Origin of the sequence: Bacillus sp. FSL K6-2841, assembly GCF_037976435.1 — a bacterium.
Lineage (GTDB): Bacteria > Bacillota > Bacilli > Bacillales > Bacillaceae > Bacillus > Bacillus pumilus.
Window position 1 is genome coordinate 1,552,849 of record NZ_CP150266.1, and the last position, 461,373, is coordinate 2,014,221.

General features: G+C 41.1%; 460 protein-coding genes, 2 other RNA genes, 4 pseudogenes and 1 riboswitch (2 of these 467 cut by a window edge). Of the genes and pseudogenes, 262 read left to right on the forward strand and 204 right to left on the reverse strand.

Features of this window, described 5'->3' with window-relative positions; all coding sequences use genetic code 11:
• A protein-coding gene (gene rpmB, locus MHH68_RS07720) for a 50S ribosomal protein L28 (protein ID WP_003212514.1) crosses the window boundary here: on the reverse strand, nt 1-17 show its beginning. It extends 172 nt beyond the left edge of the window; 17 of the gene's 189 nt are visible here — the first part of the coding sequence; its start codon is at nt 15-17; its stop codon lies off the left edge, out of view.
• 271 nt (nt 18-288) lie between these two features.
• On the opposite strand from rpmB, the gene MHH68_RS07725 reads away from it, so the two are divergent.
• From MHH68_RS07725 to mutL, 130 genes are all read left to right on the forward strand, one after another.
• Nucleotides 289-651, forward strand: a complete 363-nt coding sequence (locus tag MHH68_RS07725; RefSeq protein ID WP_003211680.1) for an Asp23/Gls24 family envelope stress response protein — start codon at nt 289-291, stop codon at nt 649-651.
• Nucleotides 652-666: 15 nt separating this feature from the next.
• A complete protein-coding gene (locus MHH68_RS07730; RefSeq protein WP_339165702.1) occupies nt 667-2,340 on the forward strand; it encodes a DAK2 domain-containing protein in 1,674 nt (557 codons plus the stop codon).
• 149 nt (nt 2,341-2,489) lie between these two features.
• On the forward strand, nt 2,490-3,152 hold the full coding sequence (gene sdaAB, locus MHH68_RS07735) for an L-serine ammonia-lyase, iron-sulfur-dependent subunit beta (protein WP_058014012.1): 663 nt from the start codon (nt 2,490-2,492) through the stop codon (nt 3,150-3,152).
• A gap of 20 nt (nt 3,153-3,172) precedes the next feature.
• Nucleotides 3,173-4,075 carry an L-serine ammonia-lyase, iron-sulfur-dependent, subunit alpha gene (gene sdaAA, locus MHH68_RS07740; protein ID WP_012009925.1) on the forward strand — a complete coding sequence of 301 codons (903 nt, stop codon included), beginning with the start codon at nt 3,173-3,175 and terminating at the stop codon, nt 4,073-4,075.
• Complete coding sequence (recG, locus tag MHH68_RS07745) at nt 4,053-6,101, forward strand: ATP-dependent DNA helicase RecG (RefSeq protein ID WP_339165703.1); 2,049 nt, start codon at nt 4,053-4,055, stop codon at nt 6,099-6,101. Before sdaAA ends, recG begins: the two co-directional genes overlap by 23 nt.
• Nucleotides 6,102-6,213: 112 nt before the next feature.
• Nucleotides 6,214-6,780, forward strand: a complete 567-nt coding sequence (gene fapR, locus MHH68_RS07750; protein WP_003210820.1) for a transcription factor FapR — start codon at nt 6,214-6,216, stop codon at nt 6,778-6,780.
• A 15-nt stretch (nt 6,781-6,795) separates the two neighbouring features.
• Complete coding sequence (gene plsX / locus MHH68_RS07755; RefSeq protein ID WP_339165704.1) at nt 6,796-7,794, forward strand: phosphate acyltransferase PlsX; 999 nt, start codon at nt 6,796-6,798, stop codon at nt 7,792-7,794.
• Between the two features lie 15 nt (nt 7,795-7,809).
• Complete coding sequence (fabD, locus tag MHH68_RS07760; RefSeq protein WP_339165705.1) at nt 7,810-8,754, forward strand: ACP S-malonyltransferase; 945 nt, start codon at nt 7,810-7,812, stop codon at nt 8,752-8,754.
• Nucleotides 8,754-9,497 (forward strand): 3-oxoacyl-[acyl-carrier-protein] reductase, encoded by a 744-nt coding sequence (fabG, locus tag MHH68_RS07765; protein ID WP_058014008.1) that lies wholly within the window; start codon nt 8,754-8,756, stop codon nt 9,495-9,497. Before fabD ends, fabG begins: the two co-directional genes overlap by 1 nt.
• 81 nt (nt 9,498-9,578) lie before the next feature.
• On the forward strand, nt 9,579-9,812 hold the full coding sequence (gene acpP, locus MHH68_RS07770) for an acyl carrier protein (RefSeq protein ID WP_003212028.1): 234 nt from the start codon (nt 9,579-9,581) through the stop codon (nt 9,810-9,812).
• A gap of 184 nt (nt 9,813-9,996) precedes the next feature.
• On the forward strand, nt 9,997-10,740 hold the full coding sequence (gene rnc, locus MHH68_RS07775) for a ribonuclease III (protein ID WP_058014007.1): 744 nt from the start codon (nt 9,997-9,999) through the stop codon (nt 10,738-10,740).
• Nucleotides 10,741-10,845: 105 nt separating this feature from the next.
• Nucleotides 10,846-14,406: a chromosome segregation protein SMC gene (gene smc / locus MHH68_RS07780; protein ID WP_339165706.1), complete on the forward strand. Its 3,561-nt coding sequence runs from the start codon at nt 10,846-10,848 to the stop codon at nt 14,404-14,406.
• 22 nt (nt 14,407-14,428) lie between these two features.
• Complete coding sequence (gene ftsY / locus MHH68_RS07785) at nt 14,429-15,415, forward strand: signal recognition particle-docking protein FtsY (protein WP_169056506.1); 987 nt, start codon at nt 14,429-14,431, stop codon at nt 15,413-15,415.
• A gap of 142 nt (nt 15,416-15,557) precedes the next feature.
• A complete protein-coding gene (locus tag MHH68_RS07790; protein ID WP_012009935.1) occupies nt 15,558-15,890 on the forward strand; it encodes a putative DNA-binding protein in 333 nt (110 codons plus the stop codon).
• A gap of 13 nt (nt 15,891-15,903) precedes the next feature.
• Complete coding sequence (gene ffh, locus MHH68_RS07795) at nt 15,904-17,244, forward strand: signal recognition particle protein (RefSeq protein ID WP_339165707.1); 1,341 nt, start codon at nt 15,904-15,906, stop codon at nt 17,242-17,244.
• A 105-nt stretch (nt 17,245-17,349) separates the two neighbouring features.
• Entirely contained in the window at nt 17,350-17,622 is a 273-nt protein-coding gene (gene rpsP, locus MHH68_RS07800) for a 30S ribosomal protein S16 (RefSeq protein ID WP_003212139.1), read from the forward strand.
• On the forward strand, nt 17,622-17,867 hold the full coding sequence (locus MHH68_RS07805; RefSeq protein ID WP_012009937.1) for a KH domain-containing protein: 246 nt from the start codon (nt 17,622-17,624) through the stop codon (nt 17,865-17,867). Before rpsP ends, MHH68_RS07805 begins: the two co-directional genes overlap by 1 nt.
• A gap of 103 nt (nt 17,868-17,970) precedes the next feature.
• Nucleotides 17,971-18,357, forward strand: a complete 387-nt coding sequence (locus MHH68_RS07810; protein WP_003211186.1) for a YlqD family protein — start codon at nt 17,971-17,973, stop codon at nt 18,355-18,357.
• A gap of 8 nt (nt 18,358-18,365) precedes the next feature.
• The gene (gene rimM, locus MHH68_RS07815; RefSeq protein ID WP_339165708.1) at nt 18,366-18,890 is read left to right on the forward strand and encodes a ribosome maturation factor RimM; all 525 of its coding nucleotides are present in this window, start codon (nt 18,366-18,368) and stop codon (nt 18,888-18,890) included.
• Entirely contained in the window at nt 18,887-19,621 is a 735-nt protein-coding gene (gene trmD / locus MHH68_RS07820; RefSeq protein WP_339165709.1) for a tRNA (guanosine(37)-N1)-methyltransferase TrmD, read from the forward strand. The genes rimM and trmD overlap by 4 nt, the downstream gene beginning before the upstream one ends.
• A 137-nt stretch (nt 19,622-19,758) precedes the next feature.
• Complete coding sequence (gene rplS, locus MHH68_RS07825) at nt 19,759-20,106, forward strand: 50S ribosomal protein L19 (RefSeq protein ID WP_003212364.1); 348 nt, start codon at nt 19,759-19,761, stop codon at nt 20,104-20,106.
• Between the two features lie 88 nt (nt 20,107-20,194).
• On the forward strand, nt 20,195-21,043 hold the full coding sequence (ylqF, locus tag MHH68_RS07830) for a ribosome biogenesis GTPase YlqF (protein WP_044141932.1): 849 nt from the start codon (nt 20,195-20,197) through the stop codon (nt 21,041-21,043).
• 76 nt (nt 21,044-21,119) lie between these two features.
• The gene (locus MHH68_RS07835) at nt 21,120-21,884 is read left to right on the forward strand and encodes a ribonuclease HII (RefSeq protein WP_058014003.1); all 765 of its coding nucleotides are present in this window, start codon (nt 21,120-21,122) and stop codon (nt 21,882-21,884) included.
• Nucleotides 21,885-21,911: 27 nt separating this feature from the next.
• Nucleotides 21,912-23,648 (forward strand): glycosyltransferase, encoded by a 1,737-nt coding sequence (locus MHH68_RS07840; RefSeq protein WP_339165710.1) that lies wholly within the window; start codon nt 21,912-21,914, stop codon nt 23,646-23,648.
• Nucleotides 23,645-23,920: a FlhB-like flagellar biosynthesis protein gene (locus tag MHH68_RS07845; protein WP_003211418.1), complete on the forward strand. Its 276-nt coding sequence runs from the start codon at nt 23,645-23,647 to the stop codon at nt 23,918-23,920. The genes MHH68_RS07840 and MHH68_RS07845 overlap by 4 nt, the downstream gene beginning before the upstream one ends.
• 166 nt (nt 23,921-24,086) lie before the next feature.
• Complete coding sequence (gene sucC / locus MHH68_RS07850; protein ID WP_144462060.1) at nt 24,087-25,247, forward strand: ADP-forming succinate--CoA ligase subunit beta; 1,161 nt, start codon at nt 24,087-24,089, stop codon at nt 25,245-25,247.
• A 22-nt stretch (nt 25,248-25,269) separates the two neighbouring features.
• Nucleotides 25,270-26,172: a succinate--CoA ligase subunit alpha gene (gene sucD / locus MHH68_RS07855; RefSeq protein ID WP_003212080.1), complete on the forward strand. Its 903-nt coding sequence runs from the start codon at nt 25,270-25,272 to the stop codon at nt 26,170-26,172.
• 63 nt (nt 26,173-26,235) lie between these two features.
• Entirely contained in the window at nt 26,236-27,138 is a 903-nt protein-coding gene (dprA, locus tag MHH68_RS07860) for a DNA-processing protein DprA (protein ID WP_058014001.1), read from the forward strand.
• Between the two features lie 193 nt (nt 27,139-27,331).
• Nucleotides 27,332-29,407, forward strand: coding sequence for a type I DNA topoisomerase (topA, locus tag MHH68_RS07865; protein ID WP_058014000.1), 2,076 nt, complete (start codon nt 27,332-27,334; stop codon nt 29,405-29,407).
• 70 nt (nt 29,408-29,477) lie between these two features.
• Complete coding sequence (gene trmFO, locus MHH68_RS07870) at nt 29,478-30,782, forward strand: FADH(2)-oxidizing methylenetetrahydrofolate--tRNA-(uracil(54)-C(5))-methyltransferase TrmFO (RefSeq protein ID WP_034662383.1); 1,305 nt, start codon at nt 29,478-29,480, stop codon at nt 30,780-30,782.
• 62 nt (nt 30,783-30,844) lie between these two features.
• On the forward strand, nt 30,845-31,762 hold the full coding sequence (gene xerC, locus MHH68_RS07875; protein ID WP_339165711.1) for a tyrosine recombinase XerC: 918 nt from the start codon (nt 30,845-30,847) through the stop codon (nt 31,760-31,762).
• Nucleotides 31,763-31,776: 14 nt separating this feature from the next.
• Nucleotides 31,777-32,322 carry an ATP-dependent protease subunit HslV gene (gene hslV, locus MHH68_RS07880; protein WP_003211247.1) on the forward strand — a complete coding sequence of 182 codons (546 nt, stop codon included), beginning with the start codon at nt 31,777-31,779 and terminating at the stop codon, nt 32,320-32,322.
• A 16-nt stretch (nt 32,323-32,338) separates the two neighbouring features.
• On the forward strand, nt 32,339-33,739 hold the full coding sequence (hslU, locus tag MHH68_RS07885) for an HslU--HslV peptidase ATPase subunit (protein WP_339165712.1): 1,401 nt from the start codon (nt 32,339-32,341) through the stop codon (nt 33,737-33,739).
• A 34-nt stretch (nt 33,740-33,773) separates the two neighbouring features.
• Nucleotides 33,774-34,553, forward strand: coding sequence for a GTP-sensing pleiotropic transcriptional regulator CodY (codY, locus tag MHH68_RS07890; protein WP_003210838.1), 780 nt, complete (start codon nt 33,774-33,776; stop codon nt 34,551-34,553).
• 287 nt (nt 34,554-34,840) lie between these two features.
• Nucleotides 34,841-35,230, forward strand: coding sequence for a flagellar basal body rod protein FlgB (gene flgB, locus MHH68_RS07895; protein WP_012009952.1), 390 nt, complete (start codon nt 34,841-34,843; stop codon nt 35,228-35,230).
• The gene (gene flgC, locus MHH68_RS07900) at nt 35,230-35,682 is read left to right on the forward strand and encodes a flagellar basal body rod protein FlgC (RefSeq protein ID WP_058013998.1); all 453 of its coding nucleotides are present in this window, start codon (nt 35,230-35,232) and stop codon (nt 35,680-35,682) included. Before flgB ends, flgC begins: the two co-directional genes overlap by 1 nt.
• Nucleotides 35,683-35,693: 11 nt before the next feature.
• Entirely contained in the window at nt 35,694-36,011 is a 318-nt protein-coding gene (gene fliE, locus MHH68_RS07905; protein WP_003212183.1) for a flagellar hook-basal body complex protein FliE, read from the forward strand.
• A 49-nt stretch (nt 36,012-36,060) separates the two neighbouring features.
• Nucleotides 36,061-37,653, forward strand: a complete 1,593-nt coding sequence (fliF, locus tag MHH68_RS07910) for a flagellar basal-body MS-ring/collar protein FliF (protein WP_058013996.1) — start codon at nt 36,061-36,063, stop codon at nt 37,651-37,653.
• Between the two features lie 11 nt (nt 37,654-37,664).
• The gene (fliG, locus tag MHH68_RS07915; protein WP_012009955.1) at nt 37,665-38,681 is read left to right on the forward strand and encodes a flagellar motor switch protein FliG; all 1,017 of its coding nucleotides are present in this window, start codon (nt 37,665-37,667) and stop codon (nt 38,679-38,681) included.
• Nucleotides 38,674-39,438 carry a flagellar assembly protein FliH gene (gene fliH / locus MHH68_RS07920; RefSeq protein WP_169056511.1) on the forward strand — a complete coding sequence of 255 codons (765 nt, stop codon included), beginning with the start codon at nt 38,674-38,676 and terminating at the stop codon, nt 39,436-39,438. Before fliG ends, fliH begins: the two co-directional genes overlap by 8 nt.
• Nucleotides 39,435-40,751, forward strand: a complete 1,317-nt coding sequence (gene fliI / locus MHH68_RS07925; RefSeq protein WP_012009957.1) for a flagellar protein export ATPase FliI — start codon at nt 39,435-39,437, stop codon at nt 40,749-40,751. Before fliH ends, fliI begins: the two co-directional genes overlap by 4 nt.
• An 8-nt stretch (nt 40,752-40,759) precedes the next feature.
• Entirely contained in the window at nt 40,760-41,203 is a 444-nt protein-coding gene (gene fliJ / locus MHH68_RS07930) for a flagellar export protein FliJ (protein WP_034620036.1), read from the forward strand.
• 12 nt (nt 41,204-41,215) lie between these two features.
• Nucleotides 41,216-41,914 carry a MotE family protein gene (locus MHH68_RS07935; RefSeq protein WP_058013993.1) on the forward strand — a complete coding sequence of 233 codons (699 nt, stop codon included), beginning with the start codon at nt 41,216-41,218 and terminating at the stop codon, nt 41,912-41,914.
• Complete coding sequence (locus tag MHH68_RS07940) at nt 41,915-43,237, forward strand: flagellar hook-length control protein FliK (protein ID WP_268497837.1); 1,323 nt, start codon at nt 41,915-41,917, stop codon at nt 43,235-43,237.
• On the forward strand, nt 43,237-43,683 hold the full coding sequence (flgD, locus tag MHH68_RS07945; RefSeq protein WP_003211424.1) for a flagellar hook assembly protein FlgD: 447 nt from the start codon (nt 43,237-43,239) through the stop codon (nt 43,681-43,683). The genes MHH68_RS07940 and flgD overlap by 1 nt, the downstream gene beginning before the upstream one ends.
• 17 nt (nt 43,684-43,700) lie before the next feature.
• The gene (flgG, locus tag MHH68_RS07950) at nt 43,701-44,495 is read left to right on the forward strand and encodes a flagellar basal body rod protein FlgG (RefSeq protein ID WP_268497839.1); all 795 of its coding nucleotides are present in this window, start codon (nt 43,701-43,703) and stop codon (nt 44,493-44,495) included.
• A gap of 37 nt (nt 44,496-44,532) precedes the next feature.
• On the forward strand, nt 44,533-44,748 hold the full coding sequence (locus tag MHH68_RS07955; RefSeq protein WP_034620035.1) for a flagellar FlbD family protein: 216 nt from the start codon (nt 44,533-44,535) through the stop codon (nt 44,746-44,748).
• Nucleotides 44,745-45,173, forward strand: coding sequence for a flagellar basal body-associated protein FliL (fliL, locus tag MHH68_RS07960; protein ID WP_003212424.1), 429 nt, complete (start codon nt 44,745-44,747; stop codon nt 45,171-45,173). The genes MHH68_RS07955 and fliL overlap by 4 nt, the downstream gene beginning before the upstream one ends.
• 32 nt (nt 45,174-45,205) lie before the next feature.
• Entirely contained in the window at nt 45,206-46,204 is a 999-nt protein-coding gene (gene fliM / locus MHH68_RS07965; protein WP_003212239.1) for a flagellar motor switch protein FliM, read from the forward strand.
• Nucleotides 46,194-47,318 carry a flagellar motor switch phosphatase FliY gene (fliY, locus tag MHH68_RS07970; protein WP_169056514.1) on the forward strand — a complete coding sequence of 375 codons (1,125 nt, stop codon included), beginning with the start codon at nt 46,194-46,196 and terminating at the stop codon, nt 47,316-47,318. The genes fliM and fliY overlap by 11 nt, the downstream gene beginning before the upstream one ends.
• Nucleotides 47,319-47,345: 27 nt before the next feature.
• A complete protein-coding gene (locus tag MHH68_RS07975) occupies nt 47,346-47,708 on the forward strand; it encodes a response regulator (RefSeq protein ID WP_007499584.1) in 363 nt (120 codons plus the stop codon).
• 18 nt (nt 47,709-47,726) lie between these two features.
• The gene (gene fliZ, locus MHH68_RS07980) at nt 47,727-48,386 is read left to right on the forward strand and encodes a flagella biosynthesis regulatory protein FliZ (RefSeq protein ID WP_339165713.1); all 660 of its coding nucleotides are present in this window, start codon (nt 47,727-47,729) and stop codon (nt 48,384-48,386) included.
• Entirely contained in the window at nt 48,379-49,044 is a 666-nt protein-coding gene (fliP, locus tag MHH68_RS07985; RefSeq protein WP_007499580.1) for a flagellar type III secretion system pore protein FliP, read from the forward strand. The genes fliZ and fliP overlap by 8 nt, the downstream gene beginning before the upstream one ends.
• 16 nt (nt 49,045-49,060) lie before the next feature.
• Nucleotides 49,061-49,330 carry a flagellar biosynthesis protein FliQ gene (fliQ, locus tag MHH68_RS07990; protein WP_003211206.1) on the forward strand — a complete coding sequence of 90 codons (270 nt, stop codon included), beginning with the start codon at nt 49,061-49,063 and terminating at the stop codon, nt 49,328-49,330.
• A 6-nt stretch (nt 49,331-49,336) separates the two neighbouring features.
• Nucleotides 49,337-50,116, forward strand: a complete 780-nt coding sequence (gene fliR / locus MHH68_RS07995; RefSeq protein WP_268497840.1) for a flagellar biosynthetic protein FliR — start codon at nt 49,337-49,339, stop codon at nt 50,114-50,116.
• A complete protein-coding gene (flhB, locus tag MHH68_RS08000; RefSeq protein WP_058013986.1) occupies nt 50,113-51,201 on the forward strand; it encodes a flagellar biosynthesis protein FlhB in 1,089 nt (362 codons plus the stop codon). Before fliR ends, flhB begins: the two co-directional genes overlap by 4 nt.
• A gap of 29 nt (nt 51,202-51,230) precedes the next feature.
• Nucleotides 51,231-53,264 carry a flagellar biosynthesis protein FlhA gene (gene flhA / locus MHH68_RS08005; RefSeq protein WP_058013985.1) on the forward strand — a complete coding sequence of 678 codons (2,034 nt, stop codon included), beginning with the start codon at nt 51,231-51,233 and terminating at the stop codon, nt 53,262-53,264.
• Complete coding sequence (gene flhF, locus MHH68_RS08010; protein ID WP_268497841.1) at nt 53,264-54,379, forward strand: flagellar biosynthesis protein FlhF; 1,116 nt, start codon at nt 53,264-53,266, stop codon at nt 54,377-54,379. Before flhA ends, flhF begins: the two co-directional genes overlap by 1 nt.
• Complete coding sequence (locus MHH68_RS08015) at nt 54,376-55,281, forward strand: MinD/ParA family protein (RefSeq protein ID WP_012009971.1); 906 nt, start codon at nt 54,376-54,378, stop codon at nt 55,279-55,281. The genes flhF and MHH68_RS08015 overlap by 4 nt, the downstream gene beginning before the upstream one ends.
• Nucleotides 55,278-56,351 carry a chemotaxis response regulator protein-glutamate methylesterase gene (locus tag MHH68_RS08020; RefSeq protein ID WP_169056518.1) on the forward strand — a complete coding sequence of 358 codons (1,074 nt, stop codon included), beginning with the start codon at nt 55,278-55,280 and terminating at the stop codon, nt 56,349-56,351. The genes MHH68_RS08015 and MHH68_RS08020 overlap by 4 nt, the downstream gene beginning before the upstream one ends.
• Before the next feature lie 5 nt (nt 56,352-56,356).
• A complete protein-coding gene (locus MHH68_RS08025; RefSeq protein WP_268497843.1) occupies nt 56,357-58,384 on the forward strand; it encodes a chemotaxis protein CheA in 2,028 nt (675 codons plus the stop codon).
• 24 nt (nt 58,385-58,408) lie between these two features.
• Nucleotides 58,409-58,870, forward strand: coding sequence for a chemotaxis protein CheW (locus tag MHH68_RS08030; RefSeq protein ID WP_003211606.1), 462 nt, complete (start codon nt 58,409-58,411; stop codon nt 58,868-58,870).
• A gap of 12 nt (nt 58,871-58,882) precedes the next feature.
• Entirely contained in the window at nt 58,883-59,509 is a 627-nt protein-coding gene (locus tag MHH68_RS08035) for a chemotaxis protein CheC (protein ID WP_169056520.1), read from the forward strand.
• On the forward strand, nt 59,509-60,009 hold the full coding sequence (locus tag MHH68_RS08040) for a chemotaxis protein CheD (protein WP_003212153.1): 501 nt from the start codon (nt 59,509-59,511) through the stop codon (nt 60,007-60,009). Before MHH68_RS08035 ends, MHH68_RS08040 begins: the two co-directional genes overlap by 1 nt.
• Nucleotides 60,010-60,033: 24 nt before the next feature.
• A complete protein-coding gene (locus MHH68_RS08045; RefSeq protein WP_012009976.1) occupies nt 60,034-60,801 on the forward strand; it encodes a FliA/WhiG family RNA polymerase sigma factor in 768 nt (255 codons plus the stop codon).
• Nucleotides 60,802-60,822: 21 nt separating this feature from the next.
• Nucleotides 60,823-61,362, forward strand: coding sequence for a hypothetical protein (locus MHH68_RS08050; protein ID WP_058013979.1), 540 nt, complete (start codon nt 60,823-60,825; stop codon nt 61,360-61,362).
• Between the two features lie 155 nt (nt 61,363-61,517).
• Nucleotides 61,518-62,252: a 30S ribosomal protein S2 gene (rpsB, locus tag MHH68_RS08055; RefSeq protein WP_003212093.1), complete on the forward strand. Its 735-nt coding sequence runs from the start codon at nt 61,518-61,520 to the stop codon at nt 62,250-62,252.
• A 91-nt stretch (nt 62,253-62,343) separates the two neighbouring features.
• Nucleotides 62,344-63,225 carry a translation elongation factor Ts gene (tsf, locus tag MHH68_RS08060; protein WP_268497844.1) on the forward strand — a complete coding sequence of 294 codons (882 nt, stop codon included), beginning with the start codon at nt 62,344-62,346 and terminating at the stop codon, nt 63,223-63,225.
• A gap of 134 nt (nt 63,226-63,359) precedes the next feature.
• Nucleotides 63,360-64,082 (forward strand): UMP kinase, encoded by a 723-nt coding sequence (pyrH, locus tag MHH68_RS08065; RefSeq protein WP_003210919.1) that lies wholly within the window; start codon nt 63,360-63,362, stop codon nt 64,080-64,082.
• 1 nt (nt 64,083) lies between these two features.
• Entirely contained in the window at nt 64,084-64,641 is a 558-nt protein-coding gene (gene frr / locus MHH68_RS08070; protein ID WP_003212469.1) for a ribosome recycling factor, read from the forward strand.
• A gap of 129 nt (nt 64,642-64,770) precedes the next feature.
• Nucleotides 64,771-65,553 carry an isoprenyl transferase gene (locus tag MHH68_RS08075; protein WP_034662319.1) on the forward strand — a complete coding sequence of 261 codons (783 nt, stop codon included), beginning with the start codon at nt 64,771-64,773 and terminating at the stop codon, nt 65,551-65,553.
• A 12-nt stretch (nt 65,554-65,565) separates the two neighbouring features.
• Nucleotides 65,566-66,360, forward strand: a complete 795-nt coding sequence (locus tag MHH68_RS08080; protein ID WP_058013977.1) for a phosphatidate cytidylyltransferase — start codon at nt 65,566-65,568, stop codon at nt 66,358-66,360.
• A 39-nt stretch (nt 66,361-66,399) separates the two neighbouring features.
• The gene (dxr, locus tag MHH68_RS08085; RefSeq protein WP_058013976.1) at nt 66,400-67,551 is read left to right on the forward strand and encodes a 1-deoxy-D-xylulose-5-phosphate reductoisomerase; all 1,152 of its coding nucleotides are present in this window, start codon (nt 66,400-66,402) and stop codon (nt 67,549-67,551) included.
• Nucleotides 67,552-67,557: 6 nt separating this feature from the next.
• Entirely contained in the window at nt 67,558-68,823 is a 1,266-nt protein-coding gene (gene rseP, locus MHH68_RS08090; RefSeq protein ID WP_339165714.1) for an RIP metalloprotease RseP, read from the forward strand.
• Nucleotides 68,824-68,902: 79 nt separating this feature from the next.
• Nucleotides 68,903-70,600, forward strand: a complete 1,698-nt coding sequence (locus MHH68_RS08095; RefSeq protein WP_058013975.1) for a proline--tRNA ligase — start codon at nt 68,903-68,905, stop codon at nt 70,598-70,600.
• Nucleotides 70,601-70,735: 135 nt separating this feature from the next.
• A complete protein-coding gene (locus tag MHH68_RS08100) occupies nt 70,736-74,989 on the forward strand; it encodes a PolC-type DNA polymerase III (protein ID WP_268497931.1) in 4,254 nt (1,417 codons plus the stop codon).
• Nucleotides 74,990-75,410: 421 nt separating this feature from the next.
• On the forward strand, nt 75,411-77,261 hold the full coding sequence (locus tag MHH68_RS08105; RefSeq protein ID WP_339165715.1) for a glycoside hydrolase family 9 protein: 1,851 nt from the start codon (nt 75,411-75,413) through the stop codon (nt 77,259-77,261).
• Nucleotides 77,262-77,291: 30 nt separating this feature from the next.
• Complete coding sequence (locus tag MHH68_RS08110; protein ID WP_058013972.1) at nt 77,292-79,397, forward strand: glycoside hydrolase family 48 protein; 2,106 nt, start codon at nt 77,292-77,294, stop codon at nt 79,395-79,397.
• Nucleotides 79,398-79,481: 84 nt separating this feature from the next.
• Complete coding sequence (locus tag MHH68_RS08115) at nt 79,482-80,711, forward strand: endo-1,4-beta-xylanase (protein WP_268497846.1); 1,230 nt, start codon at nt 79,482-79,484, stop codon at nt 80,709-80,711.
• Between the two features lie 18 nt (nt 80,712-80,729).
• Complete coding sequence (locus tag MHH68_RS08120; RefSeq protein ID WP_268497847.1) at nt 80,730-81,863, forward strand: cellulase family glycosylhydrolase; 1,134 nt, start codon at nt 80,730-80,732, stop codon at nt 81,861-81,863.
• A gap of 238 nt (nt 81,864-82,101) precedes the next feature.
• On the forward strand, nt 82,102-82,575 hold the full coding sequence (rimP, locus tag MHH68_RS08125; RefSeq protein ID WP_003211398.1) for a ribosome maturation factor RimP: 474 nt from the start codon (nt 82,102-82,104) through the stop codon (nt 82,573-82,575).
• Nucleotides 82,576-82,607: 32 nt separating this feature from the next.
• Nucleotides 82,608-83,723 carry a transcription termination factor NusA gene (gene nusA / locus MHH68_RS08130; RefSeq protein WP_003211013.1) on the forward strand — a complete coding sequence of 372 codons (1,116 nt, stop codon included), beginning with the start codon at nt 82,608-82,610 and terminating at the stop codon, nt 83,721-83,723.
• A gap of 15 nt (nt 83,724-83,738) precedes the next feature.
• Nucleotides 83,739-84,029 carry a YlxR family protein gene (locus MHH68_RS08135; RefSeq protein WP_058013969.1) on the forward strand — a complete coding sequence of 97 codons (291 nt, stop codon included), beginning with the start codon at nt 83,739-83,741 and terminating at the stop codon, nt 84,027-84,029.
• Nucleotides 84,016-84,318 (forward strand): YlxQ family RNA-binding protein, encoded by a 303-nt coding sequence (locus MHH68_RS08140; RefSeq protein ID WP_034662287.1) that lies wholly within the window; start codon nt 84,016-84,018, stop codon nt 84,316-84,318. The genes MHH68_RS08135 and MHH68_RS08140 overlap by 14 nt, the downstream gene beginning before the upstream one ends.
• A gap of 19 nt (nt 84,319-84,337) precedes the next feature.
• Nucleotides 84,338-86,458: a translation initiation factor IF-2 gene (infB, locus tag MHH68_RS08145; protein WP_169056529.1), complete on the forward strand. Its 2,121-nt coding sequence runs from the start codon at nt 84,338-84,340 to the stop codon at nt 86,456-86,458.
• Entirely contained in the window at nt 86,455-86,733 is a 279-nt protein-coding gene (locus tag MHH68_RS08150) for a DUF503 domain-containing protein (RefSeq protein WP_012009994.1), read from the forward strand. Before infB ends, MHH68_RS08150 begins: the two co-directional genes overlap by 4 nt.
• A gap of 17 nt (nt 86,734-86,750) precedes the next feature.
• The gene (gene rbfA / locus MHH68_RS08155; protein ID WP_007499525.1) at nt 86,751-87,101 is read left to right on the forward strand and encodes a 30S ribosome-binding factor RbfA; all 351 of its coding nucleotides are present in this window, start codon (nt 86,751-86,753) and stop codon (nt 87,099-87,101) included.
• A 68-nt stretch (nt 87,102-87,169) separates the two neighbouring features.
• Nucleotides 87,170-88,099 carry a tRNA pseudouridine(55) synthase TruB gene (gene truB, locus MHH68_RS08160; protein WP_268497848.1) on the forward strand — a complete coding sequence of 310 codons (930 nt, stop codon included), beginning with the start codon at nt 87,170-87,172 and terminating at the stop codon, nt 88,097-88,099.
• 18 nt (nt 88,100-88,117) lie between these two features.
• A complete protein-coding gene (gene ribF / locus MHH68_RS08165; RefSeq protein WP_268497849.1) occupies nt 88,118-89,083 on the forward strand; it encodes a bifunctional riboflavin kinase/FAD synthetase in 966 nt (321 codons plus the stop codon).
• 140 nt (nt 89,084-89,223) lie between these two features.
• A complete protein-coding gene (rpsO, locus tag MHH68_RS08170) occupies nt 89,224-89,493 on the forward strand; it encodes a 30S ribosomal protein S15 (RefSeq protein ID WP_012009997.1) in 270 nt (89 codons plus the stop codon).
• 181 nt (nt 89,494-89,674) lie between these two features.
• Nucleotides 89,675-91,792, forward strand: coding sequence for a polyribonucleotide nucleotidyltransferase (pnp, locus tag MHH68_RS08175; protein ID WP_003211098.1), 2,118 nt, complete (start codon nt 89,675-89,677; stop codon nt 91,790-91,792).
• Between the two features lie 174 nt (nt 91,793-91,966).
• Nucleotides 91,967-92,860, forward strand: coding sequence for a polysaccharide deacetylase family protein (locus MHH68_RS08180; protein ID WP_234034892.1), 894 nt, complete (start codon nt 91,967-91,969; stop codon nt 92,858-92,860).
• 33 nt (nt 92,861-92,893) lie between these two features.
• Nucleotides 92,894-94,123, forward strand: a complete 1,230-nt coding sequence (locus MHH68_RS08185; protein WP_306012146.1) for a pitrilysin family protein — start codon at nt 92,894-92,896, stop codon at nt 94,121-94,123.
• Nucleotides 94,124-94,196: 73 nt separating this feature from the next.
• The gene (locus tag MHH68_RS08190) at nt 94,197-95,120 is read left to right on the forward strand and encodes an aminoglycoside phosphotransferase family protein (protein WP_339165716.1); all 924 of its coding nucleotides are present in this window, start codon (nt 94,197-94,199) and stop codon (nt 95,118-95,120) included.
• Nucleotides 95,121-95,190: 70 nt separating this feature from the next.
• On the forward strand, nt 95,191-95,463 hold the full coding sequence (locus tag MHH68_RS08195) for a YlmC/YmxH family sporulation protein (protein WP_012010001.1): 273 nt from the start codon (nt 95,191-95,193) through the stop codon (nt 95,461-95,463).
• Between the two features lie 123 nt (nt 95,464-95,586).
• The gene (gene dpaA / locus MHH68_RS08200) at nt 95,587-96,489 is read left to right on the forward strand and encodes a dipicolinic acid synthetase subunit A (RefSeq protein WP_061407829.1); all 903 of its coding nucleotides are present in this window, start codon (nt 95,587-95,589) and stop codon (nt 96,487-96,489) included.
• Nucleotides 96,486-97,079 (forward strand): dipicolinate synthase subunit B, encoded by a 594-nt coding sequence (gene dpaB, locus MHH68_RS08205; RefSeq protein ID WP_058013961.1) that lies wholly within the window; start codon nt 96,486-96,488, stop codon nt 97,077-97,079. Before dpaA ends, dpaB begins: the two co-directional genes overlap by 4 nt.
• A 139-nt stretch (nt 97,080-97,218) precedes the next feature.
• Nucleotides 97,219-98,238: an aspartate-semialdehyde dehydrogenase gene (gene asd / locus MHH68_RS08210; RefSeq protein WP_169056536.1), complete on the forward strand. Its 1,020-nt coding sequence runs from the start codon at nt 97,219-97,221 to the stop codon at nt 98,236-98,238.
• A 92-nt stretch (nt 98,239-98,330) separates the two neighbouring features.
• On the forward strand, nt 98,331-99,545 hold the full coding sequence (gene dapG / locus MHH68_RS08215) for an aspartate kinase (RefSeq protein WP_012010005.1): 1,215 nt from the start codon (nt 98,331-98,333) through the stop codon (nt 99,543-99,545).
• A gap of 30 nt (nt 99,546-99,575) precedes the next feature.
• Nucleotides 99,576-100,442 carry a 4-hydroxy-tetrahydrodipicolinate synthase gene (gene dapA / locus MHH68_RS08220; RefSeq protein ID WP_339165717.1) on the forward strand — a complete coding sequence of 289 codons (867 nt, stop codon included), beginning with the start codon at nt 99,576-99,578 and terminating at the stop codon, nt 100,440-100,442.
• A 171-nt stretch (nt 100,443-100,613) separates the two neighbouring features.
• Nucleotides 100,614-102,281, forward strand: coding sequence for a ribonuclease J2 (gene rnjB / locus MHH68_RS08225; RefSeq protein WP_169056537.1), 1,668 nt, complete (start codon nt 100,614-100,616; stop codon nt 102,279-102,281).
• Between the two features lie 119 nt (nt 102,282-102,400).
• Complete coding sequence (locus tag MHH68_RS08230) at nt 102,401-103,129, forward strand: ClpP family protease (protein WP_058013958.1); 729 nt, start codon at nt 102,401-102,403, stop codon at nt 103,127-103,129.
• On the forward strand, nt 103,126-103,362 hold the full coding sequence (locus MHH68_RS08235; RefSeq protein ID WP_058013957.1) for a YlzJ-like family protein: 237 nt from the start codon (nt 103,126-103,128) through the stop codon (nt 103,360-103,362). Before MHH68_RS08230 ends, MHH68_RS08235 begins: the two co-directional genes overlap by 4 nt.
• A 110-nt stretch (nt 103,363-103,472) precedes the next feature.
• Nucleotides 103,473-105,845 (forward strand): DNA translocase FtsK, encoded by a 2,373-nt coding sequence (locus MHH68_RS08240; protein ID WP_169056538.1) that lies wholly within the window; start codon nt 103,473-103,475, stop codon nt 105,843-105,845.
• Nucleotides 105,846-106,009: 164 nt separating this feature from the next.
• On the forward strand, nt 106,010-106,735 hold the full coding sequence (locus MHH68_RS08245; RefSeq protein WP_058013955.1) for a GntR family transcriptional regulator: 726 nt from the start codon (nt 106,010-106,012) through the stop codon (nt 106,733-106,735).
• 99 nt (nt 106,736-106,834) lie between these two features.
• On the forward strand, nt 106,835-108,067 hold the full coding sequence (locus MHH68_RS08250; RefSeq protein WP_180308990.1) for an MFS transporter: 1,233 nt from the start codon (nt 106,835-106,837) through the stop codon (nt 108,065-108,067).
• A gap of 317 nt (nt 108,068-108,384) precedes the next feature.
• Nucleotides 108,385-111,501 carry an MMPL family transporter gene (locus MHH68_RS08255; RefSeq protein ID WP_339165718.1) on the forward strand — a complete coding sequence of 1,039 codons (3,117 nt, stop codon included), beginning with the start codon at nt 108,385-108,387 and terminating at the stop codon, nt 111,499-111,501.
• 145 nt (nt 111,502-111,646) lie between these two features.
• The gene (locus tag MHH68_RS08260) at nt 111,647-112,927 is read left to right on the forward strand and encodes a pitrilysin family protein (RefSeq protein ID WP_339165719.1); all 1,281 of its coding nucleotides are present in this window, start codon (nt 111,647-111,649) and stop codon (nt 112,925-112,927) included.
• Nucleotides 112,924-114,216 (forward strand): pitrilysin family protein, encoded by a 1,293-nt coding sequence (locus MHH68_RS08265; RefSeq protein WP_058013951.1) that lies wholly within the window; start codon nt 112,924-112,926, stop codon nt 114,214-114,216. The genes MHH68_RS08260 and MHH68_RS08265 overlap by 4 nt, the downstream gene beginning before the upstream one ends.
• Before the next feature lie 152 nt (nt 114,217-114,368).
• Nucleotides 114,369-114,845 carry a MarR family transcriptional regulator gene (locus MHH68_RS08270; protein ID WP_144521483.1) on the forward strand — a complete coding sequence of 159 codons (477 nt, stop codon included), beginning with the start codon at nt 114,369-114,371 and terminating at the stop codon, nt 114,843-114,845.
• The gene (locus MHH68_RS08275) at nt 114,823-117,942 is read left to right on the forward strand and encodes an MMPL family transporter (RefSeq protein WP_339165720.1); all 3,120 of its coding nucleotides are present in this window, start codon (nt 114,823-114,825) and stop codon (nt 117,940-117,942) included. Before MHH68_RS08270 ends, MHH68_RS08275 begins: the two co-directional genes overlap by 23 nt.
• 31 nt (nt 117,943-117,973) lie before the next feature.
• Nucleotides 117,974-118,702 carry an SDR family oxidoreductase gene (locus MHH68_RS08280; RefSeq protein WP_339165721.1) on the forward strand — a complete coding sequence of 243 codons (729 nt, stop codon included), beginning with the start codon at nt 117,974-117,976 and terminating at the stop codon, nt 118,700-118,702.
• Between the two features lie 73 nt (nt 118,703-118,775).
• Complete coding sequence (locus MHH68_RS08285; RefSeq protein WP_003211590.1) at nt 118,776-119,033, forward strand: DUF3243 domain-containing protein; 258 nt, start codon at nt 118,776-118,778, stop codon at nt 119,031-119,033.
• Between the two features lie 131 nt (nt 119,034-119,164).
• The gene (locus MHH68_RS08290; RefSeq protein WP_003211480.1) at nt 119,165-119,956 is read left to right on the forward strand and encodes a DUF3388 domain-containing protein; all 792 of its coding nucleotides are present in this window, start codon (nt 119,165-119,167) and stop codon (nt 119,954-119,956) included.
• Nucleotides 119,957-119,979: 23 nt separating this feature from the next.
• A complete protein-coding gene (locus tag MHH68_RS08295) occupies nt 119,980-120,891 on the forward strand; it encodes a helix-turn-helix domain-containing protein (protein WP_339165722.1) in 912 nt (303 codons plus the stop codon).
• Between the two features lie 73 nt (nt 120,892-120,964).
• A complete protein-coding gene (gene pgsA / locus MHH68_RS08300; protein WP_012010018.1) occupies nt 120,965-121,546 on the forward strand; it encodes a CDP-diacylglycerol--glycerol-3-phosphate 3-phosphatidyltransferase in 582 nt (193 codons plus the stop codon).
• Nucleotides 121,547-121,562: 16 nt separating this feature from the next.
• The gene (locus MHH68_RS08305; protein WP_339165723.1) at nt 121,563-122,813 is read left to right on the forward strand and encodes a competence/damage-inducible protein A; all 1,251 of its coding nucleotides are present in this window, start codon (nt 121,563-121,565) and stop codon (nt 122,811-122,813) included.
• Nucleotides 122,814-122,989: 176 nt separating this feature from the next.
• Complete coding sequence (gene recA / locus MHH68_RS08310; protein WP_034662211.1) at nt 122,990-124,030, forward strand: recombinase RecA; 1,041 nt, start codon at nt 122,990-122,992, stop codon at nt 124,028-124,030.
• A gap of 500 nt (nt 124,031-124,530) precedes the next feature.
• Nucleotides 124,531-126,093, forward strand: a complete 1,563-nt coding sequence (gene rny, locus MHH68_RS08315) for a ribonuclease Y (RefSeq protein ID WP_003211958.1) — start codon at nt 124,531-124,533, stop codon at nt 126,091-126,093.
• Nucleotides 126,094-126,181: 88 nt separating this feature from the next.
• The gene (locus tag MHH68_RS08320; protein WP_058013943.1) at nt 126,182-126,976 is read left to right on the forward strand and encodes a TIGR00282 family metallophosphoesterase; all 795 of its coding nucleotides are present in this window, start codon (nt 126,182-126,184) and stop codon (nt 126,974-126,976) included.
• A 201-nt stretch (nt 126,977-127,177) separates the two neighbouring features.
• On the forward strand, nt 127,178-127,438 hold the full coding sequence (spoVS, locus tag MHH68_RS08325; RefSeq protein WP_003211281.1) for a stage V sporulation protein SpoVS: 261 nt from the start codon (nt 127,178-127,180) through the stop codon (nt 127,436-127,438).
• Between the two features lie 202 nt (nt 127,439-127,640).
• A complete protein-coding gene (locus MHH68_RS08330; protein ID WP_339165724.1) occupies nt 127,641-130,685 on the forward strand; it encodes an efflux RND transporter permease subunit in 3,045 nt (1,014 codons plus the stop codon).
• A gap of 175 nt (nt 130,686-130,860) precedes the next feature.
• Nucleotides 130,861-131,925: an L-threonine 3-dehydrogenase gene (tdh, locus tag MHH68_RS08335; protein WP_339165725.1), complete on the forward strand. Its 1,065-nt coding sequence runs from the start codon at nt 130,861-130,863 to the stop codon at nt 131,923-131,925.
• Complete coding sequence (locus MHH68_RS08340; RefSeq protein WP_144462024.1) at nt 131,922-133,103, forward strand: glycine C-acetyltransferase; 1,182 nt, start codon at nt 131,922-131,924, stop codon at nt 133,101-133,103. The genes tdh and MHH68_RS08340 overlap by 4 nt, the downstream gene beginning before the upstream one ends.
• Before the next feature lie 110 nt (nt 133,104-133,213).
• Nucleotides 133,214-134,320 carry a DUF3578 domain-containing protein gene (locus tag MHH68_RS08345; RefSeq protein WP_339165726.1) on the forward strand — a complete coding sequence of 369 codons (1,107 nt, stop codon included), beginning with the start codon at nt 133,214-133,216 and terminating at the stop codon, nt 134,318-134,320.
• Between the two features lie 90 nt (nt 134,321-134,410).
• Nucleotides 134,411-135,937, forward strand: a complete 1,527-nt coding sequence (gene miaB / locus MHH68_RS08350; RefSeq protein ID WP_339165727.1) for a tRNA (N6-isopentenyl adenosine(37)-C2)-methylthiotransferase MiaB — start codon at nt 134,411-134,413, stop codon at nt 135,935-135,937.
• A 1-nt stretch (nt 135,938) separates the two neighbouring features.
• Complete coding sequence (locus MHH68_RS08355; RefSeq protein WP_003211238.1) at nt 135,939-136,373, forward strand: RicAFT regulatory complex protein RicA family protein; 435 nt, start codon at nt 135,939-135,941, stop codon at nt 136,371-136,373.
• A gap of 263 nt (nt 136,374-136,636) precedes the next feature.
• Nucleotides 136,637-137,182: an outer spore coat protein CotE gene (cotE, locus tag MHH68_RS08360; protein WP_003212450.1), complete on the forward strand. Its 546-nt coding sequence runs from the start codon at nt 136,637-136,639 to the stop codon at nt 137,180-137,182.
• A gap of 124 nt (nt 137,183-137,306) precedes the next feature.
• Complete coding sequence (gene mutS / locus MHH68_RS08365; RefSeq protein ID WP_339165728.1) at nt 137,307-139,883, forward strand: DNA mismatch repair protein MutS; 2,577 nt, start codon at nt 137,307-137,309, stop codon at nt 139,881-139,883.
• A gap of 20 nt (nt 139,884-139,903) precedes the next feature.
• Nucleotides 139,904-141,805: a DNA mismatch repair endonuclease MutL gene (gene mutL / locus MHH68_RS08370; RefSeq protein WP_268497865.1), complete on the forward strand. Its 1,902-nt coding sequence runs from the start codon at nt 139,904-139,906 to the stop codon at nt 141,803-141,805.
• 77 nt (nt 141,806-141,882) lie between these two features.
• On the opposite strand, the gene bslA is transcribed toward mutL, so the two are convergent.
• Together bslA and MHH68_RS08380 are read right to left on the reverse strand one after the other, a co-directional pair.
• Complete coding sequence (gene bslA, locus MHH68_RS08375; protein WP_061407858.1) at nt 141,883-142,419, reverse strand: biofilm surface layer hydrophobin BslA; 537 nt, start codon at nt 142,417-142,419, stop codon at nt 141,883-141,885.
• Between the two features lie 125 nt (nt 142,420-142,544).
• On the reverse strand, nt 142,545-142,940 hold the full coding sequence (locus MHH68_RS08380; RefSeq protein WP_339165729.1) for a hypothetical protein: 396 nt from the start codon (nt 142,938-142,940) through the stop codon (nt 142,545-142,547).
• Nucleotides 142,941-143,509: 569 nt separating this feature from the next.
• Between MHH68_RS08380 and MHH68_RS08385 the strand changes: the two genes are divergently transcribed.
• From MHH68_RS08385 to MHH68_RS08395, 3 genes are all read left to right on the forward strand, one after another.
• Complete coding sequence (locus MHH68_RS08385) at nt 143,510-143,983, forward strand: CarD family transcriptional regulator (protein WP_058013931.1); 474 nt, start codon at nt 143,510-143,512, stop codon at nt 143,981-143,983.
• Between the two features lie 313 nt (nt 143,984-144,296).
• A complete protein-coding gene (locus MHH68_RS08390; protein WP_339165730.1) occupies nt 144,297-145,046 on the forward strand; it encodes a poly-gamma-glutamate hydrolase family protein in 750 nt (249 codons plus the stop codon).
• Between the two features lie 165 nt (nt 145,047-145,211).
• Nucleotides 145,212-146,360 carry a Rap family tetratricopeptide repeat protein gene (locus tag MHH68_RS08395; RefSeq protein WP_180308974.1) on the forward strand — a complete coding sequence of 383 codons (1,149 nt, stop codon included), beginning with the start codon at nt 145,212-145,214 and terminating at the stop codon, nt 146,358-146,360.
• 92 nt (nt 146,361-146,452) lie between these two features.
• Here the strand turns inward: MHH68_RS08395 and MHH68_RS08400 are convergent, their stop codons facing one another.
• On the reverse strand, nt 146,453-147,778 hold the full coding sequence (locus tag MHH68_RS08400) for a S8 family peptidase (protein WP_339165731.1): 1,326 nt from the start codon (nt 147,776-147,778) through the stop codon (nt 146,453-146,455).
• A gap of 585 nt (nt 147,779-148,363) precedes the next feature.
• Here MHH68_RS08400 and MHH68_RS08405 point away from each other — a divergent pair.
• Complete coding sequence (locus MHH68_RS08405; protein ID WP_058013927.1) at nt 148,364-149,098, forward strand: poly-gamma-glutamate hydrolase family protein; 735 nt, start codon at nt 148,364-148,366, stop codon at nt 149,096-149,098.
• Between the two features lie 77 nt (nt 149,099-149,175).
• Nucleotides 149,176-149,625: an OsmC family protein gene (locus tag MHH68_RS08410; RefSeq protein WP_058013926.1), complete on the forward strand. Its 450-nt coding sequence runs from the start codon at nt 149,176-149,178 to the stop codon at nt 149,623-149,625.
• 47 nt (nt 149,626-149,672) lie between these two features.
• Here the strand turns inward: MHH68_RS08410 and MHH68_RS08415 are convergent, their stop codons facing one another.
• The 4 genes from MHH68_RS08415 to MHH68_RS08430 form a co-directional block, all read right to left on the reverse strand.
• A complete protein-coding gene (locus MHH68_RS08415) occupies nt 149,673-150,041 on the reverse strand; it encodes a multidrug efflux SMR transporter (protein WP_169056556.1) in 369 nt (122 codons plus the stop codon).
• A gap of 15 nt (nt 150,042-150,056) precedes the next feature.
• Complete coding sequence (locus MHH68_RS08420) at nt 150,057-150,374, reverse strand: multidrug efflux SMR transporter (protein ID WP_003211368.1); 318 nt, start codon at nt 150,372-150,374, stop codon at nt 150,057-150,059.
• Nucleotides 150,374-150,919 carry a TetR/AcrR family transcriptional regulator gene (locus tag MHH68_RS08425; RefSeq protein WP_061407879.1) on the reverse strand — a complete coding sequence of 182 codons (546 nt, stop codon included), beginning with the start codon at nt 150,917-150,919 and terminating at the stop codon, nt 150,374-150,376. The genes MHH68_RS08420 and MHH68_RS08425 overlap by 1 nt, the downstream gene beginning before the upstream one ends.
• A gap of 113 nt (nt 150,920-151,032) precedes the next feature.
• Entirely contained in the window at nt 151,033-151,305 is a 273-nt protein-coding gene (locus MHH68_RS08430) for a hypothetical protein (protein WP_058013922.1), read from the reverse strand.
• Nucleotides 151,306-151,409: 104 nt separating this feature from the next.
• Here MHH68_RS08430 and MHH68_RS08435 point away from each other — a divergent pair, with 104 nt between their 5' ends.
• The 9 genes from MHH68_RS08435 to MHH68_RS08475 all read left to right on the forward strand — a co-directional run bounded on the left by MHH68_RS08435 (nt 151,410) and on the right by MHH68_RS08475 (nt 158,286).
• Nucleotides 151,410-151,811: a YmaF family protein gene (locus MHH68_RS08435; RefSeq protein ID WP_169056557.1), complete on the forward strand. Its 402-nt coding sequence runs from the start codon at nt 151,410-151,412 to the stop codon at nt 151,809-151,811.
• Nucleotides 151,812-151,880: 69 nt separating this feature from the next.
• Entirely contained in the window at nt 151,881-152,837 is a 957-nt protein-coding gene (miaA, locus tag MHH68_RS08440; protein WP_268497875.1) for a tRNA (adenosine(37)-N6)-dimethylallyltransferase MiaA, read from the forward strand.
• Between the two features lie 25 nt (nt 152,838-152,862).
• Nucleotides 152,863-153,084 (forward strand): RNA chaperone Hfq, encoded by a 222-nt coding sequence (gene hfq, locus MHH68_RS08445; protein WP_003211269.1) that lies wholly within the window; start codon nt 152,863-152,865, stop codon nt 153,082-153,084.
• A 160-nt stretch (nt 153,085-153,244) separates the two neighbouring features.
• Complete coding sequence (locus MHH68_RS08450) at nt 153,245-153,574, forward strand: YmzC family protein (protein ID WP_058013919.1); 330 nt, start codon at nt 153,245-153,247, stop codon at nt 153,572-153,574.
• Nucleotides 153,575-153,653: 79 nt separating this feature from the next.
• Nucleotides 153,654-153,866: a hypothetical protein gene (locus tag MHH68_RS08455; RefSeq protein ID WP_003212415.1), complete on the forward strand. Its 213-nt coding sequence runs from the start codon at nt 153,654-153,656 to the stop codon at nt 153,864-153,866.
• 265 nt (nt 153,867-154,131) lie between these two features.
• Entirely contained in the window at nt 154,132-154,524 is a 393-nt protein-coding gene (gene nrdI, locus MHH68_RS08460; RefSeq protein ID WP_008360380.1) for a class Ib ribonucleoside-diphosphate reductase assembly flavoprotein NrdI, read from the forward strand.
• Nucleotides 154,484-156,586, forward strand: a complete 2,103-nt coding sequence (gene nrdE / locus MHH68_RS08465; RefSeq protein ID WP_268497877.1) for a class 1b ribonucleoside-diphosphate reductase subunit alpha — start codon at nt 154,484-154,486, stop codon at nt 156,584-156,586. Before nrdI ends, nrdE begins: the two co-directional genes overlap by 41 nt.
• A gap of 17 nt (nt 156,587-156,603) precedes the next feature.
• Nucleotides 156,604-157,584: a class 1b ribonucleoside-diphosphate reductase subunit beta gene (nrdF, locus tag MHH68_RS08470; protein WP_268497878.1), complete on the forward strand. Its 981-nt coding sequence runs from the start codon at nt 156,604-156,606 to the stop codon at nt 157,582-157,584.
• 84 nt (nt 157,585-157,668) lie between these two features.
• Entirely contained in the window at nt 157,669-158,286 is a 618-nt protein-coding gene (locus tag MHH68_RS08475; RefSeq protein ID WP_339165732.1) for a hypothetical protein, read from the forward strand.
• Between the two features lie 66 nt (nt 158,287-158,352).
• Here the strand turns inward: MHH68_RS08475 and MHH68_RS08480 are convergent, their stop codons facing one another.
• Nucleotides 158,353-159,111: an N-acetylmuramoyl-L-alanine amidase gene (locus MHH68_RS08480; RefSeq protein WP_339165733.1), complete on the reverse strand. Its 759-nt coding sequence runs from the start codon at nt 159,109-159,111 to the stop codon at nt 158,353-158,355.
• A 320-nt stretch (nt 159,112-159,431) separates the two neighbouring features.
• Here MHH68_RS08480 and spoVK point away from each other — a divergent pair, with 320 nt between their 5' ends.
• The 5 genes from spoVK to glnA all read left to right on the forward strand — a co-directional run bounded on the left by spoVK (nt 159,432) and on the right by glnA (nt 164,969).
• Nucleotides 159,432-160,391 (forward strand): stage V sporulation protein K, encoded by a 960-nt coding sequence (gene spoVK / locus MHH68_RS08485; protein WP_003211912.1) that lies wholly within the window; start codon nt 159,432-159,434, stop codon nt 160,389-160,391.
• Nucleotides 160,392-160,512: 121 nt separating this feature from the next.
• A complete protein-coding gene (gene hflX, locus MHH68_RS08490) occupies nt 160,513-161,775 on the forward strand; it encodes a GTPase HflX (protein WP_061407896.1) in 1,263 nt (420 codons plus the stop codon).
• 18 nt (nt 161,776-161,793) lie between these two features.
• On the forward strand, nt 161,794-163,074 hold the full coding sequence (locus MHH68_RS08495) for an aminotransferase class I/II-fold pyridoxal phosphate-dependent enzyme (RefSeq protein ID WP_268497880.1): 1,281 nt from the start codon (nt 161,794-161,796) through the stop codon (nt 163,072-163,074).
• A gap of 90 nt (nt 163,075-163,164) precedes the next feature.
• The gene (locus MHH68_RS08500) at nt 163,165-163,575 is read left to right on the forward strand and encodes a MerR family transcriptional regulator (protein ID WP_003211674.1); all 411 of its coding nucleotides are present in this window, start codon (nt 163,165-163,167) and stop codon (nt 163,573-163,575) included.
• A gap of 59 nt (nt 163,576-163,634) precedes the next feature.
• Entirely contained in the window at nt 163,635-164,969 is a 1,335-nt protein-coding gene (gene glnA, locus MHH68_RS08505; RefSeq protein WP_058013910.1) for a type I glutamate--ammonia ligase, read from the forward strand.
• Between the two features lie 534 nt (nt 164,970-165,503).
• On the opposite strand, the gene MHH68_RS08510 is transcribed toward glnA, so the two are convergent.
• Nucleotides 165,504-166,361, reverse strand: coding sequence for a DNA adenine methylase (locus MHH68_RS08510; protein WP_339165734.1), 858 nt, complete (start codon nt 166,359-166,361; stop codon nt 165,504-165,506).
• A 19-nt stretch (nt 166,362-166,380) separates the two neighbouring features.
• Nucleotides 166,381-168,075 carry an AAA family ATPase gene (locus tag MHH68_RS08515; protein ID WP_339165735.1) on the reverse strand — a complete coding sequence of 565 codons (1,695 nt, stop codon included), beginning with the start codon at nt 168,073-168,075 and terminating at the stop codon, nt 166,381-166,383.
• Nucleotides 168,076-168,548: 473 nt separating this feature from the next.
• On the opposite strand from MHH68_RS08515, the gene MHH68_RS08520 reads away from it, so the two are divergent.
• The 4 genes and pseudogenes from MHH68_RS08520 (at nt 168,549) to MHH68_RS08535 (ending at nt 172,008) form a co-directional block, all read left to right on the forward strand.
• A complete protein-coding gene (locus tag MHH68_RS08520) occupies nt 168,549-170,426 on the forward strand; it encodes an LXG domain-containing protein (RefSeq protein WP_339165736.1) in 1,878 nt (625 codons plus the stop codon).
• 12 nt (nt 170,427-170,438) lie between these two features.
• Complete coding sequence (locus tag MHH68_RS08525) at nt 170,439-170,813, forward strand: immunity 22 family protein (protein ID WP_061407899.1); 375 nt, start codon at nt 170,439-170,441, stop codon at nt 170,811-170,813.
• 323 nt (nt 170,814-171,136) lie between these two features.
• Nucleotides 171,137-171,535: pseudogene (locus tag MHH68_RS08530) on the forward strand (DNA/RNA non-specific endonuclease); the annotation flags it as partial.
• The gene (locus MHH68_RS08535; RefSeq protein ID WP_339165737.1) at nt 171,535-172,008 is read left to right on the forward strand and encodes an antitoxin YezG family protein; all 474 of its coding nucleotides are present in this window, start codon (nt 171,535-171,537) and stop codon (nt 172,006-172,008) included. The pseudogene MHH68_RS08530 and the gene MHH68_RS08535, both read left to right, overlap by 1 nt.
• 269 nt (nt 172,009-172,277) lie before the next feature.
• On the opposite strand, the gene MHH68_RS08540 is transcribed toward MHH68_RS08535, so the two are convergent.
• Nucleotides 172,278-172,739: a macro domain-containing protein gene (locus MHH68_RS08540; protein ID WP_061407906.1), complete on the reverse strand. Its 462-nt coding sequence runs from the start codon at nt 172,737-172,739 to the stop codon at nt 172,278-172,280.
• 202 nt (nt 172,740-172,941) lie between these two features.
• On the opposite strand from MHH68_RS08540, the gene MHH68_RS08545 reads away from it, so the two are divergent.
• Entirely contained in the window at nt 172,942-173,484 is a 543-nt protein-coding gene (locus tag MHH68_RS08545; protein WP_061407909.1) for a GNAT family N-acetyltransferase, read from the forward strand.
• 140 nt (nt 173,485-173,624) lie between these two features.
• Nucleotides 173,625-174,206, forward strand: a complete 582-nt coding sequence (locus tag MHH68_RS08550) for an undecaprenyl-diphosphatase (RefSeq protein ID WP_058015689.1) — start codon at nt 173,625-173,627, stop codon at nt 174,204-174,206.
• A gap of 52 nt (nt 174,207-174,258) precedes the next feature.
• On the opposite strand, the gene MHH68_RS08555 is transcribed toward MHH68_RS08550, so the two are convergent.
• Nucleotides 174,259-174,630, reverse strand: coding sequence for an iron chaperone (locus MHH68_RS08555; protein WP_058015688.1), 372 nt, complete (start codon nt 174,628-174,630; stop codon nt 174,259-174,261).
• Between the two features lie 412 nt (nt 174,631-175,042).
• A complete protein-coding gene (locus MHH68_RS08560) occupies nt 175,043-175,288 on the reverse strand; it encodes a hypothetical protein (protein WP_034660753.1) in 246 nt (81 codons plus the stop codon).
• Between the two features lie 620 nt (nt 175,289-175,908).
• Between MHH68_RS08560 and MHH68_RS08565 the strand changes: the two genes are divergently transcribed.
• From MHH68_RS08565 to MHH68_RS08580, 4 genes are all read left to right on the forward strand, one after another.
• On the forward strand, nt 175,909-176,037 hold the full coding sequence (locus tag MHH68_RS08565) for a hypothetical protein (RefSeq protein WP_244270790.1): 129 nt from the start codon (nt 175,909-175,911) through the stop codon (nt 176,035-176,037).
• On the forward strand, nt 176,038-176,301 hold the full coding sequence (locus MHH68_RS08570; RefSeq protein WP_235567101.1) for a hypothetical protein: 264 nt from the start codon (nt 176,038-176,040) through the stop codon (nt 176,299-176,301).
• A gap of 212 nt (nt 176,302-176,513) precedes the next feature.
• Nucleotides 176,514-177,626: a tetratricopeptide repeat protein gene (locus MHH68_RS08575; RefSeq protein ID WP_058015687.1), complete on the forward strand. Its 1,113-nt coding sequence runs from the start codon at nt 176,514-176,516 to the stop codon at nt 177,624-177,626.
• A 443-nt stretch (nt 177,627-178,069) separates the two neighbouring features.
• Complete coding sequence (locus MHH68_RS08580; protein ID WP_234034881.1) at nt 178,070-178,309, forward strand: hypothetical protein; 240 nt, start codon at nt 178,070-178,072, stop codon at nt 178,307-178,309.
• A 41-nt stretch (nt 178,310-178,350) separates the two neighbouring features.
• On the opposite strand, the gene MHH68_RS08585 is transcribed toward MHH68_RS08580, so the two are convergent.
• Together MHH68_RS08585 and MHH68_RS08590 are read right to left on the reverse strand one after the other, a co-directional pair.
• Nucleotides 178,351-179,046, reverse strand: coding sequence for a YoaK family protein (locus MHH68_RS08585; RefSeq protein WP_058015685.1), 696 nt, complete (start codon nt 179,044-179,046; stop codon nt 178,351-178,353).
• A 34-nt stretch (nt 179,047-179,080) separates the two neighbouring features.
• Entirely contained in the window at nt 179,081-180,946 is a 1,866-nt protein-coding gene (locus tag MHH68_RS08590) for a DNA ligase D (RefSeq protein ID WP_061407912.1), read from the reverse strand.
• Between the two features lie 116 nt (nt 180,947-181,062).
• Between MHH68_RS08590 and MHH68_RS08595 the strand changes: the two genes are divergently transcribed.
• Complete coding sequence (locus tag MHH68_RS08595) at nt 181,063-181,911, forward strand: Ku protein (protein ID WP_061407914.1); 849 nt, start codon at nt 181,063-181,065, stop codon at nt 181,909-181,911.
• Nucleotides 181,912-181,934: 23 nt separating this feature from the next.
• Here the strand turns inward: MHH68_RS08595 and MHH68_RS08600 are convergent, their stop codons facing one another.
• Nucleotides 181,935-182,378 (reverse strand): DUF2188 domain-containing protein, encoded by a 444-nt coding sequence (locus MHH68_RS08600; RefSeq protein ID WP_339165738.1) that lies wholly within the window; start codon nt 182,376-182,378, stop codon nt 181,935-181,937.
• Between the two features lie 160 nt (nt 182,379-182,538).
• Here MHH68_RS08600 and MHH68_RS08605 point away from each other — a divergent pair, with 160 nt between their 5' ends.
• The 8 genes from MHH68_RS08605 (at nt 182,539) to MHH68_RS08640 (ending at nt 190,474) form a co-directional block, all read left to right on the forward strand.
• Nucleotides 182,539-183,012 carry a VOC family protein gene (locus MHH68_RS08605; protein ID WP_058015681.1) on the forward strand — a complete coding sequence of 158 codons (474 nt, stop codon included), beginning with the start codon at nt 182,539-182,541 and terminating at the stop codon, nt 183,010-183,012.
• Between the two features lie 48 nt (nt 183,013-183,060).
• The gene (locus MHH68_RS08610) at nt 183,061-183,474 is read left to right on the forward strand and encodes an Rrf2 family transcriptional regulator (RefSeq protein ID WP_061407918.1); all 414 of its coding nucleotides are present in this window, start codon (nt 183,061-183,063) and stop codon (nt 183,472-183,474) included.
• 101 nt (nt 183,475-183,575) lie between these two features.
• Nucleotides 183,576-184,427 (forward strand): SDR family oxidoreductase, encoded by an 852-nt coding sequence (locus tag MHH68_RS08615; protein ID WP_339165739.1) that lies wholly within the window; start codon nt 183,576-183,578, stop codon nt 184,425-184,427.
• Nucleotides 184,428-184,701: 274 nt separating this feature from the next.
• Nucleotides 184,702-186,297 (forward strand): M48 family metallopeptidase, encoded by a 1,596-nt coding sequence (locus MHH68_RS08620; RefSeq protein ID WP_339165740.1) that lies wholly within the window; start codon nt 184,702-184,704, stop codon nt 186,295-186,297.
• 241 nt (nt 186,298-186,538) lie between these two features.
• A complete protein-coding gene (locus tag MHH68_RS08625) occupies nt 186,539-187,255 on the forward strand; it encodes a (Fe-S)-binding protein (protein WP_061410237.1) in 717 nt (238 codons plus the stop codon).
• A gap of 21 nt (nt 187,256-187,276) precedes the next feature.
• Entirely contained in the window at nt 187,277-188,698 is a 1,422-nt protein-coding gene (locus MHH68_RS08630) for a LutB/LldF family L-lactate oxidation iron-sulfur protein (protein WP_339165741.1), read from the forward strand.
• Entirely contained in the window at nt 188,698-189,420 is a 723-nt protein-coding gene (locus tag MHH68_RS08635) for a lactate utilization protein C (RefSeq protein ID WP_339165742.1), read from the forward strand. Before MHH68_RS08630 ends, MHH68_RS08635 begins: the two co-directional genes overlap by 1 nt.
• A 145-nt stretch (nt 189,421-189,565) precedes the next feature.
• Complete coding sequence (locus tag MHH68_RS08640) at nt 189,566-190,474, forward strand: DMT family transporter (RefSeq protein WP_144462011.1); 909 nt, start codon at nt 189,566-189,568, stop codon at nt 190,472-190,474.
• A gap of 11 nt (nt 190,475-190,485) precedes the next feature.
• On the opposite strand, the gene MHH68_RS08645 is transcribed toward MHH68_RS08640, so the two are convergent.
• On the reverse strand, nt 190,486-190,680 hold the full coding sequence (locus MHH68_RS08645; protein ID WP_339165743.1) for a hypothetical protein: 195 nt from the start codon (nt 190,678-190,680) through the stop codon (nt 190,486-190,488).
• Between the two features lie 110 nt (nt 190,681-190,790).
• Here MHH68_RS08645 and MHH68_RS08650 point away from each other — a divergent pair, with 110 nt between their 5' ends.
• The 7 genes from MHH68_RS08650 to MHH68_RS08680 all read left to right on the forward strand — a co-directional run bounded on the left by MHH68_RS08650 (nt 190,791) and on the right by MHH68_RS08680 (nt 200,497).
• Nucleotides 190,791-193,007, forward strand: a complete 2,217-nt coding sequence (locus MHH68_RS08650; protein ID WP_061407932.1) for an RNA ligase — start codon at nt 190,791-190,793, stop codon at nt 193,005-193,007.
• A gap of 63 nt (nt 193,008-193,070) precedes the next feature.
• Nucleotides 193,071-193,781, forward strand: a complete 711-nt coding sequence (locus tag MHH68_RS08655; protein WP_058015674.1) for a DUF421 domain-containing protein — start codon at nt 193,071-193,073, stop codon at nt 193,779-193,781.
• Between the two features lie 228 nt (nt 193,782-194,009).
• Nucleotides 194,010-194,591 carry a TetR/AcrR family transcriptional regulator gene (locus MHH68_RS08660; protein WP_058015673.1) on the forward strand — a complete coding sequence of 194 codons (582 nt, stop codon included), beginning with the start codon at nt 194,010-194,012 and terminating at the stop codon, nt 194,589-194,591.
• Between the two features lie 21 nt (nt 194,592-194,612).
• Nucleotides 194,613-197,756: a bifunctional cytochrome P450/NADPH--P450 reductase gene (locus tag MHH68_RS08665; RefSeq protein ID WP_061407935.1), complete on the forward strand. Its 3,144-nt coding sequence runs from the start codon at nt 194,613-194,615 to the stop codon at nt 197,754-197,756.
• A 196-nt stretch (nt 197,757-197,952) separates the two neighbouring features.
• Complete coding sequence (locus tag MHH68_RS08670) at nt 197,953-198,861, forward strand: trypsin-like serine protease (protein ID WP_061407938.1); 909 nt, start codon at nt 197,953-197,955, stop codon at nt 198,859-198,861.
• A gap of 261 nt (nt 198,862-199,122) precedes the next feature.
• A complete protein-coding gene (locus MHH68_RS08675) occupies nt 199,123-199,503 on the forward strand; it encodes a NucA/NucB deoxyribonuclease domain-containing protein (protein WP_244270805.1) in 381 nt (126 codons plus the stop codon).
• 145 nt (nt 199,504-199,648) lie between these two features.
• Nucleotides 199,649-200,497 (forward strand): STAS domain-containing protein, encoded by an 849-nt coding sequence (locus tag MHH68_RS08680; RefSeq protein WP_061407940.1) that lies wholly within the window; start codon nt 199,649-199,651, stop codon nt 200,495-200,497.
• Between the two features lie 33 nt (nt 200,498-200,530).
• On the opposite strand, the gene MHH68_RS08685 is transcribed toward MHH68_RS08680, so the two are convergent.
• On the reverse strand, nt 200,531-201,073 hold the full coding sequence (locus tag MHH68_RS08685) for an IseA DL-endopeptidase inhibitor family protein (RefSeq protein ID WP_058015669.1): 543 nt from the start codon (nt 201,071-201,073) through the stop codon (nt 200,531-200,533).
• Nucleotides 201,074-201,367: 294 nt separating this feature from the next.
• On the opposite strand from MHH68_RS08685, the gene MHH68_RS08690 reads away from it, so the two are divergent.
• Nucleotides 201,368-201,802: a hypothetical protein gene (locus MHH68_RS08690; protein WP_058015668.1), complete on the forward strand. Its 435-nt coding sequence runs from the start codon at nt 201,368-201,370 to the stop codon at nt 201,800-201,802.
• A gap of 45 nt (nt 201,803-201,847) precedes the next feature.
• Here MHH68_RS08690 and lexA read toward each other — a convergent pair whose 3' ends face one another.
• Nucleotides 201,848-202,468: a transcriptional repressor LexA gene (gene lexA / locus MHH68_RS08695; RefSeq protein WP_003212311.1), complete on the reverse strand. Its 621-nt coding sequence runs from the start codon at nt 202,466-202,468 to the stop codon at nt 201,848-201,850.
• A 158-nt stretch (nt 202,469-202,626) separates the two neighbouring features.
• Between lexA and yneA the strand changes: the two genes are divergently transcribed.
• The 6 genes from yneA to MHH68_RS08725 all read left to right on the forward strand — a co-directional run bounded on the left by yneA (nt 202,627) and on the right by MHH68_RS08725 (nt 207,044).
• A complete protein-coding gene (gene yneA, locus MHH68_RS08700) occupies nt 202,627-202,938 on the forward strand; it encodes a cell division suppressor protein YneA (protein WP_003211955.1) in 312 nt (103 codons plus the stop codon).
• 17 nt (nt 202,939-202,955) lie between these two features.
• On the forward strand, nt 202,956-203,603 hold the full coding sequence (locus MHH68_RS08705; protein WP_061407941.1) for a recombinase family protein: 648 nt from the start codon (nt 202,956-202,958) through the stop codon (nt 203,601-203,603).
• A gap of 69 nt (nt 203,604-203,672) precedes the next feature.
• Nucleotides 203,673-203,903 carry a DUF896 domain-containing protein gene (locus MHH68_RS08710; RefSeq protein ID WP_003211509.1) on the forward strand — a complete coding sequence of 77 codons (231 nt, stop codon included), beginning with the start codon at nt 203,673-203,675 and terminating at the stop codon, nt 203,901-203,903.
• Between the two features lie 190 nt (nt 203,904-204,093).
• Entirely contained in the window at nt 204,094-206,097 is a 2,004-nt protein-coding gene (tkt, locus tag MHH68_RS08715; RefSeq protein WP_339165744.1) for a transketolase, read from the forward strand.
• 197 nt (nt 206,098-206,294) lie between these two features.
• Nucleotides 206,295-206,741, forward strand: a complete 447-nt coding sequence (gene sirA / locus MHH68_RS08720) for a sporulation inhibitor of replication protein SirA (protein ID WP_012010100.1) — start codon at nt 206,295-206,297, stop codon at nt 206,739-206,741.
• Between the two features lie 84 nt (nt 206,742-206,825).
• Nucleotides 206,826-207,044: a YneF family protein gene (locus MHH68_RS08725; protein WP_003212379.1), complete on the forward strand. Its 219-nt coding sequence runs from the start codon at nt 206,826-206,828 to the stop codon at nt 207,042-207,044.
• Between the two features lie 263 nt (nt 207,045-207,307).
• Here the strand turns inward: MHH68_RS08725 and MHH68_RS08730 are convergent, their stop codons facing one another.
• Nucleotides 207,308-207,475, reverse strand: a complete 168-nt coding sequence (locus MHH68_RS08730) for an aspartyl-phosphate phosphatase Spo0E family protein (RefSeq protein ID WP_008343814.1) — start codon at nt 207,473-207,475, stop codon at nt 207,308-207,310.
• A 214-nt stretch (nt 207,476-207,689) separates the two neighbouring features.
• Between MHH68_RS08730 and MHH68_RS08735 the strand changes: the two genes are divergently transcribed.
• Together MHH68_RS08735 and MHH68_RS08740 are read left to right on the forward strand one after the other, a co-directional pair.
• Entirely contained in the window at nt 207,690-208,397 is a 708-nt protein-coding gene (locus tag MHH68_RS08735; RefSeq protein ID WP_058015664.1) for a cytochrome c biogenesis protein CcdA, read from the forward strand.
• Between the two features lie 94 nt (nt 208,398-208,491).
• Entirely contained in the window at nt 208,492-208,974 is a 483-nt protein-coding gene (locus MHH68_RS08740) for a CcdC protein domain-containing protein (RefSeq protein ID WP_339165745.1), read from the forward strand.
• 75 nt (nt 208,975-209,049) lie between these two features.
• Here MHH68_RS08740 and MHH68_RS08745 read toward each other — a convergent pair whose 3' ends face one another.
• The 4 genes from MHH68_RS08745 to sspO all read right to left on the reverse strand — a co-directional run bounded on the left by MHH68_RS08745 (nt 209,050) and on the right by sspO (nt 210,553).
• The gene (locus MHH68_RS08745; RefSeq protein WP_044141405.1) at nt 209,050-209,478 is read right to left on the reverse strand and encodes a DUF2621 domain-containing protein; all 429 of its coding nucleotides are present in this window, start codon (nt 209,476-209,478) and stop codon (nt 209,050-209,052) included.
• A 261-nt stretch (nt 209,479-209,739) separates the two neighbouring features.
• Nucleotides 209,740-210,141, reverse strand: a complete 402-nt coding sequence (locus tag MHH68_RS08750; RefSeq protein WP_144462009.1) for an Hsp20/alpha crystallin family protein — start codon at nt 210,139-210,141, stop codon at nt 209,740-209,742.
• Nucleotides 210,142-210,243: 102 nt separating this feature from the next.
• Nucleotides 210,244-210,390: a small acid-soluble spore protein P gene (locus MHH68_RS08755; RefSeq protein ID WP_012010105.1), complete on the reverse strand. Its 147-nt coding sequence runs from the start codon at nt 210,388-210,390 to the stop codon at nt 210,244-210,246.
• A gap of 16 nt (nt 210,391-210,406) precedes the next feature.
• Nucleotides 210,407-210,553: a small acid-soluble spore protein O gene (gene sspO, locus MHH68_RS08760; RefSeq protein ID WP_339165746.1), complete on the reverse strand. Its 147-nt coding sequence runs from the start codon at nt 210,551-210,553 to the stop codon at nt 210,407-210,409.
• Between the two features lie 220 nt (nt 210,554-210,773).
• Here sspO and acnA point away from each other — a divergent pair, with 220 nt between their 5' ends.
• The 7 genes from acnA (at nt 210,774) to MHH68_RS08795 (ending at nt 215,568) form a co-directional block, all read left to right on the forward strand.
• The gene (gene acnA, locus MHH68_RS08765; protein WP_061407953.1) at nt 210,774-213,503 is read left to right on the forward strand and encodes an aconitate hydratase AcnA; all 2,730 of its coding nucleotides are present in this window, start codon (nt 210,774-210,776) and stop codon (nt 213,501-213,503) included.
• A 72-nt stretch (nt 213,504-213,575) separates the two neighbouring features.
• The gene (locus tag MHH68_RS08770) at nt 213,576-214,079 is read left to right on the forward strand and encodes a TlpA disulfide reductase family protein (RefSeq protein ID WP_058015659.1); all 504 of its coding nucleotides are present in this window, start codon (nt 213,576-213,578) and stop codon (nt 214,077-214,079) included.
• A 71-nt stretch (nt 214,080-214,150) separates the two neighbouring features.
• On the forward strand, nt 214,151-214,276 hold the full coding sequence (locus MHH68_RS08775; protein ID WP_003211002.1) for an FbpB family small basic protein: 126 nt from the start codon (nt 214,151-214,153) through the stop codon (nt 214,274-214,276).
• Nucleotides 214,277-214,327: 51 nt separating this feature from the next.
• A complete protein-coding gene (locus MHH68_RS08780; RefSeq protein WP_008357830.1) occupies nt 214,328-214,471 on the forward strand; it encodes an acid-soluble spore protein N in 144 nt (47 codons plus the stop codon).
• 13 nt (nt 214,472-214,484) lie between these two features.
• Nucleotides 214,485-214,727 carry a small acid-soluble spore protein Tlp gene (tlp, locus tag MHH68_RS08785; protein WP_058015658.1) on the forward strand — a complete coding sequence of 81 codons (243 nt, stop codon included), beginning with the start codon at nt 214,485-214,487 and terminating at the stop codon, nt 214,725-214,727.
• A 103-nt stretch (nt 214,728-214,830) separates the two neighbouring features.
• Entirely contained in the window at nt 214,831-215,253 is a 423-nt protein-coding gene (locus MHH68_RS08790; RefSeq protein ID WP_339165747.1) for a thioesterase family protein, read from the forward strand.
• A gap of 3 nt (nt 215,254-215,256) precedes the next feature.
• The gene (locus tag MHH68_RS08795) at nt 215,257-215,568 is read left to right on the forward strand and encodes a hypothetical protein (protein ID WP_058015657.1); all 312 of its coding nucleotides are present in this window, start codon (nt 215,257-215,259) and stop codon (nt 215,566-215,568) included.
• Between the two features lie 39 nt (nt 215,569-215,607).
• Here the strand turns inward: MHH68_RS08795 and MHH68_RS08800 are convergent, their stop codons facing one another.
• Complete coding sequence (locus MHH68_RS08800; RefSeq protein ID WP_003210876.1) at nt 215,608-215,895, reverse strand: HesB/YadR/YfhF family protein; 288 nt, start codon at nt 215,893-215,895, stop codon at nt 215,608-215,610.
• Between the two features lie 102 nt (nt 215,896-215,997).
• Nucleotides 215,998-216,579: a glycerol-3-phosphate 1-O-acyltransferase PlsY gene (plsY, locus tag MHH68_RS08805; RefSeq protein WP_058015656.1), complete on the reverse strand. Its 582-nt coding sequence runs from the start codon at nt 216,577-216,579 to the stop codon at nt 215,998-216,000.
• Between the two features lie 154 nt (nt 216,580-216,733).
• On the opposite strand from plsY, the gene MHH68_RS08810 reads away from it, so the two are divergent.
• The 3 genes from MHH68_RS08810 to parC all read left to right on the forward strand — a co-directional run bounded on the left by MHH68_RS08810 (nt 216,734) and on the right by parC (nt 221,971).
• Nucleotides 216,734-217,147, forward strand: coding sequence for a CoA-binding protein (locus tag MHH68_RS08810; protein WP_339165748.1), 414 nt, complete (start codon nt 216,734-216,736; stop codon nt 217,145-217,147).
• Nucleotides 217,148-217,562: 415 nt separating this feature from the next.
• The gene (gene parE, locus MHH68_RS08815) at nt 217,563-219,530 is read left to right on the forward strand and encodes a DNA topoisomerase IV subunit B (RefSeq protein WP_012010116.1); all 1,968 of its coding nucleotides are present in this window, start codon (nt 217,563-217,565) and stop codon (nt 219,528-219,530) included.
• Nucleotides 219,531-219,532: 2 nt separating this feature from the next.
• Nucleotides 219,533-221,971 carry a DNA topoisomerase IV subunit A gene (gene parC, locus MHH68_RS08820; RefSeq protein ID WP_306012186.1) on the forward strand — a complete coding sequence of 813 codons (2,439 nt, stop codon included), beginning with the start codon at nt 219,533-219,535 and terminating at the stop codon, nt 221,969-221,971.
• A 56-nt stretch (nt 221,972-222,027) separates the two neighbouring features.
• Here the strand turns inward: parC and MHH68_RS08825 are convergent, their stop codons facing one another.
• The 3 genes from MHH68_RS08825 to MHH68_RS08835 all read right to left on the reverse strand — a co-directional run bounded on the left by MHH68_RS08825 (nt 222,028) and on the right by MHH68_RS08835 (nt 223,903).
• Nucleotides 222,028-222,153 (reverse strand): hypothetical protein, encoded by a 126-nt coding sequence (locus MHH68_RS08825; protein ID WP_008343787.1) that lies wholly within the window; start codon nt 222,151-222,153, stop codon nt 222,028-222,030.
• A gap of 42 nt (nt 222,154-222,195) precedes the next feature.
• Entirely contained in the window at nt 222,196-222,531 is a 336-nt protein-coding gene (locus MHH68_RS08830) for a hypothetical protein (protein ID WP_169056588.1), read from the reverse strand.
• A gap of 193 nt (nt 222,532-222,724) precedes the next feature.
• Entirely contained in the window at nt 222,725-223,903 is a 1,179-nt protein-coding gene (locus MHH68_RS08835) for an MFS transporter (protein WP_339165749.1), read from the reverse strand.
• Between the two features lie 206 nt (nt 223,904-224,109).
• Between MHH68_RS08835 and MHH68_RS08840 the strand changes: the two genes are divergently transcribed.
• Nucleotides 224,110-224,244, forward strand: a complete 135-nt coding sequence (locus MHH68_RS08840; protein ID WP_339165750.1) for a hypothetical protein — start codon at nt 224,110-224,112, stop codon at nt 224,242-224,244.
• Nucleotides 224,245-224,739: 495 nt separating this feature from the next.
• Here the strand turns inward: MHH68_RS08840 and arsC are convergent, their stop codons facing one another.
• From arsC to MHH68_RS08875, 7 genes are all read right to left on the reverse strand, one after another.
• Nucleotides 224,740-225,159 carry an arsenate reductase (thioredoxin) gene (arsC, locus tag MHH68_RS08845; RefSeq protein ID WP_169056590.1) on the reverse strand — a complete coding sequence of 140 codons (420 nt, stop codon included), beginning with the start codon at nt 225,157-225,159 and terminating at the stop codon, nt 224,740-224,742.
• A 14-nt stretch (nt 225,160-225,173) separates the two neighbouring features.
• Nucleotides 225,174-226,472 (reverse strand): arsenic transporter, encoded by a 1,299-nt coding sequence (locus MHH68_RS08850; protein ID WP_306012189.1) that lies wholly within the window; start codon nt 226,470-226,472, stop codon nt 225,174-225,176.
• A gap of 12 nt (nt 226,473-226,484) precedes the next feature.
• Entirely contained in the window at nt 226,485-226,799 is a 315-nt protein-coding gene (locus MHH68_RS08855; RefSeq protein WP_169056670.1) for a metalloregulator ArsR/SmtB family transcription factor, read from the reverse strand.
• Nucleotides 226,800-227,446: 647 nt separating this feature from the next.
• On the reverse strand, nt 227,447-227,905 hold the full coding sequence (locus MHH68_RS08860; RefSeq protein ID WP_339165751.1) for a VOC family protein: 459 nt from the start codon (nt 227,903-227,905) through the stop codon (nt 227,447-227,449).
• A 201-nt stretch (nt 227,906-228,106) separates the two neighbouring features.
• A complete protein-coding gene (locus tag MHH68_RS08865; RefSeq protein WP_169056593.1) occupies nt 228,107-228,820 on the reverse strand; it encodes a DsbA family oxidoreductase in 714 nt (237 codons plus the stop codon).
• An 88-nt stretch (nt 228,821-228,908) separates the two neighbouring features.
• Complete coding sequence (locus tag MHH68_RS08870) at nt 228,909-229,529, reverse strand: NAD(P)H-dependent oxidoreductase (RefSeq protein ID WP_339165752.1); 621 nt, start codon at nt 229,527-229,529, stop codon at nt 228,909-228,911.
• Between the two features lie 154 nt (nt 229,530-229,683).
• On the reverse strand, nt 229,684-230,328 hold the full coding sequence (locus MHH68_RS08875; protein WP_058015646.1) for an NAD(P)H-binding protein: 645 nt from the start codon (nt 230,326-230,328) through the stop codon (nt 229,684-229,686).
• Between the two features lie 226 nt (nt 230,329-230,554).
• Here MHH68_RS08875 and MHH68_RS08880 point away from each other — a divergent pair, with 226 nt between their 5' ends.
• On the forward strand, nt 230,555-231,142 hold the full coding sequence (locus MHH68_RS08880; RefSeq protein WP_339165753.1) for a TetR/AcrR family transcriptional regulator: 588 nt from the start codon (nt 230,555-230,557) through the stop codon (nt 231,140-231,142).
• A gap of 277 nt (nt 231,143-231,419) precedes the next feature.
• Here MHH68_RS08880 and MHH68_RS08885 read toward each other — a convergent pair whose 3' ends face one another.
• Nucleotides 231,420-232,001: an NAD(P)H-dependent oxidoreductase gene (locus tag MHH68_RS08885; protein ID WP_339165754.1), complete on the reverse strand. Its 582-nt coding sequence runs from the start codon at nt 231,999-232,001 to the stop codon at nt 231,420-231,422.
• A 123-nt stretch (nt 232,002-232,124) separates the two neighbouring features.
• Between MHH68_RS08885 and MHH68_RS08890 the strand changes: the two genes are divergently transcribed.
• The gene (locus tag MHH68_RS08890; protein WP_339165755.1) at nt 232,125-232,469 is read left to right on the forward strand and encodes a helix-turn-helix domain-containing protein; all 345 of its coding nucleotides are present in this window, start codon (nt 232,125-232,127) and stop codon (nt 232,467-232,469) included.
• Nucleotides 232,470-232,647: 178 nt separating this feature from the next.
• Here the strand turns inward: MHH68_RS08890 and MHH68_RS08895 are convergent, their stop codons facing one another.
• The 6 genes from MHH68_RS08895 to MHH68_RS08920 form a co-directional block, all read right to left on the reverse strand.
• Nucleotides 232,648-232,872 carry a hypothetical protein gene (locus MHH68_RS08895; RefSeq protein WP_339165756.1) on the reverse strand — a complete coding sequence of 75 codons (225 nt, stop codon included), beginning with the start codon at nt 232,870-232,872 and terminating at the stop codon, nt 232,648-232,650.
• Between the two features lie 124 nt (nt 232,873-232,996).
• Nucleotides 232,997-234,100: a threonine synthase gene (locus MHH68_RS08900; protein WP_339165757.1), complete on the reverse strand. Its 1,104-nt coding sequence runs from the start codon at nt 234,098-234,100 to the stop codon at nt 232,997-232,999.
• A gap of 72 nt (nt 234,101-234,172) precedes the next feature.
• Entirely contained in the window at nt 234,173-234,547 is a 375-nt protein-coding gene (locus tag MHH68_RS08905; RefSeq protein WP_061407986.1) for a RidA family protein, read from the reverse strand.
• Between the two features lie 12 nt (nt 234,548-234,559).
• Entirely contained in the window at nt 234,560-235,210 is a 651-nt protein-coding gene (locus tag MHH68_RS08910; RefSeq protein ID WP_339165758.1) for a PAS domain-containing protein, read from the reverse strand.
• A gap of 167 nt (nt 235,211-235,377) precedes the next feature.
• Complete coding sequence (locus tag MHH68_RS08915; protein WP_339165759.1) at nt 235,378-236,058, reverse strand: TetR/AcrR family transcriptional regulator; 681 nt, start codon at nt 236,056-236,058, stop codon at nt 235,378-235,380.
• A 42-nt stretch (nt 236,059-236,100) separates the two neighbouring features.
• A complete protein-coding gene (locus MHH68_RS08920; protein ID WP_339165760.1) occupies nt 236,101-237,270 on the reverse strand; it encodes an NAD(P)/FAD-dependent oxidoreductase in 1,170 nt (389 codons plus the stop codon).
• Nucleotides 237,271-237,489: 219 nt separating this feature from the next.
• On the opposite strand from MHH68_RS08920, the gene MHH68_RS08925 reads away from it, so the two are divergent.
• On the forward strand, nt 237,490-237,678 hold the full coding sequence (locus MHH68_RS08925; protein ID WP_058015638.1) for a hypothetical protein: 189 nt from the start codon (nt 237,490-237,492) through the stop codon (nt 237,676-237,678).
• Nucleotides 237,679-237,878: 200 nt separating this feature from the next.
• Here MHH68_RS08925 and MHH68_RS08930 read toward each other — a convergent pair whose 3' ends face one another.
• Nucleotides 237,879-239,024, reverse strand: a complete 1,146-nt coding sequence (locus MHH68_RS08930; RefSeq protein WP_339165761.1) for a choline esterase — start codon at nt 239,022-239,024, stop codon at nt 237,879-237,881.
• A gap of 168 nt (nt 239,025-239,192) precedes the next feature.
• Here MHH68_RS08930 and MHH68_RS08935 point away from each other — a divergent pair, with 168 nt between their 5' ends.
• Complete coding sequence (locus MHH68_RS08935) at nt 239,193-239,960, forward strand: pentapeptide repeat-containing protein (protein ID WP_339165762.1); 768 nt, start codon at nt 239,193-239,195, stop codon at nt 239,958-239,960.
• A 43-nt stretch (nt 239,961-240,003) separates the two neighbouring features.
• Here the strand turns inward: MHH68_RS08935 and MHH68_RS08940 are convergent.
• From MHH68_RS08940 to MHH68_RS08955, 4 genes and pseudogenes are all read right to left on the reverse strand, one after another.
• Nucleotides 240,004-240,246 (reverse strand): annotated as a pseudogene (locus MHH68_RS08940) (cytidine deaminase); the annotation flags it as partial.
• A gap of 57 nt (nt 240,247-240,303) precedes the next feature.
• Nucleotides 240,304-240,576, reverse strand: a complete 273-nt coding sequence (locus MHH68_RS08945) for a DUF2651 family protein (protein ID WP_339165763.1) — start codon at nt 240,574-240,576, stop codon at nt 240,304-240,306.
• 195 nt (nt 240,577-240,771) lie between these two features.
• Nucleotides 240,772-241,698: an alpha/beta hydrolase gene (locus tag MHH68_RS08950; protein ID WP_268467617.1), complete on the reverse strand. Its 927-nt coding sequence runs from the start codon at nt 241,696-241,698 to the stop codon at nt 240,772-240,774.
• A gap of 14 nt (nt 241,699-241,712) precedes the next feature.
• Complete coding sequence (locus tag MHH68_RS08955) at nt 241,713-242,126, reverse strand: MerR family transcriptional regulator (RefSeq protein ID WP_268467618.1); 414 nt, start codon at nt 242,124-242,126, stop codon at nt 241,713-241,715.
• Between the two features lie 342 nt (nt 242,127-242,468).
• Between MHH68_RS08955 and MHH68_RS08960 the strand changes: the two genes are divergently transcribed.
• The gene (locus tag MHH68_RS08960) at nt 242,469-242,777 is read left to right on the forward strand and encodes a DUF4870 domain-containing protein (protein WP_058015632.1); all 309 of its coding nucleotides are present in this window, start codon (nt 242,469-242,471) and stop codon (nt 242,775-242,777) included.
• Nucleotides 242,778-242,830: 53 nt separating this feature from the next.
• Here the strand turns inward: MHH68_RS08960 and MHH68_RS08965 are convergent, their stop codons facing one another.
• From MHH68_RS08965 to MHH68_RS09055, 19 genes and pseudogenes are all read right to left on the reverse strand, one after another.
• The gene (locus MHH68_RS08965) at nt 242,831-244,234 is read right to left on the reverse strand and encodes a HAMP domain-containing sensor histidine kinase (RefSeq protein ID WP_339165764.1); all 1,404 of its coding nucleotides are present in this window, start codon (nt 244,232-244,234) and stop codon (nt 242,831-242,833) included.
• 2 nt (nt 244,235-244,236) lie between these two features.
• Nucleotides 244,237-244,944, reverse strand: a complete 708-nt coding sequence (locus tag MHH68_RS08970; RefSeq protein WP_061408016.1) for a response regulator transcription factor — start codon at nt 244,942-244,944, stop codon at nt 244,237-244,239.
• A 130-nt stretch (nt 244,945-245,074) separates the two neighbouring features.
• Entirely contained in the window at nt 245,075-246,340 is a 1,266-nt protein-coding gene (locus MHH68_RS08975) for a glucuronoxylanase (RefSeq protein ID WP_339165784.1), read from the reverse strand.
• A 31-nt stretch (nt 246,341-246,371) separates the two neighbouring features.
• Nucleotides 246,372-247,907 (reverse strand): glycoside hydrolase family 43 protein, encoded by a 1,536-nt coding sequence (locus tag MHH68_RS08980; RefSeq protein WP_339165765.1) that lies wholly within the window; start codon nt 247,905-247,907, stop codon nt 246,372-246,374.
• A 222-nt stretch (nt 247,908-248,129) separates the two neighbouring features.
• A complete protein-coding gene (locus tag MHH68_RS08985; RefSeq protein WP_339165766.1) occupies nt 248,130-249,590 on the reverse strand; it encodes a CoA-acylating methylmalonate-semialdehyde dehydrogenase in 1,461 nt (486 codons plus the stop codon).
• Between the two features lie 345 nt (nt 249,591-249,935).
• Complete coding sequence (locus tag MHH68_RS08990) at nt 249,936-251,267, reverse strand: alpha-glucosidase/alpha-galactosidase (protein ID WP_169056611.1); 1,332 nt, start codon at nt 251,265-251,267, stop codon at nt 249,936-249,938.
• A 34-nt stretch (nt 251,268-251,301) separates the two neighbouring features.
• Complete coding sequence (locus MHH68_RS08995) at nt 251,302-252,132, reverse strand: carbohydrate ABC transporter permease (RefSeq protein WP_268498350.1); 831 nt, start codon at nt 252,130-252,132, stop codon at nt 251,302-251,304.
• Complete coding sequence (locus MHH68_RS09000; RefSeq protein ID WP_061408030.1) at nt 252,132-253,064, reverse strand: sugar ABC transporter permease; 933 nt, start codon at nt 253,062-253,064, stop codon at nt 252,132-252,134. Before MHH68_RS09000 ends, MHH68_RS08995 begins: the two co-directional genes overlap by 1 nt.
• Nucleotides 253,065-253,094: 30 nt before the next feature.
• The gene (locus tag MHH68_RS09005) at nt 253,095-254,351 is read right to left on the reverse strand and encodes an ABC transporter substrate-binding protein (RefSeq protein ID WP_339165767.1); all 1,257 of its coding nucleotides are present in this window, start codon (nt 254,349-254,351) and stop codon (nt 253,095-253,097) included.
• A gap of 218 nt (nt 254,352-254,569) precedes the next feature.
• A complete protein-coding gene (locus MHH68_RS09010; protein ID WP_339165768.1) occupies nt 254,570-255,610 on the reverse strand; it encodes a LacI family DNA-binding transcriptional regulator in 1,041 nt (346 codons plus the stop codon).
• A 178-nt stretch (nt 255,611-255,788) separates the two neighbouring features.
• Nucleotides 255,789-256,484, reverse strand: coding sequence for a D-allulose 6-phosphate 3-epimerase (alsE, locus tag MHH68_RS09015; protein ID WP_306012208.1), 696 nt, complete (start codon nt 256,482-256,484; stop codon nt 255,789-255,791).
• A gap of 17 nt (nt 256,485-256,501) precedes the next feature.
• Entirely contained in the window at nt 256,502-257,764 is a 1,263-nt protein-coding gene (locus MHH68_RS09020) for a PTS ascorbate transporter subunit IIC (protein WP_339165769.1), read from the reverse strand.
• A gap of 26 nt (nt 257,765-257,790) precedes the next feature.
• Nucleotides 257,791-258,057: a PTS sugar transporter subunit IIB gene (locus MHH68_RS09025; RefSeq protein ID WP_061408048.1), complete on the reverse strand. Its 267-nt coding sequence runs from the start codon at nt 258,055-258,057 to the stop codon at nt 257,791-257,793.
• Between the two features lie 15 nt (nt 258,058-258,072).
• A complete protein-coding gene (locus MHH68_RS09030) occupies nt 258,073-260,145 on the reverse strand; it encodes a BglG family transcription antiterminator (RefSeq protein WP_339165785.1) in 2,073 nt (690 codons plus the stop codon).
• Nucleotides 260,146-260,431: 286 nt separating this feature from the next.
• The gene (locus MHH68_RS09035) at nt 260,432-260,863 is read right to left on the reverse strand and encodes a hypothetical protein (RefSeq protein ID WP_339165770.1); all 432 of its coding nucleotides are present in this window, start codon (nt 260,861-260,863) and stop codon (nt 260,432-260,434) included.
• 63 nt (nt 260,864-260,926) lie between these two features.
• Nucleotides 260,927-261,157, reverse strand: a pseudogene (locus MHH68_RS09040) (hypothetical protein); the annotation flags it as partial.
• A gap of 231 nt (nt 261,158-261,388) precedes the next feature.
• The gene (locus MHH68_RS09045; RefSeq protein WP_058015611.1) at nt 261,389-261,808 is read right to left on the reverse strand and encodes a hypothetical protein; all 420 of its coding nucleotides are present in this window, start codon (nt 261,806-261,808) and stop codon (nt 261,389-261,391) included.
• Nucleotides 261,809-261,827: 19 nt separating this feature from the next.
• Nucleotides 261,828-263,513 carry a T7SS effector LXG polymorphic toxin gene (locus MHH68_RS09050; RefSeq protein WP_339165786.1) on the reverse strand — a complete coding sequence of 562 codons (1,686 nt, stop codon included), beginning with the start codon at nt 263,511-263,513 and terminating at the stop codon, nt 261,828-261,830.
• Nucleotides 263,514-263,841: 328 nt separating this feature from the next.
• Entirely contained in the window at nt 263,842-264,261 is a 420-nt protein-coding gene (locus MHH68_RS09055; RefSeq protein WP_058015696.1) for a MarR family transcriptional regulator, read from the reverse strand.
• Nucleotides 264,262-264,430: 169 nt separating this feature from the next.
• Between MHH68_RS09055 and MHH68_RS09060 the strand changes: the two genes are divergently transcribed.
• Complete coding sequence (locus MHH68_RS09060) at nt 264,431-265,951, forward strand: MDR family MFS transporter (protein ID WP_058015610.1); 1,521 nt, start codon at nt 264,431-264,433, stop codon at nt 265,949-265,951.
• 39 nt (nt 265,952-265,990) lie between these two features.
• Here MHH68_RS09060 and MHH68_RS09065 read toward each other — a convergent pair whose 3' ends face one another.
• The 5 genes from MHH68_RS09065 to MHH68_RS09085 form a co-directional block, all read right to left on the reverse strand.
• Nucleotides 265,991-266,860, reverse strand: coding sequence for a class II fructose-bisphosphate aldolase (locus MHH68_RS09065; RefSeq protein WP_003210866.1), 870 nt, complete (start codon nt 266,858-266,860; stop codon nt 265,991-265,993).
• 2 nt (nt 266,861-266,862) lie between these two features.
• On the reverse strand, nt 266,863-267,321 hold the full coding sequence (locus MHH68_RS09070) for a fructose PTS transporter subunit IIA (RefSeq protein WP_012010167.1): 459 nt from the start codon (nt 267,319-267,321) through the stop codon (nt 266,863-266,865).
• 15 nt (nt 267,322-267,336) lie between these two features.
• The gene (locus MHH68_RS09075; RefSeq protein WP_339165771.1) at nt 267,337-268,752 is read right to left on the reverse strand and encodes a PTS fructose transporter subunit IIBC; all 1,416 of its coding nucleotides are present in this window, start codon (nt 268,750-268,752) and stop codon (nt 267,337-267,339) included.
• 12 nt (nt 268,753-268,764) lie between these two features.
• Complete coding sequence (gene pfkB / locus MHH68_RS09080) at nt 268,765-269,679, reverse strand: 1-phosphofructokinase (RefSeq protein ID WP_058015607.1); 915 nt, start codon at nt 269,677-269,679, stop codon at nt 268,765-268,767.
• A 130-nt stretch (nt 269,680-269,809) separates the two neighbouring features.
• Nucleotides 269,810-270,586 carry a MurR/RpiR family transcriptional regulator gene (locus tag MHH68_RS09085; protein WP_061408067.1) on the reverse strand — a complete coding sequence of 259 codons (777 nt, stop codon included), beginning with the start codon at nt 270,584-270,586 and terminating at the stop codon, nt 269,810-269,812.
• 158 nt (nt 270,587-270,744) lie between these two features.
• On the opposite strand from MHH68_RS09085, the gene MHH68_RS09090 reads away from it, so the two are divergent.
• Nucleotides 270,745-272,151 carry a phospholipase D family protein gene (locus MHH68_RS09090; RefSeq protein ID WP_169056622.1) on the forward strand — a complete coding sequence of 469 codons (1,407 nt, stop codon included), beginning with the start codon at nt 270,745-270,747 and terminating at the stop codon, nt 272,149-272,151.
• Nucleotides 272,152-272,161: 10 nt separating this feature from the next.
• Here MHH68_RS09090 and MHH68_RS09095 read toward each other — a convergent pair whose 3' ends face one another.
• From MHH68_RS09095 to MHH68_RS09105, 3 genes are read right to left on the reverse strand one after another with little or no spacing between them, the layout of a single operon-like run.
• Nucleotides 272,162-272,647: a DMT family transporter gene (locus MHH68_RS09095; RefSeq protein ID WP_339165772.1), complete on the reverse strand. Its 486-nt coding sequence runs from the start codon at nt 272,645-272,647 to the stop codon at nt 272,162-272,164.
• A 21-nt stretch (nt 272,648-272,668) separates the two neighbouring features.
• On the reverse strand, nt 272,669-273,349 hold the full coding sequence (locus MHH68_RS09100; RefSeq protein ID WP_169056624.1) for a Crp/Fnr family transcriptional regulator: 681 nt from the start codon (nt 273,347-273,349) through the stop codon (nt 272,669-272,671).
• A 13-nt stretch (nt 273,350-273,362) separates the two neighbouring features.
• Nucleotides 273,363-273,788, reverse strand: a complete 426-nt coding sequence (locus tag MHH68_RS09105; RefSeq protein WP_144461975.1) for a DMT family transporter — start codon at nt 273,786-273,788, stop codon at nt 273,363-273,365.
• A gap of 211 nt (nt 273,789-273,999) precedes the next feature.
• Between MHH68_RS09105 and MHH68_RS09110 the strand changes: the two genes are divergently transcribed.
• The 3 genes from MHH68_RS09110 (at nt 274,000) to cysI (ending at nt 279,217) form a co-directional block, all read left to right on the forward strand.
• Complete coding sequence (locus MHH68_RS09110; protein WP_306012214.1) at nt 274,000-275,427, forward strand: aldehyde dehydrogenase family protein; 1,428 nt, start codon at nt 274,000-274,002, stop codon at nt 275,425-275,427.
• 213 nt (nt 275,428-275,640) lie between these two features.
• Nucleotides 275,641-277,461, forward strand: a complete 1,821-nt coding sequence (locus MHH68_RS09115) for an assimilatory sulfite reductase (NADPH) flavoprotein subunit (protein ID WP_339165773.1) — start codon at nt 275,641-275,643, stop codon at nt 277,459-277,461.
• A gap of 37 nt (nt 277,462-277,498) precedes the next feature.
• Nucleotides 277,499-279,217 (forward strand): assimilatory sulfite reductase (NADPH) hemoprotein subunit, encoded by a 1,719-nt coding sequence (cysI, locus tag MHH68_RS09120; RefSeq protein WP_339165774.1) that lies wholly within the window; start codon nt 277,499-277,501, stop codon nt 279,215-279,217.
• 26 nt (nt 279,218-279,243) lie between these two features.
• Here the strand turns inward: cysI and MHH68_RS09125 are convergent, their stop codons facing one another.
• The 10 genes from MHH68_RS09125 to MHH68_RS09170 all read right to left on the reverse strand — a co-directional run bounded on the left by MHH68_RS09125 (nt 279,244) and on the right by MHH68_RS09170 (nt 291,451).
• Entirely contained in the window at nt 279,244-281,178 is a 1,935-nt protein-coding gene (locus tag MHH68_RS09125) for an AMP-binding protein (RefSeq protein ID WP_339165775.1), read from the reverse strand.
• A gap of 13 nt (nt 281,179-281,191) precedes the next feature.
• Nucleotides 281,192-282,715 (reverse strand): acyl-CoA carboxylase subunit beta, encoded by a 1,524-nt coding sequence (locus MHH68_RS09130; RefSeq protein ID WP_339165776.1) that lies wholly within the window; start codon nt 282,713-282,715, stop codon nt 281,192-281,194.
• 18 nt (nt 282,716-282,733) lie between these two features.
• Entirely contained in the window at nt 282,734-283,516 is a 783-nt protein-coding gene (locus tag MHH68_RS09135; protein WP_339162707.1) for an enoyl-CoA hydratase, read from the reverse strand.
• A 15-nt stretch (nt 283,517-283,531) separates the two neighbouring features.
• The gene (locus MHH68_RS09140; RefSeq protein ID WP_339162710.1) at nt 283,532-284,437 is read right to left on the reverse strand and encodes a hydroxymethylglutaryl-CoA lyase; all 906 of its coding nucleotides are present in this window, start codon (nt 284,435-284,437) and stop codon (nt 283,532-283,534) included.
• A gap of 13 nt (nt 284,438-284,450) precedes the next feature.
• Nucleotides 284,451-284,666, reverse strand: coding sequence for an acetyl-CoA carboxylase biotin carboxyl carrier protein subunit (locus MHH68_RS09145; protein ID WP_058015595.1), 216 nt, complete (start codon nt 284,664-284,666; stop codon nt 284,451-284,453).
• The gene (locus tag MHH68_RS09150; RefSeq protein WP_339162715.1) at nt 284,663-286,012 is read right to left on the reverse strand and encodes an acetyl-CoA carboxylase biotin carboxylase subunit; all 1,350 of its coding nucleotides are present in this window, start codon (nt 286,010-286,012) and stop codon (nt 284,663-284,665) included. The genes MHH68_RS09145 and MHH68_RS09150 overlap by 4 nt, the downstream gene beginning before the upstream one ends.
• 8 nt (nt 286,013-286,020) lie before the next feature.
• Nucleotides 286,021-287,658: an AMP-binding protein gene (locus MHH68_RS09155; protein WP_339162718.1), complete on the reverse strand. Its 1,638-nt coding sequence runs from the start codon at nt 287,656-287,658 to the stop codon at nt 286,021-286,023.
• A 42-nt stretch (nt 287,659-287,700) separates the two neighbouring features.
• Nucleotides 287,701-288,843: an acyl-CoA dehydrogenase family protein gene (locus MHH68_RS09160; protein ID WP_058015592.1), complete on the reverse strand. Its 1,143-nt coding sequence runs from the start codon at nt 288,841-288,843 to the stop codon at nt 287,701-287,703.
• 160 nt (nt 288,844-289,003) lie between these two features.
• Nucleotides 289,004-290,539, reverse strand: a complete 1,536-nt coding sequence (locus tag MHH68_RS09165; protein ID WP_339162722.1) for a family 10 glycosylhydrolase — start codon at nt 290,537-290,539, stop codon at nt 289,004-289,006.
• Between the two features lie 24 nt (nt 290,540-290,563).
• A complete protein-coding gene (locus MHH68_RS09170) occupies nt 290,564-291,451 on the reverse strand; it encodes a tyrosine-protein phosphatase (protein ID WP_144461952.1) in 888 nt (295 codons plus the stop codon).
• A 90-nt stretch (nt 291,452-291,541) separates the two neighbouring features.
• Between MHH68_RS09170 and MHH68_RS09175 the strand changes: the two genes are divergently transcribed.
• Together MHH68_RS09175 and MHH68_RS09180 are read left to right on the forward strand one after the other, a co-directional pair.
• Complete coding sequence (locus MHH68_RS09175; RefSeq protein WP_144461950.1) at nt 291,542-292,294, forward strand: DeoR/GlpR family DNA-binding transcription regulator; 753 nt, start codon at nt 291,542-291,544, stop codon at nt 292,292-292,294.
• Nucleotides 292,295-292,415: 121 nt separating this feature from the next.
• A complete protein-coding gene (locus tag MHH68_RS09180) occupies nt 292,416-292,805 on the forward strand; it encodes a tautomerase family protein (RefSeq protein ID WP_058015588.1) in 390 nt (129 codons plus the stop codon).
• Between the two features lie 8 nt (nt 292,806-292,813).
• Here MHH68_RS09180 and MHH68_RS09185 read toward each other — a convergent pair whose 3' ends face one another.
• Nucleotides 292,814-293,392 (reverse strand): hypothetical protein, encoded by a 579-nt coding sequence (locus MHH68_RS09185; RefSeq protein ID WP_061408111.1) that lies wholly within the window; start codon nt 293,390-293,392, stop codon nt 292,814-292,816.
• 125 nt (nt 293,393-293,517) lie between these two features.
• On the opposite strand from MHH68_RS09185, the gene MHH68_RS09190 reads away from it, so the two are divergent.
• The 6 genes from MHH68_RS09190 (at nt 293,518) to MHH68_RS09215 (ending at nt 301,251) form a co-directional block, all read left to right on the forward strand.
• Nucleotides 293,518-294,651: a sugar diacid recognition domain-containing protein gene (locus MHH68_RS09190; protein ID WP_339162728.1), complete on the forward strand. Its 1,134-nt coding sequence runs from the start codon at nt 293,518-293,520 to the stop codon at nt 294,649-294,651.
• A 77-nt stretch (nt 294,652-294,728) separates the two neighbouring features.
• The gene (gene glcD / locus MHH68_RS09195; protein ID WP_339162730.1) at nt 294,729-296,138 is read left to right on the forward strand and encodes a glycolate oxidase subunit GlcD; all 1,410 of its coding nucleotides are present in this window, start codon (nt 294,729-294,731) and stop codon (nt 296,136-296,138) included.
• Complete coding sequence (locus MHH68_RS09200) at nt 296,135-297,475, forward strand: (Fe-S)-binding protein (RefSeq protein WP_058015586.1); 1,341 nt, start codon at nt 296,135-296,137, stop codon at nt 297,473-297,475. Before glcD ends, MHH68_RS09200 begins: the two co-directional genes overlap by 4 nt.
• 78 nt (nt 297,476-297,553) lie before the next feature.
• A complete protein-coding gene (locus MHH68_RS09205; RefSeq protein ID WP_339162734.1) occupies nt 297,554-299,041 on the forward strand; it encodes a spore germination protein in 1,488 nt (495 codons plus the stop codon).
• Nucleotides 299,042-299,053: 12 nt separating this feature from the next.
• Nucleotides 299,054-300,154 carry a GerAB/ArcD/ProY family transporter gene (locus MHH68_RS09210; RefSeq protein WP_339162736.1) on the forward strand — a complete coding sequence of 367 codons (1,101 nt, stop codon included), beginning with the start codon at nt 299,054-299,056 and terminating at the stop codon, nt 300,152-300,154.
• Nucleotides 300,151-301,251, forward strand: a complete 1,101-nt coding sequence (locus MHH68_RS09215; protein WP_058015694.1) for a Ger(x)C family spore germination protein — start codon at nt 300,151-300,153, stop codon at nt 301,249-301,251. The genes MHH68_RS09210 and MHH68_RS09215 overlap by 4 nt, the downstream gene beginning before the upstream one ends.
• A 44-nt stretch (nt 301,252-301,295) precedes the next feature.
• On the opposite strand, the gene MHH68_RS09220 is transcribed toward MHH68_RS09215, so the two are convergent.
• Nucleotides 301,296-301,526: an excisionase family DNA-binding protein gene (locus MHH68_RS09220; protein WP_058015584.1), complete on the reverse strand. Its 231-nt coding sequence runs from the start codon at nt 301,524-301,526 to the stop codon at nt 301,296-301,298.
• A 60-nt stretch (nt 301,527-301,586) separates the two neighbouring features.
• Between MHH68_RS09220 and MHH68_RS09225 the strand changes: the two genes are divergently transcribed.
• From MHH68_RS09225 to MHH68_RS09235, 3 genes are read left to right on the forward strand one after another with little or no spacing between them, the layout of a single operon-like run.
• Nucleotides 301,587-301,904 (forward strand): hypothetical protein, encoded by a 318-nt coding sequence (locus MHH68_RS09225; RefSeq protein WP_268467627.1) that lies wholly within the window; start codon nt 301,587-301,589, stop codon nt 301,902-301,904.
• A gap of 25 nt (nt 301,905-301,929) precedes the next feature.
• On the forward strand, nt 301,930-302,289 hold the full coding sequence (locus MHH68_RS09230) for a hypothetical protein (RefSeq protein ID WP_339162744.1): 360 nt from the start codon (nt 301,930-301,932) through the stop codon (nt 302,287-302,289).
• A gap of 53 nt (nt 302,290-302,342) precedes the next feature.
• On the forward strand, nt 302,343-302,945 hold the full coding sequence (locus tag MHH68_RS09235) for a DedA family protein (protein ID WP_268467629.1): 603 nt from the start codon (nt 302,343-302,345) through the stop codon (nt 302,943-302,945).
• Nucleotides 302,946-302,984: 39 nt separating this feature from the next.
• Here MHH68_RS09235 and MHH68_RS09240 read toward each other — a convergent pair whose 3' ends face one another.
• Nucleotides 302,985-303,806, reverse strand: coding sequence for a uroporphyrinogen-III synthase (locus tag MHH68_RS09240; protein ID WP_058015582.1), 822 nt, complete (start codon nt 303,804-303,806; stop codon nt 302,985-302,987).
• Nucleotides 303,807-303,949: 143 nt separating this feature from the next.
• On the opposite strand from MHH68_RS09240, the gene MHH68_RS09245 reads away from it, so the two are divergent.
• Nucleotides 303,950-304,570 (forward strand): GPR1/FUN34/YaaH family transporter, encoded by a 621-nt coding sequence (locus tag MHH68_RS09245; protein ID WP_058015581.1) that lies wholly within the window; start codon nt 303,950-303,952, stop codon nt 304,568-304,570.
• A 39-nt stretch (nt 304,571-304,609) separates the two neighbouring features.
• Here the strand turns inward: MHH68_RS09245 and MHH68_RS09250 are convergent, their stop codons facing one another.
• Nucleotides 304,610-305,629, reverse strand: coding sequence for an LLM class flavin-dependent oxidoreductase (locus MHH68_RS09250; RefSeq protein WP_058015580.1), 1,020 nt, complete (start codon nt 305,627-305,629; stop codon nt 304,610-304,612).
• Between the two features lie 185 nt (nt 305,630-305,814).
• Between MHH68_RS09250 and MHH68_RS09255 the strand changes: the two genes are divergently transcribed.
• Nucleotides 305,815-308,247: a collagen-like protein gene (locus MHH68_RS09255; RefSeq protein WP_339162749.1), complete on the forward strand. Its 2,433-nt coding sequence runs from the start codon at nt 305,815-305,817 to the stop codon at nt 308,245-308,247.
• A 28-nt stretch (nt 308,248-308,275) separates the two neighbouring features.
• On the opposite strand, the gene MHH68_RS09260 is transcribed toward MHH68_RS09255, so the two are convergent.
• From MHH68_RS09260 to gltB, 9 genes are all read right to left on the reverse strand, one after another.
• Entirely contained in the window at nt 308,276-308,839 is a 564-nt protein-coding gene (locus tag MHH68_RS09260; protein ID WP_169057195.1) for a CatB-related O-acetyltransferase, read from the reverse strand.
• 64 nt (nt 308,840-308,903) lie between these two features.
• Nucleotides 308,904-310,271 (reverse strand): MATE family efflux transporter, encoded by a 1,368-nt coding sequence (locus tag MHH68_RS09265; protein WP_061408134.1) that lies wholly within the window; start codon nt 310,269-310,271, stop codon nt 308,904-308,906.
• A 19-nt stretch (nt 310,272-310,290) separates the two neighbouring features.
• The gene (gene dacB / locus MHH68_RS09270) at nt 310,291-311,775 is read right to left on the reverse strand and encodes a D-alanyl-D-alanine carboxypeptidase/D-alanyl-D-alanine-endopeptidase (protein WP_339162755.1); all 1,485 of its coding nucleotides are present in this window, start codon (nt 311,773-311,775) and stop codon (nt 310,291-310,293) included.
• A 127-nt stretch (nt 311,776-311,902) separates the two neighbouring features.
• Nucleotides 311,903-312,883, reverse strand: a complete 981-nt coding sequence (locus tag MHH68_RS09275; protein WP_169057217.1) for a pectinesterase family protein — start codon at nt 312,881-312,883, stop codon at nt 311,903-311,905.
• A 92-nt stretch (nt 312,884-312,975) separates the two neighbouring features.
• Nucleotides 312,976-313,710: a DUF421 domain-containing protein gene (locus MHH68_RS09280; protein WP_186306841.1), complete on the reverse strand. Its 735-nt coding sequence runs from the start codon at nt 313,708-313,710 to the stop codon at nt 312,976-312,978.
• Between the two features lie 27 nt (nt 313,711-313,737).
• Nucleotides 313,738-314,061: a nitrite reductase small subunit NirD gene (gene nirD / locus MHH68_RS09285; RefSeq protein WP_061408139.1), complete on the reverse strand. Its 324-nt coding sequence runs from the start codon at nt 314,059-314,061 to the stop codon at nt 313,738-313,740.
• A gap of 14 nt (nt 314,062-314,075) precedes the next feature.
• On the reverse strand, nt 314,076-316,496 hold the full coding sequence (nirB, locus tag MHH68_RS09290; protein ID WP_339162757.1) for a nitrite reductase large subunit NirB: 2,421 nt from the start codon (nt 316,494-316,496) through the stop codon (nt 314,076-314,078).
• Between the two features lie 501 nt (nt 316,497-316,997).
• On the reverse strand, nt 316,998-318,482 hold the full coding sequence (gltD, locus tag MHH68_RS09295; protein WP_339162759.1) for a glutamate synthase small subunit: 1,485 nt from the start codon (nt 318,480-318,482) through the stop codon (nt 316,998-317,000).
• 16 nt (nt 318,483-318,498) lie between these two features.
• Nucleotides 318,499-323,070: a glutamate synthase large subunit gene (gltB, locus tag MHH68_RS09300; protein WP_339162761.1), complete on the reverse strand. Its 4,572-nt coding sequence runs from the start codon at nt 323,068-323,070 to the stop codon at nt 318,499-318,501.
• Nucleotides 323,071-323,223: 153 nt separating this feature from the next.
• Between gltB and MHH68_RS09305 the strand changes: the two genes are divergently transcribed.
• From MHH68_RS09305 to MHH68_RS09315, 3 genes are all read left to right on the forward strand, one after another.
• Nucleotides 323,224-324,126, forward strand: a complete 903-nt coding sequence (locus MHH68_RS09305) for a LysR family transcriptional regulator (protein ID WP_061408151.1) — start codon at nt 323,224-323,226, stop codon at nt 324,124-324,126.
• A gap of 94 nt (nt 324,127-324,220) precedes the next feature.
• The gene (locus MHH68_RS09310; protein ID WP_339162764.1) at nt 324,221-325,954 is read left to right on the forward strand and encodes an ABC transporter ATP-binding protein; all 1,734 of its coding nucleotides are present in this window, start codon (nt 324,221-324,223) and stop codon (nt 325,952-325,954) included.
• The gene (locus tag MHH68_RS09315) at nt 325,951-327,780 is read left to right on the forward strand and encodes an ABC transporter ATP-binding protein (RefSeq protein ID WP_339162767.1); all 1,830 of its coding nucleotides are present in this window, start codon (nt 325,951-325,953) and stop codon (nt 327,778-327,780) included. Before MHH68_RS09310 ends, MHH68_RS09315 begins: the two co-directional genes overlap by 4 nt.
• A gap of 47 nt (nt 327,781-327,827) precedes the next feature.
• Here the strand turns inward: MHH68_RS09315 and MHH68_RS09320 are convergent, their stop codons facing one another.
• Nucleotides 327,828-328,649, reverse strand: a complete 822-nt coding sequence (locus MHH68_RS09320; RefSeq protein WP_339165787.1) for a MerR family transcriptional regulator — start codon at nt 328,647-328,649, stop codon at nt 327,828-327,830.
• Between the two features lie 86 nt (nt 328,650-328,735).
• Here MHH68_RS09320 and MHH68_RS09325 point away from each other — a divergent pair, with 86 nt between their 5' ends.
• Nucleotides 328,736-329,305 carry a GNAT family N-acetyltransferase gene (locus tag MHH68_RS09325; protein WP_339162769.1) on the forward strand — a complete coding sequence of 190 codons (570 nt, stop codon included), beginning with the start codon at nt 328,736-328,738 and terminating at the stop codon, nt 329,303-329,305.
• A gap of 58 nt (nt 329,306-329,363) precedes the next feature.
• Here MHH68_RS09325 and MHH68_RS09330 read toward each other — a convergent pair whose 3' ends face one another.
• Genes MHH68_RS09330 through proC form a run of 3 tightly spaced genes read right to left on the reverse strand, consistent with a single transcriptional unit; the run spans nt 329,364 to nt 332,642 of the window.
• On the reverse strand, nt 329,364-330,632 hold the full coding sequence (locus MHH68_RS09330; RefSeq protein WP_339162771.1) for a glutamate-5-semialdehyde dehydrogenase: 1,269 nt from the start codon (nt 330,630-330,632) through the stop codon (nt 329,364-329,366).
• A gap of 18 nt (nt 330,633-330,650) precedes the next feature.
• A complete protein-coding gene (gene proB, locus MHH68_RS09335; RefSeq protein WP_058014931.1) occupies nt 330,651-331,769 on the reverse strand; it encodes a glutamate 5-kinase in 1,119 nt (372 codons plus the stop codon).
• 27 nt (nt 331,770-331,796) lie between these two features.
• On the reverse strand, nt 331,797-332,642 hold the full coding sequence (proC, locus tag MHH68_RS09340; RefSeq protein WP_339165788.1) for a pyrroline-5-carboxylate reductase: 846 nt from the start codon (nt 332,640-332,642) through the stop codon (nt 331,797-331,799).
• 423 nt (nt 332,643-333,065) lie between these two features.
• Here proC and MHH68_RS09345 point away from each other — a divergent pair, with 423 nt between their 5' ends.
• Nucleotides 333,066-334,262, forward strand: coding sequence for a cytochrome P450 (locus tag MHH68_RS09345; RefSeq protein WP_169057184.1), 1,197 nt, complete (start codon nt 333,066-333,068; stop codon nt 334,260-334,262).
• A gap of 129 nt (nt 334,263-334,391) precedes the next feature.
• Complete coding sequence (locus tag MHH68_RS09350) at nt 334,392-336,428, forward strand: molybdopterin oxidoreductase family protein (protein ID WP_339162773.1); 2,037 nt, start codon at nt 334,392-334,394, stop codon at nt 336,426-336,428.
• A 52-nt stretch (nt 336,429-336,480) separates the two neighbouring features.
• Here the strand turns inward: MHH68_RS09350 and MHH68_RS09355 are convergent, their stop codons facing one another.
• The 3 genes from MHH68_RS09355 to xylA form a co-directional block, all read right to left on the reverse strand.
• Nucleotides 336,481-337,164, reverse strand: a complete 684-nt coding sequence (locus tag MHH68_RS09355) for a glycoside hydrolase family 11 protein (RefSeq protein ID WP_169057214.1) — start codon at nt 337,162-337,164, stop codon at nt 336,481-336,483.
• A gap of 89 nt (nt 337,165-337,253) precedes the next feature.
• Nucleotides 337,254-338,753: a xylulokinase gene (xylB, locus tag MHH68_RS09360; RefSeq protein ID WP_339162776.1), complete on the reverse strand. Its 1,500-nt coding sequence runs from the start codon at nt 338,751-338,753 to the stop codon at nt 337,254-337,256.
• Nucleotides 338,754-338,788: 35 nt separating this feature from the next.
• Entirely contained in the window at nt 338,789-340,126 is a 1,338-nt protein-coding gene (xylA, locus tag MHH68_RS09365; protein ID WP_169057181.1) for a xylose isomerase, read from the reverse strand.
• Nucleotides 340,127-340,340: 214 nt separating this feature from the next.
• Here xylA and MHH68_RS09370 point away from each other — a divergent pair, with 214 nt between their 5' ends.
• Entirely contained in the window at nt 340,341-341,501 is a 1,161-nt protein-coding gene (locus tag MHH68_RS09370; RefSeq protein WP_169057180.1) for an ROK family transcriptional regulator, read from the forward strand.
• Nucleotides 341,502-341,550: 49 nt separating this feature from the next.
• Here MHH68_RS09370 and MHH68_RS09375 read toward each other — a convergent pair whose 3' ends face one another.
• From MHH68_RS09375 to csaA, 3 genes are all read right to left on the reverse strand, one after another.
• Nucleotides 341,551-343,155, reverse strand: coding sequence for a glycoside hydrolase family 43 protein (locus MHH68_RS09375; protein WP_339162780.1), 1,605 nt, complete (start codon nt 343,153-343,155; stop codon nt 341,551-341,553).
• A 23-nt stretch (nt 343,156-343,178) separates the two neighbouring features.
• Entirely contained in the window at nt 343,179-344,570 is a 1,392-nt protein-coding gene (locus MHH68_RS09380) for an MFS transporter (protein ID WP_058014922.1), read from the reverse strand.
• Between the two features lie 513 nt (nt 344,571-345,083).
• Nucleotides 345,084-345,416 (reverse strand): chaperone CsaA, encoded by a 333-nt coding sequence (gene csaA / locus MHH68_RS09385; protein WP_061408187.1) that lies wholly within the window; start codon nt 345,414-345,416, stop codon nt 345,084-345,086.
• A 231-nt stretch (nt 345,417-345,647) separates the two neighbouring features.
• Between csaA and MHH68_RS09390 the strand changes: the two are divergent.
• Nucleotides 345,648-346,092, forward strand: a pseudogene (locus MHH68_RS09390) (hypothetical protein).
• On the opposite strand, the gene MHH68_RS09395 reads toward MHH68_RS09390, so the two are convergent.
• The 7 genes from MHH68_RS09395 to MHH68_RS09425 all read right to left on the reverse strand — a co-directional run bounded on the left by MHH68_RS09395 (nt 346,082) and on the right by MHH68_RS09425 (nt 352,092).
• Nucleotides 346,082-347,707 carry a YndJ family protein gene (locus MHH68_RS09395; protein WP_339162783.1) on the reverse strand — a complete coding sequence of 542 codons (1,626 nt, stop codon included), beginning with the start codon at nt 347,705-347,707 and terminating at the stop codon, nt 346,082-346,084. The pseudogene MHH68_RS09390 and the gene MHH68_RS09395 sit on opposite strands and share 11 nt — an antisense overlap.
• Nucleotides 347,700-348,305 (reverse strand): DUF4166 domain-containing protein, encoded by a 606-nt coding sequence (locus tag MHH68_RS09400; RefSeq protein WP_339162786.1) that lies wholly within the window; start codon nt 348,303-348,305, stop codon nt 347,700-347,702. The genes MHH68_RS09395 and MHH68_RS09400 overlap by 8 nt, the downstream gene beginning before the upstream one ends.
• Nucleotides 348,268-349,149, reverse strand: a complete 882-nt coding sequence (locus MHH68_RS09405) for a hypothetical protein (RefSeq protein WP_169057176.1) — start codon at nt 349,147-349,149, stop codon at nt 348,268-348,270. The genes MHH68_RS09400 and MHH68_RS09405 overlap by 38 nt, the downstream gene beginning before the upstream one ends.
• 149 nt (nt 349,150-349,298) lie before the next feature.
• Nucleotides 349,299-349,871: a TetR/AcrR family transcriptional regulator gene (locus tag MHH68_RS09410; protein WP_058014918.1), complete on the reverse strand. Its 573-nt coding sequence runs from the start codon at nt 349,869-349,871 to the stop codon at nt 349,299-349,301.
• Between the two features lie 3 nt (nt 349,872-349,874).
• Nucleotides 349,875-350,594 (reverse strand): MBL fold metallo-hydrolase, encoded by a 720-nt coding sequence (locus tag MHH68_RS09415; RefSeq protein WP_339162789.1) that lies wholly within the window; start codon nt 350,592-350,594, stop codon nt 349,875-349,877.
• A gap of 37 nt (nt 350,595-350,631) precedes the next feature.
• Nucleotides 350,632-351,105: a GyrI-like domain-containing protein gene (locus MHH68_RS09420; RefSeq protein ID WP_339162792.1), complete on the reverse strand. Its 474-nt coding sequence runs from the start codon at nt 351,103-351,105 to the stop codon at nt 350,632-350,634.
• A 54-nt stretch (nt 351,106-351,159) separates the two neighbouring features.
• Nucleotides 351,160-352,092: a YafY family protein gene (locus tag MHH68_RS09425; RefSeq protein WP_339162794.1), complete on the reverse strand. Its 933-nt coding sequence runs from the start codon at nt 352,090-352,092 to the stop codon at nt 351,160-351,162.
• Between the two features lie 118 nt (nt 352,093-352,210).
• Here MHH68_RS09425 and MHH68_RS09430 point away from each other — a divergent pair, with 118 nt between their 5' ends.
• Complete coding sequence (locus tag MHH68_RS09430; RefSeq protein ID WP_339162796.1) at nt 352,211-352,735, forward strand: mother cell-specific membrane sporulation protein; 525 nt, start codon at nt 352,211-352,213, stop codon at nt 352,733-352,735.
• Nucleotides 352,736-352,767: 32 nt separating this feature from the next.
• On the opposite strand, the gene czrA is transcribed toward MHH68_RS09430, so the two are convergent.
• On the reverse strand, nt 352,768-353,097 hold the full coding sequence (czrA, locus tag MHH68_RS09435; protein WP_007500691.1) for a Zn(II)-responsive metalloregulatory transcriptional repressor CzrA: 330 nt from the start codon (nt 353,095-353,097) through the stop codon (nt 352,768-352,770).
• Nucleotides 353,098-353,283: 186 nt separating this feature from the next.
• Between czrA and MHH68_RS09440 the strand changes: the two genes are divergently transcribed.
• Together MHH68_RS09440 and MHH68_RS09445 are read left to right on the forward strand one after the other, a co-directional pair.
• Nucleotides 353,284-354,609: an APC family permease gene (locus tag MHH68_RS09440; RefSeq protein ID WP_339162799.1), complete on the forward strand. Its 1,326-nt coding sequence runs from the start codon at nt 353,284-353,286 to the stop codon at nt 354,607-354,609.
• Nucleotides 354,610-354,706: 97 nt separating this feature from the next.
• Nucleotides 354,707-355,369 carry a lysozyme family protein gene (locus tag MHH68_RS09445; protein ID WP_003215897.1) on the forward strand — a complete coding sequence of 221 codons (663 nt, stop codon included), beginning with the start codon at nt 354,707-354,709 and terminating at the stop codon, nt 355,367-355,369.
• A gap of 34 nt (nt 355,370-355,403) precedes the next feature.
• Here MHH68_RS09445 and prpB read toward each other — a convergent pair whose 3' ends face one another.
• The 4 genes from prpB to MHH68_RS09465 form a co-directional block, all read right to left on the reverse strand.
• Nucleotides 355,404-356,321, reverse strand: a complete 918-nt coding sequence (prpB, locus tag MHH68_RS09450) for a methylisocitrate lyase (protein WP_339162801.1) — start codon at nt 356,319-356,321, stop codon at nt 355,404-355,406.
• A gap of 14 nt (nt 356,322-356,335) precedes the next feature.
• On the reverse strand, nt 356,336-357,772 hold the full coding sequence (locus tag MHH68_RS09455; protein ID WP_339162804.1) for a bifunctional 2-methylcitrate dehydratase/aconitate hydratase: 1,437 nt from the start codon (nt 357,770-357,772) through the stop codon (nt 356,336-356,338).
• A gap of 2 nt (nt 357,773-357,774) precedes the next feature.
• Nucleotides 357,775-358,917, reverse strand: a complete 1,143-nt coding sequence (gene mmgD / locus MHH68_RS09460) for a citrate synthase (RefSeq protein ID WP_339162807.1) — start codon at nt 358,915-358,917, stop codon at nt 357,775-357,777.
• Nucleotides 358,918-359,085: 168 nt separating this feature from the next.
• Nucleotides 359,086-359,625, reverse strand: coding sequence for a DUF420 domain-containing protein (locus MHH68_RS09465; RefSeq protein WP_012010243.1), 540 nt, complete (start codon nt 359,623-359,625; stop codon nt 359,086-359,088).
• Between the two features lie 198 nt (nt 359,626-359,823).
• Here MHH68_RS09465 and MHH68_RS09470 point away from each other — a divergent pair, with 198 nt between their 5' ends.
• Nucleotides 359,824-360,336: a hypothetical protein gene (locus MHH68_RS09470; protein WP_257474632.1), complete on the forward strand. Its 513-nt coding sequence runs from the start codon at nt 359,824-359,826 to the stop codon at nt 360,334-360,336.
• A 152-nt stretch (nt 360,337-360,488) separates the two neighbouring features.
• Here the strand turns inward: MHH68_RS09470 and MHH68_RS09475 are convergent, their stop codons facing one another.
• The 8 genes from MHH68_RS09475 to MHH68_RS09510 all read right to left on the reverse strand — a co-directional run bounded on the left by MHH68_RS09475 (nt 360,489) and on the right by MHH68_RS09510 (nt 366,204).
• The gene (locus MHH68_RS09475; RefSeq protein ID WP_007500712.1) at nt 360,489-361,280 is read right to left on the reverse strand and encodes a 3D domain-containing protein; all 792 of its coding nucleotides are present in this window, start codon (nt 361,278-361,280) and stop codon (nt 360,489-360,491) included.
• Nucleotides 361,281-361,536: 256 nt separating this feature from the next.
• Nucleotides 361,537-363,318: a DNA helicase RecQ gene (gene recQ / locus MHH68_RS09480; RefSeq protein ID WP_268497056.1), complete on the reverse strand. Its 1,782-nt coding sequence runs from the start codon at nt 363,316-363,318 to the stop codon at nt 361,537-361,539.
• 133 nt (nt 363,319-363,451) lie between these two features.
• A non-coding RNA gene (gene ssrS / locus MHH68_RS09485) (6S RNA) lies at nt 363,452-363,637 on the reverse strand.
• A gap of 132 nt (nt 363,638-363,769) precedes the next feature.
• Complete coding sequence (locus tag MHH68_RS09490) at nt 363,770-364,270, reverse strand: TraR/DksA C4-type zinc finger protein (RefSeq protein ID WP_058014908.1); 501 nt, start codon at nt 364,268-364,270, stop codon at nt 363,770-363,772.
• A 92-nt stretch (nt 364,271-364,362) separates the two neighbouring features.
• Nucleotides 364,363-365,010: an SDR family oxidoreductase gene (locus MHH68_RS09495; RefSeq protein WP_268497055.1), complete on the reverse strand. Its 648-nt coding sequence runs from the start codon at nt 365,008-365,010 to the stop codon at nt 364,363-364,365.
• 177 nt (nt 365,011-365,187) lie between these two features.
• Nucleotides 365,188-365,526, reverse strand: coding sequence for a PH domain-containing protein (locus tag MHH68_RS09500; protein ID WP_024422682.1), 339 nt, complete (start codon nt 365,524-365,526; stop codon nt 365,188-365,190).
• A gap of 278 nt (nt 365,527-365,804) precedes the next feature.
• Nucleotides 365,805-365,942 carry a DUF4025 domain-containing protein gene (locus tag MHH68_RS09505; RefSeq protein WP_223250615.1) on the reverse strand — a complete coding sequence of 46 codons (138 nt, stop codon included), beginning with the start codon at nt 365,940-365,942 and terminating at the stop codon, nt 365,805-365,807.
• Between the two features lie 49 nt (nt 365,943-365,991).
• On the reverse strand, nt 365,992-366,204 hold the full coding sequence (locus MHH68_RS09510; protein WP_058014906.1) for a DUF6501 family protein: 213 nt from the start codon (nt 366,202-366,204) through the stop codon (nt 365,992-365,994).
• A 212-nt stretch (nt 366,205-366,416) separates the two neighbouring features.
• On the opposite strand from MHH68_RS09510, the gene MHH68_RS09515 reads away from it, so the two are divergent.
• The 4 genes from MHH68_RS09515 to MHH68_RS09530 all read left to right on the forward strand — a co-directional run bounded on the left by MHH68_RS09515 (nt 366,417) and on the right by MHH68_RS09530 (nt 371,789).
• Entirely contained in the window at nt 366,417-367,901 is a 1,485-nt protein-coding gene (locus tag MHH68_RS09515; protein ID WP_058014905.1) for an aldehyde dehydrogenase family protein, read from the forward strand.
• A gap of 102 nt (nt 367,902-368,003) precedes the next feature.
• The gene (locus MHH68_RS09520; RefSeq protein ID WP_339162815.1) at nt 368,004-369,878 is read left to right on the forward strand and encodes a prenyltransferase/squalene oxidase repeat-containing protein; all 1,875 of its coding nucleotides are present in this window, start codon (nt 368,004-368,006) and stop codon (nt 369,876-369,878) included.
• Complete coding sequence (locus tag MHH68_RS09525; RefSeq protein WP_268497053.1) at nt 369,871-370,692, forward strand: superoxide dismutase; 822 nt, start codon at nt 369,871-369,873, stop codon at nt 370,690-370,692. The genes MHH68_RS09520 and MHH68_RS09525 overlap by 8 nt, the downstream gene beginning before the upstream one ends.
• A gap of 146 nt (nt 370,693-370,838) precedes the next feature.
• Nucleotides 370,839-371,789, forward strand: a complete 951-nt coding sequence (locus tag MHH68_RS09530) for a bile acid:sodium symporter family protein (protein WP_268497051.1) — start codon at nt 370,839-370,841, stop codon at nt 371,787-371,789.
• Nucleotides 371,790-371,823: 34 nt separating this feature from the next.
• On the opposite strand, the gene odhB is transcribed toward MHH68_RS09530, so the two are convergent.
• The 7 genes from odhB to cdaS all read right to left on the reverse strand — a co-directional run bounded on the left by odhB (nt 371,824) and on the right by cdaS (nt 382,061).
• Complete coding sequence (gene odhB, locus MHH68_RS09535; protein WP_058014901.1) at nt 371,824-373,080, reverse strand: 2-oxoglutarate dehydrogenase complex dihydrolipoyllysine-residue succinyltransferase; 1,257 nt, start codon at nt 373,078-373,080, stop codon at nt 371,824-371,826.
• Between the two features lie 14 nt (nt 373,081-373,094).
• On the reverse strand, nt 373,095-375,929 hold the full coding sequence (gene sucA, locus MHH68_RS09540; RefSeq protein ID WP_058014900.1) for a 2-oxoglutarate dehydrogenase E1 component: 2,835 nt from the start codon (nt 375,927-375,929) through the stop codon (nt 373,095-373,097).
• 224 nt (nt 375,930-376,153) lie between these two features.
• A complete protein-coding gene (locus MHH68_RS09545; protein WP_061408219.1) occupies nt 376,154-378,070 on the reverse strand; it encodes a VWA domain-containing protein in 1,917 nt (638 codons plus the stop codon).
• Between the two features lie 11 nt (nt 378,071-378,081).
• Entirely contained in the window at nt 378,082-378,960 is an 879-nt protein-coding gene (locus tag MHH68_RS09550; protein ID WP_003215912.1) for a MoxR family ATPase, read from the reverse strand.
• Between the two features lie 89 nt (nt 378,961-379,049).
• Complete coding sequence (locus tag MHH68_RS09555; RefSeq protein WP_058014898.1) at nt 379,050-379,628, reverse strand: superoxide dismutase family protein; 579 nt, start codon at nt 379,626-379,628, stop codon at nt 379,050-379,052.
• Between the two features lie 75 nt (nt 379,629-379,703).
• Entirely contained in the window at nt 379,704-381,029 is a 1,326-nt protein-coding gene (locus MHH68_RS09560) for a peptidoglycan endopeptidase (RefSeq protein ID WP_058014968.1), read from the reverse strand.
• Between the two features lie 405 nt (nt 381,030-381,434).
• A complete protein-coding gene (cdaS, locus tag MHH68_RS09565) occupies nt 381,435-382,061 on the reverse strand; it encodes a sporulation-specific diadenylate cyclase CdaS (protein ID WP_058014897.1) in 627 nt (208 codons plus the stop codon).
• Nucleotides 382,062-382,139: 78 nt separating this feature from the next.
• On the opposite strand from cdaS, the gene MHH68_RS09570 reads away from it, so the two are divergent.
• Both MHH68_RS09570 and MHH68_RS09575 read left to right on the forward strand, forming a co-directional pair.
• The gene (locus MHH68_RS09570) at nt 382,140-382,265 is read left to right on the forward strand and encodes a hypothetical protein (protein ID WP_003215647.1); all 126 of its coding nucleotides are present in this window, start codon (nt 382,140-382,142) and stop codon (nt 382,263-382,265) included.
• 58 nt (nt 382,266-382,323) lie between these two features.
• Nucleotides 382,324-383,685: an MATE family efflux transporter gene (locus MHH68_RS09575; RefSeq protein ID WP_144462876.1), complete on the forward strand. Its 1,362-nt coding sequence runs from the start codon at nt 382,324-382,326 to the stop codon at nt 383,683-383,685.
• Nucleotides 383,686-383,730: 45 nt separating this feature from the next.
• On the opposite strand, the gene bshB2 is transcribed toward MHH68_RS09575, so the two are convergent.
• The 4 genes from bshB2 to rarD form a co-directional block, all read right to left on the reverse strand.
• On the reverse strand, nt 383,731-384,396 hold the full coding sequence (gene bshB2 / locus MHH68_RS09580; protein WP_012010261.1) for a bacillithiol biosynthesis deacetylase BshB2: 666 nt from the start codon (nt 384,394-384,396) through the stop codon (nt 383,731-383,733).
• Between the two features lie 18 nt (nt 384,397-384,414).
• Complete coding sequence (locus MHH68_RS09585) at nt 384,415-384,765, reverse strand: YojF family protein (protein ID WP_012010262.1); 351 nt, start codon at nt 384,763-384,765, stop codon at nt 384,415-384,417.
• A complete protein-coding gene (locus MHH68_RS09590; RefSeq protein ID WP_339162822.1) occupies nt 384,762-385,043 on the reverse strand; it encodes a hypothetical protein in 282 nt (93 codons plus the stop codon). The genes MHH68_RS09585 and MHH68_RS09590 overlap by 4 nt, the downstream gene beginning before the upstream one ends.
• 78 nt (nt 385,044-385,121) lie before the next feature.
• A complete protein-coding gene (gene rarD / locus MHH68_RS09595) occupies nt 385,122-386,036 on the reverse strand; it encodes an EamA family transporter RarD (RefSeq protein ID WP_339162824.1) in 915 nt (304 codons plus the stop codon).
• A gap of 86 nt (nt 386,037-386,122) precedes the next feature.
• Here rarD and MHH68_RS09600 point away from each other — a divergent pair, with 86 nt between their 5' ends.
• A complete protein-coding gene (locus tag MHH68_RS09600; RefSeq protein ID WP_058014893.1) occupies nt 386,123-386,596 on the forward strand; it encodes a hypothetical protein in 474 nt (157 codons plus the stop codon).
• Between the two features lie 40 nt (nt 386,597-386,636).
• Here the strand turns inward: MHH68_RS09600 and MHH68_RS09605 are convergent, their stop codons facing one another.
• Together MHH68_RS09605 and MHH68_RS09610 are read right to left on the reverse strand one after the other, a co-directional pair.
• Nucleotides 386,637-386,855: a hypothetical protein gene (locus MHH68_RS09605; RefSeq protein WP_003215921.1), complete on the reverse strand. Its 219-nt coding sequence runs from the start codon at nt 386,853-386,855 to the stop codon at nt 386,637-386,639.
• Between the two features lie 75 nt (nt 386,856-386,930).
• Nucleotides 386,931-387,263 (reverse strand): winged helix-turn-helix transcriptional regulator, encoded by a 333-nt coding sequence (locus MHH68_RS09610; protein ID WP_058014892.1) that lies wholly within the window; start codon nt 387,261-387,263, stop codon nt 386,931-386,933.
• A gap of 139 nt (nt 387,264-387,402) precedes the next feature.
• Here MHH68_RS09610 and MHH68_RS09615 point away from each other — a divergent pair, with 139 nt between their 5' ends.
• The 3 genes from MHH68_RS09615 (at nt 387,403) to MHH68_RS09625 (ending at nt 389,954) form a co-directional block, all read left to right on the forward strand.
• Nucleotides 387,403-388,020 (forward strand): nitroreductase family protein, encoded by a 618-nt coding sequence (locus MHH68_RS09615; RefSeq protein ID WP_058014891.1) that lies wholly within the window; start codon nt 387,403-387,405, stop codon nt 388,018-388,020.
• 237 nt (nt 388,021-388,257) lie between these two features.
• Nucleotides 388,258-388,461: a DUF3311 domain-containing protein gene (locus MHH68_RS09620; protein WP_003215965.1), complete on the forward strand. Its 204-nt coding sequence runs from the start codon at nt 388,258-388,260 to the stop codon at nt 388,459-388,461.
• Complete coding sequence (locus MHH68_RS09625; protein WP_268497046.1) at nt 388,461-389,954, forward strand: sodium:solute symporter; 1,494 nt, start codon at nt 388,461-388,463, stop codon at nt 389,952-389,954. Before MHH68_RS09620 ends, MHH68_RS09625 begins: the two co-directional genes overlap by 1 nt.
• 40 nt (nt 389,955-389,994) lie before the next feature.
• Here the strand turns inward: MHH68_RS09625 and MHH68_RS09630 are convergent, their stop codons facing one another.
• Nucleotides 389,995-391,380 carry a S41 family peptidase gene (locus tag MHH68_RS09630; RefSeq protein WP_144462872.1) on the reverse strand — a complete coding sequence of 462 codons (1,386 nt, stop codon included), beginning with the start codon at nt 391,378-391,380 and terminating at the stop codon, nt 389,995-389,997.
• A gap of 151 nt (nt 391,381-391,531) precedes the next feature.
• Between MHH68_RS09630 and MHH68_RS09635 the strand changes: the two genes are divergently transcribed.
• Both MHH68_RS09635 and MHH68_RS09640 read left to right on the forward strand, forming a co-directional pair.
• Nucleotides 391,532-392,230: a class I SAM-dependent methyltransferase gene (locus MHH68_RS09635; protein WP_180310638.1), complete on the forward strand. Its 699-nt coding sequence runs from the start codon at nt 391,532-391,534 to the stop codon at nt 392,228-392,230.
• A 92-nt stretch (nt 392,231-392,322) separates the two neighbouring features.
• Entirely contained in the window at nt 392,323-392,574 is a 252-nt protein-coding gene (locus MHH68_RS09640; protein WP_003216113.1) for a hypothetical protein, read from the forward strand.
• 50 nt (nt 392,575-392,624) lie between these two features.
• Here MHH68_RS09640 and MHH68_RS09645 read toward each other — a convergent pair whose 3' ends face one another.
• The 12 genes from MHH68_RS09645 to cgeC all read right to left on the reverse strand — a co-directional run bounded on the left by MHH68_RS09645 (nt 392,625) and on the right by cgeC (nt 401,883).
• A complete protein-coding gene (locus MHH68_RS09645; RefSeq protein ID WP_058014887.1) occupies nt 392,625-393,455 on the reverse strand; it encodes a M15 family metallopeptidase in 831 nt (276 codons plus the stop codon).
• A gap of 68 nt (nt 393,456-393,523) precedes the next feature.
• Nucleotides 393,524-394,219, reverse strand: coding sequence for a purine-nucleoside phosphorylase (gene deoD, locus MHH68_RS09650; RefSeq protein WP_012010274.1), 696 nt, complete (start codon nt 394,217-394,219; stop codon nt 393,524-393,526).
• 113 nt (nt 394,220-394,332) lie between these two features.
• A complete protein-coding gene (locus MHH68_RS09655) occupies nt 394,333-394,650 on the reverse strand; it encodes a YodL domain-containing protein (RefSeq protein ID WP_058014886.1) in 318 nt (105 codons plus the stop codon).
• A 55-nt stretch (nt 394,651-394,705) separates the two neighbouring features.
• On the reverse strand, nt 394,706-395,314 hold the full coding sequence (locus MHH68_RS09660) for a phosphatase PAP2 family protein (RefSeq protein ID WP_058014885.1): 609 nt from the start codon (nt 395,312-395,314) through the stop codon (nt 394,706-394,708).
• A gap of 48 nt (nt 395,315-395,362) precedes the next feature.
• On the reverse strand, nt 395,363-395,533 hold the full coding sequence (locus MHH68_RS09665; protein WP_012010277.1) for a YozD family protein: 171 nt from the start codon (nt 395,531-395,533) through the stop codon (nt 395,363-395,365).
• Between the two features lie 250 nt (nt 395,534-395,783).
• Nucleotides 395,784-396,464 (reverse strand): hypothetical protein, encoded by a 681-nt coding sequence (locus MHH68_RS09670; RefSeq protein WP_339162832.1) that lies wholly within the window; start codon nt 396,462-396,464, stop codon nt 395,784-395,786.
• A 144-nt stretch (nt 396,465-396,608) separates the two neighbouring features.
• Nucleotides 396,609-396,833, reverse strand: coding sequence for a YozE family protein (locus tag MHH68_RS09675; RefSeq protein WP_044141194.1), 225 nt, complete (start codon nt 396,831-396,833; stop codon nt 396,609-396,611).
• 79 nt (nt 396,834-396,912) lie between these two features.
• Complete coding sequence (locus tag MHH68_RS09680) at nt 396,913-397,194, reverse strand: YokU family protein (RefSeq protein WP_012010281.1); 282 nt, start codon at nt 397,192-397,194, stop codon at nt 396,913-396,915.
• A 2-nt stretch (nt 397,195-397,196) separates the two neighbouring features.
• Entirely contained in the window at nt 397,197-398,597 is a 1,401-nt protein-coding gene (gene ablA, locus MHH68_RS09685; RefSeq protein ID WP_339162835.1) for a lysine 2,3-aminomutase, read from the reverse strand.
• Nucleotides 398,598-398,714: 117 nt separating this feature from the next.
• Nucleotides 398,715-400,091 carry a sigma 54-interacting transcriptional regulator gene (locus MHH68_RS09690; RefSeq protein ID WP_061408245.1) on the reverse strand — a complete coding sequence of 459 codons (1,377 nt, stop codon included), beginning with the start codon at nt 400,089-400,091 and terminating at the stop codon, nt 398,715-398,717.
• A 158-nt stretch (nt 400,092-400,249) separates the two neighbouring features.
• Nucleotides 400,250-401,545: a glycosyltransferase family A protein gene (locus MHH68_RS09695; RefSeq protein ID WP_339162837.1), complete on the reverse strand. Its 1,296-nt coding sequence runs from the start codon at nt 401,543-401,545 to the stop codon at nt 400,250-400,252.
• Nucleotides 401,546-401,562: 17 nt separating this feature from the next.
• Nucleotides 401,563-401,883 carry a spore maturation protein CgeC gene (cgeC, locus tag MHH68_RS09700; protein ID WP_058014882.1) on the reverse strand — a complete coding sequence of 107 codons (321 nt, stop codon included), beginning with the start codon at nt 401,881-401,883 and terminating at the stop codon, nt 401,563-401,565.
• Between the two features lie 207 nt (nt 401,884-402,090).
• Here cgeC and MHH68_RS09705 point away from each other — a divergent pair, with 207 nt between their 5' ends.
• Nucleotides 402,091-402,492, forward strand: a complete 402-nt coding sequence (locus MHH68_RS09705) for a hypothetical protein (protein ID WP_058014881.1) — start codon at nt 402,091-402,093, stop codon at nt 402,490-402,492.
• 15 nt (nt 402,493-402,507) lie between these two features.
• Nucleotides 402,508-403,470: a DUF3880 domain-containing protein gene (locus MHH68_RS09710; RefSeq protein WP_061408253.1), complete on the forward strand. Its 963-nt coding sequence runs from the start codon at nt 402,508-402,510 to the stop codon at nt 403,468-403,470.
• A gap of 34 nt (nt 403,471-403,504) precedes the next feature.
• Here the strand turns inward: MHH68_RS09710 and MHH68_RS09715 are convergent, their stop codons facing one another.
• Complete coding sequence (locus MHH68_RS09715; protein ID WP_339162841.1) at nt 403,505-404,221, reverse strand: acylneuraminate cytidylyltransferase; 717 nt, start codon at nt 404,219-404,221, stop codon at nt 403,505-403,507.
• A gap of 244 nt (nt 404,222-404,465) precedes the next feature.
• Between MHH68_RS09715 and MHH68_RS09720 the strand changes: the two genes are divergently transcribed.
• Nucleotides 404,466-405,494, forward strand: a complete 1,029-nt coding sequence (locus tag MHH68_RS09720) for an SDR family NAD(P)-dependent oxidoreductase (protein ID WP_061408258.1) — start codon at nt 404,466-404,468, stop codon at nt 405,492-405,494.
• Between the two features lie 51 nt (nt 405,495-405,545).
• Here MHH68_RS09720 and msrB read toward each other — a convergent pair whose 3' ends face one another.
• Both msrB and msrA read right to left on the reverse strand, forming a co-directional pair.
• A complete protein-coding gene (gene msrB, locus MHH68_RS09725; RefSeq protein WP_012010290.1) occupies nt 405,546-405,977 on the reverse strand; it encodes a peptide-methionine (R)-S-oxide reductase MsrB in 432 nt (143 codons plus the stop codon).
• Nucleotides 405,974-406,510, reverse strand: coding sequence for a peptide-methionine (S)-S-oxide reductase MsrA (gene msrA / locus MHH68_RS09730; RefSeq protein ID WP_044141185.1), 537 nt, complete (start codon nt 406,508-406,510; stop codon nt 405,974-405,976). Before msrA ends, msrB begins: the two co-directional genes overlap by 4 nt.
• A gap of 137 nt (nt 406,511-406,647) precedes the next feature.
• Between msrA and MHH68_RS09735 the strand changes: the two genes are divergently transcribed.
• The 3 genes from MHH68_RS09735 (at nt 406,648) to MHH68_RS09745 (ending at nt 408,179) form a co-directional block, all read left to right on the forward strand.
• Entirely contained in the window at nt 406,648-407,079 is a 432-nt protein-coding gene (locus MHH68_RS09735) for a MarR family transcriptional regulator (protein ID WP_012010292.1), read from the forward strand.
• A 54-nt stretch (nt 407,080-407,133) separates the two neighbouring features.
• Entirely contained in the window at nt 407,134-407,394 is a 261-nt protein-coding gene (locus MHH68_RS09740) for a hypothetical protein (protein ID WP_061408261.1), read from the forward strand.
• Nucleotides 407,395-407,513: 119 nt separating this feature from the next.
• A complete protein-coding gene (locus MHH68_RS09745) occupies nt 407,514-408,179 on the forward strand; it encodes a DUF4397 domain-containing protein (protein WP_058014875.1) in 666 nt (221 codons plus the stop codon).
• 31 nt (nt 408,180-408,210) lie between these two features.
• On the opposite strand, the gene ypmT is transcribed toward MHH68_RS09745, so the two are convergent.
• The 7 genes from ypmT to ilvA all read right to left on the reverse strand — a co-directional run bounded on the left by ypmT (nt 408,211) and on the right by ilvA (nt 413,041).
• Nucleotides 408,211-408,408 carry a protein YpmT gene (gene ypmT / locus MHH68_RS09750; protein WP_012010295.1) on the reverse strand — a complete coding sequence of 66 codons (198 nt, stop codon included), beginning with the start codon at nt 408,406-408,408 and terminating at the stop codon, nt 408,211-408,213.
• Nucleotides 408,409-408,430: 22 nt separating this feature from the next.
• Nucleotides 408,431-408,997, reverse strand: a complete 567-nt coding sequence (locus tag MHH68_RS09755) for a YpmS family protein (RefSeq protein WP_044141181.1) — start codon at nt 408,995-408,997, stop codon at nt 408,431-408,433.
• Nucleotides 408,998-409,006: 9 nt separating this feature from the next.
• Nucleotides 409,007-409,768, reverse strand: a complete 762-nt coding sequence (locus tag MHH68_RS09760) for an SGNH/GDSL hydrolase family protein (RefSeq protein ID WP_058014873.1) — start codon at nt 409,766-409,768, stop codon at nt 409,007-409,009.
• 69 nt (nt 409,769-409,837) lie between these two features.
• Nucleotides 409,838-410,392, reverse strand: a complete 555-nt coding sequence (locus MHH68_RS09765; protein WP_058014966.1) for an SCO family protein — start codon at nt 410,390-410,392, stop codon at nt 409,838-409,840.
• A 60-nt stretch (nt 410,393-410,452) separates the two neighbouring features.
• The gene (locus MHH68_RS09770) at nt 410,453-411,295 is read right to left on the reverse strand and encodes a DegV family protein (protein ID WP_012010299.1); all 843 of its coding nucleotides are present in this window, start codon (nt 411,293-411,295) and stop codon (nt 410,453-410,455) included.
• A 189-nt stretch (nt 411,296-411,484) separates the two neighbouring features.
• Nucleotides 411,485-411,736 (reverse strand): YpmP family protein, encoded by a 252-nt coding sequence (locus MHH68_RS09775; protein WP_003215729.1) that lies wholly within the window; start codon nt 411,734-411,736, stop codon nt 411,485-411,487.
• 36 nt (nt 411,737-411,772) lie between these two features.
• Nucleotides 411,773-413,041, reverse strand: coding sequence for a threonine ammonia-lyase IlvA (gene ilvA, locus MHH68_RS09780; protein ID WP_003215464.1), 1,269 nt, complete (start codon nt 413,039-413,041; stop codon nt 411,773-411,775).
• A 181-nt stretch (nt 413,042-413,222) separates the two neighbouring features.
• Between ilvA and MHH68_RS09785 the strand changes: the two genes are divergently transcribed.
• Together MHH68_RS09785 and MHH68_RS09790 are read left to right on the forward strand one after the other, a co-directional pair.
• Entirely contained in the window at nt 413,223-414,191 is a 969-nt protein-coding gene (locus MHH68_RS09785) for a sigma 54-interacting transcriptional regulator (RefSeq protein WP_339162848.1), read from the forward strand.
• Nucleotides 414,192-414,205: 14 nt separating this feature from the next.
• Nucleotides 414,206-414,844, forward strand: coding sequence for a hemolysin III family protein (locus MHH68_RS09790; RefSeq protein WP_339162849.1), 639 nt, complete (start codon nt 414,206-414,208; stop codon nt 414,842-414,844).
• 35 nt (nt 414,845-414,879) lie between these two features.
• On the opposite strand, the gene MHH68_RS09795 is transcribed toward MHH68_RS09790, so the two are convergent.
• The 12 genes from MHH68_RS09795 to MHH68_RS09850 all read right to left on the reverse strand — a co-directional run bounded on the left by MHH68_RS09795 (nt 414,880) and on the right by MHH68_RS09850 (nt 425,687).
• The gene (locus tag MHH68_RS09795) at nt 414,880-415,503 is read right to left on the reverse strand and encodes a 1-acyl-sn-glycerol-3-phosphate acyltransferase (protein ID WP_339162851.1); all 624 of its coding nucleotides are present in this window, start codon (nt 415,501-415,503) and stop codon (nt 414,880-414,882) included.
• Nucleotides 415,504-415,522: 19 nt separating this feature from the next.
• Nucleotides 415,523-416,008, reverse strand: a complete 486-nt coding sequence (gene folA, locus MHH68_RS09800) for a type 3 dihydrofolate reductase (protein WP_058014868.1) — start codon at nt 416,006-416,008, stop codon at nt 415,523-415,525.
• On the reverse strand, nt 416,005-416,799 hold the full coding sequence (locus MHH68_RS09805) for a thymidylate synthase (protein ID WP_339162853.1): 795 nt from the start codon (nt 416,797-416,799) through the stop codon (nt 416,005-416,007). The genes folA and MHH68_RS09805 overlap by 4 nt, the downstream gene beginning before the upstream one ends.
• 103 nt (nt 416,800-416,902) lie before the next feature.
• Nucleotides 416,903-417,430, reverse strand: a complete 528-nt coding sequence (locus MHH68_RS09810; RefSeq protein WP_339162855.1) for a phosphatidylglycerophosphatase A — start codon at nt 417,428-417,430, stop codon at nt 416,903-416,905.
• An 18-nt stretch (nt 417,431-417,448) separates the two neighbouring features.
• Nucleotides 417,449-418,066, reverse strand: a complete 618-nt coding sequence (locus tag MHH68_RS09815; RefSeq protein WP_058014865.1) for a YpjP family protein — start codon at nt 418,064-418,066, stop codon at nt 417,449-417,451.
• Nucleotides 418,067-418,300: 234 nt separating this feature from the next.
• Entirely contained in the window at nt 418,301-419,089 is a 789-nt protein-coding gene (locus tag MHH68_RS09820) for a class I SAM-dependent methyltransferase (RefSeq protein ID WP_339162858.1), read from the reverse strand.
• 66 nt (nt 419,090-419,155) lie between these two features.
• Entirely contained in the window at nt 419,156-419,590 is a 435-nt protein-coding gene (locus MHH68_RS09825) for a BrxA/BrxB family bacilliredoxin (protein WP_003215999.1), read from the reverse strand.
• An 81-nt stretch (nt 419,591-419,671) separates the two neighbouring features.
• The gene (ilvD, locus tag MHH68_RS09830; RefSeq protein WP_012010311.1) at nt 419,672-421,348 is read right to left on the reverse strand and encodes a dihydroxy-acid dehydratase; all 1,677 of its coding nucleotides are present in this window, start codon (nt 421,346-421,348) and stop codon (nt 419,672-419,674) included.
• 307 nt (nt 421,349-421,655) lie between these two features.
• Complete coding sequence (locus tag MHH68_RS09835) at nt 421,656-422,792, reverse strand: conserved virulence factor C family protein (RefSeq protein WP_169057129.1); 1,137 nt, start codon at nt 422,790-422,792, stop codon at nt 421,656-421,658.
• Nucleotides 422,793-423,434, reverse strand: a complete 642-nt coding sequence (locus MHH68_RS09840) for an HD domain-containing protein (RefSeq protein WP_058014862.1) — start codon at nt 423,432-423,434, stop codon at nt 422,793-422,795.
• Between the two features lie 13 nt (nt 423,435-423,447).
• Nucleotides 423,448-423,930: a glutathione peroxidase gene (locus tag MHH68_RS09845; protein WP_339162860.1), complete on the reverse strand. Its 483-nt coding sequence runs from the start codon at nt 423,928-423,930 to the stop codon at nt 423,448-423,450.
• 74 nt (nt 423,931-424,004) lie between these two features.
• Entirely contained in the window at nt 424,005-425,687 is a 1,683-nt protein-coding gene (locus MHH68_RS09850; RefSeq protein ID WP_058014860.1) for a formate--tetrahydrofolate ligase, read from the reverse strand.
• 138 nt (nt 425,688-425,825) lie between these two features.
• Between MHH68_RS09850 and metA the strand changes: the two genes are divergently transcribed.
• The gene (metA, locus tag MHH68_RS09855; RefSeq protein ID WP_058014859.1) at nt 425,826-426,734 is read left to right on the forward strand and encodes a homoserine O-succinyltransferase; all 909 of its coding nucleotides are present in this window, start codon (nt 425,826-425,828) and stop codon (nt 426,732-426,734) included.
• A 228-nt stretch (nt 426,735-426,962) separates the two neighbouring features.
• Nucleotides 426,963-428,114, forward strand: coding sequence for a diglucosyl diacylglycerol synthase (locus tag MHH68_RS09860; RefSeq protein ID WP_058014858.1), 1,152 nt, complete (start codon nt 426,963-426,965; stop codon nt 428,112-428,114).
• 34 nt (nt 428,115-428,148) lie between these two features.
• Here the strand turns inward: MHH68_RS09860 and MHH68_RS09865 are convergent, their stop codons facing one another.
• Complete coding sequence (locus MHH68_RS09865) at nt 428,149-428,850, reverse strand: AIM24 family protein (protein ID WP_058014857.1); 702 nt, start codon at nt 428,848-428,850, stop codon at nt 428,149-428,151.
• Nucleotides 428,851-429,109: 259 nt separating this feature from the next.
• On the opposite strand from MHH68_RS09865, the gene cspD reads away from it, so the two are divergent.
• Nucleotides 429,110-429,310 (forward strand): cold-shock protein CspD, encoded by a 201-nt coding sequence (gene cspD / locus MHH68_RS09870; protein WP_003215784.1) that lies wholly within the window; start codon nt 429,110-429,112, stop codon nt 429,308-429,310.
• 45 nt (nt 429,311-429,355) lie between these two features.
• Here cspD and MHH68_RS09875 read toward each other — a convergent pair whose 3' ends face one another.
• The 3 genes from MHH68_RS09875 to MHH68_RS09885 form a co-directional block, all read right to left on the reverse strand.
• The gene (locus MHH68_RS09875) at nt 429,356-429,538 is read right to left on the reverse strand and encodes a hypothetical protein (protein WP_003215507.1); all 183 of its coding nucleotides are present in this window, start codon (nt 429,536-429,538) and stop codon (nt 429,356-429,358) included.
• Between the two features lie 169 nt (nt 429,539-429,707).
• Nucleotides 429,708-429,890, reverse strand: coding sequence for a zinc-finger domain-containing protein (locus tag MHH68_RS09880; RefSeq protein WP_003215998.1), 183 nt, complete (start codon nt 429,888-429,890; stop codon nt 429,708-429,710).
• A gap of 1 nt (nt 429,891) precedes the next feature.
• Nucleotides 429,892-430,563 carry a ribonuclease H family protein gene (locus tag MHH68_RS09885; RefSeq protein ID WP_061408294.1) on the reverse strand — a complete coding sequence of 224 codons (672 nt, stop codon included), beginning with the start codon at nt 430,561-430,563 and terminating at the stop codon, nt 429,892-429,894.
• A 94-nt stretch (nt 430,564-430,657) separates the two neighbouring features.
• On the opposite strand from MHH68_RS09885, the gene MHH68_RS09890 reads away from it, so the two are divergent.
• From MHH68_RS09890 to MHH68_RS09900, 3 genes are read left to right on the forward strand one after another with little or no spacing between them, the layout of a single operon-like run.
• Nucleotides 430,658-431,347: a queuosine precursor transporter gene (locus MHH68_RS09890; protein WP_058014855.1), complete on the forward strand. Its 690-nt coding sequence runs from the start codon at nt 430,658-430,660 to the stop codon at nt 431,345-431,347.
• A gap of 1 nt (nt 431,348) precedes the next feature.
• Complete coding sequence (locus MHH68_RS09895) at nt 431,349-431,744, forward strand: reverse transcriptase-like protein (RefSeq protein ID WP_339162863.1); 396 nt, start codon at nt 431,349-431,351, stop codon at nt 431,742-431,744.
• A 44-nt stretch (nt 431,745-431,788) separates the two neighbouring features.
• Nucleotides 431,789-431,914: a hypothetical protein gene (locus MHH68_RS09900; protein WP_003215584.1), complete on the forward strand. Its 126-nt coding sequence runs from the start codon at nt 431,789-431,791 to the stop codon at nt 431,912-431,914.
• Nucleotides 431,915-431,930: 16 nt separating this feature from the next.
• On the opposite strand, the gene MHH68_RS09905 is transcribed toward MHH68_RS09900, so the two are convergent.
• The 6 genes from MHH68_RS09905 to MHH68_RS09930 form a co-directional block, all read right to left on the reverse strand.
• The gene (locus tag MHH68_RS09905) at nt 431,931-432,818 is read right to left on the reverse strand and encodes a 5'-3' exonuclease (protein ID WP_058014852.1); all 888 of its coding nucleotides are present in this window, start codon (nt 432,816-432,818) and stop codon (nt 431,931-431,933) included.
• Nucleotides 432,819-433,092: 274 nt separating this feature from the next.
• Entirely contained in the window at nt 433,093-433,356 is a 264-nt protein-coding gene (locus MHH68_RS09910; RefSeq protein WP_144462839.1) for a YpbS family protein, read from the reverse strand.
• A 41-nt stretch (nt 433,357-433,397) separates the two neighbouring features.
• Nucleotides 433,398-436,997, reverse strand: coding sequence for a dynamin family protein (locus MHH68_RS09915; protein ID WP_339162867.1), 3,600 nt, complete (start codon nt 436,995-436,997; stop codon nt 433,398-433,400).
• 132 nt (nt 436,998-437,129) lie between these two features.
• Nucleotides 437,130-437,237, reverse strand: coding sequence for a Fur-regulated basic protein FbpC (fbpC, locus tag MHH68_RS09920; protein ID WP_306172627.1), 108 nt, complete (start codon nt 437,235-437,237; stop codon nt 437,130-437,132).
• A gap of 64 nt (nt 437,238-437,301) precedes the next feature.
• Nucleotides 437,302-437,811 (reverse strand): isoprenylcysteine carboxyl methyltransferase family protein, encoded by a 510-nt coding sequence (locus MHH68_RS09925; protein WP_081042315.1) that lies wholly within the window; start codon nt 437,809-437,811, stop codon nt 437,302-437,304.
• Nucleotides 437,808-438,908, reverse strand: a complete 1,101-nt coding sequence (locus MHH68_RS09930) for a 3-oxoacyl-[acyl-carrier-protein] synthase III C-terminal domain-containing protein (protein ID WP_339162871.1) — start codon at nt 438,906-438,908, stop codon at nt 437,808-437,810. Before MHH68_RS09930 ends, MHH68_RS09925 begins: the two co-directional genes overlap by 4 nt.
• A gap of 570 nt (nt 438,909-439,478) precedes the next feature.
• On the opposite strand from MHH68_RS09930, the gene MHH68_RS09935 reads away from it, so the two are divergent.
• A complete protein-coding gene (locus MHH68_RS09935; RefSeq protein ID WP_268467664.1) occupies nt 439,479-440,333 on the forward strand; it encodes a polysaccharide deacetylase family protein in 855 nt (284 codons plus the stop codon).
• Nucleotides 440,334-440,524: 191 nt separating this feature from the next.
• Here MHH68_RS09935 and pbuX read toward each other — a convergent pair whose 3' ends face one another.
• The 12 genes from pbuX to MHH68_RS09995 all read right to left on the reverse strand — a co-directional run bounded on the left by pbuX (nt 440,525) and on the right by MHH68_RS09995 (nt 453,479).
• Nucleotides 440,525-441,844, reverse strand: a complete 1,320-nt coding sequence (gene pbuX, locus MHH68_RS09940) for a xanthine permease PbuX (protein WP_144462831.1) — start codon at nt 441,842-441,844, stop codon at nt 440,525-440,527.
• Nucleotides 441,841-442,425 carry a xanthine phosphoribosyltransferase gene (xpt, locus tag MHH68_RS09945; RefSeq protein ID WP_144462829.1) on the reverse strand — a complete coding sequence of 195 codons (585 nt, stop codon included), beginning with the start codon at nt 442,423-442,425 and terminating at the stop codon, nt 441,841-441,843. Before xpt ends, pbuX begins: the two co-directional genes overlap by 4 nt.
• Nucleotides 442,426-442,542: 117 nt before the next feature.
• A riboswitch (purine riboswitch) is annotated at nt 442,543-442,642 on the reverse strand.
• Nucleotides 442,643-442,778: 136 nt separating this feature from the next.
• Entirely contained in the window at nt 442,779-444,284 is a 1,506-nt protein-coding gene (locus MHH68_RS09950; protein ID WP_058014846.1) for a carboxypeptidase M32, read from the reverse strand.
• 127 nt (nt 444,285-444,411) lie between these two features.
• Nucleotides 444,412-446,349 carry an ATP-dependent DNA helicase gene (locus MHH68_RS09955; protein WP_058014845.1) on the reverse strand — a complete coding sequence of 646 codons (1,938 nt, stop codon included), beginning with the start codon at nt 446,347-446,349 and terminating at the stop codon, nt 444,412-444,414.
• A gap of 74 nt (nt 446,350-446,423) precedes the next feature.
• On the reverse strand, nt 446,424-446,621 hold the full coding sequence (locus tag MHH68_RS09960) for a hypothetical protein (protein WP_003215966.1): 198 nt from the start codon (nt 446,619-446,621) through the stop codon (nt 446,424-446,426).
• Nucleotides 446,622-446,727: 106 nt separating this feature from the next.
• Nucleotides 446,728-447,882: a class I SAM-dependent RNA methyltransferase gene (locus MHH68_RS09965; protein ID WP_339162876.1), complete on the reverse strand. Its 1,155-nt coding sequence runs from the start codon at nt 447,880-447,882 to the stop codon at nt 446,728-446,730.
• A gap of 110 nt (nt 447,883-447,992) precedes the next feature.
• Nucleotides 447,993-448,376, reverse strand: an RNA gene (rnpB, locus tag MHH68_RS09970) — RNase P RNA component class B.
• A 60-nt stretch (nt 448,377-448,436) separates the two neighbouring features.
• The gene (gpsB, locus tag MHH68_RS09975) at nt 448,437-448,742 is read right to left on the reverse strand and encodes a cell division regulator GpsB (protein WP_012010336.1); all 306 of its coding nucleotides are present in this window, start codon (nt 448,740-448,742) and stop codon (nt 448,437-448,439) included.
• Nucleotides 448,743-448,817: 75 nt separating this feature from the next.
• Entirely contained in the window at nt 448,818-449,360 is a 543-nt protein-coding gene (locus tag MHH68_RS09980; protein ID WP_313956009.1) for a DUF1273 domain-containing protein, read from the reverse strand.
• 49 nt (nt 449,361-449,409) lie between these two features.
• Entirely contained in the window at nt 449,410-449,646 is a 237-nt protein-coding gene (gene cotD / locus MHH68_RS09985) for a spore coat protein CotD (RefSeq protein WP_080984739.1), read from the reverse strand.
• 315 nt (nt 449,647-449,961) lie between these two features.
• Complete coding sequence (locus tag MHH68_RS09990; RefSeq protein ID WP_339162880.1) at nt 449,962-451,209, reverse strand: ribonuclease H-like domain-containing protein; 1,248 nt, start codon at nt 451,207-451,209, stop codon at nt 449,962-449,964.
• A 23-nt stretch (nt 451,210-451,232) separates the two neighbouring features.
• Entirely contained in the window at nt 451,233-453,479 is a 2,247-nt protein-coding gene (locus tag MHH68_RS09995; RefSeq protein ID WP_339162883.1) for a DEAD/DEAH box helicase, read from the reverse strand.
• A gap of 160 nt (nt 453,480-453,639) precedes the next feature.
• Here MHH68_RS09995 and MHH68_RS10000 point away from each other — a divergent pair, with 160 nt between their 5' ends.
• The gene (locus MHH68_RS10000) at nt 453,640-454,758 is read left to right on the forward strand and encodes an NADH-dependent flavin oxidoreductase (RefSeq protein ID WP_235567057.1); all 1,119 of its coding nucleotides are present in this window, start codon (nt 453,640-453,642) and stop codon (nt 454,756-454,758) included.
• A 50-nt stretch (nt 454,759-454,808) separates the two neighbouring features.
• On the opposite strand, the gene MHH68_RS10005 is transcribed toward MHH68_RS10000, so the two are convergent.
• A complete protein-coding gene (locus MHH68_RS10005; protein WP_144462821.1) occupies nt 454,809-455,315 on the reverse strand; it encodes a PTS glucose transporter subunit IIA in 507 nt (168 codons plus the stop codon).
• A 167-nt stretch (nt 455,316-455,482) separates the two neighbouring features.
• On the opposite strand from MHH68_RS10005, the gene MHH68_RS10010 reads away from it, so the two are divergent.
• The gene (locus MHH68_RS10010) at nt 455,483-455,902 is read left to right on the forward strand and encodes an Hsp20/alpha crystallin family protein (protein ID WP_003215994.1); all 420 of its coding nucleotides are present in this window, start codon (nt 455,483-455,485) and stop codon (nt 455,900-455,902) included.
• 20 nt (nt 455,903-455,922) lie between these two features.
• Here the strand turns inward: MHH68_RS10010 and MHH68_RS10015 are convergent, their stop codons facing one another.
• From MHH68_RS10015 to MHH68_RS10025, 3 genes are all read right to left on the reverse strand, one after another.
• The gene (locus tag MHH68_RS10015) at nt 455,923-456,375 is read right to left on the reverse strand and encodes a YppG family protein (RefSeq protein WP_058014840.1); all 453 of its coding nucleotides are present in this window, start codon (nt 456,373-456,375) and stop codon (nt 455,923-455,925) included.
• Nucleotides 456,376-456,481: 106 nt separating this feature from the next.
• Complete coding sequence (locus tag MHH68_RS10020) at nt 456,482-456,853, reverse strand: YppE family protein (protein ID WP_169057111.1); 372 nt, start codon at nt 456,851-456,853, stop codon at nt 456,482-456,484.
• 57 nt (nt 456,854-456,910) lie between these two features.
• Nucleotides 456,911-457,144 carry a DUF5446 family protein gene (locus MHH68_RS10025; RefSeq protein ID WP_223251159.1) on the reverse strand — a complete coding sequence of 78 codons (234 nt, stop codon included), beginning with the start codon at nt 457,142-457,144 and terminating at the stop codon, nt 456,911-456,913.
• A gap of 196 nt (nt 457,145-457,340) precedes the next feature.
• Here MHH68_RS10025 and sspM point away from each other — a divergent pair, with 196 nt between their 5' ends.
• A complete protein-coding gene (sspM, locus tag MHH68_RS10030; RefSeq protein WP_012010346.1) occupies nt 457,341-457,445 on the forward strand; it encodes an acid-soluble spore protein SspM in 105 nt (34 codons plus the stop codon).
• 23 nt (nt 457,446-457,468) lie between these two features.
• Here sspM and MHH68_RS10035 read toward each other — a convergent pair whose 3' ends face one another.
• A complete protein-coding gene (locus MHH68_RS10035) occupies nt 457,469-458,425 on the reverse strand; it encodes a DUF2515 domain-containing protein (RefSeq protein WP_339162888.1) in 957 nt (318 codons plus the stop codon).
• A gap of 46 nt (nt 458,426-458,471) precedes the next feature.
• Between MHH68_RS10035 and recU the strand changes: the two genes are divergently transcribed.
• Both recU and MHH68_RS10045 read left to right on the forward strand, forming a co-directional pair.
• Complete coding sequence (gene recU, locus MHH68_RS10040) at nt 458,472-459,083, forward strand: Holliday junction resolvase RecU (RefSeq protein WP_058014838.1); 612 nt, start codon at nt 458,472-458,474, stop codon at nt 459,081-459,083.
• Between the two features lie 43 nt (nt 459,084-459,126).
• Nucleotides 459,127-461,373 carry the 5' portion of a PBP1A family penicillin-binding protein gene (locus tag MHH68_RS10045; RefSeq protein ID WP_058014837.1) on the forward strand. Its footprint extends 468 nt past the window's final position, so the window shows 2,247 of its 2,715 coding nt (coding positions 1-2,247); the start codon lies at nt 459,127-459,129; its stop codon lies off the right edge, out of view.

The window sequence follows — 461,373 nt, forward strand, 5'->3', positions numbered from 1 at the left end:
ACGCATTTACGTGCCATTTGTTTCCCTCCTAACTGCGAAAACATCATCATATTCTTCATATACGTACTTAGAGATGCCTCAAGATACTTTAATAATTTACCACAGCTTCAAGGGGTTTGCAAGGATTGTTTACTCCTCTTTCAAGAAAAATACCTTGACATCTTGATAAAAAATCAAGGCTATAGTATAAGTAGGATTGGGTCGGATTGAAGGATTTCTTTTAAAAAGAAGGGTCTTATAGTAAAATAGTGATAACTCAGGGCAATTTCTCAAAAAGGGGGAACCAATATGTCCATTGAACTTAGAACAAAATACGGACAAATTGATATATCAAATGAAGTCATTGCAATGGTGGCAGGAGGCGCTGCGATCGATTGCTATGGTATTGTTGGGATGGCGTCCAAAAATCAAATCAAGGACGGCTTGACGGATATTCTCCGCAAAGAGAACTTCAGCCGGGGTGTTCTTGTGCGTCAAAAAGAAGACCGCATTCATATTGATATGTACATCATCGTCAGCTACGGTACAAAAATATCAGAAGTCGCACATAATGTTCAAACGAAAGTCAAATATACGATTTCTCACACAGTTGGACTTTCTGTTGATTCGGTCAACATTTATGTACAAGGAGTAAGAGTTACGAACCCGTAGTAAGGAGGAAATATATTGTCTATTAGAATTCTTGATGGCCGCTCATTTGCAAAAATGATTCTTGCAGGTGCTCACCATCTTTCTCAAAACGCACAAATTGTGGATGCGTTAAATGTTTTTCCAGTGCCAGACGGAGACACGGGGACAAATATGAATTTGTCAATGACTTCAGGGGCAAAAGCAGTTGAAGAAACAAATACCGATCATATTGGGAAGGTCGGCGTGGCATTGTCAAAAGGGCTATTGATGGGCGCAAGAGGGAACTCAGGCGTCATTCTATCACAGCTATTTAGAGGTTTCAGTAAACAGATCGAACAAAAAGAAACGATTGATGCAAAAGAATTTGCTCTTGCCTTACAGGCAGGTGTCGATACAGCATATAAAGCCGTGATGAAGCCGATTGAAGGGACCATCTTAACGGTTGCAAAGGATGCAGCAAAGAAAGCGGTTGCTGTTTCAGCAACCGAAAATAACATTGACCGCGTTCTTGAGTTAACGATTGAGGAAGCGAGAGCATCACTTGAGCGAACGCCAGATCTACTTCCTGTTTTAAAAGAAGTAGGCGTTGTCGATAGTGGAGGTAAAGGACTTCTCTGCGTATATGAAGGTTTCCTTGCTTCATTAAGAGGAGAGGAGCTTCCTTCGAAAGCGGCCTCTTTGCCAACGTTAAAAGAGCTTGTCAGTGCAGAGCATCATAAAAGTGCACAAAGCCATATGAACACTGAAGATATCGAATTTGGTTATTGTACTGAATTTATGGTGAAATTTGAAGAAGACAAACAGTCCTTTGATGAGAATGCTTTCAGAGAAGACTTAAGCGAATTCGGAGATTCACTACTTGTGGTATCTGATGAAACGCTGGCGAAAGTTCATATACATGCAGAGCAGCCTGGAGATGTCTTATCCTATGCACAGCGCTACGGCAGCCTGATCAACATGAAAATTGAAAACATGAGAGAGCAGCATAGCTCGATTGTGAACGAAGAAAAAGAACATGCGACCGCTGCACCAAAGGCACCTGCTGCTGAAAAACAGCGCTTTGGAGTCGTCAGTGTCGCAATGGGAGAAGGAATTGCTGACTTGTTTAAAAGTATCGGAGCTTCCGTCGTCATTGAAGGCGGACAGACGATGAACCCGAGCACAGAAGACATTGTCACAGCAATTGAAAGCGTACATGCCGAAACCGTCTTTATCTTACCTAATAATTCTAATATTGTCATGGCAGCGAAACAGGCGGCAACTGTCTCAAGTCGTGAGGTTGTTGTTATTCCGACGAAAACCGTTCCACAAGGAATGTCGGCACTTCTTTCTCTCAATGAAGCAGCTTCAAACGAAGATAACGAAGAGGCGATGCTAGAAGCGATTGACCACGTAAAAAGCGGTCAAATTACTTTTGCGGTGAGAGATACCCAAATCGATGGAATCGACATTGCCAAAGGAGATTACATGGGTCTCTTTAACGGAAAAATCACCTTAACTGCGAAAAATCAATTAGATGCAGCCAAAGAACTTTTAACCAAAATGGTGACAGAAGATGATGAGATTGTTACGATCATTAAAGGGGAAGATGCATCATCTGAAGAGATGGACGACTTAGAAGCCTTTATTGAAGAAACATTTGAAGATATAGAAGTTGAAGTCCACGATGGAAAACAGCCGCTTTATTCATATATTTTGGCTGTGGAATAACGAAAGAAGGGCAAATCAAGCCCTTCTTCTTCTTTTGCAATTTTTTACTAACCATTCAACGGTGAAATGAGTTGCGGGAAATGATTGAATCCATTAGTCTAAAGAAAGAACCAAACCAATATGTGAGTGGTTATGAGAGGGGAAGACCTATGAAATTTAGAAGTGTGTTTGATATTATTGGACCCGTCATGATTGGTCCATCAAGTTCGCACACAGCGGGTGCGGCTCGAATAGGAAGAGTGGCTCGCAGCTTATTTGGAAGAGAACCGAAACGAATTGTCGTTTCATTTTATGGCTCTTTTAAAGATACGTATAAAGGACATGGTACAGATGTCGCCATTATCGGCGGCGTTCTTGATTTTGATACATTTGATGAACGCATCAAAACAGCGATCGATATTGCAAAAAGCAAAGGGATCGACATTGAATTTAAAGAAGAAGATGCGGTACCAGCGCATCCGAATACAGCAAAAGTAGAGATATCAGATGCGAACGGAAGCCTTGAATTAATCGGGATTTCCATCGGCGGTGGTAAAATTGAAATCACTGAACTGAATGGCTTTGAGCTCAGACTTTCAGGAAATCATCCTGCCATTCTTGTGGTTCATAACGATCGCTACGGTACGATTGCGGCAGTCGCCAACGTGTTAGCGAAATTTGCCATCAACATCGGTCATATGGAAGTGGCGCGTAAAGATGTTGGGCAAGAGGCTCTGATGACCATCGAAGTGGATCAAAATATTGACCCAGCTGTCCTAACAGAGCTTGAAACGCTGCCAAACATTATTCAAGTCACACAAATTGCAGAGTAACAACAAGGAGGTTATGGATGATGTTTAAAAACGTCAAAGAACTCGTGCAGCTAACAGAAGAACGGAATACCTCCATTTCAGAAATCATGATTACGCAAGAAATGGAAGTGACAGGGAAGTCACGTGAAGATATTTTCTCCCAAATGTACCGCAACCTAGAAGTGATGGAGCAGGCCGTAGAAAACGGACTGAAAGGTGTGAAATCATTATCCGGTTTAACAGGCGGAGATGCGGTCAAACTTCAAGCGTATATCGCATCAGGCAAAACATTGTCTGGTCATACGATATTAGATGCTGTCAGTAAGGCAGTGGCAACAAATGAAGTCAATGCCGCAATGGGGACGATCTGTGCAACGCCTACAGCAGGCTCAGCAGGTGTTGTGCCAGGTACGTTATTTGCAGTAAAACAAACATTAAAGCCAACAAAGGAACAAATGGTCAGATTCCTATTCACTTCTGGCGCATTTGGTTTTGTTGTGGCCAATAATGCGAGCATCTCTGGTGCAGCAGGCGGCTGTCAGGCTGAGGTAGGTTCAGCCTCAGGGATGGCGGCAGCAGCCATTGTCGAAATGGCAGGCGGTACCCCTCAGCAATCTGCTGAAGCAATGGCGATTACACTGAAAAATATGCTTGGACTTGTTTGTGACCCAGTAGCTGGACTTGTCGAGGTACCGTGCGTAAAACGAAACGCCATGGGTGCATCAAATGCGATGATCGCAGCAGATATGGCACTTGCTGGTATCACAAGCCGTATTCCATGTGATGAAGTCATTGATGCGATGTATAAAATTGGTCAAACCATGCCAACGGCACTTCGCGAAACAGCACAAGGCGGACTTGCTGCAACACCGACAGCAAGAGAGCTTGAAAAGAAGATTTTCGGAGGTGTGACCTCATCTCGTGATACAGAAACTGCAAGATAACGTCTCAGTCCTCAAGGGGATTGGAGAAGAAACTGAAAAAACACTCAATGAACTTGGAATCCACACAGTAGCCGATTTACTTGGCTACTTTCCTTATCGATATGATGACTATGAGCTTCGTAATTTAGAAGAAGTAAAGCATGACGAACGTGTCACAGTTGAAGGAAAAGTGCACAGTGAGCCCGTCCTCACCTATTATGGAAAAAAACGAAGCAGGCTGACATTCAGGCTGCTTGTCGGGCGTTTTCTCATCACAGCCATTTGCTTCAATCGCCCTTATTTAAAACGAAGCCTTGTGTTAGGTGATACGGTATCCGTCACTGGCAAATGGGATAAAAACCGTCAATCCATCATGGTGCAGGAATTTAAAAAAGGGACGCACGAGCAAGATGGCAGTATAGAGCCTGTTTATTCAGTAAAAGAAAATGTAACCGTGAAGATGATGAGGCGTTTTGTCAAACAAGCCTTGTCACTTTATGTAGATAAAGCTGAAGATCCACTGCCAAAGCAGCTTGTCTCTACCTATAAACTTATGTCCTATCAGGAAGCATTAAAAACCATTCACCTGCCAGAAACAAGAGAATCACTCAAGCAAGCAAGACGACGCTTTGTGTACGAAGAATTTCTTATTTTCCAGCTAAAGATGCAGGCCATTAGAAAGAAAGAACGAGAAAAAACATCGGGCATCCAGCATCTGTTTTCCAAAGAGGCTGTTTTTGAGTTTGTTCACAGCCTGCCATTTCCGCTGACAAAGGCACAATCAAGAGTGCTTGATGAAATTATGTCTGATATGGCTTCCCCGTACCGGATGAACCGTCTGCTTCAAGGGGATGTAGGTTCAGGGAAAACTGCTGTTGCAGCTATTGCACTATATGCCGCTCATTTATCCGGCTATCAAGGTGCATTAATGGTCCCAACAGAGATTTTGGCAGAGCAGCATGCAGATTCCCTTTATCAGCTGTTTGAAAAATGGGGACTAAATATCGCCCTACTAACAAGCTCTGTAAAAGGAAAGCGTCGCAGAGAATTGCTGGAACGTCTAAAAGAGGGCGAGATCGATATATTAGTTGGAACGCATGCACTCATCCAAGACGAAGTCGAATTTCAGCAGCTCGGTCTTGTGATTACAGATGAGCAGCACCGGTTTGGCGTAGAACAACGGAAAAAATTAAGAAGTAAAGGGCAGGACCCAGATGTCTTGTTCATGACTGCCACACCTATTCCGCGTACACTTGCGATCACTGTTTTTGGAGAAATGGACGTTTCCGTCATTGATGAATTACCTGCTGGCAGGAAACAGATCGAAACGTATTGGGTCAAGCATGACATGCTTGAGAGAATTCTTGCATTTGTGGATAAAGAGCTGAAAAAAGGAAGACAGGCATATATTATTTGTCCACTTATAGAAGAATCAGACAAGCTGGATGTGCAAAATGCGATTGATGTCCATAGCATGCTGACAGAGGCATACCGCGGTAAGTGGGCGATCGGCTTAATGCACGGGAAACTGGCGAGTGATGAAAAAGATCAAGTGATGAGAGACTTTACAGCAAATGAAGTACAAATTCTCGTTTCAACCACAGTCGTTGAAGTTGGCGTCAACGTGCCGAATGCGACCATCATGGTCATTTACGATGCAGACCGCTTCGGACTGTCTCAGCTTCATCAGCTCAGAGGGCGGGTTGGACGCGGAGAGCATCAATCATTTTGTATTTTAATGGCGGATCCAAAATCAGAAACCGGGAAAGAGCGAATGAGGATTATGTCCGAAACAACCGACGGCTTTGAGCTGTCTGAAAAGGACTTAGAGCTAAGAGGGCCTGGCGATTTCTTCGGTAAAAAACAAAGCGGAATGCCTGAATTTAAAGTAGCAGATATGGTTCATGACTACAGAGCACTGGAAACAGCTAGAAAAGATGCGGCAGAACTTGTGCAATCAGATGCATTTTGGACAGATCCTGAATACAAAGAGCTTCGGCAAACACTTGTAGATAGCGGGGTGCTGGGCGGAGATAAATTAAGCTGATCAAGCGCTGGAGGAATTTTCTTGTCTTTTTGAAACAAGGATTGATTTATCATCTATGAGATTATATACTACTATTAGTACCTAGTCATAAATGTACGGATGGTGTCTGCATATGAAACTAAATAAAAAAGAACGTCAAAAGCTTCTCCAGCAAACGATCAGCTCGACTCCGTTCATTACTGATGAAGAATTGGCAAGTAAATTCGGTGTAAGTATTCAAACGGTTCGTCTTGATCGTTTGGAACTGTCGATTCCTGAATTACGCGAAAGAATTAAGCATGTGGCCGAAAAGACATTAGAGGATGAAGTGAAGTCCCTTCCGCTGGATGAAGTAATAGGAGAAATGATTGATGTAGAGCTTGATGATCAAGCCATTTCCATTTTAGAAGTGAGAAAAGAGCATGTATTCAGCCGAAACCAAATTGCCAGGGGACATCATCTCTTCGCCCAGGCAAATTCGCTTGCAGTGGCAGTCATTGACGATGAACTGGCTTTAACAGCAAAGGCGAATATTAAATTTACAAGGCAGGTTAAACAAGGCGAACGAGTTGTCTCAAAAGCCAAAGTAGCTTCGCATGATAAAGAAAAAGGCAGAACTGTAGTTGAAGTAAACAGCTATGTTGGTGAGGAAGTTGTCTTCTCAGGTGACTTCGTCATGTATCGCTCAAAACAAAAGTAAAAGGTGGCACGTAATATGAGAATTGCAGTCGATGCAATGGGGGGAGACCATGCCCCTAAAGCCATAATTGACGGTGTGCAAAAAAGCTTAACGGCATTTTCAGATATCGAGATTACACTTGTCGGCGATGAAAATAAAATCAAACCATACATAACAAATAACGAGCGCATCACGATTTTAGATGCAAAAGAAGTCATTGAACCGACAGATGAACCAGTGCGTGCAGTCAGACGTAAAAAGGATTCATCTATGGTGAAAATGGCGCAAGAAGTATCCGAAGGACGAGCAGATGCTTGTATTTCAGCAGGAAACACTGGCGCACTCATGACAGCGGGACTGTTTATCGTAGGAAGAATTGATGGCATCGATAGACCGGCACTTGCGCCAACACTGCCAACACTTGATGGCAGCGGTTTTTTATTACTAGATGTCGGCGCAAACGTTGATGCCAAACCAGAACACCTTGTGCAATATGCGATGATGGGTTCAATCTACGCAGAGCGTGTTTTTCCAAAGAGCAATCCCCGTGTAGGATTGTTAAATGTAGGTACAGAAGATAAAAAAGGCAACGATCTCACGAAAAAAACTTTTGAATTATTAAAAGCATCAGACTTGAATTTCGTAGGAAATGTGGAGTCTCGTGATTTATTAGAAGGTGTAGCTGATGTCGTTGTCACAGATGGCTTCACAGGAAATATCGCTCTCAAAACGATTGAAGGCACAGCTCTTTCTGTATTTAAAATGCTGAAAGAAACCTTAACATCCAGCTTCACAGCAAAATTAGCGGCTGGCATGATGAAGCCGAAATTGATGCAGATGAAGTCTAAAATGGATTACTCCGAATATGGCGGTGCCGCTTTATTTGGTTTAAAGGCACCTGTCATTAAAGCGCACGGTTCCTCTGATGAAAACGCCATTTTTCATGCCATTCGTCAGGCACGTGATATCGTAGAAAAAGACGTTTCAGCCATCATTCATCAAGAAGTCAAAAAAGAAACCACGAACGAGTCTTAATGGAGGTAAAACATCATGACTAAAATTGCGTTTTTATTCCCTGGCCAAGGCTCTCAGAAAATTGGCATGGGGAAAGATTTATTTGATCAAGAAGCAGTATCTAAATCTGTATTTGAAGAAGCAGACAAGACCCTCGGTTTTGACTTATCTTCAATGATTTTTGAAGGAGATGCGGAAGAACTGACGCTCACTTATAACGCGCAGCCAGCTCTTTTAACGACAAGTATCGCCATCTTAAAGAAATTTGAAGAGAGTGGAATCAAAGCAGATTACGCAGCAGGACATAGCCTTGGCGAATATACGGCCCTCGTTGCAGCAGGTGCACTTTCATTTCAAGATGCTGTGTATGCTGTAAGAAAGCGCGGCGAATTAATGAATGAAGCTGTTCCAGCAGGAGAAGGCGCTATGGCAGCGATCCTTGGCTTAGATCAAGCTGCGCTTTTAGAAGTGACAAAAGAAGTGACAGAGAGCGGTCATCTTGTAGAACTCGCTAACTTAAACTGTCCTGGTCAAATCGTGATCTCTGGTACAGCAAAAGGTGTCGAACTCGCTTCAGAGAAAGCGAAAGAAAAAGGAGCAAAACGTGCGATTGCCCTTGAAGTGAGTGGACCTTTCCATTCTGCCTTAATGAAACCAGCCGCTGAAAAATTCACAGATGTTCTGTCAAAGCTAGACATTAAAGATGCCAAAACACCAGTGATCTCAAATGTCACAGCAGACATCGTTACATCTCGTAATGCTATTGAAACAAAACTCATTGAACAATTGTATTCTCCTGTACGATTTGAAGAAAGCGTAGAACGTCTGATTGATTTAGGCGTGACAACGTTTATTGAAATTGGCCCGGGCAAAGTGCTTTCAGGTCTTGTGAAAAAGGTTAACCGCCGCCTGACAACCATTTCAGTTTCAGATCAGGAAACAATTGAAGCAGCCATTGAAACATTGAAGGAGGATTCTTGATGCTTACAAATAAAACAGCCGTTGTAACAGGTGCATCACGCGGGATTGGCCGTTCTATCGCGATCGATTTGGCAAAGAATGGTGCAAATGTTGTCGTCAACTATTCTGGAAACGAAGCAAAAGCAAATGAAGTCGTAGACGAAATCAAAGCACTTGGCCAGCAGGCATTTGCCGTTAAAGCTGATGTTTCAAATGCTGAAGAAGTACAAGCGCTCATGAAGCAAGCGATTGACACATTTGGTTCAATTGACATCCTTGTCAATAATGCAGGGATCACAAAGGACAACCTGCTAATGAGAATGAAAGAAAATGAATGGGATGACGTCATTAACATAAACTTAAAAGGTGTCTTTAACTGTACAAAAGCCGTGACGCGTCAAATGATGAAACAGCGCAGCGGAAGAATCATCAACTTGGCTTCAGTAGTTGGCGTATGTGGAAACCCTGGACAAGCAAACTATGTTGCAGCAAAAGCTGGTGTTATCGGGTTAACGAAAACAACAGCAAAAGAGCTGGCAACTCGTCATATTACAGTCAATGCAGTAGCACCAGGCTTTATTTCTACTGATATGACAGACAAGCTTGATGAGAATGTACAGACTGAAATGCTCAAGCAGATCCCGCTTGCACGCTTTGGTGCACCTGAAGATATTAGCAACGTTGTTGTCTTTTTAGCTTCAGAAGGAGCAGGTTATATTACAGGCCAAACCATCCAAGTAGATGGCGGAATGGTCATGTCTTAAGAAATATCAAAATTTCATTAGGTTTTCTCTAGTTTTTTAAAAACGAATCAACTATAATACTTTGAGGGGAGGTGAAAGGCAATGGCAGACGTATTAGAGCGTGTATCAAAAATTATTGTAGACCGCCTTGGCGTTGATGAGGCTGACGTGAAAATGGAAGCTTCATTTAAAGAAGATTTAGGCGCTGATTCCCTTGATGTAGTTGAGCTAGTTATGGAACTTGAAGATGAGTTCGATATGGAAATTTCTGACGAAGATGCTGAAAAAATTGCAACAGTCGGTGACGCTGTGAACTACATAAATAGCCAGCAATAAGCGTAACAAAGTCCCGTCTATTTTCATGACGGGACTTTCAAAATTTATGTTAGTTTCAACATATTCAGCTGATCAATTGTCAGCCTTTTTCAGATGCTAAGGAGCAATGTTTCCTTGCATGTAGAAAGAGAGACTCCATATAATCAGTATCCTTAAAGGCGATTAAGCCTACCTGGAGGTTGCTATGCCAAAACAATATAAAGACAAACAGAAACAGAGCAAAAAACTAGAGCAATTTAGAGAATTCCAGCAGCGCATTTCTGTACATTTTCAAAATGAAAAACTTCTATATCAAGCATTTACGCATTCCTCTTATGTGAATGAACACCGGAAAAAGCCATACGAGGATAATGAAAGACTTGAATTTCTAGGAGATGCTGTTTTAGAATTGACCATCTCTCAATTCTTATTTGCGAAATATCCTGCGATGAGCGAAGGCGATTTAACGAAACTAAGAGCAGCAATCGTATGTGAACCGTCACTTGTGTCTCTGGCACATGAGCTGTCCTTCGGAGACCTTGTTCTTTTAGGAAAAGGCGAAGAAATGACAGGCGGCAGAAAACGCCCAGCGCTCTTAGCGGACGTATTCGAGGCGTTTATCGGAGCACTCTATTTGGATCAAGGGCTTGAGCCGGTAGAACGATTCTTAGAAGCCTATGTTTATCCGAAAATTAATGATGGAGCGTTCTCGCATGTCATGGACTTTAAAAGCCAGCTGCAAGAATTCGTTCAGCGCGATGGAAAAGGTGTACTGGAATACCGCATCTTGCATGAAAAAGGACCAGCACACAACCGGGAATTTGAAGCAAATGTCTCCCTTCGCGGAGATGTGCTTGGAATTGGAAATGGCCGCAGTAAAAAAGAAGCAGAACAGCACGCTGCACAGGAAGCACTTGCTAAATTGCAGAAACATCATATGAACCAATAAAATCCCCCTCGTCATTCAGGGGGATTTCACTCTGTTTTCCATCATCTTTTTTCATTTCATATGGTAAGATGATAGTACTTTAAATACATAAGGAGGATCACTCTCATGTTCCTCAAACGTTTAGACGTGATAGGATTCAAATCGTTTGCACAGCGAGTGACCGTGGACTTTGTCAAAGGAGTCACTGCTGTTGTTGGACCAAACGGAAGCGGCAAAAGTAATATTACCGATGCCATCCGCTGGGTACTTGGAGAACAATCAGCGAAAAGCCTCCGCGGAGGAAAAATGGAAGACATCATTTTTGCAGGAAGCGACTCAAGAAAAAGAGTCAATTTAGCAGAAGTGACTTTAACATTAGATAACGAAGATCACTTTTTACCGATCGATTTTCACGAAGTCAGTGTGACAAGAAGAGTCTATCGTTCAGGAGAAAGTGAATTTCTCATAAACAATCAATCTGTCCGCTTAAAGGATATTATTGATCTTTTCATGGATTCAGGTCTTGGGAAGGAAGCTTTTTCAATCATCAGCCAAGGGAAGGTAGAAGAAATTTTATCTAGTAAGGCAGAAGAGAGAAGAAGCATCTTTGAAGAAGCGGCTGGTGTTTTGAAATATAAAACAAGAAAGAAAAAAGCCGAGAATAAACTGTTTGAAACGCAGGACAACTTAAACCGAGTAGAAGATATTCTGCATGAACTAGAAGATCAAGTAGAACCTTTAAGAATGCAGGCATCTATTGCAAAGGACTATTTGCAAAAAAAAGAAGAGCTTGAAAATGTCGAAATCGCCTTAACTGTCCATGACATCGAAGCACTTCATGAAAAATGGACAACACTTGGTGAAGCTGTCGAGCGCTTCAAACAAGATGAAATGAAGCAATCCACAGATATTCAAGCAAAAGAAGCTAAAATTGAAGAGTCAAGAGACCGTATTCAAGCACTTGATGAATCAATTAATGATCTGCAAGAAGTTCTTCTTTTCACAAGTGAGGAATTAGAAAAGCTTGAAGGAAAAAAAGAAGTACTAAAAGAACGGAAGAAAAATGCAGCCGCAAACCAGGGACAGCTAGAAGAAACACTCATTCGCTTAACTGAAAAGCAGGCGCAGCTAACCGAAAAGATTCAGCAGCAGAAAATCACGCGGGACAGCCTTCAAAAAGAAGTGCAGCAGCTAAAAGATGAAGTGAAAACAAAGCAGCATCAACTGTCGCTTCATAGTGAAGATGTGGAAGGTCAAATTGAACAGCTAAAAAGCGATTATTTTGATCTGCTCAATGAACAGGCTTCCATCCGCAATGAACGCAAATTATTAGAAGAACAGCAGCGCCAAGCGGTCATGCAGCTGGATCGGCTCACGCAAAACAACCAAAAACACATTGAAGAGCGTGTGTCTGTCAAAGAGAAGAAAACAGAGGCTGAGCAGCAGCTTTCAGCCCTAGAAGAAGACATTTTGGCTCAAGTCAAGCGGTTTAGGGAAGCAGAGCAAAAGCTTGAGCAAATGAAACGTCAATACGAGAAAAAAGAAACGGCTCTTTACCAAGCCTATCAATATGTGCAGCAGGCAAAATCAAAAAAAGAAATGCTAGAATCCATGCAGGAAGACTTCTCAGGCTTTTTCCAAGGAGTAAAAGAGGTCTTAAAGGCAAAAGAACGGTTAGGCGGTATTCACGGTGCCATTGCAGAGCTGATTCAAACAGATCAGCAGCATGAGACAGCGATTGAAATCGCGTTAGGTGCAGCAACGCAGCACGTCGTTACAGAAAATGAAGCCGCAGCGCGACAAGCAATTGCATACTTAAAGCAGCACTCCTTTGGAAGAGCAACCTTCCTGCCAATGAATGTGATCAAAGAAAGAACCATTCAGCATAGAGACGTCCAAACAGCTGAGCAGCATGCTGCATTTATCGGTGTAGCGAGTCAACTTGTTTCCTTTGATGAAAAGTATCAAAAGGTCATACAGAACCTGCTTGGTACGGTTCTGATCGTTAGAGACTTAAAAGGCGCCAATGAACTGGCAAAAATGCTTGGTCATCGTTATCGCATCGTGACCCTTGATGGAGATGTTGTGAACCCCGGCGGTTCTATGACCGGTGGTGGTGTGAAGAAAAAGAACAACTCCCTTCTTTCAAGAAACCGTGAGATTGAAACATTAACAAAGCAGCTCGTTGAAATGGAAGAAAAAACAACGATCCTCGAAAAGGAAACAAAAGAAACGAAGCAATTGATTGCAACAAACGAAAGCCAATTAAACGAACTGCGTCAGCGGGGAGAAACGCTTCGAGAACAGCAGCAAGAGCTCAAAGGGAAGCTGTACGAACTGCAAGTAGCAGAAAAAAATATTAATGCTCACCTTGAACTCTATGACCAAGAAAAAGAAGAATTGCAGCTGCGTTCTACTGAACTGACAGATAAGGACAAAGAGCAGGCAGCTCTTGAAGTTTCTATAGGGGAGAAATTGACCACCCTTGATCAAGAGATCAATACATTAACAAAGCGTAAGCAGACCCAAAGCTCAACGAAAGAAACCATTTCTGCCGAATTAACTGAGCTGAAAATCTCACTTGCCAAAAAAGAGCAGTCCTTAGCGAACGAACAAGAAAAGCTTTCGAGCTTAATAGCCGAATTAAAAGAGGCTGAACAAACGCTGACGGAAACAAAAGAAGATCTGTCACTTTTAACAAGTGAAATGACGTCTAGCTCAAGCGGAGCAGAACAGTTGGAAGAAGCGGCGAAAGAGAAACTGGAAAACAAAAACAAAACAACCGCACTCATTTCAGAGCGGCGTAAACAGCGTCTTGCTCTTTCTGAAACGTTAGAATTTGCTGAACGTGAACTGAAAGAACAAAAACGCCTTTACAAACAGCTCACCACAAGTTTAAAAGATGAAGAAATTAAGCTTGGCCGTATGGAAGTTGAGCTCGACAACCTCATCGCTTATTTGAACGAAGAGTATGCTCTTTCATTTGAAGGGGCAAAAGAGATGTATCATCTGACGTTATCGCCAGATGAAGCAAGAAAACGAGTGAAGCTGATCAAATTAGCCATTGAAGAGCTAGGAACGGTCAATTTAGGCAGCATTGATGAGTATGAACGAGTAAATGAACGCTACCTTTTCTTAACAGAACAGCGAAATGATCTGACAGAAGCGAAAAATACATTATTCCAAGTGATTGAAGAAATGGATCAAGAGATGACAAAGCGCTTCTCTGAAACATTCTCGCAAATTCGCGGGCATTTTGAATCAGTTTTCCAAGCGTTATTTGGCGGCGGAAGAGCAGACCTGAAGCTAACAGACCCAAACGATTTACTAAACTCTGGCGTTGAAATTGTCGCGCAGCCTCCAGGGAAAAAGCTGCAAAACTTAAGCCTGCTTTCAGGCGGAGAGAGAGCATTGACAGCGATCGCCTTACTATTCTCTATTTTAAAAGTCAGACCTGTTCCATTCTGTGTGTTAGATGAGGTAGAAGCGGCGCTTGATGAAGCCAATGTTTTCCGCTTTGCGCAATATTTAAAAAAATACAGCGAGGAAACGCAGTTCATTGTCATTACGCACCGCAAAGGAACAATGGAAGAAGCAGATGTGCTTTACGGTGTTACGATGCAGGAGTCAGGAGTTTCTAAGCTTGTATCCGTCAAACTAGAAGAAACGAAAGAGCTTGTCCAGTAATTAAAGGAGGTTTTTGAACCAAATGAGCTTTTTTAAGAAGTTAAAAGAAAAATTTACACAGCAAACCGATTCAGTATCAGAAAAGTTTAAAGATGGACTTGAAAAAACGAGAAACTCCTTTCAAGGAAGAGTAAACGAACTAATTTCTCGCTACCGTAAAGTCGATGAAGACTTTTTTGAAGAATTAGAAGAGGTTTTAATCGGCGCGGATGTCGGTTTTACAACGGTGATGGAACTGATTGATGAGCTGAAAAAAGAAGTGAAACTAAGAAACATTCAAGACCCAAGTGAAGTACAATCGGTCATTTCTGAAAAACTGGTTGAAATCTACAATAGCGGAGAGGAACAAATCTCTGCGCTGAATATTGAAGACGGGCGATTAAATATTATTTTATTTGTAGGTGTCAATGGCGTTGGGAAAACAACGACGATCGGCAAACTTGCAAATAAGCTGAAAAATGAAGGGAAATCTGTTGTTTTGGCAGCAGGTGATACATTCCGTGCCGGTGCGATTGAGCAGCTTGAAGTATGGGGAGAGCGTTCAGGTGTCCCTGTTATTAAACAAACGGCTGGCTCTGATCCAGCAGCAGTGATCTATGATGCCGTTCAATCAGCAAAAGCGAAAAATGCGGATGTCCTTATCTGTGATACAGCAGGAAGACTACAAAACAAAGTCAACTTGATGAAAGAGCTAGAGAAGGTCAAGAGAGTCATTGAACGTGAGGTTCCAGACGCACCGCATGAAGTGCTGCTCGCTCTTGATGCAACAACGGGTCAAAATGCGATGGCTCAAGCGAAGGAATTTTCTAAAGCGACGAATGTGACAGGAATTGCTTTAACAAAGCTTGATGGTACTGCAAAAGGCGGGATTGTCCTTGCAATTCGAAATGAGCTGAACATTCCCGTGAAGCTCGTCGGTTTAGGTGAAAAGGTAGATGATCTGCAAGAATTCGATGCAGAATCGTATGTGTATGGACTATTCTCAGACGTAATTGATCAAGAGGACTAACAAAAATGCCGGCAAAAACTGCTGGCATTTTTGTTTATACGCCGCTTCATGAAGTGACAAGATAAAAACTTGACACACAGTAGAGAACCGTGTAAACTTAGTTGATGTAAAGGGAATGAACTTAACAAAGGGGAGAGAGCCCATGACGCTTGAAAAAACAACGAGAATGAACTACTTGTTTGACTTCTATCAATCGTTGTTAACCGCAAAGCAAAAGAGCTACATGTCGCTTTACTACCTAGACGATTTTTCCCTCGGTGAAATTGCGGATGAATATGAAGTATCAAGACAGGCTGTTTATGATAATATTAAACGGACTGAAGCGATGCTTGAACAATATGAAGAAAAGCTGCTCTTGTTTAAGAAATTTAAAGAGCGTAAAGAACTTCTCAAAAAAATGAGAGAGCTCGTAGCAGATTCCGCACAGACGGAAGAAGCAGAAGCTTTAATTGAATCGCTTGAGAAATTAGATTAGGAGGCGGCACAGTATGGCATTTGAAGGATTAGCCGACCGACTGCAGCAGACGATTTCAAAAATCCGCGGCAAAGGAAAAGTGTCAGAACAAGATGTAAAAGAAATGATGCGCGAGGTACGCCTTGCCCTTCTTGAAGCTGACGTCAATTTTAAAGTAGTCAAAGACTTTGTGAAAAAAGTAAGTGAGCGGGCAGTTGGACAAGAGGTCATGAAAAGCCTTACCCCTGGACAACAGGTCATTAAAGTTGTAAAAGAAGAACTCACTGAATTAATGGGCGGAGAAGAGAGTAAAATCGCTGTAGCGAAAAAATTTCCGACGGTCATTATGATGGTTGGTCTTCAAGGGGCTGGTAAAACCACCACAACTGGGAAGCTTGCCAATTTACTTCGCAAAAAACATAATCGCAAGCCGATGATGGTGGCTGCAGATATTTACAGACCAGCAGCGATCCAGCAGCTTCAAACGCTAGGGAAACAGCTTGATATGCCTGTGTTTTCATTAGGTGATCAAGTCAGTCCTGTCGAGATTGCCAAACAGGCAATCGAAAAAGCGAAAGAAGAACACCATGATTATGTCATTTTAGATACAGCAGGACGCCTTCATATTGATGAAGAATTGATGGATGAACTTCAGAAAGTAAAAGAAGTAGCGAGTCCAGAAGAAATTTTTCTTGTTGTTGACTCTATGACAGGTCAAGATGCTGTCAATGTAGCGAAAAGCTTTAATGAACAGCTTGGTTTAACAGGTGTTGTTCTAACGAAACTAGACGGGGATACACGAGGCGGTGCAGCACTTTCCATTCGAGCTGTCACCAATACGCCGATTAAATTCGCCGCTCTAGGTGAAAAGCTTGACGCGATTGAACCATTCCACCCAGAACGGATGGCATCAAGAATACTTGGCATGGGAGATGTGCTTACACTGATTGAAAAAGCACAGGCAAACGTGGACCAAGATAAAGCGAAAGAGCTTGAACAAAAAATGCGGACCATGAGCTTTACACTCGATGATTTCCTCGAGCAGCTTGGCCAAGTTCGTAACATGGGTCCACTTGATGAATTAATCCAAATGATGCCGGGAGCCGGTAAAATGAAAGGGCTCAAAAACGTCCAAGTAGACGAAAAGCAGCTCAATCACATCGAAGCGATCATTAAATCAATGACGACCGAGGAAAAAGAACAGCCAGAGGTCATCAATGCAAGCCGAAGAAAACGGATTGCAAAAGGGAGCGGAACATCTGTACAGGAAGTCAATCGCCTTTTAAAGCAATTTGACGAAATGAAAAAGATGATGAAGCAAATGACCAACATGTCCAAAGGGAAGAAAAAAGGCTTTAAATTACCATTTATGTAATTGGTTATACATGATAAAACCGTTGTTAAGAAAAAACACTTTACAAACCCTTTTATCATTGTTAATATACTATCTTGTTGAAATATTTTCGGAGGTGCTAGTAAAATGGCAGTAAAAATTCGTTTAAAACGTATGGGATCAAAAAGATCTCCTTTCTATCGTATTGTTGTAGCAGATTCTCGTTCACCACGTGACGGTCGTTTCATCGAAACAGTTGGAACATACAATCCAGTGTTATCACCAGCTGAGGTGAAAATCAACGAAGAATTGGCTCTTAAATGGCTTCAAAATGGTGCGAAACCATCTGATACAGTTCGTAACCTTTTCTCAAGCCAAGGAATTCTTGAAAAATTTCATAATGCGAAAAACAGCAAATAATGAATGAGCTGTCCTTGGAAGAATTGATTGTGTCCATCGTCGAGCCACTTGTTGATTTCCCTGAAGATATTCACGTATCTTCATTAGAAAAAGATGAGCAAGTGATTTACACACTGTCTGTCAATGCTGAAGATACCGGAAAGGTGATCGGAAAGCAGGGACGTACAGCAAAAGCGATACGAACAGTCATGTTTGCAGCAAGTGCAGAGTCTTCTAAGAAAGTTCAACTTGAGATTGCTGACTAAAAAGGGAGAGGGCTTAGGACCTCCCCTTTTTTTACACGTTTAAATCTATTTTTCGTTATACTGTAGAGGACAAATGCCTTCGGATAGGGGGACAAAAAGGAAGATGCAGATCATTCAACATGTCACCGTCATGCAAGTATTAACTGAAAGCAGTAAGGACAAACTGTTAACGACTTTTTTGGAGAAAAAAGAAAGACTAGAGCGTGAATGCAATCAACTATATTTTCAACTGAAAAAACATGAAAAAGAACCACATCAGCAAGAAGCCATCCCTCAATTTCAAAAAGCCATCGATAAACGGCAGGAGAAAATCCAGCAAATTGACTTTCAAGTAGAGCAGCTGCATATTTTGCCGCTTGGAAGTGAAATGAAAGAGACAGAAGTGGATGCGCTGGTTGAAGTGAATATAGGTGATAAATGGGATGACAAGATGCAAGACAATGTCATCGTCGTGAAAGACGGCACCATTGTGGAAATACGTCAGGGGTGATTGAGAACATGGAACAGGAATGGTTGAATGTTGGAAAGATTGTCAATACACACGGAGTACGCGGAGAAGTACGCGTCGTGTCAAAGACAGATTTCCCAGAAGAGCGTTACAAAAAAGGAAGCGTCCTCTATATCTTTAAGCAAGGTCAAAGGGAGCCGCTAAAAGTCACTGTCGCATCACACCGGCAGCATAAACAGTTTGATTTGCTTACATTTGAAGAAATTAGCTCATTAAATGAAGCAGAGCTATTGAAAGAATCAATCTTAAAAGTAGAAAAAGAACATCTCGGCTCTTTAGATGAAGGAGAATTTTATTTCCACCAAATCATTGGCTGTGAAGTATACGATGAAGAGGATCAGCTTGTCGGCCAAATCAAGGAGATTTTAACACCAGGGGCAAATGATGTCTGGGTGGTCGGAAGAAAAGGCAAAAAAGATGCCTTGATTCCTTATATCCCATCTGTCGTCAAAAAGATTGATATCTCATCCAAAACCATACACATAGAAGTGATGGAAGGACTTATTGACGAATGAAAATCGACTTCTTAACACTTTTTCCTGAAATGTTCGAAGGTGTGCTCCACTCATCGATCTTAAAAAAGGCACAGGAGAAAGAAGCTGTCTCATTCAATGTTGTCAATTTTAGAGAGTATTCGGATCATAAGCATAAAACAGTAGATGATTACCCATATGGCGGCGGTGCTGGTATGGTACTGAAAGCACAGCCCGTATTCGATGCGGTAGAAGATTTAACGAAGAAAGCAAGCAAGAAACCTCGAATTATTCTTGTCTGTCCTCAAGGGGAAAGATATACGCAAAAGAAGGCAGAGGAACTAGCAAAAGAAGAACACCTTATGTTCATTTGCGGCCATTATGAAGGCTACGATGAGCGCATCAGGGAGCATCTTGTCACAGATGAAATCTCAATCGGAGATTTCGTTCTCACAGGCGGAGAGCTGCCAGCGATGATGATGGCAGACAGTGTGGTCAGGCTTTTGCCTCATGTGCTTGGAAAAGAAGCGTCTCACATTGAAGATTCATTTAGTACAGGTTTGCTAGAGCATCCTCACTATACAAGACCAGCCGATTATAAAGGACTAAAAGTGCCGGATGTGCTCCTCTCTGGAAATCATGCCAAAATAGAAGAGTGGCGGCGCAAAGAATCTTTGAAGCGAACCTATACAAGAAGGCCAGATTTGATCGATTCTTGCAAAACGTTAACAGAAGAAGAAAAAAGATGGCTTTGGCAGCTTCATAATGACTAGATTGTATTGCACACTGCATAGAGGTATGGTATGATACTACTTGTGACTTGGACGGCTTGCCGATTCAAGTTTGAAAACGATGTTCCGCTGCAATGAAGAAAGAGGACATGAGCATCTGTTGGAAGGAGTTGAAAACGATGCAACATTTGATTGAAGAAATCACAAAAGAACAATTACGCACTGATCTTCCTGCGTTCCGTCCTGGTGACACTTTACGTGTACACGTTAAAGTTGTCGAGGGTACTCGTGAGCGTATCCAGATCTTTGAAGGTGTTGTAATTAAGCGTCGTGGTGGTGGAATCAGCGAAACTTTCACAGTTCGTAAGATTTCTTACGGTGTAGGCGTTGAGCGTACATTCCCTGTACACACACCAAAAATCGCTAACATCGAAGTTGTACGTCACGGTAAGGTACGTCGTGCGAAACTTTACTACCTACGTGAACTTCGCGGTAAAGCGGCTCGTATCAAAGAAATCAGACGATAATGATATCAAAGGAAAGAGCTTGTTACCTGTAACAGGCTCTTTTTTTGTACAATGTATAGAGATAATAGATAGAAGAGAAGGTGCACATATGACGATTCAATGGTTTCCAGGCCATATGGCAAAAGCAAGACGTGAAGTCACAGAAAAATTAAAGCTCATCGACATCGTATTTGAATTAACTGATGCTAGAATTCCGATGTCCTCTAGAAACCCAATGATCGAAGAAATCCTTCAGAATAAACCCAAAATCATGCTATTAAACAAAGCAGATAAAGCGGATCCTCGTGTGACAAAGGAGTGGCAGGCGCACTTTGAGCAGCAAGGCGTTCGGTCACTTGCTATTAACTCTGTCGATGGACAAGGGTTAAATCAGATCATCACAACTTCAAAGGAAATCTTAAAAGAAAAATTCGACCGCATGAAAGCAAAAGGTGTCAAACCACGTGCAATCCGGGCGCTCATTATCGGAATTCCAAACGTCGGGAAATCGACCTTAATCAATCGTTTAGCGAAAAAGAACATTGCCAAAACAGGAGACCGTCCTGGTATTACCACCTCACAGCAATGGGTGAAGGTAGGGAAAGAATTGGAACTTCTCGATACACCTGGAATCCTCTGGCCGAAGTTTGAAGATGAGAAAGTAGGACTCAGGCTAGCGGTAACTGGAGCGATCAAAGATTCTATCATCAACTTACAGGATGTCGCTGTATATGGACTTCGCTTTCTAGAAGAAAACTATCCAGAGCGATTAAAAAAACGCTATGACCTAACGGAGATCCCTGAAGATACGGCTGAGCTGTTTGATGCAATAGGTACAAAGCGCGGCTGTCTCATGAGCGGTGGATTTATTAATTACGACAAAACCACCGAAATCATTATTCGGGATATTCGAACAGAAAAATTTGGTCCCCTCACTTTCGAGAAGCCTGAAAGCTAAAAGACACGCAGCTCATGCGGGTCTTTATTTTTTGCGGAAAACTGCCGATATAAAGAAGGAGGCTGACGAAAAGCTGATGTACACAGTGAAACAAATAAAAGAACTGATAGAAAAGCATTCGCAAGACGAGTCATACATTCATGAACTTGTAAAAGATGATACGAGAAAAAGTGTCCAAAAACTGATAGAGAAGTGGCGCAAAGAGAGAGAAAAGCAGCAGCAACTTCAAGCAGCATGGAATGAGATGCTGCAATTTGAAAACAGTGCGAAGGCGCAGGGATACACATGTATTGCTGGAATAGATGAAGCAGGAAGAGGTCCACTTGCAGGCCCCGTTGTCGCAGCAGCTGTCATATTAAAGGAAGATACAGTCCTGCTCGGTTTAAACGACTCAAAGCAATTATCTGAGAAAAAAAGATTGGCATATTATGACCTAATCCAAAAAGAAGCACTTGATATCGGAATCGGCATTGTGGATGCAGCTACGATTGATGAAATCAATATTTACGAGGCATCAAGACTGGCGATGGTGAGAGCGGTGGAGAAGTTAACTCATACACCCGATTATCTACTCATAGATGCCATGACGCTCCCGCTTCCTATTCAACAGGAGAATATCATCAAAGGAGATGCAAAAAGTGCGTCTATCGCAGCAGGTGCATGTATTGCAAAGGTGACAAGAGATCAGATGATGGAAGAATACGGGCGTAAGTACCCTGAGTATCAATTTGAAAAACATAAAGGGTACGGAACAAAAGAGCATTTGGCTGCCATTCAAACACATGGAGCTACCCCAATCCATCGATTATCATTTGCACCAGTGAAATCCGTTATATCATAAATTTTTGACCTAAGGAGGCTGCCTGTGATGACAAGAGTTGAGGACATACATACAGCACTGAATAGCCGGCTGAATACGGCAGAATCTGTGCCATTAAACACCGAAGGAAAGGAAAATGTGCATCGACTGATTCTTGGTAAAGTACTGAAAATGCTCGGAGATGATACAGCCCTTGTTCAAATAGGCTCAACAAAAATAAAAGCGCAGCTAGCGGCTCAGCTCAAAGCAGACGCATTTTATTGGTTCCAATTTGAACAAGAGGGTGGAGGCAGCCTCAATAAACTAAGGCCAGTCCAGCAATTTGAACAAGACCCTAAAACATTAAAGGATGCAGCTGCCAAACTATTAGAAGGTCTCTCTCTGAAAAACGGACTAGAAAACATCCTAACAGCTACTGCTTTTTTAAAAGAAAAATCCGTCATCAATGAAGCAGAGTTAAAAACGGCAGCGAAGTGGATCGAACAGCTTCAAGGAGCTGATGTGAAAAAAGGTCTCCAGTCACTCCTATTTGCTTTAAAGAAAGACTTGCCGATCCAAGAAGGAGTCCTTCAATCAATTTTAGCCGTGAAATCATCCTCTGCTCTTCATCAAGATATGACAGCACTGCTAGAACGCTTAACACAGCTCCCGAAGCACTCAGACGCCACACAGGCCCTTACACAAGCCGTTCGATCAGTCATAGGTGCTGAGACGACTGTCCATGCAGAAAAGCTCTTATCGGTCCTTCTAGCAGCGAGAGAAGGGACGGCGAAACAAGGAGGAAATCTACCTGTAACGCCTCAGTCCAATCTGTCTCAACCAAAAGAAAATAGTCAGAATCCAATAGCTCAAGAGCGTCAGACGACCCAAGTTCTTCAATCTAACGTGCAGCAATCAACAAGTCCAAAAGAGCTGCAAATCCCGCCTCAGCAAATCGAGCGGATACTAACAAGTTTGATAAAACAAGGTGCAGATGGGCAGCAAGAGCCTAGCTTAAAACAGCTTACGTCATTACTGCAAGGACTTCAGCAGGCTGGATCTCAGCCTGACGCAAAAGCATCTGTGCTTCAAAAAGAATTTCCGTTCTTGTCAAAAACAGAAGCAAAAGTATTGGCTCAGGTCGTGCAACAGACAGAACCCGCATTAAGCAATAAAACCGACGTGCTCGATTTACTCATGACGATGAAAAAGGCAATAGGTGTACGTGACGAAATCGGTATGCTGAAACTACTCGAAAAAGGCAACCAGGATGTAAAAAGTCAGGAGCTTCACCAATTAAAGCTCGTCTTAAATGATGTGAGACAGTCTGATTTACCAGAGTCCGTAAAAAAAGAAGTCGATCAATTGTTTCATAGATTGAACGGGCAGTTATTTGTGCAGCAGGAGAACCAAACTATCAGCCAAATGATGGTCTCTTATCCGCTCTTTTCAAAACATAGTGTTCAAGATTTAACCTTTATTCTAAAAGGACATAAGAAAAAAGATGGCTCTATTGATATTTCTCAGTGTCGCCTTATGTTTTACTTAAACATGGAAAACCTCGAAGAAACATTAATCGACTGTACGATTCAGCAAAAGGTCATGTCAATTACAGTTGAAACCGGTCATGAACTTCAAGGAACCATTAATCCGATGATTCCAGCTGTTCGGGAGAATTTAAATGCATTAGGATACAGCCTCACGGGAATTACAGCAAAGAAGAGACAAGAGCCAGTAGATCCGTCTCACTTTCTAGATGAACACTTTCATAAAATCAGCGAGAAGGGGCTGGACTTACGAGTATGAAGGATTCAAAACCGCTTAGAAGGGCGGTCGCTCTACATTATGATGAAGAAAAACAAAAGGCGCCAAAAGTGGTCGCGACAGGGAGCGGCTATGTGGCAGACCATATTATTGAAGAAGCAAAAAAGTCGGGGGTTCCTATCCAAGAAGACCGTAATTTAGTCGAACTCATGCGCCATTTAACACTGGATGAGGAGATCCCTGAAGCGTTATACGATACTGTAGCAGAAATATTTTCGTTTATCTATAGGTTAGATCAAAAAATGAAAAAATAAGTGATTTGGATGAAAAATTTATATTTTTAATAAAATAAAAGTTTGAATGTTTAGAAGGATTTTACGATTTTACATAGAACCCTAGACATTCTCTTTTTTATTCTTTAAAATGAAAGCGCAGTCTATTTTATATTTTTTGTTTCTACATATGTTGGGAGGATGGGAAATGAATATCCATGAGTACCAAGGAAAAGAAATCCTAAGAAAATATGGGGTTTCAGTTCCAAATGGTAAAGTAGCATTTACACCTGATGAAGCAGTGAAAGCATCAGAAGAGCTAGAAAGCTCTGTATATGTCGTAAAAGCACAGATTCATGCAGGCGGCCGTGGCAAAGCAGGCGGGGTAAAAATTGCAAAAACAAGAGATGAAGTGAAGGGGTTTGCAGAGGAATTGCTCGGCAAAACACTTGTCACACATCAAACTGGGCCAGAGGGGCGCGAAATAAAACGCTTACTTATTGAAGAAGGCTGCGATATTCAAAAGGAGTACTACGTTGGACTTGTTTTGGACAGAGCGACATCAAGAATTGTATTGATGGCTTCTGAAGAAGGCGGTACTGAAATTGAAGAAGTAGCAGAAAAAACGCCAGAAAAAATCGTCAAAGTGGTCATCGACCCAGCGATTGGATTGCAAGGCTATCAGGCGAGAGAAGTAGCGTTTAAAATTAATATTCCAACAAAATTAGTTGGCCAAGCTGTTAAGTTTATGACAAGTCTTTACAATGCATTCATTGAAAAAGATTGTTCAATTGCTGAGATTAATCCACTTGTTGTAACAGGCGATGGAAAAGTCATGGCGCTTGATGCGAAATTAAACTTTGATAGCAATGCCTTATATAGACAAAAAGATATATTAGAATACCGTGACCTTGATGAAGAGGATCCAAAAGAAATTGAAGCATCTAAATATGATCTGAGCTACATTTCTCTAGATGGAAATATTGGCTGTATGGTCAATGGTGCAGGTCTTGCGATGTCTACAATGGATATCATCAAGCATTACGGCGGGGACCCTGCAAACTTCCTGGATGTTGGCGGCGGTGCAACAGCTGAAAAAGTAACGGAAGCATTTAAAATCATCTTATCTGATCAAAATGTAAAAGGGATTTTCGTTAACATTTTTGGCGGCATCATGAAATGTGATGTCATTGCAGAAGGTGTCGTTGAAGCAACGAAACAAGTTGGCTTAACATTACCACTCGTTGTACGTCTTGAAGGAACAAACGTTGAATTAGGGAAGAAAATCCTGAGCGATTCAGGCTTAAATATCACTTCTGCTGAGTCTATGGCTGACGGGGCAGAAAAGATTGTATCTTTAGTCAAGTAGAGCAGAAAGGCAGGGAACCTAAATGAGTGTATTTATTAATAAAAATACGAGAGTAATTGTTCAGGGGATTACCGGTTCAACCGCATTGTTCCATACAAAACAAATGATTGAGTACGGAACAAATATTGTTGGCGGTGTCACACCTGGAAAAGGTGGAACTGAAGTAGAAGGAGTTCCTGTATTTAATACAGTATCTGAAGCTGTTCAAACAACTGGAGCAAATGCTTCTGTTATCTATGTACCAGCACCATTTGCAGCAGATGCCATTTTAGAGGCTGTTGATGCAGAAGTCGATCTAGTCATTTGTATTACTGAACATATTCCAGTACTTGACATGGTCAAAGTAAAACGGTATATGGAAGGGAAAAAGACAAGACTTGTTGGCCCTAACTGTCCAGGTGTCATTACACCTGAAGAATGTAAGATTGGGATCATGCCAGGCTACATTCATAAAAAAGGTCATGTGGGTGTTGTTTCTCGTTCTGGAACGCTTACATATGAAGCGGTACATCAGCTTTCAGAAGCTGGCGTTGGTCAATCGACAGCTGTAGGAATCGGCGGAGACCCTGTCAATGGGACAAACTTTATTGATGTATTAAAAGCATTCAATGAAGACCCTGATACACATGCTGTCATTATGATCGGTGAAATCGGCGGTACGGCTGAAGAAGAAGCAGCTGAATGGGTAAAAGCAAATATGACAAAGCCAGTTGTTGGCTTTATTGGCGGTAAAACGGCGCCTCCAGGAAAACGCATGGGACATGCTGGTGCCATTATTTCTGGTGGTAAAGGAACAGCAGATGAAAAAGTAAAAACAATGCGTGAATGTGGAATTGAAGTGGCAGAGACACCATCTGTCATGGGAGAAACATTAATTAAAGTACTAAAAGAGAAGAATCTCTTTGAAGCTTGTAAAACGCATTAATGACACAAGAAGACTTGTTCTTTGACAAGTCTTCTTCTTTCTATCTTAAACAGGAGGAATGGTATGTACAACGTGTCCGAAAGAATGATTTTTCACCGCTTAAAAGGCCTCATCTCACCCTCTTTGTTAACAAAATGGTGGAAAGTCGATCCTGAGCTATATATAAATGAAGAAACACATCATTTTAAACAGGATCGATCATTACAAACAATCGACTTTACCCGCTTAAAACAAGCCGAAGAAAAAGAATTCCCCATTTTTCAACACATCGTTCAAGCCTATTTAAAGCAAAACATTCACATGATTCCCATCACATCACCCTTATATCCCAGCACACTAAAACATATTTATGATCCTCCCCCTGTGTTATTCCTAAAAGGAAACATATCATATTTAAATGAAGAAAAAAGTTTAGGTGTAGTAGGCACACGAGTTCCATCGTCTTATGGAGAAGCATGTGTGAAGAAAATTGTTGGTGAGCTTGTAAAGGAAGATTGGACGATTGTCAGTGGCTTAGCAAAAGGCATTGATGGAATTGCACATAAAGAATGCATTAGGAATAAAGGGAAAACGATTGGTATTATAGCAGGCGGATTTCAGCACTTATACCCAAAGGAACATGTGCAAATGGCTGAATACATGGGCGAGCATCATTTGCTTTTGTCTGAGCATCCGCCTTATGTCAAACCAGAAAAGTGGCATTTCCCTTTGAGGAATCGCTTAATTAGTGCGCTAACAAGTGGAACCATCGTGATTCAGTGCAAAGAAAAGAGCGGTTCACTCATTACTGCGTATCAAGCACTTGAGCAAGGCAAAGAGGTATTTGCGGTTGCAGGATCAATCTTTGATCCTAATTCCACAGGTCCAGCCAAACTTATACAGCAGGGAGCAAAGCTTGTTCATTCAACGAAGGATATTTTAGAGGAATTCTCCTTCCGCGGTGTTCAATATACTGAACTCTCATAAAAATATCGTTTGACAAAAGACATAGGAATATTTAATAATAGTGAGGATTTAAGTTTACACTTTGTTTTTCGTGTTTATAATGATGTTCATCATAAAGAATTTTTCATGATTGCCTGTTAGATAGGTGCAATTAACATAAATATGAATTGTGAAATGTATAAAGAGAGAACACCTCTTAAGGGGGATTTTGAGTATGGCTGATTATTTAGTCATCGTTGAGTCGCCAGCCAAGGCGAAAACGATTGAGCGTTATTTAGGTAAAAAGTATAAAGTAAAGGCTTCAATGGGACACATAAGAGATTTACCGAAAAGTCAGCTTGGTGTTGACACTGAGCATGATTTCGAACCGAGGTATATTACGATTCGCGGGAAAGGCCCCGTATTAAAAGAATTAAAAACCGCTGCGAAAAAAGCAAAGAAAGTCTATCTCGCAGCTGACCCCGATAGAGAGGGAGAAGCGATTGCTTGGCATTTAGCGCATAGCCTTGACCTTGACCTCTCGTCTGACTGCCGAGTTGTCTTTAACGAGATTACAAAAGATGCTATTAAAGATTCCTTTAAGCATCCACGTATGATCAATATGGATTTAGTTGATGCACAGCAGGCAAGACGGATCTTAGATCGTCTCGTTGGGTATAAAATTAGTCCGATTTTATGGAAGAAAGTGAAAAAGGGCTTAAGTGCCGGTCGTGTTCAATCAGTTGCACTCCGCCTGATCATTGATCGCGAGAATGAAATCAATGAATTTAAACCAGAAGAATACTGGACAATTGACGGTACATTCCTAAAAGGAAAAGAAAGCTTCGAAGCGAGCTTCTTTGGCGTCAATGGCAAAAAGCATCCACTGAAAACAAAAGAAGATGTAAAAGAAATCCTTTCGAAACTAAAAGGGAGCAAATTCTCTGTAGAGAAAGTGACGAAAAAAGAGCGTAAACGAAACCCAGCTGTTCCGTTTACAACATCTACTTTACAGCAGGAGGCTGCAAGAAAATTAAACTTCCGTGCGAAAAAGACGATGATGATTGCACAGCAATTATATGAAGGAATCGATCTTGGTAAAGAAGGTACAGTCGGACTCATTACATACATGAGAACAGACTCAACTCGTATTTCCAATACGGCAATTGAAGAAGTATCTGCTTTCATTGATCAGACGTACGGTAAGAATTTCTTGAATACAACAAAACGAACCGCTAAAAAGAATGAAAATGCACAAGATGCTCACGAAGCCATTAGGCCGACTTCTACGCTGAGAAAACCAGCAGATGTCAAACATGTCTTAAGCCGAGATCAGCTTCGTCTGTATAAATTGATTTGGGAACGATTCGTCGCAAGCCAAATGGCGCCGGCTGTTCTTGATACAATGAGTGTGGACCTTGATAATAACGGGCTTACATTCCGTGCTAACGGAAGCAAAGTGAAATTCCCTGGATTCATGAAGGTATATGTAGAAGGGAAAGACGACCAGCTAGAAGAAAAGGACAAAATGCTGCCTGATCTTAAAGAAGGTGATACGGTTCTTTCAAAAGATATCGAACCTGAACAGCATTTCACGCAGCCGCCTCCACGCTATACTGAGGCAAGACTTGTCAAAACGCTTGAAGAGCTGGGTATAGGACGTCCGTCTACGTATGCACCAACATTAGACACGATTCAAAAGCGCGGCTATGTCGCACTTGATAATAAACGGTTTATCCCAACAGAGCTTGGGGAAATTGTTCTCAACTTAATCATTGAATTCTTCCCTGAGATCATTAACGTGGAATTCACTGCGAAAATGGAAAAAGAACTTGATAGCGTTGAAGAAGGTACGATCGAATGGGTTCGCATTATCGACAGCTTCTATCAAGACTTTGCAAAACGGGTAGAAAAAGCGGAAGCAGAAATGCAAGAAGTTGAGATTGAGCCTGAATACGCCGGAGTTGACTGTGAAGAGTGCGGACATCCGATGGTGTACAAAATGGGTCGATACGGTAAGTTCATGGCTTGCTCTAACTTTCCTGACTGTCGTAACACAAAACCAATTGTGAAAGACATTGGTGTGAAATGCCCAACTTGTCATGAAGGAAACATTGTTGAACGAAAATCTAAGAAGCGCCGCATTTTTTATGGCTGTGATCGTTTTCCAGAGTGCGAATTCGTCTCTTGGGACAAACCGATTGAAAGAAAGTGTCCAAAATGCGAAAATATGCTTGTAGAGAAAAAGCTGAAAAAAGGCATGCAAGTTCAATGTGTGAACTGTGATTATAAAGAGGAACAACAAAAATAGCGGTGAGCAACCTTGTTCACCTGCTTTTTTGTGTCATCAAACAGAAATTACGAAATAGGAGAGTTGTACAATGAGTCAATTTGTAAATGTGATCGGAGCAGGTTTAGCTGGAAGTGAAGCGGCGTGGCAAATTGCTAAACGCGGAATTAAAGTCAACTTATATGAAATGAGACCTGTCAAACAAACGCCAGCTCACCACACAGATAAATTTGCAGAGCTTGTATGCAGCAATTCACTGCGTGCCAACGCTTTGACAAATGCGGTCGGTGTATTAAAGGAAGAAATGCGTCATTTAGATTCAGCGATTATCGCAGCCGCAGATGAAAGCTCAGTTCCTGCTGGCGGAGCGCTTGCAGTAGATCGTCATGAATTTGCAGCAAACGTTACTGATCGAGTAAAAAATCACCCGAATGTGACAGTCTTTCAAGAAGAAGTACAAAGCATTCCAGAAGGCCCAACAATTATTGCTACAGGCCCGCTTACTTCTGAAGCACTTTCAAAAGAATTAAAATCGTTAACTGGAGAAGAGTATCTATACTTCTACGATGCAGCGGCACCTATCCTAGAGAAAGATAGCATTGATATGGATAAGGTGTACTTGAAATCACGCTATGACAAAGGAGAAGCCGCTTATTTAAACTGTCCAATGACAGAAGAAGAATTCGATCGTTTTTATGAGGCGCTTATTTCTGCTGAAACAGTTCCATTAAAAGAGTTCGAAAAAGAAATCTTCTTTGAAGGCTGTATGCCAATTGAAGTCATGGCGAAAAGAGGAAAGAAAACGATGTTGTTTGGTCCGATGAAGCCAGTAGGACTTGAAGATCCGAAAACAGGAAAAAGACCTTACGCTGTTGTTCAATTAAGACAGGATGATGCAGCAGGTACTTTATATAACATCGTCGGCTTCCAGACACACCTGAAGTGGGGCGACCAAAAAGAAGTATTCCGCTTGATTCCAGGTCTTGAAGAAGCAGAGATTGTTCGTTATGGCGTGATGCACCGCAATACATTCATTAACTCACCGAGTCTTTTAAAACCAACGTATCAGTTTAAAAATAGAGAAGATCTATTCTTTGCCGGACAAATGACAGGCGTTGAAGGCTATGTCGAGTCCGCAGCTTCTGGACTAGTGGCTGGTATTAACGCTGCTCGTTTTGTCAAAGGAGAAGAGCTTGTGACTCTTCCGGAGGAAACAGCGATTGGCAGCATGGCTTATTACATCACATCGACAAACAAGAAAAGCTTCCAGCCAATGAATGCGAATTTTGGCTTGTTGAAAGATCTTGGTGTTCGCATTAAAAACAAACAAGAGCGTTATGCAGAGTACGCTAAGCGCGCAATCGAAACTATTCAAACTATTTCGAAATCTCTGTAGTAAAACATTGCACGGAAAGCAAGATATGTGATACCATTTAAAAGCCTTAAAGAGGTGTAAAAATGACGAATAAACAGCGTCTTGTCCACTTATTCATTGAATATCTGCAAATTGAAAAAAACTATTCTGTTTTAACCATCTCAGGATATACAGAAGCGATTGAAGAGTTTGTCAGATTTATGAACGTTCAAGGAATAGACGGTTTTGAAGAGGTATCCTATCAAGATACGAGAATTTATTTAACAGAAGCTTATGAAAAAGGCCTGACAAGAAGAACGATTAGTAAGAAAGTCTCTGCGCTTCGCAGCTTTTATAAATTTCTATTAAGAGAACAGCTTGTGAAAGAAAATCCTTTTTTACTCGTTAGCTTACCAAAGCAGGATAAGCGAATTCCTTCATTTTTGTATGAAGAGGAACTGAAAGAGCTTTTTACAGTTTCTGATGTCAGCACACCGCTTGGGCAGAGAAACCAAGCGATTTTAGAACTTCTTTATGCAACAGGTATGAGGGTCAGTGAGTTATGTTCATTAAAAGAATCTGATCTTGATTTATCGATGGATACAGTGCTTGTTCAGGGGAAAGGCAGCAAGCAGCGGTATGTTCCTTTTGGTTCATATGCTCATGAAGCACTCATCACTTATTTAGAGGATGGAAGGCTGAAGCTGAAAGCGAAGGGGAATGATCATGCTGATGCATATGTATTTTTGAATCAGCGCGGGGCGCCTCTTACAGACAGAGGTGTTCGATTCATTCTCACTGAACTAATGAAAAAGGCGTCAGGCACATTACATATCCATCCTCACATGTTAAGGCACACCTTTGCCACACATCTCTTAAATGAGGGAGCAGATTTGAGAAGTGTTCAAGAACTTCTTGGTCATTCGAATTTATCATCAACTCAGGTGTACACGCATGTATCAAAAGATTCTTTAAGGAAAACGTACATGTCTCATCACCCAAGGGCTTTTAAACGATCCTAAAAGGAGGTTTTTTCATGTCATCATTTCATGCAACAACCATCTTTGCCGTTCAACATAAAGGAAAAAGTGCGATGGCTGGCGACGGTCAAGTCACTTTCGGGCAGGCTGTCGTGATGAAACACACGGCAAAAAAAGTGCGCCGTCTTTTCGGAGGTAAAGTGCTTGCAGGTTTTGCAGGTTCAGTAGCAGATGCATTTACACTCTTTGAAAAGTTTGAAACGAAGCTTGAAGAATATGGTGGTAACTTAAAGAGGGCAGCCGTAGAACTAGCAAAAGAATGGCGTAGTGACAAGATGCTTAGGCAGCTTGAGGCCATGCTGATCGTTATGAACAAAGACAGCATCCTGCTTGTCTCTGGTACAGGAGAGGTCATCGAACCAGATGACGGTATTTTGGCCATCGGCTCAGGCGGCAATTATGCGCTTAGCGCCGGGAGAGCACTCAAAACACATGCAGGTGATCACCTCACAGCAAGAGATATTGCAAAGGCTGCTCTAGAAACCGCCGGTGAAATCTGTGTCTACACGAACGATCAAATCACTTTAGAAGAGCTTGAATAGAAAGGACATGAGACGTATGGAGAAAAAGCCGTTCACCCCAAGAGAGATAGTTGAAAAGCTTGATCAATACATTATTGGTCAGCTCGATGCGAAAAAAGCAGTGGCGGTGGCTTTAAGAAACCGTTACAGAAGAAGCCTTTTACATGATAAGCTAAAGGATGAAGTCGTTCCGAAAAACATCTTAATGATCGGCCCAACAGGAGTGGGGAAAACAGAGATTGCCCGCAGAATTGCAAAAATTTCTGGTGCGCCTTTTATTAAAGTGGAAGCGACGAAGTTTACTGAAGTTGGTTACGTCGGCCGTGATGTAGAATCGATGGTCAGAGATCTAGTTGAGACAGCGATTAGAATTGTCAAAGAAGAAAAGATGAAAGAAGTTCAAGAAGAGGCAGAAAAACAAGCAAATAAACGTCTTGTTCATTTACTTGTTCCTGGCAAGAAAAAAAGCCAATCTGTGAAAAATCCTTTTGAGATGCTGTTTGGTGGGTCTGATGAAGATGACCGTGATCGAGATCAATCAAGTGAAGAAGTAGAACTTGAATCGACAAGAAAGCGAATCGCTCATCAGCTGGCGATGGGCGAACTTGAAGATCATTACGTCACGATCGAAGTCGAAGAGCAGCAGCCATCCATGTTTGATATGCTTCAGGGCTCGGGTATGGAGCAAATGGGCATGAACATGCAGGATGCGCTTGGCAATCTGATGCCTAAAAAGAAAAAACGCAGAAAGCTGACCGTCAGAGAAGCAAGAAAGGCGTTAACAGCTGAGGAAGCTTCAAAACTGATTGACATGGATGAAGTCAGTCAAGAAGCTGTCTATAAAGCAGAGCAGCAAGGGATTATTTTCATCGACGAAATCGACAAAATCGCCAAAAGCGGTGGTGCATCATCTGCAGATGTTTCTCGTGAAGGGGTTCAACGTGATATTTTACCGATTGTAGAAGGTTCAACTGTGATGACGAAATATGGGGCAGTGAAAACAGACCATGTGCTTTTTGTAGCAGCAGGTGCATTTCATATGGCAAAACCATCAGATTTGATTCCAGAGCTTCAAGGACGCTTCCCAATTCGTGTAGAATTAGATAAATTAAGTATCGAAGACTTTGTGAAAATCTTAACGGAACCAGATAATGCATTATTAAAGCAATATAAAGCTTTACTTGAAACGGAAGGTATATCTCTTGAATTTTCTGACGATGCTATTCATAAGATTGCCGAAGTGGCTTATCATGTCAATCAGGAGACAGATAACATCGGTGCAAGAAGGCTTCATACCATACTTGAAAAGCTGCTTGAAGAGCTTTCATTTGAGGCGCCTGATATTACACTAGGGACAGTGACCATTACCCCTCAGTATGTAGAAGAGAAGCTAGGAAAGATTGCAAATAACAAAGATTTAAGTCAATTTATACTTTAACAAATGAATAAAGTAATCTAGGAGGATCATTAATATGGCGTTACTACAAAAAACAAGGATTATTAACTCAATGCTGCAAGATGCAGCGGGGAAACCAGTTAATTTTAAGGAAATGGCAGAAACATTGAGAGATGTCATTGATTCAAACATTTTCGTATTAAGCAGAAGAGGGAAGCTTCTAGGCTACTCGATCAACCAGCAGATTGAAAATCCGCGTATGAAGAAAATGCTTGAAGACCGTCAGTTCCCTGAGGAATATACAAAGAGTCTATTCAATATCCCTGAAACATCTTCAAATCTTGATATTAACAGTGAGTATACAGCTTTCCCGATTGAGAACCGTGATTTATTTGAATCAGGTTTGACAACCATTGTGCCAATTATCGGAGGAGGAGATCGTTTAGGAACGTTAATCCTGTCTCGTTTGCAAGATACATTTAAAGATGATGATTTAATTCTTGCTGAATACGGTGCAACAGTTGTTGGAATGGAGATCCTTCGTGAGAAGTCAGAGGAAATCGAAGAAGAAGCAAGAAGTAAAGCAGTTGTCCAAATGGCGATTAGTTCTCTTTCATATAGTGAGCTTGAAGCCATTGAACACATCTTTGAAGAACTTGATGGCAACGAAGGGCTTCTAGTGGCAAGTAAAATTGCTGACCGTGTAGGAATCACTCGTTCAGTGATCGTGAACGCCTTACGTAAGTTAGAAAGTGCTGGCGTCATCGAATCTCGCTCTCTTGGAATGAAGGGAACGTATATCAAAGTGTTAAACAACAAATTTTTAATTGAACTTGAAAATTTAAAATCTCATTAATACAAAACCCCTTTTTAGCAGAAATACAAGCTAAAAAGGGTTTTTTTTTATAAAAAAAGAGGATTTGTCCGAAAAATGACACTCTTTTTTCCAAGAAAACCCTTACAATTCTTAGTTCTTTGAATCTAGGTCTTTATACCTACTCGTAAAATAGATATATATTACGAGTTTTTTTTACATATACATCATAGACTTTAATCCTATTATTTCTTACAATGAACATATGGTTTTACAAATCTCGACATGATTAAATGGAATGAAATACATATGATTGGAGGTATATGGTTTTGGATATATTTTCTGGAACGATAAGCAACCTTGAGAATGCCTTGGGCAGAGCGAATGTTAAGCAAAAAGTCATAAGCAATAATATCGCGAATATAGACACACCGAACTACAAGTCGAAAAACGTCGCATTTCATGATATGCTAAACGATGCGTCGATCAAGCTAGATGCTAAAAAAACATACCAAGGTCACATTGATTTTTCTAAAACAGGGTCTAATTATTCAGTTGTTTCGAGCAACCGTACTTCATATCAAGAAAACGGAAATAATGTCGATATTGATCAAGAGATGAGTGAACTCGCTAAAAACCAAATTCAGTATAATGCGTTGGTTGAAAGAATGAGTGGAAAATTCAATTCTCTTAAAACAGTTTTGACAGGAGGTAAGTGATGTCAATTTTTTCAGGCGTTAACGCTTCGGCCTCTGCACTAACAGCACAGAGGCTCAGAATGGACGTTGTATCCTCTAACCTTGCAAATATGGATACAACAAGAGCGAAACAGGTTGATGGCAACTGGGAGCCTTATAGACGTAAGCTCGTCACCTTACAGCCGTCAGGTGAATCGTTTTCATCTATATTAAACTCAAGCATGAATTCGAGCAGTAAATTAGGAAACGGCGTGAAAGCAACGAAGATTACAGAAGACGAAACTCCATTCAACCTTCAATATGATCCTACAAATCCCGATGCCAATGAAAATGGATATGTTCAAACACCTAATGTTGATCCATTAAAGGAAATGGTTGACCTCATCAGCAGCTCAAGGTCATATGAAGCAAACGTGACCGCACTAAATGCGAATAAAAGCATGTTGATGAAAGCTTTAGAAATAGGAAAGTAAGGTGAAAAAAATTGGTTAACGCAATATCTCCTTTCCAGCTTCAAGCTGCTCAGCAAGCAAGTGAATTGACAAATGCATCGTCCGTTCATGCGGCTGCACCTAAAAGTCAAACGAATTTCTCTGATGTGCTGAAGAATTCCATTGAGGCATTAAATCAATCGCAGCTGAAATCAGACCAGTATACAAATGCACTTGCACAAGGAAAAGATGTCAATCTCGATGAAGTCATGATTGCCTCGCAAAAAGCGAGTGTGACACTCACAGCTGCAACGGAGTTTCGAAATAAAGCAGTCGAAGCGTACCAAGAGATTATGAGAATGCAGATGTAGGAGGTGCTGACGGACAAAAAAAGACTGAATGGAATGACCGGGGGTTAAGATGAATCGTACTTTAATGCAATTAAGAACAAAAACAGTTGAGTTTTGGCGAAATCGATCAAAATTACAAAAAATACTTATGATTGGCGGCGTTGCTGCCCTAGCAATCATTATTACGGTTGTTAGCATCTTTGCTTCTTCTGAAAAAATGGTTCCATTGTTTAGAGACTTGTCTGAGGCAGAAGCTGGACAAATCAAACAGGAACTAGATGGCAAAAACGTTAAATCGGAACTTGCGAATAATGGAACAACGATTCTCGTTCCAGAAAAGCAGGCCGACTCTTTAAAAGTAACACTCGCATCTGAGGGTCTCCCTAAGACAGGGAATATTGACTACTCATTTTTTGCGAATAATTCCGGCTTCGGTTTAACAGATAATGAATTTGATGTTCTGAAAGTAGACGCAACCCAGACAGAACTATCCAATCTAATCAACACGATTGATGGGATTAAAGATTCAAAAGTTATGATTAACCTGCCAAAAGATTCCGTTTTTGTTGGAGAAGAGCAAAGTAATGCATCAGCATCTATTGTGCTGCAAGTTGAACGTGGCTACACGCTCTCGCCGCAGCAAGTAAAAGGCCTTTATCATCTTATTTCAAAAAGTGTGCCGAATTTAAAGACAGAAAACATTGTCATTATGGACCAAGATTCCAACTACTACGACTTAAACAGCAGTTCTGATTCCTATGCAAGTGGAATGGATGCACAGCAGCAGAAGAAAGAAGAAATTGAGAAGAACCTTCAAAGAAAAATTCAACAGCTGCTCGGAACAATGATGGGTCAAGAAAAAGTCGCTGTATCGGTCACAACAGACATTGATTTTACTGAAGAGAAAAGAAAAGAAGATCTTGTAGAACCAGTTGATAAAGAAAACATGCAAGGCATCGCTGTCAGTGCTGAGAAAATTGCTGAAACTTATTCAGGAAATGGTGCAGCAGCTGGTGGAACCGCTGGAACAGGCGACGATGATGTCACAAACTATCAAGGCGCCGATGGAGCGAATGGTAGCGGAGATTACGAAAAGAGCGAAGATCGTATCAACTATGAAGTCAACCGCATTCATAAAGATATCAAAGAGAGCCCTTATAAAATTAGAGATGTTGGCATTCAAGCATTGGTCGAACCACCAACTGCAAACGATGTGAACTCTTTAACAGCTGAAAGGCAAGATGATATTAAAAAGATCCTTTCAACGATCATTAGCACGTCAATTGATAAAGAATACACAAATGGTCAAGCGCTCACTCAAGCAGACTTAGATAACAAAATTGTTTTATCTGTATCAAAATTAGACGGTAAACAGCAAACTGCAGCAGAAAACCCATCAAACAATATTCCAATCTGGGTTTATATTGTAGGCGGTGTGCTACTACTTGCAATTATCGCTCTCATTGTTCTTCTTGTGCGTAAACGCAGAAAAGAAGAGGAAGAAGAGTTTGAGTTTGATGAACGTACACCAATCCATGTTCCTGATATTGACACTGAACCAGAAACAGAGGAAATGGTGAGGAAAAATCAGCTTGAGAAAATGGCAAAAGATAAACCAGAAGACTTTGCTAAATTGCTACGCAGCTGGCTGTCCGAGGATTAGGAGGAATACACATGTCGAGAAAAGATCCAAATCGACTAACAGGCAGACAAAAAGCAGCAATCCTAATGATTTCCTTAGGGCTAGACGTGTCAGCATCTGTATACAAACATCTGTCTGAAGACGAAATAGAAAAATTAACACTTGAAATTTCCAATGTACGAAGTGTAGATACTGCTAAAAAAGATGAAATCATCGAAGAGTTTCACAGCATCGCCATCGCGCAGGACTACATATCACAAGGCGGTCTTATGTACGCAAGACAAGTACTTGAAAAAGCACTTGGTGAGGACAAAGCGGACAGCATCTTAAACCGGTTAACATCCTCGCTTCAAGTGAAACCGTTTGATTTTGCCCGGAAGGCTGACCCAGAACAAATCTTAAACTTTATCCAGCATGAGCATCCGCAAACCATTGCGCTCATCCTTTCCTACTTAGATCCAGTCCAAGCAGGGCAGATATTATCTGAATTAGGTGAGGATGTACAAACAGAGGTTGCGAGACGTATTGCTTTAATGGACCGCACATCTCCAGAGATCATCAATGAAGTGGAACGCATTCTTGAGCAAAAGCTTTCTTCAACCTTTACGCAAGACTATACGCAAACGGGCGGAGTCGAAGCGGTTGTAGAAGTACTAAATGGTGTAGACCGTGCGACCGAGAAGACCATTTTAGACACTCTTGAAATTCAGGATCCAGAGCTTGCTGATGAAATTAAGAAACGTATGTTTGTCTTTGAAGATATTGTCACTCTTGACAGCAGAGCAATTCAGCGCGTGATCAGAGATGTTGAAAATGATGACTTATTGCTCGCACTCAAAGTGGCAAGCGAAGAGGTCAAAGAAATTGTTTTCCGCAACATGTCACAGAGAATGGTCGAAACGTTCAAAGAAGAAATGGAGTTTATGGGACCTGTCCGGCTTAGAGATGTCGAGGAAGCACAAACCCGTATTGTCAGCATCGTAAGGCGACTCGAGGAAGCTGGAGAAATCGTCATAGCTCGGGGCGGAGGAGACGATATCATTGTCTAGGATTATCAAACATGAAACATCTGTTATTCCTGAGCAAGGCCGGCAAACGATTCCTTTGCAGCAAGTGGAGTTCAAAAAAGAACATCATGAAGAAGAGCTTGCCAATGAAACAGAAGCATCGCAGCTTGTACTAAGTGATGCTGAAGATCAAGCAAGCCGTATAGTAGAACAAGCAAATAATGAGCTTGAAAAAACAATGGCTGAAATCAATCAGCGCCGTGCTGATTTTGAAGAAGAAAGAATGCAGCTGATTGAAGAAGCGAAACAAGCTGGTTACCAAGATGGCTTCCAAAAGGGTGAAGCAGATGCGATGAGTCAGTATCGATCAATTCTTGATCAAGCAAATGACATTGTCAGTCTTGCGAAGCAGGATTACGAAGAAAAAATTGAAAGCTCCGCAGAAAAAATTGTGGAACTGGCTTTTGAACTCGCTAAACGCGTTTGGTACTCGGCTGAGGACACGAAAGATCAATTTTTGGCTCTCGTGAAGCAGGTCATTTCTGAAGTGAAAGAATATGACGATATTTCCATCTATGTGGACCCTAAACATTACGATCATGTGATGGAGTATAAAGACGAATTAATCAGAATCCTTCAAAAGGATACACACCTTGCGATTTACTCGGATGAAAAAGCGCCAAAAGGGACTTGTTACGTAGAAACAAGCTTTGGAAAAGTGGAAGCGAGTGTTGATACCCAAATGAATCAGTTGAAAGAAAAGCTACTAGAAGTCATTGATTCAGGTGATCACAAATGAACATCGATGTGTTAAAAGAAACGATCGAAACTGCCGATCCTTATAAACGATTTGGTAAAGTCAATCGAGTTGTTGGACTGATGATTGAATCTAAGGGGCCGGAAAGTTCTATCGGAGATGTGTGTCTCATTCATAAAAAGGGGCGTAAGCACGATCCGATAAAAGCAGAGGTTGTAGGGTTTAGAGATGAACATATTCTGCTCATGCCTTATGTAGAAGCATCCAATATTTCACCAGGAAGTCTAGTTGAAGCGACAGGTGAGTCGCTGAAGGTCAAAGTTGGAACAGGCTTAATTGGCGAAGTTGTTGATGCCTTCGGTGAACCGCTGGACGGCAGTATGCTTCCAAAGGGACTTGCACCTGTTTCGACAGATCAGTCACCTCCAAACCCAATGGACAGACCGCCTATCCGTGAAAAAATGGGCGTTGGCGTCAGAGTGATCGACAGTCTGCTTACAGTCGGCACTGGTCAGAGGATCGGTATTTTTGCCGGAAGTGGTGTTGGGAAAAGTACCTTAATGGGGATGATTGCTAAGCAGACAGAAGCAGACCTGAATGTCATTGCTCTTGTTGGAGAGCGTGGCCGTGAAGTTCGTGAGTTTATTGAAAAGGATTTAGGTACCGAGGGACTAAAGCGATCGATTGTTGTCGTCGCAACTTCTGACCAGCCTGCACTGACAAGAATGAAGGCTGCTTATACAGCAACAGCTATTGCGGAATATTTTAGAGACAGAGGAAAAAATGTCATGTTCATGATGGACTCTGTTACACGGGTCGCTATGGCACAAAGGGAAATCGGTCTTGCAACTGGTGAACCGCCAACGACAAAAGGATATACGCCTTCGGTGTTCGCTATACTGCCAAAATTACTTGAACGAACTGGAACGAATCAGCTTGGTTCCATCACAGCGTTTTATACAGTGCTTGTTGATGGGGACGATATGAATGAGCCAATCGCTGATACAGTTAGGGGAATCTTAGATGGTCACATTGTACTTGATCGTGCTTTAGCCAACAAAGGACAATTTCCCGCTGTCAATATTCTGAAAAGTATCAGCCGCGTGATGAGCAATATCGCAAGTCATGATCACAAGGAGGCGGCCAACCGGTTCCGCCAGCTTTTATCCACTTATCAAAACGCTGAAGACCTCATTAACATTGGAGCATATAAAAAAGGCTCCTCGAAAGACATTGATGATGCTATGCAGGCTTATCCTCATCTGATTTCATTTTTGAAGCAGGATGTAGAAGAGGCTGTATCTATTGAAGACAGTGTGAATGTATTGCTCGGTTTGATGAATAGAGAGGATTGACGAAAACAGTGAGATATCAATACAAATTTCAAAAGCTCTTAGAACTGAAAGAAAGTGAAAAAGACAAGTCACTCGCAGCGTACCAACAATCCGTTTCGGCATTTGAGCAAGTCGCTGAAAAGCTCTATGAAAATATGAGTAAAAAAGAATTAATGGAAAAAAGCAAAGAAGAAAAGCTGAGAAGTGGTATGAGTGTCCAAGAAATGCGTCATTATCAGCAATTTGTGACCAATTTAGATAACACGATTCAGCATTATCAGCAGCTTGTGATCATGAAACGCCATCAAATGAATGAAAAACAATCTGATTTAACTGAAAAAAACATTGAGTTTAAAAAGTTTGAAAAAATGAAAGAAAAGCAGTATGAAAAGTTTTCCCTTGAACATAAGGCCATTGAAATGAAAGAAATGGATGATATCTCTATCAGCCAATTCATGTTTCAAGGACATTAGGAGTCGAGATGAATGCCTAAGAAGGAAAAAACGAAGGAATCAAGTGGCGGTAAATTTCAATGGATCTTGTTTATTGTCATCATCCCATTGATTGTGCTTGTGTTAGTGACTGGCACAATCCTTTATATGGCAGGTTTTGATCTAAAGAAACCGCTCCAACACATTCCGGGCGTCAGCAGTTTGGTTGGTTCAGATGACACGTCAAAAACGTCATCTTCACATAATAATCAAAGCGATGCAGAATTGAAGGAACTGAAAAAGACCATTAAAGAGCAAAAAAATGAACTTGAAATTGCGCAAAAAGACTTAAAAACAAGTGATGAAGAGATTAAAAGACTGAATCAAAAAATCAGTTCACTTGAAAAAACAACTGAAAATGATGCGAATAATACGTCAGCGAGTGACAGTTCATCAAACAACAGCTCATCGAGCGATACATCAGGTAATAATGCGTCAGGGACAACTTCTGATGAGGCAGCAGCCTCTAACCAGAAACCTAAAGGGAAGATTGCCAGTATCTATGAAAGCATGGACGCAGGGAAATCCGCCAAAATTTTATCAGAATTAAGTGATAAAGAGGCCTTGAAGATCCTCGAAGAGCTGAGCAAAAATAAACTAACAGACATATTAGCAAAACTAACACCTCAGAAGGCAGCTACGTTTACGAAAGAGCTTTCTAAAAAAGAAAGTGAAAATGGGGGTGGACAATAAGTGAAGCTATTAGATATTGGAGCCTTACAGCAATCATCTCAAGGTCTCGCGGGACCAAAGGGGAGCGGAGTGGCCTCTGCAAGCGGGTTGTTTAAACAATTACTTAGCGGGGCAGGTGTACAAAGCCGTCTTGTGAATGCTGAGACAACGGGTGCCACTCTTTCCATCAATGATGCGATGCAAATCATTGAAAAATGGATGCAATCACCTGAAGAAGGTATCAACGGAGACCTTCTTAGCGCACTTCAAACACTTCAAGGTCAAACGCTTGATTCGTCTGATCTCAAGTCACTAGAAGAGCTATTTCAAAAAATGGAATCATCCATTTACGGTGATCAAGCTGATAAGCCAGCTTCTGAACATAGTGAGCAGCTCATACAAGTCCACTTTTTCATATATCAACTGCTCAATCAACAGCCGCTCAGCTTTGATGCAAAGTTAGTGCAAGATATTGAAGCAAAGGGTCAAGACTTCATTCACTTTCTTTCAAAAAATGGGGTAGATGAGAAACTGATTCAGCAAGTAAAAGAGCAGTTTTTCTCGCAGGGTTCAGCTCCAAAGCTGAATTCGATGTCTCAAAGTGAGCTGAAACACTTTAATCAGTTAATCGACCATATGATGGCGAATGCAAAAGGGTCAGACAAAGAGTTGAAGATTGCTTTAGGAGAGTTAAAAGAATTGGTCTCTCCAAGACAAGAATCTACTCTTGCTACTCCTGCTAAAGGGGCTGCCTCTCTTGAATGGCTCATCAAAAAGGAAGTGGTCAAAGGGCAAAGCACTGCTGCACCTGCTTCTGAAAAAACGATCACTCATACGCTTTTGCCAGGTCATAAGCAGTTTTTTCAACTGCAATCAGCAGCCCCTGTTCAGCAGACACAAACAACTGATGAAAAGCCGGGAACGGTTGATCAGCAAATTCTAAATACGTGGAAGCAAATGAAATTCACACCATTTGGCAACTCAAGCGGACGCTTTACAGTTCGATTAAATCCAGAAAATCTCGGATTTATCACGATTCAGCTGACGAAGCAAAATGGTATGTATGCGAGTAAGATTACTGCTTCGACACAAGCAGCAAAAGAGCTGCTAGAGCATCATCTGCCGCAGCTCAAGCAGGCGCTTCCGAATATGTCGGTTCAAGTGGATCGTTTCCATATACCGCTTCAATCAAATGAACAGCCGTTATTTGGACAATTTAACGAAGAAAACAAGCAGCAACAGTCAAAAGGGCAGAATTTCCAGAAGCCTGATGAACAGGAAGCAGAATTCCAAGATGTACTGGATGCTCTTGTTGGGTCAGATGAAGAAGAGGAGGAAATCTAATGGCAACGGTTGATGCTACGAATAGAACAGTCGCACAAACAGACACTTCTTCAAAAGCAGAAAAGAAAACAGATACGCTCGGCAAAGATCAATTCTTGAAAATTTTGCTCACGCAGCTTCAAAACCAAGATCCGACAAACCCACTAGATGACCGTGAGTTTGTCACACAGCTTGCAACATTTTCATCTTTAGAACAGCAAACCAATATGAACGATTCTATCACCAAGCTGAATCAGCTCATGTCTACATTTGTTGCACACCAAGATCCGTTTACGACGTATGTAGGGTGGATCGGTAAAGAAGTATCGGGCAAATTGGATGATAAAGATATATCAGGCACTGTGAAATCTGTTAAAAACATAAACAATGAATACTTCCTGTATTTAGAAGATGGAACGAAAATCAGCCCTTGGGATGTTACAGCAGTTGGAGAAAAAACAAAGTAATTCGAGGAGGAAAATAAATGTTACGCTCACTTTACTCAGGAATTAGTGGAATGAAAAACTTCCAATCAAAATTAGATGTTGTAGCCAACAACGTAGCCAACGTCAACACACACGGATACAAAAAAAGCCGTATCACTTTTAAAGATATGGTCAGTCAAACAATTTCAAGCTCAGGTGGACCAACGAACAACTCTGGCTCAATCAACTCAAAACAAATTGGTTTAGGATCATCTTTATCTTCTATTGATAAAATAATGAATTCAGGTTCTTCTCAAAATACAGACGAACCATTTGATTTCTATATTAATGGAGATGGATTTTTCCGTATTCAAAAGCAAGGTGAAATCCTATTTACAAGAACAGGGAACTTCAAACCTGATTCAAATGGGGATTTGGCAACACCTGATGGAAACTATCTACTTGGCATGGATGGGCAAAGAATCAACATTCCACGAGACAATGTGTCAAGTGTCAGTGTTGGGCCAGATGGGACCGTTTCTGTTGTTGAGAACAACGTTTCTCGTACTGTTGGGCAAGTATCACTTGTGTCATTCAGTAATGCAGGAGGATTAGATAGAGTTGGGGATAACCTATACCGCCAAACGCTCAGTTCCGGTGCGCCAAGTAATGCCATCGCTCCTGGAAGTCAAGGAACAGGTGAACTTCAAACAGGGAAACTTGAAATGTCAAACGTTGATTTAACAGACGAGTTTACCGAAATGATTATCGCGCAGCGCGGATTCCAATCGAATGCAAAGACGATCACAACATCTGATGAAATTCTGCAAGAGCTTGTGAATCTGAAACGATAGGAGGTAGGGGGAGCGGATGATCGCTTCTCTGCTTAATATGATTGAAGTGACAAGATTGAATGGCAAAGGATTTATGCTGAACGCTCTCCATATCGAGCAAATCGAAAGCTTTCCAGACACAACCATTACATTAGCCAATGGAAAGAAATTCGTTGTGAAAGAAAATGAAGAGCAGCTTCAAGAGAAAATCATTTCTTTCTACAGAAAAATCCAAGTCATTTCATTGAATCAAGGAATAGAGGAATTTGAATGAAGAAGAAATTAGTCGTAGTAATGCTAATCATGATTATTGCCATCGGCGGAATAGGAGCAGGCATCATTTTTCTGCTGAATGGTTCAGAAGAAGCAAAAGCTGAAAAAGAACCAACAGCAGATGAAGTCGTAAAAGCTTCTGTTGAAATTCCTGAGATTATCACCAATTTAAAGTCTGAAGGAAATGCGGTCAAACTTGTATTGAATATTGAAACAGACTCTGAAAAAGCAAAAGAAGAGCTTGAGAAAAGAAGTTTTCAAGTGAAAGACGCCGTAATTGACATTTTATCAGACACAAATGCAGATGAACTTGATGGCAAAAAAGGCAGAGAACATTTTAAAACACTAGTCAAAAACAAAGTGAATAACTATTTGCAAGATGGCAAGGTGAAAGAAGTATATATAACCTCCTTTAATCTGCAATAGAGGCGATTAATTGACACGATGGAGGTGAAGAAATGTCAGGAGAAGTGCTTTCCCAGAATGAGATCGATGCATTATTATCCGCCATATCAACAGGTGAAATGGATGCAGAAGAGCTGAAAAAAGAAGAAACGACGAAAAAAGTAAAGGTGTATGATTTTAAACGTGCACTTCGCTTTTCAAAAGACCAGATTCGAAGTTTAACAAGGATTCATGATAACTTCGCTAGACTGCTCACCACGCACTTTTCAGCTCAGCTAAGATCATATATTCAAATTACTGTCAGCTCGGTTGACCAAGTACCATACGAAGAATTTATTCGTTCGATTCCTAATATGACATTATTAAACTTATTTTATGTCAGCCCGCTTGAAGGAAGAATCATGCTTGAAGTGAACCCAACAATCGGCTATGCCATGATGGACAGGCTGATGGGCGGGATTGGCATTAGTCATAATAAGACAGAATCACTTACAGAAATCGAAACAAAGATTATCTCAAACATGTTTGAGGGAGCTTTGGAAAATTACAGAGAAGCGTGGCAGTCCATAACCGACATCGAGCCTGAAATGGCAGATTTCGAGGTAAATCCCCAGTTTGTTCAAATGGTGTCACCAAACGAAACCGTTGTCGTCATTTCTCTTAATACACAAATTGGCGAGGTAAGCGGGGTTATTAACCTATGTATTCCTCATGTTGTATTAGAGCCTATTATTCCGAAGCTGTCTGTACACTACTGGATGCAGTCTGAACGAAATGAACCAAAACAACAAGAAACAAAGGCCATTGAAAAACGAATTATGACGGCAAAGATACCGGTAGTCGCAGAGCTAGGGGAATCGGAAATGACGGTGGAAGAGTTTTTGAATTTGGAAATTGGTGATTGTATTGCCTTGGACAAACCAGTAAATGCGCCTCTTACTGTTATGGTCGGAAATAAACCGAAATTCTTGGGACAGGCCGGCCGCGTGAATCGGAAACAGGCGATTCAAATTCTAGATCACGACATAAGAGGTGAAGAAGATGGAGAATAACGGAAGTAAATTATCACAAGACGAAATCGATGCGCTCCTTAAAGGAGGTAGCAATGACGATATAGAGCCTGATACAGTCCTTTCTGCAATGGAGCAAGATGCCATTGGAGAAATTGGAAATATTTCATTCGGCAGTTCTGCTACAGCACTTTCAACCCTATTAAATCAAAAAGTGGAGATTACCACTCCAACTGTGACAGTAATTCAAAAAAGTATGCTGAATGAGGAGTTTCCTCATCCGTATGTCGCGATTGAAGTGAATTATACGGAAGGCTTCAGCGCAAGTAACCTGCTCGTCGTCCAGCAAACAGATGCAGCAGTCATTGCGGACTTAATGATGGGCGGAGACGGGACAAATGCTGACCCTTCTTTAAGCGAGATTCACTTAAGTGCGGTGCAAGAAGCAATGAACCAAATGATGGGTTCTGCTGCGACATCCATGTCGACTGTCTTTAATAAAAAGATTGATATTTCTCCGCCTCGCGTTGAATTACTTGATGTGAAAGAAGGAGAAGGAACAGACCGGATCCCAGCTGAAGAAATGCTTGTCAAAGTGTCCTTCAGATTAAAAATAGGTGAGCTCATTGATTCAAATATTATGCAGCTTTATCCTATTACATTTGCGAAAGACTTAATTGCAGAATTAACAGACCCTGCGCAAGAGGAAGAGCCGGTTCAAGAAGCTCAAGTGGCTACACCTGAACCTCAGCCGGCAGCGCCGCAAGCGCAGTCTGCACCAGCGCAGCAAGCAGCTCCGGCGAAAAGACAGGCGAAGCCAAAGCCGGCAGCACCTGTAAATGTGGCACCAGTTGAATTTGAAGCATTCAGTGAGCCTCAGCATACAACAAGCCAGCTTGGAAATCTTGATATGCTGATGGATATCCCGCTTTCCATTACGGTGGAACTTGGAAGAACTCAGCGAAGTGTCAAAGAAGTTCTTGAGCTTTCAGCAGGAAGTATCATTGAACTGGACAAACTTGCTGGTGAGCCAGTAGACATTCTAGTTAACAAACGAATCGTCGCCAAAGGGGAAGTCGTTGTTATTGATGAGAACTTTGGTGTTCGTGTGACTGATATTTTAAGTCAGTCAGAAAGACTTTCTAATTTAAAATAAACAAACATACAGGGAGAGAATAAGTAAATGGCTACTAAGGTATTAATCGTAGATGATGCAGCATTCATGAGAATGATGATAAAGGATATTCTCGTGAAAAACGGATTTGATGTAGTAGGAGAAGCAGAAAACGGCGCTCAAGCAGTTGAAAAATACAAAGAAACGTCTCCAGATCTTGTCACAATGGATATTACAATGCCAGAAATGGACGGGATCACAGCACTAAAAGAAATTAAACAAATTGACGCTTCTGCAAAAATCATCATGTGTTCTGCAATGGGGCAGCAGTCAATGGTTATTGACGCGATCCAAGCAGGTGCAAAAGACTTTATCGTGAAGCCGTTCCAGGCAGACCGTGTACTTGAAGCAATTAATAAAACGTTAGGCTAAAAAAGGGTGTAAGACTTGTTGAAAAAACGTTTGATATGTATAGCAATGATCAGTTTTATGCTTTTCTTAACGATACAGCCTGCCTCACTGTTTGCTGAAACGAAAGATCCTGAAAATGGCACAGTGAATGACTGGCTCAAAGAAGAGAAGAGCAGCAAAAAGGATACAGAAAAGACAACCACTGACAATCAAACGAATCCGGCAGAAGAAGTTCCCTCTTCTTCTGTCTCCATTATGGATTTTGTCAAAATGATTGGTGCCTTACTTTTTGTCATCCTGCTTATATATGGATTGGTGAGATTTGTTGGTAAGCAAAACCGCTTACTTAAACCATTTCGCTATGTTGAAAATATTGGCGGAACGACGGTTGGCCAAAACCGTTCAGTCCAGCTTATCAAAGTGGGAAAACGAGTATTAGTTGTCGGAGTAGCGGACTCAATCCAGCTGCTAAAAGAAATTGATGATGAACAAGAATGTGAAGCGATCGTGCAACAATACGAAGAAGCGATGGAAAGCAAAACAGATTTACCAAAAATCGTTCAAAAATTCACATCTCAGATAAAGAAACAAGATCAGCCAACCACTTCTTTTTTTTCAGCCAATTTGAAGGCACAGCTAGCCGAATTGAAAAAGACCCAATCAGAAGTCAGAAAGAAAGGCCCGAAACAAAATGAATGAGTTTATCGATTTATTTAATTCCAGCGGTGCAGGGAATATTAGCACGTCTGTCCGTCTTCTTTTACTTTTAACCGTGTTTTCGGTTGCACCAGGCATTCTCATTTTAATGACGTGTTTTACACGAATTGTGATTGTACTTTCATTCGTTAGAACGTCCCTTGCAACCAACTCAATGCCGCCAAACCAAGTGCTTGTAGGGCTTGCTTTGTTTCTTACATTCTTTATCATGGCACCTACGTTCTCAGAGATTAATAAAGAGGCACTCACGCCGCTTTTAAATGATGACATTACGCTCAATCAGGCATATGAAAAAGCCGAAGTGCCCATTAAAGAGTTTATGAGTAAACATACGAGACAGAAGGATTTGGCTTTATTTCTTAGTTACGCAAAAATGGATACACCTGAATCGATAAAAGATATTCCGTTAACGGCGATGGTACCCGCTTTTGCGATTTCAGAATTAAAGACGGCATTTCAAATTGGTTTCATGATCTTTATTCCATTTTTAATTATTGATATGGTCGTCGCAAGTGTCCTGATGTCAATGGGGATGATGATGCTTCCGCCGGTTATGATATCGCTCCCTTTTAAAATATTGTTATTTGTTTTAGTCGATGGATGGTATTTGATTGTTAAATCTTTGCTGCAAAGCTTTTAGAGTAGGTGCTTAAAACATGAGTTCAGAATTTGTCATTACGATGGCTGAAAGATCAGTGTATGTGGTATTGCTTGTCAGTGGGCCGCTTTTAGCGCTCGCTCTTATTGTGGGACTGATTGTCAGTGTGTTTCAGGCAACAACCCAAATTCAAGAACAGACGCTTGCGTTCATTCCTAAAATTGTTGCAGTTCTTATTGGGCTTGTTGTGTTTGGTCCATGGATGCTGTCAACCATTGTGTCCTTTACGACAGAGCTGTTCTCGAATTTAGATCGATTTGCAGGTTAACGAGCGATGTCAATCATAGAATTATTCCCTGCTTTTCTATTAGTTTTTATTCGAATCACCGCTTTTTTTGTGACAGTACCGCTTTTAGCGCATAGAACGATCCCGGCTGTACACAGAGTTGGATTCTCACTGTTTTTAGCCGTAATTAGTTTTAGCACGATTAAGGAACCGCCAACACTCGACATAGACGGTCTTTATATGATGCTTGCGGTGAAAGAAGCAATGGTCGGGCTTCTACTTGGTTTGATTGCATATATCATGGTTTCTGCTGTTCAAATTGCCGGCTCATTTATTGATTTTCAAATGGGCTTTGCGATCGCCAATGTAATTGATCCGCAAACAGGGGCACAAACGCCGTTGATGGGGCAGTTTTTTTATACGGTCACATTGCTATTGATGCTGGCAACCAATGCACACCACCTGCTGCTTGATGGAATCTATTACAGCTTTCAGTATATTGCAGTTGATCAGTACGCACTGAATTTCGGCAGTGAATCCTTTGCTTATTTTATTGCAAAGAGCTTCAACCAAATGTTCATCATTGCCTTTCAAATCTCAGCACCGGTTGTCGCCAGCTTGTTTTTGGTCGACTTGGCACTGGGCATTGTGGCACGAACAGTTCCGCAGATGAACGTTTTTGTTGTCGGACTTCCTATTAAAATGGGTGTGAGTTTTATTATGATCATCATCTGTATGGGCGTCATCTTCGGAGTTGTCCAAAATACATTTGATACGATTGTACTCACCATGAGGAATTTCTTAGCATTGGTCGGTGGTTCGTCATGATGACAAGGCTTAGACTAGACTTGCAATTTTTCGCAGGTGAAAAAACAGAAAAAGCAACGCCGAAAAAGAGACAAGATTCACGTAAAAAAGGTCAGGTTGCCAAAAGTACCGACGTCAATACAGCCATCTCATTTCTATTAATCTTTTTATCATTCTTTTTTATTGGGCCTTTTATGAAAGAGCGTATTATTGCGCTCATTGAACGTTTTTATTCAACAACCATGCTAATGAAGGTTAGCACATCTAATATTCATCAACTATTTGTGGAATTGCTTCAGGAAACAGGACTCCTCCTCATGCCAATCCTTGGTGTTGGTATGCTGGCAGGGATCATCAGTAACTATTTGCAAGTTGGCTTTCTCTTTTCGACAGAAGTAATCAAACCGAAATTAGAAAAACTCGATCCAATCAAAGGGTTTAAACGAATATACAGTATTCGAGCCCTCGTTGAGCTATTAAAATCCATTTTGAAAATTGGTTTAATTGGTTTTGCGACATTTATTGCACTTTGGATGCACTTTGACGAAATCCTGAGGCTTCCTTTATTAACAGCAGAGGAAACCCTTCATTTCGTTGCAAATATGACCTTAATTATGGGGTTATATGCAGCAGGTGCTCTCATGATCTTAGCAGGGCTTGATTATATGTATCAGAAATTTGATTATGAAAAAAACTTACGGATGTCCAAACAAGACATCAAAGATGAGTATAAAAAATCTGAGGGTGACCCGCTCATAAAATCAAAGATTAAACAGCGTCAGCGGGAAATGGCCATGAGACGGATGATGCAGGAAGTCCCAAAAGCGGACGTCATCATTACAAACCCAACTCACTATGCAATTGCTTTGAAATATGACGAAGAAAAAATGGACGCGCCCTTTGTTGTGGCAAAGGGAACAGATATTTTGGCTTTGAAAATTAGAACGATTGCGAAAGAGCACGATATTATGACCGTAGAAAACCGGCCGCTCGCTCGTGCACTCTATGATCAGGTCGACATCGACCAAGCGGTGCCAGAGGAATACTTTAAGGCGATCGCAGAAATTTTAGCTTATGTTTATAAAACGAAACAAAAGATTTTATGAATTTTTGGTTTTAAAAGGAGAGAACAGGCATGTCAGCAAGAGATTTATCTGTTTTATTCAGTGTTATTTTAATTGTGGCGATGCTGGTCATACCGTTTCCGCCAATGCTATTAAGTATTTTAATCATTATTAATATTTCTCTTGCGCTTATCGTGCTTCTCACCACAATGAACATGCAAGAACCACTGCAATTTTCAATATTTCCATCATTGCTTTTGCTCTTAACGCTGTTTCGCTTAGGGCTTAACATCTCTACAACACGTTCTATCCTATCAACTGGAGACGCTGGAAAGGTTGTAGAAACGTTTGGTTCATTTGTTGTTGGAGGAAATATACTCGTGGGTCTGGTGGTCTTCCTTATTCTGATCATCATTCAATTTGTTGTAATCACCAAAGGGGCTGAGCGTGTTTCAGAGGTTGCGGCAAGATTTACCCTTGATGCGATGCCAGGGAAACAAATGAGTATTGATGCAGATTTAAATGCAGGGATGCTGACAGAAAGTGAAGCGAGAAATCGCCGTGAAAAAGTAGCGAGAGAAGCAGACTTTTATGGTGCGATGGATGGGGCAAGTAAGTTCGTCAAAGGGGATGCCATCGCAGGTATTATCATCGTCATTATTAATATTATTTTTGGGATTATCATTGGAATGCTTCAGCAAGGAATGTCGATTCAAGAGTCAGCTTCCCACTTTACATTATTAACGGTAGGAGATGGGATTGTTTCACAAATTCCTGCACTTCTCATTTCAACAGCGACAGGGATTGTCGTCACAAGGGCTGCTTCTAATGGGAACCTTGGGTCAGATATCACTGAACAGCTGTTTGCATTCCCAGCTATGCTTTATGTCACAGCAGGTACGATCTTCCTTCTTGGGTTGTTTACTCCAATCGGCGTACTTTTGACAGGACCGATCGCAGGTTTACTTGCCCTCGGCGCATACTTGATGTCAAAAAACAAACAGGATCAAGAAGAAATAGAAGAGGTACTAGAGGAGCAGGCAGAGGTAGAAGAGATGAAAAGTCCAGAAAGCGTCATTCACCTTCTCCAAATGGATGCCATTGAATTTGAGTTTGGCTACGGTCTGATTCCGCTAGCCGATGCAAATCAAGGCGGTGACCTGTTAGACCGAATTGTGATGATCCGAAGGCAGCTTGCCCTTGAACTCGGTCTTGTGATTCCAGTTGTCCGGATCCGGGACAACATTGCACTTAACCCAAATGAGTATCGACTCAAAATAAAAGGTAACGAAGTGGCAAAAGGCGAGCTCCTGCTTGATCACTACTTAGCGATGTCGCCTACGCCTGATGATGATCCGATTGAAGGAATCGAAACAATCGAGCCATCCTTTGGTCTTCCGGCTAAATGGATCTCAGAAGCAGAAAAAGATCAGGCTGAGATGCTCGGCTATACGGTTGTAGATCCTGCATCTGTTGTGTCTACTCACATCACAGAGAAGATTAGACAAAACACACACGAACTGCTCGGACGCCAGGAAACGAAGCAATTAATCGATCATCTGAAAGAAAGTTATCCTGTCTTAGTGGATGAAGTGACCCCGAATCCACTAGCAGTTGGTGATATTCAAAAAGTGCTTGCAAAACTGCTGAAAGAAAAAGTTTCTATTCGAAATCTTGTCACCATTTTTGAGACGCTTGCAGACTACGGAAAATTAACGACGGATACAGATTTGTTAACAGAGTATGTCAGACAGGCACTGGCAAGACAGATTACTGCACAATATGCGAGAGAAAATGAATCGCTCAAAGTTGTGACATGCTCAGGCCGAGTGGAAAAGGTGATTGCTGACAGTGTACAGCAGACAGAGCATGGCAACTACTTATCGTTAGATCCAGAATCCTCTGAAAGTGTGATTCAATCAGTGGCGAGAGAAATTGAACAGCTTTCGCTTCGTCAGGAAACGCCGGTTCTATTGTGCTCACCTCCTATAAGAATGTACGTCAAGCAGCTGTTAGAAAGATATTTCCCGGACTTACCGGTATTATCTTATAACGAACTAGAAGCAAATGTGGAAGTACAGAGCATCGGAGTGGTGGATATCTAATGAAAATGAAAAAAATCATAGCGAATTCAATGCAGGAGGCAACGATTCAAATTAGGCAGCAGCTTGGGAAGGATGCCGTCATTTTAAATTCCAAAACCGTTGTGAAACGAAAGCTATTCGGTTTAAAAAAACAGCAAATGGTTGAAGTGATTGCAGTGCTGGATCAAGATTTTGAAGAAAGAGCAGGTAAAGGTGGACATCCTGCGCCTCCTCTTCCAGTATTTCCGAAAAAGGAGCACGTTCAACACCGGCCTGAAGAGCCGCCTTTTGCTCCTGAGGCAGTGAAACCAGCACCTTCTCAATCTCAGCCTTTAGAATATGAGAGAAATGAGCGGCATGCTGGTATTCTGCCAGACTCTCTCATGGCAATCGATCAAAAGCTGAAGGATCAAGGTCTTGATGATGCCATTCGAGACGAATGCCTAAAAGGTCTTTTAACGAAGGGTGCTGTCAAGGAAGATCAAATTCATAAAGAACTTGAACAACTGCTGACAGATATGCTGCCGGCTCACACCTCTGATGAGCCGATGATTCGTTCAAAATACATTGTGCTGTTTGGTTCAACTGGCGCTGGTAAAACAACAACGATTGCAAAGCTCGCTGCCAAAACGGCCATTCAGAAGCAAAAGAAAATCGCTTTTATTACAACAGATACGTACCGAATTGCAGCGATCGAACAACTGAAAACATATGCGGAACTGCTCAATGCACCGCTTGAGGTTTGTTATTCTAGAGAGGATTTTGTGAAAGCTCAAGAGACCTTTAAAGAGTATGATCATATTTTCGTAGACACAGCGGGTCGTAACTTTAAAGAAGAAGCGTATATCAAAGAGCTGACAGACATCATTCCATTTAATGAAAGCATTCAAAGTTTCCTAGTGATGAGTGCGACCTCGAAGTATCAGGACATGAAAGCCATGGTTAAACGCTTTGAACACGTTCCAATCGATCAATTCATTTTTACAAAGGTAGATGAAACAGACACGATGGGAACCATCTTTCAAATCATTGCAAACTCTCAAATTGGACTTGGCTTTTTAACAAATGGTCAAAATGTTCCTGAGGATATTCTTGAGGGCTCTCCTCTTGAATTAACAAGGATGGTCTTACAATGATGAAGCCCGACCAAGCAGAAGGTTTAAGAAAGCTCGTTCAGCAGAATCAAACGATCACACCAGCTCCTCTTGGTATAAGCGGACAGGCAAAAACCATTGCTGTCATGAGTGGTAAAGGCGGGGTTGGAAAATCGAATTTGACGCTGAATATGGCACTGTCTATCGCAAATGCAGGTAAGCGAGTGTTAGTCATCGACCTTGATTTTGGTATGGGGAATATTGATATTTTACTAGGGAAAACATCGACCAGCTCTATATTAGATGTTCTTGTCAGGAAGAAATCCTTCCAAGCGGCTATGACTCAAGGAACGAACAACCTATATTACATTTCTGGCGGAAGCGGACTTGAACAGCTGTTTTCTTTAGATAAAGATCAATGGTCGTTCTTTCTTGAGGAAATGGAAAGAATGATGCACGACTTTGATTGTATCTTCTTTGATATGGGGGCTGGCCTTTCAAAAGATCAACTGCCATTTGTTTTATCAGCAGGGGAAGTAGTAGTTGTGACAACGCCAGAACCAACATCGATCATGGATGCTTACAGCGCAATTAAACACTTAGCGATTCATCAGTTCGAACAATCTGTGCAAATCATTGTCAACCGGTGTAAAACCCCGTCAGAAGGGTCTGAAACCTACAGAAAATTAGCAGGAGTGGTCACATCATTTCTACACAGAAAACTGGTATTTGCTGGCGCTGTGCCGGATGATCCTGCGGTTCCAAAAGCAGTGGCCGAACAAATTCCATTTTATATGAAGCAGCCTCATTCAAGGCTGAGTAAAACGATCAAGATGCTGGCAGAAACACTTTATCAACAGCAGATAAGAGAGGCACAGAGAGAGCAGCATACGTTTATAGATAAGTTGTCCTCTTTTTTTAAAAGGAGGAAGGTGGACTCGTGATTAGAGTGCTTGTAGTAGATGACTCGGCCTTTATGCGAAAGCTCATTAGTGATTTCCTAAGTGCCGAGCAAGAAATAGAAGTCGTCGGAACGGCGCGAAATGGGGAAGATGCCTTAAAACGGATCAAGGAACTGAATCCAGATGTCGTCACATTAGATGTGGAAATGCCTGTTTTAAATGGAACAGAAGCATTAAAACAAATTCTGGCTGAACACGACCTTGCCGTGATTATGGTGTCAAGCCAGACAAAGCAAGGGAAGGATTTAACCATCCATTGCTTAGAACTTGGTGCTTTTGACTTTGTGACAAAGCCTTCAGGAAGTATTTCGCTCGATTTACACAAAGTAAGAGGCCAAATTGTAGAACGGGTGCTTGCGGCAGGGCTGTCAAGGAAACGTACTGAAATGCAGGTTTCTCCTAAGCCTGTGATGAAGCCGCCGATTCCGGTGGCTGCACCTCGCCCGCAAGCAGTAAAAAGCGGCTCACTTCGAAAGATTATTTCAATCGGAACATCAACGGGTGGGCCAAGAGCACTTCAACGAGTCGTCACGAAGCTGCCCAAGGACATAGAAGCACCCATTTTGATTGTGCAGCATATGCCGGCAGGATTTACGGCATCACTTGCTACTAGGTTAGACCATTTATCTCAAATTTCGATTAAAGAAGCACAAGATGGAGACATCGCTAAAAATGGAGTGGCTTACATAGCACCTGGTGGAATGAATATGTCACTTCATGAACAAGGGGCATCCTTAGTCATCAGGCTGTCTCCAGAGGACACAGAAAGCCGGCACAAACCTTCTGTTAACTATTTATTTGAATCCATCAGTCATATAAAGGGTTACGAGAAAATCGCTGTCATTATGACAGGCATGGGTAGTGACGGCACAGAAGGTGTCAAAAAAATGGTCGCAAGCGGTCATACAAAAGTCATTGCAGAAAAAGAAGAATCATGTGTTGTTTTCGGAATGCCTAAATCAGTCATTAAAGCAGGCCTTGCACATGAAACAAGGCATGTGGATGACATCGCACATGCAATTATAAGCTCCATGAATAAAGAGAGGGCGTGAACACGTTGGATGTAAACCAATACTTAGATATCTTTTTAGATGAAAGCAGAGAACACTTACAAACTTGTAATGAAAAACTTCTTGATTTAGAAAAGAACCCAACCGACTTGCAGCTAGTGAATGATATATTCAGAGCGGCTCACACATTGAAAGGCATGAGTGCAACGATGGGCTACGCTGATATGGCTCAGCTAACACATCACTTAGAAAACATGTTTGATGCCATTCGAAATGAACAAATGATTGTCACACCTGAGTCAATGGACACAATGTTTGAAGCACTTGATCACCTTGAAGCAATGGTTCAATCAATTGCAGAAGGCGGCGATGGGAAACGCGATGTCACAGAGATTAGTAAAAAGCTAGATGTGACAGGAAGCCATGCTGAGGCAGCTCCTAGTGTTGAAACAGCTGATGTATCAGCGGCTGCTAACGACTTAGACTATAACGAATTTGAACGAACAGTGCTTGATGAAGCGAGAGAACAAGGCTTTAAATGTTATGAACTCAATGTAACATTAAGCGACGCATGCTTATTAAAAGCCGTTCGTGTTTATATGATCTTTGAAAGACTGAACGAAGCAGGCGAAGTCGTTAAAACAGTTCCAAATGCAGAACTTTTAGAATCAGAAGATTTCGAATCTGAATTCAGTATTTCTTATTTATCTAAACAATCGATGGATGAAGTGAAAAAAATCGTGATGGCGATCTCAGAAGTTGAACAAGTTGAGATCTCAGAAGTTTCTGCATTTGAAGAAGCGGCTCCAGCTGAAAAACAAGAAGCAAAACCTGAACAGGAAAAAGAAGAAGTATCTGTGCCTGCTGCGAAAGCACCAGCAAACGATGCGCCAAAAGCAAATGGCAATAACGGTGCAGCTGCCGGCGGAACAAAAACGATTCGTGTCAACATTGACCGTCTCGATTCTCTCATGAATCTATTTGAAGAACTGGTGATTGACAGAGGCCGTTTAGAACAGATTGCCAAAGAATTAGAAAATAATGAACTCACAGACACAGTTGAAAGAATGACACGTATTTCTGGAGATCTGCAATCGATCATCCTGAACATGAGAATGGTTCCTGTTGAAACGGTGTTTAACCGATTCCCTCGTATGATCCGTCAATTGACAAAAGAGCTGAATAAGAAAATTGAACTGATCATTGAAGGTGCTGAGACAGAGCTTGACCGAACGGTTATCGACGAGATTGGAGATCCGCTCTTACACTTACTTAGAAACAGTCTAGATCACGGAATTGAATCGCCAGAAGAACGTGTGAAAAAAGGTAAGCCAGAAAAAGGCACCGTTCTATTAAAGGCGTATCATAGCGGAAACCACGTCTTCATTGAAGTAGAAGATGATGGCGGCGGAATTAACCGTAAGAAAGTGCTTGAAAAAGCATTAGAGCGCGGCGTTATTACAGAAAGAGAAGCAGAGACACTTGAAGATCATCAAATTGATTCATTGATCTTTGCAGCAGGATTCTCTACAGCTGATACGATTTCTGACATCTCTGGCCGCGGTGTAGGCCTTGACGTTGTGAAAAACAAGCTGGAATCACTGGGCGGATCTGTGAGCATCAACTCAACAGAAGGACAGGGCTCACTATTCTCGATCCAGCTTCCGCTTACATTATCGATTATTTCTGTACTTCTTGTGAAACTGGAAGAGGAAACATTTGCGATTCCGATTTCTTCTATTATTGAAACGGCTGTTATTAAGAAAAGCGACATCCTTCAAACGCATGATCGTGAAGTGATTGATTTCCGAGGATTTATCGTACCGGTCGTGTACTTGAAGAAACAATTCCACGTACCAAATGCGAATGAATTAGAGGAAGAACTGCACATCATCGTTGTTCGTAAAGGAGATAAGCTGACAGCATTTGTGGTCGATTCATTTATTGGTCAGCAAGAGGTTGTATTGAAATCACTAGGAGATTACCTGCCAAACGTGTTTGCGATTTCAGGCGCAACAATCCTAGGCGACGGTCAAGTTGCACTCATCGTTGACTGTAATGCACTGATCAAGTAAAAAACAATAGAGGAGCGGTCTGAAATGAGTACAGATATCAAAACTGGCGAAAAGATGATTGTGTTTATCGTAAACAAAAAAGAATACGCCATTTCAGTATCAGAAGTAAAGTCCATTGAAAAATGGCAGCAGCCGACAAGAGTCCCTGGCGTTGCCCCTTATATATGCGGTGTTATTAATCTGCGCGGTGTCGTGACACCTGTCATCGATCTTAGAGTGAGACTTGGATCAAGTGACAACGAAATTACAGATGAAACAAGAATGATTATTGTACAAGTTGGTGACATTGAAGTCGGCTGGATTGTTGATGAAGCAAATGACGTCATTACAGTTCATCAAGAAGAAGTAGAATCTTCTCCTGAATCAGCTGAAAAAGAAGGACAATCATGGGTGACAGGTATCATTAAGCATGATCAGCGTCTATTTAATATCATTCATCCTGGTGCTGTCCTCGACAAGAGCGTTCAAGATGCACCTGTTCATTAAGGAGGATGTGAAATGAGCATTTTCAATGAAATAAAAGATGAACAGCTGGATGTATTAAGAGAGGTTGGGAATATTGGAGCAGGTCACGCCGCGTCTGCTCTTGCCAGCCTATTGGATCGCAAAATAGATATGGCTGTTCCGTTTGTCAAGGTTCTCTCGTTTGAAGAATTAATGGATTTCTTTGGCGGTGCAGACCTCCCAGTTGCAAGCATTTTCCTGCGAATGGAAGGAGATTTATCCGGCTCAATCTTTTTCATTATGCCCTTTGAGCAAGCCGAGCAATTCGTAAGAGAGCTTGTACGAGATCCGTCATTTGATATTGATACTATTCACGAGCATGTGATGGGGACGTCAGCACTACATGAGCTGGGAAATATTTTAGCAGGCTCTTATTTATCAGCCCTTGCCGATTTAACAAAATTGCAGCTTCACCCAAGTGTTCCAGATGTTACGCTCGATATGTTCGGGGCTGTCATTAGCGAAGGGTTAATGCAATTCAGCCCTCTAGGTGATCAGGCAATTGTGATTGATACATCGATTTTTGATGATCAAAATAAGCAAGAGCTGAAAGGAAATATGTTTCTATTACCAGACTTTGAATCGTTTGAAAAACTATTCAAAGCATTAGGTAACCTGTAATGAACGTTCAGATTCCGGCAGTTGTAAAGGTTGGTATAGCGGATGTTCAGCTTGTGAAAACACCGGACCGCATTCGGACATCCGGACTTGGTTCTTGTGTAGGGCTTGTTCTGTTTGATCAAGAAAAAAAACTGGCAGGTCTTGTCCATGTCATGCTTCCAGACTCATCCCTTGCAAAAGGGGCAGTGGAGAACTTGGCTAAATATGCAGATACAGGTGTCAAGCATACAATTGATCTGCTCCTTAAAGAAGGAGCGCGCAAACATGCGCTAAAGGCAAAACTTGCTGGTGGCGCAGAAATGTTTAAGTTTAAGTCAACCAATGATCTAATGAGAATTGGACCTAGAAACGTATCAGCTGTTAAAGAACATCTGTCTCTTTATCGCATCCCGATCATTAGTGAGGATACGGGCGGGAACAATGGCCGTACGATTGAATTTGATCCGCTTACGACAGAGCTTGAGATCCGCACTGTGAAGCAAGGCATTATGAAGATATAACTAAGGAAGTATAGGGGGAGAAAGATGCAATCCTTAAATTACGAAGATCAGGCGCTATGGGCTAGATGGAAAGAGTGGAAAGACCCAGCTGCTGGAGATGATCTTATGCGCCGCTATATGCCGCTCGTCACATATCATGTTGGAAGAATTTCCATCGGTCTCCCGAAGTCAGTGCATAAAGAAGACTTGATCAGTCTAGGGATGCTCGGTTTATATGATGCCCTTGAAAAATTCGACCCCGGAAGAGATCTGAAGTTTGATACATATGCATCCTTCAGAATCCGCGGGGCCATCATCGACGGTCTTCGTAAAGAGGACTGGCTGCCTCGTACATCAAGAGAAAAAACAAAAAAAGTAGAAGCGGCTATTGAAAAGCTTGAACAACGTTATTTACGAAATGTGACGCCGACAGAAGTGGCAGAGGAACTTGGCATGAGTGAACAGGATGTTGTCACAACAATGAATGAAGGTTTCTTTGCAAATCTGCTTTCAATCGACGAGAAGCTGCATGATCAAGAAGACGGTGAAAACGTCCAAGTCATGATTCGCGACGAGAAAACTGTGACACCTGAAGAAAAGATGCTGAAAGATGAATTAATAGAACAGCTCGCTGAAAAAATGACCGAGCTTTCGGAAAAAGAAAAGCTCGTGATCAGTCTATTCTATAAAGAGGAACTGACGTTAACGGAAATCGGTCACGTGCTTAATTTATCGACCTCACGCATTTCGCAAATTCATTCAAAGGCATTGTTCAAGCTTAAGCATCTGCTTGATAAAGCCATTCAATCTTAAAGAGTTAGTGAGTGAAAAAATATGTTATGGCTGATTAGCTTCATGCTTCATGCTGCACTTATTTATTTTGTGATCATTTTATATACGAGAATGAATTCGCTGAAGGCAACTGAACAAAAGCAGCGAGAACTTCTAGAAGAAACGGAAAATACCCTGGCTGCATTTTTGATGGAAGTCAAAGAAGAGAATGACAAACTATCAAAAGTGGCAGCCGCTTCCCCTGATTTTTCTGCTGAAGAGCTGAAATCGGATTTTCAGACACCAAAGCAGCCACAAACACCAATTGAATCCCAGCAATCGGTAGAAAGTGAAGATCCAGTCCCAGAGCACTTGTCGGCTCTCCTTAGCGAGGTAGAAGTGCAGGAAGAGAAGGTAAACGAACCCGTTCCACATTTTGAATCAGAAGCTTCTGTGCCTTCTGAAAGTGAAATAGAAGAAACATTCGAGGATCAAGTGAAGACCTTATATGACAAAGGGCATTCGCTAGAAGAAATAGCGAAAGAACTGAAAACTGGCAAGACAGAAATCGAGCTTTTATTAAAATTTAGCGGAAAGCTGTAAAGGATTCTTGATTGTCAGTCCATCATGTGTTATATTATTTCTTGGTGTTAAATACACACGCTTAATGATTCGTATGAAGGTGCTGCCGTGGCGCAGTTTTATGTGAACATGACTTAAGCGGAGGAAAAAAAACCATTATATTAGGAGGCAACAACATGTCAGTTATTTCTATGAAACAATTGCTAGAAGCTGGTGTACACTTCGGTCACCAAACACGCCGTTGGAACCCAAAAATGAAGCGTTATATCTTTACAGAGCGTAACGGTATCTACATCATCGATCTTCAAAAAACGGTGAAAAAAGTAGAGGAAGCTTACAACTTCACGAAAAACCTTGCTGCTGATGGAGGAAAAATCCTTTTCGTTGGTACGAAAAAGCAAGCACAAGATTCAGTGAAAGAAGAAGCAATCCGTTCTGGTATGTTCTATGTGAACCAACGCTGGCTTGGTGGAACTTTAACAAACTTTGAAACAATCCAAAAACGTATCAAACGTTTAAAAGATATTGAAAAAATGCAAGAAAACGGTACATTCGATGTTCTTCCTAAGAAAGAAGTCGTTCAACTGAAAAAAGAATTAGAACGTCTTGAAAAATTCCTAGGCGGAATCAAAGACATGAAAGGTCTTCCGGATGCACTTTTCATTATCGACCCTCGTAAAGAGCGTATTGCAGTTGCAGAAGCTCGTAAATTGAATATCCCAATCATCGGTATCGTTGACACAAACTGTGATCCAGACGAAATTGATGTTGTGATCCCTGCAAACGATGATGCAATCCGTGCTGTAAAACTTCTAACTGCTAAAATGGCAGATGCGATTCTTGAGTCTAAACAAGGCGAAGAAGAAGCTGTTGTAGAAGAAACGACAGAAACTGAAACAACAACTGCGTAACCTATTCAAAAGGTGATAAGAGGGAAATGCCTTTTATCACCTTTTTTTCACCTAGTAATCCGTGTTTTAACATAGAAGGAGGAAATGTAAAATGGCTATTACTGCTCAATTAGTTAAAGAACTGCGTCAAAAAACTGGTGCAGGTATGATGGACTGTAAAAAAGCGTTAACAGAAACTGATGGTGACATTGACAAAGCAATCGATCTTCTAAGAGAAAAAGGAATTGCAAAAGCTGCGAAAAAAGCAGACCGTATTGCTGCAGAAGGATTAACTCTTATCAAAACTGACGGCAACACAGGCGTGATCCTAGAAGTGAACTCTGAGACTGATTTCGTTTCGAAAAACGAAGGGTTCCAATCACTTCTTAACGAACTTGCTGATCATTTGCTTGCTGCTAAACCTGCAACAATTGAAGAAGCTCATGCTTCTAAAATGGAAAACGGTTCAACAGTTGAAGAGCATATCACATCTGCAATTGCGAAAATCGGAGAGAAAATCACTCTACGTCGTTTCTCTGTTATCACGAAAGAAGATAACGCAGCATTCGGTGCTTACTTACACATGGGCGGACGCATCGGTGTGTTAGCTGTTCTTAACGGAACAACTGACGAAGAGCTTGCAAGAGACATCGCAATGCACGTTGCTGCTGTAAACCCTAAATACATTTCTCGTGACCAAGTGTCAGAAGAAGAAGCAAACCGTGAGCGCGAAGTATTAACACAGCAAGCGCTTCAAGAAGGAAAGCCTGAAAACATCGTAGCTAAAATGGTAGAAGGCCGTCTAAACAAATTCTTCGAAGAAATTTGCTTACTTGACCAAGCTTTCGTTAAAAACCCAGATGAAAAAGTGAAACAAGTAGTAGCTGCGAAAAACGCAAGCATTCAAACTTATGTTCGCTATGAAGTGGGCGAAGGCATCGAGAAGCGTCAAGACAACTTTGCTGAAGAAGTAATGAGCCAAGTGAAAAAATAATGTTTGAAAAGCTCTCTGGGGCTTTTTTAGGGAGCACAAGCACTGTGTTCCCTATTTTTTAGAGGATATTGATTTACAAAAGGCAGTTTCTTACGCATAATAAGAGACGGTATAGTTTACACTTGGAGGTTATCATGAGCAAACCGAAATATAATCGCATTGTACTGAAGCTAAGTGGCGAAGCACTAGCAGGTGATGCTGGAAATGGAATTAACCCAACTGTCATTCATTCAATTGCAAAGCAAGTAAAAGAAATTGCAGAGCTAGATGTAGAGGTTGCAGTTGTTGTAGGCGGAGGAAACCTTTGGCGCGGTAAGACAGGTAGTGACTTAGGAATGGACCGTGCAACAGCAGACTATATGGGCATGCTGGCAACAGTGATGAATTCACTCGCGCTACAGGACAGCCTAGAAACGCTTGGCATTCAGTCTAGGGTACAAACTTCTATCGAAATGAGACAGGTTGCAGAACCATACATAAGAAGAAAAGCGATCCGTCATCTTGAGAAGAAACGTGTCGTGATTTTTGCTGCAGGTACTGGTAACCCTTATTTCTCTACAGATACAACGGCAGCACTTCGTGCAGCAGAAATTGAAGCAGATGTCATTTTAATGGCGAAAAATAATGTAGACGGTGTCTACAGTGCTGATCCTCGTACAGATGCGGATGCAGTAAAATATGACAAGCTTTCATATCTTGATGTGCTAAAAGAAGGGCTTGCAGTAATGGATTCTACTGCGTCCTCATTATGTATGGACAATGACATTCCATTAATCGTATTCTCTATTATGGAAGAAGGAAATATTAAACGTGCCGTAAATGGCGAATCAATTGGAACGATTGTGAGGGGGAAATAACGTGTCAAAAGAAGTATTGAACCAAACGAAAGAAAAAATGGAAAAAGCCGTTCAAGCATACGGACGTGAACTTGCAACTGTTCGTGCGGGCAGAGCAAATGCTTCATTGCTTGATAAAGTAACGGTTGATTATTACGGTGCACAAACACCACTTAACCAAATTGCGTCAATCACAGTGCCAGAAGCACGTATGCTGATTATCACACCTTATGATAAAACAGCTATTGGTGATATCGAAAAATCGATCCAAAAGTCTGATCTTGGCATCACGCCAACAAGTGACGGAAATGTGATCCGTATTGCGATTCCTGCACTAACAGAAGAAAGACGTAAAGAGCTTGTGAAAGTGGTAAGAAAATATTCAGAAGAAGCAAAAGTAGCTGTTCGTAATGTTCGTCGTGATGCAAACGATGAGTTGAAAAAACTCGAGAAAAATGGTGAGATCACTGAAGATGAATTAAGATCATCAACAGAGGATGTTCAAAAATTGACAGATGAATATGTCGCTAAAATTGATGACGTGACGAAAGATAAAGAAAAAGAAATCATGGAAGTTTAAGAAAAAACTATGTACAATAGATAATAGTGAAAAGACCCTCTTCATGTTTACAGGGGGTTTTTTTGTTAATACTGTTGGTGACTATATTATTAGCGGAAACGCAACCTTTTTGGGTGATGGAGGAATCTCATGCTCAATATACTCAAAAATTGGAAGAATCAGCAAACTGCAGCTTCCAACTTAGAAAGTCTGACAAAAGAAGACATATTAAATGGAGAAATTCCTGAACATATCGCCATTATCATGGATGGGAACGGAAGATGGGCAAAAAAACGTGCTCTTCCGCGGGTAGCAGGACATCATGAAGGAATGAAAGTCGTCAAGCGCATGACAAAGCTTGCAAATGAGCTGAATGTCAAAGTGCTGACTTTGTATGCTTTCTCTACGGAAAATTGGAAACGTCCAAAATTAGAAGTAGACTTTTTAATGAAACTTCCTGAGGAATTTTTGAACATCTACCTGCCCGAGCTCATCGAGGAAAATGTCCGTGTGCGCTTAACAGGTGATCCAGACGGCCTCCCGCAGCATACGAAAAGAGCGGTAGAGAACGCAGTAAAGAGTACGGCGAATAATGACGGACTCGTTTTGAATTTTGCGCTCAACTATGGAGGGCGCACAGAAATCGTCTCCGCGTGCAGACAAATTTCTGAAAAAGTCAAAGAAGGTAAGCTTCAAGCAGAAGACATCACAGAAGAGATGTTTTCAGCTTATTTAATGACAGAATCTCTTCAAGATCCGGATTTGCTTATTCGCACAAGTGGAGAAATTAGATTAAGCAACTTTATGCTTTGGCAAATTGCGTACAGCGAGTTTGTCTTTACGGATGTGCTTTGGCCTGACTTTTCTGATGAGCATCTTATAGGCGCTATCGGAGAATACCAGCGCCGCGGCCGGAGGTTCGGTGGAATTTAGAGGGTGGTGCAGATGAAACAAAGAATTTTGACGGGTGTGTTGGCAGCTGCAGTCTTTTTACTTGCAGTTATATATGGACAGATGCCATTTACCCTGCTGATTTACTTAATGGGAAGTGTCGCTCTCTTTGAGCTTCTAAGAATGAAAAAGATATCGATTTTCAGCTTTCCTGGTATTGTCAGCTTAATATTGCTTTGGCTTTTAATGGGCGGAGAGAACAGCTTCTTTCCGAACGCAGACGCATCAAAAATGCAGATTGCTTTATTTGCAGTCTTAATTCTTTTAACTTATACAGTGTTGAGCAAAAACTCTTTCACATTCGATGAGGTTGCTTTTGTGATCTTAGCGACATTATATATTGGCGTTAGTTTCTATTATTTTATCCAAATTAGAGGCTTATATGGCATGAGTGCGATCTTCTTCGCAGCAGTGATTATTTGGTCCACTGACTCAGGTGCCTATTTTATTGGGAAATCGATGGGGAAACGAAAGCTCTGGCCAGAGATCAGCCCAAACAAAACAGTAGAAGGATTTATCGGCGGAATCGTCACAGCGGTCGTGTTGTCATTTGTGTTTCAGGCGGTTACAGGATTTTTGCCATCATATCTGCTTGTTATGTTTATTACGCTTTTGCTCAGTATCTTTGGGCAGCTTGGCGACCTTGTGGAATCTGCTTTAAAGCGTCATTACGACGTGAAGGATTCAGGGACAATTCTCCCTGGACATGGCGGGATTTTGGACAGGTTTGACAGCTTTTTATTCGTTCTGCCGTTTTTATATTTATTGCTCGCAACGTTTGCCAGCTAACCTCATAGAAACTTATTGAACGAGAGAAGGAGTGGCAATTTGAAATATATTTCGCTATTAGGCGCAACAGGATCAATTGGAGAACAAACATTAGATGTGATTAGGCAGCACCCAGACAAATTTAAGCTAAAAGCCATGACGTTTGGCCGAAATGTAGACAAGGCCATACCAATCATTGAACAGTTTCAGCCTGAATTTGTCGGATGCTTAAGTGAAGAGGCTTATCACACGCTAAAAGGTCATTCATTTGAATACGATGTCAAGATGGCTGCTGGTGATGAAGCCAACATCGAAGCAGCGACCTATGATGCAGTGGACGTTGTGGTCAATGCCCTTGTCGGAAGTGTCGGGCTTGTTCCAACATTAAAGGCCATTGAACAAAAAAAGACGATTGCACTCGCAAATAAGGAAACACTTGTGACAGCTGGTCATATAGTTAAAGAGTACGCGAAAAGATATGATGTACCTTTACTTCCTGTCGATAGTGAGCATTCCGCTATTTTTCAATGCCTGCAAGGTGAACAAGCTAAAAACATTGAACGCTTAATAGTGACAGCTTCAGGTGGTAGTTTCCGAGATAAAAAACGAACTGAACTTGAAGGTGTTACGGTTGAAGAAGCGCTGAACCACCCAAACTGGTCAATGGGGGCGAAAATCACCATTGATTCAGCGACGATGATGAATAAAGGGCTCGAGGTGATTGAGGCACATTGGTTGTTTGATATACCTTATGAACAAATTGATGTGCTGTTACATAAAGAGAGCATTATCCATTCGATGGTGGAATTTCACGACAAAAGCGTCATGGCTCAGTTAGGGACACCTGACATGAGAGTGCCCATTCAATATGCACTCACATACCCTGACAGAGCGCCATTACCAGAAGCGAAATCATTGAACCTTTGGGAGATTGGACAATTGAATTTCCAAAAAGCGGATTTTGACAGGTATCGCTGCTTACATTTTGCTTATGAATCAGGTAAAATAGGAGGGACAATGCCTGCTGTGCTCAATGCAGCAAATGAAATGGCAGTCGATGCATTTCTGAAAGGCAAAGTAACGTTCCTGCAAATTGAAGAATTGATTGAAAAGGCACTAAACAGACATCATGTGATTTCAACGCCTAGTTTGCAAGATATCCATGAAGTGGACAAAGATACACGAGACTTTGTTCAATCAATCCTCACATAAGGTGGTATGTTCGTGAATACAGTGATTGCGTTTATTATTATTTTTGGAACGCTCGTTTTTTTCCACGAGCTTGGCCATTTAATTATGGCGCAGCGAGCGGGGATTTTATGCCGTGAGTTCGCAATTGGTTTTGGACCGAAGATTTTCTCTTTTAAACGAAAGGAAACCGTTTATACCATTAGACTTCTCCCTATTGGCGGATTTGTTAAAATGGCAGGAGAGGACCCTGAAGTCATTGAAATTAAACCAGGTCATACAGTGGGGCTTTTATTCAATGAGCAAAATGAAGTAGAAAAAATCATTTTAAATGATAAAGAAAAATATCCTGATGCTCTTGTCATCGAAGTGGAGCAGATTGATTTAGATCATGCCATGAGAATCTCAGGATATGAAGCTGGAAATGAAGATATTTTGACTGGCTACAATGTGAGTCAAACAAGCTTTTATATTGCAGATGGTGAAGAGATTCAAATCGCACCGTACAATCGCCAATTTGGATCAAAAACGGTATGGCAGCGTATTAAAGCGATCGCAGCTGGACCGATTATGAACTTTATCTTGGCGTATGTGATTTTAGTTGCTTTAGGGTTTATTCAAGGGATCACCGTTGATGACCCTGTACTCGGCAAGCTGACGAAAGACGGCCGCGCAGCAGAAGCTGGACTCATGCAGGGAGACCACATCGTGTCCATTAACGGGGATAAAATGAATTCTTGGACAGACGTTGTTCAAACCGTTCAAAAGAACCCTGAGAAAAAAATGAATGTCGTCATTGACCGAGATGGCAAAGAAAGCACTGTACAGGTTGTACCAGAAGCTGTGAAAGCAGACGGAAAAAACATTGGCCGTTTTGGCTCTTATCCGCCAACGGAAAATGGATTTCTGAAGGTTATTTCATCCTCAGGAACAACTGTGATTTCAACAGCAGGTTTGATTTTAACGAACTTGCAAAAGATTGTCACAGGACAATTTTCATTAGATATGTTAGCAGGTCCTGTTGGAATCTATGACATGACAGGAGAAGTAGCCAAGCAAGGTGTGTTAACATTAATGCAGTTTGCGGCGTTCCTTAGTATTAACTTAGGTATCGTGAATTTATTGCCGATTCCTGCACTAGACGGAGGACGTTTACTATTCTTGTTTGTTGAAGCCATTCGCGGTAAACCAATTAATCGTGAGAAAGAAGCACTTGTTGTCTTTATCGGTGTTGCATTCCTCATGCTGTTAATGCTAGTGGTTACGTGGAATGATATCCAGCGATTATTTTTATAAAACCAATGTCTCTTGTTTCTCATTACGGGAAACAAGAGTTTTTGTGAGAAGTCCTATTTCATAAATGAGGTGTAACGACATGAGACAATCCCTGACTTTCATACCAACTCTTCGAGAGGTGCCGGCAGATGCTGAGGCAAAAAGTCACCAGCTCTTAGTAAGAGCTGGGTTCATTAGACAAAATACAAGCGGAATCTATCATTATCTCCCGCTTGCTCATAAAGTCATCCAGCATATTCAATCCATCGTTCGCAAAGAGATGGAAAAGGCGGGAGCAGCTGAGCTGTTAATGCCCGTGCTGCAGCAGGCAGAAATGTGGCAAGAGTCAGGAAGATGGTATACATACGGTCCAGAATTGATGCGTATGAAAGATCGTCATGGCCGTGAGTTCGCACTTGGCCCAACGCACGAAGAAGTGATTACATCACTCGTACGCAGCGAAGTAAAATCGTATAAGAAGCTTCCTTTAACTCTTTATCAAATTCAATCAAAATTCCGCGACGAACAGAGACCGCGTTTTGGGCTGCTGCGCGGACGTGAATTTATTATGAAGGATGCGTACTCATTCCATTCTTCACCAGAAAGCCTTGATGACACATACAACAAGATGTTTACAGCTTACTCCAATGTATTCTCAAAAGTAGGTCTTAATTTTAGACCAGTTATTGCAGATTCTGGTGCAATGGGAGGAAAAGATACACATGAGTTTATGGCACTGTCAGAAGTAGGAGAAGATACAATCGCATACTCTGACACATCTTCCTATGCTGCGAACATCGAAATGGCTGAAGCTGTATATCAAGGAGAAGAAGCAAATCCTGCGGACTTCAAAGAACTTGAAAAAGTCCATACACCGCAAGCAAAAACGATTCAAGACATCGCTGAATTTTTAGAAGTTGATCCTTCTCTTTGTATCAAGTCTGTTTTGTTTAAAGCAGATGATGCGTATGTTCTCATCCTGACGAGAGGCGACCATGAAGTAAATGATGTGAAAGTGAAAAACTTGGTAGGAGCACAGCTTGTAGAGCTTGCTACTCGCGAAGAAGTACTAGAAGTCATTGGAACAGAGCCTGGATTTGTTGGTCCAGTGAAGCTGGAAGCAGAAGTCGATATTTATGCCGACCTTGCGGTTAAAGGCATGACAAATGCTGTCGCAGGTGCAAACGAAGCGGATTATCACTATGTCAATGTCAATCCTGCGCGTGATGTGTCAGTGAAAGAATTCACAGATCTTCGTTTGATTCAAGAAGGAGACGTGTCTCCAGATGGAGAAGGCACAATCCAGTTTGCTAAGGGGATTGAAGTAGGACAAGTCTTTAAACTAGGCACTCGTTATTCTGAGTCAATGGATGCGACGTACCTTGATGAGAATGGTCGAGCACAGCCAATGATTATGGGCTGCTATGGTATCGGTATTTCTAGAACTCTTTCAGCAGTTGTTGAACAGCATCACGATGAGAAAGGAATCATTTGGCCAGAAGCTGTTGCGCCATATGACCTTCACCTCCTTGCATTAAATATGAAAAATGATGCTCAAAAAGAGCTAGCTGAAACGTTATACGAGCGCTTAGAAGATGAGGGCTTTGACGTACTTTTCGATGACCGCCAGGAGCGGGCTGGAGTGAAATTTGCAGACAGTGATTTAATTGGGTTGCCAATTCGCATTAGCTGCGGAAAACGTTCAGAAGAAGGCATTGTTGAAGTGAAGTTTAGAAAATCAGGTGAATCACATGAAGTATCTGTTGATGAGCTGATTTCATTTATACGCCAAGCATAAAAAACGAACAAAAAAATGAAGGTACCTCCTGTAGAAAAGAGGTACCTTTCTGATTGACAAAAGGAGGGTCCTGTCTTGGATGAACAATTACCGATCACACGGCGGCAATTTCATATATTACTCAATCAGATTCAAATGACAGATGATGACCTCAGTCGTTACTTTGAAGAAGGAGAAATCGTCAAATTGACGGTGCATAAGGCGACGAAAACGTGGCATTTCCTTTTTAAATTTAAGGCGCTTCTGCCTTACAAGGTGTATGCGATGTTTCTCAGCAGGCTGACGAATGCATTTTCTCATATTGCACAAGTCACTTGTACGATTGAAGTCAATGATCCGAGCATCTCTGAAGAGCTCGTTCAATCGTATTGGTCACATTGTGTGGAAGAGCTTCAAGGAATTTCACCTCCAATTATCAGCTTGCTTCAGCAGCAAAAACCATCGCTGTCTGGACATAAAATCATCATTAAAACAAAAAGCGAAACAGAGGCTTTGGCCATCAAGAAGAAGTACAGTCCAATGCTCCAGGCTGCTTTTAAACAAGTAGGCTTTCCAGAACTCCAATTTGATACAGAAATTTTTGTATCAGATCAAGAGATTCAGAAGTTCAGAGAACAAAAGCTTGCTGAAGATCAAGAAAGAGCGATGCAAGCCCTCACTGAGATGGAGAAGAAGGAAAGTGAGGAGCAGGAGGAAGGCCCGTCTGGCCCTCTCATGATTGGCTATCAAATTAAAGACAATGAAGAAATTCGTACGCTTGATAGTATTATGGACGAGGAAAGAAGAATCGCCGTCCAGGGCTACGTATTCGATGCAGAAACGCGTGAGCTGAAAAGCGGCAGAACGCTTTGTATCTTTAAAATTACAGATTATACAAACAGTATTTTAATCAAAATGTTTGCAAGAGAAAAAGAAGATGCACAGCTGATGAAATCATTGAAAAAAGGCATGTGGGTCAAAGCAAGAGGAAGCATTCAAAACGATACGTTTGTTAGAGACCTTGTCATGATTGCCAATGACGTCAATGAAATGAAACCTCAGCTGAAGGAAGATACGGCTCCTGAGGGTGAAAAGCGCGTCGAGCTTCACTTGCATTCCCCAATGAGCCAAATGGACGCTGTTACTGGCATCGGCAGGCTGGTGGAACAAGCAAAAAAATGGGGACATGAAGCGATTGCCCTGACGGATCATGCGGTGGTACAATCCTTCCCAGATGCGTATGCAGCAAGTAAAAAGCATGACATCAAAATGATGTATGGTGTGGAAATCAACTTGGTCGATGACGGAGTACCTATTGCCTATAATCCAGAGCACCGTTTGTTAGAGGATGCAACGTATGTCGTATTTGACGTAGAGACAACTGGACTTTCAGCTGTTTATGACACGATCATTGAGCTGGCAGCAGTGAAAATAAAGGGCGGAGAAATCATTGACCGTTTTGAGGCATTTGCAAATCCTCATCACCCATTATCAGCGACAACGATCGAATTAACAGGTATCACGGATGATATGGTCAGAGATGCTCCGGATGTCGTCGATGTCGTACGGGATTTCAAAGAATGGATTGGACAAGATATCCTTGTTGCGCACAATGCAAGCTTTGATATGGGCTTTTTAAATACAGCGTACAAACGCCTGTTAAAAACAGATAAAGCGTCAAACCCTGTGATTGATACACTTGAACTTGGCCGATTCCTTTACCCCGAATTTAAGAATCACCGGCTGAACACACTTTGTAAAAAGTTCGATATAGAACTGACGCAGCATCACCGCGCCATTTACGATGCAGAGGCGACAGGCTATCTCATGCTAAAAATGCTAAAAGATGCGGCTGAAAAGGATATTGCCTATCACGATCAATTGAATGAAAACATGGGTCAGTCTAATGCTTACCAGCGCTCACGTCCTTACCATGCCATTCTGATCGCACAAAATGAGACAGGGCTGAAAAATTTATTCAAGCTTGTTTCTCTTTCTCATATTCATTATTTCTACCGGGTGCCGCGCATACCGCGCTCACAGCTTGAGAAATATCGAGAAGGACTAATTATCGGGTCTGCCTGTGATAAGGGTGAAGTGTTTGAAGGGATGATGCAAAAATCACCTGATGAGGTGGAAGACATTGCAGCATTTTACGACTATTTAGAAGTTCATCCGCCAGAAGTGTATCAGCATCTGCTGCAGCTGGAGCTTGTTCGAGATGAACGTGCGTTAAAAGAAATCATCACAAACATTGTGAAGCTTGGCGAAAAGCTGAATAAACCAGTCGTGGCAACTGGAAATGTGCATTATCTGCATCCAGAAGACAAAATTTATCGTAAAATCTTAATTTCATCACAAGGCGGAGCAAATCCGCTGAACCGTCATGAACTGCCAAAAGTTCATTTTAGAACGACAGATGAAATGCTTGAAGCATTCTCCTTTCTAGGAGAGGAAAAAGCGAGAGAGATCGTCGTGACGAATACTAAAAAAGTCTCTGAGATGGTCGAAAGCATTAAACCAATCAAAGACGACCTATACACACCAAAAATTGAAGGTGCAGATGAAGAAATACGGGAAATGAGCTATCAAATGGCGCGCAGCATCTATGGAGATGACCTGCCGAAAATCGTAGAAGACCGCATTGAGAAAGAGTTAAAAAGTATTATCGGTCATGGCTTCGCCGTTATTTACTTAATCTCTCATAAACTCGTAAAGAAATCACTTGATGATGGATATCTTGTTGGTTCAAGGGGATCTGTCGGCTCATCTCTTGTTGCCACTTTAACAGAGATTACCGAAGTGAACCCGCTTGCGCCGCATTATGTATGTCCAAGCTGTAAGCATTCCGAATTCTTTAACGACGGATCTGTTGGTTCAGGCTTTGACCTTCCTGACAAAGACTGCCCCGAATGCGGCACGCCGTACAAAAAAGACGGGCACGATATTCCGTTTGAAACGTTCTTAGGTTTTAAAGGAGACAAAGTCCCTGATATCGACTTGAACTTCTCAGGTGAATATCAGCCGATTGCCCATAACTATACGAAAGAGCTGTTTGGTGAAGAGTACGTATACCGAGCAGGTACGATTGGTACTGTTGCAGAAAAAACAGCATACGGTTACGTGAAAGGCTACGCTGGAGATCATAATCTTCATATGAGGGGCGCAGAAATCGACCGGCTTGTACAAGGCTGTACAGGGGTAAAACGGACAACGGGCCAGCATCCAGGCGGTATTATTGTAGTACCGGATTATATGGACATTTACGATTTCTCACCTATTCAATTTCCAGCAGATGCGACAGGTTCTGATTGGAAAACGACGCATTTTGACTTCCATTCAATCCATGACAACTTGCTCAAGCTTGATATACTAGGGCACGATGATCCTACGGTTATTCGTATGCTTCAGGATTTAAGCGGAATTGATCCAAAAACGATTCCAACAGATGATCCTGAAGTGATGAAAATTTTCCAAGGAACAGAGCCTCTTGGTGTAACAGAGGAGCAAATTGGCTGTAAAACAGGTACACTCGGTATTCCAGAGTTTGGGACAAGGTTCGTTCGGCAAATGCTTGAGGATACAAAACCAACAACCTTCTCAGAGCTCGTTCAGATCTCTGGATTATCACACGGAACAGATGTATGGCTCGGGAACGCGCAAGAGCTCATTCACAATAAAACGTGTGAACTAAGTGAAGTGATTGGGTGCCGTGACGATATTATGGTCTATCTCATCTATCAGGGCTTAGAGCCGTCACTTGCCTTTAAAATCATGGAGTCTGTTCGTAAAGGAAAAGGACTTCCTCCTGAATGGGAAGAAGAAATGAAGAATAATAATGTTCCGAACTGGTATATTGATTCTTGTAAAAAGATCAAATACATGTTCCCTAAGGCCCACGCAGCTGCTTACGTATTAATGGCTGTACGGATTGCCTACTTTAAGGTGCATCATGCACTTTTATACTATGCGGCTTACTTTACCGTTCGTGCAGATGACTTTGATATTGAAACAATGACAAAAGGATCAAATGCGATTCGAGCAGTCATGGATGATATTAACTCAAAAGGTTTAGATGCATCACCGAAAGAAAAGAACCTATTAACTGTACTAGAGCTTGCCCTTGAAATGTGTGAAAGAGGCTATCATTTCAAAAAAGTGGACCTCTACCGATCAAGTGCAACAGAGTTTATCATTGATGGTGACGGATTGATTCCGCCATTCAACTCAATCCCTGGTCTCGGAACGAACGTTGCGTTAAATATTGTGCGCGCACGTCAAGATGGGGAGTTCCTTTCAAAAGAGGATTTACAAAAACGCGGAAAAGTGTCGAAAACGATCCTAGAATATTTAGATCGTCAAGGCTGCTTAGAAGCACTTCCTGATCAAAACCAACTTTCTTTGTTTTAATGTGATCAATGAAGAGCGCCCTTATAAAGGGCGTTCTTTTTTATATACACAATAATATTATTATGTTAACTAATAAGGAATTCCCGACAATTGGAATCATTTTCTAATTCATTCATATACCTTGATTTAGCGTGATGTTTTAAGAGAAGAGATTGTATGTCATTCTTTCTACCCAAATAGAGCAAAAAAGAGAATTTCGCCGTCTGAAATGTTCTCATGCGACATATGATCATTCTGGGTACAGTCACAGAAAGAATCAAGAGAAAACAACTTCGATGAGCACAAAGCTGATTGCTGTTTACTATGCTTATTTTTGAAACATATTTGATTCTTTTCAAAGCTGTTCAAATCACGTTCTGAATAAAAGGAGGTGGCTTGTCTATTCATGTTTGACTAAAAAGAAGGGGTGAGTCATACGGAAATGGCATCTTATAACTATGTAGAGGTTCTTCAAAAATCCTTGTTGTTTTATGAAGCACAGCGGTCTGGAAAGCTGCCTAAAAGCAGCCGTCTCAACTGGCGGGGAGATTCCGGACTAGAGGATGGGAAGGATGTAGGGCATGACTTAACTGGCGGCTGGTATGACGCAGGTGATCATGTAAAATTTGGTCTTCCAATGGCCTACTCAGCAGCTGTACTTGCTTGGACAGTATATGAATACCGAGAAGCCTATGAAGAGGCAGAACTGCTTGATGACATCTTAGATCAGATCAGGTGGACAACAGATTATTTTTTGAAAGCTCATACAGGTCCGAACGAGTTTTGGGCTCAGGTAGGTGATGGGAACGCTGATCATGCTTGGTGGGGACCGGCAGAAGTGATGCCGATGAGCCGGCCAGCTTTTAAAATTGATGAAAATTGCCCTGGAACAGAAGTGGCCGCCCAAACGGCGGCAGCTTTAGCAGCGGGTTCTATCATTTTTAAAGAGACAGATGCCCCTTATGCAGCAAAGCTGCTGACGCACGCGAAACAGCTTTATGCATTTGCTGACCGGTATCGCGGCGAATATACAGATTGTGTCACAAACGCTCAGCCGTTTTACAATTCATGGAGCGGCTATATTGATGAACTCATATGGGGCGGAATCTGGCTGTACTTGGCAACAAATGAAGAAACCTATTTAAATCAAGCACTAAAAGCAGTGGAGGAATGGCCGAAGGATTGGGATTATACGTTTACCATGTCGTGGGACAATACTTTTTTTGCTTCGCAAATCTTACTCGCCAGAATCACGAAAGAGAACCGATTCATAGAATCGACAGAGCGTAATCTCGATTACTGGACGACGGGTTTTGTTCAAAATGGAAAAGTCGAAAGAATCACTTATACGCCTGGCGGTTTGGCATGGCTTGATCAATGGGGCTCGCTTCGTTATACAGCAAATGCAGCATTTTTAGCCTTTGTCTACGCTGATTGGGTGTCAGATGAAGAAAAAAAGAATCGATACCAAACGTTTGCGATCAACCAAACTCACTATATGCTTGGTGATAATCCGCTTAATAGAAGCTATATCGTTGGGTTTGGCCAGAACCCGCCGAAGCATCCGCACCACCGAACTGCACATGGCTCATGGTCTAACCAGCTGACAAATCCTTCGAATCATCGTCACACTCTTTATGGGGCGCTCGTTGGCGGACCTAATGCACAGGATCAATATGATGACGACATCTCTGATTATGTATCAAACGAGGTGGCGACGGACTATAATGCCGCTTTTACAGGAAATATAGCCAAAATGGTGCAGCTGTTTGGAAAAGGGCAATCAAAGCTGCCCAATTTCCCGCCTAAAGAACAACCAGAGGATGAGTTTTTTGTAGAGGCAGCAGTGATGAATAACGATGCAACTTCTACTCAAGTCAAGGTGGTCCTATACAACCGGTCTGGATGGCCGGCGAGAAGTAGTCAAACGCTCTCCTTTAGATATTACGTCAATCTGAGTGAGGTCTTTGCAAAGGGATTCACTGAAAAAGATATTCAAGTGACAGCCGCCTACAATGAAGGCGCTTCCTTATCTCCGCTCAAGGTATATGACGCATCAGCTCACGTCTATTATGCAGAAATAGATTTTACCGGCGTAGCGATTTTTCCTGGAGGAGAATCAGAGCATAAAAAGGAAATCCAATTTCGATTATCTGCGCCAAATGGGTCGAATATATGGGATGCCTCAAATGATTATTCCTTTCAAGGCTTAACATCCAATATGCAAAAAACACCGAGAATACCTGTTTTTGATGATGGTTCTTTAGTATTTGGTACACTTCCAGACAAATAAAAATCAAGATTTATTGAAAGGGTGAAGGATTTGTCAAACAAAGAACGGTTTTTAACGCTTTATCATCAAATTAAAAGTGATGCGAATGGATATTTTTCACCAGAAGGAATTCCGTATCATTCAATTGAGACGCTCATTTGCGAAGCGCCTGATTATGGGCATATGACAACGTCAGAAGCATATAGTTATTGGCTGTGGCTAGAGGTGTTGTACGGACATTACACAGGGGATTGGAGCAAATTAGAGGCAGCCTGGGACAATATGGAGAAATACATCATCCCAGTAAATGAAGATGGAAATGATGAACAGCCGCATATGAGCGCCTACAACCCTTCTAGTCCAGCCACCTACGCAGCAGAAAAACCATATCCGGATCAATATCCTAGTCAGCTGAGCGGAGCTCGTCCTGCTGGTCAAGATCCGATTGATGGTGAATTGAAATCAACCTATGGAACAAATGAAACGTATTTAATGCACTGGCTGCTTGATGTCGATAACTGGTATAAATATGGGAACTTGCTCAATCCATCACATACAGCTGCATATGTGAACACGTTCCAGCGTGGTCCGCAGGAATCAGTATGGGAGGCGATCCCGCATCCATCACAAGATGATAAATCGTTTGGGAAGCCAAATGAAGGCTTTATGAGTTTGTTCACAAAAGAAAATCAAGTACCAGCTGCTCAGTGGCGTTATACCAATGCGACGGATGCTGATGCGCGTGCAATACAAGCAATCTATTGGGCAAAGGAACTTGGCTACAATAATTCAACCTATCTTGATAAAGCGAAAAAAATGGGTGATTTTCTCCGTTACGGTATGTACGATAAGTATTTTCAAACGATTGGAAGCGGTAAGCAAGGGAATCCGTACCCTGGAAACGGAAAGGGTGCCTGTCATTACTTAATGGCGTGGTATACCTCTTGGGGCGGAGGACTTGGCGACTATGCAAACTGGTCATGGCGTATCGGAGCGAGCCATTGTCACCAAGGGTATCAAAACCCTGTCGCCGCTTATGCTTTGTCCTCAGACAAAGGTGGTTTAAAGCCATCTTCCTCTACTGGTGCAAGCGATTGGGAAAAAACATTAAAAAGGCAGCTTGAATTTTATGTATGGCTTCAATCAAAAGAGGGAGCGATAGCAGGAGGTGCAACCAATAGTTGGAATGGAGACTATAGTGCATATCCGGCGGGAAGAAGTACTTTTTACGATATGGCATACGAGGATGCACCTGTTTATCATGATCCGCCTTCTAATAACTGGTTTGGGATGCAGGCATGGCCGATGGAGCGCGTAGCAGAGCTTTATTATATTTTAGTGAAAGATGGAGACAAAACTTCTGAAAATGTCCAAATGGCTAAATCCTGTATCACAAAATGGGTTAACTATGCACTCGATTACATTTTTATCGGCAGCCGTCCTGTGTCGGATGAAGAGGGTTATTTCTTAAATGACCAAGGACAAAGAATTCTAGGGGGAACAAATGTTTCTGTGGCTACAACGAGTGCACCAGGCGAGTTTTGGCTTCCTGGAAATATTGCTTGGAGCGGACAGCCTGACACGTGGAATGGATTCCAGTCTGCAACAGGAAATCCAAACCTAACAGCTGTCACAAAAGATCCAACTCAGGATACGGGCGTATTAGGGAGCCTAGTAAAGGCATTAACTTTCTTTGCTGCTGCTACAAAGCTTGAAACAGGGGATTATACAGCGCTTGGTGTCAGAGCGAAAGATGCAGCCGCACAGCTCCTTGAGGTGGCGTGGAATTACAATGATGGCGTGGGCATTGTAACAGAAGAAGAAAGAGAGGACTATGACCGCTTCTTTAAAAAAGAAGTGTATTTCCCAAATGGTTGGAACGGGACATTTGGTCAAGGGAATCAGATTCCTGGAAGCAGCACCACTCCTTCTGATCCGCAGCGAGGAGGAAATGGAGTCTATACGAGTTTTGCTGATCTTCGTCCGAACATTAAACAAGATCCAGCATGGCCTTCACTTGAGAGTAAGTATCAGTCTTCATTTAATGAAGCAACAGGCAAATGGGAGAACGGGGCACCGGTTTTCACTTATCACCGTTTCTGGTCACAAGTGGATATGGCCACTGCCTACGCAGAATATCATCGTCTGATCAACTAACAGTCGAAATTTAAGCTGCCGGTTTCTTTGAGCCGGCAGTTTGATTAAGAAATATAAATCCAATGAAGATAGGGGGATTTTTACATGGTCAAAGAAAGAAGCTTTCTTCATCAATCATTCAACAAGGGCGAAAATGAGCAGATCAATCTGATGTGGAAAAAAGAGGCGAATGATCGAATCTCAGAGCATAGACAAAGAGACCTTGTGATAAACGTGACAAACGGCGATAAAAAGCCAATAGCAGGTATAGAGGTTGAAATTAAGCAAATCAGGCATGAATTCGCATTTGGTTCAGCAATGAATGACCAAGTGTTATTTAATCAACAATATGCTGATTTTTTCGTGAAGTATTTTAATTGGGCTGTTTTTGAAAATGAGGCAAAATGGTATGCGAATGAGCCACAAAGAGGGAAAATCACCTATGAAAAAGCAGATGCGATGCTGAATTTTGCAGATCGACATCAACTTCCAGTGAGGGGGCACGCTTTATTTTGGGAGGTAGAGGATGCGAATCCAAGCTGGCTGAGGTCACTGCCGAATCACGAAGTATATGAAGCCATGAAAAACCGGCTTGAGCATGCGGGCAATCATTTTAAGGGAAGATTCCGCCATTGGGATGTAAACAATGAAATGATGCACGGTTCATTTTTTAAAGATCGCTTTGGGAAAAATATTTGGAAGTGGATGTATGAAGAAACGAAAAAAATTGACCCGAAAGCACTTTTGTTTGTGAATGATTATAATGTGATCTCATATGGTGAGCACCATGCGTATAAAGCGCATATCAATGAACTGCGTCAGTTAGGCGCACCTATTGAAGCGATTGGGGTTCAAGGCCATTTTGAAGAACGGGTCGATCCAGTCATTGTCAAAGAGAGGCTCGATGTGCTTGCTGAGCTTGGTCTTCCTATATGGGTCACAGAGTATGACTCTGTTCACCCTGACGCTAATAGAAGAGCGGATAACCTAGAGGCTTTATATCGCGTCGCATTTAGTCATCCAGCCGTAAAAGGAGTGCTAATGTGGGGATTTTGGGCAGGTGCCCATTGGAGAGGTGAGCATGCGGCTATCGTGAATTATGATTGGTCTTTAAATGAAGCAGGACGACGTTATGAAAAACTTCTAAATGAGTGGACGACCCAAAGAGTTGAAACAACAGATGCTAATGGCCATGTGATATGTCCAGCATTTCATGGAACATATGAGGTTCGAATCGGCAAAGAAAATAAAATGTTGAAACAGCAGACAATTGAACTTGATTCAAATGAACAAGCACCGCTTCAGCTAGATGTGATCGTACCTGAAGAAGGATAGATTGTGAGGAGAATGTAAATGAAAAAGTGGACTCAAAGAGTGTCCTGCTTCATACTTGTGGTCGCTATATGGGCCGGCTGGTTTTCACTTACGATTAAAGCCGCCGCTTACGTGCAGACATCTGGTACACAATTTACGCTGAACAATCAACCATTTTACTTTGCTGGTACAAATAATTACTATTTCCATTACAAATCTAAAAAGATGGTAGATGCAGTGTTCGATGATATGAAAGCAATGAATTTAAAGGTCATACGTATTTGGGGATTTCACGACGGAGCCCCTCAAGAAAACTCCGTTTTACAATCTAGTCCTGGGGTCTATGAAGAATCAGGTTTTCAAAAACTAGATTATGCGATTTATAAAGCAGGACAGGAAGGGATAAAGCTTGTCATTCCACTAGTGAACAATTGGGATGACTTTGGCGGGATGAATCAATACGTAAAGTGGTTCGGGGCAGGAACGCATGATGCCTTTTATACAGATCCTCGTATTCAACATGCTTACAAAAATTATGTGCGCTATGTATTAGAAAGAACCAATACGTATACAGGTGTTCAATATAAAGACGATCCAGCTATTATGACTTGGGAATTGGCCAATGAGCCGCGTGTACAGTCAGATCCAACGGGAAATGTACTAGTCAAATGGGCAGATGAAATGAGTAAATGGATCAAATCGCTGGATCGTCACCATCTTGTTGCAGTAGGAGATGAAGGGTTCTTTCGCATACCAGGGCATGAAGATTGGTCGTACGGAGGCGGAGAAGGCGTCGATTGGGACCGTTTGACGGCTCTTCCTAATATTGATTATGGAACCTATCACCTGTACCCAGATCATTGGAACAAGTCTGCTACCTGGGGAGTGAAATGGATTGAATACCATATCACCCGCGGGAAGTCAATCGGAAAACCAGTTGTGTTAGAGGAGTTTGGCTATCAAAATCAATCAGCACGTCCTGACGTATACGAAAGCTGGCTTTCAGCGATTGAGCGGCTCGGAGGGGCAGGCAGTCAATTTTGGATTTTAACGAGCATTCAGGACGATGATTCGCTCTATCCGGATTATGACGGTTTCCGCATCATAAAAGGGAGCAGGGAGGCAGCACTGATCAGTGATCATGCGAAAAGAATGAACGAAAAGAACCGATGACGAATGCCTGCAGAATAAGGAACTTCATTTGCATAAAAAAATTGGATATGGTATAGTTTTTATGGAAATGCTAACGATTACCGAGACAAGAGTGGGGAAACCCGCTCTTTTGTATTGAACAGGCAATTTTTGTCTCGACATTATTCATCCGTTTTCTGCTCCCCCTGCTCACATAAAGCAGGGTTTTTATGCAGAATGATTGATAAGAGCGTTTATCGAAAGCACAAGGAGGAAGAGAATGAGCAAAAAAGTAGTGGATGTCGTAAGCGAAATGGTGCAGCCAATTTTAGATGGCTTACAGCTTGAACTCGTTGATGTTGAATTTGTCAAAGAGGGTCAAAACTGGTTCCTTCGCGTGTTTATTGACTCTGATAAAGGCGTCGATATCGAAGAATGTGCCAAAGTGAGCGAAGCCTTGAGCGAAAAGCTTGATGAGGCAGATCCGATTAGCCAAAACTACTTTCTTGAAGTGTCCTCTCCTGGAGCGGAGCGCCCATTAAAGAAAAAAGCTGATTTTGAAAAAGCACTTGGAAAAAATGTTTTCATGAAAACATATGAACCAATTGATGGTGAAAAAGCATTTGAAGGTGAGCTTACAAGCTTTGATGGTGAGATTGCAACAGTGACAGTGAAGATCAAGACAAGAAAGAAAGAGATCAATATTCCATACGAAAAAATAGCTAACGCAAGATTAGCAGTTTCGTTCAATTAACCTTTTCATTGATATAAGGGGGAACCATAAAAATGAGTAGTGAGTTGTTAGATGCCCTGACTGTTCTCGAGAAAGAGAAGGGTATTAGTAAAGAAATTATTATTGAAGCGATAGAAGCTGCACTCATTTCTGCATATAAGCGTAACTTTAATCAAGCGCAAAATGTTCGTGTTGATTTAAACCGCGAAACGGGAACAATTCGCGTATTTGCAAGAAAAGATGTTGTCGATGAAGTGTATGATTCTCGCCTTGAAATCTCTGTAGATGATGCAGCCAATATGAACCCGAATTACATGGTAGGTGACGTCGTTGAAATTGAAGTCACGCCAAAAGATTTCGGACGCATTGCAGCTCAGACTGCGAAACAAGTGGTGACGCAGCGAGTGAGAGAAGCAGAGCGAGGTGTGATCTACACTGAGTTTATCGATCGCGAGGAAGACATTATGACGGGAATCGTTCAGCGAATTGACAGTAAATTCATTTACGTGTCACTTGGCAAAATCGAAGCCCTTCTTCCGGTCAACGAACAAATGCCAAATGAGGACTACAAACCACATGACCGCATTAAGGTGTTTATTACAAAAGTCGAAAAAACAACAAAAGGACCACAAATTTATGTGTCTAGAACACATCCAGGTCTTTTAAAGCGTTTATTTGAAATTGAAGTGCCAGAAATTTATGATGGTACTGTAGAGCTTAAATCGGTTGCTAGAGAAGCTGGGGACCGTTCTAAAATCTCTGTTCGTACTGATGATCCTGATGTTGACCCAGTTGGTTCTTGTGTTGGACCAAAAGGTCAGCGTGTACAAGCAATTGTCAACGAGCTAAAAGGCGAAAAAATTGACATTGTCCATTGGTCTAATGACCCGGTTGAATTTGTTGCCAATGCATTAAGTCCATCAAAAGTACTTGATGTTATTGTGAATGAAGAAGATAAGGCGACAACAGTGATTGTCCCTGATTATCAGCTGTCGTTAGCGATTGGTAAAAGAGGTCAAAATGCTCGTCTTGCAGCAAAGCTGACTAGCTGGAAAATTGACATTAAAAGTGAAACAGATGCAAGGGAGCTCGGTATTTTCCCAAGAACTGAAGACTCTGAATCTCTTTTCTTAGAGGCTGAACCAGTAGCTGAGGAATCTGACGAATAAGAGGTGATGTAAAAGGTGAATAGCCGAAAAAAAATCCCGCTTAGAAAATGTGTCGTGACGGGAGAAATGAAACCAAAGAAAGAACTGATCCGTGTTGTTCGTTCTAAAGAAGGTGAAGTGTCTGTTGACGCAACCGGAAAAAAGAACGGACGCGGAGCTTACCTTTCTCTCGATAAAGAAACCATTCTTGCGGCAAAGAACAAACGCAGTTTACAGCAGCAATTTCAGACACAGATTGACGAACACATATTTGAAGAATTACTAGAACTAGCTGAAAAGGTGAAAAAACCAAATGACTCAATCTGAATGGTATCCTTTGCTTGGTCTAGCAAATCGAGCTCGTAAAGTCGTGTCAGGAGAAGATCTTGTGATCAAAGAAATTAGACATGCGCGTGCTAAGCTGGTTCTTCTTGCAGCAGATGCCTCATCGAACACAGAGAAAAAGGTATCTGACAAATGCAAATTTTATAATGTTCCGGTTAGAAAAGTTGAAGACCGTTCCGTTCTCGGACGTTCTATTGGGAAAGAAGCTCGCGTAGTTGTCGCTGTCACTGACCAAGGCTTCGCAAAGAAGCTTATAAGCTTGCTCGATTAATTTATTTGGGGGTGAACGAATGGCTAAAGTGAGAGTATATGAATACGCAAAAGCCATAGATGTTTCAAGTAAAGATATTATAGCAGCGCTTAAGGATATGAACGTGGAAGTGAACAACCACATGGCGACGCTTGAAGACGACACTGTGAAAAAGCTAGACGCGATCTATAAAAAAGCCAAAGCAAAAGAGACAGCTAACGAGAAACCCGCAGAACAAAAAAAACAATCATCTAACAAAAACAATGATAGAAAGAAGAATGACGTGCAGAATAATCAATTTAATAAAAACAAAAAAAACAACAACCAAAACAAAAACAAAAATAAACGCGGTGGAAATAACAAATCGCAGCATCAACAAGCTAGACCTGTAAAACCTAAAAAAGAGCTTCCTGAAAAAATTGAATTTACAAATTCAATGACAGTCGGCCAGCTAGCTGAAGAGCTTGGAAAAGAAACAGCTGAAATTATCAAAAAGCTGATGATGCTTGGTGTTATGGCAACCATTAACCAAGAGCTGGATAAAGATACAGTTGAATTAATCGCTTCTGAATATGGTGTTCCAGTAGAGGAAGTCATTATTTTAGAAGAAACTGAACTTGAAAAGTATGAAGTTGAAGATAAAGAAGAAGATATGCAAGTACGCCCTCCAGTTGTGACGATCATGGGACACGTTGACCACGGGAAAACAACGCTTCTTGACAGCATTCGTAAGACGAAAGTCGTTGAAGGCGAAGCTGGTGGAATCACGCAGCATATCGGTGCATACCAAATTGAAGAAAACGGCAAGAAAATCACGTTCCTTGATACACCTGGACACGCAGCCTTTACAACGATGCGTGCACGTGGTGCTGAGGTAACGGATACAACTATTCTGGTCGTTGCAGCAGATGATGGCGTTATGCCGCAAACGGTTGAAGCGATTAACCATGCGAAAGCAGCAGAAGTGCCAATCATTGTTGCTGTCAACAAAATTGACAAACCAACAGCGAACCCGGACCGTGTGATGCAGGAATTAACGGAGCATGGTCTAGTACCAGAAGCTTGGGGCGGCGAAACAATCTTCGTTCCTCTATCTGCAAAAACAGGTGAAGGCATTGATGAATTGATTGAAATGATCCTTCTTGTCAGCGAAGTTGGAGAACTGAAAGCCAACCCAAATCGTGCGGCAAAAGGAACTGTCATCGAGGCTGAGCTTGATAAAGGAAGAGGATCTGTTGCAACCCTTCTTGTTCAAACTGGTACACTTCATGTAGGTGACCCAATCGTTGTCGGAAATACATTTGGCCGTGTACGTGCAATGGTTAATGACATCGGACGCCGCGTGAAAACAGCAGGACCATCTACACCTGTTGAAATCACTGGTTTAAACGATGTACCGAATGCAGGGGATCAGTTCCTCGTGTTCAAAGATGAAAAAACAGCTCGTCAAGTAGGTGAGGCGCGTGCTTCGAAACAGCTTGATGAACAGCGTTCAGACAAAGCGAAATTATCTCTAGATGACCTATTTGAGCAAATCAAACAAGGTGAAGTGAAAGATATCAACTTGATCGTGAAAGCAGACGTACAAGGTTCTGCTGAAGCACTGACGGCCGCTCTTCAAAAAATTGAAGTAGAAGGCGTAAAAGTGAAAATCATCCATACGGGTGTTGGAGCGATTACAGAATCTGATATTATTTTAGCAAGTGCTTCTAATGCGATCGTGATCGGATTTAACGTACGTCCTGATGGAAATGCGAAGAGCACAGCTGAAACAGAAAACGTAGATATCCGCTTACACCGCATTATTTATAAAGTCATCGATGAAATTGAAGCGGCGATGAAAGGAATGCTTGACCCTGAATATGAAGAAAAAGTCATCGGTCAAGTTGAAGTTCGTCAAACGTTCAAAGTATCTAAAATCGGTACAATTGCTGGTGGTTATGTCACTGAAGGAACCATCACAAGAGATAGTGGTATCCGCTTAATTCGTGACGGCGTCGTTATTTTTGAAGGCGAAGTCGACGTTTTAAAACGATTCAAAGATGACGTGAAAGAAGTTTCACAAGGCTATGAGTGTGGTATTACCATTAAGAAGTACAATGATATCCGTGAAGGTGATGTCATGGAATCATTCGTTATGCAAGAAATCGAAAGAAAATGATCGGTTATACCGAATGTGAGTGCATCATTTATGATGCCTCCTCACTGAAGGAAAAACGTGCGGTTCTTCAGCGTATACTGACAAGAACGCGCCATAAATTCAATGTAACCATGGCTGAAATGGATTACCAGGACACATGGCAGCGTACATCAATTGGAATCGCCGTAATTTCCTCATCCCGGGTTCAAGTGGAAAAGGAATTGCAGCGTGTTTTAAGCTTTATTGATTCTTTTCCTGAAATTGAACGAACGATCACGAAAACTGAGTGGTTTTAATTAGAGGTGATAAGATCATGAGTATGAGAGCAACCCGCGTGGGTGAGCAGATGAAAAAGGAATTAGGCGACATCCTTGGCAGAAAGCTAAAAGATCCAAGAATCGGCTTTTTGACTGTAACCGATGTCGAAGTATCCGGTGATTTGCAAATTGCGAAAGTTTACATTTCTGTTCTCGGTGACGAGAAAAAAAGAGAGGAAACCTTAAAAGGCCTTGCAAAGGCTAAAGGGTATATCCGTTCTGAAATTGGCAATCGAATTAGACTTCGCAAAACACCAGAACTGCACTTTGAATTCGATGAATCCGTGGATTACGGAAACCGAATTGAAAGCCTAATTGCTGAACTAAACACAAAAGATCATGAATAAGACGTTGAAATAAGGATAGGCGATGATCGTCTGTCCTTTTTCATCGTTTACGAAAGGAGAGAGCGCAGATGATAAATGGTGTTCTTTTATTACATAAAGAAAGAGGGATGACCTCTCACGACTGTGTGTTCAAAGTGAGAAAGATCCTGCATACAAAAAAAGTGGGACATACAGGTACCCTCGACCCCGAGGTATCAGGTGTTCTGCCCATTTGTATCGGAAGAGCAACGAAGATTGTCGAATACTTAACAGATAAATCAAAAACGTATGACGCAGAAATCACGATTGGTTTTTCTACAACAACAGAAGACCAAACAGGTGAGATTGTAGAAGAAAAAAAGGTGCAAAATCCCATCTCAGAAGAAGAAATTGATGCTGTGCTGAAACAGTTTCAAGGAACCATTGAACAAATTCCACCTATGTTTTCGGCAGTGAAAATTGGCGGGAAAAAGCTCTATGAATATGCAAGAGAAGGCATTGAAATTGAGCGACCGAGCCGTGAAATTACGATTCACCGTATCGAGCGGACAACACCTGCTTTATTTGAAAATGGAAAAGTATCATTTAGATTCACCGTTTTATGTTCAAAAGGAACATATGTCAGAACCTTAGCGGTTGATATTGGAAAGAAACTAGGATTCCCAGCTCATATGTCACACCTCATTCGCACAGGATCAGGTGATTTTACACTAGATGAGTGCATCACCCTTGATGAGCTGCGAGATATAAGCGAAGAAGGTACAGTAGATGAGCACCTTGTCCCAATCGAGCGTGCGCTCAATCATTTGCCGAAATGGGAGATAAATGATACATTAGCAAGTAAAGTGGAAAACGGTGCAGTCCTGCCAATGCCTGGTGAATTCGCTCATTTCGCAGAGGAAGATCGTGTCGCTGTCTTTGCTCCTTCAGGCCGGTGTATGGCGATATATATGAAGCACCCGACCAAACAGAATCTAATGAAGCCGGCGAAGATCTTATCTCAGGACAAGCAATCTTAAAGAAAAGGTGACCATCTCGTGAAGACTATACATATTTCACACCCACATACATTGAATCAAAAGGATCAAGACCCGTCTGTTATGGCTTTAGGGTATTTTGACGGTGTTCACCTCGGACATCAAAAAGTGATTGACGCAGCAAAAAGCATTGCGAGTAAAGAAGGTTTGGCTTTAGCAGTCATGACCTTTCATCCGCACCCATCACATGTTTTGCAAAAAGCACGTGAACCCAAGGACTTAATTACGCCGCTTGAGGATAAAATTGATTTCATCGAACAGCTGGGCGCTGACTATTTATACATTGTGCAGTTCAGCGAAAGCTTTGCAGCGCTATCGCCTCAAGAGTTTGTCGATCAATATTTAGATGAGCTGAATGTAAAGCACGCAGTAGCTGGTTTTGATTTTACGTTTGGCCGTTTTGGTGCAGGTACAATGGAAACCTTCGATGAGTACGGAAAAGGGCGTATTTCTGCCACCATCGTTCCTAAGTTGTCCAATCAAGACCGAAAAGTCAGCTCAACACTCATACGCTCTGCATTGAAAAATGGAGATGTTGAATATGTAAGTGAGCTTTTAGGAAAACCTTATCAGCTGCGCGGTATTGTCATTCATGGAGATAAGCGAGGACGGACGATCGGCTTTCCGACTGCCAATGTCGGTTTATCTGCTGAATATATCATTCCGCCAACAGGAGTTTATGCAGTAAGAGCAGAAGTAAAAGGCAAAGTGTATGACGGTGTTTGTAACATTGGCTATAAACCAACCTTTTATGAAAAACGCCCTGATCAGCCTGCTATTGAAGTAAACCTCTTTGATTTTAACGAAGAAATATATGGTGAACCGATTAAATTACAGTGGTTCAAGCGCATTCGCAGTGAGCAAAAATTTAACGGAATCCAGGAGTTAACGGCACAAATCAGTCAAGATAAAGAAGAAGCGATTCAGTTTTTTCAACATCAGCGAAAGCAAACAAAAAATTCATAGAAAAACAGCTCTACCATTTGCAAATTCAGCGTATTTTTAGTATGATTATTCCTGTAGCTTTAAAACCACTTACTTGGCAGGCCGACTTCACCGACGGTTGCGAGGTAGATGGGGCTAACATGATTTGGAGGTGAAACAGGATGGCTATTACTCAAGAGCGTAAAACTCAATTAATTAGTGAGTTCAAAACACACGAATCTGATACTGGATCTCCAGAAGTTCAGATCGCTGTCCTAACAGAATCAATTAACAACTTGAACGAGCATTTACGTACTCATAAGAAAGATCACCACTCACGTCGCGGTCTTTTGAAAATGGTAGGTAGACGTCGTAATCTTCTTACGTATCTACGTAATAAAGACGTAACTCGTTACCGTGAGTTAATTAACAAACTAGGCTTACGTCGATAATCGTAAAAAGCGGGAGGATTCCCGCTTTTTTATCGTATAATCACTAATATTTTATGGTTAAAATGTTGAAAGAATGGCAAAAACCCTTCTACATACACCTTTCACATTGATATGTGAAAATCATTTTGTTCATAATAAGAATTAACTAAAATTTCAAGATAAGAGAGGAGTTTTTCTCAGAATGGGACAAGAGAAACATGTCTTCACCATAGACTGGGCTGGACGTCAACTGACAGTTGAAACTGGCCAGCTTGCAAAGCAAGCAAACGGAGCGGTCCTCGTACGCTACGGAGATACAGCTGTGCTTAGCTCAGCAACAGCTTCTAAAGAACCAAAACCACTTGATTTCTTCCCGCTCACTGTGAACTACGAAGAAAGATTATACGCAGTAGGTAAAATTCCTGGTGGCTTCATTAAAAGAGAAGGCCGTCCAAGTGAAAAAGCGATCCTTGCGAGCCGCTTAATTGATAGACCAATCCGTCCATTATTTGCAGATGGATTTAGAAACGAAGTACAAGTGATTAGTATCGTCATGAGTGTGGATCAAGATTGTTCATCTGAAATGGCTGCAATGTTTGGCTCATCATTAGCATTATGTGTGTCTGACATTCCATTTGAGGGACCAATCGCCGGCGTTACAGTAGGACGAGTTGATGGAAAGTTTATCATCAATCCCAATGTAGAACAGCTTGAACAAAGTGACATCAACCTTGTAGTCGCTGGAACGAAAGATGCGATCAACATGGTCGAAGCTGGTGCTGATGAAGTGCCAGAAGAAACAATGCTTGAAGCTATCATGTATGGCCACCAAGAGATCAAACGTTTAATCGAATTCCAAGAGGAAATTGTCAAGGCAGTCGGTAAAGCAAAGATCGATATTCCTTTATATGAAGTAGATCAAACGTTAGCAGACGAAGTAAAGGCACTTGCTGAAACAGACCTGCTGAAAGCGATTCAAGTACATGAGAAGCATGCACGTGAAGATGCAATCAGTGCTGTGAAAAAAGCTGTGGTTGAGAAATTTGAAGAAGAAGATCGCGACGAAGCGACAATTAAACAAGCGAAAGACGTATTAAACAAGCTTGTCAAAAATGAAGTTCGTCGTCTGATCACTGAAGAGAAAGTACGTCCAGATGGACGCGGTGTAGATCAAATCCGACCACTTTCTTCAGAAGTAGGACTTCTGCCAAGAACGCACGGTTCAGGTCTATTTACAAGAGGACAAACACAGGCGCTCAGTATTTGTACATTAGGTGCACTTGGCGATGTGCAAATTCTTGACGGTCTAGGCGTTGAAGAATCAAAACGCTTCATGCACCATTACAACTTCCCGCAATTCAGTGTTGGTGAGACAGGTCCAATGCGTGGCCCAGGCCGCCGTGAAATCGGACATGGAGCACTAGGTGAACGGGCATTAGAACCAGTGATCCCATCTGAAAAAGATTTCCCTTATACGGTTCGCCTTGTGTCTGAGGTACTAGAATCAAACGGTTCTACTTCACAAGCAAGTATTTGCGCAAGCACACTTGCGATGATGGATGCGGGTGTTCCAATTAAAGCACCAGTTGCAGGCATTGCAATGGGACTTGTGAAATCTGGGGAATACTACACAGTGCTGACAGACATTCAAGGAATGGAAGATGCACTTGGAGATATGGACTTTAAAGTTGCAGGTACATCAAAAGGTGTAACAGCACTTCAAATGGATATCAAAATCGATGGTCTATCAAAAGACATTTTGGAAGAAGCTCTCCAACAAGCGAAAAAAGGAAGAATGGAAATCTTAGATAGCATGCTGTCAACGATTCCTGCTTCTAGAGGAGAATTGTCTCGTTATGCACCAAAAATCTTAACGATGAAAATCAATCCTGATAAAATTCGCGATGTCATTGGACCAAGCGGTAAACAAATTAACAAAATTATTGAAGATACCGGTGTGAAGATTGATATTGAACAAGATGGTACAATCTTTATCTCTTCTACAGAAGAAGACATGAACCAAAAAGCGAAGAAAATCATTGAAGATCTTGTGAGAGAAGTTGAAGTAGGACAACTTTACTTAGGTAAAGTAAAACGCATTGAAAAATTCGGGGCTTTCCTTGAAATCTTCAGCGGCAAAGATGGACTTGTTCATATTTCTGAGCTTGCGCTTGATCGTGTAGGCAAAGTAGAAGATGTCGTGAAAATTGGTGATGAATTACTTGTCAAAGTCACTGAAATCGATAAACAGGGCCGTGTGAACCTTTCTCGCAAAGCTGTTTTACGTGAAGAAAAGGAAAAAGAAGAAAAACAGTCTTAATGAAATATGTTAGAAGCCAGGTATCCGTACCAGGCTTCTTTCTTTTCTTGTGCTAACAATAGTTCTAGCTTGTTTCTCCCTATCATAATTTGTGGTAAAGGGGAGGGACAACCATTGAAAAAAACGTTACCGTTCATTGTGTTTGTATTTTTACTGCTCGTGTCATATCAAACGATGAAGCAGCCAGCTGCTGTTACATATATTGAATCAATGAAAGAGCATGCTGAGGTTGCATCTGTTTCAAAAGATATTTTATATCAAGAGATTGAATCGAAGTCTTCTGACTATGAAGTGAAGGCGCAAAATGCTAAGATTGATAAAGTGTGGAAAAAGATGCCTGGTCTAAATGGACAGACGGTCAATATCGATGCCTCTTATGAAAAAATGAAAAAACGAGGGTCATTTGATGAAAAGCTGCTTGTTTTCAATGAAACAAAACCTTCTATTCATTTACATGAACTTGGTGCTGAACCCATTTACAAGGGACATCCAGATAAAAAAATGACTGCTTTCCTCATCAACGTGGCTTGGGGTGACGAGCATTTAATCAAGATGTTAAAGACACTGGAAAAGCATCAGGTCAAGGCGACCTTTTTCTTAGAAGGCAAATGGGTGAAAAAAAGCACGGATCTTGCTAAAAAGATCGTGGCAGATGGTCATGAAATTGGAAACCATTCATACAATCACCCGGATATGCGCACACTGACAAGAGAACGAGCATTAGAGCAGATTACCAAAACGAATCGTCAAATTGAAGAATCCCTTGGAACAAAACCGAAATGGTTCGCCCCTCCAAGCGGCAGTTTCAAAGAAGAAACAGTGAAGCTGGCTGCAGAAGAAGGAATGGAAACCATTATGTGGACGGTAGACACCATTGACTGGCAAAAACCGTCACCAAACATACTACAAAAACGGGTGCTTGGGAAAATTCACAATGGGGCGATGATATTAATGCATCCAACAGATTCGACGGCGAAAAGTCTTGACGCACTTATCACTCAAATCAAGGAAAGAGGATATGAATTAGGAACGGTTTCTGACCTCCTAAGTGAAAAAAGACATCCGTGATCCGATCTGTTTGTTGAATAGGAGGAGCAAAACTTGGTCAAAACGTATACTTGCCAAAATGGAGTAAGAATTGTACTTGAAAACAATCCCACTGTAAGATCTGTCGCAATTGGCGTCTGGATTGGAACTGGTTCTAGACATGAGACACCAGAAATTAACGGGATCTCACACTTTCTAGAGCATATGTTCTTTAAAGGAACAAAGACGAGATCTGCACGTGATATCGCAGAATCCTTTGACCGCATTGGTGGTCAAGTGAATGCCTTTACGTCAAAAGAATACACTTGCTACTATGCAAAGGTGCTTGATTCACATGCTGGCTACGCCCTCGATGTATTAAGCGACATGTTCTTCCACTCTGCTTTTGATGAAGAAGAGTTGAAAAAAGAAAAAAATGTAGTATATGAAGAAATCAAAATGTATGAGGATACACCTGATGATATCGTTCATGATCTGTTGAGCAAAGCGATTTATGGTGATCATTCTTTAGGTTTCCCGATTTTAGGAACAGAAGAAACACTTTCTACCTTTAACGGTGACTCTCTTAGAGCTTATATGGATGAATTCTACACGCCGGACCGCGTCGTCATCTCTGTTGCAGGGAATGTGGATGACACATTCATTAGTGAAGTTGAAAAGTTGTTCGGTTCGTATGAAACGAAAGGAAAAAAACAGCCTGTAGAAGCGCCGCAATTTCACTATGACAAGCTCACACGCAAAAAGGAAACAGAGCAAGCGCATCTATGCTTGGGCTTTAATGGCCTCCCAGCTGGAGACAAAGGCATCTATGACTTAATTGTCTTAAATAATGTTCTTGGTGGAAGCATGAGCAGCCGCTTGTTCCAGGATGTAAGAGAAGACAAAGGACTCGCCTATTCTGTTTTCAGCTATCACAGTTCATTTGCAGATAACGGCATGCTGACGATTTATGGCGGGACTGGAGCGAAGCAGTTAAACCTGCTCTCTGAAACCATTTTACAAACGCTAGACGTCTTAAAGCGTGAGGGAATCACGCAAAAAGAGCTTGAAAACTCTAAGGAGCAAATGAAAGGGAACCTGATGCTCAGCCTTGAAAGCACAAACAGCAAGATGAGCCGAAACGGTAAAAACGAACTGCTCCTTGGCAAACATCGCACACTTGATGAAATTATTGACGAAATCAACAAAGTCACATTAGACGGTGTGAATAACTTATCCAAACGAATCTTTACAGAGGATTATGCGCTCTCGCTTATTAGTCCTACGGGTGATCAGCCATCATAATGTAAACAACACGGCAGGCTTCTTAAGAGGTCTGCCGTTTATTATATATCAAGAAGAAAGGGGCGCTGCTTACATGGAACGTGAAAAACTGAAAATCCTTTCTCCGCTTCTGACACAAGCCATCTCCTTTGAGCCAATGACATCTGGCCTTTCTGGAAACCGTACTTATCTCGTCACAACATCCTCAAGTGAAAAGCTAGTGCTCAAGCTATCAAACCTCAAAACGTATTCTAATTTTAAAAGAAAAGCGTCAGTTCAGCAAAAGTTTAAAGATCGAGGCCTTCTATGTTCTGAAGTAATGGAGATTGGGATGAATACTGAACTCAACTGTACCTATCGTATTTTCTCTTTTATTGAAGGAGAGAATGCTAGAGCATCCATCCATCTGCTTACAAATGAAGAGCAGTATGAAATCGGGAGACGGGCAGGCAAAGAACTTAGTTTCATGCACACATGTCCCGCACCTTCTCATATCGCGACATGGGAAGAGAGGGTCATGACGAAACATGAACGGTATGTACATGCCTATCAATCAAGTGGAGTGACCTTTGCTCAGGATCAATTCGTATTAGATTTTATTAAATCACATGTTGATGCAGTAAAGGCGAGGCCTAATCAATTCCAGCATGATGATTTTCATTTGGGGAATATCATCATACAAGAAGGTGAGTATTCAGGAGTCATTGATTTTGATCAATCTGACTGGGGTGACCCAGTTCATGATTTTTATAAATTGTCTTTATTTAGCCGAGAAAATAGTATTCCGTTTTCAGCAGGGCAACTGGATTACTATGTAAGTACGCAGGCCACAGACGATTTTTGGCTTCTTTTTTCTATCTATACAGCAATGAGCTGCTTTTCTTCTATTGTCTGGACGCTTTCTTATGACACTGAACATGTAAAAGACATGGTGAGCAGAGTGGAAAGAATGCTGGCAGACCATGATCACTTTCATCTAATGAAACCAGCTTGGTATTCAAATTGGCATCATTCATAACTTGAAAAAGCGGGACGGTCTATTTCTTCTTGTGGCTGCATATATGATACGGAAGGGAAGTGATGCGATTTTGAGGTTAAGTGAGCTGTCAGGAAAAGAGATTGTCGATATCAAAAGAGCGGAGCGGCTTGGTGTGCTTGGACAAACCGACCTTGAAATCAATGAACAAGACGGTCAAATCACAGCACTTATCATACCTTCGGTGAAGTGGTTTGGTTTTCGAAAGCAAGGAAATGACATCCGCGTCCCCTGGAATCACATTCAAAAAATAGGATCAGATATGATCATTCTCGATGTGCCTGAAGCACTTCAGCCGCCGGGGGAAAAAGAGCATCCATCATAAATGGGTGCTCTTTTTCTTTTCTCTCTTCGATTTGTTCACAGGCTGAATCCTCTCCTCATATGCTGAAAGGGAGATTCAGAAAATATTACAGACTTTTTTAAATAAAGAAGGTGAACGGTCAGTATGTTGAGCGGTTTAACGGTTGCGGTGATCGGGGGAGATGCAAGGCAGCTTGAAATTATTCGCAAGCTGTCACAGCAGCATGCCAAAGTGTTTTTGGTTGGATTTGATCAGCTGGATCACGGATTTATTGGGGCTGAAAAGCTAAAAATGTCAGAACTACCATTCGAACAGGTAGACAGTATGATCCTGCCAGTATCAGGCGCAACAGATGAAGGTGTTGTCGCGACAGTTTTCTCAAATGAGCAGGTTTTACTAGAAGCAACATATTTAGAAAGAACCCCTGCCCATTGTACCTTGTACTCAGGTATTTCTAATACGTACTTAGACAATCTGGCAAAGCAGGTGAACCGAAAACTTGTGAAGCTGTTTGAGCGAGATGATATTGCCATATATAACTCTATTCCTACAGTTGAAGGGATTATCATGATGGCCATTCAGCAAACGGATTATACCATTCATGGATCACGTGTTGCTGTTCTCGGGCTCGGAAGAACAGGACTCACCATTGCCCGCACATTTCGGGCACTCGGTGCGGACGTAAAAGTAGGGGCAGCAGATACAGCTCACTTGGCGCGGTCCTTTGAAATGGGACTCGATCCATTTTCAATGGACCAGTTAAAAGAAGAAGTAACGGATGTAGATATCATCATCAATACCATTCCAAGCCTTGTATTAGATTCATCTGTCATCGTCAGCATGACACCAAAGACACTCATTTTGGATATTGCCTCCCGCCCAGGAGGAACAGACTTTGACTTTGCACAAAAACACGGAGTGAAGGCGCTTCTTGCACCTGGACTTCCGGGAATTGTTGCGCCAAAGACAGCAGGGCAAATCATTGCAAAAGTGCTTTCTGGGCTCTTATGTGAACTTGCAGAGGAAAAAAGGGGGATGGAATCATGACAACATTAAAAGGGAAAAGAATCGGCTTTGGCTTAACTGGTTCCCACTGTACGTACGAAGCGGTTTATCCGCAAATCGAAGCACTTGTAAAAGAAGGAGCAGAAGTGCGTCCAGTGGTGTCATATACGGTCCAGAACACGAATACAAGATTCGGAGATGGGGCGGACTGGATTGAGCGGATTGAGAAGCTGACTGGCTTTAAGGCAATTGACTCAATCGTGAAAGCAGAGCCGCTCGGGCCTAAGCTGCCACTTGATTGTATGGTCATTGCTCCATTAACTGGGAACTCGATGGCGAAATTCGCAAATGCCATGACAGACAGCCCTGTTTTAATGGCTGCAAAAGCAACCATTCGAAATCATCGTCCTGTCGTTTTAGGAATTTCAACAAATGATGCGCTAGGCTTAAATGGTACAAATCTGATGAGGTTGATGTCGACAAAGAATATTTTCTTTATTCCATTTGGTCAAGATGATCCATTTAAAAAACCGACCTCCATGGTCGCGAACATGAATCTGCTTTCTCAAACAGTGGAAGAGGCACTTCAGCATAGACAAATTCAGCCGATTTTAATTGGACCAAACGAATAATAGATTTACTAGAAAATCATGAAAGATTCAAAAAAGATGCTTCAAGCCTTGCTTTTCTATGGTAAAATAAAATGTAAAAAGTCATAGGATGGCCATCCGAAAGAAAAGAATCATGGATGGGTCGGAAGGAGTTTTACTGATGGGAAGAGGATTGCATGTAGCTGTAGTTGGAGCGACTGGAGCTGTCGGTCAACAAATGTTAAAAACACTAGCTGACAGAGATTTTGAAATGGATACACTGACTCTACTATCCTCAAAACGTTCTGCTGGAACAAAAGTGACATTCAGAGGTCAAGAGTATACCGTACAGGAAGCAACACCTGAAAGCTTTGAAGGAGTAAACATTGCATTATTCAGTGCTGGAGGAAATGTTTCCAAGGCGCTAGCTCCTGAAGCGGTCAAACGAGGTGCGATTGTTGTAGACAACACAAGTGCTTTCCGTATGGACGAAAACATCCCTCTTGTCGTACCAGAGGTAAACGAAAAAGACTTGCATGACCATAAAGGAATCATTGCAAACCCTAACTGTTCAACGATTCAAATGGTAGCGGCATTAGAACCGCTTCGCAAGGCGTATGGCATGAAAAAAGTCATCGTGTCCACTTACCAAGCCGTATCAGGTGCAGGACATGAAGCCATTGACGAGCTATACAGCCAATCACAAGCCATTTTAAATAAAGAAGATGTGAAGCCGGAAGTCATGCCTTATCAAATTGCATTTAATGCAATTCCGCAAATTGATAAATTCCAAGATAATGGTTATACATTTGAAGAAATGAAAATGATCAACGAAACGAAAAAAATCATGCATATGCCAGAGCTGGAAGTAGCGGCAACATGTGTGAGACTTCCAATTGAAACAGGACATTCAGAATCTGTTTACGTCGAACTAGAATCAAACGACGCAACAGTTGACGACATCAAGTCCGTTCTAAAAGATGCTCCAGGCATTACATTGCAAGATGATCCGTCTCAGCAAATTTATCCAATGCCTGCAGATGCTGTTGGGAAAAACGACGTATTTGTCGGCCGCATTCGGAAAGATTTGGACCGTCCAAACGGGTTCCATATGTGGATTGTATCTGATAACCTGCTAAAAGGCGCTGCGTGGAACTCCGTTCAAATTGCAGAAAGCTTAAAAGCATTAAAATTAGTTTAACATTCAATGGATGATGAGGACGAACAGAAGAGAGTTAGGCATCTTTCGCCTGCTCTCTTCTGTTACGTCAGAATGAACTTGGAGTGAAGACAGTGAAAATAATTGTCCAAAAATTTGGCGGTACATCTGTCAAAGATGATCAAGGTAGAAAAAGGGCACTTGCACATATCTTATCGGCAAAAGAGAAAGGCTATAAGTCGGTTGTCGTCGTTTCCGCAATGGGACGAAAAGGTGATCCTTATGCTACAGATACGCTGCTTGGTTTGCTTTATGGCAGCGCGCAGCACATGACAAATCGAGAAAAAGACTTGCTCGTTTCCTGCGGAGAGAATATTTCAGCTGTTGTGTTTTCAAGTATGCTGAATGAAAACGGGCTAAAAGCTGTAGCGATGACAGGCGCACAGGCTGGCTTTGTGACAGATAAGGAGCATACGAGTGCGAAAATTATTGATATGAAGTGTGAGCGTCTCGAGGCGGCACTGTCTGAACATGATGTTGTCGTTGTTGCTGGGTTCCAAGGAGCCGCGAAAAATGGAGACGTGACCACAATCGGACGAGGCGGCAGTGATACGTCCGCAGCTGCTTTAGGTGCTGCATTGCAGGCAGACTTTATTGATATTTTTACAGATGTAGAAGGTGTGATGACGGCAGATCCCCGCATTGTTGAAAATGCAAAGCCGCTCAGAGTCGTGACTTATACAGAAATTTGCAACCTTGCATATCAAGGAGCAAAAGTCATTCATCCGAGAGCTGTCGAAATTGCGATGCAAGCAAAAGTACCAATGAGGGTCCGTTCAACATACTCTGATGAAGAGGGCACACTCGTCACATCACACTACTCAGATAAAATGAGCCATGATGTGTATGACCGCCTTATTACGGGTATTGCACATGTCAATGATGTGACGCAAATCAAAGTCCCAGCAAAAGAAGGGCAGTACAGCGTCCAAACAGAGGTCTTTAAAGCAATGGCTAATGCACAAATCAGTGTCGATTTCTTCAACATTACGCCGAGTGAGATTGTGTATACCGTGACAGGTGCAATGACTGAAAAGGCAACCTCGATCCTAAAAGATCTTGGCTATACGCCAATTGTCACAACAAATTGTGCGAAAGTATCAGCTGTTGGCGCAGGCATCATGGGTGTACCAGGTGTCACATCTAAAATTGTATCGGCTCTATCCGAGCAAAACATTCCGATTTTACAATCGGCTGACAGCCATACGACCATTTGGGTGCTAGTGAACGAAGAAAACATGAGAGCGGCTGTCAATGCCCTGCACGAAGTGTTTGAACTTTCAAGATAAATGTGATTGAATCATGATGAGGTGAAAAAAATGAATTTCGGAAATATCGCAACAGCTATGATTACACCTTTTGATAAAAAGGGCAACATTGATTTCCAAAAGCTATCAATTCTCATTGATTACTTGTTAAAAAACGGCAGTGACTCGTTAGTCGTTGCAGGGACAACAGGCGAATCGCCAACTTTATCGACTGAAGAAAAAGTCGCTCTTTTTCAGCAATCGGTAAAATTAGCAAATGGTCGTTGTAAAATCATTGCAGGAACAGGCAGTAATAATACAAATGCGTCTATCAAACTAACGAAAAAAGCAGAAGAAGCGGGCGTTGATGCAGTGATGCTTGTCGTACCTTACTACAACAAGCCATCACAGGAAGGCATGTATGCACACTTTAAAGCCATTGCCGAGTCTACATCTCTTCCTGTCATGCTTTACAATGTACCAGGGAGAACGGTTGCGTCATTAGCCCCAGAAACAACCATTAAGCTTGCGCAAATACCTAACATTGTCGCTATCAAAGAAGCAAGTGGTGATCTTGATGCTATGACAAAAATCATTGCAGAGACACCAGAAGATTTCGATGTTTATTCAGGTGACGACAGCTTAACACTTCCTGCTGTATCTGTTGGTGCAAAAGGAGTAGTCTCTGTTGCGTCTCATATCGTAGGGCTTGATATGCAGGAAATGCTGAAAAGCTATGCTTCAGGTCAAACGGCCAAGGCCGCATTGATCCATCAAAAGCTGCTCCCAATCATGAAACAGCTATTCTCAGCGCCAAATCCAACGCCTGTTAAAACAGCTCTTCAGCTAAAAGGACTAGATGTCGGATCGGTTCGTCTTCCGCTTCTACCTTTGTCAGAAGAAGAGAGACTGGATTTAAGCAGCGTCTTAAACAGCTGATCAAAACAAAAGATTTCGTAAGCGGTCATTCTCAGATGTCCCTGAGTATGACCGTTTTTTATACATAAACACTTTCTTAAAATGTGACTTCATCTTGTTTTCTAAAATTAGATTCAGTTATAATAGCATTAAGCGATGATGGACGGGCTTGAGACTAGGAGGATAAGAATTTTGAAAAAGAAAAATACAGAGAACGTAAGAATTATTGCACTCGGAGGCGTTGGAGAAATCGGGAAAAACTTATATGTCATTGAAATTGATTCCGACATATATGTGGTGGATGCAGGCTTGATGCATCCAGAAAACGAAATGCTAGGCATTGACGTCGTCATTCCTGATATCTCTTATTTAACAGAACGTGCTGATCGGGTGAAAGCAATTTTTCTTACCCACGGACATGATGAAGCAATCGGAGGCGTATTCCATTGCTTAAGCAAATTGTCTGTACCAGTTTACGGAACGAAGCTGACCCTTGCGTTACTTCGAGAAAAATTAAAACAGTATGGCTTCAATCAAAAAGCTGATTTGCGTGAAGTTCATGCAAAATCAGTCATTACGTTTGAAACAACAAAGGTATCATTCTTTAGAACGAATCACAGCATCCCTGATTCAGTTGGGATCAGCTTCAAAACCTCTCTTGGTTCAATCGTATGCACAGGTGATTTTAAATTTGATCAAACCCCAGCGCTTAACCAAGCCTGTGACATCGGAGAGATTGCGAAAATTGGAAACAATGGCGTGCTAGCACTTCTTTCAGACAGTGCCAATGCTGAAAAACCAGGTTATACACCTTCTGAGGCGCTCGTCCAAGACGAAATCTCAAATGCGATGTACAATGCTGAAAATCGTGTCATTGTGGCTGTATCTTCATCTAACATTAACCGAGTGCAGCAGATCATTAATGCAACAAATCAAAATGGCCGTAAGCTTGCCGTTGCAGGAAAGAATATGATGACAACTCTTCAGCTGGCGATCAAACTTGGTTATGTCACAGCAGACGAAGAATTATTTGTACCAGTTCAAGAAGTGAAGAAAATGGCGAAAAACGATGTGGTCATCCTGACAGCTGGAAGCCACGGAGAGCCTCTTGCTGCGTTAACAAAAATGGCGAAACAAAATCACAAACAGCTTCATATTGAAAAAGATGACACGGTTGTGATTGCATCTACACCTCTTCCTGGACAAGAACTCACCTATTCAAAAACAGTTGATTTCCTTACAAGAAGCGGCGCACAAGTCATTTTTGCGCAAAAACGTGTACATGTATCTGGACACGGCTGCCAAGAAGAGTTAAAGCTCATGCTGAACTTACTCAAGCCGAAGTATTTAATTCCGGTGAATGGTGAATATCGTATGCAAAAAGCACATTCTCGTATTGCTGAAGAAGTGGGAATGAAACGAAGTGACATTTTCTTGATTGATAAAGGAGATGTTGTGGAGTTTAGAGGACAGAACGTCAAGATCGGTGAAAAAGTTCACCAAGGCAATATTTTGATCGATGGTCTGGGCGTTGGTGATATTGGTAACATTGTGTTACGCGATAGACGCTTATTGTCTCAAGACGGTATCTTAATTGTCGTCATTACGCTCGATAAACAAAAGAAACAATTAATTTCTGGACCTGAAATCATCACAAGAGGATTTGTGTATGTCAGAGAGTCTGAAGAGCTGATTGAGAAAGCGACAGAAATGGTCAAAGGTATTGTCAAAGAGCAAACGGAAAACTCAATTGTTGAATGGTCAACATTGAAACAATCCATGCGTGACGTACTTAATCAATTCCTATATGAAAAAACAAAACGTAAGCCGATGATCATTCCAATTATTATGGAAGTGTGATGAGAAAGCCCAAGGAGTATAAACTCTTTGGGCTTTTTTGATGTGGTGCGAGGAATGCGGATTGAATACGGCCTTCTTGTTCATAATAGGAGGAGAGTTTGAGGAAAGGATGGAGACAAATGGACGAAAAAAATGAACAGCAGCCTGAGCGAAAGCCAGAAGAAAAAGACAGCATAATGAGCAAAATACAGCAGCTTGGTGAAACAGCCATACCACAGCTGCCGCAAGATACAAATATCCATTGCCTTACCATTATTGGACAAATTGAAGGCCACATGCAGCTTCCACCACAAAATAAAACCACCAAATACGAACATGTCATTCCGCAAATCGTAGCAGTAGAGCAAAACCCAAAAATTGAAGGGCTTTTGATCATCTTAAATACAGTAGGCGGCGATGTTGAAGCGGGGCTAGCGATTGCAGAAATGCTTGCGTCTCTATCAAAACCGACTGTATCGATTGTACTTGGCGGCGGCCACTCCATTGGTGTCCCGATTGCTGTATCGTGTGACTATTCCTATATTGCGGAAACAGCCACGATGACCATTCATCCTGTGCGCTTAACTGGTCTTGTCATTGGTGTCCCGCAAACATTTGAATACTTAGATAAAATGCAGGAAAGAGTCATTAACTTTGTGACAAGCCACTCCAATATTACAGAAGAGAAGTTCAAAGAGCTCATGTTCTCAAAAGGCAATTTGACAAGAGACATTGGAACAAATGTTGTTGGTCATGAGGCAGCAGCATACGGACTCATGAATGAAGTAGGCGGTGTAGGACAAGCAATTAAAAAGTTGAATGAGCTGATTGGAGAAAGGGCATCTCAAAACGAGGGGATGATTCAATGATTTTATACACACCTATGCCATATGAAGCCATTTACGCGGAGGAGCAAGGAGACCGCAAACTTCAGCAGGTATCCATCCAAGGCGTGCCAGTTATGGTTGAAATGAAAGAGGATGAAGCAGAAATCGTTCAAGTCATGAGTACCAATCCAATGGATTTTCTGAATCAAGAGCTTGCACCAGGCAAGCGATTGAAGTTACAATTAGGCTCCAATCAAACCGACTCATATGAATGATTCTATGCTATAATAAAGGGAAAACTTACAACAAGATGCAGCCAAAACCAGGCTGCTTTCTTTCTGATCTTTCGGTAGGTTATATTTTCTTTCGTAGTAAGGTGATGAGTATGGCTAAAAAGAGAAAACGGAAAACGAGAAAAAAACAAAATAAACAGCTAAAACTGAAATATGAATTAAATGGGTTAGTCTGTATTGCCATAGCGATCATTGCCATTTTACAGCTAGGCGTCGTTGGACAAACCTTCGTATATTTATTCCGATTTTTTGCAGGCGAATGGTTCATTCTCTGCCTTATCGGATTATTTCTTTTTGGCGTGACCATCTTCTGGAAAAAACAAATCCCAGATATGTTGACAAGGAGAAAGGCAGGGCTATACTGCATCATTGCGAGTATCTTGCTTTTGTCTCATGTGAAGCTCTTTCAGCACCTCTCATCTGCAGGTGTGATAGGCTCTCAAAGTGTGATCAGAAATACATTTGAGCTTTTCTTGATGGACATGAAAGGTGAGACGGGATCGCCTGATTTAGGAGGCGGCATGATCGGTGCCGTATTATTTGCTGCTTCTTATTTCTTATTTGCACAAGCAGGCTCTCAAATCATGGCAATCGTTCTGATGCTGATTGGAATTGTGCTGATTACAAATCGATCTCTTCAAGAAATGGTGAAAAAAGTGACGCTGCCTGTCTCGCAATTTATGGTGAAGCAGTGGAAAGCGTTTGTTGAAGATATGAAAGGAATCCGGCAGGCGAAAAAGAGCGTGCCCTCTCAGAAAACGGCCGAAAAGAAAAAACGGTCTCGTATTCAGGAAGAGGACGAAGATGATCAGATCTTAGTTGAAGAGGAAGCAGCGGTACCTGACAATAGTCAGCCGATTATCTCAAGCTTTGCAGATAGAGATGACATTCTCACCCCGCTCGTTCAAAAAGAGCAGGCGGCAAAAGAGACTTCACCTCTTCAAGAATCTGTGCAAAGTGCGCCTGCTCCATCAGATTCAGCTGATGAACCAAAAGAGGCGCCGCCGATGACGTTTACGGAACTTGAAAACAAAGATTATGAATTGCCGTCACTGGATATTTTGGCAGAACCGCAGCACTCAGGACAGCAAACAGACAAGAAGAATATATATGAAAATGCAAGAAAGCTTGAAAAAACGTTTCAAAGCTTCGGCGTAAAAGCAAAAGTCACACAGGTTCACTTAGGACCAGCCGTCACCAAATATGAAGTCTATCCCGATGTTGGCGTGAAGGTAAGTAAAATCGTCAATTTAAGTGATGACTTAGCCCTTGCTCTTGCAGCAAAAGATATTCGGATTGAGGCGCCGATTCCTGGGAAATCAGCCATTGGGATTGAGGTTCCTAATGCAGAAATTGCGATGGTTTCTTTAAAAGAGGTATTAGAATCGAAGCAAAATGACCGTCCAAATGCGAAGCTGCTGATTGGACTCGGCCGCAATATTTCGGGTGAAGCCGTGCTCGCTGAAATGAACAAAATGCCGCATTTACTTGTAGCAGGATCGACAGGAAGCGGAAAAAGTGTGTGCATTAATGGTATTATCACGAGTATTCTCATGAGAGCGAAACCTCATGAAGTAAAAATGATGATGATTGATCCGAAAATGGTTGAACTAAATGTGTATAATGGCATTCCGCATCTGCTCGCTCCCGTTGTAACGGACCCTAAGAAAGCCTCACAGGCACTGAAAAAAGTCGTCAGTGAAATGGAACGCCGATATGAATTATTTTCTCATACGGGGACAAGAAACATTGAAGGATACAATGATTACATTAAACGAATGAATCAATCAGAAGAGGCGAAACAGCCAGAACTTCCTTATATTGTCGTCATTGTAGACGAGCTTGCAGATTTAATGATGGTCGCTTCCTCAGATGTGGAGGATTCTATTACAAGACTTTCGCAAATGGCTCGTGCAGCTGGGATTCATTTAATTATCGCCACACAAAGACCTTCTGTCGATGTCATTACAGGTGTCATTAAAGCCAACATCCCATCTCGCATCGCCTTTAGCGTGTCCTCGCAAACTGATTCAAGGACGATCCTTGATATGGGGGGCGCAGAAAAACTGCTCGGCAGAGGGGACATGCTGTTTCTGCCAGTTGGTGCAAACAAACCGGTTCGTGTGCAGGGCGCCTTTCTATCAGATGAAGAAGTGGAGCATGTCGTTGATCATGTGATCACTCAGCAAAAAGCGCAATATCAAGAAGAAATGATCCCAACTGAAGAAACGCAGGATCAGCTTACAGCTGTGGATGACGATTTATATGATGAAGCAGTGGAACTCATCATCGGCATGCAGACGGCTTCTGTCTCTATGCTTCAAAGAAGATTCCGTATCGGCTATACCCGGGCCGCCCGCCTGATTGACGCAATGGAAGAGCGGGGCGTTGTCGGTCCTTATGAAGGAAGTAAACCGAGAGAAGTCCTGCTTTCAAAAGAACAATATGACGAGCTCTCTTCATAAATCGAAGAGAGCTTTCTAAAAAAGAAATGAACGATAGTATGATTATGTTAACTAGAAGTCAGACTATTTATTTATTTGCAAAAACATGATATAGTTATGTTCAACTTATCTCGGAATAGAGATTTCTCATCTTATCATTTGCATTGATTAGACGGAGGGAAAACATGTCGACCAAAACAGACAATCGCCATTTATATTTGAAAGTGATTGACCGTATTAAAGAAGATATACAAACAGGCGTATATGCCGAAAAAGAGAAACTACCTTCTGAATTTGAGCTCTCAAAGCTTTTAGGCGTGAGCAGAGCGACACTGCGTGAAGCCCTTCGTATATTAGAAGAAGAGAAATATTTAATTAGAAGGCATGGTGTGGGTACGTTCGTCAACACAAGACCCCTCTTTTCAACAGGCATAGAACAGCTGGCAAGTGTCACGAAAATGATAGAGCAGGTCAATATGACGCCTGGTACCATCTTTTTATCCTCCCAAGAAGGGGAGCCAACAGAGAATGATGTGATTCGTTTTCAGTGTGATGAATCTGATGAGATTTTTTCAATGGAGCGCGTTCGAACGGCAGATGGACAGCCAGTGGTTTACTGTTTAGATAAAATTCCGGTTAAGCATCTTCCTGCTTCTTTTACACATGAAGAAGAGTCTCTTTTTGAGCTGTTTGGAAGAGAACCACACAGCGGGATTAAATATGCAGTTGCTGACATTGAACCAATCGGCTACCACGATCAGGTTTCACCGATACTAGAATGTGATCCTGAAACAGCATTATTATTATTGAAACAAATGCACTATGATCAGGATGATCAGCCGGTCTTATACTCACTAAATTATTTTCGAGCGGATAAATTCAGCTTTCATGTGATACGTAAACGATTTTAACGAGCAGTCGCTTTCATAAGCGGTTGCTTTTTGTTTGCCCATACATAATACCCGTAAAACTTGCCACACTAATACGTAACAGTATATAGAATTGGGTGAATGATGTTGGGCGAGAAAACAGTTAGTAAAAAGAATATTATTGCATTATCATCAGTGCCTTTAATCATGACACTTGGGAACTCGATGCTCATTCCCGTATTGCCACAGATAGAAAAGACACTTTCCATTACTTCCTTTCAAGTCTCCCTCATTATTACGGTATACTCCGTTGTCGCGATCTTATGTATTCCGATCGCCGGCTATTTATCAGACCGAATCGGGCGAAAAAAGGTACTCCTGCCGTGTCTGTTAATCGCAGGACTTGGAGGGGCTGTGGCAGCAGTTGCCTCAACGATCATGAAAGAGCCGTACATGTGGATTCTATTTGGCAGGGTCCTACAAGGTGTTGGGTCAGCCGGGGCAGCACCTGTCGTGATGCCGTTTATTGGAGATTTGTTTCATGATGATGAAGAAGTCAGTGCGGGACTAGGCGCCATTGAAACCTCTAACACAGCTGGAAAGGTATTGAGCCCGATTATTGGGGCGCTTTTGGCTTCATGGTTTTGGTTTGTGCCGTTTTGGTTTATTCCGTTCTTCTCAATCATCAGCTTTCTCATGGTACTGTTCATGGTAGAGTCCGCGGAAAAAGAGGAGGACCCGCCTTCATTTAAAGAATTTTTAAAATCAACAAAGACCATATTTAAGCATGAGGGACGCTGGCTGTATGCCATTTTTGCAATTGGCGGTTTTATTATGTTTCTTCTTTTTGGTGTGCTTTTTTACTTATCTGATAACCTAGAGGCAGCTTATCAAATTAAGGGTGTCAAAAAAGGGCTTCTGCTTAGCATTCCGCTCCTTTTTCTATCCATCAGCTCATACGTTGCTGGGAAAACGATTGGAGAAGAAAAAGGGAAAATGAGAATCTTTTTAATCGTAGGAATGGCCTTGTTATCACTTTCTTATATGTTTTTATGGTGGAATCACAGCTTTTACGTATTGTTTATCTGCTTAAGCATTGGCGGTGTTGGCATCGGTATTGTACTGCCTGCACTAGATGCCCTGATCACAGAAGGAATTGAAAAAGAGCAGTGCGGAACCATTACGTCGTTTTACAGCAGTATGCGTTTTATCGGTGTCGCTTTAGGGCCACCGATTTACGCTTATCTCATGGATAAAGGGGACTCCATTGTTTTTATCCTCTCGACCATTTGCAGTCTTATTTCTCTATTTTTGGTCATCTTCTTCATCCAGCCAGATGAAGAGGATGAAAGTGAACAATTAAAAACGGTTTAATCTAGAAAAAAGACGGTATTTTGCCATCTTTTTTCTTTTTTATAAATTGACATGTAAAATTTTGATAGTTAAACTAATGTATAGTAATATCTTTTAAATTATTCCAAACAGGAGGTGTTCAAAAACATTCATTTTCTGTCTTTCTTTAGGCAGAAATTGAGTTCGCGTGGTGATGATGAATGTGTGTTTCTTCAACACGAAAAGACAATTGAATAGGTCATTCTGCCATTAGCACGTTGAAGGAGACGCAGTCAGCACTTCAGACACGCTCAAAAACAGCAATTTGATTGATGAACTAGAAGGAGCTTGAAGCAGCTATGTTGCAAATAATTAAAGCAAGATGGATTGTATTAGTGGTGTGGGTGATAACAGCTGTGATTCTGTTTATTACTGCGCCCAATTTAGAGGAATTAACAAGAGAAAAAGGGCAATTAAAGGTTCCGGAGGGGACACCAACAGCTGAGGCACTTCACTTATTGGATAAGCTCACAGATCAAAATGGGAAAAAAGATACGGGTGTCATTGTATTCTCCGAACAACATCTGTTCCCTAAGAAAGAGCAGGAATTAAAAAAGGCTTTATCTGCACTCATGACACATGCTCCAGACCTCCACATTGACGGAATTACTTCGTATTTTCATGTAGATCCGGACATTCAAAAACAACTTTTATCAAAGGATAAAAGTACACTTCTTGTTCCATTCAAATTCGACCACTACGAAACAAAAGCTGTGAAGATTAAAGAACAAATTGAGGAAGTTTTAAAGCCCTATCATGTCTCATATGAAATGACGGGACAAAAATTTGTGGATTCAGATGTCATTCAAAGCTCTCAACAAGGTCTGAAGAAAACTGAACTTATCACGATTATTTTTATTTTCTTTATTTTAATCATTGTTTTCAGATCGATTTTGGCACCTGTTGTTCCACTCATTACGATCGGCATTTCTTATGCCGTCAGCCGTTGTATTGTGGCTTTTCTAGTAGAATATATGCAATTTCCTCTATCTAATTTTACTCAGATTTTTATGGTAGCGATTATGTTCGGTATAGGAACAGATTATTGTATTTTGCTGTTAAGCCGTTTTAAAGAAGAAATCGGTCAAGGTCGTGATGTCAAAGAGTCGATTATCATCACATATAAATGTGCAGGGAAAACGGTCCTTTTCAGCGGCTTAGCCGTATTAGTCGGTTTCTCAAGCATTGGGTTTGCCAAATTTCAATTGTATCAATCAGCTGTTAGTGTTGCTGTAGGAGTTGGCATCCTGCTGATCGCCCTTGTCACCATCGTACCCTTTTTTATGTCTGTTTTCGGAAAATCCCTTTTCTGGCCGTCTAAAAGAGAAAACATTCGCCACCCGCAAAGTAAAATGTGGGAATGGGCTGGGCGTTTTTCATTTAAAAGGCCGCTGATCAGCCTGGGTTTAGTTGCACTCATTACGGTGCCCCCTATTTTGATGTACGACGGGACTCTTTCTTATAACAGCTTAAATGAGATTGGGACAAAATATGAATCAGTGTCTGCATTTAATACGATATCAGAGCAATTTGGCTTTGGGGAAGCGCTGCCCCTGAATGTACTTGTTGAAAGTGACAACAAGTTAGATAACCAAGAAAAGATTGTCATGATTGAAAAACTAACCCGTAAATTAAATGACATTGACGAAGTAAAGACGGTCCGCAGTGTCACTCGTCCTGTTGGTGATGGATTAAGTCAGCTTTACGTCACCTCTCAAGCAAAAGAGCTGGGAGGAGAACTTGGTAAAGGCCATGAAGGAATCGGAAAAATTTCAGATGGTTTGACCGAAACAAATCTTGCCCTTCTTAAACAAAAACCAAAAATTCAAGAATCCGCTAAAGGCATTGACCAGCTGATTGATGGAACAAAAGCGATCAAAAGCGGCATTGGAGAAGTAAGGGAGTCCCTGATCTCTTTAGAAGATGGGGTGAGGCGCAGTAAAGATGGTGTCGGGACCATCCGAAGTAAAATCAAAAAAGCAAAAAAGGAATTAGAGCAAGAATATCGCAGCAGTGAAGCGATGATTCAAGAGCTTAAACGAATGGTGAGTACGCTAGAACGTCATGCGAAATCAAATCAGCAGCTGATAACCACCATTAAAAAAGTAAAAGGTTCGTATGAAAGTGTATCGTTTGAAGCACTTGAAAAACGGCTTCCTGAAGTAAAAGATATGGATGAATATAAAGAAATAAAGGAAGTATTCAAAGACACAAAAGGAATGCTTGATCAAGCAGGGGATCAAATGAATCTGTATGAAGAGGAAGCCTCTCTGTTTAAAGAAAAGATCAAAAAAGCAGATTCAGTGATTCAAAGCTTTTCAAGCAAGCAAAAAGAAGTAAAACATCAAGTGAGAGCGCTCATGGAAGGGCTGGACCAAATTTATGCCGGTCTTGATCAAACAAATGAAGGACAAAAACAATTGATCAAAGAAATGCCTAAAATTGAAGACGGCGCAGATCAACTGACAGGCGGACAAAAAGCCATCAAAAAAGGATTTAACCAGCTTTCATCAAAACTGACATTATTAACAGATGGATTAGGTGAAAGCATTGAAGGGCTCGAGCAGGTCAAAAGCGGCTTCACAGAGGCGGACGGCTATTTAAAGCAGCTTCAGCAAGCGCCAGATGAAGAAATAACGGGCTGGTTTATTCCAGAAGAAGTGCTGAAACGCCATGAATTTAAACAAATCTTTCAAACGTATATGTCTCCAGATCGTAAATTAACAACCTTAGAAGTTATTTTAAATGTGAATCCATACAGCAATGAGGCGATGAAAGGCGTTGCAAAAATTGAGGAAACCCTTGATCAATATTTACCTGTCAGCGGGTTAAAGAATGCAAATTACGGTGTGTCTGGTATCTCAAGTTTAAATGTAGATTTAAAAGAAACATCTGACGGTGACTTTATTCGAACGGTCATTTTCATGTTAGTTGGCATCTTTATCATTTTAATTATATTATTACGGTCAATCGTCATGCCGATATACTTAACACTTTCACTCATTTTAACGTATTTTACATCCGTCGGTTTAACAGAATGGATCTTTAAAACATTTTTTGGCTACGACGGTCTCAGCTGGGCTGTCCCATTTTTCAGCTTTGTCATTCTTGTCACCCTTGGCATTGATTATTCGATCTTCCTAATGGATCGCTTTAATGAATGGAAGGGAGAGCATGTGCAAGCATCCATGATATCAGCGATGAGAAATATGGGTTCTGTCATTATTTCAGCAGTCGCGATATTAGCGGGAACCTTCGCCGCTATGCTGCCGTCCGGTGTATTATCACTTGTTGAAATTGCAACGGTCATACTCATTGGGCTTTTATTATATGCTTTTGTTGTATTACCGCTCTTTATCCCAGTTATGGTTCGTATTTTCGGTAAATGGAATTGGTGGCCTTTTAGAATGAAATAACGGCCGGCGTCTCTGCTGATAGCAGAGGCGTTTTTATTTCCTATCCTTTCCTCTGATTGATATAATGTCTATTAAATGGCTGTTTTACGTATATATCAGCTATGTTCTAATACATAATAAATAGGATGAACAAAGGAGGTTTCTCATGACGTACTTACAAGAGAAGACACTAGACACACCTGGTCTTCATACTCATATTGTCAAAACAGAAAAATTTAAAACGGTCACAATCCTTTTTAAAATGCTTGCTCCTCTATCGAAAGATGACGTCACCATGCGTTCACTTTTCCCGCATGTGCTGTTAAGAGGAACAGAGAAAATGCCGAAAACAGGAGAATTACGTGCTTATTTTGATGAGCTTTATGGTGCAACTGTTTCGGCAGACATGGCGAAAAAAGGGGAGAATCACATCATTACCTTCCGCCTTGAAATGGCGAATGAAAAATATTTAAAGGATCAAACTCCTTTACTAGAAAAAGGGATTGCCTTACTATCTGATCTACTATTCCATCCTTATGTTGAAGATGGAGCCTTTAGTCAATTATATGTAGATCAAGAAAAGCGCACTTTAAAACAGCGAATTCAAGCAGTGTATGATGATAAAATGCGTTACTCGAACTTAAGGCTTGTGCAGGAAATGTGCAAAGGTGAACCGTATGCGCTGCACGTTAATGGAGAAATGGAAGATATCGAAACGATCACAGCTCATTCGCTGTTTGAAGCATATAAGCATGCGCTTCAAACAAATCAGCTTGATCTTTATGTTGTGGGAGATGTAGACGAACAAGACATCAGCCGAATGGTCTCTCAATACTTCAAAACAAGTGATAGAGAACCGGTCAAACAACATGCTGAATCGGCAAGCACGCAAAGAGAAGCAAAAGAAGTCATCGACGAAGAGGACGTGAAACAAGGCAAGCTGAATATCGGCTTTCGCACGCATACGACGATTGCAGATGACGATTATCCGGCTTTGCATTTGTTTAATGGCATATTCGGTGGCTTCTCGCATTCGAAGCTATTCATCAATGTTCGGGAAAAAGCAAGTCTTGCGTACTATGCTGTGTCTAGACTTGAGAGCTTTAAAGGGTTGATGATGGTCATGTCAGGGATTGAAGTCGGCAACTATCAGCAGGCAGTAGATATCATTAAAGAACAATTTGAAGCGATGCAAAAAGGTGATTTTTCAGATGAAGCGATTGACCAAACTAAAGCTGTTGTCAAAAATCAGCTGCTTGAAACGATCGATACATCTTATGGGACAGCAGAATACCTATATCAGCATGCCGTTGTGCCAACAGGGGAAACGCTTGATTCCTTTTTAGAAGCACTTGACCGAGTGACAAAAGAGGACATCATCAAAGTGGGTCAGAAAATCGAATGGGATACGACCTATTTTCTTAAAGGAACGGAGGGTGCTTCATGACAGTGAAAACAATTCAATTCGACCAGCTGCAAGAAACGGTCTATCACGAAAAAATGGAGAGCGGACTTGACGTCTATGTGCTCCCGAAGCAAGGGTTTAACAAAACCTATGCAACCTTTACAACAAAATACGGCTCTGTCGACAATGAATTTGTGCCGCTTGGCAAAGAAGACATGATCCGAGTGCCTGATGGAATTGCGCATTTCTTAGAGCATAAACTGTTTGAAAAAGAAGATGGAGACGTATTTCATACATTTAGTAAACAAGGAGCATCCGCAAATGCTTTTACGACATTTACGAGAACAGCTTACTTATTCTCAAGCACCTCAAATGTCGAACAAAACCTTGAGACACTCATTGATTTTGTGCAAGAACCTTATTTTACTGAAAAAACAGTCGAAAAAGAAAAGGGCATCATTGGTCAAGAGATTAACATGTATGATGACAATCCTGACTGGCGTTTATTCTTTGGTTTGATTGAAAATCTATATCAAGAGCATCCTGTGAGAATTGATATAGCTGGAACAGTAGAAAGCATCGCTCCGATTACAAAAGATCATTTGTATGAATGCTATGAAACGTTCTATCACCCAAGCAATATGCTTCTATTTGTTGTCGGTCCCGTTGATCCGAAGCAAATATTAGATCAAGTTCGAGCGAATCAGGCGAAAAAGCCATTTACAGACCAGCCAGAGATCAAACGAAAAGACATCAATGAGCCTGAAGGTGTGTACCGAAAAGAATACGAACTTCCAATGAACGTACAAGGCTCGAAATGTATGTTTGGATTAAAAACAAAGAATCCTCATAAAAAAGGCAATGAACTGTTAAAACATGAGCTCGGTATGAATCTCATTTTAGAGACGCTGTTTGGTAAAAGCTCCTTACAATATGAACAGATGTATGAAAAAGGCTTAATTGATGAGACCTTCAGCTACGATTATACGGAAGAAGGCGGCTTTGGCTTCACATCAGTTGGAGGAGACACAAATGATCCAGATCAACTGGCGAAAGTATTAAAAGAAACCCTTCTTCAAGCAAAGAACTTAATCTCAGAAGAGAAAATTGAGCTTGCGCGCAAGAAGAAAATCGGCAGCTTTTTAAAAGCCATGAACTCTCCTGAATACATTGCGAACCAATTCACTCGATATGCATTTTTAGACATGAGCTTATTTGATGTTGTGACTATGCTGGAACAGATCCAATTAACCGACATTCAGCACATTTTAGAAGAAGAAATTGATGAAGAACGGATGTCTGTTTTCAAAGTTGTCCCGAAAACAAAATAAAATGAAAAAAAGACAAACTCAACGTATAAGAGTTTGTCTTTTTTGTGTCCAACGAAAGAAAGCGCTTTATATGTGAGGGTATTGATTGACAATTGTTTTGGCAATTAGTTAAACTCTTTAATAGTTAAACAATCAAACTAAAGGAGCAGCATATGGTACAAAATAAAATTGCACAGCTCATCCAGAGATATGCGGACGTCTATCTCATGATGGAGAAAAAAGTATCGAGTATGATCACGGAAAAGCTGGATAAAGAACTGACACTTGATCAATATTACTCGCTTCGATACATCAACTTACACCCAGGATGTACATCAACAGACCTTGCCATCGAATGTAATGTCAATAAAAGTGCTGTGACATCCATGACCAATCGTCTTTTTAATAAAGATTATATTTATCGAGAGCATGATCAAGCTGATCGAAGAAACGTTCATCTCTATGTGACACCCGAAGGAAAAGACGTGGTCAGCCGAATGGAGAAGCAGCTTCAGGATCTTGTTCGGTCATATTTAGAAAAGTTTGATGAAAAGGAAATCGAATCATTTATTCAAACATATGAAAAGATTTATCAAATTATCATCGAAGAGGAGGCACAACATAGTAATGAGAGCAATCATAAAAGGTAGATGGCTGATCACGATCCTCTGGGTCGTACTAGCGGCAGTATTACTCATCACCGCTCCTAATATGGCGCAATTAACTAAAGAAAAAGGGCAAATTTCTGTTCCTGATGGTTATCCTTCTTCCTACGCCGATCAATTATTAAAGAACATGTCTAAAAATGGGGATACGGAGAAGTCGATCGTCATAGTCTTCCAAGGTAAGGATATCGTTAAAGAAAGAGAAACCTCTTTAAAGAAAGCGATGGAGATATTAGAAAAGGATCAAGACCTCCATGTGGAAGACATCACTTCTTATTTTGATGCAAACAAAGATATCAAAAAACAGATGCTCTCTAAAGATCAAACAACACTTCTTGTTCCAGTTACATACGACTCGAACAAAATCAAAGCATCCGATTTTAAAGAAAGAGTCAATGAAAAGCTAAAGAGTCTGAACCTGACATTTGAAATGACAGGGCAGCCGCTGATCGACGATGATGTCATCACAAGCTCGCAAGAAGGTCTGAAAAAAACGGAATTCATTACAATTGGGTTTATTTTAATTGTTCTTGTGCTTGTCTTCAGATCGGCAGTAGCACCATTCGTTCCTTTAGTGGCAGTGGCGCTTTCTTATTTAATCAGCCAATCGATTGTGGCTTATCTAGTAAAGTATGTTGATTTTCCGCTCTCGACTTTTACCCAAATTTTTATGGTCGCCATCATGTTTGGGATTGGTACCGACTACTGCATCTTATTGCTAAGCCGGTTTAAAGAAGAACTATCTCATGGGAAAGATAAGATTGAGGCCATTATTACAACATATAAGACGGCAGGTAAAACCGTTTTATTCAGCGGAATTGCTGTCCTCATTGGTTTTACGTGTATCGGTTTAGCCCAATTCCAACTGTATAAATCAGCTGTAGCAGTGGCAGTTGGTGTCGCCGTGTTAATTGTGGCACTCCTCACGGTCGTTCCATTCTTTATGGCGGTTTTAGGAAAAGTGTTATTCTGGCCGATTAAAGGAGATATTGCCCACCCGCAATCGAAAATGTGGGAAACAGCAGGTCGTTTTTCATTTAAGAAACCACTTTTCAGCTTGCTAATCGTTGCAATCATTACCCTTCCGCCGATTCTCATGTATAAAGGGACACTTTCATATAACAACCTTGATGAAATCGGCAATAAATACGAATCCGTCAACGCGTTCAATACCATCTCTGACAAATTTGGACCAGGTGAAGCCCTTCCAGCAACAGTTGTGGTAAAATCATCTGACCTTTTAGACAATAACAAAGGCCTGATTGCTATTGAAAAACTCAGCCGCGCGATCGAACAAACAGATGGCGTGAGTAAAGTGAGAAGTGCCACACGTCCTGTTGGTAAAGGACTGAATGATCTTTACGTGAAATCTCAAGCCAAAGAGCTAAATAGCGGGCTTGATAAAAGTAATGAAGGGTTGAAAAAGATCCAAGATGCACTGACGACAATGAGTCAATCCATTGAGGATCAAACGCCGCAAATCAAATCATCTGGAAAAGGCATTAACAAATTGATTTCTGGTACAGAATCAGTGCAAACAGGCATTCAAAACGTCGAAAAGTCGTTAAGAGATTTACAAAGCGGAATCGATCAAAACAAAAACGGTGTTGCACAGATTAAAGAGAAAATTAAAGGTGCGAAAAAGGAATTAACGGCTCAAGTCGCACAAGTGAATCAGCAAGTGTCGCTGTATAAAAGCATCTCCAAAGAATTAAAAGCAGCATTGGCGCAGGTGGATACGTCATCCTCTGCCGCAGCAGATGTAAAAGCATTAATCACACAAGCAAATAAACAATTTAGTACACTTGAAAAACAAATTCCGCAGGTGAAAGAAAATCAATCGTATCAAGCCATCAAAGCTTCATATAATGAACTTTCTACGACCTTGCAAGAAGGGGCGAAGCAGGCAGACAGCTATGCCAAACAAGCGAAAGAAGCTAGAAAACAGCTTGAAGCAGCGGATGCCTTCATCGCAAAAGCTTCAGAGCAGCAAAAAGTTTTGACGAGTCAAATCGATGAACTCATTGCTGGCTTAGATGCAATTGAAACAGGATTGGATAAAACGTCTAAAGGTCAAGGGCAAATAGCTGATAATATGCCAAAGCTTGCAAATGGTGCCGGGCAAGTGATTGATGGTCAAAAACAAATGAAAGAAAAGATTGGCGGCTTTGGTGATGACCTAACCAAACTGACAGATGGACTGAACAAAAGCGTCGATGGCTTGGAGAAGATTTCAAGCGGATTAATGGGTGCAGGTGACTACTTAGACGAACTAAAAAATGCACCAGATCAAGACATGGCCGGTTGGTTTATTCCAAAAGATGTCCTGAAAAATAAAGCATTCAAGCAAGTGTTCGATTCCTATATGTCGGATGACCGCAAGATGACAAAGATTGACGTCATTTTAGAAAACAATCCATATGGGAACGACGCCATGAAAACGATTAAACAAGTAGAAGCTTCGGTAAAACGTGCACTTCCTGAAACAAATCTAAAAGATGTTTCATTTGGCGTATCTGGTGTATCAAGTATGAACGCTGATTTAAAACAGCTGTCAGACCAAGACTTCAATAAGACAGTTCTTTACATGATGATCGGTATTTTCCTGATACTCGTGATTCTGTTCCGTTCTCTCGTTATGCCGCTTTACTTAGTTGGATCGCTGATTTTGACGTACTTCACTGCGATTGGTGTCACAGAATTTATTTTCACCCATTTCTTTGGATATCCGGGCATTAACTGGGCGGTTCCATTCTTTGGATTTGTCATATTAATGGCGCTCGGAGTCGATTATTCGATTTTCTTAATGGAGCGGTTCAATGAATACAAAACAAAAGACATTCAGTTTGCGATGACTGAATCAATGAAGAATATGGGCTCTGTCATTATGTCTGCTGCTGTTATTTTGGCAGGAACATTTGCAGCCATGCTTCCTTCAGGAGTGCTGTCTCTCTTGCAGATTGCAACACTTGTCCTCACTGGGCTTTTGCTGTACGCACTCGTTGTGCTACCATTGTTCGTACCTGTGATGGTGAAATTGTTCGGATCAGCGAACTGGTTCCCATTTAAACGGAAAGAATAGATATTTTAAATAGAAAGTAGGAATCCATGTGATGAGTCGTTGGGCGCTGATAACAGGTGCCAGTGGCGGGATTGGGCAGGCTGCAGCCAAAAGGCTTGCCCAGGAAGGCTGCCACGTGATGCTCCATTATCACAAAAATGAACAGGCAGCCGTGCAGCTTGCCGCTGAGCTGGAAGAAACATGTCATATTCAGACGCATGTCGTTCAAGCGGATTTAGCTAAAACGGGCGGAGCAGATGAGCTCGTCAGCCGTCTGGCCGTATCTCCAGATATTCTTGTATTAAATAGCGGTAAGAGTCATGTCGGATTAGTGACAGATACAGAAAAAGACGTATTAGCCAGTATGGTGCAGCTTCATGTCACAAGTCCATATGAGCTCACCCAACACCTATTGCCAGCCATGATTCAAAAAAAAGCAGGTCATATTGTTGCGGTAAGCTCGATATGGGGAGAAACAGGGGCATCGTGTGAAGTGCTGTACAGCATGGTGAAGGGCGCGCAAAATGCGTTTATTAAAGGTCTGGCAAAAGAGCTTGCCCCAAGTGGAATTAGAGCAAATGCTGTTTCACCAGGTGCCGTCCATACAGACATGATGAAAAGCTTCACACAAGAAGATATTGACATGCTGGAGGAAGAAATCCCGCTTGGCCGGCTTGCATCACCTGAGGAGATTGCTGATGTCATTTGGTTTCTCGCCTCAAAGCAGTCAAGTTATATGACAGGTCAAGTTTTATCCGTTAATGGCGGCTGGTACTGTTAAAAAACGTGTATAATTCATCACTCCATGACAAAAGCTATGGCTGTAATTCATCTTTTCGAATGGAGGAATCGACATGTCAGTACTTGAGAACTGGGACCATTGGAAAAACTTTTTAGGTGACCGTTTAAATCATGCGCAGGATAAAGGCTTAAAAGATGATACCATCAATAACCTTGCGTATGAAATTGGCGGATATTTAGCTAACGAAGTTGAAGCAAAGAACGAGCAAGAAAGAGTACTTGCTGACCTTTGGAGCGTTGCATCAGAAGATGAGCAGCGCGCAATTGCCAATATGATGGTCAAATTGGTTGAAAATAATAGCTCGCACTAAACAAAAAGAGGGGTCGTTTGTGCCTCTCTTTTTATTTTAACTGTTTCACAACATTGTGCTTTCTAAAAATGTGAAAATGCTTTATGATATAGGAAGGTAAAAATTTGCCACAATGAAGGGGGTAATATCATTTGGCAAAGCTCGAATGGTATTTTGAATATGAGATACAGGTAAACCGTCCCGGACTTTTAGGAGACATTTCATCTCTAATGGGGATGCTTTCAATTAATATTGTGACAATTAATGGTGTTGATGTATCAAGACGCGGAATGCTTCTGCGCTGTGACCATACAGATCAAATTAAGCGCCTTGAATCAATTTTAAATACAATGGAAACGATAAAAGTAACGAAATTAAGACAGCCAAAACTACGTGACCGCTTAGCGGTTCGTCACGGCAGATATATTCAGCGTGATGCAGATGACAAAAAGACGTTCCGCTTTGAAAGAGACGAGCTTGGTCTTCTTGTTGATTTTATGGCAGAACTATTTAAAAAAGAAGGACATAAATTGATTGGGATTCGCGGGATGCCGCGTGTCGGAAAAACAGAATCAATTGTGGCTTCAAGTGTATGTGCCAGCAAGAGATGGCTTTTTGTATCGTCCACTCTTTTGAAACAGACGATCCGAAGTCAGCTGATTGCGGATGAATACAGCCCAGATAACGTCTTTATTATTGATGGGATTGTGTCGACGCGAAGAGGTTCTGAGAAGCACTTGCAGCTTTTAAGAGAAATTATGAGACTGCCGGCAACAAAAGTAGTTGAGCATCCAGACATCTTTATTCAAAATTCAGAATATACAATGGATGATTTCGACTATATCATTGAATTGCGTAATAGTGCAGACGAAGAGATTACATATGAGCACGCTGAAGAACCACAAGTGTTTGATCATTCTGGTTTTTCTGGCTTCGATTTTTAATATGGTAATGGTAGGTGTTTGTTTTGACTGAATTGGGAAAACGGCTCATTGAGGCCAGAGAGGAAAAAGGGATGTCGCTGGAGGATCTTCAGACGGTGACCAAAATCCAAAAGCGCTACTTGCTAGCAATCGAACAAGGAAACTATGATATTATTCCAGGTAAATTTTACGTCAGAGCGTTTATTAAACAATATGCCGAAGCCGTTGGACTAAATCCTGAACAATTGTTCGAAGAATTTCGTAAAGATGTGCCGAGCACGTATAACGATGAAGTATCTGATAAATTATCAAATATTAAGCCGCAAAGAGAGCTGCCAAAGCCTGCCTCGAAGGTGCTTGAGCTGCTGCCGACCATTTTGGTTATTGGAGGCGTCCTTGTGGTCATCGCGATCATTTATGTCATCGTGCAGGCGGTCAATCATGATAGCGGACAGAAGAACAACCAGACGGCTCCTCAGAAGTCAGAATCTAAGTATGAAGTATCTGAGGATTCATCTCTTGCAAAAGATCAAAAGAAAAAAGAAAAAGCTCCGTCAGATGATCAAGAAAAATCATCTAAAAAAGATGACTCATCAAAGGATTCATCCAAAGACGATGAAACGGTCTCTTTGAAGGCAGCGAATACAGAAGGCTCAACGACAACGTATGAAGCGTCAGGCGCAGATGAGATGGAGTTAACCATTTCTGCTACAAAAGCTTCATGGCTGCGCGTCAGAGACGAATCTGGAAAAGTGCTGAAAATGGGTGAACTAAAAGATGGTGAATCGTTTAAAACAGACCTGTCTGAGCTCTCTCAGGTCGATATCCGTCTAGGCAATGCGACTGGAATTGATATTAAGGTGAATGACGAGACGCTAAAGTACGAATTAGACCCTAAGAACACCATGACACAAAACATTGTGATTGTGAATAAAGGAAAGGAAAAGTCATCTTAAGCAAGTAGATGACTTTTCTTTTGTTCCTACTATTATATACATAAAAAAATGGCTTATTGGAGGATTGAAATTCATGTTTAACTTACCGAATAAAATAACTCTTTCTAGGATCGCCTTGATCCCTGTTTTTATGATCATTATGCTTGCACCTTTAGATTGGGGCGTTGCGCGTTTTGGTCACGTCAGCATCGAAGTGACGCATCTTGTTGGAGCAATCCTGTTTATTGTCGCTTCGACAACGGACTGGATTGATGGGTACTATGCGCGTAAACTGAACTTAGTGACGAATTTTGGTAAATTTTTAGATCCGCTTGCAGATAAATTGCTTGTTTCAGCTGCTTTAATTATACTTGTTCAGTACAACCTCACGCCGGCATGGATGGCGATTGTGATCATTAGCCGTGAATTTGCTGTAACTGGTCTAAGGCTTGTACTAGCCGGAGGCGGTGAAGTGGTAGCAGCTAATATGCTTGGTAAAGTGAAAACATGGGCGCAAATCATTGCGATTTCAGCCCTTCTCTTGCATAACCTTCCGTTTGAACTTGTATCATTCCCGTTTGGTGACCTTGCGATGTGGGTAGCAGTGTTCTTCACTGTTGTGTCAGGCTGGGATTACTTTGTGAAAAACTGGGAAGCTTTAAAGAATTCTAACTAAAAAGGACGTGTACGCTTTGAAGTCAGAGAGAAAAGCAGAAATTATTGCAGTCGGTTCCGAACTTTTGCTAGGGCAAATTACGAATACGAATGCACAATTCATCAGCAAACAGCTAGCTGAAATTGGTGTGAATGTTTATTACCATACAGCAGTTGGTGACAATCCAGAGCGTTTAAAAAGCGCCATTCAAGTGGCGCAGGAAAGATCGAATTTTATTATCTTCTCAGGTGGTCTTGGACCAACGAAAGATGATTTAACAAAAGAAACCATTGCGAGTACGCTCGGAAAAGAGCTCGTGCTAAATGAAGAAGCGTTTGAATCCATTCAAGAATACTTTCGAAAGACTGGACGAGACATGTCACCGAATAACCGGAAGCAGGCGCTCGTTCTAGAAGGTTCTGATGTGCTTGTGAACCGGTTTGGGATGGCCCCAGGTATGTTTATTCAAGAAAACGATACGTTTTATATGCTGCTTCCTGGCCCGCCAAGTGAACTGCATCCGATGTTTGAGAACGAGGCGAAACCGCTGATATCTGAGAAACTGGGTTTAAAGGAAAAAATCGTGTCTGTTGTTCTTCGCTTCTTCGGAATCGGTGAATCACAGCTTGAAACAGACCTAGAAGATTTAATTGATGCTCAAACAAACCCAACGATTGCACCTCTTGCATCTGACGGTGAAGTAACACTTAGGCTCACGGCCAAGCATGAGGATGAAAAAGAAACGGAGCGTCTGTTAAAAGAAACAGAAGCGAAAATTTTAGCACGGGTAGGAGAGTACTTCTACGGTTATGGTGATACCTCACTTGTCCGTGAAGCTTCAAAGGCCTTGCACGAACACGGGAAAACAGTGGCAGCGGCTGAGAGCCTGACAGGCGGAATGTTTTCTGAATGGCTGACAGATCTTGAAGGTGCATCGTCGATTTTAAGCGGCAGTATCGTTTGTTATACAAACAAAGTCAAACAGCAGGTGCTTGGCTGCCGGGAAGAAACATTGTCTTCTCATGGTGCTGTCAGCAAAGAGTGTGCTTTAGAGCTTGCTGAAGGTGCTAGAAAGCTTACGGGAAGTGATATTGGCATTAGCTTTACGGGTGTAGCAGGCCCTGATACCCAAGAGGGACAGCCTGTCGGGAAAGTGTTCATCGGGCTATCTACGAAAGACCATACTGACGTGTTTGAATGGATGTTTACAGGAAGCCGGTCGGGCATTCGCAAGCGCGCTGTGAAATACGGTCTGCATCACTTGCTCAATTTATTAAAAGAAAGTTAATTTTGTTTTTTGTTAGGTTTACTCCTTTATAAAAGAGTGTTTTTTCTACTAGAAATCACTCTTTTCTTAAAAATTTGCCAAGAAAAAATCGAATATGTGTTCGTTTTTTTCTTGGCAAATGACGTAAAACAAGGTATAGTATAGATAGTGGAATTGATAAAGGAGGAAACAATAGAATGAGTGATCGTCAAGCAGCCTTAGATATGGCTCTTAAACAAATAGAAAAGCAGTTTGGTAAAGGCTCTATTATGAAACTAGGAGAGCAAACAGATACACGTATTTCAACAGTACCGAGTGGTTCGTTAGCACTTGATACTGCACTAGGAATAGGTGGATATCCTCGTGGTCGTATTATTGAAGTATATGGTCCAGAGAGTTCTGGTAAAACGACAGTAGCACTTCATGCCATTGCTGAGGTTCAGCAGCAGGGAGGACAAGCTGCATTTATCGATGCAGAGCATGCGCTCGATCCAGTTTACGCTCAAAAACTAGGTGTCAATATTGATGAGCTGTTACTTTCTCAGCCTGATACAGGAGAACAAGCACTTGAAATTGCAGAAGCTCTTGTCCGTAGTGGTGCAGTTGATATTGTTGTTATTGACTCAGTAGCTGCTCTTGTACCAAAAGCAGAGATTGAAGGAGACATGGGTGATTCACACGTTGGTCTACAAGCACGCTTGATGTCCCAAGCACTTCGTAAACTATCTGGTGCCATTAATAAATCAAAAACCATTGCCATCTTTATTAACCAAATTCGTGAAAAAGTTGGGGTCATGTTCGGTAACCCTGAAACAACGCCAGGTGGACGTGCGCTGAAGTTCTATTCATCTGTTCGTTTAGAAGTGCGCCGTGCTGAACAGCTGAAGCAGGGCAATGACATTATGGGGAATAAAACGAGAATTAAAGTAGTGAAAAACAAAGTAGCACCGCCATTCCGTATTGCAGAAGTAGACATTATGTACGGTGAAGGAATCTCAAAAGAGGGCGAAATCATCGACCTTGGAAGCGAACTAGATATCGTACAAAAGAGCGGTGCTTGGTATTCTTACCAAGAGGAACGTCTTGGACAAGGCCGTGAAAATGCGAAACAGTTCCTTAAAGAAAACAAAGATATTCTTCTCATGATTCAAGAACAAATTAGAGAGCACTACGGTTTGGATACAAACGGAGTGAAAGCAGCTGAAGAAGAAGAAGGTCAAGAGGAATTGGAAATTTAAAGACTAAAAGACACTGAAAAGCGTCTTAGATAGTTGACAAAGGGCTAAAATGATCTTTATTTTAGCCCTTTGTCTTCTTTTCAGCGTGATAGAAAACCTTTGAAGTCTAGGAAGGGTGAGTACCGGAGCGGAGCGAATTCAACATTCGTGAGCACCGGAGCGCAGACCTGACACCGAATGCGAGGGTTTGTCTACATGCTAAAGACGCTGAAAAGCGTCTTTTTTTTACATTTACATGACAGCTAGCAGGTCAAAAGTTCTGACTTTGCTTGAAATAACGACTTACGCCTCAGTCTGACTAGCTTGACAAGTATTTCCGACACAATTACAATGGAAATGTATCACTTGTTTTTCTTAACATGATTGATAACTAATTTAAACTTGACAAGGGCAGTGAGGATCTCATTCCCTGTGAAGGCCCTGTATGTTGAGACTCAAAACAATGTACATGCCGACACTTTATTTGTAAAACCAAGTTCATAGCAAGAGGAGGTGAAAATATGTCGCCTACGATGTTTACGATCATCTCCATTTTGCTGAGCCTAATCTGTTTAGTTGTTGGCTACTTTGTTCGTAAAACCATTGCAGAAGCAAAAATATCCGGCGCAAGAAACATGGCCGAACAAATTGTTGAGGATGCAAAGCGTGATGCGGAAGCATTGAAGAAAGAAGCGCTCTTGGAAGCGAAAGATGAAATTCATTCCTTTCGAGTAGAGGCGGAGCAAGAAGTTCGTGAAAGACGTAATGAGCTTCAAAGACAAGAAAACCGTTTACTTCAAAAAGAGGAAAATCTTGATCGCAAAGATGAATCTTTAGATAAACGGGAGTCCCTGTTGGAGAAGAGAGATCATTCTCTGAATGAACGACAACAACATATTGAAGAGATGGAAAGCAAAGTGGATGATATGATTCGTTTGCAGAAAGCCGAGTTGGAACGTATTTCAAGTTTAACTCGAGATGAAGCGAAACAAATCATTCTGGATCAAGTTGAAAATGAGCTTTCCCACGACATTGCAGTCATGACGAAAGAATCTGAAAACCGAGCGAAAGAAGAGGCTGATAAAAAGGCGAAAAACATTCTTTCACTTGCGTTACAGCGTTGTGCAGCTGATCATGTAGCTGAAACGACGGTATCTGTAGTCAATCTTCCAAATGATGAGATGAAAGGTCGTATTATCGGACGTGAAGGACGAAATATCCGTACGTTAGAAACGTTAACAGGTATTGACTTGATCATAGATGATACACCTGAAGCTGTTATCCTATCGGGCTTTGATCCGATTAGACGTGAAACAGCGAGGATAGCTCTGGACAAGCTAGTCCAGGATGGCCGCATTCATCCTGCACGAATTGAAGAAATGGTGGAAAAATCACGCCGTGAAGTCGATGATTATATCCGTGAGATGGGTGAGCAAACGACATTCGAAGTCGGAGTTCACGGTCTGCATCCGGATCTCATCAAAATTCTCGGTCGCTTAAAATTCCGTACAAGTTATGGACAAAATGTCCTGAAGCATTCAATTGAGGTTGCACATCTTGCAGGTCTCATGGCTTCAGAGCTTGGAGAAGATGCAAAGCTTGCAAAACGAGCAGGTCTTCTGCATGACATTGGAAAAGCCATTGATCATGAAGTAGAAGGAAGCCACGTAGAAATTGGCGTTGAGCTTGCGACGAAATATAAAGAGCATCCTGTTGTCATCAACAGTATTGCCTCTCACCACGGTGACCAAGAACCGACATCTATTATCGCTGTTCTTGTTGCAGCAGCAGATGCATTATCTGCAGCACGCCCTGGTGCAAGAAGTGAGACGCTTGAAAATTACATTCGGAGACTTGAGAAATTAGAAGATATCTCTGAATCTTATGAAGGTGTTGAAAAATCGTTTGCGATACAGGCTGGACGTGAAGTGCGTATTATGGTGAAGCCGGATTCAATTAATGATCTTGAAGCTCACCGTCTAGCAAGGGATATTCGTAAGCGGATTGAGGACGAGCTCGATTACCCTGGTCACATTAAAGTGACGGTCATTCGAGAAACTCGCGCAGTAGAGTATGCAAAATAGAGCGGTGCGCTTAGCGCCGCTTTATTTTTTTGTGTAAATATGCAACACTGATAAGAAGTCAATTTATAAGAGGAAGGGTTCAAAGCGCATGAAAATATTATTTGTTGGAGATATTGTCGGTTCACCTGGACGAGACACACTGAAAGAATACTTGCCAAAACTAAAGAAAAAATATCAGCCCCACTTTACCATTGTCAATGGAGAAAATGCTGCTCATGGAAAAGGGATAACTGAAAAAATCTATCATGAGCTGCTGCAAGCGGGAGCTGACGTACTCACAATGGGCAACCATACATGGGATAAAAGAGACATTTTTGATTTCATCGATGACGCTGCCCACATGGTTCGTCCAGCGAACTTCCCAGAAGGCACACCTGGTAAAGGTTTGACGTTTATAAAAAAACAAGGAAAAGAATTAGCCGTCATCAACCTGCAAGGACGTACGTTTTTACCCCCACTTGACTGCCCATTTCAAAAAGCAGACGAGTTAATTGCAGAAGCATCCAAACGTACACCGTTCATTTTTATTGATTTTCATGGTGAAGCCACAAGTGAAAAACTAGCGATGGGCTGGTATACAGACGGCCGTGCATCATGTGTCGTTGGAACGCATACACATGTGCAAACAGCTGATAACCGCGTTTTGCCAAAAGGAACTGCTTATATTTCAGATGTAGGAATGACAGGACCTTATGATGGCATTTTAGGTGTTGATCGGGAGACGATTATTAAACGATTTAAGACAAGTCTTCCCGTCCGTTTTGAGATTGCAGAAGGACGCACGACATTAAGTGCAGTCATCGTAGAAATTGACGAACAGTCGAAAAAAGCTGTCAAAATTGATCGAATTTTGATAAATGATGACCATATTTTCTTTGAATAAATATTCACAAATTTATTTCAGAAAAATATTAATCAGAAAGAAGGAATATGCGCCCTCTATCGTGAATATAGTAAAAATGGTAGGTAGCCTGCTATTTTTGAAAAACATTTTGGGGATGGATTTTCAAAAAATAGCATCATCTAACAAAGATTGTTCTAATGAACACTCACTTATCCATTGTAAATTTAAGGGGGAGCAGAAATGGAAATTTTAAAAGTTTCAGCAAAGTCAAATCCGAATTCAGTAGCAGGAGCATTAGCAGGCGTTTTACGTGAACGCGGTGCAGCGGAAATACAAGCAATCGGCGCTGGAGCGCTGAATCAGGCGGTCAAGGCTGTAGCCATAGCAAGGGGATTTGTTGCACCAAGCGGAGTGGATTTGATATGCATTCCAGCCTTTACTGACATTCTTATCGATGGAGAAGAAAGAACAGCCATCAAATTGATTGTTGAGCCACGATAATTCTAATTTTATTATTTTCAACCTGCTTACATCATGTAAGCAGGTTGTTTTTGTTTACCACTATACATTTCTTATATAACATATTCAGTTCATGAAATAGATAAAAATTACATATTAGAGCTTGCATTTTTTCACCATGATGATAAATTAAGATTAAGTTAAAAGTACTTCATCAAAAACAAATATTTAAGTAGGTGAAATAATGGTTGAAGCTTTTTTGAAAAGAGGAAAGCTTGTTTTTATTTTATTTTTTATTGTTCTCATTGCTGGTGGCTATTTATTTACGCAGCTTCCTAAGCGAGAACTGCCAGAATTTCAAGCGAATATCGTCACAATTTCCACCGTTTTCCCGGGTGCGGATGCAAAACAGGTAGAAAGTGATGTAACCAATAAGCTCGAATCAGCCATATCTGATATCAATGGAGTAGAGAAAACGAGCTCTGTTTCTGCCATTGGTTTTTCAAATATTGTGCTTGAAATTGATGATCAAGCCGACTTTCAAAAGGTGGCAAGTCAAATTAAGAACGAAACCACAAGTACTGCGTCGTCCTTTCCTGATGGAGTGATGGAGCCTGATGTAAAGGATGAGTTTGGCAACGTGCCGGTTGGTTCTTATATGGTTGTGGCAAGTCAATCAGCAGACTTAGCAAAAAGTCAGGAATCGCTGCGTGCGTTGAAGGAAAAGGTTGAGGACATCAAAGGGGTAGACAGTGTCGTCATCAAAGGATTCAATGACAAGCAAGCGGTATTAAATTTAGATTCAAGCAAACTAGAGGATGAAGGGTTAAATGTAACGGATGTCACAAATGCCATCAATCAGGAGTTTGACACATCCCCACTAGGTGACATTCGGACAGGCGGTGAGAAGGTTAAGCTGTCCATAGGTACCTACGACCGTTTGGAACAAGTGAAAAAGCTTGAGCTCTTCTCCAAAACAAACCGGGAGCCGGTCACAATCAGTCAGCTTGGCAGCTTAAAAGAAGTAGAAAAAGAGAAAAGTGACATTGTGTCGTATAACGGAAAGCCTGCCTATTCATTTACAGTCAATATCAAACCAGGGCTTGATATCCCTAAAATGTATGACAAAGTCAGTGATGTTATTGAGAAAGAGAAAGAGCTTCCAAATGGCGTCGAGTGGGTAAACTACTATTCACAAAAAAGTGAAGTGGATGCCATTTTTAATGATTTGATAAAAGAAGCCATTGTTGCGGTCATCGCTGTGATTGTTGTCACCACACTTGGTCTTACCATTGGCGGTGCGTTTATCGTTTCACTTGCCATCCCGTTATCAATCACAATCGGAACGATTCCACTGCCATTTTTACAAGTGGACCTCAATCAGATTTCGATTATCGGCTTTATCATTGCCCTAGGAATACTTGTCGATGATGCCATTGTCGTCAACGATAATATTTTAAGGCAGATGAAAAAATATGAAAGTCCGCTGAAAGGAACGATTGCAGGGGTCAAAGAAGTTGCAGGATCTATTTTGACTTCCACACTTGCAGTTGTGTTTGCTTTCTTGCCGCTTGTTTTCCTATCAGGTGCAAACGGTTCATTTATACGAGCATTACCGTCTGTCCTCGTGACGACTGTACTTGCGTCTATGGTGATTTCTCTGACTCTAGTGCCAGTCTATCAATATACCGTGAACCGAAAAAGACAGAACAAGAAAATTCAAAAAGAGCCAGGATTCCTAGGCAAACCGTTAAAAAAATTAGCTGATTTTTATGCAGACCGCGTGCTGACGAACATTGTGAAGCGTCCGCTGCTTATTGGCTTAAGTGGTTTGCTTGTTGCAACGCTTGCCTTTTTACTAATTTTCATCACACCATTTGAATTTTTCCCTGCAGCGAATAAGAAAGAAGTGGTTGTCACTGTCACACTTCCGAGTGAAACAACATTAGACAAAACAAATGAAACATTAGAGAAAATAGAACAAGAGATCAAACAGCAGAAAGGTATTGAAGAGACGGCGATCTTTGCAGGCGGCGGTGTACCGAATCTGTTTAATGAAAGTATCTCAAATGCAAGTGATCATACTGGTCAGGTTGTCGTGAGAGTAGACAATGATCAGATGACGAGTAAACAATTGATCGATCGTATGACAGAGCCGTTGCGTAAGAAATTTAAAGATGCTGATATCTTTATGAAAACCATTGTTCAAGGACCCCCAACTGGTGCGCCTGTGACAGTAACTATTGCGGGTGACTCATTTGCAAAGCTCATTGATGTCAAAGAAACGCTCACAAGTGAAATGAAAGAAAAAGGAGCAAGCTTGATTACTGACGATGTCAATCAGCCGGTAAAAACGATCTCCTTTGAACTAAACCGTGACCGAATGGCAGAGGATGGCCTTAGCGCTCAGTTTGTCAGCAGACAGCTCGGTCTTGTGACAGAAGGCATGCCATTAGGCAGCTTTAAACAAGGAACAAAAGATATCGACTTAGTGGTCAAACAGGATGTAGGTACACATCAAAATGGATTAAAGCTAAACAAAATAAAAGTGCCTGTCAATTCAAATGAAGGCGGTATGCCTTCACTAGAGCCACTTAGCCGATATGTAAAAGAAAAAGAAACAGAGCAGTATGAAAGCATTCCACATGAAAATGGAATCCCGACCATTACGCTGAAGGCGTACCTTGGCACGTCAGACTCGTTTAAAGGCGACATGAAAGAAGTCGTCGATCAAATAGGAAAAACGGATGCAGCGAAGGATCTAGCTATTTCTCAAGGCGGAGAAAATGAAAATCAATCCCAGTTCTTTATTGAAATTAGTCTCTTGTTTGGAGTTGTCTTGCTGCTCATTTATGTAACCATCGCTTTCCAGTTCAATTCATTGATGCTGCCACTATTAGTTCTAGGAACGGTTTACTTAGCGATATCTGGAGCTGTTATCGGACTATTTGTCACACAAACGCCGTTCAGCTTTATGGCAACAATGGGAATTGTCTCATTAGCTGGTATCGTGGTCCGAAATGCGGTTGTCTTGTTCGAATTTATTGAGCAGCGGCGTAAACAAGGATTCGATCAACAGACAGCTGTCATTGAAGCAGGAAGAGCAAGGATCAGGCCAATTTTACTAACCGCATTTACGGCACTTGTCGCCCTTATGCCTGTAGCATTAAGTAATGATCCGCTCTTTAAGCCATTGGCAATCTGCATTGTATCGGGTGTCTTTTTCTCAACAATTTTGACACTATTAATCGTGCCAGCCTTATATATTGCCGTTTCAAAAAGACGGTGAATCAAAAAGTAAATCTCCTTTTCTATGGGGATTTGCTTTTTTTTTTAGAAAAATATCCAAAAAAATATGTGGAGTGCTCATTTGTTTTTTTCCAGTAGACGGTGGTATTTACGAAGAAAATAAGACGTGTTAAAATCTCATTGGGAGAAGTTTTTTAATAAAGGGGTTGTACGTCATGTGTGGAACGATGAAAGCGATTGTTAAAAAAGAAAGCGCTTACGGAGCGGTGTTGATGGAGATGCCGATTCCAGAAATCAATGATCATGAAGTATTGATACAGGTGAAAGCCACTTCAATATGCGGAACAGACGTGCATATTTATAACTGGGATGATTGGGCAAAGGGAAGAGTTAAAGCGCCCTACATTTTTGGACATGAATTTACAGGGAAAGTTGTCAAGGCGGGGAGGCAAGTCTCTCGAGCAAAAGTAGGGGATTTTGTATCGGCAGAGACACATGTTGTATGTAATCAGTGCTCTATGTGTTTAACTGGGCAGCAGCATTTGTGTAGTGAAACGAAAATTTTAGGGGTAGACATTGACGGCTGTTTTGCTGAATATGTCAAAGTACCTGAACAAAATGTGTGGCACAATCCAGCTCAAATGCCAGTGGAGCTTGCGTCTATTCAAGAGCCGCTTGGAAATGCGGTTCATACAGTGCTGCACACACCTGTTTCAGGTAAGTCAGTGGCGATTTTTGGCTGCGGACCAATCGGTTTAATGGCGATCGCCGTCGCGAAAGCTTCAGGTGCTGTTCAAGTGTTTGCTGTCGATCAAAACGAATACAGGCTGGATCTTGCCCGAAAAATGGGGGCAGACCATATCGTGGATATTGGAAAAGATGATCCTGTTGAGGTGATTAAGCAGTTCACGCAGATGGAGGGGGCAGATGTGATATGCGAGATGTCAGGACATCCAGTTGCCATTAATCAAGCACTCGAAGCTTGTGCAAATGGAGGGAAACTCAATATACTAAGCTTGCCAGAACGACCAGTGACAATTGACATTACGAATCAAATTGTTTTTAGGGGATTAACCGTGCAAGGGATCACGGGAAGAAAAATGTTTGAGACGTGGCGTCAAGTATCTGAGTTATTAAGAACGAAGACCATCGATGTCCACCCAGTTGTCACTCATACACTGCCATTTGAACAGTTCGAAAAGGGATTTGAACTCATGAGAAATGGGATGTGCGGAAAGGTCGTACTGATGATGCCATCAAATCAAAGGGGGAAGAAATGATGAAAGAATTCACGTATTTACAAGATGAACTGGAAACAATGAAGCAGCAAGGCACTCACCAAACATTGAAAGAGATTGACTCAAAACAATCATCCACTGTGACATTAAATGAACAATCTGTCATCCAGCTCTCCTCGAATAACTACTTAGGCCTCACCTCACATCCAAGGCTGATGAAAGCGGCAAAAGAGGCCATTGATGAATTCGGTGCTGGTACAGGATCTGTACGAACGATCGCTGGCACAATGACGATGCATGAACGCCTTGAAAAAAAACTCGCTGCATTTAAAAAGACAGAGGCCGCCCTTGTGTTCCAATCAGGCTTTACGACCAATCAAGGGGTCTTATCAAGTATCTTGACGAAAGATGATATTGTGATTTCAGATGAACTGAATCATGCCTCAATCATTGACGGCATCCGGTTAACAAAAGCAGATAAAAAGGTATACGGGCATTCCAATATGGAAGAGCTTGAGAAAATTTTAAAGAAATCTATGAATTACCGCATTCGTCTCATCGTCACAGACGGTGTGTTCTCAATGGATGGAGATATTGCACCGCTTCCTGAGATTGTCAGGCTCGCAGAAGCATATGATGCATTTGTGATGGTAGACGATGCACATGCCTCAGGCGTGCTTGGTGAAAATGGCCGCGGGACAGTCAACCATTTTAAACTCGACGGCAGAGTGCACATTCAGGTTGGGACACTTAGTAAGGCTGTCGGAGTGCTCGGCGGCTATGTAGCGGGATCAGCCGTTTTAATTGATTATTTAAAGCATAAAGCAAGACCGTTTTTATTCAGCACCTCACATCCGCCAGCTGTGACTAGAGCGTGTGAAGAAGCGATTGAAGTGCTGTTAGATGAACCAGAGCGAATTAGCACACTCTGGGAAAACGCCGCCTATTTCAAAGAAAAAGTCGTCAGCCTTGGATTTCAAGTTGCTCCGACAGAAACACCGATTATTCCAATCATGATTGGAGACGAAGCTCTTACGTTTCGCTTTTCCAAGGCTTTAATAGACCGAGGCGTGTTTGCCCAAGGCATCGCTTTCCCAACTGTAGCAAAGGGAAAAGCGAGAATTAGAGCCATCATCACAGCAGAGCACACAAAAGAAGAACTAGACCGTGCACTGACGATCATCGAAGAAGAAGCAAAAAAACTGAACATACTTGATTGAGAGAGCGCAGGCTCTCTTTTTTTGCACTATTCTTTCCATATTTCATCAAATCTACCGTTTGTTATGTATAATGTATGTAAAAAGATCTATTGAGGTAAGTGGTGAGACAAATGTTATTTAATAAAAAAAATTTTTGTGAGCAATTTTTAGATTATAAGAACAAAGGGAGAACAGATAAGAATCACCCTTTTCACAACATGTTTAATAAAGAGATCCCAAACAACATTCGTTATGAATTAGAAAAACGTCATATGAGGAATTTGGACAGGATCGATATTAAAGCATCTACAGGAAATGGAAAAGTTGCAGAATGTTTTTGGATTGCACTTTTAGACAAGAGATTAACGACAAGTCCTAATTCCCAAAAAACAACGACACAAAAAGGTATATTTATTGTTATTTTATTCGCTGAGAACGGGGAAGATTTTTATTTAACAATTGAAACTGGAACTGAAAATTTATCTTTATCTGAAATTAAGGAAGAGGCAGCCATTTGGAGGCAAAGGCTACAGCCGGAATTAAAGCAACATAAAAGACTAGAGGGCTTTCATATAGGTGATTTTCATTTGGGTAAATCATTAAGACCTAAAAAATATGCAGCAAGCTCATTGGTCTTTAAAAAGTATAATATTGATCATTTTGACTATTACCAATTAATACAAGATATCAATTCTTTAAATGAGTTTTTTTATGATTTTGTTTACGAAATATATTTGGATCAGGACCTTACCCCAAAATTGGAAGATCAGAACAAGTATAAAAGAAAAAGAATCATTCATAGAGATGTTTATAAACAATTAAGAGAAGAAAGAGCAAAGCAAAACGAAGAGACAGGTAGAATAGCAGAGAAATTTGTTTATCATAAGGAAGTAGAGCAATTAAAAGCAGTGGGACGGGAACAATTAGCGGAAGCTGTCGATTGGGTAGCTGAAACGGAAGATGGTCATGGATTTGATATTAAATCTTATTACCCCGATGGAAAAGAGAAGCTTATAGAAGTAAAAGGATCTAAACTGACTCACCATGACTTTCCATTCTTCTTATCTGAACAAGAAAGAATGGTAGCAGAAGAGGAAAAAGAATCATATGTAATTACTTTAGTTGAGAGTGTCGGTACACAGCAGATGAAGATTGTCAAAGAAATACAAAACCCTTTAGGTAAAGACGATCTACATCTGAAACCTACTCAATATTCATGCAAAATTCGTGTGGATTGAAAAGTGGTGGCATGTATGAATTTATTTTCAATTCACGACAAAATAGTCTATACTGTAGGGTGGAGCTTGGTTTGAAAGGAGTACAAATTCATGAATGAAGAGCAGAGAAAAGCGAGCGGACAAGTAAGTTCATCGGACAAAAAATCCGAGAAGGACTACAGCCAGTATTTTGAAGCTGTGTACATTCCGCCTTCCTTAAAAGATGCAAAAAAACGGGGTAAAGAAGAAGTCGAATACAATCAATTTCAAATTGACGAGCGTTTTCAAGGGTTAGGAAACGGGCGCAAGTTTTATATTCGCACATATGGCTGTCAAATGAATGAGCATGACACAGAAGTGATGGCTGGTATTTTTATGGCGCTTGGTTATGAACCGACAAACTCAACGGAAGATGCAAATGTTATCTTATTAAACACTTGTGCAATTCGTGAGAATGCGGAAAACAAAGTGTTCGGAGAGCTTGGTCATTTAAAAGCATTAAAGCGTGAAAAGCCAGATTTAATTTTAGGTGTCTGCGGATGTATGTCGCAAGAGGAATCTGTCGTGAGCCGTATTTTGAAGAAACATCCATTTGTTGATTTGATTTTCGGTACACACAACATTCACCGCCTGCCAGAGCTGTTATCTGAATGCTATCTTTCAAAAGAAATGGTCATTGAGGTTTGGTCAAAAGAAGGCGATGTCATTGAAAACCTTCCGAGAGCCCGCCAAGGAAAAATTAAGGGCTGGGTGAATATTATGTACGGTTGTGATAAATTCTGTACATACTGTATCGTCCCTTACACACGCGGTAAAGAAAGAAGCCGCCGCCCTGATGAAATTATTCAAGAGGTCAGACGTTTAGCGGCAGAAGGATATAAGGAAATTACCCTTCTTGGTCAAAACGTGAATGCGTATGGAAAAGATTTTGAAGACATGGAATATGGTCTTGGACACTTGATGGATGAGCTGCGTAAAATCGATATTCCGCGTATCCGTTTTACAACAAGCCACCCACGTGACTTCGACGATCACTTAATTGAAGTGCTTGCTAAGGGTGGGAACCTTCTTGATCATATTCATTTGCCAGTTCAATCCGGCAGTTCTTCTGTCTTGAAACTTATGGCGAGAAAATATGACCGTGAGCGTTACCTTGATCTTGTGCGCAAAATCAAAAAAGCGATGCCAAATGCTTCATTAACAACGGATATTATTGTTGGGTTCCCAAATGAGACAGATGAGCAGTTTGAGGAAACACTTTCCCTCTATCGCGAGGTTGAGTTTGATGCGGCATATACGTTCATTTACTCTCCAAGAGAAGGAACACCAGCAGCGAAAATGCAAGACAACGTGCCAATGCATGTGAAAAAAGAACGCCTTCAGCGCCTGAATGCACTCGTGAATGAAATTTCCGCGAAAAAAATGAAGGAATACGAAGGGCAGACTGTCGAAGTATTAGTAGAGGGTGAAAGTAAAAACAACCCTGAAATCCTAGCCGGATATACAAGTAAAAGCAAGCTTGTGAATTTTAAAGCACCAAAAGAAGCGATTGGCAACATCGTCAAAGTGAAAATCACACAAGCCAAAACTTGGTCTCTTGACGGAGAAATGGTTGGAGAAGCTATCGAGGTGAATTAAAATGACACTTTATTCAAAAAAAGAGATTGTCGAGCGCGCAAGAGAGCTCGCTAAAATGATTTCTGAAACAGAAGAAGTTGATTTCTTCAAGAAAGCAGAAGCGCAAATCAATGAAAACACAAAAATTTCAACGATTATTAACCAAATTAAGGCGCTTCAAAAACAAGCTGTAAATTTAAAGCATTACGGCAAACATGAAGCATTAAAGCAAGTGGAAGAAAAAATTGATGCCCTGCAAGAAGAACTGGATGAAATCCCGGTGATTCAAGAATTCAAAGAATCACAAGTGGAAGTCAATTCCCTATTGCAGCTCGTAGCGCATACGATTTCTAATCAAGTAACAGATGAAATCATTCTTTCAACCGGAGGCGACCTCTTGTTAGGAGAAACCGGTTCAAAAGTGAAAAACTCATCACCAAGTTGCTCCATTAAATGAGAAAACCCCGCATTTGCGGGGTTTTTGTTTTGCTATCATCATTTTTGAAAGAACAAAAATCACACTCCCCGTTCTACTTCTTGCTTCGACAACCCAAAATCTCTCACTCTCCAACTTTTCCAATTTTCAAGGCAAGTTTATGGGCGACCATGCATACACTGAAACAGAAATGAATTTAATTGATCATGAAGTTCAAAATCGTGACACACTAGACGAATGCCCAGCATAAGATAAAACGATCAAGAACAAGGAGGCATGCCGGAATGTCTGAATACAGAGAGATTATTACAAAAGCGGTGGTTGCAAAAGGGAGGAAATTCACCCAAAGCACACACACCATTTCTCCATCGCAAAAACCAACCAGCATCCTAGGTGGTTGGATCATTAATCATAAGTATGATGCTGAAAAGGTCGGTAAAACTGTTGAGATTGAAGGAACCTTTGATATTAACGTATGGTATTCTTACGCTGATAACACGAAAACAGAAGTCGTAACAGAACGGGTGAAATATGTAGACATCATCAAACTGAGATATAAAGATAAAAATTTCCTTGATGATGAGCATGAAGTGATTGCAAAAGTGCTCCAGCAGCCGAATTGCTTAGAAGTGACCATTTCTCCAAACGGCAATAAAATTATCGTTCAAGCAGAGCGGGAATTCATTGCTGAAGTGGTAGGGGAAACAAAAATTGTTGTAGAGGTCAATTCAAGCTGGAAAGAAAAAGATGATCATGAGTGGGAAGAAGAGGTGGATGAGGAGTTAGAGGATATTCATCCAGAATTCCTAGCGGGTGATCCAGAAGAGTAATTCATGACTAGGGCGCATATCCCCCTAGTTTTTTTGTGTCCTATCTAGGAGAAAAAAGGGGTTTTTTTATGCTATAATGAAAGATGGTATGAATTCGAATGTAATATAGTGAGGGATTAGAAATATGGCAAGTTATACGCCCATGATACAGCAATATTTAAAAATCAAGGCAGAGTATCAAGATGCCTTTTTATTTTTTCGCTTAGGCGATTTTTATGAAATGTTTTTTGATGACGCAAAAGAAGCGTCACAAGAATTAGAGATTACGTTAACAAGTAGAGATGGCGGAACTATACCAATGTGTGGTGTTCCTTATCATTCTGCTTCTGCATACATAGAACAATTGATTTCAAAAGGCTATAAGGTCGCGATTTGTGAGCAGGTGGAAGATCCTAAAACGGCAAAAGGTGTAGTCAAAAGAGAAGTCGTTCAACTCATTACACCAGGTACGGTAATGGATGGTAAAGGCTTAAGTGAAAATGAAAACAACTTCATTGCCTCTGTGACAAAGTTTGAAAATGGATATGGACTTGCACTTTCCGATTTATCGACTGGTGAAAACATGGCGGCTTTCATCGATCGATTAGATGAAGTCGTGTCTGAAATTTATTCTGTCGGTGCAAAAGAAATTGTGGTGTCAAAGCAGCTGGATGAGGAAACAGTCAAGACCTTAAAGGAACGGTGCCAAGCGACCATTTCATACGAAGATAGTGATGAATTAATCGATGAAGCTGAGCGACTCGTGTCCCGCCTGAGCGAGCAACTAAGATCGGCATTTTTGACATTATATGCTTATTTAAGAAGAACGCAAAAAAGAAGTCTTGATCACCTTCAGCAAGTGCAAGTGTTTGAGCTCGAACAAACAATGAAAATTGATCTTTACTCAAAACGAAATCTTGAATTAACAGAGACGATCCGCTCAAAAAGCAAGAAGGGCTCTTTGTTATGGCTGTTAGATGAAACAAAAACAGCGATGGGCGGAAGGCTGCTCAAGCAATGGATCGACAGGCCGTTAATTCGTCTTTCGCACATTAAAGAACGTCAGGAAATGGTGCAAATTCTCATGGACCATCTCTTTGAACGAGAGGATCTGCGTGAACGGTTGAAGCAAGTATATGATCTTGAACGTCTAGCGGGCCGCGTCGCGTTTGGCAACGTCAATGCCCGTGATCTCATTCAGTTAAAGGAATCCTTAAAGCAAGTGCCAGCCATTAAAGAACTTGTGCACTCACTGCCAGAGGAAATGGCGAAATCAAGAGCGAATGATATTGATCTTTGTGATGATTTACTGAATTTATTAGAAGATGCGCTATATGAAAATCCGCCAATGACGTTAAAAGAAGGCAATTTGATTAAAGACGGCTACAATGCAAAATTAGATGAATACCGTGATGCCAGCCGAAATGGGAAGGACTGGATTGCACGGCTTGAGCAGCAAGAAAGAGAATATACAGGCATTCGCTCTTTAAAAGTCGGGTTTAATAAAGTATTTGGTTATTATATTGAAGTGACACGAGCGAATACGCATTTGTTGGAGGAAGGGCGTTATGAAAGAAAACAAACGCTCGCCAATGCAGAGCGGTATATTACACCTGAATTGAAAGAAAAAGAAGCGCTGATTCTTGAGGCCGAATCAAATATTAGCGAACTGGAATATGAACTATTCGCAGCTCTCAGAGAACAAGTGAAAGTCTATATTCCGAGATTACAGCTGCTCGCAAAACAAATGAGTGAGCTGGACGCCCTCCAATGCTTTGCGACTGTCAGTGAAAAACGCCGTTATATTCGTCCAGAATTCTCAGAGGATGAGGTAGATGTCATAGATGGCCGTCATCCAGTCGTTGAAAAAGTGATGGATCACCAGGAGTATGTGCCGAATGACTGCCATATGGGAAATGGCCGGCAAACCTTGCTCATTACTGGACCGAATATGTCAGGGAAAAGTACGTACATGAGGCAAATGGCGCTTATCTCCATTCTTGCGCAAATTGGATGCTTTGTACCGGCATCGAAGGCAACCCTTCCGATCTTTGACCAAATCTTTACACGTATTGGGGCAGCAGATGATTTGATTTCTGGTCAGAGTACTTTTATGGTAGAGATGCTCGAAGCAAAAAATGCGATGGTGCATGCAACGAAAAACAGCTTGATTTTATTTGATGAAATTGGACGCGGGACAAGCACCTATGATGGAATGGCTCTTGCGCAGGCGATCATTGAATTTGTTCACGATCATATTGGTGCCAAAACGCTTTTTTCCACACATTATCACGAACTGACAGTTCTTGAATCTCAATTAAGCGAGCTGAAAAATGTTCATGTACGTGCTGAAGAGCATGAAGGCACGGTCGTTTTCTTACATCAAATCAAAGAGGGTGCAGCTGATAAAAGCTATGGTATTCATGTAGCGCAGCTTGCTGAATTACCTGATGCGATCATTGATAGGGCCCAGACCATTTTGACGGAGCTTGAGAGCGGATCACATGAGGTGACCCCGCACGTATCAGCAGCTCCAAAAACAGAAAAGGCTGAGGAAAAACAGCAGCTTTCTTTCTTTGAAGTAGAAGAAAAACCGCAAACCAAACCAGTTCTAAAACAGAAAGATCAAGCGGTGATCGAGGAATTAAAGTCATTCAATCTAATGGATATGACTCCGCTCGAAGCGATGACTAAACTATATGAATTGCAAAAGAAATTATAATGTAAGATGAGGTGAGCAAAATGGCAAAGATTATTCAGTTATCCGATGACCTATCCAATAAAATTGCTGCAGGTGAAGTAGTCGAGCGGCCGGCTTCTGTCGTAAAAGAGCTTATGGAAAATGCAATCGATGCAAGCAGTACAGTGATTGAAATCGATGTAGAAGAAGCAGGTCTTTCCTCTATTAGAATGATTGATAATGGTGTTGGAATCGATGCTGAAGATTGTAAGCTCGCCTTTCAGCGCCATGCAACGAGTAAAATCAAAGATGAAAATGACCTGTTCCGTGTCAGAACGCTTGGATTCAGGGGAGAGGCGCTGCCAAGTATCGCATCTGTCTCTCATCTGGAAATGAAAACAAGTACTGGTGAAGGAGCTGGAACGCACCTTGTGCTGCAAGGCGGAAAGATCATTTCAGAGAAAAAAACCTCTGGCCGCCGTGGTACCGAAATTGTCGTTACCAACTTATTTTACAATACGCCTGCCAGACTAAAATACATGAAAACCGTTCATACGGAGCTTGGCAATATATCAGATGTCGTCAATCGAATTGCACTGGCTCACCCAGAAGTATCGATTCGCTTGCGTCACCAAGGAAAGGTCCTGCTTCAGACGAATGGAAACGGGGATGTGCGGCATGTGCTTGCGGCCATTTATGGGACAGCTGTTGCGAAAAAAATGGTGCCACTTCACGTGCAATCACTTGACTTTGAAGTGAAAGGATATATCTCCTTACCAGAAGTGACAAGGGCATCACGGAATTATATGTCTTCTGTAGTAAATGGCAGATATGTTAAGCATTTTCCGCTCGTAAAAGCGGTCCATGAAGGGTATCACACGCTGCTGCCGATTGGCCGCCATCCGATTACATTTATTGAAATGAAGATGGACCCCATTTTAGTGGATGTGAACGTGCATCCTTCGAAGCTTGAAGTGAGACTAAGTAAAGAGCAGGAACTTCATGAGCTAATCAAACAAGGAATTAAGGACGTATTTCAAAAACAGCAACTCATTCCAAGTGCTTCGGTGCCAAAGAAAGCACCAATGCCAGCGATCAAAAATGAGCAGCAATCCTTAACCTTTGATGCGAAAAAAGCAAATACAAACGAGGCGAGAACATCGCTACCCTATCAGTCGGAGTCTCTCGAATCGGTTGTATACGAGACAAATCAGATGGACACATACGGGACGCCTACGCAGGAAATGACAGGAGCATCATCACCCGTATTTAATGAAGATACTCCGTCTGAGCGTATCCATGTAGAGGAATCCGCTGCTTCTCTTGAATATGAAGAATCAGTACTGAGAGAGGATGCTGCAGAAACCATTTCAGAAAACGAACGAGTTCCTGTCATGTATCCCATCGGGCAAATGCACGGCACATATATTTTGGCTCAAAATGAACGAGGGCTTTATATTATTGATCAGCACGCGGCTCAGGAGCGAATCAAGTATGAGTATTATCGTGAGAAGGTAGGAGAGATCGAACAGGAAGTGCAAGAAATGCTCGTCCCATTAACATTCCACTACTCGAAAAACGACATGCTGATTATTGATGAGCATAAAGAGATACTAACGAAAGTGGGTGTCTTCTTAGAGCCTTTCGGTTCAGGAAGCTACATTGTTCGGTCGCATCCACAGTGGTTTCCAAAAGGGGAAGAGGCTGAACTGATCGAAGAAATTATTGAGCAAGTGCTGGATGAGAAGCGTGTAGATATCAAAAAATTAAGAGAAGAAGCGGCGATCATGATGAGCTGCAAAGGCTCTATCAAAGCAAATCGTCATTTGCGAAATGATGAAATCAAAGCTTTATTAGATGAATTGCGGCAAACCAATGACCCTTTCACCTGTCCGCACGGCCGGCCGATCATCATTCATCACTCGACATATGAAATGGAGAAAATGTTTAAACGGGTGATGTGATCAAATAAAAAAAAGACAAAGGGCCAAATTAGCCCTTTGTCACAGTCTGAAGCGCTCTTATAAGAGCGCTTTTTTATTTAGCATCCGCACGGATTGGGCGGTGTGACCACAACTGGTCGTGTTTGAATATCGAGGGTGTCCTCTGCATAAAATTTAGAACCAATGCTAAGCGCACGGTTTTCTGCACGGAACGTATATGTACCTGCAGCAGGAAGTACTTTATGTGAAAGTTGTAATTTATATTGTGAGATTCCTAATAAATCGATTCTAGCTGGAATGCGGACAGTTTTTCCACTGTTCAAAATGTAGCTGTCTTTTAGTGCTTTTCCATTGAAGATGTCTTTTGTTGTCGCTTGAAAGCCTGCAGGTAATGTGAACTCAATGGCACCGATACTTAAAACAGAATTTGGGCGGTATGTTAGCTCAATGTCTGAAAAAGACCATTCCTGCTTACTTGTACCTGTAATTTTCGCATAAAGCTCAGCTGGTCTGGCATTTGTTGATGCTTTGCCTTCCTCTGTTTTGGCTCCTTCAGCGGATGCGGCAATCGGTACCGATAGTGCCATGACCAGTGTCAGCATCCCCATCATGATCATTGTCCATATTTTTTTCATTTCTTCATTCCCCCTTGTTGATTATAGGTAAATAATAGATGATTAAATCCATTATTTACCTATAATGTTACCATATCCCTACAAGGTGTTGAATGGTATATTATACCCTTATTTTGTCATTTTGTTTAGTAATAACGGGAGAAATGTGTATTTGGTTGGTTCATTCCGTAACCAAAGCCTGTCATTTGCTGATTCGGCATCATCATATGCATATCTTGATATCCGTATGGATGATATGGCATCATTCCATATCCACCATAGTGGCCATGATGATGGTGATCCTTCATTGGAACATGTGAAAAGGGATCATGCTGATTTGGAAAAGGCAGATAGGCTGAATGATGATGTGGATAATGTCCGCTGTACTTATCTTTTTTACCATGATAATGGTTTGGCATATTCATATGATCATGCATGTTTGGCGCGACCACATGCTCATGGTTGGCTGTATACACATTCTCAAACGTATGGTACGGGTTTCCTTCGTGATGATGATTCATTGGGCTATTCATATTGTTCATTTGATATCTCATCCTTTATGTCAGGTTGCCATATCCTATGAGCATGATCCGTTTCATGAGCCTATCCACATGAAAAAAAACCGGCTTTTCAGCCGGGAAAACAAAAAGCAGATGAAAGCGTCAGGTGCTAAAATGAGATGCTGTGTCTTCTTCTGCGACGCTTCTTACAGCTGCTGCAGACACTTTTAGGACAGTAATAGGGATCGTAGCTTCTAGAAGTATCCCAGAAATCGCTCTCAAACCAATCATCTTTTTTATGATAATACTTCTTTTCTTTACATGGATCAACATGGCGATGATCGTCATGCTTTTTATAACAGTTTGAGTGGGAATGTTTGCACTTGCATTTGCACATTGTCATCCCTCCTAAATGTGACTCAATGCTAGTATATGCGAGAATGAGACAAGGGGACTGGATGGTGGCGCATCTTCTGCAAAAAAAGGCTTTTTCTAAAAAACTCAAATAAAAAGAATTGACTAGTGCTAAAATAACATGATAAAATATTAAATTTTATCCAACGATGAAATGTGTTATAATCATATTGTGAATACTTTCGGAGGTGGCGGATTTGTTTCAAATAGGTGATAAAATTGTTTATCCTATGCATGGTGCCGGTGTGATTGAAGGAATGGAAGAAAAAGAGATTTTAGGTAAGACGGAGGAATATTTTCTGATTCAAATGCCGAATATGCAGATGATGATCCCAAGAGGCAGAATCAATCAACTAGGTATACGTCCGGTAGCAGATCAAGCAACGCTGAAAGTTGTAATGAACAATTTTGCAGAAGAAACAAACGACGACACGCTTACTTGGAAGCAAAGATATGATGAAAATCTGAAAAAGCTAAAAACAGGTGCGATCGAAGATGGTGCAGACGTTGTCAAAGATCTGATGAGACGAAATCAGAAGAAAGCATTAAATTCAAGTGAAAAGAAGATGCTTGAAGATGCGCGAGGCATGTTAGTGAGTGAAATTTCTCTTGCACAAGGGCTGTCACAAGATGAAGTCCTTTCAGCTTTAGAGGATGAACTAAGAGTTTAATGATGGATATACAATAATTGGCTGTAAACAGAAGGGCATTCCTTTTGTTTACGGCTTTTTTTGTTTGAAATCAGAAAAACATCTTCATTTTTGTAGGTGATTTTAACTAAAGCGAAAATGAGGTCATACGATGCAGTTTTTATGGAAGAAGCGAATGATACAAAGAAGTCAGAAATACCTAGAACGGCATAAAAAAACAGGAAAGTTCTCCTGATTCATTTAAATGAGCCGGACAACCTTTGAATTCTGTTAGCCATTGATAGTAAAATAATGCGATAAGATGACACCTAAGAGAATGAAAAGGAGCGGTGAAATGAAAAGGCTACTGATATGTGGATTCATCTTTCTGATCCTGTGTGCTCTTTTAATGGTGAAATGCAGCCATTCTGTTCAAGAAAAAAAAGAGCAAAAGCAACATCAAGAAGAGGTGGAAAAGTATCAAAAAGAGCGAAAAAAAGGGGATCAATATGACAGCTTTAAACAGCTTATCCGGCATGAAAGAGAAGGCTATGAAATAGAATTTCACGAAAAGGGCGGAAGTGATTTACTTGTCTTTTCACCTCATGGAGGGGAAATTGAACCAGGAACAAGTGAAATTGTAGAAGCATTTCAACAAAGATACTCGACGTATTTGTTTGAGGGAACGAAACAAGAGAATAATCGTGATTTGCATATTACAAGCACCAAATTTGATGAACCGATATTGGTTCAAATGATTAAAACGTACCCCTTCTCCATTTCCATCCACGGCTACAAAAGTGATAAAAGGCACACGCTAGTTGGCGGGACAAACGAAAAAATGCAAAGAGCAGTTGTACGAGAATTAAAAGATCGAGGGTTTTCTGCAGAAATGGTGCAAGAAGGCGAACGGCTCTCAGGGACAGATCCTAAAAATATTAATAATCGAAATGCAAGTGGTGAAAGCGTTCAGTTAGAAATTAGTACGGCACAGAGAGAGGCCTTTTTCGACAATTTTGATACGAGAAAAGGAAAGAAAAAAGCATTCAGACGTTATATCCATGCTTTAAAAGAAGTATTAAGAGAATTTGACCCATTATCGTAGAAAAATCGTTTTGATGGGTAAAAGTACTCTATTTGAACTTGGTAAAAAAGATAGAAATATGCGAAATGAACATAAAATATGCATTAAATTACAATTTGCCTTAAAAACATAAATTATGTAAAATAATAGTTATCAGTTTGATATGATAGAATGGGGCTGAAGTGGATGGCACATAAAATACCATCTTCCGAAGTAGGTGTAAAGATCAATCAATGGTACACGCATATTTGCAAATTTGAAGTCGAACAAGCAAACGATATGAAGCGCCTTGTTGAAGAAGAAATTCATGAGATGGAAGAGGATCAAGATTTACTTTTATATTATTCTCTAATGGATTTTCGCCATCAACTGATGCTTCAGCATTCAACGCCAGTCCATGCAGGGAGTGAAACACTTCAAGCCGTGTCTTTTCCAAAAGAAATGGAAGATGGAGAAGATGAGATGACAGGCTTACTTGGCTATTACTTTCATTTTTTCCATGGAATGTTTGCGTTTATCCAGCGCCGGTACATCGAGGCCATTTCCTATTACAAGCATGCGGAACATCAACTGATCTTAGTGACAGATGAGATTGAAAAAGCGGAATTTTACTATAAAATTGCTGAAGTATACTATCATATGAAACAAACTTATTTCTCCATGCATTATGCTAAAAAAGCAAGAGACATTTATAAGAAACATCAGCTTTATGGAAAAAGAAGCATTCAATGTGATTTTGTCATGGCAGGTAATTGGATTGATGTGAGTCAGCACCAGAAAGCGCTTCCTTACTTAGAAAAAGCGTTAAAGGTCTGTGAAGCGATGGAGCAGAAAAAGTGCACATCTTATTTTAAAGCGATGGCCCTTAATAACTTAGGAGCTTGTCATTATAGTATGGGAACGTACCATACAGCGACAGTCTTTTTTGAACAAGCCATTTCCCTTTATCAAAAAGATCAAGCATCCACGATGATCAAATCATTATTTTCACTTGCTCTCACCTGGTTTAAGCTCGGAGATATCGAGCGGGCGGGCGAAGCTATACGTAAAGGGATGAACGAGGCTTGTTTATTGGAAGATGAAATTTATCAGTTGAAATTCCAATTTTTGCAGGCGCTTTATATAGAAAAAGACAGCTGTGAGCAATTAAGATCGGCACTTTTTGGACTGCGAAGCAAAAAAATGTTTGCTGATTTAGAGGAATTAGCACTTGATGCGGCTAATTATTATAAGGAACGCGACATGTACAAGGAATCCTCCACTTTTTTTGAGATTGTGATCGAAGCGCGTACGCACATTCAAAAAGGAGATGAGATGTATGAGAACGAAGCATAACATGTCAGCTGATCAAGTAGATGAAAGACTTCACACATAATAACAGACAAAAACAACACCCTTTACGAATCAACGTAAAGGGCTTTTTTTACTTATTCTTTGATGGCTTTTTCTGCGTCAATGGCACCTGCCCCGTAAATCATCGGGTCATCCCCAGACCACTTGCTTGTATTTTCTTTTAACAGGGTTTTGACCTCATCGGGCGTTAAAGCTGGTGAATGCTCTAATAAAAGAGCACAAATACCAGCGCAAATCGGTGTTGCCATAGATGTGCCAGATAACGTCGTGTAATCATCATCGACTCTGCTTGATTTATCGAGTTTATCTAGAAAGGATCTTGGTGATCTGAGGGAGACAATGTTTACTCCCGGTGCAAGGATATCAGGCTTTGTCTCCCCATAAACAGTAGGACCTCTGCTTGAAAATGGTGCCACAATATCATCGTTCGATTCTGGTGTATTCCGGTCATCAAAAGCGCCAACCGTAATCACTTTTTGACTGACGGCAGGACTCGCAATCGTTTGGCTGTTAGGACCAGAGTTTCCGGCTGCGACGCATACAACAATGCCTTTATCCCAAGCGGCATTGACAGCACGCACCATCGGATCGTCCTGTTCGTCATCATAACGCTGAGCATCTGCGCCTAGTGACATACTCATAATATGAATCGGATCATCAGGGTGATCTTCATTGAACTGGATGCACCATTCAACCCCTTCTATTATAGTAGAAAGTGATCCAGCCCCTTGTTTATTTAATACTTTTACGCCAATTAAATGAGCTTTTGGAGCAGGTCCTTTGTACAAGCCATCTGAGGCCGCTCCGTCTCCAGCTACATCTCCAGCGCAATGAGTGCCATGCCCGTTATCATCATAAGGCTTTGTTTTCTGCTTGACTAAGTCCACAAAATCGCGAATTCTTCCTTCTAGATCTTCATGCGGATAAATCCCTGTATCAATGACAGCGACCGTAATGCCTTCCCCTGTTAAGGCTGTACCGTTTCGGATGACTTCATCTGCGTGACTGGCTTGTGTGGCCACATCCAGAAGTGCATGAACTTTCCGGTCTAAATAAATTTTACGAATATGCTCACCATTTGCTAACAGCTCCTCTAAAGCAGCTGGTGTTAGGTCTGCAGCGCAGCAGTCGATATGTGAAAAGTGCTGTTTGATATTTGTTTTTCTACTTTTTTTCATGAGCTGTTTTGTGCTTTGAATTCCTGCTTCGACCGCACCTTCCTTAAATTCAATAATCACACGAAGCTTCTTTCTCTTCTTTAATCTTCCTTCAAAGAAACGATGAAGAAAGCATGGCGTCCATTTAAAAGGCTTATAAAGGTGAAGGACGGTCTCTCTTAAAGGTTGATCCAGTTTACTAGCATGTGTTCTGACCATTTGCACCATAGAAAATCCAAACATGTGATGCCCTCCATTCTAGCTATCCATTCTTGTACACTCTTACGTTATGAGAATAAGAGGTGCTTGGTTCGGATTCTTGTCCCTTCTTTTCTTCATATTGGCGGCTTACTCATTTCTGATGAAAAAGAAAAGCGCTTACATTTTGTAAAATAATAGAAAAAGGTGGAAAACATGTGGAATCAGCCGATGATAGGTGGGAGAGTTCTTCTTAGAGAACCGGTGAAACAAACGATTTTGCAGAAAAAAAGGAGGGGGTAGACAGGGTCAATGCTCATACAAATGTGACTTGTCACAGAGAGGAAAAATCAAATCCATATAAAAAATAGCCAAATTAAAGAAAACAGACTGGATAGAACTAGGTCATTTTAAACATAACTTCATTTGTCTGTCATACTATTCTAACTCTGTTTTCAAAGAGGAGAGGCGTTTCTGTGTATATAAATGCAATTATCTTATTTTTGAGGAATCTCATCAACTAGAGTGTTATGATCAAATTTGAAGAGAAAAAGTGGAAAAAATGAAAAGAAATGATGATTCAATATAAATCATAGAAACGGCTTAGAAATCTGTTAAAGGAGAACGGGAATGAAGAAGTTTTTTGCTTTGCTTCTCCTGCTTGCGATCGGATGGGGCGTTTATTATACAATGCAAGCACAGGAACATGATGAGCCAGTGTCATCAGGTGGGGAAGACGAAAGCGGTTCAAATGATATTTATCGCAATTTTAAAGAACTAGAAGAAAACGAATCAACAAGCAGCTATCAGATTACATCCAACCCAGTGCCTGGAAGCCGTCTTCTTGTGATGTCACCCCATGGGGGGAGAATTGAAGGCGGCGTGAGCGAGATCGTCCATTTTTTTGATAATGATTTCTCTACGTATTTGTTTGAAGGTTTAAGAGAGAATGCGTCAGAACTTCATGTGACAAGTACAAATTTTGATGAGCCAGTCGGCGTCGCGCAGGCAAAAGCACACGATTATATCTTAGCAGTGCATGGCTACAAAGGTGAGGAAGGCATTGACCATACACTCGTTGGCGGAACAGATTACGACCGTGCAGAGAAAATAGTGAACTCATTAGAGCGGAATGGATTTTCTGCTGAACTGGCTGTCGCACACGCAACCCTGAGCGGAACAAGCAATCATAATATTAATAATCTTACAAAAACAGGGCAAAGTGTACAGCTAGAGATTAGTAGAAGTCAGCGTGAAGCTTTATTTGACAGTTTTGACTTTCGGCGGCGGTCGAGTACAAAAAACGAGACGTTCTACCGGTATGTCAGGGCGATTCGGACAGTGCTTGATGAGGAATATACATAAAAATGGTGCACATGTTAAGACAAGCAGCGTGAATTCTTGTTACACTATAAAAAGTGATAACAAAAGGAGAGACGAATATGGCGCGTCATCATTTTCATCTTCAGGCGAGCTGGCCTGGCCTGCGTAACGGTGTGGGTACAATCTCATGCGAACAGTTAAAAACGAACATTTCAATTCCAAAAGAAATGGACGGTCCCGGCATTGGGACAAATCCAGATGAGATGCTCTTAGGTGCAGCGGCTACGTGTTATATTATTACACTTGCCGCTATGATGGAGCGGAGCCAATTAGAAAAAGAGGATCTCACGATGAGTTCTGAGGCTGTCGTCGATGTGACAAATGGTGTGTTTACATATGAAAAAATCATTCATCGGCCTGTCATCATCCTCAAAGCCTCTGCTTCTCCGCAAGATATTGAGCTTGCCCGCAAGCTTGCTCACAAAGCCGAAAGCTCATGTATGATCTCAAGAGCTGTTCAAGGAAATGTGGACATTTCCTTAGAAGAAACCATTCAAGTCGGCGGGTAAAAACAAAAAGTCATTTTCTCTTAATGAAATGGAGAAAATGACTTTTTTTATGACGTCCATTCGGTTTGATTGATTTGTTCTTTGTTTTCTTCCTTTTGTTTTTTTGACAGGTTCAAGACAATCACACCGCATATTACTAATGCAAGACCAATGAATCCTTTGATGTGAATGGTTTCGTTAAATAGCACGAGTCCGATAAGAGCAGTGAGTGCTGTTCCAACGCCAGACCATGTCGCATAAGCAGACGAAAGGTCAATCGTTTTAAGTGCTAGACTTAGGAAGGTAAAGGCACACCCAAATCCAATCAGGACTCCAATACTCGGTAATAGTTGCGAAAAACCTTGGGAAAGCTTCAGCATCGTACTGCCAAAAACCTCCGTTAAAATAGCCCCTGTTAAATAGAGCATTCCTTTCATGATCTCTCACATCCTTTATGACATATTTAAAAGTACGACCCCTGAGACAAGCATTGCCATCCCAATGATTGCTCTTTGGTTCAAGGTTTCTTTGAAAAAAAGCACGCCAAAAATAGCCGTGAGGACTGTACCAACCCCAGACCATGTTGCGTAAGACATGCTAAGCGGAATGATATTTAGTGTCAATGACAGCATATAAAAAGCAAGTGTATACCCAGCAACAACGACAGCGCTAGGCTTAAAGCGAGTAAAGCCATTTGAGAATTTTAACATCACGGCGCCAATGGCTTCTGAAAAAATGGCCACAGCTAGAAAAAGATATCCGAGGATCATCATGTTCCCTCCTCTAATAGGTGTAAAATCCGGTGAAGTAAAAGGGTTTTTTCCTCTCGGTTCAGCGGTTCAAGCTGAAACATTTCTGAAAACCATATTCCATCACATGCAAGACGGATCAGCTGGCTCAATGCAGGGTCATTAATTTCCTCAGCTGCTTTCGCTTTGAACTCTGCATAAAAATCACGCCAAGGGTTCAATAACGCTTCATCAAATGACATAGTAGCCAGCATACTTGTACATAGCTGAATCGTATTTTGATGATCAAGATCATGTAATGTGGCCGATATATATGCACGGACATAAGGCGCTTTTTCATGTTTGTAAGTTTCTTGATACGTTTCGAGCTGCTGACGAAAGCAAAGAATCGCGTGCTCATTCATTTTTTGGATGAGCTCTTCCTTGCTTGCGAAATGATAAAGCAGGCCGGCTTTGGTCATATGTGCATGCTCTGCCACTTGCTGAAGGGTAAGCTGGCTTAATCCTTCTACTAAAATCGTGCGGGCAGCTGCATCAAAGATTTGCTCTTTTTTGGTTTTAGACATAAAAAAAAACACCTACTTTACTGAACGGTCGGTAAAGTAAATGTTAACCCATCAAAAACGAGTGTGTCAATCGATTCATTTGATGAACAGATTTTTTCGCTAAATCGTCATATTTAATAATAAGGGTATGGTCCATATGGCGGGTACGGAGGCGGATAAGGGTACCCATAGCCATAGCCTGGTGCAAGCAGAGACCCAGCAAGCAGACCTCCAGCAAAACCACCTAAAAATGGAGGTCCGAAAAATCCAGGTCTACCATAACCGAATCCAGGTCTCCCAAAGCCAAATCCGGGTCTCCCAAACCCAAAACCCGGGCGTCCAAAGCCAAAACCAAAAGGTCTTCTCATGTCTTCTTGCATAAATGGCTGTGCATCAAAATAATTCATAAAAAAAGGCTCCTCTCACATAAAATCACTGTAACTGACATCAGTGTATTCGATTGGCCTATATGTGTTTGGGTGAACGCCTATTATAAGGAGGAATGTTAAAAATGGGCCTGTATCCGTCTGATTGGGCTAAATGTCCGCCGCATGCTCATGCCTATAAAGCACGAACGGATGTAACAGAAGAGCATTATCATTTAATAGAAGGTATTTCTCAGCCTGTCAATGGAAGCAGTACCGATCAGCATACTCATTACTATCGCGGGGTCACCTCTTTTGAGAGAGGACATTTCCACAGATACTACGGCGTCACAGGACCTGCGATACCGAGATTGGATGGTACGCACTATCACGAGATTGAGGAAGTCACGTTTTCTGCCTATAACGATTCTGTCCCTATTCCATACGGAGGAGTCGTCTATAGTCCGGACGAGGAGCGGCCGACGCATACGCATCGCTTAAAAGGAAAGACGTACGAAGTGGTCGGAAATGAACCACTCGGCTGGTGATAGACCGTATATATGAGAGAAAGAGAAGTTATGCTATACTGTAGGCAGTTTGTAAAAGAGAGTGATGTTATGAAAAAAACGAAACAACCAGTGATTGTATTAGTAGGACCGACGGCTGTCGGCAAAACAAAACTGAGCATTCATATAGCCAAAGCATTTAATGGAGAAATTATCAGTGGTGATTCTATGCAGATTTATAAAGGAATGGACATTGGAACAGCTAAAATCACCCCTGAAGAAATGGATGATGTCCCTCACCACTTAATTGATATTAAAGAGCCAGATGAATCCTTTTCTACAGCTGAATTTCAGCAGCTGGTCCGTATGAAAATCAAAGAGATTGCCGCTAGAGGAAAAACACCCATGATCGTCGGCGGAACAGGTTTGTATATCCAATCTGTTTTATATGATTACACATTTACCGATGAGAAAAGTGACCCTGCTTTTAGAGAAGAAATGGCGCTGTTTGAGCAGCAGCATGGCTCCCTTCAGCTGCACGAAAAACTAAAGGCAGTAGACCCTGATGCTGCAAAAGCCATTCATCCGAATAATGTCCGCCGCGTCATCCGGGCGCTTGAAGTGATCCATACAACAGGTCAGAAAATATCGGAAATGCAAAATGGTCATCAAGAAGTTCCTCTTTATGATACAGCCTTCATTGGGCTGAAAATGGATCGAGAGCTTTTGTACGAGCGCATTCATAAAAGAATTGATATGATGATAGATGAAGGCTTAATTGAGGAAGTGAGCGCACTTTATCAATCTGGCTTGAAGGATTGTCAATCGGTTCAAGCGATTGGTTATAAAGAGCTGTATGCGTATTTTCAAGGTGACTACTCACTTGATGAAGCTATCCAGCAATTAAAGCAAAATTCCCGTAGATATGCGAAGCGTCAGTTCACGTGGTTCCGTAATAAAATGGATGTCACTTGGTTCGACATGACACCGCCTTGCCACTTTTCAGACAAAAAGGAGGAAATTTTCGCATATATAGCAGGAAAGCTTGGACTTAAAGCGAAACTGTAGTTATCAGAATCAAGGAGGACGAAACATGAAACCGATTAATATTCAGGACCAATTTTTGAATCAAATTCGTAAAGACAATACATTTGTCACAGTATTCTTACTGAATGGCTTTCAGCTTCGCGGTCAAGTGAAAGGATTTGACAATTTCACGGTGCTGCTTGAAACAGAAGGGAAGCAGCAGCTTATTTATAAACATGCTATTTCTACATTTGCACCTCAAAAGAATGTAAATCTAGAATTAGAATAGGATATGTTCGACCTAATAGCCCCATGCATCTGCGAATAAACCGGCCGGAACCCGCTACGTTTTTGTCAGTGCAGAGGGGCTATTTTGCATGCCGTGAAACCTTTCTGTCTATTTTGCGTATAATCCCTTATTGGATATGAAGAAAGGTGGGGGGAACGATATGGAAAATGCAGAGCTTGAATTAAGAAGGATTAGAGTGATCCTTCTACTAATTGGGATTGTTGTCTTATTTGGATCGTGCGCCATTTCAAACATTGAATCCAGGCAGGAAAGCTGGCATAACTATTCTAATCAAGATGATCATGGAGATATAGAAGGTCTGTTACAATCAGCTGTTGCACTAAAAAATAATCACTTTGCTGTTGTGAAAGATGATGAAGTACATGTGTACCGGTTTGATGAAAAAGAGGGAGAACTGACCCTTATTAAAACAAAATACATAGATGAGTGGGACGAAGATTATGATGATGACGATTCTGTGGAAGAGTAAGCACGTAAATTTACAAATGAATGTGAAGTCGCTACACTATAATCATGCATTAGACATCTAGACAGAAAAGGATGAGTTCATGACACACAAAATTAAAATTAATCATTGGGAACAAACTTGTGAAGACGACTCCTGCTTCGAATATGGAACAAGTGTTTCTGTAAATGGGAAAGAATTAGTCAGAGAAGCTTCAATCGTCTCTGCGCTTGAAGCGGTGCTAAAAGAATTAGGTGTTGAAGTGGAAATTACAGAAGTGTCAGAAGATTTACAGTGCGATGCCTACAAAAAATAAAACAAAAAGTCTAGTCTACTAAGCGATTTTTTTTCGTGTTATGATAGATTTCGGTTTCAGTTGAATAGAGAGTAGAGCAGTCTATTTTTAGATCCTGTTCTGCTCTATTTATTTGAACGTACGAGTTCGGCTATGAACGTTCGGCCGGGTTGGTTGATTTTTTTCGTTTCGAACATCTATATGTTGTGTTTTGAAAAAACATAGTATACTATATATAGTGAATAACGAAATGATCAACAATACTAAAAACTAGGTCGTGATGGAATTGATTCAAATCGTATTTGATTCAAAAACAGGAAATGTTCAACGCTTTTTGGACAAGACCCCCTTTACAGACAAACGAAAATTGACTGGAGAAGAGTTTTTGGATACGCCGTTTATTCTCGTCACCTTTACGACAGGATTTGGACAAGTCCCTAGTACCACTCAATCTTTTTTAGAGAAAAATGCTCACCTTTTACTAGGTGTAGCGGTGAGTGGAAACAAAGTGTGGGGAGATAATTTTGCCAAAAGCGCCGATACGATTTCTAAACAATATCAAGTTCCTATTTTGCACACCTTTGAACTAAGCGGAACAAAAAGGGATGTTGAATTGTTTACACAGGAGGTAGAAAGAATTGTCACAAAATCAGGTTCCAAAGTGGATACAATTAAATAACGAGATTATGATTCAAAAAGAAGGAAAGTTTCAGTTCGATAAGGACAAAGAAGCTGTACATAGTTATTTCGTAGATTATATTAATCAAAACACAGTCTTCTTTCACAACTTAGAAGAGAAGATTGATTACTTAATAGAAAACGACTACTATGAAGAAGAATTTTTAAGACAATACAGCATGGCAGATATTAAAGAGGTATTCGAAGCTGCATATGCGAAGAAATTTAGATTTCCATCATTCATGAGTGCGTTTAAGTTTTACAACGACTATGCACTGAAAACAAATGATAAAAAGAAAATCCTTGAACGCTATGAAGACCGCATTTCAGTTGTAGCGCTTTTCTTTGCGGGCGGAGATAAAGAAAAAGCCCTTGAGTTTGTAGAACTGATGATCAATCAGGAATACCAGCCAAGTACACCAACATTCTTAAACGCTGGGCGTAAAAGACGCGGTGAGCTTGTGAGCTGCTTCTTGCTTGAAGTGAATGACTCATTAAACGATATTTCAAGAGCGATTGATATTTCAATGCAGCTTTCAAAATTAGGCGGCGGCGTCAGCTTGAACTTGTCAAAACTTCGTGCAAAAGGCGAAGCAATTAAAGATGTTGAAAACGCGACAAAAGGTGTCGTTGGCGTGATGAAGCTTCTTGATAATGCATTCAGATATGCAGATCAAATGGGACAAAGACAAGGATCAGGCAGTGCGTACCTCAATATTTTCCACAGAGATATTAATGATTTCTTAGATACTAAAAAAATCTCTGCAGATGAAGATGTTCGCGTGAAAACATTGTCCATCGGTGTCGTCATCCCCGATAAATTTATCGAGCTTGCAAGAGAAGATAAAACAGCTTACACCTTCTATCCGCACACAGTCTATAAAGAATATGGACAGCATCTTGATGAGATGGACATGGAAGAAATGTATGATGAGCTTGTAGAAAACCCGAAAATCAAAAAAGAAAAAGTCAATCCGAGAAAGCTTCTTGAAAAATTGGCTGTTCTTCGTTCAGAATCAGGCTATCCATATATCATGTTCCAAGATAACGTGAATAGAGAGCATGCATTAAACCATATTTCACGAGTGAAATTCTCAAACCTTTGCTCAGAAGTGCTTCAAGCTTCAGAGGTCTCTTCTTACGCGGACTATGATCAAGAAGATGAAATTGGTCTTGATATTTCTTGTAACCTTGGCTCATTAAATATCATGAATGTCATGAAAAACAAATCGATCGAAAAAACGGTCAAACTAGCAACAGATTCATTAACGCTTGTATCTGAAACAACAGATATTCGCAATGCACCAGCTGTTCGAAAAGCGAACAAAGCGATGAAATCAATCGGACTTGGCGCGATGAACCTTCACGGGTATTTGGCTCAAAACCAAATCGCCTATGAAAGTGAAGAAGCAAGAGACTTCGCGAATACATTCTTTATGATGGTGAACTACTATTCAATTAAACGCTCAAGTGAGCTTGCAAAAGAAAAAGGAGAAACATTCCATCGTTATGAAGGCTCTGGCTACGCAACGGGCGAGTACTTCAATAAATACGTGGAGAATGATTTCACACCAAAAACAGAAAAAGCAGCAGCATTATTTGAAGGCATGCACATTCCAACAAAAGAAGACTGGGCAGCACTCAAAGACTTTGTAGCGGAAAATGGCATGTACCATAGCTACCGCTTATGTATTGCACCAACAGGTTCCATTTCTTATGTGCAATCGGCAACAGCTTCAGTTATGCCAATTATGGAACGTATCGAAGAAAGAACATACGGCAACAGCAAAACGTATTACCCAATGCCAGGTCTTTCAGCGCAAAACTGGTTCTTCTATAAAGAAGCGTACGATATGGATATGTTTAAAGTGGTTGATATGATCGCAACGATTCAGCAGCATGTTGATCAAGGAATCAGCTTTACACTATTCCTGAAAGATACGATGACAACGCGTGACTTAAACCGCATCGATCTGTATGCACACCATAAAGGCATTAAGACACTTTATTATGCAAGAACGAAGGATACAGGGCAGGAAGGCTGTCTTTCTTGTGTTGTTTGATTAAAGGAGAGTTTAACGTGACAAAAATTTATGATGCAGCCAACTGGTCAAAACACGAAGACGATTTTACACAAATGTTTTACAACCAAAATGTGAAGCAGTTCTGGCTTCCGGAAGAGATTTCCTTAAACGGGGATCTCTTGACGTGGAAATATTTAGGTGAAAAAGAGCAAGATACGTACATGAAGGTACTTGCTGGACTGACTTTACTTGATACAGAACAAGGAAACACAGGGATGCCGATAGTGGCTGAACATGTAGAAGGTCACCAGCGTAAAGCGGTATTAAACTTTATGGCGATGATGGAAAATGCGGTACATGCGAAATCATACTCAAATATCTTCATGACACTCGCACCAACTGAAACGATCAGTGAAGTGTTTGAATGGGTGAAGAAGAATAAATTCTTGCAAAAGAAAGCAGATATGATTGTCAGTTTATACTGTTCAATTCAAAAGGACGATCCGATTTCCCTCTTTAAAGCAATGGTTGCTTCTGTTTATTTAGAAAGTTTCCTATTTTACAGTGGTTTTTACTACCCGCTTTATTTCTATGGACAAGGTAAGCTCATGCAAAGTGGTGAAATCATCAACTTGATTTTGCGTGATGAAGCGATTCATGGTGTATACGTTGGATTATTAGCACAAGAAATTTACAACAAACAAACACCTGACGTGCAAAAAGAGCTATATGATTTCTCAATTGACCTCTTGAACGAGCTATATGAAAATGAACTTCATTACACGGAAGATATATATGACCAAGTCAATTTATCGCATGATGTGAAAAAGTTCATTCGTTACAATGCCAATAAAGCGTTAATGAACCTTGGATTTGCCCCTTACTTTGAAGAAGAAGAGATCAATCCAATTGTATTGAACGGACTCAATACAAAAACAAAATCGCATGACTTCTTCTCAATGAAAGGGAACGGCTACAAAAAAGCGACAGTTGAGCCGTTAAAAGATGACGACTTCTTCTTTGGAGATGAATCATAAGTAAGGCGTAAAAGTCAAAACGCATCACTCGTTTTGGCTTTTTGCCATTTCATACAATGCGTTACATACTGGAGGTTACCGAACATGGGAAAAATGGATGAAATCATACTAGTTGCACCGCGCACACGCGTATTCCAAAACGAAACGCTTGCGTTTAATGGTGTGAATAGTGAAGAGAAAACAATCAATACAATTATGAAAGAAATCGAAGAGCACTTCGAGCAGATGCGCAGAGGCGATGCGGAAGAAAATCCTGACTTCAAGCAGCCGATTCCTTATGTCGTGATTAAACGTGAAGACGAAGTGTATGTATATGAAAGGCTTCAAGGCGGGGGAGAGACTCGATTGCATCATAAGTTATCTCTTGGCTTTGGTGGTCACATGAATTTCATCGAAGGTAAAAACTTTGCTGAAATTCTAAAAGAAAATACGGATCGTGAGCTAGACGAGGAACTTTCTATTCAAGAAGAAGACAAACTTGAGATGAAAACCCTTGGATTAATTAATGATGATGACAACAGTGTAGGCCGTGTGCACATTGGACTGTTATCAGCGCTTGAATTATCTCCAGGTGCTCATGTAGAAGTGAAAGAAACAGATCAAATATCAGGAAAATGGATGAAAGCATCTGATTTGAAAAAGCCTGAATACTTCAATCGACTTGAAACGTGGTCTCAATTTGTCGTGAACATTTTAGCATAAATGAAGCAATCAAAAACCGGCTCAGCAGCAGACTTGAGCCGGTTTATTTCGTTATAACAGCTTCAGTTATTGGAAAACGAATGCGTCGTGACCTGCCTGTTTCAATTTTGCAACGAGGTCATCCGCATTTTGCTTTGTACGAAAAGCTCCGGCTTGTACTCGGAACATGCCGCCCTCTAATACAACGAAGGCGTCAAAGCCTTTGGATTTCAGTGTGGCTGCTAACTCATCTGCATTGGCTTTCACCTTGAAAGCTCCAGCCTGTACTTTATAAAGATTACTTGCTTTTTCTTTCAGCTGAAAGGCTTTCTCTAATCCAGTGGCATGAGCGTGAGCGATGCCTTGAAGGAAGGTCGCGTTACGAAGCTTATTTGCATCAGCTGTCGTGTCAATGAAACCATTCTCTGTTAAAATAGCGGGCATAGAAGTTTCTCGAAGAACGTGGAAGTTCGCTGTTTTCTTGCCGCGGTTGGCAAAATCCACTGAGCGAACAATCTCATCATGAAGGGCATTGCGATACGTGGTGGTCGGTGCTGAAACGCCAGGATACACATAGCTTTCAAAACCTGTGCCCCCGCCTGCATTAATATGAATAGATACGAAATAGTCAGCTCCCCAGCTGTTTGCTGCATTAGTACGCTGGGTCAAAGTGACGGATTGGTCAATTGAACGACTTAAGCGGACGGAAACATCATCATAATCACTAATCAACATATCTCTCAATAAAATCGCGATTTGCAGGGTGATATTTTTCTCCAAAAGTCCATTCGCAGCAGCTCCAGAATCTGTTCCTCCATGGCCAGGATCAATAAAAATTTTCACCATCTATTCATCACCTCGTCTTTATTTTATGAGAAATTAGAAAAATTGCCTGTACAAAATGCGGAAATCATTGAGACTCTTTTCTGCACAATTTGTGATGAGAAAGCTACATTTTTCTAAGAAAAAACAAATTGTTGGTTTGTCCGCCTAAATGGGATGAATACAATGGAAATAGCACATCATTTCCTGGGAAACCGCAGAAATCCCTACAATATTCGGTATCTCGGGTCATTTTGACAGCAAACTTGGGCTTAAGCGGGCGATTGTCACGATTACAGCTCCACCCGAATAGAATAAAGAGAGAAGAGCGAGAGGTGAATACGTTGGAGCGAGCTGTCACATATAAAAACAACGGCCAAATCAATATTATACTTAACGGACAAAAGCAAGTATTGGTTGATGCAGATTCAGAGGCAGAATACCTTGAAGCCTTGCAGAAAAATGAGGCGAAACACAGCATCTTACGGGAAATAGAACGTGAAATGAACAGCCTTGTCGGTATGGATGAAATGAAACGAAACATAAAAGAAATTTATGCTTGGATCTTTGTCAATCAAAAAAGGCAGGAACAAGGGTTAAAGGTAGGTAAACAAGCGCTTCATATGATGTTCAAAGGAAATCCAGGCACAGGGAAAACAACGGTTGCAAGGCTTGTCGGGAAACTTTTCTTTGAAATGAATGTCCTTTCAAAGGGTCACTTAATTGAAGCGGAACGCGGAGATCTAGTCGGGGAGTACATCGGTCATACTGCTCAAAAAACAAGAGACTTAATTAAAAAATCACTAGGTGGCATTTTGTTCATCGACGAAGCCTATTCTCTTGCCCGCGGAGGCGAAAAGGATTTTGGGAAAGAAGCGATTGATACCCTAGTAAAGCATATGGAGGATAAACAGCACGAATTCATTCTTATTCTTGCTGGCTACTCCAAGGAAATGGATCATTTTCTATCATTAAATCCCGGCCTGCAATCCAGATTTCCAATCAATATCAGCTTTCCTGATTATACCGTCGATCAGCTCATGGACATTGCCAAACGAATGATGGCTGACAGAGAATATATATTTACTCAAGAAGCTGAATGGAAACTGCGAGATTACTTAATGCACATTAAAAGCACCACGAGTCCTGCAAAATTCAGCAACGGCCGCTTTGTGCGAAACACGATTGAAAAGGCCATTCGGACCCAAGCCATGAGACTCCTGCTTGTGGATCATTATGATAAAAAAGATTTGCTGACGATTAAAAGTCACGATCTCCAAATGAAAGAGGATACGCCTACTTAAAATGGCGTATCCTTTTTATAAAGAGATACTAAAATAAACCATCCGAATAGTGGTATACGTGTGATGTGTTTGGTATGATGGTACTACTGAAAACTTAAGTACAGAAAGGAAACAACTGACGTTGAATGAACATGAAATGACAGAAAAAGCGATCCTTGTCGGCTGTCAATTGCCGCATGTCACGGATGAACGCTTTCAATACTCAATGGAAGAATTAGCTTCCTTAACCAAAACGGCTGGCGGTGAAGCTGTCAGCGTAATGACGCAGAAGAGAAATAGACAAGACAGCGCAACATATATAGGTAAAGGGAAAGTAGAAGAGCTTGAAGTGCTTTGTGAGGAATTCGAATGTGATGTCATTATTTTTAACGACGAACTGTCTCCAAGTCAGCTAAAAGCTTTGGCAACTGCCTTAGATGTGAAAATTATCGATCGGACACAATTGATATTAGACATCTTTGCAAAAAGAGCCCGGACAAGAGAGGGGAAGCTGCAAATAGAGCTTGCCCAGCTTCAGTATGCCTTGCCGAGACTAAGCGGACAAGGGATCAGCCTCTCAAGACAAGGCGGCGGAATTGGCGCAAGAGGTCCAGGTGAAACAAAACTTGAAACAGATAGACGTCATATTCGAAACCGTATTCACGAAATTAACGGGCAATTATCTACAGTCAAAGAACACCGGACAAGATACCGGGAACGCCGGAAGAAAAATGGTGTGTTCCAAATTGCCATTGTTGGGTATACGAATGCCGGAAAATCTACTTTGTTTAACCAATTAACAGATGCAGATAGTCATGAAGAGGATCTGCTGTTTGCGACCCTTGACCCAATGACACGTAAGATGACATTAGCATCTGGCTATAGTGTGCTGATTTCAGACACCGTTGGTTTTATCCAAGACCTCCCAACAACACTCATTGCGGCATTTCGTTCCACTCTTGAAGAAGTGAAGGAAGCTGATTATTTGCTTCACGTCATTGATTCTTCTAACGAGGATTACGAAGGACACGAACGAACGGTTCATGAGTTATTAGAAGAACTAGAAGCAGACCGTATACCGATGCTGACGGTTTATAACAAAGAAGATCAAATCAGACCGGATTTCATCCCATCTTCAAAGCATCGTCATCTTTTAATCAGTGCGAGACGCGAAGAAGATATAAAGCGATTAAAAGCGGATATTATGGCAGAACTGAAACAAAACTTTTTAAAACCATATCATGTGAAGATTCCAGCGTATGAAGGAAAGCTCATCTCCGCATTAAAATCAGAAACGCTCGTGGAATCACTAGAATTTCAAAAAGAAGCAGAACTTTATGACATCACCGGGTTTAGCGGTGAGGAGCAGACCATATTAGGTCAAATCAAGAAGTATATGTTGTAAGAAAGGAATTAAATCAAGATGTTTCATACATTAAAACACGGCAGTATTTTAGAAAAAGTAGCAGCAGAAACAGAACAAGAGATTTTACACATGCATCAGCAAATTGATCAAAAGAGTGAACAAAATGAGTGGCGGGTGCTTGAAAGCTACCGAAAGCATAGAGTCAGTGACTCTCACTTTAACCCGACAACTGGATATGGCTACGATGATATGGGAAGAGACACGCTAGAAAAAATTTATGCGGATGTCTTCGGAGGAGAAAGCGGCCTTGTGCGTCCACAGATCATTTCCGGCACACATGCCATTTCCATTGCATTATTCGGTGTGCTGAGACCTGGCGATGAATTGATCTATATGACGGGAAAACCATACGATACGCTAGAAGAAATTGTGGGGATTCGCGGCAAAGAAGGGACAGGCTCATTAAAAGACTTCCAGATTGATTACAAGGCCATTGATTTAAGGCAAGATGGATCCGTCGATTATGACAAAGTAAAAGAGTCAATCTCCTCTAAAACAAAAATGATCGGCATTCAGCGTTCGAAAGGCTATGCGTCAAGACCTTCTTTTACAATAGAAGAAATTGAGCAAATGATTTCATTTGTAAAAGAGATCAATGAAGAAATTATTGTGTTTGTGGACAACTGTTATGGTGAATTTACTGAATTGCAAGAGCCATGTCATGTGGGAGCGGATCTTATGGCGGGTTCCCTTATTAAAAACCCAGGCGGCGGGCTTGCCAAAACAGGCGGTTACATCGTTGGAAAAGAAAAATGGGTAGAAGCTTGCTCTTATCGAATGACATCTCCGGGCATCGGCAGTGAAGCGGGTGCCTCGCTTTATGCGCTTCAGGAGATGTATCAAGGATTTTTCTTAGCACCGCATGTTGTGGCGCAAAGCTTAAAAGGTGCAGTGTTCACGGCTCGTTTTCTTGAGAAGCTCGGATTCCAAACGAACCCAGCGTGGAATGCGAAAAGAACAGATTTAATTCAATCTGTCGAATTTGGAGATCCTAAAAAGATGATTGCATTCTGCCAAGCGATTCAATATGCATCTCCGATCAACAGTCACGTCACGCCGCATGCAAGCTATATGCCAGGATACGAGGATGATGTCATTATGGCAGCGGGCACCTTCGTCCAAGGAGCTAGTATCGAATTGTCAGCCGATGGACCGATCAGACCGCCTTATACAGCCTACGTTCAAGGCGGACTCACGTATGCCCATGTGAAAAATGCGATTTGTAGTGCTGTAGATGCCTTATTGGAACAAGGTTTCATCGACATACCTGCTCAATAAAAAAACCATGTTAATATTCCTAACATGTTGTTGACACATAATATAACATGACATATAATAAATTTAAGCAAAGAGGAGGAGACAGTTGAGATGAGTGATAACATTCGCCGCTCAATGCCTTTATTCCCAATTGGGATTGTCATGCAGTTAACAGAATTATCTGCAAGGCAAATTCGCTATTATGAGGAAAATGGATTAGTATTTCCAGCAAGAAGTGATGGGAATCGCCGATTATTTTCTTTTCATGATGTTGATAAATTACTAGAAATTAAAAACCTCATCGAACAAGGTGTAAACATGGCAGGAATCAAAAAACTTTTTGCCAAAGCTGAGGCAGAACATCCAGCGTCTGATGCAAAGACCGAGGAGAAAACCACAGCGAAGCACAACTTGACAGATGATGAACTCAGGAAGCTACTGAAGAAGGAACTCATTCAGGCTGGACGTTTCCAACAAGGAACGACCTTTAGGCAGGGGGATATGTCAAGGTTCTTCCGTTAACCAATTAGCAAAAGCATTGCTATACAATTTTACCTTTTGTAGGGGAGGAGTTTTACGAAATGGCAAAATACACAAGAGAAGATATCGTAAAATTAGTAAATGAGGAAAACGTAAAGTACATCCGTCTGCAATTTACAGACATTCTCGGAACGATTAAAAATGTTGAGATTCCTGTGAGCCAGTTAGAAAAAGCTCTCGATAACAAATGTATGTTTGACGGTTCATCTATTGAAGGCTTCGTACGTATTGAAGAATCAGATATGTATCTATACCCAGATCTCAACACATTTGTTATTTTCCCTTGGACAGCTGAAAAAGGTAAAGTTGCACGCTTTATTTGTGACATTTACAAGCCGGACGGGACGCCATTTGATGGAGACCCGCGTAATAACTTAAAGCGTGTTTTAAAGGAAATGGAAGACCTAGGATTTAGTGATTTCAACCTTGGACCTGAGCCAGAATTCTTCTTATTTAAATTAGATGAAAAAGGCGAGCCAACGCTTGAACTAAACGATAAAGGTGGATACTTTGACCTTGCACCAACAGATCTAGGTGAAAACTGCCGCCGTGATATCGTGCTTGAGCTTGAAGAAATGGGCTTTGAAATTGAAGCCTCTCACCACGAAGTAGCACCTGGACAGCATGAAATTGACTTCAAATATGCAGGCGCCATCCGTTCTTGTGATGATATTCAAACATTCAAACTTGTTGTTAAAACGATTGCGAGAAAACACGGACTTCATGCGACATTCATGCCAAAACCATTGTTCGGTGTAAACGGATCTGGTATGCACTGTAACCTATCATTATTCAAAAATGGCAAAAACGCATTCTTTGATGAAAAAGCAGATTTACAATTAAGCGAGACGGCTAGACACTTTATCGCAGGTATCGTTAAGCATGCAACTAGCTTTACGGCGGTCACAAACCCAACGGTGAACTCTTACAAGCGTCTTGTACCTGGTTATGAAGCACCTTGCTACGTGGCATGGAGTGCACAAAACCGCAGCCCATTAATCCGTATCCCTGCATCACGCGGCATCAGCACACGTGTAGAAGTGCGCAGCGTAGACCCATCTGCAAACCCATACCTTGCACTAAGCGTATTACTTGCAGCAGGTCTTGACGGAATCAAAAACAAACTAGACGCACCAGCACCAATCGACAGAAACATCTATGTCATGGACAAAGAAGAGCGTCTTGAAAACGGCATCTCTGATCTGCCTGCAACACTTGCAGAAGCACTTGAGCTGCTCAAGTCAAACGAAGTTATGGTCAACGCACTAGGCGATCACTTATTCGAGCACTTCATCGAATCAAAAGAAATCGAATGGGATATGTTCCGCACCCAAGTACACCCATGGGAACGCGATCAATATATGTCTCAGTATTAATAAAGAAAACCCCTTGAAGCCATTGGTTTCAGGGGGTTTTCTTTTTGTGAGTGTTCTTAATATTTCAAAATGAAGGAGACACAACTAACAAGTATGAATATATGAGCCTTAATTGGTCAGAAAGCTGATCTAATTATTGACCCAGAACCTTTAATACAATCAAAAGAAAAAGCACTTGAAGATTTAGGGATTGAATTTAAAGACAAGTCACAAGAATTTAAGGATTTCGAGACCACAATAAAATTTCATTAAAAATAAGTGAGACATTTTATAATGGTTATAAATAATAAAGATAGCGGTAGGGAAATTCATCTGAAAGTTAATGAAATACTCGAGTTGCATTTAGCTGAAATAGAGAATTCTAACCATCAATCTTCAGAAATGTTGCAATACTATAATGTCTTTTTTATAGGTATGTATGAGTTCAGTAAAAAAGAGTATGTACAGACTATTCAATATTTATAAGATTTCTGAGAGGCAGCTGGCGTTTGTTGTAGATGAAATTGAAATCTTTATAAATAATCGTTTGAGAGTTTAAACTGTCTGTAAGTGAGCTCTAAAATTACCTGGCTTGATTTTGCTAGAAAAAAACATAAATTCTTGTCCTTTTGTTGGTGTAGCGATTGAATAATTTAAATAATATTTTTGATAGTTGTATCTTGAATAAAGCTTTTTAATCTCCTCAGCAATATCGTATGTTAAGATCCAATAGCGATTCCTCATCTGCTTTTGTATTACTTTTGCTAATTTAACATGATCTTCATGACCATAAAAATTGGTATACAAATCTGGTCCTTTATCGTAATAAGGCGGATCAAAAAAAGTTAGAGATCTACGGGTATTCTTAACGACTTTTTCAATAAATTCTATCGCATCATAGTTGTAGACTTTTATTCTAGAAGCCTTTGCTGCAATTAACTCTATTCGATTTATAATATCATTTTTATTGAATCGACAATCCATTTTGTCATTACCGTCCTGATTCTTACCACCAATGACACCGGCTTTGATTATTCCAGAACGATTTGTTCGATTTAAAAAGAGTGTAGAAAAAGCTAATGATAAGTCATCTGCAGTCTCTTTATTTTTTTGAATGTTCTTCTGTTTGTGCCATTCATCCATTGTTAAAGGGGTTAATTTGATTTTTTCTATAAGGCTATCTGGATGGTTAATTATTGTTTTCCATAAACAATAAATACTTTTATCAACATCATTAATATATATTCTTTCGACATCTTCATTTATCAACAGTCTTATTGCTACTGCGGCTCCTCCTGCGAAAGGCTCGATATAACTAGTTAATTTGTTTTCAAGAATGAGGTGTCTTACATAGTTATAAGTTTTATCTTTGCCTCCAGGGTATCTTAGTGGAGTTAATGTGGCTCTTGGCAAAAAATCACCTACTTTAAAATTAGTTTATTTCTACAGAAGGATATCCATTTATCTCGCAAATTTTATTAATTTTTTTTATGAATAGAGATGTGAATTCTTCACGACCTTCGACTTGTTTCACAAAAGTATTAAATACTTTATTAACAATATCCTGATTATTTGAAAACCACTTTTTATATCTTTTTGTGTCAATATCTCTAAATTTATTAATATCAGATATAATGTTAGGGTTAATATTTTCTTCAATTAAGGTGGAAATAATATGATCTTTAGGCTTTTTAATCTTACTAAAGAAAAGTGTATCATTTTTTTCTGTATCTAATAAGTACTTGACAAATAATTTTTCAATAGGAAGTTTGAGTGTTTTGTTTGGAAGTTGAATTATATTGTCATCTTTCTTAACTTTTGAAAGTGCTGTGTTAGGTACATCCGCATCAAAAACAATAATGGTACTTGCCATAAATGCACTAGTATTTCGACATAACTTAATTAACAAGTTATAAGGTAAACCTTCATTTTCATCTGGTACAATAAAATTGACTCTTCTTAATACTTGTTGTGATGTTACTAATCGCTTTATGAAATTGATTGCTAGTTTATCTTCACACAATACATCCACTTTGGGAATTTTCACTTTAGATTCAAAGTCAAAAGTAAGTTCTTTATAAATACTTTCATAAGGGTGGTTGCGTTTAACTTGAACATCCTCAGAATATAATGATGACAAATAGTAAGTTGTAATCTCCTGTCCACTTTGTGCTAACTGTATGGCATGTCTAATTAAAGGTAGGGAGTGGGAGTTAACTAATATTTGAACTTTGTATTTACCAGACCATTTATACAAGAAATTAAACAGATTTATTTGTGCAACGGGATGAAGGCTGGCCTCAATTTCATCAATGCAAAAAATTCCATTATAAAGATCTTTATTTTTGTTTTTTTCTGCAGCTCTCATAAATGAAATCAGACTAATAGCGATTCTACCTAAATTATCTTCACCAGAGGATATTGATTCAAAATTATAATGTGAATTTTTGGGTCCAAAGGTTTTTTTTGAGGATGCATTAGCAGTTCCTTTTCCTTGCACACTCTCGATAGAATTATAAGAGTCTTTAATTAAAACTGTATTATAAAATTTAGAAATGAAATTTTTTTCTTGATCAGTTAAGTTTAAAATCACCGGAATTGCATCAGATGAGTGAATTGAATAGAGACGATTTAAATTAAGATAATTAGTATTAAAAATTAAATTTCCGTCACCTTTAGTGTTCCCGCCAGTTACTATACGAATATTTGGATCTGATTTACTCCTTGGTTTTGTATAAACGGGAATCTTAACAGATAAGCCTTCAGTATCTTCTATAAAAACATCGTATTCGTAGCGTTCTTTATCATATTCAGAAGAAAGGCGAAATATCTCCCTGAAATTGGTCTTCAGCGGACTTCCAAATATGTCATTTACATCAGAATTAAACGGTTGAACACATAAACCAATTAACGTTGATTTCATAGTTCCATTATGGCCTGATACTAAGGTAATTCTATTTGCAAGGTCAATTGTAGAATCTTTTCCCATATTCCTGAACTTTTTGATATTAATTCCAGAGATCTTTTTCACTTTAATATCTTTATTACTAAGGCCTAATTCTTTCCTTGATATAGCACCTGAAAAATTAAGTGTTTCAAGAGCTTCTACTTTATTTATTGATTTCATTCATAGTCCCTCCATTTTTATAATATAAGTAGCAATTATTGATTCAAAATATGTTTATACTAACATTAACGTTTAGTTTCCAACAGTTTCATTATTTCAAGAATAATAAATCAACACAATCTAGCTGTTAACAAAATATAATTTGATTATGTTTATCCTATTTTTATGTACACAGGTATATATCGGAAGAATGTATAAAATTTTTAGGTAAATGGGGATTTTGTCAATTAAATTATTAGAACAATTGCTGTAGTGAGTTGTTACGTAATCAATAAATCAATAGCTGTGGTAGCCTTAGGTACACTTTTCTTTACAAATGGTTTCATTCAACCTCAACATGATGATGTCCAAACCGTCGCATCAAGAGGGAGCTCTGGAGGATAATTGGTTAAAAAACGATAAAGTGGATTAAAGTGTCAGACTCCTTGTGGTATTCTAGTAAAAGAATACGCCATAAAAGGAGTCTTTTTTATATGAAAATATTAGATGCTCCATCTTTACTGTCAGCTGTCGAACAAAGGTCAAAAGTCTATCAGGAGCTTCGAGACGAAATGCAGCATGTGAAAAAATCATTAAAAAGTGTATCGGGATTAGGTGATGAATTTACTGGAAAAGGTGCAGACAATATCAAAGCCTTTTATGAGGATCTTGCGCTTTACACAGATACTTATCTTGACTTTATTGATATGCAAAAAGCATTTTTAGATGGGATAAAAGGAAAGCTTGATGATGAATCGTTAGGCGGAAGTACATTTATTGATGAGCACTTTTTAGATGCTCAATTGAAACAAGGCATTCAAAACAATAAAGATATGGTCAAGGAACAAAAAGAAGCCCTATCCACTATTTTTGATGACATCAGTGATCTCATAGAACTGAATGCATTTTCAAGTAAAGAGGTCAATGAACATTTAGATGATGCGAATAAAAAAAGAAAAGAGGCAATTGATGCTGTACATAAATTAGATCATGCCCTAAAAACAGAGTACGAAAAATCAGAAGCGATTGAAAAACACCTCGCAACCTTTTATGCAAAAATGATGGTTGCTACAGGAAAAGGGAAAAATGCGCAGCCCATGTATTATGATGCAAAAGCATTTCACGAGACAGATGTGTACAAGAATCATGATAAAATTGATGCACAGGTGAAAGCTTACTTAAAAGTGAAAAAAGAAGAAAAAGAGAAACGAAGAATCAAAGAATTGAAGGAAAAGCTCAATGATCCTTCGTGTATATCAGTAGAGAAATACTTTGAGATTGTAGACGAAATTGGATATGAAAATCTTTCTTACGATCAAAAATTGTATTACAGCCAGCTTCTCCAGATCAAAGCGCAGGAAGAAGCATCAGAGGTATTCGTTGACAGTGTAAAAGGTGCTGCAGTTGGTCTATATGATGTGGCAAAAGATACAGTGGTTGGCATCTATGATCTTGTAACAGACACTGGGGGTGTCGTTGAATCGGTCGTAACAGCTGTTTCACACCCAATTGAAACATCGAAAGCGATTGGAAAAGCCATTTCAGACTCATTCGAAAAAGAAGTCATAGATGGTGATGCGTATTCACGGTCACACTGGTTCGCCTATGCGACGGGTTCACTAGCAGAAATTGTCTTTGGTTCTAAAGGAACAGGAGCCATCACAAAAACGGGGACAACGGCGGCGAAAACTACAGTGAAGAAAGGGCTTGAACAAGGAGCAAAATCAATCGATAACGTCACCATTCCAAATCTATTGCCATATTCACCAAAGTTTCAACTAGCAGGTGGAGGGAAACTGCCTTATAATGTGTTTGATGGTGAGAATATCAAAAATAAGCTTCTCTCCATGGCGAAGCGACTAGACAATTCAGAAGGTAATGGAGGTCATTTGACCTCATCTAATAAAGGATATAAGGGTATAGACAATGCTAATGATATAACCAAATTAACTGTCGATGATATACCAACTGCAAAAAGTGGTAACTTTAATAAATTTTTCAATTCCCTTACAAGTAAAGAACTAGACGAACTTTGGAAAGATAAAAGAATTAGAAAGAAAATTGAACGTCAGCTTAGAGAACCTGGAGGTTTACATGAGTGGCACTTAGTTTCAAGAGCGCCGCAATTTAAGCATTGGAATATTAGTGCTGAAGAGATTAAAGATTTACGAACAGCAATAACTGATGTTAAATTCGTCAATCCAAACGGTGTTCATGGTGGATTAGGCTCAACTAAGGCACATAATGAATTGTTAGCAATAATAGATACTTCTAGCGACTATGATACATTTGTAAGACGACTTAATAATTGGGCTAATTATAGACTAGAGGGTGGGGTTTCATCTTTACCGGAAGGTCTTAAATTAAAGTAGGAGGATATTAAAATGGAAAAAAAAGGATGGGTTTCTATTTGGCTAGGTACTATTAAAGAAGGGGACTCTATAGAAGAGTATGTAGATTTAAAGTATGATGAGGATGGCGAGTCTGTACCTTCCAAATTTTTCATTGATTTTAATATTGATATGGATGAAACAGATGAGGATACAATAGAAAAAGCAGTCTATAAGAATAGTAGTAGTGATATTTCATCATTATTAGATGGGTGTTCGTATGAAGAGATTGTCATCCCAAAAATCCAGAAAAGTATAAACCTAAAGAAATCATATAACGCAGTAATTTTAATATATAATTTTGAATATAACAATGAAATTAGTTCAACTGGTGCTTTTGATTTTATTGCTACTACAAATTATGAATAAGAGAACCCTTAAAGGTTCTGATTAGCAAGACTACGGGCAAAGAGATTGATATAATGTAATTTATGTGAAACCTTGATTGGCAAAGTGCCTTTCAAGGTTTTTTTATTGAAGAGATACCTAGTGACGAATGAACTATTTATTACTTACAGAATAGAGATAATCTTTGCAATCCCAATCTGATGTTTTAACAAAATATTTATTACGTACAACACCTTTAAATTGTATGCCATATTTAATGAATTTCTTAAAAATTGTCATATACTACCATTTTCGTTCCCGAATATTTTACCATCCCTTTCTCCCTGCCTTTTAAATTTTTCTCAACTTTTACGAACGATCACTATGGACGGATTGCTAAAATCGAAGCAAGTGATTTAAAATACGGAGAGATCAAAAGAAACCAGTACGCTCAGTTAAATTCAGGAAATCCGGACCGATTACTAGATGATGACGGAGGTCATTTAATCGCGACTATTTTTTAAGGTTCCGGGGATATTGATAATCTAGTTCCGATGAATGGAAATTTAAATAAAGGTGAATGGAAAAAGCTTGAGAATGCATGGGCTGATGCTCTTCAAAATGGTGATCAGGTTAAAGTAAAGATAACACCTAACTATAAAGCTGATTCTCTACGTCCAGAAACTTTTGATATTAAGTATAAAATTGGTGAGGATGAATGGGAAATCAGACGATTCGATAATGTGTATGGAGGGAAAAAATAATGAATGAAGAAGAACTAGAATATGTATACAAACAGATAGTTGATATTGTAGTTAAGACAATACCTGTCAATTGGATAAAGGTGTATTTATATGGTGAGGTAGTTGAAGGTTCACAGACTGCTTACTTTTATTTTTTACCTGAGGAAAATGATGATCAGCCGATATATAGTCATGAGATCACTGAATTGTTTGAAGTGAGTGAACATGAATACAGAGAAAGATGGCATCAATTAGTTGACTGTATCCAAGAACTTAGGAGAGCGTTTGAACAAAGTGGTCAAGAGCCTTGGACAAATTTCACACTGATATTTAATGAAACCGGACATTTCAATATAGAATTTAATTATGATGATCTTTCGAATACAAACCCTCATGAAAGAAAAACCATTTGGAAATATAATCATCTAGGTATTATACCTAAAAGTAATTCTGGTAAAAAACATTTAGAAAAATACCTTTCTACATTGGAGTAACTTTTGAATTTTTAAGATGTTATAAAATTTCACTTTGATAGATTATAGAAAAAAAACTAGAGAACTATTGAGAGCACTATTCCATGCGGAAATGGTGCTCTAATAACTCCTTTTATTCAATAGCAAAAAAGACACACGTTACGACAAAATAAAAATATTGATTGTGATTGGAATCAATTGTTATTGATTAGCATGTCAAAGGAACCGATCAACGAAAGCAAAAAGATCGAAAAACAAATTTCCCTTCTAATTACATTTTTCATTTCCCTCTATCTAAACCGATAAACCGTCACTTCACAATCACCTAGTACCTCTTCAATCATCTCTTCAACAATCATCCAATCGCCGCCAGCCAATCCGCAGCCGATTCCATATGGAATGGCGATGGACGTTTGGTTTTTCTCCTCAGGTGATTGTGTCACTGTATCCTTTAAGTGTTGAAAGCAGCTGCGTAAGGCATCGTAGTCTGTTTGCTGTCTTGTTCTTCCGTATCTAGCTTGGGCAAATAAGTTGGCAATTGTTTTTCCGTCTTTTGTTGGGATGAGTTGAACGGAGCTTAACAAGTCATCTCCTTGTTCTGTACATAATTGTTTATAATCTTTGTACACATTCGGATATTTGCTTTTGATCTGTTTCGCTAATCCAGCGCCCATGACTCCTTTACAGTTCACCTGGTGACAGATGATGTCTTCGCTTGCCTCTAAAATGTTGCCATCCACCGTTTTGATCATATGATGTAACCCCTTTTTGATAAAATGCAAACCTATGTTCTATTATAACAGTTGTGATCATGATATTTAAGAGCCAAAATGCTTTTGATGGGTTTATTTAAAGACACTTCAACATGATCTGATTGTCAAAGTTGATACATGTCATCTAGAATATGGAGAGACTGCAAACGCGAAATCAAGCAGAAACAGTGAGGGGTACAATATGAATCTATTAGAAACGAACCGGTTAATGATTAGACCGTTTTGCGATGAAGATGCGGCAGGAATGCTAGAGTACTTGGCTCATCCAAGAGTCAATTGTTTTCTTGATGATCGAATCTCTACATTGGAGGAAGCGGCTGCTAAGGTGCAAAAGAGAAAAGAAGATTACTCATATGTAGCAGTTTGTTTGAAAGAGAGCCAACAGATTATCGGTGAGTTGTTTCAATTAAAAGAGGAGCCTGATACGTATTCAATCGGCTGGAATTTCAATAAAGCATTTGAAGGAAAGGGATATGCACGAGAGAGTGCTGAGGCATTTTTGTCCTATTTATTTGTAGAAAAGGCAGCAAGGCGGCTTTATGCCTATGTAGAAGATGATAATGTCCGTTCACAGGCATTATGTGAGCGACTAGGCATGCGGAGAGAAGGGCTTTTTCTTGAGTTTATTTCATTTACTACATATGAGGATGGCACCCCTAAATATGAAAACACGTACCAATATGCTTTACTAAAAAAGGAATGGGAGCAGCATCACTCTCTATAGAGCAGTAAGTGAATGATCTTCAGTGACAGCAAAGTGACAAACATGTCATATGATTCCATGGTTTGTTCGTTCAATCGATGGAGGAGTCATCTTATTTCATTTATCCTTGTCATAAATCGAGGAAAAAGGGATGAAATGAGATGCAGGGATATAATGAAGATTTATTTAGGTGGGTGAATCAGCTCAGTATCGATCATGGTTATTTGAATCCGATATTCATTGGACTAGCTGAATATACTGTGCTGTTAGCAGCACTCACGTGTCTGTTCATATGGTTTCAAAATCGAAGTAGAACCAATAGGGGCATGGTTGTATCTGCTGGACTTACTTTCATATTGGCAGAGTTAATGGGAAAAATTGCAGGTATTTTTTATTCCAACCAGCAGCCCTTTGCCGAAATGAGTCATGTCAATCTTTTGATTCAAAAGGAAGTGAATAACTCTTTTCCGAGTGATCATACCATCTTTATTTTTTCTGTTTGTCTGATCTTTTGGCTTTTTCACAAACGCCATGTTTATTGGCTGTTCATAGCGTGCGCCGTTGGTTTTTCAAGAATTTGGGTAGGTGTCCATTATCCATTTGATGTCTTAGCAGGTGCTGTCATAGCGAGTTTAACAGCGGTCGCTGTTGTCTATTTGCCCATATGCCAAAGGAGCGTGAATGCCATTTTGGCATGTTATGAGTGGCTTGAACAGAACGTTGTAAGGAAAAGAACAAAATAACATGTTGCAGCAAAATGCCCCGATCTGTTTATGGCTCAGATCGGGGTGCTTTTTATTTTCGCCAAAACGTTGAACAATCCGCTTTGTCTTCGATATTAAATTCAATGATTTTCTTTAGGAGAGGATAATCAACTGGCAAGCTTTCCTTCATGCGAAACATCTTTTTTCCATGATCGTAACCCGCTTGTACAATGTCAGCTGAAAAGTGATCAATTCCTTTACCTTCTGGTGCGACAGAAATGTGATGTTTTGCCACGCTAAACCCAATAATAAATGTGCCATGGTCTGTGAACATCGGCTGATTCCAAGCAATTCTTGGCTCTAATTGAGGGAATGTGTCTAAAATCCATTGTAAAATGTCTTGCGTGCGCTGCTTCAGCTCTGGGTTACCAATGTTGCTTACATACTCTTCAAACACATGCATGATATTTTATCCTCCCATTCCATCTACCTCATAAGCCTCACGTCTCAGCTCGTGTGCTTTTCGGTGCTTCTGAAACCCTTGCCTTGCGACCCGCCAGCTACAATTTGTTTTACGGCGCTCTTCCCTTCTAGAGCTACTGAGGCGCGGAAGTTATCGTTCATATGATATATAGTAAAATGCTAATAGGGTTATTGTAAAGAAAAATCTAAAGGAAGAGATGATCCTCAAAATAACCATTAAAAGATAAATAATGAATTCAGTAAGAGTGAATGATTGCATACATGTTTAAAAAAGACTTACCTAAACCTAGCTTACCCTCTCAATGAGGTTTTATATAAAGCTCCAGTTTAGAAGAATTTTTTACTTTATAGTAAAAAACGACCCCAAAATTGGAAGTCGTTTTGTGAATGTTTTATTTTGAAACAAAGCATTTTCCGTTAGATAATACTTCGCATTTCACAAGGAAATAACTGTTGCTACTTGTCCAAACTTGAGTGTAACTGACCCCATTTTGTTTAATTAATACATAGTCCCACTGATCAGGGTAAGCATCTCTGACCCACTCTAACGGAGCAGCACTTGCAGTATTCATAGAAAATAACATTGTGGCTGAAAAGGCGATAGATAATACAGCTTTTTTTAATGTTGATTTTTTCAAACAAAACAACTCCTTAATACGAATTAACCTATTAGTTGTAAATAGGTTAATTCAATAGTATCAAAGAGAAAGAGTAGTTTGTGTCGAAATTTGTAAAAATACCTTAAATTTACCTATTTTTATAAGGTGATTATTTTCATCATTTATGAATAACCTGTTAACTCCTTTATAGGCGTCTTGATTTGGCGTTGTTTTTCGCGGAACATGACGGAAAACAGATTTTAATATCGTATAATGCAATAGGCTGTTAACAATTTCTAAATGTGACTTTTCGTTCAGTACATTTTGTGATTAGTTCCATGGTGTCTCTTCCAGCTCCTGCTCTTAGACGAATCGCACAAAATAGTCATAGGCTCATATGATAAAAGACCATATGGTTTGTATACAGCATTGAATTGGGCTGATGGAAAGTGACAAACCTGTTGATGAGTAAACTGAAAGAGATCAATATTCACACAAAAAATGAAGGCTTTACTTACAAATGTCCAATAAGATCTCCTTTATTTGCTCATCATGGAAGATGGGGAACCTTTCTACTCATGGGTGTTCTTTGATAGAAGTGTCCAACAGGAATAACCGATCCTGCACAATTGTAACCGCTAACTCAATGTACGCCTCCAGTGCTTGGTGTCTTAGGCGGGACAGCGGTTTCTTTGCCTAATAATCAGAGCTTAGATGGTTTTACGGCAAGTGGTGGAAATACGATTTTTACAGTGCCAGTATCGGGTTGCTATTTCATCGCATATTAAGTGAACACAAACGCAGCGCTGCTTGCTGGAACAAGGCTGATTAACAGTGGACTTGCCATTGCTGGTTCTATATTAACATCCACTTTATCAGCATTTACCTGCAATGTATCACTCATTACAACACTTGCAGCGGGTAACCAAATTTTCGGTATAGTCGCAACAGTGGTGTTACTTGGGGAGGGTCTGTTGGAGCGGCACTTACCTTCATCCGATTGGAATAAAGACAAAAAGCCCCAAAAAGGGCTTTTTTTATTTCATCACTAGATGACTCGTTATTTTAAAATCGAAAAAAGGCGGAATTTTTACGCAAACTTCATTGACTAGAAGAAAGAAACGCATTTTCAAAGGAAACGGTTATTGAAGATTGAAGTGATTCATATTAAAATGATCTCAAATGGACTAATTAGCAATTGCTAATAGAAGTTCCATATTTAGAGAAATCATGTGTTGCAGCTGAAGGTGATTGGGGGTGTAGAATGAGCAAGATTCCTGTTGCGGAATTGGCATCATTATTAAATGACTGGAACATGGAAATTAAAAAGGATCATGCAGATGAGGCAGAACGGCTATTTGCTAAAGCGAAACAAGCAGTAGAGGAAATTGATGATGCGGACATCCTTATGTACTATTCTCTTCTTGAGAAGAGACATCACATTCTCATGTACAATTTAAGAGGTCAAAAGGGCAGTGTTTCAACCAAAAGTATAGAAGGTCTTCACGGGAAAAAAGAGGAGGACTTATCTAATCGACTTGCCTATTATTTTGATTTTTATGAGGGGGTGTATGAGCAGCATCAAGGGAATTACGAGGTTGCATTGCAAATGTATCAAAGTGCTGAAAAGCTCTTAGATAAAATTCCAAGTGAGATCGAACGTGCTGATTTTGATTTTAAGGTGGCCTGGCTTTACTACCGGCTTAGTCATATCATGCTCTCATTAAGCTATATCCGCAGAGCTCTTCACGTTTATAAACGGCACAAGCACTATGAAAGAAGAACCGCACTTTCGTATTCTCTCATAGCGGCGAATCAAACTGAGATCGGCCGGTATGAAGAAGCGCTTGAAAATTACCGTCTGGCGGAAGAGGTTTTGACAAAAGAGCAGGATGATTTTATGCTGGCTCAGCTTCATCACAATGTGGCCATTTTATATTCATTTTGGAATAAACCGAAAGAATCAGTACATCATCTTGAAAAAGCATTGTCCCATCAAGAATATTACGAGTCGGATTTCTTTTTCCATTCTACGTATCTGATGAGCCGGGAACTCTGTGTGATTGGTGAAAAGCAGCGTGCAAGCCAATATATAGAGGCTGCGTATGCGCGAATAAAAGATGCTTCTCATGAAGTGTTTCAGCTGAAAATAGGCATCGTCCATGACCTTTATTTAACGAATGCACCACAAAGATTTCAGCAAATTGATGAGAAATTAAGAAAGTTAGAAGAGAAGAATGAATATCATGAAGTAAAAGAGCTTTCACATTTTGCGGCTAAGTATTGTGAAAAGCAAACACTTTATGAGCAGTCTGTTTTTTACTTCAATAAAAGTTTAGAAGCGGATTTACATATGAAAAGAATGGGGTTGATTTAAGATGAAAACAGGATTAAAAGTATTATTCGTTGTGGGTTTAGCGGTTGCTGCGGCAGTTTTAACTGAAAACGTAGCGGGTTCTTTCGAAGTAGCAGAAAAAATCATTGGTGGTTAATTCACCATTTATCTCTTGCCCTTGTTGATGATCGTCAGCAAGGGTTTTTTGTATGTGATTAATAGGCTCTTCTTATTAAACGTTACAAGAACGTTTAATAAGAAGAATTCGCAACAAAGGGGGTGTGCAAATTTTTTACCTGCTCCATTATTCTAAATAATCATAGGGCAGAGCAACAAGTTAAAAAGGTCACCTTTCTTTGCTTAATTTAATTTTTTGCAGGACTTTTCATTCAAATTTTATCAAATTGGTCTATTGTACATAGAATTTGTTACAAAAGAGGGAACACCCCTCCATTTGTCACGCATATGATGAGATGAGGTGTAACTTGAAGGCAGGTGATTGTATGTATCCACGGGTATATGGAGGTTTTCATGGAGGCGGTTTTAGCGGAGGAGCAGTGGGACCACATATTGGCTTTGGCGGGTATTATGTGAGCCCTGGCGTGTTCTCTGGTTTAGGAGGTTATCCTGGATATGGTGGATTCGGGACATTTTCTGGATATTCTCCATATGGCTCCACGTTCATTATGGGGCGTCCTCCTGGTTTTTATGTAAGAAGTTATTAGTGTTTTATCACAGTGATTGAAATAGCCATTCTAGAGAATGGCTATTTCAATTGGTGAAAGTGCTTAATTGCAGCAGTTATCACAATGACTCCAAGGATAGAGATAGGTAGCCAAATGATGATAAACGGATCGTATGCATCTGTGTATGCCGCTAAAGCAGCACCTAGGCAGTAAAAAACAATAGAGCCTATTCGCATGAAACTGACATGCTGAATGGGAGCTTTTCTTTTTTCCTGATGTGAAATGCGCTGAGCCAAATCCTCAAATAGGTTAGCGAGTGTACTCGTTAGAACCGTTGTGGAAATACCAGCCACATTTAATTTGCGGGCGGCCGCTGTTTGCAGGCCCATGGCCATACTTAAAAGGATAATCAGCATAAAATAAGCACCTTGTGTATAAGGGAAAATGGTCATAAGAGCAAATAGAAGCAGTATGAGGACTTCTATGATAAAGATACGTGTAACGGCTTTTGGCCAAAACGTTTTCTCATGTTTTCCGCCTATCACAACAGCTAGTAAAACCCCTAAAACAAATCCACTCAGTGCAGTGATGGAATGAAGGGCTGTAAGCTGCAAGGAGCTTCCTGCTGCAATGCCAAGCAGCACAATATTACCTGTCATATTGGCTGTAAACACATGCCCTAAGCTCAAATAGCCAATCACATCCACAATACCTGCTGCAAGGCACAAGAAAATAAGTGCTATATTTCGAAATGAATGTGCGGTCAAAATGGTCATCCCTTTCTTGCTCTCTAATGAATAAGTGTAACGCTTAATGACCGCGTATGTCCATCTTATGTGCCGGGATAATGTCCTCAAGCCGGTGCAAAACTTGTCTGAAAGTGTCATCATTTACAAGGTGTCTCATGCGGCGGAATGGATCGCCTTTTTCCTTTAGACGCTCTATCACAGCTGGCATGGTAAACAAAGAAGGGTGAAGTCCATCTTGATGGAGTTCGTCCCATTCAAGCGGTGTCGCTACAAGCCCAAGCTCATTTCCTCTTGGTGAATAGGGCGCAATGATTGTTTTTCCAGCATCGTGCTGAATATAGTCTAAATACAAGCGATTGCCGCGTTTTTTCTTAAGACGTTCCAGAGTAAATAGCTCAGGTGCTTGTTCACATAAAAATTGGCATATAAACGCGGTAAATGTTCTCGTTTCTTCGTATGTGAAGGCATTTTTCTTTAATGGAATATAAACTTGCAGTCCTTTACCACCGCTTGTTTTAATAAAGGCTGTAAGAAAGAGACCGTCTAAAAGCGTTTTGATTCGCTTAGCAGCTTCTATGGCTAGATGAAACTCGTTAACAGATGGCGGGTCTAAATCAAAGACGATTTCGATCGGCCGATTTGTATCTCTTGTTTCAAAAGGAATATGAAATTCCATTGCAAGCTGGTTACCGAGCCAAAGAAGCGTCTGAGGGTCATTACAGACAGTGTATGAAATATCATCAGCTTGATCGGTCAACACATAATCTGGCGCATAATCAGGTGTCGATTTTTGATAAAAAAATTCATCCCCGGCGCCATGAGGAAACCGAATTAAAGTCAGCCGTCTTTCACGTAAAAAGGGCAAGAGGTAGGGAGCGGCTTGTCTTAAATAAAGCAAGTAATCTGCCTTGTTCAGATGAAGAGACGGCACAATCGATTTTTCAGGATGAGTGACGTCAATCACAGCAGGGAGCGGATACAGCTGTTTGAGCATTTGCTGAAACGTACACGCCGCTGGGTCAGTATCAAGTAAAAAGGAAGAAAAACGCGGCTCTCTTAAGGCGGACCCATCAAAGGAGATACAAGCAATGCTCGCGACGATAGAAGGTGGGATTTCATATCCTGATGTCCCTATTTGATTGCCTTTTGTTTGAAAAAGCATACGCAGCGTTTGTTCTTCTTCTTTAGAAAATCCATGCTTGAATTGGACAACCTCGGTGAGATGATGATCTTGATAAATACAGCCTTGGAAGTAGCCATTTTCTTTATCAAAACGAGTCACAATGACAGAGATATATCGCCAGTTTTTGACTTTCAGCCATTCTTTTGACCGTGTATTCTCGTGCCATTTACTCGTCCCTTTTTTCGCAACGAGTCCTTCTGCTAAATACGTCGTCATCAGCTTTTTCATATGTTCAGGATTTGTGTCTGTATGAATGAGTTGAAGAAGGGAAGGGTGCTCAAGCTGAACAGATGGCGGAAGTTTTGCTGCTTTGAAAACTTGCTGTACCTGTTTTTTCCTTTCCATCAACGGCAAATCAATTAGAGATTGCCCTTTGCATCTTAATAGATCAAATACGGTCAAATGACATGGAAACCGCTCAGCCTGTTGCTTAATCGCCTCTTTGTTTTTTAATCTGCCTCTTTGCTGAACCCTCGCAAAATCGCTTTGCTGTTCATCCAGTAAAAAGACCAATTCTCCATCAAACGTCAGAGGTAAAAAAGGAGCAAACTGATCCCTTAATTGTTCGCACTGTTCAATCATTTCAGGAAACTGTTCGTTTAATCGTTTTCCGGCTCTGCTTTCTAAATGAATCTTGTTTTGCTCCCACGTCAGAATGACTCGAAAGCCGTCATATTTTAATTCATACACCCAGTCTGCACCGGTAGGAACATCATGTGCAGCCGTTAATCGCATAGGTTTCATTTGTGCATGTCACTTCCTCATATGATGTGTTCTTAGAGTGGGATGAAATTTTCATTCACATACATAAGTCTAACGAAAACATTGCATAGTAAAGAGAAAAGAACGGAGGCGACGCGATGCATACAGTTTGGAAAGGCGGCATTAGCTTTGGACTAGTCAATATTCCAGTGAAGCTGTTTACTGCTACAGAGAACAAAGATATTAAGTTAAGACAGCTGCATAAAGAGTGTCACACACCCATTAACTATAAAAAGGTTTGTGCCAACTGCGGGGAAGAGGTGGCACCAGAACAAATTGTAAAAGCGTACGAGTATGCAAAAAATAAATTCATTGAGTTAGACGAGGAAGAGCTTGAAAAACTGCGAAAAGAAAATGAAGAAAAAGCCGTTGAAATTATTGATTTTGTGAAGATAGAAGAGATTGATCCAATCTATTATGAAAGAAGTTACTTTTTATCACCAGATACCGGCGGAGCGAAGGCTTACTCATTATTAAGAAAAGCTTTAGAGGAATCGGGGAAAATTGGTGTGGCAAAGATTATGATCCGCTCAAAGGAACAATTAGCGATCGTTAGGTGCTATGAACATATTTTGCTGATGGAAACTATTCATTTTCCTGATGAAATTAGACAGGTATCAGATGTACCAAATATCCCGCAAGAGGAAAACATTGTGAAAAAAGAGTTAGATACAGCGCTTCTTTTAATCGAACAATTAACCACAACTTTTGATCCAGCTGCCTATCAGGATGAATACAGAGAACAGCTGATGAATTTAATCGGAGATAAAATATCTTTAGAACATACCGTTCAGCCAGAAACGACAGGCAAAAAAGATCCTGCATCCAATGTAACTGATTTAATGGCAGCGCTACAGGCTTCAATCGACCGATCAAAACCAGCCAAAGCGAAAAAAGCAGCACCTAAAAAAAGAAAAGCACCAGCGAAAAAAGAAAAGAATGCATAAAAATAGACCGCTCCTGGGCGGTCTTATTGCGGTTTTAACACGTCCTGAATGTTCCCATCTTTTCTATGGATAACAACTGAAGTCCCTTTATTAGAGGCAATCTCCTTAGCCCGGTCAATTGCTTCTTGTTTCGTTTGTTTGACCTCACTTGCTCGTTTTGCTTTCTCTGTTTGAATCGCCCAGCCATCTTCATGTTTGACGACATGCTGGGCATGATCCATAAGCTCTGGTCTTGCGGAGCTGCTGTCTTTAGATGGCGTGATAGAACCACGGGCTGAGAAATTCTCGATCTCTTTTTCCGTTGCGTTCTTTTTCCATTCTTTCGCTTGACTGATCGCAATTGGGATGGCTCTACTTTCGTCATAGCCTTCCTGTATCATTTTGTTCGCAATCTCAAGCGCTTTTTTTCGAATAATGTGATCTAACGATTGAAATGAAGCCGGATAATCATTCATCGTCCAAGGCATTTAAAACGCTCCTTTCTTTTATTTGAACACCTTCCCCCATCTGCAATGGATCAAACATATCATTCTGCTCAAACTAATGAAGGGGATAAAATACATCGTTTTGCTGAGGTGTCATTTCATTAAATCCCGCAGAATAGAAAGTAGAAAAGGAGTGGTTTTGATGATGATAAAAGGTTTGTATGAAGCTCATTTACCTGTGAATGATTTGAAGGCGTCTATTGCGTTTTATGAAAAATTGGAATTGACACTTGCTCACCAAAATGAACGAGTTGCTTTTTTATGGATTGAGAAAGGAAAGAGCTGGCTTGGTTTGTGGAAAGTAGATATCAATGACTTCCCATACCATCCCTCGACTCGGCACGTTGCCTTTCAAATTACAACGTCCAGTATTGAACAGATCAAGGCTTGGCTGGTTGAAAAGGGCATCGGCATTCACCCAATGTTTGGCTTTTCAGAAGAGAGGCAGCCTTTAGTTCTGGATAATCCACCGCAATTTCATGCAGCGATCTATTTTCTTGACCCAGATGGAAATCTGCTTGAATGCATTGCGCCGCTTGAGCTTGATACAGAAGAAGACTACGATAGCATGACTTATGAGGACTGGGATCGAAAGAAAAATCCATTTATTGATTGACAAAACCACTCATTGTAACTATATTGATTACAACGGTGGTGAAAGATTGTGAAGCAAATTAGCAGCAGGTATCCGATTGCTGTTCATATTGTGTCATTTATTGCAGGTGTTCCAAAAGAGTGTACAGGTGATTTTATTGCAGAGAGCGTGAATTCAAATCCAGCCATTGTTCGAAAAATGATGGCAATGCTCAAACGGGCGGATCTTATTGAGATCCGCCGCGGAGTAGGCGGTGCTTATTTAAAAAGACCGGCAGAGGAAATCACGCTATTAGATGTGTACCGCGCTGTCGATGTAAGCGAGGATGAAGAATTATTTAACTTTCATCAGCCCGTCATCGCATGCCCGATTGGTCAAGCGATGGATACGAGATTGCGGCATGAACTAAAAGAAGCACAAGCTGCACTTGAGAATCACCTAAAGCAAGTGACAATTCAGCAATTATTGACAGAGGCGGAATAAAAAAGCTCATACATTGTAGCTTTTTTTACACCTTTGTTGTAACCATTTTGATTATAACGTATGCACATCACCGTTGAACGAAAAATGAGGAGGTCAAACAAATGAAATTATTAGTAACAGGCGCAACGGGACAGCTTGGATCGCTCGTCGTCCAGCATTTACTTAAAAAGGTACCAGCTGAACAAATTGCGGTGAGTGTTCGAGATCCGCAAAAGGCAGCACATTTGAAGGAAGCTGGGGTGGATGTACGCCACGGAGACTTTACTCAGCCAGACACTCTTAAGGCAGCCTTTCAAGGCATTGACCGCCTTTTGATCATTTCAACTGCGGATGGAGACCGCGTGCAGCAGCATACGGCTGCCATCCAAGCGGCGAAAGCAGCTGGTGTATCTTTTATTGCTTATACAAGCGTTGTGAATGCAAGAGAGAGTCAGCTTGTCCTTGCACACGACCATGCAAAAACTGAAGAAGCCATTGTCGCCTCTGGTATTCCTCATGTGTTTTTAAGAAACAACTGGTATGTAGAAAATGAAAAAGATACGATACTAGCAGCCGTTAGCGGCGCACCATTTTTAAGTCCAATTGGTGATGGCAAGGTTGGCTGGGCAACAAGAAATGACTACGCAGAAGCGGCCGCAAATGCGTTAACACTTTCTGAACATAGCAAAGAGAAATATGAACTGTCAGGACCTCTTCGGACGCATACTGAACTTGCGCGCATTGTCAGTGAAGTGAGCGGAAAAGAGATCAATGTGGAGCAAATTACTGTCGACACATTTGGAGAATTTTTAGCTTCTAATGGGGTACCAAAAGAAGCTGTGCCATTTGTGAAAGCCATTCAAAGCGGGATTCGCGATGGTGCCTTAGCCATTGAAAGCCATGATTTCGAAACCTTATTAGGCCGGCCGTTAACGCCTATCGACGAAAAAATTCGTGAAATGATTTCAAAATAAATTTTCTCAAACGTCCTATCAAAAGGGCGTTTTTTCATTCAAGCTACACGAGCACTTCATTGAAATTGCAGGAAGTTGGGACTAAAATGGAATTTAGGCTTATTAGTTGTTTATTATTCCTTTTTAATTGAGAAGGTGTACCCTAGCATAGGGAAGCTAATAATAAGGGTTAGATTTTCAATTAGTTCTTCTGAATAATGGACTTATATAATGGTTATTACTCTTTCTTAACATATGCAACCTTTTTAAACCTACATAAGCAGGATGTGACGAAATGTTACGAAAAGCCTCACTTTCTTATTTAATTGCAAGCATTATTACAATAATAGTCATTTTGATTGAAGTTGGTATCCGATCAGCAGTTGTTTCTCCACTTGTTCTACTTGATTCGAACAAAGATAAAAATCCAAAATTATTAATCTCCCATTCTCTTTATCAGGGTGATTTTTTATTAACCTATCAAGATGATGACTCCAAAGATCGTTCAGAAGCAGCCTTTCAATTGGGGGGAAAGCAAATAAATTTCACGGAGATTCCATCTAGGAATAGAGTTAGCACGATTAAAACTGACAAATTAATGAAAGATAAGGCAACGGTTTTTCTAAGAAGAGGTTTTGAACTTATTCATGATGATACAATCAAGATAGAACAGGTATCTCAGAATCCTTTTTTCTCTAAATACAATTTAACGAATCTAATAGAGACTACTAAGGTCAAAACAGGTTTTAAGCATAATACCACATTGATTATAATAATTACTTTAATGGGGATACTTATTCCAGCTCTGTTATTTTTATTTTTTAATCTCCATGAATCTATGAAAAACTTATTCACATTATTTATTCCCTTTGTTCTAGCCATTTTTCTTCCCTTGGGATTAAATTATTTTTTCTTAATGGGATATGTGCTATCAATAACAAGCTCTTATGTCTTAAGTATTATTTTCTCTATAATTGTACCTAGTTTTCTGTCAGTCATATTGACAGCTTATTCATTTGAGTATACTACAAAAGATACGCCTGAAGATTTAGAAGAAAAAGAAGGCGCGTCAGGAAATTCGTTCTTAATGAATGTTAGGGAGCAAGTCGTTTTGTTTGGTGCTGCCACATTATCTTTGCTATATTTCGGATCATATTTATTACTTCCTTTGTCATTTCAAGCGAAGATCATGGATAACCTTTTTCTATTTTGTGGCTGGTACTTCGCCCTAATCATATTATTTATTTTTGGTTACTCAATCATTCAAAAAATAATAAACAAATATGAACTTTTAAATACGAAAGCATTCATGAATATTCGCAAGGATATTGAGAATAAGACAAACCAAAAGGTAAATATTTGGGTGAAAAAAGACTCTCAACAGGATGTGAATGCCTGGATATATTCTTTTAAACTTCCATTTAAAAGAAGAGTCGATGTGTATGTGACGGAAGGGTTGTTAGATAAGTTTGAAAAAGATGAAATTCGTGCCATCTTATACCATGAAATGGGACATGCGAAGTTAAAACACGCACATTATACCATGTACCTAACTTTGATCGTAACATTACTTATGGGCATCAGTATGTATTATGCCAGACATGTTATGCTTGCCAACGGATGGTGGCAATATGTTCTTATTTTCCCAGTAGGAGTCATTCTCATGATCTTCATTACGGAATGGTTGCCAAAGAAAATCAGCCGGTTATTTGAGATTCAAGCTGATAACTTTGCTGTTTTCCACCTTGGGAATAAAACACTGTATCTCAATACTTTGATTAAATTAAGCAGCCATATTGAAGAAGAAGATGGAGATTATGGAAAAAAGTCTGAATGGCGTGAAAGTCATCCCTCTTTCGAGAAAAGAATTGAGAACATAAAGAAAAGTTAGGTCATCTCACTCCTATCGACGAAAAAATTTGTGAAATCATTTCAAAATAAACATATGAAAAACGTCCTTTCAAAAGGGCGTTTTTTTCATTCAAGCTACACGAGCCATATGTACAAATTTAGACAAATCACTTCGTTGAAATTTCAGAAATTTGGGATTAAAATGAAAATATAGCCTGTTATTTCGTCATCAGATGACCAAATTGATGAATCAAATTGCAGCAAAGAAGGGAAGTTCGCCGATGAAAGTCCATTTATTCGTTACCTGTTTAATTGACACCATGCAGCCAAATGTAGGGAAGGCCACAGTGGAAGTATTAGAAAGGCTCGGTGTAGAAGTGGAATTTCCAGAGGCACAAGTGTGCTGCGGGCAGCCAGCCTTTAACAGCGGCTATTCAAAAGAAACCATTAAAGCAGCAAAAAACATGATCAAAGCCTTTGAATCAGCTGAATATGTCGTGACGCCGTCAGGCTCTTGTAAGGCGATGTTTTTAGAATATCCTCAACTTTTAAAAGAAGATCCAGTGTGGTCAGCAAAAGCTGAAGCACTTGCTGAGAAAACATATGAATTAACCGAGTTTATTGTTGATATATTACACGTCACAGATGTAGGGGCAAGCCTGAAAGGAAACGCAGCCTATCACACATCCTGTCATATGACGAGACTGCTGCGAATTAAGGAAGCCCCTTTCACTCTATTGTCAAATGTCAAGGATTTGACGATGACACCATTGCCACGCGCAGAAAATTGCTGCGGATTTGGAGGAACCTTTTCAGTAAAAATGACACCTATATCTGAGCAAATGGTCGATGAAAAAGTCCAAAGCATAGAGGAGACAGGCGCTGAATATATCATTGGTGCTGACTGCGGCTGCCTTCTCAATATTGGCGGGAGACTGAATCGTCTTGATAAACCCATTCAAGTGATGCATATCGCAGAGGTATTAAATAGCCGCTGACTTTAAGAGGGGGAACGGCACATGAGTATGAAAATTGGAGCGAAGGCCTTTAAAGAACGAATCGGGGAAGGATTAGAAGATACGGTCATGAGAGGAGCTGTTTCCTCAGCGCAGGAACGCCTGTATGAAAGGCGGCTATCTGCGAGCGAAGAACTTGGCAACTGGGAAAAGTGGCGAGAACTTGGCGAGGAAATCCGGCAGCATACGCTGACGCATCTTGATGACTACTTATACCAGTTAAGTGAAAGCGTTAGTGCACGCGGAGGACATGTCTTTTTTGCAAAAACAAAGGAAGAGGCATCGGCGTATATTCAACATGTGGCACAGAAAAAAGCGGCCAAAAAGATCGTTAAATCAAAATCAATGGTCACAGAAGAAATTGAAATGAATCAAGCCCTTGAAGAGATCGGCTGTGACGTGGTGGAAAGTGACCTTGGCGAGTATATTCTGCAAGTAGATGATCATGAACCTCCTTCACATATTGTGGCACCTGCTCTTCATATGACGAAAGAACAAATAAGAGAAGTCTTTCACGAAAAGCTCGGGTATGAGATGTCAGAGACACCTGAAGATATGACGAGTTTTGTGAGAGCCATATTACGTGAAAAGTTCCTCGAAGCAGATATTGGTGTCACCGGCTGTAATTTTGCTGTCGCCAATACAGGCTCCATTTGCCTTGTGACAAATGAAGGGAATGCGGATCTTGTTACGGCTATCCCGAAGACACATATCGCCGTTATGGGCATGGAACGGATTGTTCCAACGATGGAGGAGCTGGATGTCCTCGTTGGTCTTTTGTGCAGAAGTGCAGTCGGTCAGAAATTAACGAGTTATATTTCTGTCGTCGGACCAAAAGGAGAAGAAGAAGTGGATGGACCAGAAGAATTTCACCTGGTTATTGTGGACAATGGGCGGTCCAATATATTAGATACTCCCTTTCAGCCTGTTCTCCAATGTATCCGGTGCGCAGCCTGCATCAATGTGTGCCCAGTTTACCGGCATGTGGGCGGACATTCATACGGATCGATTTATCCGGGGCCAATTGGCGCTGTTTTATCGCCGCTTCTTGGCGGCTATGATGACTACCAAGAGCTCCCCTTTGCATCCAGCCTTTGCGCGGCCTGCACAGATGCTTGTCCAGTAAAGATCCCGCTTCACGAATTATTAATAAAACATCGACAAGTCATTGTTGAAAAAGAGGGGAGAGCGCCTAAAGCTGAAATGATGGCGATGAAAATGTTCGGAATGGGTGCATCGACTCCCGGTATGTATCAATTCGGAACAAAAGCAGCTCCTGTATTGATGAATCGTATGGCTTCAAACGGACAGATTTCAAAAGGAATAGGTCCTTTAAAGAATTGGACAGATATTCGTGACCTGCCAGCTCCAAGTAAAGAAAGATTCAGGGATTGGTTTAAAAAGAGACAGAAGGAGGAGCAGTGATGAAGGGAACCATTTTTCACCGAGAATCGTTCTTAGCGCATATTCGTCAGCAATTAGGGAAGGATTCCTCCTCGTCTGCATCTATTCAGCGTCCGGCTTGGAAGCATCAAGTTCAGTGGGAAACAAACGGACTTTTGTCTAAAGAAGAGCTAGTTGAGCAACTGAAGGTGCAATGTCAACGAATTCACACAAGAGTGGTCGAAACAACACCAGAGGAAGCGCCCTCTGTATTACGATCATTAATGACAGAGTATGGAGAGGGTTCTGTGATGACATCGGGCGATCATCGTTTTGAACAATATGGATTTTATCCGATGTTTGACAGCTTGCAGCACGAAGGATTCACAGTCACCAGCTGGAATGCTGAAGCATCAAGGGAAGAAAATATCAGGCTGGCAGAACAAGCGGCTTATTCGGTTGTATTTAGTGATTATACTCTTGCAGAATCAGGGACAGTCGTCCTTTCATCCCATCAGGGCCAAGGAAGAGCGCTGCATTTTTTACCGATGATGTATATCGTGTGTATCGAAAAAAGCACGGTGGTTCCGCGGATGATTCAGGCAGTTTCGGCTCTTAATCGCTCGGTAGAAGAGGGGGAAGAGCCGAAAGGTGCGATTCATTTCATATCAGGTCCAAGTAACTCTGCGGATATTGAGATGAATTTAGTAGTAGGTGTTCATGGTCCAGTTCGGGCGGTTTATCTATTGATAGATGATGAATAGGGCTTTCGAGATGAAAGCCTTTTTTCATACAAAAAAAGCTTACATCAGTTTTAAAATCATCTTGCCTCTAGCGGATTGGACATAGTAAGATGACGACATACAAGGATGAACTTCTCATCTACTGCTGATGTAAAGGAAGCTGCTCATGGACATGAAGTCAACTGCTCAAAAGAAATCAATTGCACTGCCGCTTGTGATTTCAATTATTGCCATTTCGTTTTCTGCTATTATTGTGAAATGGTCAAATGCACCTGCTGCTATTTTAAGTATGTATCGAATGATCTTTGCCGCAGTTTTTATGCTGCCGTTTATTCTGCCACGAAAAAAAGAATTTCTCTCGATTCAGAGAAGAGACTGGTTTTTCTTATGTATGTCAGGCTTCTTTTTAGGACTCCATTTTGTGTTGTGGTTTGGCTCACTGAAGCTGACGACTGTGGCAAGCTCTACTATTATCATCGCCCTTCAGCCGATGGTCTCCTTATTAGGCGGCTTTCTCATTTTTCGTGAACGAACCACGCTCCCTGCACTTTTGACGATGTGTGCCGCAATTGTTGGTGCACTTATGATTGGGTGGGGAGACATAGGTCATAGCCAGGAAGCCATCCTAGGAGACATTTTATCCTTTTTAAGTGTGATCGCCGTTGTTTGTTATTTATTAATAGGTCAACAGGCTGTCAGAAAGATATCTCATTGGATTTATAGTTTTTGTGTGTTTGGTTTTGCCGGTCTTTTTTTAATTTTATTTAATTTGATGCAGCAAACTCCTTTTACAGACTATCCAGGTAAAGAGTGGGGGATCTTTTTATTGCTTGCGATCATTCCCACCATGTCTCATGTCATTAATAATTGGCTTTTAACCTATGTCAATGCCACAACCATTTCAATGAGTATCCTTGGCGAACCTGTTGGAGCCACGATTCTTGCTGTATGGCTACTTGGAGAAAAAGTCACGCTGCTTCAAATGTGTGGCGGTTTTCTTGTCCTTTTAGGCGTCTTTTTCTTTTTGATGCATCAGCGGCAAGGGATTGTGATGAAACAAAAAAAATCCGGTTAAATCCCGGATTTTTACTCTTTTAAATCGTTCTTTTCAATCACTTTGTTTAATCTTTCCTCGACCTTCTTCAATTCCATTCGTTTTCTTCTGATCATTCGAAAAGCGATGACAATGATCGTCACGATAGCAGCAATGAATAGAAGAAGAGAGAACATTTGAAATAGAAGATCACCCATGTTAAATGCCATATTCTCTCCGTTAGACATACGTAAAACCTCCCTTTCTATCTATATATTACCATAATCAATAAAAGATTGAGATTTATCCATTATTTATCTATAATAGGTAAAATATCACTTGTTAAAGGAGAACCAATATGAGAACTTTAGTCCTTTTACGAGGTCTCCCAGGCGCAGGGAAATCAACTTGGATCAAAGCCCAAGGCTTAGAGCCTTACACGTTATCAGCGGATCAGATCCGTCTTTTGACCCGGCCTCCGCAGTTATCTGTCAATGGGAAACCAGAAATTTCAAGCAAACATGACCACAAAGTCTGGTCTTTATTATTTGAATTGCTTACAGCTCGTATGGAACGTGGAGATTTTACTGTGATTGATGCCACGCATATTTCAAGCAAATCGATATCTCAATATAAATCGCTGGCCACATCGTATCATTACAGGGTGTATGTCGTCGATTTCACGCAGGTGCCGCTTGAAACAGCTCTCCTGCAAAATCGCTCACGGGAAGCTCACAAAGTTGTTCGGGAGTCTGTTTTATATCAAATGAACGAGCGTTTAAAAATAGAAAAGGTCCCATCATGGGTGACGGTCTTGCAGCCGGAGGAATATTCGCAAGTGATGACCTATCAGCCTCGATCCTTTGATCAATATGAGGCCATTCATATCTTTGGAGATATTCACGGCTGTCATACTGCTCTGACCACCTATTTGCAAGGAGATATTAAAGAAAATGAACTTTATATATTTGCAGGTGATTTACTTGATAGAGGGATAGAAAACAAGGAAGTATTAGAATGGATGCTCGCACATAGAGAATGCCGGAATGTCATCGTAATTGAGGGCAATCATGATCAGCATTTATACCGGTTTGCACATGGTGAAAAAGTAAGAAGCAATATGTTTAACCGGCATACTGCACCTGAAATCGAAGCAGCAGACTTTGATTTAAAAGAAGTACGGAAGTTTGTCAGAACATTTCATCAGCTCACTTATTTTACGTACCATGGCAAGACATTTCTTGTTACCCACGGGGGGCTTGCTCATTTGCCAGAAGAGCTTCTGCATGTCTCAACACAGCAGCTCATTCACGGTGTAGGTGAATATTCAGATGACATTGACCATTTGTTTGTTCAAAACACTGCTGGATTAGATGTCATTCAAATTCACGGGCATCGCAATTTATACAGGCTGCCTACTCAAGCAGCGGAAAGGTCTTATAATCTAGAAGGCCAGGTTGAATTCGGGGGACAGCTGAGGGTGTTGAAAATCACAGCTGACGGGATTGAGACACATGAAATTGACAACCCAGTCTATAGAGCTTCTGAAAAAAAACCATCGGCTGCTATTCAACCAGATATCTCACTAGATGACTTTTTAGCTCACTTAGATCAGCATGACTATGTACAGGAATTAAAGCTTCCGCACCATATTTCATCTTTTAATTTTACGAAAAAAGCGTTTAGTGAACGGCAGTGGGATGATGTGAATGTGAAGGCAAGAGGTTTGTTTGTCAATATGGTGTCAAAGCAGATTGTTTCAAGAAGCTACAACAAATTTTTTAACATTGATGAGCGTCCGGAGACAAAAATGCATCATCTAGTGAACCACCTTCAATTTCCTGTTACCGTCTATGATAAAGCAAATGGATATTTAGGGACGGTTGGGTATAACGAAATGGAAGATGAATTGGTGTTTACGTCCAAATCGTATACATCTCATGTGAAGCAAAACCAGCATGCTTCTTGGGTCGAAGAGTTATTCTATCAGACCTTCGGAGACGTGCAGGTCGACTACATCAAATCATACGTACGTGACCACGATGTATCTCTTGTGTTTGAAGTCATTTTGCCAGAGAAAGACCCGCATATAATCACATATGATCATGATCAACTCATTTTACTTGATATTGTGAAGCGTCAGCTGAGCTATGAAAAGGCACCTTTTACTGAAGTGAAAAGAGTAAGCGAACAGCTTGGAATGTCCTGTAAGCAGGAAGTGGCTGTGTTCCATGATTGGACCTCTTTTTATAAATGGTATCAGGCCGTCTCTCATGACGACACGATCAAAGAAGAGGGATATGTCATTGAGGATGATCGCGGCTTTATGACCAAGCTCAAGCTTCCTTATTATCAATTCTGGAAGCAGATGCGTTCGATCAAACAGCGCGTTGCAGAGAAGCGTTCCACGCAAAAATATATGCAGGCATTGCAAACAGCGGAGCAAGCTAGATTTTATACGTGGCTTCTTGAGCAAGATGCCAATGCTGTCAGAAATAGCTCCATTATTGAGCTGCGTTCACAATTTGAGCAAAGCGATGCTGTCCAATTGAATAATGATGGAATAAATGCATAGTCTAAAAAGGAGTCTTTTCTAAGGAAAAGGCTTTTTTGATGCAATTGAAAGGTGGACCCTTGCATGCCAGACCATATTGAAGTCATTTTACGGACGATGTTTGCTTTTGCGATTTTATTTGTCGGAGCACGTCTTCTTGGAAAACAAACCATTGCGCAAATGAATATTTTTGATTTTATAGCAGCCATCAGCTTAGGTTCAATTGCGGCGAGTCTCGCGTTTAATACTACGCTGCCGTTTCATCACACGACGATTTCCTTTGTCACGCTTGTCATGATCATTTATGTGATTTCTCTCATTGCTTTAAGGAGTCGAAAATTGAGAGGATTTATGGCCGGTAAACCAACCCTTGTCATACAAAATGGCAAAATTCTTGAAGAGAATATGAAGGGAATGAGGTATACCCTTGATTATTTAAATCAGCAGCTGAGAGAAAAAGACATTTTTGATATTAGCGAAGTTGAATTTGCCATGATTGAAACAGATGGGCATATGTCAGTGAAAAAATATCCTTCGTTTGAAAATGTCACTCGAAAGGATATTCAATTGTATATGAAGGCAGAGGGCTACATGCCTATCGAAGTGATCATGGACGGAAAGCTCATTTTGAAAAACATTCATGAAAATCAATTAACTGTGGAGTGGATAGATGAAGAGCTTAAGAAAAGGCAGCTCTCCTTAAAGGACATTGTATACGCAGTCCGTTCAAGTAATGGCAGCTTATATATTGATACATATGACGACCACATTCACTCTCCGATTGATCAAGAATGAAGGTATAGTGCGGAGGTCACCCTCCTGACACATATCTGTCAATGTTTCTAAGTCGTTTGGATGCTGTCTGACTAGGCATCATTTCTCAATTATTATTATTTTCAGAAAATGTGGTGACGGAGAAAAATAAGTATGTTTAAGTATAAATAGAAGAATTTAAAATATTAATATAATATATATCAAGCGGAATGAACATTCATTCCTAGTGAAACGAAAGGAGAGGATGAAATGTCTGTAGCGACTAGTGATAAACAGGAGCAGATTATGAAGGCTTCACTGGACTTATTTATTGAACGTGGCTTTGATGGCACAACGATGCCGATGATTTCAAAAAAAGCCAACGTTGGAGCGGGAACCATTTATCGGTATTTCGATAGTAAAGAAGCACTCGTCAACATTTTATACCAGCGAAGCCTCACTGCGTTTATCGACAAAATCAGCACAAACAGTCCAGACCCAAAAGCAAGTATCAGAGCCTATTTTAAGCATGTCTTTTATTGCTTGGTTTTGTTTACAAAGGAGAACCCGAGTGGTCTGTACTTCTTAGAAATTGATAAACGGTCACATTATTTAGATCAGAAAAGTAAAGAGAAAATGCAGCAATTGTTAAATGAGCTATTCCTCATCTTTGAAGAAGGGAAGAAGGATGGGATTCATCCGAATCTATCAGGGAGAACCATTTTATCCATTGTATTTGGCGCATTCGTCCAGCTTCACAAGCAGATTCTTGCAGAAGAAATAGATCCAACGATTGAATTTTTAGAGGATATTGAGCAATGTTTATGGCGCGCCATTAGCGTTGCATCATAAAGAAATAAAGGGAGTGGGCATATGCATCAATCATCAATCATTCCAAAACCAAAAACATACGGACCTTTTAAAAATATTCCCCATATAAAAAAGGGAGAGCTTTCTCAAACCTTTTGGCGGCTGGCAGATGAATTAGGACCGATTTTTCAGTTTGAATTTTCAAATGCAACAAGTATTTTTGTTTCCAGCCATGAACTTGTCAAAGAAGTATGTGACGAAAGCCGTTTTGATAAATTTATTGGGACTAGTCTCAATAAAGTAAGAGCATTTGCAGGAGATGGACTATTTACAAGCTGGACAGAAGAACCGAACTGGAGAAAGGCTCATCAAATTTTGATGCCTGCATTTAGCCAGCAGGCCATGAAGGGCTATCATGAGATGATGCTCGATATTGCCACACAGCTTGTGCAAAAATGGCAAAGAACAGGCCGCGATGAAGAAATTGAAGTAGCTGAGGATATGACAAAGCTGACTTTAGATACGATCGGCCTTTGCGGTTTTGATTTTCGCTTTAACAGCTTTTATAAAGAAAATCAGCATCCGTTCATCGAAAGCATGCTGAAAGGCTTAAATGAAGCAATGGAGCAGTCGAGCCGATTGCCGATTGCAGATAAACTCATGATCAAAAGAAGAAAAGAATTTGACCAGCATGTCGATTTTATGTCGCAATTAGTAGATGACATTATTCAGGAACGAAAAAAACAAGATAAAACGGGCGATGATTTACTGTCACTTATGCTGCATGCAGAGGACCCTGAAACAGGTGAACGTTTATCCGATGAAAATATCCGTTATCAAATCATTACCTTCTTAATTGCAGGGCACGAAACAACAAGCGGACTGCTATCATTTGCGATTTATTTCTTACTAAAGAATCCAGAGAAATTAAAGAAAGCCATCCAGGAAGCAGATGAGGTGCTGCAGGGCGGGCTTCCGACATTTAAACAGGTGCAAAAGCTAAGCTACACTCGTATGGTGTTAAATGAAGCCCTTCGCCTCTGGCCAACAGCGCCTACGTTCTCTCTTTATGCGAAAGAGGACACAGTAATCGGGGGGAAATATCCGATTCAAAAGAATCAAAGTGTCTCTGTACTGCTCCCTAAATTACACCGTGATCCAGCAGTATGGGGAGAGGATTCAGAAGACTTTAAACCAGAGCGGTTTATGCACCCTGAGAAAATCCCGCAGCATGCCTACAAGCCTTTTGGGAATGGACAGCGTGCATGTATCGGTATGCAGTTCGCCCTGCATGAAGCTACGATGGTTCTCGCGATGGTCCTGCACAATTTAGAGTTAATTGATCACACATCTTATGAGCTTGATTTAAAAGAGTCTCTCACAATTAAACCTAACGATTTTAAAATCAAAGTGCTGCCAAGGAAGCAGCAATTCTTTATGGCTCCACCGAAAGAAGAACCGAAGAAAAGCACCAAATCTAGTGATTCAAAAGTGGCGAGTCACGGTACTTCGCTGCTAGTTTTGTACGGATCAAATCTTGGCACAGCAAAGAAAATAGCGAACGAATTGGTTGAAGACGGGAAAGCAAAAGGGTTCGATGTGACCACTGCGTCGCTTGATGACTTTACACGCCGATTGCCAGATACAGGTGCTGTCCTCATCGTGACCGCTTCATACAACGGACATCCACCTGACAACGCGAAGCAATTCGTGGATTGGTTGACGCAGGATGAAGAGCAGGATCTATCAAACGTGACATTTGCAGTCTTTGGGTGTGGGGATCGAAATTGGGCGAGTACGTATCAGCGTATTCCTCGTCTGATTGATGAAGCACTTGAAAGAAAAGGGGCAAAGCGTGTAACGGATATTGGTGAAGGCGATGCAGGCGGTGATATGGATGAAGATAAAGAAACATTCCAGAAGACGGTCTTCGAACAGCTTGCAAAAGAATTTAAGCTCACTTTCCAAGAAAAGGGGAAGGAAAAACCAAACCTATCAGTTGCTTATACGAATGAGCTAGTTGAGCGTCCTGTAGCTAAAATATATGATGCCTTTTCAGCTGTTGTATTGAAAAATGAAGAATTACAATCAGAAAAAAGCACACGGCAGACAAGACATATTGAACTGAAATTGCCTGCTGGAAAAGTATACAAAGAAGGGGATCATATCGGGATTGTGCCGAAAAATAGTGATGCACTCGTTCAGCGTGTGACCCACCGCTTTAAACTAGATCCAGAGCAGCACATTAAGCTTTCATCTGAGAAAGAGGCAAGTCATTTACCATTAGATCAGCCGATTCCAATCAAAGAATTACTCGCCTCGCATGTTGAGCTTCAAGAGCCTGCGACACGTACACAGCTAAGAGAGCTCGCAGCACATACTGTATGTCCGCCTCACCGCGTGGAGCTTGAACAAATGGCTGGTGAAGCATATCAAGACGCCATCTTAAAGAAACGAGTAACCATGCTGGATTTATTAGATCAATATGAAGCGTGTGAGCTGCCGTTTGTGCACTTTTTGGCACTTTTACCAGGTTTAAAGCCGCGTTATTACTCGATTTCTAGCTCGCCAAAGGTAGAGGAAGAAAAAGTCAGTATCACAGTGGCAGTTGTAAAAGGTAAAGCATGGAACGGACGCGGAGAATACGCAGGCGTCGCATCAACCTATTTATGTGGTCTGAAAGAAGGTGAAGAAGTCGCCTGCTTCCTTCACGAAGCGCAGGCAGGATTCCAGCTACCACCTTCATCTGAATTACCGATGATCATGATCGGGCCGGGTACAGGAATCGCTCCATTTAGAGGGTTTGTTCAGGCAAGAGAAGTGTGGCAGAAGGAAGGCAAACCACTAGGCGAAGCTCACCTGTATTTTGGCTGCCGTCACCCTCATGAAGATGATCTGTATTTTGAGGAAATGCAGCTTGCAGCGCAAAAAGGAGTTGTTCACATCCATCGTGCTTATTCTCGTTACAATGAGCAAAAAATATATGTCCAGCATTTGTTGAAAGAAGACGGCGGCACGCTGATCAAGTTACTTGATCAAGGTGCGTATCTTTACGTGTGCGGGGACGGAAAAGTCATGGCACCAGACGTAGAGGCTACATTGATCGACCTCTATCAACAAGAGAAACAATGTTCGAAGGAAGTAGCTGAAAATTGGCTGACAACCCTTGCAAATAATAATAGATATGTAAAAGATGTATGGAGCTGACAAAAGGAAAGACCGCCAATTAGGCGGTTTTTTCTGTTTCATCAAGAGAGGTGAGATCGATAGAATGAAAGTTTGAAAGTTACAAAACACCTAATTTAGAAATGAAATATTTTGTAAAAAATAAGAATATTCTCTCATTTACTCCAATATGAAACAATCGTATCATTTTTGATATAGGACATAAAGGAGGAATATGATGAAAAAGGTGAAAATGTTACTCCCTTCTCTACTTGTTTTTGGTGCTTTAAGTGTGCCTAGTTTTGCCCATGCCTCATCTGATTCAGTGCTAACGTCTGATTATGACATGGTGACTTCTGATGGAAAGGTGATCTCTTCAAGTGATTTCCACAATGATACGAAATCCCCCTCATCCTTTGATAAAGTGGATGATCTATCTTCAACTGTTGGTGAAAAAGTAAAACCACTATCAAAATATTTAAAAGACTTTCAAACAAAAGTCGTCATTGGAGACGATGGTAGAACAAAAGTAGCAAATACAAGAGTGGCACCATATAATTCAATTGCTTATATTACGTTTGGCGGCTCCAGCTGCACGGGGACCCTGATTGCCCCTAACAAAATTTTGACAAACGGACACTGCGTGTACAATACAGCATCCAGAAGTTATAGTGCAAAAGGATCGGTGTATCCAGGCATGAACGATAGTACTGCGGTGAATGGCTCAGCAAATATGACAGAGTTCTATGTACCAAGCGGGTATATCAATACAGGTGCGAGCCAATATGATTTTGCCGTGATCAAAACAGATACGAACATTGGCAATACAGTCGGTTACCGTTCCATCCGTCAGGTGACAAACTTAACTGGGACAACGATTAAAATTTCTGGATATCCAGGTGATAAAATGAGATCAACTGGCAAGATCTCGCAGTGGGAGATGTCAGGTCCTGTGACAAGAGAAGATACGAATCTCGCATACTATATGATTGATACATTTAGCGGAAATTCAGGCTCAGCGATGCTAGATCAAAATCAGCAAATTGTTGGGGTTCATAACGCAGGGTATTCAAACGGTACGATTAATGGCGGTCCAAAAGCGACAGCTGCCTTTGTTGAATTTATCAACTATGCAAAAGCGCAATAAAAGCTAAATCATAAAGCTTGTTTCCTTCATAGGGGACAAGCTTTTTTATGTGGATACAAGTGTCTATCTGTTTATGCTTGAAAAATCCATTGACACTTAGCCTCTTCATTTTTTTCACATGTCAATCGTGAACGACTCATACATTAAAATGACACATTCCCTTTAAGTCAAGATTCTGCTTGAGAAAAATGAGGAGGTCTCACGCTTTTGAAGATGAGAAGAGGCTGGATTACTGCTGTCGTCTTATGCTTTGTGATATGGATGGGCACGCTGTTAGGTGGATTTGGAGAGGAACATGCGGCAAAAGGTGCGGATCGATATGATCATGTTATTCAATTTCCAAAGGAACGGTACCCTGAAACAGGCAGTCATATTCAAGAAGCTATTCGAAAAGGGCATTCAGATGTGTGTACGATAGACCGAAATGGAGCAGATGCCCGCAGGCAAGAATCATTAAAAGGCATTCCGACTAAGCCTGGATTCGACCGAGATGAGTGGCCGATGGCAGTTTGTCTTGAAGGAGGAAAAGGGGCGAGTGTTCAATATGTCAGCCCGTCTGATAATAGGGGAGCAGGCTCATGGGTCGGACACCAGATAAGTGGGTATCCTGATGGGAAAAGAATTTTATTTATTGTGAAATAAAACTAAAAGAGAGGCGCCTGTGAGTAGGTGTCTTTTTTTGTTCGATCAGAGCGTATTGGAGTTAGCAGGGACAAAAGATTCAGTGTACAATTGATCTATAAGATACAAAGATAGACAAGAAGAAAATGTGAAGGGACATATGCTTATGGATAAGAACCGTGCATTATACGATTATTTCATACAACATGCAGAGAAACTGACTGAAACTTGGTACGATTCAATTGAGGATGATGATCCAGAATCAATTTATCGTTCAACAGATTCCAGCATCATATCAGAGCTGAAACGGCAAAATCAAGATTATTACCAGCATTTTATACGTGCTCTTATTGAAGACAAGACATATTTACATACTGAGTTTAAAAAGTGGTCTGAAGATTTAGCCAGTGACCCGAAGCATTTAAACACACCATTAGATTATGTTGTGAGAGAATACATGTCCAATCAAAGAGTGGTCCTTCATTACTTAAAAGAATTTATTAAGCAGCGTCAAGATGAAATTGATATTGACCGCATCTTTTATTGGTATGATTTAATTTCAGAGGCGTTTAATATTTCCATTCATGTGTTCATCCAGCAATATGTAAAAAATACAACGAGGAAGCTCGTGGCACAAAGAGACATGATTTACGAGCTGAGCTCACCTGTCATTGTCTTAAAAAGTCATATTGCGTTATTGCCGTTAGTAGGTGATATTGATACAGCGAGAGCGAAGATTATTTTAGAAAATACGCTGAAACAGTGCTCACAAAAAGGAGTACAGCATTTATGTATTGATTTATCGGGCGTTGTCATTATTGATACAATGGTGGCTCAGCAGATCTTTGATCTTGTCACATCACTTCGGTTAATTGGAGTAGAGACAACCATTTCAGGAATCAGACCAGAAATTGCCCAAACGGCTGTACAGCTCGGGCTTCCTTTTAATGAATTTCGCACCGCAGCATCACTTGCTCACGCCCTAGACCGCATGACTGAATTTACTTCAATATAAAAACCAGGCCATTCAATCGGCCTGGTTTTTTATTTAGATAACAGCGTCAATTTTTGTGACTTTCCAATCTTTTTGTCCTTTTTCGAACGTAACCGTTCTTTTTACTTTGCGTCCATCAAGTGTTGGGACAGTGAATTCATATGTGCGGACTGTTTGTTTTTTAGAGACAAGTTTAGGTGTGGCTTTATCCCAATTAAGCATATTGTCACCGTCGCCGACCGGAACAGCCATTTTGCCTTTATGAACAATGAACTGATAGTCTTTTAAACCTTGATTAATGGCTTCTTTTGTGAAAACTTGAGATAGGTAGCTGTTTAGTTTTTTCTTTGTATCAAATGTTTTAGAAAGATAGTTGTAAGTCATGTCTTTATAGCTAAATGATTTTAATTTGTAATCAGAATGTTCATTAATTTTGTAGCCTGACATCGCACTCCAAAAGTGTTCCCGTGCATCAAGGGCAATATGTAACGCTTCTTTATTTGTCAAAGTGGCTGGTTTTTTAGAAGCGGCCAATGTTGTGGATTGTAATGAGATCATAAGCATAATAGCAGTTAATAAAACGAATAATTTTTTCAAGGCAATTGCCTCCTTTTCTCAATGAAAACTTCTTATGTTACAAATGTTACAATAATTACAGCGATATTACAAGTGTTAAATTGAAATGTTTTTTATTTCTTTTCTTTCTATATATATAACGTTTGAGGGTGGCAAAAAGTTTTCATTTTTTTATTTTTTCTTTATATCTACTATTTAACCGTTCTAAAGAAGAACAAAACGTTTTTTGGAAAAATTTCTGTTTGGATGTTCAACACGCTTTGTCATTGATGACATATACTATCGTGATGAATGTCTAAGAAAGTGGTGTTGAATATGTATTATCCGTATGAAGGTGTGTGGAATGGGTACTCATATGACAGGCAGATGCAAGGTTGGCCGTCGTTCCCTTCTCAAGTTGGAGGATTTCCAGGGTTTCCAATCGGAGGAGGAGGCACTGGGCCCGGATCTAGTGGATCAGCCCCGCCAGCTCCACCACAGCATATCATTTCGCAATATCAGCAAGCGTTATCGCAGCCTCAAAGCATGCAGTCTCTTATTTCAGGGCAGACAGGTGGAGGACAGCAATCAGTTCAGTTTGCTGCGGGATGTAATAGAAGATGGACGATTGTGTTTATGAGAAACGGTCAAGTGTTTTTAATGTATGTTCTATCTTCACAGCCTTTCGGGAGAACAACTGGCTTTATATGGCCGAACTTTACATTTGGCTCCTTCCCAAGCTCGAGTATTCTTGCCTATTCTTGTTCATAAAAAAAAGCCGGTTCTCATCATTAGCTGATGAAATACCGGCTTTTTTTAGTGAATATTTCTAAATACGCCAATCACTTTACCTAGTATACTTACATTCTGTAAAATAATCGGTTCCATAGATGGGTTTTCTGGCTGTAATCTAAAGTGTGTATCTTCTTTATAGAAACGCTTCACTGTCGCTTCATCTTCCTCTGTCATGGCGACGACAATATCTCCATTGTTAGCAGTGCTTTGCTGACGCACAATGACATAGTCCTTGTCCAAAATTCCTGCGTCAATCATACTTTCTCCCATAATTTCAAGCATAAATACTTGTTCATCTGGTGCTGCAAAAGTCTCTGGAAGAGGGAAGTATTCTTCTACATTCTCAACAGCCGTAATAGGCAGGCCTGCTGTTACTTTTCCGATGACTGGTACGTTCATTACAGCACTCTTTGGAATATTCATTTCCTCTTCATCTAATACTTCGATCGCTCTAGGTTTTGTCGGGTCTCTTCTAATTAAGCCCTTCGTTTCTAGTCTAGCTAAATGTCCATGAACCGTTGAACTTGATGCTAGACCGACAGCTTCTCCAATTTCACGAACGGATGGAGGATAGCCCTTACTTTTTACTTCTTCTTTGATGAATGTCAGGATATCGAGTTGTCTTTTTGATAGCTTCGTCATCTTTTGCACCTCAAAACGTCAATTTTAAAGAAATTATAGCATGTTTTTCCTAACAGTACAAACATAGGTTCGAAAAAACGTTTGACAGAAACGTTTGTTCGTATTTATAATAAGTGACAGAAAGAACGAACACACATTCTATTAGGAGAGATGACATTATGAGGTTAAAAGAATCTATTATTTTTATTGGGGTATTCTCATTCATCGTTGGCATATTTCTCTCACTTATTGCAGTCACAAGCCATAATGATCCAAATCAATATGTTAAAATAGAAGTTCAATCAGGTGATACCCTTTGGGGATTAGCTGATCAAGTAAACGACAGCAAATCAATCGATAAAAATGCGTTTATTGACTGGGTCACCCAGCACAATGATCTTGCTTCAACAGAAATCCAGCCTGGTGACATCCTTGTAATACCAGTCAAAAAAGAGCATCCAGTCGTATATCAACTTGCAACAGTACAGTAGAAAGGTCGATTGAAGACATGAATGCAATCATCTATGCGAGAGTAAGTACTGTTAAAGAAGAGCAGGAAACCTCGCTGAAGAGACAAGAAGAAGAATTGCTGGCTTTAGCTGCTATGCACAAGATGAATGTGGTTAAAGTCATTAAAGAAAAAGCAAGCGGGTATGATCTAGATCGCGATGGTGTGTTTGATATGCTAGCTACACTAAAAGAAGAGTCAATTGAGGCTGTTCTTATCCAGGATGAAACACGTCTCGGAAGAGGACAAGCAAAAATTGCGCTTCTCCATTGTCTTTTTAAAGAGAATGTGAAGGTGTACAGTACGTTTCATAGAGGCGAGCTTGAGCTTTCAGAAGCAGATGAAATGGTGATTGAGATCGTAGGAGTCGTTGAAGAATATCAACGAAAAATTCATAATCTGAAAATCAAGCGGGGAATGAGAAGAGCTGTAGAACGCGGGTACCAGCCCGAACTGAATTTAAAACAGCAGGATCATGCGCCTGGTCGTGAGCGTATTGAAGTGCCAATTTCAGAAATTGTTCGATTAAGAAAAAACAACATGACCTTCGCCGAAATTGCAGCAACTCTTCAGGCACTAGGTTTTGACATTTCAAAAGCAACGGTCCATAGAAGGTATCAAGAATATGAAAAAGGTTTGACCACCTAAAGCTCGATTTGTTGTCAAAATGATTGATATTTAGTAGTATGTAGAGAAAATGTTTTAAAGGAGTTAGTCATGATTTCTAAAAATCAGCTTGCAAGAATCAATGAGCTTTCAAAAAAGTCAAAAGAGACCGGTTTGTCAGACGCTGAAAAAACAGAACAAAAGCAATTAAGAGAAGAGTATTTAAAAGCTTTTCGTTCTTCTATGAAAAATACACTTAAAACCGTGAAAATCGTTGATCCTGAAGGAAACGATGTCACACCAGAAAAATTAAAAAGAGAAAGAGATCAAAACCTTCATTAATAGTTGTATGATTTCTTGAATTTTGAAAAGATGGGAAGAATATTCTCATCTTTTTTCATATTTGCATAACTTTTTAGGTGATCGATAAACTAAATGTGACAAAATCCTTCTTTTTCAGCGTGAAATAGTTGTGAAAAAAGGACAGTAGATTTATGATAATGGTGTACACAAGATACGGAAGGGGATTTATATGGAAACGATTGAATTGAAATCTATTGCAACAATACGTACTCTCTCCATAGACGCAATTGAAAAAGCGAATTCCGGTCACCCTGGAATGCCGATGGGTGCTGCACCAATGGCATACGCTTTATGGACGAATCACTTAAACGTAAGTCCGCAAAACCCAAGTTGGTTTAACAGAGACCGTTTTGTATTATCTGCGGGACATGGTTCTATGCTTCTATATAGCATGCTTCATTTAAGCGGATACAACCTGAGCATCGATGATCTAAAACAATTCCGCCAATGGGGTAGCAAAACACCTGGACATCCTGAATTTGGACATACAGAGGGCGTAGATGCCACAACAGGTCCTTTAGGGCAGGGGATTGCCATGGCAGTTGGTATGGCACTTGCAGAAAGACACCTTGCGGAAACGTATAACAAAGACAACTTTAATGTTGTAGATCACTATACATACAGCATTTGCGGAGATGGAGACTTAATGGAGGGAATTTCCTCTGAAGCTGCTTCACTTGCTGGTCATTTAGGCTTAGGCCGTTTAATTGTTCTTTATGATTCAAATGATATTTCTTTAGATGGCGACCTAGATCGTTCATTCTCTGAAAATGTGAAGAATCGTTTTGAAGCGATGAACTGGGAAGTTCTTTATGTGAAAGACGGCAACAACATTGAAGAAGTGACGGCTGCTATTGAAAAGGCAAAACAAAGCACAGACAGACCGACACTGATTGAAGTGAAAACAACAATTGGTTTTGGATCGCCAAACCGTGCAGGAACATCTGGTGTGCATGGTGCACCACTTGGCAGCGATGAAGCCAAGCTGACGAAGGAAGCTTACTCTTGGACGTTTGAAGAAGATTTCCATGTACCTTCTGAAGTGTACGATCATTTCAAAGAAGCTGTAAAAGACGCAGGTCAGAAGAAAGAAGCAGCTTGGAATGAACTATTTGCGCAATATGAAAAAGAATACCCTGAGCTTGCAGCTCAATTGAAGCTTGCGATTGAAGGAAAGCTTCCTGAGAATTGGGATCAAGAGGTTCCTGTTTATGAAGCAGGTTCAAGTCTTGCCTCCCGCGCTTCTTCAGGCGAAGTATTAAATGGCATTGCAAAGCAAGTAGCTTTCTTCATTGGCGGGTCTGCTGACCTTGCAGGTTCAAACAAAACAACGATTAAAAACACTGACGATTTTGGTAAAGAGAATTATGCCGGCAAGAACATTTGGTTCGGCGTCAGAGAATTTGCAATGGGTGCAGCGTTAAACGGTATGGCGCTTCACGGCGGTCTTCGTGTATTCGGCGGAACGTTCTTTGTTTTCTCAGATTACTTAAGACCAGCGATTCGTCTTGCTGCCTTAATGGGACTTCCAGTCACTTATGTCTTTACTCATGACAGTATCGCTGTTGGTGAAGATGGTCCGACGCATGAGCCGGTTGAACAGCTTGCTTCATTACGTGCGATGCCGAACCTTTCTGTTATTCGCCCTGCGGATGGAAACGAGACAGCTGCAGCGTGGAAACTGGCTGTATCTTCAACGGATAAACCGACAGCACTAGTTCTGACTCGTCAAAACCTTCCAACGATTGATCAAGCACCTGAGAAGGCATATGAGGGAGTAGAAAAGGGTGGATACGTCGTTGTTGAAGCTGCTGATGCACAGCCTGAAGCACTTCTACTTGCTTCCGGATCTGAAGTCGGCTTAGCGATTGAAGCGCAAAAAGCACTTGAAAAAGAAGGGATTCGCGCGTCTGTTGTCAGTCTTCCTGCATGGGATCGTTTCGATCAGCAGTCAGACGAATACAAAGAATCAGTCCTTCCTACAGCAGTACGGGCTCGTATTGCGATTGAAATGGGGGCTTCACTTGGCTGGGAGCGTTACACTGGTCTTGATGGTGACGTAATTGCCATTGATAAATTTGGCGCTTCTGCACCTGGTGAAACCATTATTGAGAAATACGGTTTTACGGTCAGCAATGTCGTCAGCCGTGTGAAAGCGAAGCTGAACAAATAACCAGTCTCCAAGCATCATGCTTTTTTTCATCTGTTTGCAGAGCATTTTCATCCGCTCTGCAAACTTTTTTCTTTTTTCTTGTTTTTTTGACAAAACTAGTTTCTTCTTGCTTCATATATAGACAATTCTTTCTTTCGCATTTTTGTATAATACAAGCAATATACGAGATTGACGAAATGTGAAAGGAAGGGATAGACATGGAACGCCATTATTATATTTATTGGATTGAGGATGAATTTGCCCATCATTATTTTGGCAGAGAATCAATTTTGTTTCATTTGTTTGAGTCGTTACACTGGACGAACCGCACGGAAGATGAATTGGTGATGCTTGTGAAACAAGTGGATTACGTGACGAAACGAATCCCTGCTTTTCATATGCACCAGCGATTAATGAACAACTTAACGAATATTCACTATACACAAATTGGCTCGATATACAGCGCTTCCTTACCTGATGGAAAAGGAACGGCTGCATTTATCATAAAAGATCGTTATATCCAAATGTCTGCCACCGGCAGTTATGAAGCAGAAGCAGTGTTTTTTGAAGTGCTGAGAAAAATTAGTCCTTGCTTCCTTGCGATGGACTTCGGTTCAAAGAAGCACGGGTGGCTCAATCCGGTAAAAGTGAGGAATTTTGTTTAAAAAAATAAAATTGAACGTGAAATGTTGTATAATAGCCTTTTGTTTAGTACACTTTATACGAGACAACATGAAGGAGGAAGAATTATGGATTTATGGGTTGTCATCCTTGTAGGCGTTGTTGCACTGCTTGCAGGAGTTGCACTCGGATTCTTTATTGCTCGTAAGTATATGATGAGCTACTTGAAAAAGAATCCACCAATTAATGAACAAATGCTTCGAATGATGATGATGCAAATGGGCATGAAACCGTCCCAGAAGAAAATCAATCAAATGATGAAAGCCATGAACAACCAAGCGAAATAATACGTACGATATTATGATCATAGATGGAACATGGTTATAAAGAATGGACAAGCGTTTGTCCTTTCTTTATTGAATTCACCTTCATCAGACGCTTTAAAACCACTGTACTTGCCTAAATGAAGCAGGGAAGGTGGTTTTTATTTTGGCTTCAGCTTCCTGCTAAAAAACAAAAACCCCTGTTATCAGAGGTTTTTGTTTCGTTTATGGTCACACATATCAACTGTTCTAAAAATCGTGTAGCATGATAATATCATGAGATATGATTAGTTGGCTGAGTTTGAGTGTAAGTGTCGTTGATATTGTAAGAGGAGATGATCTAGCTGCTGGCTATGTTCGATGGTCACTGTGGATGTCATGCCATTGTGCAAGACAACTTTCATCAGCTCTTCTCTTTTTTCTTCGATTTGAGTTAATAATGATGTTTTTACCAAAGTCATGTTCCTTTCATGCAAATCTTGATAAAAAGAATCGATTCTATTATATCCATTTTAAGGTTTATTTTCAAATTTAAAGGATTCGTTATCTTGATGTCAAATTAAATTATATAAGGTTTTAAGAGAATAGACCATCTTTATTGAGAGGATGTAAAAAAAATGAAATGATTTTGTCATCTCTTATTGTATATTGTAAGAAGGGGGTGCTCTTTTGACAGATTTGAATTTCTTTTTAGCTTTTGGAGCAGGGTTTCTTTCTTTTATCTCACCATGCTGTCTGCCGCTTTATCCAGCCTTTTTATCGTATATTACGGGCGTTAGTATGGATGAAGTGAAATCTGAGAAGGTGATGCTGAGAAGAAGAAGTCTACTTCATACTTTATTCTTTTTAGTTGGGTTCTCTATTATCTTTATTGCGATTGGCTTTGGGACATCGTTTGTTGGGAAGTTTTTTGATGATTACCATCAAGCGATTCGCCAGGTTGGAGCCATTCTCATTATTTTCTTTGGCTTTATGACGCTTGGCGTATTTCAGCCTTCTTTCCTCATGGGCGAAAAGAGAATGCAGTTCAAAAACCGACCAGCTGGTTTTTTTGGGTCAATTCTCATCGGAATGGGCTTTGCCGCTGGATGGACACCTTGCACAGGACCTATTTTATCTGCCGTTATCGCACTTGCTAGTAACAATCCAGAGTCGGCTGTGCCTTATATGATTACATATGTCCTTGGATTTGCCGTCCCATTTTTTATTCTATCTTTCTTCATTACGAAAATGGCATGGATCAGAAAGCGTCAGCAGCTTATCATGAAAATTGGCGGGATCATTATGATTGTGGTAGGGATATTGCTGTTCTTTGATCTTCTCACATGGATTATCATCATGTTCTCATCCTTGTTTGGCGGATTTACAGGCTTTTGAAATCGTTTTCTACAGTCGCGGCGAATGGTTTTTTTTCGTCAATTGGAGTATATTATACATAGGCTGACCTTAAAGAATAAAGGAATGATTAGATATGATGGTCATAATTTCTTCTATAATTGCGATATGTATGGCGGTAGCCGTCATGTTTATTCGCATTAAGTCATCTGCAAAACCGGCAACTGCGAAAAAAATTATATTGCCTCCTATTTTCATGAGCACTGGTGCATTGATGTTTTTTGTTCCTATGTTTCGAGTAACTGGGGCTGAATTTCTTGAAGCGATCACAGTGGGGATGTTTTTCTCCATCTTTTTAATCAAAACATCGAAGTTTGAAATTAGAGGGAATGAGATTTACTTAAAGCGGTCAAAAGCATTTGTGTTTATTCTTATTGGACTCCTTGTTCTTCGTATTGGAATGAAGACAATCCTGAGTTCTTCTATTGATTATGGTTCTCTAAGCGGAATGTTTTGGATACTTGCCTTTGGCATGATTGTGCCTTGGCGAGTTGCCATGTATTTGTCGTTTAGAAAGATGTCTAAGCAATTAGATCCGCAGCAGGTTCAAATGAATTAAATTCAAATTGTTGAAAAAGGGCTAAATCTTTATTTTAGCCCTTTTTCTTCTCTGAACCTCTTTTTTAAAAGGAGGTTATTTTAATAATGCTTCATATGGCGTATGATCGATGTTTTTTTCTTGAAGGCGCTTCAATAAAAACTTATGATCACGCTTTGGTGTAGCGATAATATAGCCGCGAATGATTAAGTCTAAATTAATGCTGGCAGCTTGTTCTTTTAAAGCCAGCTCGCCAATTTTTCCTGCAATTTTTTCTTTGGCGACATCTCTAAACAGCTCTGGAACAGGTAATACAAGTTCATTTAAAAGCTGTTTGTCTTCTTCCCGCCATAGGTGGAGGCTCTTTTGAATATATTCATCCTGCCAATCAAGCTCTGATTTCCCATCTTCCTTTGGCAATCGTTTTAAAAATTTGCGAAACATAAAAAAGCCACCGATTGCGAGTAATCCGATCATCACTGTACCCCAAAATAAAATGAACCACAAAAACCAGCCGCTTAACATGTTCTCACTCCTTATACCCCTTGTCTCTCTATCTTATTTTACATGAAGAAATGATAGAAGAAAATAACAAAAATGTATGTCTCTTATCTCTATGAACGCCTTTTTTCATTCATAACTGCCCATTTACTAGAAAGACCCAAACCATCTAGTAGAAAAAGAATACATTATCATATAGCGACTCTACTATTTGGCCATGGTGGTTCGCAAAAGGTATTGACTTGACACGAACGGAAGAGAGCCCACCTAAATGAAGGTGGGCTCTTAATGTTTGAAGTGCGGGACTTGAAAGGAAAATGCACCGTTTGGATGGTCAGAACTTTTTTTAATCCTTATCGAAATGATTCGGTTTTCGTATTCTGTTTCAATCTCTTTGTCGTTCAAATAAAAAGGGAGCATGACACTTTTTTCAATTGGCTGTTCGCCTTTATCATTTGGCTTTTGTACTGTGTAAGCGAGAGTGAGCTCATATCCAGCGAAGGTTAGTTTTACATCAGTGATCGATAGGGTGGAGACATCGATTTCGATAATATAATCACGGCTTGTTTCATAAAGATCAATTGGGAGGTGTTCATCATACCAGGCAAATGGATCATCCATTAAAACATTGAGCCAATCGTCTATTTCAAGAAAATCAGAGGAATTCGATTGCTTTTCATTCTCCATAAACACTCCTCCATCACATCTCATAATAAATCATATGATGAAAATGGAAATGTGTGAAAGACCTAAAACATCCCGTTTTGCTACGGGATAAGAGGAGAATGTTTACATATCGTGATGAGAATTGTGTTTTTGTCTTGTATGGTTGCGGTTTTTTACTTTTTTACTGCCTGATAATGGCTCAGGCTGTCCGCTTTGATGTTCCTTAGGCGAGTTTTGACGGATGTCTTTTCCTGTGTTTTTATTCGTCATGATGCTTGCTCCTTTCTTATTGGTTTTTTTTGCGTTTTTTATTGTTTTGTCTTTGTTCTTCTGTTAAAACGAGTTGATCTTCTTCAATATAGCCTGCACCATTTCCTTGGCTTTTGGCTGCGTTCATGCCATTAATAACATGATTTGCTTTGCGTTTTGTCATGTTCTATCACCTCATTTGTAGTATGAGCCCGCTCCGCTTCGTTTATGAAGAGTAATCATTTCCTAATGATAAGTTAAACTTATTGAATTTAATAAAAGCATTGTTATTTACTTATGTATGAATTTGTTTTAAGATGAAATTGTGAGAAAATTGTGGTGAAATACGACGATTTTTCTGAGAATTGAAATTGATCTTGATCATCAAAAGGGGGATTTTGGACATGTCGAAACAGCAGCAAGTCGCTAAACAAGACGCTTTTCAATCTAGAAAAACGTTTTCGACAAATGGGAAAACGTATCACTATTATTCGTTAGAAGCACTAGAGAAACAAGGAATTGGAAATGTTTCTAAGCTGCCTTATTCCATTAAGGTACTTTTAGAATCAGTGCTTCGCCAAGTAGACGGTAGAGTGATCAAGAAGGAACACGTTGAAAACTTGGCAAAATGGGGAACTGCCGAGGTAAAAGAAATTGATGTTCCATTTAAACCTTCTCGTGTTATTTTACAAGACTTCACCGGTGTACCAGCCGTCGTTGACCTTGCTTCTTTAAGAAAAGCAATGGCAGATGTAGGTGGGGATCCGGATAAAATCAACCCTGAAATTCCAGTTGACCTTGTCATTGACCACTCAGTACAAGTTGATAAAGCTGGAACTGAAGATGCATTAAACATTAACATGGATTTAGAATTCGAACGTAACGCAGAGCGTTATAACTTCCTTAGCTGGGCAAAGAAAGCGTTTAATAATTATCAAGCTGTTCCGCCTGCAACAGGGATTGTTCACCAAGTAAACTTAGAGTACCTTGCAAGTGTTGTTCATGCGATTGAAGAAGATGGCGAGATCATCACTTACCCAGATACATTGGTCGGTACTGACTCTCATACAACCATGATCAACGGGATCGGCGTACTTGGATGGGGCGTTGGCGGTATTGAAGCGGAAGCTGGAATGCTCGGTCAGCCTTCATACTTCCCAGTACCAGAAGTCATTGGTGCTAAATTAGTTGGAGAGCTTCCAAACGGAACGACTGCAACTGACCTCGCACTAAAAGTGACACAAGTTCTGCGTGAAAAAGGCGTAGTGAACAAATTCGTTGAATTCTTCGGACCTGGAGTTGCACAGCTGCCGTTAGCGGATCGTGCAACGATTGCAAACATGGCGCCTGAATACGGTGCTACTTGCGGATTCTTCCCAGTAGATGAGGAAGCTCTTGCTTACCTTCGCCTTACTGGACGTGATGAAGAGCAAATTAATATCGTTGAAGAATATTCTCGCGCAAATGGCTTATTCTATACGCCAGATGCAGAAGAGCCAATTTTTACGGATATTGTGGAAATTGATCTTTCTCAAATTGAATCAAACTTATCTGGTCCAAAGCGTCCACAAGATTTGATTCCACTTTCTAAAATGAAAGAAACGTTCCATCAGCACATTGAAAGCCCAGCTGGTAACCAAGGGTTTGGCTTAGAAAAATCAGAGCTGGATAAACAAATTGAATTTGATCTAGCAAATGGTGAAAAAGCTGTGATGAAGACAGGTGCGATTGCGATTGCAGCGATTACGAGCTGTACGAATACATCGAACCCATACGTCTTAATCGGAGCAGGTCTTGTTGCGAAGAAAGCAAGTGAGCTTGGCATGAAGGTGCCAAACTACGTGAAAACGTCACTAGCGCCAGGTTCTAAGGTTGTAACAGGATACCTCGTGAACTCAGGACTTCTTCCATACTTAAGAGACCTCGGATTTAACATCGTTGGGTATGGCTGTACAACTTGTATCGGAAACTCAGGACCGCTTGCACAAGAAATTGAGGATGCTGTCTCTGAAAATGATCTGCTGATCACTTCTGTTTTATCAGGTAACCGTAACTTTGAAGGACGTATCCATCCACTTGTAAAAGGAAACTACCTTGCATCTCCACCATTAGTTGTGGCGTATGCACTTGCTGGTACGGTGAATATCGATTTAACAAAAGACCCTATCGGTGTCGATAAAAATGGTGAGAACGTTTATTTCAATGACATTTGGCCATCAATGGACGAAATCAACAGCGTCGTCAAAAGCACTGTCACACCTGAACTCTTCCGTTCAGAGTATGAAACTGTTTTTGACAACAATGACCGCTGGAATGAAATTAAAACGACGGATGATGCATTGTACAAATGGGATGAAAATTCCACATACATTGATAACCCGCCATTCTTTGAAAACCTATCAGTTGAACCTGGTAAGGTTGAACCGCTTAAAGGCTTGCGTGTCGTTGCGAAATTTGGTGACTCTGTCACAACGGACCATATTTCTCCTGCTGGAGCGATTGGTAAGGATACACCGGCGGGCAAATACTTGCAAGAAAGAGGCGTGTCGCCTAGAGACTTTAACTCATACGGATCTCGCCGTGGTAACCACCATGTCATGATGAGAGGTACTTTTGCAAACATCCGTATTAAGAACCAAATTGCACCAGGAACAGAAGGCGGATATACAACCTACTGGCCAACTGGTGAAGTGACATCCATTTATGATGCATGCATGCGTTATAAAGAAGATGGAACAGGTCTTGCGATCTTAGCAGGTAAAGACTACGGAATGGGTTCTTCACGTGACTGGGCTGCAAAAGGAACAAATCTTCTTGGAATTAAATTTGTTCTAGCTGAAAGCTTTGAGCGTATCCATAGAAGTAACCTTGTCTTCATGGGCGTACTTCCTTTACAGTTTAAAGACGGAGAAAGTGCAGAAACTCATGGTCTAACAGGAACAGAAACATTTGAAGTTCATGTTGACGAAACAGTTCGTCCGCGTGATCTCGTCACTGTGAAAGCAATTGACACAGATGGCAATGAGAAAACATTTGAAGTGGTTGTTCGTTTTGATAGTGAAGTCGAAATTGACTACTATCGTCATGGCGGTATCCTTCAAATGGTACTTCGTGAAAAATTGGCAAGCAACTAATACTCATACAGCAAAGAAGAGAAGGCGCCTAGACAGCTTTCTCTTCTTTTTTAAAATAGTGGAGGATCAATCATGTGGAAAAAAGGAATGGCAAGCGCTGTTTTACTTGTGTTGATTGGTTTACTTGTGTGGAATTTACTTGAACCAAAAGAGCCCGCAATCGGTCTTGAAAAAGGGGATCAAGCCCCTGATTTTGAACTTAAAACCCTAGATGGTCAAACGGCTTCATTATCTGATTACCAAGGGAAAAAGGTGCTCGTCAATTTTTGGGCGACATGGTGTAAGCCATGCAGGACAGAAATGCCGGATCTAGACGCAATTAGAAGCGAATACGATCAGGTCGAAGTACTTGCAGTGAATTTAACGACCACTGAAAAAAGTGAAGATCATGTTGCAGCTTTTGCAGATGAATTAAAGCTGAGCTTTCCTATTTTATTGGATCAAAAAGGCATTCAAGCACGATATCAGGTGCTTTCATACCCCACGACATACATATTAGATGAAAAAGGACGTATCATGTCTGTGAAGCATCAAATGCTGACAAAAAAAGAAATTGAGCAAGAGCTGGATCTATAATGATTCAGCTTTTTTGCTTATTTTCTAAATGTTTTGGCGAAAATGAAATACAAACACTGGAGGTGAGTACAATGAGAAGAAGAAAACGCCGTACATTTGAAGAGCTTGTACTTGAAAATAAAAAAGAATTATTAAGCAATGAGGAATTTTTAAACCAGCTTGAAGAAAAGTTGGAAGAGCGTTTTAGACAGAAATAAGTTATGAATTATCCTTTTTCGTTCATCCTAAAGAAGAGGGAGGGATGAATGATGGGTAGAGAGCATGATAAACAAGCGCAGTTTACACCAGACCATTTAGGGACAAAACCTGTAGCATACAAACGCAATAAAGGTAAAAAGATGCATAATAAATCAAATGAACAGCCTGATGTGATCCAGACGAAAGGCGAATAAGGAGGGTATTAAGATGAATGAAAAGTCATATCAATCCAATCCAGATGATCGTTCTGATAATGTTGAAAAGCTGCAAGATATGATCGAAAACACCCTTGATCATATCGATGAATCTGAAGCAGCGATGGCCCTTTCGACAGATCAAGAAAAACAGATGATCAAGCAAAAAAATGAAAATCGAAAAATGAGCATTGATGCCATGCGTTCTGAGATCAAGGACGAAGAAGCAGCAAGAAAAAATGGCTATACTGAATAAACCAGGGATTCCTGGTTTATTTTATTGCCTCCTTTTAGAAGAACCATTTCGATTGTGGTAAAATGGCAGAGACCTTAGGTTTTGATAGGAGAGCGATGAAAACGTGTATGTATCTAAAAAAGAAATAGAAGTCCGTTATGCAGAAACAGACCAAATGGGCATCGTGTATCATGCGAATTATTTAATCTGGATGGAAGTCGGCAGAACAGCCCTGATTAAAGAATTAGGATTTTCCTATGCGCAGTTAGAAGCAGATGGTGCTCTTGCACCCGTTATAGATTTGCAAGTGAAATATAAAAAACCACTCCTGTATGGTGAAACAGCGACCGTGTATACTTGGATTGAAGAATACAATGGACTCAAAACGGTGTATGGCTACGAAATTCAAAAGCCTGATGGGCAAACAGCGATTACAGGGACAACCTCGCATATTTGCGTAGATAAAGACACCTTTAGACCTATTCAATTTAGAAAAGCATTTCCTGCCTGGCACAAAGTATATGAACAGTCGAAGAAGCAGGTTTAATTCATGGCGTTTGGTATTAAAAGAAGCGATTTAAATGCGTGGAAATCAGCTGTTCAGCAAGGAGAAATGGCCTTTTTAACCCATTATTGGCTTGATGACCGTTTCCCGCATGCTAATACAGTCACTAAAGCAGCCTGTCAGGATATGAAGCAATTAATTGAGTGGGGAGAAAAACATGGACTCAAAAAAGAATGGATTCACGACCGCGCAGGGTTTCCTCACTTTGACTTGATCGGTGAACCGCAAAAAAGAATCCTTCAAAAGGAGCGGTCTTTAGGAAACATTCAGGAGTATGGGTTATATATTGAAGGATAAAACAAAAAAGATACCCGAGGGATGAGGTATCTTTTTTGTTTATTCATAATGGAATTCTGGTTCTTTTACAGACTCGTTATAATCAATATGCAGATCATGGTTGTCAAAATACCAAATATCACTTTCTTCTACAAAGAAAGTAATACCTTCTATTTCAGCGGTTGCGCCGGCATTTTGAGGTTCATCTTTTGCGACGCCGAGAGAAAAGCCTTTTTGTACATTACTGCACCCGCCATATCTCACAAAAAAGCGAACTTGATCACCTTTTTCTAAATCTAATTCATCCTTGTACCAATTGAGTGCATCTTCTTTAATCGTTAATTTCAATGTGATCGCCCCTTTTTTGAAGTCATGCTGTTTTTTAAAAATGCAGGATGCAAAAAAACAGCTTTTCTTTACTTTTACCACAGAATGAAACTTATGAAACGGCTAGAGCCATTTGATTTTCGGTTCAGTTTTGTTGAGGATTCGTTTGAGGTTAGCGATGTGTCTGTAGATCACAAAACCAGCAAGAACGGCAACAACAATGATTAAGAATACGTCTTTGGTGAATATGCTGTAAATGAATGTATAGATGCCGGTCAGCATAGATGATAATGAAACATATTTACTAATGTATAAAAATAAGAAAAAAGCAGCGATCATCGTGATAAATAAGAATGGGGCATAAAATAATAACACGCCGCCAGATGTAGCGACTGCTTTTCCCCCTTTAAACTTTGCAAAGATAGGAAAGCTGTGACCGATAACAGCAGCAACCCCCGCTAATAAGGGATGAATGTCCAGTTGCATGAAAAACGGTAAAGCAGAAGCGAGAGTCCCCTTTAAAATATCAGCAGAAATAACAATAGACCCTGCTTTTACGCCAAGCGTACGAAATGCATTCGTTGCACCTAGGTTTCCGCTGCCATGTTCACGGATATCAATACCCTTTGCAGCTTTCCCGACAATGAGACCGGATGGAATACTGCCGAGAAGATAAGCCAAAATAAACATCAAAGCAATTAACATCTGCATAACTCCTTTATATTCTCCCTCTTGTCTTACATTTTAACATGATCTTATGAAAAACATGGGGATCTTTTTTTGAAAAAATCAAATGCAGATGGATTCAGCTTTGTTTTTAAGCAGAAGTTCGCTAAAATAGAGGAAAAGGGGTGTTTGGATGAATCATTCTTCGAAACAAGAAATTGGCCGTATTTTAAAGAGCAGTAAACGAATTGCTGTTGTTGGATTATCAGATCAGCCGCACCGAACGTCTTATATGGTGTCTAAAGCAATGCAGGATGCCGGTTATGAGATCATTCCGGTGAATCCAACGATCGATGAAGCACTTGGTGTGAAAGCAGTCGCTTCACTAAAAGAGATCAAAGAGCCTGTTGATATCGTCAATGTGTTTAGACGTTCAGAGTTTTTACCCGAGGTGGCAGAAGAATTTCTTGAAATAGACGCACCTGTTTTTTGGGCGCAGCAAGGCATTTATCACGAAGAAGCGAAAAGGCTGATTGAGGAAAATGGCAAGGTTGCCATCATGGATTTATGTATCAAGGTGGCTCATGCAATGACAAAAACTCATTAAATCGTCAAAAATCCTTGGTTTTCAAGGATTTTTGCTTTTTTGTTGCAGAAATATATTTGCGATTCTAGAAGAAAGCGATAAAATAAGGCGACAGGGACATATCGGTGATCTTGCATATCAAGAAAAAGAGCGATAAGATAAAGATAGAACATTTGTTCTGTTTTGTGAAAATCATCATATGATTGCATTTGGCTTATCAAACAGTCTTGTTTATAATGGACTTCTAGTTCTCATTGCAGAATGTAGAACATTCTCATAGCCGTGCAATGGAGCATGTTTTTTTGAACCACACATGCATGGTGATGATGCAGCTTATTAAAGTGGACAGTAATGAGCAGCATGATCATCATTAAAATCTAAAGAGATCATTTGATGGTTTGCCGGTTATGTTTGTTAGTGAAAGGGGATTAAGCATTTGGTTAAAAAGCAGCAAGTAGATTATAACGATGATTCTATTCAGGTGCTAGAGGGACTTGAAGCGGTCCGTAAACGTCCAGGGATGTATATTGGGTCAACGGATTCACGCGGTCTTCATCACCTTGTCTATGAGATTGTAGACAACTCTGTCGATGAAGTACTCGCTGGCCATGGAGATCATATCGTTGTCAAAATACATAAAGATAACAGCATTTCCGTCCAGGATAAAGGACGCGGGATGCCTACTGGTATGCATAAGCTTGGAAAACCGACACCTGAGATCATTTTAACGGTCCTTCACGCAGGCGGAAAATTTGGTCAAGGCGGATATAAAACAAGTGGTGGGCTTCACGGAGTTGGGGCATCTGTTGTAAACGCGCTGTCAGAGTGGCTCACTGTCACAATTGAACGTGATGGCTATATATATCATCAGCGGTTTGAAAACGGCGGAAAACCTGTGACGTCACTTGAAAAAGTCGGAAAAACGAAAAAAACGGGAACACTGATTCATTTTAAACCAGATCGATCGATGTTCAGCGTTACAACCTATAATTTTGATACGTTATCAGAACGTTTAAGAGAATCTGCCTTTTTATTAAAAGGATTAAAAATAGAGCTGATTGATGAACGACATGATGTACAAGAAACCTTTTATTATGAGACGGGCATTGAAGCCTTCGTTGCTTATTTAAATGAAGAAAAAGATGTTCTGAGTGAAGTGGTCTCATTTGAAGGAGAGCATCAATCCATCGAAGTAGACTTTGCTTTTCAATTCAATGACGGCTACTCGGAAAATATTCTTTCTTTCGTCAATAACGTGAGAACAAAAGATGGCGGTACGCATGAGTCTGGTGCCAAAACGGCGATGACGAGAGCCTTTAATGAATATGCGCGCAAAGTAGCTCTTTTAAAAGAAAAAGACAAAAATTTAGAAGGCACTGATATTCGCGAAGGGCTGTCTGCTATTATTTCTGTCAGAATTCCTGAAGAACTGCTTCAATTTGAAGGACAGACAAAAGGAAAGCTTGGGACAAGTGAGGCTCGCTCCGCTGTTGATGCTGTTATTTCTGAAAAGCTGGCTTATTTCCTTGAAGAAAACCGGGAAACAGCCACTCTTCTTGTGAGAAAAGCGATTAAAGCGCAGCAGGCAAGAGAAGCTGCTAGAAGAGCACGTGAAGAAGCAAGGAGCGGCAAGAAACGGAAAAAGTCCGAAGCAACACTGAGCGGAAAATTAACACCTGCTCAATCTAGAAACCCGGCAAGAAACGAATTGTACCTAGTAGAGGGCGACTCAGCGGGCGGGTCAGCAAAACAAGGACGTGACCGTAAATTCCAAGCGGTGCTGCCGCTTCGTGGAAAGGTCATTAACACAGAAAAAGCAAAACTTGCTGATATTTTCAAAAATGAAGAAATCAACACCATTATTCATGCGATCGGTGGAGGCGTCGGTGTCGATTTTAATGTAGAAGACATCAATTATGACAAAATCGTGATCATGACAGATGCTGACACAGATGGAGCCCATATTCAAGTGCTTCTGCTAACGTTCTTCTACCGCTATATGAAACCGCTGATTGAGCATGGCAAAGTGTTTATTGCACTACCGCCTTTATATAAAGTCAGCAAAGGCTCAGGGAAAAAAGAAGTGATTGAGTACGCATGGTCTGATGAAGAAATGGATGACGTACTGAAGAAAGTTGGAAAAGGGTACACGATTCAGCGTTATAAAGGTTTAGGTGAAATGAACGCCGACCAGCTATGGGAAACGACAATGAATCCAGAATCGAGAACACTTGTCAGAGTCAAAATCGACGATGCTGCACGAGTGGAACGCCGCGTCACGACATTAATGGGTGACAAAGTAGAGCCACGCCGTAAATGGATTGAAAAGAATGTCGCCTTTGGACTTGATGAGGAAAGTAACATTCTTGAAAATGAAAACTTGTCGCTAGCTGAGGAGGTTTAAACATGGCACAACAAGAACGATTTCATGATTTACCATTAGAAGAAGTAATCGGAGACCGGTTTGGTCGCTATAGTAAATATATAATCCAAGACCGTGCGCTTCCAGATGCGCGAGATGGACTAAAGCCTGTACAACGAAGAATTTTATATGCGATGTACGCAGAAGGAAACACGCAAGATAAAAACTTCCGTAAAGCAGCGAAAACAGTCGGAAACGTGATTGGTAACTATCATCCGCACGGTGACTCATCTGTTTATGAAGCGATGGTGAGAATGAGTCAGGATTGGAAAGTACGGAATGTGCTCATTGAGATGCATGGAAATAACGGGAGTATTGATGGTGATCCGCCTGCTGCTATGCGTTATACAGAAGCAAGGCTATCTGCGATTGCTTCAGAGCTATTAAAGGACTTAGACAAGGAAACCGTCGAATTTGTCGCAAACTTTGATGATACAAGCAAGGAGCCCGTTGTTTTACCAGCGATGTTCCCAAACCTTCTTGTGAATGGGTCAACAGGTATTTCTGCTGGTTATGCTACTGATATCCCGCCGCATCATCTAGGAGAAGTGATTGATGGTGTCATTAAACGAATCGAACAGCCTCATTGTACGGTTGAGGACTTGATGACGGTCATCAAAGGTCCTGATTTCCCAACAGGTGGTATCATTCAAGGGGTAGACGGCATTAAGAAGGCCTATGAAACAGGCAAAGGAAAGATCATGATTCGCGGAAAAGCGGAGATCGAAACCATCCGCGGCGGGCGCCAGCAAATCGTGATCACAGAAATTCCTTATGAAGTGAATAAAGCCAACCTTGTCAAAAAGATGGACGAGTTCCGAATTGAAAGAAAAGTGGAAGGAATTTCAGAAGTTCGAGACGAGACTGATCGGACTGGGCTTCGAATCGTAGTAGAGCTGAAAAAAGAAGCAGATGCAAATGGTGTTTTGAATTTCTTATATAAAAACTCAGATCTGCAAATTCCATATAACTTTAATATGGTGGCGATACATAATCGTAGACCAACCTTAATGACGCTGACAACTATACTTGATGCATATATTGCCCATCAAAAAGAAGTGGTGACGAACCGCTCAGCATATGAGCTTCGAAAAGCGAAGGAACGCCACCATATTGTAGATGGATTAATTAAGGCGTTATCCATCTTGGATGAAGTCATTGCCACAATCCGCTCCTCTAATGATAAGCGAGATGCGAAAAACAACTTGATGGAGAAATATGACTTTACAGAAGCACAATCAGAAGCGATTGTTTCCCTCCAGTTATATCGTTTAACGAATACGGATATTACGCAATTAAGAGACGAAGCGAGTGAGCTTGATGTGCGTATAGCAGAACTTGAAGACATTTTAGGTAATGAGAAAAAGCTGCTTAAGGTCATTACAAACAGTTTGAAAAAGCTCAAAAAGACATATGCTGATGAGAGACGATCTGTCATTGAGGAAAAAATCGAAGAAATTAAGATTAATCTAGAAGTGATGATTGCCTCAGAGGATGTTTACGTCACGGTGACGAAGGATGGATACATCAAACGGACAAGCCAGCGCTCCTATGCTGCTTCTAACGGTAAGGACTTTGGCATGAAGGATACAGACCGCCTGATTCATCAGTTTGAAATGAATACAACGGATGTCCTCTTACTATTCACGAATAAAGGGAGCTACATTTATTGTCCAGTGCATCAGCTGCCAGACATACGCTGGAAAGACATGGGGCAGCATATTACGAATATCATTTCGATTGATCGTGATGAATCCATCCAAAAAGCCATTCCAATTAAAGAATTTGATGAAACATCGTATCTGCTGTTCTTTACAAAGGGCGGAATGGTGAAGAAAACAGAGCTTCTTCAATATAAAGCGCAGCGCTATTCAAAACCACTTGTCGCCTTGAACCTAAAAGGGGACGATGAACTTGTGGATGTCCATGTGACAACAGGACAGCAGGAATTGTTTATTGCGACGAAAAATGGTTATGGATTGTGGTTTGATGAAGAAGAAGTAAGTGTTGTTGGTCCAAGAGCGGCTGGTGTTAAAGGCATCAATTTGAAGGATGGGGACGAAGTAGTCTCTGGCCAGATCATTGATCCGAAAAACGATGTCCTCGTGCTGACGACGCAAAGAGGGGCTGTGAAGCGAATGAACCTCTCTGAATTTGATAAAACATCTAGAGCCAAACGCGGAGTTCTAATGCTTAGAGAATTAAAGAAAAATCCGCATCGTATTGTGTCTGTCATCGCTGCATCACTGCACGATACACTTGAGATTGATACAGAGAAGGGTGCAACGATTCCGCTTGAGATCTCTACTCTGAGAGCGAATGATCGCTATAGCAATGGATCATTTATTGTAGATGAGGAAGAGCAGGGAGAAGTAACGCATGTCCTTGTCACACCTCAAACTGCACCAGATGACAATAAATAAGCAAACGAAAACCCCCTGCGATGAGCAGGGGGTTCTTTTATATACAGGTCTTTGTCTTAGCTCTCGTGGTTGCCAAACATGCTTGTAATGGCGTGCACTACTTCAATTCCTTGGTAGACGAAAAGAGAAAGTGAAGTGACAGAGAATAGACCTAGAATGAATACTCTTAAGAAAAATAACATCGTGTAAAACCTCCCAATTTTGTTTTGATTTAGATGGTTGGGTTAAACACGAGATAGTCGGAAATAAGAAGATTGATAGAACACTGCAAGTAAATGCTTCTTTTTCCGGTCATATTGATCAGTATGAGTGATGCGTGCAAATCCAGCTGTCATACTGCCAATTATCAGCAGTACTGTAAATGCGGCAAATACTGCGCTCACATGTTTTTGTTTCTTTTCATCGCCCATGGTCTGAGCGATTTTCATCTCATGTGATTCTTGATCGGCAACCACCTTTGCATGGTGGTATACCTGAACGGAATGAGGCATTGAGAACAAATGAAAACTTGCGAGTGCTATGAATAAGACAGCTAATTTTAGCAGCATATTTTTTTTCATTTATCTCACCCCTTCCTGTTTATTTTCATGATCTTACCACGTTTTCTGTTATTTGAAAAGTCTTATTTTTTTACTTTCCCTCTTTAAAAAAGCGATAAACATCAGGACATTTATAGGACTGTTTCACTTCATGAAAGGTTTCAATTTTATTTTTTAATTTAAAAAAAGTGCCATGATCGAGGATCAGACACTTTTAGTGAACTTGTGATGTATGCGGTTTTGCGACAGCTTTTGTAAAGATTCCCGCAATACATATGGCGAATAAAACAAAAATAAAGGCATGAAGCAGTCCTACTTGATTGGCAAGCAGCCCTAATATAGGCGGACCAGAAAGAGAGGCGGTGTAACCTGATAAGGTCACAATGCTGACGCGTTTCACGGCGTACCGGCTATCATCACCAGCTGCAGAAATAGTTAACGGGAAGCCTAAAGAAGCCCCAAGTCCCCATAAAAAGATCGATATCATACATACCACAAGTGAAATCTTTAAAATGACCAAAAATAGTCCAGCAGCAGCTGATACAATCGCAACTCTTAGCAATAACACCCTGCCGAAACGGTCAATCAAACGTCCGCTGATTAATCTGCCACTAATCATCCCGCATAAAAATAATGCATAGATGACTGTACTCATGGAATGTGAAACCTGGTAGCCATCTACCATTGCAAGTGGAATCCAATCATTAGCAGACCCTTCGACAAACGCAAGACATAAGGCGATCATGGCAAGAGAGACGGTTCGTTTATTCAGCCACGGCGTTTGAGTATTATCTATTGTATCTGACTGCGACTGCTCCTCATGCTGATCCATTCCAGTCCCGTGCGGAATAAACCGGGTACAAATGAAGATGCTGAGAAAGAAAAGAAGGGCAATGACAAGTAAGTGATTCAACACAGAGACCCCTAGATGGATAAAAAGAATGCCAGCTCCTGCTCCAATTAAAGTACCAATGCTAAAGGAAGCGTGCAATATAGGCAAAATGGTTTTCTTGATTCTGTATTCAATTTCTGTCCCTTCTAGGTTCATCGCCACATTGCACATACCTGAACCTGCTCCAAAAAGAAATAGCCCGGCCGTGACGACAAAGATAGAAGAGAGGGTTGAACCAACAGCAAGAGTGGTGAATCCAAGAAACATCAAAAAAGCACTAATCACAATCGCCACTCGTCCGCCTTTTTTTCGAACAAATACATTTGAAAGAACAAGCCCAACAATTGAACCAACGGATAAACCGAGTAAAATGAGTCCCATCGTTCCTGTATTGGCTTGTAATAAATCTCTCACTTCTGGTGTCCGTGAAAACCATGTAGAGATGGAAATACCAGACATCGTGAAAATGATGATGATTGCTCTATACCATTTTAATTCCATATAATCCCTCACATTTAAAGATGTATCTGTTACTGAACAAATCTACTCGATTATAAATGAGACGGGTCTATTCGTAAATAACCTGAGGCAGGGACAGGGGCAATTTTAGGCAAAAGAAATCATACTTTCCCAATTCTTCTGAGGAGAAGGTAAAATAAACATAAAGGTGATGTATCAGGATAAATAGAAGGAGAGAGGACTAAAATATGAAAAGTGAAAAGGAAAAAACGATCCAAGGAGAACATTATGTATCTAGCGGCCAAACCTTGATCGCAGATCGAGAAAGAGCAAGACAATTGCCTTTGCATACATACCAGCAAACCAATCAGCCAGAAAAGTGAACATCCATTTTAAAGGAATTATTAGACGCTTGCGGAAATGATGTCGTTTTCGAAGGAAAGCTTTAGTGCGATTACGGGTACAATATCGAGGTTGGCGAGCATTTTTTTGCGAATTCTGACGCGGTGTTATTAGACGTATGCAAAATTACCATTGGAAAACATTTGGATTGGCGTTGGCGCTATTATTAATCTAGGTGTCACGATTGGCGACAATATTTGGCGAATATCGTTGGATGTGGATTTTTTCTTTTTCGTCTCAATAAGATAAGTATACTTAGATTTGAGACGAAAAAATTGTATTCGTTGTTCAACTTCCTAGAATATATATTATGTAAACTAATAAATAAAGATATAGGCTGACCCCCCAACTGGTAGCCCCTTCACATTAATTCCGTAATCAATTGAATGGTTATGTCTTATCTATTAATTAATGCAAAAAAAGAGAGCCTTTAACTTGGCCCTCTTCATTAATTGTATTTGTCTCAAACTTAGCACCTATTTCTCAGTCTCAGCAAACTGTTTCAATCGATCTCCAATTTCATCTCTTACCCTTTGGAAAAATGCCCATTTCTCTTCTTCTGTTCCTTCTGCTTTTGCTGGATCATCAAAGCCCCAATGGACACGTTCGACATGAGGAGGAGTCATCGGGCATTTATCAGCTGCATCACCGCATAGTGTTACGACTAAATCAGCGTGATGCAATATCTTGTGATCAATCAGGTCAGACGTTTGATTAGATATATCAATCCCTATTTCTTTCATTGCTTTTACAGCATTCGGATTTAATCCATGAGCTTCAATACCAGCGCTATAGACCTTCCACTCATCTCCAAGATGTTTTTTAGCCCAACCTTCAGCCATTTGACTGCGGCAAGAATTACCGGTACATAAAAAGTATATTGTTTTCTTTGACATGTTGATTGTCTCCTTTAATGTATAATCATTAGCCAGAAATACAGCGCTAAAAGTGTGATGAATAGTGTTGGTACAGTTAAAATGACCCCTATTTTGAAATATGTGCCCCAGGAAATCTTCACTCCTTTTTGAGAAAGGACGTGGAGCCACAGCAGTGTTGCTAAGGAGCCAATGGGCGTAATTTTTGGTCCTAAATCAGAGCCAATGACATTTGCGTATATTAACGCTTCTCTCATCATTCCTTGTGTATCGGTGCCGGATATGGCTAATGCATCGATCATGACCGTCGGCATATTATTCATGACAGATGAAAGAATTGCTGCGATAAATCCCATACCAAGAGTCCCTGCCAATAAACCTTGATCTGCTACAGCTTGAATCACGCTTGAAAGAGCATCAGTAAGCCCTGCATTTCGCATGCCGTAGACAACAACGTACATACCTATGGAAAAGAAAACGATCGCCCATGGTGCTTCTTTTAGTACGCTTTTTGTTTGAACAGCAGGGCTTTTTTGTGCAAGGATTAAGAAAAAAATGGCAATCACACCCGCTATGAACGATACAGGTATAGATAAAAATTCGCTTGTAAAATAACCAATCAACAAAAAAGCTAATATATACCATGATAATCTAAACATCTTTGGATCTTTTATTGCTTCATTAGGTTGCTTTAACTCAGTCATATCATAGCGTTTAGGTATACTTTTTCTAAAGAAAAGGTACAGCACAGTGATACTCGCAAGCAATGAAAAAAGGTTTGGAACAACCATTCTGGTTGCATATTCAATAAATGTAATGTTAAAATAGTCGGCTGTTACAATGTTCACTAAATTACTTACGACAAGAGGAAGCGAAGTTGTATCTGCAATAAACCCACTTGCGATAATAAAAGGGAATACAATTTTTTCATTGAAGTGTAATGCTCTGACCATGGCTAAAACAATGGGTGTCAAAATAAGTGCTGCCCCATCGTTTGCAAATAAAGCAGCGACGATTGCACCAAGGATGGTCACATACACAAACATACGTAGCCCACTGCCTTTTGCAGCCTTTGCCATATGCAATGCTGCCCATTCAAAAAAGCCGATTCGATCAAGGATGAGTGAAATGATGATAATGGCGACAAAAGCTAAAGTCGCATTCCAAACGATGCCTGTCACGGTGATTACATCGTCAACATTCACAACACCTACGATTAATGCTAAAATAGCCCCTCCACATGCGGACCACCCTATGGATAAATTTTTTGGCTGCCAAATAACCAATACCAAAGTGAACAGAAATATAAGTAACGATAAAACGGCAAAACTCAAACTCATCCCTCCTTACGAACAAGAAATGTTTGTTGCTTTATGTTGTATACTTTTTAAAAGGTCATCTTCTTTATCAATTTGATTTAAGATGATCCGAATCGTCTCAAATTCTGGAGACAGTGAATTGATTGAATAATAACGCCACTGCCCTTTTCTGTTCTCATGAACAAATCCAGCTTTTTTTAATTTTCGTAAATGCTGACTAATAGCTGGCTGACTCATTTCGAACATATCTACCAATTCACACACACAATATTCTTTCTCCAAAAACAATTTCATCATGATCAGTCTTGTTTGATCACTGAGTGTTTTTAAACAATTCGACATATGTGTCACACCAATTGAAACATCTGCAGTCACAATGATTACCCCCTCTTTTCAAAAATTGGTGACGGTCGTGTTATTAACTCCTCCAACAGTATATAACTGAAAGCTTATATAATCAATTGATTATATGATTTCAAACAAAAATTGATTCGTGTGAAAATGATTGATTTACTTCAAATGAAACCACATATTTATTTAAATAGCCCAGTTCTCCATATTGGCAAAAAAGGTGTTGATAACCCTAACCCAATAAATGCTGAAGGGATTATGACAGAAAATGAAAAAAGAGTGGCTGATCGAATGGCATTCCTGATATTTTAAATCGCGGATCTGACTCAGTATCAGCATTAAACAGTTGCAGCAGTTGGCAGTGGGCATTCTGCTGTTAACACTTAGCTCGAGCTGCCAAAGCTAAAAGAGACATCAAAAAGCACAGAAATGATATGGATTTTAAGAAAGCAGGATATTAGTGAGGTATTAAGAGGAGAAAACAATGATCAATTGCCTGCAAGAGGTCAATTAGATGGAAAGGACCCTTCTTTGTGTCCTTTGATCAGAAGGTGAAAGAGGGTCCATTAATAAAGATACAGTTATTGTTTCGACTAATTAAAGGACCCTTGTTCTTGTCTTGGTACAAATCAGATAGCTCATAAAGGTTTTTGGGGTAATTCCATTATTTGAATCTCCATCCCCCATGAAGTTGTGATATAGAAAAATCCAAGAGGGCTCAGCTCTCTAACTTTAACATCAGGCTGTTCTGCAAAATATTTTAAAGCCTCTTCTATACTGGTCACTGTAATAGCTAGATGAGCTACACCGATATCACTGGGTTTTAGGTGAACATTCTGTTGATCTGGATCTGGCGTCGACCATTGAACCAGTTCGATCTTTCTACCGCCATATTGCAAAAATGCCGCCCCTTCTACAACTGAATGTTCGTGAACCCCAAAGTATCTCTTTAAACTATCGTCTTCAAACTGCATCCGTCCTGGCCGGAACAAGACTTCAAAACCCAAAATATTAGTGAAGAAATCAACTGCTACTTCGATATCGGGTACTACAAATCCTGAATGCTCGATTGTGCCTTGGAAAATTGTATTTTTCATATCGCTAAACCCCTTTGATTTTTTGGAAGTAAATGATTCATGATAAAGTGGTATTTAAAGCAGCTATATCACACGAGCACCAATTAGGTTCAATACAAGTCAAGTAATGTTGGCACTATTACAAGATTTAGAACAACAATACCTGAGCCTTGAAATACTATAATATTCTTTTGTGATTTCTGAATCTTTTTTGAATATCCATTAAAATTTACATGTTCCATCTGAACAATCATCATCGAGCGACGACTCTGATTTATGCTCTTCAACCTTAGAGTTCGCATACTCTTCTTTCCAAACCTGTTGTAATGTTTCTAAAAATACTTCACTAGGCTGTGCTCCTGAGATGCCATATTTATCATTCACTACGTAAAAGGGCACGCCCTGAATCCCAATTTTTGATCCCTCGGCTCTATCAGCTGCAATATTCTCGCTATATTTATCATTTGCTAAAACATCCAAGGCTTCGTTGCCATCAAGACCTATCTCACTTGTAAGTTGAGCAAGTGTTGCATGGTCACCGATATCTAGTGAATCCGTGAGATGAGCTTTCATCATACGCTCCATAAACTCCTGTATCTTCCCTTTCTCTTTTGCATAATAAGAAAGACGAAGTGCATCATATGAATTCGTAGGAATCAATGTATCAAATTGATAATCTAACCCAACCTCTTTTGCTTTCTGTTTCAATTGATTGTTTCTTGCTTTTGCTTTTTCATATGGAATACCATGCTTGGAAGATGCTACTTGATGGATATCCATTCCTGTATTTTTTTTTGCATATGGATCTAATTGAAAATGACGAAATAAGACTTCGACCTCTTCTTTATGTTCAAACTGTTCTAACCCTATTTCAAATTGACGTTTGCCAATATAACAAAACGGACAAACAAAATCAGACCAAATTTCTACTTTCATCATATGTTCCCCCTTTATGATTTTGATGAATGTGCGAGGGGGATTATGTTAATAACATCTTTTTAACTAATCCCACCAAAGCTCTTTTTTAAAAAGTTCGTGCTGCCGCTTTTGCCTTTTCAATTGCTGCAGCAACAACTTCTTCTTTCTTAGTTGGATCATAGTCAATACCTTCAACAAAAATCGTTGGTTCCACTTCAATTCCAACAAACTTTAGCGCACCTCTTACGTAAGATTCGGAATGTTCCATTCCAATTACCTGTGAATAAAATCCTCCCATTCCATGAATATGGATTGCTTTTTTCCCTTTCATCAATCCTTCTGGACCTTCTGATGTATATTTAAACGTTTTTCCAGCACTCATGATTGTATCAAAATAGGCTTTTAATAAGGGTTGGATTCCTAAATTCCACATTGAAGACTGAATGATGTATTTATCTGCTTCCATAAATTGCTTTGTGAATGCATTCACTGCTTCTATTTTTTGTGCTTCAACATCTGTTAGCACTTCCCCACTTCTTAACTTCTTTTGTCCAGTTAAAAAATCAGCATCGATTAATGGCACATTTGCATAATAGACATCTACCTCAATTATTTCATCCGTTGGATTTACTTCCTGGTATTCATTGATAAATGCTCTAGCAACTTGCGTACTTCTTGATTGTTCCTCACTTTGAGGTGTTCCTTTAACAAATAATACTTTTGACATGATCATTTCCCCTTTATGATTTTGATGAATGTTTTTTGTTCCTAAACATTTTTTGAATACTTATTAAAAGAATTTACACGTTTCATCTAAACAATATTTTCGCTATGATTCCTATAATTTCTGCTGGATCAACAACCTCACACAAAAAACTGATTTAATTATTATAGACAATGGGCATTTTTCCGATTAATTGGCTTTGCCTAGCTGCGTCATACATGAGTTTAGCGACATTTTCTCTAGATACGGACATTTTAGCTGGCTGATCGCCGAATGAATAACCGTAAGATTGCCCGTTGTATTTGATATTAGGATTAATGATTCGAACGACTGTCCAATCTAGGTTTGATTGTTTAATCAGTTCTCCTATCTTCTTCATTTCGGCATAACCATTTGGCATGAGAAGTTTAGGCAATATTCTCGGCAATATCGTCGATAAGCTTTTCTTATCGTCCTCAGATTGCAAGGCTGGCGTTGCGAGTGTAATCAATCTTTTTTTGGTGAACTTCTTCATCGCTTTGACAATCCGTTTATGTCCGTCGGCGATCGGTGTACCTTTTCGTTTTCGCGACAAATCAATGCCGGGGCCTAAGGTGCTTAACACGACATCAGCTTCTGAAACTGCCGTTTCAATGGCTGAAGTGTTCGTTAGTTCACCCGTTACAATGCGTAAATTCGAATGCTTTCGCTTGATTTTCTCAGGGTTTCTAACATATACCGTAACGAAATCTCCATTTTCTAATGCAAATTGTGTTAAAAGTTGACCGATTGCACCAGTTGCCCCAAAAATAGTGATGTTCATGGTCTTCTATCTCCTTTTGTTATTCTGAATGATCACAATTATTTCCTTGATCAAAACTCTTTCGTAATAACATGTGTTATTTAAGCAACGCGCGTTGTATAATTGATGATAAGATGAAAAAGAATAATAAACAACAACCAAAATAGCCGATATGTTGTTTACGCAACACTTCTATATGTATTGTCGTTTTTAGACACGATGATGAACCCTAAAAGGAGAAGAAAAAATGATTATGCCAAAAAAAGATCCGAGAATACTTCGTACAAGACAATTGATTGTAGACTCTTTTCTTTCGTTAGCTAGTGAAAAAGATTTCAACCATATAACGGTACGTGATATCACAGAAAAGGCTACTATTAACCGCGCTACATTTTATGCGCACTTTGACGATAAATTTGATTTATTACATTCTACAATCACCAATACATTTACAGACAAATTGAAAAAAAGACTAAATGATCACGATGGATTCAATGAAAAAGTCATTGGAAATATTTTTCTAGCCATGTGTGATCACCATAAAGAGTTAAGCGAGCTATGTCCCAAAGGTTATAATTCTTTAGGAACTATTATAGAAAGTAAAATTAAAGAGGAGTTACAGAAACTAATAGCTGATCTTGTGCTAAAAGGAACTGAAAATACCATTGAATTAGAGGATAAACATTTGGTAACAACCCTATCTACTATGCTAAGTTGGGGGATATACGGAGCTGCATACACATGGAATAAGGATGGAAGACCTATTTCACCAGAAGAGCTAGTGGCTAAGACCCTGCCTATTTTTAGAAATGGTATGAGTAAGTATTTTCTTTAATGAATCGGAAATGATATGGATTTAAATAGTGGGGTATTTGGAGGAGAAAGCAATGATCAATTGCCCTGCAAGAGGTCAATTAGGTTTACTTTAAATAGTGGGATTCTTATACGGCTATTGTTTATCAGGTCATACAATGGATCTACATTTACCATCTAGTACAAGTCTATCCTTTTGTTTGTCTAAATCCCTCCTCTTTCAAATTTCAAAACTTCTACGACCTTCTCAATAAATTAAATCGGTCGTAGAAGCTGGGCCTTATTTGTTGTACTGTAAATCAAATATTCTGGGATATTTCTTTTAAAAATTGCTTTCTGTTTTCATCTGTTGTTAAGTTCACTCTAGAAAAATGAATCCATTTCGTGGATTCATTTTTCATTCCCAAATCAGCTAGAGTTCTGTTAATAAAAACGCTTTGAATGGCGTTTCCAGCTTCCGATTCAATATAATCCTTATCTGTTGTAGATGTTGAGATCACGGTTGTTTTTTTTATATTTGTCAATAAACCTTTCAAAGCACCAGTGTGTTGATCTTCCGTAAATGCGAAACCCCTTAACATCACTTTATCAATAAATCCTTTTAAAATAGCAGGTAAATCCCACCACCAGACAGGAAATATAAAAATCAATTCAGTTGACTGATTTAATTTCTCTTGATAATCCTTTACTAATTGATAAGGCGTTTCTCCTTTATGAAAATACTTCAATTCTTCAGCTGTAAACACAGGATTAAACTCATCTTTATATAAATCGATTACTTGAAATGGTTCTTGCTTTGTTTCTAGATTTTCTGTTATGGAAGTCAAAATGGCATGATTATAGCTTCCATCCCAAGGATGTGCATAGACAATCGTTTTCATTATTCATTCACCCTTTTTCTGAGTTTTGCATCATATTTTGATGTACATTCATTTTATTGTATGCTATAACATACTACAAGTACGGTAATCAAAGTGCGATACTAACCCAAAGGAGAGTGTGAAATGAATGAGGAGTCCTTCCAGACGAAAGCTGAGCTAAAAGATACTGGTTTTGGGTATACATTATCATTAATTGGCGGGAAATATAAAATGCCGGTTCTGTATGCTTTATATACTAACGGTGCTCCTGTTCGCTATAATCAGCTGAAACGTATGCTTGGAACAATTTCGTTTAAAACATTAACCAACACACTAAAAGAACTTGAAGCGGATCACTTAATTCATCGTAAAGAATTTCCTCAAGTGCCTCCAAAAGTAGAATATAGTTTATCTGAAAAGGGATTATCACTGATGCCTGTATTAGATGAGATATGTTATTGGGGAGAGGAACAAATGAAAAATAATTAGGTAGACTGGAAAGAAAGCTACTACGGTTTAACATGCTTTCTAAAGTAGCTTTCTTCTCATCTTATATCAATCCGATTGGCTCATTTTGTTGATGTGCTGACTCCATTCCTTCTGCCAGATAGAGAGCGTTCTTATTATCTATATCATCATCAGGCCAATTGTGAATCAGTTGACGCAATCAAACTGCAACGGTCTTACAAACATCTGGCATTAAGTAACTATCAGAATCCGAAAGATTCAGCAAAGGAATGATGTCATCTGTAAAGTTTTCAAATGGAATGTCCCCGTCAAAACCCTCCATATCATCTAAATTCATACCGATACATGCTGCTAACTTGCATCTAAAATCATGGAAGTCGGTGTAAAACCAATGTGCTTCGCAATGAGTAAAATCCAATCCCACGATTCATTCCTCCGTTTTCAAATTGTGATGGTCGATATTTTCAACATTTGCAAAAATTACTCCTGATTGATCATATAATAGGTCAACGAGGCACGCAACGCTCTATTCTACCAAAGTCCTAAGGTTATTTTGATTTAATTCCTGCCCCGCAAAGAGGTATGACAATGGTTTCTTCTGGTTTCTTTTGATATTTCATGTAGCCAGCCAAATTGACTGCAGATGTCACTTCGACATAAAATCCTTTCTCACTCAGTGTAGAGCGTGCATGTAAGATCTCATCTTCTTCAATATCAATAAACGTACCATTGGTATCTAGTACAGCTTCTAAAATTTGTTTGGAGCGTGCTGGAGCAGCAATGGCAATCCCTTCTGCTAAGGTCCCTTTATTCGTCACAGGTGATGCTGATTCCTCTTCATTTTGATATGCTTTCACAAGGGGTGCACAGTTTTTCGCTTGTATGGCAACGATTTTCGGTATTTTATGAATGAAACCATTTTCAAATAACTCTTTAAAGCCATAATACGCACCTAGGAGGAGAGTACCGTTTCCAACCGGAATGATTAAAGCATCAGGTACTCCTTTTAGCTGCTCATAGATTTCATAGGCGTATGTTTTAGTCCCTTCAAAAAAGTAAGGATTATAGACATGGCTTGCATAAAACACGTTTTCATTGTCTACTGCCTTTTGTGCCGCAGCTGCAATGTCCTCTCGCGTCCCGTTAATTTCTTTAATCGTTGCACCATGTGCTTTTATTTGAGCGACCTTTTTAGGTGAAGTGTCATCGCTTAGATAGATGTCACAGGCAATCTCGCAGCGTGCTGCATAAGCCGCAATCGCCGTTCCTGCATTCCCGCTACTATCAGCAATCACCTTTGATACCCCTAATTCTTTAGCCTTTGTCATTAGAACAGCGGCTCCTCGGTCTTTAAAGGATAATGTTGGCATCATGTAATCAACTTTGACATAAGTGTTTGGCTCATTAGGATCTAGAACGATTAAAGGGGATTGACCCTCCCCCATTGTCACAGTTTCCCACGTCTTAGAACCTTTTGGAAATGGCATAGTTTCAACATAACGCCATAATGAATTTGGATAGTGATCCCAAGCTGCGATATCTATTTTCGGGGTATCTTTCACCAAATTTAATACTCCACCACAATCACATTTCCATAGAGTTGGTGTCATCTCATATTTGTTCCCGCAATGGTTACAAATCAATTGATTCATCAATCATTCACCCCTTCGAATATTTTTTTATACGAAATATAATTTTTTATATAGAGTAGGCAAAAAAATATCTTAAATATATGCAATGGCATCCATTTCAATTTTGAAACCAAAATGTAATTCATTCGTTGGTACAATAGTACGTGCTGGTTTATGTTCACCGAAAAATTCAGTATAAACAGCATCGACTTTGTCCCATAAATGAATATCTGAAATGTATAATGTCATGCGCAAAATGTTCTCTTTTTTACTACCAGCAGCTTCTACAATCATCTCTACATTTTTAAGCGCTTGTAATGTCTCTTTTTCAATGGGGCCGAATTCTTTTTCTCTCGTTTCGGGATTGATGGCAAATTGTCCTGAAACATAGACTGTGTTTTGATGAATGGTTGCAAATGCATAGTGTCCGTTTGCTTTTAGATTTCCTACCTCGCGTATGCTTTCCATTTTTGACACTCCTTACCTTGATTTATTTTTGATTTCATCCAAATAGCTATAGACGGTTACTTTGGAAATGCCTAACATAGATGCGACCTTCTCAACAGATCCTTTCATTAAAAAAATGCCCTTTTCATCCATGAATTTCATTAGTTCAATTTTTTCATGACGTTTCATGACTGGATGAACACTGTTTTGAATGATCTGTTGAATCAACTGATCTACTATTTCTTCCACATTTTCAAGATCATCATTTGATGTTGTTTCTTTCTCATGAGCTTCCACTTGTGTAGTAAGAAAAGTATCCATAAATTGCTGCATTTGATTCAGTGCTTCAATATCAAAGTTGATACAGAAAGCACCGATCACTTTTTGCTTTGAATCACGTATTAATGAAGTCGAAGAACGAATCGTACGTTTATCTTCTGTTACAAATGTATAACCAGCAAGATAATCTTCTTTAAAATCTTCTGATTGTAATACAGTCTTTACTAAATGATCAAATGATTGACCGATTTCTCTTCCTGTCACATGGTTATTTACAGTAAACATGACAGATGCTTGAGGGTTCGTTAAATCATGAATCACCACTTCACAATTTGGTCCAAACATTTTTGCAGTAGATTTTGCTAAGGGAATATAACTTTCTAATAACTTTTTAATATGTTCCATGCCTAAGCACCTCATTTTTTTATTCCACTAGATTATATAATTTTTTATATATAAAAACAATATATAGATTTGTTTATATATGTATCATGATGCTCACAAGATCAAAATGTGAAAAAACATATAAAAAAAGCAGCCATTCATTGACTGCTTTTTGCTTGTGCTCCTTTCTAATTGATTTCTTTCTGGATTCCATACAAAATGACGTCAATTCCCCATCGGAACCGTTCCATTGAAACGGTATCACCTGCAAACATTTCTTCTTTTACACGATGAATGAAAGGAAAACGCGTTTTGTCTGCATCATCAAATGTTTTTTTAATGTCTGAAATCTGCGAAGAGCCTTGTTTCTTCCAAGATACCTTTTCGTATGCTACGGAAGATACGTATAAGAGCAATAGGTCTACTCCCCATGCTGCAGATGTAGATTTGATCCCGCCTTCATGCAATGCAGCGAGAATATGTTCGGTCAACTGAAGAAAGTTCGTTCCTTGTGGAATGGTGGAAAGAGAAATTTCAGCGAGACCAGGTTTTTCGAATAGCAGTAGGAAATAAGTATGCAATATGTCAAATAACTGTTCTTTCCATGTGCCATTCTCTGCACTTGGATAAACCATTTGGCCGAGACCATAATCCAATACGTAAGCACTGAGTTCTTGAAAATTGTTCACGTAGACATACAAGGATGCAGGTCCCGTATCCAATGCTTTAGCCACCTTACGCATACTCATGCCCTCTATCCCTTGCTCCTTAAGAAGCTCATAGGCCGTTTTCACAATCAGCTCACGGCTTAAGGGTTCTTTAGCCGGCCGAGACCGGCGACTTATAATACGACGATTTGAATTGTTCATACTCTCTTTATAACATGTCAAAGTAAAATAGTAAATTGAGCATCAATCACCGTTTTCTTGAAAAGAATACATCATATCTGCAAGCTTGACCGCAGCGTCTTTTGAAAAACACAGCTTTAAACTATTTTCCGATTCATGAGCCTTTTCCGATGAATATTCGTACATCATGTCTTCGTATTCTTCAATAGCCTTTTCAATATGATGAGGATGTCGGACAATAGCAAGTGCTAGCTCCCTTGCATCAAACATCGCCATGTTGACACCCTCGCCTGCGAATGGTGACATGACGTGAGCGGCATCACCGATAAGCGTTACTCCTTTATGACGATTCCATTTAAAACCGGTAGGAAGCGTATAAATCCGTCTTGGAATGATGGCATCTTCTGCATAACGAATATAATTTTTCAGCTGATCATCCCAATCACTAAATAACTCTAATAATTGTTCTTTTGCTTCTTTCGCTTGATGAAACGGTATACCACAAGTCTCGATCCAGTTGCGTTCGACCATAAGGCTTGCATACACTTTGATTCGTCCATCTCCGTTTAATTGACCAATCAGTCCTTTGTGGTCTGCTAAAGCAAACATCTTACCACGTTTATTAAATTCAGCTAAATCAGGGTGGTTCTCCTCTACGCTTAAGACATTTAGTTCCAGCATCGTGAGCCCAGAGTATCCAATCTCAATATCTGTTAACAGAGGACGCACACGAGAGAAAGCACCATCAGCTCCAATCAAAAGGTCAACTGTCTCGACAACCCCGTTTTCAAAATGAAGCTCCATCATGCCGCTTTCTAATGAAACACATCTTTCTAATTTGTATCCATATTTGATGTTTTCAGCATCAATTTGATCCAGCAGCAGTTCGCACAACACACCACGATCAATTTCTGGACGAGTGCCTTTTTGATCTGATTCCGTTTCTTCATCTAAATAAATTTTTCCTGATTTATCAAGTAATCGGAAATCTTCTCCTTCATAACGGGCATTTCTTTGAAATTTCTCATAAACTCCTGCTTCTTTTAAGGCTTTTTGACCTGTTTCTTCGTGAATATCCAGTGAGCCTCCTCGTTCAAGACTCTTGTCATGAATCTCCCGTTCATAGATGGTTGTTTGTATACCGTAATTTTGCAGAATTAAGGCGAGTGTTAGTCCCCCAGGTCCTCCTCCAATGATAGCGATTTGCTTTTGATCCTTAGATAATGCCGTCATCGTATGCATCTCCTCTTCCTTTATGGAAATTGTTTAAAACTACATCTCATTTGTATTATAACGAACATCGTTCGTAAAGAACAGTGTTCGTTTGAAATTGTTTGTTTCACGATTGTGTTTTAATGAAAAGAAACCAATCGCCCGCCATCATGTGATACACTCCATCTAGGAATCTTAAAGTTTTCCATTGTTCAAACTCTGAGTGTAAGAGGTGTTTCTATGAATAAATTATTGGCAATGTTGATATTAGGATTGGGCTTTAGTGGTGCCGCGCTTATTCTTTCTGTCCCTTTGTTATTCAAACCCAAACCAGAACAAGCTGAGCTGTTATTTGCTGCTGGATCAGCGGGCGCTTTCGCAGTATTCGCTGTCTCATGCCTAATTCTTCGAAAACGATTCAATCGCTAAAAAACCTAAACACACAATCCACCATTAGAACAATGGGGATGTGTTTAGGTTATTGTGATTAACCTTGATATGAATGCAGCTGCCAGCATCGTTGTTACTTATTCAAGATGATTGATCCACCTTACATTTTCTCTTCATTTACAAGCTAAGAGAGTCAACTTGAAGAATACTCTTAAAAAATGTCAGCAGCTTCCCCTATCTCACTTGTTACTGGTTTTCTTGATTAAGTCTACACCTTCATATGACAGGTTTTCCACACGTACAGCCTTTTGCAGGATATAATGATCAAAAAAAGTCTTCGTATAGTCCGTCACAAGATTTCGCATCTCTAATGCCTCCCTCGTGCCTCTGAGCTCTTCATCTACACCGCTAAACATGATGTCACAGTAATCTAAATGTGCAGCACCATCAACAGAGAAATAATAGGTTTCCATGCTGTTGTTAGCTCCAATGATTGCATTCATATCATAATTCGGTTCAGAAAACAGCAGCAAAAAAGGTTTGTTGAGGTCACTGTCGAGAAGGCCGAATGCACCACTATCTAAGCCAACCCCGCAGGCAAACCGGTCGTCATCCCGGCAAACAAAAGCCGCTGTAGGTCCGCCAAAAGAATGTCCGGCGATACCCATGCCGATGCCGAGCAGCAGTCTGTTATGAAAGATGGACTTCGATTCTCCAGAGTCTAGTTTGTGAAGATAATCGGCTGCGTACTTTACATCTTCAGCCTGTTGTTCACTATATCTTGTTAACTCGTTAATGATTGGTAAGGAAAGGACGTTACGGCACATCTCAATAGCCGTTTCATCGTCAGAACGCATCTTCATCTTACCAGCTAGCGTCATCATCTCTGGATCTTCAGAAAACGCCATAATGACATTCGAAAAATCCTTTGATACATTCAACAGCTGCCCATCTTTGCGTTTATACATGGTGCTATTCTGATGGCCGATACTGACGACAACATATCCCATGCTTGCTAGGTCTGAGCAGAGTACTGTCCCCCATTCTGGTGAACCGCCCCCGCCGCAAACATAAAATAGTACTGGATAGCGCTCTTTCTTCCGAGAAAGAGCCAAATCGTCATAACAATGCGTTTTTATATCGATAGAGAAGAAGTTTATTTTCTTCAAATACTCAGTGACAAACGGCTGGTCATGAAGCATTTCGTAGACTTCAGGAAACATGTACGTGGATGGAGTCTTTCCTTCGCTGCTATCAGATGGATAGTACATAAATGCGGTCAGTTCTCTTTTCGAGTGATCTGATGCCGTATACTCAAAATCCATCTGGATTCGGCCGGCTATATAGCTACCGATTGGTTTTGGGAATGTGTCATACCTTTTCATTCTTTTATGCCCCTTTCATCTTGAAAATGGATATCTGTTCTTTGCTGGGTGAGTATCGTTTTGTGATATAATCTTGAGTCAAAGACAAGTGCTAAGAGAAATGAAATGAACTTGCTGAATGGAATTCTTGATTGTGAAACATTCTGAAGAAATGATAGGGTGATAGCGGTGAGAAGACTTGAGTCTGGTATATCAATAGACAATGAAATGTTTTCTGATGTTGCCAGGTATGAAAACGAAACAATCAGTAGAACGACAATCATTAACTCAAACGTTCGTTCTCCTATATTTTGGAGCTGTCATCTGCATCATCTTGTATTTGATACGTGTGACCTCACGAATGCGAGATTTTTTGCTGGTAGTACGATTGATGATTGTACTTTTAGTCGTTCAGACTTGCGCTCTGTGGGTATTGGTAAAAACGAAGCTGTCTTCACCAATTGTGTGTTTTCTTCTTGCGATATGAGAGGAATGACATTGGAGAATGCTATGTTTATCGATTGTACTTTCTCTAAATGTAGATTCAATGACCGCGTTTTACAGGCAGCGAATATCGTCAATTGTACCTTTGCTGGTAAGCTAATAGATATAACGTTTGAGGGAAATGGCAAACAAAAGCTGATCGCCAATTTTGAAAACTGCACCCTTGACGGTGTTCGTTTTATAGGCTGTGACCTGGCGGCATGTATTCCGCCAGCATCCAAAAACCATCTGTATGTTGAAAATGTATCTTCACGTGTGAAAAAGGCTTTGGAGAAGATAGATGATGATCCTACTCTTTCTGACGATGATCGTAAAATACTAGTGCGCAGTCTGCGCAAGCTTGAACCAATGGAACAGTATATGTTTAACACGAAACATATGGAGAAAATATATGGGGCTGCTTTTGTTGAGCGATTTTTCAGTCATCTTGGATGCAGCAAGGAGCACATTTAACGTTTGCTGCATCCCTTTTCCTACTTTATCTTTATGGGGTACATCAGCTTCGAGTATATTTGAGCGGAATGAGTTCTTCGATTTTCACCGAGACCAGCTTCCCATCCATCTCAAGGATGACAAAACATGCTGGTCCGAAGTCTGAAATGAGCTCCCGGCTGATGCCGCAAGGGCTTACTACCATATTTCTTCTATCGTCTTCATCTGAATAAGGGTGTCTCACTGCAACAATTGTATCAAAATCCTTATATCCATTCGATAAAGCGCTGCCAATCGCAATGGCTTCTGGATAGATCTAAAGCTTTCATGGAAACAAAAAATTATGTTTACATATATCATCTTCTTATCTTTTTTTATAGCGATGAATCATATAGCTGATCATTTTTGTGATGACAGAGGTACACATGCATAGAAAAGTCATAGCGATCACCCAATACATATTCGATATGTCAAACCCCGTATAGGCAAAGATAAAAACGGTAGAAGCTGCAAAGGTGATTATTAGAACGATGTAGACCCGCTTAAAGATGATATAGCCTACAATCCCCCATATTAAAAATAACAAAGGCAATGTAAATAAGATCAGAGCCATAGGTTGAAGAAAAGAAACACTCATCATTCACTCTCCTTTACTAACCAGCCATTTTTCATCCCAATGAAAAAGCGAACAATCATTATAATAATGTGAAATACGCTCATTGTAAACAAAAATTGGAATTTAAGGGAGTGGAATCTGTAGTGAATGGATATTGTGATTGTATTTAAAAAGACTGCTTAAAAGGAAGCAGTCTTTTTGGTGTGAACGGAATCCCTAACGATTGATCACCTGAATGATTTTCTCCTGAGCATCTTGTGCCTCAGGGATTGGCATGACAACAAACACATGCAGCATTTCAGGATAAACAAAGGTTTTGATGTCAATTCCTTGTTCTGTTAGGTGTTCATCGAGCTTTATGGCATCTGGATATAACATATCATGTGTTCCAATGAAATGAGTAATCTTCGCAAGTCCTTTGAAGTCACCGTAAATGGGACTAATCAATGGGTCAGTTACATGTTGATCAGCTGTCCAAATCTTTGCAATGACTTCCATTCCTTCATGACCTAGAATCGGGTCCTTTTTTGCATATTCAAACATGAGAGGATTGCTTAAGCTCATGTCGACACATGCAGATAATAAAATAATATCCTTCGGCTGCGGCAGATCCTCCTTCTTTAAAAGGTGCGCTAGACCAAGTGAGATGTTTCCACCAGCTGAATCTCCCATGATCGTCATTTGATTGGCACTTCCGGCAGTTTTCAGAAGGTCTTTATATAGGTTAAGTATTTTCGGATACGTATCCTGATGGCTATAATGAGGCACTTTTGGGTAAATAGGAGCGACCACTTTCGCACCTAGTGATTGCGCCATTTTATCCATGAACCACCAGTGGACATTCAAAGGCTGATTTGTCCATGCACCGCCATGTAGATAGAGAATGACTTTTTGGTTTTGTGATGCTTGTTCATTTAATGTGAAAACTTGCATGCCTTCGAATGTTTGCTCTTGTACCTCACTCATTAACTTCACATCATCTCCAATGGCATAAGGCTGCGTATTTTCAATTCCTTTTTGCTCAAGAAATTTTTTTGTGTGTTCGATACTAGAAAAACTCTCTTTATTACTTTGCGAAGCGAATAATGTTTCAAATTGAATACTTTCTTCAGAACGCTCACCATGATAAATTTCTACACTCATTTTTTTCTCTCCTTTCACTCAAATGATGATTGATCATCCTCATTTGGTACACGAAATGATTCCAGGTAGACTTGTACTTTTTTTTCAGGGGTCTTTAATAAGTTAGATAAAAGGTCTTGAATGAGACGAAGGCTTTTAATTTTCTTATCAATTTCTTCATGTTTAAGATGGACAATTTCTCTTAGTGTATCAAGTTCTATGTCTTGACTTAGCATGTCCATAATTTCAGCTATTTCCTTTAATGAATAACCCAGCGTTTTCGCATCTTTGATCAATTGAATCTTCACAACATAGTCTTCTGTGTAGAATCTGTAACCGTTTGAACGTCGTCTTGGAGCAGGTAATATGTTGTGCTCTTCATAGTAACGAATTGCGGCAGGACTTACTCCTGTTTTTTTGGCAAGTTCTCCTCTAGTCATCAACTCCATCGTTACTCCTTTTTTATTATTTTGTCTTACTATATGTACATTATAAAGGTTGAACTATACTTCAAGGTCAAGGCGAACATTCATTTTATGTTAGGGAAAAAATGACGAAGCCACAGGATCAGAGAGATGAACAAAGTCAACGTTTTTTTCTAATAGATTAAATTGAAATACCTTGTTTGTATTTTATTTTTCATTGATCATTCTACTGTTTAACATTTTTAAGGTTGCTGTAAGGTTCGGATTAATACAAGTTAAGGTTGGGGTTGTACAATGGGTTTGTAAGGAAGTGAGGGATGAGTCAAATGGTCCTCTCTTCTAAATCAATCATAGAGGTGAAAAGGTTTGAGAGAAAATAAAATTTTGTCTTCATTATGTTACTTCAGTATCTTTTTTGCACCGTTTCTGTTTCCGATTATCGTCTACTTCTTAGGAAAGGATGAAGTAAAGTATCATGCGAAAAAGTCACTATGGACGCATGTTATTCCTTATTTGATTTTCGGTATTGGGATTGCCGGTTCAGGTTTACTTGGTATGAACGATATCAGCCATGCTGGTCCGTTCTTAATTGCAACGTATGCTGTGACATTCCTTGTGGCGATCTACTTCTTCATTTGGAACATTGTGAAAGGCATTAAAGTGTTTTCAGAATAATAGATGAAAAAACGGTTCTGTGATTGAGCAGAACCGTTTCTTTGTATGTCCGTTCAAGCGGGTAATTGGATATCAATCGTTGTGCCTTCCCCTATCATACTTTGTATCGTAATATCTCCGCCGTGTTTTTGGATGATATCTTTTGCAATCGCCATTCCAAGACCAGAGCCTGCATGTGTCCCTCCTGTATTCGTCCCTCGATAGTAGCGGTCAAACACTTTTTCTAGCTCTGCCTTTTCAATTCCTTTGCCGCTGTCTTGAATTGTGATGTGGGTATGTTCTTTTTGTTCAAGGTGTACAATGATTTTCACATCAGCATCATTGTGAACAAGGGCATTTAAAATGAGATTGGTGACCGCTCTTCGTATGAGGATCGTATCAATATTCAGCATAAGGTTGTCTACATTCGTTTGCAGCTCAATGGTTTGATCTGCATATCTAGAATCGTTGAGGATATCAATTAACGTTTCACGCAGCAATGGCACAATGTTCACCAGCTCTTTATGCAGCATCACATCGTTATTTTTCAGCCTTGTGGTTAAATTTAGATCCTCCATGACATCTTTGATGTACAGTGATTTATTCTCTATGATGCTGGCATAATGTTTGATGTCTTGATCTGAAAGAGGATAATTCGGATCTTTCATGATTTCTGCATAGCCTTGAATAGAGGATAATGGTGTTTTAATATCATGAGAAATATGACTGATCCACTCTTCCCGCATTTGCTCTAATTTGTCTTTTTCTTTTTGACTTGAAGCGAGCTGCTCTGATAAGTGATTGACATTATAGAAAACATCTTTATATATACCCTTAGTTGGCAGCTTTGTCGTATAATCTCCGTTTGCGAGCCGCTGGATGCCATAAATGGCACGACCGAGCGGTTTGATGAGCTGACGGCTGAATAAGTATCCAATGAATAAGGCAATGATGGCATCAATCGATAATAAAATCATCGTCCCGATATTGAATTGCGCTATTAAGTCTTTCGTATCAAAAGAAAATAAATATTTTCCGATGGAAGGGTCCTTAAATCCGATAAAGTAGCTGTATTCCTTGCCCTTTCCATTTTTCCCCCCAGCATAGATCGTCGACATCAATTGCTTATCTTTATATTTATGTAAGTTTACGATTTCTATAGGTGTGTATTTGCTTTTTAAGCCTTTAGGTGCTTGTGCATGATAAACATCTTGTCCATTTTCGTCTAATATTTGAATCCATGCATTTTGTTGTTTTAAGGCTTGCTGTCCTTCTTTACTCACAGTGATATCTTGATCGGACAAGGTGATGTATTGTTCAAATGTTCTTGTGAAGGTTTCGGGCGTATTTTCTTCGTTTTGCTGGCTGCTTGCTTGTAGTATAAGCCAAATCATGAATCCAAATAAGTTAATAAAGACCGTGATAATGGTCACGATAATGACAGAGACCATATATCTGCCTGTTAATCGCCATTTCATCTTTATGCATCCTTTACAACAAATTTATAGCCAAGTCCTTTAACCGTCACGAGAAATTCTGGTGTAGATGGGGAATTTTCTATTTTCTCTCGAAGTCTTCGTATATGAACCATCACCGTATTATCAGAACCGAAGAAATCCTCTCCCCAAACCGTTTGATAAAGCGTTTCTTTACTGATCACGCGATTCGGGTGCTGCAAAAAATAGGTCATCAACATAAGTTCTTTCGGAGTGAGCTCAATCGCCGCTCCGTTTTTCGTCAGTTCCGCTTGCTGCTCGTTTAACTCAAATGGCCCTTTTTTGATGATGGGATCTGGTTGAGAAGGCTGTAAGTATGACGACCGTCTAAGCTGGGCTTTTACCCGATAGGCGACTTCTTTTGGACTGAACGGCTTTGTAATATAATCATCACCGCCAATGGCAAGTCCTACAATTTTGTCTGATTCCTCTCCCTTTGCTGATAAAAAGATAATCGGAACATGCGAGACGTCTCTGATTTGTTTGCAAATATCGTAGCCTTCACCGTCTGGCAGCATAATATCCAGTATGACGAGATCGGGTTGTTCTTGGTGGAATTGCGAGAGCCCATCACGGGCAGTTGAAGCTGTTATCACCCGATCAATGCCTTCTCTTGTTAATACGGTATGGATTAATTCTAAGATTTCTTTTTCGTCATCTATAATCAAGACTTTGCTTTGAAGTTTTGGCATTATGATCACTCTCCTGAAGTCATTGTTATTATTATACCCAAAGTGGAGACGTCGTGAAAAATCAACTTTCTATTTACACAGAAAAAAGCCAATTTTCTTTTTTAATGAGAAAATTGGCTTTTGTTGTTTTTTAGCGTTTGACCACAAATGTTGTCACACTTTGAGCTGGGAGATGTGCCCAAAATTGATTTCCTGATATGTTTAAGTCAGTTCCAGGCTGAAGGTTACTGTTGCTGCTCGTGATCCATCTTGACGCTTGTGAAGCAGTTCCGTTTTGAATAACAAAATGTTGATTGACTCCTGCATTGTTTTTGTTAATCGCGACAATGACGACCTGATTGTTTCCTTTATAGGCTGAGACGAAAACATTCGGTTCAGGGCTTTTCGTTGCATCAATTCTGACGAACCCTGGACGCACAAACTTGGAGAAATGCGCCATGTTGTATCCACGCTTGCTAATCATTCCATCTTCTTTCATAGGACCGTATGATCTGCGGATGTACCACCATACATACGCTTGAAAGTCCCCTTCCACCATTGAATGGTGAATATGCTCTGATACCCCTAATGCCTCTGGCCAGCGGTCTGCTGAATTGTTATCACTATTCGGGTAGTAGACCTCTGTCATCCACAGCTCTTTTCCCCCTCCTTTTTGTTTGAAAAGAGGATACGGAAGCTGGCTGATTTGGGTTCCGTACAAATGGGCACCGAGAATGTCCATATTACTAAGCGCCTGCGGATCGTTTAAGATAGGATCTGAGATATTTTTAAGGTATTGAAAAGATTCTGGTGCAATCACACGTGCATTAATGGAGCCAGCATTTTCTCTCATGAATCGCAGGATTTCCTGAGGTGTCCACCATGTCCATTCATGTGCATAATCAGGCTCGTTCTGTACAGAAATGGCATAGAGATTGACGCCGTTATTTTTCATGAATGTCACAAAATCATTCAAATGCTGAGCATATGCGGCGTATTGATTGTATCTCAGCCGCTTTGCAGACGCACCATTACGGTTGAAAGTCTCTACCATATGGCTTGGAGGATTCCAAGGCGAAGCGATCACCAAAGCGCCGTGCTCTATCGCTCTTTTGGCGGTGGCGACTTCTCTCTGCCAATTATTTCTGTTCTCGTCTACATAAATCCGTAAAATGGAGAATCCTAACTGATTCTGTCCATTGCCAAAGGCGGTATCCCTTTGAGGGCCGGTCAAATCACCAATCCAAGCCGGGTGGTTCATTCCGCCAAAGCCGCGGATCACTTGTCTTTCCGCATTGACATTAATATTCGCATCTGCCGCTGACACCTCAGTTACCCCAGGCCCTAAAAATATGACAGACAACATAGTGAAGCAGACCAATACAGTGCAAATTGGTTTTTTGATTATGGACATCAAATTTTCCCACTCTCCCATCAACCAGTTTTGTTTACCTTTGAGTAAACTGCCAGGAATCAAATTGGAATAGGCTGGAACCATTTCCTTTGAAGACAAAAAATACATTGTGTACTCCCGTTGCCCCGTTGACTGCTGTTTCTATTTCTCGCCAGTTTCCACCTGTGGAAGGGACATTGAGTGTTCCGGCAATTCTGCCGTCTGGACTGCCAAGACGTACTTCAATTTGTCCGCCTGAAGCGGCTGCTACATTGGCTTTAAAGGTTCTGGCACCCATCGATCCGAAATCGACATTACTGACAGCCACCCAATCGCCGTTTTGAATATTTGTGACATGCTGATTATTGACTGGCCCACCAGGTGCTGAGGAGGCCTCTGTTAAAATGCGTCCATTCCAAGCGAACGTTTCAGCTTCTACCCGCTGATAAGGATTTAGGTTGGAAAGCTGTTTAACGCCTTCAAAATTGGCTGCAACCTCTCGAAGGGAGCCGTCAGCATTATGCACAAGCTTATTAATGTGCGGAGATCTGTAGCCTTTCCCTGCTCCGTATAAGGCAGAGCTCACCGTTTGTGTGTGATACACGACATACCACTCGTTTTTAAAATTAAACACAGCATGATGGTTGTTACCGCCGCCACCGAAAAATGAACCCGGATTTTTCAAGAAGTGTCCTTTATACGTAAAGGGACCCATAGGACTTGAGCTCGTCATATAACCGATCTCGCCTGGTGGTTTATCTGCTGGGTGGGAGCCTCCAAAATTGATGCAATAGGAATAGTAATAGGTACCGTTATACTTATGCATTCCCGAATCTTCAAACATAAAAGGGGCATCAATGGTTGATGCACTGCCGACCACACTTGTCATGTCAGGCCCTAGCTTCAGAACTCTTGCTGTTTTAGGATTGGCCCATTGTCCCTGCGTTGGATTTGAACCGCCTGGAACGCCTCCTCCGGCATATAAATAACCGGTCCCGTCATCATCTACAAATACGGCTGGATCAAACAGCCATACAACACCAGCCATCCCTGGTGTATTTGGCGTGACGAGCGCTTTTCCGATAGGATCTCTCCAAGGACCAATCGGGCTGTCCGCTGTCAAGACGCCAATCCCTCCGCCGCTGTTAGCAAAATAGAGGAAAAATTTATCCTTCCCATTGATCTTCTTCACCGCAGCGGCTGGAGCCCAAGAAGCGCCTGCCCATTTGGCAATTCCTTTCCCGCCATTCGCCCCATTGGCACCTGCTACTGGAATCGCTCCGTGATCTGTCCAGTTCACCATATCCGCGGAAGAGATGACAAAAACCCTATTCAAATTTGCAAAAGAATTGTCCTTAATCGTTCCATTGCTGTGATACTCATAGTCATCGCTCGACATATAAATGTACACTCTTCCGTTATAGGTGAGCGCAAACGGATCCGCCCCCAGGTGATGGTCTATGAGCGGATTTGCATTTCCTACTCGTTTTGCAATGGGGGTACTTGCTGCACTCGCATCATATACAGGTATACAGCTTAGTACCAAAGCAAGAATCAATAAACCTAAACCGCACTTCATCCTCTTTCTCATCGTGTCATTTTCCTCCTGTTTTCATCTTCCTAATATTGGGGTTTACGCCCAATTTCAAATTATGTTGATAGACGCTGATGAAGAATGAATACAAAGGATGATTTCTTGGGCGAATCGCTGCTAAAACAACGATGAAAACCCTTACTTTTTGACTAGGAGACAACAAAAAAATGCAGTTCTCCTTTTAGAACTGCATTTTCTTAGCTTATTCATGATTGTTGATCATATATAACGCGCGGTCACCATTTTTTTTCTTGTATAAAACTCCACCCCGTCTGTTCCATTGGCGTGCAAGTCCCCGTAGAAAGAATCCTTCCAGCCGGAAAACGGGAAAAATGCCATTGGTGCGGGAACACCGATATTGACGCCGAGCATCCCTGCTTCGATGTTTTCGCGGAATTCTCTGATGCTTGATGCACTGTCTGTGTACAGGCAGGCACCGTTTGCAAATTTTGATTGATTGGACAGGTCGATCGCTTCTGTCAGTGAAGAGACACGAACAATTGATAAGACTGGGGCGAAAATCTCGTCCTGCCAAATTTTCATTTGATTTGTCACATGGTCAAAGATCGTTGGTCCAACGAAATACCCTTTTCCATTTGTTTCGTGATCTTTTCTGCCATCTCGAATGAGACTTGCGCCTTCTTCAATCCCTGACTGAATGTATTGAAGCGTTCGCTCCTTATGTTCCTCTCGAATGACTGGACCAAGAAAGACCTCTTCATTTATTCCGTTTCCAATGACGAGCTCGTTCGATTCATCAACTAATTTTTGAATGAGCTCATCTGCCACTTCTTCTTCCACAGCGACAACGGCCGCGGCCATGCAGCGCTCTCCGGCTGATCCAAAGGCAGCACCAATGATTTGTTTCGTTGCCGCGTCTAAATCTGCATCTTTGAGGACAATGGAGTGATTTTTTGCTCCTGCAAGTGCTTGGACACGTTTGCCATGCTCTGTGCCTTTTTTATAGACGTATTCTGCGACTGGTTGAGAGCCGACAAATGAAATGGCTTTGACCTTTTTATGTTCAAGCAGACCATTGACAACATCGTGAGCCCCATTGACAATGTTGAGAACACCTTTTGGAAGACCTGCTTCTTCAAATAGTTCGGCTAAACGTGCGGCAAGAATCGGCGTGCGCTCTGAAGGTTTTAAAACAAACGTATTTCCGCAGGCAATGGCAAGCGGAAACATCCAGCAAGGGACCATCATCGGAAAGTTAAATGGTGTAATCCCCCCGATGACGCCTATTGGATAGCGGTACATGCCAGATTCGAGTCCAGATGCGATATCTGGTAATTGTTTTCCCATCATTAAGGTTGGTGCACCAGCGGCAAATTCGACGCATTCAATTCCTCGCTGCACTTCTCCTTTTGCTTCTGTTATGCTTTTTCCGTTTTCAAGCGTTACGAGTTCAGCCAGCTCATCCCATTTTTCAACGAGTAACTGCTGATATTTAAATAAAATGCGCGCGCGGCGGGGAACGGGTGTTTTTGACCAAGTGGTAAATGCTTCTTGTGCTGCCTGTACCGCACGTTCGACATCTTTTTTTGTTGAAAGCGGCACTTCTGCGATGACCTCGCCAGTAGCTGGGTTATATACTGCCTCTGTTTGACTAGTTTCTGCCTCAATCCATTGTCCGCCAATATAATTTTTCAACATTTGTACATCTGTTTTGGTCATGTTCCCTCTCTCCTTTTTATGAAAAAATGTCATGCTTATAGGATGTGTTTGGTTGTCATTGTCTCATCTAATGGGCGCCCATCTGTATACACTCTTTGTCAAATATTATTGTCGTTTTGGTTTACGTTGTGATAAAAGCTTGCTCTAACGTGTGAAAGGTTGACGCCTATCCCTTTGTTTGTGAGATATGATTCCCGAATGCGATTCATTCATGGTGATTTTTTGGTTAACTTTTGATCAACTTTAGAAAAATCATAATATTAAAAACGCTTTCAGTCAATCCTCTTTTTGCAGCATAAAAAAACCTGATGCGCGTTGCATCAGGTAGAGGCTGGTTTATTTCTGTTAGTTGGTTGATGCGGTATATTGATTCGGTTCTGAAAAATGCGGGAGCATCTCACCATGTGCTTCAATGAGTTCATCGCATAATTTGATGATGTCATCAATCGATAGTTCAGCGCTTGTGTGTGGATCAAGTAATGCCGCTTGATAAATGTGCTCTTTTTTGCCGCTGATTGCTGCTTCAATTGTCATGAGCTGTGAGCTGATATTGGTTCGGTTGAGCCCAGCCAGTTGTTCAGGGATCTCTCCGACATAGCATGGCATGATGCCGCTCCGATCTGCAACACACGGCACTTCGACACACGCTTTTTCAGGCAGGTTGTGAATGAGACCGCCTGTGTTCAGCACATTCCCGGCAAATTTAAAGGGAACGTTCGTTTCAATCGCTTCAATGATACGAGAACCATATTCTTTTGAGCGAGTATGTGTGATCTGTGTATTGCCCACAAGGTCATGCTTCATGGTATTCCAGTTGTTGATTTGCTCCTCGCAGCGTCTCGGGTATTCATCAAGTGGAATATTAAATTGACCGATCAATTCTGGATAGCGCGATTTGATAAAATAAGGGTGGTATTCGGCGTTGTGTTCTGAGGATTCAGTGACATAGTAGCCGAATTTATCCATCAGCTCAAAACGTACCATATCATGATGCCGTGATTTCTGCTTTTCTTTCGCTCTTCTTTTGATGTCTGGGTACAAATCTTTTCCGTCCCGTTTCACTTCTAATAACCACGCCATATGATTGATGCCAGCAATTTTTTCTTCAATGCCTTCATGATCCATTTCAAGTGATTCAAATAGATCCTTTGTACACACTTGCACGCTATGACAAAGACCTACCGTTTGAACCGGTGTATAGCGCAGCATCGCACCTGTCAGTGTGGCCATTGGATTTGTGTAATTTAACAATAAAGCATTTGGGCAAACCTCTTCCATCTCCTTTGCAAAATCAAGCATCACAGGAATTGTTCGGAGGAAGCGGAAGATGCCGCCGATGCCAACCGTATCTGCAATCGTTTGTCTTAACCCATATTTTTTTGGAATCTCAAAATCAATCACGGTGCTTGGCCGGTAGCCTCCAACCTGGATGGCATTGATTACATATTTTGCATCCATTAAGGCTTCCTTTCGGTTGTGATAGGACTTAATGGTCACATGTGCACCGTAGTTCTCTTTTAAATGGCGGAGCATCGTTTCTGATTCTTTCAGCCGCTTATGGTCGATATCATATAAAGCGAATTCAAAACCGCTTAGTGCAGGGACGAACAAACAATCTCCTAATATATTTTTAGCAAATACGGTACTCCCTGCACCGATAAATGTAATTTTAGACATAGACGACTCTCCTTTTAACATCAAATATGTGGAACTACCCTTTGACAGAGCCTTGTGAAAGCCCTGCGATAAAATATTTTTGCAACAGTAAAAACATCGTCACCATTGGCAGCATCGCAATGAGCGCAGCGGCACCAACGAGCTGGAGCTGATGTTGATTTTGACCAAAAAAATGGGATAGGGCGACTGTGAGTGTATGCATCTCTTTATCTTGCAAAAAGAAGATGGCAAATTGATAGTCGTTCCAAATATACACACAGGCAATGATTAAAACAGAAGCGGTAATAGGTTTCAGAAGCGGAAAAACGACGGTGAAAAAAACTCTAAATGTCCCCGCTCCATCAATACGGGCTGCTTCTTCAAGCTCCTTTGGAATGGTCGACCGGATAAAGCCTGCGTATAAGAAAATGGTTAGCGGTAAAAAAGCAGCGACATTATTTAAAATAGCGATTTGATAGGTGTTCATCATCCCGATCTGAACGACCATTTTATAGAGCGGGACAAGGGCTGTGAGTGGTGGAATGACCATAATGGCGATGAATAAAACATAAACTGCTTTATTCAGTTTTGTGTTTCTTCTTGCGAGCGGATAGGCTGCAAGAGAGCCAAGAAAGATAAGGCATACAGCAGAGCTGAACGTAATGATCACGGTATTCAAAAAGGATTGGCCAAGCTGAGCCTCTGTCCATGCCGTGCGAAAGTTTTCAAGATGGAGCACTTTTGGAAACAGCCATTTTGAACTGAAATCTCCTATCCCCTTTAATGATGTCGTCACCAAGATATAAAATGGAATGAGATGAAGCAATGTCACCAAAAGGGCGAGGAAGGAGTACCATCTCTTCTTACGTTTAAAAGCATTTTCCATCACACCTCGGTCTCCTTTCGTTTGAAATACATCAGCGCTGCGACACTAATGACAAGGATGATGACCGCCATGAAAACCCCTTGCGTTGCTGCATAGCCTGCATCCTGACGTTTGAAATACAGATCATACATAAAGGTCGACATTGATTGTGAGGAATCTCCCGGTCCGCCGCCAGTAAGCGCCACAATGACATCAAAGAGCTTGAGCCCGCCAATGACATTCAGCACAACATTAATGGTAATAGACGGTATAAGGAGCGGCAATGTGATTCGCCTGAATTGCTGGAGGCTGGATGCGCCGTCTAATTGTGCGGCTTCATAATAATCCTTAGGAATGCTTTGCAGTCCTGCTAAATAAATGATCATCGCAATCCCGACGAATTGATAGGTGTTGACGAGCACAATGATCCATGTGTTTAATTGCGGATTGCCGAGCGCATTCATTTGATCAAATCCAAAAAGCGCCACCACATCGTTTAAGGCACCGCCTTGGTAAGCAAACACAAAATACCAAATATAGCCCATCGCAATCGGACTAATCATGACAGGTAAATAGACAACTGTTCTTGTGATCGCTCTCATCTTTAAGCTTTGATTTAATAAAAGAGCATATCCTAGTCCAATGATATTTTGTAAGATGGTGCTCCCGATTCCGTATAGAAGCGTATTTTTAACAACAAGCCATGTCGCTGGATCCTGAAGCAGACGTTTATATTGATCAAGCCCAATCCATTCATAAGTTTGTGAAAACCCATTCCAATTCGTAAAGGATAGCTGAATGCCGTTCAAAAAAGGATAAATGATAAAGGTACTGACAACGAGAACAGCAGGCAAGTACATCCACCAAAGGGATGAATTTTGGCTTTTTTTCATTTTCTGCTTCGGTAAAGAGGTGAATGCGGCTGGCTGCTGAGTTTTTGTGATGTCATTCATTGGCTTCACTCCTGTTTCAGCATGCGCCTGCTATTGTTTTTTCAGACGCTTATATTCCTCTTCCATCTTCTTCGATAATTGTTCTGGTGTGATGGAGCCTGCTAATAATTCTTGACCCGATGTTGCCATGACTGCCCACATGCCGCTTGGTAAGTATTTTCGATCGAAATACGGTTCAATCTTCACCTCTTCGTATTGATCGTAAAACGTAGAATAATAGTTTTTTGCTTTTACTTGCTTTAAGGCTGCTTCAGATGAGGTGCCTTCTGCGATTTTTTTCGCATTTTTAGGCTTTGCGAGAAAATCAATGAATTGTTTTGCTTCTTTTAGATGTTTGGAGTCTTTCCATGCAGCGACCGTAAACCGTTCTCCTCCAATCCAGCTTTGTTTATCTCCTTCATGAATAGATGGAACTGGCATCGTGCCGACTTTGATCGATGGATTGAGTTCAGATGCTTCAGGTCCTAAAGAGCCTCCGACAAAGGTGAAGGCTATTTTGTTTTGTGCCATCAGTTCAGGTGCTTGAGATAGTTTTGCTGTGAGGACATCTTTGTTTAAAAGATCTTGATCTTTCAAGTCCTTTATGAACTGTGCAAGCGGTGTATAGAGAGACCAATCAAATGATCCGTTCTCAAGTTCTTTTCCGTAGCGATGGTTTGGACCGGTGATCAATAAAGGTGTGGCGAGTTCATCAAAGACTTGGGCGATATTTGAGTTGTCTCCTCCTGGTATCCAGAGCGGCACAACCTCTCCTTTGCTCTTTTTCTTCACTGTCAGCAAAGCCGATTGGAATTCATCAAGTGTTCTAGGTACCTCAATGTCATAGTCCTTTAATAGATAGGCATTAAAGCTAATCCCGTCTTTTGCTTGATTCAGCGGATATGCGTATACTTTGCCATCTTGATCCTTTAAAATTTGATCGAGTGAAGGATCAAGTTGTTTCACCCAATTCATCTCTTTTAGATCAGCGACATACTCGCTATAGCGAAGTTTGGCCCAGCCGTGTGTGTCAAACAGATCCGGCATATCGTTTGCCCCCATTTTGACACGAATCGTATCTTCATAGCTGTTGCCTGGGAAGTTGGCATCGATTCGAAGATGTGGATGCTCCTTTTCAAACTCACGAATCACTTCTTCAAACGCTTTTCTCTCCCCGCTGTTGCTCATCGTCGAAAAGAGAGTTAAGGTGACCTTTCCGTTTGCTTCAGACGTACCGCTATTGCTGCAAGCAGACAAAAAAATGGTCAAGACAAAGGCCGCAGTGAGCAGCATGATTTTTTTATTCATGGTTTCCTCCTTTTGATCACTGAAAATTCAGACGATAATCGGTAGAATTCATGCAGTTGCGGAAACAAAAGAAGTCCATTATACTGGAATTCTATTCTTTTCAAAGAGATAAGAGAGCATCCAGGTAGGCTGCCTTGTTCTTCGCATGATCTGGCCATCATGCGAAGCAGCTTGCTTTCTGCTTTTTTGTCTCTTTTTTGTTTGCTGAAATCTCGGGTTCACCCCCTTTCATGGATGAGGCATGTGCTGCCTCTTTCGATGAGTTTGGTTGGCACGACGACTTTTAGAGGAAGCTTTCTGCCGTTTATTCTCTCAAGCAAAAGCTTCAAACCGACTTCCCCCATTTCTTCTGTATATACTTTGACGGTTGTAAGTGGCGGGCTTGAAAATGAAGCTGCTTCAATGTCATTAAACCCAACAATGGATACATCTAAAGGAACACGCAGACCGGCTTCATTGAGCGCGCGCATTGCGCCAATCGCCATTGAATCACTTCCGATAAAAAAGGCTTGTGGCAGGTTTCCATTTGTTATGGCTTGCTTCATGAGCGAATAGCCTTCTTGCATGGAGTATTCCCCAATATGGATGTCATCCAGATGAAGACCACCTGCTTCTTGCATTCTCTTCATAAACGTCGTTTGTCTTTCGTCCTCAATCACAGCATTCCCTTCGAAATAATGCTCACGCTCCTTTCCGCCAATATAGCCTAGATGTGTATAGCCAAGTGATTGCAAATGGCGAATTGCTCGATCTGCCGCTCTGACAAAATCAACATGTACACAATCATACAAATCCTCATCCGCATAATGATTGATAAAAACAATGTGTTCCATTCGATTAGTCATTTTTTCAACCGTATCAGGACTGATTCGTCCAATGACGATCAAACCGTCAATATCTTTTAGCATCGCACCTTTATCCATGCTTCTCAGGCGAAAGGTATGAAGGGTAGACAGCCCTTGTTTGGCATATTCTTTTTCAATTCCTTTTCGAATCGATGAAAAAAAGGGATCATTTAATTCTTCGTCAATGGATTGAGCGACTACGATACCGATGACTGGGGATTCAGATGGGCTTTTTTCCTCTGCTTGATCGGCTTTTCTTGCTCTCACGGGGGTATAGTTTAACTTCTTTGCAATGTCGAGGATGTTTTGTCTTGTTGCGTGAGAAACGGCAAGGGTTTGATCGCCATTTAACACACGGGATACAGTAGAAACGGACACTTTTGCATCATGAGCAATATCTTTGAGTGTGGTCATAGGCAAACTCCTCTTGGTTTTTGACTAAATATTTACTAAAGATATTTGAAGAATACCACGTTGATGAAGCGCTTTCAAGTGTGGATTTGTGATTTTTTATTTTATTTTTGAGCATGTTTTGGTTGGATGCAAAAGTTTAGTAAAATTGCGTAAAAAAAGAGGGTTGTTTCATCCTCTTTTACTCACGTGATTCAATTGAGGCTGTTTCTTTTGAAAACAATTGCTTCATTGTCTCCCAAGCCGTGTCGAGTTGCTGGTGAAGGCCGAATAAACCTGAGTTTCCGATAATATAGATCTCGTTTCCTGCCTCAGCAAGCTGCCGGAACGTGTGCTCATTACAAGAGCCGTCTACTTCAATTGAAAATGAGTATCCTCTCTTCTCTTTTACCGCTTTCACCTGTTTAATTTTCTGAAGCATTTCTTTAATAAAAGGCTGACCTGCAAAGCCTGGATCAATCGTCATGATCGTCACTCGGTCTATTAAATGTAGATAGGAATCTAATGCTTCAATTGGTGTGGCCGGATTTAAGACAAATCCGACCTCACAGTCTCTTTGATGAATATGCCGAATGATCCTAAAAACGTCTCTTTGCACAACCTCTGGGTGTAAGCAGATCATGCTTGCCCCTGCATCAATGCAGGCATCGATTAAAAATTCTTGGGGGGATTCTGCCATAAGATGCACATCAATGGGTCGATCTGTTAGTTTTCGAAGCTGTTCTATGAAAAAGGGTGATAAGGTGATATTTTTCACGTAATGACCATCCATGACATCGACATGATATCGATCTGCCCTTGTGTTGAGAATATGAATATGTTCGCGGAAGTGCGTTAAATCCATACACATCAGTGAAGGTGAAAAAATGGCTGTCATTCTCAGAAGCCTCCTTTTTACAGTTGAAATAAAAGCTTGATCAATCCAATTAAGATTCCGATGATACCAAAGTCTGTATCTCCAAAAGTTGTCCCTTCAAAACCAAGGGTTCCTAACACAGGTAATAAACAAGCGGGTAAAAAGGAAAGAAGTAATCCATTCACAAAGGCCCCAGCGACAGCCCCTCTCACGCCTCCAGTTGCATTACCATACACTCCTGCTGTAGCGCCGCAAAAAAAGTGCGGGACAAGACCAGGAACGATGACAGTTAAACCAAACAAAGGTAAAAGAAAAATAGATACAATGCCTCCTGCAAAACTGCATAAAAAACCGATAATGACTGCATTTGGAGCAAATGGAAAAACGGTTGGTGCATCAAGTGCCGGTTTTGCCCCTTTCACAAACCGATCGGCAATTCCTTTGAAAGCAGGCACAATTTCACCGATTGCCATCCGTACCCCGGCTAAAATAATGTACACACCAGCAGCAAAGGTTATCGCCTGAATGAGAATGAAGACAGCGAAGTTCGTGCCCCCACTCATTTGTTCTATAAAGGGAATCCCAGCAAACGGTGCAATCGCAAAGAACAGCAAAGCCATCGTGATTGAAATGGCCACAGATGTATCTCGTAGAAAGCCGAGTGATTTAGGCACTTGAATGGTTTCTGTTGATCTCTCTGAACGACCGATCCATTTTCCAATCATTCCCGCTGTAAAATAACCGAAGGTACTGAAGTGTCCAAGCGCAAGATCATCGCTTCCAGTGACTTTCCTTGTGAATGGCTGAAGAATAGCGGGTGCAATGACCATAGCGGTTCCTAATATAATCGAACCGGTGGTGACAAGAAACGCTCCTTTCATTCCACCTGTCGAGAGAACGACTGCGAGCATTGCAGCCATATACAAGGTATGGTGTCCTGTTAAAAAAACGTATTTAAAGGGCGTGAATTTTGCCAATAACAAATTGACCAGCATGCCAAAAATCATAATGAGAGCTGTCTGTGTTCCGAATTCCTTTTGAGCAATGGCTGCCATGGCATCTGTATTTGGCACAACTCCTTGAATGTGAAATGCTGCTTCAAACATTTTTCGGAAAACTCCAAGTGAATCAGACACGACCGTTGCGCCTGCTCCTAATATGACAAAACCCATGGTTGTTTTTAAGGTGCCTGACACGGTATCTGCGGCTGATTTTTTCTGCAAAAGTAAACCGGCCAGTGCAAACAAACCGATGAGAATTGCCGGTGTACCCAATATATCGTTCATGATCAGTTCCATCATGATATGAATCCCCCCTTTTTCGTGGCTTATATGTGTTTGCGAAGGACGTCTTTAATAGCTTCCTGGTCTAACAAGTTATTTAATCCAGCGACCGTTCTTGTGCCGTCATCCAGCTGATCAATAATGTCTGTTGCTCCGATATATAGATCAGCTTGTTCATTTTTACTTGTGCTGAGATCAGTATGGTCCACTTCAGCTGCAAGCCCTAACTCTTCTAATGCTTTTTTGACATTCATTTCCACGATGAAGCTGCTTCCTAATCCGTTTCCGCATACAACAAGAATTTTTTTCATTCTCTTTTTCCTCCTTTATCGTTGTGAAAATTGATCAATTAGTTTTTGCACCGATGTTAATTCCTTTGCTTCAACCAGTTGTTTCCTTCGCTTTTCATCACTTAACAGCATAGTCAGCTGTTTGAGTGCTTTTAGGTGGGTCATACTGTCAATGGCTGCTAGCACGATGATGAGACGAACCGGTTTTTTTTCATCCTTAGAGAAAAAAACGGGCCGTTCGAATGACATGAGTGACATACTTAATTCGTTCACGCCGTCCTCTGGTCTGGCATGTGGAATGGCTACTTGTGGTGCAATCACAATATAAGGTCCATTTTGGTCAACGGACTGAATCATGGCATCCACATAACCTTTCTGAATGGCATTTTGTTCGAGTAAAGGCTGCGCTGCTTTTGTGATGGCCTCTTGCCATGTTTCTGCTGTTTGTTGGAGATGAATGGTTTTTTCTGTTAATAAATCGTTTAACACTGGTTTCCACCCTTTCTGATGGGATACATATGCGGGATGAAGCAGCTCTTTAAGATCACGAAGCAGTGCTTTTTCATTTTGTACGATGGTATGCTCTTGAATGATGTTGAATAAAGCGTTCACATTGTTCTTATCAAACATGGTTTCGGCACTTTCTCCATATTGAAGCAAGGTTTTTTTCTCATAGGCAGTAAGGATGGGATGAACGAGATGAACTGGCTTTCCTTTAAACGAAATAGGTGTTGTTGACACAACAAAGTCGACATCAATCGATGACAGTTGTTCATATGAGCGCTTTGATAATAGATCACGTACTTCGATATAACCGATTAATTCGATAAGCTGTGTTTTCAGCATGTGACTTGTGCCAATTCCTTCGCCGCAAACAATGTATACAGAACGCCGCACAATTGGCGAAATCCCTTCTCTTCTCATCCAACCACCAAAATGCATCGCCACGTAAGCAATTTCATGCTCACTTATCTTGGAGCAGGTCGCCTTTTCTAAATGACATACGACCTTTTGAGTGATATCAAACACCTCTGGCTGTGTTTTTTTAATAGATTCTGTTAATTCATTGTTGATATCAATGTGATAGATGAGTCTGTAATAGGCAGGGATGAGATGCATGGTTAAGTTTTGCTCCAAGGCTTCGTACTCTTGAAAGGAGATACATGCATACCGCTGAAAATCAAAAATCATTTGTCTGGCAATGGTGCGAATGAGATGCTCTTCTGGCTTTTGACTTGATGGAAGCTTTTGTTTCTTAGCGCTGAGCCATAGAGTGCTAAGAAAATAGATTTCATCATCATGCACTTGAAGACCCGTTTCTTTTTGAATTCGTGCCATGAAACGAATAGCCGCCAAGCATTCCTCAGTTTCCTGCAATGTACGCTTTTCTTCGTTTGAAAGGTGTATAGCACGTCCTAGCTTCATCCGCTTAAAGTAGAAAAAGAGATCCAAAGACAGCTGATCCAGCATGTCATCAGCAAACTCGAGCTGAAGCTCTTGTTCTGACTGCTCGAGGAGATATTTTAACCTGTTATATGAAATAGGCCCCTTTAACCAAAGAGATGGAAAAGCTTTTTCATTTTTTATCATGGTGCGAATGGAATGAATATAAGGTTTCAGAGCCAATCGAATCGCTCTTTCTTCTCCTGAAATCAAATAGCCGAAGGCTGCCTGATAGTGAAGCGTGAGCTGCTGCTTTGAAAGTGCTTCTTTTAGCTGTTTCATATCTTCAAGCAATGTATTCCGGCTCACTTTGGTGAGCTTCATAAAATCATCAATTTTTAGACATTTCTCACTGCATGCAATAGATAAGAGCAGAATAGCTCTTCTTTCCATTACACATGGTTCATAATCATCACCAACGAGAATGCTGTTCGCTTTTTGAATAATGACTTCTTTTTCATGTGGGTGTAAGTAGTAGCCAAGTTGATCTTTTCGCTGAACGCCACTAAGCTGATGTGTGTCCAGCCAGCTATTCATGCGTTTGATTTCAGAGTAGACGGTTCGAGTAGAGACATTCAATCGATTCTGTAAATCTTCAATTGATAAATAAGATGTCGTGTGAATCAGCATTGATAGTAAAGTCGTGCCTCTTTTGGTTAAGTGCAGTTGGAATTCCTCCTTTCTTCTCTTTGGTTATAAGTCTAATCAACTCACATGCGTCAAAGAAGCCCAAATGTTTTCAGCAAATGCTGTGCAGGTTTTTGGGTGCTCTTTTGTTATAAGAAAAAGCACACTCTTATGAGTGTGCTTTGAGACTTGTATACAAGGAGTCATTTGTCTTCTGAAACGTGATAGAAAACCTTTGTAATGAGGTCATAGATGTACTGGGGAATTTTGAATGACCTTATAAGATATAAGAATAAGAAATACCCAATATTGCCTTGCTATGTGATCAGCTTCCGAATTTTTGCATACCTATAGATCTCCGAAAGCCAGTTGCTGCTTCTCTAATACTATCTATATTCTCCCTAGTTGTTAGAAGGATATATACACTAGAATCTAGAATGTTATTTAAAGCATTATTCAAGTGATTACGATTATTTTGATTTTCTAAATAATCTTTATTTCTCAACCAGACTTTTATATTATTTATATGTGTTCTCATATTGTTCAGATGGGCCTCTCTTAACAACATACTGTCAGAAGAATTAATACTATTATCAATGTAATCTATGACTAGCTTAACCCTGTTAACTAATTCTGTTCCCTCCTCATCGAGTTCTGCAATAAATTCTTCATCATTTAACAAACTATCTACTTCTACCTTGAGTTCAGATAATTCATTAAATAAGCTATGATTATCAATTTGTTCCAATATAGTCATAAACATTTTCTCCCTCAATTATTTTAAGTAAAATTATACATCATCTACTACAAAATGGAGAGATTACTTTAGAATTCTCATTGATTCTTTTTCCTCAGCTGACAATCCTAGAATAACAGGATCAACCACAGGACCAACCGCACAATGACAGTTTACTCGCTCTTTCGGAGACAGTTTTGTATCTCTAGGAAACATGCACCGCTCTCCGCTTCCTAGTATCTCGAATTCCTCATCCAAAGGAATGATGGTTCCGTCCAGCTGCACATGACTTTCTCTGGACTGATTCTTTTTCCCGACTTCAGTTACAGCTGTCACAAGTGCTAGCGTCCGCAGGTTCTTCCTTCTGGACAAAATATTCACGTTGGTTTTGCCTGTCTCTATCATACGATGATCCACTTAGGAAAAAAGGTCCCCTTTTTGTCGGCCTTTTCTCGTTTTTTCTCGGCTTGAAGTCCATTAACACCAAAAACCTTGAAAGGTATTAAGCCATTCAAGGTTTTTTTGTATAATCTCATTAAAAATCAACTAATTTGAATTCATTTTTGAAAGGAAATCTTGAAGAACTAATTTTACTGGTGAATTCGCAGTAGTAGTCAACACATGATTTGCACGTTCTAAAATTTGAGGATGCTCCAATATCAATTTTTTGCCTTCCTCAATTGGAAAACTTCTCAATGTATCGATACAGATCTCAAATAGTTCTTTATCATTAATATTCAACAAATCCATTAAAATATTTAACTCATATTCATTGCACTCATTATCTAGACAGTACGCAATTTTCCGCTGCCACTCTATTGGCTTATTGCGTACCTGATTTGATAATTCTTCCCAATCGTTCAAGCTAAAATCCGAGAGAATCTCACTAGCAATCAAACACCCGTCGTCATACCACGAATCTACCGTTGTATCAGCAGATAAAAGATTATCTAATTCCTTAAACACATCAATACCTCCATTTAAATTAAAATCCTGATGGGCGTAAAGCATTTTCTGTACCTGTCGGATACCCGCTAGTTACATCTTTCCCCACTTTAATCACATCAATTTCTACACCATCAATACGTGCTCTATGCCAAGTTGCTCTATCTCTTAATCTTGATGAAATAGCTGCTGTATCTCCCACGTCGGTAATACTTTTGAGAATTTTCTCATCCTTCCAAGAATCAGGAAAGAGCGTGCTTTTTTTAATTTTAGAGATATTTCCATCAGAAAACTGTTTTGTAAATACAACATTTTTTGTACCATCCGCATTTGTTGATAATACTTCAACTGCAAATTTTTCATTATCATTATTAATTCTAGACGAATGGCCACCTATTAACTGATTTTTGGGAACCTTCCGTTGTCCTTCTAGAATCTTAGCTTCAATTTCTGGACTAATTACAGTTCTTCTAGCAGAATCTCTACCTGCACCCTGAATTCCCATCTTTCCATGAAACCCTTTCGCTCCAAACGGCAAAAGCATTCCAAGCGCCGCATTCATACTCGCCTCCTGCTGTTCTTTCGAGATCTTATTCCCGAACATATCTCTACCAGTAATTGCTTCGCTGAAGCCGTTGGTGGCGGTGAGGCCATATAAACCTTTTTGCGATGTTTTTAAGGCGTCAAAAGACTTTTGTGACGTCTTGTAAATGTCCACTGCCCTGACTGCAGCTGATGTAGCTTGGGTCGTTTTATAGACAGCTTTTCCGCCTTTGAAAATGCGTCCTGCCCAGCCGACGATTGGAATATATCCTGCGGCTGCCATGCCGCCTGCGGCGACGCGCTGTCCTGCCGTAAGTTCTTCGCCTGTGATCGGGTCAACGCCCGTTGCGGCGCGTTTTGCATCGTTCACGCCAGTTAGTTCATTCACAATATTCCCGCCATAATCAAGTGCTTTTTCGTACCAAGGACGGTTGGCGAGTGCTTCTTGTTCCTTTGCGATTTCGCGGGCTTCTTCTTGTTCTTTTTTGATTTTCAGATATTCAGAAGTTTGCTTTTCAATATCGCTTTTTGCTTTGTAGATTTCGCTATTTTGATACGCTTTCTTGTCAAAATTCATTGGAGAAATCGCTTTTCCATCATTTGTGGCATTCATCATTTCTGTGTACAATGCCATTGTAGCTTGCTGCTCCGTTTCTGACAAAGCATATTCATTTTTTATATTTTGATCAAGCTCTCTTAGGTCTTTCACTGTCTTTTTTCGCTCGTCTTCCGCATCTGCAATCTTTTCATCAAAGGTTTGGCTATCAAATACTTCTAGAGAAATGAGGTCGTCGATGTCTTGAAAAATCGTTTTAAGTGCCTTTTTTTGATCCTTTACAATGCTTTTGGCATTTTTGATGCCCATATGTACAGCGTTATCTAAAAAGTGTTCTTCTACAAAGGTGTCGCCGCCAAAGTTTGTATCATCTAGTGTCCCAGAAACACCTTCATGGAACGCTTTTTGCTTATCAATAAAGCTAATAAACATGTCCACATTTCCGGCGAGTTCTTTGTAGAAACTTTTAATGTTATCGGCACCTTTTCCCGTGAAATCATCACCGAGGTTTGCCACGCCCTGAAGTGTCTTTTTTAAATTGACCATTTGTTCACGGAGTTCCTGGTAGTGTTTTGCTCTTGCATCCATGGCACTTGTTAGTGCTTTTGCATCAAGTATCTTCCCCAGCGGAATTCACTCCTTCCTATTCATTGACAAGGTCAATTTTACCAACACAAAGTTTGTCATTAAATAGGAATATAGATACAAAAACAGTTCTTAATATGTAAATGATCCGTGTTTTATTAGAGCGCTTTAGCCTCGCCATCGTCAGTAATCATTAAGACACGATTTTTAAAACATCTTTTAATTAAAATCATTTGAGATGTTCCATTGTAAACAAGAGTTATAGAGCACTTCCATGGTAAGGATGAGGGCACTAATTGCGCCAATTATAATCCGCACTACCTTTTTTTAAACAACTAATAGAAAAACACACCCTTCACATTGTGCTCTCTTACGACTTAGACTTAAGCAATTGCAGCTCTTGGTCCATAATATCTGCTGCTTCGGTAATAAATTGAATAATTAAGTCTAATTCTTCTCGTTTGTATTCGTTTGTGAGCTGTTTGGTTGATGCTGATAAGGATTGGAAAAGTTCTTTTACCTGTGATTTCCCTGCCGTTAATGGAACGATGATAACTCTTCGTTTGTCTTTTGGGTCCTTTTCTCTTTTTGCGTAGCCCGCTTTTTCAAGGCGGTCAATCAGAGCTGTGACTGCACCTGAGCTAAGACCTGTTTTTTCACTTAATTCTCCTGCTGTGAGAGGACCGAGTTCGTTTAACAAATCGGCTGATTTCAGGTCTGTTGGGAAAAGGCCAAGCGATTGTGCGGCCGCTTGGTGGAATAAAACCGTTCGTGTGGCGAGACGCCTCATTGTATGGATGATCAGGTCTGCTCTGTCTTCTGCGTCGTTCTTTATTGACAACTTGTTCTCCTCCCTTTAAAATAAACTATCTTGATCATCAAGATAAATGTTCTCTTACTTTATATTTAAGTTGATCATAGCAAAAATAAGGAGAGAACGTAAGCAGGAGGTAAATGAAATGAATCATGTGGATAAAGGCAAGGCATCCACTCGCTTTGTTGTCATCGGTTTGCTGTTAGGAATTTTTATGGCGGCGATGGACAATACCATTGTTGCAACAGCAATGGGAAGCATCGTAGCAGATTTGGGCAGTTTTGATAAATTTGCTTGGGTGACGGCTTCTTACATGGTGGCAGTAATGGCTGGAATGCCGATTTACGGAAAGCTTTCTGATATGTATGGTCGAAAGCGTTTTTTTCTGTTTGGACTTATTTTCTTTTTAATTGGATCAGCGCTGTGCGGTATCGCACAAACGATGGATCAGCTCATTATTTACCGAGCCATTCAAGGGCTTGGAGGCGGCGCCCTTCTTCCAATCGCGTTTACAATCATCTTTGATATCTTCCCGCCTGAAAAGCGTGGAAAAATGTCGGGTATGTTTGGTGCAGTGTTTGGTTTATCGAGTGTACTAGGACCGCTCTTAGGGGCTATTATCACAGATTCAATCGGCTGGCACTGGGTTTTCTATATTAACGTGCCAATTGGTATTGTTAGTGTGTTCTTGATTGCGAGATACTACCAGGAATCACTAGAACATCGCAAGCAAAAAATTGACTGGTCAGGTGCTATCACACTTGTCGTGGCGGTTGTGAGCTTGATGTTCGCACTTGAGCTTGGCGGTAAATCTTATGCGTGGGATTCAGTGCAAATCCTCACCCTTTTTGCCGTGTTTCTTGTGTTCGGTACCATCTTCTTTATTGTTGAGCGAAAAGCAGAGGAACCGATTATTTCATTTTGGATGTTTAAAAATCGTTTATTTGCGACATCTCAAATTTTGGCGTTTTTATATGGCGGAACATTTATTATTCTTGCTGTCTTCATTCCTATTTTCGTTCAGGCAGTGTACGGTGAATCAGCGACAAGTGCAGGGTTCATTTTAACACCGATGATGATAGGGTCTGTCATTGGCAGTATGATTGGCGGAACGATGCAGACGAAAGTGCCTTTCAGACGTCTTATGACGATCTCTGTTATTTCATTTTTCGCGGGGATGCTGCTTCTTGCCAATATGTCACCAGATACAGCTAGAATTTGGCTCACAATCTTTATGATGATATCAGGCTTTGGTGTCGGCTTCAGCTTCTCCCTTCTGCCGTCAGCTTCAATGAATGATCTAGCCCCTCGTTATCGAGGCAGTGCAAACTCGACCAATTCATTTATGAGATCACTTGGGATGACACTTGGTGTCACGATTTTTGGGACGATTCAAACCAATGTCCTATCGAATCGCTTAGCAGAAGCCTTTAGCGGAATGAAAGGAGCCTCTTCTCAAATAGGCGATCCGCAAGCCATTTTCCAAGAAGGTGCCCGTTCACAAATTCCGCCTGATATTTTAAATAAAGTCATTGATGCGATGTCACAAAGTATTACGTACGTATTTTTGATTGCGTTGTTTCCTATTGCCCTTGCAGCGATTACGGTCCTGTTCATGGGAAATGCACGTGTACGCACATCAAATGAAATGAAAGAAAACGAATAATGTGAAAAAGCAGAGCTTAAGCGGCTCTGCTTTTTTGTTTCACTGATATAGAGGATGGGCTTTGCCCTCACTGCCAACGATACGTATTTTCGATGTGACCATATCTTTTGCTGCTTGTTTCGCTTTTTGTAAATACATCCGTGGATCTAAGCTTTCCGGTTCGTTTGAGAAATGATCACGAATGGCTTCAGAGTACGCATTTTTTAATTCAGTTGAGACATTGACCTTTGCCATACCAAGTGCCACACATCGTCTGACGTCTTCATCCGGAACAGCGGAACCTCCGTGTAGCACAAGGGGAACATCGACCAGCGATGCAATTTGTTCAATGCGGTCAAAGTCAATATCCGGTACCCCTTTATAAATGCCGTGTGCGGTACCAATTGCAGGTGCTAAAGTTGGTACTCCAGTTTCTTCTACAAATTGACGGCATTCTGATGGAATGGCTTTTTCAGCATCCTTTTCATCAACAACGATATCATCCTCTACGCCGCCCACCTTGCCTAGTTCAGCTTCAACGTTCACCCCTACTTTTAATGCGAGGTCCACCACTTCTTTTGTACGGCGAACATTTTCTTCATATGAATGCATCGATGCATCGATCATGACGGATGTATATCCCGCACGAATACAGGTGAGAATCACATCAAAGTCCGTACAGTGATCGAGGTGCAGGCCGATCGGGATTTGATATTGATCAGCCGCCGCTTTGACTGTATCTGCAATCGCTTTTGCTCCTAGAGATTGAACGGTTCCAACCGTTGTTTGCAAAATGACAGGTGATTTTAATTCTGCTGCCGTTTCGAGCACCCAATAAATACTGTCAAAGGAATGTACATTGAATGCAACGATTCCGTATTTTTCTTTTTTCGCAGTCTCAAGCATTGGTGTTGTGGATAGTAAAGGCATGATCAAACATCCTCTCTCGTTAAAATATCTGTTTCTAATACAGTCAGCATGTCTTCATTTGTTCTTGTTTCCAGCAGCTTTTGTCGTTTCGCTTCATCCATTAATCCTCGTGAAAGGGCAGAAAGTGCCTTTAGATGAGTCGTCCCTGCTTCACTTTTGGGGATCAGTAAGGATAAGAAGAAAAAGCAAGGTTTCCCATCAAAAGCGTCCCATTCAATGCCTGTTTCTGTACGGACGATCACGAGTGCTGGTTTTGTGATGGCGTCTGTTTGTGTATGCGGAATGGCAAATCCATCTTGAAATCCAGTTGTGCTCAGCGCTTCTCTTTCAGCTAAGCCTTTTTTAACATCCTCTGGTGATGTACAAATACCTGCTTTGTAGGCAATATCAGCAATGGCTGCGAAAACGCCAGCCTGTGACGACGCGGTTTCATGAAGATTCATATAAATATGTTCCATTATTTCTCTTCCTCCCTATTAAACTGCGGGTTTGTCTATTTTTTTACGATACAGTCCGTATAGAATGGCACCTACAAGTGATCCGATCAGTATGGATAGTACCCACTGGAATGCGCCTGTGACGACTGGAAGGACAAGGAATCCGCCATGCGGAGCTGGAACCTGTACGCCAAAGAGATACGTCAATATAGCAGAGATGGCGGAGCCAAACATGATAATTGGCAGGACAACGACCGGGTTTTTAGCCGCAAATGGGATGGCCCCTTCTGTTATATGTGTCGCTCCTAGAATATAGTTGATGGCCCCTGCATTTCGTTCCTGCGGTGTGAAATGTTTTCGGAAAATCGTTGTGGCAATCGCAATGATAAGCGGTGGTGTGATACATGCTGCTGACACACCTGCCATGAAGTAAAGGTTACCTTCTGCAAGTAAAGCCGTTCCTGTGACATAGGCTGCTTTGTTAAAAGGTCCTCCCATATCAAATCCACACATCGCTCCAACAATTAAACCTAAGAGCAGCGGATTCGTGGATTGAACAGCTGAGAGAAAATCCATTAATGAATTATTTAGACCTGTGATTGGAACTAATAGTGGTGTCATCACAGCCCCAATTAAGAATATACCGATGACAGGATAGATGAAGATTGATTTTAATCCGTCAAGTGATGCAGGTAATTTTTGAAGCAGGAATTGAAGGAGTACGATGATATACCCTGCTGCAAAACCTGCGATAATACCACCTAAGAATCCAGCGCCTCCATCGTTTGCAAGCAGGCCGCCGATAAATCCGACAACCATCCCTGGGCGTTTCGCGATTGAGTCAGCGATAAATGCTGCTAAAATAGGCACCATTAAGCTAAAGCCGAGTCCGCCAATGTTTTTCAAGTAGGCAGCAAACGGATGATATGTTTCATGCTGAGGATCAGCTGAGTAAATACCGAATAGAAAAGATAAAGCAATTAAGACCCCGCCTCCAACAACAAATGGAAGCATGTGTGATACACCGTTCATTAAATGTTTGTAGATGGTGTGTATCCACTTATTCGCCGACTTTTGTTGAACTGGTGAAGGAGCAGATGTTTTTTCTGTTCCAGAAGTTCTTCCTTTCACTTGATGAACGGGTGCTTCTCCATTCAGAATGCCTTGAATCAGTTCATTTGGCGTGCGGATACCCTTCGCTACAGGCACTTCAATCAGTGGTTTGCCGTGAAAACGATCTGTATTCACATCTTTGTCAGCTGCGACAATGACTCCGTCTGCCTCCAAAATGTCTTGATCGGTTAAAGCGTTTTCAATTCCTACTTGACCGTGCGTTTCAACTTTGATGTCGACCCCTAGTTGCTCAGCAGCTATTTTTAATGCCTCAGCTGCCATAAATGTATGTGCAATGCCTGTTGGACAGCCAGTTGCAGCGACAATTTTTTTACGGCTCATGTCTATTCCCCCTTATATCTTGTCAATGTGTACTTGATCAATTAATGAATGAATGTCATGTAAATCACTTAAGCCTTTAGAAAATGCAGTAGATGCGCCTGTTGCAATGCCGTAACGTAAGCATTCTTCAGGTGAATGACCTTCAAGCTGTTTACTAAGAAAGGCTGCGAGCATTGCATCTCCAGAGCAAGCTGTGTTTACCACAGTGCCAGTCGGTGCGTTTCCTTTTAAGACGGCGTCTTTTGTAATGAACAAAGCCCCTTCTCCCCCGCGGGAAATAAGCACTTGCTCTGCACCCATCTCAATGAGTTTTTCTCCTGATTGAATGAGTTCTTTTTCTGACATAGGATGTGTTTTGCCGAAAAAAGCAGCGATTTCTTCTTCATTCGGTTTTAATAAATACGGCTTATATTGAAGTGTCTCAAGAACTGCTGCGGAACTTGTGTCTAAAATAAACTTGACGTTGTTCTGATGACAAATAGCTGCTACTTCTGAAAAAATGCTGGCTGGTACGCCCTTTGGCAGGCTGCCTGACATGATCAGGATGTCCCCCTGCGGGATGGCCGCTATTTTTTCACGAAAGGCGTGAAGCGCTTTTTCTTCAATCGCAGGTCCCTGGTTCACGAGCTTGTATTCTTCAGTCGTATTAATAAAAACATTAATGCGTGTAATTCCTTCAACTGAGATAAAATCGGTTTGAATGGAAAGGTCCTTTAAGGATTGTTCAATATAAGAACCTGAAAACCCAGCAATAAATCCTAATGCAGTGCTGGTGAATCCATATTTCTTTAACATAATGGAGACATTGACTCCCTTGCCATTCGGCTGATAATCTTCATCTTCCGTGCGGTTGACTGCATTTGCCTTCATTTCTTTTAATGCAATATATAGGTCAATAGCAGGATTTAAGGTGCAGGTATAAATCAATTGGTTTCACCTTCTTTCTTTTCTCTAAAGAAAGTATCTCATACGCAGGAGTGAAAATGTTTTCAGATTGTGTAAAGGTTTTCATGATAAAAAGCCTTCTAGATCAAAGTCTCGAAGGCTTCTTTATTAATTATTTCATTCGAATCACATAGGCATCTAGTAAAATGCGGGCGATGACATGAAGAGACAAGCGCGATCTGACCTCATAATCTGGGAAGAAGGATTGTTCGCCTTTATATCCGACCAGAGTCATATCTGATATTTTACTTAATGTAGAATCTATTCTCGTTGTGACGGTAATCGTCGTGACTTGCTTCATGCTAAGATTTTGACACGCTTCAACGAGCTCTGCTGTTTCGCCATTCAATGAAACAAAGATTGCAAGTTCGTTTTTACCGATATCCCGCGACTTCAGCCGAATGATATTCGGGTCGTCATGTACTTCACATGTTTTTCCGATGAGCTGTAATTTGATGGTCATTTCTTTGGCAATCATCTCTGAGAAGCCTCTGCCGAAAATATAAATTTTGTCCGCATTATGTATTTTTTGAACGGCATCTTCAATTTGCCCAATACTTTGCAGCTGGATCGTCTTTAAAACCTCTTCTTCGTTTTTCCGAATCGCTAGTTTGATGTCTTCATCAATGTTTTTGAGCTGATCACTTGCATCGGTCATTTTCTTTTCTTGTTTCAATCGATATTTAAAGGATGTATAGCCGTTGTAGCCGATTTTTTTCATCAGCCTGACAATTGTGGCTGTCGACACATTGGCTCTTTCACTTAATGTGACGATGGATAAGGTGGAGATATCCTCTAAATGCTGGTGAATATAGTTGAGTAAATAACGTTCTGTTTCACTTAACGTTTGATACACTTCGGTTGGAATGTTAAATAGTGGTTCATTCAATTTGATTCCCCCTTACTCATTTCATACTATAATTAAATGCCCAATAAAAACAAGCTGATTCTTTTGTCATATATTTTGTTGAAAGCCAACATGAGTGAAATTTCATTTTTGACATACACTAAGGAAAAGTTGTGTCTGTGTGAAAGGAGCTGATCATAATGCTTCATCTATTGTTTTATTTCATCCTTGTTTATGTCGTCTATGTATTTTTGACCGCATTTGTTTTGTTTTATTTACCTGTTCGAAAAACATGCAAAGAACATTGCATTTATAAAGCCTCTTCTATCTCAGGAGACGATCAGGGGACAAATCAAGTCATGCTTCTTGACGACGGCTTTGAATCTGGTCAGGTGAGGATCCAAATGATTCGTGAGGCAAAGAAGATGATCCGTCTCAGTTACTATTCCATTCAAAAGGGAAAAACAGCCGAATGGATACTAGGTGCTTTAATTGAAGCAGCTGATCGGGGTGTGAAAGTGCAGCTGTTGTTAGATGGCATCTGTCACAGTTTGCGCGGGCCGCTAAAGCATTTGCGCTATGCGGTAGCAAATCATCCGAACATGTCGATTCGTTTTTATGAGCCCTTTCGTTTGTTCAAGCCTTGGACGTGGCATAATCGGCTACACGATAAGCTGCTACTAGCAGATGGCCGAGTGGCTGTGATGGGCGGAAGAAATATCGGTGATAAATACTTTGCAGATCAGCCGCCGAAAGACTTTGCTTTTGACCGTGATGTGCTGCTCTATAACCCCAAAAAGGGAAAAGTATTAGATGAAATGGAGCAATATTTCGTTTATCTGTGGAATCATGATTTCACAAAAAGAACAAAAGCTGTGTTCTCTAAGCCAAAAGCGAAAAAAGGGTTAAAGCTAAGAAAACAGCTGCTCAGATCCTATCATGATGCAGTGCGCACGAAAGAACCTTTTGTGATGTCCTCATTTGATTGGGCAGCAGATTCCACTTCTGTGAAACAGGTTGCCTTTTTCACAAATCCTGTGGAACGCTTTAATAAGCGGCCACTTGTGCTGAAAAAACTGAACGATCTTGCGCACCGGGCAAAGCGTTCTGTGCTTATACAGACGCCTTATGTCATTCCAACACGCCCAATGAAATCCGGACTCACCCCCTTACCTAGTGAGATTCAGACGACAGTGGTGACGAATTCTCTTACGGCGACGCCAAATCCATTAGCCTTTGCTGGATATTTAAGTACAAAAAAGGAATTGATGAAAACAGGCGTTCATTTGTATGAATACGAAGGTCCATATTCGATTCATGCGAAATCAATGGTGATTGATGATTACCTGAGTATTATTGGGACATATAACTTAGATGCGAGGTCTAGTTTTTTAAACACAGAGTCCATTTTGGTCATTGACAGTGCCCCGTTTGCATTATCACTTACGCAAGCAATTGAACGAAAAATCGCCTACAGTTATCTCGTTGCTAAAGATCGAACTGTCTACCAGACGAGCGCTTATGGACAGAAAAAAAAGCCTTTGATGAAAAGGCTCCTTTTAAATGGATTATCCGCGATAACAGTTTTATGGCGTCGATTGATATAAAGTAGGGCAGCTACTCTTGTGGCAGCCCTTTTTCTTGCGATTGATCTTTTTCTGCAGACTCCAATTTGGTCAATTTAAACACCAAGATCCCTGCAACAATCACAATAACACCTAAAAGTTTTGTCAAAGAGAATTCTACTTTTTCTAAGCCAAGCCAGCCAAGCGAATCAAACAAAAGAGCGCAGCCAAGCTGTGACGTGAGGACAATCGAAATGCCATAAGTCGGTCCAAGCCGTTTGATACTTTGAACGAGACAAATGACCACTCCTACACCAATAACCCCGCTGATCCAGTACCACGCTTCCATATGTCTTAATCGAAACATGCCAGTTCCCTCTAGTAAGAGCCCCATCAGGAGTGAAGCAATAAAGCCCATTCCAAGAACGAGGGTGGTAGTTGACCAAGAGCCTGTCTGCTCATTGACCTTACTGTTAAAAATGGTTTGTAAGCTGACGAGTGCGCCAGCCGTGATGGCTAATACTATTCCTATGATCATATATAAATCCCTTCATTTCCTCTATTCATAAATGTTGTGCTCTGCTATTTCTAGGAGCCCTTTGCGGTCACAAATCGTAATCTTTCCTCTCTGCCTTTCTATCAGTCCTTTTTCACAGAATTGCTGAATGACTCGGTTAATATGACGGTAGCTTGTACCGATTAAGCTTGCCGCATCAGTGAGACGAAGGGCGCTTGCGCTGTCATCATCTGTGACAACAGACAATAAGTAGCTTGCAAGCCTGACCTCTACAGGATATAACAGGTGGAAACTCAAATCGTTTGATTTTGTATAAAATTTGTTTGTGATCCCTTTTAGCAGAAAGGTTAACATGCGTGGGTCATCCTTCGCATGGCGCATGAGTGCTTGATGAGAAACCCTTAACATATGTACTTCTGTGACTGCTTCGACTGTATTGACCATATCCGTCTGCTGAACGTATTCGATATCTCCAATCGCTTCAAGGGGATGTTTAAAGCTAAGAATAAAGGTTTTCCCTTCCTTTGTGGTCGTGAAAATCTTTAATTTTCCTTTCACTAACAAGTACAGGTACTCCCTCTTATCCCCTTTTGAACAAACGAGCTCCCCTTGCTCATAGCGCCACAAACTCACGTGTGATATGAGCTTTTGATGAAAGACACTTTCTAATTGATGTGCCTTCATATATGAGGCAAAAAGAGATTCATCATGAAGCTCCTCCATCTGATGCCCTCCTTTATAGTTTTAAAATGATTACCCCTGTGACCATCAATAAAATTCCTGCGTAATGAGGCCATTTCATTTTCTTTTTCTGAACACCAAACCATCCTTTTGCATCGATTGCAAAGGTAAAAGCAAGCTGTGCAATCAGTAATGCTGCGATAGTGAGTGTCACACCGATGATTTGAATCGCGGTGACTTCATTAAAAATAATAATCGCTGCAAATGCGCCGCCAATTAAATAAAGCGGCTGCACCTTTCGATATTCTCTGAAGTGTCCGTCTCTTACGACGAGTAAAATGACGAGCGAGATGATAAAGCCGGTCAGCTGCGTGATGGTGGCTGCCTGCCATGTACCAATATCCTGGCTGATTCTTGCATTGGCTACGCCTTGTAGTGTAATACAAGCGCCTCCTAATAAAGCGAAAATAACACCTTTCATTCGTTCAAAAGCTCCTTCTTTTTTCAGTCTAGTTCCATTAAATGATACATGCCCGCAGGTTGAAAAGGACATATGTCCCACTTTGCGTATTATATCAGAAACTTTTTCTTTTGCAGTTTGTTCGTTTTAGATTTTTCACAGTGGGTACAGTTTTATATCAGCTGAAAACAGAATATTGAATGAATCACATATAAAAAGGAGACATGTCAGAATGAGAAACCAAGAGAAACATTTTATTAACGGAGAATGGGTTGCATCAACAGGAAGCGAAACGACAGAGGTCATCAACCCTGCGACAGAGGAAGCCATTGGCACCATTAGCTTAGGAACAAAAGAAGATTTAGATAAGGCAGTGAAAGCAGCTCGTGCTGCCTTCCCTTCTTTCTCTAAAACATCTCGAAATGAACGAGTAAAGATGCTGGAAAACATTGTGCGCGGCTACGAAAAACGCAAAGATGAACTTGTAGAAGTGATGACACAAGAGCTCGGTGCACCGCTGAAAGTATCCGAAGAAGTTCATTACAAAATGGGCTATGAACATTTTTCTAAAGCAGCGGAAGCCCTTAAATCTTATACATTTACAGAGGACCGCGGCGGACATACCATTATAAAAGAAGCAATTGGCGTCAGCGGATTGATAACACCGTGGAACTTCCCAACGAATCAAACATCTCTTAAAATCGCTGGTGCCATTGCGGCAGGCTCACCAGTTGTCTTAAAGCCAGCGGAAATTACACCATTTGCTGCGATGATTCTTGCAGAAATTATTGATGAAGCAGGCGTACCGAAAGGAGTTTTCAACTTAGTAAACGGAACGGGTGACGTGATTGGTGACGGCATTAGCTCACATCCTGATATTGACTTTGTTTCATTTACTGGATCAGGTGCTGTTGGCTCTAAAATTATGGAAAACGCAGCGGACAATGTGAAGAAAGTCGCTCTTGAGCTTGGCGGTAAATCCCCTCTTATCGTCTTGGATGATGCAGATGTGGATGTGGCTGCTGAAACTGCCATTCAGCATATTGCGATGAATACAGGGCAAGTGTGTTCTGCAGCTACGCGTGTGCTTGTACCAGAATCAATGAAAGACAAGTTTGAAAAAGCGCTACTGAATGCCCTGCCGAAGTTTACAGTTGGTGATCCAAGAGAAGATCATGCTACAGGGCCGCTTGTATCTAAAAAGCAGTGGGATACCGTTCAATCTTATATTGAAAAAGGAATCGAAGAAGGTGCTACCCTTCTTGCTGGGGGAGCTGGAAAGCCGGACGGAATCGATAAAGGATATTTCGCCAAACATACCATTTTCACCAATGTGAAAAATGACATGACCATTGCACAAGAAGAAATCTTTGGACCGGTCATGAGTGTCATTACGTATCAGAATCTTGATCATGCCCTTGAGATCGCCAATGATACAGTGTATGGCCTTGCCGGGTATGTTGTTGGAAAAGATGAAAAAACATTAAAATATGTCGCTGAGCATATTCGCGCTGGTCAAATCACCATTAACAATGCCGAAACAGATTATTTTGCCCCATTTGGCGGCTTTAAGCAATCAGGTATCGGAAGAGAATGGGGAGACTTCGGCATCGAGGAATATTTAGAAGTGAAAGCTGTGATGGGACTTCCAACGGCGTAAATTAGATAGATAAAAGGAAAACGGATGACCGTTTTCCTTTTTTTATGTCTTCTCCCCTATTCGCATATGCTTTGTCATTAGAAATCTTAATCATGACAATCAATATTATATATTTTACTTAATGGCAAACTTTCGGTAAAGTTCAAATTGAACCTATATATATAATTCCTATCGAATTAATCTATGTTTATATTCCTTGTGAGGTGGATATCGTTGCAACTTCATGTATTGAACAGTCCTTTTAGTCAGCAGCAGGCAGAGCTACTCAATCAGCTGCTTCCGACTTTAACAGATCAACAAAAAATTTGGCTTACCGGTTATTTATCAGCACAAGCTGCGCTAGCCGGATCAGAAACAGCTACTCAAGCCCTATCTCCTTCTGCCGCAGCACCTGCGCAGCCTGTCAGTAAAGATGTGATCGTGCTTTACGGGTCGCAAACAGGCAATTCCGAAGGGTTAGCGAAAAAGACAGCACAGCATCTCGAAGAGAAAGGCTTTCAAGTGACGCTCTCTTCTATGTCAGATTTTAAACCAAATAATCTGAAAAAAATACACAATTTACTGTTGATCGTCAGCACACATGGCGAGGGAGATCCGCCTGACAATGCCCTTTCTTTCCATGAATATGTCCATGGTAGACGTGCGCCAAAGCTCGATCATTTAAGCTTTTCTGTTCTATCGCTTGGTGACAGCTCCTATGAATTCTTCTGTCAGACTGGAAAAGAATTTGATGAGCGCTTTAAAGAACTTGGCGGAACGCGCCTGACAGATCGAGTGGATTGTGACCTTGATTATGATGAGCCGTTTTCTGAATGGCTTCAAGGGGTGACATCGTCACTTAGCGAAGGTGAAGCCGCAGCTTTCACGCAAGAATCAGCTGGAGCAAACAGCCAAACAGCAGCTACTGAATACTCAAGAACGAATCCTTTTTATGCGGAAGTTCTTGAAAATATCAATCTAAATGGCCGTGGCTCTAACAAAGAAACCCGCCATTTGGAGCTTTCACTTGAAGGGTCAGGACTCGTTTATGAACCGGGTGACAGCCTTGGAATTTATCCAACAAATGATCCTGCGCTTGTTGATGAACTGATTACAACATGCGGATGGAATGCAGAAGAAGCTGTAACTGTTCATAAAAACGGTGAGACTCTTCCTTTAAAAGAAGCACTTACCTCACATTTTGAGATTACAGTTTTAACAAAACCCCTTCTTCAAAAGTTGGCGGACTTGACGAAAAATGAAGCCCTCCATGCCCTTTTAAAAGAAGGAAATGAAGAAAAATTAAAAGCGTATATAGCTGGAAGAGATTTAGTCGATGCTGCGCGCGATTTCGCTCCTTTTGAAGGAACAGCCGCAGACTTCACTGCGATTTTAAGAAAAATTCCGGCTCGCCTTTACTCGATTGCAAGCAGCCTGAAAGCGAATGAAGAAGAAGTTCACTTGACGATCGGTGCTGTGAGGTATGATGCGCACGGGAGAGAACGTCAAGGTGTCTGCTCCATTCTATGTGCAGAGCGCTTACAACCAGGTGATACGCTGCCTGTTTATATTCAGCACAATCAAAACTTTAAGCTTCCTGAAAACCCTGATGTACCGATCATTATGGTGGGACCAGGCACAGGTATTGCCCCTTTCCGTTCGTTTATGCAGGAACGAGAAGAAATCGGTGCAAGCGGAAAATCGTGGTTATTCTTCGGTGACCAGCACTTTGTGACGGATTTCTTATATCAAACCGAATGGCAAAAGTGGCTAAAAGATGGCGTCTTAACGAAAATGGATGTGGCTTTTTCAAGAGATTCAGAGGAAAAAGTATATGTTCAGCATCAAATGAAGAAGCAAAGTAAAGAATTATTCGAATGGCTGGAGCAAGGTGCCTATGTATATGTTTGCGGAGATGAAAAGCATATGGCGCATGATGTTCATCATACCCTTCTATCGATTATCCAAGAAGAAGGTGCGATGAGCAAAGAGAAAGCAGAAAGCTATCTAGCTAACTTGCAGCAGCAAAAACGCTATCAGCGCGACGTATATTAATGGACTTGATGCTTGAAAGAAAGGAGCTTTTACTTACATGGTGAAGACAGCATTAACAGCGCCGGATGGACCTCCGAGCGACGTAGAAGAAATCAAAGAAAAAAGTGATTATTTACGGGGTACGTTAAAAGAAGTAATGCTTGATCCGATTTCAGCGGGAATTCCTGATGATGACAACCGTCTGATGAAACATCACGGCAGTTATTTACAAGATGATCGAGACCTCAGAAATGAACGGCAGAAACAAAAACTTGAGCCAGCCTATCAATTTATGTTGCGCGTACGCCTGCCTGGCGGAATCGCCACATCTAAGCAGTGGCTTGTGATGGATGAGCTTGCTCACAAATACGGAAACGGTACGTTAAAACTGACTACTCGTGAAACCTTTCAGCTTCACGGTATTTTAAAATGGAATATGAAAAAAACCATTCAAGACATTCATTCTACTATGCTTGATACAATTGCTGCTTGCGGCGACGTGAACCGGAATGTCATGTGTACATCAAACCCCTATCAATCAGAAGTGCACCATGATGTATACGAGCTGGCGAAAAAATTAAGTGATGACCTGCTCCCGCAAACTAGAGCTTATCACGAAATTTGGCTTGATGAGGAAAAGGTTGCGGCAACGCCAGATACGGAAGTTGAACCGATGTATGGTCCGCTTTATTTGCCAAGGAAATTCAAAATTGGTGTGGCAGTCCCTCCTGCTAACGATATTGATGTTTTTTCGCAGGATTTAGGCTTTATTGCCATCATCGAAAATGAGCAATTGATCGGCTTTAATGTCGCAATTGGCGGCGGAATGGGTATGACTCATGGTGATACAGCGACCTATCCTCAGCTTGCAAAAGTGATTGGCTTTTGTACACCGGAACAGGTTGTAGAGATTGCGAAACAAGTGATTACCATTCAGCGTGACTACGGAAACCGTTCCGTGCGAAAAAATGCCCGTTTTAAATATACGGTGGACCGCCTTGGTCTTGAAAATGTAAAAGAAGAGCTTGAGCGCCGCCTTGGATTTACTCTGTTAGAGGCAAAGGATTATCACTTTGATCATAACGGTGACCGTTATGGCTGGGTAAAAGGCATTAATGGCAGATGGCATTATACGATGTTTGTGGAAGGCGGACGCATCACAGATTATGATGATTATCCACTGATGACAGGCATCCGTGAAATTGCCAAGGTGCATACAGGTGACTTCCGTTTAACCGCCAATCAGAATTTAATCATTGGGAATGTCACAACTCATAAAAAGAAACAAATCGAACAGCTGATTCAGAAGTTTGGTTTATCAGACGGTCAGCAACACTCCGCGCTGCGCCGTAGCTCAATGGCTTGTGTTTCATTGCCAACATGCGGCTTAGCGATGGCAGAAGCAGAGCGCTACCTTCCACGCTTGATTGACAAAATTGAAGAGATTGTCGAAGAAAACGGCTTAAGTGATAAAGAAATCACGATTCGTATGACTGGTTGTCCAAATGGATGTGCCCGTCATGCGCTAGGTGAAATTGGCTTTATCGGGAAATCACCTGGCAAATACAACATGTATCTTGGCGCTGCGTTTGATGGCAGCAGATTAAGTAAGCTATACCGTGAAAATGTTGGTGAGGAAGACATTTTAAACGAACTTGGCTCTCTTCTCCCCCGCTATGCAAAAGAACGAGAAGACGAAGAACATTTCGGTGATTTTGTCGTTCGAGCAGGTATTGTCAAAGAAACAACAGATGGCACGAATTTTCATGTGCAATAAAAAAGACAGGAGCCTTCCTGTCTTTTTTACTTTTTCCGTTTCTTATTCAAGTATTCGGTCAGGCTTTTATATACATCTGGGTTGTCTAATGAAGAAAGGTCGGGTGAAGTCTGCTCTTCATACGCCGCTTTTAGTAAACGGCGAACAATTTTTCCATTCCTTGTTTTTGGTAAAGCTGAAATGAGATGAACTTCTTTTGGCTTGAGCGCTTTTCCGGCATGTGAACCAACATGTGCTGAAAGCTCTTGAATGAGGGCTACTTCTTCAAAAGCATGCGGACTGGTCACGATGAAACATACGAGCGCCTCCCCTTTCACCTCATCCTTTACCCCAATGACAGCAGCCTCATGCACGGCAGGATGTCTAACAAGGATGGATTCAATTTCAGCTGGCCCGATGCGTTTCCCTGCTGTATTAATGACATCATCCGATCTGCCTGTGATGTGGAATTCACCGTCCTCTGTTTGCATAACCCAATCTCCGTGTGTCCATACGCCTTTATATCGTTTGAAATACGTGTCTTCATAACGCTCCGGTTCGTTCCAAAAACCACACGTCATGCCGACCCATGGCTTTTTCACCACAAGCTCCCCTACTTCATTCATCACGCTTTGCCCAGCTTCATTGTATACATCTGCTGCCATTCCTAAGATCGCCGCATTAAAGAGAATCGGTTTGATTGGTCGAAGCAGCGTACTGCCTACAATGCCCCCAGAAACCTCAGTTCCTCCTGAATAATTTAAGATCGGAATGTTTCTTTGACCAATGGTGTTAAATAACCATTGCCACGGCGTTTCATTCCACGGCTCTCCAGTAGAAATAATGGCTTTGACATGCGGCAGTTCGACCCCATCAATCGTTTGCTGCATCGCAGAACGAATAAATGTGGGTGAAAGTCCAAAATGAGTGACTTTCTGCTGATGAATGAACGACCAGAGCTGCTGTTCATCTGGATAATCGGGAGCGCCGTCATATAAAACGATGGCAGCTCCATTGATTAAGCCGCCAAAGACGAGGAATGGCCCCATCATCCAGCCCATATCAGTCAGCCAAAAAAGCCGGTCTCCTTTTGCAACATCCATACATAGACCCGCATCAAAAGCCGCTTTTATCGGAAAGCCCGCGTGTGTATGAACGGCTCCCTTTGGCGTACCAGTTGTGCCTGATGTATACAAGATCATAAGCGGTTCTTCATTATTCACATAGGTCGTACCGGCTATCGGCTGTTCTTTTAACAAATCATTCAACCGGACATCGTCTTGATATCCGGTATTAGCGGAAGTGTGCACAATCACTTTTTGTACTGTTGTTGTTTTGTTGATGGCATCAGCGACACATTCTCGCATGTTGATCGTCTTCCCTCGGCGCATCATTTCGTTCCCTGTGACGACAATGGATGCGCCTGACGCGCGAATGCGTACAGCGAGAGGCTCACTTCCATAGCCTGAGAAGACGGGGCTAAAAATGACACCAATCTTTGCAAAGGCAAGCATAACAGCGACCGTTTCTGGAAGCATCGGCATATATACGATCGCTACATCCCCTTTTCGAAGCCCTTCTTTCAAAAAGCCAGCTGCAAGACGGCGCACTTTCTCTTGAAGTTCAAGAAATGACCATTTCTTTTCTTCACCGGCTTCATTGCTCCAAATGATGGCGGGGCGATGCTTCGTCTCTTCTTTTTCTGCCCATTTGTCCACGGCCGTTTCGGTGATGTTTAATGTGCCGCCCTCATACCATTTCGGCCACATGAATGAGTGCTGACCTAATGCTGCTTCATATGGCTTTTTCCATTGAATGCCGACCGCCTTTTCGGCTTCTCTCCAAAACCAGTCAGTGCGATCAATACTGGCTTGATAGAATGAGTGGTACGTAGAAAAACCAAGAGATTTCATCCACTGATGCAAACGTGTTTTTTGGATCTGCTTTTCTTCCGGTATCCATTCTGGTTTCAGGTTGATCATAAAGACGCCCCCTTTAGACCGGATAGACCGGATGTTTTCGTTTAGTAAATGTCATTTCTTTTGATGTATAAGCTAGTAATCGATGACAAAGTTCAGTTCTTAGACGGTCAAACGGGATGACGCCATCGACAATCATTTCAGAGGCAAGTTCATAGATATTCATATCTTCTTGGTATTCCTTCCGTTTCTCTTGTATAAATGCCGTTCTCTCTTCGGGTGGGAGTTCTGCAATTTTATTTGCGTAGACGGCATTTACAGCGGCTTCTGGCCCCATCACAGCTATTTTCGCCGATGGAAGAGCAAGGCAGCAGTCCGGCTCAAATGCTGGGCCTGCCATTGCATATAGTCCTGCCCCGTATGCTTTACGGACGATGACGGATATTTTCGGAACGGTCGCTTCTGACATAGCTGAGATCATTTTCGCTCCATGACGAATAATGCCGGCTTGTTCTACTTTTGTCCCAATCATAAACCCCGGTATGTCCGCAAGAAAGAGCAGCGGGATATGAAAGGCATCACATAACTGAATAAACTTGGCGGCTTTATCAGCTGAGTCGTGGAATAAGACGCCGCCTTTTACCCTTGGCTGATTGGCAATCAGACCGACAGGCTGCCCGTTCATTCTGCCAAAGCCGGTGATTAACTCTGCGGCAAACAGCTTTTTGATTTCAAAAAATGACCCTTCATCAATGAGTAAATCGATGAATTGATACATATCAAATGGGGTATTCTGGCCTTTTGGGATTAAGTCTTGGATGGTGGTTTCAGATGGTTTAGGTGCTTTTGCTGCTGTCGTTTTTGGCTTTTCTGTATAGTTGGCAGGCATATAGGTTAAATAATCACGTGCAATTTGAATGGCCTCTTCCTCTGTTTTGGCTAATATATCTCCGCATCCAGACGTGCTGCAATGCATTTTCGCACCGCCCATTTCCTCAAGTGATACTTTTTCACCGATCACCATTTCAGCCATTCGTGGTGAACCTAGATACATGGAAGCATTTCCTTCGACCATGACGACAATGTCACAAAAAGCAGGAATATATGCACCGCCGGCTGCAGATGGACCGAAGAGTAAACAAATTTGCGGGATACGTCCAGACAGCTTGACTTGGTTATAAAAAATGCGCCCTGCTCCTCTTCTGCCTGGGAACATTGCGATCTGATCGGTGATTCTTGCACCCGCAGAATCGACTAGATACAGCATAGGACAATTGAGCTTCTCGGCCGTCTCTTGAATTCGAATGATTTTTTCTACTGTTTTGACGCCCCACGATCCTGCTTTAACCGTAGAGTCATTTGCCATGACGCAAACAGTCATGCCATTCATACGCCCGGTTCCTGTGACGACACCATCTGCTGGTAAGTGTTCATCTTTGCACTCTGCAAACATGGCATCTTCAATGAAAGAATCCTCATCTAAGAGCAAATGAAGCCGATCACGGACAAATAATTTTCTTTTTTCTTTGTTTTTTTGATGATAGCGTTCTGCCCCGCCCTTTTCAATTCGATGTTTCTTTAATTCATATTCCTCGATCATAACCATTCCCCTTTCTTGCTACTTCCCTCTGTAATGAGGCGTTCGTTTGTCTTGAAAAGCCTTGAGACCCTCCAGTCGATCTTCTGTATGAATAAGCCGCATATAGGCTTCATATTCTTTCATCAGACCAGTTTGCAAATTGTGATCTAGGCTGGATTGAATGGCTTGTTTTGCTTCTTTTAAAGCAATCGGCCCATTCTTGGTGATTTGTTTTGCGAGTGAGATGGCATCATTCATCAGTGAATCGGATGTAGAGATGCGTTCAATCAGCCCAATTTGAACGGCTTCTTCTGCTCGTAAAGAGCTGCCTGTAAAGATCATTTCTTTTGCTTTCCCGGGTCCGATCAGGCGCGGGAGTCTTTGTGTGCCCCCTGCTCCTGGCAGGATAGCTAGTCCTGTTTCCGGCAGGCCGAGTGCTGCACCCGCTCTTGCGATGCGGAGATCACAGGCGAGCGCGAGCTCAAGACCTCCGCCAAGGGCGTGTCCGTTCATAGCGGCAATGACAGGGACAGGCAAGGATTCAATGTCTGTAAAGGTTTGCTGAATGATGAAGACGGCTGCTTTGGCTTCTTGTTCTGTCATCAATCGCCGTTCTTTTAAGTCTGCTCCTGCGCAAAAAACTTTAGCGCCAGCTCCTGTAATGAGCAAACAGCGGATATTTTCATCATGTTTAATTTCTTGAATCGTTTGATTGATTTCCTCTAGCATAACAGCTGATAGAGCATTGGCTTGTGCTGGTCTGTTTAAGGTCATGATGCCAATGTGATCATCTTGTATTGAAAAATTGACCAATGATGTCATGTGATTCACCCTTTATCAAGTAGTGTGAGACTGAAAAGCGCGTAAACAGTGACTTGGCAGGGTTCGATCCACTTTTGCTTCAATCCATTCAGCTGCTTTGATCAAGCGAGGGAGGTCGACATTTGTATCGATCCCAAGTTTGTGAAGCATGTGCACCACGTCTTCTGTCGCCACGTTTCCGCTGGAGCCAGGTGCATAAGGACAGCCCCCAAGCCCCCCGCTAGAGGCATCAAAAATGGTGATGCCTGCTTTTAATGCCGTATAAATATTGGCAAGGCCCATTCCTTTTGTATCATGAAAATGAAGAGCGATTTTATCAGCAGGAAAGCGTTCAAGTAAAAGGTCTAACCGCCTTTCTACTTGCAGCGGATGGGCTTCTCCAATGGTATCTCCGAGTGATATTTCATCAATGCCGTAGGACAGCAGGTGCTCTGTTAATCGCAGCACTTGATCCATCGGCACTTGCTTTTCATAAGGACAGCCAAACACGGTAGAAATATATGCCCGAGTTTGCCGTCCTTCTGCTTTTAAATCGGCTGTCATTTGTTTCATCACAGGCAGTGTTTCTTGTATAGATCGGTTCATATTCTTTTTGTTGTGTGTCTCACTCGCTGAGATAAACATAGCCCCTACCTCAAGGTTTGCTTCGAAAAAATGAGCTAATCCTTTTTCATTTGGGATGAGTGCGGCATAGGTGATATCATCTTTTTTGTTTAATGATTGAGCTAATTCTTTGGCGTCTTTTAAGGATGGTACCCATTTCGGATGGACAAATGAGGTGACCTCAATATAGGGAAGGCGGGCTTCTTCGAGTAAATGGATCCATGTTCGCTTCTCCATTGTGTTCAGCCAAACAGATTCATTTTGCAGGCCATCGCGCGGGCCGACCTCTCTAATGAGCACGTTTTTTGGTAATGCCATGCTGCTTCCCCCCCTATTCTGTCAGCTCTAAGAGCACCTCACCCTCGTCAACAAATTCACCTTCCGCTTTATACACTTTACTGATTACACCTCTTTCTTCTGCGACAATGGGAATCTCCATTTTCATTGATTCTAAGATGGCGACTTCCTGTCCTTTTTGCACTTCATCGCCCTGTTTCACAAGAAGCTTCCATAAGTTTCCGGCCATTTGAATCGTGACGGTTTTCATGAACGGTTTTCCTCCTTTTTTTTCATCAGATAATCGGTTGTAATGCTTCCCTGTAAAAAGGCAGTAGATCCGGCCATTTCTTTTAAAAGCGGCAGATTGGTTTTGATCCCTTCTATTTCATATGCGTGTAATGCCGTTTTTAATCGTTCTATTGCAAGGTTCCGTGTATCACCGTACACAATCATTTTCGCAATCATCGGATCGTAAAATGGGGTAATGACACTGCCGCTCGTTACGCTTGACTCATGCCGGATATACGGGGCGTCAGGTGTAGAAAGTTGAGTGATTGTACCTGGTGACGGATAAAATGTCACAGGGTCTTCAGCGTATATTCGGACTTCAATGGCATGCCCGATTTGATGAATGTCCTCCTGACTGAAGGACAGGGGCTCTAATGCTGCAACTTTCAGCTGCTCCTCGACAAGATCAATACCTGTAATTTCTTCTGTGACAGGGTGTTCTACTTGCAATCTCGTGTTCATTTCTAAGAAATAAAATTGCTGGTTTTGATCGACTAAACATTCAATTGTGCCCGCATTTTCATACCCAATCGCTTTGGCAGCTTTGATGGCCATTTGCCCCATTTGCTGTCTCACGGTGTCATCAAGACAGACGGCAGGTGCTTCTTCAATAATTTTCTGATGTCTTCTTTGGAGTGAACAATCTCTTTCAAATAAGTGAACGCCGTGGCCGAACGAATCAAAAAGAACTTGAATTTCTATGTGCCGTGCGTGTTCAATCACCTTTTCCATGTATAAAGTACCGTCATGAAAGAAGCTTTGTGCCCTTTTTTGATTTCCTTCGAATGCTCTATACAGCTCTTCATCGTTGCGGACGAGCTGCATACCAATCCCGCCGCCGCCGCTCGATGCCTTTAGCATAACGGGATAGCCGAGTGACTGTGCTTTACTAACCCCTTCGTCTGCATCATGAAGCGGAGCTGAAACACCTGGAACGATTGGAATCCCCGCTTGTTCCATCGTTTTTCTCGCTTGAATTTTATTCCCCATCTGCTGAATCACTTGTGCAGATGGTCCAATAAAGACAATGCCCTCGCTTTGGCAGCGCTTAGCAAATGCTGCATTCTCTGATAAAAGACCATAACCTGGGTGGATGGCATCTGTATTTGTTTGTTTGGCAATGCTGATGATTGCTTCCATGTTTAAATAGCTTTCAGATACTCTAGCGCCACCGACATAATAGGCACTGTCTGCTTCTTGCACATGAAGTGCATGCTGATCAGCCTCTGAATAAACAGCAACAGTTTTTATTCCGAGTCGTTTACATGTCCGAATAATTCTACGGGCAATTTCGCCTCGATTGGCGACCAATACTTGTTCAAACATCGCTGCCTTCACTCCTTTATTAGATCAAGCGCCTGCTCTTTCAAGCGAAATTTCTGAATTTTGCCTGAGGCGGTCATTGGGTACTCATCTGTAATGAAAAAATATTTCGGGATTTTGTAGCGTGCCATTTGCGACTGACAATAGCTCGTTAATGTCTCAATTGAGATCGACTTCCCTTGTTTCAGCCGAATGAATGCGGCTGCTTCCTCGCCATATGTCTCGTCAGGAATACCAACGACCTGTGCGTCAAGAATGGCAGGGTGAGTGTATAGGACATCCTCAATCTCTTTTGGGTACACATTCTCTCCGCCTCTGATGATCATATCTTTGAGCCGGCCTGTGATTTTTACATAGCCGTCGTGATCCATCTCAGCTAAATCCCCTGTATGAAGCCATCCGTCCTCATCAATGACTTCATTTGTTGCTTCTTCGTTTTTATAATAGCCTTTCATGACATGGTAACCTCTTGTGCAAAGCTCCCCTTGCTGTCCTCTTGACACTTCTTTTGACGTTCCTGGCAAGGTAATTTTTACTTCAATGTGAGGAAGTGCACGTCCGACCGTTTGAACTCGTCGTTCAAACGAATCATCGGTTCTTGTTTGGGTAATGACAGGTGAGCTTTCGGTCTGACCATAGGCAATTGTAAGTTCTTTAAGCCCCATTTTTTCAATCACTGCTTTCATGACATGGGACGGGCAGAGTGAACCGGCCATAATTCCCGTTCGTAATGTAGACAGATCATAAGAGTGGAAATTTGGATGATCGAGCTCTGCAATGAACATGGTCGGCACACCGTGAAGGACAGTGCATTTTTCTGTTTCAACTGTTTGCAGAACTCGTTCTGGATGAAAAGATTCAAGTGGGATGATCGTTCCCCCTTTTGTGAGACAAGCAAGTACACCAAGAACGGAGCCGAAGCAATGAAAGAATGGCACAGGGATACACATACGGTCTTGCTCTGTTAATTTCATACAATCTGCGATTTGACCGGCATTACAGACAATATTCGTATGACTGAGCATCACTCCTTTTGGATAGCCTGTTGTGCCTGAGGTATATTGCATATTAATGACGTCATCAGGCGTGAGCTCATCCATTCGCTTCTCCCACTCATGATCCTCGGTTCTTTTCGCAGCAATTTGTATACTATCCCAGCTGCGCATACCGGTTGGGACATGCTGACCGATATAGACGCAGCTTTTCAAATAAGGGAATGATGAGGAGGTGATCACATCTTGATGAGCGGTTTGAAGCTCTGGAATCAGCTCTTTAAGCATGTTGACATAGGAAGTTTCTTTAAATCCGTCTACAATAAACAACATTTTACTGTCAGAATGCTTGAGTAAATATGCGAGTTCCTGTGATTGAAAATTGGTATTCACGGTGACAAGAACAGCACCAATGGAGGCGCAGGCGAATTGCAGAATAAGCCATTCAGGTACATTTGGTGCCATGATGGCGATATGATCTCCCTTTTGAACCCCTAATGCCATGAGACCTTTACCTGTTTTCTTGACCTCGTGATAAAACGCTTCATATGAATAACGTAAAGAACGTTCTGGGTAAACAATGGCTTCATGTGCTGGATGCTGCTTTTTTTTCTCTCTTAATAGGGAGCCGATCGTTTGCGGGTAAATCGACATCATTGCTTTCCTCCCTTATGAATAGTAAGCGTTTTCATTAGAGTATTACGCTAACAGCTGTCTTGCGATCACGAGACGCTGAATTTCAGAGGTTCCTTCTCCGATTTCCATCAGCTTGGCATCTCTCACCAGCCGTTCAACACCGCATTCTTTCATATAGCCTGTTCCGCCATGAATTTGGACCGCATCAAGACTTGCTTTAGTCGCCATTTCTGAAGCAAAAAGTTTGGCATAGGCCGCTTCTTTTGTAAATGGTTTGCCTTGATCTTTCAGCCAAGCAGCTTTCCAGACCATTTGTCTTGCAAGCTCTATTTGCATCGCCATATCCGCCAGCTTAAACTGAATGGCCTGGAAGGATGAGAGCGTCTGCCCAAATTGCTTTCTTTCTTTTGCATAGGAAAGTGAAGCATCAAGTGCAGCTTGCGCAATCCCGACAGATAAGGCAGCAATGGAAATTCGTCCGCCGTCCAATGTATATAAAAATTGCTTGAATCCTTTCGACTTATCTCCTAATATGTGATGAGCCGGTACACGCACTTCGTCTAAAATGATCTCAGCCGTATCTGAACCGCGAACCCCCATTTTGTCATATGGGTTTGTAATTGAAAGTCCCTTTTGCCCTTTCTCTACAATAAAAGCGGAGATGATCGGACGTCCGTTTTCATCATGATCCGTCACAGCTGTGACAATAATTGTTCTGGCAAAATTGGCATTTGTGATCCAGCACTTCTCTCCGCTGATCACATATTCTTGTCCGTCTTTGATGGCTTTTGTTTTTGTTCCTTTTGCATCTGATCCGGCGTTTGGCTCTGTTAATCCGAAGGAACCGAGTGCTGTTCCAGAAGCTAACGGAACAAGATGGTCCATCTTTTGCTCTTCCGTACCGAAGTAATAAAGGGGACTTGCGCCTAAGGAAACCGCTGCGGCATAACTAAGCCCTGTACTCGCACACTGCTTTCCAATTTCCTCGACTGCTAGTGCATATGAGATCGTATCTCCTCCCGATCCTCCATATTTCTCTGGAAAGGGTATACCCATAAAACCGAGCTCCCCCATTTTCTGAAATGTTTTCTCTGGAAAAATCGCCTGTTCATCAATCGTTTGAGCGTGTGGTGCAATTTCTGTTTTTGCAAATTCTTTGACCATCTGACGGATCATTTGCTGCTCTTTCGTTAATTCAAAATCCATTGTGCTTCCCCCTTTGGCGCTTTTCTATCATATTTATTAATCAAGTAGCTGCTTCATGCCAAGCTTGATTGAATTCAGAAAATTAAAATAAGAATAGTAGAAAAATAGAGAAAGCAAAAAAGCATAAATCGAGGAAAATCCCCATTTATGCTTTATTATGTTATTTTATTGTTTTTGTAGAAGGCTTACTTTCATGGTGAAGACGATTGAGAGCCGTCACTTTGTAAGTATAGCTCTTCTTTTGATTTGCTGAAAGGTCTTTGACATGTGTAAAGGAGCCTGTTTCTTTTACGGCCGCTTGAACGAATTCATACGTCCCTTTATTTGACAATCGATAGACTGCATAATAGGATGCGGTAGAGCTCCGGTCATTTTGAATCTGTAAAACTGCGCCATCCTCTGTCTTTTTCACAGATTGGATGATTGGTTTTTTAGGAGCCTTTTGATGAAGCCATGGCATCTCTGGAATGAGGGCTGGTTTGATATAGGTTTCTTCTATTAATCGTTTCTTTACATTCAAGGGGTTTCGATTGATATCCTTCAGACTAAAATGCATGCTTCCCTGGATGAGCTGTGACTGCCTGTTCAGCTTGATCTGGCGGAAATACTCTTCAGGATCAGACCAAGCAGGATCACTGTTTTGATTGATTTTATAAGTCGCTTGACCAATGTATAAGTGAACAGGCTGCCCCTTCACCTCATTTGACCACCATTTCGTAAGTACATCATAGGCAGCGGGCTGAAAGCCGATACTCCAATAAATTTGCGGGGTGATATAATCAATATGGTGCTGCTGTATCCATTCTCTTGTATCAGCATATAAATCATCATAATTGGTCATCCCTGCTGTTGTGTTTGAACCGGTTGGGTCATCTTTTATGTTGCGCCATACACCAAATGGGCTAATACCAAATTTCACATACGGCTTTTCTTTCTTAATGGTGTTATTGATCTGCTTCACTAGCTCGTTCACATTATCTCTTCGCCAATCTTCTATATGAGTGAACTTCTTTCCGTAAGTTTCATACGTTTCTTGATCTGGAAATGGCACACCAGCGATTTTATTCGGGTAAAAATAATCATCCATATGCACCGCATCAATATCGTAGTTTTTCACCACTTCCTCTATGCCGTCAACAATGAAGTCCTGAGCATCAGGAATGCCTGGATTAAAGTACAGCTGATTTCCGTAGGCGATGGTCCAATCTGGGTGCGCTCTTGCAGGATGATCGGCTGATAATCGGTTGAGATCGGTATGATTCATGGTGATTCGATAAGGGTTAAACCAAGCATGAAATTCAAGACCGCGTTTATGTGCTTCTTCTACCATAAATTCAAGCGGGTCATACCCAGGGTCTTTCCCTTGCGTACCAGTCAAATATTCAGACCAAGGCCCGAATTTCGACGGATAAAAGGCATCTGCTGTTGGTTTAATTTGCATGATGATGGCATTCATATTCATCGCCTTGATTTCGTCTAACAGTTGAATGAAGTCTTGTTTCTGCTCTTCGGCGGACAGTCCTTTCTTTGAAGGCCAATCTAGGTTATACACTGATGCGACCCACACCGCACGCATCTCTCTTGTGCTCTCAAGCTTCCCTTTTGGTATTGAACGAGCTAGACTGCTAGAAGGAATCAATAAGAATACACACATGAAAACCAATGTCAGAACCGTCATACTCATCTTTTTCAGCATGTTTTGCATCACCTCATATCAAGTTTATTCTGCGTTTTGTGATGGAATGCCAGCAGATGGTGTAAGCAAGATGTTTTTCATTTCTATCAGCTGAGCTTTGGGAACCCCGCAGGCTTCTAGTAAATACTGCTCTGCACTTCCGTATGTATCTATCATCTCTTTCAGTACATCCTCAAGATAATCTTGCTGCACACCAAGCAGCGGTTGAACTTGTTCTTTTGACACCCGGTATAAACTCATCATGCGAACAAATCGTTCTTGCCTTTTCACTAGTATTCGCACGCCTTCGTTGGAACGCATGTATTCATTTAAAACGGTATACACCGGCACACCTGCTGCTAATTGTATAAGAGCAGATAAAAAGCCTGTGCGGTCCTTTCCGCTTGTACAGTGAAGCATAAGCGGATAATTTTTTTCATCGGACAGTAATGTAAACAATTGCTGAATTTCTTCTTTTCGCTCATTGAGCATGCTTTGATATAAATCTTTCATGATCGGCGTAAAGGATAGAGACTTTCCTTCTGCTACCAGCATTCGAAACATGGCCCATTTGCTAGGCATCATGCTGTCAGGCTGCATAGGGATATGAACAATTTTGTCATGTTCCATGATCTTTGGCGGGTGTGATCTTCTTTCTGAGCTTGTACGCAGGTCACAAATCGTTTGAATTCCAAGTGTCGAGAAGGTCAATATGTCTTGTTTAGTGAGACGGGATAAATCGGCAGATCGATACAACATTCCTTGTTTAATCACCATCTGATCGGTTGTTTGGAGTCCCCCTATCTCTCTAAAATTTGCAAGCTTTGAAAACTGTATGTTGTGCTGATTCATAGAAGTGAAAATCCTTTCTGTCCTCTTTTCTCTATCATACGCTCTTATGAAAAATGAGAAAAGATAAGAGAAAAAGATCATTCAATTCTCCCATGTTGATCCGTGACATCTTTTACGTGGAATTATTGTTATAATAAAATCAGCATATTCGTATTGATTGGAGATTATAGCATGATAAAAACAAAACGTATTCAGCAAATAAAAGAGTATGTATTTGACCGGGAATCTGCCTCTCTTGATGAGCTTGTGGCGCATTTTGGCGTCTCAAAAAACACAATACGCCGAGATGTACAAGCATTGGTAGAATCCGGCGTGCTAAAGAAAGTCTATGGCGGTGTGGCTGTGAATCACTCCACATTAGTGGTGTATCAGGAGCGAAAGACTCGTCAGCTGAGTAAAAAACAACTCATCGGACAGACTGCCGCCGCATTTGTTGAACATGGTGATATGATTTTTGTTGATTCTGGTACAACGACGCTGGAGATGCTTCCTTATTTGATGGAGAAACAGATCACCGTTGTGACAAATAACGTGGATTTCATTACACAGGCTATGCCTTATGAACACCTCACCATCTTTTCGACCGGCGGTATGCTAGAGCGAAAAACAAATTCTTTCGTTGGTTATCAAAGTGTTGAGCGTCTAAAAGCATACAATGTCAATAAAGCATTTATTGCGTCAACAGGTTTATCCATTGATCACGGCGTGACGAATTCCTCCCCGCTTGAGACTGATATTAAAAAGACACTCGTTGAAAAAAACGCCAAAACCTTCTTATTAGTCGATGATAGTAAGTTTGATCATTATGCCTTGACCACGTTTTGTGATTTAAAAGATATCGACATCGTCGTGACCAACGAGCAGCCAAATGAAGATTACCTTCAATATGGAAAAGAGCATGATGTAAAGTTTATCACGCCTTAGTCCAAAGAGAAAAAGCCAAACGTCAGTGTTTTGGCTTTTTTCTTATGCACAAACGAGTGAAACAGCGAAGTGTTGGTTACATTATGACCGTACATTTAACACATATTGGGAGGTAGACGTGATGCCATTGTTACGATTTGACTTGATAGAAGGCCGTTCTAAAGAGGATTTAAAAAAACTGCTAGACACTTGCCATGACGCAATGGTGGATGCCTTTGGGGTACCTGAACGAGATCGCTATCAAATTGTACATCAACACCGCGCTGAAGAGATGATCATTGAAGACACTGGGCTTGGTTACCCGAGAACAAAGGATCTGGTTGTCATTAGTGTTGTCAGTAAACAGCGAACGGAAGAGCAAAAGGAAAAGCTTTATGCACAAATCGCAGAACGTGTAGAAAAAGAATGCGGGGTTGCCAAAACGGATGTGATGATCTCCATTGTGGAAAATGGAGACGCCGATTGGAGCTTCGGGATGGGTCAGGCTCAATTCATAAAAGGATTGCTCTAAAAAACGGCTCAGGAATGTGAGCCGTTTTTTGATTCATTCTTTTCAAGCTGCATCAGCAATCGGAATAAAAAGCGGTACATTGACGTGATGACACCAATAAGAGGCGTATCTTCCTCGATGTCATCAAGTTCAAGAAGGGGCAGATTCACATCAAATAAGCCGTCTTGACCATTAAATTGGAGCTGAGCACCATGTAAGGCAGAGAATATGTCCTTTAGCTGTCCTGTCTCTTTTTTCTGACGTTTGAATCCGAATAATACTGTATACGTTTGGAATACTTCATCCCATTCAATGGCCAGTCCATCGACTTCCACCACTTCAAACCACTTCGACTCAATATAAATGAATTCTTTTTGTTGTTTTTTTACATATGTAAGAGGGGTATTCAAAAAGGACGCTTTTTCCGTTTGAATCATTTCCTCCGATTCCTTGTCCACTCGTTCTATATAAACATCAGCAAAGCGTGCTTCTTCTGTCATTTTTGCCCCTTCTAGCGGCCAATTTTGACGTGCGGCTTCGTTATATTCAAAGTCTGTGAGCGCCTGTCCTTCTTTCAATAAATCTTGTAAGCGATTTTGCAGTGACATGACTGTGTCTCCTTTCATCTACTTCCTATGCGTTGTTTATTTTAGCATAACATATGAAAAGAAAGATATGCCTGAGCATATGATGGTATGATAGTGTAAAAAGAAACATCTCGGAGGGGACCGTTTTGCTCACAATGACACTGGCAGAAAAAATCGTAGATGAGGTCAAAAAGGTACTGACGGAAGAAATCATCATCACACAAACTAACGGTACCATTATTGCTGCAACAGATCCAGCACGCATTGGTCAATTTCATGAAGGCGCATATGTCACGTCCTTAGAAGGGCAGAAACGAATTCTTACAAAGGATGATGTGCTGCATATGAAAGGCGTTAAAGCCGGTATCAATCTGCCTATTTATTTTAAGCAAGAAGTCATTGGTGTGATTGGAATGACAGGCGATCCAAGGCATGTGTCCCCTTTTGGCGACATTTTACGAAAAATGACCGAGCTGCTCATTCAAGAGCATGAATTTTTTCAAGAAACGGAAACAGATGAACGGCAGCTTGAAGCCTTTGTATTCGACTGGCTTCATCTGCCAGAAACAGCTGTTGATATGACCGAAAAGGCGCAGCGGCTTGGTCTTGATGTCAACAAGCAGCGTGTGGTTGTACTCATTGATTGCCAAGATGAATCGTTTATGAAGCAGGATCAATACAAACTGATGAAGGACAAATTGCACCTGACCAATCAGGAAATTATTGTGCGCTGGGGGCATGCCCGTTTTTTGCTCATGCTGCAAACCACACCAGATAGTCGTGATACATGGCACAAGCGCGTGTTCCATATCCATGCTGCGCTCGCAGCGCTTTCACCATCGAGGGTTTTCATTGGCGCGGGAAAACCAGCAGTTTCTCATTTCATGAAACAGTCCTTTCATCAAGCTTTTCGCGCTTTAAAATTGGCGCATGCTGAAACACCGATTGTGTTTGATGAAGATTTGACACTTGAACTTTTTATGGAGGAAATTAGTCAGGAAACAAAAGATGCGTTTCTTGATCGCACGATTGCGTCCCTTTTTCCCTATCCTGAACTAGTGAAAACATTGCGGGTACTCATAGCTTCGGATTACTCATTGAAACATACAGCTGAAGCCATGCATGTCCATATTAATACACTTCATTACAGATTAAAACGGATCCAGGATTTAACGACACTTGATCCAAAGCGCATGCAAGATGCAATGCTTTTTTATTTGGCCTTGCTGCTTTTAGATCATGATACAAAAAAACCTATAAAACAGCCTGATATTTTGTAGAATCGTCCATAGGCATGTGACGGTTCTTTTTTTATACTGGTAGAAACGAGACGTTAAATGAGCGGGAGTGATTGTATATGCTGGATTCAGAATTTTCAAATCAATTAAAGGAGATTGTTGGGGCGTCGTATGTCCAAGACAGCAAGGCAGATCGTCTTGCCTACTCTTATGATGCAACACCAAATTTTCAACAGATGCCAGATGCCATCGTGACACCTCGCACGGCGGAGGAAGTGCAGCAAATTGTTAAACTATGCGCCACTCACAAGGTGCCGATCGTCCCAAGAGGTTCAGGGACGAATCTTTGTGCAGGAACATGTCCTACCCAAGGCGGGTTGGTGATTCTCTTTACTAGAATGAACCAACTTTTAGAAATAGACGAAGAAAATCTAACCGCAACGGTGCAGCCTGGCTTGATTACGCAGGAGTTCATTCATCAAGTAGAGGAAAAAGGTCTCTTCTACCCGCCTGACCCAAGCTCTATGAAAATTTCTACATTAGGCGGCAATATTAACGAAAATTCAGGGGGGCTGCGGGGTTTAAAGTATGGAGTGACAAGGGATTATGTCCTTGGGCTTGAAGTGGTTCTGCCAAATGGTGACATTATCAAAACAGGCGGAAAGCTTGCAAAGGATGTCGCTGGATATGATATGACTCGATTGTTCGTTGGTTCAGAAGGAACGCTCGGGATTGTCACAGAAGCGGTGCTGAAGCTCCTGCCGCTTCCAGAAACGAAACAAACGATGCTTTGTTTATACGAAAGCCTGGAAGAAGCTGCGACTTCTGTCTCGGCCATCATTGCTGAGCGTATCATTCCTGCCACATTAGAATTTATGGATCAGCCGACCCTTGAAGTTGTTGAAGATTTTGCAAACATTGGTCTGCCTACTAACGTTCAAGCCGTGTTATTAATTGAACAGGACGGCAACCCCGAAGCTGTTTCTCGTGATATCCAAAAGATAGCAGAAGTTTGTGAACAGCACGGGGCTAAAAGCGTGAAGATCGCACATTCAGAAGATGAGGTAAGTGCGCTCTTAACAGCGAGACGCTCTGCTTTATCTGCTCTCGCTCGATTAAGCCCTACAACGATTTTAGAAGATGCGACCGTTCCCCGGTCTGAAATTGCCAATATGGTTCGTGCAATTGAAGACATTGCCCGAGAATACGAGGTGAACATTTGTACCTTTGGTCATGCAGGTGATGGGAATTTACACCCCACTTGTGCTACAGATGCAAGAAATGTAGAAGAAATGACACGTGTAGAAGCTGCCTTTCAGGCCATTTTTGAAAAAGCCGTTGCACTCGGCGGCACCATCACAGGCGAACATGGCGTTGGTCTCATGAAAGCCCCTTATTTGGAGCTGAAGGTCAAAAAAGAAGGAATCGCTGCAATGAAAGCGATCAAACAGGCGCTTGACCCGGCAAATATCATGAACCCAGATAAAGTGTTTGGAAAAGCCTCAAGAAAGCGGGTGGTGGTCTCATGAGTTCTTCTTCTAAGCAAAAAGAGATCCAGCAGCAGTTTCAGGAGCAAATGGATGAAAAGGAGCTGCTTAATTGCATGCGCTGCGGCTTCTGCCTCCCTTCCTGCCCTACCTATATTGAATCTGGACAACAAGAAACGCACTCTCCCCGGGGCCGAATTGCATTAATGAAAGCTGTAAGAGATGGCGTCATTGAACCAGATGAAGATGTTGAACATTCACTTAATCTTTGTCTCGGCTGCCGTGCATGTGAACCTGTTTGTCCTTCTGGCGTCAAGTATGGACAGCTGCTAGAAGATGCAAGAGACATTATTCAACAGCACAAAAAACAATCGCTTCCTGTCAAATTGATGAGACGAGTTGTGTTTAAAGGTCTCTTCCCTTCACAAAGTCGTATGCGGCAAGCTGCTAGCTTTCTTCGATTTTATCAAACATCTGGTCTGCAAACGGCTGCCCGCAAGACGCGCATACTGAAGGTGCTTCCCTCCCATTTACAGCTGATGGAACAAGCGCTTCCAAAGGTGCCGCCTCAAAAGAAAAAACGTTTGAATGAATATAAAGCCATTGGTAAGACAAAAAAACGGGTGGCGTTTTTTACTGGCTGTTTAATGGATACGGTTTTCTCAAGCACAAACGAAGCGACCATTCATCTTTTGCAGCTAGCAGGCTGTGATGTCGTCGTTCCTGCTATACAAACATGCTGCGGAGCGCTTCACGGTCATAGCGGAGAAAAAGACCAAGCAAAACAGTTAGCCAAGCGGAATATTGAAGCATTCGAGGATACAGATGCCGATGCTATTATCATGAATGCGGGCGGCTGTGGTGCCTTTTTAACTGATTACGGCCATTTGCTTCAGGATGATCTAGATTTCCAAAAAAGAAGTAAAGCCTTCTCACAGAAAATAACCGATATATCAAGCATTCTTGTGGAGCTGGAGTTTCACCGCAGCATGCCACTTGCGCTGCCAGCGCAAGTGATCACCTATCAAGATTCCTGTCATTTACGAAATGGTATGAATGTACAACAAGCGCCGAGGGTGCTCATGAAAGCCATTCAAGGAGTAACGTTTAAGGAAATGAAAGATGCCGGCCGCTGCTGTGGATCAGCAGGAATCTACAATATCTTGCAGCCCGATATGTCGATGCAGATTTTAGATCATAAAATGGCAGAAGCCAACCACACAGCAGCGGCTGCCATTGTTACGTCGAATCCAGGTTGTCAATTACAAATGGCAGCAGGCGTCAAAAAGGCAGGACATACGCCCAGCATGAGAGCAATTCATCTGGCTGACTTTTTATTAGAAGCCGTTCAATATGGAAAAAAAGCGTCCAGCTCATGAAGCTGAACGCTTTTTTTATGCATATCTTCAGACGATTGGTTGGATAATAGAGGCAAATCGCGAAAGGAGATGGTTCAAGTGCTGAAGAAAAATAAACCTCATCAGAAAGACCCGAATTCAGTATTTGAAGCATTATCTCGTTCCTCTGATTTTATTAATGAATTATCAAGCTCCGGAGGTTTTCTTTATCGAATTTCTTTTTTTCGACCTTTAATTAATGGCAATTTACTTCATGAACAAATCTTGCCTTTTATTCAACAATTGCATTTGACACCCACTCTTGAAGAGCTGAAAGAACACATCCCAATTGAACAAGCTGTGATTACAAGTGACCTTCAAAAAGTGGAAGAAGCTCTTCATCGTGGCAGTATTGCTGTTCGAATTGAGACAGACTGGGGCAAAACGCTCCTTTTACCGATTGAAGAAAAGAAAGGTAGACAAGTGAGTCAACCTGAGATTGAATTCGGGATTATCAGTGCGCAGGAAGCCTTTGTGGAAGGGCTGGATACAAACTTAAACTTGCTCAGACGCAGACTGCCAACCCCTGGCCTTAAAGTAGTTGAACACACAGTGGGAACCCTTTCTCAAACGAAAGTAGCCGTTGTATACATAGAGGATATCGCCAACCCGCAGAACATTGAAACCGTTCTTCAGCGGATTAAAGATGTTGATTATGACCAAATTCTAGATTCAAATTATCTTGCGCAAATGCTTTATGATGTGTCCAATACAATCTTTCCATTATTTTTAAATACAGAAAGGCCAGACAGGGTTTCTTCAGGTTTAACAGAAGGAAAAATAGCCATTATGGTTGACGGTTCGCCTCATACCCTGCTAGCACCTACAATATTATTCGAGTATTTTTCTACAATGGAAGACTATAACATGTCTTGGATCGCAGCATCCTCCTTTCGGCTGTTACGCATTTTTGCTGTCATATTTTCTATTTTTGCAACCCCGTTGTATGTTGCCATTTTAACGTTTCATTATGAACTGATTCCTAAGGACTTATTAGAAACGATTGTAGCATCACGCTATCTCGTTCCCTTTCCGCCAATTATTGAGGCATTATTTTTAGAGATATCCATCGAGCTGCTTAGGGAAGCCGGGTCTCGCCTTCCAGCAAAAGTCGGACAGACACTCGGGATTGTTGGAGGTATTGTGATCGGACAGGCAGCAGTTGCAGCGGGATTAACGAGTAATATTCTTCTCATTATTGTCGCATTGTCAGCTCTTGCCTCGTTTGTCACACCGATTTATAAAATGGGGACGACCATTCGTCTCTTACGCTTCCCATTTCTTATTGCCGCACAAGCGTGGGGAGCGCTCGGAATTGCGCTCATGGGAGCTTTTCTTCTTACCCACTTAATGAAATTAACGTCTATTGGCCGTCCTTACTTAGAACCTATCTTTCCACTTCGATTGGCCGATTTAAAGGGCAGTTTGATTCGACCTCAGCTCCGATTTTTGAATAAACGCCCAGAGAACTTACGCCCGCCAAATGAAACGATACACCACCAAAAGCCGAAGCAAGGCCGCAAGGGGAAAAATGATTTTTATGAATAAGGAAGTGAAGGCATGAGCTCTTCTTCTGTAAAAGAAAAATTTCAAGTATCCCCTTTTTTTGTTTTTTTTCTTGTCAATGCCAATCAAGTAGGTGTTGGTATTTTAAATTTCCAGACGAATCTTGTCCGGGCGATTAATAATGATGGGTGGATCGCCATTTTAATTGCTGGTGCAAGTGTCAATTTAATGATTTTCCTTATTTACTTTTTGTTTAAAAAAGCACCTACTGACGAATTTAGTGACATTACGCAATCTGTGTTTGGTAAATGGCTCGGACAATTCATCAACATTCTCTACATTTTGTATTTTTCTTCATTGTCTTTGATTGTGCTTATTCATTATATGGATGTGATCCATGTTTGGCTGTTTAAAGAAATTCCCGGCCTCTTATTTGCATCAGTGCTTCTCATCCTTGTCTATTACATTCATACGGGCGGATTTAGAACAATCGCTGGTTGGGCATTCTTTAGTATTATCCTAACGTACTGGATGACCTTTATCTGCTTTTATGTCATGAAATATAGTCACATCCGGTTTATGTTCCCAATGTTTGATCATTCATTTTCACAACTCATGGTGGGGGTCAAAGATGCCTCTTTATCCATGTTTGGTTTTGGAACACTGCTTGTCTATTATCCCTTTATTAAAAAAGCACAAACGTCGCAAAAATTTGCACATATGGGGGCATTGCTGACCACATGCCTCAATTTGCTTGTATTTCTCGTTTCTATAGCGTACTACTCAAGTGCTCAGCTCAAACTAACGAAATGGCCGACATTGACATTTACCAGCATTGTCAAACTTCCGTTTATCCAGCGCTTTGAATTTATTGAAGTGTCGCTATGGCTTTTGCTCATCGTTCCAAATATCGCCATTCCATTATGGGCCGCCAGCAGAATGGCAAAACAAGTGTTTCAGACGAGCCAGCGCATCACGTTAATTGTTCTCAGCCTTCTCATTCTCGGCATGTTTTCATTTTTTATCGGAGCTACCTCTTTTGAGACATTTAATAAATGGGTGGAATATAGCGGGTACATCCTCATCTATGGATTGATTGGATGTATGATCATTGGGCTGCTGCTGAAAAAAAGGTGGGTGAAAAAACGAGCATGAAACATTCTATTCTGATGTGTCTCATGTTATTTAGTCTTTTTTTAACGAGCTGTGCAGAGCCTCGTCTCTTAGATGAATTAAGTATCTCGCAGGCGGCGGGATTTGACTTATTGGAAGATGGAGAAATGAAGGGCTTCTTTGTTTTCCCTGTTTTTAAAAGCGAAGAGCAAGGAAGCTATCAAATTGTAAGTGCTAAGTCAAATACCATTAGTAATATTCAGTTTCTTGTTTCAGAAAAATCGCCTTTCCCCGTTGTCATGGGACAAGTACTCGTGATTTTAATAAGTGAAAAGCTGGCGAAAGAAGTGGGTATGATTGATTTGATGAATTACATCTATCGTGATCCGATCATTGGGTCAAGGCAAGTATTTGCCATAGTAGACGGAGAAGTTGAAGATTTATTGCATACAAAAATGAATCAAACCAACTTAAATATAGGTGTATATCTTTCAGATTTGCTCGCCCAAAACATGCGAAACGGCAATCAACCTGTCACCAATCAGCATATTTTTATGAATCAGATGATGGCAAAAGGCGTTGATGCTTACCTCCCTTACATTAAAAATACAAGCAACTCTATTAAAGTGTCAGGTGTCGCCCTTTTTGATCAAGAAAAAATGGTTGGGCATATTCCAGGGGAAGATACGTTTACGTTTAAAGCGATGATTGAAAATCATATAAACGGGATTTATGAGTTCCGATTTAATGACAAAAAGAAAACACATGTCGTCATTGAAAATATTAAATCACATGTGTCTTATCATATGAAACCAACAGAAAACCTTACAAAAAAGCCTCATATCACCATTGATATCAAACTGAAAGGTGAATTAAAAGAATTCATGAAATCGAAAAAAATCGATACGCCTTCTATTTTAAAGCATGTCGAAAAAGAAGTTGAGGAGCGTGTAGCTCAGCAAGGAAGAGAACTTGTTCAATCCTTTAAAAATCAAAAAATTGATCCGCTTGGACTCGGTTTGAGATATCGCTCTAAAGATAAAGCCATGACACCAGAAAAATGGCAAAAACTCTACCCTGATGCAGATGTTCAAGTGAATTGTCATATGAACATTGTCCAAACTGGTGTCAGCCAATAAAAAAGACTGTATGAAAAGGCTCTCCCTTCTCATACAGTCTTTTTTTAATCTTCATCTTTTACGTCCGGGTCCTCAGGAATCGGTTCATTTAAGATGTCTTGAATGAGCTCTTTATATTGTTCTAGCTGTTTCATATGGGTTTGAAACTGCCCTTGATAAATGAGATATGATTCCCCGTCAAATACGTAGCGAATCTTTTTTTGCCGAATTAATTTTTCAACATATGCTTCAGATACTTCTAGGTATTCAGCTGTTTCTCCAATTGTTAAATACATGAATGTGCACCACCGTTCGTTTCATCTTACAAATTATATCACGAGGTGATGATCCTTCACATGACAAAGAAAAACTTTCGGTCCTATACTGCATTTTTCATTGTAGGCGCAAGCAATACGCTGATTGACTTTCTGTTCTTCTTTTTTAACTGCCTGCTTTGTCCCCTCTTTTCTCGCACAGTGCGAAATTGGACGTTCCAAGTAAAAAAGGAATGGGCCGCAGTCAACGGAGCAGCGTCTCTTCTCACCTATATTGTCTTATATGTCATGCAGCTAGCAGGTTTCTCATTATTCTTAAGTAAAGCGATTGGCACCTTTCTTGGCATGATGATCACTTTGAAGACAAACAAAGAGAGGTCATTGGCGTCCAGCAAGTGATCGTCTAGATGTCAGCAAGTATGGTATGATAAGACCAGCTAGAATAGACGGTCTAGTGTTTGAAGTCACAGACTTAGTGGAAAAGCCAGCTATTCATGATGCTCCTTCCGATTTAGCCATAATGGGCAGGGACCTTTTAACACCTATGTTACTAGGAATCGAGAGAGGTGCCGGAAACGAAATCCAGCTGACAAATGCGCTGAAAATCATTGCACAGGAATCACCCATTTATGCAAAACAATTAGATGGGATGAGATTTGACGTTGGTGATAAGCTCGGTTCATTTAAGGCAGCGGCTGAAATCGGATTGATACGTCATGATATGCGGCCAGCCATGCTAGCATATATGCAAAGCATACTCATGAGAGAAGCAAAACAAGCATAGGCTCTTATAAGGATGCTTGAAGAAAATTCGTATTTAAAGGCAGAGTGAAATGAATGGGAACCTTGTTTAATGAAATTTTAACCTGGCTGACAAGCCTTGGTTACGCAGGTGTTGCACTTGGACTGATGATTGAAATTATTCCGAGTGAAATTGTACTTGCCTACGGCGGATATATGGTGTCAACAGGAAGCATTGGTTTTGTTGGAGCCGTCATCGCTGGGGTCATTGGAGGAACGCTGGCCCAGTGCTTTATTTACTGGATCGGCCTTTACGGCGGCAGACCTTTTTTAACAAAGTATGGGAAGTATTTATTCATCCATGAGCATCATATTGCCACGGCAGAACGCTGGTTTGACCGATATGGAACAGGCGTCGTATTTACAGCCCGGTTTATCCCAGTCGTGCGCCATGCGATCTCGATTCCAGCTGGTATTGCAAAGATGCCATTTCTCAAATTTGTTCTCCTGACCGGATTAGCCGCCATCCCTTGGTCTATCCTTTTTATTTACCTCGGTATGCAACTTGGAACAAAATGGGGCCACATTCAAAGTGTCGCTCATACGTATACAACACCAATTATGGCGATTGCCATTGTCCTGATTGTGCTATATTTCGTTTTGAAAAAAATTCGCACGAATCGAAAACGGACAATCTAACGAAAACGCCTTTCACTCATCATGTGAAAGGCGTTTTTTCTATGAGTGTGTCGATTGTTTTTTCATATACTGAGATAATTCTATAATCATTGCACCCATTCTCTCAAGTGCAGGGGCAAGAATTCGACTGACTCCCTCTTCTTTTAAAGCTTCAGCTGTGACTTTTCCGACAGCAACAGCTAATACATGCTGCTCGAATAGATGTTGCAGCTCTTCTTTTTTGCCCCATTCTTCTGCTAGTTTGAAAAAGGCATGGACCTGAACAGCGGTTGTAAAACAGACGGCATGCACCTTCCCTTCTTTCATTTCATGAAACAAAGTGTCAGCTGCCTCTGGTTCAGGAGGCGTGTGCTGATACGGCATGAGCTGCAAAACGTCTGCCCCCTTCTTATGTAAAAAGTCGATGAGAGCTGGTGCATTTTCGCCGTGAAGCTGCACCATGACACGTTTACCTTGAAGCTCTTTATCTTCTAACTTAGAAATGAGGTCACGAACGGTTCCGTCTTCATCAGACACATCGGGCTGAATTCCGTGTTTTTTTAGAGCCGCGAACGTTTTGTATCCTCTTGAAGCAATATGAGCATTTGATAAAATGTTCATAAAAGCTTCTCCAAGTTGCAATTCTTCTGCACTTTCAATTAATGTATCTGTACCAATACCCGTTGTTAAAATCACCCAGTCAGCTCCCTTCTTTACAAAGGTTTCTATGCCTGGCTTTAACTCCTCTTTGGCTAAAAATACAGTGCCCTGAAGAGAACGAATAACAGCTTGTCCTCCTTGCTTTTCAACAAGTGTACTCATTTCTTCTGTTTTTCTTGTGCCGCATATGGCAATGGTTTTTCCAGCTAAGCCTTTACTCATTCTAATCCCTCTTTTTCTATCACATGTATTATGTATTAAATATAGATTTATTTGGAAGACGTTGCAAGTGTCTACTAAAAAAGAGCTTGACGTTTCTATCGAATTCGAGTATCTTTTGTAAGTGCAAATTGTAGGAGGTCATTATGGAAAAACAAAATGTTCAAGCATTTCGATTATCAATTGCAGACCCAACACCACTTGGTTTGTTTGGTTTAGCAATGGTGACGCTTGTTGCGTCTTCACAAAAACTAGGAATCACAGATGGCACATCCCTTATTTTACCATGGGCTATCTTCCTTGGAGGAATCGCGCAACTCATCGCGTCCATACAAGATTCAAAGCATCATAATATTTTTGGAGCCACTGCCTTCGGCGCATTCGGTCTTTTTTGGATGGGCGTTGGAACGACTTGGCTCATTCAAGCTGGCGTTTTTGGGAAAACGCTTGCGGAAGCTGCGGACCCAAAACAACTAGGTTTTGCTTTTATTGGTTATTTGATTTTCAGCTTATTTATGACGATCGGTGCAATGGAAACACATAAAGTATTGTTTTTGATTTTCGTCTTTATTGATTTCTTATTCATCGGCCTTTCCCTTAGCTCGTTTGGTGTGATGTATGATGTAACTCATACGATTGCTGGTATTGCAGAATTAATTATTTCTCTTCTTTCATTTTATGGTTCTGCAGCTGTTGTACTCAATACACATTTCGGTCGTACAGTACTGCCAGTAGGACAACCATTTCGCGTGTTTACTAAAGCATAAATAAAAAAGAACTGCTCTTTGCAGTTCTTTTTTAAATTCTTATTTTTCTTGTTCCTCCTGAAATATCTCTGCAATGATTTCATAAGAACGCATTCTTTCTTGATGGTCAAACATATCAGAATTAATCATGACTTCATCTGCTTGAGTCGCCTCAATAAAGGCTTCTAACTCTTTTTTCACCTTTTGTTTATCCCCGATCATCGTCGAACTTAATTGTTCGTCCACCATTGCCTTCTCATATGGACTCCACAGCCCATCCATATTTTCAACAGGGGCTTTGAGTTTTCCTGGTGTATTACGAATGAGGCTCAAAAATCGCTGATAATGAGACGTCGCCAAATACTCAGCTCTCTCTGTTTGATCAGCAGCAAAAACCGTCACACCAACCATCGCATAAGGCTCTTTTAACACATCAGAAGGTCGAAATGACTGTCTGTATAATTCTAAAGCAGGAATGGTATTTTTAGGTGAAAAATGTGCTGCAAAGGCAAATGGCAGCCCTAGTTCTCCTGCAAGTCTTGCGCTAAAACCACTTGAACCAAGAAGCCAAATCGGAATATCCAGCCCTTCTCCCGGAACGGCTCTTACATGTTTTTTGACCTGGCCGGTCGGTTTGAAATATTGCCGAAGTTCTTCAAGCTGCTCAGGGAAGTCCTCTCCATTATGAAGATTACGTCTAAGTGCCCTTGCTGTTAACTGATCTGTTCCTGGTGCCCTGCCTAGACCTAAATCAATTCTCCCTGGATACAAAGTCTCCAGTGTTCCAAATTGTTCTGCAATGACGAGTGAAGAATGGTTTGGAAGCATAATCCCCCCAGAACCAACCCGGATCTTTTCAGTCCCTCCAGCAATATGTCCAATTAAGACAGACGTTGCTGAGCTCGCAACCCCTTCCATATTATGGTGCTCCGCAAGCCAATATCTATGGTAGCCCCACTTCTCAGCTTTTTTTGCTAAATCCATACTATGTTCAAATGACTCTTTGATTGTGCCACCTTCTGTTACAGAGGATAAATTTAACACGGAATATGCTGCGTGTTGTAAAACTGATTGACTCATAAATGATGTCCCCATTTCTGTCAAAAATCATACTAGTTTCATACTTTCAACACCATAACATAAAACGATTTAATTTTTAAATCATTTGATTCGATGAACTTCGAACTAAAAAATATCATTTAGCTCAATTCCGCTTTTTAAATTTCTACATAGAATAAAATATTAACTTTTAGGAGATGGGGAATTTGTATAATCAGTACGATAACAAATGTCCCTTTTGCGGAAAAAAGCATGATTGGCAACCTCACTACAGAAAATCTCGTCACGATAGACCTCTACTTGATGATTGCCCTCTTCTTAAACGAGAATGTAAAAAGAAAAAAGTTGTTAAACATCACAGCACTTGTGCTAAAGCAAAAGGACGGAAAAAAACAAATAATAAGATTGTAAAAAGAGGTCCTACTGGAGCCACTGGTGCAGCTGGAGATACTGGTCCTACTGGGGCTACTGGCGCTACTGGTGATACCGGTCCTACTGGAGTTACTGGTGCAACTGGTGATACAGGTGCTACTGGGGCAACTGGTGTAACTGGCGATACTGGTCCAACGGGACCTACTGGTGATACTGGCGCAACTGGCGATACCGGTCCTACTGGTGCCACTGGTGCAACTGGTGATACCGGACCTACTGGAGCCACTGGTGCAACCGGTGATACAGGTCCTACTGGGGCTACTGGTGCAGGATTAACAGGAATTGAAACGTTTGATCCGGTAGTCAGTCCTACTTACCAAGTAGGGCAAGTAGTGACCTTTAATGGCAGTACGTATGTAGTAAATACTGCACCACCGTCAGGTACACCAGATACTTCCCCAGACTACACATTACTGGCTGCAGAAGGATCAACTGGTGCCACTGGAGATACCGGTCCAACGGGACCTACTGGAGTTACTGGTGTAACCGGAGATACAGGTCCTACTGGTGCCACTGGCGCAACTGGGGCAACTGGTGATACAGGTCCTACTGGAGCCACTGGTGCAACTGGTGATACAGGTCCAACGGGACCTACTGGAGTTACTGGTGTAACCGGAGATACCGGACCTACTGGTGCCACTGGTGTAACTGGTGATACCGGTCCTACTGGAGCCACTGGTGTAACTGGTGATACAGGTCCAACGGGACCTACTGGTGCCACTGGTGCAACCGGTGATACCGGACCTACTGGAGGCACTGGTGCAACTGGTGATACCGGACCTACTGGTGCTACTGGCGCAACTGGTGATACCGGACCTACTGGAGGCACTGGTGCAACTGGTGATACCGGTCCTACTGGAGTTACTGGTGTAACCGGAGATACAGGTCCTACTGGTGCCACTGGCGCAACTGGGGCAACTGGAGATACAGGTCCTACTGGAGCCACTGGTGCAACTGGAGATACAGGTCCTACTGGCGCTACTGGTGCAACTGGAGATACAGGTCCTACTGGCGCTACTGGTGTAACTGGAGATACAGGTCCTACAGGGGCTACTGGCGCAACTGGAGATACCGGTCCTACTGGGGCTACTGGTGTAACTGGCGATACTGGTCCAACGGGACCTACTGGTGATACTGGCGCAACTGGTGATACAGGTCCTACTGGAGTTACTGGTGTAACTGGTGATACCGGTCCTACTGGTGATACTGGTGTAACCGGAGATACCGGTCCTACTGGAGTTACTGGTGCAACTGGAGATACCGGACCTACTGGAGCCACTGGTGCAACTGGAGATACCGGACCTACTGGTGATACAGGTGCTACTGGAGTTACTGGTGTAACTGGAGATACCGGAGCTACTGGCGCAACTGGAGATACCGGACCTACTGGTGCCACTGGTGTAACTGGAGATACCGGTCCTACTGGAGCCACTGGTGTAACTGGTGATACAGGTCCAACGGGACCTACTGGAGCCACTGGTGCAACCGGTGATACAGGTCCTACTGGGGCTACTGGCGCAACTGGAGTTACTGGTGTAACCGGAGATACCGGTCCTACTGGTGCCACTGGCGCAACTGGGGCAACTGGAGATACTGGTCCTACTGGTGCAACTGGGGCTACTGGATCCACAGGGATCACTGGTGCAACTGGGCCTACTGGATCCACAGGGATCACTGGTGCAACTGGGGCTACTGGATCCACAGGGATCACTGGTGCAACCGGGCCTACTGGAGCTACGGGAATTACAGGACCTACTGGCGTTACAGGTGTTACTGGGGCTACTGGAACAGGTGGTTTTACGGATACAGCACTTTATGCTGCTAATAGTTCTGGTCCTACCATTGTTACTGTAGCCGGGGGAACCAATATTCCCTTACCAAACTTTCAAAATATTACTGGTTTTACAGCAAACGGCACAAGTACTGTTTTCACCGTTCCACAAACTGGTAAATATTATATTACGTATCAAGTCAACACCACTACAGCACTTTTGATTAATACACGTTTGCTTTTAAATGGAACAACTACAATTTCTGGTTCAGTTCAATCACCTGTTATTTCTACTTCATTTATCAACAATACAGTTATTGTCAATTTAACAGCAGGAAATACGATTTCATTACAGTTTTTCGGTGCGGTTGTAACAGCTATTCTAGTAGGTGGTGGTGCAACCGGTGCATCGCTTACCATCATCAGACTCAGCTAAGTAAAACTAAGATAAAAAAAAGAAAGGCTCAGTCAGCCTTTCTTTTTTTATCTTCAATAACGCTTATACAATGTTCAATATCATCAGATTGCAAGAGATGAAAAACAGACTGTATGATTGAAAACTCTAAATTCCACCATTCTAACAACTGAAGTTTTTCAATGATATCAGAAGAAAATCGATATTTCATGAGCCGCTGCGGGTTCCCTGCTACAATCGCATATGGTGGCACATCTTTTGTAATCAGACTATTTGCTCCAATGACTGCCCCATTTCCTATATGTACTCCTGACATGATCGTTGCTCCATATCCAATCCAAACATCGTGCCCTATACACACATCTCCTTTTGATCGTGGATGCCCTTCAATATGAGCTGCATCTGTGAAAATTTGATTAAAGGGATACGTCGTGACCCAATCTGTTCGATGTTCACCACCAAGAAAAACTTTTACTTCGTTTGCAATGGAACAAAACTTTCCCACATTCAGTGTTGTTCCTTCTCCCCACGTCAACACTTGAAAATCCGGTCCGGCATAAGTAAAATCACCGATATTATACGAGCTGAGCTCACTTCTTTGGTTTAAAAACATAGAAGATCAGACCTCCTAAAAAGTAATCGATCTTCGTATGTATATGCCCAATGATAGGCTCACATTATGATTGGACAAGTGCAACGATCTGCTTTTTCTTCCAAACCAATCGATAATAGCCATATTGGAGGAATAAGTTTACAAAAAAGGCTGCAGGATATCCTATCCAGATTCCTTTGATCCCAAGCGATGTGTGGTGTGATAGCACATAAGCCACTGGTACTTCAACAAGCCAAATGGAACAAATACTAAAGATGGTCGGCCATAGAACGGTTCCACTTGCTCTCATTGTGGCTGCAACGATTTGCGCCGTTCCAAAAATGAGATAGCTCCATAGTGTAATCACGACCAAACTATATGCAATATCAATCGTTGCAGGATCTGTTAAAAAGATAGATAAAATTTGCGGTGCGAAAATATAGACGAAAATAATAATCAATCCGCCTATCGCAAAGTTTAGCCCCAGGCCAATTTTAATGACATCTTTCAAACGATTCATGTTTCCTGCGCCAATGAATTGTGCTGCGAAAATAGAAACCGCAATACCAAGGCTCACTGCGGGCATCTGTACATAACTTACGACTTGGTTGACAACGCCATAGGCTGCTGTTGCCTGTGATCCATAATCGTTTACAAAAGAAATGACAGCAATTTCTGATAAAGAAATCAGAATCATATTAATACTAGAAGGGATACTTAACTTTAATAACGTTTTTAATAAATCCCCTTTCATCAATAAATGCTTTCTAACCGACGCATCAATGCGCAGCGGATGCTTTGTTTTATAAAGATAGATATGCAGAATGATAAACGTAACGATTGTAGAAATCACTGAAGAATACGCAGCACCATATAAACCAAATGCCGGTAGACCGAGCCAGCCAAATAATAAAATCGGCAGCAATAAAATATTTGTTCCAGTACTAATCATTAAGAAATAAAATGGTGTTTTTGAATCTCCTGTTCCACGTAAAAAGGTCGTATAGACAAAATAAAGAAATAAGACCGGCATGGAGATGAATAGGATTCTGGCATATGCCGCACTTTCCTCGACAATATTTGCAGGTGTCCCCATCAAATGTAAAATATCAGTTGCAAAAAAGCCTCCAATGACAGCTAAAGAAAGTCCAATTAAAAAAGTGAACGAAAGCGTTGTGCCTATAATTTCCTTTAATCTCTGCTCATTTTTTGCTCCATACGCTTGTCCAATGAGGATCGAGCTTCCTGATCCAATCCCAATGGAAAAAGAAACAAGTAAAAAGAAAAGCGGAAAGAATGCAGAAATTGCAGCTACTGCATCCTCTCCAATCCATCTACCGACAAGCACAATGGACACAAGCTGCCCGATTGATTGTAAAATATTGCTTAATAAAAGTGGAATTAGAAAGATCGACATGGTTTTTACTAAAGATTGATTATTATCTAACGTCATGATGGTTCTCCTTCTCTGTCTAAAGATCCTCAGCTAATATGCTGACAATGCGGTTTTCTATCTCTTTACCTTTTTCGTCATCAACGAGGTGATTCAATAATATGGAAAAAGCAAGCGTCTTTCCACCCTGCGTTTCAATATACCCAGATAGTGTGCTGACCGTTGATAACGAGCCTGTTTTTGCACGCACTTTTTCTAGTGTAGCTGGTTCTTTCAATCTGTTTCTTAATGTACCTCCCACCATACGCTCACTCGCCCCAGCTAACGGAAGTGCATTGACATAGGTGTCAAACCATTTTTCCTTTTGAATGTTTGTCAAAAATAACGTGAATTGGTTTGCTGAAACAAGATTAATGGGTGATATGCCTGATCCGTCTCTCAACACAGCCATAGATGAATCTATGCCAAAGGCAGGGAGACGTTCATTCAGCACGTCAAGCCCTTTGTCAAAACTTCCTTTGTTCTTTACCCGCTTGCCAAGTTCTTTTAACAGAATTTCTGCATGTGTATTATTGCTTAATTTCATCATCGGAACAAGAAGCTCCGATAAAGGCATTGATGAATGGGAAGCGATTTTTTTTGCTTTTTTAGGAACTTGTTTTGTTTTGAGTGATCCTTTCAGCTGAATACCCTCAGCCTTTAATGCTCGTTTCATTAAGTCTAAAGCATACGTTGTCGGTTCCCATAATGCTACCCATTGTTTAGACGAAGATGCTTTTAGCGGAATCGTCCCAGTCAGCGTAATTTTGTTTGTGCCGTGAGAGCGCTTAAAAGATATTTTTTTCTTTCCGCCTTCTGGGACAGTTTTCACTTGATTGACAACTTGAGCGACGTCAGTCTTCGGGATCGTGTCATAGGTGGCCTTCTGCCCCGCTTTCTTTCCTGGCTTGACTTCGAGAATCAGCGTTCCTGCATCATAATCCTCATTCGGTGAAGCAGTGAGGGCAGATATTTGAGCGCCGTAATATTGATCTTCATCACTCCAAGGTAAATCAATCGAATACCTTGTGTCATCAAACCAAGTATCATCAGCCGCAAGCTGTCCGCGAATTGTATGTATTCCGGCCTTTTTCACTTGTTTGGCAAGTGCTGCAAAATCCTCTTCTAATAAAGTCGGATCTCCGGTACCGCGTAGATACAGGCTCCCATATAACGTTTTCTTTTGAATAGAACCATCCATCCAGATGTCTGTAGGGAATGTGTGTGTTTCTCCAAGTATATCAAGGGCGATAGCTGATGTGAGCAGTTTTATATTAGAAGCAGGAGTAAGGCGCGTATCGGCTTGATGTTCATAAAGAAGAGAGGAGTCAGAAGTATCGCGGACGCTGATGCCAGAGATTGCACTTTCTAAATCAGGTGCTGTTCGTATAAATTCATCTAGAGCTGTCATCCACGGCAGTGAGCCGTTACGAGCTACAAGTTGATCATCTTTTGCTGAAAATGGGAGAAATAAAATCGACAGGATACATATTTGTAAAAACAAGAGCTGTGAAAAACGCTTCACGGAATCCCTCCTTTTTTGTCGCAGCCAATTTTAGAAGAATATGTTCATTATACACAAAAGAACGTTTGTTCTCAAAGGTTTTTTAAACAGAAAAGTCAGCTTTCTTTGACGAAAACTGACAAGCCCTTTACCTTTTTTCTGGATTCCAGCCATCGGCTCCGCCAAGAACAGCTTGCACCGTGATTTGACTTGCTTCGTTTTTCGTTAAAATGCTGGACCATTTTACGCGGTTTGTCAAATTGCTCCCTGCCCCTGCCGATCCATATTCTTTATATCTTGCTGTTCTTTCGTTATCACGGTTATCCCAGTTATGCCATCCCTCTGCCTTTATATGATCATCCATTTGTGTATAGAGGAATGTCACAGCAGAATGAGGCCGCCACGGACGTCCTAAATAAACCGATTGAGCAGCAGCCGTCCCCTTTTGCAATGTAGAGTCGATGAATACATAGCCATACCTTTGAGCTTCAGTTGTGGATGCTGCAGTAATATACCCATTTCCAAGACTTCTTATTTCAGCTCTTTTAAACACAGCTGTGGCTGATCCAAAAATAAAATCGACCGTTCCTTCGATATAGCAGTTTTCATAATATTGGCGGCCTGTTCCTGTTGCATAAAGTGTATCTTGATACCCTAAGACACGTATTTGTTTGAACGCAGCTCGGTCGCCAGAGACGTACAGTGCAACTGCCTGACCAGCATGTCTGCCGGCCGTATTTTGAAAGGTGATATTTTCTGCGTAAAAGTCGTTCGCACGAATCATTGTGCTTGAGCTATTTGTTGTGCTGCCAGTACTTGCATTTGTATCATTATACGTTAGAATCGTCTTGTGTTGGTTTTCCCCGATAAAGGACACATAAGGTTTATTTTGCGGAAGCAGGATTTTTTCTTTATACACACCATTTTTAATATAGATCGTTACGCGCTGTTGATTGTTCACTGGAATCGCATCAATGGCAGACTGAACGTTTCGAAACGAGCCATTTCCTTTTTGATCGACCACAAGGACGCGATTTGTTTGATTCTGATGATCGGCTGCTTGAAGTGAATCTGAGTTCAATAGTAATAATGACAAGACGGCCACAAGCCATACCTTTCCATACTTCATCATACATTTCCTCCTCTTTGTGAACGTTTTCAATCAAACATTCTTTTTGATCCTATTCATGATAATCACAAAAAAACACCCACTTATTGATGTTATGGGTGTTTTTTAGACTTTTCATATTTCATCGCATAAATCCCTTCATTTTCAATCCATTCACAAAATAGAACGTCTCGATAAGAAGAAATATGCTTCTTTTTTAATTGCTCTCTCAGCCATGTTTCATCGAAACCAGCTTCTTGTAAATCTTTTTTTAAAATTTCACCATCAATAATAAACGTTCTAGGCAATTTGACTTCTTTTCCCTTCACGTTCACATCTTCTGCGGTGGCTGTTGCGTATTTCATTTTCGGAAGAACGCTCACCGATCCATCTGTTTCCAAAATGGCATATTCAATTTCATTCAGGGCAAAATGGCCTTTCGCGCGAATTAATGTCTGCAACTGATTGAGATCAAGCATATTTTTCTTTAAACGATTGTAGTGAATTTTCCCTTGATCAATGACAAGTGTCGGTCTCCCCTCTAAAAAGGCTCGAATTCCTTTAAAGCGCTGTGAAAACCATTCAACTGTGTAGATGAGGACACCCCATACCGCAACAGCAAATAAAATGTGCTGAATTTTGACTTCTGGATCAAAAATGGCGTTTCCGACCATTTCCCCTAAAATTAGTGCAGAAATAAAATCAAACGGCGTAATTTGTGCAAATTGTGTTTTCCCTAATAATTTTGTAATTAAAAACAATGCGGAAAACCCGATAAAGAGCTCGATCAAAATACTAAGAAACGGCACGAAGATTCCTTCCTTTCTTGCTCTATTTACATACAGCATATACATGAAAGGAAGGTTCTAAACGACTTATGAGGGCAATAAAACAAAGACCTCGTTCCCCTCAACCAATGTTTCATATGTTTGAACGCATCCATGATCTGGTGCTTGAACATTCCCTGATGAAAGTTCGATTTTCCAATCATGCATTGGACAGAAGACATGATCCCCGCTGACCATTCCTTCAGCTAGTACACCGCCTTTATGAGGACAGCGATTTTCAATGGCTTTGAACTGCTGATTAGAGGTTTGAAAAACAGCTAATTCAAGAGTACCTGCTGCAACTGTTTTTCCTAGCTGCAGCGGAAAATCTGATAAGGTGCCAATGTGAACTTTTACAACTGAAACTGTCATATGATCCCATCCCTTCAATTGATTGATACAGAAGCCGTCGCTTTTTGAAATAATTGTTTCGAATCTTTTTGACTCCCGCGAAGCTCCTGCCAAGGCTCTTCATATGTTGAAAGTGCGATGTCCATTCTTTCGATCAAGGCTTCTCGTTTCTCATCATCTAGAAGTACTGATTGAATATGATCTAATCCAAGTCGTTCAACCCAAGCAGAGGTTCTTTCTAAATAATTTGCCGTTTCTCTGTAATATTGAAGATATGCAGCTGCCACTTCCTCTACTTCTTCAGCTGTACTGACCTTCATCAATAAATCGCCTGCCCGCAGGTGCGTGCCTCCATTTCCACCAGCGTACAATTCGAATCCTCCATCAATTCCCACAATGCCGAGGTCCTTAATGCCAGACTCTGCACAGTTTCTAGGGCAAGCAGAGACAGCCAATTTGACTTTATGCGGTGTCGCAAGACCTTCGAATTTCTTTTCAAGTGCAATGCCAAGAGCCATTGAGTCCTGTGTGCCGAACCGGCAAAATTGTTCTCCAACACAAGTTTTGACTGTTCTTAAAGATTTTCCATATGCATAACCAGAAGGCATATCCAGGTCTGCCCACACCTTAGGTAAATCTTCTTTTTTGACACCTAGAAGGTCAATACGCTGACCGCCAGTCATTTTCACAAGCGGTATTTCATATTTGTCGACGACATCAGCTATTTTTCTCAGGTCATTTGCATTTGTGACGCCACCGTACATCCTCGGAACAACTGAATAAGTGCCATCTTTTTGAATATTGGCATGCAAGCGTTCATTCACAAATCTTGAGCTCCTTTCATCTTTGTACTCAAGAGGTTGAAGCATGCCTAAATAGTAGTTCAGGGCAGGTCGGCATTTTGAACAGCCCTCCTCTGTCGCCCAGTCAAGTACGTTCATGACTTCCTTGATATGCTGCAAGCCCTTCTCTTTGATTTCGTGAATGACCTCATCTCGTGAAAGAGTGGTGCAGGCGCAGATGGTTTCTTTTTGAGCTGTTCGGTTCGCACCCTCGCCCAACGTGTGCCAAAGAATCTCTTCGACAACGGGTTTACAGCCTCCGCATGATCGTGAGGCACTTGTACATTGCTTGACTTCCTGAAGTGTTGTTAAGCCTTCTTTATGAATGGCTTCCACAATCTGACCCTTTGAGACCCCATTGCAGCCGCAAACGATATGGTCGTTTGACATGCTCTCAATCGTGCTTTCTTGCGCTGAATCATTTGAGGTTAGGACAGATACCTTGTCCAGATCCGACATATCTACCCCTTCTCTAATGTACGAAAATAGGCGGGGCCCATCATTTGTTTCTCCAAACATGACGGCACCAACTAAACGGTTTTGCTGGAAGACTAGTTTTTGGTAAATCCCTTTTTGTTCATCAAAAATTTTGATCGCTTTTTTCTCATCGTTTTCAATAAAATCACCAGCAGAGAATACATCAACTCCTGACACTTTCAGCTGTGTTGACATTACAGAACCTTCATATGGGGCAGGATTCATGCCGCATAAATGCCCAGCAAGCACATTCGCTTGATCGTATAAAGGCGCAACAAGACCGTACGTTTGTCCTCTGTGTTCTGCACATTCTCCGACTGCATAAATGCCCGGTACACTTGTTTCCATGAAATCATTGACGATAATGCCTTGGTTCACTTCAAGACCGCTTATTTTTGCAAGTATTTTACTTGGTTTAATTCCTACAGCCATGATGACGAGGTCAGTCTCGAGTGTTGAGCCATCTGAAAATGATAATCCTTCTACTCTTGTATCTCCTAAAATCTCAGTTGTTTGTTTTCCCAATAGAAAGTTCATACCCTGTTCCTCTAATGCTTTTTGGAGAAGCTGACCTGCAGTAGGGTCTAGCTGGCGTTCCATTAAATGAGAGCAGAGGTGAATGACATTCACTTCCATGCCTAAGTTAAGTAGACCGCGTGCCGCTTCCAGTCCAAGAAGCCCGCCCCCAATGACTGCTGCTTTTTTGTACATGTGAGAGACATTGACCATTTCCTCTGTATCTTGCAATGTCCGAAAACCCGTCACACCTTTTTTATCACTTCCTGGAATCGGCAAAATAAACGGAAGTGACCCAGTTGCTAAAATCAACCGGTCATAAGGCACGGTCCGTCCTTGATCACTGGTGACTGTTTGATTTTCTGTATCGATCTTCACAATGGTTTCATTTGTAAAAAGCTGAATATGATGCGCCTTATACCATTTCCAATCATTTAGTGTAATATCTTCAATCTTCGTATCTCCTTGAAGCACCTTCGATAAAAGAATCCGGTTATAGTTGGGATGCGGTTCGCTTCCAAATACCGTCATCTCAAATCGTTCGCTGTCAATTTTTAAAATGTTTTCGAGGCTTCGAATACCAGCCATACCGTTCCCCACTAATACGAGTCTTTCTTTCATGATAAAACACCCCTCATGTGATCATTTTTAGAAAGTACCATCATTTAAACATAGATTTAAAATACATGTTTTTATTTCTCGCATACTCTGGCGGCTGTACAGGACTGTTCCCTTGGTACCTTTTTTCATGTTGTGTGACGACGGCAAATTTTACTCAACGATCATAATGTGAGCATTCATTTTTAAATCATTGTTCGTTTCATAGGTCATGCCAGAATCATCAGATTCTTCATCTTATGACGGTTCACATTTCCTCTTCTGCGGGAGAAAAAGCCGTATTTGTCTTCATATAGTTGCTAAACACAAATGATTTGCCAATCGTACTTTCTTTGGGTGATATGTTGCTACTTTAAGCGTAACGCGCACTTCTGCGTTTGTCACGGTACGTTCATCCTTTAAATATGACGAAGTAAGTAAAATTACATCTTCTGAATCATAAAAAGCCATGACCACTAGTTGGTCATGGCTTTTCTTTATATGTGTAAACACCCTTTGTTTGACCTATTTTGGCAGAACCGAACTCCCCATTAAATAACGGTCTACCTCGTGCGCCACTTGTCTGCCTTCATTAATTGCCCAGACAATCAAGCTTTGCCCGCGTCTTGCATCTCCCGCTGCAAATACGCCTTCTACATTTGTTGTATACTCCCCATACTTTGCGTCAATGCGATTGTTTTTGCTGTCCACGCCAAAGTGTTTCACGAGTGGCTGTTCAGTTCCCTCAAAACCAATTGCAATAAAGACTAGCTGAGCCGGCCATACTTTTTCTGTTCCTGGAATCTCATGAAATTCAAACTTCCCATGCTCGTTTTTCACCTTTTCCATTTGAATCGTATGAAGCTCTTTTAATTTTCCATTTTTATCTGCCACCATTTTTGTGGTTTGAATGGAATATTGACGCGGATCTTCCCCGAACTTAGCTTGTGCTTCTTCATAAGCATAATCGAGTGAAAAGACGTAAGGCTGTTCAGGCCACATGTTATCCCCTACACGTGTATCCGGAAGCTTTGGATGCTTTCCGAATTGAACAACACTTTTTGCTTTTTGGCGAAGTGCAGTTGCGACGCAGTCAGCACCTGTATCTCCTCCACCAATGACAATCACGTCTTTACCTTTTGCGTCAATAAAGTTTTTATCTTTAAATCCTGAATCAAGCATGCTTTTTGTTGCAAGTGTTAAATAATCCATTGCCAGATGAATCCCTTTTGCTTCTCTGCCTTCAATTAACAGGTCACGCTGTTTTTGTGCACCTGTACAAAGGATGACCGCATCAAACTGTTCTTTCAGTTCATCGGCAGTGACATCCACGCCGATTTCTGTGTTCGTTACAAAATCAATGCCTTCTTGTCTTAGCAGTTTGACTCTGCGCTCAACAACTTCTTTGTCCAGCTTCATGTTTGGAATGCCGTATGTCAGCAGTCCGCCAAGGCGGTCAGACCGTTCAAACACTGTAACGGCATGACCTGCTTGGTTTAATTGATCAGCACTTGCAAGTCCTGCTGGTCCTGATCCGACAATGGCGATCTTTTTCCCTGTACGGCTTGAAGGAATTCTAGGTGTAATCCAGCCATTTTCAAAGCCTTTATCAATGATCGTGCGTTCGATATTTTTAATCGAAACAGCTGGATCATTGATCGCGACTGTACATGACCCTTCACAAGGCGCTGGACATACTCTCCCAGTAAATTCAGGGAAATTGTTCGTTTTTTGTAGTCTTTCAAGCGCTTCTTTCCATCTCCCGCGATAGACAAGATCGTTCCATTCTGGAATTAAATTGTAGATCGGGCAGCCAGAAACGCCGCCTCTGATCTCCATCCCAATTTGACAAAACGGTGTTCCGCAATCCATACATCTAGCACCCTGCTGTTTTAATACCTCATCTGTATAAGGAGCTGAATATTCTTTCCAGTCATTTTGACGAGTGAGAGGGTCACGTTCATTTGGCTTTTCTCTTTTATAATCCATAAAACCTGTTGCTTTGCCCATTGTCCTCTCCCCTTTCTTAATGAGCGAGGGCTGCTTTTTGCCCGTTTGCCGTTTCTTGATTTTTCGGTTTTGTGTTTGCTTCAAATGCGAACATAACAGCTTCTTCATGACTAAGGCCCGCTTGTTTTTGTTCTTCAATACTTTGAAGCATCATTTTGTAATTTCTCGGAATGACCTTGATGAATTGATCCTTTTCTTGCGCCCAATTTTCTAAAAGTGCCGAAGCTTTTACGCTGTTTGTATAGTGAAGGTGCTCTTTAATCAGCTGTTTTACTTCTTGCTCTTCATCGTGATCTGTGAGTTTTTCAAACATGATCATTTCCATGTTGCACATTCTTTTGAACTGTTTCGCATCGGATGTATGGACGTAAGCTACGCCGCCAGACATGCCTGCACCGAAGTTTTTTCCGACGTCTCCTAAAATGACGACACGCCCGCCTGTCATGTATTCACAGCCGTGATCACCGATTCCTTCAACGACCACATGCACCCCTGAATTACGAACGGCAAAGCGTTCACCTGCACGTCCGTTAATAAAGGCTTTTCCGCTTGTCGCTCCGTAGAATGCGACGTTTCCGACAATGACGTTTTCATGTCCAATTTGTACAAAGTGATCAGAGGTTTTAACCGCAATTTTGCCTCCAGAGAGTCCTTTGCCGATATAATCATTTGAATCACCTGTTAAATAAAGAGACATGCCCTTTGGTACAAATGCGCCGAAGCTTTGTCCTGCGGAACCAGTGAACCTTAGTGTGATCGTATCCTCTGGCAAGCCTTCTTCTCCGTAGCGCTTAGACACTTCACTTCCAGTAATGGTTCCCGCCACACGATTGATATTGCGAATATTCAATGATAGATCAACCGGTGTTTGATGATTCAGCGCTTCCTGTACATAAGGGAGAATTTCATTCATATCCAGTGATTCATCAATTTTATGATTTTGCGGTGTTCTGAATGTACGAGCTCCTTCTGGCTGATAAAGCAGTGTTTCAAGGTCTAGCTGACCTGCTTTCCAGTGTGCTTTTGCTCTTTCGCTCACGGATAAAACATCCGTACGCCCAATCAATTCATCCATTGATGTAAAGCCAAGTTCAGCTAAAATCTCTCTTACTTCCTCTGCAATAAACATCATGAAGTTGACAATGTGATCAGGATTACCCATAAATTTTTTGCGAAGTTCAGGGTTTTGAGTTGCGACACCGACTGGGCAAGTATCTAAGTGGCATGCTCTCATCATGACGCACCCTAAAACAACAAGTGGAGCTGTCGCAAAGCCGTATTCTTCTGCTCCTAAAATCGCAGCCATGACAACATCGCGTCCTGTCATTAATTTGCCATCTGTCTCAAGAACGACTCGCTCTCGAAGACCGTTTAATACAAGGGTTTGATGCGCTTCTGCCAATCCAAGCTCCCAAGGAAGTCCTGTATGTTTAATACTTGTTTTCGGCGAAGCTCCTGTTCCGCCGTCATATCCACTGATTACAATGACATCCGCCGTCCCTTTTGCAACACCTGCTGCAATCGTACCAACGCCTGCTTTTGACACAAGTTTGACACTGATGCGGGCATCACGGTTGGCGTTTTTCAAATCATGGATCAGCTGCGCCAAATCCTCGATAGAATAAATATCATGATGAGGCGGTGGTGAAATCAATCCGACGCCTGGAGTAGATCCGCGTACATCGGCAACCCAAGGGTATACTTTATTACCTGGCAGCTGTCCGCCTTCTCCAGGTTTTGCTCCCTGCGCCATTTTAATTTGCAGTTCATCTGCATTGACCAAATAATGGCTCTTTACGCCAAAGCGTCCAGAAGCAATTTGTTTAATCGCACTTCTGCGATCATCGCCGTGCTCGTCAACTGTAAAGCGCGCAGGATCTTCTCCGCCTTCTCCGCTGTTACTTTTACCGCCAATTCGGTTCATGGCAATCGCAAGTGCTTCATGCGCTTCTTTACTTAAAGATCCAAATGACATAGCACCTGTCTTGAACCGGCGCACGATGGATTCAGCAGATTCAACGTCTTCCAAACGAACTGGTTTTTGTTTTGGCTGGAAAGCAAATAAATTTCGAAGGAAGCCGATTCTTTCTTCGTCCGCAGCCTTTGTATATTGCTTAAATAGATCGTAATCTTCATTGCGGCATGCCCACTGAAGCGTATGAATCGTTTTTGGATTAAAGGCATGGTGCTCACCATTTTTTCTCCACTGAAAATCACTTCCTGATTCGAGTGTTTGGTCAGTCGCTGCCTGATACCCCGCTTCATGACGGAGTTTTGCTTCATGTGCAATGGTCTCAAGGTCAATCCCGCCAAGCTGAGAAGCTGTTCCTGTGAAATACGCCTGAATGACGTCTTCACTAATGCCGACGGCTTCAAAGATTTGCGCTCCTCTGTAGCTTTGCACAGTAGAAATCCCTACTTTAGACATGACTTTGACGACACCTTCGGTTACGCTTTTACCAAACTTTGTGACTGCTTCATCAAAGCTGAAAGAGATCGCTTCTTCTGCAATCAACTGTTTGTACGTTTCATACACAAGGTAAGGATGAATGGCATCTGCTCCGTAGCCAATCAGTGCGGCAAAATGATGGACCTCTCTTACTTCTCCAGATTCAACGATCAGACTCACCTTTGTCCGTAAGCCTTGACGCACAAGATGCTGATGCAGTGCACTTAATGCAAGAAGAGGTGGAATCGGCACTTTTTCTTCCGTCATTTCACGATCGGAAAGGATTAATAAAGATACACCTTCACGGATCACTTTTTCTGCCTCTTCAAACATTGCATCCAGACCGCGTCTTAGGTCATCTGTAAAAAGTGTATGAATCGTTTTGCTTTTAAAGGCATTGTGAACAATCGTTTTCAAGCCGTTAAACTGCCCGCTTGTTAAAACAGGTGTATAAAGTTTAATTCTTCGGCATGAATATTCATTTGGATGTAAAATATCTCCCTCAGCACCTAACCAAGTCATGGTCGATGTAACGAGCTGCTCACGAATGGCATCAATTGGCGGGTTTGTCACTTGAGCAAACAGCTGTTTAAAATAAGAAAACAGCGACTGCGCACGATCTGATAACACAGCAAGCGGTGTATCACTTCCCATCGAGCCGATTGGGTCCTTTCCTTCTTCTAGTAAAGGAATTAAATATTTTTGAATGTCCTCGTACGTATAATGGAATGCGCGCTGGCGCGTCAATAAATCATCCATTATACTAGAATTTTCTGAATTTTCTTCAGAGCGATTGACGTGAACCATTTCTTCATCGAGCCATTTTTGATAAGGAAGTTCATTCGCAATCGAAGATTTCACTTCTTCGTCAGAAATAATACGTCCTTCTTCTAAATCAATTAGCAGCATTTTACCTGGCTCAAGACGATCTTTATACTTCACATCCTCTTCATTTGTGTCGATTACGCCGACCTCAGAAGAGAAAATAATATGATCATCATTTGTAACGTAGTATCTCGCAGGTCTTAGTCCGTTACGATCTAAGATGGCACCGATTTGTTTACCATCAGTAAAGGAAATGGCTGTTGGCCCATCCCACGGCTCCATAAGAGAACTATGGTATTCATAAAATGCCCGTTTCTCTTTTGACATGTGCGTATTCTCCGTCCAAGGCTCAGGAATCAGCATCATTGCTGTATGAGCAGGAGTTCGCCCTGCAAGTACGAAAAATTCAAAGGCATTGTCTAAAATGGATGAATCACTTCCGTCTGCATTCAGCACTGGCAAAATCTTGTCTAAATCGTTTCCGAAGGCTTCAGACACGAATTGTTGTTCTCTTGCTCTCATCCAATTGATGTTTCCTCTTAATGTGTTAATTTCACCGTTGTGAATCAAGTAACGGTTTGGATGAGCCCTTTCCCATGTAGGAAATGTATTTGTACTAAATCGTGAATGAACAAGTGAAAATGCAGAAACAAATGTTTCATCCTGAAGATCAAGATAAAAAGCATCGACTTGATCTGATGTTAAAAGCCCCTTGTATACAATGGTTTGACTCGACAAGCTGACAAAGTAAAATTGCTTTTCCTCTGCTGTTCCCCAGTTCTCAGCCTGCTTCCGAATGACATATAATTTTCTTTCAAATGACAGACCATCTGTGATGTTGTCGTTTGCCCCGATAAAGACTTGCCTCACAACCGGGCAGCTCTTCGCTGCGACAGTACCAATTTTCCCGGCATCAACAGGAACTGTTCTCCAGCCAATTAATGTTTGACCTTCTTGCTTAATGAATCCGTTGATTTTTTGCTCGATGGCTTGACGCGTTTTCTCGTCATCCTCTTTTGAAAAGAAGACCATCCCTACCCCGTAACGGCCCTTTTCAGGAAGTGCAAAGTCTTTGCAGCTTTTTCTAAAGAAAGCGTCTGGCAGCTGTACCATTAAGCCGGCACCATCACCTGTATACGGATCACTGCCTTGCCCGCCGCGGTGATCAAGCTGGCACAGCATTTGTAATCCCTTTTTGACGATGCTGTGTGTCGCTTCCCCTTTTAAATGAGCGTACAGTCCGATCCCACATGCATCATGTTCAAATTCAGGACGGTAGAGACCTTGTGGTTGTGGTAGTTGATTATAAGTCATCGTTTCTCTCCCCCGTTTAAAAGATCCGTTTTTTCACAGTAATAAAATCTCACAAACTCTGTAACTTATTTTAAGTTTTCAAATTAATATAAACAATATATAATTTAGATGAAAACAATCTCTTTTTGAGATAGATGGGTGTGAAGTGTAAAAATGGAGCTTCGTCAGTTGCGTTATTTTGTAGAAGTCGCAGACCGTGAACACGTGTCAGAAGCGGCTGAAAACTTACATGTTGCCCAATCTGCTATCAGCCGGCAGATTGCGAATTTAGAAGAAGAACTTGGAGTGGCCTTATTCGAACGAGAAGGACGAAATATCAAATTAACGAAGATCGGCAGACAATTTTTAGATCATGTCAGAACGGCACTAAAAGCCATTGATTATGCGAAAGAGCAAATTGATGAATATTTAGATCCGCACAAAGGAACCGTCAATATCGGCTTTCCTACTAGCCTAGCAAGCCAAGTACTGCCTTCTGTCATTTCCGCCTTTAAGCAGGAATACCCAGAGGTCGATTTTTTACTTCGTCAAGGATCCTATAAATTTCTCATTGAAGCTGTAAAAAATCGAGATATTGATCTTGCCTTTTTAGGACCTGTTCCGACAAACGATCCTCAAATTGAAGGAAATATTTTGTTTTCAGAAAGCATTTATGCTTTGCTTCCTGTCAGCCACCCCTTTAGCGGACAAAGGAGTATTCATTTAAGTGATTTAAGAAAAGATCATTTCGTGTTATTTCCGGAAGGATATGTCCTGAGACAAATTGCGGTTGATGCTTGTAAGCAGGCAGGCTATGAGCCAACCATTTCATCTGAAGGAGAAGATTTAGACGCCATTAAAGGTCTCGTATCAGCAGGTATGGGCGTTACCTTATTACCCGAAAGTGCTTTTTATGAAACCACACCTCGATTTACAGCGAAAATTCCGATCGATTTTCCGCAGGTGAGAAGAACTGTTGGAATTATTGCTTCTAAAACAAGAGAAATGTCTCCTTCTGCTCATGATTTTTATGTGTTTGTGAAGGATTTCTTTTCTAAAATTGAACAATATAAATAATTCATTAAAACAAGACATTTCATTTGTGGAAATAATCCCACTTTGTATATGATGAGTTACAGAACAACACACTATATGGAAGAAAGGTATTTGTATGAAATCAATTTTATCGTTTTTAAAGCCATATCGGCTATCCGTTGTGTCCATTGTGATCCTCACCTTTTTAAGCAGTATGCTCCAGCTGTATTTACCGACGCTTACGGCAGATATCGTCGATGTTGGGATCGTCCAAGGAGATATTGCTTATATATGGAAGGTTGGCGGCTGGATGGTGGCTTGTTCTTTACTTGCCATCTTGCTCACGATCTGGAAGTCTTACTTGTCCTCAAAGACTGCACTTGGCTTCGGGCGTGATATGAGAAGACAATTATTTGTGCATGTTGAACAATTTTCACTAGAAGAATTTCAAAAGATCGGAACGTCTTCCTTTATTACAAGATCGACAAATGACGTGAAACAAGTCCAAGATGTTACGATCATGATTTTACAAATGATGACGAGAGCCCCGCTCATGCTTGTGGGCGGAATTATTTTGGCTGTATCCCGCGATGCTGTCCTGTCTCTCATCTTTTTAGCAGCCCTTCCCCTTCTTGGCGGATTTATCTATTTAGTATCGAGGAAAGCCATTCCGCTCTTTGGCCAGCTTCAGAAAAAAACAGACCGGCTGAATTTAATTATGCGAGAATCTCTTTCAGGCATCCGGGTCATTCGTGCTTTTAACCGTGTAGATGATGAAAAGGAACGTTTTCAAGAAGCCAACACATCCTACAAGGATACCGGTCTTAGAGTCAACCGTTTAATGGCTTACTTGTTTCCATTTATGCTCATCATCATGAACTTCACAAATATCGGCATTGTCTGGCTTGGTGCAAACCGAATTGATGCCGGAGAGATGGAAGTTGGGAATCTTATTGCCTTTATCCAATATGCGATGATGATTTTGATGGCACTTATTATGCTGTCAATGAGTTTCATTATGGTCCCAAGAGCACAAGCATCAGCTAAACGCATGAACGAAGTGTTAAACATGGAACCGAAAATTCAAGACAATGTAGGAACGGTTACTGACCTTCGTGCGCCCGCACAATCCATTCGCTTTGAGGATGTGTCATTTTATTACTCAAATGCGGAAAAGCCGGCGGTTCAAGACATTACGTTTGAAGCCAAAACCGGTGAAACGACAGCTATTATCGGAAGTACAGGATCAGGGAAAACCACCCTTCTCCAGCTAATGACGCGCTTTTACGAAGCAACAGAAGGCCGGATTACACTAGATGGTGTAGACATTAGAGAGCTGCCTCAGAAGAAACTAAGAAGCCAGATGGGCTATGTTTCTCAAAAAGCGGTTTTATTTAGTGGAACCATTGCCGATAATGTGCGCTTTGGAAGGCAGGATGCAAGCGATAAAGACGTCTGGCAGGCGCTGCGCACGGCGCAGGCAGAAGAATTTGTCTTACAAAAAGATGGCGGCATCGATGCGGAAATTGACCAGGGTGGATCGAATCTATCTGGTGGTCAAAAGCAGCGTCTCTCTATTGCAAGAGCGCTAGTGAGAAAGCCGTCATTCTATCTGTTTGACGATAGTTTCTCAGCACTTGATTATAAAACAGATGCAAAGCTTCGGGCTTCTTTAGAAGCCGAAAAAGCACATGCCGCTCTAATCATTGTGGCGCAAAGAATCAGCACAGTGAAGCATAGTGATAAAATCATCGTACTAGATGAAGGAAAAATTGCTGGTATCGGAACACATGAACAATTACTGAAGGACAATCTTGTCTATCAAGAAATTGTTGCATCACAGGAAGGTCAGGAGGTGGAGCGAGGATGAGTAAGAAAATGTCTTCCGGCATGGGCCATAAAGGTGGCCACCCTAGAGGGCCTGTCGCAAAACCAAAGGAATTTAAGAAAACACTGCTTCGTTTGATTGGTTATTTGAAACCGAGAAAATTTCAGCTGATCCTTGTTTTCATTGCAGCAGTCGGTTCAACCGTTTTTAATGTCATTAGTCCAAAGCTGCTAGGGGATGCCACCTCTTCCCTATTTGACAGCTTTACTCAAGGAACAGCCGTTCAATTTGATGTCATTTCACGTATTTTATTATTGCTTGTCCTTTTATATGTCGTTGCCTCTCTCTTTTCATTTGTCCAGCAATATGTGATGGCGGGTGTCTCCCAACAGACCATTGCTGAATTACGGCAAGAAGCAAATGACAAGCTCACACGTCTCCCCCTTCGGTATTTTGATAAAACAACCCATGGGGACACGCTGAGCCGTGTGATGAATGATATTGATAATATTAATACTTCGCTTCAGCAGGCACTCACCCAAGTAATTACATCTGTTATCACGGTCATTGGGATTGTTGTCATGATGCTCTTGATTAGTCCGCTGCTGACATTGCTTGTTTGTTTAACACTGCCGCTCAGCCTGTTTGCCATTCGCGGCATTACGTCATTTTCTCAAAAACATTTTAAAGCGCAGCAAAAAGAGTTAGGAATGATCAATGGACATATTAATGAAATGTTCACAGGGCATCAAACGGTGCGTGCATATGGCTACGAAAAGAAAGCGATTGATACATTTGATCAATTAAACGAACAGCTGTATGAATCATCAAGAAAAGCGCAGTTCATATCCGGATTAATGATGCCATTGATGACGTTTATCGGGAACCTAGGTTATGTGGCAGTCAGTGTAGCCGGCGGTATTCTTGTGATTAACGGGAATATTCGTGTCGGGGATGTGCAGGCATTTATCCAATACACGCAGCAAATGTCTCAGCCGCTCGTGCAAGCTTCAAGCGTCGCCAACTTGGTTCAATCAGCGATTGCTTCTGCTGAAAGGGTGTTTGACATCCTGGATGAGGAAGAAGAAAGTGCCGAGGAAGATGCAGCAATTAACCTTGAATCACTTTCAGGCAATGTGAGCTTTGAACAAGTTCAATTTGGATATGAAAAAGACCATCCGATTATTAAAGATTTGAGTTTAGATGTCAAAGAAGGACAAACAGTTGCGATTGTTGGGCCAACAGGCGCTGGAAAAACAACCATCATCAATCTTTTAATGCGTTTCTATGAATTAGATCGAGGCTCTATCCGCATCGGCGGCGTCAAAACAACTGATCTCAGTCGTCAGCAAGTACGCGACTTATTTGCGATGGTTCTTCAGGATACGTGGCTTTTTGAAGGGACGATTCACGACAATATTGCCTATGGCAGGCAGAACGTCTCAAAAGAGGATGTCATCATAGCCGCCAAACATGCTTATGCTGACGACTTCATCCGGACACTTCCAGACGGATATGACACACTCTTAACAGAAGATGCCGGCAATCTGTCCCAAGGTCAGCGCCAGCTGTTAACCATCGCCCGTGCGATTTTATCTGATCCAAAGATCTTAATACTAGATGAAGCGACGAGCAGTGTGGATACACGGACAGAGATGCACATTCAAAAGGCGATGAATGAGTTGATGAAAGGCAGAACGAGCTTCGTTATTGCACACAGACTGTCGACGATCAAAGATGCCGACCTTATTCTAGTCATGAAAGATGGCACCATCATTGAAAAAGGAACGCACAGCGAACTCTTAAAACAAAATGGGTTCTATGCAGACTTATATATGAGCCAATTTACGGAGAATCAAGTCGGTTAAAGATAAAAAAGGATAGACTCGCATCCATGCGGTCTATCCTTTTTTTGTTACTCTAAACGCTTTTTCACTTTTACACTGAGTTTCGTTATATACTCTGCTTCATCTTTAGACATGAGTGAATGAAGCAAATACTCCTCAAATACATCTCCATCCAGCATCATGTCCTCTTTTTCAATTTCATCTAACAAGCGCGAATAAGCAGATTCAATCACTTCATATGATCCTTGATCATACATCACCGCATAAATGCCCGCAGATTTTTTAACTGCTTCCGGCGCTTCCATTCGGCAAAACAACTGATCTGACTGATGATATTGACGCTGAAGGAACTGCTCCTTTTTTAAGACAGCTCCATTTGCCGCAGCCCCTTTTATGCCAATTTCCTTTAGAAAATGTCCAACAATACGAGATATTTCTTCTACGGATGTATTCATGTCAATCGGGTTTGCCACGCTTAATACAACTGGTTCTTCTGGGAGCTCTTGAAACAACACCTCTCCTATTTTTACAGATGATAGTTCCTGCGTCGTCTCCATGACCCGCATAAGAAAAGACTGGATATCTTGAAGTTTTTCAATCTCTTGTTTGACCTTGTCTATTTGTTCAGCTGCTAGGCGTTGGAGCCTTTCGCGAGAAGGCTCAGTGAAATATTGTTTTAACTCTTTTATCGGAAATTGCACAGCTCGAAGGGATTGAATCGCTATAAAATGATCAAATTGCTCAAGGGTATAGTAACGGTACCCATTTTCATGAACACCAGCTGGCTTAAATAAACCAATTTTATCGTAATAAAACAAAGTATCTTTCTTTACATCAAATAACTTGGCAAATTCTCCAGTGAAAAAAGTTTTTTGCACATCATTCATCATCATTAAGGCTCCCCTCTTGACTATGGAGTTACTCCACCCTTTATGATAACATGCAGAACACCACTACGCTTGGAAAGGATAAAAACATGAATACCATCATTCAACATGAAGTGACATTAGAACTTGCCAAAAAAGAGGACTTCCCTTTTATGAAAAATGAGCTACAGAAAGCTTTTACAGCTGGCGTGATCGACGCATTTGGCGATGCGCATGATGGACCGATTCCTCCAGATGATGTGATTGATGCATCTTTTCATTCGAATGAACACATTGTTTATCATATGATGCTAAATGGCGAAAAGGCAGGCGGCGTTGTCATTAAAATCAACCAAGAGACCCACCACAACTCAGTTGACTTATTATACATCTCTTCATCCTCACACGGAAAAGGCATTGGTCAGGCAGCATGGAAAGCCATCGAGGCGAAATATCCAGAAACGATTGTTTGGGAGGTTGTGACCCCATATTTTGAAAAACGCAACATTCATTTCTATGTCAATAAATGCGGCTTTCAAATTGTGGAGTTTTATCATATGAAACATCCAGATCCAAACGCACCTCATGAAACTGACCAAAAAAATGAGCCTACAGCACCTGAGGAATTTGAATTTTTTAAGTTTGAGAAAGTGATGAAGAAAACCTGTTCCAGCCAATAAATATCTGCATCAAAAAAACACTACCCCCATGAAAAAGGTAGTGTTTTTTGAATCTCATCTAGCTTCTAATCTGACCGTCACCAGAAAGAAGCAGCTTCGTTGTTGTGAGTGCTGAAAGTCCCATTGGTCCTCTGGCGTGCAGTTTTTGTGTAGAGATGCCAATTTCAGCCCCATATCCAAGTGCACCTCCATCTGTAAAGCGAGTAGATGCGTTATGATAAACCGCCGCCGCATCGACTTCGTTTAAAAACGTGAGTGCCTGCTTTTCATCCTCTGTCACGATGGCTTCTGAATGTTTTGTACCGTACTTTTCAATATGGTGGATCGCTTCGTCGATTGAATCAACTACCTTTACGGCAAGGTCAAGACTTAAATACTCATCTGTCCAGTCCACTTCCTCAGCAGGAATGGCGTTTGAAAAATGAGACAGTGCAGCCTCATCGCCATGAACGGTGACATGGTGCTCCTGCAGGGCTTCATTCAATGATGCCGCATTCTCTTTCAGCCAATCGCGATGGATGATCAGCGTTTCAAGCGCATTACATACAGCTGGACGATTCGTTTTTGCATTGATGACGATCTCAATGGCTTTTTTCACATTGGCTGTTTGATCAATAAAGACATGACAGTTTCCTGTTCCTGTTTCAAGGACGGGAATCGTAGATTGTTCAACCACTGTTTTGATTAAAGAAGCTCCGCCTCGCGGAATTAAGACATCAATCCATTCTTTTAGATGAAGCATCGCTTGAACCGATGAACGATCTGTTTGTTCAATCAATTGCACTGCATCACGCGGAATCTTTGTTTGATCCAACGCTTCATGAATAACACTCACAATGGCTTTGTTGGAAGAAATAGCGGAGGAACCGCCTTTTAAAATCACTGCGTTACCTGCCTTAAGGGCAAGCCCTGCTGCATCGACAGTGACGTTCGGTCTCGCTTCATAGATCATCCCGATCACGCCGAGCGGTACTCTTCGGCTTTTCACATGCAAGCCGTTTTCAAGAGTCCATTCATCCAATATTTCTCCAACAGGATCTGTTAATCTCGTCACAAGCCGCAAGCTTTCGGCAAACTCATGAATTCTTTCTTCATTTAACATTAAACGATCCAAGAGTGCCTCTGAGAAGCCCTTTTCCTTCCCAGCATCTATATCTTTTTGATTCTCTTGTAAGATGAAGGTGCTATTTTGTTCTAACGCTTCTGCTAGTTTAAGCAGAGCCTCGTTTTTATCCTCTGTATGAAGTAAACCTAGTTTTTTTGAAACGTGCTTTGCTTTTTTCGCTTTTTCTTTGACCGATGTGACAACTTCAGCTGTCAGTGTCATGAAATTCCTCCCTTTTTGTTAACAAACGGGTATCGATAAATCTAAATGACAAACAAAAGCTTCAAGATCGACGACATGAACCACTTCATCCTGTAACGAGTCACTGCCTTGTGCAAGTTCATCAGATGGATAATTCACAATACCAAGCCCGATTTCTCTACCATCTTGATCTAAAATACGGACGACATCGCCTTTTTTAAACGAACCCTTTACATTGACAATGCCATCGGAATCAAGGCATTTCTCCCGGTGCATGAGGTGTTCCTGTGATTTCTTTTGAATAACGATCTCGCCTTTTGGTCCAGAATGAAAGGCAATCCACTGCTTCTTGTAATTCAGCGGTGCTAAATTCTCATCAGCGGTAAAATAAGTGCCGTCCTCTGTTCCATTGATTGCTTTGTCTAAAATGTGAGGCGTATCTGCTTTTCCTAAAAAGCCATTAATGCCAGCGGCCATTGAAATTTTAAACGCATCGAGCTTTGATTTCATTCCACCTGTGCCCACACTGCTGCCTGCATCTCCAGCTGCTGCTTCGATGTCTTCTGTGATGTCTGTGACTTCAAGAATTCTCTTCGCATTCGGATTTGTATGCGGGTTCTCTTCATACAAGCCATCAATATCAGATAAAATGGCAAGGAAATCCGCATCAATGAGTCCAGCTACTTTTGCAGACAATGTATCGTTATCTCCGAACTTCAAGCGATTAATCGTCACTGTATCATTTTCATTAATAATCGGAATGATGCCTCGATCTAATAACACATTCATCGTGTTGCGCACATTTTGATAGCGCGTTTCATCTGAAAAATCACTTCTTGTGATTAAAAGCTGTGAGGCAATATAACCGTGTGATAAAAATAAAGTAGAATATGATTCCATTAAAAGCCCTTGCCCGATTGAGGCAGATGCCTGTTTTTCCGGCAGTGTTTTAGGTCTATCGATAAAACCTAGTTTTCGGTAACCAGCTGCAACCGCACCGGATGAAACCAAAATGACTTCGTGTCCTTCATCTTTGAGTTTCACAATTTGATTGACGAGGTTTTCTAGTTTTTTTAAACTAATCTCCCCTTGAAAGCTAGTAAGAGAGCTGCTTCCAATTTTCACAACAATTCGTTTTCTCTCTTTATCTGCGTACACCTTATCACTCCTGTACCTGAGCTCTATTTATATAGATACTTTTTGTTTTTGCTGTTTGCTGATCTCTTTTGATCGATCGGCAGCATGTTTGACGGCTTGCTTGATTGCTTCTCCTCCGCCAAAATCATCTAATGCATTCAGACCTGCCGCTGTTGTTCCATTTGGTGACGTAATTTTCTCTCTTAGAGTAGAAGGATCTTCCTCTGTTTCTTGCAGCATTTTCGCAGCACCGAGAAGTGTCTGCGCGCCAATTTGGCGAGACAATTCCTTAGATAAACCTGCTTCTTCTCCTGCTTCTTCGATTCTTTCCATTAAGAAATAAAAATAGGCTGGTCCGCTTCCGGCAATGCCAGTGAAAATATCCATCTGTTCTTCCTGAATGGTATACACTTCGCCCATTTCAGATAAAAGCGCCTGACTCATGCTGATATGGGCGTCTTTCACATAACGTCCAGCACATAAAGCGGTCGCTGAAGCCCCGATTGTACTTGATGTATTCGGCATGATCCTCATCACGGGCTGCCCTTCATGCAGCATATCTTCAATATAAGATTGCTTCACACCTGCAAGGACAGACAAGATCAGCTGGTCACTCTGAATATGAGGTTTTAACGATTCAAGTGCTGTTTCAGCATCCTTTGGCTTCATGGCCAGAATCAACATATCCATTTCTTCAAAAGGAAAAGAATCCATTGTGGCTGTTTGTATTCCGTAACGTGTCGTTAGTTCATTCAATCGAAGTTGATTTTGTCTGTTTGTTGCGTAAATTTGGCCTAGCGGCATTTGTCCTGATCGCACAATCCCTGCAATCATTCCTTCCGCCATAGAACCTGCTCCAATGAAAGCAACTTTCTTTTGATCAATGATATTGATCCTCTCCCTCGTTCGCTTTTTGTTCGTGTTTTTCGCACGTTAGTTATCGTAACATGATGAGAAATCGTGTCAAGAAAGAGCCAGCGCTTTCCAAAAGTCCCGAATACGCGTTCAACCGCTTGCTGTATGTATACTGACTGCGCTTTTGCAAAACAACAATTTAGATCTAAAGAACTATATGTATTTGCATCATAGTACCCTTTCGTTCGACTGAATTCCCCATTTTATTTTTGGTTTCGGTGACTTCAATTCTAATTTATAGAAAACGCTATCATTTCTAATGGATTCCTATTTTCCTATAAGACGAATGTGCTTGAATCTTTCGATTAGACTATTGACATATTTTAGAAAACATGTCCGTTGAAATGATATTTTACGGGTGATACCGTGAAAGGGAAACCAAGTGAAAAAGGAGCGTTCATAATGAAAGTGAAAGAAAACTATATCAATGTCATTCCAATGAAAGAAATCCGTTCGACCGATGACCTTCTTTTCCCGTTCCCTATTTACAATGAGCTACGTGCCGAGAGTGATATTAGATATGATGAAACAAGAAAGTGCTGGGATCTCTTTCGATATGCGGATATCCAGTCTGTTCTGAAGCAGCCAAAAGTGTTCTCATCACAGCGAGGAAGAAGCACGACAAAAACGAGTATTTTAACAATGGACCCGCCAAAACATACAAAAATGAGAGCACTCGTGAATAAAGCATTCACGCCAAAAGCGATCAAACAATTAGAAGATAACATTAAAGACTTGACACATGACCTGCTGCAACAAGTGAAAGATCAGCGTACGTTTGATATCGTGGAAGATCTAGCAGCTCCCCTGCCTGTCATGATCATTGCTGAGCTTCTTGGCGCAGAGGTAAAGGATAGAGCGTTCATTAAGAAACATTCTGATGCCCTAGTAGCAGGTGCAAAGGATGAATCAAAAGAAGCCATTCAAGCAGTAGTCGATATGCAGAAACGCGCAGAGGAAGAGCTGTCCGCTTATTTTGCACACTTAATCCAAAAACGAAAAGAAGCCCCTGCTGATGACCTGATCTCACTTCTTATTCAAGCAGACATCGATGGTGAGCGTTTAACCGAGAATGAACTACTTGGTTTTTGTATTCTATTACTAGTTGCTGGTAATGAGACAACGACCAATTTGATTACAAATGCAGTAAGACTGCTGACAGAGCAGCCGCATATTGCCGAAGCAGTACGGCAAGACCCCTCTCTTATTCCGCAATTGACCGAAGAAACGTTACGCTATTACCCGCCTGTTCAAGCCATTGGGCGAATCGCGGCCGAGGATGTTGAGATTGCAGGCTCAAAAATTAAAAAAGGAGACTATCTCATCAGCTGGGTCGCTTCAGCAAATCGCGATGAACAGAAATTTGACGATCCAGATACGTTCCGTCTTGACCGGAAATCAAACCCGCATATGAGCTTTGGCTTTGGCATTCATTTTTGTCTCGGTGCACCGCTTGCCCGCCTTGAAAGCAACATTGCACTTGAGGTTTTACTCCAGACGTATCAGGATATCACCTGCGCGGCAGATCAGCTAAAACCTATTCAAAGCACTTTTGTTTTTGGGGTAAAAGAATTTCCTGTACAGGTCACCCGTTTTTAAAAGTCCCTCTTGAGGGGCTTTTTTCATTTTCTTCAATTCATCATCTCTTTCTTACCTTCCATCTCCGAACATGCTAAAATAAAGTCCATATAAAGAGATAACGGATTTCAGAAAAGGAGCCAAAAATTCATGACCGATTATACAGCAATGAAAGACGGAATATTCAAATCAGTTTGTTCGTTAGATTGCCCGGATCAGTGTGGTCTTTTGATACATAAAGAAAATGGAAAGATCGTAAAAGTCCAGGGAGATCCAGACCACCCCGTCACCCAAGGCAACATATGTAACAAAGTGCGGAATGTCACAGCCCGTTTATATGATGAAAAGCGGCTGACCACTCCTTTGAAGCGTGTTGGCCGCAAAGGCGATGGACAATTTGCTCCGATTACATGGGAAGAAGCCATTGAAACCATTCGGCAAAAATGGACAAAGCTGATTGAAGAAAAAGGTCCAGAAAGTATTCTGCCTTACAGCTTCTATGGGAATATGGGCAATCTGAATGCAGAAGGCATGGACCGCCGCTTTTTCTATCGTCTTGGTTCAAGTCAATTAGACCGGACTATCTGTCAGTCAGCAGGAACGACCGGCTATAAATATACAATGGGTGCAAGCATCGGGACTGACCCAGAAGACACCATTCATACGAAACTATTCATCTTTTGGGGGATCAATGCTGTGTCGACCAATATGCACCAAATCACCCTCGCGCAAAAAGCCCGAAAGCAAGGAGCAAAGATTGTTGTGATTGATGTTCACAAAAACCAAACCGGACGGATGGCAGATTGGTTCATTCCGCTTCGACCTGGTACTGACAGTGCCCTTGCCCTTGGCATCATGCATGTCCTTTTTAAAGAAGGACTGACAGATGAAGCCTTTTTAGAAACTTATACTATCGGTCATAATGAGCTGCGTGAGCATGTGAAGCAGTATGATCCAGACACTGTTGAGGGGATCACTGGGGTTTCAAAAGAGGACATCGTGACACTCGCAAGAATGTACGCAGAGACATCGCCATCTCTTATTCGTATTGGCAATGGTTTGCAGCACCATGATAATGGCGGGATGAGTATTCGTACCATTTCCTGCCTCCCTGCCCTGACTGGCCAGTGGCTCTACAAGGGAGGCGGTGCGATGAAATCAAACTCTTCTTTTCTGAGCTATAATGAAACAGCTCTTCAGCGGCCGGATTTATTAAAGGAACGCACGCCAAGATCATTTAATATGAATCAGCTAGGCAGTGTGCTGACGAATGCAGCGCCTTCCATTGATTCACTCTTTGTCTACTCGTGCAACCCAGCTGTTGTGACGCCTGAAGCAAATAAAGTAAGAGAAGGTTTGCTGAGAGAGGATTTATTTACAGTGGTTCACGACCTATTTCTAACAGAGACAGCTAAGTATGCAGACATTGTCCTGCCGGCCACATCCGCCTTTGAAAATGTGGATTTCTATACATCATACTGGCACCATTATATTCAAATTCAAGAGCCAGTGATTGAACGCTATGGAGAAAGCAAATCCAATACAGAAGTGTTCCGCTTGTTAGCCCATGCGATGGGCTTTGAAGATGCAGCCTTCCGCGAGACAGATGCGGAACTCATGGAACAAGCCCTTCATCATCCAGAAAATCCGCATTATGAGGACATTTCATACGAGGCATTAAAAGAAAAGAAATGGATCAAAGCAAAAAGAGGACCTTTCCAAGACTTAAAGCTCTCTACCCCAAGCGGGAAAATTGAGCTTTATTCGGAACAAATGAAAAAAGACGGGTATCCAGCACTTCCAACCTATGTGCCGCTCTATCAAGAAAGCGAATATCCACTTATCTTCATACCTGGACCGAATCATAATTTTCTTAACTCGACCTTCTCACTTCATGAAAAGCATCAAAAGCTCGAGAAGTTCCCTAAGCTTCACATGAATGAAGAGGATGCAAAGGCAAGAGAGATTGAAGATGGTGACATGGTGCGTGTGCTGAATGACCGGGGTGAATGCGAGCTTGTCGTGTCAGTTGGTCAAAATGTCTTATCCGGTGTTGTGGTGAGCCAAGGATTATGGGCAGATCAAAAAGGCAAAAAGCATCTAGTCAATGGATTAACACCTGATCGGCTGGCAGATATGGGCGGCGGTGCGACGTTCTTTTCTGGCAGAGTGGAAGTTGTAAAATGATGATAGACAGAAGAAAAGCCAGCAAAAAACTGCTGGCTTTTTTTCATTAGATTTATCGAATCATCAGCTGGTTGGTAAACACATTCGCACTTCCGTTGCTTCGGTAGCCTTCTACAGTTAATGCTGTTTCATACATTTTCCCCATTGGCATACCTAGGCTTTCCCATTTTCTGAAATGCTCACTGACGGATACAGTACCGCTCGTACGTTTTGTTTGACGTACACTCCAATATTGCTTAAAGGTAGCGTCTCCAATAATAGAAGGCTGATTGACACGTAGCGTTTCATAAATGTCATATGTGCCCCCATCGGCATAAAATGATCCTTTATACGTTCCTGTTGGGCGATAGGTGCCCCATGACTCAACAATGTAGTATTCAGCTAATGGAGATTGTGTCCAGCCATAGACACATAAGTAGGAATTCCCGCCTGGGTTAAAGGCTGCGTTGTAATTGATGGAGATGTTGCCAAGTTGATGATGAGTTTTAGTGGAATCAAACTTCTTCCCTTTTCGAAACAAAGCATTTCCGATATTGTTCCATTGCGCGCTAAATGCCCCGCCGTTATTGAGTGTCATTGCGGTATTTCCGTAATCCTTCCATAATTCAAAATCGTACCCGCTGTGATTGCCGATTCTATTGTCATAGATCGTTTCCGCATGAGCTGGTACAGCCGTCAGTGTCAGCACAAATCCAATACACATCACAAACAATAGCCTCAATCTTTTCAAGTTCATTTTCCATCCATCTCCTTTTTTCATTAAAATTGTTCTGCCTTCTCTAAGATGAAGCGAGCTCATCACCTCCTTTCATGTCTCCCTTTTTGCTAGACGGAACGGTATTGTTCTAACCCCGCATGGATATCTCTTGTTTGTGTATAGACCTTTTGATACAGATGAAACAGATCAGCATATATACTTGCATGCTGCTGCTCTGGCTCATAGACAGCTGCTTGGTGGATAAACTGTTCCGCACATGCTTCAAGCGACGGATACCAGCCGCAGCCAACGGCGGCAAGTATAGCTGCTCCTAAAGCAGGCCCTTGTTCATTGTCTAACTGGATGACCTCAGCCTGAAAAATGTCTGCTTGCATTTGAAGCCATGTCCGGCTTCTTGCACCGCCTCCAATGGAGACAATTGAATCTATGTGTTTCCCAGCTTGCCTGAATAAAGCGATCGATTCATTTAACGAGAAAGTAATCCCTTCTAGCACAGCCCTAACGACATGTGCCCTTTCATGCCGACTGTCTAATCCAATCAAGCTTCCACGAATGATAGAATCCGCATGAGGTGTTCTTTCCCCGACTAAATATGGAGTGAAGAGCAATCCATTTGCTCCTGGCGCGACATCAACCGCACCCTCTAAAAGTGATTGGAACGATTCCTCTGGTGCCAGTAAATGTTTTATCCAGTTAAGGCTATATCCTGCTGAAAGGGTCACACCCATTGTGTAGAAAGCGTCTTTTTTTGCATGATGGAACAAATGCAGGTTTCCTTGAAGCGCTCTTTCATGATCCTCTTCGTAAGAGAGTATGACGCCAGATGTGCCAATGCTGCATAACGTGCGGCCAGAGGATAAAATACCAGCACCAATTGCTCCGCAAGCATTGTCTGCCCCGCCAGCAAACACTTTTGCACCCTCTTCGATCCCCGTCTCACGTGCAATGTGCGGTAAGAGTGTACCTACCTCTTCCTCTGATGAGATAAGTGGCGGACAAATATGAGGAGGAATATCAAATGCCTGACAAATTTCTTCACTCCACGCTTGCTCTCCAATATTTAATAACAAGGTGCCAGCTGCATCTGAATAATCGATATGAACAGAACCTGTTAAACGAAATCTGACGTAATCTTTTGGGAGTAAAAACATGTCGATTTGTTGATCAATTTCTGGTTCATGTTCCTTTACCCATAATAATTTTGGCAGTGTAAATCCTTCTAACGCTTGATTTTTCGTAATCTTTTGCAGTCGTTCCCCCAGCTTTTTTGTGATGTGTGTACATTGCGCAGTTGTTCGTGTATCATTCCATAAAATTGCAGGGCGGAGCACCTCGCGGGATTCATTTAAAAGAACCAGACCATGCATCTGTCCAGAGAAGCTGATGCCCTCTACTTTCTTTGAAAAGGCAGGCTGCCTTGCCATCAGTTCTTTCATCGCAGCCACTGTTTGCTCAACCCATTCCTCTGGGTTCTGCTCACAATATCCAGGTTTATCTTGAATGAGGCGGTAAGGCTTAGTGGCCTCGCCGCACACCTTTCCATCCTCATCGACTAATATGGCTTTGACTCCGCTCGTTCCAAGATCAATTCCCATTACATACTTCATGTCTTCACTCCTTCAAAACAGGTCCGCTTCTTCAATCAATCTTCTAATAAGTATTGATTTAACCGGGCTTTTAACTGTTCCTCTCTTCCCGATTCGTTTCTGATTAAAGGATGTTTGAGCGCATACTCTTCTAATGTATGAAAGTTTGCCTTTCCTTCTGAAATGTCACGTCCAATCCCTTCAGAAAAACTGCGATACCGGTGCTTGATCACATCTTCAAACACACGATCTTCTATGAGTCTATGAGCGACCCGCAGCCCTTTTGCGAATGCATCCATCCCCGCAATATGGGCATACAAAATATCTTCAAGCTCAAAAGAAGCTCTTCTAACTTTTGCATCAAAGTTGAGACCGCCAGTACCTAGTCCGCCATTTTGCAGAATTTCATACATAGCTAGCGTTGTGGCATATAAATCGGTTGGAAATTCATCAGTGTCCCAGCCAAGCAGCGTATTCCCTTGGTTCGCATCCACAGAACCGAGCAATCCATGTATTCTCGCCACGCGTAATTCATGCTCAAACGTATGACCAGCAAGCGTCGCATGATTCGCCTCTATGTTCAATTTAAAATGTGAATCTAATCCATATTGCTTTAAAAAGGCGATAGATGTTGCTGCATCTGCATCGTATTGATGAGTGGTTGGCTCCTTTGGCTTAGGCTCAATTAAAAATTGGCCAGTGTATCCAATTTCCTTTGCATAATCAACAGCCATATGCAAAAATGATGCCATGTGGTCAAGCTCTCTTTTCATATCAGTATTCAGCAGAGTATCGTATCCTTCTCGTCCTCCCCAAAAAACGTAATTTTCTGCGCCAAGTTCTTTAGCTGTTTCAATCCCTTTTTTCACCTGTGCGGCCGCATAGGCAAAGACATCTGCATGACAAGATGTCGCTGCGCCGTGTACAAATCTAGGATGCTTGAACATGTTGGCCGTGTTCCACAGCAGCTTGACTCCGCTATCTTGCATGTATTCTTTCATTCTTTCTAAAATGATGTCTAATTGCTGATTTGTCTCTTGAAGCGTATCTCCCTCCGGTGCAATGTCACGGTCATGGAACGAAAAATACGGTACATCCAATAGATCAAACAGTTGAAAGGCTACTTCCAACCTAGCTTTTGCTAAATCCATTCCGCTATAGGAATCCCAGGCTCTCTGCATCGTGCCAGTTCCAAACATGTCTGTTCCATCAGCAGTCAATGTATGCCAATAAGCGACTGAGAAGCGCAGATGATCTTTCATTGTTTTTCCGCCAATCATTTCGTTTGGATTATAGTATTTAAAAGCGAGTGGATTTTTTGATTGTTTTCCTTCAAATTGTATCTTTCCGATTCCTTCTAAGCTGTGTAACGTTTTCATATTTGAGTTGGTCATCTTTTATTCCTCCTATGATTTCACTTTGTAAGTTGATTCAACAAACTAATGTTCAATTGATGATCCATTCACTTTGAATTTTCCATATTTTTTAGTTTTTTAGAAATATTTTCGTTATAATAAAGTTAAAATCATCCTTCTTACAGATTACAGACGAAGAAAAACAGCTTTTTTCTTCACTTAATCTAAAGACGAAACAAATGGAGTGGATAACATGGATATCGCTGATCAGAACTTTGTGAAAAAAATAAATCAAAAGCTATTATTAAAAGAAATTCTCCAGCATGCGCCAATTTCTAGAGCCAGATTATCTGAACGCACTGGGTTAAATAAATCGACGGTTTCCTCTCAAGTAAGTACATTAATGAAGGAGCAGCTCGTCTATGAGATCGGCCAAGGTGAGTCCAGCGGCGGGAGAAGGCCGGTTTTACTTATGTTTAATAAACGTGCTGGCTGCTCCATCGGGATTGATGTCGGCGTTGATTATGTCAACGGCATTTTAACCGACCTTGAAGGGTCCATCCTTCATGAGGAGCAGATGAAGCTCCCATCAAGCGCTCCTGACGTGACCATACGCATATTAACTGAATTAATACAGCAGTTGATGGCCCAAATCCCCTCTTCCCCATACGGGCTCATAGGTATTGGCCTATGTATTCCTGGGCTAGTGGATGCTGATGAACAGATCGTGTTTACGCCTCATTCTAAATGGAAAAATGTTGATCTGAAAACAACGCTACAAGATGCATTCCAAGTACCGGTCTTTATTGAAAATGAAGCAAATGCCGGTGCATATGGTGAAAAAATCTTTGGTGCCGCTAAACATTATGATCATTTGATCTATGCCAGCATCGGCACTGGCATTGGAATCGGAATCATTATCAATCATCATTTATACAGAGGGGCATACGGCTTTTCTGGTGAAATGGGACATATGACCATCGACTTTAATGGACCAACATGCAGCTGCGGAAACCGTGGTTGCTGGGAGCTGTATGCATCTGAGAAAGCCTTGTTTCAGTCCCTTCAAACAAATGATCAGCCCATCTCTCACCAAGATGTGGAACAACTGGCGACGTTCAATGATATGAAAACGCTCAATGCCCTGCGCAACTTTGGTTTTTACCTTGGGGTCGGTCTCACAAACGTCCTGCATACCTTTAACCCGCAAGCGATTATTTTACGAAACAAGGTGATTGAATCGCAGCCAGCGGTTTTACGTGTGATTCAAGAGGAGGTATCCTCAAGGATAGATACTCAATTCAGTTCACATGTCGAGCTGCTTCCTTCGTCATTAGGACATAACGCACCGGTATTAGGGATGACTTCACTCGTCATTGAAGCCTTTCTGCAAGATGCCACCCTCTCACCATGACAGATTCTTCAATAAAAAAGACAGCTCTTACCGTGTTGTCTTTTTTTATTTATTCTGTTTCCTCATAACGGAAATAGTTGAAATCAGCAGGCAGACGCTCGCCGCTTGTATCCTGGCACTGCATGCCGACAAATGCCCCTGTAAAAAATCCTCCTCCTCGGATGAAGTCATCAGATAGATGGCTAGATTTAAATATCACATCAATTTCCTTCCAGTCTTTTTGATCAAAAGAATAAGAATAGGTATATGTTTCTTTCTGAACGGTCACTTTTAAATACACATAGGTGACCTCCTCTGGAATGACGATTTTTTGTGTCAATGGCTGAGAAAAGGAAAGGTTTTGACAGGCAGATAATTCAAGAATACGACCAAGTTCCTCGTCATATGTCACCTGAAGCGCAGTCCAATTTTCCGTATTATAATAATTCACAAGACCAGCGGCTTGCTGAAAATTTTCTGGAAAGAACGACACAGCGGTCTCTGCTTCAAAATAAAAGCTTTGCCAGCGCCTTGCAACGAAGGATTGAGTAAACTTAGATGTGAGAGATTCCTGACCATATAACCTTAAATGATGAGGTTTTTCCGTTAATGAACCGATCTGTTCAGTAAAAGGAATTCTTAATGTTTGGAAGTGTCTATTTAACGTTGATTCTTTAAACTCATCGACTGTATGGTGTGTTGGAGCAAAAACCTTTTCGTTGATCGCTGGTGCTTCAACTTCAAGCGATCCTTCTTTTCCGCCCACAACATACGGCCAGCCATCCTTCCATTCAAGCTTTTGAATCGCTGTTTCTCTTCCTAAAGGACACCATCCTCTCTGTTGAAAAATAGATTCCTTGCTTGATTGAATAGGGCGGCCAGTCAGATGAGCGAGGTACCATTCATTTGTGTGCGTTTGAACAATGGAAGCATGCCCGCATTTTTGAAGCGGATGTTCAGGCGTGTGAAAAGCACTTAAAATTGGGTTATCAGGATGAACCTCATAAGGCCCTTCAATCTGCGGGGAACGGGCAATTGTTGCCGCATGCTCGTACCTGGTGCCTCCTTCTGCTGTTAATAAATAATAGTAATCACCGATATGATAAAGATGCGGTGCTTCTGTCAATTTAATCGGTGTGCCTTTAAAAATGACCTTCCGCTGGCCAACGAGTTTCTTTTCCGTCACGCTATATTCCTGCAGGGCAATACCTGCAAAGGAATGGTGCTTTTCCCTATGGTCCCACAGCATATTTAAAACGTATTTCTTGCCGCTTTGGTCATGAAATAAAGAAGGATCAAAGCCAGAGCTATTAAGCTTAACCGGCTCACTCCAATCACCATCAACGTCACTTGCCGTAACCAAATAATTATGACCATCTTTAAATGGACCATCCACTACTTTAATATCTGAATAAATAAGCCAAAACTGACCATCTGCATAGCTTAGACACGGTGCCCATACTCCGCCAGAATCAGGATTCCCTTTCATGTCCAGCTGCGACGTTTTTTGCAAAGGACGCGCAGCAAGTCGCCAATGGACGAGATCCTTCGAATGATAAATTTGGACCCCTGGAAACCATTCAAATGTAGAGACCGCCATGTAATAATCTTCTCCTACACGGCAAATACTTGGGTCCGGGTTAAATCCTTTGAGCACTGGATTGGTAATTTTCATTCAACTTCCTCCTCTTTCACGACCTACATTTTAAAATCATCCATATGATCGATATATACTTGATCCCTATTCTCAAGCTCCCTCACGACTTTTTGGTGCTCTTCTTCATCTAAATTATAAAAATTAATATCAATCATCGCTAAAATCAGTAAGCATACAGGAATCACTGTTACCGTAATTAAAATGCCAAGCAATGCTTCTGGCGTCTGTATTTGGTTTGCAACATAGCCAAATCGATCGAGTACAAGCCCCGGAACGATCCCGCCTAATGCCATCCCAAATTTAAAGAAAAATCCAATGACTGCGTAGATAAGTCCGCCCATCCTTTTTCCAGTTTTATATTCGCCATATTCAACAGTCTCAGGAATGAGTGCCCACATGTATGCACCGGCTGTAATACTACCCGCAGCAGCAACGAGTCTGAAAATCAGGATTAACGTGATTTGACTCGGCGGTATCACAAGTAAGGCAAGAAGACCTACGATATTCAGCGATAAAGAATAATTCAGCAGCTTTTTCTTACCTAACAACTTGTGCAGCTTCGGAATAAACGGCAGCACCATTAAAGCTGGCAGACTGCCAATGAGTCCGTACCATTTCACTAAATCTTCTCTGCCAAGGTTATACGTCACATAATAGATCCCAACAGAGTTGCTGATCGAGTTCACACCAAAAATAATAATAAAGAAAATACTTAATACAACAAGCGGGCGATTCACTCGTAACTGGACAAAAATATCACTGAATTTAATCTTTTCCTCTGGCTTTTGAAGCGTGACACGTTCATTCGTACTTTTAAAACAGAAAATCAATAATGCGCCGCCAAGAACGCCGAGAAAAGCCATCGTCATCTGCCAGCCAAGTGCTGTATTTCCTGTCGTATCACTTAAAAAGGTCGCAAGAAAAGGAACAAAAAAAGCCACAACCAGACCGCCTAGATTGGCAAATACCATACGAACGGACGTAATACTAACAACTTCTTGGTTATTTCTTGTCATTGCGGAAGTTAAAGCACCATAAGGAACGTTGATGAATGTGTATGTAAGCGATAAACCAACATACGTGATGTAGGCATAAATGAGTTTACCCATTTCAGAAAAATCAGGTGTTGTAAAGCAGAGAATGGCAAGTACGACAAAAGGAAACGCACCGAATAACAAGTAAGGTCTAAACCTGCCAAAACGGCTGTTCGTCCGGTCCACCAATGCACCAATAAATGGATCTGCAAGCGCATCAATGGCGCGAACAACCAAAAACATCGTCCCTGCTGCTGCCGCTGATAAACCGTACACATCTGTATAGAAAAATAATAGATATGTAGAGACAGTTGCGTAAATCAAATTACATGCGAAATCCCCTGAAGCATATCCCACTTTTTCAGACATACGAATCTTCTTTAAATTCTCACTAACCATGAGCTTTCTCCCTTCTTCACTTAGCCTCTTCTAACGAACAGATGATGGAGGGCAGCAGCAATCAATACGCGGAATATAAAGCGCTTTCAATTTGTTATAAAAATGTAGCTGAACATCTCATCCTTTCAGCTTAGCCCAAATACGCAACAAAACAGTCGAATGACAGAATCATCTCCTTCAATATAGGGTTCGATACTTGAAATTCATCTTAGTTTATTGACTAAACAAACTAAGATGAGTTCATTTTATAAAATCTGATCTGACTTTTCAATATTTTTTGAAAAAATAATCCAAATAATCGATATCTTGTCATTTATCTTTTGAAATGACATGAAAATCTAAAAGAATTCATTTATTGGTTGCATTCAAGCTCATCCCATGCTATATTAATCAAGCGATGAGCTGAATTGTGTAAGTCGGGTAACATGTCTCTTTGAGACACACACGAATGTGGCGTGTGGTTATTCCGCCTCAATACGCAAAAGACATCTTCTTAGGAAGATGTCTTTTTTCTTACCCTATTTTTGTTCCATTCTCAACCGGTTCATCTGTCGCTAGCAAAACCACGTCTTCTTTTGACGGAATGCCTCCTAAGACAAGCACTTCTGATTTGAACCCAGCAATTCTTCTTGGCGGGAAATTAACGACCGCTACGATTTGTTTGCCAGTAAGATTCTCTGCTGTATAACGCTTTGTCAGCTGAGCACTAGATTGCTTCACACCGATTTCTTCGCCAAAATCAATCTTGAGTTTCAACGCAGGCACTCTTGCCTCTGCAAAAAATTCTGCTTCTATGATCGTTCCAACGCGAATATCTAACGCCAAAAACTGTTCAATATCTGCCATCTGACTCTCTCCCCTTCGTAAAAGATAACATAATCTATTGATTATCCATTGTAGCACATTCATTTTATCTAAAAGGAGGTTCAAAAAGCCTATACAGCGCTAACATCACCTTTATAGTTTACATAATAAATTTATAGTCGCGTATTAAATGTTTGCATCCTAAAAATGAATTCGGTAGAATGGCAAATAATCCTACTGCTTCCTCTCGAATAATTTGGGGAGGGTTCACACTTGTTTACACTATCAGATATGTGGACGTTTTGCTGGTCGTTTTTTGTCATTCTTCCTATTGTTGCCATCCTGCATCAACTTGGCCATATTGTGGTCGCGTGGATGTTTGGAGCAAAGGTTTCCTTTGCTCTTGGCGATTAGACGAATCTATTTTCTAGATGCATTTTGCCACTATGAAGAAATGAGGAAAAATAACCGATTGTCGCACATTCTTGTCTACTTAGGCGGTTCATTATGCAACTTGCTCAGTGTTCTCATACTGAACACAATGATCGCCAATGATTTCCTGCCAGAGCACCAATTTTTCTATCAATTTGCTTACTTCTCAGTCTACTATGTATTTTTTGCACTTCTGCCAGTCCAGTATGCAGATCATCATCCGAGTGATGGGCAAGCGATTGTGAACATCATTCGGCACGGTGAACCATGTGACATCATTGACTAACATGATGACTGTCAATATGATAATGAATCGTTAAAAAAGGAATACCGAACAGCTTCATTTGATGTACCGCTGTGAGACTTTCATCCGTCTGCGGCTTCATATGAAAGCTTTCTTCCATTGGCAGTTTCATGGTGATAAAAGGCGTATGAACATACAATCCTTCGTCACCGGTACTGCCTTTTGGACATGTACTTTTTAATAAAAAATCTCCTTTTTCATCAAAAGGCTTTAAAATAGCTGTCAGCTGAGAATAAGGAAGTGGCAGCGCAATATTCAAATAACCCCCAGCTGCATCGTAATGAAGAGCATAAAGTGCAAAAAAGACTTGCTCTCCTTTTGCGTTGTAACGTATCCAAGCCCGAACATTTTTCCTTTCTTCCTTTGGATGTTGAAATCTAGTCAGACGTCCCTTCATTTCATATGGATGACGAGATAACCCCAAATAAAGCTGACCTATTTTCTTAAACATTGGCTGAAGTAAAAAAACAAACGGCCTTACCCACCTATGAAAGCTGACGGCTGCTTTTAATGTAAATGCCATAGGGTCTTCATAAAATCTGCGAATCACGGGTGACACCCTATCAGCTGAAAATGTCTTTCCATTTAATTCATCAAGAGAATCGACTAAACCAAGCTTCTCAAAGTCATGCGCGCTGTCCTCTTGAATCGAGTTCATCTGAAACCGGCCATGCATTTTCGACATCGGAAAGTTCTTCTGCTTTAATTGATGCTTCGGTCCTTCAATCAGCCAGCCAATCAAACCTGGCAAAATCACAAAAAAAGCATTGATACTGCCATGAAACCAAATCATCTGATCAATGCTAATGTAGGTCACACGCATCAGCATACCTGCGGAATAAAGAAGTGATAGCACGATCGTCCCCATTAAAACAAAGCTAGAAAACACAACGAGACCTTTCGCCAAAGTTGAACGAAATCTTGTTTTCACACAAAGGAAGCCATATATGTAGAGGGCCATCACATAAAGTATGACGCTGAACGTATCAAATAGACGGGAAAAGCTAATCCCAACAGCAATCATCAGAGGCGACAGCAAAATCACCCATCCCGCTGCTTTGTATAAAGCTGTTTCTTTTGCTGGCTGCCTCCCTAATAATCCATAAAAAAGCGGAATAAAAAAAGCGGAGTAATGAAAATGAATAGCGGTCAAAAGAACAATGATCGGCGAAAATGTCATCACCTGTATATCTGCTGTGTATAGCCAAAACCACAGACCCCCTAAAGCGAGATACATCCATGCGCCATCAATCATCAGCTCATGAAGCGGAAAGATTCCTCTTTTCAATAAACGAGAAAAGCCAAATAACGCCAATAAGATTGTATATAAAAGCCATCCCGATGCAAACCAAGCGGAATGATAGATAAAAGCGGTGGTTGCACAAAGAGCCGCTATCGGAAAGGCTTTCATTAAAAAGCCGATCAGCATCCCTGGCTTGTGTTTCTCCCCTTCTTTCTCAAAAAAGTGTAAGGCAGCGGGAAGAAAAAATAGAATCGCCATGAGAACAAAAAATTCTGCTACCCGGCCTGTCATGAAACGGGTGACAATAAACCAAGACATGAAGATCAAACTGGATGTCAAATGCCACTTATTCATTATGAGCCATCCTTTCTGTAAAACGGCCTTTATATGTAAAAAGAGTACCAAACAGGCGGTTTTTCACGTGGACATCAATGTTATATTCACCTGCATGCTCATCGTAGCCTTCCGTTACATCTGACACTCCATAAAGCCATGAAGGCAGCGGCCATTCTTTTCTGAACATCAAAAACTTCTGCCGGCCGGATTGGATGTGCAAGAAACCATGCTTTGTTACTGTAAAATGAAGCTCTGACACAAGAAGTCTAGGCTTTCCAAAGTAATCTAGTACTGTATGACTCTCCTGATCAATAATCATATCCGCATCAAAATGCCGCTCCTTCTTTGGGAAATAAAACGTTCGATACCAGTGCATCCCTTCCTCCCCCTTATTTGTCACAAAGGGCTCGTTCACAATTCGGAAAGGAATGTTTTTACCTCGTTCGGGGAAAAAGCAACGAAACAGTGGACCCATTCTGAAGATCAACCGAATGAATCTTGACCCGCCGCCTATTTCCTCCATAGTACCTTCAGCAGAAAACGCGCGGTTGTATCTCTCTTTTAGCTTTGGATGCAGTTTATCGTAATCCTTTACTTGATGACGATGAACGACCATGTCTACCGCCCCTTTTTCGCTTGATTGAAAATACATCTACACAATCTTTTAAATTGATCATACCTGCAATCGACAAAATAAAAAATGCACTCATCACAAGCGGCTCATGAAGCGTCGTTTGCGGGGATAGGATCCCTATACAAAGCATAATGAGAAGAAACATACTTTGTAAAATGAAGAGATATTTCTTTGATCGTTTGGGAATTAACCATGATACGCCTAAAAGCGCATAAAACAATCGGAAACTCGTGCTATGATCAAAAGCCGAATGTGAAAAAGGATTGGCTGCTTGGCTTAACCAGACAATGGCAAACAGCAAACAAATCCCGTAATGAGCAAGGGTTCTCTCTAGTAATAACCGAGGGTGCGTTCCCTTTTCAAGCCACGTCTTTAATGCACCAAAACTAAAGGCTGTCATAAACCCGATCATTGGGCGAAAAAGAATCCGATCTGCCCATGTCCATCCTTTTCCTTCTTTCGTTTTGTAATCAAATTGAGTTTGAAACACAATGTGATCGCTTGTTTTCATATACTTCCAGTAGCCGCTGCCTTCTTTGATAAAAGACAATGGGTGTGACGATTTAAAATGAAGTGAGGATGCCCGCTCATTCCGTTCATCCATCATTCTTGTTCGATAAGCTCCTGTCCCTGTGACACTTAAACCAAACCCAAGATGCTTTTCATACAAAAAGGATTGGGGCTGTTCATTTTGAGGTTCATTTAATGAAATGGTTGAAAAGCGCAAATCCCATTGTTCATGAAGCTTTGGATTTTGCGTATACTCCCATACTTTCTCTATCGGTGCATGAATGGTTGTTTCCACATAAACGGGCTTTCTTTTCATCTGCCTCTACTCCTCTATGTGAATTATTTCACATAATAAGCATACCATGTTTCACAAAACTGTCAAATCTTTATTCTTTTTTTTGTCAAAAAATTGGTTCAAGATGACCGCCTCTAAAACATATCGATCCACTACCAAAAAAAGACCTGTCAATGAGACAGATCTTCTTTTTGCAACACACCTGAGATATAAAGCTTGACCGCATAGCTCACACTGTCTTCAAGCTGTTCTTTTCGTTGAAATCCATTTTTATTTGAAATATCACCGAAGCCGTGCAATAAACTTCTTAGTCCTCTGACCACATGTGTCATCTCTTCTTCTTTGACACCAAAACGGGCCATGATGGCTTGGACAAATTCAACAAGGCGCTCTGCCTCACTTCTTACTTTTTTCTCCTCCATATGTGAAAAGGCTGCTTCATAAAGACCTGGATGTTCGCGGACAAATTGAACATACTGTTTGGCAAAGGCTAACACAGCTTCTTCTTTATCCAGCCCCTCTGTTACGTGTATGCCTTCTTCACGTAGCATGGACAGCCCTTTTTCTGCGAGTGCCGCCTGAATTTCATGAAGACCAGATACATGATTATAAAGAGAGGGTGGTCTGATGTTCAGTCTTTTAGACAATGTAGCAATGGTCAAAGCAGAAAAACCCTCTTCATCAACAAATGTAGCTGCTGTATCGATGATTTTTTCTTGCGTGATTCCCATTCTTGGAGACACGGTTTACTGCTCCCCTTTCTTCAGCTGCTGCTGCCTTTTTCGAACGGCAGCTTGAAGCTTTTCATGAGGTTCTATAATGAGATCGCCATGTCCTGCAGCAAGACAGGATAGGCGAAGTGCCAGTAATTTTTCGGCGCTTTTGAGTGCGGTTTCTGCATCCCATGTAGCAAAAGCCGGGAAAGGGAAAGACCAGCGAAATTCACCCGTAACGGATAAGCCGCCTTTTGTCACAAGGGCATCCCCAGCAATCACAACTTTTGATCTTTCTTCGTATAAGGATATGCTGCCAGGTGTGTGCCCTGGTGTTGCAATGATTTTCAGCGGTCCAATCTCATCCCCTTCTTCGACAAGCACATCCGGTTTTGTACGAATATGTTTCGAAAAACTGCCTTTGATTTTTTGCTGGGGTTCGCCAGGAAGTAAGGACAAGTCACCCTCAAATAGGCGGGCATCGCGTTTTGATAAATAGACGACAGCCTCTGGAAAAACCTTTTTCACTTCATCTAATGCACCGATATGATCCATATGACTATGGGTGAGAATGATTTTGTGGATGGGCTTGTTCTTTTGTCGAGCAAATTCGATGATCGAGTTTGCTGCCATTTTTAACGCAGCATCAATTAAGGTCAGTCCGTTCTCTTCCTCAAAAACATAACAGTTTACCGGGAATAATCTCGGCATCAATGTGAGCTGGTGCAGACGGTCAAAAGTTGTCAATCTCATCAAGTGTCCCCCTAAAACTAATGTTGTTAGTTTTATATTAACTAATACTATTAGTTTTAGCAAGCATTTCTTCATCAACCGCAATATAAATATCAATTTGCGCTTCTTTTGGATCTATAGATCTTTCGTCATACCATTCAAAGTCGCCTGTATATGTGCGGTAATGGCGCTCATCCCACGTCCAAATCTGCTGCCATGTTTCCCACACGACCTCTTCAATCGGACCCTTTCTCGTTCGGATTTTTACGTAGGCGGAGGCAGGAATCTCTATGATATGTTCTAACTGCTGATCCACGAATTGCCCAGCAGTAAATAAATAAGAGCCATGCTCATCTTTTTCATAATCTGAATACAATCCTATGACGGGCGCTTGCCCTCCGTGAAGCTGCTGCGCAAAAAATTGCTGCCAGAGTGGAGCAATCTTCCGCTCTTTTGTTTGCTCCATTTCGTTTGTTGTTCGAACAGACAGCCCTTTTATCCATTGTTTCTCTAATGTCACGATATCGTACATACATTCTCATCTCCTTTTTTTCTATCATATAAAAAGAAACCTGACAACATTGTGTCAAGTTTCTATTCGTTTGAGAAATTGTTTCAACTGGAGATCAAACGCTTCTTTGACATGCTTCGGAGAAAGAATGTCAACATCTGGACCTAAATGGAATAGAAAACTATTTAACCAATCATCAAGAGGTACGGTGATGGTGGCAAGATAGGTACCGTCTGAACAGACGTTCAATTCGTTCTCATCTACCCATTCCTTCACTTTCCCCACTGATGCTTCCGTTAACCTGAGCATGACTGGGCTGACAGACGGCTGTTCTTGCCAAGAATCATTCCAAGGCTTCTCTTCGTTTTTGACTCTTTTCGGTTGAAAATACCCTGAAATGGTGACAAGATCGGTCATTCTAGTCAGCTTGAACAGACGAAAAGCTTTTTTTACACAGCAAAACGCATACAAATACCAATGCCTCCCTTTTAAAACGAGCGTATAAGGCTCCACTTTGCGCGAAAGAGTTTCACCTTTCGCATTGCGATAAGTAAACTGAATGTATTGGTGCGCTGACGCAGCTGTATGAATGAGCTGGAGCTTCTGCTCTGCCTGGCTGTCTTTTCCCCAGGAGCTTAAATCAATGAAGACATGGTGCTGTTTCTCGCCTTCATCGGTATGCGGGGCAATGAGAGATTTGATTTTTTTCAGTACATGTTCACTTTCTTTAAAGGAGTATGCACTCGTCATGCTTTCAAGAGCTGTTAAAATGACTTCGATGTCATCATCGGTAAATAATTTTTTCTCTAAACGATAGTCCTCAACAAGTGAAATGCCTCCACCTGCTCCTTGGGTTGTCACAACAGGGATTCCCGCTTGATTGATGGTATCAATGTCACGATAAATGGTTCTCGTGCTCACTTCGTGAAGTTCAGCAAGATCTTTCGCCTGTACTTGCTTCTTGCTAATGAGCAGCATCACAGTAGATAAAATGCGGTCAATTTTCATGACTTTTCCTCTTTTTCATAAATGTAGGTTTTGTTTTGATAAAAAAAGAAAGAATGGTAAAGATAAGTAACAGCCAGCATTCGTTTACATCCCTGCACGTGCAGGAGGAGGTTGCATCATGACACATAACGTGTGGCAATTGTTCATGATTGGGAGCATTATGTTGATCTGCATCATGATTCGAATGAATCGAATGAGACGCTATCAGCTTGTACGCCCCATCAGGCTTTTGATGAGAATGTATCTCTTTGGTCTTTCAGCCCTTATTCTCCTATCAGAAGGATGGCAAAATCACAATATCTTGATCTATGCCGCTATTGGTATGCTTTTTGGAAGCAGCCTTGCTGTTCATGCCTATCAGACGATTCGTATGAAAGAAGAAAATGGCCGGCTGTATATGAAAACGAGTAAATGGATTGAAAGCTTCATTTTATGCTTGTTTTTATCCAGGCTTAGTTTTAAGCTGGTTGAACTGACAAACCATTCGATGGCCAAGATCAGTGTCGTTGAACTGTATCAGCATATCGTGAGCGATGATGCGATGACCATGCTCAGCTTTTTCCTTTTAGCGGCTTACTATGTTGTCTTTTCTTTTCACATGATGAAAGCAAGTAAACGATCGACACATGTACATCATGCATAAAAACCTTCCTATTGGCGTAGGAAGGTTTTTTATCAATCGTGCTGTGCATGGTGAATCATCTGTTCAAGCACTTCCATTACATGCTGATCCTCAGGACTGTAAAAAATTGAGGTCCCTGCTCGTCTAGATTTCACAAGACGAAGATTTTTTAAAAAGCGCAGCTGATGAGAAACGGTTGATTGCATGAGATTCAGTGTTTCTGCTATATCATTTACCGAGTGTTCACCTTGAGACAGCAGGTGCAGAATTCGAATACGTGTCGGATCAGATAAAGCTTTAAAGGTTTGGGAGACAAGAAATAGACTTTCTTCATCCAGCTCCATCCGTTCCTGTTCTTGATTTGTATTCAGTTCTTCCTTCATTTTGCTTCACCTTTCTTGTCCGTCAAATCACGACTTATTCTATGTATCATCATATACCAAAACGTCCGGCATGCAAAGAGAGCACACTTTAGAAAAAAGATTTACTCAAATAGCATTGACACTTGGTAGCATTCTTTTTAAAATGAGCATTATTTATTCATTTTTTTAGAGGAGCTGATAGGCAAATTGACTGAGGAGCCAAGACTAAAACGCAGCCTGACTGTCTTTCCACTTGTTGTGATCGGGCTTGCTTATATGGATCCACTTGTCGTATTTGATTCATACGGCATTGTGGCTCAGCTGACGAAAGGACACGTCGCTGCAGCTTATATATTTACGTTACTTGCATTACTATTGACAGCGCTTAGCTATGGGAATATGGTGAAGGCTTTTCCAAAAGCAGGATCTGCTTATACATACGCACAAAAAAGTATTCATCCTCATGTTGGCTTTCTTGTAGGCTGGACACTTTTACTGGATTATTTATTTTTGCCTATGGTGAATTTTGCGATTGGAAGTGCTTATTTAACCGCAGCCTTTCCTGATGTACCTCATTACATTTGGATCATCATACTTGCTATCGCCATAACGACTGTCAATGTAATCGGTATCCGGCTTACAGCCAACATCACGGCACTATTTGTGACCTTCCAGGTCATTGTCGCCGTCACTTTTGTTGGGTTTATTATTTATGGGCTCACGCAAAACGCAGGCAGCGGAGAATTATTATCCGCCCGGCCTTTTTATTCGGCGAGCTTAGATCCAGCGCTTATTTTTTCAGGAGCAACCATTTTATGTTTTTCGTTTCTAGGATTTGATGCCATCTCAACCATGTCTGAGGAAACCATTAAGCCAAAAAAGACGATCCCACTTGCCATCTTCTTAACCGTCGCCATTGGAGGCGTACTGTTTACCTTGACGTCTTATTTTTTGCAGCAAGTATTTCCAAATTTTCAGCAGTTCAAGCATCCCGATGCGGCGTCACTTGAAATTGCGGAATTTGTGGGCGGCGCCTTTCTCCACTCGTTCTTTTTAGCTGGTACAATGGTCGCTGTTATCTCTTCTTCCTTATCGTCACATGCAAGTGCAGCAAGGCTGTTATATGCAATGGGTAGAGATGAGTCGTTACCGAAGCGTTTCTTCGGATATATTCATCCGAGATTAAAAACGCCTGTTTTTAATATTTTATTAATTGGTGCTTTTTCCTTAACCGCAGTCGTTGGCGAACTTGAAGTCATTTATTCCTTTATCAGCTTCGGCGCGTTGATTGGATTCACATTTGTGAACTTATCTGTTTTTGCGTACTATTTCATTAGACAAAAACAAAGAGGTGTACTCAATACATTGAGATACGCAGTGATCCCTCTGTGCGGGACGGCCTTTTGTATATGGCTGTTAACGAGCATCAGTACAAATGCATTAATCATTGGTTTGCTTTGGCTGATTATCGGTTTTGTTTATTTCTGCTACAGACTGAAAACAAGACCCGAATTTACATTTGGGTACGATTGATTATAAGGTTTTCACTTGGTATCTTGTGCAGGATATGGCATAATAAAAAGGCTGTACTTCCCTTTTAAAAGCGGGGCAAAACAGGGGTGAACTGACCTTGAAAAAGAAAAAAACAGGATGTTTTGCCATTTCAGGCTGCTTCACGATTTTTCTGTTTGTTTTCGTATTAGCAGCCATTGTCATGTCCTTTAATCAAAAGGAGTTAAAAAAGCTGCCGATTGATACGGAATCAATTGTTTTGTCGAGATTGGATGATTTCAAACCGCTTGTAGAAACAGAGTTAAGAGATCAAGATTTAGATCAATATACCGCGTTAATCCTCGGTATGATGTATCAAGAATCAAAAGGCAGAGGCGGAGATCCAATGCAGTCTTCTGAATCTCTTGGTTTGAAACGAAATGAAATCAATGACCCTCAGAAAAGCATTAGACAAGGAGTCCATCATTTTTCTACTATGTACAAGCATGGGAAGAAAAAAGGCGTTGATTTGGAAACTATTATCCAAAGCTATAATATGGGAATTGGCTATATTGATTTTGTTGCAAAAAACGGTGGAAAACATTCCGAGAAATTGGCAAAGCAATACTCTAAAAAGCAAGTGAAACGAAACCCAGAAGTCTATACGTGCGGAGGCAACAAAGATAACTTCCGCTACCCATATTGCTTCGGTGACTTCACTTATGCTGAAAAAGTAAAAGAAAAAACGAAAACAGTTGAAGAAAAGATGAAATTGGCTTCGTCATCCTCACCATCATCGTAAAAAAAGCACTTCCTCAATGGAAGTGCTTTTCATTTTATCGATGTTCTTTCCCGATTTCCGGCAGGATCGTTTTCGCTAAATGCTGATCGATTTCCTCGTATTCATCATAATGAATCGTTTCATACAGCTCTTGTCTCGTTTGCATGTCCTTTAGCATTCCTTGCTGCGTCCCCTTCTCCATGATTTCTGTAAATAAACGCTCATACGCTTTTGCAGCGACTCTTAGTGATGACACGGGGTAAATGACCATTTGAAAACCAAATACAGAAAATTCGTCTGCATGATAATAAGGCGTCTTGCCAAACTCCGTCATATTTGCAAGAAGCGGTCCTTTAATATTGTTTGACGCATGCGTGAAGTCCTCTGCTGTGATGAGTGCCTCAGGAAAAATAGCATCAGCTCCTGCTTCTACGTAAAGATTGGCCCGGTGGATGACATCCTCCATCCCGTTTACAGACTTTGCATCGGTTCTTGCAATCACCAAAAGCGTTGGTGCCGCTTGTTTAATGGCTTTGATTTTTGCGACCATTTCTTCTACTGGAACGAGTGATTTTCCGTTTAAATGCCCGCATTTTTTCGGCATTTGCTGATCTTCAATTTGAACAGCTGCCACCTTACTTTCTACCATTTCCTTTGCCGCTCTTGCAGCATTCAATACACCGCCATAGCCAGTATCCATATCGACCAAAAGCGGCAGCTGAGAAGCTCGAATGATTTCCTTCGCTTTTTCAGCCATTTCCGTTGAATGAATCATGCCGAGATCAGGCAATCCTTTGCTGGCACAAAAAGCGGCTCCGGATAAATAGAGCCCTTGGAAGCCCATTTTTTTTGCATAGAGCGCAGACATTCCATCGTGAACGCCTGGGATTTGGAATAAAGCTGATTTGTGCATTTGTTCTTGAAAGGCTGCGGCTAAATCTGCTTGACTTGATTCATCATTCACGATCCACACACTAGTTCCCTCCCTTATATGACGAATAGGTCCATAAATGCTGGTACGGTTGTTGTTTTTAATTGATTTGGGTTTTGACAGAGTGACACAATTTGATCCACTTGTTTTTGTGGAAATCTTGTCTTCAAATGATAAAGCCATTTCTTTTCAAGCAGAGGAATGCCTTCCTGCCTTCTTCTGCGATGACCAAGTGGATATTCAATTTCAATTCGGTCTGTCATCGTCCCGTCTTTAAAGAAGATCTGCACACTGTTTGCAATAGATCTCTTTTTCGGATCTAAATAATCCGCTGTATATTGTTTATCTTCTTTGACAACCATTTGATCCCGGAGACGATCAATGGCCGGATTTTGCGCCGTTTCTTCTTCATAATGGTCAGCAGTAAGCTCACCATAGATCAATCCAACCGCAGTAATATATTGCAAGCAATGATCTCGGTCTGCTGGGTTATACAGCGGTCCCTTCTTATCGATAATCCGAATCGCTGATTCATGTGTTGTAATCTCTACTCGGTCAATTTCATCTAATCGACCTTTTACAGCGTCATGCAGGATCATAGCGGCCTCTGCAGCCGTTTGGGCATGAAATTCAGCAGGATAAGCAATTTTGAAAAGCACATTTTCGATGACGAATGATCCTAGCGGCTGAGCAAGTGTGAGAGATTTCCCTTTCATCAGAACATCTTCAAAGCCCCACTTCTCTGCACTAAGTGGCGTTTGATAGCCCATTTCCCCTTTTAGCGTCATCATTGCCAGTCTCACCCCGCGGCTTGTTGCATCACCCGCTGCCCACGATTTCCTAGATCCTGTGTTTGGGGCGTGGCGATATGTCCTAAGCGGTGAATTATCAACAAACGCTTGTGATAAAACATGCTGGACTTCTTCCTTTGTTCCGCCAAGCAATGCACACACAACAGCGCTAGTTGCTACTTTGACAAATAGCACATGATCCAAGCCATTGCGGTTCAGACAATTTTCTAAAGCCAGCACGCCTTGAATTTCATGTGCTTTGACAATCGCATGCAATACGTCATTCATCGAAAGCGGCTCTTCTCCGTTTGCAAGACGTGTTCTGCTGATGTAATCACTCACAGCTAATATTCCGCCTAAGTTATCTGACGGATGCCCCCACTCCTCTGCAAGCCATGTGTCATTATAATCTAACCAGCGAATCATACAGCCTATATCAAAAGCTGCTTGAACAGGATCTAGCACAAAGGAAGTGCCTGGAACTCTTGCTCCGTTAGGTACAACGGTTCCAGGTACGATCGGTCCAAGATGTTTCGTACATTCAGGAAAATTGAGCGCCAGCATTCCGCAGCCAAGTGTATCTATGAGCACATATCGTGCCGTTTCAATGGCTTCTTTACTCGTAATTTCCCCATCTACTGCATAGGCTGCGATTTCTTCTAATAGCTGATCTGTTTGATTGGCGACTGCTGTTTTATTCATGATCATTCCCCCGTTTTTCTATCATCATCTGAAACTTTTAATCCTCTTGGCCCTAAATACCGGACTCTCGGTCTGAAAATACGATTATGCAAATGCTGTTCAATGACATGAGCAGCTAATCCACTTGCCCTTGCAGCAAAGAAAATCGGTGTATAAAGTGAAATTGGAATCCCGAGCACGTAATAAATAGGTGCGGCGTAATAATCAAGGTTCGGATAGAGGTTTTTCTTCTCTTTCATGTATGCCTCTCCTGCTACACACATGTCATAAAGCGTTGTATCTCCCTTTGATTCCGTAAGCGTTTTCAATGATCGCTTTAAAAGAGCAGCTCTTGGGTCCATTTTTCTCATGTATACCCTATGGCCAAAGCCCATCATTTTTTCCTTTGCGGCTAATTTTCGCTCAATCAGCGCAAGGAAGCCTTCCGTTGTTTTTCCTTCGAGAAGCATATGCATGACAGCTTCATTCGCTCCCCCGTGCAAGTCACCTTTTAATGAAGAAATCGCTCCAGTAAAAGCACCATACATGTCAGAATGTGTGGATGCGATGACTCTAGCAGCAAACGTTGAATTAGGCAGCTCATGTTCACTATATAATGTGAGTGTTTGGTCAAAAGCGGTGATTTCGTCTTGGGTTGGCGTGCGTCCGGTTAGCATGGTTAAAAAGGTTTCAGTGTAGGATTTGGTCTGATCTGGAGAAATAGCGGCGTCTTTTGTGAGAATATGATAGCTTCCAGCGACAATCGCCGGCAGCTGGCCGAGTAATCGAACAGCACGCTTTTGCTGGCACGCTTCTGATCGATCTTGTAATGCATCATCGTACCCACTAAGAGCAGATATGCACGTTCTCATGGCATCCATCGGATGAGTGGTTTTTGGCAGTTTTGTTAAAATGGTTTGAATGGTTGGATGTAAGTTGGTTTGTGAGGAAATGTCTTGCTGAAATTGGTGATATTCCATGGCATCTGGTAATCTTCCATAAATAAGCAGATAGGCTGTTTCTAAATAGGTCTTTTTTTGTGCCAACTCGATGAGGTCATACCCGCGAATTACAATCTCTTCTTGCTGCACATCTAAGTATGAGATAGACGTTTCGCTTGCCACAATGTCTTCAAGCCCCGGTTTATACTGCATTTGTTCAGTCATCATATAACCCCCGTTTCGTTCAATTGTTGTTCTCCAAACGAGCAAACGGCCAGAAATGATGTGAGTCTATAGATGGGAAGATACCGTGCAAGTCGGATACCCAATTCCCATTTTATCCAAAGCACTGCATCTTGTAAATAAAAGAACGTATGTCCAGTTGGACATACGTTAGCTGTAGTATGGAGAAATCATCATATACACAATGACGCCAGTGAGACTGACATAAAGCCATAGAGGCATTGTCCAGCGAGCAATTTTACGGTGGCGCTCGACTTGCATCTGTGCGCCTCTAAACAGCGTAATCAAGGCAAGCGGTACAATGACTGCTGATAAGACGATATGTGTGATTAAAATAAAGAAGTAAATCGGGCGGATGATCCCTTCTCCTCCGAAATGAGTATCAGCTGCCATTGAATGATAGGTGACATACGAAATTAAAAAGACAAGTGTCGTTGAAAATGCAGCAAAGATAAATCGTCTATGCGCTTTAATGTTCTTTTGTTTAATCATGATAAGTGCTGAAAGTAAAAAGATAAACGTAAAGCTGTTCATCACGGCATTCAATAACGGCAAAAATGTAATATCCAGATGACTAAATTTATCTGATTTTGGCATTAAAAATAATAAAGCGATTAATCCGTTTATGGCAATTGTTAAAATGATCACAATACCAGTGAAATTTTTCGGTTTTTGATTCTGTTCTTTCATGTTTGAAAACCTCTCTTTATTAGTTCCGACTAAGAGTATGTTATTTAAATTTCTCTATAAAGTCAATGAATTCGCTGTCTTCGTCGAATTTTAGACAAACTTGCAGGTTACAGGTGTTTTAACGGCTTGAAAGATCCATCCACTTCCTTTAAAATTGGAATTTATGTGATTTTTATCATTTCTGATAGGAAAGGAGTAATGGACTTGTCAATCTTACAAGAAACAGCCAAAGATGTGAAGACATTAGAGCAAGAATTACAGCAATTGCAGTTCCAAATGTATCGAATGCAAGAAAATATGAAAGATATTTCGAAAAAAGCAAAAATCATTGGCATCGATCAAGCGAAAGAAGATGAGTGGCTGATCGTCTCTGCCATTGAAAGTGCAGATACATGTAAAATAATGCTCAGCGATTGTGAAAAAGCTTTTCGCGGACAATCTGATTTTTCCTTAATTGCGGAATATCCTGAAGAAGGAAAGATTCATATTGCCGATATTAAAGGCCCGCCAGATAATGGGTACGGCTCTATCTGCATGAAGCATTTAAAAGAAATTGCAAGAGAGCAGAACATCCCAGTGATTACTGGCGACCTCGTCAAAAGAGACTGGGATCACGTGGACCGCTTAATTCATTTTTATGAAAAGCATCAATTTGATGTCCAGATCAATTGGAAAGAACAAAGCGGAGAAATTTATTGGGTTGACAGCTAACGACACAAAAACCAGCGTTGTATGGGCTTATACGCTGGTTTTTGTCGAAAATGCGAATTTTTCAGAAAAATATGTGTATTTCTGACCAAAAAAAGGTATAATAAAAGCATCAGGCCGCCACCTGATGCTTTCTTCCAAAAAACAATAGACTACTAGTTAAGTACTTTAACTTTGACTGATTTTACGCCCCAATTTTTCGCTTGGGATTTGCTTGGTACATGTACATCAATTTTATTACCTTTAATTGCGCCGCCAGTATCTGCTGCGATGGCTTCACCGTAGCCTTCAACATAAACCTTACTTCCTAATGGAATGACGTTAGGATCTACTGCAATCACTTTTGCATTTGGGTTTTTGTTTAAGTTTACCCCTGTTGCAGTGATACCTGAGATGCCACCATCATTTGCTGTATAAGCCGTAGCCGTTACAGTCATTTCTTTTTGTACACTTTGACTAGCAGAAGATGATTCTGCTTTAGCTGTTTCCTTTTTAGGAGCAGCTTTTTTCGTTGTTTGCTCTTTTTGGACAGGTGCCTGTTTTTGAACAGGTTCTGAGCTTACCGGAGCTGAGCTTTGACCAGCAACACTTAATGTTGAACCAATCATAATTATATCTGAGTTTAAGTTATTCCAAGACTTAATATCGCTAATTGACACATTGAATTTTTGAGCGATTTTCCAGAGGCTGTCCCCCTTCTGGACTTTGTACTGCTCCTGAGTTTTCTCTTTTGAAGAGATTGTCAATTTATCTCCTACATAGATCATGTCTGTAGATAAATTGTTCCAACCCTTTAGGTCCTTTAGAGACACATCATTTTTTTGAGAGATTCCCCAAAGTGTATCACCTTTCTGTACAGTGATTTCCTTTGCAGAAGCTTGCTGTGCTCCTAATGCTGTTGTTGAGATTGCTGCAACAGCAACCAAGGACATAATAGTCTTCTTCATAAAGTAAATCCTCCCTTGTTAGCTTTTTATGGCGGCTAACGAGTGCTATCGTAACATATGTAAATGTCATTTCAATAACAAAACGATATGTTTTAGATTACAGTTCCTTTACATGAAACATCTCTCTCCATTGGTAAATCAGACCACAAAACGGCTTGATTCCCCGCCATATCAAGGTTTTAAAAGGATCAAAAACAGCCTGATGAAAACGTGTCCAAGTGCAGCGAAAAAAAATTATTTTTCTTCTTCAAACCTTTTATTTTTTCTCTTTTTCTATAAATAAACGAATTTCTTCTAAAAAAACATCTCCGTATTTCTCTCTTTTTTGAGCGCCAATCCCCTTAATTTGGAGTAATTCTTCATCTGTTTGAGGCTCTACCGCTGACATTTCCTTCAATGTTTGATCAGAAAAAACAACAAACGGCGGGACACCTTGCTCTCTAGCTAGCTTCATTCTCAGTGCTCTCAATTGCTCAAATAATGCATCATTTTCTTGAATGGCTTCTGCTTTGATCGCCTGCTTTTTATACACTGCCTCTTGTCCAACTAGCACTTTCTTCCCTTTATGGGTCACCTTGAGTGTTGGATAAGCACCTTCAGACATGTGCAAATACTCTTCTGTAATTAAAAATTCAATGAAGTCACTGATTTGCTGAGTCGAATGTTGTTTCATTAAAGCATATGTAGGGAGACGGTCAAAACCTAGCTCTAGCACTTTTTTGTTTTTAGAGCCTGCCAGTACTTGGGCGATCATCATTTTACCGAATCGCTCATTCATTCTCACTGTACAAGATAACACCATCTGTGCTTCTCTTGTGACCTCTTCACGCTCTCTTTCATCAAGGCAGTTGCTGCATTTACCGCAAGGCGAACTAGCTGTTTGATCAAAATAGTCCATCACAAATTGCTGCAAACATTGCTCAGTATGACAGTAATCCACCATTTGCCTTAGTTTAAGCAGCTCATGCTGGTAGCGCGTCTCATCTTCTATTGACTGCTCAATGAGAAAGCGCTGCACTCTTACACCTTGAGGTGAAAACAGTAAGATGCATTCACTTTCAAGCCCATCTCTGCCGGCACGGCCAGCTTCTTGATAGTAGCTTTCAATATCCCTTGGAATTTGATGATGAATCACAAAACGCACATTCGACTTATTGATTCCCATGCCAAATGCTGATGTTGCGACCATCACCTGGATGTCATCATTTAAAAAGAGGTTTTGCTGCTCTTCTCTCGTATGATCATCCAATCCCCCATGATAAACGCCAACTTTGATCTTTTGTTTTTTTAGACGATGATAAATATTATCCGCTTCTTTACGAGTGGCGGTATAAATAATGCCAGACTCAAGACTGTTTTTCTTCATATATTGTGTGATAAAACGTTCACTGTTTTCTCCTTTGATCACTTGAAAGGACAAATTTTCTCTAGCAAACCCAGTAAAGATGGTTTCTTCTCCGTTTATACCAAGCTGTTCACATATATCTTGATGGACCTTTTTCGTCGCTGTAGCTGTTAATGCGACAATCACCGGTCTTTTTGACAGCTTGTTCAAGCATTCTTGAATGAAGCGATAACTTGGCCTAAAATCATGTCCCCACTCAGATATACAGTGCGCTTCATCAATCGCAATTAAAGGAATCGTTAACCGATCTAACAGCTGAAAAAAACGTTCATTTTGTAAGCGTTCAGGTGTGATATAAAGCAGTTCATATTCCCCATTTTCGCATTTTTTCAGCCTTTCATTCATTTCAGCTGCGGACAGGGTGCTGTTTAAAAAGGAAGAACGTATGCCCATCTCATTTAACGCATCAACCTGATCCTTCATTAATGAAATAAGCGGAGATACGACGATCGTTGTACCTTCCATCATTAGTGCAGGAATCTGATAGCAAACTGACTTCCCTCCGCCTGTCGGCATAATGCAGACAGTATCCTTTTGTTTATTTACAATTGCTTCAATGGCTTGTTTCTGTCCTTTTCTAAAGGCATCAAAGCCATAATATTGTTTCAGGAGTGCTTCTGCTTGTTCTAACATCCATTTCCCTCTCCGTCATTTGTTTTGTCCATTTTAACACAGATTCTTGCCTCTACAGGCGATCAGTCTAATTTCGTCTTTTCACAAAATAAAAAGCCATTTTCCGAAATGGAAAATGGCTTGAATCATCCTAGGAAAAGCTGCGGATGCCGTAATCTAAGTAAGAAAGTTTTAAACCACCACTCCTCAAAGTGGGTGTTTGCAGAAACGTTCCTGTCTTCCTCTCTAAGGAGGCATGACATTCCGGCTTCAATATAAAACTCCCTATTACAGCTTAAAGGTTAAAACTTAATTAACATTACGCGCATCGCAGCCTTTAAACTATATTACACGAAAGTTTATTAAATTTCAAGAGGTCTTTTTTCTATGAAAGACTTGTGTATACAAGAGATTTGTCCTTGTACATATAAGAAAAAATTATTCTGAAAAAATGTAAAGTTCACTAATTATCCTATTTTTCTTCGTCTATGTCAACATCCTGCTCTTCCTCTAATCGTTCATACGTATCTGAATGCATCTGATCCATTGTTTGTCTATTTGTTAAATCACGCATTTGATCAGAGAAATTACGATCAAACTCGTTTGGATCTTGAGTGGTTTCTTCGTTTTTCTTCGCATCGATTGAATAACGTGTATAGGGAACTGCTTTTAAACGTTCATATGGAATGTCTTTCCCTGTTTTCTCACAAATCCCATATGTTCCGTCTTCCATTCGTTTCAGTGCTGCATCAATTTCAGCTTCAAGCTGGCCATCAACTTGGTCCAGCGTTTGTTCGGTCATGCGGTCTAAATAGATGCTCCCATGATCAGCGATATGGTTCCCAACACCATTTGAAATCTCGCTCGATTCACTTAGCATAGATTCTTCTTTCTTTTTTGACCCTTTTACATCTTCCTTTAATTGATTCAATCTTTCGTATAAATCAGCTTTTTGTTCTTTCGTTAAGCCCACGGTCAATCACTCCTTTCTTATTACCTTCCCGATGCTAACGAAATGAAAACATCAAAAAAGCCGCTGCCTGATTGGCAGCAGCCTTTCTTCTCTTACAGGGTGCGAAGTGCTTCTTCTACTGGTTTATCCCCTTTAATTAAGTCAAAGGATTTATTTTTCACATTGGATTCTGTTAAGCTTTCCACAAGTACAGCGGCTACGTCCTCTCTTGAAATCTCAATGTTTTGATCATCTGGAATATGCTCTGCAGCTTCGATCTTTCCTGTCTTTTCCTCATGCAGCAAGGCACCTGGACGGACAATGGTATAGGAAAGCCCAGACTGTTTTAAGTGTTCATCTGCTTTTCTTTTTGCCTCATAATAAATTTCCATACTTCCTTGCCCTTTTCCCTGGTTTGGATCATCGGCATTATAGGAACTCAGCATCACAAAATGCTGAATATTTTCTTTTTCCGCTGTGTCAACAAGACGTTTTGCTCCTTCTTGATCCACTGCAATCGTCTTATCTGCACCTGTTTTTGAACCTGAACCAGCTGCAAAAATGACAGCATCTGCTTGTTTCACAGCATCTGTCACATCCTGTTCAAGATCACCGATGACAGGCGCTGCACCAAGTTCTTTTAGCGCATCCGCTTGTTTTTCATCTCGAATGAGAGCAAGCGGCTCATGTCCTTTTTCTTTTAAATAACGAATAACGAGTCTACCTGTATGTCCATTTGCTCCTGCAACTAATACTTTCATTGTTCATTCTCCTTTCTGTATCTGTTTCATCTTTATCCTTTTTTGCTATCATTCAAACACCTAAACAAAAAAGCCCTTCCCAGAAAATATGGGGAAGGGTTCAGGAAATGTGCGATCTATGAAAATAAATACGAAGAATGAGAAAAGTGCATGTGATCTATGTAATCGCAAGGTTGATCAGCAAAGATGTTTTGTCAAAATGGCTTGCACATCACTCAAATCCGTCTCTTTCGAAAAATCGAGTTCAAATACTTTTGAGCTTGTGACAAGCAGCATACCTGTGTCCTGATCAAACACGCCAGCTTCTTGAATGGCAAAACTTTCAATTGATCGATACGGCAAGGAGACCCTGACTTTCTTCTTAGAAAATACGCGGTTATCGCCAAAGATCAGTCGTTTATTGGTGAAACAAATTTGGTCGTGACGCAGTCTGTAAACAGCTTCAATTCTCTCCCCTTCAATTAGTAAGGATTCGAATTTCTTATCATTTTGTTTACTGACAGAAAAAATACCCACGTAAACCCCCTCTTCCTCCATCAAATTCCTTTATGAAAAAACGGCCACACGCTCTGTGGATACGTTTTGTTCTCACTTATAGAATACGCTATAAATGGTCGTTATTCCATTACGAATAGATTAAATTTCATTTAACTTTTTCTTTTTGATTCGATGCTCTTTCCTCTACTTATTTAGACTGTTAAAGCAGGAAAAAAGTTTCAGTTCTTTTTGAGAAAAATGGTTGAGTTGTGGCCAATAAAAAAACAGTGATTTTTTCAAATCACTGTTTAGAATGACTATTCGTCTTTTGGTGTTTCAATGGTTCCCTCGGCATATACATCGGAAATCTGCTCAAGCGTAATTGCCATATCAGCATCTTCGTTATCATGCCAAGCATTTTGTTGATTCTGCTCATCTGTTTGCTTCTTTTTCATCATCATCACCCTTTACTGTTTTTCTTAGTATGAGTGATGATCACCAAAATCATTCAGCAGAAATGGCTTCGAAATACTCTTTATAATACCCGCCTACTTTACCTGTATTATCAACGACAAACAGGAATTCTTCTGTTTCATTTTTCACTTCATATGTGCTTCCAGCCGTTAGTGCACGGTCGACCATATATTTTTTCGCATTCGTATGTATACATTTTACTTGTTTTAACGTTTGAGCTGTTTGCCAGTTTTGATGGATCATGATTTAAAAACTCCTTTTTTCATCTATATATTTATTGTAGCCAATTTTTCATGAAATGCAATGAGTGTTATGGATTGCTTTCAAACATGTGGTGTAATATGATGAATGTATACGTTTACATCCATGTGCGTATACTAGATCATTTACTCAAATCCGCTTTTTCACCTAGAACTCGCAGAACAACCCATATCTTTAAGGAGGTTTGTTTATTTATGAGCTCTACAACACTTCAAATTAGTTCAAAACTCGAATCTTTTCTCCAAGGGACGAAAAAACTCTACATTAATGGTCAGTTTGTCACAAGTCACGATAACAAAACCTTTTCAACTCCTAACCCAGCCACAGGTGAAACCCTTATTGATGTATATGAAGCAGGTGCAAAAGACATTGATGAGGCAGTAAAAGCAGCCAAAAAAGCCTTTCATGGTCCTTGGCGCTCCATGTCTGCCGCAGAACGCGCCCGCCTCATGTTTAAGCTTGCCGATTTAATGGAAGAAAACCAAGAAGAGCTCGCTCAGCTCGAAACTTTAGATAACGGAAAGCCAATTAATGAAACAACCAATGCAGACATCCCTCTCGCAATCGAGCATATGCGCTATTATGCGGGCTGGACAACCAAAATAAGCGGACAAACCATTCCTGTCAGCCAAGGATATTTTAATTATACCCGTCATGAGCCTGTTGGCGTTGTAGGACAAATCATTCCTTGGAACTTCCCGCTGCTTATGGCCATGTGGAAAATGGGTGCTGCACTTGCGACTGGCTGCACCATCGTGTTAAAACCAGCAGAACAAACACCCCTCTCTGCGCTTTATTTAGCTGAATTAGTAGATAAAGCCGGCTTCCCAGAAGGTGTGATTAACATCGTTCCTGGATTCGGTGAAACAGCTGGGAACGCCTTAACCGATCACCCTGATGTAAATAAGCTTGCCTTCACGGGGTCAACAAGTGTTGGGAAACTCATCATGGAGAAAGCAGCCAAATCCATTAAGAGGGTCACATTAGAACTTGGCGGAAAATCACCAAACATTATTTTGCCAGATGCCGATTTAAAGAAAGCTATTCCAGGTGCTTTAAATGGGGTCATGTTTAACCAAGGTCAGGTATGCTGTGCAGGTTCTAGGGTTTTTGTTCACCGGAGCCAATATGATGAGGTTGTCGATCAAATGGCTGAATATGCGACATCCCTCAAACAAGGAGCTGGTCTTCATCAAGATACGCAAATCGGACCTCTTGTCAGTAAAGAACAGCATGAGCGCGTGTTAGGCTATATTGAAAAAGGTAAATCAGAAGGTGCAACAGCCGTTGTCGGTGGCGATTGCCCTTATGAGGCTGGTTATTTTGTCTCCCCTACTGTTTTTAAAGATGTAGAAGATGACATGACCATCGCAAAAGAAGAAATCTTTGGACCTGTCCTATCTGCAATTCCTTACGATTCCATTGAAGAAGTGGTCGAAAGAGCCAACCAGTCTGACTATGGATTAGCAGCAGGACTTTGGACAGAAAACTTAAAACATGCCCATGATATTGCTGCACGTCTTGAAGCAGGCACGATTTGGGTCAACTGCTATAACGTTTTTGATGCTGCCTCCCCGTTTGGAGGATACAAGCAATCAGGTCTTGGCAGAGAAATGGGATCATACGCCCTTAACAACTATACAGAGGTCAAAAGTGTGTGGATTAATCTCCAAGACTAATGACGCCTTTAAAGCCGGTGACCATGTCATCGGCTTTTTTGTGATTGCATGTGACAGGCAGGCTCCTGAATATAGTAATAAAGGAAAGGAGCATGGCCGAATATGCAAGATTTCAAAATGAAAGTAAACGAATATATTGATGAATTGCACATGCAACTGCAGCACAGACAACGAGAAGATGGCGCTTTTGTCTTCTGCTTTGAAGGACCAATGATGACAAATGCTTTTTTGATTATGCTCTTAAAGGCTGTCGGCGATTCGGATCAGGCTTTGGTTCATCAATTAGCAGAAGCAATTCACGAAAAGCAAAATGAGGATGGTTCTTTTTCTTTGTATCATGATCAGGCGGGACATGTAACCGCGACTGTGCAAGGCTACTGCGGGATGCTTGTGTCAGGCAGGTATCAACAAGATGAGCCGCATATGGAAAAAGCAGCACATTTTATTCGATCAAATGGCGGTCTGAAGGACGTTCATTTTATGACAAAGTGGATGCTTGCCGTCAATGGCATGCACCCTTGGCCATACTTCTATGCACCACTTTCATTTTTACTCATCCCTACATACTTCCCGCTTCACTTCTATCATCTTAGTGCATATGCAAGAATTCATTTTGTCCCAATGATGATTGCACTCAACAAACGATATACCTCACATGAACCGTTTCCAAGCTTAGCACATCTTGATGCAAACATGTCTAAAAATCCTTTTGACTGGTTTATGGCAAAAGAAGAACGTTCCACTCACCAATTTCTAACATACATGCGGTCGTATACATCACTCGACAGACGGTTCGACTTTTTCGGGTATGAGGCAGCGAAGAGGTATATGTTTGACCGCCTTGAAAAAGATGGAACGCTGTACAGCTATTTAAGTGCCAGTATTTTTATGGTCTATGCACTCATGAGTCTTGGATACTCTCCAGGACATCATCTCATTTTAAAAGCAGTCAAAGGGATGAAACAGCTAGTCACTGACTGCGGGGGCATGAAATATGCTGAGAATTCTACATCCACTGTTTGGGATACAGCCCTTGTCAGTTATGCTTCTCAGCGGGCAGGCAGAACACAAGGTGATCCAGTGATCAAAAAGTCTTTTACGTACTTACTGAACAAGCAGCAAATGAAGAAAGCAGATTGGGCGGTCCATAACCGGCATGCGGCTCCGGGAGGCTTTGGTTTTTCAGATTTGAATACAAATAACCCAGATTGTGATGATACGCAGATTGTGTTAAAAGCCATTCCTCAAACTTACGCTCCCGTTCAGTGGAAACGAGGATTTGATTGGCTTCTTTCCATGCAAAACCGAGATGGCGGCTTCTCAGCTTTTGAAAAAAATCAAGATCACTTCTTGCTTCGTCATCTCCCGCTCGAATCTGCTGAGGACGCGGCCATTGACCCTTCTACTCCTGATATTACAGGTCGTGTGCTTCATCTTATCGCTCTTGAAGATAGCAGCAAGTCACCACTCATGCAAAGGCAAAAAGATCATTGTGTGAAATGGCTGCTTGATCATCAAGAGAAAAACGGATCATGGTTCGGCAGATGGGGCGTTTGCTATATTTATGGTACTTGGGCTGCGTTAACAGGTCTAAAGGCTGCTGGCATCCCCTCATCGCATCCTGCTGTTCAAAAAGCATGTCGATTTTTAAAAACAAGTCAATTAGAAGATGGCAGCTTCGGAGAATCGTGTAAAAGTGCAGAGGTTAAAAGATACGTCTCGCTTCCATTTGGAACAGTGGTTCAAACAGCTTGGGCCGCTGAGGCACTTTTACAATACGAGCAGCCAGATGACAAAGCAATTTTAAAAGCCATCTCATTTTTGATTCAACATCAGCACTCGAGTGAAGCCTTACACTATCCAGTAGGCATTGGTCTTCCAAAGCAATTTTACATCACCTATCATAGCTATCCATATGTCTTTCCAATGATGGCTTGTTCCACATTTTTAGAAGAAATGAGGCGTAAAAATGAATAAGGAAGAATATCGCATGCAGCTTAAAGAATGGCTTAGCTCCATTCAAGATGCAATTCAAGATGACAACCTCCGCCAGAAAGCAGAACATTTATCGTTCATCATGAATGATGAACATTCCAGTGAAGGAGAGTGGTATGAATTAGCCGAGAGTATTGCAGAAGATATCATCCCACAAGATGCTACTCGGGATGTGGCAGCTGGCGGCCACAAATTACCCCCTCTCCCTTACCGCTATGATGCACTAGAACCGTTTATTTCAAAAGAGATTATGTATTTGCATCACCAGAAGCATCATCAATCATATGTTGATGGTCTGAACCAAGCTGAGCTTGCCTTAAAAAGAGCGAGAAGAACCAATGATTTTAAAATGATCAAGCATTGGGAACGGGAGCTTGCCTTCAATGGTGCGGGACACTATTTACATTGCATTTTTTGGTTTTCTATGAGCCCTTCAGGCAAACGAAAGCCCACTGGGCAAATGCTTCGTCTTATTGAACAATCATTTGAAAGCTATGATGCATTCAAATCCCAATTTTCTGCTGCAGCCAAACAAGTAGAAGGTGTTGGCTGGGCGATTCTTGTTTGGGCGCCCAGATCTCAGCGATTAGAGATTTTACAAGCAGAACGCCACCAATTTTTATCACAATGGGATGTGATCCCTCTTCTAGCTCTTGACGTATGGGAGCACGCCTACTATCTGCAATATCTGAATGAAAAAGCGACATATGTAGATCGCTGGTGGAATGTCGTTGACTGGCGTGAGCCAGAAGCACGACTTAAGCAAGCTCAGCAAGTGAAATGGACCCCATTTTAAAACGCTACTCCATGTAGGCATTTGCTTATATGGAGTATTTATAGTTTACATAATATTATTATCAACACTATAAGAATGGGGTTGTTTTTTCAGAAAATTCATTTAAAATAGAAAAGATATGTAAAGAAAGAGAGTTGAAGCAATATATGAAGATTCTTTTATCTATTAGTCACTTTGCAGGTAGGACCTTTGCGATTTGGGTTCTTGTCTTTGCGTTTCTTGGATTTGCCTTTCCTGCGGAATTTTCAAAAATCGGACCTTATATTCCTTTTTTACTCGGTATCATAATGTTTGGGATGGGGCTGACATTATCCGCTGAAGACTTCAAAGAACTGTTTCGAAAACCTCTTTATGTTCTGATCGGGGTACTGACGCAGTACACACTCATGCCGCTTCTCGCCTTTTTATTAGCGTACGGACTAAGGCTCCCGTCCGAAATCGCAGTAGGAGTTGTTCTCGTAGGCTGTTGCCCAGGCGGTACAGCATCGAACGTTATGACCTTTTTGGCGAAAGGAAATACGGCATTATCTGTAGCCGTCACCACCATATCGACCCTTCTTGCTCCCTTTTTAACACCTGTCTTTATTTTACTCTTTGCAAGATCATGGCTACCTGTATCGCCGGAAGCACTATTTTTGTCAATTGTACAAGTTGTGTTGATCCCTATTATCTTAGGCGTCATCGTTAAATTATTTTTCAAAAAACAAGTAACCTATGCAGTTCAAGCATTACCGCTTGTGTCTGTCGCCGGAATCGTAGTGATCATTGCAGCGGTTGTCAGTGCAAATAAAGAACAGATTCTTCAATCTGGGCTGCTAATATTGGCCGTTGTGATCTTACATAATGGACTTGGTCTTTTATTTGGTTACCTTATTGCAAAGTGGTTCAAAATGGATATTCCTTCTCGAAGAGCCATCTCGATTGAAGTAGGCATGCAAAACTCTGGACTTGGTGCAGCTTTAGCAACAGCACACTTCTCTCCACTTGCAGCCGTACCAAGTGCCATTTTTAGTGTGTGGCATAATTTATCCGGTTCCTGGCTTGCGACATATTGGTCAAAAAGAGGAAATGCTGAAAATGAAAAGAAAAAAAGCTAGCACCCATTAAGGTGCTAGCTTTTCAAATGAAAGATTATCCTTCAAGCAATAGCTGCTCTGGATCTTCAAGTAAGTTTTTAATCGTGACAAGGAATCCAACTGCTTCTTTACCATCGACAATCCGGTGATCGTAAGAAAGAGCTAAATACATCATCGGGCGGTTCTCAAAACGTTCTTCATCAATTGCCACAGGTCGAAGCTGAATTTTGTGCATCCCTAAAATTCCAACTTGAGGACTGTTTAAAATTGGTGTTGAAAGCAGTGAACCGAATGTTCCGCCGTTTGTGATCGTGAATGATCCACCTTGTAGCTCATTTAGAGACAATTTGTTATCTCTAGCTTTTTTCGCAAGATGACCAATTTCCTTTTCAATCCCTGCAAACGACAATCTGTCTGCATCACGAACAACCGGTACGACAAGTCCTTCATTAGCAGCAACAGCGATGCCGATGTCATAGAATTTCTTCAAGACAAGCTCATCACCTTGAATTTCTGCGTTAAGCAGCGGATATTTCTTCAGTGCTGCTACAACGGCTTTTGTGAAGAAAGACATGAAGCCAAGTTTTACATCATTTTGTTCAAGGAAGGCATCTTTACGGCGTTTTCTTAAGTCCATCACAGCCGTCATATCTACTTCATTAAATGTCGTCAGCATTGCAGCCGTTTGCTGAACCTCAACTAAACGTTTAGCAATCGTTTGTCTGCGGCGCGACATTCTCTCACGTTCAACTGGCTTTCCTTGTTGTTCATTTTGCACCGCAGCATTTGCTTTTGGCGCGGCTTTTGGTGCACTTGCAGGTGCTTCATTCTTTTGATAGGAAGCGACATCCTGCTTTCGTACCCTGCCCAGCGGATCTACGGTTGGAATTTCAGATAAGTCTAGTCCCTTCTCTCTCGCTAGTTTTCTAGCTGCAGGAGAAGCGATGGTTCTGCCATTACCAGATTTCGGCTCTTCTTTCACTGCTTCTTCTTTTTGAGCAGCTGCCGGTTCATCTTTCGGAGCTGGTGCAGACTCTTGCTCAGGTGCTGGAGCTGCGGACTCGCTTCCGCCAGCTTCACCCGCTGCAATTGTTCCGATGACTTCTCCAACTTGTACAGTGTCACCAGAATCTTTCAGTACTTCTTTGAGTACACCAGATTCTTCGGCTGTCAGTTCGACATTGACTTTATCTGTTTCAAGTTCTAACAGGTATTCTCCCTGCTCCACATAATCGCCCGGCTGCTTGAGCCATTGAGCTATCGTTCCTTCCGAGATCGATTCCGCTAATTCAGGTACTTTAATTTCCGCCATTTTTCATTTCCCCCTTAGTTTTTGCGAGTCAAGCTATCAGATACAATTCGTTCTTGTTCTTTTTTATGCACAGTTGGATCACCCTCAGCCGTACTTGAACGTCTTCTTCGGCCGATGTAACGTACTTTTACTTTTTCAGGCGCAATTTCACGTAAATATGGCTCAATATATCCCCAAGCCCCCATATTTTGTGGCTCTTCTTGTGCCCATACGATTTCTTCTAAGTTTGTTAGTTTTGATAATATCGCTTTAATATCTTTGGCTGGGAATGGATATAGCTGTTCCACTCTCGCAATGTGAAGCCAATCTTTCGGCTCTTCCATTTGAGTAAAGCGATCACTAATATCGATTGATACCTTCCCGCTAGATAGCACGAGGCGCGATACTTTTTCGTGATCATGCACAAGGCCTGGTTGTTCAAGAACTGGTTGGAACTGTCCATCCGTTAATTCCTGGACTTCAGACAATGTGTTCGGGTTACGAAGCAGACTCTTCGGTGTCATGATGACAAGCGGACGAATCTCTTCACGAAGCAGCATTTTCGCCTGTCTTCTAAGAATGTGGAAGTATTGCGCTGCACTTGTGAGGTTCGCCACTGTCCAGTTATTCTCAGCAGCTGATTGCAGGAACCGCTCTGTTCTTCCACTTGAATGCTCAGGACCTTGTCCTTCATATCCATGAGGCAAGAGCATCACTAGACCTGATTTTTGTCCCCATTTTGCGCGTCCAGCTGAAATAAATTGATCGAAATACACTTGAGCCGCATTTGCGAAGTCTCCAAATTGAGCCTCCCAAATGACTAACGTTTCAGGAGAATAGACATTATAACCATATTCAAACCCGATGACTGAGCCCTCTGACAGTGGACTATTATGAACAGTAAATGATGCGTTTGCATCACTCAGCTCATGAAGAGCAATAAATTCATTTCCAGTTTGACTGTCGTGAAGAACAAGGTTTCTTTGAGCAAAAGTACCGCGCTCTGAATCCTGTCCGGTCATCCGAATTGGCGTACCGTCTTTTAATATAGATGCAAATGCAAGTGCTTCTCCAAGTGACCATTCTACTTTACGGTCATCTGTAAACACTTTTGCACGTTTTTCAAGGATCCGTTTAAGCTTACCAAATACTTGGAAATCGTCCGGCCAGCTGATCAATTCTTCATTCAGCTTTCGTAATACATCAAACTCTACGGATGTATCCACTGCTGGGAAGCCATTTGATACTGGTTCTGGCAGTTCAATTTCATGAATCGTATGCTCTTTCTTTGAAGGCACTTTTTGATAGGCTTCTTCTATTCTTGTCGCTACAGCCTGCTCGATTTCTTCACGCTGCTCCTTCGTTAGAAGACCTTCTGTGACAAGTTTATCTGCAAAGATATTCTTGACCGTTTTGTGCTTTCTGACGGCATCGTACAGCATCGGCTGAGTCGTAGAAGGCTCATCCATTTCGTTATGACCGTATCTGCGGTAACCGATCAAATCAATTAAGAAATCCTTCTTAAAGCGTTTGCGATATTCTACAGCTAATTGAACAGCCGCTAAACATGCTTCTGGATCATCTGCATTGACGTGAACAATTGGAATCTCAAACCCTTTTGCAAGGTCACTTGCATATTTCGTTGAGCGAGATTCATTACTTTCCGTCGTAAATCCGATCATATTGTTTGCAATGATATGGATTGTTCCGCCCACTTGATAGCCTACAAGTTGACTTAAATTTAATGTTTCTGCCACAATTCCTTCTCCAGGAAATGCCGCATCACCATGAATTAAGATGGCTAGAGCCTTTTCAACGTCTTGTACTGGATAGCCCTTTTGAGTACGTAATTCCTGAGCGGCACGTGTGCTTCCTTCAATGATTGGATCAATGAATTCCAGGTGACTTGGGTTATTAGCAAGCGTGACTCTCGCACTCTTTGTATCTTCGTCTTTAATTTGACGATCTGCTCCAAGATGGTACTTTACATCACCTGTCCACCCGTAGCTGATGCCAATAGAGCCTTCTGATGGAACAAGCTCTTTATTTGGCGCATGCTGGAATTCCGAAAAAATAATCTCATATGGTTTTCCTAACACATGTGCTAATACATTTAAACGGCCTCTGTGTGCCATTCCAATGTTAATATTTGAAGTCCCTTGTGTAACAGACTCTGAAATAATTTCATCAAGTACTGGGACAAGTGCGTCTAATCCTTCTATCGAGAAGCGCTTTTGCCCAACAAATGTTTTATGAAGAAACTGTTCGAACTGCTCAACTTCTGTTAATCTCTTGAATACAGAAACTAGTTTATCGGCTGGTTTTTTCTTAAATAGTTCACCAGACTCGATTGATTTTGAGAGCCAGTTGCGTTCTTCGAAATCATGTACGTGATCAAACTCAAATGAAATGGTACGCTTATACGTATTTCTCAAATGGTTAATGGCTTCTATGCCGTTTGAAATGTGTTTTGGTGCGTCAGGACTAATAATAGATATTGGTATATTCTTGACGTCTTCTTCTGTTAAACCGTACTCCTTTAAAGGAAACAGCTCTTGTAATTCCTTTTCTTTGCGAAGAGGATTGACGGAAGCATTTAAATGGCCATACGTTCTGATGTCTTCTGCCAGTTTAACGACTGATGCTATCTTTTGGATTTGTTCAGAAGTAACTACGCTATTTTCTTTTTTCCCAATTTCCTCCTTCATTTCACTCGGTGGTGCACCAAGTTCATCAAATATGCCTCTTAGATCTTCATCAACACTAGTAGGATCCTGGACATACTGATCGTAGAGCTCGAGCACATAGCCGAGGTTCGGACCATGAAATTCTTCCCAACTCAACGGTTGTTTCACATCATTTTGAAACATTTTGAACACTACCCCCAACTTTGATCATCAAGTGATTGAACACTATCTCGATATAACTTCCAGAACACAATGACCAAATTTATGTAATAAAACGCTTCCAATAATATTCTACCACTGTTTCGGATTACTTTCTACATTCTTTGTTCAATTAAAGATAAAAAATTCACAGAAAAACAAAAAATTTAAATCATTCCGAAAAATATTTTGAAGAAAGGGGCAAAACCTTATGCCCCAATGCTTTTATGCAGTAATTTCTTCAGTAACGGATATAAAACATCTGGCAATGTATCGACATCTGGTACAAAAATGCTGAACTTGCCATACATATCTTGAATCGTTTTCATCTGTGCTTCTTCGATCGGTGAATTGGATAAAAACACATTGATTACCTCAATGCCTTTTTTCCTCGCCTCAAGAACTGCTTCATGTGTATCGACAATCCCATTTTGTTCGTAGCTGAATGCAGCTGGCTCTCCGTCGGAAAAAACAATGAGAAACTTTTGCTCTTCTCTTCGTTTTAATATCATTTTTGTCATTTGGCGAATCGCATAGCCGTCCCGGTTATCCTCTTCTGGTTCAAGAGACATAATGGAAGGACCTGCATCAAATAAAGAATCTTTGAACGACACGACTGTGTTGAAATAGTTCGGCTGACTTGTTTCTGATGCATCGTTTGTATCTTCCCAAAAACCCACAATTTGATGTGGGACTTGAACTGACTTCAAGGCTTCATGAAATAGAACAATGCCTTTTTTCGTTTCATCCATCTTGTCAAACATGCTGGCAGAACAATCCACTAATAAAGTGAAAACAGCATCAATCTCCGAAGAAGGTGCCTGTTTTTTATAGAAAAGACGCGGATTTGACTCTGTAAAATAACGAATGAGCTTTTTACTCAGACGTCCTGCATGAAGGTCCGTTTTTGGCCATGTTTTTTTGTGTTCAAGTGTTTTTTGAATCATCTGTTTTAAGCGTTTCTGATAAGGCTCAATCTCCTTGGCGTGCTGCTTGTATACGTCGATTTGTTCTGGCGCGGGAGGATCTGGTGAAATCATGACTGGAAATGCATATTTGTTCTCTTTTCCATTCTCATGAGCATCCGCCCCGCTTTCTTCGCCTTCAGCCTCTTCCAGCGCTTCAAGCTTTGAATAATCTTTTCGGTGAGTCTGCTTGGCAGAGCCTTGGACAGTGCCAAGTGCTTGATCTCCGTCATCGCCTTCTCTTGCTGCATCCTTCCCGAGATCACTTTTCCCTCCGTGCTCTAAATCAAATTGAAGGAAGCTTTTTGACGGCGCTTCTGTTTCTCGATGCCACACTTCCATATACTCTTGATGGATGTCTTCATCGCCCTCTTTTTCCCTGTCTACTTTGATGTCTTCACTTAGTTTAGGTTTTCTTTTCAAGTCATGAAACAGCGGTTCTTTTGCCGCTTTTTCATAGTCCAATTCTGGGAAGAAAAAGTACGTATTCAGCATATCTTTATCAAGAAGCTCATCAAAGCCTTCCATTAATTCTTTGACGATGACTGCGATATCTCCGGTTGAACGCGCTTCATATACACGCTCAAGACTTGATTCAATAAACGGAATCATCGGGTTGATCCGCTCGTGAAGTGGCGGAACTTCTTCCAACGGCGAATCCGCTGTCAGCTTCACATACATTGCACAATAAAGTGCATCGGTTAAAATGCTCCGCTCTTGGTTAATCGTTAATTGCGTCTTAAAATGACGCCGGTAAAGTTCTCTTCTTCGTTTAAATACCTTTTTTGTTCCTGGGCGGTCACGTTTAATCCGCTCTTCAATCCGGATATCTTCAAAGAGCATGAACAGTTGTTTACATAGGTCAGGAATGGACAATGTATGAGCATAGCGAATGATTTCCTGAAAGACAGTCAGATCACTATAAACGGTTCCTACTGCACGGAGGAATACATCACTTTTCAGTCCGGCTGTCATGTCTTCTTGTTTGCGGTCATCCCAAAAATGACTGATGAAAATTTTCTTTTCAAAAGGATCATAGTAGGACTGCACACCGTATTCAAGCTCGACATCATCACTTTTTGCTAACGTTTTGGCTAAATCCGTTAATTCCATAAATAAAAATGAATCGATTCTGCTGTCATTAAATTTGATGAATTTCAAAACTCAGAACCTCACTCGAATAATGTTTGGGCAATATTTCTTACCGCTGCTTTTTCCCGGTCATCTTCTAGCTTTTCAACAATCCCTCGTTCAACTGCACGAAGCGGCGGGATGTATTGCGCAAGATCACATGTGTCTAGGAGTGCGCGAATGGATGCTGCTTCTTCACTTACCTGCCCGTTGTGCGCCTGTGTAATGAGGTCTGATGAGAGCTGCACGAATTGATCGATTAATCGTTCATCCTTTAATACAGATTGAGATTGCAGTACATCCTTTAAGATGCCGCCGCCGATATATGGAACGTCAATGACAACAAAACGATTTTTTAACGCTTCATTTAGAGGCACTGTACCGACATAGCCTTCATTGATGGCCGCAATCACGCCAAAGCCTTCATCTGCTCGAACGACCTCGCCTGTAAATGGATTTGTCATCATTTTTCTGTAGTCGAGTACACCGTTTAAAATAGGCAGAGTTTCTGGCTTCGCCATGTTGATTTCATCAATATATAAAAGATGGCCTTTTTTCATTGCTTTCGTTACAGGTCCTTCAATAAATTCAATAGAAGCAACTTGACCATCATTGTGAATGGTTTTATAGCCAATCAAGCTTTCTGCATCAAGATCAACTGAGCAGTTCACACTGTGCATCGGCTGCTGAAAGAAAGCAGATAAAGTTTCTGCTAGTTTTGTTTTACCTGAACCGGTCGGCCCTTTTAAAAGAACGTTTTTGCCGAGTGCTAGTGCAATCATCGCATCTTGTATGATAGACGTGTCCTGTGATTCATAGCCGCCTGTTCCAATAAGCGGACGGAATTCTTCTTCTAGTCCTTTTGCTTTTGCTTCAATCATTGCTTGAATTTCTTCTGGGAGTGATTGTTCGTTAAACATGTATGATTAATTCCTCTCTTCGATCATTTTCCTCACCAAGTATACTAAAAAAACCTTTATGCACTCAATACATAAAGGCTAGACATCTGTTATTTTACCATTTCTTTTGTGATTGCTCCGCAGGCGATGCGTTTCCCTGAGTTTCCAGAAGGGTTGCTTAAGTAATCATCTGCTTCTGCATGAATGATAAAGCTCCGCCCATTTTGATCAATTAATTGGGTTGGTCCTCCCTTTAACGTCACATCTGGTACATTTACGACAACATCAATCTGTCCATCTGCCCCAACTTCTAAATTAGGCATATCTCCAGCATGATGACCCTTTGGGTTGTCAAAGCCATGCTCCCGGTGTGTTGGATTAAAGTGAGCCCCTGCCGTTTCAAAATCTGGCGCTTCACATCTTCCAGTTTCGTGAATATGGAAGCCATGAGGACCTGGCGGCAGGTTTTTCGCTTTCACATGTAAATCCAGCCCGTTTTCTGAGGATTCTCTTACTTCGATGCTCCCTATTTTTTGCCCGTTTTCATTGATGAGTGACGTGGTAACTAGTGCTTGTTTAGGTGCTGCAACTTCAATGGTTTCTTCTGTCGTTTCTTTTTTCGGCGGTGCATGACAAGCTGTTGCAACAAAGACCAGACTCATCATGATCAACCACACTGACTTTTTCATATGATTGCCCCCTTTTGATATCAGTATGGACAACCTGATCAATAGGCAAACAAAAAAAGCCGAAAATCGGCTTTTTTAGAAGAAACGTTTTGCACCTAAATAGGCTTTTTTCCAATATGGGTTGCTCAAGTTCGAGATCCCCACACCGCTGTCACTTGCATGAAGGAAATCTCCTCCGCCAAGATATAGTCCCATATGAGATGGACCCGCTTTGTACGTTGTGAAATAAACAAAATCGCCAACTTGAGGTGTGCTCACTGGTGTCATCATACTCCAGTAGCCTGCTGTGCTTAATCTCGATACAGATGAAACCTTGTTAATGAGATAATAAACAAAGCCGCTGCAGTCAAATCCAGATGGTGTGTTGCCGCCCCATCTGTAAGGAATGCCTGTCAGTTTTTTGCCTTCTTGGATCATCGTAGTGATTTTTGCATTCATCGGCACATCGTTTTTGTTATTGTTCACTGGAGTTGTCGAGCCGTTGGACGTAGAACCATTCGATCCAGTTGAGCCTGAAGCTGCACCATTAATTTTGAGAACTTGTCCAATTCTAAGCACATCGCTTTTTAAGCTGTTAGCTGTACGGATGGATTGAACTTGCACTTTAAATTGATTCGCAATCTTCCATAAAGAATCTCCTGATTTTACGGTATAAGATGTCGCTTTCCCGCTTGAAGACTGGTTACTGTTAGAAGGCGGGTTGCTTGGTTTTGCAGGGGCTTGGGGCTGACTTGGTTTTGATGCAGCCGTCCCTTTTACTTTCAATACTTGATTCGGATAAATCGTATCAGATTTGAGCCCATTCAATGTTTTGATTTCACCAATCGTCATATTGAGCGAATTCGCAATTTTCCAGAGAGAATCCCCTAATTTGACCTTGTATGTACTTGATGAAGATGAACTATTTGAGTTCGTTGTCTTATTGTTCGAGCTGGAATTTGAAGAGGAGTTTGATGACTGGCTCCCGCTTGTCTTCGTGCTTCCAGATACCTTTAGCTTTTGTCCAGGACGAATCAAGTCACTGTTTAAGCTGTTTAGACTTTTTAAGCTTGCAACTGACATTTTATGATTGTTTGCAATGAGCCATAAAGAATCTCCAAGCTTTACAGTGTAGCTTGATGTCGTTGAAGCATTTGATTTTGTTGCTTTTGAACCTGTTGAAGAACTGGATTTTGTGCTTTTTGCGGCAGGAATTTTCAAGCTTTGTCCTGCAAAAATCATCGTCGTTTTTAGTTGATTAAGAGATTGCAGCTCCGAAATACTTGTATTGTACTGTTCGGCAATCTTCCAAAGTGAGTCACCGCTTTTCACCTTGATCGTCTGTGCTTCTGCCGGTGCAGCAAACACAGCTGAGCCAGCGATCGCTGAAACTGTGAGGCCGGTTACTACTTTTTTCTTCATAGATAAATCTCCGCCTTTCATGATTTCATCCAATAAGACTTATGTACTAGTTTTAAGTTTCGCATTAAATGATTCTGCTTCTCTTGCACTATTTTATCTTTATTTCTATTATATTACTCGACATGTAGACGTTGGGCAATAACAAATAGGCTAAAGCAGTCAACTCAAAATGCTAAAACTAAGCCATATCGTTTGTATCGGCAGTTTACTGTATTTATAAACATTTTTTAAGGAATTTTTAAGTTGACGTTTAGAAATTTGTCAAAACAAGCACGCTGCTAGTTTCATAGTTCTATTCTACATGACAAATTTTTCTGTATCAAATGACTTTTTACTTAATTGCCTGTTTTTTCTCCTCGAATGAAAAAAGCATCCTTCCGAATGAAGAATGCAGCGATTGATTTTTTATTTTCTGATTTCAGGTTCTTTTACAGTGAGCGGATAAAGGACTCCTTCTTTCGCAAATGACATTTTCCCTGTTTCCTCTGAAACGACGAGAACAAGTGCATCGGTCATGCCAGAGAGTCCAATTGCAGCCCTGTGTCTTGTCCCGAGAGAAGGACTGACTTTTTTTGAAGTAAGCGGCAGCACATTTGCCGCAGATACGAGCGTATTTTCTTTGACTAAAAGCGCACCATCATGAAGTGGATTTCCTGGGTAGAAAATGCTTTCGATTAATGAAGCACTTATTTTCGCATGAAGATTTGTCCCTCTTTGAATAAAATCCTCAACCTCATCCCGCCTTTGAATCACAATCAGTGCCCCGTGCTTTTGTTTTGATAAGTTCTCAATGGCTAAAGAAAATTGAGCAAATCCGGGTGTGTATTCTTCCATATACGATTGTAAATAAAATGAGGAAGCCTCTGCATGCATTGCATTAAACTCATCATGTAATGACTCGAGATCACAAAGTAGACATTGCTCAATCTCATCAAGGGAATCAATAATGTCACTTGCATCCTTCATAATTTTCATCAAGTGTGTTCTCATGCCCACTTTAAATTGCACTTCTTCATTCGTACGATTGATCATTTGACCTTTTCCCTCCTCTTTTTCGTTGTCATAAAATAACAAATGATGCGCATGCTATTGTTATGGAGGTGACTTAATATGACCATTCAGAAAGTGATTCAATATGCTTGCAGCATTTTAGGTGTTGTCAGTCTTTCCTTTATTTATGCCCAAATGTTTAAAAAAACGAAGCCATCTAAGAAAAATAATCCGACAGAGAATTGATTTTTTTACATAGCATGATATAATCCTCTCGTTATTTCTGTTCAGAGAGGAACTTATGATGAGAGAAACAAATAGCATTCGAGCTAAGGTGACACTATTTTTAACCATTTTGATTCCGATTTTAATCACTCAAGCGGGTCTTTCACTTATTACGTTTTTAGACACCGTGATGTCTGGAAAAGTGAGTGCAGAAGACCTTGCGGGTGTGGCGATCGGTTCAAGTATTTGGACACCCGTTTATACAGGGCTTGCTGGTATATTAATGGCCGTTACGCCAATTGTCGCTCAGCTGATGGGCGCAGGGCATAAAAAAGATGTTCCCAAGGCTGTCTTTCAGGCGATTTATTTATCCTTTCTTTTAAGTATTTGTGTGATTGCGATTGGGACAATTAGCATCCCTTACGTATTAGGGGGACTTGGACTTGAGCAATCCGTAGAGGATATTGCGCAGCATTTCTTACGTTTTCTTGCTTTTGGTATCATTCCGCTATTTGGTTATTCGGTGCTCAGGTCATTTATTGATGCATTAGGAAAAACACGAGTGACGATGTTTATCACGTTAACAGCACTTCCGATTAACTTTGTGTTAAACTATGTATTTATTTTTGGGAATTTTGGCTTTCCAAAGCTTGGCGGCGCGGGAGCTGGCCTTGCTTCTGCGATGACGTATTGGGCAATTTTTATCATGAGTATTTGTATTGTCATAAAAGCAGAACCATTTGCCTCATTTCGTTTGTTTCAAAAACTGCCTCGACTTAATATCTCCCGTATGGGGCAAATACTGAAAATCGGTCTTCCTATCGGGTTTGCGATCTTTTTTGAAACGAGTATCTTTGCAGCAGTTACCTTATTAATGGGTCACTTTGATACTGTGACGATTGCAAGTCACCAGGCTGCGATGAACTTTGCTTCTATCTTATATATTTTACCGCTCAGTATCTCAATGGCTTTAACGATTGTCGTTGGGTTTGAAGCCGGTGCCAAGCGTTATAAAGATGCTCAAAGCTATAGCTATATCGGAATTGGAACGGCGATATTATTCTCCTTGTTTACGGCAGCACTCATTTTATTATTTAGACCAGAGATTGCTGGTTTATACACAACTGAATCGGCTGTTTTACAGATGACACAGCACTTTTTGATTTATGCGATCTTTTTCCAACTATCAGATGCCATTGCTGCACCTATTCAAGGAGCGCTGCGCGGCTATAAAGATGTCAACTATACACTCATTGCCGCATTTGTTTCATACTGGGTGATCGGCCTTCCTTCCGGCTATCTGATCGGCACCTATACCTCATTTGGAGCATTTGGTTATTGGATTGGTCTGATTGCAGGACTTGCCGCTGGTGCCATTGTCCTCTTTATCCGTCTCAGATTGATGGAAAAACGACTGCTTCAGAAAGCGCCCAACCACTAAATACGAGACAAAAAAGCAGCTGATCGATGTCAGCTGCTTTTTTATTTAGTCATTCCATTGGTATGTCCAGAAAATTTCTTCATCGAACCATTTTTGGACAACAGGTTCTTTGTTTTTCAGCTTCTGTTCAAGTTCTCTCAGCATGCCTTCTGTTTGCGTTCTATGTGCTCTTAGTGCATTTAATTTGATATCTGCTACATCTGTAATGTCGATCGTAATATCTGCATTTCCAAGCACTTCTTCTCTATTTTTGGTAATAGCCATGCAGTATGTGACAGGACGGTCTTCTTTTTTCTTACGGTAAAGAGCACGAATCACCGCTTCCCCTGTCGCATCATGATCAGGATGTACACCATGTCCAGGATAAAACGTGACAATCAGTGTAGGTTTGACTTCATCAATGATGGTTTCCATCACATCAGCTAAATACTCGTCATCCTCAAATTCCAAAGTTTTATCACGCAGTCCAAGCATACGCAAGTCTGTGATATCCATTTCTTTGCAGGCATTGATTAATTCCTGTTTTCTTAACTCAGGAAGTGTTTCGCGATTGGCATATGTTGGGCTGCCCATATTTCTACCCATTTCCCCAAGTGTCCCGCATGCATACGTGACTGGGATGCCGCGTTTTCTGCTTTGTGCAATGAGACCTGCAACCCCAAACGATTCATCATCTGGGTGAGGCAGCATCACTAGTACATGTTCGTTCATGACTCGTCACCCTTTCTTCTACACCTGAAATGGTGTTTCGCTAATTTGTAATGAGATCGCTAGTTTCCCGTCTGGCAAGTGCCCTGCTAACAGCAGGCGGCCTTGGTCATCAAACTCATAATCGGTTAAGCCTTCTGCGTAAATCCAGCCATCTTCTGTTTTCATTCCAACACGGTATGGACCTTGTCCTTTTATTTTCGCCTGAGAATAGACAACTTTGGCATTGCGGATATAGGCAACGACCGTCATATTTTGTTCATTTACATGAGCTGAATAAGAACCAGTAGTCGTTTCAAGATGAACGAAGACTGGACGATTTAAAAACGATTCAAGATGTGCTGTGACATCTTCCGTTTGAATTGGTTTCATGAGTGGTTCCTTCCTTCATTTTGAATTAATTCGCGCAGCTTTTTTGTATGTAAGCTGATCAGCTGCAGTTGATGATCATGCTCAAGCTCACTTTCTAATATTCTTTCTACAGCGAGCACATATTTTTGATGAAGTGATTTTCTCGCCCTCGGATGAGTCCGCGCATCGCTTAAATCATCACAGATTGCCCCGAGTAAAGAAGACATATCATCGACATCAAGCTGACGATTTTTCCATAAAGATTGATAAGCAGCTGTAAGCTCATTGGCTGATGACATGTAATCACCTCTACAGTTTTGGTAACAACTTATTATGACATGATCCGCCTTCAAAAAAAAGCAAACTGCTCGTAGGACTTAATGAGAATTCGCTGTTTTTTTCATGCGTAATTGAGAGGTCGTAAACAATAAAATCGCCACCCAGATACAAAGAAACGTCACAATTTTAGCTGAAGTTAAGTGCTCGTGATACACAAACAACCCCAAAAACAGCGTAATCGTTGGTGCTATGTACTGTAAAATGCCCACTTGATAAAGAGGGATTCTTTTTGCGCCTTCAGAGAATAAAAGAAGCGGTACCGCAGTAAAGACCCCTGCAAAGAATAAGAGACCAAGCGATCCGAAGCTGTTAGGATTCATTGTCACCACAGGTTCTTTTAAGAAGAACAATAAATACACAAGAGCTGCCGGGGCGAGAAGCAGCGTTTCAATTGTCAAACCAATGGCACTCGTGAAGCTCATTCTTTTTTTAATCAATCCATAAAAGCCGAAGCTAAAGGCAAGTAATATTGCAACGACAGGAAATGAACCGTACTGGATCGTAGAAAGAATTACCCCAGCGGCGGCAATTAGAATCGCAATGGTTTGTATTTTATTGAGCCGCTCTTTCAAGAAAATGCTCCCTAGTAAAACAGAGACAAGCGGATTAATATAATACCCTAAACTAGCTTCTAGCATAAGATGATGGTTGACTGCCCAAATGTACACATACCAGTTAACCGATATTAATATAGCAGATAATAGTAATGAAAAAAATGCTTTACCATCGAGCATGAGACCCTTCACGGTCTGCATGGCTGGCCGAATTTGTTTTAAATACAAAAGAATACCGCACATAAAAACAAATGACCATAAAATTCTGTGCGCTAAAATTTCGCCTGACGAAATATGTTCCATCAGCTTCCAATATAATGGGAATAATCCCCATAATGTAAAAGATGCTGCCGTGTAGAGAACACCTTTTGATTGCTGTTGTTCGTTCAATCTAACCATTCCTTTCTAAACCTATCGTATATTATAGCACGCACTCAAGTGAATGGGCATATACTAATTCAGGGCATTTAGAAAGGATGATTTTCATGTTTGACTGGAACCGATTATTCCCTTTTCAAAAGCAATTTTCAAAAGAAGCCTTAAAGAATTCAGACCCTAAAGATGTCGAGCAGTACGTCAATCAAGTGATGGAAAGTGTATTCGGCTCCAATTATCCTGCTCAGTTCCCTTTTCAGGACCCACTCTCTCAACATCAAAAAACGAGAGAAACAGATGTCAAAAAAGAAAAAGAACCCGAAATAGAAGTGTTTGAAACAACTGATCACGTGTTCGTTAAGATTGAGCTTGCTCGGCCGAACACAGAAAAAGTAAAAATCAAACATACTGCCAACCTGCTATTTATTGATCATTTTCCTGAGGAGGGCACGCAGAAGAAAGTCGTCCTCCCTGCTGCTGTCAAAAGAAAAGGAACGAAGGCTTCGTATCAGGACGGTATTTTGGAGATTATGTTTTTAAAGCATGATGATCCGGGGATTTCTGAAATCGATATTCCATTATAAAAAGCCTGCTTTGATATAGAAGCAGGCTTACTCTTTTTTCTTAATAGTATGGTGGATATCCTCCGCCATAAGGTGGTGGAACAGGCGGTGGTGGTGGCGGGTAATATGGACGGGGATAATTAAAAATCGCACTTCCTAAAAATCCGCCAAGCAGTCCGCCGACTAAAGGAGCGCCAAAACCAAAAAACAAAGGGACTCTGGATTCATATGGCGGAATGCCAGGGGCGCCGCCTCGGAAATACGGAGTATGAGGGTACATGCATTTCTCCTCCTTTGTCATGTGCCTAAGATCAGCATATTCATCAGGAGTCAAAACGTTTGGGCAAACCTGAAACTAGGCTTGCTCCTTTTTTTCATGAGATTCTGTATATTCCCCTGCCCACCTAGATACCTCATGAAACACATCATGTAGCGCATTTCCTTTTTCAGTTAAACAATAAATGACTTTAACAGGCGTCTCAGGAAGTACAGTTCGCTTTATAATCCCTTCTTGCTCAAGTTCTTTTAAACGCTCTGCGAGCATTTTCTGACTGATAGATGGGATAATGTCCGTCATGTCTTTAAATCGCTTTGGACCATCAAGCAATACATGAATAATGAGACCATTCCACCTTTTGCCTAGCAGTAAAAAAGCTTGCTGAATGTGTGGACATAATTGAAATTCCATAAATTTCAGCCTTTCTTTTCATGATTGTTTGACAAACTAACGGTATACAATTTAAAATATCTCTAGTTACAATAAGTAAGTTTCTCACTTTTTTAGTTATTGTACCATACTATTTGCAAAAACGGGAGGAAATATCCATATGGCGACTGATCAAAAAACGATTGACATTTTAAAACAAAGAGCTTCAGTAAAAGAGTATGATACGACTCATGAAATGACAAAAGAAGAGCTAACTGAGCTACTTGATATCACAACAAAAGCACCATCTGCGTGGAACCTTCAGCATTGGCATTTTACTGTTTTCCACAGTGCTGAATCCAAAGCAAAGTTACTTCCAATCGCTTATAACCAAAAGCAAATCTCACAAGCATCGGCTGTTATTGCTGTACTAGGTGATCTTGAAGCCAATCAAAATGGAGAAAAAATCTATGGTGAGCTGGCAGAACAAGGGTTCATTACTGAAGACATCAAAGAAACATTGATGACTCAAATCAATGGCGCATACCAAAGCGAGCAGTATGCACGTGAAGCTGCGTATTCAAATGCTTCATTAGCTGCTATGCAATTAATGATTGCTGCAAAAGCAATGGGCTATGATACATGTGCAATGGGTGGTTTCAGTAAAGAAGCCTTTATCAAAGAATTCAATGTAAGCGGCCGTTATGAGCCAGTTATGCTGATTTCAGTTGGTAAAGCAGCGAAAGAAGCTCATAAAAGCAACCGCTTCGACATCGAAGAAGTATCTGATTTTCTTTAAAAAATGGCAAGGCCTCAGCTTTCATGCTGAGGCTTTTTTTATTTGGTTTAAATATTATTTCTACATATTTTCTTTTCACTTCCCCCCTTTTCATCTACACTTTTTCTCCTTTTTAAGAATGAAAGCGTTATATTAGGATGATATTCTGCAAAATGATTGTTTTTTCTGAAAATGGTCTTGTGATCTAATCTGACAACTGCTATTATTATGAAATTACAAAAAATTCAGGAGGGAATCATGAATAAAAAATTGATACTGGCACTACTTATAGCGATTCCATTCATCGGACAGCTCGCACTGCTGCCCTTTGCGAATCGTATTCATCCATTTGTGATCGGCCTGCCTTTTTTCCACTTCTGGCTCTTACTATGGATTGTTCTCACACCAGTCTGTACATTTATCATTTATCGGATGCAACATTCAAATGGAGGAACTGACTAATGCAAGGAAATTTGACAGCTTTATTGATTACAGCAAGTATCATTTTCATCGTCGTGGTCATTGGATTTGCCGCTGGCCGTGATAAATCATCCAGACAGTCAGTAGAGGAATGGTCTGTTGGCGGGAGGAAATTTGGCGGGCTGCTCGTTTGGTTCCTTGTTGGTGCAGATTTATACACAGCTTATACCTTTTTAGGACTCACTAGTACAGCCTATACAGCTGGAAGTGTCGCTTTTTTCGCTATCCCCTATTCAGTTCTAGCGTATTTTATTGCTTATTTCTTCTTACCAAAGCTATGGACGGTTGCGAAAAATCACAATCTCACAACGCTCGCTGATTATGCACGTGAGCGCTTTGACAGCAAGCTGTTATCCAGTCTCATTGCGATTATTGGAGTACTTATGCTCATTCCGTATATTTGTCTTCAACTAAGCGGGATTCAAGATACGTTAACTGTCGCTGGAACTAGTTATATTAATGTGAATGCAGTTGTTATTATTTCATTTATTTTAGTTGCACTTTATACATTTTTCAGCGGGATTAAAGGTCCTACCTATACAGCCATTATTAAGGATATTCTCGTTTGGGTCATCATGCTGTTTATGGTGGTTTCACTGCCAATCATTCATTTTAACGGCTGGACCCCGATGATGAATACGTTAGCGAAGGAAGCGCCACAGCTTCTGACAATTCCTGACGGGGGTCCTAAAGGCATTTTATGGTTCATTACCGCTTCAGGCGTTTCTGCCCTTGCTTTGTTTATGTGGGCACATGCGGCAACAGGGGTTTTCACAGCCAAAAGTGCAGATGCTATCCGTAAAAACAGCATGTTTTTGCCTCTTTATAACATCGTATTGATTTTGGTCATCTTCCTTGGATTTATTGCCTTTTTAGTCTTACCAGAAGATACGAATCCAAGATTTGCACTTCTTCATTTAATTCAAACGTCATATGGCGGCGTGATGCAAGGTCTTGCTTACTCAACGATTGCACTGGCTTCCCTCATTCCATGCTCAATCATGGCCATTGGTGCATCGAATTTATTTGCCAATAATTTATATCGTGACTTAATTCATCCGAATGTATCACCTAAACGGTTGACCATGATCACTCGTTCAATGGTATTTATCGTTATCGGACTGGCTCTATTATTCGGAATGCTCTTCCCAACAGCACTTGTGACACTTCAGCTTATTGGTGTTTCAGGAATGGTTCAAATCTTCCCAGCCATTGCGATCAGCTTATTCTGGAAAAAACAATCGAGAGAAGCAACGATTGCGGGGTTAGTTGTTGGCATTATCGTCACCTTTACAGCCAATATCTCACAAGTCACGTTCGGTCTTTATGAAGGGTTTCTTGGTTTACTAGCAAACGTTGTGGTCATCCTGATGTTGAATCCATTCTTCCAGAAGAAGGTCACATCTAATTCTGTCATGAATGATCTATTTGAAAAAGATCAAGAAAAAACAGAAGCAATTGTAAACAACGCGTAAGTATAAAAAGAGCAGTCCCCCTAAGAGGACTGCTCTTTCTTTATTTCATTTCTTTTTTCAAGACTTCAATCGCTTTTTTCATTTGAGTATCATTATTCTTTAGCTTATCTTGGATCTTTGTCATCAGTACTGTCGTTGTATCTCCCGTCAGAATTCCGTCTGCTTTCAGATCGTTGTCTGTTTGGAAGCTTTTGACGATCGTCTGGAAGGCTTGATCGTACTCACCATTTGCTTTTGCTTTGTAGCCAAGCGCTTGGAACATTTTTTGAGCCGCTTTGACTTCATCTCCATTGTCATTCAGCTGATACGTTTTTTTCGGGCTTAAGTATGGCAGCTTTGCATAACTTGGGAGTGATGCTTTGACCTGTGGTTCAATTCCTTTTTTGTGAATCCATGAACCATCCGGCGTCAGCCACTTGGCAATGGTTAACTTGACACTAGAACCATCATTATAGCTTTGCGCATTTTGAACAGTTCCTTTACCAAATGTCTTTTCACCAATAATTTTGATACCTGAAGATTGGTGCAGAGCCGCCGCCATGATTTCTGCAGCGCTGGCTGAACCGCCATTTACAAGGACAACTGCCGGCTGATGAACTTTACGTTCTTTTTCAGCCTTGTACTCTTCTTTCTTCCCTTTTTCTTCAACTTGCATGATGACTTTCCCTTTATCGATAAAGTCATTACTCATTTCAATCGCTTCTGTCATGATACCGCCTGGATTATCTCTCAGGTCGATGACAAACCCTTTTGCCCCTTTTTTCTCGAGGTCATCAATGGCTTTATCTAACTCTTTCGATGTTGTTTCAGCAAAGGACGTAATTTGGATTTCTCCTATTTTGTCTTTTGTGAGTTTTGCATACACTGTTTCAACTGGAATGGTGTCTCTTGTGATGGTCACATCAACATTTCCCACTCCTTGGCGGTTAAGGTGAAGCTTGACATCCGTTCCTTTTTTCCCTCTGATTAGAGAGACTGCTTGATTGACCGACATGCCTTTTGTGCTTTTTCCATCCACCTTTAAAATACGATCATGAGGTTTCAACCCGGCTTTTTCAGCAGGAGAGCCTTTAATCGGTGCGACAATTAAAATTTGTCCATCCTTCTCTTCTACTTGTGCACCAATTCCTTCAAATGATGAAGAAATGGTGTTGTTAAATCCTTCGGCTTCCTCCTGATCCATATATGTAGAGTATGGATCATCAAGTGATGCGATCATTCCTTGAATCGCACCATCTACTAGTTTTTGATCATCCGTTTTTTCGTAATACTCATCTTTTACCTTCGTATACGCAGCCATGAGTTTACTAAACTTCTCATCTCCTGAGACATTGACGGCCCCTTGTTTTGTGATCACAAATGTAATCGCTGAGGACAGTGCCGCTGTCACCAGAATAGCGATGACGATCTTAAATTGTTTTCTCAAAAAAACACCACCTTTATCTCCTTTCATTATTATCAAGGACGATGCATCATCCGTCAACCAAAGGATCGAAGTTCTCTTTGAAAAGATAAGCCATTTGACCTTACATTGCATAATCTTTAAAGAGGAACTTGATAAGGAAAGAAGGGATTTTATGAGTGATTATGTAGAAATGCTTGCCTATTTTGGCGTATCTAGTGCCCATCCTGGTGGAATTGAGTTAACAAAAACGATGCTTGAGCATATAAAATTGACGCCGGATGCACGCATACTGGATGCGGGATGCGGGACTGGACAAACGGCAGCATATTTAGGCAATATCGGTTATCAGGTGGAGGCGATTGATACACACCCTTTAATGATTGAAAAGGCCAATCTGCGATTTGAGCGAGAAGAACTGCCGATCCGCGCATTGCAAGCATCAATCGAACAGCTGCCATTTCCAGATGAAGCGTTCTCTCTTCTGATCAGTGAATCTGTTTTGAGCTTTACCAACCTTCCAGCGGCACTTGCTGAGATCAAACGCGTGCTTGCCCCTGGAAGTCAAATGATTGCAAATGAAGCAGTATTAAAAGAACCCCTTACACAGAAGGAGCTTGCCGACGTTCGAGATTTTTACGGGTTTCACGCACTCTTTTCACTTGAAGAATGGAAGGAGCAGTTAAAAGCAGCAGGATTTCATGACGTTCGCATTCTCTCATTTGATGAACACATGGTACAAGAGGAGCCGACAGAAATGGAATTATCTGAATATATCCCGCCTTCTCTTTACGAAACGATGCAAACACACTACGATCTCATTCAAGCGCACCGAAAGCAGCTAAGCCACATTCTATTTGAATGTACGGTATAAAATGAGCGAATCTCCTATATGTTTTGTCCAAACTCTATGAGGTCTCTCGCATAGGATAAGAGTGAAAAGAGTTTGTCATAAGGAGGAAAAATATGGAGCGCTATCAAAAGCTTTGTCAGCAGCATATGGGGAAAGTCGCTAGAATCACAGATCGTAATGGCAGAGTACATGTCGGACGCATTGAGCGGGTGACAAACCGCAAAGTGTATATTCGTCCAGTCGGCGGTTCTCGCGGCGGCTTTGGCTTTGGTTATTACGGAGGGTATTACGGCTGGGGTGCCGCTTATGGCATCGGGCTTGGTTTCATTACAGGTTTCGCATTAGCAGGATTGTTCTTTTTTTAAAAGAAGAATAAAGAAGGCCCCCCGAATAGCTGGGAGGCCTTTTACTTTGATTAAATTTTCTTCACTTTGTTCATGTACTCTTCAAATGTTAAATCGTGATCATGCATCGCTTTTGCCGCTTCTTTTCCAACATAGCGCAGATGCCACGGCTCATATTCATATTTCGTAATGTCTTCTTTTCCTTTTGGATAACGAATGATAAAACCATATTTATAGGCGTTTTTAGCCACCCATTTGCCATCAGGTGTTTCACCAAACTTTTCAGAGATGTCAAAGCCGGCACTTTTTGAGGAAATGTCCATTGCAAGACCTGTTTGATGTTCACTTTCGCCTGGTAAAGCGACTGCTTCTTGCGCTTTGTCTTTGCCTTTTAACTTGACTTCACTATCAAAAATGACCTTTTGACGGTCATAGGAGCGATAGCCAGATACGGCAGCCAGCTCAAAGTTTTTCTTTTTCGCATCTTTGAATAATGTTTCAAGTGCTTCCGCTGCTTCTTTACGAATATATCGTTTTTCAATATCCTCTGAAAAAGAGAATTCTACTTTTGGTACAACGAGATCAGAAGGTTTATAGGTTCCTGGTAATGCGTATTCTTTGTTGACAAGTGCTAGCACGTTTGCAGGATTTTGAATGGTTTTCAGCCCGCTTACCACTTTGATGTCATTGAAATATTCACTCTTTAACGTCAGCTCTTGATCCGATGAACCTGCTGTATTGTTTGAGTTTTGCTGGGTAGATGAATTTGCTGCGCTCTTTTGTTCGTTTGTTTTGTTCGATTCAGATGTACCGCTCTTTTGATCCAGCAACTGGCAGCCCGATAGTGCGGCTGTCAAACCAAGAATCGATGCGATTGAGAGTATTTTATAGCTTTTCTTCATGACATACCTTCCTTTTGCTCTTCTAAAAAAATAAAGATGCGCTACATCGTAGCACACCCTTTATACTATTATAAAACGGAGTCTAGTGCAATTAAGATCATTTCGTCAAATGTCGTTTGACGCTCTTCAGCCGTTGTTTCTTCTCCTGTGAGAACATGATCACTCACTGTCAGAATGGATAACGCTTTACGATCAAATTTTGCTGCAAGCGAATATAGAGCTGTTGTCTCCATTTCAATTGCTAGAATTCCGTATTGAGCCATGAGCTCAAGTGGTTTTTCATTGTAAAATTGGTCTGCTGTAAATACATTTCCGACACGTACAGCAACATTTTTTGCTTCTGCTGTGTCATAGGCTTTCTTAAGCAGTCCAAAATCAGCGCAAGGTGCGTAATCAATCGGTCCAAACGCCACACGATTCATTTGTGAATCTGTTGAAGATGTTTGAGCTAAAATGACATCACGTACGTTGACATCCCTTTTAATAGCCCCACAAGATCCGACGCGGATTAAGTTTTGAACATCATAGCTTTGAATGAGTTCATTCACATAAATCGAAATAGAAGGTACGCCCATTCCGGTACCTTGTACAGAAACGCGCTTTCCTTTGTAGGTTCCCGTATAACCATACATTCCGCGCACTTCGTTATAGCATTCGACATCTTCTAAATATGTATCTGCAATATATTTCGCACGAAGCGGATCGCCTGGCAGCAATACCGTTTCTGCAATTTGTCCTTTTTCTGCTCCAATATGTACACTCATTTTTTTAGCCTCCACTTACGTTTACTATGTGATTTGTCCTATTTAGTATAAACGATTGAGTCCAAAAAAGAAAATACCAGCTGAAGCTCAAGCTGGCATCGTCTATCATCTATTTAACTCATTGTCATCAGCCGCTTACTGCGTTTCCATCCTGCCGGAAAAAGCTGATAATAGCACTTTCCTTTTTTCTTATCATCAATCACAACAATATCGCCTGTTGTCATAAAGCGTGCATTGTAATCACTAGGGACTGTATCATGTACATTAAATGTCGAGAATGCTTTTTCCAGAACATCCAGGTGTGTTCTGCCGCCAATCTTTGTTCGGTACACAGGTTGATGCCCGCTTGCAGCGCCATATTCAGGTGTCTGATAAATGGTTAAGTGAAATGCTGAAGGTTTTTTTTGAAAAAATCTCAACGTCAATTGCATTCAAATCCCCTCCCCTTTTATATAAAATTGGCTGGGATCTGTCAATTTCCTTCTTCTATTTTTGTCGAATGACAGACAACTTTTCGTCAATCTTTTTACAAATGAGAAATAAAGCAAGTCCTATCGCAAAACCGCCCGCAACATCTGTCAAAAAATGAACGCCGATATACATTCTGCTGATTCCAATCATAAGAACACAGACCCCTGTGATCAAGTAGACGATTTTTTGTCTTTTTTTCAGCCATGGAATCATTTCAACGAGTAGATAAGCTATAAACGGATAGATTGTGGCTGCATTCATGGAATGTCCGCTCGGAAAGCTGTAATACGTTTCATTGACAAGATGATCAAAGGCCGGACGCTCTCTAGCAAACAGCCCCTTTAGTTCATGATTGATGGTTTTTTCTGTGAGGTATAATAGAAAAAGCATCATGATAGAGTAATAGCGCTTATACATGAATAAAGCGACACTAAAAATGAGCATGATGGGCACGAGCAGCGCACTAATGCCAAAATCCGTCAAAGTCAGCATGACATCATTTAAAAAAGGGAGTCTGATGCTCTCAAACCATAAGATGATCTGGTTGTCCAATGCTTGAGCCGCTCTAGATACCATGAGCGCAGCAATGGCGCCAAATAAAATCAAAAGAAATAGGATATACACGCCAAAGATTCTCCTCCCTCTCTTTAGAATCTCTTCAAAGTATAGTGCCTACCACGCCTCTTCTTCAACTATCATTGTTTTTTTCAGCATATATTCAAACGTAATGTCAGCCAGCTCAAACGTTTCCAGCTCAGCAGGTATGTACCCTCTTTTGATCAGCTCCATGTAGAAGAATTCCGCAATTTCCTCTGTATCGATCACCAAATCTGCTTCTTTCATTCCATTCCGCCTCCTTTTTTATGATGTATGAACGACGCCTGTTTTTTATTACAGTTTGTCATAATGGCTCATTCCATACATATAAATGCAGTAAACAAAAAGAAAAGGGGTTTGAGGCAATGAAATGGTTAAGCATATTAGATGGAGAAACGTTTGATCAGATGATGGGCCGTATCTTGAGGGGATGGTTTTATGTGATTGTTTTTTTCTGTGTACCTTATTTTTTATTCGTGTTAGGACAAGTCTTTCTTTAACCAAAATGCTCGTGTAAACTTTCCAATATAAAATCCATCATATCTTTGTATTCTGGATCTTCGAAAAATTCGTAGAGAATTTTATAGTCATTATAAATATCAAGAAGCTCATCCACTATAGATACAGCGAGAAATTCTAGTGATTCTTCGCTTTCTTGTTTCTCTTCTAATTGTAATAGAGCCGTTTGCACCATATCTTCTTCCATTTCTTTAGAGGTTTCACCCACATAATGCACAAAAAGAAGCTGATGAACAAACTGGTCCATTTCATATTTCCTCAGGACAAGCGTTAAGTCTTCCTCTTCTGTTTCCAGCCACTCTCCATCCTTTAACCTTGTGAGTTCGTAAATGACATCTTCCCAGCCGTCATCAAGGTATCGCCATATTTCAGTCCGATGACCAATAATTTTAAATAGCTCTTTTCCGTAATCTTTTACATATACAACATCGCCAATGAGGAACTCATATTCAATGTCCAGCTTTTCTGTATCCACAATCACCCCGTCGTACTCATCGTAAAGCTGGAGTGATGTTTCAAAATAAAGCACCTCATTATGATTGACCTCATACAAATAGTGCTGGTCAATTTGATGGACTTTTGTAATCGTTCCGACTGTGCCGTACATGACAACGACGACAATATCCCCTACTTGATATTTTGGTGCTTTCGCCTTCATTCTGTCTCCCCCTTGCCCGACTTTTGGTCTTAACGTATCGTATGCCGGCGCAAGGAATTCTGCATGGGCAACCACACCATGCAAAACGCCATTTTATTTCTCATCAAAAAACCGCTTCTCCCATCTGGAAAAAGCGGTTGTGTGTTATTTTTTTTTGACTTCTACATCATATTGCTCAAACGCTTCGTCAAATGTTGTCATTGAGCTTAAATAATCGCCGTTTAATTCTAAATAGGCACACAGCTCATGATAATCAGTGGACGCTTTCGGGAAGCTGTGATCCTCATAAGCAGCATTTGCAAAATGGCTGATTTCATCTTTCGGTTTTGGATGTCTGTACTTCATTAAATAATGGTAAAACGACTTCACCTGTTTTTCCCTCCGCGACACTCTATTTTGTTGTTATATTATACAGCAATTTGATGACTTGTATAGGCGGAGGTACAACTTATGATGAAAAGTCAAAGTAATTTCGCTTTAATAGCCGCTCCATGCTCATTAATTCTTCGTATGAAATTTTTTCTGGAAGTTTTGTCTGATCCACTAAAATTAATTGATCTTCTATCTCTTTGACCGTCTCATCCTTTTGATATGTCATACCGCAGTGCGTGCAGGAAATGGACGGTGTTTCGATGATTTCAATGGATTGTGTGCCAGTAATCAGTTCCCAATAGACTGTTGTCTGCTCTGCGTTTGCTTTATTTTCCTCACACCAGTCACATGTCAGCACGGTTATTTCTCCTCCTTTACAGTTTGATCTTTTTTGAGCTGCGCTTGATATTTTTTCTCTTTTAATTCATCTCGTTTTTCACGTTTGTTTTTGAGTGTGTCATGCTTAGGATTTGTCTCATATGCTTCTCTTCGTTTCATCCGGCTTAAATTCTCTGGCGTAAACGATTTCGCTTCATCCTGAAATAGTGCGGTAATACCAATCGCCGGATCTTGTTTCTCTTCATAAATTTCATTAAAATACGCATCTGCCTGACCTGCAACGTAATGCTCCGGTTCAGGGTAAGAGGTGATAACACCTTCAAAGTTACGAAGGACGACCTTGTCAGGGCTTTGCGATAATAAATAATTTGGCTGCAAGGCGATCTTTCCTCCGCCTCCTGGTGCATCCACAACAAAGCTTGGCACGGCATAGCCGCTCGTATGCCCTCTTAAGCCCTCTATGATTTCAAGACCTTTTGATACTGGTGTTCTAAAGTGGCCAATGCCTTCAGATAAATCACACTGATAAATATAATAAGGTCTGACCCGTATCATCACGAGATCGTGCATCAGCTTCTTCATAATCGGCACACTGTCGTTAATTCCTGCGAGGATGACGGCCTGATTACCTACAGGCACGCCGGCATTTACAAGACGTTCGCACGCTTCTTTTGCTTCTTTCGTAATTTCAATGCTTGTATTGAAATGGGTATTCAGCCAAACCGGGTGATATTTTTTCAAAATCTCGCACAGCTCATCTGTAATGCGCTGCGGAAAGACGACCGGCGCGCGGGTCCCTATGCGAATGATCTCAACATGCGGAATGTCTCGTAAGTTTTTCAAAATGTATTCAAGCACTTGATCGTTGATTAAGAGTCCATCTCCGCCGGAAATTAACACATCCCGCACCTCAGGTGTTTCTCTAATATATCCAATGGCAGCATCTAACTGCTTTTTTGGCACGCCCATACCGATCTGTCCGGAAAAACGTCTTCTCGTACAATAGCGGCAGTACATGGAGCACTGATTTGTTACAAGAAAGAGCACACGATCTGGGTACCGATGCGTTAACCCTGGGACAGGTGAGTCTTCATCTTCATGCAAAGGGTCTTCTAGGTCATATTTTGTTTTATGAAGCTCCTCAGCTATTGGCACAGATTGCATACGTACTGGACATCTTGGATCGTCTGGATTCATCAATGAGGCATAGTAGGGTGTAATGTTGAGTGGAATGGTTTTGGTGGAGATCTTCACCCCTTCTCTTTCCTCTTCTGTTAAGTTTACGACTTTCTCTAAATCTTCAAGCGTTTTCACGGTATGCGTCAGCTGCCAAATCCAGTCGTTCCATTTTTCTTCAGGTACATCTTTCCAAAGCTCAATGTCCTTCCAATGACGCGCCGGTTCATATAGTTTTTGATTCATATCCATTCCCCCTATCAGCATTCACCTTATACTATGCAAGTTATGTGCCAACATGGGAAAATGCCCCTATTCTTTATAAAAGGAGCTTTACCCGTGATATTCAATGGATGGTGGTGCCTATATTTCGGCATCTGCAAATTTCTTCAGTTTATATTGCAGCGTTTGTCGAGGGATTTTTAAGGCGGCGGCGGTTTTTTGAATATTGCCATGATGCTTGTTTAAAGCTTCTTGAATAAGTGTTTGTTCAAATGAAGAAACCTGACTTTTTAAGGACGCATCGGTTGTTTCTTCCTCAAGCTTCTGCGTACGTAAATGAGCAGGAAGGTATGAAGGTGTGATGTCTTCCGCTTCCTTTGGCATCATCAATACGGCATGCTCAATGGTATGTTTTAATTCTCGAACGTTCCCTGGCCAGTGGTGAGCCATAAACATTTGCTTTGTTTCTTCAGAAAGGCGTTTGACGTTTTTTGAAAACTGCTGATGATAGGTTTGAATGAAATGGCGGGAAAGCAGCGGGATGTCTTGTTTTCTCTCACGAAGCGGCGGGATATGAAAAGATGACACATGCAGTCTATAAAATAAGTCTTCTCTTAAAATTTGCTTTTTCACCGCTTCAAATGGGTCCATATTGAGTGCAGTAATGAGTCTGACATCTACTTGAATTGCTTTTGCATCCCCAATGCGGCGCACCACACCATCCTCTAACACACGTAATAATTTCGTCTGCAGCGTGAGCGGCATCGCTTGCAGTTCATCAAGAAAAAGCGTGCCTCCATCAGCCAATTCAAAGAGCCCCTTACGATCAATTGCGCCTGTATAGCTCCCTTTTACAGATCCGAACAATAGGCTCTCAAGTAGCGATTCTGGGAGTGCTGCACAGTTTTGCGGAATGAACACTTGGTTTTTTCGGTCAGATTCATGAACAATGGCTTGAACGAGCACTTCTTTCCCTGTCCCTGTTTCCCCGTAGACAACAACTGATGACGGATAAGCAGCAGCTTTTTTTGCCTTTTCAAGCATTTCTTTTAAGAGCGGATCATTTGTTAAAAATGAAGAAAAATCATGCATTTGTTCTGCCCCAGCCGCATCATGTATTCGTTTTTTTTGATCTAAACGATTTGAAAGGGCTGACAGCTTCGATACATCTTTTGCGACTTCGACCGCACCTATTAACTGGCTGTCTTCAATAATAGGCAATGTCGTGTTGACGGTCTCAATTCTTTCGCCGTTTTTATTCAAATAGGTTTGCAGCGAATGATAAATGGGCTTCCCTGTTCTCAAAACATGCATAAGCGTACTTGTTTTTTCTGTTAAAGAGGGATACACATCAAGGATGTACTTGCCAATCACTTCTTCTTTTTGTAAACAGTCAAACTTAGCGGCATTATGATTGTAAAAGATCGTCATTCCTTGATCATCTACAACATGGATCGCTTCATCAATGGCTTCTAAAATTAATTCAAACCAATCCGCTCTTTCGACAACCTTCCCCATTCTTTCCCCCTCACTTTCAGTGCCGGAAAACCGGCATCCATTGCCGGGTTTTCAGCGGCTTAATCATCTTCATCACACGTTCTCCTGTCCTTTCATGTTTCGCTTTTTCCTTGCAACTTCCTGCTTTTTTTGGCAATAGCATCAAAAAAGCACTCCTCTTATGAGGAGTGCTTTCGCCCTGATGTTTGATAAAGAGACATATCGAATTCTTGCAGCGATTCCATATACAGCGGCACGATCGGCTTCCCTTCTTGAAATAACGTAAATTGGGAAGGGTATAAATTAATGGGCTGATGATAAAAAGCAAATCGCTTTACAACCTCAGGATCAATACGGCAAAAGGTATGATGCATCAGTAAATACACATCTTGTTTCCATTTAAAGAGCCGCCTGTTTGGCGGATGAAATGCTGGAGACACTTGAATCATTCCTCCATCTTTAAACATCTGAAGCCGTTCATTTGAAATCGTATAGATCTCGTTAGGGTGAAACTGAAAATATTGCACGTCACGCTTTGAAGCAAATTGCCTTTTTTTCTGATCTTCAATATAATAGAACGTTTTCCCATGATCTGCCGTGACAACTGTATAATTGGGTACTGTCAGCATATCTTTTATCTCATATTTCATCGCACATAACGACGGAACTCGAATCGCACGCCTGTTTTTTTCATTCACCCAGCACCTTTCAATTCTATGAAGATTTCCGTTTGCGATTTGGTAGTAATCCCCTTCCTTTTCAATCACCGTTCCGTCAATGAGATCATACGGCATACTCGAAAATAAATGATGAAAGGAATGAGGCGTTTTATACGTTGTATCAAGTACATCTCTTAATGGAAAGAACGCAGCAAATTGATTCAGCCTCATCCAAAAAACGGAATCTGCATGATGCCAGTGTTTTGGCTCATCAGCCCAATATTGTCCGTATTTTTCATGAATTAGCGGAAGCAAACGCCTTCTGTGCATGACCGAACAATGATCCACTTGAAAGGACGCATGCTCCAATATTTGGTCAGCTTCACGCACAAAACTCATCGTCTCGACTAATTGCTTATTCACATGCACGACCCGCTGCGAGGAATACACAATATCTATATGAGGCTTCGACTGAAAAACATCCACCATTTTCTGCAAACGATCTTGATGATACACGCTATCATCTGTTAAATAACAAATGAGCTCACCTGTTATACGAGCTAACGCTTCATTAATAAGCGTCGCATACCGTACGGTTAACAGCCGTTTTGCAGGATGAACCGAGCGTGAATACAGATGAATGCGTTCATCATCTAAATAAGGCTGGATCTTTTGGATGGTGCCTTGTTCTGAGCCATCATCCATAATGAGAAGCTCCCAATTGGAATACGTTTGTTCCACCATACTTTTTAGCACACGATCAATGAAATCAGGTTTATTGTAGCTTGTTAAAATCACCGATACTTTCATGATCATTATCCTTTTTAATTAGATTAAAAAGCCCCCCAGCTGACGATGCTCACGTAAGGAACATTCACTCTTAGCTGATTAGTCGCGTTTTTAAAGACCGCTACTGTATCAAAGAGCTGCACAACAACTACGTTTTGAAGGACATCTCCATTGACCAAATGAACACGTGGCAGCGGAATCCCAAGCTCCAGCCACGGACGAAGTAATTCTTTGATGTCTGACACACTCTCTTCCTCACTTTCTTCTAATAGACGAAGAAGAAGTAAAATCAAGATGACTTCAAGTACTCCTTCTGCTTCTAGTAATTCTTCGTTCCAACCATTTAATAATTGTTCAAATTCCATTCATAATCCCTCTCTCTTCGCATTTAATCTTTACTAGAGTATGAGATTTACTTCATTTAGCCTCAACATTTGAAAACATTTTTTAAAATGTGTGAAGTGATTAAATGATAAAAAGGGCAAGGAATCAGCGTTCTGCTTATACCAAAAAAAATGAACGGCATATACATAGGGGTGAGTTTGAATTGATGAAGAAAGGATGGGGAAAAAATGAGCGACAAGCGTGCCGAATTAAAAAAAGAACTATTGAAAGTGTTTTTCAAACCACTTACTCGTGCATTAACAGTTAATCTTGAAGAAGGAGGGGTTCAAATGGAAGAAAAATTGAATGATTTACTAAGTGAAGTGGCAGCCGAGGCATCACCTTCAGATTCTGCTACAACACTCGATGTATCGCAGCCAGCAAGATGGATTTTTGCAAGACTTACACCAGGAACCGTCATTAGCATTGTCACTGATTCAGGAGACTTAATCGGGCCAGTTCAATTCGTATCATTCGATGCGTCAACAGGTGTTGTCTTTGTTACACAAGAAAGCTCAGTCACACCAACAGGCTCTGCAACGACTTTACTAGATGTAGATAAAGTTGAAAGTGTTACGTTCACGTCTTAATGTGAGAGGGCCATCATGAAGCTTCTTTATATCAGCTCTGGCTACGGCGGAATCTATCACATGTTTGATCAATGGGTAGAAAAGAGCTTCATTGATTCTCCCTTTTCATGTGTAAAAATTGACCGAGAATCTCTACCCGCTCACATGCACAAAATCCGGACATTTTCTCCGGATTTTGTTTTGATGATGATCGGTGATCAAGTTCCGAGTGAAGTGCTTCATCAATTCAAACAAGAAAAGATTCCGATCGTTTTATGGATGACAGAAGATCCTTTTTATACAGATGTGTCAGCTGCTTGCACGCGTGATGCGCGGCTCATATTAACGATTGATGAAGGAGCTTTGCCATTTTACAAGGAATTGGGCATAGGTCACGCCCACTACTTTCCCATTCCGGCAAATACACGTATTTTTCAAAGAAACGAATCGGCTGAAAAGATGTGCATCTACGACATCGCACTCATTGGCTACCCTTACCCCAACCGTATGAAAGCCATTGATACACTTTTACAACAGAAAAAATGGCAGATTCTCGTTGCAGGTAAGGAATGGCATCGTCATTTAAATAAGTCACGAAGACAATATCGAGATCTCACATTATTGACCAATTGGCTAAGCCCTCAGCAAATGGCGGACATCTATCAACAATCAGCGATTGTTCTTAATCCGCATAGACCGGCACAATTTGCCTATAACAAAAACAAAGCCATGATTCAAAATGTAAGCCTGAACAACAGAGCGTTTGATATCGCTGCAGCTGGAAGTTTTCAATTGACGGATCTACAACCGCCTCAAGCTTTTTCAAGCTTCGCTTTTTATAAAAATGAGGACGATATGCTGAAGCAGGTTGAATATTATGGATCAAATGCCGAGAAAAGAAAAGCAATCGCACGAAACAATTACGAACAAGTCGTTTCCTGGAATACATTTGAGACATTTCCACACAGACTTTATGAGATCGTAAAAAGCGCCCTATGAATGGGCGCTTTTCTCGTTAAAATTTTTCTTATGCCTAATCCTCCGCATCTCTGCGAGCCAATAAAACTTTCTCCGCTTTCTCAAGATCTTCTTCCTGTTTCACCACAAGTGATTTTTGGGGTTCCATGATATACGCTCCAACAGATCCTTCTAAAAAGGAATGAATGCATTCCTTTGCATATGGAACATGAAAAGCATACACTGCTCCATTTAAACGACCATACGTATATGGCTGCTCTTTCTTTGGCATGAAAAAGTAATGATTGTCCTTATATAAAGTGGCTTCATTATTCTCATGCAATGTCCATGTCTCATTTGGGTTTTCTAGCGCCTCTGTAAAAGATGCCATGCAGTCATAACTTCCTTCTACTAGAAGCTGCAAGCATTTCTCTATATCTTCCGGCTGTCTTAAAGGAGACGATGGATGCAAATAGAGAACAATATCAAAGGTCTTCCCTTCACGCTCTAAATAAGCAAGCGCATGCTTCACTGCTATGAGTGACGGTGTTTGTTCTGTTACATGACTGTCTGGCAGTTCAATCACACGGGCTCCGTAGTGAGAAGAAATGATTTGCGTATTGACATCCTCTGTAGAGACGATGATTTCGTCTAACTCAATCATTTGTAGTAACGGCTGAATGGTCCAATAGATGAGCGGCCGCTCCGCCAATATGCGGATATGTTCATCATGCTGATCGCGCCTGCTTCTAAAAGCTGGTATCAAGGCTAAAATACGATTTCCCCTATACATATATTCCCCTTCTCCCCTCGCGCGCAGCTCTCTTCATTTTCTCCTGAGCTGATCGCAGTAATGAAGTATTCAGGTCTCTCGTTTTTCTACTTATTCTCTTATCTCTCCATATTCTATTAAGACGTCAAGCAGATGGTTATAATGTGTTCACCTAATTTATATAGAAAGTGGTTCTTTTCCTCAAACGGATACCACTCTTTCACATATGATGCAAAGTAGAGAAATGAGAGTTGGGGGATTAGATATGTCCAAAAAGATAGAAAAGAATTTGAAGGCTTTTTTTCGTGACAAAACGATATTAGTCACAGGCGGTACAGGTTCAATCGGCCGTCAAATTGTGAAAAAATTAACAGCATGCTTTCCAAAGAAGATTATCGTCTTCAGCAAAGATGACAGCAAACAATACATGATGAAAAATGAGTATACAGATCACCCAGAAGTTGTCTTCGCTTTAGGGGATGTGCGAGATGCAAGCCGCGTGAGACAGCTCGTCAAAGGCGTTGATATCATCTTTCATGCAGCCGCCTTAAAACAAGTACCTACTTGTGAAGACAATCCGTTTGAAGCCGTACAAACAAATATTATCGGCGGGCAGCACGTCATTGAGGCTGCGATTGAACATGAAGTCAGTCATGTTGTCAACATCTCCACTGACAAAGCTGTTTCTCCGACAAATGCCATGGGTGCAACAAAATTAATTTCAGAAAAACTATTTTTCCAAGCAAACGAAAGTATTCCGAACCAAAAAACAATGTTTTGCTCTGTGCGTTTTGGCAATGTGCTTGGATCAAGAGGTTCCGTCATTCCCATCATGCTCCAGCAGTTGTTAAATGAAAAACCTTTGACCGTAACTGATCCTCATATGACACGTTTTTTTATGTCCATCGAAGAGGCTGTCTCCCTCACACTTCAAGCAGCCATCATGATGAAAGGCGGCGAAACGTTCATTCTCAAGATGGAGTCATTACAGCTTGCTGATCTCTTAAAAGCGTTTCATGAATATGCTGCTCAAATCAATGTCGCATCTCCGGAAATTCTCGTTGTCGGGAAAAGACCTGGAGAAAAGCTTCACGAAGAGCTTACATTTCCGCACGAAGCAGATACACTATTTGAGCATGAACAATTTTATGCCATTTTACCAAGACCAAAACGGCATCCTGCCTTTCAAAAAGTCGACTTAACCAATTACACATCTAATGAAGCGCCTCTCATTACAAAAGAAAAGCTATTTCACATCATTGAACAATTACATCACACGCATCATAAAAAATAAAAAATCGTCACACGGAAGCAGATGCTTTCCATGTGACGATTTTTCAATAGATCAATCAAAGAGATGTTTCAAATCCCCATAGCCTTCTTTTTCAAGATCATCTTTTGGAATAAACTTCAAAGCGGCTGAGTTAATACAATACCGAAGACCATTTGGTCCTGGTCCATCAGGAAATACATGACCTAGATGAGAATCAGCTGTCTTGCTGCGCACCTCTGTCCGCACCATCCCATGGCTTTTATCCACCTTCTCCGCTACTTCTTCATCTTCAAGCGGCTTTGTGAAACTCGGCCAGCCGCAATGGGCATCAAACTTATCTAAAGAAGAAAAAAGCGGCTTGCCTGAGATGATATCTACATAAATACCTTCTTCTTTATGATCCCAAAATTCATTTTGAAATGGCGGCTCAGTGCCATTATTTTGTGTGACTTCGTACTGCATTCGGTTTAATTCTTTTAATCGTTTTTCTTTATCGTTTGTCATGATTTATCACTCCAATGGGACTCAATAAAACCCGCTCTGCCAGAACCGACATGATATCGTTCATAGTGCATTTTGTTCTTTTTATAATAGTGCTGATGATACTCCTCTGCGGGATAAAAAGGAGCAGCATCTAATATTTCTGTCACAATTGGCTTTTGGAAAGTACCGCTTTCGTTCAGCTTCTCTTTCGATGCCTCTGCAAGCTTTCTTTGCTCGTCATGATGAACATAAATACCTGTGCGGTAGGACTCTCCTCTATCACCAAACTGCCCGCCATCATCTGTTGGGTCAATTTGCTGCCAATACAGTTCTAATAGCTTTTCATACGGGAAAACGTCTGGATCAAACGTAATTTGAACCGCTTCTCTATGTCCAGTTGTATTAGTACATACTTCTTCATAGGTCGGATTCACTGTATGTCCGCCAGTATACCCTGATTCAACTTTGATAATGCCCGGCTGTTCATCAAAAGGTTTAACCATACACCAGAAACAGCCTCCTGCAAATGTGGCTAATTCTTGTTTTTCAGACATATTAGTGCCCCCTTCATTTAAAAAATGGTATCATCATATTATAACATGATGAAAAATAATGAAAATGATACGACTTGTCTATCTAAATGATCAAAAAGCATTTTGTCGTATTTTAAAATATAATGGGGGTTTAATGATTGGAACAAAGAAAAAAAATGATGTATGAAATGGATACTTTACTGAGAACCGTATTTAAGCAGATCCGTTATGAGATTAACAGCCTGCTCGAAAACGAATTATCTCGGAATGAATTTCTCATTTTAAATCTGCTTCGTGAGCAAGGTGCAAAAAAAGTAACGGAATTTGCGTCCATTCTAGGGGTGTCAGCAAGCCATATCACAGCTGTGACCGACACACTCGTAGAAAAGGGCTGGATCACCCGTATCCGTTCTAAAGAGGATCGCCGCATCATCAAAATCCACTTAACCGATAAGGGTAAGGAAATTACTGAGCATTTTGAGAAAAAGAAAACAGAATACTTTATGGAGCGATTTGAGTCATTCGATGACGAAGAACTGAAAACAATGATCAAATTATTTAAAAAGCTGGATAAAAGTCAAAAGGATTAAGCATAGAATTTAGCGCACTGGACATGCTACAGATAAAAAGAGGTGGAATAAACCATGACAAGCCCTTATCTTTGTCCAAACTGTAAAACGAACAGAACGCGCTTTAATCTGATTGAGCAGCTTTCAGAACCTGTGAAACTTGACCCTGCGACCGGAGCAGTTGTCGAAAGATACGATGGAGAGCAGCTTTCTCCTTTTCACATGAGCTATCAAGGTCCACAAATAAAAGTTCAGTGCGGTGTTTGTGGTCTCATTGAGGATGAAAAAACGTTCATTAAGCTAGCTGAATATCATCAATATTCTTCTCCTTCTTAACATGCGGGCCTGACGGAAAACGTCAGGCTTTTTTCTATGCTTCGTTTGCCTATACAGATCACCTTTTTCATGCATACGCTACAAAAAACACCATCGCATGAGAAAGTAGGGATTGATACATGCAGCAGCTCTTTTATCATGACTATCTATACCGTTCACTCGCTGCGGGTTTCGAGCATCCTCAAAGCAGCGTTTCATCCAAAGCCTTTATTCGGCTCTTTCACGCTGCCCCAGATCTTAGTGAGCTTGCTGTTTATGTGAACCGGAATGAGGTCTTGAAAAAAATGCCTTACAGCCAGTTAACAGCCTATATGGAGTGGGATGAGGGAATGTATGAGATAGAAGTGTTCAAGCTAGCTACAAAACAAAGAGTTCTTCATTCTCGTATGATAATTAAACGTGACGAGATTTACACCCTATGTATCACGGGTGCACATGCAGGTTTTGCGCTGCTGACAGAGCGGCAAGACCCTCTGATTCAACACGAGGACCTGTCAGCTCTTACCTTTGTCCACCTTTCTCCAGACCTTCCTTCCATTGATATATATGAACGTGATCAAGGGGTGTTAGCAAAGGAGCTTCACTATGTAAACAGCACTCACATTCATCATTTCTCCCCGAATAAATATCATTTTGAATTGAAAGCCGCCGGCACTCAAAGCATACTGCTTGATATCCCAAAAGTTCATCTGCAAGCAAACCGGGCATACCTCATTCTGCTTCATGGATTTGCTAATGGAGAGCCAGAGCTTATGGCGAAGGTGGTCTTGTCTCAGCAAAGATAAAAAAGAGCCTTTTCCATAGAGGAAAGGCTCTTTACGAGACATCTTCAGCTTTTTCTTGCTTTTGAAAATCAAAAGCAAGAATCATGATACCTAGAAATAATGCACAATAGGCAATATTTAAGTAAAACTGATCGATATTTTCTGCTCTTAAATCAGTGGCAGCTGTAATGCCAAAGTATGCAGCAAATAAAAACGACAGTAAACTAAAATATTGATAGACTCGCTTCATGATTTCACTCCTGACTTACTTTCTATTGCTTTGGATGATAATATGAGAACTCAATTTCATCGTTCTCTAGATCAATTTTGTTTGCTTTCACATACATATCATTCGTCAGTGGCATTTCTGAAAGGCGCACTTCAACCGTTTTTTGATCCGGTTTCACATGAACGAATTCTGGCAGTTCATAGAACTGACCCATGTAGCTTAGTACAAAACTAATCGGAATGCTCAATTGTCCAATTGAAAGGCCATCCACTTTCAAAAGCACATCACCATTATCTTCGACAGTTGGCGTAAATGAGACGTTAGCATCAATCGTCGAAGAGAAAGCCTTTATGGCGCCTGTTACTTTCACATCTTGATCGATCGCCACATGAAAGTCTGGCATATCACTTGACCCTTGATTTTTCAAGTAATCATTGATAAAGCTGGTGAGTGATTCCTTTGAGCTAGATATATTAAAAGAATACTCACTTTTCAATTCTTTAGTTGAAGCGGATTGACCGCCTGGCAGCAACATCAAAATACCGCAGGCAAGTACAATCAATAGATTGATTGCAAGTAAAATAAAAAATAAGCTTTTCCACTTTTTCATACGTTCACCCTATTCCTTCGGCAGTCCTTCTTTTTTCACTTTGGAGAATAAACGATTTGCCATAAGAGAGTATCCCTTTTGGTTTGGGTGGAAATCATCATCTGCCAGTAATTTTTCATCAGAATCTTCCTCAAATAAATCTGCTACATTGACCATATCAGCATTGCCGTCTTTTTTCAGTTCTTTTTTGGCGACGGCATTCCAGTCTTTGACGACTTCATCAATGTCTTTCAGCTCAGTGAGACTGAATTTAAAAGGATTATACATGCTTACATACATGATCTTCGCGTGGTCATTATGTTCTCTCAGTTGAGCAAGAATGGTTTTAAAGCGCTCCTCAAAAGGACCCTGCTCTTTTTGAAAAGGAGCAAACGTCAAATTGAGCACATTTTGACGGACGACATGCATTAAGTCATTGCCGCCGATCGTAAAGAAAATATAGTCAGCATCTTTCAGACCGTCTTGCACCTTTTTTTCTTTTAATCTTTTTAATAAATCTACCGTTCTACTGCCTTTAATGGCATAGTTTTTTAATGTGACAGATTGCACGCCGTCCACCGCTTCTAACTTGTCACGGGTTATGCCTGCATATCCTTTTTTTTGTTGATCTCCGATTCCTTCTGTTAAGGAATCTCCAACCGCTGCGATCGTAATATGTTCTTTTACGTTTTGTGTGTCTTCTAGTTTATCCTTTATGCCAGCCTCTTGTGCGGAACATGCAGAAAGAACAAAAGCTAGAGACATCACAATCAAAATCAAACGAGCCTTCAAACGATGATGTCCCTCCTTTTTCTGATTAAAAAAGTGTATCATGTTTTTGCTCATTTGAACATCTTTATGCTAGCTTCGGATCAGCGTTTTGATGTCCTTGATGATGTCATCATATGGCGTGTTTTGTACACCATCATAATTTTTCATCACTTTTCCTTCTTGATCAACTAGGAAAAACAATGACTGATGGATCACTTGGTCTTCATCTTCGGGTTTCTTCACAATGGTTTTAAAGCTTTTCATTGCGAATTTTTCGATCGCAGACTGTGAATAGCCAGTGAGGAAATCCCAATTTTTAAAGGATAAAGGATATGCTTTTGCAAATTCTTTTAGCTTTTTCGGTGAGTCTACCTCCGGGTCCACGCTAAAGGAAATGATATGTGCATCCAATTTTTCTTCTTTTAACCGTTTTTGCAGCTCTGTCATATGTGCAGTCATCGGCGGACAGATCGTTTCACAGCTTGTGAAAATAAAATCTGCCACCCATACTTTCCCCTTCAAATCATCTAATGACACCTTTTTCCCATCCTGATTTTCATATTCAAACGGCTGTATTTGATAATTTAACGCATCTTTGATTTGTCCATTTGAACATGAGACTAAAAGAAGCACGCTTATGATCATAAGCGCACCAAGTAAGGCTCTCCTTTTTTTAAGCACGGTACGTCCATCCCCTTTTTCAAGTCAATCGGTATAAAAAGTAAAGCCTATTGCGCCTTTTCCAGTGTGACACGAAATAATCGGTGTTGTGTAGGCGATGTCAACAAGTGCTTCAGGTGTATGATCAAGCAGCGCTGATTTGAGCTTTTCAGCGAGTTCTAATGCATCTGCATGCGCTATCCCAATGGCTTGAACTGTTTTTCCTTTCACCGCCTGTACATACTGTTTGGTTAAATAGCGGACAAGAGCAGAATAGCTTCTCACATTCGCTTCAGGCGTATATACCCCGTCTGTTAAGCTGGCAATTGGTTTGATGTGAAGAAGTGAGCCGATCAGCGCCTTCCCTCTCCCAATTCTTCCACCTTTCACGAGATTTTCTAATGTATCGATTGTGACAAATAGCTTTGTTTCAAGACGGATTTTATCCATTTCTTTGATAATATCTTCACGGCTTGCACCATTTTGTGCAAGTTCGGCTGCTTTGGTGACTTGAAACCCTAATCCATAGGAAATAAAGTTTGAATCAATCACGGTGATGTTTCCGTCTACCATTTTCGAAGCGCTTTCAGCAGTTTGAACTGTACCACTCATTCCGCCCGTTAAATGGATACTAATGACTTCGCTTCCATCTGCCGTTAGTTTTTCATATAATTCGACGAATTGACCGATCGCAGGTTGAGACGTTTTCGGCAATTCTTCAGCGGCCTCCATTTTTTCGATAAATTCATCTGGCTGTATATTCACTCGGTCAATATAATCAACCCCAGAAATGGAGATATTGAGCGGAATCACGTGAATTGAAAGATCATTGATTTTTTCTTGCGGAAGATCCACAGTAGAATCTGTTACAATTTTAATTTGTTTCACTATCGTCTCATCCTTGCTGTCTTAGTCTTTACTTATGATATTACCTTATTTCGTGCGTACTTGAAAACAACTGTCAGAACGTTTTTGAAATTGTCACATTTGCTTGTTTGCATGAAAAAAATCCTTGCCAAATCTGAGCAGCAGCCATTTTAAAACAGCCGCTCACTCCCTTTGACAAAGATTCCTTTTTTACGCATTGTGTTTCAGTGTAGGCTCCTGATAGATCTGCTCATATGTGCTCCACTTGACGTTACGTTTCACATCCTCTCTGAAAGAGTACACAGCTCTCTTTCCTTTAGATACATAGACTTTTTTCAAGAAAGCTTCAAGTCTAAAGGTGAGCATGAAACGATACGGCTCATCTCCCTTTAGTACAGGAACTTCTGTTACCTTGATCTGAGCTCCATCCATCCGTCTAAAACATATTGTTTTGAGCAGCACAAACGATCAATCCTCTTTTCCAATGTTCTGTTACGCCTAAATAAATAGGTGGAATAAATCTTGATCTTTATTCACTTCAACATAATGGAATCCTTTTTTATTCATCCGTTCAATGAGCGCCGCATAGTCATCTCTTTCTTTCAATTCGATGCCAACAAGCGCCGGTCCTTTGCTTCGGTTATTCTTTTTCGTATATTCAAAGCGGGAGATATCATCATTTGGCCCTAATACTTCATCTAAAAACTCCCGAAGCGCACCTGCTCTTTGCGGAAAATTGACAATGAAATAATGTTGTAGCCCTTCATAGATCATCGACCGTTCTTTGATTTCCTGCATTCTGCCAATGTCATTATTTCCTCCACTGACAATACAGACAACATTTTTCCCTTTAATCTCCTCGCGATGGGCATCCAGCGCTGCGATCGGAAGTGCGCCTGCCGGCTCTGCTACAATCGCACATTGATTATAAAGCTCTAAAATGGTTGTACATACTTTCCCCTCAGGTACAAGACTAATTTTATCGACAACAGATTGTAGCGATGTAAACGTCTTTTCGCCAATCCGCTGAACCGCTGCTCCGTCTACAAACTTATCAATGGAATCAAGTGTCACAACCTTGCCCTTTTCATGGGAAGCATGGAGTGAAGCTGCGCCAAGCGGTTCGACGGCAATGATTTCAGTTTCTGGGGCGATATTTTTGATATATGTACCAACACCAGATAACAGACCGCCACCTCCAACACTTGCAAATAAAAAGTGAGGCTCCACTTCGATATCATTTAATATTTCTACAGCAGTCGTTCCTTGTCCTGCCATCACATCCAAATCATCAAACGGATGGATAAACTCACGCTTTTCTTCATCTCCACATTTCACTGCTTCATGATATGAATCATCAAACGTATCTCCGGTTAAGATAATTTCAACATATTCTTTTCCGAAAAGCTCTACTTGAGATACTTTTTGCCTTGGTGTCGTAGCAGGCATAAAGATTTTTCCGTGGATACCTAGATATTTACAAGAATAGGCAACACCTTGTGCGTGATTTCCTGCACTTGCACAAACAATGCCGTTTTTTAGTTTATCTTTTGGAAGCTGGCTCATTTTATTAAAAGCGCCTCTTAATTTAAAGGAACGAACTACTTGAAGATCCTCTCTTTTTAAGTAGACATTACATTCATATCGTTCAGAAAGTCGCTCATTTTTTTGAAGAGGTGTATGAATGACTACATCCTTCAAATTTTGATGGGCCTTTAAAATGTCTTTCACTTGAATTAGCGTGTTTTCTTTGAGCAACGGTTTCATGTACAAGATCCTTTCTCTTTAACCTTATTTAATTTGTCATTATAACATGAATATTCAAAAAATAAACCAATAGATCATAGATCAAGCATAAATTTCATAAACTTTTTCGTTTCTCTGTACATTTGGTTTTATTGGGTGTTACAATTGAACCAATTAGAACCACAAAGAAAGGAATCACCCGATGACCACACATTCGTTTACGTCTATATATGGAGAGCACCAAGAAATGAAGCGTGCCATTCACCTGGCAAATCAATTCACAAAACACGAGCAGCCGGTCTTGATCACAGGAGAAATTGGCACAGGCAAAACACGCTTTGCCCATGAAATTGCTCATGCATCGGCTCCAAACGCTTCACTGACACATCTATATTGTCCCATCCTAGATGAAGATACCTTGCAAAAAGCCTTCACTGAAAAAAAACGTCAAATTCTTTATTTAGACGAAATTGCCGCATTAAGTATTCCTATGCAGCATCAGGTCATTCGTTTTCTAGAAAGCTCTCCTGCAACAAAAATCATTGCCACTTCGTCTTTATCAATAGAGGCATTGAGGGTTTCATCTACCTTTTTACCTGAGCTGTTTTATCGCTTAAACGTTTTCCATTTACCTTTACCGTCATTAGCAGATCGAAAAACAGATATTCCTGTGTTAACAACTGCTTTCTTTCAGGAGCTGAGCATGGCGCCTGATATTGATCCAAGTGTTTGGGAAACCTTGCAGGAGTATCCGTTTGAAGGAAACGTGCAGGAACTCAAAAATATCGTTCATTATGCTGCAGTCATTCTCGAAGGGCAAACGGTATTTTTACATCACCTGCCGCCTTTTGTATTAACCCCTCTTTCGCCGGAGGTAAAAGGAAAAAAAGAAGAACATCAGCTCACTTTAATGGAAAAACAAGAGTTTGTTTTCCTACTGGAAGCCATTAAATCTCTCAATGAGAAAGGTGAAGCAGCCAGCAGACGCATCTTGTCTGAATTAAGCAAGCAAGGCGACAGCCCGCTGACCCCTCAGCAGGTAAGAAGCCGATTAGATGACCTTGAGAAAAAAGCATACGTGACGAAAGGAAAGGGCAGGGCCGGCACGAAGATTACTCTTGAAGGTCTTTCATTCCTGAAGTCACTTGATGGTTATATACCGGTTCAATAAAAGGAGGACATCCATTGTTTACTGTAAAAGAAGAAATTGCAAACTCCATTACACATGGCATAGGCGTTATTTTATCCATACCAGCCATTGTTTTTCTTGTGTTATTCGCTGTTCAATACGGCACTGTCACAGAGATCGTAAGCTTTTCAATATTTGGCGCATCTATGCTGCTGCTCTATTTAAGCTCGACCTTGCTTCATAGCATTCGGCACAAAAAAACAAAAGATGTATTTGAAATCCTCGATCACTCGGCTATTTATGTATTGATTGCTGGTACCTACACGCCTTTTTTACTAGGACCATTAAAAGGCGCACTCGGCTATACGCTTCTTGCGATTGTATGGGCTCTTGCTGCTGGCGGAATTGTCTTTAAAATCTTTTTCGTCAAACGGTTTATCATTGTGTCCACCCTTGTTTATTTATTAATGGGCTGGATGATTATCATTGCCATCAAACCACTTTACATTGGGTTAACAGGCCCAGGGTTTGGCCTCTTACTGTTAGGCGGTCTATTGTATTCAGCCGGAACCATCTTTTATATTTGGCGGAAGATCCCCTATCATCATGCGATTTGGCACAGCTTTGTTCTAGGCGGCAGTGCATCCATGTTCTTCTGTATTCTTTTCTACTGTGTGAACATTCCTGCTGCATGAAAAAAACCAGCATCCGAAAGTGGATGCTGGTTTTTCTATGCGCGCTTTTGGGCGTAATCGCTCATCATGACAGGTGCTTTAATATGAATATCAACATTCACAGGGTGCAGTCTTTTCACGACTTTCCCAGTTAATAGACGATCCGTTCCACTTGTTTCAATCGGTACAAGCGGACAATCACAATCTTCACCAAGTGCCTCTGCTATGTGACGCTGTGCTTCTGAAAGCAATACACTCTGCCCAGATAAGATTTTTTCCTTTGCTTCTTCTAATAAGGCATCATCAGATTGATTCTGATGAATAACCGCCATCTTCTTCAGCCATTGTTTTAAAATAGGATATCGAAAAAGATTCGGCTTTGCCATGAAAGCAAATGGTTTCTCAAGGTGACCAATCAATAATGCCGTTGTGGCTGGATTCAGTGCCTGTGTGAAATAAATAACGGGTCCATCCGGCAGCTTCTTTTGCTGGTGAATGGTCATGACTGATCCTGACTGATCAATACAGCCCCTGGCAAACCTTTTTGCATGCTCATGAATGAGATGCATTCGTTTCGTATAGGAAATGCGCGGATCAGTTAATTCATGGGCATGCAAATGCCTCATACTTTTAAAAAGGGATACAACAACATAAATCGTTAAAAACCAATAACGAAACAACCGTACTCCTCCTACTCATTTATCCTTTTTTGTCATAAACGACAAATTCATAATTGTAGGGGTTCTTTTCGTCACGATGGCCTTTTTCGCGTGATACAACCGTCCATTCGTTTTCATCGTAATCAGGAAAGTAGCGGTCTCCTTCAAACGCATGATGAATATGCGTAATATATAGACGATCCGCATATGGCATCATTTCTTCATACAGCTTAGACCCGCCGATGATAAATAACTCTGTCTCGCTTTTTCCAATTGCCAAAATATCAGCAATGGAATGGACAACCTCACATCCTTCTGCTTCAAAAGAAGAACTTGTTGTGAGCACGATATTACGGCGGTTAGGTAGCGCTCGTCCAATGGATTCAAACGTTTTTCTGCCCATGACAATCGTATGGCCGCCTGTGACCTTCTTAAAATACGCTAAATCAGCTGGTAAATGCCAGGGCATTTGATTATCTTGACCAATGACTCTGTCTTTTCCTGTCGCCACAATCATCGAAATCATACACTGACTTCTCCTTTGATATGCGGATGCGGATCATAGTTCTCAAGTACAAAATCATCGAACGTGAAGTCGAAAATGCTCTTCACATCTCTTGCGATGCGAAGCTGCGGAAGCGTGCGTTCCTCGCGCTCTAGCTGCATGTTCACCTGCGGAAGATGATTCTGATAAATATGTGCATCTCCTAGCGTATGAACAAACTCTCCTGGCTCAAGATTTGTGACTTTGGCAATCATCATCGTAAGAAGAGCATATGAAGCAATATTAAATGGGACGCCTAAAAAGATATCTGCCGATCTTTGATAGAGCTGGCAGGAAAGCTTCCCATTTGATACGTAAAATTGAAACAGACAATGGCATGGCGGCAGCGCCATTTGATCAATTTCACCCGGGTTCCAAGCGCTGACGATCAGTCTTCTTGAATTCGGATTATGCTCGATATCATGGATCAGCTTTGTGATCTGATCTACAGTCTCACCATCCCCACTAGCCCAAGATCGCCACTGCGCCCCGTACACACGGCCCAGTTCGCCATTTTCATCTGCCCATTCGTTCCAAATACGGACACCATTTTCCTGAAGATATTTGACATTTGTATCACCTTTTAAAAACCACAGTAACTCATGAATAATTGATTTCAGGTGCAATTTCTTTGTTGTTAAAAGTGGAAATCCTTCCTGCAAATCAAATCTCATCTGGTAACCGAAAGTGCTGATTGTGCCTGTTCCCGTTCTGTCACCTTTTTCATCCCCGTGCTGTAATACATGACGGCATAACTCTTTGTATTGTTTCATTTTTTTCATCCTTTATTTATGTTCTTGTTGTAGTTTACCTTATTTCTGCTTTTGTTTAAACCAAAAAAACATGCCTGCATGAGGAGCAGACATGTTTTTCTTTTTATACTTGATTCACTCGATCCTGCTCTTCGTCCTTAATATCTTGGTGTGAGTGAGCAATACGACTAGCTGCTGCTGCAGCTAGCGCGGCGACAAGGTCATCAAGGAAAGTATGCACTTCACCTGGGCGACCTTCATCTAATTCCCTGATAATGCCAAATTTCTCTTTATCTAAATAACCGAAGTTCGTCAAACCGATTGATCCATATACATTGACAATGGAAAGCGGAATAATCTCATCAATTCCATATAGCGGCTCATCTGTTTCAACTAAGTGCTGCAAAGGTTCTGGCAATAGCTTTTGTTCAGCCAGCTGGTCAAGGGCAAGTCCTGTTAAAACTGCATGGACAATTTCCCTTTTATTCAACACTTTCTCAACATTTTCAACACAGACACTAAGTGGAAGGTTTGGATGGTATTTTTCTTGAAGCTTTAGCACAATATGTGCAATATCTTCAATTTTCACTCCACGTTCGTTTAACATTTGTTTTGTAATCTGCACCATTTCGTTCATTGTATATTTTTTCAATTGGCATGACATCTCCTTCTAGTGGCTCATCCAGCTCGGCGGGGTGTTTTTGTCCCAGTAAATATTACCGAGTTCATGATGCGTCTGGAATCCATCTTCTGCTGTATGGTAGTGAAAGTTAAACCAATATCCGCTGTGTGGCGGCTGATCTCTTCTCACATGAAAACGGAGCAAATCTTCTCCAGTCTTCCGATTGTAGATGTGAAAGATTTTTTCGCCATTTCCGCTTGAAGGCTGATCAGTTAACACAACATCTTGAAATTTTTCGTCATCTTTGAAATTTGTTAAAACATCGGTTAACACTTGTTCAATTTTCGGTTGAATCTCTTCTCTGTACTCGTCTTCAATGACAGGCGTGATTTTACGGCCGAATTTGAGAAAGGATTGATTTTCTGCACTTGATAGAACCTCTTCCTTATATTGCTCAAAGGGGTCTACCTGCTCTTCGCTTGCCTCTTGCGATCGTTCCCAGCTGCGTAATTCATCTGATGTATCATAAACCGCTGTATAAGGCGTTTTATCAGGTGAAGAAAGTTCAGATGGCTTGTCTGTCATCAAAGCCGACGGAGGAGAAACCAAACCAAAAGTTGCAATTGTAAAGAGCGCAACAAGCGTTTTTCTCATCCACATCTTCATGATATCTAATTCCTTCCATAAGTTATCATACTGCTATTCTAGCATATAATGAATTTTCAGTCATTCAATTTGGTCACTGATTTGAGACTTTCTTTTTCATAATAAAACGTTTACAATAACAGTACAGGCAACTAAAATTTGGGAGGAATGGGTATGCTTGAAGGCTTTTTCATCACAGCTTCCTTGCTGACACTGTTTTATTTTGTCTATATGGAAATTACGGATTAAAAGCCCTTAGTGAGGGCTTTTTTCTTTCTCGATATACCCATAATGAAATTGGGCTGTTTTTCGTTTGATGACATGAAATTTGTAAGAGTCCGCTTTAAATCGTGTGCTTTTCCAATGATCTTTTAACACCACTCTTTTTCTTGCCACCCTTAATGCTTCTTGCACGGCTGATTCGTGATCAAAGTCGTGCTCTGCCGCATGACGCAGCGGCGCTATACTTGTAGATTCTTGAATCGTTTCCTCAAACATGGGGTCAAAATAGACGATATCAAATGAACAGTCAGGATACTTCTTTAGCTGCTCGATACTGTCTCCACTGATAACAGAAATCCGTTTCATCGCTTCATCAGCTTCCTCTATTCCCGTCTCCCATGTATTCAGTCCTTCTCGCACTAGTAATGCCGTAATGGGATTCTTTTCAATACCGACGACCCTTCCCTTCCTGCCTAACGCACAGCTTGCAGTTATCGCATCAGACCCTAAGCCAAGTGTGCAATCTAAAAAGGAATCGCCCGGCTTTAGCTGTGCTGCTTCAATTAAAGGATCCTTTTCTCCGCGCAAGAGCCGCTTCACCCTGAACATCGCTGAGCTTGGATGAAAGAAGAACTTTTCACCATTTGGCTGATACCATTCAAATCTTTCTTTCCCGACAACAAGGACATCTCCTCGTTTCACCGCAAGCTGCTTGACGGATTGTTTGCGTCTTTCTACATACTCACCATGTAAATCCTCTGCAAGACCCTTCGCTGTTTCAATCGTTTGTTCATTTGCTCTAAAGCTTGTTGTAATGAGCATATCGTTCCTCCATCATGATCAAGAAAAAATGCCCTGATCTAGTTACAGGGCATTTCAACACGTGTATTAGCAATGTTTTTCGAATGCAGTTAAGACATTTTTCATGATATCTTCCATTTCATGACCTTCAATTTCGTCACGCGGGATAAAATGAACGAGTTCATTTCCTTTTAAAAGGGCCATAGAAGGAGATGATGGCTCTTCACCTGTGAAATATTCTCTCATTTTTGCCGTGGCTTCCCGGTCCTGCCCAGCAAATACTGTGACGATTTTGTCTGGCGCTTTTTCTGCCTTCATTACAGCTTGAGTCGCTGCTGGGCGCGCTAATCCTGCAGCACAGCCGCATACAGAATTAACAACAACAAATGTTGTTCCTTCAGCCTCTTGCATGGTTTGTTCTACTTCTTCTTCCGTCGTCAGTTCTTGAAATCCTGCACTTGTCAGCTCTTGGCGCATTGGCACAACGAGCTGGCGCATATATTCTTCATATGCCATTGACATAAAAAAGCCCCCTCTAAAATCCTTATGTTGTGAATAAAGGATACTATAGAGAGAGCCAATTTTCAAATGTTCTATTTCAGATTAAATTTTCATGATTCCGCCTGTATTGGCTGATGTCACAAGTTTTGAATATCTAGCAAGATAGCCAGTTTTCACTTTTGGTTCAAAGCCTTTCCAGTTCGCTTTTCGTTTTTCCCATTCTTCTTCTGGAACATCGACGCTTAAAATGCGCTGTTCAATATCGACGACGACATGGTCACCATTTTCAACAAAGGCAAGCGGGCCGCCCTCAGCTGCTTCAGGAGAGACGTGTCCGATAGACAAGCCGCGTGAAGCGCCGGAAAAACGTCCGTCCGTAATTAAAGCAACCTTTGGTCCAAGTCCCATCCCGACAATTTGTGAAGTAGGAGCAAGCATTTCTGGCATACCAGGTCCGCCTTTAGGTCCTTCATAGCGAATGATAACAACATGTCCTGCTTCTACTTTTCTATTAATGATGCCTTCAAGAGCTTCTTCTTGGGATTCAAATACGATCGCAGGCCCTTCGTGACGTGTGATCCCATCTTGTACCCCGCCCGTTTTAATAATGGCTCCATCTGGCGCAAGGTTTCCAAATAAAACGGCTAAGCCGCCCTTTTCAGTAAATGGTTTGTCGATTGGATAAATGACGTTATAGTCCTTAACCTCATGACCTGCTATGTTCTCACCAAGCGTTTTCGCGGTGACGGTCATTGTATCTAAATGAAGTGCACCTTCTTTTTTGGACAATTCATTTAGCGCAGCTGTGACGCCGCCTGCTTCATGTAAATCCTCAATATAAACATCCGAAGCTGGCGCAAGTTTTGATAAATGAGGCACACGCTCTGCTACTTCATTGATACGTTCAAGTGAATATTCAACACCTGCTTCATTTGCAATCGCCAGTGTGTGAAGAACTGTATTCGTTGACCCACCAAGTGCCATATCTAATGCAAATGCGTTATCAATTGCTTTTTCAGTTACAATATCACGTGGTTTAATATCCTTTTTAATGAGCTCCATTAGTTGTTTTGCTGACTTTTTCGCAAATTCTCTTCGCTCTGGTGATGTCGCCAAAATTGTGCCATTCCCAGGAAGAGCAATTCCAAGTGCCTCTGCTAAACAGTTCATTGAGTTTGCTGTAAACATTCCTGAACAAGATCCGCAGGTCGGACAGCCAAACTGTTCTAATTCATTTAATTCCTCTTCGTTAATTTTACCTGACTGGTATGCACCAACGCCTTCAAATACAGAAGAAAGAGAAATTTTTCTGCCATCACTTGTTCTACCCGCTTCCATCGGTCCACCGCTGACAAAGACCGTTGGAATATTGACACGCATCGCTGCCATCATCATCCCTGGTGTAATTTTATCGCAGTTAGGAATACAAACCATGCCATCAAACCAGTGAGCAGATACAACGGTTTCGACAGAGTCAGCGATGATTTCACGGCTTGGTAATGAATATCTCATCCCGATATGCCCCATCGCAATTCCATCATCGACCCCAATTGTATTGAATTCAAATGGGACTCCGCCAGCTTCACGAATGGCTTCTTTCACAATCTTTCCGAATTCCTGAAGATGGACATGTCCTGGGACAATATCAATATAGGAATTACATACAGCAATAAATGGCTTGCCGAAGTCCTCATCCTTTACCCCCGCCGCTCTTAGTAAGCTTCGGTGAGGTGCTCTGTCAATTCCTTGTTTAATCATATTACTACGTAGTTCTGCCATCTGTTTAAAAAGCCTCCTATACTACAAGTCTTGTTGACTGTATGATTTTGAGTTGATTTTATTTTACAAATTTTCTGTTTATTTAACCACCGATGAATGACTGATGACCAACATGGCTGCTGAAGCTAGCGCTCAGCAAGGTTCGTGTCATAAAATCTGACCTCCAATATTCTATATTGGTACTACTATATAGAGTTTTTTCGTATATTTCAACAATATTCAAAATAATTTTTCTGAAAAAATTTTTCTGTCTATGACTTTAAGAAAAACAAGCTGCCTATCATTGGCAGCTTGTTCAAATGTCTCATCATTCTGATGCATTTTTTCTGCTTTCTGTCATTTGCTTCCATACTGAACCTTTCGCTTCTTCTCCGTGCTCAATGCGCTCAATCGCCATTTTCACTTGAAGGCTGACTTCAAATTCAGGGTCTTGTTCAGCTTCTTTTAATGCGTCAAGTGCTGTTTCGTCACCTTCTTCATAAAGAAACATCGCTGCACGCCAGCGGACAAGCTTACTCGGATCCTTTAATGCTTCAATCATTGCTTCTATAGCGTTCGGGTCACCAAGGTCTGAAATGCAGTCTCCAGCGGTTCTGCGGACCGTCACTGTTTTATCTTTAAGCCCTTTATATAAAATAGGCAGAATAGCAGGATCTTCAATCATTCCAGCATTCACAACGGCTTGTCTGCGAATGGATGTTTTTGGGTCTTCCATTGCTTTCATTAAAACAGGTATATCCTTTTGCTCTGGCTGCATTTGCTCTAGATGGGCAAAACGCTTTTTCCAATCTTCCTCGTGCAGCATATCTTCGGTTACATCATATGCCTTTCGGTTCACTTGTCGATCTACAGCTTCTTGACCTTCTTTGACTGCCTCTGTTAAGCGTGCTAAACGCTCATCATCATAGGCTGCTTGCAGCTCTTCTGTGACTTCCTGACCGATATCTGCAAAGTCACCAAAACGAACGCCATGTTCTTTCCACACACGTTCAAATACGACATTGTCTGAACTGCTTCTGAGCTTTAAAATAGCTGCTTGGAAGCGTTCAGGCATGCCGAACCGCTCTTCTCTTTCACCGTCTGTTAATTTGACTTGCATCGGAATCCCATTAAACATTTGGACAAACACTTTGACTTCGCCAAATGTGTCACCGCCAGACTGCGATCCTTCCTGAAGGCCTTCTGATTCTTGACCAAAGGCTTCTCTGACCTGCTGCAAAATGCCCTGCCAGTCATACTTTGCATTGCGCTCAACAGCTAAGAAATCTGCGACATGATAAACACCTTTTACACCTTCAATGTTCAAAATGCGCTTGATCATCTCTGGCGCTTCGTCTTTTTGATCCTTTTTGTAATTGTTGCTTTTACCGCCGGCAAGTGCTTCTGTCAAAATGACCTTCATCGTATTTGGACTTGGCGTCGGTTCTATCGCTGTTATTTTCATCTATACATCCTCCTTACACACATAAAGACCCAACTCATCTGTAAGGCCGCATTCTTCTTTCCATGTCTTGATAAATAAGCTCATCAAATCGTGCCGCTCCTCAGCAAGCAGCTTTCCTGTACGAGTGTTCATGAAGTCTTTTAATTTGAGCAGTTTTTCTTCCATATGTTTTAGCACGGAGCCCTGCTGCCTGCCCTTTGAATAGTGGGGTTCCCCTTTTGCGCCTGCATACGTAAACACCCTCGCAATACCGGTTGCTCCTATCGCATCGAGACGATCTGCATCTTGAACAATAGCCCCTTCTAACGTTATTGGTCTATTCTGCTTATGTCGATGTCGAAAAGACATCGTTGTAATGATGTCCATGATATAACGAATATCCCGCGTATGAACTTCCCAAGAAAGGAGCTGAAGCTCAAGCCGCTTTGGTGAAAGCTGCCATTCACCCGGCAGCTTTTCATCAATGACATCATGAACAATCGCTGCCATTTCAATCACAAACAGAGAGCCGCCTTCCTGATTAGCAATTTGGCGGGCAAGCTGCCGCACACGATCAATATGAGCCGCATCGTGTCCAGTAGGTTCATATTTCAGCCGATCTGAAACAAAGGAGGCAGCTGCCTCCAATTGTTTTTTCTGCATGACGGTAAGCACCTTATTTGTCCAAAAGAGCGATGATGGAGCTTTCTAATTCTTTTGGTGATGTTTTCGGAGAGAACCGCTCAGTGACTTCTCCGTTTTGATCCACGATAAATTTTGTGAAATTCCATTTCACTGTTTTCGTCCCAAGTACACCTTTTGCATGACTTGTTAAATGTTTGAAAAGCGGGTGCGCATTGTCACCATTGACATCTACTTTTGCAAACATAGGGAAGGTCACCCCATAATTCAAAGAACAGAATTCTTGAATGGCTTCTTCTCCTTCTGGTTCTTGGTTCATAAATTGGTTACATGGAAATCCTAAAATTTCAAGGCCCTTTTCATGATATTGATCATATAGCTCTTGCAGTTGTTTAAATTGAGGAGTTAGTCCACATTTGCTTGCTGTGTTGACAATAATGAGTATTTTTCCTTTATAATCTGCCATTGATTTTTCTTGACCGTTAATGGCCTTGACCTGAATATCATAAATTGACATCTCATAGCCTCCTAGGATTCACTTTTTCCTATCGTAACATGCTTCTTTTATAAAATCGCTTTTTATGCTTCCGGTTAAAAGAGTCCTGTCACACTGCCGTCTTCTAATAAATCCATCTCGAGCGCAGCAGGTTTTTTAGGTAATCCAGGCATTGTCAATATGCTTCCAGTTAAAGCAACAATAAATCCTGCTCCTACAGATGGTTTTAACTCACGAATCGTAATGGTGAAGCCCTTAGGTCTCCCAATCAAAGCTGGATCATCCGAAAGTGAATATTGCGTTTTTGCCATACAAACCGGTAAATGCCCCCAGCCGTTTGCCTCGATGGCTGCCAGCTGTTTTCTTGCTTTTGAAGTGAGTGTGACCCCGTCTGCTCCGTAAACCACTTTGGCAACTTTAGATAATTTTTCTTCGATGGCATCATGCTCTTCATACAAATAGGAAAAGCTGTTCTTCTTCTTTTCAATAAGTGTTGCGAGCTCTTCGGCGAGTGCTGTGCCGCCTTCGCCTCCTTCTTCCCATACATTCACAGCCTTGACTGGGTGGCCATGTGCGTGGCACCAATCTTCTATCGCTTGAATCTCTTCTTTTGTATCAGTGATAAACCTGTTAACTGCGACAATGTACGGAAGACCGAAGGATTGGACGGTTTCAATATGCTTTTCTAAATTATGTATACCTTTTAATACAGCTTGTGCATTCTCTTCTTTGAGTTCTGTTTTCTTCATTCCGCCATGCATCTTTAACGCTCTGACTGTCGCCACAATGACCACTGCACCAGGCTTGAAATCACCAGCTCTTGTTTTAATGTGCAGGAACTTTTCTGCTCCAAGATCTGCTCCAAATCCAGCTTCTGTTACGACATAATCAGCTAATTTCGCCGCCATTTTAGTCGCAATTAAACTATTACACCCATGCGCAATATTGGCAAAAGGACCGCCATGAACGAGGGCCGGAGTTCCTTCAATCGTTTGTACAAGATTTGGTTTGAGCGCGTCTTTTAAAAGTAACGTTAGAACACCTTCATATCCAAGTGCGCCAACAGTGACTGGCTCCCCGTCTTGATTATAGGCAACAACAATAGAAGAAAGACGTTTTTTCAAGTCGGTTAAGTCTTCTGCTAAACAAAGGATGGCCATCATTTCGGAGGCAACTGTGATGTCAAACCCGTCTTCTCTAGGATACCCATTTACCTGCCCACCAAGTCCGACAACGACCTGTCTTAATGCACGATCGTTTAAATCAAGCACTCGCTTCCATACAATGCGGCGCGCGTCGATGCCAAGTTCATTTCCGTGATGGATATGGTTATCAATAAACGCAGATAAGGCATTATGTGCAGAAGTAATGGCATGAAAATCTCCTGTGAAATGAAGATTGATTTCTTCCATTGGCAGCACCTGTGAATATCCTCCACCTGCTGCACCGCCTTTTATGCCCATTGTAGGACCTAATGAAGGCTCTCGCATTGCAATGATTGCTTTTTTCCCTATTTTTTCGAAGGCTTGGCCGAGTCCGACTGTGACGGTGGACTTCCCTTCACCTGCTGGCGTTGGGTTGATGGATGTGACAAGAATCACATGTCCTTCTTTTTGTTCTTTTAAACGGTCAAAAATAGTCAAAGATATTTTCGCTTTTGTGAAACCATAGCATTCTAATTCTTCGTCATGTATTTGCAGCTTAGCTGCGATGTCTTGAATAGGTCTCAGCTTTGCCTTTTGGGCGATGTCAATATCTGATAAATGCTTTGTGATCATAAATAAACGGCCTCCTTTTTTTCGAGAAACAGCTTTGTTTTTGCTCTGTTTTTCATTGTAACATAATTGAAACATTGAAATATCGCCAGAAAGTTCCTATAATGAAGTGAAATTAGCTTTGATTCAGGGGGTGGCGAGTTGCCTATTAACATACCAGTTCATCTGCCGGCAAAACAAATACTAGAGAGCGAAAATATTTTCGTCATGGATGAGACAAGGGCATTCAATCAAGATATCCGTCCTTTGAATATCGTGATCTTAAATTTAATGCCAAAAAAAATACAAACTGAAACGCAGCTGCTAAGAATGCTCGGAAATTCTCCTTTACAAGTGTACTTTACGTTTTTGATTCCAAGTACGCATACACCGAAGAATACGTCGAGAGAGCATCTAGATGAATTTTATACGACCTTTGAATCGATTCGCCATAAGAAATTTGATGGAATGATCATCACCGGCGCACCAATTGAGCATTTAGCTTTTGAAGAAGTATCCTATTGGAAAGAACTGCAGGAGATTTTAGACTGGAGTAAAACGAATGTGACGTCTACTCTTCACATTTGCTGGGGTGCACAGGCAGGCCTATATCACCATTATGGTATTGAGAAAATCAAGCTTGCTGAGAAAAAATTTGGTGTATTTGAGCATCTTGTGAAAGAGAAAAAAGAAAGATTAGTCAGAGGTTTCGATGAAGTATACTATGTCCCACATTCGAGGCATACAGATATTAATACAGAACAATTAAAAAATACGCCGAATTTGAAAGTATTGAGTGTCTCTGAAGAAGCGGGTGTTTGTTTAATTGTTTCAGATGATGATAAACAAGTATTTTTAACTGGACATCCTGAATATGATACGGACACATTGAAGCAGGAATATGAAAGAGATTTGTTGAAGGATGATACAGTCCAAAAACCTGTCCACTATTTTATAGAAGATGGTGACACATTAGTCCCAGTGAATCGATGGAAAGCCCATGCCACTTTACTGTTTATGAATTGGCTCAATTATTATGTTTATCAAGAAACACCATACGTTTGGGAATAAAATAGACTGTAGTCTGATGATAAATGGCCAAAATGTGTTAAAATACAAATGGCTCTGTCTTCCATTATCAATTTAGTCTTGTTGTTTTTTAAAATTAGTTTAATTCTTTCGTAACGAATGATATGCTCTGGTTGTTTATATGTTATCTTTATGTATATGTAGACCTATGAGATTAATAGTTTTCGTACGAAGTTTTGTTGTTGTTGATTACATTTGAGGTGAATATTCTTGAATACCAATAAAAAAATATTAATCTTGACCGCAAATTATGGAAATGGACATATGCAGGTGGCTAAAACACTGTATGATGAGTGTAAATCCCAAGGATTTGAGCATGTTGTAGTTTCTAATTTGTATCAAGAATCAAATCCCATTGTGTCGGAAGTGACTCAATATTTATACTTGAAGAGCTTTTCCATTGGGAAACAATTTTATCGCTTGTTTTATTACGGTGTAGATAAAATTTACAATAAACGCAAATTTAACATTTATTTAAAAATGGGAAATAAGCGTCTTGATGAACTTATTCAATTACACAATCCGGATATCATTATTATTACATTCCCGATGATTGTTGTTCCTGAATACCGGAACAAAACAGGAAAAGTCATCCCGACATTTAATGTCATGACAGATTTCTGTCTTCATAAGATTTGGGTACATGAAAACATCGACCGGTACTATGTTGCAACCGATTATGTGAAACAAAAATTAGTGGAAATCGGCACACATCCAAGCGATGTCAAAGTGACAGGCATACCTATTAGACCACAATTTGAAGCAGACGTGCCAAAATCGAAGATTTATAAAAAATATGGATTATCATCAAACAAAAAAGTTCTTCTGATTATGGCCGGTGCTCATGGTGTACTGAAAAATGTCAAGGAATTATGTGAAGCATTGCTTCTAGACAGTGAAGTACAAATTGTTGTTGTATGCGGAAAGAACGCAGCGCTGAAACAATCACTAAGCGATCTTGAACAAGCACATCCAGATCAATTGAAGGCGCTTGGATATGTGGAACAAATTGATGAATTGTTCAGAGTAACAGATTGTATGATCACAAAGCCAGGCGGCATTACTTTAACAGAAGCAACAGCAATCGGCGTCCCAGTCATTCTTTACAAGCCTGTCCCTGGACAAGAAAAGGAAAATGCTCATTTCTTTGAAGATTATGGTGCAGCCATTGTCATCAACAGACATGAAGACATTTTAGAATCTGTGACCAACTTACTGCAAGATGAAGAAAAACTAGAAACCATGAAACAAAATATAAAAAAACTTCACTTAAAGCATTCTTCTCAAACCATTTTGGAAGATATCGTTGAGCAATCGGATCTCATCACGAATAATAAAACGTATGCTCGCGCATTATCATAAAAAGGTGTCCGTCATTGACGGACACCTTTTTTCTTTATCCTTGATTTCCATTTGTTGTGTACACTTCTTCAAACGGCTGCACGACAACAAATCCGCTTCCGCTAAACTTCATTTGAATAGACTCACCGCTTCCTCTGCCAATAAAGGTTTTGAATGAAACATCTGTCACAAATTCAGTTTTTAAATCCCCTGACCATGCAACTGTCGCATTCGGATCTGTGTAGACAGAGTCACCCGGCTGAACAATCAATGTGAGCGGCTCATAATGACTCGTAATCGCAACAAGGCCTGGTCCTTCTAATTTGACATTAAATAATCCACCCGCAAGCATCCCCGATACTTTTTTCATCAATTTGATATCCCAGCGGACTGAAGGTTCAAATGCGAGCAGATCATTCCCATTCACAAAAATGGATTCCCCTTGAGCCAGGCGAAGAATTGAGATTTTTTTGCCTTGATCTGCTACATATAATTTCCCATCACCTGTTGCCTTCATGAGTGAAGTGCCTTCTCCTGACAGCATTTTTTTGAACATCTTTGAGACGCCATGCTCAAACACGCCCTCTCGTTCAAATTTGATTTTGCCTCGGTACGAAACCATGGAACCTGTTTTTGCCCAAATGGTATCAGTCAAATTAATTTCTAAAAGTCTTGGTGTTTCAAGTTCGAAGACCCCTTCTCCCTTATCTTCCTGCTGCGTATTCTGAACAAATTCTTCGAGTGTATAACGATTCATGATAGCACCTCTTTCTGTATTTTTTTTATATACGGACAAACTGTGCATAAAGTTTCAGAAAATGGGGACGGTTCAGCTATAATTGTTATTTGTCAAAAAAAATCAAACATTCTGCTCAAAATTTGGCTCTCCCGCTTGACGCTTTACTTTTGATGGTGTATAGTGGAACCATCATTTAACAACTGCAAAGTCGTTAGGTGATGAAAATTTTTTTTAGTATGCCTAAAGGTATGCTACAGTACTAGGAGGAAAAAGCAATATGCAAAACGGTAAAGTAAAATGGTTCAATAATGAAAAAGGTTTCGGCTTCATTGAAGTTGAAGGCGGAGACGATGTATTCGTTCACTTCACAGCTATCGAAGGTGACGGTTACAAGTCTTTAGAAGAAGGACAAGAAGTTTCTTTTGAAATCGTTGAAGGTAATCGTGGACCTCAAGCTGCAAACGTAACAAAAATCTAATCAACTAAATCAATGATGCAAAATAAAGAGAGGCTTATGCCTCTCTTATTTGATTTTCAGCTGAATTTCAATTGCTAAAATATTTTGCTTCAGTCGTTGTTCAATTTCAGAGATATCTTTTTCGAGAAAAGGTCTTCCCTTCTTTGCCACATCTACAAGTTGCTCTAGATCGCTGTACACCTCTTGAAATGTTCGATGTAATACCGTTTCGAACTCCTTATTATTCATACCGGCCTTCCCCTTTTCCTCTAATGTCCGTCACTTAGTCAAAAAGTAACTCAACCAAAACTTTCTATAGTTATATCGGCTCATTTTTCGAAATATGTTCTTTTTTTACACATTCTATCCGTTTTTTTTCAAGAACGGATGTTTGAGCAGGGAAAACCGGTGCGTCCTCTTATTTTTTGAGCAGCGTTTGCCCATATTCTTTTATTTTCTCTCCAACGGTGCATTGCTGTATACAAAAGGAATGGGCATATTTTTTGCCAAATTCTTTTCGAAAATGCTTCTTAATCAAACAATCTGAACAATACGTGTCTTGAAGATCGGTCAATTCTTGTACTGCTGTTTTTTTATCCACATTATTCAGCTCCGTCTGCTTCTAATTTCAATGTACTTTCGATTGGGACGTCTGCAAGAATCTGTCTTGCAAGCTGATCCGCTTCTGCATTTTGTTTCCGATCGATGGCTTCATAGGTTGGCGTCAGCTTCAGCTCTTTTAAAGCCGCTTCAATTCGGTCAAGCCATTTGTTATGTACATCATCATAACAAGGCCATTCTCCTTTTAACTGATTCATGACAACAAGTGAATCTCCTCTAATCGTGACAGAATTTCTGCTTGCTCCTAGATCTTTTAAAACTTTTACTGCTTCAAATAAAGCCGCATACTCTGCTTCATTATTGGTAATTCCTTGGAAAGGCTGATTTTTTCTCAATCGATAAGCGTCTTTTCCTAGCTTATAGTAGACGACAACGCCAAGACCAGAGTCACCTGTTTCTTTATGAAAACTTGCATCAAAATAGACTTGAAGCTGATCAGGCTCAAGCTTTAATTCTTCATTTAGCTTTTCAAGCTCTTTTATAGACCACATAGCCCCTTTTTCATCTTCAAATGACAGAAGAGACTGTGGTTCTTTTTTGTCAATATGTTTAGCTAATCTCAAGGCCTCTTTTAGCTCCAACCAATCTTCTTGGTAAAAAACAATGGACCCAATTGATTTCACTTTCATTGTGTAGTGTGCTCTTAATTTCATTGATCACATCGCCTTCCCGTGCTTTTAAGGTAAACATACGTTATGCTATAATCAAAAAGTTACATTTTACAATGAGAAAGGAAGTTCATGTCACTTGTTTAATGAAGGTATTTGGATCTTATTTGCGATCATTAATTTTATCATTGTTCTTCTATTTTATAAAGGATTTGGCAAGATGGGCCTTTTCGTTTGGATTGGCTTTGCGACGGCTGCCGCTAACTTACAAGTGGTGAAAACCGTTGAATTGTTTGGCTTAACAGCCACACTTGGAAATATTTTGTACGGCAGTGTCTTTTTTGCAACGGACGTGTTGAATGAAAAATATGGACAACATGAAGCGAAAAAAGCGGTTTGGATTGGTTTTACGACCCTTTTAACACTAACTGTTGTCATGCAGGAGGCTTTGCTTTTCGATCCTGCTCCATCTGATATCTCACAATCATCGCTGGAAACCATATTTGGTTTTATGCCAAGGGTGGCACTCGGCAGTCTCGCTGCTTATATCATCAGTCAAATGCTAGATGTTTATGTATATTCGTTTATTCGCCGGATATTTCCCTCTGATGGTGCGCTCTGGATGCGCAATGCTGGAAGTACGATGATTAGCCAGCTTCTTGATACACTGATTTTTACGACCATTGCCTTTCTTGGCACGTATCCAACTCAAGTATGGATTGAAATTTTTATCACGACATATGTCATTAAATTTATCGTCGCTGCGATTTCCACACCATATGCGTATGCAGCGAAAAAAATGGTTCCGCTTGATGAAAGGATGAAGTAATTTGCCAGCTGAAATATACATTGATGGTGCGAGTGCAGGTAATCCAGGTCCTTCTGGCATCGGCATTTTCATCAAATATGATGGAAAGGCTGAATCCTTCTCCATTCCTCTTGAATCCATGAGCAATCACGAAGCAGAATTTTCTGCTCTGATCGAGGGGATGAAAATTTGTGCAGAAAAAGGATTGCGTACCGTTTCATTTCGCACAGATTCACAAGTAGTTGACCGCGCAGCCAATGCAGGATTTGCTAAAAATCCAGCATTTCAGCATTTTATTAAAGAGATAATCGAGCTCCAAAGCCAGTTTGATTTATTTTTTATTAAATGGATTCCGAGTAAGGAAAATCAAGTAGCAGATCAGCTCGCTAGAAAAGCGATTCACCTTTCTAAAGGATGAATCGCTTTTTTTCGGTTATGCTAATGTGTGTGAGGTGATACTGATTGGATAAAGAAAATAAAGGTCGTGTCACAAATGGGACAACCCCACAAGGTGATGCGCAAACAAAAGATAAACAGCCACTATCTCAGCTGGAAAATAGAGCGAAGAAAAGCAATACAAAAAGATAAACCTAAGAGATCGGCTTTAGCTGATCTCTATTGTATTTAAACGATTCATCATCGGTTCGATTCCTTTGATTTGATGGTGCCTTAGCATAGCAGCAGCTCGTTCTTGATTGATGTTCATTTTCGCCTCATCCATTGGACAGCTGAGCGGGACATCACATTTGATCTCTGCCAATAGACGAGAAAGTTTCAAATCTTCTAATCCTGCTTGCATTTTCTTTTGCTGTGCAGCCGTTAGTTCATGGACATTTTCTAACAAACCATCAATCGTTTCATATGTTTGAATAAATTTCAAAGCCGTTTTTTCTCCGATTCCTTTGACACCTGGATAATTATCACTTGCATCACCCATGAGTGCTTTCATATCAATGAGTGCCTTTGGTGAGATTCCCATTTCTTCTTCAAATAAGGCTTTTGTATAATGCTTATAATTGCCAATTCCTTTTTGCATCAAAGCAACAGTCACTTGTTCATTTAAAATTTGCAGTAAATCTTTGTCGCCAGTGAGGACAGTCACGCGTGCTTCTTTTTGGTAAAGCGCAGCAAGTGTTCCAATACAATCATCTGCTTCAAAGCCTTTTAAACCAATATTCACAATTCCTAGTTCTTCTGTCGCTTCTTTCGCTAAATCGAATTGCGGAATGAGCTCGACAGGCGCCTCTCCACGATTTGCTTTATAATCTTGAAACAATTCGTTTCGATAGGTTTGACTCCCCATATCCCAGCAGCACACAATATGAGTTGGCTCAAATGTCTGTACAGCTGTTAATAAGTGCTTCAAATAGCCATTCACTCCATTTGTTGGCACACCGTGGTCATTTATCATAAAATTGCGATGGACAGCCGTCGCATAAAACGCTCTGAACAAAAGCGCCATTCCATCTACAAGCAGTACGTGTTTACTCATTCTTATAAACTCCCTTTTCAAAACAATACTCCTATTCTATCACAGAACGCAAAACTAGACATAAAAAAGGCGCCTTCTTCTTTTGGAAAAGAAGAGGCAGCCTGTTTACTTTTGACCATATTGCATTTTTTTCGATTCTGCTTCTGCATAGGACGGCATGTCTTTTTGTTTAGGGTCACGCTCATCCTGCTGCTTTGCCTGTTGCTTTTTTTTCATGATCATTCCCCTTTCTCGGTACATTCATTAAGATGACCAAAAAAGAGAATGTTACTCTTTACTTCTGTTTGCGCTCGACATACTCCCTGACCATATCATTCGTCACAAGCTTTCGCAATGGAACAATACCGCCTCGTGCAAGCTCATTCATCTTCGACGTAATGGCGTTGATCTCGTCTGTTGTAAATGACTCGTTTTGCTCACATTTGACAACAGCCATCTCTATTGCTTGTTCTCTTTTATGTTCAAGCTCAAGAAAGGACTGGATATGGGCATGCTGCTTTTGTGAGTGTGCGGAAATCTCTTCGTGTACGCTCGTCATTTTGTATCAACTGCTTTCTTTTTTATTTAGTCTACCATGAATCAAATGGTTTTCAACTGGTTCTTCCACTCATTTATTTGTTCATAAACTTGTTCAATAACGGCCTGCTCTTTGGGATCTGTTGTTAGGCTCATGATAAATGTTTGTTTTTGTTCACTTAGCTGCTCGAGCGCTTCTGTTTCATATCTTTCCGTAAAGGTCTTCACCATCATATCGTACCTGCTCAGTAATTCTTCTTTTTCTTTATCTGCCCATTTCATGGTTAACTGATGAAGAATGTCTCGAATCGCTTCAATAAACGCAGCCTTACCATTCTGTTCAAAGAAAACTTTCGCTGATTTTTGTTTCTTTAAGAGCGGTTCGAATGGTGTTAGTTCAGCTTCGACTTCAATTTGTTTTAGTTCAGCATTTTTCTCTTCTGGCGGCGACAGCGAGAGAGAAAAGTAAGGGTCTTCTGCACATGCCTTCTGCAATCCTTTCTCCCACTCCTCTTGGAAGTATTGATGAATAAACGATTCCATCCGAATATCAAGCGCCTTTAACTCCTGTATAAATTCAAATTCATAATCCTTTAGCGCCTTCTCAAGCGCTTTTTTCAATTGCTGTCCGAAATTCCCTTGAGATATTCCAGGATAAAAGGCTGTCTTTAACAGATCATTCGCAAATAGTGATAGGCGCTGCACAATATGATAGAGCTGTTCATGTAAGTCCTTTTTCACGCTTTCTGTCACTAGCTTAGATTGTTTTATATGGCTCATTTGATCAAGAATCGCTCCATAGGATGCATCTATCTTTTTCTTTTCCACTTGCTTTTCATCTTCTGATTGATGCAGCGTCGCATGCAGTTTGTCGACTGTTCTACATAATGTACCGGCTTCAAAATATAACAGCTCGATCGCATCTTTCGTTAATTCTTCGTCAATAAAATAGTCGAGCTGCTTTCTAAGCTTTGCGTATTGATTATAAGCTGTCTCTCCCTTTCCTTCGATCTCTTCCTTACTGGAGACATGATGAAGGTTTGGGTTTCTTATGCCTTCTTTTGTGAGCTCACTTTTTACATAGTCAAAGACGGTGTCAAGCTCTTCTTGATCCTTTGCGAGATCAGCTGCATTGATAATAAAGAACATTTTATCCATGCTAAATGAATCTTTTACAAGCCCAAGCTTACGTAAAAATGACCGATCTGCCTTCGAAAAAGAGTGCTGGTAGTAAGTTAAATAAAGAAGCGCATCTGCGTCCTTCATATATTGAAAAGCAATCTCTGTATGACGCTTATTCATACTACTGGCGCCTGGCGTATCAACAATAGTCAGCCCTTTATCTGTTAGAGGTGTACTCAAATAAACCGTCACTTCTTTCACCACACAAGAAACAGCTTCTTCCGCCACGTATGGCCTCAGTTCTTGAAGGGTGACATGAAGCGGCGTTTGCTTCGTAATGTGATGAAGGAAACGAGTATGTGCCTGTAAAAAATGTTCAACAATAACGCGATGATCTTGTTCAAGCTGTCTTTTTTTCAGGGCTCGTTCGAGCTTGGATGTAAACGTCTCTCCCTTTTCTTCTGAGATCGGAAATCCTAGGATCTGATTGAGCTCCTCTAATATATCCTGTTCTGTTTTGAACACCACTTTGACACTTTCATGCGGATGACCTTCTGCCGGCCGCTTCAGCTTATTAATCGTTGCCGTTGTTGGTGTGGGAGAGGATGGCAGCACCTTTCTCCCGACGAGAGCATTTGCAAAAGAAGATTTCCCCGAACTAAAAGCCCCAAATAAAGCGAGTGTGAATTCTTTCGCTTGCAGCCGTTTTGTTCGTTTTTCAAAGGACTTCCTTTGAGATTGGAGCGCATCTAATGGCAATAAAATCTGAGAAAGCTGCTCAAATTGGGCAATCGACTGTGCCGTCGTGACATGCTGTGACTGACGCATTTGAGGTTGCTCTATCTGCTTGTTCGGTTTATCTTGGTCGCTCTCTTCAGGATGAATGGTCGCTTGATCCTGCTTTAGCTGGTCATGCTGCATTTGTCTCTTTTTCGCATAAAACCAATCTTCTTCGATCTTTTCATCCGTTCCATTTTGCCATATATCCCATACATGCTGAATATCTCGCTTCATTTGTTCATTTTTTCTGGTGCACTGCTCGAGTGTTTGGAGCTCTTTTGCTGACTGAGCCCATTTTTCTTGCTGTCCTGCTTTATCTTCCATCAGCTTGGCTTTCAGCGACTCCACCATTTGTTCAATCAGTGGCATCACTTGCTGCTTAGCCTTTCTTCTCAAGGCTTCGCCAGCATCTTTTGCATATTGCAGTACGTATTCATTAGAGAACGTTGCTCCATGATGAATCACACTTTCAAGAAGTGATTCTTGTACAGGCGTTTCAAACGCCATCACTTGATTTAATAATTCTTCACCAAGTTGATGTTTCTTGACTTCTTTTTTTAGTAGCTCAGCAATATGCCAGTCCACTTCTGCCTTCATTCTCGTTTTGACATCTGATAAGAAGTCATTTGCGCGTTTTTCTTTTTCCTGCTCAGTTTTATTTTTAGCAAAAAGCAGTCCCACTTTAAAGCCAGGTGCTTTTGATTCAATATAGCCGCTTGCGAGTTCTCTCATTTTAAATGGAGTGAGGTTGGCATTTTTCAAAATGCTCTCGACTTCAGTAGATACTTCTTCTTCTAACTGTTTGGCCCCATTTTCAATGAAGTGATTTTTCGCTTCCAATTCATTTACTTCTATTCTTTTTTCTTCGAGCTGTGACTCAAGCTCCTCACCTTGCAGGTCTTCTTTTAACGAGTCAATGTGTTCTTTTAGGACATGCTCAATTTTCTGCTCCGTATAAGCCCGAAGTGAGGCCTTCGGCAATGTCTGTAATTCTTGCAGTTTTTTGACTAAACGAATCATTTCATTTCTTGGATGGGTCTCATCGGTTACAGATGTAAAGTATAGATGTTCTTCTTCAATGCCTTCTTTTTGAAGCATATCAACTACTTGATTTTTGTAGTCTTCAAACGCTGTCTCATGCTCATCATGCCGGTCGACTTGGTTTACGATGAAATAAAGATTTGGCACTTTCTCTTTAATGGAGCGAATGAAACGAATGTTTTCCTCCGAATGAACATGGTTGTAGTGAACGACATAAAAAAGAGCATCTGCTTGATGAAGAATAGACGCAGCAGATAAAAAGTGGGCATGATCCGTCGAATCAATTCCGGGCGTATCAATCAGCGCCACTTTTTCTTCAAGTCCTCTATAGTCACCGCTAATTTCCACCATTTCAATCTGTTCTCCGTCCTTACAGAAACGCTGTACTGCTTCTTTATCATAAGAGCCGCTCATTTTTGCAAATCGGCCATCAGAGGTATGAAGCTGAACTTCACTTTCGCCTTTCCTCACGACGACCAAGTTTGCACTTGTTGGGATTGGGCTCGTTGGCAAAATGTGATCATGAAGTAGATAATTTACAAGTGATGACTTTCCAGCAGAATAATGGCCGGTAAATGCGATATATACTTCTTCTTCTGCTTCCTTTTTGATAATCGATGCAAGTTTGGCTGCGCGCTCATAATCATCCCTTTTGAGAAAGCTTTGATATAAAGCTCCTGTAGTTTGAACGAGCGAATCTCGAATAGACAAGTCTTTCATGACGATAAACCCCTTTGTTTTTAGAAAAGTCAGTTATGTATGTGATACCATTTTACACAAAATAAAGAGATTTTTCTTCTGATCTGGGGAAATAAAAAAATCTGCTGCCCGATCAGTCGCAGTTGACTGGAATCAGGAAGCAGATTTTTTGGAGACACCTTTTAATACGAAGCCAATTAATAGGCTGTATACACACACCGTACCGAGTAAGAAAATCATTGTCATGTGATCACCGTCCATCCTTCATGATTGAGAATGCTTATCATTAATGAAAGTGTAGCACAATTGATAATGATTTTCAATATTAATTTAGCAAATACTGATTTAATGCTTTCTCCTCTGTTTGAATTCGTACAGCCATCATCCATGCATTTAAACATGTAAACAAAATGCCAGTGACATATGCATCAAACAATAGCGGGATCAGTATAAGCTCAATCGCCACGACGACATAGTTAGGGTGTTTCAACCAGCGATACGGCCCTTTTTTTATAATCGTTGCGTTTGGAACGACTAAAATCTTTGTATTCCAGTACGTCCCTAGGGAGCATAAAGCCCAGTACCGAATGATCTGTGTAGCCATCAGCAAAAGGAGCAGTACAAGAAAATACTGGGATGGCCCTTTATGTAAAAGCGTTATCTCAACTATCAGTGAGAGAAAAAAAGCCGTATGCATAGCGACCATATAAGGATAATGACTAGCACCAAATTCAATGGCACCTAGTGCTTTTACTTTCTTTTCATTTCTTTTGGCAACAAGCATTTCAATGAGCCTCTGACAAACGAAAAAACCGATGACAAGCCAAATGATCACGCCAAGACCTCCTCCCATTTCATAAGCAGCAACTCTGAGGAAAAGCCCGGACCAAGCGCCCCGCAAAGTCCCATCTCCCCCGCTTCAGCAGATTGATGTTCAAGGAAATGCTTGATGACATACAAAACTGTGGCAGAGGACATATTTCCGTGTTGTTTGAGTACTTCTTTTGAAGAAAACAGCTGATTTTCTCGTAAAGATAGACTTTCAACATAGGCATCAATCACTTTTTTTCCTCCAGGATGGGCTAAAAAAACGGACAAGTCTTTAGTTGAATATCCATGTTCCTCTAAAAATTGATCCACCTGCTCTTTTAACCAGCCGGAAATCATCGACGGAATGTCACGGGAGAAAATAACCCGAAAGCCGTCACTTGTAAAATCCCAGCCCATGACATCCTCAGAATCCTTCATTGTGACGGATTGCGTGCTTAGTACTTTAGGGATTGTTTTTAAATGGGCATATTCAAGCGCAGCTTTTTCTCCAGTTAAAAGAACCGCTGCCGTCCCGTCTCCAAATAAGGAGGTGCCGATTAAATTGCTTTTTGATTGATATTGCGGCTGAAAAGTTAAACTGCACAGCTCACAGGCAACGACAAGTACCTTTGCTTCTGGAAATGCCCTTATGTATTCATAAGCCCGAGACAGCCCTGCCGCACCGCCCCCACACCCTAGGCCCCAGATCGGTACTCGTTTTGTATACGGAGAAAAAGGAAGGACGTTCATAAGCTTTGCATCAAGACTTGGGGTCGATAAGCCGGTACTTGAAATAAAAAACAATGCATCGATCTCTTCAACCGGAACTGGCTTTTTCAGAAACGTCTTCTCTTGAAGACAATGTATGATCGCTTCTTTTGCATGAGTCAAGGCTTTTTCCAAATAGATATTGTTTTTCTCTTCAAAAGAGTGGTGCGTCTGATACCATTCAATGGGCTGCACAAACTGCCTGCTCTTAATTTCTCCATTTTGAAAAGCTCTCAGTAGCCGGTCAATATCTTTAAACGATCGTTTAAATTGAGACCTTGCAAATTCGGCAGCTATTTTCTGATCCACATGATGCTTCGGATGACTCGTTCCAACTGAAAGAATGTACGCCATCGGCTTCACCTCTTTTTTCGGTTAATATCCCCTATCGAAAAAAGGATATACATGCCAAATCGTCACAATTCAGTCAAAACATTTTCCTCCGTCTAACTTTTTGTCTTGACGACAATTGATAAATATTGGATAATATAAATGAAAACATGATGTAGTTTTCCTCCTTCACAGGTTCGTTCCAAGCCAAGCGAACCTGCTTTTTTTATGCAAAAAAACACCTCTAAAAGAGAAGTGTTCAGACCGTAGACCCCCCTTTACTTATACAACACTTTCATACGGAATCTCCCCTTCGCTTCGCATTTATGGTTAAATCTGATGCTATCTTAGCGTATCAATATTAACGTTTCGATCATTATTCAGAATGATTTCATTTAAACATGAATGGATCACCTTTTTTTGCTGATCAACACAAAATAATAACCATAAATTCCTAATTTATTTGAATTTTCTATATTAAAAGGATTTTTTCCACTATATACTTAATCAATATGATCACCAAGAAAAACAGTGAAAAAAGACAGAATCTACTACATGATTCGGCTCAAAATTTAATTGACTGGAGTGATTGTAATGAAAAAGGTTTCCAAAAAAAAGACACCCTACAACACGGTACTTCTCTCAAAGGTAATTGGTTTAGTGCTTCTTACACTGTTTCTTTTTTTTATCTGGGATATGTCTAAAGCCCATTTGCAGGCGACAAACGGGCAAGCAAAAAATGTTGCCAGCAGTGACTTCCGTGACACAAGCATCAATCTGAAAGCAAAAGATCAGTCTACAAGAACATTGGATACACATTTTAAGACCAATCCAAACCAACAGGCAACGAATAAAACGGTCTTTTTAACATTTGATGATGGTCCTTCTGCTACATCAAATCAGCTGTTAGATGTATTAAAAGCACATCATGTGAAGGCGACGTTCTTCATGCTTGGACCGCAAATCCAAGCACACCAAGCAGCTGTGAAAAGACTTTATCAAGAAGGACATCAATTGGGGCTTCATGGCATGACGCATGATATAAACCTCTTTTATCAGAACAGTGAGTCTCCCGCAAATGAAATGAGAGAAGCTCAGCGCATTCTTGCTTCTGTTACAGGCGTCTACGCCCGTCTTGTGAGAACACCCTATGGCAGTGTTCCAAATTTAACATACCATCAAAAAGTACGTTTAAACCAACATGGCTTTATTTACTGGGATTGGACGATTGATAGCCTTGACTGGAGATATAAAAACTCACAATATGTTCCAGAGGTATTGAATCAATTGCAAATGTTTGAGAAAAATAAACCATGGGAACCAAAAGTTATTTTAATGCATGATCAACCCTCTACCACAAACTATTTAGATAGCCTGATTACACAGCTAAAAGCACGGGGCTATACATTTGCAGTCATTAACGAAACAATGCAGCCGGTACAACATTAATAGTGCTAATCACAACAAGCCCGTATCCAAAAGATACGGGCTTTCAGCGTGTAGACAAACCCTCACACGCTCCTTCCTAGGATCCTAGGACTTCAAAGGTTTTTTATCAAGCTAAAAAGAAGACAAAGAGCTAAAATAAAGATCATTTTAGCTCTTTGTCCATCATCTAAACCCCTCTCTTGGAGAGGGGTTTACATAACAGATTGCTTAGGCTCTTCCATCAGGTCCTGCCCGGTTTCTTTTTTAAAAGGAATCATGTGATAAATAATATGAAGTAAAATAGCGGTAAAGCTGCCGGCCACGATGCCATTACTTGTTAATAATTTGATTGATTCTGGCAGATGCTCAAACATTTGCGGCACAACGGTGACACCTAAGCCGATCCCAACTGAGCAAGCGACAATCAGCAGGTTTTCCTGTTTGGCAAAATCCACACGCGAGAGCATTTTAATCCCGTAGGCAATGACCATCCCAAACATGGCAACCATTGCGCCGCCAAGAACTGACTTTGGAATAATCGTCGTAAATGCAGCAATTTTAGGAAAAAGTCCAAATAACATGAGCAATGCGCCTGTCACAACGATGACTTGATTTTTCTTGACCCCTGTCAACTGGATCAACCCAACGTTTTGCGAGTAGGCTGTGTAAGGAAAAGCATTAAAGATCCCCCCTAATAACACAGCAATCCCTTCTGCACGATAGCCTTTCGCTAAGTCCTTCTCTTTTAATGACCGGTTTGTCAAATCACCTAGTGCGAAATAAACGCCTGTTGATTCGACTAATGACACAATCGCAACTAACGTCATCGTCATAATCGGTGCAAATTCAAAGGTAGGCATGCCAAAATAAAATGGTTCAATCATACGAAAAACTTGAGCGTTCGCCACCTCAGCTGTTTCCACTTTCCCCATAAATGCAGCGACGCCTGTCCCAAGGAGAATACCGATTAAAATGGCGATCGCCTTCATAAAGCCTGTTGTGAACCGATAGAGCAGCACAATGATAAACAGCACAAGGAAAGCGAGGCCTAGATTTTCAAAAGAACCATAATCAGCACTTCCTTCTCCTCCTGCCATATTGTTCATCGCTACTGGAATAAGGGTAATGCCAATAATGGTGACGACAGACCCTGTCACGACAGGCGGGAAAAATTTCACAAGCTTCCCAAAGAAAAAGGAAAGCAGAATGATGATACACCCCGAAGCGATAATACTTCCATAGATAGACGAAATCCCGTATTTAGAGCCAATCGCAATCATAGGAGAAACCGCAGTAAATGTACAGCCTAATACAACAGGCAGACCGATACCAAAGAAACGATTTTTCCAAACTTGAAGGAGCGTGGCAGCCCCGCACATGAAAATATCTGCTGAGATTAAGTAAGTCAGTTGTGCAGGTGTGAGGCCGAGTGCATCTCCCACAATGAGTGGTACAAGAACGGCACCTGCGTACATCGCCAGCACATGCTGAATCCCTAGCGAGAGTGTTTTGGCTTTTTTAGCTGTACTCATGATTGTACCTCTCGTACAAACGTGACTTTCCCTTCCTCAAGTGATTCAATACGTGCAAGGGATTCGACGCGGTAGCCCATTTGAACAAGCGCATCTCTTCCTGGCTGAAATGACTTTTCAATGACAATGCCAAATCCGGCTACTTTTGCCTTCGCCTGCTTTGCAATTGCGGCAAGTCCTTTAGCGGCTTCACCGTTCGCCAAAAAGTCATCAATGATTAATACACAATCTTTTTCACCGAGATGCGTATTTGAGACAGCGATCGTGCTTTCTACTTTTTTTGTAAAAGAGTACACATTCGCTGTTAATAGGTTTTCTGTTAGTGTGAGTGATTGACGTTTTCGAGCAAAGACAACGGGTACTTGAAGAGCTAGTCCAGCCATCACAGCAGGTGCAATGCCCGAAGATTCGATTGTGATAATTTTTGTAATGCCATCATGCTTGAATAATCTAGCAAACTCTTGCCCGATCTCATGCATTAACACAGGATCAATTTGATGATTTAAAAAGGCATCTACCTTTAACACTTGATTTGACAGAACGATTCCTTCGTTCTCAATTTTTTGACGTAACAATTCCATCATTCTTCCTCCCAGCATATTGGCAAACATTTTTATTTTTCACATAAAAAAAGCATTGCTGTCCATGAGGAGCAAGCAATGCGAAAACGATCCACGGATCTTCAGCTCAAACAAGAGCTGTTTCATTTGCTCACTCATAGTCGGACGGTATCGGTGTCCGGTAGAAACTTGCGTGCCATCATCACGCGATTATATGAGTGTTATAGTGTTCAAATTATAACAAGATTTCAGACGCTTGGAAAGCACTTTTCTAGAAAAATACCGAACTTAAATAATAAATCAGATCAAAACGTTCGTTTTTAGAATATTCAAGCATCAAAAAAGCACCCTTCTGAGCAAAGGGTGCCTTTTATTTAAGATAAATACAGTTTCGTATATTTATCAGTTAAATAATCGATTAAATATTGTACATTTAATTCCTCACCAGTTGCATCTTGAATGATTTCAGAAGGCTTTTTGCGTTTTCCATGCTGGTGAACATGTGTTGTGAGCCATTCTTTTATTGGTGCAAAAGACCCGTTTTGAATCAGCTCATCAAAATTCGGTAAATCTTTGATCATTTGGTGCTTTAGTTGCGCCGCATACATATAACCAAGGGCATATGAAGGGAAATATCCAAAGCTACCATCAGACCAGTGAACATCCTGCAAGATGCCGAGTGCATCATTAGGAGGCGTAATGCCAAGATATGCTTTATATTTTTCATTCCACAGTGCAGGCAGGTCTTCAACCGCCACTTCTTCATTGAATATCGCTTTTTCAATTTCATAGCGGATGATAATGTGAAGCGGGTATGTAAGCTCATCTGCTTCAATTCGAATATAAGTTGGCTTCGATTCATTCACTGCATGCACAAAGTCTTCTAAAGAGACATCTTTAAATTGCTCAGGAGACGCTTCTTGAAGCTTTTGATAATACGTTTTCCAGAAGTCTTCATGTCTGCCAATAAAATTCTCAAAGAAAAGAGACTGTGATTCATGGATCCCCATTGATGTGCCATCACATAATAATGTTCCGCTCAGCGCCTCATCAATGTTTTGCTCATAGATGGCATGACCACACTCATGAATGGTGCCAAAGATCGCCATCCGAAAATCATGCTCATCATAACGGGTCGTCACACGAACGTCCCCTCTGCTCAATGTCACAGCAAACGGATGAACCGTTGTATCCAGACGTCCTGCATCAAAGTCATAGCCTAATTCTTTTAAGAAGAAAAGACTCAGTTCCTTTTGTTTGTCGATCGGAAAGCTTTTCGATAAAAATGAAGTATCCGGTTTATGAGGAGAGGCTTCGATTTTTTTCACGAGAGGAACAATGGCATCACGAAGTGCACCAAACTTTTGATCGAGCTGTTCAACCGTCATATCTGGCTCATAGTTATTGAGCAGCACATCATATGGCGTTTGTTTCACGCCCCAATATTGAATAAAACGCTTGTTAAAATCAATGAGCTGTTTTAAGTATGGAGCAAAGAGTGAAAAGTCTGATTTCTCCCTTGCTTCAACCCAGACATGCTCTGCTTTTGATTGTAAAATCGAGTATTCTTTAAATTCTTCTTTCGGAATTTTGCTGTTTTCATCATACTCTTTTTGTGATAATTCGAGCGCCTTTTGTGTATCTTTTGACAGCTCATCTCGGTGTTTATTTAATGCATCAAGAAGATCTCTCATTTCATCAGAAGTCTTCATATTAAAAATATCACTTGATAATTGACCGATCGTTTCAGCTCTGAAATCGGCGCTTTTTTTAGGCGCCTGTGTTCTAGAGTCCCAATAAAGTAAATGGAGCGCCTCCGTATAGTGGGCGATTTTTCCTAGTAATTGATAAAACGCTTTCTCTTGTGCTTCAAGACTCATACGTTTGTTCCCCCAATCGATAAAATATGTATGTACGTTTCAAGGCTACTTCAAGGAATGTTCTTTTGTCAATGAAAAAGGAGGATACGCAGATGGTATCCTCCTCTCTTTTTTCGTTATATATTATTTAAGATGTGATGATTGGCTTTACTGGCAGAACGGATTCAATTTTACTTTGAAGCTCTGTATCTTCTTTACGGTCAAAGTAAATATGAATGGTTCCTGCATCTTGGCTTGTCCGAATCAGTCTTCCAATACCTTGTCGTAAGCGCAGCAGCATATACGGAAGGTCGACTTCAGCACGAGCATCCTTTGCTTCATTCCGTTTCGCCTCAAATACCGGATCATGAGGCGGGTAAGGAAGTCCCCAGATGATCACATTTGTTAATGATTGTCCTGGAATATCTAGCCCTTCCCAAAGGTGAACAGAGCATAACACAGATGTCTCATCCGCTTGAAACTTTTGAACAATCGTACTGATTTCCTCGTCTCCCTCAAAGTACACGTCGAAAGGCAGTGATTCATCCGATGCTTCAAGCTGCTTTCTAAAGAAATGAAGTTCATCAAATGAAGGGAACAAAATGAGAGACCGTCCTCCATTATCTTTCAGCTGAGTGATCACTTGCTGTCCTTTTACTTCTTGCTCTTGAAGCTGCTGAATCCCGTGGAAATAAATCTTCATTTGTTCATCGTAATCATACGGCGAAGCGACACTCATTGATAAGTAGTCTTTTATCCCAAGACTTTCAGCTAAATAATCAAAGGATTGATTTTCAGACAATGTAGCAGAAGAGAAAATGTATGGTCTTTTTTGCGAGAATACCTTTTCACCAAGTACCTCTGCGACAGTCTTTGGCATCACAACAAATGTCGTATCTAATTCCTGCTTTTCAAGCCAGCTAATCGCATTTTTTTGATAAAGCGACAGAGAATACGCCATTTGTTCAATGTACTCTTCTACAACAGACAATTCGTATTGATCGATTGTATACATCTCTGATTCAAATACGAGTGCTTCTCCGATTTTTTCAAGTAAATCACACAATTCACTTGCAGAACGCTTCACCTCATCCACCCGGCCAATTTCAAGTCGATGTGAGCCCTTGATTTCTTTGGCATGTGTTTTTAAGAGATAAAAGAACTCATCGTTTGTAGCTAGTGCATCTTCAACGAGCTCGGCAAACTCTTCGCGTATATCGTTTTGAAGCAGGCGCTCTAAAAAGGTTTCGAGCATTGATTGCTTCACTCGGTATGTCAGTGCTTTTTGTGCGGCAAATTCAAGAAGGTGCCCTTCATCAAATACAACAGAGCTATGTTCTGGAAGCAGCGGAAGCTGACCCTCGCGTTTGCGGGATTCCTTCGTCCACACATGCTCCATATAAAAATCATGAGAACAGATGATGAGGTCTGTTGCTTTCCGGTAATGATCTCTTGATAAATTCAAACCACAGCGATGACGCATATCGCACGTCAAGCAGTCCTGAAACGAATCATAGCCAATGCGTGACCATTCATCATTGGATAGCTCTGGGTACTCTTTTCGATCACCATACGGATAAAAATTCTGCATCCCATGTGATTCATGAACAAACGAAGGAAGCGTTTCATAAATATCGAGCCACTTCTCATCATCTTCACGCTGCATGGTTTTCTCTAATTTCTTTAAGCATAAATATTGATCATGCGATTTACTTAATCTCGCATCTATTTGAATATCAAGGTGATTGGCAATTTTATAGATATCACCCTCTTGTTTCACTAGCTGTTCAATTAACGTTTCGTCTGCACATGCAATAATCGCAGGTTTCCCTGTATACCTTGCATATGTGACCGCAAATAATAGATAAACGATGGTTTTGCCTGTGCCTACCCCAGCTTCGGCAAACATCACACTTTTTTCTTTAAAGGCTCTTTCTAGTTGAAAAGCCATGAATATTTGTTCATCTCGAAGATCAAAGCCCTTTTCTGGCAAAATGTCATAGAACACATCACCAATCCAGTTGCCCAGTTCTTCGTAAAAATTATGTTCTTTTGATAATGAAAAAGGCAAACGAGATGCTGTCACCTGCTTCAACCCCCAACTTTTGAATCATTCAGACATTCTATAGTAACATTTATGCTGGGGAATGACAATCTTTTTTATGACCGCAAACGATGTTGGTAGGTTTCCTTCATTAAAAATGCATGCTCAGATCGCTCTATGTAAGCCTGAGCAAGCGCTAAATCTTCGATGGCTGCAGTCAGCTGAGCAGATTGTCCACCTTCTTGCCCTTCAATTTCTTGAGCAGTCGAAGCGAGTGCTTTTTGGATTAACTGAAATTGATCATATTGTATCATGGAGACACCTCTTTTTTTAAAATCAAGTTCAGTTTATTCCGTCCCGTGAAGGTTTATACCTTTCTGCGATAAAAAAAGCCACACCTTCTGTAGGTGTGACCATTTTTTATGATTCAGTTGTCTGTTTTCTAGGCGGGCGTTTTCCCCAATATTGGTAATAGTCTGTTTTAATAAAACCATTAAACAGTTTTCTCTTTTTCGTTGCTTTTCTACCAAAGCACTCTTCGAACTTTTCGTGTGACGTTAAGATGTAAATGGACCATGTGTCTAGGCTTTTAAATGCTTCGCCCATTCCTTGATACATTTTTTCAACAGCTGGTTTATCACTGAGTCGTTCTCCATAAGGCGGATTTCCGACAATCACACCGTAATCTTCTTTTGTTTGAAAGTCTTTCACTTGCATTTGTTTAAACTCAATCAATTCACTTAGTCCAGCTTCTTCCGCATTCATTTTTGCAATGTCTATCATCCGGTGATCGATATCACTTGCAATAATGTGGAGCGGCTGATCATAGTTTGCCTTTTCTTCCACTTCGTGACGCGCTTTGTTCCATACGTCTTCACCAATCCAATCCCATGACTCGGATGCAAAATCCCGGTTAAATCCTGGGGCAATATTTTGTCCAATCATGGCCGCTTCAATAGCGATTGTTCCTGATCCGCAGAAAGGATCAACAAACGGACGGTCAGGTGTCCAATTCGTTAATAGCACGAGTGCAGCCGCAAGGGTTTCTTTAATAGGTGCTCCGCCTTGATCCATGCGGTACCCCCGTTTATGAAGACCTACACCAGATGTATCAAGCGTGAGCACAGCTTTATCTTTTAAAAGGGCAACCTCAATTTTATACTCAGGTCCTGTTTCTTCAAGCCATTCAGACTGTATGTTGTAAGAGGAGATGAGCTTTTGCGCAATCGCCTTTTTGACGATACGCTGACAATCCGGCACACTGGCAAGCTGTGATTTCACAGATTTACCGATGACAGGGAACGTGCTGTTTTTCGGTAAAAAAGCGGCCCAGTCAATCGCCTTTGTGCGTTCAAACAGCTCATCGAATGTTTTTGCCGAAAATTCAGCGACTTGTACCTTTATTCGGTCTGCTGTACGCAGCCAAAGGTTCGCACGGCAAATCGCAAGCGCGTCCCCTTCGAAAATCACTTTTCCGTTGTCTACTGTGCATTCATAGCCAAGGTCTCTTACTTCTTTTGCAACAATCGCTTCAATTCCCATTGGAGCCGTTGCGATAAGTGTATAGGTTTTCATTGATTTATCACCTGTTTTCTCGTCCTTTTATGTATTCCAAGATAAAAGCTCTCCATATGTTGAAATAGGAGAGCTTTGTTTTCATCATGTTTATAATAACGGATATAACGTTCTGTAAGCCATGTTTTGTTCCATTGTACTGCAAACGGCAAATGCCTCGTACTCAGGTGGTAATCATCTATCTACAGAATACTCTGTCCTTCTCTCCGTTTGGTTCCTTTGAGAAAGTTCCCCTACCAAGTTTGGGTTTCTCGCTCGAGGGGTTTACCGCGTTCCACTCTCACCATTTCTAGTGAGACTTCGTCACTGTGGCACTTTCAAGGATACTTTGCCATATCCTAAAAGGACGTAGGCATTTTTCCTGCCGTCAGCCTTTCCCAGGCTGCCCTGGCTTATTTTTTCGCCAGGCACGAACACTACGGGCATCTCAGCACCGTGCGAGCATGGACTTTCCTCTGCAATGTCTAAACGCATTGCAGCGATTACCCGAACGTTAATCAACATGCGTTATTATAAACGACAATGACATGAGGCACAAGCTTTTTCAGCAAGGCTCAATCATAAAGTTTGCTTCCGAAAACGTGTTTCTCAAGGTTAGATAGTCTTTTTAAAATATCAAAGTTTGTTGTATTAGACTGTGCAGGCTGTCTTTTCCCTTGCTCAACGGCTTCTTCAAGCTGTTTTGACAAATGGAGGTTTTCTTGTTGAAGCTTTTCGATTTCTTGGTTGAAGGTCTCATAGTCTTTAATGACCATATCTAAAAATTTATCGACTTCTTCTTGTTTGTATCCTCTGACACCTGTTTTAAATTCTTTTTCTAAAATTTCTTTCGCAGAAAGCTTTACTTTATCAGCAAGCATCTTTTTCACCTCATATCGTGAATTCATAGTATATTTTTTCAGAAATACGTGACGTTGTCAAATTTTCTCTTGCTTTTAGTCAAAAAACGGATCTTCCGCCTCAACTTGCGCTCTCAAATCATCCATTGTGATGTACATAATGGGGTAATCGGTACAGTTTTCCGCTTCTTTGATCATGTACTTTGGCGAGCCATCATGCTCCGGATCATAAAGGGCGAGGAGTCCATCTGTTTTTTCAATAAAAAAACGGTTCTTTTGTTTAAATTGTGCCGGACTTTCATACGGTCTATGCGTGACACTTTCTACAAAATCGGCCTGTGCAAGAATTCCTTCATACAACTCTTTGTTTTGTTCATTCCAGCGCTCTTCCTGTTCATAAAATGGCGTAATGACGGCAAGTTTTAACGCTGGATACTCCTCTTGAAGCTCAAATACTACTTCGGCCGTCCAGATTTCTGCACCAAGCTGGCCTGATATGAGAACCCACTCGAGGCCATCTTCAATTAAAGCTGTCAGCCTTTTTTGAAGCTCCGCTTTTATGTATTGAAGTGCAGGCTCGTCTTGTTTGAATATCCCAAGCTCAAATGGCTTGTACCCTGTGACAGCAATAATTTTCATTTTTTCACCTGCTTTTAAAAAAAGGGACTTATAAAAGTCCCATTCCACTTTATCTGTTACAGCAAGGTCCACCGCAGTTAAAGTGTTGATGTGTTGCCGGGTCCACCTGAGAAAACGTATGCGGGAAGTAGTGAACATGTTTGAAATTTTGATGGTGAACATTTGTCACATGTTGCGGATGGATATGCGGCACAATTGTTGTTGAATCACTGTGTGTACAGCAATGATTCGTCGGATGAACAATTGGCTGTGTAACATTAGGCTGGCAATGATGATGATGGTACATGTAGCATTCCCCTCTCCTTAATTTTCTTACATTAATAATGTATGAATTAAGAGGTGTACATGTACTAATGCATTAACCTATTTTAAAAGTTTGCAAGGAAAACATCCTTATAGTTTGAAAACACAAAAGCGACCAAAATGACAACAAGAAAAAACAAGTAGAAAAGACCCTTATACATGCTCTACGCTCCTCATTCAATATCTAACGTTATTTTACAGGATTCGTGACTTTTCTACAATAAAAGTGCTAAACAATTTTCATTTTCGGTCGAGAGCCGAACGTTGTCATGTTTTGCGCTTTCCCGGGCAATAATGTTTATTGCCCAGCTTTTCTCAATAGCCGTTTTTTTCGCTTTTCAAGTTCTTCAGTTTCTCGCTGACTTAACGTAGAAAAAGATAATAACGATTCAGTAACAGATAGAGCTGATCTTGCATCTTTTTCACGATGTTCTTGATACTTCGCAAGCTCTATACCCGCTTTTAATGCTAAATGGACATCGCTTGATGCAAATAATTTCTCCCAAATTTGAACCGCTTGATCCCACTCGTTTTGTCGTTTATATTGCAAGGAAAGATCATAAGACGCCTGATTCGCATGCTCAAAGTCAGCATTCGTTAATTCCTGCAAATGCTTCGTTGCTTCCTGTACATCACGATGAGCAAGATGCCACCTAGCGAGCGCATATTTCTCATTGTGTTCCTTTACCGCATCCTCAGATAGTATTTTTTTGGATAGGTGAATGTAGAGGCTGATTAACGATAAGACGTCTAGTTCATTATGAGTCAAGATTCCTTCAATCAGCTTCGGGTTTTGTTCCTTTAAAAAATGAAAATAAATCATCGGTGCCAAAAACCCCGGCGTGTCGTTTTCACGCTGCACGTGCAGCTCTTCTTTTTCCACAACGGATAGCGCCATTCGTTCATATTTATGCTTCCACAATCGTCTAGATCCGTGCAGAAGATCAAAATGGCCGTATTCAGGAAGTGCAGGAATTTGACCTCGTAAAAGCGTATGTCTCGTTTTCACTTGCGGCCAATCGAATGATTTACCATTATATGTAACTAACGATTCTACGTTTACTTCATCCAGAAAGCTTTTGTAAAGAGCCGCTTCATTTCCTGGATTGGTGAGCAGGTGCTGTTTCACCACCACTTTGCCCGAAAAGACACGTGCGTGTCCAAGCAAGAAGATCATATTTCCCGTACCGCCAGATAATCCTGTTGTTTCTGTATCAAAGAAAAACAGCTCGTGCGGCTCGTACCCTTTAGCCGATAGCGAATGCTGGATGCCGCTTTCGTTCCATTGCTCAATGATTTTCGGCAGTTCCGCAAACGAATAGCGCCCATGCTGATGATCTAATGAGTAGGTAACTTCGCGAATCAGACAAAAGGACTCCTCAAAATGATAAGGAGACACACCTAATGCTTCCCATTCTTTTAAAAATGGGATATTTTCTGAAGTCACAGGCTGAGGTATTCCTTCCGATGTTTTCTGCCGGTTTTCATGTGTCTGATTGTGCGATAGATGCTTTTTCATTCTGTTTAATTTCCCTTTTAAAGACATGAGCAGGTGTCCCCTCCTTTCCCTTAAAATACGGACATCAATTCAACGATGCTGCTTTTTCCGTTGACCTCTTTCATTTCCATGCCAATGCAGGATGGACAGCCATTGTCACAGCGGCACCGCTCAATGAGCTGAATGGCTGCGCCTGCTATTTCATCGAAGCGAGCTTGTACTTCCTTACTTAAGCCGATTCCGCCAGGGTAATGGTCATATAAAAAGACCGTCGGTTTTCCGGTATGTGCCGCTTTAATTTGTGAAACCACATGAATATCAGAACGGTCACACATCACAAAAGCAGGTACAATGTGCTGAAGAACATTTGCAATGCCTAGAAGCAGCTGTTCAAGAGTTTTCTCTTCAAATCTCAGCTCTGCCTCATGTAATTCAAACCAAGCAGCACTCGTATGAATTTCTTCTTCCGGTAAGTGAATCGGTCCAGACCCGATATTTTCACCGGTACTCAGACGGATTTTTTTAAAAATCGTCGGCATTGCGTTGACGGTCACATCACCGTAGTGAACAGATACAGCTTCCTTCTCTGTCGTCTGATCGATTTCAAGCACCTTAAGTTGGACGGCTAAATTCGCATCTGTATAGTATTCTACATCTACTTGTTTCACATAAGCCTTCAGATGCTCGTAATCTAGCTTTTCCACTTGATACTGAACCCCTTCGTGTAAATAAATGGCTTCATCATGAAGAAGCGTCATCGCACTGAAACGGTCCATCTCGCCAATAATCCGAACATTCGCCACATCTGATTGATCCACAATTACGACATTTTCCTGGCTTGCAGACCGGAGGCTGATGCCATGCGCTGGGAACGATTGATCTGACCAATAATACCGGTTCCCGCTAAAATGGAGAACGCCTTCCTCATGTAAGTATTGCAAAATCTCTTCTACGTCCATGCCGCCAAACTGTTCATCCTCCCGAAACGGGAGCTCGTAGGATGCACATTTTAAATGATCCACTAAAATGATGAGGTTCTCAGGGTTAATTCTGGCAGCTTCAGGTGGTCTATTAAAGAAATATTCTGGGTGTCTGACAATATATTGGTCAAGGGGTGAGGAGCTTGCCACCATGATAATGAGTGCTTCCTCATGACGCCTTCCAGCACGGCCTGCCTGCTGCCATGTACTCGCTACACTGCCAGGATACCCGGTCATGATACAGACCTTTAGCTGACCTATGTCTACACCTAATTCTAGTGCGTTCGTACTGACGACACCTAGAATGTCTCCTTCTCTCAATCCTTTTTCAATCACGCGCCGCTCTTTTGGTAAATAGCCTCCACGATATCCACGAATTGATTTTGGACCGATTTCTTTTTTCACTAGTTCTTGAATATGACTTAAAATCACTTCTACTCTTACTCTGCTTCTAGCAAAAACAATCGTTTGGATTTTTTCCTTTAAAAAAGTTTTAGCCAGTTGATTGACGACAGTGGCAGCACTTTGTCTAATATTTAGTGGTTTATTCACAACTGGCGGGTTGTAAAACACAAAATTCTTTTTACCGCTAGGTGCCCCGTTTCGCTCAATCAAATGCATCTTGCTTCCCGTTAGCTGCTGCGCAAGCTCTTTTGGATTTGCAATCGTTGCGGACGTACAAATGAAAATCGGATCACTTCCATAAAAAGCACAAATTCGTTTTAACCTGCGAATCACATTGGCTACATGACTGCCAAATACGCCTCGATATGTATGAAGCTCGTCTATGACAATATACTTCAAATTCTCAAACAAGCTGACCCATTTCGTATGATGAGGCAAAATGGCTGAATGCAGCATATCCGGGTTTGTGATGACAATATGTCCTGCTTGTCTAACTCGCTGCCGAATGGCGGGTGAGGTATCCCCATCATATGTTTCACTATGAATCGGAACATCCATCTCGTGGATGATCTCGTTAAGTTCACTCTTTTGGTCTTGTGCGAGCGCTTTTGTTGGGAATAAATAAAGGGAGCGGCTTGTCTGATCTTCTACGATCGACTGAAGGACAGGCAGATTGTAGCAAAGTGTTTTACCTGAAGCTGTTGGTGTGACAGTTACAACATGCTCCTCGTCCATCACACGTTCAAAGGCTTCCTTTTGATGAATGTAGAGTTCACTCACGCCTCGTTTCTCAAGCGCCTTTTTCAGCTTTTCGTTCACTCTTTCAGGCACTGGAGAGGTCTGTGCGGGCTTCGCTTCAATTTCATGCCAATGTTCTACCTGTTCATCTTTTTTTAATTCTTCTATGAGTTCGTTCATTGTTTTCTTTTTCATATCGCATCACCTCTCTTACATAGTGTACCGAATATTTGTTTGCATGACTAGGCGGCAATTTTTTGATGCGCAGCTTATGAGCAAATACTTTGAAGTGTTGTAACAGTATCTATTACACTTCTATAGTGAAATGATTTTATCAAGGAAGAAGATGATGAGAGTGAAAAACGAATTTAAGCCTTTATTTGAACCATTTACGTTTCCAGGAGGTGCGTCTATTAATGGCCGGTTAGTCGTTGCGCCAATGACACACTTCGGTTCTCACGAGGATGGCACCATTTCTAAAGAGGAAATTGATTTCATTACAGCTAGATCTAGTGAGATGGGCATGGTGATCACAGCATGTGCAAACGTGACTCCAGATGGTAAGGCATTTGAAGGACAGCCTTCTATCGCAAGAGATGAAGATATACCCGGTCTGAAAAAACTAGCTTCTGCGATTCAGGCAAAGGGAACAAAAGCCATCATTCAAATTCATCACGGCGGCTCTCAGGCTCTCCCTCACTTAGTTCCAAATGGTGATGTGGTTGCGCCAAGTGATGTGTTTAAAGATGGAAATCAGATAGCACGCGCTTTAAAAGAAGAGGAAATTGTCCATATCATTGACTCTTTTAAAGAAGCAGCAAGACGAGCGGTCGAAGCAGGATTTGACGGCGTGGAAATCCACGGTGCAAACGGTTATTTATTACAGCAATTTTACTCTCCGCATAGCAATCAGCGGACAGATCAGTGGGGAGGAAATGAAGAAAAGCGTCTAGCTTTCCCTATCGCTGTTGTGGATGCAGTGAAAGAGGCAATCGAAAAACATGCGACAAAACCGTTTATCTTTGGATATCGATTATCCCCTGAAGAACCAGAAACACCTGGTTTAACGATGACAGAGACGTTTACCTTAGTCGATGTTCTTAAAACTAAAAACCTTGATTATTTGCATATCTCTTTAATGGAGATTGACTCTAAAGCAAGACGCGGTGCAGATACGGATAAGACTCGGATGGAGCTGCTAAAGAATCGCTGCGGCGATACACTTCCGCTCATCGGCGTAGGCAGCGTGATTACAGCCGAAGATGCACTAAATGCCTATAACCAAGGAATTCCGCTTATCGCTGTCGCACGTGAACTGATCGTCGATCCAGATTGGGCAAAGAAGATTAAAGAAGGCAGAGAAAGCGAGATTGAAACTGTCATTAAACGAAGCCAAAAAGATCAGTATTTGATCCCAGAAGGATTGTGGTCTGTTATGGAAGCGAGTCAAGGCTGGGTTCCGATGGAAGATTAATGTCAGCAAAAAAACTACCCTCATGCGATTGGGTAGTTTTTTTGTCCTGATTATTTTAATTTAACGGTAAAAAGCTTAGATGTTTGTTTTTCAACAGATCCCTTTGGCTCTTTTTCGAGATGCTCGATCAAGTCACCATTCATAATGACAATCGGTGTCACTGTGCTTGACGCTTTCTCTTCAATCAGTTCTAAATCACACGTAATGAGAGGGTCACCGATCTTCACTTTATCTCCCTCTTTGATGTGCGCTTCAAATCCTTCACCATTTAATCCCACTGTTTCAAGTCCGATATGAATCAGAAGCTCAAGCCCTGAGAGTGTTCGAATGCCAATTGCATGTTTTGTATGGAAGAGCTGGATGATTTCACCCTCTACTGGTGACACAATCGTACCACTTTTTGGTTTGACTGCTACGCCGTCTCCCATCATCTTTTGAGAAAAAACAGGGTCTGGTACATCCGTCATATCCATTAACTCTCCATCAGCTGGAGAATAAATGATTTCTTCCTTTACATCATCTTGGTTTTTCCCGAAACCGAATAATTTTTTCAGCAATGTCAATTGCTCCCTTCAAGCTTTGCTTCTAGATCTATTCCGTGTATGAAACGATACGCTCATACACCTTGCTTCATTCAACACTATTTAATCATAATTTTTTCCTCTCATCAATTGATAACCGCCTGACTCCTTTCTGCATAGGCTGTAGATGAGAGGTGATTCAAATGGAACATGAAGGCGAAAAGAAACATGAATTGCTGGCAAATGAAGATATTCTCTATGAAGCGATTGAACAATTTTTCGCATCCTCCCCGTTTCATGAGATATTAAATAGTGCGGAGGCGCTCATGACCACATCGCATTCACTTGCATCGATTACGACCGATGTGACAGAGGATGAGCAGTTTGTGTATATCGCAATCCAATTTCCCGACCATTTTGTTGAAGGCGATATCGCGCTAGAAGTAAAAGCCCAATATTTACACTTATCCGTGCAAGAAACAATCAAAACGGATACAACTTCCTCGTATTCGAGCTTTACAAAAACCATTTTAATGCCGGCAAAAATAGATGAAACGAACATGAAAAGCGTGTGGAAAGATCAAACACTTCGTGTAACGGCACCAAAGCAAAGAGCCCAATAGATCCTTCTATTGGGTTTTCACTATGCTTTAAAAATGCTCGTAAATCCTTTCGCTAATGAGCCTACTTGATTCATCGTACTCATCATTTGCCCAGCTGTATCAAACATTTTGTTAAAGTCGAATTGTCCATTCGTTTTTTTGAATTGCGATAGCACACTTTTAAATTGAGATGATTGCTGTTTTTGCGGTCTAGGCAAAGGATAAGGGTTCATAGGCTGCTGCATGGGCATCATGCCTGGTGGCTGCATCTGGGGTTGATTGATCGCTTCGGGCGGCTGATAAGGCGGTCCATTTTCTTGGTATCCATAAGGCGGCTGATAGACAGCAGGTGATGCCTGGCTCATGCCACCTTGATGTGGCGGCATGAAATATTCTGGAGGCTGCGGAGGCTGCTGCTGCATTTCTGGATACGGAAAAGGCCCTTGATTGAATGGATTGAATTCATACGGCTGCTGGTTTGAATAAGGGATCATATATCTCGCTCCTCTCGCTCTCAACACATAGTCTTGTCACTCATATATTATGATGAAAAACAGAAGATGTGCCTAAAGCAGCCATAAGAAAAACGCAGCGATATCTTCAGCTGCGCTTGTTAATTTCTTCTATTAAAAGGTTCAGTGTGTAAATCACTGACTCAACTAAATTTTTCACACGGGGTGCATGCTGTTTGCCAAAATAAGATTGCAGGACAACCTCTTTCCCATTTTCTTTGACGGCTTCAAGCTGTTCTTCGTGTAAATATCTAGGTTTCGCCAGATGAATAAACGAGATCGCAGCAGTGAGCCACTCTTCCATTTTCTGATCAAATGTCTCAACGGCTGGCTGAATTTCTGTGTGAAAATCATAAACCGGATATTCCTCTTCAGCCTTTCCCTTTTGGTACTGCTCATACGCCTCTTCGATCCATATTCTCAGCTCTTGTGTATGTTTAAGTAATGTTTGATTATCCAAAGTGTTCACCTCTATGAACCATCCTATCAAACGTTTACTTATTGCTCAAATAGAAAGCTACCCTGCGTGGTATGCCGGTCTTGCCGCCAGTTGATACTCAGCTGCGTGAATCTTCACTTCACAGTCCTTTACTTCCGATTCAAGCCGGTCTATCATTTGCTCTTGCTCTTCTATGGCTGCACGTGTTGTTTCGTTCACAGCAAGAGACAGCTCTTCTTCCACCGCATCAATTTTTCGCTCGATTTCCTCTAATAACTGCAAAATGGATTCTTTTGATACAAATTCGCTCATCATCAGATTCCTCCTTTATCGTCTCTCGTTACATTCTCTTTTCTTTCACACCCTCCTTCACACATGACAAAACTAGAAGCAAATCGCCAATCTAAGTGTAGATGAGCGCTATTTCTCCCTTTTCGACATATGCTTGTCCTTCTTTGTATGATTGCGTCCGATTGTGTAAATTCTAAGGACAAAGGAGGTAGATTTCATGAAAAAGCAGCCAGCACCAAAAGAGCAAAAACCAAAAGGGAAAGAAAACAGTACAGATCAGCTTGATAAAAAGCTCGGCGGTCCTAATCGACCATCCACGTAAAAAAAGCAGGTACCCCCTGCTTTTTATTTATGCAAAAAATAGTGCTCTAATGAGAAAAGAAAACGAAGCTGTCTTTTTTTATGAAAATACCAGTCGGTCAGCTCAATTTGTTTTGGCAGCGTCTCTGCATCAAACAAAGATGGGCTCAATTTCTTTTGAAACCAATCTTCTCTTTGATCGTCTAATGAATGTGTCATCACTGGATAAACAGTTCGAAGAAAAGGTGTTGACCTCCTAGCGATCCCTAAAAACGGCTCAAAATCAAACCGTGATCCGGTATGCGGAACAGTATGCAAAAAATGATAAAAATCCGAAAATAAATCGGCCCGAAATAATAGTTTCGCTAGTTTTTTCCCTAATGTAATACGCTCCTTTACGTGGGAAAACTTCCGTATGGTTAACCCGTACAAATGCCCGTCCACCGTTGGAAAAACAACGGTTTGAAAATGTCCCCACTCGCTGAACAGATATTGAATCGAGTGAAAAACATTCTTTTTCAGAAGAGGATTTTGTATAATAGGAGATTGTATAGTATATTGTTCATTTATGATGAGTGCATAAAGCAGGCGCTCTGTGTCACGCTTTAACCAAAATCGTTCCCACTCAGTGCTCATAAAACGAGATACAGAAAAATACGGAAGCAGATGAAACAAGGGTTTGCCGCACCGCTTAGACCATTCATACAAAAGAAGCTGAGGGTAAGCATCCGCAAAGATCAGCCAATTCGCTCTTTCATATGCTGTGAAAAAAAGGTGCCCCTCTTGATCTTTTAGACCTGGATGGAAGAGCTCGCCCTTTAGATCCGTCATAGACCATCCAGCATTTCTCGAGACAAAGGAAGCAAGCAGCGACCATTTCATCTCTGGATGACGGTCATAAAAGCGCTTGTAAGCATTTGTCCTCGTCAGGTTGTCTTTATTTTTCACTTTCGTTTCACGCAATATATGCTGAGTGATGATGTGCTCTTTTTGTGACAACATAGGTATCTCTCCAATACAAAATGCATTAAAAGGAGGCTGAAACTTGATGATTCGGTATCCAAACGGAAAATCGTATCAGCCCATTCAACCAATTGGGACAAAAAAAAGAATCAGCGGCGAATCCTCTTATAGTAACCGCGGGATGACGCTTGAGGCTGACTTAAATGAAACCAACCAGTACTATTTGGTCAACGGGATCGCAGTCATTCATAAAAAGCCTACCCCCGTTCAAATTGTGAATGTGGATTATCCAAAAAGAAGCGCTGCTGTGATCAAAGAAGCCTACTTTAAACAATCATCCACAACAGACTATAATGGAGTGTACAAAGGGCGCTATATCGATTTTGAAGCAAAGGAAACCAAAAGCACCACCTCGTTTCCGCTCAAAAATTTCCACGACCATCAAATTGAGCATATGAAACAGGTTGAAAAGCAAGGCGGTATTTGTTTCGTTATTATATCCGCATTTGGCTCCGTTTATTATTTGCCCGCTTCAGATCTCTTTTTCTTTTGGGAGCGGCAGAAGCTAAACGGCCGAAAATCCATTAGTAAAGACGAATTAGTGGAAGCAGGCCACTTAATGACACTTGGATATTCGCCAAGAATTGATTATATTAAAGTAGTGGAGACACTTCATTTTTCGGATGAAAGTGAGTAACAATGACGTTCGAAAAAGGTTTAACACGAAAGGTTGAGATGTGATGTCTGATCAATTTACAAGTCGTGAACAGCGACGTAAAGCAAGTCAAGAAAACAATAAGAAGCAAAAGAACAAAAAAGGCAAAAAGAAAGCAGGTCTATTTAAAAAAATATTTTTATCTTTACTTGTGATCGGTCTTCTATGTGTAGTGGCCGGAATCACAACTTTTGCCGTTTTTGCATCAAGCGCTCCTTCAATTGATGATAGTAAGCTCAAAACACCGTATTCTTCAAAGCTTTATGACATAGACAAGAAAGTGTTTGCAGAAGTCGGTGCGGAAAAAAGAACGTATGTCTCGATTAAAGATATACCTGATGTGGTAAAAGAAGCATTTATTGCAACGGAAGATGCACGTTTTTATAAACACCACGGGATTGACCCAATCCGTATTGGCGGTGCCCTTGTCGCAAACGTCGAGGACGGTTTTGGAGCTGAAGGTGGAAGTACAATTACACAGCAAGTTGTGAAAAACACTCTACTTAACAATCAAAAAACGTTAAAACGTAAAGTACAGGAAGTATGGCTCTCGATTCAGCTTGAGCAAAAGTACTCTAAAGATGAAATTTTAGAAATGTATTTAAACCGTATTTTCTTCTCGCCTTATGCCTATGGTGTTGGGAAAGCGGCTGAACAATTTTTCGGCGTGACAGATTTAAATAAACTAACTGTTGCACAGGCTGCCACACTTGCAGGTATGCCGCAGAGCCCTTCTGCTTATAACCCAGTGAAAAATCCTGAGGCAGCGGAAAAACGCCGTAATATCGTATTAGGCCTCATGAAAAAACAAGGCTATATTTCAGAGAAAGACTATGAAGTTGCAAAAGCAACCCCTGTCAAAAAGACCGTAGTCCCTGCTGATAAATATAAGAGCCAGAACTCAAGTAAGTATTCTGCTTACATTGAAGAAGTCATGGAAGAAGTACAGAAAAAAGCCAAAGTGGATGTATCAACAGATGGACTAAAAATCTATACATCACTTGATCGAAAAGCTCAGGATCACTTAGATGATATTATCAATGGGGATTCAGTTGGTTTTACAAAAGGTATGCAGGCGGGTGTCACCCTGCTTGATACGAAAAATGGTGAAATCCGAGCTATTGGCGGTGGACGTGATGTACCAGCTGGCGGCTTTAACTATGCGACAGATGCAAAACGTCAGCCAGGTTCAACGATCAAACCAATTTTAGATTACGGTCCTGTCATTGAAAACAAAAAATGGTCAACGTATCAGCAAATTGATGATGCGCCATATACGTACTCAAACGGTACACCGATTAATAACTTTGACAGAAGACATTTAGGGAAAATGTCGATGAGAAGTGCTTTGGCACAATCAAGAAACATCCCTGCCCTAAAGGCTTTCCAAGAAGCTGGCACAGACAATGCCGTTAAATTCGCTAATAACTTAGGTATGGACTTACCGTCTGACATTCCAGAGTCTTACTCAATCGGTGGATTTGACGATGGTGTCTCCTCCCTGAAGATGGCTGGAGCCTTTAGTGCATTCGGTAATAATGGATACTATAATGAACCGCATGCTGTCACATCTGTTGAATTTAATGACGGTACAAAGCTTGACCTTACGCCAGATTCCAAAGCGGCTATGAGTGATTACACAGCATTTATGGTCACAGATATGCTAAAAACTGCTGTCCAATCTGGAACTGGGACACTTGCACAAGTACCGAACGTTCAAGTAGCTGGTAAAACAGGTACAACGAACTTTACACAAGATGATATCAATAAATACAATATACCTTCTGGCGGTGCGAAAGATTCGTGGTTTGTTGGTTATACGCCGCAATATACAGCAGCCGTTTGGACTGGGATCGGTAACTCAAAAGATGCGGACGGCAAAATGTGGCTCACAGATTATGAGCAGCGTGTTGCCAAAATCGTCTTCCAGCGATTAATTTCTCAAATTGATGATGGAAGCGGCTCATTTGAAAAACCAGACAGTGTCGTTGAAGCTACGGTTGAAAAAGGATCGGATCCAGCGAAATTAGCCGGACCAAATACACCGAGCGATAAGAAGACAACAGAATACTTTGTAAAAGGAACGGTTCCGACAAAAGTGTCTGACACATATGAGAAAAAAGAAGCTGATAAGCCTTCTGACTTAAAAGCAGTGTATGATGAAGAGAAAAAATCCATCACACTGACTTGGGGCTATGATGACGACGCAGATGCTACATTTAATGTAAAACAAGCGGTTGATAACGGCGGCTATAAAGAGATTCAAAACAGT

Excerpts from the sequence above, each read along its gene's own strand:
- MHH68_RS07725 (WP_003211680.1), top strand. The coding sequence starts at position 289 with ATGTCCATTGAACTTAGAACAAAATACGGACAAATTGATATATCAAAT.
- sdaAB (WP_058014012.1), top strand. The coding sequence starts at position 2,490 with ATGAAATTTAGAAGTGTGTTTGATATTATTGGACCCGTCATGATTGGT.
- sdaAA (WP_012009925.1), top strand. The coding sequence starts at position 3,173 with ATGTTTAAAAACGTCAAAGAACTCGTGCAGCTAACAGAAGAACGGAAT.
- fapR (WP_003210820.1), top strand. The coding sequence starts at position 6,214 with ATGAAACTAAATAAAAAAGAACGTCAAAAGCTTCTCCAGCAAACGATC.
- plsX (WP_339165704.1), top strand. The coding sequence starts at position 6,796 with ATGAGAATTGCAGTCGATGCAATGGGGGGAGACCATGCCCCTAAAGCC.
- fabD (WP_339165705.1), top strand. The coding sequence starts at position 7,810 with ATGACTAAAATTGCGTTTTTATTCCCTGGCCAAGGCTCTCAGAAAATT.
- fabG (WP_058014008.1), top strand. The coding sequence starts at position 8,754 with ATGCTTACAAATAAAACAGCCGTTGTAACAGGTGCATCACGCGGGATT.
- acpP (WP_003212028.1), top strand. The coding sequence starts at position 9,579 with ATGGCAGACGTATTAGAGCGTGTATCAAAAATTATTGTAGACCGCCTT.
- rnc (WP_058014007.1), top strand. The coding sequence starts at position 9,997 with ATGCCAAAACAATATAAAGACAAACAGAAACAGAGCAAAAAACTAGAG.
- smc (WP_339165706.1), top strand. The coding sequence starts at position 10,846 with ATGTTCCTCAAACGTTTAGACGTGATAGGATTCAAATCGTTTGCACAG.
- ftsY (WP_169056506.1), top strand. The coding sequence starts at position 14,429 with ATGAGCTTTTTTAAGAAGTTAAAAGAAAAATTTACACAGCAAACCGAT.
- MHH68_RS07790 (WP_012009935.1), top strand. The coding sequence starts at position 15,558 with ATGACGCTTGAAAAAACAACGAGAATGAACTACTTGTTTGACTTCTAT.
- ffh (WP_339165707.1), top strand. The coding sequence starts at position 15,904 with ATGGCATTTGAAGGATTAGCCGACCGACTGCAGCAGACGATTTCAAAA.
- rpsP (WP_003212139.1), top strand. The coding sequence starts at position 17,350 with ATGGCAGTAAAAATTCGTTTAAAACGTATGGGATCAAAAAGATCTCCT.
- MHH68_RS07805 (WP_012009937.1), top strand. The coding sequence starts at position 17,622 with ATGAATGAGCTGTCCTTGGAAGAATTGATTGTGTCCATCGTCGAGCCA.
- MHH68_RS07810 (WP_003211186.1), top strand. The coding sequence starts at position 17,971 with ATGCAGATCATTCAACATGTCACCGTCATGCAAGTATTAACTGAAAGC.
- rimM (WP_339165708.1), top strand. The coding sequence starts at position 18,366 with ATGGAACAGGAATGGTTGAATGTTGGAAAGATTGTCAATACACACGGA.
- trmD (WP_339165709.1), top strand. The coding sequence starts at position 18,887 with ATGAAAATCGACTTCTTAACACTTTTTCCTGAAATGTTCGAAGGTGTG.
- rplS (WP_003212364.1), top strand. The coding sequence starts at position 19,759 with ATGCAACATTTGATTGAAGAAATCACAAAAGAACAATTACGCACTGAT.
- ylqF (WP_044141932.1), top strand. The coding sequence starts at position 20,195 with ATGACGATTCAATGGTTTCCAGGCCATATGGCAAAAGCAAGACGTGAA.
- MHH68_RS07835 (WP_058014003.1), top strand. The coding sequence starts at position 21,120 with ATGTACACAGTGAAACAAATAAAAGAACTGATAGAAAAGCATTCGCAA.
- MHH68_RS07840 (WP_339165710.1), top strand. The coding sequence starts at position 21,912 with ATGACAAGAGTTGAGGACATACATACAGCACTGAATAGCCGGCTGAAT.
- MHH68_RS07845 (WP_003211418.1), top strand. The coding sequence starts at position 23,645 with ATGAAGGATTCAAAACCGCTTAGAAGGGCGGTCGCTCTACATTATGAT.
- sucC (WP_144462060.1), top strand. The coding sequence starts at position 24,087 with ATGAATATCCATGAGTACCAAGGAAAAGAAATCCTAAGAAAATATGGG.
- sucD (WP_003212080.1), top strand. The coding sequence starts at position 25,270 with ATGAGTGTATTTATTAATAAAAATACGAGAGTAATTGTTCAGGGGATT.
- dprA (WP_058014001.1), top strand. The coding sequence starts at position 26,236 with ATGTACAACGTGTCCGAAAGAATGATTTTTCACCGCTTAAAAGGCCTC.
- topA (WP_058014000.1), top strand. The coding sequence starts at position 27,332 with ATGGCTGATTATTTAGTCATCGTTGAGTCGCCAGCCAAGGCGAAAACG.
- trmFO (WP_034662383.1), top strand. The coding sequence starts at position 29,478 with ATGAGTCAATTTGTAAATGTGATCGGAGCAGGTTTAGCTGGAAGTGAA.
- xerC (WP_339165711.1), top strand. The coding sequence starts at position 30,845 with ATGACGAATAAACAGCGTCTTGTCCACTTATTCATTGAATATCTGCAA.
- hslV (WP_003211247.1), top strand. The coding sequence starts at position 31,777 with ATGTCATCATTTCATGCAACAACCATCTTTGCCGTTCAACATAAAGGA.
- hslU (WP_339165712.1), top strand. The coding sequence starts at position 32,339 with ATGGAGAAAAAGCCGTTCACCCCAAGAGAGATAGTTGAAAAGCTTGAT.
- codY (WP_003210838.1), top strand. The coding sequence starts at position 33,774 with ATGGCGTTACTACAAAAAACAAGGATTATTAACTCAATGCTGCAAGAT.
- flgC (WP_058013998.1), top strand. The coding sequence starts at position 35,230 with ATGTCAATTTTTTCAGGCGTTAACGCTTCGGCCTCTGCACTAACAGCA.
- fliF (WP_058013996.1), top strand. The coding sequence starts at position 36,061 with ATGAATCGTACTTTAATGCAATTAAGAACAAAAACAGTTGAGTTTTGG.
- fliG (WP_012009955.1), top strand. The coding sequence starts at position 37,665 with ATGTCGAGAAAAGATCCAAATCGACTAACAGGCAGACAAAAAGCAGCA.
- fliI (WP_012009957.1), top strand. The coding sequence starts at position 39,435 with ATGAACATCGATGTGTTAAAAGAAACGATCGAAACTGCCGATCCTTAT.
- MHH68_RS07935 (WP_058013993.1), top strand. The coding sequence starts at position 41,216 with ATGCCTAAGAAGGAAAAAACGAAGGAATCAAGTGGCGGTAAATTTCAA.
- flgD (WP_003211424.1), top strand. The coding sequence starts at position 43,237 with ATGGCAACGGTTGATGCTACGAATAGAACAGTCGCACAAACAGACACT.
- flgG (WP_268497839.1), top strand. The coding sequence starts at position 43,701 with ATGTTACGCTCACTTTACTCAGGAATTAGTGGAATGAAAAACTTCCAA.
- MHH68_RS07955 (WP_034620035.1), top strand. The coding sequence starts at position 44,533 with ATGATTGAAGTGACAAGATTGAATGGCAAAGGATTTATGCTGAACGCT.
- fliL (WP_003212424.1), top strand. The coding sequence starts at position 44,745 with ATGAAGAAGAAATTAGTCGTAGTAATGCTAATCATGATTATTGCCATC.
- fliM (WP_003212239.1), top strand. The coding sequence starts at position 45,206 with ATGTCAGGAGAAGTGCTTTCCCAGAATGAGATCGATGCATTATTATCC.
- fliY (WP_169056514.1), top strand. The coding sequence starts at position 46,194 with ATGGAGAATAACGGAAGTAAATTATCACAAGACGAAATCGATGCGCTC.
- MHH68_RS07975 (WP_007499584.1), top strand. The coding sequence starts at position 47,346 with ATGGCTACTAAGGTATTAATCGTAGATGATGCAGCATTCATGAGAATG.
- fliP (WP_007499580.1), top strand. The coding sequence starts at position 48,379 with ATGAATGAGTTTATCGATTTATTTAATTCCAGCGGTGCAGGGAATATT.
- fliQ (WP_003211206.1), top strand. The coding sequence starts at position 49,061 with ATGAGTTCAGAATTTGTCATTACGATGGCTGAAAGATCAGTGTATGTG.
- fliR (WP_268497840.1), top strand. The coding sequence starts at position 49,337 with ATGTCAATCATAGAATTATTCCCTGCTTTTCTATTAGTTTTTATTCGA.
- flhB (WP_058013986.1), top strand. The coding sequence starts at position 50,113 with ATGATGACAAGGCTTAGACTAGACTTGCAATTTTTCGCAGGTGAAAAA.
- flhA (WP_058013985.1), top strand. The coding sequence starts at position 51,231 with ATGTCAGCAAGAGATTTATCTGTTTTATTCAGTGTTATTTTAATTGTG.
- flhF (WP_268497841.1), top strand. The coding sequence starts at position 53,264 with ATGAAAATGAAAAAAATCATAGCGAATTCAATGCAGGAGGCAACGATT.
- MHH68_RS08015 (WP_012009971.1), top strand. The coding sequence starts at position 54,376 with ATGATGAAGCCCGACCAAGCAGAAGGTTTAAGAAAGCTCGTTCAGCAG.
- MHH68_RS08030 (WP_003211606.1), top strand. The coding sequence starts at position 58,409 with ATGAGTACAGATATCAAAACTGGCGAAAAGATGATTGTGTTTATCGTA.
- MHH68_RS08035 (WP_169056520.1), top strand. The coding sequence starts at position 58,883 with ATGAGCATTTTCAATGAAATAAAAGATGAACAGCTGGATGTATTAAGA.
- MHH68_RS08040 (WP_003212153.1), top strand. The coding sequence starts at position 59,509 with ATGAACGTTCAGATTCCGGCAGTTGTAAAGGTTGGTATAGCGGATGTT.
- MHH68_RS08045 (WP_012009976.1), top strand. The coding sequence starts at position 60,034 with ATGCAATCCTTAAATTACGAAGATCAGGCGCTATGGGCTAGATGGAAA.
- MHH68_RS08050 (WP_058013979.1), top strand. The coding sequence starts at position 60,823 with ATGTTATGGCTGATTAGCTTCATGCTTCATGCTGCACTTATTTATTTT.
- rpsB (WP_003212093.1), top strand. The coding sequence starts at position 61,518 with ATGTCAGTTATTTCTATGAAACAATTGCTAGAAGCTGGTGTACACTTC.
- tsf (WP_268497844.1), top strand. The coding sequence starts at position 62,344 with ATGGCTATTACTGCTCAATTAGTTAAAGAACTGCGTCAAAAAACTGGT.
- pyrH (WP_003210919.1), top strand. The coding sequence starts at position 63,360 with ATGAGCAAACCGAAATATAATCGCATTGTACTGAAGCTAAGTGGCGAA.
- MHH68_RS08075 (WP_034662319.1), top strand. The coding sequence starts at position 64,771 with ATGCTCAATATACTCAAAAATTGGAAGAATCAGCAAACTGCAGCTTCC.
- MHH68_RS08080 (WP_058013977.1), top strand. The coding sequence starts at position 65,566 with ATGAAACAAAGAATTTTGACGGGTGTGTTGGCAGCTGCAGTCTTTTTA.
- rseP (WP_339165714.1), top strand. The coding sequence starts at position 67,558 with ATGTTCGTGAATACAGTGATTGCGTTTATTATTATTTTTGGAACGCTC.
- MHH68_RS08095 (WP_058013975.1), top strand. The coding sequence starts at position 68,903 with ATGAGACAATCCCTGACTTTCATACCAACTCTTCGAGAGGTGCCGGCA.
- MHH68_RS08100 (WP_268497931.1), top strand. The coding sequence starts at position 70,736 with ATGACAGATGATGACCTCAGTCGTTACTTTGAAGAAGGAGAAATCGTC.
- MHH68_RS08105 (WP_339165715.1), top strand. The coding sequence starts at position 75,411 with ATGGCATCTTATAACTATGTAGAGGTTCTTCAAAAATCCTTGTTGTTT.
- MHH68_RS08115 (WP_268497846.1), top strand. The coding sequence starts at position 79,482 with ATGGTCAAAGAAAGAAGCTTTCTTCATCAATCATTCAACAAGGGCGAA.
- MHH68_RS08120 (WP_268497847.1), top strand. The coding sequence starts at position 80,730 with ATGAAAAAGTGGACTCAAAGAGTGTCCTGCTTCATACTTGTGGTCGCT.
- rimP (WP_003211398.1), top strand. The coding sequence starts at position 82,102 with ATGAGCAAAAAAGTAGTGGATGTCGTAAGCGAAATGGTGCAGCCAATT.
- nusA (WP_003211013.1), top strand. The coding sequence starts at position 82,608 with ATGAGTAGTGAGTTGTTAGATGCCCTGACTGTTCTCGAGAAAGAGAAG.
- MHH68_RS08140 (WP_034662287.1), top strand. The coding sequence starts at position 84,016 with ATGACTCAATCTGAATGGTATCCTTTGCTTGGTCTAGCAAATCGAGCT.
- infB (WP_169056529.1), top strand. The coding sequence starts at position 84,338 with ATGGCTAAAGTGAGAGTATATGAATACGCAAAAGCCATAGATGTTTCA.
- MHH68_RS08150 (WP_012009994.1), top strand. The coding sequence starts at position 86,455 with ATGATCGGTTATACCGAATGTGAGTGCATCATTTATGATGCCTCCTCA.
- rbfA (WP_007499525.1), top strand. The coding sequence starts at position 86,751 with ATGAGTATGAGAGCAACCCGCGTGGGTGAGCAGATGAAAAAGGAATTA.
- truB (WP_268497848.1), top strand. The coding sequence starts at position 87,170 with ATGATAAATGGTGTTCTTTTATTACATAAAGAAAGAGGGATGACCTCT.
- rpsO (WP_012009997.1), top strand. The coding sequence starts at position 89,224 with ATGGCTATTACTCAAGAGCGTAAAACTCAATTAATTAGTGAGTTCAAA.
- pnp (WP_003211098.1), top strand. The coding sequence starts at position 89,675 with ATGGGACAAGAGAAACATGTCTTCACCATAGACTGGGCTGGACGTCAA.
- MHH68_RS08180 (WP_234034892.1), top strand. The coding sequence starts at position 91,967 with ATGAAGCAGCCAGCTGCTGTTACATATATTGAATCAATGAAAGAGCAT.
- MHH68_RS08190 (WP_339165716.1), top strand. The coding sequence starts at position 94,197 with ATGGAACGTGAAAAACTGAAAATCCTTTCTCCGCTTCTGACACAAGCC.
- dpaA (WP_061407829.1), top strand. The coding sequence starts at position 95,587 with ATGTTGAGCGGTTTAACGGTTGCGGTGATCGGGGGAGATGCAAGGCAG.
- dpaB (WP_058013961.1), top strand. The coding sequence starts at position 96,486 with ATGACAACATTAAAAGGGAAAAGAATCGGCTTTGGCTTAACTGGTTCC.
- asd (WP_169056536.1), top strand. The coding sequence starts at position 97,219 with ATGGGAAGAGGATTGCATGTAGCTGTAGTTGGAGCGACTGGAGCTGTC.
- dapA (WP_339165717.1), top strand. The coding sequence starts at position 99,576 with ATGAATTTCGGAAATATCGCAACAGCTATGATTACACCTTTTGATAAA.
- MHH68_RS08230 (WP_058013958.1), top strand. The coding sequence starts at position 102,401 with ATGGACGAAAAAAATGAACAGCAGCCTGAGCGAAAGCCAGAAGAAAAA.
- MHH68_RS08235 (WP_058013957.1), top strand. The coding sequence starts at position 103,126 with ATGATTTTATACACACCTATGCCATATGAAGCCATTTACGCGGAGGAG.
- MHH68_RS08240 (WP_169056538.1), top strand. The coding sequence starts at position 103,473 with ATGGCTAAAAAGAGAAAACGGAAAACGAGAAAAAAACAAAATAAACAG.
- MHH68_RS08245 (WP_058013955.1), top strand. The coding sequence starts at position 106,010 with ATGTCGACCAAAACAGACAATCGCCATTTATATTTGAAAGTGATTGAC.
- MHH68_RS08250 (WP_180308990.1), top strand. The coding sequence starts at position 106,835 with ATGATGTTGGGCGAGAAAACAGTTAGTAAAAAGAATATTATTGCATTA.
- MHH68_RS08255 (WP_339165718.1), top strand. The coding sequence starts at position 108,385 with ATGTTGCAAATAATTAAAGCAAGATGGATTGTATTAGTGGTGTGGGTG.
- MHH68_RS08260 (WP_339165719.1), top strand. The coding sequence starts at position 111,647 with ATGACGTACTTACAAGAGAAGACACTAGACACACCTGGTCTTCATACT.
- MHH68_RS08265 (WP_058013951.1), top strand. The coding sequence starts at position 112,924 with ATGACAGTGAAAACAATTCAATTCGACCAGCTGCAAGAAACGGTCTAT.
- MHH68_RS08270 (WP_144521483.1), top strand. The coding sequence starts at position 114,369 with ATGGTACAAAATAAAATTGCACAGCTCATCCAGAGATATGCGGACGTC.
- MHH68_RS08275 (WP_339165720.1), top strand. The coding sequence starts at position 114,823 with ATGAGAGCAATCATAAAAGGTAGATGGCTGATCACGATCCTCTGGGTC.
- MHH68_RS08280 (WP_339165721.1), top strand. The coding sequence starts at position 117,974 with ATGAGTCGTTGGGCGCTGATAACAGGTGCCAGTGGCGGGATTGGGCAG.
- MHH68_RS08285 (WP_003211590.1), top strand. The coding sequence starts at position 118,776 with ATGTCAGTACTTGAGAACTGGGACCATTGGAAAAACTTTTTAGGTGAC.
- pgsA (WP_012010018.1), top strand. The coding sequence starts at position 120,965 with ATGTTTAACTTACCGAATAAAATAACTCTTTCTAGGATCGCCTTGATC.
- recA (WP_034662211.1), top strand. The coding sequence starts at position 122,990 with ATGAGTGATCGTCAAGCAGCCTTAGATATGGCTCTTAAACAAATAGAA.
- rny (WP_003211958.1), top strand. The coding sequence starts at position 124,531 with ATGTCGCCTACGATGTTTACGATCATCTCCATTTTGCTGAGCCTAATC.
- MHH68_RS08320 (WP_058013943.1), top strand. The coding sequence starts at position 126,182 with ATGAAAATATTATTTGTTGGAGATATTGTCGGTTCACCTGGACGAGAC.
- spoVS (WP_003211281.1), top strand. The coding sequence starts at position 127,178 with ATGGAAATTTTAAAAGTTTCAGCAAAGTCAAATCCGAATTCAGTAGCA.
- MHH68_RS08330 (WP_339165724.1), top strand. The coding sequence starts at position 127,641 with ATGGTTGAAGCTTTTTTGAAAAGAGGAAAGCTTGTTTTTATTTTATTT.
- tdh (WP_339165725.1), top strand. The coding sequence starts at position 130,861 with ATGTGTGGAACGATGAAAGCGATTGTTAAAAAAGAAAGCGCTTACGGA.
- MHH68_RS08340 (WP_144462024.1), top strand. The coding sequence starts at position 131,922 with ATGATGAAAGAATTCACGTATTTACAAGATGAACTGGAAACAATGAAG.
- MHH68_RS08345 (WP_339165726.1), top strand. The coding sequence starts at position 133,214 with ATGTTATTTAATAAAAAAAATTTTTGTGAGCAATTTTTAGATTATAAG.
- miaB (WP_339165727.1), top strand. The coding sequence starts at position 134,411 with ATGAATGAAGAGCAGAGAAAAGCGAGCGGACAAGTAAGTTCATCGGAC.
- MHH68_RS08355 (WP_003211238.1), top strand. The coding sequence starts at position 135,939 with ATGACACTTTATTCAAAAAAAGAGATTGTCGAGCGCGCAAGAGAGCTC.
- cotE (WP_003212450.1), top strand. The coding sequence starts at position 136,637 with ATGTCTGAATACAGAGAGATTATTACAAAAGCGGTGGTTGCAAAAGGG.
- mutS (WP_339165728.1), top strand. The coding sequence starts at position 137,307 with ATGGCAAGTTATACGCCCATGATACAGCAATATTTAAAAATCAAGGCA.
- mutL (WP_268497865.1), top strand. The coding sequence starts at position 139,904 with ATGGCAAAGATTATTCAGTTATCCGATGACCTATCCAATAAAATTGCT.
- bslA (WP_061407858.1), bottom strand. The coding sequence starts at position 142,419 with ATGAAAAAAATATGGACAATGATCATGATGGGGATGCTGACACTGGTC.
- MHH68_RS08380 (WP_339165729.1), bottom strand. The coding sequence starts at position 142,940 with ATGAACAATATGAATAGCCCAATGAATCATCATCACGAAGGAAACCCG.
- MHH68_RS08390 (WP_339165730.1), top strand. The coding sequence starts at position 144,297 with ATGAAAAGGCTACTGATATGTGGATTCATCTTTCTGATCCTGTGTGCT.
- MHH68_RS08395 (WP_180308974.1), top strand. The coding sequence starts at position 145,212 with ATGGCACATAAAATACCATCTTCCGAAGTAGGTGTAAAGATCAATCAA.
- MHH68_RS08400 (WP_339165731.1), bottom strand. The coding sequence starts at position 147,778 with ATGTTTGGATTTTCTATGGTGCAAATGGTCAGAACACATGCTAGTAAA.
- MHH68_RS08405 (WP_058013927.1), top strand. The coding sequence starts at position 148,364 with ATGAAGAAGTTTTTTGCTTTGCTTCTCCTGCTTGCGATCGGATGGGGC.
- MHH68_RS08410 (WP_058013926.1), top strand. The coding sequence starts at position 149,176 with ATGGCGCGTCATCATTTTCATCTTCAGGCGAGCTGGCCTGGCCTGCGT.
- MHH68_RS08415 (WP_169056556.1), bottom strand. The coding sequence starts at position 150,041 with ATGAAAGGAATGCTCTATTTAACAGGGGCTATTTTAACGGAGGTTTTT.
- MHH68_RS08420 (WP_003211368.1), bottom strand. The coding sequence starts at position 150,374 with ATGATCCTCGGATATCTTTTTCTAGCTGTGGCCATTTTTTCAGAAGCC.
- MHH68_RS08425 (WP_061407879.1), bottom strand. The coding sequence starts at position 150,919 with ATGTCTAAAACCAAAAAAGAGCAAATCTTTGATGCAGCTGCCCGCACG.
- MHH68_RS08430 (WP_058013922.1), bottom strand. The coding sequence starts at position 151,305 with ATGAATTATTTTGATGCACAGCCATTTATGCAAGAAGACATGAGAAGA.
- MHH68_RS08435 (WP_169056557.1), top strand. The coding sequence starts at position 151,410 with ATGGGCCTGTATCCGTCTGATTGGGCTAAATGTCCGCCGCATGCTCAT.
- miaA (WP_268497875.1), top strand. The coding sequence starts at position 151,881 with ATGAAAAAAACGAAACAACCAGTGATTGTATTAGTAGGACCGACGGCT.
- hfq (WP_003211269.1), top strand. The coding sequence starts at position 152,863 with ATGAAACCGATTAATATTCAGGACCAATTTTTGAATCAAATTCGTAAA.
- MHH68_RS08450 (WP_058013919.1), top strand. The coding sequence starts at position 153,245 with ATGGAAAATGCAGAGCTTGAATTAAGAAGGATTAGAGTGATCCTTCTA.
- MHH68_RS08455 (WP_003212415.1), top strand. The coding sequence starts at position 153,654 with ATGACACACAAAATTAAAATTAATCATTGGGAACAAACTTGTGAAGAC.
- MHH68_RS08475 (WP_339165732.1), top strand. The coding sequence starts at position 157,669 with ATGGGAAAAATGGATGAAATCATACTAGTTGCACCGCGCACACGCGTA.
- MHH68_RS08480 (WP_339165733.1), bottom strand. The coding sequence starts at position 159,111 with ATGGTGAAAATTTTTATTGATCCTGGCCATGGAGGAACAGATTCTGGA.
- MHH68_RS08495 (WP_268497880.1), top strand. The coding sequence starts at position 161,794 with ATGTTTCATACATTAAAACACGGCAGTATTTTAGAAAAAGTAGCAGCA.
- MHH68_RS08500 (WP_003211674.1), top strand. The coding sequence starts at position 163,165 with ATGAGTGATAACATTCGCCGCTCAATGCCTTTATTCCCAATTGGGATT.
- glnA (WP_058013910.1), top strand. The coding sequence starts at position 163,635 with ATGGCAAAATACACAAGAGAAGATATCGTAAAATTAGTAAATGAGGAA.
- MHH68_RS08515 (WP_339165735.1), bottom strand. The coding sequence starts at position 168,075 with ATGAAATCAATAAATAAAGTAGAAGCTCTTGAAACACTTAATTTTTCA.
- MHH68_RS08520 (WP_339165736.1), top strand. The coding sequence starts at position 168,549 with ATGAAAATATTAGATGCTCCATCTTTACTGTCAGCTGTCGAACAAAGG.
- MHH68_RS08525 (WP_061407899.1), top strand. The coding sequence starts at position 170,439 with ATGGAAAAAAAAGGATGGGTTTCTATTTGGCTAGGTACTATTAAAGAA.
- MHH68_RS08535 (WP_339165737.1), top strand. The coding sequence starts at position 171,535 with ATGAATGAAGAAGAACTAGAATATGTATACAAACAGATAGTTGATATT.
- MHH68_RS08540 (WP_061407906.1), bottom strand. The coding sequence starts at position 172,739 with ATGATCAAAACGGTGGATGGCAACATTTTAGAGGCAAGCGAAGACATC.
- MHH68_RS08545 (WP_061407909.1), top strand. The coding sequence starts at position 172,942 with ATGAATCTATTAGAAACGAACCGGTTAATGATTAGACCGTTTTGCGAT.
- MHH68_RS08550 (WP_058015689.1), top strand. The coding sequence starts at position 173,625 with ATGCAGGGATATAATGAAGATTTATTTAGGTGGGTGAATCAGCTCAGT.
- MHH68_RS08555 (WP_058015688.1), bottom strand. The coding sequence starts at position 174,630 with ATGCATGTGTTTGAAGAGTATGTAAGCAACATTGGTAACCCAGAGCTG.
- MHH68_RS08575 (WP_058015687.1), top strand. The coding sequence starts at position 176,514 with ATGAGCAAGATTCCTGTTGCGGAATTGGCATCATTATTAAATGACTGG.
- MHH68_RS08585 (WP_058015685.1), bottom strand. The coding sequence starts at position 179,046 with ATGACCATTTTGACCGCACATTCATTTCGAAATATAGCACTTATTTTC.
- MHH68_RS08590 (WP_061407912.1), bottom strand. The coding sequence starts at position 180,946 with ATGAAACCTATGCGATTAACGGCTGCACATGATGTTCCTACCGGTGCA.
- MHH68_RS08595 (WP_061407914.1), top strand. The coding sequence starts at position 181,063 with ATGCATACAGTTTGGAAAGGCGGCATTAGCTTTGGACTAGTCAATATT.
- MHH68_RS08600 (WP_339165738.1), bottom strand. The coding sequence starts at position 182,378 with ATGCCTTGGACGATGAATGATTATCCGGCTTCATTTCAATCGTTAGAT.
- MHH68_RS08605 (WP_058015681.1), top strand. The coding sequence starts at position 182,539 with ATGATGATAAAAGGTTTGTATGAAGCTCATTTACCTGTGAATGATTTG.
- MHH68_RS08615 (WP_339165739.1), top strand. The coding sequence starts at position 183,576 with ATGAAATTATTAGTAACAGGCGCAACGGGACAGCTTGGATCGCTCGTC.
- MHH68_RS08620 (WP_339165740.1), top strand. The coding sequence starts at position 184,702 with ATGTTACGAAAAGCCTCACTTTCTTATTTAATTGCAAGCATTATTACA.
- MHH68_RS08625 (WP_061410237.1), top strand. The coding sequence starts at position 186,539 with ATGAAAGTCCATTTATTCGTTACCTGTTTAATTGACACCATGCAGCCA.
- MHH68_RS08630 (WP_339165741.1), top strand. The coding sequence starts at position 187,277 with ATGAGTATGAAAATTGGAGCGAAGGCCTTTAAAGAACGAATCGGGGAA.
- MHH68_RS08635 (WP_339165742.1), top strand. The coding sequence starts at position 188,698 with ATGAAGGGAACCATTTTTCACCGAGAATCGTTCTTAGCGCATATTCGT.
- MHH68_RS08640 (WP_144462011.1), top strand. The coding sequence starts at position 189,566 with ATGGACATGAAGTCAACTGCTCAAAAGAAATCAATTGCACTGCCGCTT.
- MHH68_RS08645 (WP_339165743.1), bottom strand. The coding sequence starts at position 190,680 with ATGTCTAACGGAGAGAATATGGCATTTAACATGGGTGATCTTCTATTT.
- MHH68_RS08650 (WP_061407932.1), top strand. The coding sequence starts at position 190,791 with ATGAGAACTTTAGTCCTTTTACGAGGTCTCCCAGGCGCAGGGAAATCA.
- MHH68_RS08655 (WP_058015674.1), top strand. The coding sequence starts at position 193,071 with ATGCCAGACCATATTGAAGTCATTTTACGGACGATGTTTGCTTTTGCG.
- MHH68_RS08660 (WP_058015673.1), top strand. The coding sequence starts at position 194,010 with ATGTCTGTAGCGACTAGTGATAAACAGGAGCAGATTATGAAGGCTTCA.
- MHH68_RS08665 (WP_061407935.1), top strand. The coding sequence starts at position 194,613 with ATGCATCAATCATCAATCATTCCAAAACCAAAAACATACGGACCTTTT.
- MHH68_RS08670 (WP_061407938.1), top strand. The coding sequence starts at position 197,953 with ATGAAAAAGGTGAAAATGTTACTCCCTTCTCTACTTGTTTTTGGTGCT.
- MHH68_RS08675 (WP_244270805.1), top strand. The coding sequence starts at position 199,123 with ATGGGCACGCTGTTAGGTGGATTTGGAGAGGAACATGCGGCAAAAGGT.
- MHH68_RS08680 (WP_061407940.1), top strand. The coding sequence starts at position 199,649 with ATGGATAAGAACCGTGCATTATACGATTATTTCATACAACATGCAGAG.
- MHH68_RS08690 (WP_058015668.1), top strand. The coding sequence starts at position 201,368 with ATGTATTATCCGTATGAAGGTGTGTGGAATGGGTACTCATATGACAGG.
- lexA (WP_003212311.1), bottom strand. The coding sequence starts at position 202,468 with ATGACGAAGCTATCAAAAAGACAACTCGATATCCTGACATTCATCAAA.
- yneA (WP_003211955.1), top strand. The coding sequence starts at position 202,627 with ATGAGGTTAAAAGAATCTATTATTTTTATTGGGGTATTCTCATTCATC.
- MHH68_RS08705 (WP_061407941.1), top strand. The coding sequence starts at position 202,956 with ATGAATGCAATCATCTATGCGAGAGTAAGTACTGTTAAAGAAGAGCAG.
- MHH68_RS08710 (WP_003211509.1), top strand. The coding sequence starts at position 203,673 with ATGATTTCTAAAAATCAGCTTGCAAGAATCAATGAGCTTTCAAAAAAG.
- tkt (WP_339165744.1), top strand. The coding sequence starts at position 204,094 with ATGGAAACGATTGAATTGAAATCTATTGCAACAATACGTACTCTCTCC.
- sirA (WP_012010100.1), top strand. The coding sequence starts at position 206,295 with ATGGAACGCCATTATTATATTTATTGGATTGAGGATGAATTTGCCCAT.
- MHH68_RS08725 (WP_003212379.1), top strand. The coding sequence starts at position 206,826 with ATGGATTTATGGGTTGTCATCCTTGTAGGCGTTGTTGCACTGCTTGCA.
- MHH68_RS08740 (WP_339165745.1), top strand. The coding sequence starts at position 208,492 with ATGATGGTCATAATTTCTTCTATAATTGCGATATGTATGGCGGTAGCC.
- MHH68_RS08745 (WP_044141405.1), bottom strand. The coding sequence starts at position 209,478 with ATGTTAAGCGGCTGGTTTTTGTGGTTCATTTTATTTTGGGGTACAGTG.
- MHH68_RS08750 (WP_144462009.1), bottom strand. The coding sequence starts at position 210,141 with ATGGAGAATGAAAAGCAATCGAATTCCTCTGATTTTCTTGAAATAGAC.
- MHH68_RS08755 (WP_012010105.1), bottom strand. The coding sequence starts at position 210,390 with ATGACGAATAAAAACACAGGAAAAGACATCCGTCAAAACTCGCCTAAG.
- sspO (WP_339165746.1), bottom strand. The coding sequence starts at position 210,553 with ATGACAAAACGCAAAGCAAATCATGTTATTAATGGCATGAACGCAGCC.
- acnA (WP_061407953.1), top strand. The coding sequence starts at position 210,774 with ATGTCGAAACAGCAGCAAGTCGCTAAACAAGACGCTTTTCAATCTAGA.
- MHH68_RS08770 (WP_058015659.1), top strand. The coding sequence starts at position 213,576 with ATGTGGAAAAAAGGAATGGCAAGCGCTGTTTTACTTGTGTTGATTGGT.
- MHH68_RS08775 (WP_003211002.1), top strand. The coding sequence starts at position 214,151 with ATGAGAAGAAGAAAACGCCGTACATTTGAAGAGCTTGTACTTGAAAAT.
- MHH68_RS08780 (WP_008357830.1), top strand. The coding sequence starts at position 214,328 with ATGGGTAGAGAGCATGATAAACAAGCGCAGTTTACACCAGACCATTTA.
- tlp (WP_058015658.1), top strand. The coding sequence starts at position 214,485 with ATGAATGAAAAGTCATATCAATCCAATCCAGATGATCGTTCTGATAAT.
- MHH68_RS08795 (WP_058015657.1), top strand. The coding sequence starts at position 215,257 with ATGGCGTTTGGTATTAAAAGAAGCGATTTAAATGCGTGGAAATCAGCT.
- plsY (WP_058015656.1), bottom strand. The coding sequence starts at position 216,579 with ATGTTAATTGCTTTGATGTTTATTTTGGCTTATCTTCTCGGCAGTATT.
- MHH68_RS08810 (WP_339165748.1), top strand. The coding sequence starts at position 216,734 with ATGAATCATTCTTCGAAACAAGAAATTGGCCGTATTTTAAAGAGCAGT.
- parC (WP_306012186.1), top strand. The coding sequence starts at position 219,533 with ATGGCACAACAAGAACGATTTCATGATTTACCATTAGAAGAAGTAATC.
- MHH68_RS08825 (WP_008343787.1), bottom strand. The coding sequence starts at position 222,153 with ATGTTATTTTTCTTAAGAGTATTCATTCTAGGTCTATTCTCTGTCACT.
- MHH68_RS08830 (WP_169056588.1), bottom strand. The coding sequence starts at position 222,531 with ATGAAAAAAAATATGCTGCTAAAATTAGCTGTCTTATTCATAGCACTC.
- MHH68_RS08835 (WP_339165749.1), bottom strand. The coding sequence starts at position 223,903 with ATGGAATTAAAATGGTATAGAGCAATCATCATCATTTTCACGATGTCT.
- MHH68_RS08840 (WP_339165750.1), top strand. The coding sequence starts at position 224,110 with ATGAAAAGTGAAAAGGAAAAAACGATCCAAGGAGAACATTATGTATCT.
- arsC (WP_169056590.1), bottom strand. The coding sequence starts at position 225,159 with ATGTCAAAGAAAACAATATACTTTTTATGTACCGGTAATTCTTGCCGC.
- MHH68_RS08855 (WP_169056670.1), bottom strand. The coding sequence starts at position 226,799 with ATGTCGAATTGTTTAAAAACACTCAGTGATCAAACAAGACTGATCATG.
- MHH68_RS08860 (WP_339165751.1), bottom strand. The coding sequence starts at position 227,905 with ATGAAAAATACAATTTTCCAAGGCACAATCGAGCATTCAGGATTTGTA.
- MHH68_RS08865 (WP_169056593.1), bottom strand. The coding sequence starts at position 228,820 with ATGAAAGTAGAAATTTGGTCTGATTTTGTTTGTCCGTTTTGTTATATT.
- MHH68_RS08870 (WP_339165752.1), bottom strand. The coding sequence starts at position 229,529 with ATGTCAAAAGTATTATTTGTTAAAGGAACACCTCAAAGTGAGGAACAA.
- MHH68_RS08875 (WP_058015646.1), bottom strand. The coding sequence starts at position 230,328 with ATGAACATCACTATTTTTGGGGCAACTGGTGCAATCGGTCAACTTTTA.
- MHH68_RS08880 (WP_339165753.1), top strand. The coding sequence starts at position 230,555 with ATGATTATGCCAAAAAAAGATCCGAGAATACTTCGTACAAGACAATTG.
- MHH68_RS08885 (WP_339165754.1), bottom strand. The coding sequence starts at position 232,001 with ATGAAAACGATTGTCTATGCACATCCTTGGGATGGAAGCTATAATCAT.
- MHH68_RS08890 (WP_339165755.1), top strand. The coding sequence starts at position 232,125 with ATGAATGAGGAGTCCTTCCAGACGAAAGCTGAGCTAAAAGATACTGGT.
- MHH68_RS08900 (WP_339165757.1), bottom strand. The coding sequence starts at position 234,100 with ATGAATCAATTGATTTGTAACCATTGCGGGAACAAATATGAGATGACA.
- MHH68_RS08905 (WP_061407986.1), bottom strand. The coding sequence starts at position 234,547 with ATGGAAAGCATACGCGAGGTAGGAAATCTAAAAGCAAACGGACACTAT.
- MHH68_RS08910 (WP_339165758.1), bottom strand. The coding sequence starts at position 235,210 with ATGGAACATATTAAAAAGTTATTAGAAAGTTATATTCCCTTAGCAAAA.
- MHH68_RS08915 (WP_339165759.1), bottom strand. The coding sequence starts at position 236,058 with ATGAACAATTCAAATCGTCGTATTATAAGTCGCCGGTCTCGGCCGGCT.
- MHH68_RS08920 (WP_339165760.1), bottom strand. The coding sequence starts at position 237,270 with ATGACGGCATTATCTAAGGATCAAAAGCAAATCGCTATCATTGGAGGA.
- MHH68_RS08925 (WP_058015638.1), top strand. The coding sequence starts at position 237,490 with ATGAATAAATTATTGGCAATGTTGATATTAGGATTGGGCTTTAGTGGT.
- MHH68_RS08930 (WP_339165761.1), bottom strand. The coding sequence starts at position 239,024 with ATGAAAAGGTATGACACATTCCCAAAACCAATCGGTAGCTATATAGCC.
- MHH68_RS08945 (WP_339165763.1), bottom strand. The coding sequence starts at position 240,576 with ATGAGTGTTTCTTTTCTTCAACCTATGGCTCTGATCTTATTTACATTG.
- MHH68_RS08950 (WP_268467617.1), bottom strand. The coding sequence starts at position 241,698 with ATGAGTGTAGAAATTTATCATGGTGAGCGTTCTGAAGAAAGTATTCAA.
- MHH68_RS08955 (WP_268467618.1), bottom strand. The coding sequence starts at position 242,126 with ATGGAGTTGATGACTAGAGGAGAACTTGCCAAAAAAACAGGAGTAAGT.
- MHH68_RS08965 (WP_339165764.1), bottom strand. The coding sequence starts at position 244,234 with ATGAAATGGCGATTAACAGGCAGATATATGGTCTCTGTCATTATCGTG.
- MHH68_RS08970 (WP_061408016.1), bottom strand. The coding sequence starts at position 244,944 with ATGCCAAAACTTCAAAGCAAAGTCTTGATTATAGATGACGAAAAAGAA.
- MHH68_RS08980 (WP_339165765.1), bottom strand. The coding sequence starts at position 247,907 with ATGAGAAAGAGGATGAAGTGCGGTTTAGGTTTATTGATTCTTGCTTTG.
- MHH68_RS08985 (WP_339165766.1), bottom strand. The coding sequence starts at position 249,590 with ATGACCAAAACAGATGTACAAATGTTGAAAAATTATATTGGCGGACAA.
- MHH68_RS08990 (WP_169056611.1), bottom strand. The coding sequence starts at position 251,267 with ATGTCTAAAATTACATTTATCGGTGCAGGGAGTACCGTATTTGCTAAA.
- MHH68_RS08995 (WP_268498350.1), bottom strand. The coding sequence starts at position 252,132 with ATGGAAAATGCTTTTAAACGTAAGAAGAGATGGTACTCCTTCCTCGCC.
- MHH68_RS09000 (WP_061408030.1), bottom strand. The coding sequence starts at position 253,064 with ATGAATGACATCACAAAAACTCAGCAGCCAGCCGCATTCACCTCTTTA.
- MHH68_RS09005 (WP_339165767.1), bottom strand. The coding sequence starts at position 254,351 with ATGAATAAAAAAATCATGCTGCTCACTGCGGCCTTTGTCTTGACCATT.
- MHH68_RS09010 (WP_339165768.1), bottom strand. The coding sequence starts at position 255,610 with ATGACCACACTCAAAGATATTGCTCATGATGCAAAAGTGTCCGTTTCT.
- alsE (WP_306012208.1), bottom strand. The coding sequence starts at position 256,484 with ATGACAGCCATTTTTTCACCTTCACTGATGTGTATGGATTTAACGCAC.
- MHH68_RS09020 (WP_339165769.1), bottom strand. The coding sequence starts at position 257,764 with ATGATGGAACTGATCATGAACGATATATTGGGTACACCGGCAATTCTC.
- MHH68_RS09025 (WP_061408048.1), bottom strand. The coding sequence starts at position 258,057 with ATGAAAAAAATTCTTGTTGTATGCGGAAACGGATTAGGAAGCAGCTTC.
- MHH68_RS09035 (WP_339165770.1), bottom strand. The coding sequence starts at position 260,863 with ATGACTATATTGGAACAAATTGATAATCATAGCTTATTTAATGAATTA.
- MHH68_RS09055 (WP_058015696.1), bottom strand. The coding sequence starts at position 264,261 with ATGAGGCGTCTCGCCACACGAACGGTTTTATTCCACCAAGCGGCCGCA.
- MHH68_RS09060 (WP_058015610.1), top strand. The coding sequence starts at position 264,431 with ATGAATCATGTGGATAAAGGCAAGGCATCCACTCGCTTTGTTGTCATC.
- MHH68_RS09065 (WP_003210866.1), bottom strand. The coding sequence starts at position 266,860 with ATGCCTTTACTATCCACAACACCAATGCTTGAGACTGCGAAAAAAGAA.
- MHH68_RS09075 (WP_339165771.1), bottom strand. The coding sequence starts at position 268,752 with ATGAGCCGTAAAAAAATTGTCGCTGCAACTGGCTGTCCAACAGGCATT.
- MHH68_RS09090 (WP_169056622.1), top strand. The coding sequence starts at position 270,745 with ATGCTTCATCTATTGTTTTATTTCATCCTTGTTTATGTCGTCTATGTA.
- MHH68_RS09095 (WP_339165772.1), bottom strand. The coding sequence starts at position 272,647 with ATGATCATAGGAATAGTATTAGCCATCACGGCTGGCGCACTCGTCAGC.
- MHH68_RS09100 (WP_169056624.1), bottom strand. The coding sequence starts at position 273,349 with ATGGAGGAGCTTCATGATGAATCTCTTTTTGCCTCATATATGAAGGCA.
- MHH68_RS09105 (WP_144461975.1), bottom strand. The coding sequence starts at position 273,788 with ATGAAAGGTGTTATTTTCGCTTTATTAGGAGGCGCTTGTATTACACTA.
- MHH68_RS09110 (WP_306012214.1), top strand. The coding sequence starts at position 274,000 with ATGAGAAACCAAGAGAAACATTTTATTAACGGAGAATGGGTTGCATCA.
- cysI (WP_339165774.1), top strand. The coding sequence starts at position 277,499 with ATGGTGAAGACAGCATTAACAGCGCCGGATGGACCTCCGAGCGACGTA.
- MHH68_RS09125 (WP_339165775.1), bottom strand. The coding sequence starts at position 281,178 with ATGATCAACCTGAAACCAGAATGGATACCGGAAGAAAAGCAGATCCAA.
- MHH68_RS09130 (WP_339165776.1), bottom strand. The coding sequence starts at position 282,715 with ATGATCGAGGAATATGAATTAAAGAAACATCGAATTGAAAAGGGCGGG.
- MHH68_RS09135 (WP_339162707.1), bottom strand. The coding sequence starts at position 283,516 with ATGACATCATTGGTCAATTTTTCAATACAAGATGATCACATTGGCATC.
- MHH68_RS09140 (WP_339162710.1), bottom strand. The coding sequence starts at position 284,437 with ATGGCATTACCAAAAAACGTGCTCATTAGAGAGGTCGGCCCGCGCGAT.
- MHH68_RS09145 (WP_058015595.1), bottom strand. The coding sequence starts at position 284,666 with ATGAAAACCGTCACGATTCAAATGGCCGGAAACTTATGGAAGCTTCTT.
- MHH68_RS09150 (WP_339162715.1), bottom strand. The coding sequence starts at position 286,012 with ATGTTTGAACAAGTATTGGTCGCCAATCGAGGCGAAATTGCCCGTAGA.
- MHH68_RS09155 (WP_339162718.1), bottom strand. The coding sequence starts at position 287,658 with ATGATGTCGATTTACCCGCAAACGATCGGCTCCCTATTAAGAGAGAAA.
- MHH68_RS09160 (WP_058015592.1), bottom strand. The coding sequence starts at position 288,843 with ATGGATTTTGAATTAACGAAAGAGCAGCAAATGATCCGTCAGATGGTC.
- MHH68_RS09165 (WP_339162722.1), bottom strand. The coding sequence starts at position 290,539 with ATGCTGAAAAAGATGAGTATGACGGTTCTGACATTGGTTTTCATGTGT.
- MHH68_RS09170 (WP_144461952.1), bottom strand. The coding sequence starts at position 291,451 with ATGATCTTTTTCTCTTATCTTTTCTCATTTTTCATAAGAGCGTATGAT.
- MHH68_RS09175 (WP_144461950.1), top strand. The coding sequence starts at position 291,542 with ATGATAAAAACAAAACGTATTCAGCAAATAAAAGAGTATGTATTTGAC.
- MHH68_RS09180 (WP_058015588.1), top strand. The coding sequence starts at position 292,416 with ATGCCATTGTTACGATTTGACTTGATAGAAGGCCGTTCTAAAGAGGAT.
- MHH68_RS09185 (WP_061408111.1), bottom strand. The coding sequence starts at position 293,392 with ATGTCACTGCAAAATCGCTTACAAGATTTATTGAAAGAAGGACAGGCG.
- glcD (WP_339162730.1), top strand. The coding sequence starts at position 294,729 with ATGCTGGATTCAGAATTTTCAAATCAATTAAAGGAGATTGTTGGGGCG.
- MHH68_RS09200 (WP_058015586.1), top strand. The coding sequence starts at position 296,135 with ATGAGTTCTTCTTCTAAGCAAAAAGAGATCCAGCAGCAGTTTCAGGAG.
- MHH68_RS09210 (WP_339162736.1), top strand. The coding sequence starts at position 299,054 with ATGAGCTCTTCTTCTGTAAAAGAAAAATTTCAAGTATCCCCTTTTTTT.
- MHH68_RS09215 (WP_058015694.1), top strand. The coding sequence starts at position 300,151 with ATGAAACATTCTATTCTGATGTGTCTCATGTTATTTAGTCTTTTTTTA.
- MHH68_RS09220 (WP_058015584.1), bottom strand. The coding sequence starts at position 301,526 with ATGTATTTAACAATTGGAGAAACAGCTGAATACCTAGAAGTATCTGAA.
- MHH68_RS09225 (WP_268467627.1), top strand. The coding sequence starts at position 301,587 with ATGACAAAGAAAAACTTTCGGTCCTATACTGCATTTTTCATTGTAGGC.
- MHH68_RS09230 (WP_339162744.1), top strand. The coding sequence starts at position 301,930 with ATGATAAGACCAGCTAGAATAGACGGTCTAGTGTTTGAAGTCACAGAC.
- MHH68_RS09235 (WP_268467629.1), top strand. The coding sequence starts at position 302,343 with ATGGGAACCTTGTTTAATGAAATTTTAACCTGGCTGACAAGCCTTGGT.
- MHH68_RS09240 (WP_058015582.1), bottom strand. The coding sequence starts at position 303,806 with ATGAGTAAAGGCTTAGCTGGAAAAACCATTGCCATATGCGGCACAAGA.
- MHH68_RS09245 (WP_058015581.1), top strand. The coding sequence starts at position 303,950 with ATGGAAAAACAAAATGTTCAAGCATTTCGATTATCAATTGCAGACCCA.
- MHH68_RS09250 (WP_058015580.1), bottom strand. The coding sequence starts at position 305,629 with ATGAGTCAATCAGTTTTACAACACGCAGCATATTCCGTGTTAAATTTA.
- MHH68_RS09260 (WP_169057195.1), bottom strand. The coding sequence starts at position 308,839 with ATGTTTTTAAACCAAAGAAGTGAGCTCAGCTCGTATAATATCGGTGAT.
- MHH68_RS09265 (WP_061408134.1), bottom strand. The coding sequence starts at position 310,271 with ATGACGTTAGATAATAATCAATCTTTAGTAAAAACCATGTCGATCTTT.
- MHH68_RS09275 (WP_169057217.1), bottom strand. The coding sequence starts at position 312,883 with ATGAAGTATGGAAAGGTATGGCTTGTGGCCGTCTTGTCATTATTACTA.
- MHH68_RS09280 (WP_186306841.1), bottom strand. The coding sequence starts at position 313,710 with ATGCTGTATGTAAATAGAGCAAGAAAGGAAGGAATCTTCGTGCCGTTT.
- nirD (WP_061408139.1), bottom strand. The coding sequence starts at position 314,061 with ATGACAGTTTCAGTTGTAAAAGTTCACATTGGCACCTTATCAGATTTT.
- nirB (WP_339162757.1), bottom strand. The coding sequence starts at position 316,496 with ATGAAAGAAAGACTCGTATTAGTGGGGAACGGTATGGCTGGTATTCGA.
- gltD (WP_339162759.1), bottom strand. The coding sequence starts at position 318,482 with ATGGGCAAAGCAACAGGTTTTATGGATTATAAAAGAGAAAAGCCAAAT.
- gltB (WP_339162761.1), bottom strand. The coding sequence starts at position 323,070 with ATGACTTATAATCAACTACCACAACCACAAGGTCTCTACCGTCCTGAA.
- MHH68_RS09305 (WP_061408151.1), top strand. The coding sequence starts at position 323,224 with ATGGAGCTTCGTCAGTTGCGTTATTTTGTAGAAGTCGCAGACCGTGAA.
- MHH68_RS09310 (WP_339162764.1), top strand. The coding sequence starts at position 324,221 with ATGAAATCAATTTTATCGTTTTTAAAGCCATATCGGCTATCCGTTGTG.
- MHH68_RS09315 (WP_339162767.1), top strand. The coding sequence starts at position 325,951 with ATGAGTAAGAAAATGTCTTCCGGCATGGGCCATAAAGGTGGCCACCCT.
- MHH68_RS09320 (WP_339165787.1), bottom strand. The coding sequence starts at position 328,649 with ATGATGAATGATGTGCAAAAAACTTTTTTCACTGGAGAATTTGCCAAG.
- MHH68_RS09325 (WP_339162769.1), top strand. The coding sequence starts at position 328,736 with ATGAATACCATCATTCAACATGAAGTGACATTAGAACTTGCCAAAAAA.
- MHH68_RS09330 (WP_339162771.1), bottom strand. The coding sequence starts at position 330,632 with ATGACACTGACAGCTGAAGTTGTCACATCGGTCAAAGAAAAAGCGAAA.
- MHH68_RS09345 (WP_169057184.1), top strand. The coding sequence starts at position 333,066 with ATGAAAGTGAAAGAAAACTATATCAATGTCATTCCAATGAAAGAAATC.
- MHH68_RS09350 (WP_339162773.1), top strand. The coding sequence starts at position 334,392 with ATGACCGATTATACAGCAATGAAAGACGGAATATTCAAATCAGTTTGT.
- MHH68_RS09355 (WP_169057214.1), bottom strand. The coding sequence starts at position 337,164 with ATGAACTTGAAAAGATTGAGGCTATTGTTTGTGATGTGTATTGGATTT.
- xylB (WP_339162776.1), bottom strand. The coding sequence starts at position 338,753 with ATGAAGTATGTAATGGGAATTGATCTTGGAACGAGCGGAGTCAAAGCC.
- xylA (WP_169057181.1), bottom strand. The coding sequence starts at position 340,126 with ATGACCAACTCAAATATGAAAACGTTACACAGCTTAGAAGGAATCGGA.
- MHH68_RS09370 (WP_169057180.1), top strand. The coding sequence starts at position 340,341 with ATGGATATCGCTGATCAGAACTTTGTGAAAAAAATAAATCAAAAGCTA.
- MHH68_RS09375 (WP_339162780.1), bottom strand. The coding sequence starts at position 343,155 with ATGAAAATTACCAATCCAGTGCTCAAAGGATTTAACCCGGACCCAAGT.
- MHH68_RS09380 (WP_058014922.1), bottom strand. The coding sequence starts at position 344,570 with ATGGTTAGTGAGAATTTAAAGAAGATTCGTATGTCTGAAAAAGTGGGA.
- csaA (WP_061408187.1), bottom strand. The coding sequence starts at position 345,416 with ATGGCAGATATTGAACAGTTTTTGGCGTTAGATATTCGCGTTGGAACG.
- MHH68_RS09395 (WP_339162783.1), bottom strand. The coding sequence starts at position 347,707 with ATGAATAAGTGGCATTTGACATCCAGTTTGATCTTCATGTCTTGGTTT.
- MHH68_RS09400 (WP_339162786.1), bottom strand. The coding sequence starts at position 348,305 with ATGGTCGTTCATCGTCATCAAGTAAAGGATTACGATAAACTGCATCCA.
- MHH68_RS09405 (WP_169057176.1), bottom strand. The coding sequence starts at position 349,149 with ATGAAAAGAAAGCCCGTTTATGTGGAAACAACCATTCATGCACCGATA.
- MHH68_RS09415 (WP_339162789.1), bottom strand. The coding sequence starts at position 350,594 with ATGAGATTGACAACTTTTGACCGTCTGCACCAGCTCACATTGATGCCG.
- MHH68_RS09420 (WP_339162792.1), bottom strand. The coding sequence starts at position 351,105 with ATGTACGATATCGTGACATTAGAGAAACAATGGATAAAAGGGCTGTCT.
- MHH68_RS09425 (WP_339162794.1), bottom strand. The coding sequence starts at position 352,092 with ATGAAAATTGACCGCATTTTATCTACTGTGATGCTGCTCATTAGCAAG.
- MHH68_RS09430 (WP_339162796.1), top strand. The coding sequence starts at position 352,211 with ATGACACATAACGTGTGGCAATTGTTCATGATTGGGAGCATTATGTTG.
- czrA (WP_007500691.1), bottom strand. The coding sequence starts at position 353,097 with ATGAAGGAAGAACTGAATACAAATCAAGAACAGGAACGGATGGAGCTG.
- MHH68_RS09455 (WP_339162804.1), bottom strand. The coding sequence starts at position 357,772 with ATGAATAAAACAGCAGTCGCCAATCAAACAGATCAGCTATTAGAAGAA.
- mmgD (WP_339162807.1), bottom strand. The coding sequence starts at position 358,917 with ATGACTGAACAAATGCAGTATAAACCGGGGCTTGAAGACATTGTGGCA.
- MHH68_RS09465 (WP_012010243.1), bottom strand. The coding sequence starts at position 359,625 with ATGAAAGAACAGAATCAAAAACCGAAAAATTTCACTGGTATTGTGATC.
- MHH68_RS09470 (WP_257474632.1), top strand. The coding sequence starts at position 359,824 with ATGGACTTGTCAATCTTACAAGAAACAGCCAAAGATGTGAAGACATTA.
- MHH68_RS09475 (WP_007500712.1), bottom strand. The coding sequence starts at position 361,280 with ATGAAGAAGACTATTATGTCCTTGGTTGCTGTTGCAGCAATCTCAACA.
- recQ (WP_268497056.1), bottom strand. The coding sequence starts at position 363,318 with ATGTTAGAACAAGCAGAAGCACTCCTGAAACAATATTATGGCTTTGAT.
- MHH68_RS09495 (WP_268497055.1), bottom strand. The coding sequence starts at position 365,010 with ATGAAAGTATTAGTTGCAGGAGCAAATGGACATACAGGTAGACTCGTT.
- MHH68_RS09505 (WP_223250615.1), bottom strand. The coding sequence starts at position 365,942 with ATGAAAAAGAAGCAAACAGATGAGCAGAATCAACAAAATGCTTGGCAT.
- MHH68_RS09510 (WP_058014906.1), bottom strand. The coding sequence starts at position 366,204 with ATGATCCATCAAAACTGGCAAACAGCTCAAACGTTAAAACAAGTAAAA.
- MHH68_RS09515 (WP_058014905.1), top strand. The coding sequence starts at position 366,417 with ATGAGCTCTACAACACTTCAAATTAGTTCAAAACTCGAATCTTTTCTC.
- MHH68_RS09520 (WP_339162815.1), top strand. The coding sequence starts at position 368,004 with ATGCAAGATTTCAAAATGAAAGTAAACGAATATATTGATGAATTGCAC.
- MHH68_RS09525 (WP_268497053.1), top strand. The coding sequence starts at position 369,871 with ATGAATAAGGAAGAATATCGCATGCAGCTTAAAGAATGGCTTAGCTCC.
- MHH68_RS09530 (WP_268497051.1), top strand. The coding sequence starts at position 370,839 with ATGAAGATTCTTTTATCTATTAGTCACTTTGCAGGTAGGACCTTTGCG.
- odhB (WP_058014901.1), bottom strand. The coding sequence starts at position 373,080 with ATGGCGGAAATTAAAGTACCTGAATTAGCGGAATCGATCTCGGAAGGA.
- sucA (WP_058014900.1), bottom strand. The coding sequence starts at position 375,929 with ATGTTTCAAAATGATGTGAAACAACCGTTGAGTTGGGAAGAATTTCAT.
- MHH68_RS09550 (WP_003215912.1), bottom strand. The coding sequence starts at position 378,960 with ATGTTTAACGAACAATCACTCCCAGAAGAAATTCAAGCAATGATTGAA.
- MHH68_RS09555 (WP_058014898.1), bottom strand. The coding sequence starts at position 379,628 with ATGAAAAAGTCAGTGTGGTTGATCATGATGAGTCTGGTCTTTGTTGCA.
- MHH68_RS09560 (WP_058014968.1), bottom strand. The coding sequence starts at position 381,029 with ATGAAGAAAAAAGTAGTAACCGGCCTCACAGTTTCAGCGATCGCTGGC.
- cdaS (WP_058014897.1), bottom strand. The coding sequence starts at position 382,061 with ATGATCAATCGTACGAATGAAGAAGTGCAATTTAAAGTGGGCATGAGA.
- MHH68_RS09570 (WP_003215647.1), top strand. The coding sequence starts at position 382,140 with ATGACCATTCAGAAAGTGATTCAATATGCTTGCAGCATTTTAGGTGTT.
- MHH68_RS09575 (WP_144462876.1), top strand. The coding sequence starts at position 382,324 with ATGAGAGAAACAAATAGCATTCGAGCTAAGGTGACACTATTTTTAACC.
- bshB2 (WP_012010261.1), bottom strand. The coding sequence starts at position 384,396 with ATGAACGAACATGTACTAGTGATGCTGCCTCACCCAGATGATGAATCG.
- MHH68_RS09585 (WP_012010262.1), bottom strand. The coding sequence starts at position 384,765 with ATGAAACCAATTCAAACGGAAGATGTCACAGCACATCTTGAATCGTTT.
- MHH68_RS09590 (WP_339162822.1), bottom strand. The coding sequence starts at position 385,043 with ATGTCATCAGCCAATGAGCTTACAGCTGCTTATCAATCTTTATGGAAA.
- rarD (WP_339162824.1), bottom strand. The coding sequence starts at position 386,036 with ATGGTTAGATTGAACGAACAACAGCAATCAAAAGGTGTTCTCTACACG.
- MHH68_RS09600 (WP_058014893.1), top strand. The coding sequence starts at position 386,123 with ATGTTTGACTGGAACCGATTATTCCCTTTTCAAAAGCAATTTTCAAAA.
- MHH68_RS09605 (WP_003215921.1), bottom strand. The coding sequence starts at position 386,855 with ATGTACCCTCATACTCCGTATTTCCGAGGCGGCGCCCCTGGCATTCCG.
- MHH68_RS09610 (WP_058014892.1), bottom strand. The coding sequence starts at position 387,263 with ATGGAATTTCAATTATGTCCACACATTCAGCAAGCTTTTTTACTGCTA.
- MHH68_RS09615 (WP_058014891.1), top strand. The coding sequence starts at position 387,403 with ATGGCGACTGATCAAAAAACGATTGACATTTTAAAACAAAGAGCTTCA.
- MHH68_RS09620 (WP_003215965.1), top strand. The coding sequence starts at position 388,258 with ATGAATAAAAAATTGATACTGGCACTACTTATAGCGATTCCATTCATC.
- MHH68_RS09625 (WP_268497046.1), top strand. The coding sequence starts at position 388,461 with ATGCAAGGAAATTTGACAGCTTTATTGATTACAGCAAGTATCATTTTC.
- MHH68_RS09635 (WP_180310638.1), top strand. The coding sequence starts at position 391,532 with ATGAGTGATTATGTAGAAATGCTTGCCTATTTTGGCGTATCTAGTGCC.
- MHH68_RS09640 (WP_003216113.1), top strand. The coding sequence starts at position 392,323 with ATGGAGCGCTATCAAAAGCTTTGTCAGCAGCATATGGGGAAAGTCGCT.
- MHH68_RS09645 (WP_058014887.1), bottom strand. The coding sequence starts at position 393,455 with ATGAAGAAAAGCTATAAAATACTCTCAATCGCATCGATTCTTGGTTTG.
- deoD (WP_012010274.1), bottom strand. The coding sequence starts at position 394,219 with ATGAGTGTACATATTGGAGCAGAAAAAGGACAAATTGCAGAAACGGTA.
- MHH68_RS09655 (WP_058014886.1), bottom strand. The coding sequence starts at position 394,650 with ATGCAATTGACGTTGAGATTTTTTCAAAAAAAACCTTCAGCATTTCAC.
- MHH68_RS09665 (WP_012010277.1), bottom strand. The coding sequence starts at position 395,533 with ATGAAAGAAGCAGATTTGGTGATCGATACAGAGGAAATTGCGGAATTC.
- MHH68_RS09670 (WP_339162832.1), bottom strand. The coding sequence starts at position 396,464 with ATGAAGGCGAAAGCACCAAAATATCAAGTAGGGGATATTGTCGTCGTT.
- ablA (WP_339162835.1), bottom strand. The coding sequence starts at position 398,597 with ATGAATCAAAAACTATATGAACCGGCGCGTCATTGGAAGGACATTGAG.
- MHH68_RS09690 (WP_061408245.1), bottom strand. The coding sequence starts at position 400,091 with ATGGGGAAGGTTGTCGAAAGAGCGGATTGGTTTGAATTAATTTTAGAA.
- MHH68_RS09695 (WP_339162837.1), bottom strand. The coding sequence starts at position 401,545 with ATGATCATGAAAGTATCGGTGATTTTAACAAGCTACAATAAACCTGAT.
- cgeC (WP_058014882.1), bottom strand. The coding sequence starts at position 401,883 with ATGGAATTTGAACAATTATTAAATGGTTGGAACGAAGAATTACTAGAA.
- MHH68_RS09705 (WP_058014881.1), top strand. The coding sequence starts at position 402,091 with ATGAGCGACAAGCGTGCCGAATTAAAAAAAGAACTATTGAAAGTGTTT.
- MHH68_RS09710 (WP_061408253.1), top strand. The coding sequence starts at position 402,508 with ATGAAGCTTCTTTATATCAGCTCTGGCTACGGCGGAATCTATCACATG.
- MHH68_RS09715 (WP_339162841.1), bottom strand. The coding sequence starts at position 404,221 with ATGTATAGGGGAAATCGTATTTTAGCCTTGATACCAGCTTTTAGAAGC.
- MHH68_RS09720 (WP_061408258.1), top strand. The coding sequence starts at position 404,466 with ATGTCCAAAAAGATAGAAAAGAATTTGAAGGCTTTTTTTCGTGACAAA.
- msrB (WP_012010290.1), bottom strand. The coding sequence starts at position 405,977 with ATGACAAACGATAAAGAAAAACGATTAAAAGAATTAAACCGAATGCAG.
- msrA (WP_044141185.1), bottom strand. The coding sequence starts at position 406,510 with ATGTCTGAAAAACAAGAATTAGCCACATTTGCAGGAGGCTGTTTCTGG.
- MHH68_RS09740 (WP_061408261.1), top strand. The coding sequence starts at position 407,134 with ATGACAAGCCCTTATCTTTGTCCAAACTGTAAAACGAACAGAACGCGC.
- MHH68_RS09745 (WP_058014875.1), top strand. The coding sequence starts at position 407,514 with ATGCAGCAGCTCTTTTATCATGACTATCTATACCGTTCACTCGCTGCG.
- ypmT (WP_012010295.1), bottom strand. The coding sequence starts at position 408,408 with ATGAAGCGAGTCTATCAATATTTTAGTTTACTGTCGTTTTTATTTGCT.
- MHH68_RS09755 (WP_044141181.1), bottom strand. The coding sequence starts at position 408,997 with ATGAAAAAGTGGAAAAGCTTATTTTTTATTTTACTTGCAATCAATCTA.
- MHH68_RS09765 (WP_058014966.1), bottom strand. The coding sequence starts at position 410,392 with ATGATCATAAGCGTGCTTCTTTTAGTCTCATGTTCAAATGGACAAATC.
- ilvA (WP_003215464.1), bottom strand. The coding sequence starts at position 413,041 with ATGAAACCGTTGCTCAAAGAAAACACGCTAATTCAAGTGAAAGACATT.
- MHH68_RS09785 (WP_339162848.1), top strand. The coding sequence starts at position 413,223 with ATGACCACACATTCGTTTACGTCTATATATGGAGAGCACCAAGAAATG.
- folA (WP_058014868.1), bottom strand. The coding sequence starts at position 416,008 with ATGATTTCGATGATTGTGGCGACAGGAAAAGACAGAGTCATTGGTCAA.
- MHH68_RS09805 (WP_339162853.1), bottom strand. The coding sequence starts at position 416,799 with ATGAAACAATACAAAGAGTTATGCCGTCATGTATTACAGCACGGGGAT.
- MHH68_RS09815 (WP_058014865.1), bottom strand. The coding sequence starts at position 418,066 with ATGAAGATGTGGATGAGAAAAACGCTTGTTGCGCTCTTTACAATTGCA.
- MHH68_RS09820 (WP_339162858.1), bottom strand. The coding sequence starts at position 419,089 with ATGCTCATTACAACAAGCTTTAGAGCAAATGAACAAACGATTGAAACA.
- MHH68_RS09825 (WP_003215999.1), bottom strand. The coding sequence starts at position 419,590 with ATGTCAATGGCATATGAAGAATATATGCGCCAGCTCGTTGTGCCAATG.
- ilvD (WP_012010311.1), bottom strand. The coding sequence starts at position 421,348 with ATGGCAGAACTACGTAGTAATATGATTAAACAAGGAATTGACAGAGCA.
- MHH68_RS09835 (WP_169057129.1), bottom strand. The coding sequence starts at position 422,792 with ATGAAAATAACAGCGATAGAACCGACGCCAAGTCCAAATACGATGAAG.
- MHH68_RS09840 (WP_058014862.1), bottom strand. The coding sequence starts at position 423,434 with ATGCAGAAAAAACAATTGGAGGCAGCTGCCTCCTTTGTTTCAGATCGG.
- MHH68_RS09845 (WP_339162860.1), bottom strand. The coding sequence starts at position 423,930 with ATGTCAATTTATGATATTCAGGTCAAGGCCATTAACGGTCAAGAAAAA.
- MHH68_RS09850 (WP_058014860.1), bottom strand. The coding sequence starts at position 425,687 with ATGATCACAAAGCATTTATCAGATATTGACATCGCCCAAAAGGCAAAG.
- MHH68_RS09865 (WP_058014857.1), bottom strand. The coding sequence starts at position 428,850 with ATGAATCGTTATACACTCGAAGAATTTGTTCAGAATACGCAGCAGGAA.
- cspD (WP_003215784.1), top strand. The coding sequence starts at position 429,110 with ATGCAAAACGGTAAAGTAAAATGGTTCAATAATGAAAAAGGTTTCGGC.
- MHH68_RS09875 (WP_003215507.1), bottom strand. The coding sequence starts at position 429,538 with ATGAATAATAAGGAGTTCGAAACGGTATTACATCGAACATTTCAAGAG.
- MHH68_RS09885 (WP_061408294.1), bottom strand. The coding sequence starts at position 430,563 with ATGAAATTAAGAGCACACTACACAATGAAAGTGAAATCAATTGGGTCC.
- MHH68_RS09905 (WP_058014852.1), bottom strand. The coding sequence starts at position 432,818 with ATGAGTAAACACGTACTGCTTGTAGATGGAATGGCGCTTTTGTTCAGA.
- MHH68_RS09910 (WP_144462839.1), bottom strand. The coding sequence starts at position 433,356 with ATGACGAGCGTACACGAAGAGATTTCCGCACACTCACAAAAGCAGCAT.
- MHH68_RS09915 (WP_339162867.1), bottom strand. The coding sequence starts at position 436,997 with ATGAAAGACTTGTCTATTCGAGATTCGCTCGTTCAAACTACAGGAGCT.
- fbpC (WP_306172627.1), bottom strand. The coding sequence starts at position 437,237 with ATGGACGGTGATCACATGACAATGATTTTCTTACTCGGTACGGTGTGT.
- MHH68_RS09930 (WP_339162871.1), bottom strand. The coding sequence starts at position 438,908 with ATGGCGTACATTCTTTCAGTTGGAACGAGTCATCCGAAGCATCATGTG.
- MHH68_RS09935 (WP_268467664.1), top strand. The coding sequence starts at position 439,479 with ATGAAAAAGGTTTCCAAAAAAAAGACACCCTACAACACGGTACTTCTC.
- pbuX (WP_144462831.1), bottom strand. The coding sequence starts at position 441,844 with ATGAGTACAGCTAAAAAAGCCAAAACACTCTCGCTAGGGATTCAGCAT.
- xpt (WP_144462829.1), bottom strand. The coding sequence starts at position 442,425 with ATGGAATTGTTACGTCAAAAAATTGAGAACGAAGGAATCGTTCTGTCA.
- MHH68_RS09950 (WP_058014846.1), bottom strand. The coding sequence starts at position 444,284 with ATGAGTCTTGAAGCACAAGAGAAAGCGTTTTATCAATTACTAGGAAAA.
- MHH68_RS09960 (WP_003215966.1), bottom strand. The coding sequence starts at position 446,621 with ATGATACAATATGATCAATTTCAGTTAATCCAAAAAGCACTCGCTTCG.
- MHH68_RS09965 (WP_339162876.1), bottom strand. The coding sequence starts at position 447,882 with ATGAAAACCTATACACTTATCGCAACGGCTCCAATGGGAATTGAAGCG.
- gpsB (WP_012010336.1), bottom strand. The coding sequence starts at position 448,742 with ATGCTTGCTGATAAAGTAAAGCTTTCTGCGAAAGAAATTTTAGAAAAA.
- MHH68_RS09980 (WP_313956009.1), bottom strand. The coding sequence starts at position 449,360 with ATGAAAATTATTGCTGTCACAGGGTACAAGCCATTTGAGCTTGGGATA.
- cotD (WP_080984739.1), bottom strand. The coding sequence starts at position 449,646 with ATGTACCATCATCATCATTGCCAGCCTAATGTTACACAGCCAATTGTT.
- MHH68_RS09990 (WP_339162880.1), bottom strand. The coding sequence starts at position 451,209 with ATGTCTTTAAAAGGGAAATTAAACAGAATGAAAAAGCATCTATCGCAC.
- MHH68_RS09995 (WP_339162883.1), bottom strand. The coding sequence starts at position 453,479 with ATGAAAAAGAAAACAATGAACGAACTCATAGAAGAATTAAAAAAAGAT.
- MHH68_RS10010 (WP_003215994.1), top strand. The coding sequence starts at position 455,483 with ATGGAACATGAAGGCGAAAAGAAACATGAATTGCTGGCAAATGAAGAT.
- MHH68_RS10015 (WP_058014840.1), bottom strand. The coding sequence starts at position 456,375 with ATGATCCCTTATTCAAACCAGCAGCCGTATGAATTCAATCCATTCAAT.
- MHH68_RS10025 (WP_223251159.1), bottom strand. The coding sequence starts at position 457,144 with ATGAGCGAATTTGTATCAAAAGAATCCATTTTGCAGTTATTAGAGGAA.
- sspM (WP_012010346.1), top strand. The coding sequence starts at position 457,341 with ATGAAAAAGCAGCCAGCACCAAAAGAGCAAAAACCAAAAGGGAAAGAA.
- MHH68_RS10035 (WP_339162888.1), bottom strand. The coding sequence starts at position 458,425 with ATGTTGTCACAAAAAGAGCACATCATCACTCAGCATATATTGCGTGAA.
- recU (WP_058014838.1), top strand. The coding sequence starts at position 458,472 with ATGATTCGGTATCCAAACGGAAAATCGTATCAGCCCATTCAACCAATT.